Source organism: Oryzophilus luti (assembly GCF_059726245.1).
Genome location: NZ_AP040874.1, coordinates 1,325,691 through 1,787,063, shown reverse-complemented (window position 1 = coordinate 1,787,063; position 461,373 = coordinate 1,325,691). Strand labels below are relative to the sequence as shown.

General features: G+C 62.6%; 375 protein-coding genes, 8 tRNA genes, 1 other RNA gene and 1 riboswitch (2 of these 385 running past the window's edge). Of the genes, 188 read left to right on the top strand and 196 right to left on the bottom strand.

Annotation, left to right across the window (positions count from 1 at the left end; all coding sequences use genetic code 11):
* Window positions 1–35 carry the beginning of an ATP-binding protein gene (locus AC6IZO_RS07705; protein ID WP_497809637.1) on the bottom strand. It extends 1,870 nt beyond the left edge of the window, so the window shows 35 of its 1,905 coding nt (coding positions 1–35); the start codon lies at window positions 33–35; its stop codon lies off the left edge, out of view.
* A gap of 24 nt (window positions 36–59) precedes the next feature.
* Window positions 60–1,460, bottom strand: a complete 1,401-nt coding sequence (locus tag AC6IZO_RS07700; protein ID WP_497809635.1) for a sigma-54-dependent transcriptional regulator — start codon at window positions 1,458–1,460, stop codon at window positions 60–62.
* Between the two features lie 501 nt (window positions 1,461–1,961).
* On the opposite strand from AC6IZO_RS07700, the gene AC6IZO_RS07695 reads away from it, so the two are divergent.
* The 3 genes from AC6IZO_RS07695 to AC6IZO_RS07685 all read left to right on the top strand — a co-directional run bounded on the left by AC6IZO_RS07695 (window position 1,962) and on the right by AC6IZO_RS07685 (window position 6,928).
* On the top strand, window positions 1,962–3,506 hold the full coding sequence (locus AC6IZO_RS07695) for a putative outer membrane beta-barrel protein (RefSeq protein WP_497809633.1): 1,545 nt from the start codon (window positions 1,962–1,964) through the stop codon (window positions 3,504–3,506).
* Between the two features lie 189 nt (window positions 3,507–3,695).
* On the top strand, window positions 3,696–5,714 hold the full coding sequence (locus tag AC6IZO_RS07690; RefSeq protein WP_497809631.1) for a WD40/YVTN/BNR-like repeat-containing protein: 2,019 nt from the start codon (window positions 3,696–3,698) through the stop codon (window positions 5,712–5,714).
* Window positions 5,715–6,061: 347 nt separating this feature from the next.
* Complete coding sequence (locus AC6IZO_RS07685) at window positions 6,062–6,928, top strand: hypothetical protein (protein ID WP_497809629.1); 867 nt, start codon at window positions 6,062–6,064, stop codon at window positions 6,926–6,928.
* A 189-nt stretch (window positions 6,929–7,117) separates the two neighbouring features.
* Here AC6IZO_RS07685 and AC6IZO_RS07680 read toward each other — a convergent pair whose 3' ends face one another.
* Window positions 7,118–7,873: a hypothetical protein gene (locus AC6IZO_RS07680; RefSeq protein WP_497809627.1), complete on the bottom strand. Its 756-nt coding sequence runs from the start codon at window positions 7,871–7,873 to the stop codon at window positions 7,118–7,120.
* Between the two features lie 571 nt (window positions 7,874–8,444).
* On the opposite strand from AC6IZO_RS07680, the gene AC6IZO_RS07675 reads away from it, so the two are divergent.
* The 3 genes from AC6IZO_RS07675 (at window position 8,445) to AC6IZO_RS07665 (ending at window position 10,863) form a co-directional block, all read left to right on the top strand.
* Entirely contained in the window at window positions 8,445–8,777 is a 333-nt protein-coding gene (locus tag AC6IZO_RS07675) for a hypothetical protein (protein WP_497809625.1), read from the top strand.
* 118 nt (window positions 8,778–8,895) lie between these two features.
* Window positions 8,896–10,290: a sigma-54-dependent transcriptional regulator gene (locus AC6IZO_RS07670; RefSeq protein ID WP_497809623.1), complete on the top strand. Its 1,395-nt coding sequence runs from the start codon at window positions 8,896–8,898 to the stop codon at window positions 10,288–10,290.
* Window positions 10,291–10,374: 84 nt separating this feature from the next.
* On the top strand, window positions 10,375–10,863 hold the full coding sequence (locus AC6IZO_RS07665; RefSeq protein WP_497809621.1) for a hypothetical protein: 489 nt from the start codon (window positions 10,375–10,377) through the stop codon (window positions 10,861–10,863).
* Between the two features lie 370 nt (window positions 10,864–11,233).
* On the opposite strand, the gene AC6IZO_RS07660 is transcribed toward AC6IZO_RS07665, so the two are convergent.
* Entirely contained in the window at window positions 11,234–11,749 is a 516-nt protein-coding gene (locus AC6IZO_RS07660) for a PH domain-containing protein (RefSeq protein WP_497809619.1), read from the bottom strand.
* 245 nt (window positions 11,750–11,994) lie between these two features.
* Between AC6IZO_RS07660 and AC6IZO_RS07655 the strand changes: the two genes are divergently transcribed.
* The gene (locus AC6IZO_RS07655; RefSeq protein WP_497809617.1) at window positions 11,995–12,228 is read left to right on the top strand and encodes a CDGSH iron-sulfur domain-containing protein; all 234 of its coding nucleotides are present in this window, start codon (window positions 11,995–11,997) and stop codon (window positions 12,226–12,228) included.
* Window positions 12,229–12,467: 239 nt separating this feature from the next.
* Window positions 12,468–13,289, top strand: coding sequence for an SDR family NAD(P)-dependent oxidoreductase (locus AC6IZO_RS07650; protein ID WP_497809615.1), 822 nt, complete (start codon window positions 12,468–12,470; stop codon window positions 13,287–13,289).
* Window positions 13,290–13,296: 7 nt separating this feature from the next.
* Here the strand turns inward: AC6IZO_RS07650 and AC6IZO_RS07645 are convergent, their stop codons facing one another.
* Window positions 13,297–13,620 carry a tetratricopeptide repeat protein gene (locus AC6IZO_RS07645; RefSeq protein WP_497809613.1) on the bottom strand — a complete coding sequence of 108 codons (324 nt, stop codon included), beginning with the start codon at window positions 13,618–13,620 and terminating at the stop codon, window positions 13,297–13,299.
* Between the two features lie 279 nt (window positions 13,621–13,899).
* Between AC6IZO_RS07645 and AC6IZO_RS07640 the strand changes: the two genes are divergently transcribed.
* From AC6IZO_RS07640 to AC6IZO_RS07620, 5 genes are all read left to right on the top strand, one after another.
* The gene (locus AC6IZO_RS07640; RefSeq protein WP_497809611.1) at window positions 13,900–14,445 is read left to right on the top strand and encodes an acyl-CoA thioesterase; all 546 of its coding nucleotides are present in this window, start codon (window positions 13,900–13,902) and stop codon (window positions 14,443–14,445) included.
* Window positions 14,446–14,819: 374 nt separating this feature from the next.
* Window positions 14,820–16,166 carry a cytochrome ubiquinol oxidase subunit I gene (locus AC6IZO_RS07635; RefSeq protein ID WP_497809609.1) on the top strand — a complete coding sequence of 449 codons (1,347 nt, stop codon included), beginning with the start codon at window positions 14,820–14,822 and terminating at the stop codon, window positions 16,164–16,166.
* Window positions 16,166–17,212 (top strand): cytochrome d ubiquinol oxidase subunit II, encoded by a 1,047-nt coding sequence (gene cydB / locus AC6IZO_RS07630; protein WP_497809607.1) that lies wholly within the window; start codon window positions 16,166–16,168, stop codon window positions 17,210–17,212. Before AC6IZO_RS07635 ends, cydB begins: the two co-directional genes overlap by 1 nt.
* A gap of 215 nt (window positions 17,213–17,427) precedes the next feature.
* The gene (locus AC6IZO_RS07625) at window positions 17,428–18,237 is read left to right on the top strand and encodes an Mrp/NBP35 family ATP-binding protein (RefSeq protein WP_497809932.1); all 810 of its coding nucleotides are present in this window, start codon (window positions 17,428–17,430) and stop codon (window positions 18,235–18,237) included.
* 147 nt (window positions 18,238–18,384) lie between these two features.
* Entirely contained in the window at window positions 18,385–19,191 is an 807-nt protein-coding gene (locus tag AC6IZO_RS07620) for a CPBP family intramembrane glutamic endopeptidase (RefSeq protein WP_497809605.1), read from the top strand.
* Window positions 19,192–19,559: 368 nt separating this feature from the next.
* Here the strand turns inward: AC6IZO_RS07620 and AC6IZO_RS07615 are convergent, their stop codons facing one another.
* From AC6IZO_RS07615 to hrcA, 4 genes are all read right to left on the bottom strand, one after another.
* Window positions 19,560–20,270: an RsmE family RNA methyltransferase gene (locus AC6IZO_RS07615; protein WP_497809603.1), complete on the bottom strand. Its 711-nt coding sequence runs from the start codon at window positions 20,268–20,270 to the stop codon at window positions 19,560–19,562.
* Between the two features lie 135 nt (window positions 20,271–20,405).
* Complete coding sequence (gene dnaJ, locus AC6IZO_RS07610) at window positions 20,406–21,536, bottom strand: molecular chaperone DnaJ (protein WP_497809930.1); 1,131 nt, start codon at window positions 21,534–21,536, stop codon at window positions 20,406–20,408.
* A 24-nt stretch (window positions 21,537–21,560) separates the two neighbouring features.
* On the bottom strand, window positions 21,561–22,142 hold the full coding sequence (gene grpE / locus AC6IZO_RS07605; RefSeq protein WP_497809601.1) for a nucleotide exchange factor GrpE: 582 nt from the start codon (window positions 22,140–22,142) through the stop codon (window positions 21,561–21,563).
* Between the two features lie 9 nt (window positions 22,143–22,151).
* On the bottom strand, window positions 22,152–23,198 hold the full coding sequence (gene hrcA / locus AC6IZO_RS07600; protein WP_497809599.1) for a heat-inducible transcriptional repressor HrcA: 1,047 nt from the start codon (window positions 23,196–23,198) through the stop codon (window positions 22,152–22,154).
* 270 nt (window positions 23,199–23,468) lie between these two features.
* Here hrcA and AC6IZO_RS07595 point away from each other — a divergent pair, with 270 nt between their 5' ends.
* From AC6IZO_RS07595 to AC6IZO_RS07580, 4 genes are all read left to right on the top strand, one after another.
* Window positions 23,469–25,019, top strand: a complete 1,551-nt coding sequence (locus AC6IZO_RS07595) for a YifB family Mg chelatase-like AAA ATPase (protein ID WP_497809597.1) — start codon at window positions 23,469–23,471, stop codon at window positions 25,017–25,019.
* A 289-nt stretch (window positions 25,020–25,308) separates the two neighbouring features.
* A complete protein-coding gene (locus AC6IZO_RS07590; RefSeq protein WP_497809595.1) occupies window positions 25,309–25,914 on the top strand; it encodes a DUF998 domain-containing protein in 606 nt (201 codons plus the stop codon).
* A gap of 189 nt (window positions 25,915–26,103) precedes the next feature.
* A complete protein-coding gene (locus AC6IZO_RS07585) occupies window positions 26,104–26,523 on the top strand; it encodes an REP-associated tyrosine transposase (RefSeq protein ID WP_497809593.1) in 420 nt (139 codons plus the stop codon).
* A gap of 284 nt (window positions 26,524–26,807) precedes the next feature.
* Window positions 26,808–27,611: a tetratricopeptide repeat protein gene (locus tag AC6IZO_RS07580; protein WP_497809591.1), complete on the top strand. Its 804-nt coding sequence runs from the start codon at window positions 26,808–26,810 to the stop codon at window positions 27,609–27,611.
* Window positions 27,612–27,919: 308 nt separating this feature from the next.
* Here the strand turns inward: AC6IZO_RS07580 and AC6IZO_RS07575 are convergent, their stop codons facing one another.
* On the bottom strand, window positions 27,920–29,062 hold the full coding sequence (locus AC6IZO_RS07575) for an aspartate--ammonia ligase (protein WP_497809589.1): 1,143 nt from the start codon (window positions 29,060–29,062) through the stop codon (window positions 27,920–27,922).
* Between the two features lie 375 nt (window positions 29,063–29,437).
* On the opposite strand from AC6IZO_RS07575, the gene AC6IZO_RS07570 reads away from it, so the two are divergent.
* Window positions 29,438–30,016 carry a hypothetical protein gene (locus AC6IZO_RS07570; RefSeq protein WP_497809587.1) on the top strand — a complete coding sequence of 193 codons (579 nt, stop codon included), beginning with the start codon at window positions 29,438–29,440 and terminating at the stop codon, window positions 30,014–30,016.
* Between the two features lie 55 nt (window positions 30,017–30,071).
* Here the strand turns inward: AC6IZO_RS07570 and AC6IZO_RS07565 are convergent, their stop codons facing one another.
* On the bottom strand, window positions 30,072–31,529 hold the full coding sequence (locus AC6IZO_RS07565; RefSeq protein WP_497809585.1) for a pyridoxal phosphate-dependent decarboxylase family protein: 1,458 nt from the start codon (window positions 31,527–31,529) through the stop codon (window positions 30,072–30,074).
* Between the two features lie 126 nt (window positions 31,530–31,655).
* Here AC6IZO_RS07565 and AC6IZO_RS07560 point away from each other — a divergent pair, with 126 nt between their 5' ends.
* The 3 genes from AC6IZO_RS07560 to AC6IZO_RS07550 all read left to right on the top strand — a co-directional run bounded on the left by AC6IZO_RS07560 (window position 31,656) and on the right by AC6IZO_RS07550 (window position 33,346).
* Entirely contained in the window at window positions 31,656–31,997 is a 342-nt protein-coding gene (locus tag AC6IZO_RS07560) for a hydrogenase maturation nickel metallochaperone HypA/HybF (protein ID WP_497809583.1), read from the top strand.
* A 90-nt stretch (window positions 31,998–32,087) separates the two neighbouring features.
* Complete coding sequence (hypB, locus tag AC6IZO_RS07555) at window positions 32,088–32,765, top strand: hydrogenase nickel incorporation protein HypB (protein ID WP_497809581.1); 678 nt, start codon at window positions 32,088–32,090, stop codon at window positions 32,763–32,765.
* Window positions 32,766–32,938: 173 nt separating this feature from the next.
* A complete protein-coding gene (locus AC6IZO_RS07550) occupies window positions 32,939–33,346 on the top strand; it encodes a bacteriohemerythrin (protein ID WP_497809579.1) in 408 nt (135 codons plus the stop codon).
* 47 nt (window positions 33,347–33,393) lie between these two features.
* Here AC6IZO_RS07550 and AC6IZO_RS07545 read toward each other — a convergent pair whose 3' ends face one another.
* Entirely contained in the window at window positions 33,394–33,960 is a 567-nt protein-coding gene (locus AC6IZO_RS07545) for an SRPBCC family protein (protein ID WP_497809577.1), read from the bottom strand.
* 330 nt (window positions 33,961–34,290) lie between these two features.
* Between AC6IZO_RS07545 and AC6IZO_RS07540 the strand changes: the two genes are divergently transcribed.
* From AC6IZO_RS07540 to murG, 11 genes are all read left to right on the top strand, one after another.
* Complete coding sequence (locus tag AC6IZO_RS07540; RefSeq protein WP_497809575.1) at window positions 34,291–34,728, top strand: division/cell wall cluster transcriptional repressor MraZ; 438 nt, start codon at window positions 34,291–34,293, stop codon at window positions 34,726–34,728.
* Window positions 34,729–34,736: 8 nt separating this feature from the next.
* Window positions 34,737–35,672, top strand: coding sequence for a 16S rRNA (cytosine(1402)-N(4))-methyltransferase RsmH (gene rsmH, locus AC6IZO_RS07535; RefSeq protein WP_497809573.1), 936 nt, complete (start codon window positions 34,737–34,739; stop codon window positions 35,670–35,672).
* Between the two features lie 113 nt (window positions 35,673–35,785).
* Window positions 35,786–35,956, top strand: a complete 171-nt coding sequence (locus tag AC6IZO_RS07530) for a hypothetical protein (RefSeq protein ID WP_497809571.1) — start codon at window positions 35,786–35,788, stop codon at window positions 35,954–35,956.
* A gap of 1 nt (window position 35,957) precedes the next feature.
* The gene (gene ftsL, locus AC6IZO_RS07525; protein WP_497809569.1) at window positions 35,958–36,437 is read left to right on the top strand and encodes a cell division protein FtsL; all 480 of its coding nucleotides are present in this window, start codon (window positions 35,958–35,960) and stop codon (window positions 36,435–36,437) included.
* A 201-nt stretch (window positions 36,438–36,638) separates the two neighbouring features.
* Window positions 36,639–38,771 carry a penicillin-binding protein gene (locus tag AC6IZO_RS07520; RefSeq protein WP_497809567.1) on the top strand — a complete coding sequence of 711 codons (2,133 nt, stop codon included), beginning with the start codon at window positions 36,639–36,641 and terminating at the stop codon, window positions 38,769–38,771.
* Window positions 38,772–38,786: 15 nt separating this feature from the next.
* Window positions 38,787–40,289: a UDP-N-acetylmuramoyl-L-alanyl-D-glutamate--2,6-diaminopimelate ligase gene (locus AC6IZO_RS07515; RefSeq protein WP_497809565.1), complete on the top strand. Its 1,503-nt coding sequence runs from the start codon at window positions 38,787–38,789 to the stop codon at window positions 40,287–40,289.
* On the top strand, window positions 40,286–41,656 hold the full coding sequence (locus AC6IZO_RS07510; protein ID WP_497809563.1) for a UDP-N-acetylmuramoyl-tripeptide--D-alanyl-D-alanine ligase: 1,371 nt from the start codon (window positions 40,286–40,288) through the stop codon (window positions 41,654–41,656). The genes AC6IZO_RS07515 and AC6IZO_RS07510 overlap by 4 nt, the downstream gene beginning before the upstream one ends.
* 49 nt (window positions 41,657–41,705) lie before the next feature.
* The gene (gene mraY / locus AC6IZO_RS07505) at window positions 41,706–42,845 is read left to right on the top strand and encodes a phospho-N-acetylmuramoyl-pentapeptide-transferase (RefSeq protein ID WP_497809561.1); all 1,140 of its coding nucleotides are present in this window, start codon (window positions 41,706–41,708) and stop codon (window positions 42,843–42,845) included.
* Between the two features lie 83 nt (window positions 42,846–42,928).
* On the top strand, window positions 42,929–44,302 hold the full coding sequence (murD, locus tag AC6IZO_RS07500) for a UDP-N-acetylmuramoyl-L-alanine--D-glutamate ligase (RefSeq protein ID WP_497809559.1): 1,374 nt from the start codon (window positions 42,929–42,931) through the stop codon (window positions 44,300–44,302).
* Window positions 44,302–45,387, top strand: a complete 1,086-nt coding sequence (gene ftsW, locus AC6IZO_RS07495) for a putative lipid II flippase FtsW (RefSeq protein ID WP_497809558.1) — start codon at window positions 44,302–44,304, stop codon at window positions 45,385–45,387. Before murD ends, ftsW begins: the two co-directional genes overlap by 1 nt.
* A gap of 1 nt (window position 45,388) precedes the next feature.
* The gene (gene murG, locus AC6IZO_RS07490; protein WP_497809556.1) at window positions 45,389–46,453 is read left to right on the top strand and encodes an undecaprenyldiphospho-muramoylpentapeptide beta-N-acetylglucosaminyltransferase; all 1,065 of its coding nucleotides are present in this window, start codon (window positions 45,389–45,391) and stop codon (window positions 46,451–46,453) included.
* Window positions 46,454–46,456: 3 nt separating this feature from the next.
* Here the strand turns inward: murG and AC6IZO_RS07485 are convergent, their stop codons facing one another.
* The 4 genes from AC6IZO_RS07485 to AC6IZO_RS07470 all read right to left on the bottom strand — a co-directional run bounded on the left by AC6IZO_RS07485 (window position 46,457) and on the right by AC6IZO_RS07470 (window position 52,502).
* Entirely contained in the window at window positions 46,457–47,269 is an 813-nt protein-coding gene (locus AC6IZO_RS07485) for an ABC transporter ATP-binding protein (protein ID WP_497809554.1), read from the bottom strand.
* A gap of 7 nt (window positions 47,270–47,276) precedes the next feature.
* Window positions 47,277–48,056, bottom strand: a complete 780-nt coding sequence (locus AC6IZO_RS07480; RefSeq protein WP_497809552.1) for an MlaE family ABC transporter permease — start codon at window positions 48,054–48,056, stop codon at window positions 47,277–47,279.
* 161 nt (window positions 48,057–48,217) lie between these two features.
* On the bottom strand, window positions 48,218–49,681 hold the full coding sequence (locus AC6IZO_RS07475; protein ID WP_497809550.1) for a sigma-54-dependent transcriptional regulator: 1,464 nt from the start codon (window positions 49,679–49,681) through the stop codon (window positions 48,218–48,220).
* Entirely contained in the window at window positions 49,674–52,502 is a 2,829-nt protein-coding gene (locus AC6IZO_RS07470) for an ATP-binding protein (RefSeq protein WP_497809548.1), read from the bottom strand. Before AC6IZO_RS07470 ends, AC6IZO_RS07475 begins: the two co-directional genes overlap by 8 nt.
* A 321-nt stretch (window positions 52,503–52,823) precedes the next feature.
* Between AC6IZO_RS07470 and AC6IZO_RS07465 the strand changes: the two genes are divergently transcribed.
* A complete protein-coding gene (locus tag AC6IZO_RS07465; protein WP_497809546.1) occupies window positions 52,824–53,705 on the top strand; it encodes an alpha/beta fold hydrolase in 882 nt (293 codons plus the stop codon).
* A gap of 110 nt (window positions 53,706–53,815) precedes the next feature.
* Here AC6IZO_RS07465 and AC6IZO_RS07460 read toward each other — a convergent pair whose 3' ends face one another.
* Entirely contained in the window at window positions 53,816–54,352 is a 537-nt protein-coding gene (locus AC6IZO_RS07460; protein WP_497809544.1) for a hypothetical protein, read from the bottom strand.
* Between the two features lie 439 nt (window positions 54,353–54,791).
* Between AC6IZO_RS07460 and AC6IZO_RS07455 the strand changes: the two genes are divergently transcribed.
* Window positions 54,792–55,880, top strand: a complete 1,089-nt coding sequence (locus AC6IZO_RS07455) for an acyltransferase family protein (protein ID WP_497809542.1) — start codon at window positions 54,792–54,794, stop codon at window positions 55,878–55,880.
* 75 nt (window positions 55,881–55,955) lie between these two features.
* On the opposite strand, the gene AC6IZO_RS07450 is transcribed toward AC6IZO_RS07455, so the two are convergent.
* Window positions 55,956–56,546 (bottom strand): hypothetical protein, encoded by a 591-nt coding sequence (locus AC6IZO_RS07450; RefSeq protein WP_497809540.1) that lies wholly within the window; start codon window positions 56,544–56,546, stop codon window positions 55,956–55,958.
* 303 nt (window positions 56,547–56,849) lie between these two features.
* On the opposite strand from AC6IZO_RS07450, the gene AC6IZO_RS07445 reads away from it, so the two are divergent.
* A tRNA-Glu gene (locus AC6IZO_RS07445) sits at window positions 56,850–56,927 on the top strand.
* Between the two features lie 105 nt (window positions 56,928–57,032).
* On the opposite strand, the gene AC6IZO_RS07440 is transcribed toward AC6IZO_RS07445, so the two are convergent.
* Entirely contained in the window at window positions 57,033–57,389 is a 357-nt protein-coding gene (locus AC6IZO_RS07440) for a hypothetical protein (RefSeq protein WP_497809538.1), read from the bottom strand.
* A gap of 268 nt (window positions 57,390–57,657) precedes the next feature.
* On the opposite strand from AC6IZO_RS07440, the gene AC6IZO_RS07435 reads away from it, so the two are divergent.
* Window positions 57,658–58,224: a hypothetical protein gene (locus AC6IZO_RS07435; protein WP_497809536.1), complete on the top strand. Its 567-nt coding sequence runs from the start codon at window positions 57,658–57,660 to the stop codon at window positions 58,222–58,224.
* 77 nt (window positions 58,225–58,301) lie between these two features.
* Window positions 58,302–60,623 (top strand): ATP-dependent helicase HrpB, encoded by a 2,322-nt coding sequence (gene hrpB / locus AC6IZO_RS07430; protein ID WP_497809534.1) that lies wholly within the window; start codon window positions 58,302–58,304, stop codon window positions 60,621–60,623.
* Between the two features lie 77 nt (window positions 60,624–60,700).
* Here hrpB and fucP read toward each other — a convergent pair whose 3' ends face one another.
* A complete protein-coding gene (gene fucP / locus AC6IZO_RS07425) occupies window positions 60,701–62,005 on the bottom strand; it encodes an L-fucose:H+ symporter permease (protein ID WP_497809532.1) in 1,305 nt (434 codons plus the stop codon).
* Window positions 62,006–62,314: 309 nt separating this feature from the next.
* On the opposite strand from fucP, the gene AC6IZO_RS07420 reads away from it, so the two are divergent.
* From AC6IZO_RS07420 to AC6IZO_RS07395, 6 genes are all read left to right on the top strand, one after another.
* A complete protein-coding gene (locus tag AC6IZO_RS07420; RefSeq protein WP_497809530.1) occupies window positions 62,315–64,621 on the top strand; it encodes a carbohydrate binding family 9 domain-containing protein in 2,307 nt (768 codons plus the stop codon).
* Window positions 64,622–65,220: 599 nt separating this feature from the next.
* The gene (locus AC6IZO_RS07415; RefSeq protein WP_497809528.1) at window positions 65,221–66,399 is read left to right on the top strand and encodes a hydrogenase small subunit; all 1,179 of its coding nucleotides are present in this window, start codon (window positions 65,221–65,223) and stop codon (window positions 66,397–66,399) included.
* A gap of 2 nt (window positions 66,400–66,401) precedes the next feature.
* Window positions 66,402–67,343, top strand: a complete 942-nt coding sequence (hybA, locus tag AC6IZO_RS07410; RefSeq protein ID WP_497809526.1) for a hydrogenase 2 operon protein HybA — start codon at window positions 66,402–66,404, stop codon at window positions 67,341–67,343.
* Window positions 67,340–68,611 carry a polysulfide reductase NrfD family protein gene (locus AC6IZO_RS07405; RefSeq protein ID WP_497809524.1) on the top strand — a complete coding sequence of 424 codons (1,272 nt, stop codon included), beginning with the start codon at window positions 67,340–67,342 and terminating at the stop codon, window positions 68,609–68,611. The genes hybA and AC6IZO_RS07405 overlap by 4 nt, the downstream gene beginning before the upstream one ends.
* Window positions 68,612–68,641: 30 nt before the next feature.
* Complete coding sequence (locus tag AC6IZO_RS07400; RefSeq protein ID WP_497809522.1) at window positions 68,642–70,327, top strand: nickel-dependent hydrogenase large subunit; 1,686 nt, start codon at window positions 68,642–68,644, stop codon at window positions 70,325–70,327.
* Between the two features lie 2 nt (window positions 70,328–70,329).
* Window positions 70,330–70,866 carry a hydrogenase maturation protease gene (locus tag AC6IZO_RS07395; protein ID WP_497809521.1) on the top strand — a complete coding sequence of 179 codons (537 nt, stop codon included), beginning with the start codon at window positions 70,330–70,332 and terminating at the stop codon, window positions 70,864–70,866.
* A gap of 155 nt (window positions 70,867–71,021) precedes the next feature.
* Here AC6IZO_RS07395 and AC6IZO_RS07390 read toward each other — a convergent pair whose 3' ends face one another.
* Both AC6IZO_RS07390 and AC6IZO_RS07385 read right to left on the bottom strand, forming a co-directional pair.
* Complete coding sequence (locus AC6IZO_RS07390) at window positions 71,022–71,393, bottom strand: RidA family protein (protein WP_497809519.1); 372 nt, start codon at window positions 71,391–71,393, stop codon at window positions 71,022–71,024.
* A gap of 231 nt (window positions 71,394–71,624) precedes the next feature.
* Window positions 71,625–72,908 (bottom strand): MFS transporter, encoded by a 1,284-nt coding sequence (locus tag AC6IZO_RS07385; RefSeq protein ID WP_497809517.1) that lies wholly within the window; start codon window positions 72,906–72,908, stop codon window positions 71,625–71,627.
* A gap of 134 nt (window positions 72,909–73,042) precedes the next feature.
* Here AC6IZO_RS07385 and AC6IZO_RS07380 point away from each other — a divergent pair, with 134 nt between their 5' ends.
* A complete protein-coding gene (locus AC6IZO_RS07380; RefSeq protein WP_497809515.1) occupies window positions 73,043–73,786 on the top strand; it encodes a class I SAM-dependent methyltransferase in 744 nt (247 codons plus the stop codon).
* A 126-nt stretch (window positions 73,787–73,912) separates the two neighbouring features.
* Window positions 73,913–74,287 (top strand): (2Fe-2S) ferredoxin domain-containing protein, encoded by a 375-nt coding sequence (locus AC6IZO_RS07375; protein WP_497809513.1) that lies wholly within the window; start codon window positions 73,913–73,915, stop codon window positions 74,285–74,287.
* Between the two features lie 105 nt (window positions 74,288–74,392).
* On the opposite strand, the gene AC6IZO_RS07370 is transcribed toward AC6IZO_RS07375, so the two are convergent.
* On the bottom strand, window positions 74,393–74,746 hold the full coding sequence (locus AC6IZO_RS07370; protein ID WP_497809511.1) for a hypothetical protein: 354 nt from the start codon (window positions 74,744–74,746) through the stop codon (window positions 74,393–74,395).
* A gap of 333 nt (window positions 74,747–75,079) precedes the next feature.
* On the opposite strand from AC6IZO_RS07370, the gene AC6IZO_RS07365 reads away from it, so the two are divergent.
* The 9 genes from AC6IZO_RS07365 (at window position 75,080) to AC6IZO_RS07325 (ending at window position 87,663) form a co-directional block, all read left to right on the top strand.
* On the top strand, window positions 75,080–75,799 hold the full coding sequence (locus AC6IZO_RS07365) for a Crp/Fnr family transcriptional regulator (RefSeq protein WP_497809509.1): 720 nt from the start codon (window positions 75,080–75,082) through the stop codon (window positions 75,797–75,799).
* Window positions 75,800–75,896: 97 nt separating this feature from the next.
* A complete protein-coding gene (locus AC6IZO_RS07360) occupies window positions 75,897–76,502 on the top strand; it encodes a Crp/Fnr family transcriptional regulator (protein WP_497809507.1) in 606 nt (201 codons plus the stop codon).
* Window positions 76,503–76,824: 322 nt separating this feature from the next.
* Entirely contained in the window at window positions 76,825–77,724 is a 900-nt protein-coding gene (locus tag AC6IZO_RS07355; protein ID WP_497809505.1) for a DmsE family decaheme c-type cytochrome, read from the top strand.
* A gap of 14 nt (window positions 77,725–77,738) precedes the next feature.
* Window positions 77,739–80,285, top strand: a complete 2,547-nt coding sequence (locus AC6IZO_RS07350) for a TonB-dependent receptor (RefSeq protein ID WP_497809503.1) — start codon at window positions 77,739–77,741, stop codon at window positions 80,283–80,285.
* Between the two features lie 616 nt (window positions 80,286–80,901).
* Window positions 80,902–82,713 carry a cytochrome b/b6 domain-containing protein gene (locus AC6IZO_RS07345; RefSeq protein WP_497809501.1) on the top strand — a complete coding sequence of 604 codons (1,812 nt, stop codon included), beginning with the start codon at window positions 80,902–80,904 and terminating at the stop codon, window positions 82,711–82,713.
* A 154-nt stretch (window positions 82,714–82,867) separates the two neighbouring features.
* A complete protein-coding gene (locus AC6IZO_RS07340; protein WP_497809499.1) occupies window positions 82,868–84,397 on the top strand; it encodes a NapC/NirT family cytochrome c in 1,530 nt (509 codons plus the stop codon).
* A gap of 297 nt (window positions 84,398–84,694) precedes the next feature.
* Complete coding sequence (locus AC6IZO_RS07335; protein WP_497809497.1) at window positions 84,695–85,864, top strand: radical SAM protein; 1,170 nt, start codon at window positions 84,695–84,697, stop codon at window positions 85,862–85,864.
* Between the two features lie 186 nt (window positions 85,865–86,050).
* Window positions 86,051–86,917: a YwiC-like family protein gene (locus tag AC6IZO_RS07330; RefSeq protein WP_497809495.1), complete on the top strand. Its 867-nt coding sequence runs from the start codon at window positions 86,051–86,053 to the stop codon at window positions 86,915–86,917.
* Window positions 86,918–86,958: 41 nt separating this feature from the next.
* Window positions 86,959–87,663, top strand: coding sequence for a Crp/Fnr family transcriptional regulator (locus AC6IZO_RS07325; protein ID WP_497809493.1), 705 nt, complete (start codon window positions 86,959–86,961; stop codon window positions 87,661–87,663).
* 19 nt (window positions 87,664–87,682) lie between these two features.
* Here AC6IZO_RS07325 and AC6IZO_RS07320 read toward each other — a convergent pair whose 3' ends face one another.
* The 3 genes from AC6IZO_RS07320 to AC6IZO_RS07310 form a co-directional block, all read right to left on the bottom strand.
* Complete coding sequence (locus tag AC6IZO_RS07320) at window positions 87,683–88,813, bottom strand: SPL family radical SAM protein (protein WP_497809491.1); 1,131 nt, start codon at window positions 88,811–88,813, stop codon at window positions 87,683–87,685.
* Between the two features lie 397 nt (window positions 88,814–89,210).
* Window positions 89,211–91,379: a M16 family metallopeptidase gene (locus AC6IZO_RS07315; protein ID WP_497809489.1), complete on the bottom strand. Its 2,169-nt coding sequence runs from the start codon at window positions 91,377–91,379 to the stop codon at window positions 89,211–89,213.
* Window positions 91,380–92,792 (bottom strand): M16 family metallopeptidase, encoded by a 1,413-nt coding sequence (locus tag AC6IZO_RS07310; protein ID WP_497809487.1) that lies wholly within the window; start codon window positions 92,790–92,792, stop codon window positions 91,380–91,382.
* Window positions 92,793–93,251: 459 nt separating this feature from the next.
* On the opposite strand from AC6IZO_RS07310, the gene AC6IZO_RS07305 reads away from it, so the two are divergent.
* A complete protein-coding gene (locus AC6IZO_RS07305; protein ID WP_497809485.1) occupies window positions 93,252–93,506 on the top strand; it encodes a hypothetical protein in 255 nt (84 codons plus the stop codon).
* A gap of 121 nt (window positions 93,507–93,627) precedes the next feature.
* On the opposite strand, the gene AC6IZO_RS07300 is transcribed toward AC6IZO_RS07305, so the two are convergent.
* Window positions 93,628–94,062: a hypothetical protein gene (locus tag AC6IZO_RS07300; protein WP_497809483.1), complete on the bottom strand. Its 435-nt coding sequence runs from the start codon at window positions 94,060–94,062 to the stop codon at window positions 93,628–93,630.
* Window positions 94,063–94,208: 146 nt separating this feature from the next.
* Between AC6IZO_RS07300 and AC6IZO_RS07295 the strand changes: the two genes are divergently transcribed.
* From AC6IZO_RS07295 to AC6IZO_RS07285, 3 genes are all read left to right on the top strand, one after another.
* Window positions 94,209–94,931, top strand: coding sequence for a response regulator transcription factor (locus tag AC6IZO_RS07295; RefSeq protein ID WP_497809481.1), 723 nt, complete (start codon window positions 94,209–94,211; stop codon window positions 94,929–94,931).
* 299 nt (window positions 94,932–95,230) lie between these two features.
* A complete protein-coding gene (locus AC6IZO_RS07290; protein WP_497809479.1) occupies window positions 95,231–95,971 on the top strand; it encodes a lipid-binding SYLF domain-containing protein in 741 nt (246 codons plus the stop codon).
* A gap of 183 nt (window positions 95,972–96,154) precedes the next feature.
* Window positions 96,155–97,054 (top strand): lysophospholipid acyltransferase family protein, encoded by a 900-nt coding sequence (locus AC6IZO_RS07285; RefSeq protein ID WP_497809477.1) that lies wholly within the window; start codon window positions 96,155–96,157, stop codon window positions 97,052–97,054.
* Between the two features lie 12 nt (window positions 97,055–97,066).
* Here AC6IZO_RS07285 and AC6IZO_RS07280 read toward each other — a convergent pair whose 3' ends face one another.
* The 5 genes from AC6IZO_RS07280 to AC6IZO_RS07260 all read right to left on the bottom strand — a co-directional run bounded on the left by AC6IZO_RS07280 (window position 97,067) and on the right by AC6IZO_RS07260 (window position 100,531).
* Window positions 97,067–97,234: a hypothetical protein gene (locus AC6IZO_RS07280; protein WP_497809475.1), complete on the bottom strand. Its 168-nt coding sequence runs from the start codon at window positions 97,232–97,234 to the stop codon at window positions 97,067–97,069.
* 133 nt (window positions 97,235–97,367) lie between these two features.
* A complete protein-coding gene (locus AC6IZO_RS07275) occupies window positions 97,368–99,098 on the bottom strand; it encodes a methyl-accepting chemotaxis protein (RefSeq protein ID WP_497809473.1) in 1,731 nt (576 codons plus the stop codon).
* Between the two features lie 176 nt (window positions 99,099–99,274).
* Complete coding sequence (locus AC6IZO_RS07270; protein WP_497809471.1) at window positions 99,275–99,442, bottom strand: hypothetical protein; 168 nt, start codon at window positions 99,440–99,442, stop codon at window positions 99,275–99,277.
* Between the two features lie 186 nt (window positions 99,443–99,628).
* On the bottom strand, window positions 99,629–99,970 hold the full coding sequence (locus tag AC6IZO_RS07265; RefSeq protein ID WP_497809469.1) for a carboxymuconolactone decarboxylase family protein: 342 nt from the start codon (window positions 99,968–99,970) through the stop codon (window positions 99,629–99,631).
* Window positions 99,971–100,063: 93 nt separating this feature from the next.
* The gene (locus tag AC6IZO_RS07260; RefSeq protein WP_497809467.1) at window positions 100,064–100,531 is read right to left on the bottom strand and encodes a pyridoxamine 5'-phosphate oxidase family protein; all 468 of its coding nucleotides are present in this window, start codon (window positions 100,529–100,531) and stop codon (window positions 100,064–100,066) included.
* Window positions 100,532–100,623: 92 nt separating this feature from the next.
* On the opposite strand from AC6IZO_RS07260, the gene AC6IZO_RS07255 reads away from it, so the two are divergent.
* The 3 genes from AC6IZO_RS07255 to AC6IZO_RS07245 all read left to right on the top strand — a co-directional run bounded on the left by AC6IZO_RS07255 (window position 100,624) and on the right by AC6IZO_RS07245 (window position 103,564).
* On the top strand, window positions 100,624–100,845 hold the full coding sequence (locus AC6IZO_RS07255) for a DUF2188 domain-containing protein (protein WP_497809465.1): 222 nt from the start codon (window positions 100,624–100,626) through the stop codon (window positions 100,843–100,845).
* Between the two features lie 184 nt (window positions 100,846–101,029).
* Window positions 101,030–102,511, top strand: coding sequence for a glutamate formimidoyltransferase (ftcD, locus tag AC6IZO_RS07250; protein ID WP_497809463.1), 1,482 nt, complete (start codon window positions 101,030–101,032; stop codon window positions 102,509–102,511).
* A gap of 105 nt (window positions 102,512–102,616) precedes the next feature.
* The gene (locus AC6IZO_RS07245) at window positions 102,617–103,564 is read left to right on the top strand and encodes a hypothetical protein (protein WP_497809461.1); all 948 of its coding nucleotides are present in this window, start codon (window positions 102,617–102,619) and stop codon (window positions 103,562–103,564) included.
* Window positions 103,565–103,636: 72 nt separating this feature from the next.
* Here AC6IZO_RS07245 and AC6IZO_RS07240 read toward each other — a convergent pair whose 3' ends face one another.
* The 5 genes from AC6IZO_RS07240 to AC6IZO_RS07220 all read right to left on the bottom strand — a co-directional run bounded on the left by AC6IZO_RS07240 (window position 103,637) and on the right by AC6IZO_RS07220 (window position 108,664).
* Complete coding sequence (locus AC6IZO_RS07240) at window positions 103,637–103,939, bottom strand: ArsR/SmtB family transcription factor (RefSeq protein ID WP_497809459.1); 303 nt, start codon at window positions 103,937–103,939, stop codon at window positions 103,637–103,639.
* Window positions 103,940–104,117: 178 nt separating this feature from the next.
* Complete coding sequence (locus AC6IZO_RS07235) at window positions 104,118–104,774, bottom strand: SPOR domain-containing protein (protein ID WP_497809457.1); 657 nt, start codon at window positions 104,772–104,774, stop codon at window positions 104,118–104,120.
* A gap of 45 nt (window positions 104,775–104,819) precedes the next feature.
* Window positions 104,820–105,620: a slipin family protein gene (locus tag AC6IZO_RS07230; protein WP_497809455.1), complete on the bottom strand. Its 801-nt coding sequence runs from the start codon at window positions 105,618–105,620 to the stop codon at window positions 104,820–104,822.
* 80 nt (window positions 105,621–105,700) lie between these two features.
* Window positions 105,701–107,002: an NfeD family protein gene (locus tag AC6IZO_RS07225; RefSeq protein WP_497809453.1), complete on the bottom strand. Its 1,302-nt coding sequence runs from the start codon at window positions 107,000–107,002 to the stop codon at window positions 105,701–105,703.
* 9 nt (window positions 107,003–107,011) lie between these two features.
* Window positions 107,012–108,664, bottom strand: a complete 1,653-nt coding sequence (locus tag AC6IZO_RS07220) for a tetratricopeptide repeat protein (protein WP_497809451.1) — start codon at window positions 108,662–108,664, stop codon at window positions 107,012–107,014.
* A gap of 177 nt (window positions 108,665–108,841) precedes the next feature.
* Window positions 108,842–108,907: riboswitch (Fluoride riboswitch) on the top strand.
* A 19-nt stretch (window positions 108,908–108,926) separates the two neighbouring features.
* Here AC6IZO_RS07220 and crcB point away from each other — a divergent pair.
* From crcB to AC6IZO_RS07195, 5 genes are all read left to right on the top strand, one after another.
* Entirely contained in the window at window positions 108,927–109,301 is a 375-nt protein-coding gene (gene crcB / locus AC6IZO_RS07215; protein ID WP_497809449.1) for a fluoride efflux transporter CrcB, read from the top strand.
* A gap of 87 nt (window positions 109,302–109,388) precedes the next feature.
* Window positions 109,389–109,706, top strand: a complete 318-nt coding sequence (locus AC6IZO_RS07210; RefSeq protein ID WP_497809447.1) for a DUF190 domain-containing protein — start codon at window positions 109,389–109,391, stop codon at window positions 109,704–109,706.
* Between the two features lie 131 nt (window positions 109,707–109,837).
* Window positions 109,838–110,497, top strand: a complete 660-nt coding sequence (locus AC6IZO_RS07205; protein ID WP_497809445.1) for an urease accessory protein UreH domain-containing protein — start codon at window positions 109,838–109,840, stop codon at window positions 110,495–110,497.
* A complete protein-coding gene (locus AC6IZO_RS07200) occupies window positions 110,490–111,656 on the top strand; it encodes a 4Fe-4S binding protein (protein WP_497809444.1) in 1,167 nt (388 codons plus the stop codon). The genes AC6IZO_RS07205 and AC6IZO_RS07200 overlap by 8 nt, the downstream gene beginning before the upstream one ends.
* A gap of 7 nt (window positions 111,657–111,663) precedes the next feature.
* Entirely contained in the window at window positions 111,664–112,152 is a 489-nt protein-coding gene (locus AC6IZO_RS07195; protein ID WP_497809442.1) for a hypothetical protein, read from the top strand.
* A gap of 1,419 nt (window positions 112,153–113,571) precedes the next feature.
* Here the strand turns inward: AC6IZO_RS07195 and AC6IZO_RS07190 are convergent.
* From AC6IZO_RS07190 to AC6IZO_RS07110, 17 genes are all read right to left on the bottom strand, one after another.
* On the bottom strand, window positions 113,572–114,063 hold the full coding sequence (locus AC6IZO_RS07190) for a single-stranded DNA-binding protein (protein ID WP_497809440.1): 492 nt from the start codon (window positions 114,061–114,063) through the stop codon (window positions 113,572–113,574).
* A 104-nt stretch (window positions 114,064–114,167) separates the two neighbouring features.
* The gene (locus tag AC6IZO_RS07185) at window positions 114,168–115,136 is read right to left on the bottom strand and encodes a SpoIID/LytB domain-containing protein (RefSeq protein WP_497809438.1); all 969 of its coding nucleotides are present in this window, start codon (window positions 115,134–115,136) and stop codon (window positions 114,168–114,170) included.
* The gene (locus tag AC6IZO_RS07180; protein ID WP_497809436.1) at window positions 115,133–115,990 is read right to left on the bottom strand and encodes a penicillin-binding transpeptidase domain-containing protein; all 858 of its coding nucleotides are present in this window, start codon (window positions 115,988–115,990) and stop codon (window positions 115,133–115,135) included. The genes AC6IZO_RS07185 and AC6IZO_RS07180 overlap by 4 nt, the downstream gene beginning before the upstream one ends.
* Before the next feature lie 3 nt (window positions 115,991–115,993).
* The gene (locus AC6IZO_RS07175; RefSeq protein ID WP_497809434.1) at window positions 115,994–117,688 is read right to left on the bottom strand and encodes a hypothetical protein; all 1,695 of its coding nucleotides are present in this window, start codon (window positions 117,686–117,688) and stop codon (window positions 115,994–115,996) included.
* Window positions 117,685–125,049: a tetratricopeptide repeat protein gene (locus AC6IZO_RS07170; RefSeq protein ID WP_497809432.1), complete on the bottom strand. Its 7,365-nt coding sequence runs from the start codon at window positions 125,047–125,049 to the stop codon at window positions 117,685–117,687. The genes AC6IZO_RS07175 and AC6IZO_RS07170 overlap by 4 nt, the downstream gene beginning before the upstream one ends.
* The gene (locus tag AC6IZO_RS07165; RefSeq protein ID WP_497809430.1) at window positions 125,033–127,399 is read right to left on the bottom strand and encodes a VIT and vWA domain-containing protein; all 2,367 of its coding nucleotides are present in this window, start codon (window positions 127,397–127,399) and stop codon (window positions 125,033–125,035) included. Before AC6IZO_RS07165 ends, AC6IZO_RS07170 begins: the two co-directional genes overlap by 17 nt.
* Window positions 127,396–129,318: a ligand-binding sensor domain-containing protein gene (locus AC6IZO_RS07160; RefSeq protein ID WP_497809428.1), complete on the bottom strand. Its 1,923-nt coding sequence runs from the start codon at window positions 129,316–129,318 to the stop codon at window positions 127,396–127,398. The genes AC6IZO_RS07165 and AC6IZO_RS07160 overlap by 4 nt, the downstream gene beginning before the upstream one ends.
* A 290-nt stretch (window positions 129,319–129,608) precedes the next feature.
* Window positions 129,609–130,031 carry a DUF420 domain-containing protein gene (locus AC6IZO_RS07155; protein ID WP_497809426.1) on the bottom strand — a complete coding sequence of 141 codons (423 nt, stop codon included), beginning with the start codon at window positions 130,029–130,031 and terminating at the stop codon, window positions 129,609–129,611.
* Between the two features lie 119 nt (window positions 130,032–130,150).
* Complete coding sequence (locus tag AC6IZO_RS07150) at window positions 130,151–130,984, bottom strand: ABC transporter permease (protein WP_497809424.1); 834 nt, start codon at window positions 130,982–130,984, stop codon at window positions 130,151–130,153.
* Window positions 130,985–131,017: 33 nt separating this feature from the next.
* Complete coding sequence (locus AC6IZO_RS07145; protein WP_497809422.1) at window positions 131,018–132,013, bottom strand: ABC transporter ATP-binding protein; 996 nt, start codon at window positions 132,011–132,013, stop codon at window positions 131,018–131,020.
* 72 nt (window positions 132,014–132,085) lie between these two features.
* A complete protein-coding gene (gene cyoE / locus AC6IZO_RS07140; protein ID WP_497809420.1) occupies window positions 132,086–133,009 on the bottom strand; it encodes a heme o synthase in 924 nt (307 codons plus the stop codon).
* Window positions 133,006–133,950: a COX15/CtaA family protein gene (locus AC6IZO_RS07135; protein WP_497809418.1), complete on the bottom strand. Its 945-nt coding sequence runs from the start codon at window positions 133,948–133,950 to the stop codon at window positions 133,006–133,008. The genes cyoE and AC6IZO_RS07135 overlap by 4 nt, the downstream gene beginning before the upstream one ends.
* Window positions 133,951–134,426: 476 nt before the next feature.
* Entirely contained in the window at window positions 134,427–135,473 is a 1,047-nt protein-coding gene (locus tag AC6IZO_RS07130) for an isocitrate/isopropylmalate dehydrogenase family protein (RefSeq protein WP_497809416.1), read from the bottom strand.
* 266 nt (window positions 135,474–135,739) lie between these two features.
* Entirely contained in the window at window positions 135,740–136,258 is a 519-nt protein-coding gene (nrdR, locus tag AC6IZO_RS07125; RefSeq protein ID WP_497809414.1) for a transcriptional regulator NrdR, read from the bottom strand.
* A gap of 110 nt (window positions 136,259–136,368) precedes the next feature.
* Window positions 136,369–137,478 carry a lysylphosphatidylglycerol synthase transmembrane domain-containing protein gene (locus AC6IZO_RS07120; RefSeq protein WP_497809412.1) on the bottom strand — a complete coding sequence of 370 codons (1,110 nt, stop codon included), beginning with the start codon at window positions 137,476–137,478 and terminating at the stop codon, window positions 136,369–136,371.
* A 94-nt stretch (window positions 137,479–137,572) separates the two neighbouring features.
* Window positions 137,573–138,322 carry a lytic transglycosylase domain-containing protein gene (locus AC6IZO_RS07115; protein WP_497809410.1) on the bottom strand — a complete coding sequence of 250 codons (750 nt, stop codon included), beginning with the start codon at window positions 138,320–138,322 and terminating at the stop codon, window positions 137,573–137,575.
* A 29-nt stretch (window positions 138,323–138,351) separates the two neighbouring features.
* Window positions 138,352–139,188, bottom strand: a complete 837-nt coding sequence (locus tag AC6IZO_RS07110) for an HAD family hydrolase (RefSeq protein ID WP_497809408.1) — start codon at window positions 139,186–139,188, stop codon at window positions 138,352–138,354.
* An 18-nt stretch (window positions 139,189–139,206) separates the two neighbouring features.
* Here AC6IZO_RS07110 and AC6IZO_RS07105 point away from each other — a divergent pair, with 18 nt between their 5' ends.
* The 4 genes from AC6IZO_RS07105 to AC6IZO_RS07090 all read left to right on the top strand — a co-directional run bounded on the left by AC6IZO_RS07105 (window position 139,207) and on the right by AC6IZO_RS07090 (window position 143,897).
* Complete coding sequence (locus tag AC6IZO_RS07105) at window positions 139,207–139,989, top strand: hypothetical protein (protein WP_497809406.1); 783 nt, start codon at window positions 139,207–139,209, stop codon at window positions 139,987–139,989.
* A 12-nt stretch (window positions 139,990–140,001) separates the two neighbouring features.
* On the top strand, window positions 140,002–141,210 hold the full coding sequence (locus AC6IZO_RS07100; protein WP_497809404.1) for a threonine synthase: 1,209 nt from the start codon (window positions 140,002–140,004) through the stop codon (window positions 141,208–141,210).
* 80 nt (window positions 141,211–141,290) lie between these two features.
* Window positions 141,291–142,544 carry an alanyl-tRNA editing protein gene (locus AC6IZO_RS07095; protein ID WP_497809402.1) on the top strand — a complete coding sequence of 418 codons (1,254 nt, stop codon included), beginning with the start codon at window positions 141,291–141,293 and terminating at the stop codon, window positions 142,542–142,544.
* An 18-nt stretch (window positions 142,545–142,562) separates the two neighbouring features.
* A complete protein-coding gene (locus tag AC6IZO_RS07090) occupies window positions 142,563–143,897 on the top strand; it encodes a sensor histidine kinase (RefSeq protein WP_497809400.1) in 1,335 nt (444 codons plus the stop codon).
* Here the strand turns inward: AC6IZO_RS07090 and bshA are convergent.
* Entirely contained in the window at window positions 143,867–145,015 is a 1,149-nt protein-coding gene (gene bshA / locus AC6IZO_RS07085) for an N-acetyl-alpha-D-glucosaminyl L-malate synthase BshA (RefSeq protein WP_497809398.1), read from the bottom strand. The two genes, AC6IZO_RS07090 and bshA, sit on opposite strands and share 31 nt — an antisense overlap.
* Window positions 145,016–145,103: 88 nt before the next feature.
* Window positions 145,104–145,979 (bottom strand): ChbG/HpnK family deacetylase, encoded by an 876-nt coding sequence (locus AC6IZO_RS07080; protein ID WP_497809396.1) that lies wholly within the window; start codon window positions 145,977–145,979, stop codon window positions 145,104–145,106.
* Window positions 145,980–146,094: 115 nt separating this feature from the next.
* Here AC6IZO_RS07080 and AC6IZO_RS07075 point away from each other — a divergent pair.
* The 3 genes from AC6IZO_RS07075 to AC6IZO_RS07065 all read left to right on the top strand — a co-directional run bounded on the left by AC6IZO_RS07075 (window position 146,095) and on the right by AC6IZO_RS07065 (window position 147,687).
* A tRNA-Val gene (locus AC6IZO_RS07075) sits at window positions 146,095–146,171 on the top strand.
* A gap of 179 nt (window positions 146,172–146,350) precedes the next feature.
* A tRNA-Asp gene (locus AC6IZO_RS07070) sits at window positions 146,351–146,427 on the top strand.
* A 399-nt stretch (window positions 146,428–146,826) separates the two neighbouring features.
* Window positions 146,827–147,687, top strand: a complete 861-nt coding sequence (locus tag AC6IZO_RS07065) for a hypothetical protein (protein WP_497809394.1) — start codon at window positions 146,827–146,829, stop codon at window positions 147,685–147,687.
* A gap of 103 nt (window positions 147,688–147,790) precedes the next feature.
* On the opposite strand, the gene AC6IZO_RS07060 is transcribed toward AC6IZO_RS07065, so the two are convergent.
* The 3 genes from AC6IZO_RS07060 to AC6IZO_RS07050 form a co-directional block, all read right to left on the bottom strand.
* Window positions 147,791–148,375 carry a class I SAM-dependent methyltransferase gene (locus AC6IZO_RS07060; RefSeq protein ID WP_497809392.1) on the bottom strand — a complete coding sequence of 195 codons (585 nt, stop codon included), beginning with the start codon at window positions 148,373–148,375 and terminating at the stop codon, window positions 147,791–147,793.
* A 290-nt stretch (window positions 148,376–148,665) separates the two neighbouring features.
* On the bottom strand, window positions 148,666–150,108 hold the full coding sequence (locus AC6IZO_RS07055) for an ArnT family glycosyltransferase (protein ID WP_497809390.1): 1,443 nt from the start codon (window positions 150,106–150,108) through the stop codon (window positions 148,666–148,668).
* Between the two features lie 20 nt (window positions 150,109–150,128).
* Complete coding sequence (locus tag AC6IZO_RS07050) at window positions 150,129–151,292, bottom strand: glycosyltransferase (RefSeq protein ID WP_497809388.1); 1,164 nt, start codon at window positions 151,290–151,292, stop codon at window positions 150,129–150,131.
* Window positions 151,293–151,485: 193 nt separating this feature from the next.
* Between AC6IZO_RS07050 and AC6IZO_RS07045 the strand changes: the two genes are divergently transcribed.
* A tRNA-Leu gene (locus AC6IZO_RS07045) sits at window positions 151,486–151,574 on the top strand.
* Window positions 151,575–151,854: 280 nt separating this feature from the next.
* On the opposite strand, the gene AC6IZO_RS07040 is transcribed toward AC6IZO_RS07045, so the two are convergent.
* On the bottom strand, window positions 151,855–152,463 hold the full coding sequence (locus tag AC6IZO_RS07040) for a hypothetical protein (protein ID WP_497809386.1): 609 nt from the start codon (window positions 152,461–152,463) through the stop codon (window positions 151,855–151,857).
* Window positions 152,464–152,644: 181 nt separating this feature from the next.
* On the opposite strand from AC6IZO_RS07040, the gene AC6IZO_RS07035 reads away from it, so the two are divergent.
* Genes AC6IZO_RS07035 through AC6IZO_RS07025 form a run of 3 tightly spaced genes read left to right on the top strand, consistent with a single transcriptional unit; the run spans window position 152,645 to window position 155,980 of the window.
* Window positions 152,645–154,600, top strand: coding sequence for an ABC-F family ATP-binding cassette domain-containing protein (locus AC6IZO_RS07035; protein ID WP_497809384.1), 1,956 nt, complete (start codon window positions 152,645–152,647; stop codon window positions 154,598–154,600).
* A 14-nt stretch (window positions 154,601–154,614) separates the two neighbouring features.
* Entirely contained in the window at window positions 154,615–155,697 is a 1,083-nt protein-coding gene (locus AC6IZO_RS07030) for a dihydrodipicolinate synthase family protein (protein ID WP_497809382.1), read from the top strand.
* Window positions 155,698–155,722: 25 nt separating this feature from the next.
* Window positions 155,723–155,980, top strand: coding sequence for a hypothetical protein (locus tag AC6IZO_RS07025; protein ID WP_497809380.1), 258 nt, complete (start codon window positions 155,723–155,725; stop codon window positions 155,978–155,980).
* 14 nt (window positions 155,981–155,994) lie between these two features.
* On the opposite strand, the gene AC6IZO_RS07020 is transcribed toward AC6IZO_RS07025, so the two are convergent.
* A complete protein-coding gene (locus tag AC6IZO_RS07020; protein WP_497809378.1) occupies window positions 155,995–156,579 on the bottom strand; it encodes a hypothetical protein in 585 nt (194 codons plus the stop codon).
* Between the two features lie 268 nt (window positions 156,580–156,847).
* On the opposite strand from AC6IZO_RS07020, the gene eno reads away from it, so the two are divergent.
* From eno to AC6IZO_RS06990, 6 genes are read left to right on the top strand one after another with little or no spacing between them, the layout of a single operon-like run.
* A complete protein-coding gene (eno, locus tag AC6IZO_RS07015; protein WP_497809376.1) occupies window positions 156,848–158,158 on the top strand; it encodes a phosphopyruvate hydratase in 1,311 nt (436 codons plus the stop codon).
* A 3-nt stretch (window positions 158,159–158,161) separates the two neighbouring features.
* Entirely contained in the window at window positions 158,162–158,716 is a 555-nt protein-coding gene (locus AC6IZO_RS07010) for a DUF2059 domain-containing protein (protein ID WP_497809374.1), read from the top strand.
* Between the two features lie 16 nt (window positions 158,717–158,732).
* Window positions 158,733–159,986, top strand: coding sequence for an AAA family ATPase (locus AC6IZO_RS07005; protein WP_497809372.1), 1,254 nt, complete (start codon window positions 158,733–158,735; stop codon window positions 159,984–159,986).
* Window positions 159,983–160,552, top strand: coding sequence for a hypothetical protein (locus tag AC6IZO_RS07000; RefSeq protein ID WP_497809370.1), 570 nt, complete (start codon window positions 159,983–159,985; stop codon window positions 160,550–160,552). The genes AC6IZO_RS07005 and AC6IZO_RS07000 overlap by 4 nt, the downstream gene beginning before the upstream one ends.
* 8 nt (window positions 160,553–160,560) lie before the next feature.
* Complete coding sequence (gpmI, locus tag AC6IZO_RS06995) at window positions 160,561–162,171, top strand: 2,3-bisphosphoglycerate-independent phosphoglycerate mutase (RefSeq protein ID WP_497809368.1); 1,611 nt, start codon at window positions 160,561–160,563, stop codon at window positions 162,169–162,171.
* 11 nt (window positions 162,172–162,182) lie between these two features.
* Window positions 162,183–163,166 carry a D-2-hydroxyacid dehydrogenase gene (locus AC6IZO_RS06990; RefSeq protein ID WP_497809366.1) on the top strand — a complete coding sequence of 328 codons (984 nt, stop codon included), beginning with the start codon at window positions 162,183–162,185 and terminating at the stop codon, window positions 163,164–163,166.
* A 70-nt stretch (window positions 163,167–163,236) separates the two neighbouring features.
* On the opposite strand, the gene AC6IZO_RS06985 is transcribed toward AC6IZO_RS06990, so the two are convergent.
* From AC6IZO_RS06985 to AC6IZO_RS06960, 6 genes are all read right to left on the bottom strand, one after another.
* Window positions 163,237–163,443, bottom strand: coding sequence for a hypothetical protein (locus AC6IZO_RS06985; protein WP_497809364.1), 207 nt, complete (start codon window positions 163,441–163,443; stop codon window positions 163,237–163,239).
* 92 nt (window positions 163,444–163,535) lie between these two features.
* A complete protein-coding gene (ribB, locus tag AC6IZO_RS06980) occupies window positions 163,536–164,705 on the bottom strand; it encodes a 3,4-dihydroxy-2-butanone-4-phosphate synthase (protein ID WP_497809362.1) in 1,170 nt (389 codons plus the stop codon).
* Between the two features lie 175 nt (window positions 164,706–164,880).
* The gene (locus tag AC6IZO_RS06975; protein ID WP_497809360.1) at window positions 164,881–165,930 is read right to left on the bottom strand and encodes an inorganic phosphate transporter; all 1,050 of its coding nucleotides are present in this window, start codon (window positions 165,928–165,930) and stop codon (window positions 164,881–164,883) included.
* 12 nt (window positions 165,931–165,942) lie between these two features.
* Entirely contained in the window at window positions 165,943–166,467 is a 525-nt protein-coding gene (locus AC6IZO_RS06970) for a DUF47 domain-containing protein (protein WP_497809358.1), read from the bottom strand.
* A 366-nt stretch (window positions 166,468–166,833) separates the two neighbouring features.
* Entirely contained in the window at window positions 166,834–167,061 is a 228-nt protein-coding gene (locus AC6IZO_RS06965) for a hypothetical protein (RefSeq protein WP_497809356.1), read from the bottom strand.
* A gap of 520 nt (window positions 167,062–167,581) precedes the next feature.
* Complete coding sequence (locus tag AC6IZO_RS06960; protein WP_497809354.1) at window positions 167,582–168,955, bottom strand: nucleotide sugar dehydrogenase; 1,374 nt, start codon at window positions 168,953–168,955, stop codon at window positions 167,582–167,584.
* A gap of 142 nt (window positions 168,956–169,097) precedes the next feature.
* Here AC6IZO_RS06960 and galE point away from each other — a divergent pair, with 142 nt between their 5' ends.
* Window positions 169,098–170,075: a UDP-glucose 4-epimerase GalE gene (gene galE, locus AC6IZO_RS06955; protein ID WP_497809352.1), complete on the top strand. Its 978-nt coding sequence runs from the start codon at window positions 169,098–169,100 to the stop codon at window positions 170,073–170,075.
* Between the two features lie 537 nt (window positions 170,076–170,612).
* Here the strand turns inward: galE and AC6IZO_RS06950 are convergent.
* The 6 genes from AC6IZO_RS06950 to larC all read right to left on the bottom strand — a co-directional run bounded on the left by AC6IZO_RS06950 (window position 170,613) and on the right by larC (window position 177,510).
* Window positions 170,613–170,897, bottom strand: a complete 285-nt coding sequence (locus AC6IZO_RS06950; RefSeq protein WP_497809350.1) for a hypothetical protein — start codon at window positions 170,895–170,897, stop codon at window positions 170,613–170,615.
* Between the two features lie 210 nt (window positions 170,898–171,107).
* Entirely contained in the window at window positions 171,108–172,097 is a 990-nt protein-coding gene (locus tag AC6IZO_RS06945; RefSeq protein WP_497809348.1) for a polyprenyl synthetase family protein, read from the bottom strand.
* A 145-nt stretch (window positions 172,098–172,242) separates the two neighbouring features.
* On the bottom strand, window positions 172,243–172,743 hold the full coding sequence (locus tag AC6IZO_RS06940; protein WP_497809346.1) for a YajQ family cyclic di-GMP-binding protein: 501 nt from the start codon (window positions 172,741–172,743) through the stop codon (window positions 172,243–172,245).
* A 276-nt stretch (window positions 172,744–173,019) separates the two neighbouring features.
* Entirely contained in the window at window positions 173,020–173,850 is an 831-nt protein-coding gene (locus AC6IZO_RS06935; RefSeq protein WP_497809344.1) for a TatD family hydrolase, read from the bottom strand.
* A 203-nt stretch (window positions 173,851–174,053) separates the two neighbouring features.
* On the bottom strand, window positions 174,054–176,087 hold the full coding sequence (gene metG, locus AC6IZO_RS06930) for a methionine--tRNA ligase (protein WP_497809342.1): 2,034 nt from the start codon (window positions 176,085–176,087) through the stop codon (window positions 174,054–174,056).
* A complete protein-coding gene (gene larC / locus AC6IZO_RS06925; protein ID WP_497809340.1) occupies window positions 176,080–177,510 on the bottom strand; it encodes a nickel pincer cofactor biosynthesis protein LarC in 1,431 nt (476 codons plus the stop codon). Before larC ends, metG begins: the two co-directional genes overlap by 8 nt.
* Window positions 177,511–177,689: 179 nt before the next feature.
* Between larC and AC6IZO_RS06920 the strand changes: the two genes are divergently transcribed.
* Window positions 177,690–179,684, top strand: coding sequence for an arginine--tRNA ligase (locus AC6IZO_RS06920; RefSeq protein ID WP_497809338.1), 1,995 nt, complete (start codon window positions 177,690–177,692; stop codon window positions 179,682–179,684).
* 248 nt (window positions 179,685–179,932) lie between these two features.
* Here AC6IZO_RS06920 and AC6IZO_RS06915 read toward each other — a convergent pair whose 3' ends face one another.
* Window positions 179,933–181,429: a leucyl aminopeptidase gene (locus AC6IZO_RS06915; RefSeq protein ID WP_497809336.1), complete on the bottom strand. Its 1,497-nt coding sequence runs from the start codon at window positions 181,427–181,429 to the stop codon at window positions 179,933–179,935.
* Window positions 181,430–181,876: 447 nt separating this feature from the next.
* Between AC6IZO_RS06915 and AC6IZO_RS06910 the strand changes: the two genes are divergently transcribed.
* A complete protein-coding gene (locus AC6IZO_RS06910) occupies window positions 181,877–182,524 on the top strand; it encodes a methyltransferase family protein (RefSeq protein WP_497809334.1) in 648 nt (215 codons plus the stop codon).
* Here AC6IZO_RS06910 and smpB read toward each other — a convergent pair.
* Window positions 182,521–183,048, bottom strand: a complete 528-nt coding sequence (gene smpB / locus AC6IZO_RS06905) for an SsrA-binding protein SmpB (protein ID WP_497809332.1) — start codon at window positions 183,046–183,048, stop codon at window positions 182,521–182,523. The genes AC6IZO_RS06910 and smpB overlap by 4 nt on opposite strands.
* Window positions 183,049–183,244: 196 nt before the next feature.
* Here smpB and AC6IZO_RS06900 point away from each other — a divergent pair, with 196 nt between their 5' ends.
* The 5 genes from AC6IZO_RS06900 (at window position 183,245) to AC6IZO_RS06880 (ending at window position 188,165) form a co-directional block, all read left to right on the top strand.
* Window positions 183,245–185,680: a secretin GspD/PilQ domain-containing protein gene (locus tag AC6IZO_RS06900; RefSeq protein ID WP_497809330.1), complete on the top strand. Its 2,436-nt coding sequence runs from the start codon at window positions 183,245–183,247 to the stop codon at window positions 185,678–185,680.
* Between the two features lie 10 nt (window positions 185,681–185,690).
* Window positions 185,691–186,158, top strand: a complete 468-nt coding sequence (locus AC6IZO_RS06895) for a type II secretion system protein (protein WP_497809328.1) — start codon at window positions 185,691–185,693, stop codon at window positions 186,156–186,158.
* A 16-nt stretch (window positions 186,159–186,174) separates the two neighbouring features.
* Window positions 186,175–186,573 carry a type II secretion system protein gene (locus AC6IZO_RS06890; RefSeq protein WP_497809326.1) on the top strand — a complete coding sequence of 133 codons (399 nt, stop codon included), beginning with the start codon at window positions 186,175–186,177 and terminating at the stop codon, window positions 186,571–186,573.
* A gap of 118 nt (window positions 186,574–186,691) precedes the next feature.
* Window positions 186,692–187,936 carry a M48 family metallopeptidase gene (locus AC6IZO_RS06885; protein ID WP_497809324.1) on the top strand — a complete coding sequence of 415 codons (1,245 nt, stop codon included), beginning with the start codon at window positions 186,692–186,694 and terminating at the stop codon, window positions 187,934–187,936.
* A 152-nt stretch (window positions 187,937–188,088) separates the two neighbouring features.
* Window positions 188,089–188,165 (top strand) — tRNA-Arg (locus tag AC6IZO_RS06880).
* A gap of 204 nt (window positions 188,166–188,369) precedes the next feature.
* Here the strand turns inward: AC6IZO_RS06880 and AC6IZO_RS06875 are convergent.
* On the bottom strand, window positions 188,370–190,619 hold the full coding sequence (locus AC6IZO_RS06875) for a TonB-dependent receptor (protein ID WP_497809322.1): 2,250 nt from the start codon (window positions 190,617–190,619) through the stop codon (window positions 188,370–188,372).
* A 382-nt stretch (window positions 190,620–191,001) separates the two neighbouring features.
* Between AC6IZO_RS06875 and AC6IZO_RS06870 the strand changes: the two genes are divergently transcribed.
* From AC6IZO_RS06870 to purQ, 6 genes are all read left to right on the top strand, one after another.
* Window positions 191,002–191,904 carry a universal stress protein gene (locus AC6IZO_RS06870; RefSeq protein WP_497809320.1) on the top strand — a complete coding sequence of 301 codons (903 nt, stop codon included), beginning with the start codon at window positions 191,002–191,004 and terminating at the stop codon, window positions 191,902–191,904.
* A 138-nt stretch (window positions 191,905–192,042) separates the two neighbouring features.
* Window positions 192,043–193,029 (top strand): glycosyltransferase family 2 protein, encoded by a 987-nt coding sequence (locus AC6IZO_RS06865; RefSeq protein ID WP_497809318.1) that lies wholly within the window; start codon window positions 192,043–192,045, stop codon window positions 193,027–193,029.
* Between the two features lie 224 nt (window positions 193,030–193,253).
* Window positions 193,254–194,444, top strand: coding sequence for a pyridoxal phosphate-dependent aminotransferase (locus AC6IZO_RS06860; RefSeq protein WP_497809316.1), 1,191 nt, complete (start codon window positions 193,254–193,256; stop codon window positions 194,442–194,444).
* Window positions 194,445–194,704: 260 nt separating this feature from the next.
* Window positions 194,705–195,808, top strand: a complete 1,104-nt coding sequence (locus tag AC6IZO_RS06855; RefSeq protein ID WP_497809314.1) for a 2-hydroxyacid dehydrogenase — start codon at window positions 194,705–194,707, stop codon at window positions 195,806–195,808.
* Between the two features lie 208 nt (window positions 195,809–196,016).
* Window positions 196,017–196,439, top strand: a complete 423-nt coding sequence (locus AC6IZO_RS06850) for a hypothetical protein (RefSeq protein ID WP_497809312.1) — start codon at window positions 196,017–196,019, stop codon at window positions 196,437–196,439.
* 140 nt (window positions 196,440–196,579) lie between these two features.
* The gene (gene purQ, locus AC6IZO_RS06845; RefSeq protein ID WP_497809310.1) at window positions 196,580–197,278 is read left to right on the top strand and encodes a phosphoribosylformylglycinamidine synthase subunit PurQ; all 699 of its coding nucleotides are present in this window, start codon (window positions 196,580–196,582) and stop codon (window positions 197,276–197,278) included.
* 308 nt (window positions 197,279–197,586) lie between these two features.
* Here the strand turns inward: purQ and amrB are convergent, their stop codons facing one another.
* A complete protein-coding gene (gene amrB, locus AC6IZO_RS06840; protein WP_497809308.1) occupies window positions 197,587–198,399 on the bottom strand; it encodes an AmmeMemoRadiSam system protein B in 813 nt (270 codons plus the stop codon).
* A gap of 26 nt (window positions 198,400–198,425) precedes the next feature.
* Window positions 198,426–199,298 (bottom strand): 16S rRNA (adenine(1518)-N(6)/adenine(1519)-N(6))-dimethyltransferase RsmA, encoded by an 873-nt coding sequence (gene rsmA / locus AC6IZO_RS06835; RefSeq protein WP_497809306.1) that lies wholly within the window; start codon window positions 199,296–199,298, stop codon window positions 198,426–198,428.
* A 100-nt stretch (window positions 199,299–199,398) separates the two neighbouring features.
* Here rsmA and glgA point away from each other — a divergent pair, with 100 nt between their 5' ends.
* From glgA to AC6IZO_RS06800, 7 genes are all read left to right on the top strand, one after another.
* Complete coding sequence (gene glgA / locus AC6IZO_RS06830; RefSeq protein ID WP_497809305.1) at window positions 199,399–200,844, top strand: glycogen synthase GlgA; 1,446 nt, start codon at window positions 199,399–199,401, stop codon at window positions 200,842–200,844.
* Window positions 200,845–200,946: 102 nt separating this feature from the next.
* Complete coding sequence (locus AC6IZO_RS06825) at window positions 200,947–201,591, top strand: hypothetical protein (protein WP_497809304.1); 645 nt, start codon at window positions 200,947–200,949, stop codon at window positions 201,589–201,591.
* Between the two features lie 25 nt (window positions 201,592–201,616).
* The gene (locus AC6IZO_RS06820; RefSeq protein WP_497809302.1) at window positions 201,617–202,477 is read left to right on the top strand and encodes a RibD family protein; all 861 of its coding nucleotides are present in this window, start codon (window positions 201,617–201,619) and stop codon (window positions 202,475–202,477) included.
* A gap of 127 nt (window positions 202,478–202,604) precedes the next feature.
* Complete coding sequence (lnt, locus tag AC6IZO_RS06815; protein WP_497809300.1) at window positions 202,605–204,209, top strand: apolipoprotein N-acyltransferase; 1,605 nt, start codon at window positions 202,605–202,607, stop codon at window positions 204,207–204,209.
* Between the two features lie 113 nt (window positions 204,210–204,322).
* Window positions 204,323–205,427 (top strand): peptide chain release factor 2 gene (prfB, locus tag AC6IZO_RS06810; RefSeq protein ID WP_497809298.1). Its coding sequence is split into 2 segments (ribosomal slippage): window positions 204,323–204,391 and window positions 204,393–205,427, totalling 1,104 coding nucleotides; the frame shifts between segments, so codons are not numbered across the junction.
* 22 nt (window positions 205,428–205,449) lie between these two features.
* Window positions 205,450–206,580, top strand: coding sequence for a hypothetical protein (locus tag AC6IZO_RS06805; protein WP_497809296.1), 1,131 nt, complete (start codon window positions 205,450–205,452; stop codon window positions 206,578–206,580).
* Window positions 206,581–206,725: 145 nt separating this feature from the next.
* On the top strand, window positions 206,726–207,157 hold the full coding sequence (locus tag AC6IZO_RS06800) for a CoA-binding protein (RefSeq protein WP_497809294.1): 432 nt from the start codon (window positions 206,726–206,728) through the stop codon (window positions 207,155–207,157).
* A 633-nt stretch (window positions 207,158–207,790) separates the two neighbouring features.
* Here AC6IZO_RS06800 and AC6IZO_RS06795 read toward each other — a convergent pair.
* Window positions 207,791–209,152 (bottom strand): replication-associated recombination protein A, encoded by a 1,362-nt coding sequence (locus AC6IZO_RS06795; protein WP_497809292.1) that lies wholly within the window; start codon window positions 209,150–209,152, stop codon window positions 207,791–207,793.
* Window positions 209,153–209,157: 5 nt separating this feature from the next.
* Window positions 209,158–209,976, bottom strand: coding sequence for a TrmH family RNA methyltransferase (locus AC6IZO_RS06790; RefSeq protein WP_497809290.1), 819 nt, complete (start codon window positions 209,974–209,976; stop codon window positions 209,158–209,160).
* A 147-nt stretch (window positions 209,977–210,123) separates the two neighbouring features.
* On the opposite strand from AC6IZO_RS06790, the gene AC6IZO_RS06785 reads away from it, so the two are divergent.
* The 3 genes from AC6IZO_RS06785 to AC6IZO_RS06775 all read left to right on the top strand — a co-directional run bounded on the left by AC6IZO_RS06785 (window position 210,124) and on the right by AC6IZO_RS06775 (window position 211,858).
* Window positions 210,124–210,783: an L-threonylcarbamoyladenylate synthase gene (locus AC6IZO_RS06785; RefSeq protein ID WP_497809288.1), complete on the top strand. Its 660-nt coding sequence runs from the start codon at window positions 210,124–210,126 to the stop codon at window positions 210,781–210,783.
* Window positions 210,784–210,785: 2 nt separating this feature from the next.
* The gene (locus AC6IZO_RS06780; RefSeq protein ID WP_497809286.1) at window positions 210,786–211,400 is read left to right on the top strand and encodes a YdcF family protein; all 615 of its coding nucleotides are present in this window, start codon (window positions 210,786–210,788) and stop codon (window positions 211,398–211,400) included.
* A 290-nt stretch (window positions 211,401–211,690) separates the two neighbouring features.
* Window positions 211,691–211,858 (top strand): hypothetical protein, encoded by a 168-nt coding sequence (locus tag AC6IZO_RS06775; RefSeq protein ID WP_497809284.1) that lies wholly within the window; start codon window positions 211,691–211,693, stop codon window positions 211,856–211,858.
* A gap of 97 nt (window positions 211,859–211,955) precedes the next feature.
* Here AC6IZO_RS06775 and AC6IZO_RS06770 read toward each other — a convergent pair whose 3' ends face one another.
* Window positions 211,956–212,741, bottom strand: a complete 786-nt coding sequence (locus AC6IZO_RS06770) for a cyclase family protein (protein ID WP_497809282.1) — start codon at window positions 212,739–212,741, stop codon at window positions 211,956–211,958.
* A gap of 256 nt (window positions 212,742–212,997) precedes the next feature.
* On the opposite strand from AC6IZO_RS06770, the gene AC6IZO_RS06765 reads away from it, so the two are divergent.
* Entirely contained in the window at window positions 212,998–214,098 is a 1,101-nt protein-coding gene (locus AC6IZO_RS06765; protein WP_497809280.1) for a hypothetical protein, read from the top strand.
* A gap of 40 nt (window positions 214,099–214,138) precedes the next feature.
* Here the strand turns inward: AC6IZO_RS06765 and AC6IZO_RS06760 are convergent, their stop codons facing one another.
* Window positions 214,139–214,897, bottom strand: coding sequence for a DUF92 domain-containing protein (locus AC6IZO_RS06760; protein ID WP_497809278.1), 759 nt, complete (start codon window positions 214,895–214,897; stop codon window positions 214,139–214,141).
* Between the two features lie 243 nt (window positions 214,898–215,140).
* On the opposite strand from AC6IZO_RS06760, the gene AC6IZO_RS06755 reads away from it, so the two are divergent.
* Entirely contained in the window at window positions 215,141–216,514 is a 1,374-nt protein-coding gene (locus AC6IZO_RS06755) for a YncE family protein (protein ID WP_497809276.1), read from the top strand.
* A gap of 79 nt (window positions 216,515–216,593) precedes the next feature.
* Here AC6IZO_RS06755 and AC6IZO_RS06750 read toward each other — a convergent pair whose 3' ends face one another.
* The 8 genes from AC6IZO_RS06750 to AC6IZO_RS06715 are packed head-to-tail and all read right to left on the bottom strand — an operon-like array spanning window position 216,594 to window position 224,651.
* Window positions 216,594–217,073, bottom strand: a complete 480-nt coding sequence (locus AC6IZO_RS06750; RefSeq protein WP_497809274.1) for a chemotaxis protein CheX — start codon at window positions 217,071–217,073, stop codon at window positions 216,594–216,596.
* A 4-nt stretch (window positions 217,074–217,077) separates the two neighbouring features.
* Window positions 217,078–217,512: a response regulator gene (locus AC6IZO_RS06745; RefSeq protein ID WP_497809272.1), complete on the bottom strand. Its 435-nt coding sequence runs from the start codon at window positions 217,510–217,512 to the stop codon at window positions 217,078–217,080.
* Window positions 217,513–217,561: 49 nt separating this feature from the next.
* The gene (locus AC6IZO_RS06740) at window positions 217,562–218,644 is read right to left on the bottom strand and encodes a protein-glutamate methylesterase/protein-glutamine glutaminase (RefSeq protein WP_497809270.1); all 1,083 of its coding nucleotides are present in this window, start codon (window positions 218,642–218,644) and stop codon (window positions 217,562–217,564) included.
* Window positions 218,641–220,809 (bottom strand): chemotaxis protein CheA, encoded by a 2,169-nt coding sequence (locus tag AC6IZO_RS06735; RefSeq protein WP_497809268.1) that lies wholly within the window; start codon window positions 220,807–220,809, stop codon window positions 218,641–218,643. The genes AC6IZO_RS06740 and AC6IZO_RS06735 overlap by 4 nt, the downstream gene beginning before the upstream one ends.
* Before the next feature lie 21 nt (window positions 220,810–220,830).
* Window positions 220,831–221,727 (bottom strand): CheR family methyltransferase, encoded by an 897-nt coding sequence (locus AC6IZO_RS06730; protein ID WP_497809266.1) that lies wholly within the window; start codon window positions 221,725–221,727, stop codon window positions 220,831–220,833.
* Between the two features lie 28 nt (window positions 221,728–221,755).
* The gene (locus tag AC6IZO_RS06725) at window positions 221,756–222,229 is read right to left on the bottom strand and encodes a chemotaxis protein CheW (protein WP_497809264.1); all 474 of its coding nucleotides are present in this window, start codon (window positions 222,227–222,229) and stop codon (window positions 221,756–221,758) included.
* A gap of 11 nt (window positions 222,230–222,240) precedes the next feature.
* Window positions 222,241–224,217, bottom strand: a complete 1,977-nt coding sequence (locus AC6IZO_RS06720) for a methyl-accepting chemotaxis protein (protein ID WP_497809262.1) — start codon at window positions 224,215–224,217, stop codon at window positions 222,241–222,243.
* A 26-nt stretch (window positions 224,218–224,243) separates the two neighbouring features.
* Window positions 224,244–224,651: an energy transducer TonB gene (locus tag AC6IZO_RS06715; RefSeq protein WP_497809260.1), complete on the bottom strand. Its 408-nt coding sequence runs from the start codon at window positions 224,649–224,651 to the stop codon at window positions 224,244–224,246.
* Between the two features lie 242 nt (window positions 224,652–224,893).
* Here AC6IZO_RS06715 and AC6IZO_RS06710 point away from each other — a divergent pair, with 242 nt between their 5' ends.
* The 14 genes from AC6IZO_RS06710 (at window position 224,894) to AC6IZO_RS06645 (ending at window position 241,487) form a co-directional block, all read left to right on the top strand.
* The gene (locus AC6IZO_RS06710; RefSeq protein ID WP_497809258.1) at window positions 224,894–227,812 is read left to right on the top strand and encodes a PAS domain S-box protein; all 2,919 of its coding nucleotides are present in this window, start codon (window positions 224,894–224,896) and stop codon (window positions 227,810–227,812) included.
* Window positions 227,809–228,210 carry a response regulator gene (locus AC6IZO_RS06705; protein ID WP_497809256.1) on the top strand — a complete coding sequence of 134 codons (402 nt, stop codon included), beginning with the start codon at window positions 227,809–227,811 and terminating at the stop codon, window positions 228,208–228,210. The genes AC6IZO_RS06710 and AC6IZO_RS06705 overlap by 4 nt, the downstream gene beginning before the upstream one ends.
* Entirely contained in the window at window positions 228,207–229,631 is a 1,425-nt protein-coding gene (locus AC6IZO_RS06700; protein ID WP_497809254.1) for a sigma-54-dependent transcriptional regulator, read from the top strand. The genes AC6IZO_RS06705 and AC6IZO_RS06700 overlap by 4 nt, the downstream gene beginning before the upstream one ends.
* A gap of 202 nt (window positions 229,632–229,833) precedes the next feature.
* Complete coding sequence (locus tag AC6IZO_RS06695; protein ID WP_497809252.1) at window positions 229,834–230,511, top strand: hypothetical protein; 678 nt, start codon at window positions 229,834–229,836, stop codon at window positions 230,509–230,511.
* Between the two features lie 39 nt (window positions 230,512–230,550).
* Window positions 230,551–230,916 (top strand): response regulator, encoded by a 366-nt coding sequence (locus AC6IZO_RS06690; protein ID WP_497809250.1) that lies wholly within the window; start codon window positions 230,551–230,553, stop codon window positions 230,914–230,916.
* Window positions 230,917–230,919: 3 nt separating this feature from the next.
* Window positions 230,920–231,447, top strand: coding sequence for a chemotaxis protein CheW (locus tag AC6IZO_RS06685; protein WP_497809248.1), 528 nt, complete (start codon window positions 230,920–230,922; stop codon window positions 231,445–231,447).
* Between the two features lie 81 nt (window positions 231,448–231,528).
* Complete coding sequence (locus tag AC6IZO_RS06680) at window positions 231,529–232,944, top strand: methyl-accepting chemotaxis protein (RefSeq protein WP_497809246.1); 1,416 nt, start codon at window positions 231,529–231,531, stop codon at window positions 232,942–232,944.
* A 28-nt stretch (window positions 232,945–232,972) separates the two neighbouring features.
* The gene (locus AC6IZO_RS06675) at window positions 232,973–233,845 is read left to right on the top strand and encodes a CheR family methyltransferase (RefSeq protein ID WP_497809244.1); all 873 of its coding nucleotides are present in this window, start codon (window positions 232,973–232,975) and stop codon (window positions 233,843–233,845) included.
* Window positions 233,842–237,849: a hybrid sensor histidine kinase/response regulator gene (locus AC6IZO_RS06670; protein WP_497809242.1), complete on the top strand. Its 4,008-nt coding sequence runs from the start codon at window positions 233,842–233,844 to the stop codon at window positions 237,847–237,849. The genes AC6IZO_RS06675 and AC6IZO_RS06670 overlap by 4 nt, the downstream gene beginning before the upstream one ends.
* A gap of 6 nt (window positions 237,850–237,855) precedes the next feature.
* Window positions 237,856–238,992: a protein-glutamate methylesterase/protein-glutamine glutaminase gene (locus AC6IZO_RS06665; protein ID WP_497809240.1), complete on the top strand. Its 1,137-nt coding sequence runs from the start codon at window positions 237,856–237,858 to the stop codon at window positions 238,990–238,992.
* A complete protein-coding gene (locus tag AC6IZO_RS06660; RefSeq protein WP_497809238.1) occupies window positions 238,989–239,417 on the top strand; it encodes a chemotaxis protein CheW in 429 nt (142 codons plus the stop codon). Before AC6IZO_RS06665 ends, AC6IZO_RS06660 begins: the two co-directional genes overlap by 4 nt.
* Window positions 239,418–239,422: 5 nt before the next feature.
* Window positions 239,423–239,872 carry a chemotaxis protein CheW gene (locus AC6IZO_RS06655; protein WP_497809236.1) on the top strand — a complete coding sequence of 150 codons (450 nt, stop codon included), beginning with the start codon at window positions 239,423–239,425 and terminating at the stop codon, window positions 239,870–239,872.
* Window positions 239,869–240,642, top strand: a complete 774-nt coding sequence (locus AC6IZO_RS06650) for a DUF4388 domain-containing protein (RefSeq protein ID WP_497809234.1) — start codon at window positions 239,869–239,871, stop codon at window positions 240,640–240,642. The genes AC6IZO_RS06655 and AC6IZO_RS06650 overlap by 4 nt, the downstream gene beginning before the upstream one ends.
* Entirely contained in the window at window positions 240,639–241,487 is an 849-nt protein-coding gene (locus tag AC6IZO_RS06645; protein ID WP_497809233.1) for a response regulator, read from the top strand. Before AC6IZO_RS06650 ends, AC6IZO_RS06645 begins: the two co-directional genes overlap by 4 nt.
* A 96-nt stretch (window positions 241,488–241,583) precedes the next feature.
* Here AC6IZO_RS06645 and AC6IZO_RS06640 read toward each other — a convergent pair whose 3' ends face one another.
* Window positions 241,584–241,898: a hypothetical protein gene (locus AC6IZO_RS06640; protein ID WP_497809232.1), complete on the bottom strand. Its 315-nt coding sequence runs from the start codon at window positions 241,896–241,898 to the stop codon at window positions 241,584–241,586.
* 382 nt (window positions 241,899–242,280) lie between these two features.
* Complete coding sequence (gene uvrB, locus AC6IZO_RS06635; protein ID WP_497809230.1) at window positions 242,281–244,269, bottom strand: excinuclease ABC subunit UvrB; 1,989 nt, start codon at window positions 244,267–244,269, stop codon at window positions 242,281–242,283.
* Between the two features lie 230 nt (window positions 244,270–244,499).
* Here uvrB and AC6IZO_RS06630 point away from each other — a divergent pair, with 230 nt between their 5' ends.
* The gene (locus AC6IZO_RS06630) at window positions 244,500–245,495 is read left to right on the top strand and encodes a TlpA family protein disulfide reductase (protein WP_497809228.1); all 996 of its coding nucleotides are present in this window, start codon (window positions 244,500–244,502) and stop codon (window positions 245,493–245,495) included.
* Window positions 245,496–245,612: 117 nt separating this feature from the next.
* Here the strand turns inward: AC6IZO_RS06630 and AC6IZO_RS06625 are convergent, their stop codons facing one another.
* The 4 genes from AC6IZO_RS06625 to AC6IZO_RS06610 form a co-directional block, all read right to left on the bottom strand.
* On the bottom strand, window positions 245,613–246,242 hold the full coding sequence (locus AC6IZO_RS06625) for a hypothetical protein (protein WP_497809226.1): 630 nt from the start codon (window positions 246,240–246,242) through the stop codon (window positions 245,613–245,615).
* A gap of 78 nt (window positions 246,243–246,320) precedes the next feature.
* Window positions 246,321–247,787: an NADPH-dependent glutamate synthase gene (gene gltA, locus AC6IZO_RS06620; protein ID WP_497809224.1), complete on the bottom strand. Its 1,467-nt coding sequence runs from the start codon at window positions 247,785–247,787 to the stop codon at window positions 246,321–246,323.
* Window positions 247,777–248,685, bottom strand: a complete 909-nt coding sequence (locus AC6IZO_RS06615; protein ID WP_497809222.1) for a sulfide/dihydroorotate dehydrogenase-like FAD/NAD-binding protein — start codon at window positions 248,683–248,685, stop codon at window positions 247,777–247,779. Before AC6IZO_RS06615 ends, gltA begins: the two co-directional genes overlap by 11 nt.
* 117 nt (window positions 248,686–248,802) lie before the next feature.
* Window positions 248,803–249,537, bottom strand: a complete 735-nt coding sequence (locus tag AC6IZO_RS06610) for an HAD-IA family hydrolase (protein ID WP_497809220.1) — start codon at window positions 249,535–249,537, stop codon at window positions 248,803–248,805.
* A gap of 158 nt (window positions 249,538–249,695) precedes the next feature.
* Between AC6IZO_RS06610 and AC6IZO_RS06605 the strand changes: the two genes are divergently transcribed.
* The 3 genes from AC6IZO_RS06605 (at window position 249,696) to AC6IZO_RS06595 (ending at window position 253,044) form a co-directional block, all read left to right on the top strand.
* Entirely contained in the window at window positions 249,696–251,879 is a 2,184-nt protein-coding gene (locus AC6IZO_RS06605) for an alpha-ketoacid dehydrogenase subunit alpha/beta (RefSeq protein WP_497809218.1), read from the top strand.
* A 32-nt stretch (window positions 251,880–251,911) separates the two neighbouring features.
* On the top strand, window positions 251,912–252,178 hold the full coding sequence (locus tag AC6IZO_RS06600; protein ID WP_497809216.1) for an ArsR/SmtB family transcription factor: 267 nt from the start codon (window positions 251,912–251,914) through the stop codon (window positions 252,176–252,178).
* Between the two features lie 110 nt (window positions 252,179–252,288).
* Entirely contained in the window at window positions 252,289–253,044 is a 756-nt protein-coding gene (locus AC6IZO_RS06595; RefSeq protein ID WP_497809214.1) for an SDR family NAD(P)-dependent oxidoreductase, read from the top strand.
* A 403-nt stretch (window positions 253,045–253,447) separates the two neighbouring features.
* Here AC6IZO_RS06595 and AC6IZO_RS06590 read toward each other — a convergent pair whose 3' ends face one another.
* Window positions 253,448–254,209: a DUF4097 family beta strand repeat-containing protein gene (locus tag AC6IZO_RS06590; RefSeq protein WP_497809212.1), complete on the bottom strand. Its 762-nt coding sequence runs from the start codon at window positions 254,207–254,209 to the stop codon at window positions 253,448–253,450.
* A 245-nt stretch (window positions 254,210–254,454) separates the two neighbouring features.
* Window positions 254,455–255,243 carry a glycosyltransferase family 2 protein gene (locus tag AC6IZO_RS06585; protein ID WP_497809210.1) on the bottom strand — a complete coding sequence of 263 codons (789 nt, stop codon included), beginning with the start codon at window positions 255,241–255,243 and terminating at the stop codon, window positions 254,455–254,457.
* Window positions 255,244–255,406: 163 nt separating this feature from the next.
* Here AC6IZO_RS06585 and AC6IZO_RS06580 point away from each other — a divergent pair, with 163 nt between their 5' ends.
* The gene (locus tag AC6IZO_RS06580; protein WP_497809208.1) at window positions 255,407–255,718 is read left to right on the top strand and encodes a Rieske (2Fe-2S) protein; all 312 of its coding nucleotides are present in this window, start codon (window positions 255,407–255,409) and stop codon (window positions 255,716–255,718) included.
* A gap of 93 nt (window positions 255,719–255,811) precedes the next feature.
* Here the strand turns inward: AC6IZO_RS06580 and AC6IZO_RS06575 are convergent, their stop codons facing one another.
* The 4 genes from AC6IZO_RS06575 to AC6IZO_RS06560 all read right to left on the bottom strand — a co-directional run bounded on the left by AC6IZO_RS06575 (window position 255,812) and on the right by AC6IZO_RS06560 (window position 259,877).
* Window positions 255,812–257,008, bottom strand: coding sequence for an HD domain-containing phosphohydrolase (locus AC6IZO_RS06575; RefSeq protein WP_497809206.1), 1,197 nt, complete (start codon window positions 257,006–257,008; stop codon window positions 255,812–255,814).
* Between the two features lie 210 nt (window positions 257,009–257,218).
* Complete coding sequence (locus tag AC6IZO_RS06570; protein WP_497809204.1) at window positions 257,219–257,923, bottom strand: HAD family hydrolase; 705 nt, start codon at window positions 257,921–257,923, stop codon at window positions 257,219–257,221.
* A 76-nt stretch (window positions 257,924–257,999) separates the two neighbouring features.
* Window positions 258,000–259,106 (bottom strand): acyltransferase family protein, encoded by a 1,107-nt coding sequence (locus AC6IZO_RS06565; RefSeq protein WP_497809202.1) that lies wholly within the window; start codon window positions 259,104–259,106, stop codon window positions 258,000–258,002.
* Window positions 259,107–259,877: a thiazole synthase gene (locus AC6IZO_RS06560; RefSeq protein ID WP_497809200.1), complete on the bottom strand. Its 771-nt coding sequence runs from the start codon at window positions 259,875–259,877 to the stop codon at window positions 259,107–259,109.
* A 219-nt stretch (window positions 259,878–260,096) separates the two neighbouring features.
* Here AC6IZO_RS06560 and AC6IZO_RS06555 point away from each other — a divergent pair, with 219 nt between their 5' ends.
* Entirely contained in the window at window positions 260,097–261,590 is a 1,494-nt protein-coding gene (locus tag AC6IZO_RS06555) for a nitronate monooxygenase (protein ID WP_497809198.1), read from the top strand.
* Here AC6IZO_RS06555 and AC6IZO_RS06550 read toward each other — a convergent pair.
* Window positions 261,551–263,368, bottom strand: coding sequence for an AMP-dependent synthetase/ligase (locus tag AC6IZO_RS06550; RefSeq protein WP_497809196.1), 1,818 nt, complete (start codon window positions 263,366–263,368; stop codon window positions 261,551–261,553). The two genes, AC6IZO_RS06555 and AC6IZO_RS06550, sit on opposite strands and share 40 nt — an antisense overlap.
* Window positions 263,369–263,401: 33 nt before the next feature.
* Window positions 263,402–264,028, bottom strand: a complete 627-nt coding sequence (gene fadR / locus AC6IZO_RS06545) for a fatty acid metabolism transcriptional regulator FadR (RefSeq protein ID WP_497809194.1) — start codon at window positions 264,026–264,028, stop codon at window positions 263,402–263,404.
* Between the two features lie 530 nt (window positions 264,029–264,558).
* Between fadR and AC6IZO_RS06540 the strand changes: the two genes are divergently transcribed.
* The 3 genes from AC6IZO_RS06540 (at window position 264,559) to AC6IZO_RS06530 (ending at window position 267,233) form a co-directional block, all read left to right on the top strand.
* A tRNA-Met gene (locus AC6IZO_RS06540) sits at window positions 264,559–264,635 on the top strand.
* 289 nt (window positions 264,636–264,924) lie between these two features.
* Complete coding sequence (locus AC6IZO_RS06535) at window positions 264,925–266,085, top strand: NHL domain-containing protein (protein ID WP_497809192.1); 1,161 nt, start codon at window positions 264,925–264,927, stop codon at window positions 266,083–266,085.
* Window positions 266,082–267,233 carry an SMP-30/gluconolactonase/LRE family protein gene (locus AC6IZO_RS06530; protein ID WP_497809190.1) on the top strand — a complete coding sequence of 384 codons (1,152 nt, stop codon included), beginning with the start codon at window positions 266,082–266,084 and terminating at the stop codon, window positions 267,231–267,233. Before AC6IZO_RS06535 ends, AC6IZO_RS06530 begins: the two co-directional genes overlap by 4 nt.
* A 300-nt stretch (window positions 267,234–267,533) precedes the next feature.
* On the opposite strand, the gene AC6IZO_RS06525 is transcribed toward AC6IZO_RS06530, so the two are convergent.
* Complete coding sequence (locus AC6IZO_RS06525; RefSeq protein WP_497809188.1) at window positions 267,534–268,673, bottom strand: NHL repeat-containing protein; 1,140 nt, start codon at window positions 268,671–268,673, stop codon at window positions 267,534–267,536.
* A gap of 242 nt (window positions 268,674–268,915) precedes the next feature.
* Here AC6IZO_RS06525 and AC6IZO_RS06520 point away from each other — a divergent pair, with 242 nt between their 5' ends.
* Together AC6IZO_RS06520 and AC6IZO_RS06515 are read left to right on the top strand one after the other, a co-directional pair.
* Entirely contained in the window at window positions 268,916–269,545 is a 630-nt protein-coding gene (locus AC6IZO_RS06520; protein WP_497809186.1) for an Ig-like domain-containing protein, read from the top strand.
* A gap of 52 nt (window positions 269,546–269,597) precedes the next feature.
* Window positions 269,598–270,011 carry a response regulator transcription factor gene (locus AC6IZO_RS06515; RefSeq protein WP_497809184.1) on the top strand — a complete coding sequence of 138 codons (414 nt, stop codon included), beginning with the start codon at window positions 269,598–269,600 and terminating at the stop codon, window positions 270,009–270,011.
* Between the two features lie 66 nt (window positions 270,012–270,077).
* On the opposite strand, the gene AC6IZO_RS06510 is transcribed toward AC6IZO_RS06515, so the two are convergent.
* A complete protein-coding gene (locus AC6IZO_RS06510; RefSeq protein WP_497809182.1) occupies window positions 270,078–271,523 on the bottom strand; it encodes a sensor histidine kinase in 1,446 nt (481 codons plus the stop codon).
* Complete coding sequence (locus tag AC6IZO_RS06505; protein WP_497809180.1) at window positions 271,520–272,218, bottom strand: response regulator transcription factor; 699 nt, start codon at window positions 272,216–272,218, stop codon at window positions 271,520–271,522. Before AC6IZO_RS06505 ends, AC6IZO_RS06510 begins: the two co-directional genes overlap by 4 nt.
* Window positions 272,219–272,552: 334 nt before the next feature.
* Between AC6IZO_RS06505 and AC6IZO_RS06500 the strand changes: the two genes are divergently transcribed.
* Window positions 272,553–274,871 (top strand): aldolase/citrate lyase/malate synthase family protein, encoded by a 2,319-nt coding sequence (locus AC6IZO_RS06500; RefSeq protein ID WP_497809178.1) that lies wholly within the window; start codon window positions 272,553–272,555, stop codon window positions 274,869–274,871.
* Between the two features lie 68 nt (window positions 274,872–274,939).
* Here the strand turns inward: AC6IZO_RS06500 and AC6IZO_RS06495 are convergent, their stop codons facing one another.
* Complete coding sequence (locus AC6IZO_RS06495) at window positions 274,940–277,819, bottom strand: FAD-binding and (Fe-S)-binding domain-containing protein (protein WP_497809176.1); 2,880 nt, start codon at window positions 277,817–277,819, stop codon at window positions 274,940–274,942.
* Between the two features lie 216 nt (window positions 277,820–278,035).
* Between AC6IZO_RS06495 and AC6IZO_RS06490 the strand changes: the two genes are divergently transcribed.
* From AC6IZO_RS06490 to AC6IZO_RS06465, 6 genes are read left to right on the top strand one after another with little or no spacing between them, the layout of a single operon-like run.
* A complete protein-coding gene (locus AC6IZO_RS06490) occupies window positions 278,036–278,701 on the top strand; it encodes a TetR/AcrR family transcriptional regulator (protein WP_497809174.1) in 666 nt (221 codons plus the stop codon).
* Window positions 278,698–279,933, top strand: a complete 1,236-nt coding sequence (locus tag AC6IZO_RS06485; protein ID WP_497809172.1) for an HlyD family secretion protein — start codon at window positions 278,698–278,700, stop codon at window positions 279,931–279,933. The genes AC6IZO_RS06490 and AC6IZO_RS06485 overlap by 4 nt, the downstream gene beginning before the upstream one ends.
* A 54-nt stretch (window positions 279,934–279,987) precedes the next feature.
* Window positions 279,988–281,913 carry an ATP-binding cassette domain-containing protein gene (locus AC6IZO_RS06480; RefSeq protein ID WP_497809170.1) on the top strand — a complete coding sequence of 642 codons (1,926 nt, stop codon included), beginning with the start codon at window positions 279,988–279,990 and terminating at the stop codon, window positions 281,911–281,913.
* A 3-nt stretch (window positions 281,914–281,916) separates the two neighbouring features.
* Window positions 281,917–283,023 (top strand): ABC transporter permease, encoded by a 1,107-nt coding sequence (locus AC6IZO_RS06475; RefSeq protein WP_497809168.1) that lies wholly within the window; start codon window positions 281,917–281,919, stop codon window positions 283,021–283,023.
* Window positions 283,024–283,031: 8 nt separating this feature from the next.
* Entirely contained in the window at window positions 283,032–284,189 is a 1,158-nt protein-coding gene (locus tag AC6IZO_RS06470) for an ABC transporter permease (RefSeq protein ID WP_497809166.1), read from the top strand.
* A 39-nt stretch (window positions 284,190–284,228) separates the two neighbouring features.
* A complete protein-coding gene (locus AC6IZO_RS06465) occupies window positions 284,229–285,731 on the top strand; it encodes a TolC family protein (RefSeq protein WP_497809164.1) in 1,503 nt (500 codons plus the stop codon).
* Window positions 285,732–285,791: 60 nt separating this feature from the next.
* Here the strand turns inward: AC6IZO_RS06465 and AC6IZO_RS06460 are convergent, their stop codons facing one another.
* Entirely contained in the window at window positions 285,792–290,186 is a 4,395-nt protein-coding gene (locus tag AC6IZO_RS06460) for a beta strand repeat-containing protein (RefSeq protein WP_497809162.1), read from the bottom strand.
* Window positions 290,187–290,480: 294 nt separating this feature from the next.
* Here AC6IZO_RS06460 and AC6IZO_RS06455 point away from each other — a divergent pair, with 294 nt between their 5' ends.
* Complete coding sequence (locus AC6IZO_RS06455) at window positions 290,481–291,176, top strand: SOS response-associated peptidase (protein WP_497809160.1); 696 nt, start codon at window positions 290,481–290,483, stop codon at window positions 291,174–291,176.
* Here the strand turns inward: AC6IZO_RS06455 and AC6IZO_RS06450 are convergent.
* The 3 genes from AC6IZO_RS06450 to gltX form a co-directional block, all read right to left on the bottom strand.
* Window positions 291,173–291,568 (bottom strand): response regulator, encoded by a 396-nt coding sequence (locus tag AC6IZO_RS06450; RefSeq protein WP_497809158.1) that lies wholly within the window; start codon window positions 291,566–291,568, stop codon window positions 291,173–291,175. The two genes, AC6IZO_RS06455 and AC6IZO_RS06450, sit on opposite strands and share 4 nt — an antisense overlap.
* A gap of 138 nt (window positions 291,569–291,706) precedes the next feature.
* Complete coding sequence (locus AC6IZO_RS06445; RefSeq protein WP_497809156.1) at window positions 291,707–293,419, bottom strand: glutamine--tRNA ligase/YqeY domain fusion protein; 1,713 nt, start codon at window positions 293,417–293,419, stop codon at window positions 291,707–291,709.
* Between the two features lie 37 nt (window positions 293,420–293,456).
* A complete protein-coding gene (gltX, locus tag AC6IZO_RS06440) occupies window positions 293,457–294,902 on the bottom strand; it encodes a glutamate--tRNA ligase (protein ID WP_497809154.1) in 1,446 nt (481 codons plus the stop codon).
* 89 nt (window positions 294,903–294,991) lie between these two features.
* Here gltX and AC6IZO_RS06435 point away from each other — a divergent pair, with 89 nt between their 5' ends.
* On the top strand, window positions 294,992–295,252 hold the full coding sequence (locus tag AC6IZO_RS06435; protein ID WP_497809152.1) for a hypothetical protein: 261 nt from the start codon (window positions 294,992–294,994) through the stop codon (window positions 295,250–295,252).
* A gap of 59 nt (window positions 295,253–295,311) precedes the next feature.
* Here the strand turns inward: AC6IZO_RS06435 and AC6IZO_RS06430 are convergent, their stop codons facing one another.
* Window positions 295,312–297,054 (bottom strand): class I adenylate-forming enzyme family protein, encoded by a 1,743-nt coding sequence (locus tag AC6IZO_RS06430; RefSeq protein ID WP_497809150.1) that lies wholly within the window; start codon window positions 297,052–297,054, stop codon window positions 295,312–295,314.
* A gap of 230 nt (window positions 297,055–297,284) precedes the next feature.
* Here AC6IZO_RS06430 and AC6IZO_RS06425 point away from each other — a divergent pair, with 230 nt between their 5' ends.
* Window positions 297,285–299,672 carry a glucosidase family protein gene (locus AC6IZO_RS06425; protein ID WP_497809148.1) on the top strand — a complete coding sequence of 796 codons (2,388 nt, stop codon included), beginning with the start codon at window positions 297,285–297,287 and terminating at the stop codon, window positions 299,670–299,672.
* 69 nt (window positions 299,673–299,741) lie between these two features.
* Here the strand turns inward: AC6IZO_RS06425 and AC6IZO_RS06420 are convergent, their stop codons facing one another.
* A complete protein-coding gene (locus AC6IZO_RS06420; RefSeq protein WP_497809146.1) occupies window positions 299,742–301,004 on the bottom strand; it encodes an Nramp family divalent metal transporter in 1,263 nt (420 codons plus the stop codon).
* A gap of 318 nt (window positions 301,005–301,322) precedes the next feature.
* Complete coding sequence (locus tag AC6IZO_RS06415; protein WP_497809144.1) at window positions 301,323–302,468, bottom strand: acyltransferase family protein; 1,146 nt, start codon at window positions 302,466–302,468, stop codon at window positions 301,323–301,325.
* Between the two features lie 150 nt (window positions 302,469–302,618).
* Between AC6IZO_RS06415 and AC6IZO_RS06410 the strand changes: the two genes are divergently transcribed.
* The 7 genes from AC6IZO_RS06410 (at window position 302,619) to AC6IZO_RS06380 (ending at window position 315,436) form a co-directional block, all read left to right on the top strand.
* A complete protein-coding gene (locus tag AC6IZO_RS06410) occupies window positions 302,619–304,682 on the top strand; it encodes an OPT family oligopeptide transporter (protein WP_497809142.1) in 2,064 nt (687 codons plus the stop codon).
* 38 nt (window positions 304,683–304,720) lie between these two features.
* Window positions 304,721–306,058 carry a hypothetical protein gene (locus AC6IZO_RS06405; protein WP_497809140.1) on the top strand — a complete coding sequence of 446 codons (1,338 nt, stop codon included), beginning with the start codon at window positions 304,721–304,723 and terminating at the stop codon, window positions 306,056–306,058.
* A gap of 810 nt (window positions 306,059–306,868) precedes the next feature.
* Window positions 306,869–308,560: a dihydroxy-acid dehydratase gene (gene ilvD / locus AC6IZO_RS06400; RefSeq protein ID WP_497809138.1), complete on the top strand. Its 1,692-nt coding sequence runs from the start codon at window positions 306,869–306,871 to the stop codon at window positions 308,558–308,560.
* Between the two features lie 34 nt (window positions 308,561–308,594).
* Complete coding sequence (ilvB, locus tag AC6IZO_RS06395) at window positions 308,595–310,322, top strand: biosynthetic-type acetolactate synthase large subunit (protein WP_497809136.1); 1,728 nt, start codon at window positions 308,595–308,597, stop codon at window positions 310,320–310,322.
* A gap of 2 nt (window positions 310,323–310,324) precedes the next feature.
* Window positions 310,325–310,870: an acetolactate synthase small subunit gene (gene ilvN / locus AC6IZO_RS06390; RefSeq protein WP_497809134.1), complete on the top strand. Its 546-nt coding sequence runs from the start codon at window positions 310,325–310,327 to the stop codon at window positions 310,868–310,870.
* A gap of 75 nt (window positions 310,871–310,945) precedes the next feature.
* On the top strand, window positions 310,946–311,983 hold the full coding sequence (gene ilvC, locus AC6IZO_RS06385; RefSeq protein WP_497809132.1) for a ketol-acid reductoisomerase: 1,038 nt from the start codon (window positions 310,946–310,948) through the stop codon (window positions 311,981–311,983).
* Between the two features lie 639 nt (window positions 311,984–312,622).
* Window positions 312,623–315,436 carry a protease pro-enzyme activation domain-containing protein gene (locus AC6IZO_RS06380; RefSeq protein ID WP_497809130.1) on the top strand — a complete coding sequence of 938 codons (2,814 nt, stop codon included), beginning with the start codon at window positions 312,623–312,625 and terminating at the stop codon, window positions 315,434–315,436.
* Between the two features lie 155 nt (window positions 315,437–315,591).
* Here the strand turns inward: AC6IZO_RS06380 and AC6IZO_RS06375 are convergent, their stop codons facing one another.
* The 17 genes from AC6IZO_RS06375 to AC6IZO_RS06295 form a co-directional block, all read right to left on the bottom strand.
* Window positions 315,592–316,251 (bottom strand): YkgJ family cysteine cluster protein, encoded by a 660-nt coding sequence (locus AC6IZO_RS06375; RefSeq protein WP_497809128.1) that lies wholly within the window; start codon window positions 316,249–316,251, stop codon window positions 315,592–315,594.
* A 2-nt stretch (window positions 316,252–316,253) separates the two neighbouring features.
* Window positions 316,254–319,361 carry a multidrug efflux RND transporter permease subunit gene (locus AC6IZO_RS06370; RefSeq protein ID WP_497809126.1) on the bottom strand — a complete coding sequence of 1,036 codons (3,108 nt, stop codon included), beginning with the start codon at window positions 319,359–319,361 and terminating at the stop codon, window positions 316,254–316,256.
* The gene (locus AC6IZO_RS06365) at window positions 319,358–322,471 is read right to left on the bottom strand and encodes a multidrug efflux RND transporter permease subunit (RefSeq protein ID WP_497809124.1); all 3,114 of its coding nucleotides are present in this window, start codon (window positions 322,469–322,471) and stop codon (window positions 319,358–319,360) included. Before AC6IZO_RS06365 ends, AC6IZO_RS06370 begins: the two co-directional genes overlap by 4 nt.
* The gene (locus AC6IZO_RS06360) at window positions 322,468–323,793 is read right to left on the bottom strand and encodes an MdtA/MuxA family multidrug efflux RND transporter periplasmic adaptor subunit (protein ID WP_497809122.1); all 1,326 of its coding nucleotides are present in this window, start codon (window positions 323,791–323,793) and stop codon (window positions 322,468–322,470) included. The genes AC6IZO_RS06365 and AC6IZO_RS06360 overlap by 4 nt, the downstream gene beginning before the upstream one ends.
* Window positions 323,794–324,025: 232 nt before the next feature.
* Window positions 324,026–325,522: a glycerol kinase GlpK gene (glpK, locus tag AC6IZO_RS06355; protein ID WP_497809120.1), complete on the bottom strand. Its 1,497-nt coding sequence runs from the start codon at window positions 325,520–325,522 to the stop codon at window positions 324,026–324,028.
* A gap of 103 nt (window positions 325,523–325,625) precedes the next feature.
* Window positions 325,626–326,483 (bottom strand): DUF1003 domain-containing protein, encoded by an 858-nt coding sequence (locus AC6IZO_RS06350; protein ID WP_497809118.1) that lies wholly within the window; start codon window positions 326,481–326,483, stop codon window positions 325,626–325,628.
* 95 nt (window positions 326,484–326,578) lie between these two features.
* Window positions 326,579–328,471 (bottom strand): ferrous iron transport protein B, encoded by a 1,893-nt coding sequence (gene feoB, locus AC6IZO_RS06345; RefSeq protein WP_497809116.1) that lies wholly within the window; start codon window positions 328,469–328,471, stop codon window positions 326,579–326,581.
* Between the two features lies 1 nt (window position 328,472).
* The gene (locus AC6IZO_RS06340) at window positions 328,473–328,748 is read right to left on the bottom strand and encodes a FeoA family protein (RefSeq protein WP_497809114.1); all 276 of its coding nucleotides are present in this window, start codon (window positions 328,746–328,748) and stop codon (window positions 328,473–328,475) included.
* 145 nt (window positions 328,749–328,893) lie between these two features.
* Entirely contained in the window at window positions 328,894–329,532 is a 639-nt protein-coding gene (locus AC6IZO_RS06335) for a hypothetical protein (RefSeq protein ID WP_497809112.1), read from the bottom strand.
* Window positions 329,533–329,596: 64 nt separating this feature from the next.
* The gene (gene bshB1, locus AC6IZO_RS06330) at window positions 329,597–330,355 is read right to left on the bottom strand and encodes a bacillithiol biosynthesis deacetylase BshB1 (protein WP_497809110.1); all 759 of its coding nucleotides are present in this window, start codon (window positions 330,353–330,355) and stop codon (window positions 329,597–329,599) included.
* Window positions 330,355–330,849 (bottom strand): beta-class carbonic anhydrase, encoded by a 495-nt coding sequence (locus AC6IZO_RS06325; protein ID WP_497809108.1) that lies wholly within the window; start codon window positions 330,847–330,849, stop codon window positions 330,355–330,357. The genes bshB1 and AC6IZO_RS06325 overlap by 1 nt, the downstream gene beginning before the upstream one ends.
* Before the next feature lie 28 nt (window positions 330,850–330,877).
* On the bottom strand, window positions 330,878–331,759 hold the full coding sequence (locus AC6IZO_RS06320; protein ID WP_497809106.1) for a polyprenyl synthetase family protein: 882 nt from the start codon (window positions 331,757–331,759) through the stop codon (window positions 330,878–330,880).
* A gap of 124 nt (window positions 331,760–331,883) precedes the next feature.
* Entirely contained in the window at window positions 331,884–332,114 is a 231-nt protein-coding gene (gene xseB / locus AC6IZO_RS06315) for an exodeoxyribonuclease VII small subunit (protein ID WP_497809104.1), read from the bottom strand.
* Between the two features lie 76 nt (window positions 332,115–332,190).
* Window positions 332,191–333,816: an ABC transporter substrate-binding protein gene (locus AC6IZO_RS06310; protein ID WP_497809102.1), complete on the bottom strand. Its 1,626-nt coding sequence runs from the start codon at window positions 333,814–333,816 to the stop codon at window positions 332,191–332,193.
* Window positions 333,809–334,948: an anhydro-N-acetylmuramic acid kinase gene (locus tag AC6IZO_RS06305; protein WP_497809100.1), complete on the bottom strand. Its 1,140-nt coding sequence runs from the start codon at window positions 334,946–334,948 to the stop codon at window positions 333,809–333,811. Before AC6IZO_RS06305 ends, AC6IZO_RS06310 begins: the two co-directional genes overlap by 8 nt.
* Window positions 334,945–336,060: a beta-N-acetylhexosaminidase gene (gene nagZ / locus AC6IZO_RS06300; RefSeq protein ID WP_497809098.1), complete on the bottom strand. Its 1,116-nt coding sequence runs from the start codon at window positions 336,058–336,060 to the stop codon at window positions 334,945–334,947. The genes AC6IZO_RS06305 and nagZ overlap by 4 nt, the downstream gene beginning before the upstream one ends.
* Window positions 336,061–336,160: 100 nt before the next feature.
* A complete protein-coding gene (locus AC6IZO_RS06295; protein WP_497809096.1) occupies window positions 336,161–336,850 on the bottom strand; it encodes a hypothetical protein in 690 nt (229 codons plus the stop codon).
* Between the two features lie 570 nt (window positions 336,851–337,420).
* Here AC6IZO_RS06295 and AC6IZO_RS06290 point away from each other — a divergent pair.
* Window positions 337,421–337,645 carry a hypothetical protein gene (locus AC6IZO_RS06290; protein ID WP_497809094.1) on the top strand — a complete coding sequence of 75 codons (225 nt, stop codon included), beginning with the start codon at window positions 337,421–337,423 and terminating at the stop codon, window positions 337,643–337,645.
* A 13-nt stretch (window positions 337,646–337,658) separates the two neighbouring features.
* On the top strand, window positions 337,659–338,636 hold the full coding sequence (locus AC6IZO_RS06285) for a DUF6976 family protein (protein ID WP_497809092.1): 978 nt from the start codon (window positions 337,659–337,661) through the stop codon (window positions 338,634–338,636).
* A gap of 95 nt (window positions 338,637–338,731) precedes the next feature.
* On the opposite strand, the gene AC6IZO_RS06280 is transcribed toward AC6IZO_RS06285, so the two are convergent.
* Both AC6IZO_RS06280 and mutS read right to left on the bottom strand, forming a co-directional pair.
* On the bottom strand, window positions 338,732–341,026 hold the full coding sequence (locus tag AC6IZO_RS06280; protein WP_497809090.1) for a patatin-like phospholipase family protein: 2,295 nt from the start codon (window positions 341,024–341,026) through the stop codon (window positions 338,732–338,734).
* 238 nt (window positions 341,027–341,264) lie between these two features.
* Window positions 341,265–343,934 carry a DNA mismatch repair protein MutS gene (mutS, locus tag AC6IZO_RS06275; protein WP_497809088.1) on the bottom strand — a complete coding sequence of 890 codons (2,670 nt, stop codon included), beginning with the start codon at window positions 343,932–343,934 and terminating at the stop codon, window positions 341,265–341,267.
* A 175-nt stretch (window positions 343,935–344,109) separates the two neighbouring features.
* On the opposite strand from mutS, the gene mtnP reads away from it, so the two are divergent.
* The 3 genes from mtnP to AC6IZO_RS06260 all read left to right on the top strand — a co-directional run bounded on the left by mtnP (window position 344,110) and on the right by AC6IZO_RS06260 (window position 347,644).
* Window positions 344,110–344,970: an S-methyl-5'-thioadenosine phosphorylase gene (mtnP, locus tag AC6IZO_RS06270; RefSeq protein WP_497809086.1), complete on the top strand. Its 861-nt coding sequence runs from the start codon at window positions 344,110–344,112 to the stop codon at window positions 344,968–344,970.
* A gap of 15 nt (window positions 344,971–344,985) precedes the next feature.
* Entirely contained in the window at window positions 344,986–345,894 is a 909-nt protein-coding gene (locus tag AC6IZO_RS06265) for a PfkB family carbohydrate kinase (RefSeq protein WP_497809084.1), read from the top strand.
* Between the two features lie 88 nt (window positions 345,895–345,982).
* Window positions 345,983–347,644 (top strand): glycosyltransferase family protein, encoded by a 1,662-nt coding sequence (locus AC6IZO_RS06260; protein WP_497809082.1) that lies wholly within the window; start codon window positions 345,983–345,985, stop codon window positions 347,642–347,644.
* Window positions 347,645–347,787: 143 nt separating this feature from the next.
* On the opposite strand, the gene murA is transcribed toward AC6IZO_RS06260, so the two are convergent.
* From murA to AC6IZO_RS06240, 4 genes are all read right to left on the bottom strand, one after another.
* Window positions 347,788–349,077: a UDP-N-acetylglucosamine 1-carboxyvinyltransferase gene (murA, locus tag AC6IZO_RS06255; protein WP_497809080.1), complete on the bottom strand. Its 1,290-nt coding sequence runs from the start codon at window positions 349,075–349,077 to the stop codon at window positions 347,788–347,790.
* Window positions 349,078–349,171: 94 nt separating this feature from the next.
* Complete coding sequence (gene murQ / locus AC6IZO_RS06250; protein ID WP_497809078.1) at window positions 349,172–350,110, bottom strand: N-acetylmuramic acid 6-phosphate etherase; 939 nt, start codon at window positions 350,108–350,110, stop codon at window positions 349,172–349,174.
* On the bottom strand, window positions 350,107–351,213 hold the full coding sequence (locus AC6IZO_RS06245) for a serine hydrolase domain-containing protein (RefSeq protein ID WP_497809076.1): 1,107 nt from the start codon (window positions 351,211–351,213) through the stop codon (window positions 350,107–350,109). Before AC6IZO_RS06245 ends, murQ begins: the two co-directional genes overlap by 4 nt.
* Before the next feature lie 37 nt (window positions 351,214–351,250).
* Window positions 351,251–351,856, bottom strand: a complete 606-nt coding sequence (locus AC6IZO_RS06240; protein WP_497809074.1) for a hydrolase — start codon at window positions 351,854–351,856, stop codon at window positions 351,251–351,253.
* A 220-nt stretch (window positions 351,857–352,076) separates the two neighbouring features.
* Between AC6IZO_RS06240 and AC6IZO_RS06235 the strand changes: the two genes are divergently transcribed.
* From AC6IZO_RS06235 to AC6IZO_RS06205, 7 genes are all read left to right on the top strand, one after another.
* Window positions 352,077–353,081: a galactose-1-phosphate uridylyltransferase gene (locus AC6IZO_RS06235; protein WP_497809072.1), complete on the top strand. Its 1,005-nt coding sequence runs from the start codon at window positions 352,077–352,079 to the stop codon at window positions 353,079–353,081.
* 395 nt (window positions 353,082–353,476) lie between these two features.
* The gene (locus AC6IZO_RS06230) at window positions 353,477–354,307 is read left to right on the top strand and encodes a cytochrome C assembly family protein (RefSeq protein WP_497809070.1); all 831 of its coding nucleotides are present in this window, start codon (window positions 353,477–353,479) and stop codon (window positions 354,305–354,307) included.
* A complete protein-coding gene (gene hemA, locus AC6IZO_RS06225; RefSeq protein ID WP_497809068.1) occupies window positions 354,304–355,662 on the top strand; it encodes a glutamyl-tRNA reductase in 1,359 nt (452 codons plus the stop codon). The genes AC6IZO_RS06230 and hemA overlap by 4 nt, the downstream gene beginning before the upstream one ends.
* A gap of 29 nt (window positions 355,663–355,691) precedes the next feature.
* The gene (gene hemC / locus AC6IZO_RS06220; RefSeq protein WP_497809066.1) at window positions 355,692–356,624 is read left to right on the top strand and encodes a hydroxymethylbilane synthase; all 933 of its coding nucleotides are present in this window, start codon (window positions 355,692–355,694) and stop codon (window positions 356,622–356,624) included.
* Between the two features lie 34 nt (window positions 356,625–356,658).
* A complete protein-coding gene (locus AC6IZO_RS06215; protein ID WP_497809064.1) occupies window positions 356,659–357,495 on the top strand; it encodes a uroporphyrinogen-III synthase in 837 nt (278 codons plus the stop codon).
* Window positions 357,496–357,624: 129 nt separating this feature from the next.
* Window positions 357,625–358,167 (top strand): YgjV family protein, encoded by a 543-nt coding sequence (locus AC6IZO_RS06210; protein ID WP_497809062.1) that lies wholly within the window; start codon window positions 357,625–357,627, stop codon window positions 358,165–358,167.
* Between the two features lie 201 nt (window positions 358,168–358,368).
* Window positions 358,369–358,911, top strand: a complete 543-nt coding sequence (locus tag AC6IZO_RS06205) for a YgjV family protein (RefSeq protein WP_497809060.1) — start codon at window positions 358,369–358,371, stop codon at window positions 358,909–358,911.
* A gap of 205 nt (window positions 358,912–359,116) precedes the next feature.
* Here AC6IZO_RS06205 and AC6IZO_RS06200 read toward each other — a convergent pair whose 3' ends face one another.
* Window positions 359,117–359,512, bottom strand: coding sequence for a hypothetical protein (locus tag AC6IZO_RS06200; protein ID WP_497809058.1), 396 nt, complete (start codon window positions 359,510–359,512; stop codon window positions 359,117–359,119).
* An 11-nt stretch (window positions 359,513–359,523) separates the two neighbouring features.
* Complete coding sequence (locus AC6IZO_RS06195) at window positions 359,524–360,933, bottom strand: APC family permease (RefSeq protein WP_497809056.1); 1,410 nt, start codon at window positions 360,931–360,933, stop codon at window positions 359,524–359,526.
* An 87-nt stretch (window positions 360,934–361,020) separates the two neighbouring features.
* Here AC6IZO_RS06195 and AC6IZO_RS06190 point away from each other — a divergent pair, with 87 nt between their 5' ends.
* On the top strand, window positions 361,021–361,932 hold the full coding sequence (locus tag AC6IZO_RS06190; RefSeq protein WP_497809054.1) for an N-acetylglucosamine kinase: 912 nt from the start codon (window positions 361,021–361,023) through the stop codon (window positions 361,930–361,932).
* 239 nt (window positions 361,933–362,171) lie between these two features.
* On the opposite strand, the gene uvrC is transcribed toward AC6IZO_RS06190, so the two are convergent.
* Window positions 362,172–364,010 carry an excinuclease ABC subunit UvrC gene (gene uvrC / locus AC6IZO_RS06185; protein ID WP_497809052.1) on the bottom strand — a complete coding sequence of 613 codons (1,839 nt, stop codon included), beginning with the start codon at window positions 364,008–364,010 and terminating at the stop codon, window positions 362,172–362,174.
* 346 nt (window positions 364,011–364,356) lie between these two features.
* Between uvrC and AC6IZO_RS06180 the strand changes: the two genes are divergently transcribed.
* The 4 genes from AC6IZO_RS06180 (at window position 364,357) to AC6IZO_RS06165 (ending at window position 367,956) form a co-directional block, all read left to right on the top strand.
* A complete protein-coding gene (locus AC6IZO_RS06180) occupies window positions 364,357–365,097 on the top strand; it encodes an OmpA family protein (RefSeq protein WP_497809050.1) in 741 nt (246 codons plus the stop codon).
* Between the two features lie 223 nt (window positions 365,098–365,320).
* Window positions 365,321–365,527, top strand: a complete 207-nt coding sequence (gene thiS / locus AC6IZO_RS06175; protein ID WP_497809048.1) for a sulfur carrier protein ThiS — start codon at window positions 365,321–365,323, stop codon at window positions 365,525–365,527.
* Between the two features lie 103 nt (window positions 365,528–365,630).
* On the top strand, window positions 365,631–366,200 hold the full coding sequence (locus AC6IZO_RS06170; protein WP_497809046.1) for an NADH-quinone oxidoreductase subunit B: 570 nt from the start codon (window positions 365,631–365,633) through the stop codon (window positions 366,198–366,200).
* Window positions 366,201–366,435: 235 nt separating this feature from the next.
* The gene (locus AC6IZO_RS06165; protein WP_497809044.1) at window positions 366,436–367,956 is read left to right on the top strand and encodes a hypothetical protein; all 1,521 of its coding nucleotides are present in this window, start codon (window positions 366,436–366,438) and stop codon (window positions 367,954–367,956) included.
* A gap of 69 nt (window positions 367,957–368,025) precedes the next feature.
* On the opposite strand, the gene dctA is transcribed toward AC6IZO_RS06165, so the two are convergent.
* The 8 genes from dctA to AC6IZO_RS06125 all read right to left on the bottom strand — a co-directional run bounded on the left by dctA (window position 368,026) and on the right by AC6IZO_RS06125 (window position 377,142).
* On the bottom strand, window positions 368,026–369,357 hold the full coding sequence (gene dctA, locus AC6IZO_RS06160) for a C4-dicarboxylate transporter DctA (RefSeq protein ID WP_497809042.1): 1,332 nt from the start codon (window positions 369,355–369,357) through the stop codon (window positions 368,026–368,028).
* Window positions 369,358–369,704: 347 nt separating this feature from the next.
* On the bottom strand, window positions 369,705–370,211 hold the full coding sequence (locus AC6IZO_RS06155; RefSeq protein ID WP_497809041.1) for a DUF6982 domain-containing protein: 507 nt from the start codon (window positions 370,209–370,211) through the stop codon (window positions 369,705–369,707).
* Window positions 370,208–371,485: a sigma 54-interacting transcriptional regulator gene (locus AC6IZO_RS06150; protein ID WP_497809039.1), complete on the bottom strand. Its 1,278-nt coding sequence runs from the start codon at window positions 371,483–371,485 to the stop codon at window positions 370,208–370,210. Before AC6IZO_RS06150 ends, AC6IZO_RS06155 begins: the two co-directional genes overlap by 4 nt.
* Before the next feature lie 455 nt (window positions 371,486–371,940).
* On the bottom strand, window positions 371,941–373,155 hold the full coding sequence (locus tag AC6IZO_RS06145; RefSeq protein WP_497809037.1) for a DegT/DnrJ/EryC1/StrS family aminotransferase: 1,215 nt from the start codon (window positions 373,153–373,155) through the stop codon (window positions 371,941–371,943).
* Window positions 373,152–373,646 (bottom strand): acyltransferase, encoded by a 495-nt coding sequence (locus AC6IZO_RS06140; RefSeq protein WP_497809036.1) that lies wholly within the window; start codon window positions 373,644–373,646, stop codon window positions 373,152–373,154. The genes AC6IZO_RS06145 and AC6IZO_RS06140 overlap by 4 nt, the downstream gene beginning before the upstream one ends.
* Entirely contained in the window at window positions 373,643–374,785 is a 1,143-nt protein-coding gene (locus AC6IZO_RS06135; protein WP_497809034.1) for a Gfo/Idh/MocA family protein, read from the bottom strand. Before AC6IZO_RS06135 ends, AC6IZO_RS06140 begins: the two co-directional genes overlap by 4 nt.
* Window positions 374,786–375,108: 323 nt before the next feature.
* Window positions 375,109–376,518: a hypothetical protein gene (locus AC6IZO_RS06130; RefSeq protein WP_497809032.1), complete on the bottom strand. Its 1,410-nt coding sequence runs from the start codon at window positions 376,516–376,518 to the stop codon at window positions 375,109–375,111.
* Window positions 376,519–376,548: 30 nt separating this feature from the next.
* A complete protein-coding gene (locus AC6IZO_RS06125; RefSeq protein WP_497809030.1) occupies window positions 376,549–377,142 on the bottom strand; it encodes a polysaccharide biosynthesis/export family protein in 594 nt (197 codons plus the stop codon).
* Between the two features lie 1,066 nt (window positions 377,143–378,208).
* On the opposite strand from AC6IZO_RS06125, the gene AC6IZO_RS06120 reads away from it, so the two are divergent.
* From AC6IZO_RS06120 to AC6IZO_RS06105, 4 genes are all read left to right on the top strand, one after another.
* The gene (locus AC6IZO_RS06120; RefSeq protein WP_497809028.1) at window positions 378,209–382,129 is read left to right on the top strand and encodes a beta strand repeat-containing protein; all 3,921 of its coding nucleotides are present in this window, start codon (window positions 378,209–378,211) and stop codon (window positions 382,127–382,129) included.
* Window positions 382,130–382,548: 419 nt separating this feature from the next.
* Window positions 382,549–384,768, top strand: coding sequence for a beta strand repeat-containing protein (locus AC6IZO_RS06115; RefSeq protein WP_497809026.1), 2,220 nt, complete (start codon window positions 382,549–382,551; stop codon window positions 384,766–384,768).
* A gap of 270 nt (window positions 384,769–385,038) precedes the next feature.
* Window positions 385,039–386,139: a sigma-54 interaction domain-containing protein gene (locus AC6IZO_RS06110; protein WP_497809024.1), complete on the top strand. Its 1,101-nt coding sequence runs from the start codon at window positions 385,039–385,041 to the stop codon at window positions 386,137–386,139.
* A 403-nt stretch (window positions 386,140–386,542) separates the two neighbouring features.
* Entirely contained in the window at window positions 386,543–387,637 is a 1,095-nt protein-coding gene (locus tag AC6IZO_RS06105; protein ID WP_497809022.1) for a sugar transferase, read from the top strand.
* Window positions 387,638–387,721: 84 nt separating this feature from the next.
* Here the strand turns inward: AC6IZO_RS06105 and AC6IZO_RS06100 are convergent, their stop codons facing one another.
* From AC6IZO_RS06100 to AC6IZO_RS06035, 14 genes are all read right to left on the bottom strand, one after another.
* Window positions 387,722–388,663: a tyrosine-protein kinase family protein gene (locus tag AC6IZO_RS06100; protein ID WP_497809020.1), complete on the bottom strand. Its 942-nt coding sequence runs from the start codon at window positions 388,661–388,663 to the stop codon at window positions 387,722–387,724.
* Window positions 388,660–389,544, bottom strand: a complete 885-nt coding sequence (locus tag AC6IZO_RS06095; RefSeq protein WP_497809018.1) for an ExeA family protein — start codon at window positions 389,542–389,544, stop codon at window positions 388,660–388,662. The genes AC6IZO_RS06100 and AC6IZO_RS06095 overlap by 4 nt, the downstream gene beginning before the upstream one ends.
* A 5-nt stretch (window positions 389,545–389,549) precedes the next feature.
* Window positions 389,550–391,049: a GumC family protein gene (locus AC6IZO_RS06090; RefSeq protein ID WP_497809016.1), complete on the bottom strand. Its 1,500-nt coding sequence runs from the start codon at window positions 391,047–391,049 to the stop codon at window positions 389,550–389,552.
* Window positions 391,050–391,407: 358 nt separating this feature from the next.
* Complete coding sequence (locus AC6IZO_RS06085; protein ID WP_497809014.1) at window positions 391,408–392,892, bottom strand: hypothetical protein; 1,485 nt, start codon at window positions 392,890–392,892, stop codon at window positions 391,408–391,410.
* A 116-nt stretch (window positions 392,893–393,008) separates the two neighbouring features.
* Window positions 393,009–394,913, bottom strand: coding sequence for a hypothetical protein (locus AC6IZO_RS06080; RefSeq protein WP_497809012.1), 1,905 nt, complete (start codon window positions 394,911–394,913; stop codon window positions 393,009–393,011).
* A gap of 183 nt (window positions 394,914–395,096) precedes the next feature.
* Window positions 395,097–396,125, bottom strand: a complete 1,029-nt coding sequence (locus AC6IZO_RS06075; RefSeq protein ID WP_497809010.1) for a glycosyltransferase family 2 protein — start codon at window positions 396,123–396,125, stop codon at window positions 395,097–395,099.
* On the bottom strand, window positions 396,088–397,323 hold the full coding sequence (locus AC6IZO_RS06070) for a glycosyltransferase family 4 protein (RefSeq protein WP_497809008.1): 1,236 nt from the start codon (window positions 397,321–397,323) through the stop codon (window positions 396,088–396,090). The genes AC6IZO_RS06075 and AC6IZO_RS06070 overlap by 38 nt, the downstream gene beginning before the upstream one ends.
* Complete coding sequence (locus tag AC6IZO_RS06065) at window positions 397,320–398,549, bottom strand: AGE family epimerase/isomerase (RefSeq protein ID WP_497809006.1); 1,230 nt, start codon at window positions 398,547–398,549, stop codon at window positions 397,320–397,322. The genes AC6IZO_RS06070 and AC6IZO_RS06065 overlap by 4 nt, the downstream gene beginning before the upstream one ends.
* Complete coding sequence (locus AC6IZO_RS06060) at window positions 398,521–399,834, bottom strand: nucleotide sugar dehydrogenase (protein ID WP_497809004.1); 1,314 nt, start codon at window positions 399,832–399,834, stop codon at window positions 398,521–398,523. Before AC6IZO_RS06060 ends, AC6IZO_RS06065 begins: the two co-directional genes overlap by 29 nt.
* An 88-nt stretch (window positions 399,835–399,922) precedes the next feature.
* Window positions 399,923–401,173, bottom strand: coding sequence for a glycosyltransferase family 4 protein (locus AC6IZO_RS06055; RefSeq protein WP_497809002.1), 1,251 nt, complete (start codon window positions 401,171–401,173; stop codon window positions 399,923–399,925).
* Window positions 401,174–401,198: 25 nt separating this feature from the next.
* Window positions 401,199–402,770 (bottom strand): lipopolysaccharide biosynthesis protein, encoded by a 1,572-nt coding sequence (locus tag AC6IZO_RS06050; RefSeq protein ID WP_497809000.1) that lies wholly within the window; start codon window positions 402,768–402,770, stop codon window positions 401,199–401,201.
* The gene (locus AC6IZO_RS06045; RefSeq protein WP_497808998.1) at window positions 402,767–404,167 is read right to left on the bottom strand and encodes an O-antigen ligase family protein; all 1,401 of its coding nucleotides are present in this window, start codon (window positions 404,165–404,167) and stop codon (window positions 402,767–402,769) included. Before AC6IZO_RS06045 ends, AC6IZO_RS06050 begins: the two co-directional genes overlap by 4 nt.
* Window positions 404,164–405,966, bottom strand: a complete 1,803-nt coding sequence (locus AC6IZO_RS06040) for an asparagine synthase-related protein (protein ID WP_497808996.1) — start codon at window positions 405,964–405,966, stop codon at window positions 404,164–404,166. The genes AC6IZO_RS06045 and AC6IZO_RS06040 overlap by 4 nt, the downstream gene beginning before the upstream one ends.
* A gap of 56 nt (window positions 405,967–406,022) precedes the next feature.
* A tRNA-Thr gene (locus tag AC6IZO_RS06035) sits at window positions 406,023–406,097 on the bottom strand.
* Between the two features lie 430 nt (window positions 406,098–406,527).
* On the opposite strand from AC6IZO_RS06035, the gene AC6IZO_RS06030 reads away from it, so the two are divergent.
* On the top strand, window positions 406,528–407,031 hold the full coding sequence (locus AC6IZO_RS06030; protein WP_497808994.1) for a hypothetical protein: 504 nt from the start codon (window positions 406,528–406,530) through the stop codon (window positions 407,029–407,031).
* Here the strand turns inward: AC6IZO_RS06030 and AC6IZO_RS06025 are convergent.
* From AC6IZO_RS06025 to AC6IZO_RS05930, 20 genes are all read right to left on the bottom strand, one after another.
* The gene (locus AC6IZO_RS06025) at window positions 407,015–407,806 is read right to left on the bottom strand and encodes a ChbG/HpnK family deacetylase (protein WP_497808992.1); all 792 of its coding nucleotides are present in this window, start codon (window positions 407,804–407,806) and stop codon (window positions 407,015–407,017) included. The genes AC6IZO_RS06030 and AC6IZO_RS06025 overlap by 17 nt on opposite strands.
* 44 nt (window positions 407,807–407,850) lie before the next feature.
* Entirely contained in the window at window positions 407,851–408,786 is a 936-nt protein-coding gene (locus AC6IZO_RS06020) for a glycosyltransferase family 2 protein (protein WP_497808990.1), read from the bottom strand.
* Between the two features lie 628 nt (window positions 408,787–409,414).
* Window positions 409,415–413,683, bottom strand: coding sequence for a DUF4082 domain-containing protein (locus AC6IZO_RS06015; protein ID WP_497808988.1), 4,269 nt, complete (start codon window positions 413,681–413,683; stop codon window positions 409,415–409,417).
* 64 nt (window positions 413,684–413,747) lie between these two features.
* Window positions 413,748–415,136 (bottom strand): NAD(P)/FAD-dependent oxidoreductase, encoded by a 1,389-nt coding sequence (locus AC6IZO_RS06010; RefSeq protein ID WP_497808986.1) that lies wholly within the window; start codon window positions 415,134–415,136, stop codon window positions 413,748–413,750.
* A 21-nt stretch (window positions 415,137–415,157) separates the two neighbouring features.
* Window positions 415,158–415,520, bottom strand: coding sequence for a DMT family transporter (locus tag AC6IZO_RS06005; protein ID WP_497808984.1), 363 nt, complete (start codon window positions 415,518–415,520; stop codon window positions 415,158–415,160).
* Complete coding sequence (locus tag AC6IZO_RS06000; protein ID WP_497808982.1) at window positions 415,517–415,993, bottom strand: DMT family transporter; 477 nt, start codon at window positions 415,991–415,993, stop codon at window positions 415,517–415,519. Before AC6IZO_RS06000 ends, AC6IZO_RS06005 begins: the two co-directional genes overlap by 4 nt.
* Before the next feature lie 16 nt (window positions 415,994–416,009).
* Complete coding sequence (locus AC6IZO_RS05995; RefSeq protein WP_497808980.1) at window positions 416,010–417,011, bottom strand: GDP-mannose 4,6-dehydratase; 1,002 nt, start codon at window positions 417,009–417,011, stop codon at window positions 416,010–416,012.
* Window positions 417,011–418,147: a non-hydrolyzing UDP-N-acetylglucosamine 2-epimerase gene (gene wecB, locus AC6IZO_RS05990; RefSeq protein WP_497808978.1), complete on the bottom strand. Its 1,137-nt coding sequence runs from the start codon at window positions 418,145–418,147 to the stop codon at window positions 417,011–417,013. The genes AC6IZO_RS05995 and wecB overlap by 1 nt, the downstream gene beginning before the upstream one ends.
* A gap of 9 nt (window positions 418,148–418,156) precedes the next feature.
* Entirely contained in the window at window positions 418,157–418,900 is a 744-nt protein-coding gene (locus AC6IZO_RS05985) for an acyltransferase (protein WP_497808976.1), read from the bottom strand.
* On the bottom strand, window positions 418,842–419,912 hold the full coding sequence (locus AC6IZO_RS05980) for a Gfo/Idh/MocA family protein (RefSeq protein ID WP_497808974.1): 1,071 nt from the start codon (window positions 419,910–419,912) through the stop codon (window positions 418,842–418,844). The genes AC6IZO_RS05985 and AC6IZO_RS05980 overlap by 59 nt, the downstream gene beginning before the upstream one ends.
* 21 nt (window positions 419,913–419,933) lie before the next feature.
* Window positions 419,934–420,701: a glycosyltransferase family 2 protein gene (locus AC6IZO_RS05975; RefSeq protein WP_497808972.1), complete on the bottom strand. Its 768-nt coding sequence runs from the start codon at window positions 420,699–420,701 to the stop codon at window positions 419,934–419,936.
* Complete coding sequence (locus AC6IZO_RS05970; RefSeq protein ID WP_497808970.1) at window positions 420,698–421,843, bottom strand: DegT/DnrJ/EryC1/StrS family aminotransferase; 1,146 nt, start codon at window positions 421,841–421,843, stop codon at window positions 420,698–420,700. The genes AC6IZO_RS05975 and AC6IZO_RS05970 overlap by 4 nt, the downstream gene beginning before the upstream one ends.
* A 15-nt stretch (window positions 421,844–421,858) precedes the next feature.
* Window positions 421,859–422,395, bottom strand: a complete 537-nt coding sequence (locus tag AC6IZO_RS05965) for a UpxY family transcription antiterminator (protein ID WP_497808968.1) — start codon at window positions 422,393–422,395, stop codon at window positions 421,859–421,861.
* A 615-nt stretch (window positions 422,396–423,010) separates the two neighbouring features.
* A complete protein-coding gene (locus AC6IZO_RS05960; RefSeq protein ID WP_497808966.1) occupies window positions 423,011–424,381 on the bottom strand; it encodes a nucleotide sugar dehydrogenase in 1,371 nt (456 codons plus the stop codon).
* A gap of 518 nt (window positions 424,382–424,899) precedes the next feature.
* A complete protein-coding gene (locus tag AC6IZO_RS05955; protein ID WP_497808964.1) occupies window positions 424,900–425,280 on the bottom strand; it encodes a PilZ domain-containing protein in 381 nt (126 codons plus the stop codon).
* Between the two features lie 267 nt (window positions 425,281–425,547).
* The gene (locus tag AC6IZO_RS05950) at window positions 425,548–426,654 is read right to left on the bottom strand and encodes a substrate-binding domain-containing protein (RefSeq protein WP_497808962.1); all 1,107 of its coding nucleotides are present in this window, start codon (window positions 426,652–426,654) and stop codon (window positions 425,548–425,550) included.
* Entirely contained in the window at window positions 426,651–427,841 is a 1,191-nt protein-coding gene (locus AC6IZO_RS05945; RefSeq protein ID WP_497808960.1) for an alpha-hydroxy-acid oxidizing protein, read from the bottom strand. The genes AC6IZO_RS05950 and AC6IZO_RS05945 overlap by 4 nt, the downstream gene beginning before the upstream one ends.
* A 276-nt stretch (window positions 427,842–428,117) precedes the next feature.
* Entirely contained in the window at window positions 428,118–428,441 is a 324-nt protein-coding gene (locus tag AC6IZO_RS05940; RefSeq protein WP_497808958.1) for a hypothetical protein, read from the bottom strand.
* Window positions 428,442–428,581: 140 nt separating this feature from the next.
* Window positions 428,582–428,946, bottom strand: a transfer-messenger RNA (tmRNA) gene (gene ssrA, locus AC6IZO_RS05935).
* Between the two features lie 303 nt (window positions 428,947–429,249).
* Window positions 429,250–430,101 carry a hypothetical protein gene (locus AC6IZO_RS05930; protein ID WP_497808956.1) on the bottom strand — a complete coding sequence of 284 codons (852 nt, stop codon included), beginning with the start codon at window positions 430,099–430,101 and terminating at the stop codon, window positions 429,250–429,252.
* Between the two features lie 206 nt (window positions 430,102–430,307).
* Here AC6IZO_RS05930 and AC6IZO_RS05925 point away from each other — a divergent pair, with 206 nt between their 5' ends.
* Window positions 430,308–431,213: a Bax inhibitor-1 family protein gene (locus AC6IZO_RS05925; protein ID WP_497808954.1), complete on the top strand. Its 906-nt coding sequence runs from the start codon at window positions 430,308–430,310 to the stop codon at window positions 431,211–431,213.
* 312 nt (window positions 431,214–431,525) lie between these two features.
* Here the strand turns inward: AC6IZO_RS05925 and AC6IZO_RS05920 are convergent, their stop codons facing one another.
* Window positions 431,526–433,139, bottom strand: coding sequence for a hypothetical protein (locus AC6IZO_RS05920; RefSeq protein ID WP_497808952.1), 1,614 nt, complete (start codon window positions 433,137–433,139; stop codon window positions 431,526–431,528).
* A 450-nt stretch (window positions 433,140–433,589) separates the two neighbouring features.
* On the opposite strand from AC6IZO_RS05920, the gene AC6IZO_RS05915 reads away from it, so the two are divergent.
* Complete coding sequence (locus AC6IZO_RS05915) at window positions 433,590–435,794, top strand: capsule assembly Wzi family protein (protein WP_497808950.1); 2,205 nt, start codon at window positions 433,590–433,592, stop codon at window positions 435,792–435,794.
* Between the two features lie 112 nt (window positions 435,795–435,906).
* Here the strand turns inward: AC6IZO_RS05915 and AC6IZO_RS05910 are convergent, their stop codons facing one another.
* The 3 genes from AC6IZO_RS05910 to AC6IZO_RS05900 all read right to left on the bottom strand — a co-directional run bounded on the left by AC6IZO_RS05910 (window position 435,907) and on the right by AC6IZO_RS05900 (window position 440,093).
* Window positions 435,907–436,860 carry an SDR family oxidoreductase gene (locus AC6IZO_RS05910; protein ID WP_497808948.1) on the bottom strand — a complete coding sequence of 318 codons (954 nt, stop codon included), beginning with the start codon at window positions 436,858–436,860 and terminating at the stop codon, window positions 435,907–435,909.
* Window positions 436,861–436,938: 78 nt separating this feature from the next.
* Entirely contained in the window at window positions 436,939–438,246 is a 1,308-nt protein-coding gene (locus AC6IZO_RS05905) for an NCS2 family permease (RefSeq protein ID WP_497808946.1), read from the bottom strand.
* Window positions 438,247–438,371: 125 nt separating this feature from the next.
* On the bottom strand, window positions 438,372–440,093 hold the full coding sequence (locus AC6IZO_RS05900; protein WP_497808944.1) for a tetratricopeptide repeat protein: 1,722 nt from the start codon (window positions 440,091–440,093) through the stop codon (window positions 438,372–438,374).
* 354 nt (window positions 440,094–440,447) lie between these two features.
* Between AC6IZO_RS05900 and AC6IZO_RS05895 the strand changes: the two genes are divergently transcribed.
* Complete coding sequence (locus tag AC6IZO_RS05895; protein ID WP_497808942.1) at window positions 440,448–441,344, top strand: glycosyltransferase family 2 protein; 897 nt, start codon at window positions 440,448–440,450, stop codon at window positions 441,342–441,344.
* A gap of 5 nt (window positions 441,345–441,349) precedes the next feature.
* Here AC6IZO_RS05895 and AC6IZO_RS05890 read toward each other — a convergent pair whose 3' ends face one another.
* Complete coding sequence (locus AC6IZO_RS05890) at window positions 441,350–442,315, bottom strand: glycosyltransferase family 2 protein (RefSeq protein WP_497808940.1); 966 nt, start codon at window positions 442,313–442,315, stop codon at window positions 441,350–441,352.
* 257 nt (window positions 442,316–442,572) lie between these two features.
* Between AC6IZO_RS05890 and AC6IZO_RS05885 the strand changes: the two genes are divergently transcribed.
* From AC6IZO_RS05885 to AC6IZO_RS05865, 5 genes are read left to right on the top strand one after another with little or no spacing between them, the layout of a single operon-like run.
* Window positions 442,573–444,069 (top strand): oligosaccharide flippase family protein, encoded by a 1,497-nt coding sequence (locus tag AC6IZO_RS05885; RefSeq protein WP_497808938.1) that lies wholly within the window; start codon window positions 442,573–442,575, stop codon window positions 444,067–444,069.
* Complete coding sequence (locus tag AC6IZO_RS05880; protein ID WP_497808936.1) at window positions 444,066–444,836, top strand: class I SAM-dependent methyltransferase; 771 nt, start codon at window positions 444,066–444,068, stop codon at window positions 444,834–444,836. The genes AC6IZO_RS05885 and AC6IZO_RS05880 overlap by 4 nt, the downstream gene beginning before the upstream one ends.
* A 16-nt stretch (window positions 444,837–444,852) precedes the next feature.
* Complete coding sequence (locus tag AC6IZO_RS05875; protein WP_497808934.1) at window positions 444,853–446,565, top strand: glycosyltransferase; 1,713 nt, start codon at window positions 444,853–444,855, stop codon at window positions 446,563–446,565.
* Between the two features lie 21 nt (window positions 446,566–446,586).
* Entirely contained in the window at window positions 446,587–447,756 is a 1,170-nt protein-coding gene (locus AC6IZO_RS05870) for a pyridoxal phosphate-dependent aminotransferase (RefSeq protein ID WP_497808932.1), read from the top strand.
* A 22-nt stretch (window positions 447,757–447,778) separates the two neighbouring features.
* Window positions 447,779–448,405 carry an MBL fold metallo-hydrolase gene (locus tag AC6IZO_RS05865; RefSeq protein ID WP_497808930.1) on the top strand — a complete coding sequence of 209 codons (627 nt, stop codon included), beginning with the start codon at window positions 447,779–447,781 and terminating at the stop codon, window positions 448,403–448,405.
* A gap of 119 nt (window positions 448,406–448,524) precedes the next feature.
* Here the strand turns inward: AC6IZO_RS05865 and secG are convergent, their stop codons facing one another.
* The 6 genes from secG to gap all read right to left on the bottom strand — a co-directional run bounded on the left by secG (window position 448,525) and on the right by gap (window position 453,475).
* Window positions 448,525–448,845, bottom strand: a complete 321-nt coding sequence (gene secG / locus AC6IZO_RS05860) for a preprotein translocase subunit SecG (RefSeq protein ID WP_497808928.1) — start codon at window positions 448,843–448,845, stop codon at window positions 448,525–448,527.
* 68 nt (window positions 448,846–448,913) lie between these two features.
* A tRNA-Leu gene (locus tag AC6IZO_RS05855) sits at window positions 448,914–448,998 on the bottom strand.
* Between the two features lie 453 nt (window positions 448,999–449,451).
* A complete protein-coding gene (gene tpiA / locus AC6IZO_RS05850) occupies window positions 449,452–450,207 on the bottom strand; it encodes a triose-phosphate isomerase (RefSeq protein ID WP_497808926.1) in 756 nt (251 codons plus the stop codon).
* A 14-nt stretch (window positions 450,208–450,221) separates the two neighbouring features.
* Window positions 450,222–450,845: an O-acetyl-ADP-ribose deacetylase gene (locus tag AC6IZO_RS05845; RefSeq protein WP_497808924.1), complete on the bottom strand. Its 624-nt coding sequence runs from the start codon at window positions 450,843–450,845 to the stop codon at window positions 450,222–450,224.
* A 326-nt stretch (window positions 450,846–451,171) separates the two neighbouring features.
* Complete coding sequence (locus AC6IZO_RS05840) at window positions 451,172–452,380, bottom strand: phosphoglycerate kinase (RefSeq protein ID WP_497808922.1); 1,209 nt, start codon at window positions 452,378–452,380, stop codon at window positions 451,172–451,174.
* Between the two features lie 90 nt (window positions 452,381–452,470).
* Window positions 452,471–453,475, bottom strand: coding sequence for a type I glyceraldehyde-3-phosphate dehydrogenase (gap, locus tag AC6IZO_RS05835; RefSeq protein WP_497808920.1), 1,005 nt, complete (start codon window positions 453,473–453,475; stop codon window positions 452,471–452,473).
* A 188-nt stretch (window positions 453,476–453,663) separates the two neighbouring features.
* Here gap and AC6IZO_RS05830 point away from each other — a divergent pair, with 188 nt between their 5' ends.
* From AC6IZO_RS05830 to AC6IZO_RS05805, 6 genes are all read left to right on the top strand, one after another.
* Window positions 453,664–454,365, top strand: coding sequence for a hypothetical protein (locus AC6IZO_RS05830; RefSeq protein WP_497808918.1), 702 nt, complete (start codon window positions 453,664–453,666; stop codon window positions 454,363–454,365).
* 64 nt (window positions 454,366–454,429) lie between these two features.
* On the top strand, window positions 454,430–455,503 hold the full coding sequence (locus AC6IZO_RS05825) for an AAA family ATPase (RefSeq protein WP_497808916.1): 1,074 nt from the start codon (window positions 454,430–454,432) through the stop codon (window positions 455,501–455,503).
* 147 nt (window positions 455,504–455,650) lie between these two features.
* Window positions 455,651–456,415 carry a hypothetical protein gene (locus AC6IZO_RS05820; protein WP_497808914.1) on the top strand — a complete coding sequence of 255 codons (765 nt, stop codon included), beginning with the start codon at window positions 455,651–455,653 and terminating at the stop codon, window positions 456,413–456,415.
* Window positions 456,416–457,767: 1,352 nt separating this feature from the next.
* Window positions 457,768–457,923 (top strand): hypothetical protein, encoded by a 156-nt coding sequence (locus tag AC6IZO_RS05815; protein WP_497808912.1) that lies wholly within the window; start codon window positions 457,768–457,770, stop codon window positions 457,921–457,923.
* A gap of 84 nt (window positions 457,924–458,007) precedes the next feature.
* Entirely contained in the window at window positions 458,008–458,376 is a 369-nt protein-coding gene (locus tag AC6IZO_RS05810) for a hypothetical protein (RefSeq protein WP_497808910.1), read from the top strand.
* Between the two features lie 182 nt (window positions 458,377–458,558).
* On the top strand, window positions 458,559–458,996 hold the full coding sequence (locus tag AC6IZO_RS05805) for a hypothetical protein (RefSeq protein WP_497808908.1): 438 nt from the start codon (window positions 458,559–458,561) through the stop codon (window positions 458,994–458,996).
* 546 nt (window positions 458,997–459,542) lie between these two features.
* On the opposite strand, the gene AC6IZO_RS05800 is transcribed toward AC6IZO_RS05805, so the two are convergent.
* On the bottom strand, window positions 459,543–460,316 hold the full coding sequence (locus AC6IZO_RS05800) for a tetratricopeptide repeat protein (protein WP_497808906.1): 774 nt from the start codon (window positions 460,314–460,316) through the stop codon (window positions 459,543–459,545).
* Window positions 460,317–460,501: 185 nt separating this feature from the next.
* Between AC6IZO_RS05800 and AC6IZO_RS05795 the strand changes: the two genes are divergently transcribed.
* The gene (locus AC6IZO_RS05795) at window positions 460,502–460,699 is read left to right on the top strand and encodes a hypothetical protein (RefSeq protein WP_497808904.1); all 198 of its coding nucleotides are present in this window, start codon (window positions 460,502–460,504) and stop codon (window positions 460,697–460,699) included.
* Window positions 460,700–460,785: 86 nt separating this feature from the next.
* On the opposite strand, the gene AC6IZO_RS05790 is transcribed toward AC6IZO_RS05795, so the two are convergent.
* Window positions 460,786–461,373: the 3' portion of an SAM-dependent methyltransferase gene (locus tag AC6IZO_RS05790; RefSeq protein WP_497808902.1), read on the bottom strand. The gene runs 159 nt beyond the window's last position; only the last 588 of its 747 coding nucleotides appear in the window; the start codon falls outside the window, past its right edge — the gene reads right to left on this strand; the stop codon is at window positions 460,786–460,788.

Below are 461,373 nucleotides of genomic sequence, written 5' to 3'. Positions count from 1 at the left end.
AGCTTCGTTTTGAGTCGCAGCTTTGGAAGAGGCATTGTGTATACCGCGCGGCCGCCCGCTTATTGCCCTGCGCCGTCCGGCTCGTCGCCGGAAGGCTGCTGGTTGTATTCCTTCAGCTTGTTGTGCAGCGTCTTCAGGCTGATGCCGAGGATTTCGGCAGCGCGCGTCTTGTTGTTGTGCGTGAATTCCAGGGTCTTGAAGATGAGCTGCTTTTCCGCCTCGCCAACGGTGGTGCCCACGCCCAGACGAATGCCGTCACCGGTGGCGGCCGCCGTGGCCAGCGTAGCGCTGCCAATTCCGGGCGGCAGGTGGCGCGGCTCAATCACTTCGGCGTCGCAGACGATGACGGCCCGCTCCAGCGTGTTACGCAGCTCGCGCACGTTGCCCGGCCAGGCATGCTGCTGGAACAGTTGCAGCACAGCTTCGCTCGCGGCGCGCACGTTGCGTCCGTGCTTGGTGTTCATCTCAGCGATCATGGCCTCCACGAGCGCAGGGAGGTCCTCCTTGTGCTCGCGCAGCGGCGGCATGGCGATGTTAAAGACGTTCAGGCGGTAGAAGAGGTCATTGCGCAGCTCGCCGCGCGCCACCGCTTCTTCGGGGACCTTATTGGTGGCGGCCAGCACGCGCACGTCCACCGTGGTCTCCGTCTTGCTACCCAGCCGGCGCAGGCGGCGGTCTTCCAGCACGCGCAGCAGTTTGGCCTGCGTGCCCACGGGCATTTCGCCAATCTCGTCGAGCAGCAGCGTGCCGCCCTCGGCCAGCTCAAAGCAGCCGATGCGGCGCTCGAGCGCGCCGGTGAAAGCGCCTTTCTCGTGACCAAAAATCTCGCTTTCAATCAGCGTCTCGGGAATGGCGGCGCAGTTGATGGCGACGAATGGCTTGTCTTTCCGCGGGCTCAGTTCGTGGATGGTGCGCGCCACCACCTCTTTGCCAGTGCCGCTTTCGCCGGTAATGAGCACGCTGGCCGTGGAGGGTGCCACCTGCTCGACCAGGTGGAAGATCTCCTGCATCTGGCGCGAGGAGCCGACCAGCGAGCCTAGCTGCCCGCTGTCGCGCAGGCGGCGGCGCGTGGCTTCCAGCTCGCGTTCGGTGCCGCGCTGGCGCGAGGCGTTCTGCAGAATGGCACGCAGCCGCGTGGTGTTCACCGGCTTCTCGATAAAGTCGTAGGCACCCAGCTTCATGGCAGAAACCGCCGCGTCAATGGAGCCTTGCGCCGTCAGCAGCACCACCGCAATCTCCTGCGGCTGCTGCGCAATCTGCTCCAGCAGTTCAATGCCGGTCATGCGCGGCATCTTCAGGTCGGTGACCACGATGCCCGGCTCCCAGGCGGCAACCTTCTCCAGTCCTTCCATGCCGTCGCAGGCGGTCTCCGTGCGGTAGCCCCAAGCGGAGATCAACTCCGCCAGGCCGTTGCGTTCGTTTTCCTCGTCCTCAACGATGAGGACTCGTTCTGCTGTCATAGCCTGCTCGTTCCGGTGGCGGCACGGTGCTGGCACCGGTCTGGAATGAAGTCCCATGAAATTGGATGCAGGGCGCAGAGGCTCTGCCGCCGATGTTCACGAAAAAGGTAACACTTTGGTCGCGATGTTGGCAGGTGGAAAGCGCGGCGGGCCCTGAGCGATGCTCGCCGAGAACGGAGGCGTCTTTCTCCACGAGCGATGGAAGACGACTTGCGGAATGAGGGTCCGAACCCTGCAGGGAGAGCTGCACGGTTTCGCGAGGGTGCGAATTTGTGTAAAGAGTAAAGAAAATCTCGAGCATGTCGGTTTCCAAACAGTGGCCTCAAGCCGACTTTTGGGGGATAATGTTTTGGGTGGTTGGAGTCTCAGTGACAAGAAGTGTGGTTGACTCCGCCTGTCTGAAAGATATTGAGTCAGTATGAGCAAAAGACTTGCTGTATTTGCTAGCAAAGTTTCGGAGGAAATCGCATGCTAGTTGGTTCCCGTGGTACTAAGCGTTATGTGAGTTCTATTCTGGCGGCCGCGTTGTTCTGCCTGGCCTCGCCGGTCTTCGCGCAAAGCGACGAGCCGGCCAAGGTGGAATTGTTCGGTGGCTACTCGTTCTTCCATCCGAACGGCCGTTATGTCTCTCCCTCGACGGACGCAGACAAAGTCCGTGACATGCATGGCTTCGGAATTGCCGCGGCGCATCCGTTCAAGAAGTACTTCACGATCGCGGCGGACTTCTCGCGTCAGGAAAGCCACGGCAATAGCCATCTCGGCTTCCTCGTTGGCCCGCAGGCGCGCCTCAAGGTCAACCATGCGCAGCCGTTCATTGAAGGCATGGTGGGCGTGGCCCACAGCTCGCCGGCAAATTACAAGGACGCGACTTCATTCGCGGCCATGGCCGGCGGCGGTCTCGACATCCTGCTGAATCGCTACTTCAGCTGGCGCGTGATCCAGGCCGACTACGTCTTCTCGAAGTTCAAGAATCCGGCGGATGCCGCTTATAGCGACTCCGGTGCGGTGTGGGATAGCGTTCGCGTCCAGAGCGGTCTGGTCTTCAACTTCGGCCAGCCGAAGGCTCCGGAAATGGTCAGCGCCGATTGCACCTCCTCGCCGAAGGAAATCCAGGCTGGCGAGCCGGTCTCGTTCAGCATGGCCACCAAGAACTTCCAGCCCAAGCGCAAGGTCGTTTATGCGTGGCAGGCAACGGGTGGCAAGGTTGCTGCCAAGGACAACGCCGGCACCATTGAGACCGCTGGCCTGACCCCTGGCAAGTACACCATCAGTGGCACCGCCACCGATAATGGCAAGGGCAAGAACCAGCAGTCCGCGAAGTGCTCCACCGACTTCACCGTGCTGGCTCCGCCGATGCATCCGCCGGTCATCAAGGTTTCGGCCAACCCGTCGGTTGTCACTTCGGGCGATCCTTCGGCCATTACCACCAAGACCAGCAGCCCGGACAATGCTCCTCTGACCGAGAGCTGCTCGCCGAGCGCCGGCTCCCTGAAGGGTGGCAACGGTTCCTACACGCTGGATACCGCGACCGTTCCTTCCGGCACCATCACCGTCAGCTGCACCGTGAACGATGCCCGTCGCGCCGACCTGACCGCTTCTGACAGCACCACCGTCACGGTCAACGAGCGCGCGAAGGCTCCGACTGCGGCCACCAAGCTGAACGCCGCCAACTTCCCGGACAAGAAGCGTCCGGCTCGTGTCGACAACGCCGCCAAGCAGGTGCTGCGTGACGCGGCCCACGCTCTGCAGCAGGCTCCGCAGGGATCGAAGCTGATCCTGGTCGGCAATGCCTGGGCTGCCGAGAAGAAGGCCCACAAGAACCTGCCTGCTGAGCGCGCCATCAACGCCAAGGAGTTCTTGCTCGATCCGAAGAACGGCGGCGGCGTGGATGCCGGCTCGGTGGTTCTCTACACCGGCAACGAGGATGCGCAGACGGTTGACGTCTACCTCCAGAAGCCGGGCGACACCTTCGATGCGTCGGCTCTGACCCCCGTGGTCGAGAAGCCGGCTGTGAAGAAGGCCGTCAAGAAGGCAGCCAAGAAGTAACTGTTCCGGCGGCTGTCCGGTAGGACAGCCGTGCTCGCCCAATTTCGCATCACGGGCGGGCGAATCGCAATCGGCCGGCCTGTCCCCTTTGGGTAAACAGGCCGGCTTTTTCGTGCCCGCGGCGTGTTCCAGCCGCAGTATCCTTCAATCACCACTTCCTGAAACCTTGCCGGAGGAAGGTGCTTTCGAATGTCGTTGCAACTGTTTCGTAAATGGTTCTGCATCACGCTTCTGTTGCTCTGTGCCAGCCTCATGCAGGCGCAGTGGCTTTCGCTGGGCCCCGAGGGCGGTGACGCCCGTTCGCTCAGCTTTGACCCGCGCAATCCCTCGCACGTGCTGCTGGGGACTACAACCGGGCAGATTTATGTCTCCGAAAACGGCGGCAAGTCCTGGGCGCCCTGGGTGCGTCTCGGCACCGAGGAGAACTACGCGCTCGACCACATCGTCTTCGATCGCCGCGACTCCAAGATCATTTATGTAGCTGCCTGGTGCGTGCATCGCGAGGATGGCGACGTCTTCCGCACGCGCGACGGCGGCAAGAGCTGGCAGCGCCTCGCCGGATTGCATGGAAAGAGCGTTCGCGGCTTTGCCCAGAGCGAGAGCAACCCGCGCACGCTGGTTGCGGTCACCGTCGATGGCGTCTTCCGTAGCGATGACGACGGCGATGCCTGGCGCAAGATTTCTCCTGACGGCCATGCCGACCTGCGCAATTTCGAGTCCGTGGCCATCGACCCGCGCGACCCCAACGTGGTCTACGCCGGTACCTGGCATCTGCCCTGGAAGACCGTGGATGGCGGCAAGAACTGGCGCAACATCAAGCAGGGGCTCATCGACGACTCGGACATCTTCTCCATCATCCTGAGCCGCGGCAACCCCGACCAGGTCTACACCAGCGCCTGCTCCGGCATCTACAAGAGCGAGAACGGCGGCGATCTCTACCGCAAGGTGCAGGGCATTCCGGGCACCGCGCGCCGCACCCTGGTGCTGATGCAGGACCCGGTCGACGCGCAGACGGTTTATGCAGGAACCACCGAAGGCCTGTGGCGCACCACCAACGGCGGTGCGAACTTCCAGCGCATCTCGTCGCCGGACCTGATCGTGAATGACATCTCGATCGACCCGCGCAACACCAAGCACCTGCTGCTGGCAACCGACCGCGCCGGTGTCTACATCAGCGAGGATGGCGGTGCGAACTTCCGCCTCTCCAATGAAGGCTACGCACAGCGCCGCATCTCCGGCATTGTGGCCGCGCCCGATGGCTCGCTGACCGTGGCCGTGCTGCATGACCGCGAGTTCGGTGGCATTCTGCACCGCGCCTCCAACAGCAGCCGCTGGCTGCCGATGAATGAGGGCCTCAGCCGCGACTTGGAAGTGCTCGACCTGGGCCGCGCCAAGGACGGCGACCTGGTGGCAGCCACCACGCGCGGCATGCTGCGCTGGACGGCCTCCACGCGCCGCTGGGAAGCGGCCAACCTCGTCGTCAACGAGCGCCCTGCGCCGGCTCCGAAGCCGGTCCGCGTTAAGGGCAAGCTGGTGACGCCGAAGCCCGCGCCGCCGATTGTCACACGCAGCGAAGTGAACGGCCGCGTCAACGCCGTCGATGTCACCGGCGACGTCTGGTATGCAGCCACCAACTCCGGCGTGCTGCGCAGCAGCAATCAGGGGCGCAGCTGGGCGGGTGGTCCGGTGGCGGGTGAGATGCAGTTCCTCTCCGTCGCGCACTCGGGTTCGCGCGTGGTGGCCAGTACGGGCCGCCACATGGTGGTCTCCGACGACGGCGGTGCAAGCTGGCGCGTGCTGCCGGTGCCGGAATACATCAGCCGCATCTTCTCGCTGGCCTACGCGGCGGACGGCACGCTCTGGATGGCGACCGCCGAAGGAGGCGTCTGCCTGAAGGGCGACAAGTTCGAGCACGTGCTCAACGGCCTGCCGACGCGCAACCTGCGCACCGTCCGCGTGCAGAACACCGCGCACGGCCAACTGCTGCTGATTGCCGGTGAGAACGACGACCGGCTGTTCATCAGCCACGATGGCGGCGAGCACTTTGCGCCCACCAGCGTGAACGGACACAACGTGGCCTACGGCTTTGCCGAGGGCTCGCGCATCTACGCCGTTACCGCATTCCGCGGCCTGATGGAACTGAAGGAGACCGGCCGCGTGGCCAGCGTCACCTCCGGCGAAGGCAAGGCCAGCGGCGGCAGCAACTAAACGCATTCCATCGCTGTACAAGACAAAAGGGACCGCTTCGGCGGTCCCTTTTCATTTGTGCGGACGGTGTGCGACTCGAAGAAATCATCAGGATGGACAGCGGAGAGGCGAGGTAGACAGCGCCCCGCAATGCTGGCCTCCGGGCAGCATCCTTTCATGTTTTGTGAAATGCACGGACTCAAAGTATGCACTTCTGGAGCGAGAGGCTCGGGAGTAGACCGTTGGAGGACGGTGCACGCCGCAATGCGTTGGATATTAGAGATGCTGGGTTCCGGCCGCTGAGCGCTGGCTTCAGCACGGATAACTCACGTGGCTCATGAATGGGGAGAAAGATGATGAAGAGGGCCTTGAAGATCCTCAAGATTGCATGTCTGTTGGCGGTCTTCTGCAGTGCAGGAGTTCAGGCTCTTGCGCAGGAATCGGCGCCTGGCGAGGAAATGAGCTATTGGCAGGCGCGCCGCGTGGTGGTCACCCTGCTGCAATCCACTTACGTCGCCAATATGAGCAAATGGGGGTCTCCGAAAACCTATCATTTCGATTCGGCAAGTGCGCGGTATGAGGGAAATCTGCTCAAAGTCGACGCGTCCACGCAGGATGGCCACATGGTTCATCTGGTTGTCGATTTCAGCGGTCTCGAACTCTATATTCCGCGCTGGATTGACGGCGCCTGGTCCCTGCACTCGACGTCCAAACCCAAAGTCTGGTTTGAGATGACAGAGGAAACTCTCAAAAAGAAGTATCCTTTCGGGTTCTCCGCGCGTCCGGAGTGTCCGACGGCGCAGAGTGAGCGGTGCAAACAGGAAGCCACTCAACTTACGGTAGCGTTTGAGGTGCTGCATCTCCACGCACAAGCACCGTCCGCTCCGCAGGAGAAGTTTCATCAAGAAGCTGCAAAGTGGCGGGCACTTTCGCAAAAGCCGCCGCTGGGGGCGACCGCGCGCGTGCAACGCTTGGCGGCAGAGAACGCCATCAAACAGCAGAAGCCTGGTGAAGCCCTGAACGCCTATGAACTCGGTGTGGAAAGTGAGCCCACGTGGGCCGCGGGATGGTACAACGCCGCAGTGCTGGCCGGGGAACTCGGCTATTTTGCAGACGCCGCCGAACACATGCAGAACTATCTGGAGTTGCTGCCGGATGCGCCCGACGCTGACCAGGTACGTGATCAGATTGAACTCTGGAAGCACAAGGCAAAGGCGGCTCAGACTTCAAAGTAAAACCAGCCGGAACGCGGCGGCTTGTGGCTGACTTTGCAGAGGCAAAAAAATCCCACTCAAGCGGCCAAGCTTGAGTGGGCGCCTAGTCTAGTAGCACTGGTCCAGCCCGATGATTACAACATTGCCGGACCCTCTCAATCGGTGGTCCCGAGACCGCCGACTGAAACCTATAAAATCCTTACGAACCGCTTACTGATTCACCGTCACCGGCTGCGCGAGCTTGAAGGTCAGCTTCTGCTCGGAGGCAATCGTGACGTCCTTTTTGCCGGTGGCCGCGGCCGTGGCCGTGCCTGCGCCTGCACCGGCGCCAGCGCCAATCGCCGCGCCCTTGCCGCCGCCGAAGATGCCACCCAGCAGCGCACCGGTGGCCGCGCCACCGCCGATCCACTCAATGTTGCGCTTCTTGTGGCTGCCGGCCTTGGCCGAGATCTGCGAGGTCTGTATGGGCACGTTGTGGCCCTTCAGGTTCAGCGAAACCAGCGTGATGGAGATCTGTCCCGGATGCTCAAGGCGGCCGCTGCTCTCGGCGTTGGTCACCTGCCCGGTGACGAGCGCGCCGGCGGGCGCCACGGTCACGCCATTGGACTTCAACGGCTCGGCCAGTACGGCTTCAAAACGGTCTCCGCTGCGCGACTGCGCACTGGAAACCGAGGTCTGCATGCGAACTTCGATCGGAGTGCCGGCCGCCAGGGTCAGCGGACGGGCCGCCTCCGGCTTGGGGGCGCTGGCCGAGTAGGGGGGCGCGCCGCTTGCGGGCTGAGAGGCCGCTCCATTGGCGGACTGGGCCGAGCTTCCGGCAAAAGGTGCGGAAGCATTTGAGGCGCTGTCGCCCATCTTCGCGGCGTCGTTCGCCAGCGGGTCCGCCTTCGCGTGATTGCACGCGGCGGTCAAAGTCATCAGGGAAGCAACCAACAACAGGGAAAGTACCGTAAATCTGTTCTTCATCTCTCCTCCAGGTTCGATTGCAGGGACAACTCGGTAATTGCAGATGGCGTGCCAAAGTCATTCGTATGTTTTTCAATGACTTACGAGGTGGAATATAGCCAGGCTCTGGTAGAAATTACACGCCCTTGGGAGTTTCGACCTTGCCCAGATAAGGGGGAGAGCTTCGATTGTCCGCGACGGAGAAAATCCGGAGCGTTGCCCGTAGTCTGTGCGGCTTCGGGAGTTAAATCAAAGCCGGAAGCGTCTGGGGTGGGTTGAAATTAAGAGAATTCTTAGTCTCGAGCACGGGCCAGAGGAGAATTTTCCACAGACTGCGAAGTCACCTCCAGCGGCGGCCCAAAACGAAACTCTGCGTTCCGAATCAGCACCCAGCTGATTCTCCTGTAGTTAATGCCGATAAACTGCCGCGCCACGTGTGCCGACAGCCTGAAACAGGAACGGAACAATTCATTCCCACCTTGGAGCCGACTCCGGAATGGGACGTAACACGCCTGAATTCATTGCTTTGTATGTTCTAACCTGGGACGGTTCCGGAATTGCAAGTTAGAGTGGCGTGAAACATGGAGCGCCAATGGAGACCGTAGGAAATCGCACGGAGGCGGCCGAGATCGTGCTCGACGCCGAGCGGGTCAGGCAGTTGCGCTCCATCTTGCACGAGCTGGCCAATCTGTTTACCGGGGTGCTGATCGCCGGGGGGCTGTTGCAGCGCAATCTGAAGGGAACTCCCGGGAGCAGCTATGCCGAGGGGATCTGTGAGCTGGGGGAGCGCGGCGCGGTGCTGATCCGCGAGGCGCGCAAGACGCTTCTGGGGCAGGACGGAGTCGCGCTGCCGCCGTCGGGGGAAGCTGCGGCGGACAGCCAAACTTTGGGAGAGAGCGAGGACGCTGGCAATGGGAGAGATTGATCGCGTGGCGCACAACGGGGGAGGCCCCCAGCCGGGGAGCGGGCGGCGATCCGCAGAAGAAAATGGCGGAACACTTGACCGGATTCCCGATGTGGGTACAATGTTGGCCTCAAAGGCTATGCTCTCAGCGGCAGACAAAGCCGAGGCGAACCTGCTGAACCTGCTGATCGTTGACGATGAGCGGATCATACGGGACGGGTGTAAGGACGTCGCGGCGGGCATCGGCTTCAACACATTTGTTGCGGATAATGCCGAGCACGCCTTCCGCGTTCTCGACGCGCATTCCATCGACGTGGTGCTGCTGGATCTGCGGCTGCCGGGCCTGGGCGGCCTGGAAGTGCTGCGCGAAGTGAAGCGCCGCCGGCCGGAGACGGTGGTCATCGTGATGACCGGCTTTGCCAGCGTGCAGTCGGCCGTGCAGGCGATGAAGAACGGTGCTTATGACTATGTAACCAAGCCGTTCAACCTCGAGGAACTGCGTCTCATCCTCGACCGCGTGCTCGGGCACCTGCAGCTGACCACCGAGAACCGCATCCTGCGCGAGCAGGTGAAGTCGAAGGAAGGCTTCGGCTCCATCATCGGGCGTTCGCCGGAGATGGAGCGGCTCTACCGCATCATCTCCAAGGCCGCGCACTCCACCCATCCGGTGCTGATCCTGGGCGAGAGCGGCACCGGCAAGGAACTGGTGGCGCGCTCCATCCACTATTCCGGACCCTACCGCGACAAGCCGTTCATCGCCGTCGATTGCGGCTCGCTGGTGCCTTCGCTCATTGAGAGCGAACTGTTCGGCTACGTGAAGGGCGCCTTCACCGGGGCCAACAAGAGCAAGGACGGGCTGCTGGCCGTCGCTGACGGTGGCACCATCTTCCTCGACGAGATTGGCGAGCTGCCGGTCGACCTGCAGGCCAAGCTGCTGCGCGCCCTGCAGGAGAAGGAGATTCGTCCGGTGGGCGGCACCAAGGCCATACCGGTCGATGTGCGCGTGCTGGCGGCCACCAACCGCGACCTCGAGGCCGCGGTGCAATCCGGCGCCTTCCGCCGCGATCTCTACTTCCGCCTCAACGTGCTCAGCCTGAGGATTCCGCCGCTGCGCCAGCGCAAGCAGGACATTCCGCTGCTGGTGGGGCATTTTCTGGAGCGGCTGGCGCGCTCGACCGGCGTGCAGCGAAACATCAGCGATGACGCCCTGAAGCTGATGCTCAGCTATGAGTGGCCGGGCAATGTGCGCGAACTCGAGAACTGCATTGAGCGTGCCTGCGCCCTCAGCTCAGGGCCGACGATCCATACCGCCGACCTGCCGACGCCCATCCAGAACTGGAAGGAGCAGACGCAGGCCACTGCGCAGGTGCCGGCGCCGTCGAAGGGCATCGTCCCCATCTCGGAGATGGAGAAGCAGGCGATCCTTTCGGCGATTGAGCAACTGCACGGCGACAAGCTGGAAGCGGCGCGGCTGCTCGGCATCGGCAAGACCACCCTGTACCGCAAGCTCAAGGAATACGGAACCATCCAGTAGCGCGGCGGAGAACCCCCTCCCGCCGTGCTCTGGTGGCGCCCTATGCGTCACCGGTGTCCCCGCGGGAGCCAAGAGGACACGACAATGATTCTGCTGGTGACAAGTTCGCGAACGGGCGGGCAGATTGCCTCCCAGTTGGAAGAAGCGATGAAGGAAACGGTGCTGGCCGCCGAGAGCGTGCGCCGCGCCGTTGCCATGGTGCGCGAAACCGAGTTCAGCGCGGTGGTGCTGGACGAGCCCATGGCGGACACCGAACCGGAAAACACCGACGCCCTGCTGCAGCACGCAGGCATGGCCGTGCCCGTCTACGTGAATCTGGCGGTGGCCAGCGCGCAGCGCGTGGCGCGCGAGGTGCGCTTTGCCCTGCGCCGCTTCCAGGAGGCGAAGCTGGTGGCGGTGCGCTCCGCCGAGAGCCTGCTGCGCAGCGAGATTCGCGACGCCGTGACCGGCATCCTGCTGAGCACGGAGCTGGCGCTGCACACGCCGGAGATGCCTCCGGAGGCCGAGGAGAAGCTGCGCGCCGTCTGCCTGCTGGCTTCGCAGATACGCAGCCGCCTGGAAGCCGTGCAGTAGCCTGGCTGGTTGAAGCTGCTCCCCGGTGCAAGCGGCTGATCGCCTCTGGTTGCGAGTCCTCGCGCGGAGCGCCGCCGTCGCTGAACTCCCTGTGCGTCGGCGTGGATGGCGCTATATCTCAGAAGTTCTTGTGCGACCCATCGGCCCCACGGACCTGCGCGCACGTCTCTGGCGTGCGCGCGTTTTTCTGCCGCGAAGTCGGCTCGGCGTGTTTGTGGGAATCTGAGCGCCACAATGCGTAGCGCATCGACGAATTTGTGTTTGAAGTGGCTGGGTGCGGAACAGAGCCGTGCGGTAGATGGTTGGAGGCGAGAAGGAAGAGAATCCGTGCGGCAGGGGCCTGTAGCCACCTGCCGCGCAGCGGATGCGTTTACTCGGCGGGATGGGTTTCGCCCGGCTTCAAGTGCAGGTCCATCTGCTCCTGCACCTGGCGGCGGAACTCGAGCGGGTGCGAGATCTTGAAGAACGGCTCCGGCGTGCCGCCCGTGCCGCGCACGGTGATGGTGCCGAAGTTGAAGATGCGGCCGGTCAGGCTCTGGTCCACGCCGATGCTCTCGATCTTGCTCAGCATGATCTCCACGGTGCGGCGGCTGAGCAGCCCGGACTTGACCATGACGCGCTTGTTGGTCACGGCCATTTCAATGGAGTCGCGCGAGAAGATGGCATAGCCGCCAATGGCGATGGCGATGACGATCAGGATGAGAGCGGGAACGCCAAAGCCGCCCGTTCCGTGCGTGTGCGAGTGCGCCGAACCCACCAGCAGCGAGAGTCCACCGAGTCCGAGCACAAAGGCGATCAGCATGGGCACCAGCAGCACAATGCCGTGCCGGCGCGTGCGATAGACAAGCCGCTCACCGGCGATGAGATTCTGGTCAATATAGCTCAACGATTTCTCCTTGCAGAAAGGCTATGAATTTATGGTCGCGCAATGCGCAGGCAGGGTCAAACGCGCTTAGGTGCCACATGCGCACCATTTTGCAAGCCGCATGCAGCGCAGAGCCGCGAAAACAGCGGCCCGGACACGGGGAATAGAGAATGCCCCACGCGCGCGGGGGAGCGGAGAAAGCAGTGGCTTGCAACCGTCCGGAGGTTACGGCATCCAACTAGGAGAACCGTCCGTACGGAGGACACATGTCGAAAGTGAAGATCACCCTGCGCCGCAACGGGCCGCTGCGCGTGGAAGACCCGGAAGGCCTGATCGAACTGGTGGACGAAGAGGGCAACACGATTGACCTCGGCGGGCGCACGGCGTACTCGTTGTGCCGCTGCGGCGCCAGCGTCAACAAGCCGTTCTGCGATGGCACGCACTCGCGCCTGGGCTTCCAGGTGGCGGAGGCCGCCGTGGCGCGCGAACACAAGCCGTAACCGTCTCCTGTTCGAAACAAGCAGCCCCGCCCCGGCGGGGCTTTGCCGTCTCCGGGGCGTCGCGCCGGAAGGGGCCTGCACCCCTCGTGCGATTACTGCTGGTATTAGAAATTTGCAATTGCAATCCGCAGCCGTTCATCGCAGGATTTCAATACCCAATCCTTCGTGTAATTGGAGAACTGAGGGCTTCCGGGGCTGCCTTGCGCGGCCCTGCTGAGATTTGGCGGGAGGGTCTTTCCATGATGATGCAGGGCAAGGTTGTGGTGGTTACAGGCGCCAGCATGGGTATTGGCGAGGAGGTGGCGCGCATCTGTCTGGAGCAGCGCGCCTCGGTGGTGCTGGCCTCGCGGAGCCTTGCGCGCGTGGAGGCCTCTCGGCTGCGCGTGGGCGGCTCGGCGGAGAACTCGCTGGCCGTGGCCTGCGACGTGCGCCTGTGGCCGCAGATCGACAACCTTGTGAAGCAGGCCGTCGAACGCTTTGGCCGCATCGACCTGTGGGTGAACTGCGCGGGCTACGGCCTGATCGACTCGGTCGAAAAGATGGACATGGAGGAGTGCCGGGGGCTGTTTGAAACCAACCTGTTCGGCGCCATCGAGTGCATGAAGGCGGTACTGCCGGTGATGCGCGCGCAGGGCGGCGGCGCCATTGTCAACGTCTCCAGCGTGGCCGGGGAGATTGCCGTGCCCTACATGGCGGCCTATAGCGCCAGCAAGGCGGCACTGTCGGCCTTCAGCCGGGCGGCGCGGCTGGAACTGAAGCACACGGGCGTGAAGGTCATCAACGTCTGCCCGGGCTACGTGCGCACGGGCTTTGCGGAAAATTCCGTGTGGGGAGAGGATGCCTTCCGGGTGGCGGGCAGCCGCAAGCGCGGCATTGACGCGCGCCATGCTGCCAAGAGCGTGCTACGCGCCTACGAGGCCAGCCTGCGTGAGGTCATTGTGCCCTGGACGCACTATTCGGCTGTCCGGCTCTACCATTTTGTGCCGAAGCTGGTGGAGTGGGGCGTGCTCCGGCTGCTGCGCCGCGTGGGGCGTCGAGATCCGGAAATCCGCGCGCTCTAATTCTGCATCAAATAGCCAGATCGTCGAGCATCTGCTGCATTTCGCTTTCGGCGTGGCCGTTGTTGCTGCGCCGGGCGGCGGCAATGCCGTCTTCGAGCCACTTCATCACCTCGGCGGTGCGGTCCGGAGTGCGGGCCAGTGCCTGCGCGGCCATGAAGTAGGCGTTGGCGTAGTCGGGCTGCGCCTCCACAAGGGTCTTGAATTCGGCGACGGCCTGCTCGATCTCTCCGGCGGAGGAGTACTCCATGCCCAGCGCGTAGCGGGCAAAGGTGTTCGTCGGGTCCTGTGCAAGGATGGCTTTTAACTGCGCGGTGCGTTCGCTTTCTGGCATGTGGCGAACATATCACAGAAGCCCGGAGCGGCAGAAAAGCCGATTGAGCGGGCGCCTTGGGGAGCCGGAAACGCCGCCTGGAGTGGGGCGCGGATATCTCCCGCGCGTGCGCAGTTTTGGAATCCGGTTTAGCATGGTGACAGTTTGTGTGGGTGAGTTTCAGCATCAGGTCCGGCCCCGTGGGTTTGCGTATGCATGCACCAGAGAGCTTTGCGTGCCTGGCGTGCGGCGCGGACTGAGAAGGGTAGTGGGTTGGACGGAATTTTTGGAACTTTGACGATGGCAGAAAACACTGAAGAAAAAGAACTCGAGATGCAGCCGGAGCAGGCGGACTTTATGACGCCCAAGCCGGTCAACGCCAGCATTTCACACATGGTGGAACTGGTACTGCCCAACGACGCGAACCCGCTCGGAGCCCTGCTCGGCGGGCGCCTGATGCACTGGATCGACCTGGCCGGAGCGCTGGCCGCGCATCGCCACGCGCGCTCCAACGTGGTCACCGCCTCCATCGACCACCTGGATTTTCTGGTGCCGGTGCATGTCGGCGATGTGGTGCTGTTCCGCTCGTCGGTCAACCGCGTCTACAACACAAGTATGGAAGTGGGAGTGAAGGTTTACGTGGAGAGCTACCTGACGGGCGAGAAGCGCCATGTCAGCTCGGCCTATGTTACCTTTGTTGCCGTTGACCGCCACGGCCGCAAGCAGCGCGTAGCTCCGGTGCTGCCGGAGACCGACGAGCAGAAGCGCCGTTACGAGGACGCCGGACACCGCCGCGAGATGCGCCGGGCCGAGGCCGAGCGCAAACGCAAGCAGCGCCACGGCTAGCAGGCGGCCTCGCGTCGTACCCGCCCAGCCGGGCAGCCTTCCGGCGTCGGTGGACCCAGTGTTTTTCATGGGGACTCGGCTCTTCTCCACGAAGAGCCGAGCGCTAAATTTGGAGTTCCCGAAAAAAACTTCCTAACGATGGCGCGAACCATCGTAAACACTAGTTCAAAACGGTTTTTCCTCCGCTTTTAATATTTTCAATGTGATGTATATCACAGCCCATACTCTTGCACCCAAACAGAATCGTGCTAGGTATGCCAGCGCGCCGGACACTCCGTAATCTTCGTTCCAATACCCTGTCCGGGACTGCGCCGGAGCGGTTCGCGGGATGGACGCTCCGGTCACTGGTGTTCCACTCCTGTCGAGGATAGACGATGGATAGCGCGCTACTTGTACATAGACTGCATTTTGCATTCTGTGCGACGTTCCACTACCTGTTCCCTCAGCTCACTATGGGCCTGGCGCCGCTGATCGTGGTGTTCAAGACTCTTGCGCTGAAGACGAACAACGAAAAGTACAATCGTGCCGCCCGCTTCTGGGCCAAGATCTTCGGAATCAACTTCGTTATTGGTGTGGTGACGGGCGTTCCGATGGAATTCCAGTTCGGCACCAACTGGTCTCACTTCAGCCGCTACGCCGGCGGCGTCATTGGCCAGACGCTGGCCATGGAAGGCACCTTCGCCTTCTTTCTGGAATCGGCCTTCCTGGGCCTGTTCCTCTATGGCGAAAAGAAACTTACCCCCAAGGCTCACTGGCTTTCGGCCATGGCCGTCTTCGTCGGCTCGTGGCTGTCGGGCTACTTCATCATTGCCACGGACGCCTGGATGCAGCACCCGGTGGCGTACACCGTCGGTACCGACGGCAGCGTCAGCCTGAACTCCTTCTGGGGGCTCATTCTGAACCCGTGGGCGCTGTGGCAGTACGCGCACAACATGGCTGGAGCGGTCGTGACGGGCGCTTTTGCCATGATGGCCGTCGGCGCCTTCTACCTGTTGAGCAAGCGCTTTGAAGAGCAGGCGAAGATGTACGTCAAGGTCGGCGTGATTGCCGGCTTCATCGCCTCGCTGCTGGTCATTGGACCGACCGGTGACGGTCAGGGCCGCAACCTGGTGGACTACCAGCCCGCCTCGCTGGCTGGCATGGAAGCCCTCTTCCATTCGCAGCAGGGCGCGCCGCTGGTGCTCATGGGGCAGCCCGACGCCACGACCGGCAAGATCGACAACCCGCTGGAAGTGCCGAAGCTGCTGAGCATGCTCTCCTACCGGAGCTGGAATGCTCACATCAAGGGCCTCGACGCGTTCCCGCAATCCGAGTGGCCGCAGAACATTGCGCTGCTCTACTTCAGCTATCACATCATGGTCGGCCTCGGTACCATCTTCATGCTCGTCATGCTGATCTCGGGCATCATGCTCTGGCGCCGCAAGCTGTATGACGCGCGCTGGATGCTGTGGGTGCTGATGCTGAGCGCACCGCTGCCCTACATTGCCAACACCGCCGGCTGGATGACCGCCGAGCTGGGCCGCCAGCCTTACCTGGTTTATGGCCTGCTGCGGACCGCCGAAGGCTTCTCCAAGTCCGTGCACGCCGGCAACGCGTGGTTTACGCTGCTGGGCTTCATGGGTATGTACACGATGCTTGCCATCCTGTTCGTCTTCCTCGTGGTTCGCGAACTGGAACACGGGCCGGGTGATGCAGCCAAGGCCGCGGCGGAGGTGCACTAATGATGCCGATTCTCTGGTTCTGGATCACGGCCGTAATGGTCGCTGTTTACGTGGTGCTCGACGGCTTTGACCTCGGCGCCGGCGCCATTCACCTTATCGCTGCCAAGACCGACGACGAGCGGCGCAAGATCATCCGCTCCATCGGCCCCGTCTGGGACGGCAACGAAGTGTGGTTGCTGGCCGGCGGCGGCGTGCTCTACTTCTCGTTCCCGCAGCTTTACGCCTCCGCCTTCAGCGGCTTCTATCTGCCGCTGATGATGGTGCTGTGGATGCTGATGGGACGCGCCATTTCACTCGAACTGCGCAACCACATTGATGCTCCGGTGTGGAAGCACTTCTTCGACGGCGTCTTCTGCGTCAGCAGCCTGCTGTTGACCATCTTCCTCGGCGCCGCGCTCGGCAACGTCATCCGTGGCGTGCCCATCGGCGACGACAAGTACTTCTTCCTGCCGCTGTGGACCAACTTCAACGTGGGTCCGAACCCAGGCATCCTGGACTGGTACACCATTCTGAGCGGCCTGTGCACCTGCGTGGCTCTCTCGCTGCACGGAGCCAACTGGGTGGCGCTCAAGACGGATGGCGACCTGCACACGCGCGTCAACGGCATTGCCAAGGTGCTGTGGCCGGCGCTGGTGGTGCTCACGCTGCTGAGCGGCGCTGCCACCTATGCCATCCATCCGGAACTGCTGGGCAACTACCTGAAGTACCCGATTACCCTGGTTTCGCCGCTGCTGGTCTTCGTCACCCTGTTTGCGATACCGGTGCTGCGCAAGAAGGGCAACGACCTAGCTGCGTGGTACGCCTCGTCGCTCTATCTGGTCTTCATGCTGGTTTCCGGCGTGTGGGCTTTGTTCCCGAACATCCTGGTTGCCACCGATCCGTCGCGCAACCTGACGGTCTGGAACAGCGCAACCTCCGACTATGCAATGAGCGTGGCCTTCCGCTGGTGGATCGTCGGCTTCATCATTGCCGTCGGCTACTTCGTCTACGTCTACCACAGCTTTGCCGGCAAGGTGGATGTGAGCGAAAACGAGCACGGCTACTAAGCTCCCCTTACCTCCTGAAACAGTGGCGCGGCCTTCGGGTCGCGCCGTTCCTTTTGCGGCAAGCCTCGGCGTTCATTGGCGGCCTCGCGCAGAATTCGTTCCGCTCTCCGCGACCGGCGGCCCCCGTTTTCCATCTAACCCACTGTGACGGATATAATCAGGTCAGCTTATCCGTGCAGGGAGACAACGTGTCGCATACTCAACCAAGCCCGCAGATGCCGGCGCCGCAATCCATTCCCGGAGTCAAATCAGTCATCGCAGTTGGATCAGGCAAAGGCGGAGTGGGTAAAACCACGCTTTCCGTGAACCTTTCGCTCGCCCTGGCCCGCATGGGCTACAAGGTCGGCCTGCTTGACGCAGACATCTATGGCCCGAACGTTCCCCTCATGCTCGGCTCGGGCGCGCAGCCGCAGATGACCGACGAAGGCAAAATCATTCCGCCCGAATGCTACGGTTTGCGCACCATCTCAGTCGGCTTCCTCAATCCGGGCGACGAGCCTCTGGTGTGGCGCGGCCCCATGCTGCACTCGGTGATCAAGCAGTTCCTCAGCCAGGTGGAGTGGGGCGAACTCGATTACCTCGTGGTCGACCTGCCGCCGGGAACCGGCGACGTCGTCATCTCTCTGACGCAGACCGTGCCGCTGGCCGGCGCCGTGGTGGTCACCACGCCCAGCGATGTTTCCTTGCAGGACGCGCGCAAGGCCATTGAGATGTTCAAGCACGTCCGCGTGCCTATCCTTGGCGTTGCCGAGAACATGAGCTACCTGGTGTGCCCGCACTGCAACCACGAGATCGACGTCTTCTCCCGTGGCGGTGGCGAGAAGACCGCGCAGCAGTTCAGCGTGCCGTTCCTCGGCCGCATTGAGATGGACCCGACCATCCGCGAGGGCGGGGACAGCGGCCATCCAGTGGCACTGTCCGGTGAGAACGCCAACAACGCGAAGTCGATCTACGCGTTCGCCCGCAATGTGCTGGAGCAGGTGAAGGCGCTCGGCACCAGCGAGAACGTGCTCAGCGTCGACTAAGCAAGAGGCATTTCGAATGCAGGCGCGGGGCTTCGGCTCCGCGCTTTTGTTTTGCCGGCAGGTCGCCGCGTCACTCCTGCCCGCACTTGTGAACTGGGCTCCGCCGCGCCGCGTATTAAGATGGGTCTGCTTCATCGGAGAACCTGGATGGAACCTCAACCGCTTCCTGATCTGCCGCAGCCGCAGGCACCACAACTGGATTCCGCGGCCGTTGAACCGTTGACGCCCGCTGCCCGTGGCATCGCGCCGGTTTGGCACACCGTTCTGCTGATTGCGGCGCTGCTGTTTGTCTCCGTCAACAGCGCGGGCGCCGACCGCACTGCCGTGGCGCAGGGTTCGCATGTTGGAACCTATCTCCGCACCATCGCCTATGAGTTTGCGCTGCTGGCCTATTGCTGGTGGGGCGCTCACCTGCGCGGAATCAAGTTACGCGAGTTGATCGGCGGACGTTGGCAGAAGGTTGAAGACTTTTTGATGGACGTCGCGCTCGGCGCAGGCTTCCTGGTGGCGTGGGTGGTCTTCGTGCTGTCGGTGGCAATGGTGATTGCGTCCCTGCACCTGATTGACGTGCACAGCGCGGGCGCGCAGACCAAACAGATGGACGACCTAAGAAAGCAGGTCGGCTTCCTGGTGCCGCGCGGCGCGCTTGAAATGTGGCTGTTCATGGGGCTCAGCGCCACCGCGGGCTTCTGTGAAGAGGTCATCTTCCGTGGCTACTTGCAACGCCAGTTTGCCGCGTGGACAGGCCGCGTGTGGGCCGGCATCGTGCTCGCCGGAGTCGTCTTCGGCCTCGGTCATCTCTACGAGGGAGCGATGCGCGTGGTGCTCATCGGCGTCTTTGGAATCGCCTTTGGCCTTCTCGCGCTATGGAGAAAATCTTTGCGCCCCGGCATGATCGCGCACGGCATGTGGGACGCTGCGATCGGAGCAGTGCTTCGCGTGCTGGTGAAATAGCCCAGCAAACATGCGGGTGAAACGCATGTCGCTCTCTCAGTGTGTGTGAGCAGGCGGCATGAAAAACGTGAAGAAGCAAACGAAGCGAGGTTGAGCACTTCGTTTCGCAGTTCGTTTTTTGCTTGACATCGTTTTTCATTCCACTTATACAACTAGCAAATTGCAACACGCGTGTTGCAATCACACAAAAAGGGAGAATAGACAATGGCAACGAAGAAGGCTGCGAAGAAGGTGGCTAAGAAGGCCGCGAAGAAGCCGGCGAAGAAGGCCGCGAAGAAGTAACAGCAATTCCACTGAACAAGGCAACGGGGGACGCGAAAGCGTCCCCCTCAGTGTTTCTGCCGCAAACTATTTCAGCGCCGCCCGGCTCACTCCATCAACGCCGTTACCGCCGCCAGCGAGGCAATCGCTGCGGTCTCCGCCCGCAGCACCGTCGAGCCCAGCGTCACGCTCTGCCATCCTTCGGCGCCGAACAGCGCAACCTCATCCTCAGTCCATCCACCTTCCGGACCAATCGCGAGCGCGACCGAAGCCGGTGTCTGCTCGGTGAGCACATCGCGCAGAGTGAGTTGCTGCTCGTTCTCGTTGAGAAGCAAACGAGCGTCGGCAGTCAGGTTGAGCGCTGCCTTCAGCTTGATGGGGTCGTCGACGGCCGGAGGCACCAGCCGCCGCGATTGCTGCGAAGCCTCATGGGCGATGCGCCGCCAGCGCTCCACGCGCTTTACCGCCGCTTGCGCCAGATGCGACTCGGTTCGACGGGCAATGACGGGAACGATGCGCCGCGCGCCCAGCTCCGTACATTTCTCAACCGCCCATTCGAAGCGGTCAAACTTGAAGACCGCCAGCAGCACCGTGGTGTCCAGCAGGGAAGGAGCCGCCAGCGCTTCGCCGAGCGAGAACTCCACACGCTCGTCGGAGATGGAGCGGATGGTGCCCGCGCGCAGTTGCTCGCCGCAGGCAATATCAAACTGCTGACCCACGCGGGCGCGGAGCACACGTGCCAGGTGCGCGGCGTGCTCGCCGGTCAGCGCCGCCTGATCCTCGGAATATTCATCGGCAATCCAACGCCGTCGTGTCATGCACAGAAGATAACAGAAGCTGCGCAACGCCGGCGCAAACGGGGAAGCGCAGTGAGGAATGCAGTATGAAGCGACGGAGAAAACAAAACGCGCCACCGGTTTTTCCGATGGCGCGTCTGAAAACTGGAAGGGGAGCTACGAGAAGATGTCCTTCACCTTGCTGAACAGCGAGCGACGCTCAGGCACGTTCTGCACGGAGAGCGTCCCCTGCAGTTGCTGCAATAGCTCGCGCTGCTGCTTGGTCAGCTTGGAGGGCGTCTGCACCATCACTTCCACGTACAGGTCGCCACGGCCGTTGCCGTTCAGCACCGGCACGCCCTTGTTGCGCAGGCGGAACGTGGTGCTTGACTGTGTGCCTTCCGGAACCTTGATGGTGGCTTCGCCTTCGAGAGTGGGAATGCGGATCTCCGCGCCAAGCGCCGCCTGCGTAAAACTGATGGGCACCGCGCAGTGCAGGTCGCGGCCTTCGCGCTCGAACACATCGTGGTCCTTCACGTGGAGCACCACGTAGATGTCTCCCGCCGGCCCGCCATGCACACCGGCGTCGCCGTGTCCGCTGAACAGAATGCGCGTGCCTTCCTCGACTCCGGCCGGAACCTTCACTTCCAGCGTGTGATTGCTGATCTGCAGGCCTTCGCCGTGGCAGCGGCGGCACGGATCGTCGATGCGCGTGCCTGTTCCCTGGCATGCGGGGCAGGTGCGCGCCACGCTGAAGAAGCCCTGCTGATAGGTGACCTGACCGCGTCCGCCGCACTGCTTGCAGGCTGCTGGAGCCTTGCCGCTCGCCGAGCCGGTGCCGTTGCACTGCTCGCACGGCTCCTTGCGGCGGATGGTGACCGTCTGCTTGGTGCCGAAGACCGCTTCCTCAAACTCAATGGTGAGGTCTTCGCGCAGGTCCTGTCCGCGCTGTGCGCGCGAACGGCGTCCGCCACGCCCGCCGCCGAAGGCGTCGCCAAAGCCGAACATCTCGCTGAACAGGTCGGCGAAGTCGACGGTCTCAAAGCCGCCGCCGTTGCCGCCGAAGCCGCCCATCTGCGGACCTTCAAAGCCGTAGCGGTCGTACTGGGCGCGCTTGTCGGAGTCACTCAGAATCGAGTAGGCCTCGCCGCACTCCTTGAACATCTCCTCCGCTTCCGGATTGTCCGGATTGCGGTCGGGATGATATTGCATGGCGAGCTTGCGGTAGGCGCTCTTGATTTCAACTTCGGTTGCGGTGCGCGTAACGCCGAGCACCTCGTAGTAATCGCGTTTTTGCCGGGTTGCCAGGGTCCTGTCCTCCGCCTCGTGAAGTTACTTGCCGCTGTTCTGCGCCACGCGCACCATGGCTGGGCGCAGCAGGCGGTCACGCAGGCGATAGCCGCGCTGCAACTCGTCAACAATGTGGTTGTCTTCCACTTCCGCGGTCTCCACCATCTGGATGGCCTGATGGAGTGTGGGATCGAATACGCCTTCGGCCGCGACAGGCTCCACGCCCAACCGCGCCAGCACGTCATGGAACTGGCGGTCGATCAGCTCCACGCCCTTCTGCACGTCCTCAATCGAATTGGCCGGCGTCTTGGCCGCGCGGTCCAGGCTGTCCAGGATAGGCAGCACCTGTTTCAGCGCGTCGGCCAGCGCGTACTCGCGGTATTCCTGCTGCTCGCGCGCGTTGCGCTTGCGGAAGTTGTCAAACTCCGCCTGCAGTCGTGCCAACCGGTCAAGGTAGGCGGAGTTTTCAGCCTTCGCCTTTTCCAGCTCATCCTGCGGAGTTACCGGGGCGGCTTCTGCCGCCGCGGACTCCGTGGCGCAATCCTTCGCCTCGTTGGCGGGTAATTCACGCTCGGCGTCGAGCGCTTCGTTCTCGGCGTTCATCTTTTCCGTTTCCTTCTGCATAACAAATCCCTACTCGGTGTCGTTCAAAATCTTGTCAAACAGCCGCGTGATGTAAGAGACGGCGTGGATCGTCGCCTGATAGTCCATGCGGGTGGGGCCAATGACGGCCAGCTTGCCCAGCACTTCCTGCCCCACGCGGGCGGGCGCGCCAATCAGCACAAAGTTGCTCAGGTCGGGCATCGCCTGCTCCAGCCCAATCACCACGCGCACAGCCTCATGCCGCGCGTCCAGGTAGGCGGTCAGCAACTCCACCACGCGCTGCTTCTCTTCCAGCGTCTGCAACAACTGGCGCAACCGCTGCTCGTCCTGCGCGCGGTCCACAAGGTTCGCCATGCCTTCCACAAAGACCTCGTGCTGCGACTCGGTGGAGTTCAGCGCGCCGGACTGGTAAATCTGCTCCAGAGAGTGCATCAGCCGGTCGTACTCGCTGCGCTCCTGCTCCAGGCGGTGGCTCAGCTCGTGCTGCAGGTCGAGCATGGTCCAGCCGCGGAAATTCTCGTTGATATAGCGCGCAGCCATGTCGAGGTCGGCCTGCGAAACATCGTGCGTCATGCGGAAGACGCGGTCGCGCACCACGCCGTTGCGGGTGACGACCACGGCCAGAACCTTCTGCTCCACCAGACGTTGGAAGTGGACATGCTCCAGCGCGTTGCGCGGCCCGGCGGTAGCCACCGCCACGCCCACACCGCGTGAGACCAGCGAGAGCACGTGCGAGGTGCGCTCCATGAAGTCCTGCACGTCGGTGGTGCCCTGGAAGAAGTTGGTTAGCGACTGCTCTTCGGCCTGGCTCAACTGCGTGCTGCCGGAGAGCCGCTCCACGTAATAGCGGTAGCCCTCCACGCTCGGCACGCGTCCGGCAGAGGTGTGCGGCTGCTCCAGCAATCCGGCTTCGGCGAGATCTGCCATCACGTTGCGGATGGTGGCCGCGCTCAAGCCCTCGCGATTGCTGCGCGAGAGCGTGCGCGAACCCACAGGCTCCCCGGTCGAGATGTAGGTCTCGATGATGGCCGTCAGAATTTCCTGCTGGCGGCGTCCGATCTGGGATCCTTGAGTCATGGCTTAGGTCTTCTGCATCCCCTTTGGATGCATGGGCTTAGGTTTGTGATTCGCGCTGCACGCGCGGGTTTGCACATCCCCGTCTGCCCGCCGGTACCTCAGATTTTAGCACTCCTGCAAGGGGAGTGCGAAGCGGAAAGGCGGAAACCTGAGTCTTACGGACTAAGATTTTTCGGCTGCGTACCTCGGGTGCCACCCAACGTTTCATTTCCCATTCCGGCTAAGCGGATGTAAAACTTGGCCTTCCGTTCCACTGGGCAGGGAGCCACCATGCTTTTTAAGACGCTGAGTGCGGCTGTCTACGGAATTGACGCCAACATTATTGACGTGGAAGTGGACGTCTCGGGCGTGAAGATCAACGAGGACCACTTCACCATGGTCGGGCTGCCGGACGCCGCCGTGCGCGAGAGCCGCGAGCGTGTGCGCTCGGCGCTGAAGAACTGCGGTTACGACATTCCACCCACGCACATCACCGTCAACCTGGCACCAGCGGACATCAAGAAGGAAGGCTCCGGCTTTGACCTGCCCATGGCGCTCGGAATCCTCGGCGCCTACGGCGGACTGAACAAGCAGCAACTTGACGACTACGTCATCGTCGGCGAGCTTTCACTCGATGGCTCGTTGCGCCCCGTGCGCGGCACGCTGCCCATTGCGGTTGCCGCCCGCTCGCGAAAGATCCCCACCTTGCTGGTGCCGGAGGCCAATGCGCGCGAGGCCGCCATGGTGGAAGGCGTGCGCGTCATCCCCATGCGCAACTTCGCCGAAGTCGTCCGGCTCATCAACACCGGGGAGGGCCCTGCGGCGGTGCAGGTGAACCCCGCCGAGTTGCTCTCGCAGGCCGAGCAGCACACCGTCGACTTCAAGGACGTGCGCGGGCAACTGACCGCCAAGCGCGCCATGGAGGTGGCCTGCGCCGGAGGCCACAACATCCTGATGATTGGCCCGCCGGGCGGCGGCAAAACGATGCTCGCCAAGCGCATGCCCACCATCCTTCCGCCGCTGACCTTTGACGAGGCGCTGGAGACGACGAAGATACACAGTGTGGCCGGCGTGCTGGACGAATCGGCGGGCATGGTATTCACGCGGCCCTTCCGCTCGCCGCACCACACCATCAGTGACGCCGGGCTGATTGGCGGCGGCATTGTGCCGCGTCCCGGAGAGGTCTCGCTGGCGCACCACGGCGTGCTGTTCCTCGACGAGCTGCCGGAGTTTCCGCGCAACGTGCTGGAGGTGATGCGGCAGCCCCTGGAGGACGGCACGGTGTCGATTGCGCGCGCGTCCATGTCGCTGACCTTTCCGGCGCGCTTCATGCTGGCGGCCGCGATGAATCCTTGCCCTTGCGGCTTCTACAATGACCGCACGCGCGAGTGCCACTGCACCCCGCCGATGATCCAGCGCTACATCAGCAAGATCAGCGGGCCGCTGCTTGACCGCATTGACATACACATTGACGTGCCGGCGGTGAACTACCGCGAACTGCGTGGCAACGGCCCCACGCCGGAAAGCTCGGCGGCCATCCGCGAGCGCGTGATGCGCGCACGGGAGCTTCAGTTGACGCGCTTCCGCGCGGCCGGGGAGAAGTGCTACGCCAACGCGCAAATGGGCTCGCGGCAGATTCGCACTTTCTGCGAGCTGAGCGCCGACTGCGAGCGCCTGCTGGAGCGCGCCATGACGCAGCAGGGCCTCAGCGCCCGCGCCCATGACCGCATCCTGAAGGTGGCGCGCACCATCGCCGACCTTGAAGCTGCCCCGCAGATCGAGGTCAAACACATCGCCGAAGCCATCCAGTACCGCACTCTGGACCGCACGTACTGGGCGTAGGTTTTCTGGACTTGCGTGCGACAATATTCCGCGATGAGGATTGCTGCCCAGCGCGATATAGGTTGCTGTTCGACTCGAATGCGTTTGCAGTTACCTGCGCAAAGGGTACTGCGAAGTTATCGGGACTCGCCACGGCCAGGCTCCGAAACTCTTGTGGTGTCAGTGTTGCTGCTCGCATCATGAGTGTAGGATCTCCTGTGGATTGCGCAAGTAACCGTCAATAAAGTCGAGTCGTGTGTCAACGGCTTCATCGAAATAGACTGATAGCCTCACCAGAAATGAGGACTGGATGAACAGCAAGCCGCTGTTGTATCTGGGGTTCTGTATTCCAATCGTCTTCTTTGCTACCACCTTCATCGCAGGCTTCATGCAGGGTAACTACAATCACCTCACGCGAATGGTTAGCGAGTTGGGGACGATTGGGACGGAATCTCAGTATGTCTTCATGGCCGGATTGTTGGTTTGTTCCGCGCTCAGCATGTTGTTTGTATCGGAACTCTATCGAGTGTGTAGAGCGGAGAATTTGAGTGTTTTGCCAGTCCTGTTGATTCTGGCCTTCTCAATTTCCATCGCAGGAGCCGCGCTGTTTCCCCTCCCATTAAGGTTGCACGGAATTCTGGGGTCTCCCTCTATACTGCTGATACTTTCTCCGGCCTTGGGACTTCTTCGTTGGAGGAACAAAGGACTGCGCCATCTCGTTCCCATGTCGCTTGCCACTTTGATTCTGATGTCTCTTGGGTTTCTTGCGTTCATGCCGCATGTGCTGGAGGAGTACATGGGCCTGAAGCAGCGGTTTTTCCACATCGGCTGGTCTGTGTGGTTTGCATATCTCAGCTTCGGATTTGTGACACTTGTGAAAAGCAATTGGAAGCTTCTATCTTCTCGGCAAGTCTGATGGTTCGTGGATGGCGAGGGCGATGCGAATCGCATTCCACGTGAACGCCGCAAAATAGGCGGAGCCCTGGGGCACCCCGCCCCAATAGCGGACGCCGGGTGCTCCAGGTTCGCGCCCTGCGGTTGGGCGCTAACCTGGGATGCGAAGTTCCTCATTGAACCTTCACTCTTCTGATTCGGCAGGTGCTCGATGCCCGAAGGTCTCCATCGCTTTCAGCAGAGCAAACAGACGCACTTCGTCACGTTCAGTTGTCTGCATCGGCAACCACGCCTCGTCACGCCGCAACTCTGCAACATGATCTTGGCAACGCTGGAGCGAGCACGCATCCGGTTCGGATTTCAGGTATATGCCTACGTGCTGATGCCCGAGCATGTACACCTCATGCTCAGTGAGCCTTCGGCAAAGTTGCTGGCCGACGCGATTCACTTCCTCAAACTCTCGTCATCGAAGAATGCGCGGAAGTTGGAACCGGGCAGCTGGGACGGGGGACTCTGGGAGAAGCGTTATTACGACCGCAACATCCGGAGCTACCCGGATTTTGCGGAGAAGATGAGATACATCCACCGCAACCCGGTCAAACGCGGATTGTGCGCCGCGCCTGAAGATTGAGCATGGAGCAGCTACAGGCACTATGCAACCGGTGAGTTTGGAGCGGTGGAGATTGAGTCGGAGTGGACGGCGCAGGGGAGGAATGGTCGCATCCCAGGTTAGCCTCGCTGCGCTCGGCGAACCTGGGGCACCCGAGAACTTGGGGTACCCAACAACCTGGGGCATCCAATGACACTGGAATACCCATAGAACTAGGGCCCCGAGATTCCTGCGCCATCCGAAATATGGGACGCCTTCGTGCCCTGCGGTAGAATGTCTCATTCCATTCGGAACCGAGGACTCTGATGCCCAATCGTGCTGGCACTGTTTCCGTGGAGGCCCAGAAGCTGCATCGCGAGGGCCGCGCGGCCATTGACGCCAAGAAGTTCGACGACGCTTTCCGTGTCTACCGGGTGCTGGCCACCAGCGGAGACGCCGAGGGGCAGTGCCGTCTCGCGTCGCTCTACCGCGTGGTGAAGGGCGACTTTGCCGAGGCCGCTGAGTGGTATGCCAAGGCCTCCGAGCAGGGACACGCCGAAGCCGAGTGCAAGCTGGGCTGGCTCTACCGCCACGGCAAGGGCGTCGCCGAGGATCTGAACAAGGCCGTCGAGCTTTACAAGCGTGCCGCCGAGAAGGGCAACGCCGAGGCGCAGCACCACTACGGCTACTGTCTGGAGAAGGGCCTGGGCTGCGAGGCCGACATCAAGGAGGCCATTGCGTGGTATCGCAAGGCCGCCGACCAGGGCCGCCGCGACGCCATGAGCGAGCTGGGCCGCGTCTACTCCAAGGGCTTGGGTACGCCGGTGGACAACGCGCAGGCCTTCGCCTACTACATGCTGGCCGCGCAGCGCGGCGACCACGAGGCGCAGTTCGAGCTTGGCCTGATGTTCTACGACGGCCGCGGCGTGCAGAAGGATATTGACCGTGCGCTGGAGTGGCTGGAGACCTCCAGCAAGAGCGGCTGCATTGGCGCGCGCCGCACGCTCATGTACCTGCCGGAGTATTTGGAGCGCGTGAATCAGTTGCCGCAATACCACACCACGCTGAAGGAGCGTCCGGGGCTGAAGAACCTCGGCGTCAACATCAAGCCCGGCATCGAAGAAGACTAGCCAGATTTCATAGCAGACACAAAGAGAGGGACCTCGTACTGAGGTCCCTCTCCGTCTTAGTGCCCGAAGGAGGAAGGAGTGCGTAGAGGATGCCTCCACATCCTGCGCTCTGTTGCCGGGCACCTCATGCGTCGCGGTTGCCGGGCCGGGGTGGTCCGGCGCGCGGCAACTGGCGCCTGTTCAGGCCCGCCCGCCGAGGCGCCGGCTTCGGAGCCATTCGCCAAGAGGCGGCTGTGTCGCGGTTACGACAAGCAGCGCATGTTCGTCGGCCGGCGCACGGGCGGGCTGCCCGCTACTCAAGGATCGTTTTATTCCAGAACGAAAATATTGTGTTTCTCGCAGATCTCCTTGAGCTTGTTCGGCCACACGCTCACCGTCACCTCACCGAGATGCGCCTTCCGCAGCAGCAGCATCAGGGTACGTGCCTGGCCAATGCCGCCGCCGATGGAGAGCGGTATCTCATGGTTGATGATGGCGCGGTGATACGGGTAGTCGAGGAAGTGCAGCTGGTTGGACATCGAAAGCTGCGTCTCCAGGGTCTTCGCGTTCACGCGGACGCCCATCGACGACAGCTCGTGGCGGCGGCTGGTCACCGGGTTCCAGACGAGGATGTCGCCGTTCAGGCCGTGATAGGTCTGACCGTCCTTCCGCGTCGTTTCGGTCACCCAGTCGTCGTAGTCGGCGGCGCGCATCTCATGCGGATAGCCGTCCTTCAGCGGCCAGCCGATGCCGATGATGAACACCGCCGGATGCTTCTGCAGAATCATCGTCTCGCGCTTCTTGCGCGGCAGGTCGGGATACATGTCGAGGAGATCCTCGGCGTGTATGAAGTGAATCTCCTCGGGCAGTGGCGGATACTTCGGCGTGGCAAGCTGCGGGAAGAGCTGCCGGGCAAAGCGGTCGGCCCCGACAATGACCTTCCAGATGGAGCGGACGATGGTCTTCAGGAACTCAACGCTGCGCTGCTCCGGCGTGATGACCCGCTCCCAGTCCCACTGGTCCACGTAGCAGGAGTGGTCGTGGTCAAGGAAGTAATCCTTGCGCACGGCGCGCATGTCGGTGCAGATGCCTTCGCCCGGATGGCAGCCGAACTGCTTGAGCGCCACTCTCTTCCACTTCGTGGCGGCCTGCACAATCTGCGCCTCAATCGGGTGCAGGTCGTGGTCGTTGGAGATGTGGAACTGAATGGGCGTGCGGGAGCCGTCACGGTCCAGAAAATCATTGACGCCGCTTTCGCTATCGACGATGAGCGGCACGGTGGCCATGATGAGGTTCAGCTCGCGGCAGAGGTTGTCCTCGATGTAACGCTTCAGGGCGAAGATGGCCTTCTGCGTATCACGCGGGGAGAGAAGAGGGATGTAGTCCTTGGGCAGAACGCGCTCGAGTTCCTCGTAATTGCCAATGCCGGGGCCGGCGAGGTCGGCGCGTTTGTCCGCTACTGTGGTTGCCATGGGCATGCTCCTTGGTCTGAACCGGCCTGGCGGAAAGTGTCTCCGTACCGGTGCTACCCCGGACGCAACACTCCGTCATCCGTTCTCGTAGTCAGAACCTTGGGCCGATGAACAACGACATCAGTCCGCGAATTGTCGTGCCGGATACATGACCACAGTAGCCGAACTGATGTCTGTATCAGCGGTCACTAAGGCGTGTGAAAAGCGCGGGCAGTGCTGGAATGGGAAGTGCAGGGAGGTAGGACGTCGTCAATTCTGTTTCCCAAATTGCTCTATCCGGTCTAAGTGGACTTTCTGAATGCGCAACGAGGCTAGGAAATTCCATAGGAATACAGCAGCTTCACTGCGTAAAATTCCGGCATGAACAATGCAGTCGTGAAGAAGGCATTTGTAACCAAGCAAAGAGATTTGAGAGCGCATGCAGAGTTGTGGCATACATCTAATTACTTGCTCGAGGCTGGTAAAAAGCAGCAAGAGGGTGCCGCTCATCTGTTCCGGGCTAGCCTGGTTTTTCGAGCCTTTTGCCTTGAAGCATTCTTGAATTGGCTTGGGCAAGAGCTTGTGCCGCATTGGAAATACCTAGAACGACTTGGAACATATCAAAAGCTGGAGTTGTTAGCTGATTGGGTAAAGGTCAAGCCCGATTATGGTTTGCCTCCATGGCAGATTGTAAAATTGCTCTTCAGCTTCAGGAATGCGGTTGCACACGGCAAGAGAGAGTTGCTGACCAGCGAGAGCTATGAGCGCTTTGATGAATTCCTGGATGGGAAATTGGGCGAGCCGCTCAAGGCGCAATGGGAGAAACTCTGCACGGAGAAGAATGCCGACCTTGCGAAGCGAGATGTAGAGGCAATTGCTAACCTCCTCTACGAGGCGTCTGGTGTTGCCAAGACGATGAAAGGACCGCTGGGGCCATTCGCTTTCGGATTTCAAATTCATTCAGCATCAATGTGAGGATCTGATGCACCACCGTTCTCGCAGCGGCGGTGCATCCAAATGGGGAGTGCGGTTACTTCATCAGCCTGTCGGCGGCCTGCTGCACAAGCTGCCAGGCCAGCGAGGTGTCCTGCTCGCAGGTGCGCAGGTTGCCAATGGCGATGCGCATCACGATCTTCTTGTTCAGCTCCGTGTGCGAGAGGAAGACGCGGCCGTCGCGGTTCACTTCGTTCAGAATCGCGTGGTTCAGCTCGTCGGTGCCTTTGGCGCGGAAGCAGACGGTGGAGAAGTTGACGGGCGCAACGCGCTCGAAGCGCGCATCGGCGTCCACCCACGAGGCGAACTGTTTGCCCAGTTCGATGTGATGGCGCAGCACGCTCTGGATGCCTTCCTTGCCGAAGTAGCGCATCAGGAACCAGAGTTTGAGCGAGCGGAAGCGGTGGCCGAGCGGCACGCCGTAATCCATCAGGTGCACGGCGCGCGGGTCGTCCACGGTGCGCAGGTACTCAGGCACCAGCGAGAACGCCTGCCGCAGCACCTCGGGCTTGCGCGTGTAGAAGACGCTCAAATCCATCGGCGTCAGCATCCACTTGTGCGGGTTGGTGACGATGGAGTGGGCGCGTTCCAGTCCGGCGAAGAAGTGCTTCATCTCCGGCAGCGTGGCGCACGGCCCGGCGTAGGCGCAGTCCACATGCAGCCACATGCCGTAGCGCTCGGCAATGTCGGCAATCTGCGGAACCGGATCGACGCTGGTCGAGGACGTTGTGCCAATGGTGGCCACCACGCAGGTGGGGCGCAGGCCGGCAGCAATGTCGTTGCGGATCATGTCTTCGAGCGAGTCGACGCGCATCTTGAACTCGGCGTCGCTGGGCACAATGCGCACTTGGTGCTGGCCAAAGCCGACGGCGATTGCGCCCTTCTCCACCGACGAGTGCGCCTGGTCGCTGGTATAGAGCACCAGGTTGTTTGTGGCGCCTTCTTCGCGCATCTGCGGCGCCACAAACTCGCGCGAGCAGACAATGGCGTGCATGGTGCTCACGCTGGCCGTGTCGTAGATGATGCCGAAGTATTCCGGCGGCAGGCCAAGCCACTCGCGCAGCCAGCCCAGCGTCACCTGCTCCAGCTCGGCCACGGCGGGCGAGGTCTTCCAGTGCAGGCCGTTGGAGTTCATCGCCGCCGCCATCATCTCGGCAATCACCGCCGGGGCGGAGCCCGTGGTGCCGAAGTAGGCCATGAAGCCCGGATGGTTCCAGTGCGTCACGGCCGGCAGTACGGTGGTCTCAAAGTCTTTCAGGATGGCCGCATAGCTCTCGGGCTGGTCGGGGGCGTGCGCGGGCAATTTGTCAATCAGCTCGCCGGGCTTCATGGTGGGCACCACGCGGTGCTCGCGCATGTCGGCGAGAAAATCCGCGGTCCAGTCCACTGCCTGATGGGCGGCCTTGCGGAAGTCTTCAACGTAAGCGTCCCAGTCGGCCCTGCCCTGGCCCGGCAACGCAAAGGAAAGTGGTTCAGGATGCTTGTTGGAGGACATGCTCGAAATTGTAAACCGTGGGCTGTGGGATAATTTTATGGCAGGGATGATTTGTGCGCCGCGTCACAGAGCCGTGAGACATCGGCGGCCCATAATTCTGTTAGTCGTCATCCGCGAAGGTGTGATTTGCACGAACTGAGCATTGCATCGGCCATACTCGACACGCTGGAGAAGGAACTGGTCAAGCATCCCGGCGCGCGTTTCACCAAGGTCGGCCTGCGGGTCGGAGAGTTGAGCGGCGTGGACCCGGATTCCCTGGAATTCGGCTTCAACGCGCTGGTCAAGGACTCGCACTGGGACCCGCTCGCGCTGGAGATTGAGCGTGTGCCCCGCCTGCAACGATGTCCCAAGTGCGGGCACCAGTGGCGGGTGGAGAACTACAATACAGATTGTCCGACGTGTGGCGAGCTTGCCACCGAAACCGTCAGCGGCGAAGAGTTGAACATCGCCTTCGTGGACGCGGATTAGCGGAGTCGCGGAAGGCGATTCCATGCAGCAGCCGGAAGGCGGCGAATACGCCGAATCCATCGGCTGTGAGCGGAGCCATCGGGAGGAACCGTGAGCCAGATCGTCGTAGAAAAGAAGGTGCTGAACGAGAACCAGCGCATCGCCAACGAGCTTCGCGAGAAGTTCCGCCAGCACAACATCACCGTCATCAATCTGATCAGCTCGCCCGGCTCCGGCAAAACCACGCTGCTCGAGCACACGCTGCAACAGTTTCCCAAGGACAAGCGCGTCAAGGTCCTGACCGGCGACCTGCAGACCGAGAACGATGCCAAGCGCCTGGCGCAGTGGGGCTTCCCGGTGAAGCAGATCATCACCGGCGGCACCTGCCACCTGGACGCCAGCATGATCTCGCGCCACATTGCCGACTGGCCGCTGGACGAGATGGATTTGCTCATCATCGAGAACGTGGGCAACCTGGTGTGCCCCACCAGCTACGACCTGGGCGAGCACGCCAAGATCGTGATGCTCAGCGTGACCGAGGGCGAGGACAAGCCGCTCAAGTACCCGTCCATCTTCTTCAAGAGCGAGCTGATGGTGCTCAGCAAAGTGGACCTGCTGCCGTACGTTTCGTTTGACGCCGAGCTGGCCAAGCAGAACGCCCGCAGCGTGCACCCCGGCATGGAGATTGTCGAAGTGAGCTGCAAGACCGGTGACGGCATGAAGCAGTGGATGGAGTGGATCGCCCGCAAGGAGGCGCAGGTGCGCTCCGGTCAGGCCACGCTGGCCTAAGCCGCAAAGCAGGTTTCATAAGTCAGGGCCGCGACGCCGCTTCCCAAAAGAAAGCTGGCAGCGCGGCCCTTCTGTTTTGGGCGGCGGTGGCAGGGAATGTTTTCCACCGAATCACGTTTCCTCCCGTGCTTCGTCGATAGTCATGACAGATGGAAGCTCGAAGGAGAGCCGTCATGACCCTGCTGGCGTGGAGCGAGTCCTACAGCGTGCGCGTTGCGCAATTCGATCATCATCATCAGGAGCTGTTCCGCATGGTGAATGGCCTGCACGAGGCCATGGTGCAGGGGCATGGCAAGGAGATCGTCTCCGAGGTGCTGCGCCGGCTGGCCAGCTACACCGAGAACCACTTTGCCGCCGAAGAACACATCATGAAGCAGTGCGGCTACCCGGAGCTGGCCTCGCACAAGTCCGAGCATGAACTGCTGACCGCGCAGGTAAAGAAGTTCGTGGACGACTACAACGCCGGACGCGTCTCGCTCAGCGTGCCGCTGCTCAACTTCCTGCGCGACTGGCTGACCAAGCACATTGCCGGCTGCGACCAGAAGTATTCCAATTTCCTGAACGCCAAGGGCATTCACTAGCAGCGGGATTCGTGAAGGGCAGGGGAGCGGCGCTCACGGGCGCCGCTCTATTGTTTCTGTCCGAGCGATTCTAGCAGCAGGCGCTCCACCTGCTCCTGACGATGGCGGAAGGCCCGCCCGATGGCGCGTTCAATGGTTGCCTCCAGCATGCGCCCCACCCAGCCATACCCCACCCGGAAGCGTACGTGGTCGGTGATGATGGTTCCGCGCTGCCCCCTGCGCAGTTCCTCGCGGAAGCCGTGGGCATGGTGCCAGTCGGCAAAGGGGCCGTGCTCCAGCACATCCTGGAATTCCTTCTGTGGCGTGTAGCTGACAATCCGGGCCCGCCATTCGGTGCGCAGTGGGACAAAAGGGATTGGACGGAAGGAAACGACGATGCGGGTGCCCTCCTCGGCAGGCCGGAACCCCGGGGTGGCGCCCGCCGGGTGGCCCTCAGTGGAGCGGACATCTTCTCTTATAGGAATTGCCTGCCCGGCGGCGGGGAACTCAATCCGCTCCACGCGGGCCGCCAGCTCCGGCGGCATAATCCGCGGAAGGTTGTGCGGATCGCTGAAGAACGCGAAGACCTGCGCCAGTTCCACGGGCACCCACTGCTCAGCTCGAAACGCTCCCATACGGCACCTACCGACGAACCAACAGAATAAACACTATCTGTAGTAGATGGCCAAGGTCCGGCCCCGAATCTGCGTCAAGGCCAAAAAAAGGCGCAAAAAATCCCTGAAACCGAAAAATTCATGTTGACAAGGCCCAACTCTACGGTAGGATGGGTGGGACAAAGGGGAACAAAAGGGCTAAAAAGTGGGATCGAGTGGTCGGGTGCACTGAGGCAGAGAAGAAAAACCGGGCTCCGCACCGACAAGAACTGATCCGACGGCTCACAAAGGCTCCTTAGAACGCTGGCCACAGGCCAGGGAAAAAGTTTCGGGCCCCCGGGGGCCCTATCAATGTTTCGAGGCAACCACCCAACCCGCGTTGACGAAAAGGGCCGACTCAAGGTTCCGGCGGATTTCAAGCGCGAGCTCGATGAGAAATACGGTCCTGAATTCTACATCACGAGCATGGACGGGAAAATTGCCAAAGTGTATCCCCTGAAGGAATGGGAACAGATTGAGCAGTTGATGCTGACCAATCCCTCGGAAGAGATGGAGAAGTTCCAGCGTCAAACCAGTTTTTGGGGACAGGTTGTAGAGATTGACGGACAGGGGCGCCTGCTGATTCCCAGCACGCTTCGGGATAAGGCGGAACTCAAGGGTGAGGTTGCGGTGGTGGGAGTTCTCAACCACCTGGAAGTTCAACTGATGGCGGATTACCTCCAGCAGATTGAACAGGACCGGATCACGCCTGATGAGAAGAAATCTCTCAAGAGCCTTGGAATCTGGTGAGGAAGAGTTTGAGCAACAACAACAGCGTCCAGCCGGACGCGCATGGTCCCCGGCAGTTTGGCCATGTTTCCGTTCTTTACAAGGAAGCGATCGATCTCCTGGCCGTCAAGCGCGGCGGGACTTATATCGACGCCACTCTGGGGTTGGGCGGGCACAGCTACGGCATCGCAAAACTCCTCGGCCGACAGGGTCGTTTGATTGGCTTCGATAAAGACACGCGCGCGATTGAGATGGCCGCGAAGCGATTGAGTGAGCCGCCGGCGGAGTTGGCCGGTGACTGGCCGGAGGTGAAGTTGATTCACGCCTCCTATGCTGAGCTGGCCGAGCACGTCGAGCCGCACTCGGCCGACGGCCTGCTTGCCGATCTGGGCGTCAGCTCCATGCAGTTTGACGACGCTTCGCGTGGATTCAGTTTTCAGGCGGAAGGCCCTCTGGACATGAGGATGAACCCGGAGTCCGGGCTGACCGCCGAGCAAGTGGTAAATCAGTTCGACGAAAACGATCTCGCCGACCTGATCTACGAATACGGTGAGGAAAGGAGGTCGCGGAGAATCGCCAGAGCCATTGTTCGGGCGCGGCCGATAAAAACGACCGCTCATCTAGCCAAAGTTGTGTCGGCCGCGGCCCGGCCAATGAATTCTCGCATTCACCCAGCGACACTGACCTTTCAGGCTCTCCGTATTTTCGTAAACCGCGAATTGGACGATTTGCGCGCGCTGCTGGATACCAAAGGCGCGCCCAAAGCGCTCAAGAAAGGTGGAAGGCTGGTGGTCATCAGCTTCCACTCGCTGGAAGACCGGCTGGTGAAGGATGCCATGCGCGAAGGTTCGCAGCGCGGCATGTACGAGCTGATCACCCGCAAGCCGGTTACGGCCAGCGAAGAAGAGATTGAGCAGAATTGGCGGGCGCGAAGCGCGAAGTTGCGGGCCGCCGAGTTGCTTTAGAGAATTTGAGTAACTTAGGTTTTTCCGATTTAACCAAGTTAGTAATGTGGAAAAACCTGTGGAAGATGTGCAAAACCCGGCCAGTCCGGGAGTGGTTGGAAAGGAGCCGCCTAATGTTTACGGGAACCATGATTGAAGACCTGATGCAGATGGTCGAACGCGCCGAGAAGCGCGCCGAGTCCCGTCCGGTGAAGCCGCAGCCCCCGGTGCGCTCCTGGTACGTTGCCCCTGCTCCGCAGTGGGAAGAAGTTGCGCGCACGAACGTGCGCATGGGAGCTGCCTAAGATGGCGATCTGGACCGCAAATTTGCCGCAGCTGCTGGCCGCTCTTGAGCCGCCGCAGCAGACGACGCGCCGCTACATGCCGGGCGCGCCCGAGGCTCTGCTGACCAAGCAGATCGACAACAGCCGCCTTGTGCGCCAGATGGATAACGACCGCCGTCGCGAAATGATCGTGTTCTCCGCCGCCATGGTGGTGCTGTTCAGCTTCTGCATGGCCTACCTGTGGCAGCATTACAGCGCGGTGGAATACGGCTACAAGATTGAGAACCTGCGTCAGCAGCGTGACGCGCTGACCGACACGAACAAGACGCTGCGGTTGGAAGAGGCGTCGCTGAAGGACCCTGAGCGCATTGATGCGCTGGCCAAGCAGATGGGCATGCAGTTGCCCGTTGCCGGTCAGGTGCAAAGCGTTGAGCCGGCCGCCGACGCCAGCACGCCGGTGATGGCGCGCGCCAGCGGGCTCGGAGTAGTTTCGCTGCCCTGACGCAGCCAGCAGGTTCGGGAAATCCGCGGTTCGTGCGGCCTGCCCCCAGGTTCTGCCGGGAGTTGGCCTGCACGGGCCGCTTTCTTTGTATACAGTATTCCTTGGGGCGCTTGAGGTACTCTGCGCCCGGAGACTGTGAGTTTTCCTCTGTCGCGGACGAATGAATTGCCTGGCCAGCAAGCCGGGAGTTTGGTGGCGTAGATGGCGGCCGGTACAGCATCAACCAAGAACGCGCAACTGAAGTTGCAGATCTTTACCGGGCTGCTGTTGCTATGGACGCTGGCCATCGGCTTCCGTCTGGTGCAGTTGCAGGTCTTCCGCTACGGATTCTTCACCAAGCAGGCGGCCCGCCAGCAGCAGCGCAAGGTGCCGCTCTCGCCGCGCCGCGGCGTTATCTACGACCGTCACGGGCAGGAGCTCGCCATGAGCGTGCCCGTCGACTCCATCTACGCAGTTCCCAGTGAAATTCCCGACCAGGCCATGACCGCCTCGATTCTGGCGCAGGTGCTGGGCGCCGACCCGCAGGAGTTGCTGGCGCGCATGAAGGCGCAGCGTTACTTTGCGTGGGTGGCGCGCAAGGTTGACGCCGATACCGCCGACCGCGTCCGTCAGTTGAACTTGAAGGGCATCGGCTTCCAGAAGGAGGCCAAGCGCTTCTATCCCAAGCGCGACCTGGGCGCGCAGTTGCTCGGTTATGTGGGCATGGACGACAAGGGGCTGGCAGGCGTTGAGCTGCAATTTGACGAGCAGTTGCGCGGCACCGAGGGCGAGATGATCATCCAGCAGGACGCGCGCCGCAGCCGCTTCCTCGCCAACATGAAGGATCAGTCCACCCCCGGCGACAACGTCGTTCTCACCATCGACGAAAAGATCCAGTACATAGCGGAAAAAGAGCTGGACGCGGCCATGAAGGACACTGGCGCCGTGGCCGGCACGGTCATCGTGCAGAACCCGAAGACCGGCGAAATCCTGGCGCTGGCCAACCGCCCCACGTTCAATCCGAACTTCTCCAAGGAGATCACTCCGGCCTCGCTCAAGAACCATGCGGTCAGCGACGCTTACGAGCCGGGATCGGCATTCAAGACCATGACTTACTCCTCGGTCTTCGAGGAGCGTCTGGCACGGCCCGAGGAGATGATCAACTGCGACCCGGGCGGCATTGCCGTGGGCGGCATCCGAATCAAGGACTCGCACCACATCGGCACCGTTTCGGTGGAAAAGGCTTATGCGGAGTCGAGCAATGTGGGCGCGGTGAAGATGGGCCTGCGCCTTGGCCCCGACCGTCTCTACAAATACGTTCGCGCCTTCGGCTTTGGCGCGCAGACCGGCATTGAGCTGCCCGGCGAAACCCGCGGGCTGGTGAAGCCTCCGGCGCGCTGGAGCGGCTCCACGATCGGTTCCATGTCGATGGGGCAGGAAGTGGGCGTGACGCCGGTGCAGATGATTTCGATGGTATCGACCATCGCGAACGATGGCGTCTACACGCCGCCGCGCATTGTGGCCGCCGTCACCGAGCCGAACAAGGGCTACCAGCAGATTGTGTTTCACCCGGCCGAGCAGCACCGCGTGGTGTCGCCCATGACCGCCGCGCTGATGCGCCGGTTGATGGAGCAGGTGGTGCTGGAAGGCACCGCCCGCCGCGCCATCCTGGATGGCTACACCTCGGCGGGCAAGACCGGCACCGCGCAAAAGGTGGACCCGCGCACGCACGCCTACTCCAAGACCGACTACGTTGGCAGCTTCATCGGCTTTACGCCCGTTAATAATCCGGCCATTACGGTCGCGGTGATTTTGGATTCCGCACGCGGCCTGCACCAGGGCGGACAGGTTTGCGCGCCGGTCTTCAAGCGCGTGGCCGAGCAGGTGCTGGCCTATTTGAACGTGCCGCGCGATGTGGAGACCAAGAACGACGTCATGCGGCAGATGCTGCGCGCGCGTGCCAAGGAAGGCGACATCGAGGATGCAACGCCGCACCGCGAGGGCGAGATGGCGGAGCTGGGCGAGGCGGCGCCGGAGCCGATGGTGCCCGTGCAGCAGAACAAGGGTATGATGCCTGCGGCCACGAAGGCGGCCCCGCAGAGCGCGCCGCTGCCGCAACACGCTGCGAACAACGCGCCGCCGCGTCCGGGCTCGGGTACGGTGGTGATTGCCGTCGGGCAGGGGCAGCCGGTGCCGAGCTTTATCGGCCGGCCATTGCGCTCGGCGGTGGAGTTGGCGCATCAGTCGGGCTTTGAGTTGCAGGTGATTGGCAGCGGCATCGCGCGTCAGCAATCGCCCGCGCCCGGCACGCGTGTGCCGCCCGGATCAAGAGTTTCTGTACGTTTTACGCGATAATCGGTCAGGTACGTCATGGATTTTGAGCACATTCTCGATGGAGTCGAGCTCCTCTCCCGCGCGGGCAATGCGGCCGTCGCGGGGCTCGACTACGATTCGCGCCGCGTCGCGAAAGACTTTCTGTTTGTGGCCATGAAGGGCGAGACCACCGACGGCAACCGTTACATTGATAACGCGCTGGCCGCCGGAGCCACGGCCGTGGTCACGGATTCTCCGGAGCAGACGCCGCGCGAGGGCGTGGCCTGGGCGGTGGTGCCGCACGGACGCCGCGCGTTGGCACGTTTGAGCGCGAACTTCTACAAGCATCCGGCAGAGAAGCTATCGATCACCGGCATCACCGGCACCAACGGCAAGACGACCACGGCGTTTCTGGTGGAGTCGCTGCTGCGCGAGGCCGGGCGCAAGAGCGCACTGGTGGGGACCGTGGAGTACCACCTGCCGGGCAAGGTGCTGCCATCGCCGCACACCACGCCGGAGTCGCTCGAACTCAACCAGCTCTTCTACGAGGCGCTGGAGCTGGGTGCGAGCGAGGCCGTCATGGAGGTTAGCTCGCACGCACTGGCGCAGGGCCGCGTCTGGGGCGTGCCGTTTGATGTGGCTGTCTTCAGCAACCTTACGCGCGACCACCTCGACTTCCACAAGACGATGGAGGGTTACTACGAGGCCAAGCGCATCCTGTTTGAAGGCTGCGGCACCGAGCCTCCGCGCGCGGCGGTCATTAATGTCGAAGACGAATACGGCAGGAGGCTGCTGGAGTTCTCCCGCACGCACAGCCAGGACGTGTACAGCTACGGCGTTGCCGAGGGCGACTTCCACGCCGAGAACCTGCAGATGACGCCCGCGGGCAACCGCTTCACGCTCACCACGCCCGCCGGGCCGGTGGAGATTCACTCGCCGCTGCTGGGGCGCGTCAACGTCTACAACGTGATTGCCGCCTGTGGCGCGGCCTTCGCGCGCGGCCTCACGTTGGCGCAGATCGCCGAAGGCGCGGCAAAGATGGAGCGCGTGCCGGGACGTTTTGAAAAAGTGGATTGCGGACAGCCGTTCGCCGTTGCCGTGGATTACGCGCACACCGACGATGCGCTGAAGAACCTGACGCGGCTGGGGCGCGAGTTCGTCACGCGCGGTACCGCACACGGACGGGTCATCACCGTCTTCGGCTGCGGCGGAGACCGCGACCGGGCGAAGCGTCCGCTGATGGGCGAGGCCGCCGGACGTGGCAGCGATTTTGTGGTCGTCACCAGTGACAACCCGCGTAGCGAAGACCCGCTGATGATCATCAACGATTCGATGCCCGGCCTGCAGCGCAGCGGCGTCCGCTACAAGGCAGAACCCGACCGCCGCAAGGCCATCGCGCTGGCGCTCAGCGAGGCGCATCCGGGCGATATCGTGCTCATCGCAGGCAAGGGACACGAGAAGACTCAGACCACGCGCGAGGGCGTCTTCCCATTCGACGATTGTGAAGTCGCGCACGAAGAGCTTGCCCGGCTCGGCTACAACGGCGGAGGTGCAAAGTGAGGCTCGAACTCAGGCGGGCCGCGGAGTTCATGCAGGGGCACGGGCAGTTTGACCCCAGCATGATCGCCACCGGCTATTCGATTGATTCGCGCAGCATCGCCCACGGCGAGTTGTTCTTCGCCATCGAGGGCGAGCGCAATGACGGGCACGACTATGTGGCAAAGGCGTTGAGCGATGGCGCCTGTGCCGCCGTCGTCAGCCGCCACAAGCTCTCGCGCTTTGCCGACGCCCGCGACCTGATCGCCGTGGACGATACCACCGTTGCATTGCAACGGCTGGGTGCGGCGGTGCGGCGGCTGTGGGGCAAAAAGCTGATCGCCATCACCGGCAGCACCGGCAAAACCACCACCAAGGAATGCATCGCGCATGTGCTCGGCTCGCAGTTGCGCGTGCTCAAGTCGCTGGGCAACCTCAACAACCATTGGGGCCTGCCCATGCAGTTGCTGCGTCTGGAGCCGGAGCACGAGATCGCAGTCATCGAGATGGGCATGTCGCACGCGGGCGAAATCGCGGCGCTGGCCGCCATTGCGCAGCCGGACGCGGGTGTGGTCACCAACGTTGGCCCGGTGCACCTGGAGTTTTTCGATTCCATTGCCGGCATTGCGCGCGCCAAGTATGAGTTGATTGAGGCGCTGCCCGCTGGTGGCCTTGCCGTGCTCAACGCCGACGACGAATACGTGAGCCAATTCGGCCGCGACTTCCACGGCAAGGTGCTGTTCTACGGAATCGAGAAGGCCGCGGATTTCGCGGCGGAGAACATTGTCTGCCGCGGACTGGAGGGCACGACGTTTGACCTCGTCGGCCCCGGCTTCCGCGAGCATGTCACGATGAAGCTCATTGGCCGCCACAACGTGCTGAACGCGCTGGCCGCCGTGGCCGTGGCCACCGAGCAGGGCATTGCGCCCTCGACCGCCGTCGCCAGCCTGGCCACGCTTTCCAGCACGGAAAAGCGCGGGGAAATCCTCAAGCTGGGCGGCGCAACCATCGTCAACGATTGCTACAATTCCAATCCGAAGGCCCTGAAAACCATGGTGGAAACCCTGGCGACAATTCCGGCCACGCGGCGCATTGTGGTCGCCGGGGAAATGCTGGAGCTGGGGCCGGAGTCGCCGAAGCTGCACCGCCAGTGCGGCGAGTGCATGGCGCGCGCAGGCGTGAACCTGGTGGTAGGCGTGCGCGGCAATGGCGCTTCCATCGCGGAGGGCGCTGCCGCCGGTGGCGCCATGGCAAAGTACGTGGAAACGCCCGAGGAGGCAGGCGAGTGGCTGGCCTCGGAGCTGAAGCCCGGCGACGTGGTGTTGCTGAAGGCTTCCCGCGGAGTGCGGCTGGAAAAGGCCCTGGAAGTTTTGCGCGCGCGGCTCGGCTGACGCGCGGCTCATTCACCTTTACGTCTCGCCAGTTTCGATCGGGGGAACGTTGCTCTACTGGTTGCTGTACGAATACATCTTTAAGCATTTCAACGTCGGGCCGTTCCGCATCTTCCGCTACCTGACGTTCCGCACCGCCTTTGCCGGCGTGACGGCGATGTTCATGGGCCTGGTGCTTGGCCCGATCGTCATCCGCCGCCTGCGCGAATTTCAGATCGGCCAGTATATCCGCGAGGAAGGCCCCAAGGCGCACCAGAAGAAGGCGGGCACGCCCACCATGGGCGGCATCCTCATTGTCGTCTCCATTGTGGTGCCCACGCTGCTGTGGTCTGATCTGTCGAACCAGTTCGTCTGGCTGACGGTGATCTCCACCCTTGCGTACGCGGGCATTGGTTTTGCCGATGACTATCTGAAAGTGGCGCACAAGCAGAACCTGGGTCTGACCGCGCGCAGCAAGTTCAGCCTGCAGGTGCTGGTCGGCGTGGTCATTGCCGTTACGCTCATTCTGATGCAGGCGCAGGGCTTGTACTCCACGCACCTGATGGTGCCGTTCTTCAAGCGTCTGCGGCCGGACCTGGTGATTACGGCACTGGCCTTCAAGCCGTTTCTGTGGCCGTTGGCCTTCCTGCCATTCATCGCCTTCGTCACGTTTGTCATTGTCGGCGCCAGCAACACGGTCAACCTTACGGACGGCCTCGATGGGCTGGCCATTGGCTGCACGCTCATCGCGGCCGCCGCGCTCACGGTGCTCACCTACATCAGCGGACACTCAATCTTTGCCGACTACCTTGAGCTGCAACGCATGCCGCAGGTCGGCGAGCTGACCATCTTCTGCGGAACCATGGTCGGTGCGTCCATCGGCTTCCTCTGGTACAACACGCACCCGGCCGAGGTCTTCATGGGCGACGTGGGTTCGCTCGCGCTCGGCGGCGCCATCGGCACTGTCGCGGTCATCATCAAGCAGGAACTGCTGCTGCCGTTCATCGGAGGCATCTTCGTTATCGAGGGCCTGTCGGTGATTCTGCAGGTGGGCAGCTACAAGCTGCGCAAGAAGCGCATCTTCAAGATGGCTCCGCTGCATCATCACTTTGAATTGCTCGGCTGGTCGGAGTCGAAGGTCATTGTGCGCTTCTGGATCGCCTCGCTGGTGTTCGCGCTGTTCGCCCTCACCACGCTGAAGCTGCGTTAGGCAAGCTGCGTTAAGCTGGAAGACAAGATTGATGTGGCCGCAGGGGCGGCCCGGTTCAGGAAGATTGCGGAGGCGGAACGGACATGGACGTCAAAGGCAAGCGGGTACTGGTGGTCGGATTGGGCAAGTCGGGCGTGGCCTCGGCATTATTCCTGGAGTCGCGCGGCGCTCGCGTTACCGTTTCGGACTCGAAGAGCGAGGAGCAACTTCGCCACGAAATTCCCTCGCTGCTCGATCGCGGCATTGTGGTGGAAACCGGCAAGCACGGCGAGCGCACCTTCCGCGATCAGGACCTCATCGTCGTCAGCCCGGGCGTGCCCTTCAACGTGCCGCAACTGGAGCAGGCGCGCCGCTACGGCATTCCGGTGCTCGGTGAAATTGAGCTGGCCGCGCAGTTCCTGAGCGGCACCATCATCGGCATCACCGGCTCCAACGGCAAGACCACCACCACCACGCTGACCGGCGAGGTCATCGCCTCCGGAGGCTCAAAAACCCTGGTTGGCGGCAACATCGGCACTCCGGCCATCACGTTTGTCGACCAGTCTTCGCCGGACACCTGGGTGGTGCTGGAGATTTCCAGCTTCCAGTTGGAGACCATCAAGACCTTCCGCCCGCACATCGCGGCCATTCTCAACATCACGCCTGACCACCTCGACCGCCACGGTTCCATGGAGAACTACATCGCGGCCAAGGCGCGCATTTTTGAGAACCAGACCGCCGAGGACTTCGCGGTGCTCAACGCCGATGACGAAGTGACGGCAAAGCTTGCCTCCGGCATCCGCTCGCAGGTGCTGTGGTTCAGCCGCCGCAAGGAATTGGAGCGCGGCGCGTTTGTGCGCGACGGCCAGATCATCTTCCGCAACAACGGCGCGGAGCAGGCGATCATGCCCGCCACGGAGATGACGCTGAAGGGCCTGCATAACCTGGAGAACGTGCTGGCGGCGGTCGCCATCGGCATGGTGGCTGGCGTGGCGCCGGAGAAGATCCGCCGCGCGGTCAAGGAATTCCACGCCGTCGAACATCGCCTGGAGTTTGTGGCGAACGTGAAGGGCGTCGATTATTACAACGACTCGAAGGCCACCAACGTCGACGCGACGATCAAGGCGCTCGAATCGTTCCCCGGCGGCATCCATCTCATCCTCGGCGGCAAGGACAAGGGCAGCGACTACCGCGTGCTGCACAACCTGCTGGCCGAGCGCGTGCGCCGCGTCTACACCATTGGCGCCGCTGCCGAGAAGATTCAGTCTCACCTTGGCGACGTGGTTCCGCTGAGCTCGTGCAACACGCTCGACCTGGCCGTGCGCAAGGCCGCCGAGCAGGCACAGCCCGGAGAGATTGTGCTGCTGGCTCCGGCCTGCGCCAGCTTTGACCAGTACAACAGTTACGAAGAGCGTGGGCGCGTCTTCAAGGAGCTGGTGCACGCGCTGGCCGCGCGCGCCGCTGCCGGAGCCCGTTAATGGCCAAACGCGCAAGCGTCGACAAGTGGCTCTTCGCGGTCACGCTGCTGCTGGTCGTCGCCGGACTGGTGATGATCTTCAGCGCCTCGGCCGTGGTGGCCAAGCAGCGCTTTGGCTCCGAGTATCACTTTGTCCAGCGTCAGTTGCTCTGGTCCATCGCCGGCCTAGCCGTCATGGTCGGCTTCATGAACCTGAACTACAAGCACCTGAAGAACCCGGCCATCGTCTTCACCACCTACGGACTCACCTCAGTGGCGCTGATCGCCGTCTTCTTCTTTCCGAAGTTGAACGGCGCGCATCGCTGGATCAGCCTCGGCGTGGCGTCATTCCAGCCCTCAGAGATCGCCAAGGTCGCCATCATCTTGTATCTGGCGTATTACCTTGAGCTGCACAAGGACCTGCGCGAGCGTTACGTGCTGCTGACCGCCGCGGTGCCATGCCTGCTGTTCATCGCGCTCATTGGCAAGCAGCCCGACCTGGGTACGGCCATGATCTGCTGCATCGTCACCGCCGTGGTGCTGGTCATCGCCGGCATGAACCTGAAGTACCTGGGCTATGCGTTTCTGGCTTCGCTGCCCGTGCTCTACTTCATGCTCTTCCGCACCGAGTGGCGCCGCCAGCGCATGATCGCCTTTCTCGATCCGTACAAGGACCCGCAGCGTTCGGGCTTCCACATCATCCAGTCGCTCATCGCCGTCGGCAGCGGCGGCGTGACCGGGCTGGGACTGATGGAAGGCAAGCAGAAATTGTTCTACCTGCCGGAGCCGCAGACGGATTTCATCTTCGCTGTGATTGCCGAAGAGTGGGGGCTGATCGGCGCGGCCGTCATCGTCATCCTGTTTGCCGTTATGACCTGGCGCGGAATGCGCGCCGCCATGCTGACGCGCGACACCTACGCGCGCTATCTTGCGACCGGTATCACCACCATGCTGGGCGTGCAGGCGTTCTTCAACATCAGCGTGGTCATCGGGCTGCTGCCGACCAAGGGCATTCCGCTGCCGTTCGTCAGCTACGGCGGCTCGAGCGTGTGCGTCAACCTCGCCTGCATCGGCGTGCTGCTCAACATTACGCAACAAACGGACTGATATGAGAGTGATCATTGCCGGTGGAGGCACCGGCGGACACGTTATCCCCGCGTTGGCAATCGCCGCCGAATTGCGCGCGCGCTACAACGCGGAGATCGCCTTCGTGGGCACGGCGCGCGGCATTGAGACGCGTCTGGTGCCTGCCGCCGGTTTCGACCTGAAGCTGATTGAAGTGACCGGCTACAAGGGAGTCAGCTTGGCGCGCCGCGTCAAGGCCCTGTGGGCCGTGCCCAGCTCGGTGCTGGCCTCGCGCCGCATCCTGCGCAAGTTTGGCGCGGAGGTTGTCATCGGAGTGGGGGGCTATGCCAGTGCACCGGCCATGATCGCCGCCGGTTTGATGCACGTGCCGTCGCTGGTCTTTGAGCCGAATGTGGTGCCGGGGCTGGCCAACCGCATTGCCGCGCGCTTTGCCCGCGTGGCCGCCGTCCACTTTGAGCAGACCGGCCGCTGGTTCCGCAAGTTTGAAGTTACGGGCGTGCCGGTTCGCGAAGCCTTCTTCCATGTGCCGCCGAAGTCGGGCGGCGCACCCACCCTGCTGCTCTTCGGTGGCAGCCAGGGCGCGCGAATTCTGAACCACACCATGTGCGCGGCGCTGCCGCTGCTGGTTGAGCGCATGCCCGGGCTGCACATCATTCACCAGACGGGCGAGCGCGATTACGAACAGGTGGCTGCCGCCTACGAGGCGTCCGGCCTCTCGCACCAGGTCTCGCGCTTCATCAATGACATGCCGGAGGCCTTCGCGCGCGCCGATGCTGTCGTCTGCCGCTCCGGCGCCAGCACCGTGGCGGAAATCGCCGCCGCAGGCAAGGCCGCAATCTTTGTGCCCTTTGCCGCCGCCACCGACCAGCACCAGCTTCGCAACGCCGAGCTGCTGGCCAAGCAGCACGCCGCGGAGTTGATCGAGGAGCCAGCGCTCAACGCGGAGAGCCTCGCCACGGCCATCGTCTCGCTCATGCAGGACGACGAGCGCCGTCGCTCCATGGAGACCGCTGCCCGCGCGCTCGCACACCCCAACGCCGCCGCGCGCATTGCGGAGATGGCGGCGGAGTTGATTGAGAAGAAATAGCTGCTACTGCCGCAGGTACTGTTGCAGGTAGGGATCGCTGGAGCCGACCAGTTCGGCGGCCGTGCCCTCGAAGATCTTCTGCGCATCGCGGAGCACGAGGAAGCTGGTGCGCGTGTCCACGTTCGATTCTGGCGGCACGGGCACCATGTGGTTCTGCTGCGGGTCAAAGACGTGCGAGGCCATGGTGAAGGCGTCCTGCAGGCGGTGTGTGACCAGCAGTGCGCTTGTCTTGTAGACGTCGCGCTGCTTCACCAGCAACTCCACAATGGTCGTCGAGGTCACCGGGTCGAGGCCGCCTGTGGGTGAATCATAGAGCAGCAGTTCCGGCTCGGTGATGATGGCCCTCGCAATGGCTACGCGCCGGCGCATGCCGCCGGAAAGCTCGGATGGGAACAGCGGCAGCGTGTGCGCCAGCTCCACAAAGCTAAGTGCCCGCACCACGCGTTCGCGCACCTCCGGCTCGGAAAGATGCTCCTCAAAGAGCCGGTAGCCCACGTTGTCTTCCACCGTCAGCGAATCGAACAGCGCGCTCTCCTGAAAGACCATGCCGATACGCCGGCGCAGGTCGAACAGGTCGTTCTCGTGCATCGCCGTGATCTCTTCGCCGAGAACGGTGATGCGGCCGGAGTCTGGCCGGATGAGTCCGAGCGCCAGCTTGAGGATGACAGTTTTGCCCGCTCCCGCCACGCCGAACAGGACTTTGGTCTCCCCATGCTTCAGCTCGAATGACAGGTCTTCGAGCACCGGACGTTCCTCTGATGCGAGCGAGACATTCTCGAACTTGATGGCGGCCTGTGCTGGTTCGGCGTTCGACATGGATGCCTTATTTGAAGGGGAAGAAGGCCATCAGCAGCTTGGTCACGAACAGGTCCACGACCACGATGAGCACGCTGGCGGCGACCATGGCCTGCGTGGTGGCGCGGCCCACGCCCTGTGTGCCGCCGCGGGCGCTCATGCCGTAATAGCAGCCAATGGTGGAGATGATGAAGCCGAAGAAGATGGGTTTGATGAGGCCCATAATCACGTCTCCGGATGACAGCGATTGCCACGCCGACGACCAGTACTGGTGGAAGTCAAGCCGCAGCATGAGCACCGCGATCATGGAGCCGCCGAACATGGCAACAACGTCGGAGAGGATGGTGAGGAAGAACAGCATGCCGGTGGTGGAAACCACGCGCGGCGTCACCAGCTTCTTGCTCGGGTCGGTGCCGAGCGCGCGCATGGCGTCAATCTGTTCGGTCACCTGCATGGAGCCCAGTTCGCTGGCCATGCCGGTGGCGCTGCGTCCGGCCACCATCAGGCCGGTCAGCACCGGGCCCAGTTCGCGCACCATGCTCAACGCCACCAGTTGCCCGGTGATGGTCAGCATGCCGAAGCGCGAAAGCGAGTTGGCGCTCTGCAGGGCCAGCACCGCGCCGGTAAAGAAGCCGGTAAGCACGACGATGGGCAGCGAGCCGACGCCAATAATGTCGGCCTGCTGCATGGTGTCCGCTAGGTAGCGCGGATGCCCGAAGATATTGGCAACGGAGCGCCATGACAGGAGCGAGTACTCCTGCACGGCCTGAACATTGCGTTTCGTGATTTCCGTGAGCGAGAAGGGCATCGGCGTCCCGTGTTCCCCCGGAAAAGGCCGCGCGGGCCGCTCCGGTCAACACCCCGACTATATCAAACCGGCGCGAGCCTTTCGACCATCGCGCGCACATCGCGGCCTCCGCGTGCGGAGCCATACGATGCAGGCGCACGCTCGAACTCGCGCCCGCCCCGTCAGTAGCTCTGCTCGCGGCTGCGCTTGCGGATCTCGATATTGAGTCGCTTGATCTTCTGGTTCAGCGTGGAGAGCGGGATGCGGAAGCGCTCGGCGGCGTCGGTCTGGTTCCCGTTGCACTTTTCCAGCATGTCGACGATAACGCGCCGCTCGCAGTCTTCCATGATGTCGTGCAGCGAGGCGTCCGGTCGCTCGGAGACCAGCGGATAGCCGGAGTTGCGTCCGGTAATGTTGTCCGGCAGCAGGTCGGCGCTGATGACCGGCCCGGAGGAGAGCACCACGGCGCGCTCCATCACGTTCTCCAGTTCGCGCACATTGCCCGGCCAGCCGTAGTCCATCATCGGGCGCAGTGCCTCGGGCGTCATGGCGCGCAGTGGCCGTTCGTTTTCCTTGCAGAACTTCTTGAGGAAAAAATCAACAAGCAGCGGAATGTCTTCGCGGCGGTTGCGCAGCGGCGGCAGCTCAATGGTGATGACGTTCAGGCGGTAGAACAGGTCCTCGCGGAACTTGCCTTCCTTCACCGCCTGCCGCAGGTCCACGTTGGTCGCGGCGATGATGCGCACGTCCACCTGAATCTCGTTGACTCCGCCCAGATGCATGAACTTGCGGTCCTGCAGCACGCGCAGAATCTTGGCCTGCGTCTCCATCGACATCGAGCCGATCTCGTCGAGGAAGATGGTGCCGCGGTCGGCCACTTCAAACAGGCCCTTCTTGCTGGCGACGGCGCTGGTGAAGGCGCCTTTCACGTGTCCGAACAGCGTCGACTCCAGCAGGTCCGTCGGCATGGAGCCGGTGTTGACCGGAACGAACGGGCGGTCCTTGCGCGGCGAGTTCATGTGCAGCGCCTTGGCCACCAGTTCCTTGCCGGTGCCGCTCTCGCCCTGCAACAGCACCGTGGAGCGCGACTGCGCCACCTGTTCTACAAGGTCGAAGATGCGCATCATCACTTCGCTCTTGCCTACAATGCTCTCGAAGCTGTAACGCTGCTTCAGCGCGCGCTTCAGGTGGATGTTCTCTTCCTCGGCGGCGCGCTTTTCCTCTTCCGCCTTGCGCTTGCCAATGGCGGCGCGCACGTCGGCCAGCAGCTTTTCGTTGGCGCCCCACGGCTTGGGGATGAAGTTGACGGCGCCGGCGCGCATGGCCTGCACGGCGTTCTCCACCGTGCCATAGGCGGTGATCATAATGACCGGCGTGCCGGGGAAGGTGTTGCCGATCTCCTCAAGAATCTGCATGCCGTTGCGGCCGGGGAGCTGGTAATCCAGCAGCACCAGGTCGAAGGAATGCAGTGCCAGGTGCGCCAGCCCCTCCTCGCCGTCGGAAGCCGTCTCCACCGTGTAGCCGCCGTCAAACTCCAGCAACGTCTGCAGCGACTCGCGGATGGCCGCTTCATCGTCGATGATCAGCACGGTGCCTTCCGAGGCCGTGCTCACGCCCGTCATGCGTCTTGTTTCCACCTCAGACATGGACTGCCTTCCTCGTCATAGGAAATTCCATGAAAAACTTTGTCCCCTCGCCCACCCGGCTCTCCACGCGGATTTTGCCCGCGTGTTCCTGGATGATTCCGTAGGTCACCGCCAGTCCCAGACCTGTGCCGCCGGTGCCGCCCTGCTTGGGGCGGCTCTTGGTGGTGAAGAACGGATCGTAGATGCGGTGAATGTGCTCCGGTGCGATGCCGGAGCCTGTGTCGCTGACCACCACCTGTACGCCGTGGTGTGCCACCGTGCTGACCTTCAGCGTGCCGCCCTGCGGCATCGCGTCCTTGGCGTTCAGGAACAGGTTCAAGAACACCTGTTGCAGCTTGCCCTGGTTGCCGTGGATGGGCGGCAGATCCGCCTGCAACTCGCCCACCACCTGGATGTGCGCGGTGCGCATCTGGTGCTCCAGCAGCGCCAGCGTGTCGTGAATGATCTTGTTCAAATCCACCGAGGCAAATTCGGTGCCGCTGGTGCGCGAGAAGTTCAGCAGGTTGTTGACGATCTCGGAGGCGCGGAATGTCTGCTTGATGATCTTGTCCATCAGCGAAGCCTGCCGGTCGTCATTCTGCAACTGCTTGTTCAGCATCTGCGCGTAGCTGCTGATTACGGCGAGCGGCGTGTTGACCTCGTGCGCCACGCCGGCCGCCAGCAGGCCAATCGAGGACATCTTCTCCGCCTGCGTCAACTGCGTCTCCAGCACCGTGCGCTCGGTAATGTCGTCCACGATCACCAGGCGGCCGACCACGTTCAACTCGCGGTTGGTCAGCGGGGCAATGGCCACGTTCACGGTGCGCGCGTCGCCCGCCGTGGTGGCCATGCGGAACTTGTACAGGTTGTGGATGCCGGGGTTCTCGCGCACGCGGTAGAACTCCTCGCAGAAGTTTGCCGGCAGCACTTCGGTGATGGAGCGTCCGATGGCGTCGCTGCGCCGCATGGCATACATCACTTCCATCTGCGAGTTCCACGATTCGATCTTGTCGTGCAGGTCGACGGCGAAAATGCCCACGTTGATCGATTCAACGATGTTCTCGTTGAACTCCTTCAGTCGCTCGTATTCCTGCGCCTTCTGCTCCAGCGAGGCATAGAGCCGCGCGTTCTGCAGCGCAATGGCAATGTAGCCCGCCACGGTCTCCAGCAGTTCCACGTCCTCGCTGCTCAGGAAGTCTCCCTCGGCCGTCTTGCCCAGCCCGAGCATGGCGATGGTGCGGTTCATCACCGTGCAGGGGATGTAGTAGTTCAGGTCGAGCGAAGCAATGGTCTCCTGCGCGGTGGGCAGCTCGCGCACCGCCTGGTGCGTGTTGTCGTAGAAGAGATGGCCGCTTTCGTACTCCGGGCGATCCTTTGCAAGGAAGCTCAGGTCGAGGTCTTCGGTCTGGGAGATGCCGCTCGAACTCGCCAGAGCAAAGCCCTGCGGGCTGGCCGGATCGGCCAGGAAGATGGCGATGCGGTCCACCGAGAGCGTGCGCGAAATACGCTCGATGATCGCTTCCAGCATGCGCCCCATGTCGCGCTCGCTGTTCAGGTCGCGGCCAAAGTCGATCATCGTCTTCCGGTAGTCGTAGCGCTTGCGGTAGAAGAACTTGTCGAGCCGGTCCTGAATGTAGTTCTTGATCGGGTCAAACAGCAGCGCGGTGACCACGATGGCCGCCACCAGTCCGGCGCGGCCAACGCTCGGGAAGCTCTGGTGGAACAGCTCGGCGGCCGAACCAACGGCGAGGAAGTAGACCACCGCAATGGCGCCGGCGGCCAGCGTGTAGGCCATGCCGCGCTTGAAGATCAAATCCACGTCCATCAGCCGGTAGCGGAAGATGGCGTAGCCGAAGGTGAGCGGCAGAAAGACCAGCGACAGCTCGCTCAACCGCATGCCCGGCGTGGCCGCGTTGCCGCTCAGGAAGGGCAGCACGTAGAAGAGCGTGAACGGCGCCACAGCGAGGAACGTGCCGCGCGTCACCCACTTCATCTGCTGGCGCAGAATCGGCGTTTTGACCGTGCGGTAGGTGTACCAGAACATGATGGTGGCGGTCACAAAGAACACCGCCAGGTAGCCCATCTGCGCGCGGTCAATGTTCCACTTCAGGTTCTCACTCGGCTCTGCTTCCAGGAACAGCAGCACGTGCGTCGCAATCAACAGTGCGCCCGGCACGTAGACCAGCAGAGGCACCCAGGGGTGGTCGCGGACAACCTGTTTTTTCTCGGGGAAAGTGATGGCGAAGTGGAGGAATACTGCGGGTTGGAGCATCCAGGCCGCAGCGTTACACCAATAGATGATCCAGTCGAACTCGTTCAGCTTGCCCGTGTAGTGGAACGAATAGAGAACGAATGAGACCAGACAGAGCACATAAAAGTGCCCGGACTTCGGCGCGGTCCAGCGTCGGAGCAGGACATAGATGCCGATGCCAAGGTAGACGAGCGCAATAAAGCGCTGCCCCTGGTTCAACGAGCGGTCGAGCGGCTCCAGAATGACCGGAACCTCGAGCTTCACGTTGTCGCGCACCAGCGAGTAGGTCGCCTTGGTCCAGACGCCGGTGCGGTACATCACTTTGGTCGCTTTTGCCGTGTCGTTGATGGCAACTTCGTTGATCGCCACCAGCACGTCGCCAGTGCGTATGCCGAACTTCTGGCCGGGGCCGCGCGGGTCCACACGCTTGGCCAGAATCTTGCCGTCGCCGTCAGGCCACCACCACACGCCGTCGGTCGGCGTGCTGAATCGCATTTCCGCGCGGAAGTTGAGCCACGCGAACGTGACCGCCACGGCCGTCAGCACGGCCAACAGGATGGCAGTAAAGCGTACCTGTGCATCCTTTGTCATCGGCGATCTGCTTGCACTCCCGGTGAGCCCAAGGCCTCCAGGGCCTCTCTCCCGCCGTGATGAATGCAACTGCGTTACCACGTTCATGGTGAATATCGAAATCCGTTAAGTCGTTAAATTGATTGGCTTTGTTTGGTGGCGTTTCAAATGATGAGTGCAGAAATTCCAAAATCAGTATGTCGCATCTTATATCTGGAATGTGAAATTTGTAAATCAGAATCTGGAGGGACGCAGTGCGTGGTTTCTGCTGGCGACTCAACCGGATGCGTGCGGTAGGATGGCCTACACAACTTGCTCCGTGAATTGCGGCGAGGATCTGTGATGACTTCCGAGCGATTTGTTGTTGGCGAAGAGCGCTGGGCCACGGTCGACGGCCACCGCATGCGCTATCTGGCGATGGGCCCCGAGGAGCCGGACGGGGAACTGCCGCCCGTCGTGCTGGTTCACGGATTGCTGGCCAGTTCGTTCTCATGGTCGGAGACCATGCCTGCGCTGGCGCGCCGCCGCCGCGTCTACGCCATTGATCAGGTCGGCATCGGATACTCCGACCGGCCGGAAGACCCGGCCTTTGATTACAGCTTTCGCGGCATGGCCGACCGGCTGCTCGGCTGGATGGCCGCTGAAGGACTGAGCGGGGCCGATGTGGTTGGCACCTCGCATGGTGGCGCACTGGCCATGACCATGTGCGTGCTCGACCGCCAGCGCGGCAGTGGGCTGGTGGGGCGGCAGGTGCTGGTGGCAGCTGCCAATCCGTTCTCACGCACCGGGGACCTCCGCCTGCGCTTCTTTAACACCGCCTTCGGCAACTGGGTCATCCGGACGGTTGGCGTGGGCAACGTCGCCGCCGGAAGCCTCGGCCTGCGCCATATGTTTTATGACCCGTCACTGCTGACCCCGGAGATTCAGCGCGGCTACACGGAGCCGATGCAGTTACCCGGCACCGAGCGTTACGCCTGTGGCATTCTGCGGACGTGGAAGGCCGATATGGCGGAGCTGGAAGCGGCGCTGCCGCGCATTGCGGAACACCCGACACAGCTTATCTGGGGAGAAGACGACAAGGTGGTTCCGCTGGCCAGCGGACGCCAGTTGGCCGCATGCTTCCCCGGCGCGCCGCTCGGCATCATTCCCCGCGCCGGGCACCTTGCCTACCAGGAGCGCCCGGAGGCCTTCAACCGCCTGCTGCTGGACTTTCTGGGGGAGTGAGCGGGCGTCACTCGCGCCGAAGGCGACTCCGTGGCGTCGCTGCACGTGTTTCTGCACTCAAGGCAGGGCTCTCCTGATGGGGGTGGAGAGCAAGAGCCGGTGGCCGCCGGTTATCCGGCCCTGCCTGCTTCTCCGTAGGCCTGGAAGGCCTCGGCGGTTTTGTCCTGCAGGCTGGAGAGCAACACCTGCACCGCGTTCACCGAAATTGGCGGCACGCGGAAGGCGAGCAAGACGGGGCCCATGCTGGTAGCCACGCTGCTCGCGTCGCCGGTTTCCGAGGCGGCCGGGGCCGTCTCAGAGGCGCTGCTGGACTGTGTCTGCAAGGCGTGCTCCACCTGTGCGTAGCTGGCGCGTGCTCCCTGCAGGTCTCCGGAGCCAAGATCCTGCCCGAGCTGGCTGAGCGCCTGGGCGAAGGTCGCCGTGGTGCTGGCCGTGCCGGTGCTGGATGCCGTGCTGCCGGAGCTCTCCGTGTTGGTAGGCGGGGCGGCCGACCCAGAGATGGAAACGTAGTCCTGCTGCGCGGCGGCAATGTCTCCGCTTTGGAGCCGTTGTCCGAGTTGCTGGAAGGTCTGTGTCCGCGAGGCAACTGCCGTTGCCGGCGCGGTCACTGCATCCAGACTTCCGCTGCTGAATCCCAATATGGACATTGCGCGCACCCCCTTTCCGCAGACTTGAGTCTGCGAGATATGGGCGGAATCGGCAAAGTTTGCCAATTGCTTTAGTGGATTGCGGCGTTATTTTCGGAAAATTTGGCCAGCCGCTGCGGAAAACTCTGCTCCCTGACGAGGCCGCCGAGGTGCAAGTGCATGATTTATCGGCGCGCCAGACGGCGGCTTGAACATCTTCTGTGACGAGGGTAACCAAGGCAGTCCCAGCACCTTTGAGCGGCGCGCACCAAGCACCCGGGACGCCCGACGGTTGGCGGATTTGAGGAGGGCAGCCGGACGGCGGAGGCCGTTGGCTGTTACACTTATAAGCGAACCCAATCTAGGCAATTGAGCTTTGTCGAATTCCGCTTTAACTTCCGCCGCCCCTCCTGAGACTTCTCGCGCCACACGAAGCCGCTTCTACCATCCAGAGCTGGATGTGTTGCGTCTGCTGGCTTTCTGCATGGTGTTTGTCCATCACTCGATACCTCATCACCCCGAATTCTGGGCCAAGCTGGGCGTCAGCGGCTTCTGGTCGGAGATGATTGTTGGCTTTGCCAACACCACGGCCTTCGGCGTCGATATCTTCTATGTCCTGAGTTCCTACCTGATCACGGAGCTGCTGCTGCGCGAGCGCGCGCGCTTCGGATCGGTGGACGTGCGCTCGTTCTACGCGCGCCGCCTGCTCCGCATCTGGCCGTTGTACTTCATCTTCCTCGTCTTCGCCTTCTCCATGAACTGGTGGGTGCCTGGGCAGAAGCTGGGCTGGGGCCCGGCGGCGGCGTTTACCTTCTTGGCCGGCAACTGGTGGATCTTCTTCCACGGCTTCCCCAACTCGATCATCTTCCCCATGTGGAGCTTGTCGATCGAGGAGCAGTTCTACCTGTTCTGGCCGGCGATTGTGCGCAAGCTGCGCGAGCGCGGACTGGTGATTGCCGCCATCGTCATGCTGGTGGTGACGAACCTGTCGCGCTTCTATCTCAGCCTGCACCACACGTGGGAATCGAAGATCTGGGTGAACACCCTGACCCGTCTGGACCCGATCGCCTTCGGTATCATGCTGGCGGTGATCCTGCGCGGAGAGTCCCCGAAGATTTCCAAGCTGGGCCGCTGGGCGATGATGATCGGCGGCGTGACCTGCCTGGTGCTGGGCGGCAACTACTTCGCCATCAAGGCCGACCCGCTAACGGTGTCGCGCGTGATGATGGGTTACCCGGTGGTGGCCTTCGGCGCCGTGGCGCTCATTCTGGCCGCCCTGCGCGACGACCACGCCTGGTGGGCCGTCAGCCCGCTCATCTACCTCGGACGCATCAGCTACGGCCTCTACGTCTTCCACGTCTTCGGCCTGATGTGCTCCGACTTCTGGATCAAGGACCAGACGGCAAGCCTGTCGCGCTACATGTTGCGCGTGGGCACCGGACTGACCGTGACCCTCTGTTCGGCCATCATCTCCTACCATCTGCTGGAGCGGCCGTTCCTGAAGTTGAAGCAGCACTTCACCCATGTGGAGTCGCGTCCGGGTGGTTAGAACTGGATGCGGAAAGTTGAAAAGCCCGGCGCAGAGCCGGGCTTTTTGCATTCGTAAAGTTGGAAGTGGCGAAGGTTAGTGCGTGATCTGCAGACGCGCAATCAGCTTCTTGGCCAGCGTGTCATCGCCCTCCGACCACAACGTGCGGCCGGTGAGGTTGCAGTGCTTCTCCACGTCCTGCGTGAACTTGACCAGCTTGGCGATGTTGGCCTTGACGTGCTGCTCGGTTTCCGGCGTCAGCTCGCGCTCCTCGAACAGGAACGGATAGTCGAGGCCGAGATCGACCTTGATGTGGCCGGACTCGGTGAAGCCGGCTTCGTCGAACTGTTTGCCCTGCACAATGAACTGCACGCGCTGGGCCTTCTGCGACCACTGGCCGTCGTCGCCCGGAACCCAGAGGTCCCACCACGCCTCAAAGACCACGGCAAAGTCCTCCTGCGCGTAGGCGAACATCTCGTAGGTCGCCTCGTGCGGCGGCACGCCCGGCTCAAAGCGGCGCTCCATGACCGTGGCCTCGCTCCAGCTATAGGGCTGCGCGTAGGCGTAGGTGATGCCCGGCTCGGTTTCGGAGTAGGGGAACTGCTGCATGACGGCAACCGCGCGCGGCATCATCTCTTCCGGCTCAAAGCCGGGGAACCAAAGACTCAGAAAAAGGGAATCGCTCATGATCGCTCACTTTCCCCCTCATAGTACCCGAGGCGGATTCTCCGGTCACGCTGGATCAACAAGCTTCCGGCAACCTCCGCGGGGCGTCGCGGCTTTCGCGGATGGCGGGGCCTTGCCTGCACATTGGGAGGGGATTGCTGGGCTGCACGTGTGTGCCTGTTGCACAAGGGAACATCCTGCAAGGCATGTTGCTTGATTCGCGGAGGAGTGCGTCCGCGGGGCTTTCCACAGGGCGCTTTTGACACCGGCGGGCAACGTTGCTACTATGAATTGTCGAACCCAAGTAGTTCCCTTCAGTGTTGCGTCCCCGTCGTCTAGCCCGGCCTAGGACATCGCCCTTTCACGGCGGTAACGGGGGTTCGAATCCCCCCGGGGACGCCAAACAGAAGCCCTTCTAGAATCTCTCCCAAACAATTTGAAGAGCGGTAAAGCTTGGCGGGTCCAAATGCCTCGCGTTAAACGCCACCTCGGGGCAGTTCTCCGCACTCATTTGGATGGATTTTTCATGTTTGATGCTAGATATTCTGCAATAGCACCCAAGACCGGCAGCCTGAACAGCTTGCGCCGCCCAGCCTGAACCATTGCCACAATCCAGGCGGCAAAGAGAATTGCGAATGCAACGCTGGCGATCGTGAACTCATATTTCTCAGCCAAGTACATTGCCGAAATCATGAGAGCGAAAAGCAAAAGACATTGGATGCAGTGGTAGCGAAGAAATGGATTTTGTCGATTCCGAGGAGTGCACGACAGATACAGCACCGGATAAAGAATTCCCCAAACGTAACAATTCCAACCGCTAGGTTGTTCAGTGCCGATATCTGGCGAACCTTCCATGGCATCCATACTATGCCTTAGTTCTTAGCCTTTTGCCCAAGCGTCTCCGCGAGGCTGCTTCGTGCGCGAGCTAGCGAGGAGGTGGCTACGCCCAATTCCGCCTCCCTTTTTCCAACATTTCACTGGGCAAGCTGCCTAGTAGATTCCTCGCAAATTCCCTCCAGAAATGAATCTTGGCCGAGGGTTCTAGATTTCGCTATACTCTAGGTGTGAACTACGATGGCGTTCCCTGCAACTAGTTATGCCATCAGTAGTTTCCAAGGAGTATCAGTCTCGAATGGCAACGAACGACCAGCCCCGTCCCGCATGGACTACCAAGTTTCCGGCTCCCAGCGGACACGTGCAAATGCTTGGCTATGCGACCTGTGATCCGTCGCTGATGCACCTGGTCTTCGTGAAGTCGGATGGCGAGAACGTGGAGGCCCCGCTGCGTTTGTGGATTGTGCCCGGCACGGCCTGCACCTGCCTTGCGCCGCATCTCGCGCAGGAGTCTCCTGAGCAGCTTGCCGAGCAGTTTCAGCACTTCCTCAAATCGGACCATGGAGCTCTGGTTGCACTCTACCAGCGTCCGCAGGACTTTGGGCAACTGATGGTGGGCGTGCGCGACACGTCGGCGCAGCGCCTTTGCGACGCCACCTGCAGCAAGAACGAAGATGGCCGTCCGGCGGCCAATCCCAACTGGAACAACTGCGGCATCCGCCGGATTCTGATCAGCCTCGGCGTGAAGGAAATCACGCTGGAGTATCCGGTGCTGCCCACGAACGGTCTGTCGAAGAATGTTCTCGGCGGGTCGCTGGCTTCCATCGTGACCGCCAAGGACGCCCCGCGCATCGTCCGGCTCTAACGCCTCTCAACACAATTCTGCTTCCCATCCCCCGGCGTGTTTGACTCGCCCGGCATGGCGTGCTTCGATGGTGAAGCATGTCCCCAAAGCCCGCACTGCCCGTTGATGCCATTCTCCCGGAGCTGCTCTCCACCCTGGAGCAGCACGCCAGCCTCGTGCTGGAAGCGCCTCCGGGCGCGGGCAAGACGACGCGCGTGCCTCCGGCGCTGCTTGGCCTTGTGCCGGGGGAGGTGCTGGTGCTGGAGCCCCGTCGGATTGCCGCACGGCTGGCCGCGCGCCGCGTGGCGGAGGAGTTGGGCGAGAAGCTGGGCGAGCGCGTTGGCTACCAGGTGCGCTTTGAGGACGTCAGCGGGCCGCGCACGCGGCTGCGCTTTTTGACCGAGGGCGTGCTGACGCGGCGGCTGCTCAGCGATCCGAACCTGACGCACGTCTCCGCCGTGGTGCTGGACGAGTTTCATGAGCGCCACCTGGAGAGCGACCTGGCGCTGGCGCTGCTCAAGCGCTTGCAGCGGCGGCGTCCGGAGCTGAAGCTGATTGTGATGTCGGCCACGCTGGAGGCCGCGCCCGTGGCGCGCTACCTTGGCGACTGCCCGGTGCTGCGCTCCGAAGGCCGCATGTTCGAGTTGACGGTGGAGCACCTGCCGTATTCGCCCGCGCCGCTGGAGCGTCAGGTGCGCGAGGCCGCCGAGCGTCTGTTGCGCGAACAATCCACAGGACACATCCTCTGCTTTCTCCCCGGCGTGGCCGAGATCCGCCGCGCCATGCGCGAGTGCGAGCCGCTGGCACGCGTCGCGAACGTTGTGGTGCTGCCATTGCATGGCGGGCTTACGCCGCAGGAGCAGGACCGCGCCGTGGGGCCAAGCCGCGAGCGCAAGCTGATTCTTGCCACCAACGTCGCGGAAAGCTCGGTGACCGTGGAGGGCGTGACGGCCGTGATCGACAGCGGCCTGGCGCGCGTGGCGAGCTACTCGCCATGGAGCGGGCTGCCCACACTCCACGTGGCGCGCGTAAGCAAGGCAAGCGCGCAACAGCGTGCCGGACGCGCTGGACGTACGGCCCCCGGACGAGTGCTGCGCCTTTATGCGGAAGAGGATTTTGCCCGCCGCGCCGACCACGACTCGCCGGAGATTGTGCGCACAGACCTCTCTCAGCTTTGCCTGGACCTGCGCGCCATGGGGCTGAAGCAGGCCGGTGAACTGGAGTGGCTCGATGCTCCGCCGGAGGCCGCGTGGAGCGCCGCCGAGGGGCTGCTCGACCGGCTGGGAGCCGATGGCGAGCGCGCGCGCCGCATGGCACGGCTGCCGCTGGCTCCACGGCTGGCACGCATTGTGTTGGAGGCCGAGGAGCGTGGTGTGGGCGACCTTGGCTGCCGCGTGGCCGCCCTGCTTGGCTCGGGCGTGCAAGTTGCCCAGCGCGACCTGCTGACGGCTCTCGATGCTCCCATGGAGCCGCGCACGCGCCAGCACTACGAACAAGTGAGAAGGCTGGTGAAGCCTTCTGTGGCGAGTAAGCAAAAGGACGACGCTCTGCTGATGGCGGTGCTGGCGGGCTTTCCGGACCGCGTGGCACGCCGGAAGAACAAAGGGCAGCTCATGCTGTCCACGGGCACGGCGGCGGAGTTTGCGGGCGAGCCCCCGCGCTATGAGTTCATGGTGGCGGTGGACGCCGAGGACCGCCGCGACAAGCCTCTGCCGCTGGTGCGGCTTACCGCGCGGCTGGAGCCGGAATGGCTGCTCGACCTGTTTCCGGAGCGGGTGCGCGAGCAGAAGGAACTGGTGTGGAACCGCTCGGGCGAGCGCGTGGAGGCCTCCAGTGCGCTGCTTTACGACCAGCTTGTGCTGGATGAGACGCGCGGCGCCATGCCCGACCCGGAGCAGTCTGCGGCCATGCTGGCGGAGAAGGCTTTGGAAGCGGGTATCGAGCGCTTTGTGGACCACGAGGCCCTGGACAACGCGCTGGCGCGGCTGAGCTTTGCCACCGGCCGCGAGCCGGACGTGGCTGCCGTGTTGCGAGAGTTGTGCGAAGGCCTCCGCAGCTTTGCTGAGTTGAAGACCGCCGCCGCAGACCTCGTACCGAGACTCGAACGCGGCTCAGGCAGGCGCTTGAGCGAGCTGGCTCCGGCCACGCTCCGCCTGCCCAGCGGACGCCAGACCAAGGTCCACTACGAGCGCGGCAAGCCGCCGTGGATCGCCTCGCGGTTGCAGGACTTTTTTGGCATGAAGGAAACGCCGCGCATCGGCCCCGAGCGCACGCCCGTGGTGGTGCACCTGCTCGCGCCCAACCAGCGTCCGGTGCAGACCACCAGCGACCTCGCGGGCTTTTGGGAGCGGCTCTACCCGCAGGTGCGGCGCGAACTGATGCGCCGCTACCCCAAGCACAAGTGGCCGGAGAAACCCTAGCGCCCCGCCACCAAAGAGATTCTGCGTGCAGCAAAACAGCCCCTCGCGAGAGGGGCTGTTGCATGCTGAGATGGGCGTTACGCCTTGGCGTGCTGCTTGGTGCCGAGTTCGTGCGCGGCAAAGGCAAAGAACGCGATGTAGATGTAGCACAGGGCCGGCACGAAGAAGGCGTGGTGCAGGCCAACCGCGTCGGCGATGGCGCCCTGTATGACCGGGAGGATGGCGCCGCCGACGATGGCGGCAATCATGATGGCCGAGCCCTTGCCGGTCAGCTTGCCTAGGCCATCAATGCCCAGCGTGAAGATGCTGGGGAACATGATGGAGTTGAACAGGCCGACAGCGAGGATGGCGAACATTGCCAGGTGGCCGCTGGTCAGGATGCTGGTGAGAACCAGCAGGCAGGCGACGATGGCGAAAGTGCCGAGCAGCCGGCGGGTCGGAATGCGCTGCAACAGTGCCGAGCCGACGAAGCGCCCGACCATGGCGCCGCCCCAGTAGAGCGAGACGTAGTTGGCGGCGACCTTTTCGGTCAGGTTGCCGATATCCGGCATGTTCATGTAGTTGACCAGATAGCTGCCGATGGAGACCTCACCGCCGACGTAGAAGAAGATTCCGAGCGCGCCCAGCACAAGGTTGCGCGAGGCGAACACTTCGCTCCACTTGGCCTCTTCGCCCGTGTGCTTTACCGCCGACTCGATCTTCGGCAGCTTGACCATGGCGAGGATGACCGCGCACAGGAACAGCACGGCGGCAAAGACCATGTAGGGCGCGCGCACCGAGGAGGCCTGCGCCACGCGGTAGGCCTGCAACGCTTCGGGCGAGAGCTTGTTCATCTCGGCGGCCGAAAGCATGGTGGCGGAAAGAATGAGTGCGCCGCCAACGTAGGGCGCAACGAACGTGCCCAGTGAGTTGAACGCCTGCGTCAGGTTCAACCGGCTGGAGGCCGTCTTGGCAGGGCCGAGCACGGCGACGTAGGGGTTGGCCGAAACCTGCAGCAGCGTCATGCCGCCGGCCAGCACCAGCAGCGCGGCTAGGAAGAGCGGGAACGACGCGAGGTTGCCGGCGGGGATGAACATCAGCGCGCCGACGCCCATCGTGCACAGGCCGGTCACCATGGTGCCCTGGTAGCCAAACATCTCCACAACCTTGCCCGAGGGCAGCGAGAAGATGAAGTAGCCGGCGAAGAAGGCAAACTGCACCAGCGAGGCCTGCCGGTAGCTGAGGTCGAGGATGCCCTTCAGGTGCGGCACCAGAATGTCATTCAGGCAGGTGAGGAAGCCCCACATGAAGAACAGCGAGGTCACCAGCGACAGTGCGCCGCCGTATTTCTTTTCCGGATCGAGCGAAGACGTTGTGGTAGCAGACAGAGGGGCGTTCGCCATCAGACCGTTTCTCCTTCGTGTCCCGTGGGAGGGAACCAGCCGCAACCATGAAAAAGCAGGGAGGACCTGCCAGTTGCAGCTCTTCGTGCGAATCCAGCAGGGTTCGCGTGCCAGTCTTATGCGGCTTCAAAACCGCTTCCACGATATTGCATAACCGGCGCTTGCGCAACCGTCGAGGGCGCCGGAATGCGCGTCGCTGGCGGCGTATGATTTCAATATGCTTCCGGCGAAGCTCCGCTCCCCGCGTAATTTCCACAGCAGGGGCGGAACTCATTCGCCGTGCAGTGCGTATCTGCCTTCATATTTGCCATGAAATTTCAGTCCTCGTCCTCCTTTGCCGCGCTTTGTCTGCTCTTCGTCGTTCTGTTTGCCATGCCCGCCTTCGCCTCGGAGCTCACGCACATTCCGCGGCTCAAACAGGCGCCGCGCTTTGAGGATTTTGAGACCATGTCCCCGCGTGGCAGCGCCGTGGACATGCGCAAGATTGACGTCTTCATCCAACGGCAGCCCTCGGATGGCGCGCCCGCCACGGAACCAACGCAGGTCTACCTCGGCTACGACGACACAAATCTCTACGTCGCGTTCCTCTGCTTCGACGACCCGAAGCTGGTCCGCCGCAGCCTGTCGCACCGCGAGCCCTCCACGCCGTTTGACATTGACGATTACGTGGAGCTGACGCTCGACACATTTCACGACCAGCGGCACGCCTTCGTTTTCGACGTGAACCCGCTCGGCGTGCAGGCCGACGCGCTCTACACCGAGGGCCAGGGCTTCAACTACTCGTTCGACACGCTCTGGTATTCGCGCGGCAAGGTGAACGGCAAGGGCTGGGTGGTGTTCCTCAGCGTTCCGTTCCGCAGCCTGCGCTTCAAGCCCGCCTCGGACGCGGAGTGGGGCGTCACGCTCTGCCGCTACATCTCGCGCAAGGACGAGACTGACTGGTGGCCGCGCGTAAGTTCCACCGCCGCGGGACGGCTGGGGCAGGCGGCTCCGGTGGACGGCATCAAAGGCGTCTCTCCGGGCCGCAACATGCAGTTTGCTCCGTACGTGGAAGGCCGCAGCTTCCGTTCGCTGAATGCCAACGACCCCACGCAGCCTTACTATTCGCGCGCGTTGGAGCGCGTCAAAGCCGGGTTGGACACAAAGCTGGTCTTCCACAACAGCCTGGTGCTGGACGCCACGGTGAACCCCGACTTTGCACAGGTGGAGAGCGACGAGCCGCAGAACACGGCCAACCAGCGCTTCGAGGTCTACTTTCCGGAGAAGCGTCCGTTCTTCCTCGAGAACGCCAATTACTTTGAGGCGCCGCTGATCGCCGTCAACACCCAGACACGCATGCTGTTTACCCGCCGCATCGCCGATCCGCGTTACGGTCTGCGGCTGACCGGCAAGCAGAGCGGCTGGAACCTGGGCCTGCTGGAAGCCAACGACTGCGCTCCGGGCGAGATTGTGAGCAGCACCGACCCGGCGCATGGCAAATGCGCCACGGCTACGGTGGCCCGCGTTACGCATGACATCAATCACCAGTCGGCCATCGGCGTCCTGTATACCGACCGCGAGTTCAACGGAGGTTTCAACCGCGTCGGCGGCGGCGACCTGAACCTGCGCATCAACAAGAACTGGAACTCGACGCTGCGCAGCTACCTCAGCTCCACCAATGATGCGGGCGTCTACAGCTTTGGCCAGCACCACGAGGCCGTCATCATCGGCAGCGGACGCCGCTTCAGCTTCAACGTGCAATATCTGGACGTGACGCCCAACTTCCATACCGACCTCGGCTACGTGCCCCGCGTGGACCAGCGCACCCTCTTCCAGTACGGGCATTTCTACTTCCGGCCGGAGGGGAAGCACCTGGTCTTCCACGGGCCGGAGGAGAATGTGAGCCTGCTGTGGGACCACGCCGGCAACACGCTTACCCAGAGCCTGTCGCTGGACTACGTCTTCTATTTCCGCAAGAGCATCACGGTCGCGCCCGTCATCCAATACGAGGCGGATACGCTCCGCCCCTCGGATTTCAGCGGGCTGCCCGGTTTGCGCACCTACGCGCAGAACGGCGGAGGCATCATCTTCCGCGGCAACCCCACGGCGCGCGCCAGTTGGAGCCTTCAGGTCATCCGCGCTGGCACCGTGGTGGTGGTTCCGGCCAACGGACAAATGCCGTACACCGGTGACGATACTTCGGTGAACGCCACATTGCAGTTGCGCCCCGCCAACCGCCTCCAGTGGGATACCACCTACATCCTCGACCGGGTGCTGAACGGTCGCGCCGGACACGCCGTTTATAACAACCACATTGTCCGGACCAAGGTGAACTATCAGTTCACGCGCGAGTTCTCGCTGCGCGCCATCACGCAATACAACGCGCTGCTGTCCAACCCCGCATTCTCCTCCTACCAGACGGCCAAGGCCGTGAACTTTGACGTGCTGTTTACCTACCTGCTGCATCCGGGCACGGCGGTCTACGTGGGCTACAACTCGGACCTGGCCAACATTGATCCCGGGCTGTGCGTGCGCACTGGTGGCGTTTGCGCCAGCGGATTGCAGTACACGCGCGACCGCTTTAGCAATGACAGCCGCTTGTTCTTCATCAAGATGAGCTATCTCTTCCGCCGGTAGGGCGCGACGGGGAAGCGCAGTGCACCACCCGGCGGGATGCGAGGCGGGAAAAATACGGTACGAACCGTTCTGAAATGTCAAGCCCCGGAGGGTTTGGGAGGCCCGCCGTAAGTTCCTGAAATAACAGGAGCCGCCAGCCCCGATTGCCCCCTCCCCGGGGGCGTGGAATCTGGAGGAAGCGCTCCTTGGAGCCGGATCGCCGACATTGGCGTGGCGGCCGCTCCAGAAAACTCCGGGCATGGTTGTTGACGTTTTTGGGCTGCTCCGCCGCCGGCCCGGGCGGCAAATTGCCGGCGCGACATGGCTGGCACCCGCGTGGATGGCGGCTCCAGTGAATATCGCTGAAAAACAAGCGAAATGTGATCGCTGTCACAGTTGCAAGTGATTGACGATATAGCTCACAACCGGCGATTTCAGGTATCACAATTTTAGGTGACCGCAGTCACTGTGCTATGAGGCTCCGGCGGACGATAAACAAGGCGCTCATGCGCGACGTTCCCCCAACAGGGGCGACGTGTATCCAGCGATTGTTTTGGTCCGATTGGGTTTGGGAATTCAGAAGGATCGAAAGCCAACTGTCACCGCACAGGAATTAAAAGATGCCGAAAAAAGACGGTACTGGAAATGAAACGATAGCCGCTCACCTGAAAGCGTGCGGTTATTCTCGCCGAGACTTCCTAGAGCTTTGCACAATGTTGATGGCCACTGCGCCAGTAGGCCTGGCCCTTACCGATAAGGCGACCCCGGAATCGGTTGCCAAGACCGTCGGCAAGGCCAAGCGGCCCTCTGTTGTGTGGCTCCACTTCCAGGATTGTACGGGTTGCTCCGAAACACTCCTGCGTACTTCTGCCCCTGACGTTGCGGACCTGATCCTCAACGTCATTTCTTTGGACTATCACGAAACGCTGATGGTCGCCTCCGGCCACCAGGCCGAAGCCGCCCTGGAAGCGGCTGTGAAGGAAAACGAAGGCAAGTTCGTGCTGGTCGTCGAAGGCGCCATCCCGACGAAGGACAACGGCGTCTACATGAAGCTGGCCGGCAAGAACGCCATCGACGTGCTGAAGGAGATCGGTCCGAAGGCTGCTGCCATCGTGGCCATGGGCTCCTGCGCATCGTGGGGCGGCGTTGCTTCGGCCAAGATGGCCGATGGCAAGACCAACCCGACCGACGCCGTGGGCGTCGATTCGATCATCAAGGACAAGCCGATCATCAACATTCCGGGCTGCCCGCCGAACCCCTACACGCTGCTCGGCGTGGTGCTGGAAGTCGCGGCCCTGAACAAGATTCCGGCCTGCGACGACAAGAAGCGCCCGAAGTTCGCCTTCGATCGCGTCATTCACGATCACTGCCCGCGTCGCGGACACTTTGATGCCGGCCGTTTCGCCACCACCTTTGGCGACGAGGCTCACAAGCAGGGCTGGTGCCTGTTCAAGCTGGGCTGCAAAGGCCCGGTCACGCACGCCGCCTGCTCCACGCGTCACTTCAATGAAGTTCCGGACTGCTGGCCGATCGGCATCGGCGCACCCTGCGTGGGTTGCACCGAGCAGGACATCGCCTTCAAGGTCCCGATCTTCCAGACCGTTGACGTTCACAGCTTTACCGCGACTCCGCCCGATGGCTACCCGCTGGTTGGTGGTCAGAGCGGCACGGTGGGCGCCATTGCCACAGGCTTGGTCGGCTTGATCGCCGGCGCTGCCGGTGGTGCTGCCTGGGTTGCCGGTAAGAAGATCGAAGAGACTGAGGCCGAGGAGCCGAAGGCTTCGGCGGGAGGCAAGTAGTCATGGCAATGACACGCCGCGAGGCTCTCGTAAATATCGCCAAGGGCTCGCTCCCGGTGATCGCGGCGGGTTGTGTTGCTTCGGCCATGCCGGCCAAGGCCATGGCTGAAGAACTCGAAGAAGGGCAGATGCCGAAAGAAGCAGTCGGCCTGCTCTATGACGCGACCCGCTGTGTTGGTTGCAAATCGTGCGTGGTGGCCTGTGCCAAGGCGAACGACCTTGTGCCGGATACCAGCCGCGACGGGCTCCACCAGGCGCCCGGCGATCTGAACTGGAAGACGAAAAACATCATCAAGCTGTACAAGTCTGCCGATGGCAGCGAGTACAGCTACTTCAAGAAGCAGTGCATGCAGTGTCTGGACCCGGCCTGTGTGGCCAGCTGCATGTTCCACGGGCTCACCAAGAACCCGAAGACAGGCGTCATCGAATGGAACGGCTCCAAGTGCGTCGGCTGCCGTTACTGCGAAGTCTCCTGCCCGTTCGGCGTTCCGACGTTCCAGTGGGAAGGCTTCAATCCGAAAATCGTCAAGTGCGAATTGTGCCGTCACCGCACGGTGAAGGGCCTGCAGCCGGGTTGCACCTCGGTCTGCCCGACCCACGCCGTCATTTACGGCCGCACCGAAGACCTGCTGAAAGAAGCCAAGCAGCGCATCGCCGACAACCCCGGAAAGTATTTTGAAAACCGGGTGTACGGCGAGAAGGATGCCGGCGGCACGCAGACCATCTATCTGTCGCGCGTCGACTTCCAGAAGCTGGGACTGGGCAAGTACGGCGAGGAGAGCATTCCTTCGCGCCTGAAGTACCAGAAGATGCTTTACAAGTACCTGGCGCTTCCGGCCCTGCTGTACATCGGCATGGTCACCGTCATCAGCAAGAACTTCAAGCACGTTGAACACGAGCTGAAGGAAGAAGAAAAACACACCGGATTGAGGCCGCAGCTATGAGAACGACGAAATGGGAGAGAGCAGTACCCGTCTACGGCGTGCCGGTGCTGACGCGCGCCTTCTACATTCTGGGTGTCATCGTGGCCATCGCGCTGGGCTTGACCTGCTGGCGTGAATACATCGGCCTGGCGAACCCGGTCAGCGGCATGACCGACGGCTTCGCTTGGGGCATCTGGAAGACCTTCAACGTGATGGTTCTGACCGGCCTCGGCTCCGGCGGCTTCGCCGTCGGCATCGGCGCCTGGATCTTCAACAATCATCGTCTGCACTCCGTGATGCGCACCGCGCTGTGGACCAGCTTCATGGCCTACGGCACCGGTCTCGTCATGCTGGGCATCGACGTCGGCCGTCCGTGGAACTTCTATTGGGTGGCGTGGCCGTTCTCCTGGAACGTGCACTCGCCGCTGTTGGAAGTCGCGGTCTGCGTTTCGCTTTACACCTGCGTTCCGCTGTTCTTGGAGAACGTGCCCCCGATGCTTGAGTACTTCATTTACAACGTGCCCAAGTATCGCGGACCGGTGGAGACCATCGAGAAGGTCTTCTCGAAGGTCTATCCGTTCATCATCGCGCTGGCTTACCTGCTGCCCATGATGCACCAGAGCTCTCTGGGTGCGTTGATGCTGCTGGCCGGTCCGCGACTGAGCGGTCTGTGGCAGTCGCCGTTCCTCCCGCTGTTGTATGTGTGGGCGGCGGCATGGCTCGGCTACTCCTGCGTGGTGCTGGCGCTGATTCTGCCGGCTCTCGCCTGGAAGCGTGGGTTGGACATGGAAGTGCTTGGCCTGTTGAACAAAATCGCTTACTCGCTGGTCTTTGCCTGGACGGCTGTCCGCTTCCTGGTGATCCTGGTTCGTGGCGACATCGGCCTGGCCTTCAAGTTCAACTCGGATGCCCTGTTGTTCTGGATTGAAACGGCGACCATCCTGGGTGCCGCCATCATGCTGCGCAGCGAGGCCGGCAAGAAGGTCTCGACCATGTTCTACGCGCACTGCATCCTGGCCACCGGCGGCATGATCTACCGCTTCAGCCCGACGACGCTGGCCTTCCACCCCCGTGGCGGAGCCGTTTATTTCCCGGCCGCCATGGAGTTGCTGACCTGCGCTGGCTTTATTGCCCTGGGCATCATGGGCTATCTGTTCGCGGTCAAGAAGTTCGCGATCCTGCCCGCCTCCATCGAAGAATGGAAGAAGATGGAAGCATACGAAGCCACGGCACCCAAGGACCCGTTTGCCCGGTATCTTGAGGGCAAACAATACGCAACAGCGGACTGACTCCGACTGCACCGATAGAAGGTTCTCGAAATGTCGAAACGAATCACGATTGATCCTATCTCCCGCATCGAAGGCCACCTGCGTGTAGACGTAGAGGTGAACAACGGGGCGGTCAGCAACAGCTGGTCGTCCTGCACCATGTGGCGCGGCATTGAAAACATCCTGCGTGGCCGCGACCCGCGCGAAGCCTGGGTCTTCACCCAGCGCTTCTGCGGCGTCTGCACCACCGTGCACGCCATGGCCTCGGTCCGCTCGGTTGAGGACGCGCTCAAGATGGAACTGCCCTTGAACGCGCAGCTCATCCGCAACCTCATCCTCATCAACCACTCGCTGCACGATCACATCGTGCACTTCTATCACCTGTCGGCCCTGGACTACGTCGATGTCACGGCGATTCCGAAGGCCAACCCGGCCGCGGTCACCGCGCTGATCGAGCAGTTCAGCGATTGGCCAGGCAACAGCAAGAAGGAGATGGAAGCGGCGCAGAAGAAGGTGCTGGCGGTCGTGCAGAGCGGCCAGCTCGGCATCTTCACCAACGGCTACTGGGGCCACCCGGCGATGAAGCTGTCGCCGGAGGTCAACCTGCTGGCCTTCTCGCACTACGTACAGGCTCTCGAGTACCAGCGCAAGGCCAACCAGGTGGTTGCCATGCTCGGCTCGAAGACCCCGCACATCCAGAACCTGGCTGTGGGCGGCGTGCAGAATGCCATCAACCTGGATAGCATGGGCGCCCTCAACATGGATCGCCTGGAATCGATGAAGCTCCTGATGGGCGAAGTGAAGAACTTCGTGCAGCAGGTCTACTTCGTCGACGCCTGCGCCATCGCGGCGTTCTACAGCGACTGGTTCAACTACGGCCGCGGCGTCAACAACTACCTGGCTGCCTGCGACCTGCCGCTGGACGGCAAGGCCACCAAGTTCGACCTGCCGGGCGGCAGCCTCATCGACGGTCAGCTGAAGAAGTTCGACAGCTTCGCGCCGGAAGAGCTGCGCAAGGCCGTGACCGAGGATGTGACGCACGCCTACTACAAGGGCGAGCCGCTGCATCCGTGGAAGGGTGAGACCGATCCGGACTTCACCGACTTCCAGGAGAACGGCAAGTACAGCTGGGTGAAGGCTCCGCGTTACAACGGCAAGCCGGTCGAAGTCGGCCCGCTGGCCCAGATCTTGGTTGGCTACGCGCAGGGTCACGAACTGACCCGCAAGTGGACCGACAAGGCCCTGGCGACCGTCAGCGCGCTGGCCAAGAAGCAGATCACCATCAACCATCTCCACTCGACCATGGGCCGTCAGCTCGCCCGCGCCATCCGCGCTGCCATGCTGACCGAACTGGCCGACAAGCACTGGACCGCTCTGGTGAACAACATCGCCAGCGGCGACACCAAGGTCTACAACGTCCCCGAGTTCAAGGGCGAGGCCGAAGGCGTGGGCGTGCACGAAGCTCCGCGCGGCCTTCTGTCGCACTGGGTTGTGGTCGACGGCCAGAAGATCAAGAACTACCAGGCCGTTGTTCCTTCCACCTGGAACGCCAGCCCGCGTGACAAGAACGGCGTGCATGGCCCGTACGAAGCCTCTCTGATCGGCAACCCGGTTGCCGACCCCGAGAAGCCGCTGGAGGTGCTCCGCACCATCCACTCGTTCGATCCCTGCCTGGCCTGCGCTTGCCACACGTTTGATCCGGAAGGCAAACAGGTAGCCAAGGTGAAGGTGCTGTAACCATGATCAAGATCGGTGGAGTCGGTAGTGTCCTGTTGAGCGACGATGCAGTCGGGCCGTACGTGGTTCGGATGCTGGAAGCGCAGTATGAATTTCCCAGCGACGTCGAGATCGAAGATCTCGGTACTCCGGGCCTGGACCTGATCGCGCACATCACGGGCATCGACTCCCTGATCCTTGTCGACGCCGTGAACAACGGCACCCCGGCAGGCACGATTACTGCCTACACCAAGGAAGACATCACGAAAATCCGTCCGGCGGTGCGAATGGACCCCCATTCGCCCGCCCTGACGGAATCGCTCTTCCTGGCGGAAATGGGCGGAGGCGCGCCGGACGAGGTGTTACTCATCGGCGTCTCGGGAGCCAGCTATGAGATCGGCGAAGGCCTCAGCGAGCCGGTTCAGCAGGCGGTCCCGAAGGTTATCGAAATGATATTGGCGGAGCTAGCCCGCCATGGGGCCCAGGTACGGAAGAAGGAAGTTCCGGAAGACAGTGCCGTGTGGTGGGAAAAACCTGCCGCGGCAGAGTTGAAAGCCTGAGAGTTCTTAAACCCATCTTGCGGGAGCGGATTCCTCCGCTCCCTTTTTTGTTGCCCGCAATTCCGATGAAAACAGCGGCACGACCCCAGAGGCTGAAGCCTCTGATTCACTGCGGCCTGGAAGACCCCGGGCTGAAGCCCGGGGCTACCCAGAAGCTACTTTTTCGCGATGCCCCACATCTCGAAGCGGGCGCCGCTGAGCAGCGGGCCGGAGCCGAGGAAGGCGCGCGCCGGAAGCGGGCCGTTGAAGTACTTCACGTAGACGCCGTTGAAGACGTCGTAGAGCGAGATGTCCGGGGTGGAGACCTGCACAAAGATCAGGTTGTCCATGGTCAGGCCAGCCTTGGTCATCACTTCCTGGATGCCATCAAGCAGCAGCTTGGCCTCCTCGGCGGCGTCGGCCGGGAGCCGCCGCGTGCCAGGAATGACACCTACGCGCCCGGAGAGATACAACTGATCGCCCGCCCAGACCGCATCGCTGAACGGCATTTTTGAGTTGTGCGACGGAATGTTGATGTGCGTATCCATGCCCCTTGATGGTAAGCCGCCAAGCGTGGATTTGGGAAGCGGGAGAAGCAGGGGCTAGGGATTAGGGCTTAGGCACTAGGGACTGGACCGTGAAGGTGATTGGGGTGTGTCAGCCGTTGTGCCGGGTGCCCCAGAGCCTGCCCTGAGCCTGTCGAAGGGTTCGCCGAGCAACGCGGGGCTAACCTGGGATGCGGGAACGCCTCTCTTCCGGACTAAAAACTTGAGACTACCCTAATCCCCGGCTTCGGCCTCGGCGGTGACGTTCGGCTCGGCCGCGAGTTCCATGCGCGCGGGAAGCAGGCTGTCCACGTCGCGCAGTTGCGGAAAGCCGAGCGCCCACAAGGTCACCACCACGATGGTTCCCACGCCGCCCAGTACCACGGCGGGCACGGTGCCAAACCAGTGCGCGGTCAGGCCGCTCTCAAACTGGCCAAACTCGTTTGAAGTTCCGATGAAGAGCATGTTCACGGCGCTGACGCGGCCGCGCATGGCGTCCGGCGTATTGAGCTGAATGAGCGTGGCGCGCACGATGACCGAGACCATGTCCGTGGCGCCCACCATCAGCAGCGCCGCCAGCGAGAGCATCAGGTTGAGTGAGAGTCCGAAGACGATGGTGGCCGCGCCAAAGCCCGCCACGCACGCCAGCATCAGCACTCCGGCGCGGCGCCGGATGGGGTGGTGCGCCACATAGACCGCCATGATGGCCGCACCCACGCCCGGTGCGGCGCGCAGCAGCCCCAACCCCTTCGGGCCGGTCATCAGGATCTCGCGTGCGTAGACCGGAAGCAGCGCCACGGCACCGCCCAGCAGCACGGCAAACATGTCGAGCGTGATGGCGCCGAGCACGATGCGGTGCTGGCCTATGAAGCGGAAGCCCGCCAGCACGGTCTCCAGCGTGACGCCGCGTTTTACGCGCGGCGGATTGTTCAGTCGGACGAGCGCGATCATCAGCACCGAAATGGCGAAGCATACGAATGCCGTGGCATAGACCGCCATCGGCCCACCGGCCAGCCAGTAAAGCAGTCCGCCGAAGGTCGGGCCAACGATAGTCGCGGTGGTGAAGATCGAGGAGTTCCACGCCACGGCGTTGGGGAAGTCGCGCTCCGGCACCAGCAGCGGCAGGAAGGCCTGTCCCGTGGGGCCGTTGAAGGCCCGTACGACGCCGACCAGCACCAGCACCGCGTAAATCGGGTGCGGCGAGGCCAGCCCCATGTGCGTGAAGCCCAGGAGCAATGCCGTGCAGAGCGCAAAGCCGACAAAGCACGCCTGCAGAATGCGGCGGCGGTCCACGCGGTCCGCCACCTGCCCGGCCACGAGGAACAGGGCAATGCCCGGCAGAAACTGAGCCAGCCCCGCCAACCCCAGGTCGAGCGGCCGGCGGGTGATCTCAAACAGTTGCCAGCCGACGGCGACCGACTGCATCTCCGCCGCGCAGGTGGTCAGAAACCGGGCCACCTGGTAGCGAAGGAAGTTCGGATATTGAAAGGCGATGCGGGCGTTGCTGGTGCTGCTCATTACATCTACTGTGCCACAAAACCGGCAGCTTTTGCTAAAACGTGACGCGACGGCTCGAAATTCGGAATTCTTCGTGTCGGGTTGAGAACAGCCGGGAAAACCGCCGTCCGGCTCCAGCCATGCATAATAGAAGCATGGCCGAATCCGTAAGCCGACCTCCCATGATCCGCGTCATCCGCCGCTGGTGTGCCGACTCCGTGCACGTGCGCGGCGTGGCGGGCACCATCAAGTATTTCTTCCAATCCCTGTGGGAGGTGCTGCGCGATTCGACGCCGGAGCGCCGCCGCAGCCGCTTTGGCGACATCGACTACGACTGCGACTACGGTGTGGACACCACCTGGGCGCGGCTGGGCTGGGGCGTGCGCCTGCGCGAGATCTTCTCCGAGCGCCTTTACCAGCCGACGCCGCCCGAAGAGTTCGGCGAGATCATGCAGCAGCTCGCCACCGTCGACTTCACGCCCTACACGTTCATCGACATGGGCTCCGGTAAGGGGCGCGTGCTGCTGATGGCCGCCATGTATCCGTTCCGCGAGGTGATTGGCGTGGAGGTGCAGCCGGAGCTGCACGAGGTGGCGCTGCACAACATCGAGAGCTTTGACCTCGATGGCCGCCAGTGCGGCACTCTGCGCTCGGTCTGCGCCGACGCGCGCGACTACCAGTTTCCCTCGGGACCGCTGGTGGTCTACCTGTTCAACCCCTTCCCGGATTACGTGCTGCAGAGCGTGCTGGAGAACCTTGGCGAAGCGCTGCGCCGCGAGCCGCGCCCCTGCCACGTCGTTTACAACGCGCCGTTTGAGCAGCAGGTGTTCGGCAAGTTCGCCTGGCTGGAAAAGACGGTGGAGCATCCGCGCTACCAGCTCTACCGCGCGCAAATGTAGCCGCGCGGTTGGCCGCCGAGCGCGCGGCTGGGATCACGCATTGCATTCGATCGGTCGTGCGCGAGAAGGTTGCCAACGGCGCGGGCGCGTGAGCATACTGAAAACATAAGCACACAAGGAGACCCGTTGCCCAAGTTTGAAAAGCATATCTTCGTCTGCTGCAACCAGCGCGAGGAAGGCCACCCGCGCGGCAGTTGTGATCCGGCCCACAGTGGAATTCTTCTGAAGGCCTTCAAGAAAGCCATCTCGCAGCGCGGGCTACGCCTGGTGCGGGCCAATAAGGCCGGCTGCTTTGACCAGTGCGAGCACGGCCCGGTGGTGGTCGTCTACCCGGAAGCCGTGTGGTATGGCGGCGTGACGCCCGAAGATGCCGAGGAGATCGTGCGCGAGCACATCGAGGGGAATCGTCCGGTGGAGCGGCTGCGTATTGCCGACGAGTGCCTGAACAACGTGCATTGCCCGCATCGTCCGCACAAGGAGACGCCGCCGGAGTCGAAGTAACGCGCCCTGCGACTTCGCGCCGCGCCGCTGCAAGCAATGGAAAGCCTCGCTCAGGCAATGTGCCTCGGCGGGGCTTCGTGTTCCGGGTGAAGTCTGCGCGATCTGCTAGGCGGTGACGCCGAGCCACTGGCGCGCCTGCGTGACGATCTCCGAGGCGGGCGTGGCAATGTCGAGGATGGCGGAGGCGAAGATGTCCTTCTCCTTCTCGCCACTGTAGAGCAGCACGACCTTGATGTCGTGGTTGCGGCGCTTGGCTTCGCCTTCCACGCGTCGGCGGTCGCCCATGGGGATGCCCGGCGCAATGACCAGCAACTGTGTGCCGCCCGGCCCGACGGCTCCGAGTCCCGAGGAGAGGGAGTGGGCGCGCTGCACGGCAAATCCGGCGGCCGCAAAGGCGGCTTCATGGGGGTTCAACAACTCCGGCTGGTAGGCAAGTAGCAGGACGTTGGGTGTGCTCATTACAAAAATGTTACCTGAAAATCCGCTCTCCGGCGCCGTGGCGGAAAGAATTCTTCTCACCGTGCCCATGTGCGCTGCGTCACAGGAATTGCGTACAACTGGAACCGCCAGAATGTGTTAGCCATACACCGGGGGAGTGCCTTCGGCAATACGTCACAGACGGTTGTGACTTTTGCACTTGTTGGATGTGCAAAGGTGCCGTAAATCCTTGATACTAGGGCGAAACGGGTAAGTTCGCCCAGCGTGTCCAAACGGCCGTATGACCGCCTGCGCGGGGTCTGGAGAAGAGCCGGGGGACGTGTGAAACTCCATTGCTCGTTGCAGGGGGAAGCCTTGCTGTCACCATACGGTTTGGACATTATCGAGAGTTGCCTGAGCTGCAAGATGCGGGCCGATCACATTTTCTGTGACCTGCCGAACGCGGCACTGCAGTCGTTTGAGGCGATCAAGTACGCCACCGCCTATCCCAAGGGCGCGGTGCTGTTTGTGGAAGGACAGGCGCCACGCGGGATCTTTGTGCTGTGCAAGGGACGGGTCAAGCTCTCCATCTGCTCCACCGATGGCAAGACGTTGATCCTGAAGATTGCCGAGGCCGGCGAAGTGCTGGGCCTGAGCGCCAGCGTCAGCGGCAAGCCCTATGAGCTGACGGCCGAGACGCTCGACCCCTGCCAGGTCAATTTTGTGAAGCGCGAGGACTTTCTGCGTTTCCTGCGTGAGCACTCCGACGCCTGCCTGCGCGTGGCCGAGCAGCTCAGCGACAAGTACAACACGGCCTGCCGCGAGATCCGCTCGCTGGGCCTTTCGCACTCGGCCGCCGAGAAGCTGGCCAAGCTGCTGCTGGACTGGTCGGTGCGCAACGGCGAGGCCAACAAGACCGAGCCGCGCATCAAGCTGGCGCTGACCCACGAAGAGATTGCGCAGATGATCGGCACCTCCCGCGAGACCGTGACCCGCCTGTTTGCCGAGCTGAAGAAGCGGCAGATCGTGCAGGCCAAAGGCTCCACGCTGGTGATCCGCAACAAGGCCGCCCTGAAGGCGCTGTCCAGCTCCTAGCGCGAGCGGCGCCAGGCAGACAACTTCATCGAAGATTCACACTCACCGGCGTGGTGCTCCCACGCCGGCGATGGTGTATGCGCAGGAATAGAGCAGTTTGTGGCGGATTTACGGCATCGGTGTAATGACCCTCACGCTAGAAAGTGATTCCAATCACTGCGGGTGCGAGGGGTACCCCGTAAAACGGATTGTCATGGAGAGCGCCATGCAGCCCAGCTGCTTTCAATGCACCTTCCGCGCTGACCGTCTTTTCTGTGACATGTCGCCCGAGGCCCTTCAGGCCTTCGACGCGATGAAGTCCGAAGAGATCCTGGTCAAAGGCTCAGTTTTGTTCGCCGAGGGGCGTCCCTCGCGCGGAGCCTACGTGCTGTGCGACGGCCGCGCGAAACTGTCCATTACCGCCGAGAACGGCAAGCGGCTGATGCTGCGCATTGCCGGTCCGGGCGAAGTGCTCGGTCTCGGCGCCAGCCTGTCCGGCTCGCCGTATGAAGTAACGGCGGAATTGCTGGACACCTCGCAAGTCGTCTTTCTCAAGCGCAAGGAACTTCTCAAGTTCCTTCGCGATAACAAACAGTGCTGCATGATGGTGGTTCAGATGTTGAGCGGCGACCTGCATGCAGCGTATGAGCGCGTGCGCTCGATTGGATTGACACGGACACGGCGTCCCCGCTCGGTGGCGCGTTTGCGTTCGGTCGCTTCCTAGCGCAACGCCGCAATTCATGCGGTGCAACAGGATTCCCTATTCAGGCCCTCGGCAACGAGGGCCTTTCTATTTCTTCCCGCAATAGACTCAGGTCCCGGCATTTCCTGCCGCTTTGCTGCTTCCCGTTTTGTGACGCAAGTGCGAAATCGACCCATTCGGGAGTACGTACTTCTACCTTGTGATGGCGGTCACATGGTCTGTGGTAATGTCTGGCGCGACAATCGCTCTCGCCATGAGGCAACGAGTCCGGGCAGGGGCCACTCGACGCCGCTACCCCCTCGTGCTTATTCCATTGACTGATAGATGTTCTCGAGGTGCGAGGATGAAGAATCCGCAGAACCATCAACGGGCTTTGATCGGCGCGGCCGCGCTCATCGCTCTGGTGCTGTTTGTGGCGCCAGCGATGTTTGCGTCGGAAAAGGCGCCGGCAAAGGCCGGTAACTACGTTGGCACAGAAACCTGCGCAGGATGCCATGCAGAGCAGTTCAAGCAGGTCGATGCCACGCCCCACTTCCGCATTGCCGGAAAGTTCACGGGCGATAAGAACCATTTGTGCGAAAGCTGCCACGGACCGGGCGAGGCCCACGTCAACGGCGGCGGCGACAAGACGAAGATTTTGTCGTTCAAGGAAATGAAGGCCGACGAGATTTCCGAGCGCTGCCTGAGCTGCCACAGCAAGAGTTCCGAGCACGCCAACTTCGCGCGTTCGGAACACGCCGACGCCAACGTCAGCTGCATCAGCTGCCACTCGCCTCACCATGCCGCCGAGAAGAAGGCCATGCTGGTGAAGAAGCAGCCCGACCTCTGCTACGGCTGCCATGCCGAGCAGCGCGCCGACTTCCAGAAGGCGTTCCACCACAAGGTCAATGAAGGCCTGGTGCAGTGCGCCGATTGCCACAACGTCCATGGCGGCGTGGTCGAGAAGCAGTTGCGCTCGACCGCCAACCAGGACCAGGCATGCTACCAGTGCCACAGCGACAAGCGTGGTCCGTTCGTCTATGAACACGAGCCGGTGCGTACCGAAGGCTGCCAGATGTGCCACACGCCGCATGGCTCCTCGAATGCCCACCTGCTGACTCGCTCCAACACCAACTCAATGTGCCTGGAGTGCCACAGCAACATCCCGGCCGGCCCGCATCCGCAGAATACGTTCCGTCAGTCCTGCACACTGTGCCACGTGGCCATTCACGGCTCCAACGCGAGCAGCGTGTTGTTCAAGTAGAGAGGAGAGAGACGATGACATCCACGAAGAAGCTTTCCCGGTGGCGTCTCCCTCTGGGAGCGCTGATTGCAATGCTGCTGATCTGTGCCATGTCTATGGCGCAGGAACCCGCGGCCGGAACTGTGGCCGGCGGTGTCCAGATTGAGCAGTCGATTGAACTGGGCTACCGCACCACCAGCGCGGACGGCAACGGTTCCATGTACCGCACCATGGTGAACATGCAGGACGGGTTCCGCGTGCTGAACCAGAGCCTGTTCCTGCGCACGCTCAAGCACGGCAATAACTTTCTCGACGAACTTTCATTCGACAGCTACGGCTACGGTGGCGACCCGCAGGCCGGGTCCCGCCTGCGCTTCAGCAAGGCGCGCTGGTTCGATGTGAAGGCCGACTTCCGCACCGACAAAAACTACTGGGACTACAACCTGATGGACCAGCCCTACAACACGCTGGGCGGGACCTATGTGTGGAACCAGTCGCTGCACCTGATCAACACACGGCACAACATGGGCGGCTTCAGCGCGACCATCGCGCCGCAGTCGCCGCTGACGCTGCGCTTTGGGTACAGCCAGAACGACAGCTACGGTCCGTCGTACTCCACGCTGCACCAGAGCGGCGAGTACCAGACCCTGACCATGACCGACACGCACAACTATGAGTGGCGCGTCGGGGCCGACTACAAGTTCGCGCCGAGGACGCTGTTCCGCTTCGACGAGATATTCAACCACACCACGATGAACCCCAGCACCACCAACCCGAACATCGCGCTGTGGAACGTGAACACCGCGGCCAGCGGTGCGACGGCCATCAACACCACCGGCAACTTCGACATGGGCTACCAGTACGATCCGACGTACAACTACCCGTGCCGCAACATTCTGACCGGCGGCGTTGTGCAGGTTGTGAACTGCTCGGGCGTTGAATCGTCGTACAACAAGACGCAGTCGATCACCTCGCGGGTTCCAACCACGATGGTGTCGTTCACGTCGAACTACTTCCGCAAGCTGGACGTGACGGCCTCGGGATCGTACTCCTCGGCCACCAGCTACTTGAACAACTACAACGACCTGGCGCAGTACTACTGGAACTCCAGCCGCGTGAAAGCCACACTGTTGAGCGGCAACGGCAAGAACCAGCAGACCACGGCCAACGCCGATCTCGGCTTCACCTACCACCTTGCAGAGAAGTGGGAAGTGAGCGACTCGGTTCGCTACGTGCGCTGGAACCTGCCGGGCACTTCGGCACTGACCACGTACACCTGCTTCCCGAACGCCAACACCACGTCGCCGGATACGTTCATTGCGGCGGGCATTGGCGGGCCAAACGGAGCCACCACCTGTGCAGGACTGGCGGCGAGCGGCTCTCCGTACGCCGGCACCAGCACCACGGCCGACCAGAGCACGCTGGCGATGATGAACTTCCTCGGCGAGCGTTCGGTCTACAACACGGCCCTGCTGGCCTGGCGTCCGAGCCGCAAGCTGAGCCTGGCTGCCGGGTATCGCTATGGCAACCGCATCATCTCGGATGATTCGGCCAGCACCACCACGGCGGTTACTTACCTGGACAACGGCACGTCGGCCAGCCGCGTGGCGGGCACCAGGGTGACCACCAGCACCTCGCCGGTTTCGCAAGAAGAAGCCAACGAACACACGCTGCTGCTGAAAGCGGACTTCCGTCCGGCCGAGCATTGGCGCGTTCACAGCACCTTCAACTGGATGTATGCGGACAATAACTTCGTGAACATTGCGCCGCGTCACCAGACCAAGTGGCTGCTGACCTCCAGCTACTCGTTTGGCAAGCTGGGTGTGGTTTCCGGCTCCATGAACCTGGTGGAGAACCGCAATGACACGGTGGCAAACGACGACGGCTCGCCGGACTTCCCGGCGGGCGTTGTCTCGCCGCGCCATGCGGACCACTCGCGCTCCTACAGCCTGGCCTATACGGCGCAGCCCACCAAGTGGGCGACCGTCAACCTGGGCTGGGCCTACCAGGACGTTTACTCCAACTCCGGCACCTGTCTGCCGCTGACGGCCGGCGTGGTTCCGCAGGGAAGCACGATCGTTGCCGGTACGGCGCCGAACGGGTACGTGGGTTGCGTGATCGGCGGAACGGCGACCACCAATAACATGCCGGTTGCGTTGAAGTATCAGCAGAACAACAACACCGGCTATGTGAACTTCGTGATCAAGCCGGTGAAGCGCGTGAGCCTGATTGCCGGCTACGACGTGAGCGAAGACAACGGCACCAACCAGTGGCTGCGCGCCGACACGGGCGCCCCGCTGGCGATTCCGGTTGACTCCACGCTGCTGAACGCGATCATCACCACGACGGGCACGCCGTCGGCCTACGTGGCGGGCACCAACCCGCGCGTGGTCTCCGGCTCGCTCAACACCATCTACCACCGTCCGATGGTGGGCGTGGAGGTGGGTGTGGCGAAGAACGTCTCGCTCAAGGGGCAGTTCAGCAATTGGCAGTACCACGACACGGGAGACCGCGGCACGCTCGTTCTGCCGCGTGATTTCCACGTGAACGCCGGTACTTTTTCTGTGAAATACCAGTTCTAGCCACAGCCGTCAGGCTGAAGGGGAACGCAACGAGGGGCGGCTTCGGCCGCCCCTTTCTGCTGGCCGGAAATCGTGAAAAAAGCCGCGAAAAACCACGTTTTTCGCCCCGGCGAGCCGCGTGCGCGAATCAGTCTGGTTCCGGAGTGGCCGTTCGGCATTCTTGTATTTGCAGGAACTTGCACGACAAAACGTGATGAAGGTCACAATTTGTCGTGAGTGCTCTCACTGCGATTTGTACTAAGGAAATGCGAAAAGGGAAGTACCCAAAGCAGCTCCAGCGCCGAGGCAAGCGGACGCGGTTGCCGCTTCAGGGTAAAGTAATCCTCGAATCATAGGGTTATGCCCGGTCAACCGGGATCATCAGGCGGCGGGTTCGCCCGCCGCTTGGTTTGTGCAGGAAAGAAACAAGGCAGACTTCGCAAGCCGTGAAATTGACGAGGCTGCCATTCAAAAGTAAGTGCTGTAGCCGTACTCAGGTGAGGGGCCGGTGAAATTTAGAGTTTTAATCGCAATCCTAGTCTGCCTGGCGCTCGGCGCCGGGTTCGCGTACGCCGCAGGTCCGCAAAAGTCCGCGCTGAAGAGCGAAGACTGCCTGGCGTGTCATAGCGATGGTTCGATGGTCAACGGCAAGGCCGTGAAGCCGGACGCGTTCCAGCATTCGATTCACGGTTCGATGTTCTCCTGCGTGGACTGCCACGAGGACATCAAGAGCCTGCCGCACGACGCCAACATCGCCAAGCCCACGTGCACCAAGTGCCACGAGGCCGAGGTTAAGCAGTTTAACGACAGCCTGCACGGCAAGGCGCTGGCCGGCGGAAACGCCAAGGCTCCCAAGTGCGTCAGCTGCCACGGCAACATCCACGAGGTTCTGCCCGCCAGCGATCCGAAGTCGACGGTTGCCCACAACAACATTCCCAAGACCTGCGGCGTCTGCCACAGCCAGTCGATGACAGGCCTGAACTCGAAGCCGGCGATTGCCTACACGGAGAGCGTGCATGGCCGTCTGGTGGCTGCGGGCAATGAGAAGGCTGCGGTCTGCTCGGATTGCCACACGGCGCACGATGTTCGCGCCTCCGGCGACCCGATGTCGTCGACCTTCAAGACGAAGGTTCCTGACACCTGTGCCAAGTGCCACGCGGGCGAAGCCAAGCAGTTTGCCAACAGCATTCACGGCAAGGCCGTTTTGGCTGGCAACACGCACTCGCCCAACTGCACCGATTGCCACGGCGTTCACACCATCAAGACGGTGAAGGACCCGAAGAGCGCGGTTTCGGCTCTGAACCAGGCCACTGAGACCTGCGTGCAGTGCCACAACAACGTTCGCATGTCGAACGAATTTGGCGTTGCCGGCGACAAGGGCAGCACCTACCTGTACAGCTACCACGGCATGGCGGTCGAGGGCGGTTCCAAGAACTCGGCTTCCTGCTCGAGCTGCCACACGGCGCACGACATCCGTCCGGCCAGCGATCCGGCGTCTTCGATCAACCAGGCCAACCTGGTGAAGACCTGCTCGCAGTGCCACCCGGGTGCGAACCAGAACTTCGTGAAGGGCAAGATGCACCTGGATCCGACGCAGGTGCAGTCGGCAGACTTCGGCACCAAGGTCAACGCCTGGGTGCGCCTGGTCTACCTCAGCCTGATCTTCGGCACCATCGGCTTCATGGCCCTGCACAACCTCATCATCTGGGTCAGCAAGCTGAACGCGCGCCGCAAGGGTCTGGTGCATGCTCACGTTCCGGGACCGCGCGTGGTTGTGCGCATGACCAAGCTTCAGCGCATCCAGCACTTCCTGCTGTTCGTCAGCTTCTTCACCCTGGTGTTGACCGGCTTTGCCCTGAAGTGGCCGGAGTCGCTGCTGGCGAAGAGCTTCGTCAGCGAGCTGATCCGCAGCTACATTCACCGCGGGGCTGGCGCACTGATGATCCTGGTCAGCGTCTACCATGTCTTCTACTGCATGTTCACGGCCGAAGGCCGCAAGCTTGCACTGGACATGATTCCGGAGTTGAAGGACGCCACGGACATCGTTGACGTCTTCGCCTACTACCTCGGCTTCAGCAAGAAGCATCCTGAGTTCAAGCGCTTCAACTACGCCGAGAAGATGGAGTACCTGGCTCTGGTGTGGGGCACCATGGTCATGGCCATCACCGGCCTGATGATCTGGTTCAAGGTCCTGTTCGGCGGCATGTTCCCGCGCTGGTGGATCGACGTTGCCATCACGGTTCACTTCTATGAAGCGATCCTGGCAACGCTGGCCATCATTGTGTGGCACTTCTACATGATCAGCCTGGACCCGGATACCTACCCGCTGAACTGGGCTTGGTTTGACGGCAAGATGAGCGTGGAGCACTACCGCGAAGAGCATGGTCTCGACACGGAAACGCTCAAGAACGTTACCTACGACGACAACGAGTCGGGCGCCAAGCATTGATGCCTGATTCCGAATTCGGCGTGAAATAAGAACAGGGGGCGGCGGAAGAACACTCCGTTGCCCCCTCTTTTTCTGTGGTACCTTGTAGGGCCACACCGTAAGTGCAAAAGAACAGAAGTAGATTTACAGACCATTCGAAGAGGAGTAATGCCGGATGAGCACCCCCGGTAACTTGCCCATTCCTCCAGAAGAGGACCTGAAGATCGCTTCGCTGTTGCGCAATTACATCAGCCTGATTGGTTTGGCGCTGGCAATTGTGGCAATGGCCAACATCATCTTCCTGTTCCTCATCGATGTTGTTTCCTCCACCCCGAGCCCCTATATAGGGATCTTTGCCTATATGGTGATGCCGGCGTTCCTGATCTTCGGCCTGGCGCTGATACCGCTTGGCATGTGGATTGAGCGCAGCCGTCGCCGTCGGCACCTGCCCGGTTTGCCAAAGTTCCCGCGGATCGACCTGAACAATCCGTCGCAGCGCAGCTCCATTGCGTTCGTGGCCACGTTCGTCGTCCTGTTCGTCATCCTGAGCGCGGTGGGCAGCTATCGCGGCTATGAATACACGGACTCCACGCAATTCTGCGGACAGCTTTGCCACTCGGTCATGAACCCTGAATTTGTGGCCCACCAGAATTCAGCCCACGCGCGCGTGCGTTGCGTAGATTGCCACGTCGGCGAAGGCGCCGGCTGGTATGTTCGCTCCAAGCTGAGCGGTGCGCGCCAGGTCTTCAAGACCATTCTGAATACTTATCCACGGCCGATCGAGACGCCGGTGGCGAACCTGCGCCCTGCGCCAGAGACCTGCGAGCAGTGCCACTGGCCCAAGAAGTTCTGGGGCGCGCAGCTGAAGGTGATCAACCACTTTGGCACCGACGAGGCGAACACGCCGCGCACCATCCGCCTGCTGATCAAGACCGGCGGCGGCGACCCGGCGGCCGGACAGAGCGGTGGCATCCACTGGCACATGAACATCAGCAACATCATGACCTACCGCTCCGATCCGAAGCGCCAGGTCATCAGCTACGTGCGCATGGAGAACAAGCAGACCGGAAAGGTCACCGAGTTCTACATGAAGGACGCCGACCAGTCCAAGCTTGGACCGCAGTCGGAGAAGCGCATGGATTGCGTCGACTGCCACAACCGTCCGACGCACGTTTACATGCCGCCGGACCGCTCGGTCGACCAGTCGCTGCTGGCCGGACGCATCAGCCCCACGCTGCCCTACGCCAAGGCGCAGGCCGTGGAGGTGCTGACCGCCAAGTACAACACGACGGATGAGGCGATGAAGGCCATCGCGAGCAAGATTCCGGCCTTCTACCGCGAGAAGTATCCGAACGTGGCCGGCGGACGCGCGAAGGAAGTGCAGCAGATGGTCAGCGAGACCCAGGCCATCTTCAAGCGCTCCATCTTCCCGGAGATGAAGGTTGACTGGCGTACCCACCCGGATAACGTCGGCCACTTCTACTTCAACGGCTGCTTCCGCTGCCATGACGGCAACCACGTCAGCAAGGAGGGCAAGGTGATCAGCAAGGATTGCAACGCCTGCCACACCGTGCTGGGCCAGGAAGAAGGCGGCAAGGAGCTGGAGGCGATGCCGAGCGTCAGCTTCAAGCACCCGGTGGAAATGGGCGACATGACGCTGGTGAATTGTTCCGACTGCCACGGCGCGCAACAGGCCGGACAGTAGGGTAAAATGAATCGGCAGGCCCGGCTGCGTGCCGGGCCTGTTTTTTGCGCCTGTGGATGGGCGAAAAGGCAGTGCGGGAAGAAGTGAAAATCTGGAGTGACAAAAATCACAAGTGCGCGTGACAATAGTCACGGCCTCCATGGTCATCCACTTCTAACCTAGATTCGCGGTTGAGAAGCGGCACAAGCCGCCGGGGACCGCCAAAACAGGAGCGCTTTCATGAGCACACAAGGGGCTGGGCAGCACAAACCGCGTCTAATTTTCTGGGAGGTCACGAAGGGCTGTAACCTTCGCTGTGTGCACTGTCGCGCAACCGCGACAGAGCTGGCTTCCCCCACCGATCTGCCCACCGAAAAGGCCCTCGACATCATCAACCAGATCGCCGATTTCGCAAACCCCATCCTGGTGCTGAGCGGCGGTGAACCCCTCTATCGTCCGGACATCTTCCAACTGGCGCAGCATGCGACCAATCGCGGCTTGCGCGTGGCGCTGGCCACCAACGGCACGCTGGTGACCAAGGAGATTGCGAAGAAGATTGTCGATGCCGGCGTGCAGCGCGTCTCCATCAGCCTTGATGGCGCCGACGCTCCGACGCACGACAGCTTCCGCGGCATTCCGGGCGCGTTCGATGCGGCCATTCACGGCTTCCGCAACCTGAAAGAGCTGGGCATGCCGGTGCAGATCAACATGACCGTTGCCCGCCACAACGCCGATCAGCTTCCGCGCGTGCTTGAAATGGTGCGCGGCCTCGGCGCCGACGCTCTGCACACCTTCCTGCTGGTACCGGTGGGCTGCGGCGTGGACATCGCTGATGAGCAGATGGTTCCGCCCGAAGAGTACGAGCGCATCCTGAACTGGTTCTACGATCAGGCGCAGGTGGGCGACATTGAGTTGAAGGCGACCTGTGCGCCGCACTACTTCCGCGTGGTGCGTCAGCGCCGCGCCGAAGAGCGCAAGGCCGGTATCAACGTGGAAGCCGCTGCTCCGGCCGCGGCGCCGCAGCATGGCATCTCGGCCTCCGAGATGCAAATGCCCGGCACTACCGGCATCGAGTTCAAGCAGGGCCACCCGGGCGAAGGACACTTCAAGCCCAGCGGCCTGCGCCACGACGGCATGCCGCACCCGCATCACCCGGGCGGCGACCCGAACGCGATGAACGCCATGACCAAGGGCTGCCTGGCGGGAACGGGTGTCTGCTTTGTCTCGCACGAAGGCGAAGTTTACCCCTGCGGTTATCTCCCGGCCATCGCCGGAGACCTGCGCAAGCAGCCGTTCTCCGAGGTCTGGAATGACTCTGCGGTCTTCCAGGATCTGCGTGACACCAACAAGCTGGAAGGCAAGTGCGGCTGCTGCGAATTCCGCAACGTCTGCATGGGCTGCCGCGCCCGCGCCTTCGCCGTCAGCGGCAATTACATGGCGGAAGAACCCTTCTGCGTGTATCAGCCAAAGACGATGACCTCGAAGTAGCGAGGCGTGCCGTCGCAAGCGGCACAGAACAGGCAATCGCACGGAGCAACACCGTGCATCTTCGGCGGGCAAAGGCAGGCCGCCGAGGAAGGGCAATCACGGGCCGGAGGCAATCCCCTCCGGCCTTCTTCTCCGGTGCGTGTGTGTGCACTGGATGCCGGCGACCACGGGTTCTTGAGGTTCAATATGGCCGAAGCCGTTTCGCGTCTGCAGACACAAAGCAATTCCTCGAATGGACGGTTGAAGCTTCTGCTGGTGCCGCGTGAGCATGGCGCCTGGGGGCTGCTGCTGGTTCCGCTGGTGACGGCGGCCTGCATCGGCGCGGCGCATGGCAATGGCTACGTGGAACTGGCGCTGCTGATCGTGGCCACGCTGGCGCTGTTCTGGATGCGTACGCCGCTGGAGAGCTACTTCGGGCTGAGCCTGATGAAGGCGCGCACGCCGGAAGAGAAGCGCGCGACGCTGCTGGCCATGCTGCTGCTGGCCCCGCTGGCCGCGGCCTGTTTGTATCTCCTCATCTTCCCCTATCACCTGAGCGGGCTGATCAACCTGGGCGTGGCCGTGGGTGTGGCTTTTGTAGCGCAGGCGGCGCTGCGCATGCTGGGTCGCAAAGGACGCATGCTGGCGCAGATGGCTGGCTGCATCGGACTGACGGCAAGCTCGGCTGCCGCCTACTACGTCATGACCGGCAAACTCGACAGGATGGCGCTCGCCATCTGGTTCGCCTGCTGGCTCTTTGCCGGAGACCAGGTTCACTACGTTCAACTGCGCCTGCGCACCGCCAAGGTTTTCAAGACGAGCGAGCGTGTGCGCGCCGCCAGCGGCTTTCTGCTGGGGCAGCTTGCAATGGTGGTGGCCGTGATCGTGGCCAGCCGCTTCCGGCTGCTGCCGGTGTTCGCCATCGCAGCGTTTGTGCCCATCGTTGTGCGAGGTTTCCTGTGGCTCGGCAAGCGGGCGGAGAAGATCGACATTCCGTGGCTCGGCGTGACCGAATTGCTGCAGGGCATCACCTTCGGTGCCATTCTGACAGCGGTCTTCCTGCTTCAGCGGTAGCCGTTCGACCCCGACGGGCGCGAGCGGCTACAATGCTGGCCATGAGCCACGCGCAGCCAGACATCCTTTCCACCCTCAAGCAAGTTGGCATGTTCTCCAAGCTCACGGAGCAGCAGTTGGCCTTCGTGCGCGGACGGGTGGTGGAGCGCAAGTTCGAGGCCGGGGAGATGATCTTCGGCGAGGGTGAGCCGTGCACCGGGCTGTACGTGGTGCACAGCGGCACGGTGCGCATCCTGAAGAACTCGGCGGGCGGGCGCGAGCACACGCTGGAGATTCACGGGCCGGGCGGCTCCATTGCCGAACTGCCGGTGTTCGATGGCGGGCCGTATCCAGCCTCGGCGCAGGCCATCGTCAACTCCACCCTGCTGTTCTTCAGCAAGCAGGACTTCCGCGCCATGTGCGTGCAGGACCCTGAAGTGACGCTGAAGGTGCTGGCCGAGATTGGCAAGCGGCTGCGTCATCTGGTCGGCATCATCGAAGAACTTTCCTTTACGACTGTGCGCCACCGTCTGGCGGCGCTGCTGCTGCGCTTGGCAAAGACCGAGGGCAAGCAGACGCCCGAGGGCGTGCAGATCACGTTGGCCTCCACCAACCAGGACCTGGCGGCGCAGATCGGCACCGTGCGCGAGCTGGTCTCGCGCAACATGAGCCGCTTCCAAAGTGAGGGCCTGCTGAAGCAGGATGGCCGCGTGGTGGTGATTCCTTCTGTGGCGAAGCTCTCAGCCGAACTGCGCGACGGCGAGTAGACGCATTCACTTCAGCCCATCAGCAGAAGCCCGATTCCGGGTCAGGACGCGGTCGCGTGCGGCGCGGTCGCGCAGGCGTGTCTTCAAACAGGCAGCTCTGGCGCATCTCCGGCGGCTCAAACAGCGTGGGCTCAAATTCCGGCGTGGCAGGATGCGCGCGGTAACGCAGCTTGTACTTCGAGCGCAGGCGACGCATCAGGTCGCGCAAGCGCAGCCGGTATTCACGCGAGGTGAACGCCGAGCGCGAGAAGCGAGCGCGGTACTGGTCGAGCAGGTGAGGGAACTCGCGCTCGACGAAGGGCAGAAAGACCGTGGCCGAGCAGCGGCGCAGGTGCAGCGCGTTGGCGAAGATGTATTGCCCGCCAGCCTGCCGGGTGGCGGACACAATCGCCTCCAGCGCGGCAGGCTGGTCGGTGATGCCGGGCATGACCGGCGCGCAGATGACGCCGCAATCAATGCCGGCGCGGTTCAACTCAGCAACAGCATTCATGCGCAGGTCGGGACGCGGCGCGCGTGGCTCCAGAATGCGCGCCAGTTGCGCATCCAGGGTGGTGACCGTCAGGTTGATCCACAGGCTGTTGTTGCGGGCAATGCGCGTGAGCAAATCGAGGTCGCGGAGGATGAGGTCGGACTTGCTGATCATGCTCAGATCGAGCCCGCGCTGCTCGGCCAACTCCTCCAGGATGGCGCGCGTGGCCTCGTAGCGTCGTTCGGCGGGCTGGTACGGGTCGGTGGCGGAGCCGATGGCGATGCCCTCACCTTTGCGAACCTTGCATAGATCGCGGCGCAGCAGAGCGCGCACGTTCTGCTTGACGAAGATGCGGTGCTCGAACTCGAAGAAGTCGTGGATGTCGAGAAACTCGTGGGTGTAGCGCGCGTAGCAGTAGCGGCAGGCAAACTCGCACCCGCGATAGGGATTGATGGTCCAGGAGAAGGGCATGCTCGACGAGGAGCAGCGGTTGAGCACCGAGCGGGCAGCGAGCGTGAAGTATTCGACCTCATGCCCCTGACGGAGCGACTCGGCCTCGGAGGCCATGCGCGCGATGCCCGTGAGCGGCGCAGGCGCGGAGGCGGGCTGGATGCGTGGGGCAGGCGGCGCGGAAAACAGCAGCGGCTCGCCGCAGACAGGTTTGCGGGCACGGGACTTCATGGATGTACTTCGCGGCGGCAATATTCGCTGTTTGTTCGCCTAGAGCACTTGCAGAGTAGCGCGGGCCGGAGGGGATGTCAAAGGGAGATTGCGCGCGGCCCCTCAACTCGTGCTGCGCCGCGCCTGAATACGGGCGCGATGGGCCGGCACTGCGCGCCGGCCAGCGCAGCCCTCGGCGAGGGGCCATCTCTACATGCACAGCCGTTGTATTCACCGGGCTGAAGCCCGGTGCTACCCGAAAGCCCGCACTTTTGCAGTGGTCTCCTTACGCGCACGGGTACCCCCTCAGCAGGGCCGGAGATATGGTTGCAGCACTGTCTGGAGACACGCCAGAGGATAAAGGAGCAAAGGCCCGGAGGGTGTCTCCGGGCCTTCGTTTTCAAGGTGAAACCTAAAGCTACTTGGCTGCGGGCTTTTCCAGCAGCTTTGCGTCAAACGCAGGGTTGATTTCGAGCGACTGGAGCGTGCTGCCGCCCATGTCCTTGCCATCTTCCTGAATGGCGGTCTTGAGCGGCATGCGGATGCCGTTGAAGTCCTTCCATTCGGTAAGGGTGACGACGCGCTGCGCCGGGCCAGCCTGACTGTTGGCCTCGTAGCGGCTCTGGAGCAGACGTCCGGTTTCCGGGTCGAGCAGCCAGTGCAACTGGACGCCCGTGCCGATGATGTCGAGCGCGGCCGCGTCGTGTCCGTCGAACTTCTCCATGCCGGAGGCGGCGAAGATGTAGGCAGGGTCAGCGGCGTGCTGCGCTAAGGAGATCATGTCGCGGTGGATGGCCTTCAGCGCGTCTTCACGCACGTTGGACGGAATGTCGCCGGTCTGACCGTTGAAGCTCATCCAGCCGGAGTTGGGCGTGATGACGCGGATCATGTCGCCGACCGGCGTGCCGATCTTCATGTAGAGCGTCTCAGGCAGCGTGACCGTCTGCTCCACGGCAAGCGGCATGGGGCCCTGCGGCGTCTCCTGCGTCACCTCCAGCGACTGTTTGTAGCTCTTGACGCTGGCGAGTTTGTCGGCGCCACCGAGGAAGGCAACGAACTTGGCGAACAGCTTCTTGCCCTCGGCGTTGCTGGCTACGGGCTTGGGAGCCGCTGCTTTCGCGGGCTCGCCGCTGGGGATGGTGATATCGAGCTTGGTGTACGGGCCAAGCTCGCCAGTCTGCTTGGGGCCAATGTCAGCCAGGTTGCCCACCACAAGCGTCGACATCTGGTCGAGGTGGATGTATTTCTGCGCCACCCTCTGCACGTCGGCCGGAGTAGTCCTCTCCACGCCTGCGCGATACTGCTCCAGGAAGTCCGACGGATAGCCGTAGAACTCGTAGGCGATGCGCTCGCGCAGAACCTTGCCCGGCGTATCAAAGTTGAAGATGAACGAGTTGAGAATGGCGTCCTTGGCGGCCTTCATTTCGGTGGCCGTGGGCGGTTCCTTCTGCAGTTTGCCCAGTTCTTCCTTCAAACCCTTGAGGGCTTCGACCGTGGTCTCCGACTTGGTGCCGATGGCGAGGTACGACATACCTTGGTGGTCGTAACCGGCGCTGACGCCGCCATCCACCGAGTAGGCGAGACCCTTCTTGGTGCGCAGGTTGGCAAACAGGCGCGATGAGAAGCTGCCACCAAAAACCTGGTTCATCACCTCCACGGCGAAGAAGTCCGGGTTGTTACGCAGGATGCCAAGGCCGACGACGCGCACCTCGCTCTGGTTCACGTCCTCCTTGTCCACAACGTAGACGCCGGGTTTGGCCGGGTTGGGCGTGATTGCCGGCTCGGCAACCGCAGGGCCCTTCTCCCAGCCGTCAAAGGCCGCGCGCAGCGTCTGCTCCATCTTCGCGGCGTCAAAGTCGCCTTCCATGCCGAGGATGATGTTGTTGGGCGCTACGTGCTGCTTGTGCCATGCGAGGAAGTCTTCGCGGGTGACGGCGTCGATGGTGGCGTACTCGGAGTGGCGCGCGTAAGGATTGTCCTTGCCGTAGGCGAGGGCGCGCAACTCGCGCGAGACGATGGAGCCAGTGTCGTCATTGCGGCGCGAAATGCCCGTCTTGGCCTGCTTCTTGGCCAGAGCCAGCTTGTCCTCGCGGAACTCAGGGTGACGCAGCAGGTCGACGAAGAGCGCGAAGACGTCATCAAAGTCGCCCTTCAGGCAGTCAAAGCTGATGGTGGTGGCGTCAACGCCGCCGCCGGTCTCCACTTTGGCGGCGCGGGCTTCCAGGTAATCATCCATGGCGTCGCCGGTGAGCTTGGCGGTGCCGCCCTGGCGCCAGGTGGAGCCATAGAGGCCAACCATGCCGACCTTGCTGGCGGGCTCCGTGCGAGAGCCGCCGCGGATGCGCGCGTAACCGCTCAGCAGCGGCAGTTCATGGTTCTCCTGCAGGTAGATGACCATGCCGTTGGCGAGTTGCAGGCGCTTGGGCTGCTGCGGATGGAAGGCTGGCAGCGGCGGAATTGGAACCTGCTTCCAGTTGGTGGCGACGCCAGCGGAGGTCTTAGACGCGGAGGCCTTTGGTGCCTGCGCGAATGCCATGGAGCAGAGCAGCGAGAGTGCGAAAAGGAATGCCGTAAGCTTGCGGATCATTTACTTTGCCTCCTTCGCGATGGTCTCGCTGAGGCCGACAACGCGATTGGTGTCCACAAAAACCTTGTTGGCCACGCGGCGGATATCCGCCTTGCTGACCTTGTCGAGTTCGTCAATCTGGCGGAACATCTCGCGCCAGTCGCCGTAACGGAGCTGCATCTCGGCCAGCTCACCGGCCAGGCCTTCGTTGCTGTCGAGGCTGCGGATAAGCGAGGCGCGCGCACGCGTCTTCACCATCTTCAGTTCCTCATCGCTCACGTCGGTGGTCTTCAGCTTTTCAATCTCCTCGCGGATGGCGGCCTGCACTTCCTGGTTGCTGTGGCCGCGCGAGGGAATGGCGTAGAAGGCGAACAGGTTGGTGTACTTGGAGCCGGGGAAGCCGGAGAAGCCGGCGGCGCCAGCGGCAATCTGCTTGTCGCGCACCAGCGAGCGGTAGAGGCGCGAGGTGCGGCCCTCGGAGAGCAGGTCGCTGATGACGTCATACACGGCGTCGTCGGGGTCGCGATAGTTCGGGCGATGGTAGCCCTCGATGTAGAAGGGCTGTGCCTTGTCACGGAGCACCACGGTGCGCTCGGAATTCAGCGGCGTCTGCGCGGTGATGTATTCGAGCGGCTTTTCGGCGGCCGGAATGCGGCCAAAATACTTCTCGATGATCGGCATGGCTGTCGCCGGATCCACGTCGCCCACCACGGCGACCACCATGTTGCTGGGCACGTAGTAGCGCTTGAAGAAGCTGAGCGCGTCGGTGGCGGAGAAGTGCTCAAGGTCGGTCATATAGCCGACGCCGGGGCGATGATACGGGCTGCCGTCAAAGGCGACGCTGAGGAACTGCTCCACGGCGCGGCCGATGGGGCTGGAGTCGGTGCGCATGCGGCGCTCCTCCATCACCACGTCGCGCTCCTTGTAGAACTCGCGCATGACGGGGTGCAGGAAGCGCTCGGACTCAAGGTAGGCCCACAACTCAAGCCGGTTGGCGGGCAGGGAATAGAAGTACTGGGTCGAGTCCTCGCCGGTGCTGGCGTTCACGCCGACACCGCCCTGACTCTCGACGATCTCATCGAACGCACCCTTAACCACGTACTTGTCCGCCTCGGCGATGGCGTCCTTCCAGGCTTTTTCAAGCTCGGCAACCTTCTTGTCGTCGCGGCCAACGGTGCGCAGGCGGGCGGCGTCATAGGCGGCATAGGTGCTTTCCACCTTGGCCAGCGCCTGCTTTTCAGCCGCGTAGTTGGTGCTGCCGATATTGTTCGTGCCCTTGAAGGCCATGTGCTCCATCATGTGGGCCAGGCCGGTCTTGCCGGTCGGGTCCTGCGCGTCGCCAGCGTCCACCATGGTGTGGAAGCTGAAGACAGGGGCCTCGGCGCGGCGCACCAAGATGACAGTGAGGCCATTCTTGAGGGTTTTGACCGTCACGCGCTTTTCAAACGATGCGAGGTCTTGTGCTTGGAGTTGTGCGAGAGAAAGGCACAGGAACAGGAGTGGCAAGAAGGCTCTCAGCCGTTTCATCAGTCCTCCGAGGGGAGCTGCAATGTCCCAAGGGTTTGAGGCTACCGCCCGGTTGAAGTGAAGTCAAACCGGGCAGATGGCGACTGGTGCGTCAACCATCGCTTGAAGCCTTAGACGGCGCGACAGCCCCAATGGTGAGGGGGTGGCGAGGCGGATTCGTCCGGTACTGGCGGAGGAGCCGTTCTGCGGCTACACTGTGGGGCACTCTCGGTGGCAGGGGCCGCGCGCAGCACACAGCTTTTTGGAAGCGACAGGCTACACTGTGGGGCGCTTTCGGTCGCGAGGAAATTGGCTCCATCGAAGATTCCGGCTCAAATGTGAGGACCCGCGCGACGGGCAGGCGAACGGGGCCTGGAGGAAGAACGGATGCAATGTTGGAAGAAGGCACTCGTTGCAGGGACTCTGGGAGTGGGCGCGGCAGTCGCGCTGGGCGGACGCCGTTCGGCTGGGCTAGCCCTGATGGCCGGTGGCCTGGCGCTGCTGGCCTCTGAGTATCCAGAGAAGTTCGATCACCTGTGGGAAGACGCCCCTGAGTACTTTGCGCGCAGCATGCAGGTGCTGGGCAAACTGGGGAGCGCGCGCGAGCGGCTGGCGGAAGAGGCTGGGCGCTTCGGCGCGTGACAGATACAGAAAGAGTTTTTGCTCCACCCTGTCGCCAGGAGTCGGCGGAAGACGGGGGCAACAAGCAGAGAAAGAGGCACTCCCGAGAAGGAGCGCCTCCAGACTGAATTTCGGCAGGTTTCTAGTTTTTTGCACTGACGCTGGGTGAGTCCGGCCCGGCCTGTTTGGTTTCATCGGCCTTGATGCGGCCGCTCTCATCGGTAAAGAAGGCGCGGAGAGTGGGCTCCGGGGCCTTGGGGGTGAGCCAGAGTTGGAACTTGTCTGGCGCGCCCTTGAAGCGCACAGTGTAGTCTCCGCGGTTGGTGGCAACCATGCGGCGGGTGAACGACCCCTGGTTTACGAGTTGATCGAGCGAGGTGGCGTAAACACCGTGGCGCTTTTTGTAAGTGGATTCCGCGTTGAGCACGACGCGCATGTAGCCGAGCGCGGCGGCTTCCTTCTCGCTACGCGCGGGGTCGCCCGCGAACTTGGGCGTATAGGACGATGCGGGTTGCTGTGCCACGGACAGGGCAACCAGCAACAACAGGGCGAGTACCGAGCCAAGCAAGCGGGGCATGGGCAGATCCTTTCGATACGCGAATTTGGCGAAATTTGGCATTGGTCTTCTGGGCATGGCCCTCAGTTCATTCCACTTCCGTGCATAACGCTGGAAATCCAAGTGCAACACGGATATGCTTACGCACGATGAGTGCAGGTGTCGATATGAAAAACAATGTTCCCAACTCCGGCCGTAAGCGTGAAGACACCCCTGAAGCGCACGTCCGCAAGGGCGAAGGCTCCGGCCCGCGCCACGAACCCGTTAGCATTGCCGTGGTGGAGAGCGATCCGCTCCGCTTCATCGGCTTCCGGGCTCTGTTCGATTCCGAGCCGGACCTTGAGTTGAGCGCTGCCAGTGTGCAGGAAATCGCCACGCGAAGCAACGTTGACTTGATCCTGCTGGGCAGCCGCGGCAACCAGAACCTGTTCGACATGATGGCCAGCCTGAAGGCCTCGCGCCCCGATCTTCGGATCATTGTCACAGGTACCGGTGCCGATGACGAGACGATTCTGAAGGCCGTGGCCGCAGGGGCAAAGGGATATGTGGACGAAGCCGCCTCAGCCGCTGAGTTCGCCATGGCCATTCGTGTGGTGCACCAGGGGTCCGTATGGGCGCCGCGCCGCGTGCTTTCGATGTTCATCGAGCGCGTCACCTCGTCGCCGGGCCGCATCTTCCCGGCGGGCCGCGTGACCTTCACCGACCGCGAGAAGGAAGTGCTGGAGCTGCTGGTGGCCGGACGCAGCAACAAGGAAATTGGCGCTGCACTGGGCATTGAAGAGAGAACGGTCAAGGCCCACGTGGCCAAGCTGATGCGCAAGGTTGGGGTGCAGAACCGCATTGCCCTCTCGGTCCACGCCATCACACACTCACTGGTCACCAGTAAATAGACAGGATTCCCAATCGAGGCCAGCCTTTGGGCTGGCCTTTTCCTATTGTGCGCGCGGTTGGCCACTGTCCGGCGGTGACTTGCCAGCCGAACCTGCATTGCCGATACTCGCAGCATCCACATAAGTACCTGGGAAGGGAGCTGCTCCGGCGATGAGGGTCGCGGGGGATGCTCCCTCCATTTTTGCCGCAATTTTTTCTTCAGAAAGTTCTCTCTCCGGCATTCCCACACCGCGACATGCGCGCATAGGATGGGTTTATTCAAGGGATGATTACGATGACAAGGATGGGAGATCGCTGGATGAAGAAAGTTCTGATTACCCTCGCGACCATGATGCTGGCGCTGACGACGGCGTTTGCCGAAGATCGTGCTGACGACGTCAGCCGTCTGGAAGAGTCTGCAAAGGTTCTGAACGAGATCATGAACGCCGGAGACTCCGGCATTCCGGAAGAGATCATCGGCTCGGCCAAGTGCGTGGCGGTGGTGCCTTCCATGCTGAAGGGTGGCTTCATTGTCGGAGCCAACTACGGCAAGGGCGTGGCCAGCTGCCGCAACTCGAACGGCTGGAGCGCGCCTGCGTTCTTCTCGGTGAAGGGCGGCAGCTTCGGCTTCCAGATCGGCGGGCAGGCCGTCGACCTGATCATGCTGATCATGAACGATGACGGCATGAACAACCTGCTGGCCAGCAAGTTCAAGCTGGGTGCCGACGCCAGCGTTGCCGCCGGGCCGGTGGGCCGCCACGCGGACGCCTCCACCGACTGGAAGATGCGTGCGCAGGTGCTGACCTACTCGCGCGCCCGCGGCATCTTTGCCGGCATCAGCCTGAACGGCGCAGTTATTACGCAGCACAAGGACGACACGCGCGCCTTCTACGGCCGCATGGTACCGTTCAAGACCATTCTGCTTGGCAACATCGAGTCGCCGAAGGAAGCGGCGCCGTGGCGTGAAGCGCTGGTGAAGTATGCGGGTTCGCCCGCGCCGGCACCGCGCCCGTCCACTCCGTCGAACGCACACACCACCAACCCGCAATCGGGTTTCTAATCCGCCCGAATCGCGGAGAACATCGCGTCACACCTTGCACGCCCCGGTTCTGCACGAAGCAGGCGGGGCGTTTTGCTTTGTCCGAAAGTGCAAGGGGGCAGCTACAAAGGTGGCGTGCCGCGGTTGCCACCGATGAGAATCTTGAAACCGATGCGAGCCGCGTGCTAGGGTCAACGCTGGCGAATGCGATACGTTCTTGAATTCATTCCGGCCTGGCTGGTGGTGCAGGTGCTGCGCTGGCTGCCGCGTCCTGCGGCGCGTGCGCTGGGCTTTGGCGTTGGCAATGCGGTGCTGAAGCTGCACAAGCGGTTGCACCGTGTGGGCCTGCGCAACTTGGAAATTGCGTTTCCGGAAAAGTCAGAGGCCGAGCGCGAAGAGCTTCTGCGCGGACTCTTCCGTTCACTGGGGCGCCTGCTGGCCGAGCTGCCCAAGTTTCCCACCTGGACGCCGGAGAATGCTGGGCGCTTCGCCGAGTTCGATGGCCTGGAGAATTACCTGGAAGCTCAGCGACGCGGCAAGGGCGTGCTGCTGCTGACCGGCCACATCGGCGGCTGGGAGGTTGGCTCGTTCCTGATGTCGCTGATGGGCCACACCATCCACATTGTTGTGCGCGACCTTGATAATCCCTACCTCGATCGCTACATCCGCCGCATGCGTTGCCTGCACGGCAACCAGACGCACGACAAGGACAGCTTTGCGCGCGGGTTGCTGACGGCGATGAAGAAGGGCGAGACCGTTGGCGTGCTGATGGATACGAACATGACGCCGCCGCAGGGTGTGTTCGTCAAATTCTTCGGGCAGACGGCCTGCACGGCCAGCGGCGTGGCGCGTGTGGCTCAGCACACGGGCGCGGCCGTGGTGCCGGGCTACACGGTGTGGGACGAAAAGCTGGGGCGTTACCGCGTCTGCTTTGCCCCCGCGTTGCCAGTGGTGAACACTGGCAATGCCGAAGCCGACGCCATCACCAACACGCAGACCTTTACGTCCGCGCTGGAGAGCATCATCCGCCGCTATCCCGACCAGTGGCTGTGGGTACACCGCCGCTGGAAGACCCGCCCCGAGGGCGAGCCGAGCCTGTATTAAATTCGCCGCAAACTACTTGCTGTCGCCGTCGTGATCGGCGTCGCCGCTTTGCGTGCTGCTCAGCGTCACGCGGTCCTGCACGTCATAGGACGAGGACTTCTGCGTCTGCTGTGAGGACTGCGCCTGGCTCTGCGCGACGGGCTGGAACTGCGTGTAGCTGCTGACGGGGTTGATGGTCATGTTGCCTCCTCGTGTCTACCGAATCAATCGGCAGCTTCTTCCTTCAGGTTGAGAACAGATTTTTCTAATCGAAAAGAAAAACGCCCCACGCGGACTTCCTGAGCGCGTGGGGCAGTGCTTTGCCAGGCTTGCGTTACTGAACCTGGGTGGAAGCGTAAGCGTTGAACGTATCGCGTCCGTGAGAGAGAGCCGGATGGTTGCTGACGGCGTTGTGCGCGCGGTGGCGCTGGCCGTCGCCGATGTTGAAGCCGCTGACGAGGTCCTGCAGGTTGAGAGCCAGCGAGGACAGCTTGTTGCAAGCCTCGGCGGTCTCCGTGGCGTTCTGTGAGGACTGTGCCGTCATCTGCGCAATGGTGGAGACGCTGTTGTTGACGGTCTCAGCCGTGGCGCTCTGTTCGGTGGCGGCGGTGGCAATCTGCGCCACCATGTCGCCCACGCGGGTAGCCATCTCGATGATCTCGTCGAGCGCCTTGCCGGAGCCTTCGGTCTTGCTCACGCCCTGCTCGATCTCGCGGGTGCCGCTCTGCATGGCGTTGACGGCCTCGCGGGCTTCCTTCTGGATGCTCTCGATCATGCCGGCAATTTCCTTGGTGGCGGAGGCGGTGCGCTCGGCGAGCTTGCGCACCTCGTCGGCCACCACGGCGAAGCCGCGGCCCTGTTCTCCGGCGCGGGCGGCCTCAATGGCGGCGTTGAGGGCGAGCAGGTTGGTCTGGTCGGCGATGTCATCAATGACGGCGGCGATGGCGCCGATGCGTTCGCTGCTCTTGCCCAGTTCGTTGATGCGCGCGCCAACGTCGGTGCTGGAGGTGGCAATGGAGCGCATGGTGAGCACGGTTTCGCGAACGATCTTGCCGCCTTCCTGCGCGGTGCTGGCGGCACCACGGGCGGTTTCCGCCGCGCGCTGCGAGTTGTTGCCAACGTCGACGACGGTGGCGGACATCTCATGCATGGCGGTGGCGACCTGCGCCGTCTGGTCGGACTGCTGGTGCGCTGCCTCCGACGACTGCTGCGTGATGCCGGCAATGTTGCTGGCCGAGTTGGCCAACTGCTCGGCGCCGGTGGTGATCTGGCCGATGACGTCGCGCATGGTGCGCACCGTGGTGTTGAGTGAGACGGCCATCTCACCGACTTCGTCGGAGGAATTTACGTTCAGGTTCTGCGTCAGGTCTTTTTCAGAGACGCGCTTGAGCACCGCCGAGGCCTCAACCAGAGGCAGCGCGATGAGCTTGGTGAGCAGCATGGTGGCGAAGACGCCGACGCAGAGCGTAATGACCACGGCGATGCTGATAAACGTGGCCGCGCGTTCGCTGGTGGCAATGGCATCGGCCGTCGCCTTGTCCGCACCCTTGTTGTACATGGCGATGACTTCATCGCCGGTGCTGTAGGCGCGGTCGTAGGTTTCCTTGGCGCGCAGCAGGGCTGCCTGTACGGCATCGCCGCCGGCACCGCTCTGGGAGACGCGCAACGCGGCTTCGGCCGCCTGCGTATAGTCCTTCACCAGGTCATTCAGGTGAGAGAGAAGGTCCTTCTCCTCGGTGGTGGTCAGCAGCTTCTGGTATTGCTCAAAGCCGGCTCCCAGGCGCGACTTGGCTTCGTTGTAACGGGCTTCCTGCTGCTGCTTGCAGTCGACCGTTTGGCAGCTGATGGAGCTGAGGACGGCGCGCTCCATGACGGAGTGCTGGCTGTGCATGGCGTCGAGCGTGCGGACGCCGGGCAGCCATTTGTCGTGAATCTGGACGGTTGCCTGTTTCACGCTCGACTGCATCACCAGCCCAACGCCGCCGATGCCGGCGGCCAGCGCGCACAGAATGCCAAAGAACAACATCAACTTCTTACGGATGCTCAGGTCACGGAGGAATTGCATAATGGGGGAACCTCTCTCAAAAGTTGGCCTGCTTTCCTCAACGGCAAAAGCGCTCCGGGCATGAGCACCTTTGGGGATGTAGCGGAAATAAGACAGGCGGTCGTCCCGAATCGGGCAGCACCGGCAAAGCTCCGGCGCAATTTGCGTCACAGCGGGCGCGTTGCCCGGCGGTCTCTCTATTCCGCTTCGGCGGAGAGCCCGGCCTTGGTGTTGCACGTCAACGTCACGCGGTCCACTACAGAGGTGACCGTGGCGAGCTGCGGCAACGGCTCCGGCTGCGGAGCCTGCGGCTCAACCTGCGCGATGGGCGGAATCATGGGGAAGCTGCCAACAGGATTGATCATTGTTCCTCTGCCTCGTCCGGCAGCCTGATGAACGGATGGACAGGGACGTGAGTTCATGAACTTTCTCTAAGAGGCGCACGAGGAGCATTGCGGAAGGCTGCGGCGAAGCGGCGTGAGGTGCAAGGGAGAACGGCTCCCGCGGGTAGCGTGCCCGCGCGGGAGCCGGATTGGTTATGCGGAGAGCGGCTACTTCTTCGCTTCGCCCGCCTGGTCAAAGAGCTTGACGGCCAGCGCACCGTGGGTGACGGCGGCACCGGCACGCAGTGCGGCGGCCAGCATGGAGGCTTCGGCCACCTCTTCGCGCGTGGCACCGGCGCGGCGCGCGGCGCGGGTGTGCACATCCAGGCAATACGGACACTGCGTGGTGCAGGCCACGGCCAGCGCAATCAGCTCGCGATACTTGCGCGGAATGGCGCCATCGTCGCGGCCCACAATCTTGTCAAAGCCCACAAAGGCCGCAAACTCCGTCGGCGCCAGTTGCTTGAACTCACCCAGAATCTTCAGGTCGTCGGAATCGTGATAGTGCATTGTGCCCTCCTCACAGGACCGGCTATTAGAGCACAGAAGCCGAAAATTCAGCAGAGGGATTTGCGGAGATGAATGCGCGCAGCAGTGCGCTGCCTACCGGCGGGCCTTGCCAGTCAGGCTTGCGATGGAGAGGGCGAAGACGCGCGTCTTGGGCTCGGCGGCGGCAATGTAAGCATCACCTTCGGCGAGAAACCCGGAGGAATATTTTTCGATGAGCCAGCGCAGGGCCAGCCGCTTCTCGTCGCCCGCCAGCTCGCGCACCGTGCCTTCAACGATGGCGCTCTCGTAGCGGGTGGAAAACTTTGCGGGCAGCACCTCGGTGCGGCCCACCACGCAGAAGCTGGCGCGCGCGTGCTCGGCAAGGCATTCAAGCTTGCGGCCCTCGGGCGCGCAGTGGAAGACCAGTTGCTCCTCGTGGAAGGCGAAGCTGACGGGCACGCCGTAAGGCTCACCGTCCGCGCCCACAACACTGAGCACGCCGTACTCGGCGCGCGCGAGCAGCTCGCGGGCTTCGGCATCGCTGATCTGGCGGTCACTGCGGCGCATCGGGCGGGTAGGCATGGGGACATTGTAGCCGGGAATAGTGAGCAGGAAATTTTCCTCTTGACTTTCGCTTATTGTTCGCTTATTGGTTCAGGCGGAGGTGAAATCAAATGCCAAAAGGTGTCCACATAGTTCCTCGGGAAGATGTTTGGGCAGTTAGGCGGGAGAATGCAGAGCGCGACTCCTCTCACCACCCAACGCAAGCTGAGGCAATTAATGCTGGAAGGGAAACGGCTCGCCGTGAGAAGTCCGAACTATACATTCACGGTGAAGACGGGAAGATCCGTGACAGAGATAGCTACGGAAATGATCCTTATCCTCCACGTGGGTAGGAGGCAAGCGGCCGCAACATTGGCCATCGCTAATTTCTTACGTTGAAACGAAGATGGCCAATTTGCTTGCGGATCGATAGTGTTGGTGATGTTTTGAGTGTCTCGACTAACCACGACTTGCCGCATACGAGAAACAGAACAGGCATATTGCTCTGAATTGTGCCGCAGATTATCCTTCCTCCGTATGCCCGTACTGATTGAATGCGTGCCGAACTTCTCTGAGGGGCGCGACAAGGCGAAGGTGGATGCCATTGTCGAGGCCATGAAGCGTGAGGGCGTTTACCTGCTCGACCGCGAGATGGATGCCGACCACAACCGCTGCGTCATCACCTTGGTGGGCGACCGCGAGCCATTGAAGGAGGCCGTGCTGGCCGGCATTGGCAAGGCCGCCGAGCTGATCGACCTGAACCAGCACACGGGCGCGCATCCCCGGCTGGGCGCCACCGACGTGGTGCCGTTCATCCCAATTGACGGCGTCACGCTCGAAGACTGCGTGCAACTCTCGCGTGAGGTGGGCGAGGAGATCTGGAAGCGCTTCCAGATTCCGGTCTACTTCTACGAGGCGGCGGCGCGCACGCCTGAGCGCACCAACCTGGAGAGCATACGGCGCGGACAGTTTGAAGGCATTCGCGCGGAGATTGCCACGGTGCCAGCGCGCAAGCCCGATGTGGGCGAGCCGCGTGTGCATCCGACGGCGGGCGCCGTGGTGGTGGGCGCGCGCAAGTTCCTGGTGGCCTACAACGTCTACCTGAACACTCCCGACGTGAGCGTGGCCAAGAAGATTGGCAAGGCTGTGCGCTTCAGCAACGGCGGCCTGCGCTACGTGAAGGGCATGGGCGTGGAGGTGCGCGGGCTGGCGCAGGTTTCCATGAACCTGACCGACACGGACCAGACGCCGATTGCGCGCGTCTTTGAGTTTGTGAAGCGCGAGGCGGCCCGCTACGGCGTGATGCCGCTCGCGAGCGAGATCATCGGGCTGATTCCGAAGAAGGCGCTGGAGGATGCCGCCGAGTGGTTCCTGCAGGTGGAGAACTTTGACTCATCGCTGATTCTGGAGAACCGGCTGGCGGCCGTGATGAGCGGCAAGAGTGCCGTAGGCGGGCTGCGCGCGGGCGTAGAGCCGTTTCTGGAGCAGTTGGCGGCACCGACGGCGGCACCCGGTGGCGGAAGCGCCTCGGCGGCCGCAGGAGCCATGGCGGCCTCGCTGGCGACGATGGTGGCCGGGATGTCGAGGGGGAAAAAGGCCTACCTGCAGTATGACGCGGAGCTTTCCGCTGCGCTGGCGCGGCTGAGCGTGCTGCGCGAGACGTTGAAGGCCGCGATTGACGAGGACACAGAGGCCTTCAAAGCCGTGATGGCCGCCTACAAGGCTGCCAAGACCACAGATGACGGCGGCGTAGGCGTGCGCGCGGCCATGAAGGGCGCCACGCTGGTACCGCTAAAGGTGGCCGAGGCTTCGGCCGAGGCGGGGAAGATTGCCGGGGCGCTGGCACCGATCACCAACCCCAATGCTGCCAGCGACCTAGCGGTGGCCGTGGGGCTGGCCAAGGCAGCCGTGGCGGGTGCGCTGGCCAACGTGGAAATCAATTTACGCTCACTCTCCGCGCCGGAAGACCATACGTTTGTGGAAGAGGTCCGTCTAAAGACAGAGAAGCTCTGGGACTAGCGGGACGCTGCGAAGCATCTGACGCTGACCGGCCCGGAGCGATGGCCGTAACGTGTGTTGCGGCAACGGGTTCGTGCAAATTCCGGCAGGAGCAATTCAGGTACAATGAACGGCATGAAGCGTCTGGTGCTTGCAGCTTGCATGGGGACATTGATGGCGGGGCAGGCCTTTGCGGCCGCCCTTGGGACCAACGCGCGCTCGGTGATTCCGGCGCAGGTACAACAGATTATTTCGGTCGACTACCGCTCGCTGAAGAACTCCGAGAGCGGCATGGCGCTGAAGAACCGCGTGATGCCGGAGAACCTGAAGCAGTTCGAGCAGGCGCTGAAGGCGATGAAGATCGATCCGGACCGCGAAATCAGTCAGCTGACGTTCGTGGCCTTCCGCGATTCGCGCAACATCGTTGAGACTATCGGCATTGCTCAGGGTGATTTTTCCGCCCGCGAGTTCATCCAGCGCATGAAAGCGAAGAAGATCCGAGGTGAGCGCTACCGCACCAGCGGCATCTATCCGACCGGCTCCGGCATGGTGATGAGCTTCCTGGACGACAACACGATGCTGTTCGGGAACCTGGGTTCGGTGAAGATGGCGTTGGATGCCCGCGACGGCGAAAGCCCGAGCGTGAACAGCAACAGCTCGGTCAGCGACCTCATCAGCGACGCCGACAGCGGCGCGGTGTGGAGCGTGCTCGACCAGACCGGAACGCAGAACATGATGCGCGGCGCGCTGGGCGACGCCAGCCGTCTGGCCGACTACGAGATGGTGAAGAAGCGCATGACCGGCTCGCGCTACTCGCTGGACTTCGCGCACGGAGTCAAGTTCACGCTGAGCGTGGCCACGGCGGACACGATGACGGCCGCGACGATGGCTTCGCTGATCAAGGCGGGCATGCTGTTCAAGCGCGTCAACGCCAGCACGGTGGAGAAGACGGCGATGGAAAACATCACGGTGGATTCCGACTCCGGGCGCTTGGTGCTGCGCTTTGAAGCCGATGATGCGAAGTTCAAGTCGCTGATGGGCAGCGAGCTGTTCGCGCAGACGTTACATCCGTAAAAGAGTTCCAAGGCAAATGAGAACGGCGGCCATGAGCCGCCGTCTTTCTTGGCTTGAATTCGGGGAAGGAAGCTAGAGAGCTTCCTTCAGTTCGCGGCGCAATTCGCGCAGTGCCGCTTCGGAGCGGTGATAGCTGACCCAGGTACCGAACTTGCGGGTTTCCACCAGCCCGGCGGTCTTCAGGATCTTCATATGGTGCGAAATGGTTGGCTGGGCAAGCTTGATCTTCTGTTCCAAGTCGGTCGCGCACCAACCAGCAATGCCATCTCCGTTACGGCGGCGTACGTCGTCATTCAGCAGATGCAGAATCCTGCGGCGGGTCGGGTCGGCAATGGCACGAAGAGCCAAGCTCAGCTTGTCGTTGGCGGCTTTCATCTTCTCATCCTTCGCGCGAAAGGGAGTCGCGCATACATAGACTATCTTAAATACAAGACGGAGCGGCTAGAAAAAGGGTAGCGGAAAAATCCTAGGGTGGCACCAGATAAGCGAGGAATCGGGATTCTTGGCAGTTGGGCGTGGAGGAAGGCGGGCATCCGGCGGGATGCCCGGGTGCCTACTGCTGTTTCACGATCGGGTTATAGCCGTCGGCGACCAAGCGCGTCTTCATGCCGTCGGCATCTCTCTGGCTGGAGAAGGGGCCGACCTGTACGTGGAAGAAGCGGTCGTTGGCCGTCTGAGCGATCACTACGGGGTAGCGGCGGCGCTGGAGCGCTTCACGCAGGACCTCTGCGTCACCCTGCTTGCTGACAGCCGCAACCTGGACGACAAAGCCCGACGGCGGCGCCACGGTCACAGATTTGTGCTCGGTGGCAGCATGGGGGGCGGCGGCGTGCTGCGGCTCAGGCGTGGCAGGACGCACGGTTGCCTCACGCTGCGGAAGCTCGTTACTGGGAACGCTTGTGGGCTGTGAGGTCGGCTGGGAAGGTTGGGCCTGCTGGGAGCAATCCATGCCAGCGGGGCAGTCGGTGGTCGTCGGCTTGGCCGGGGCGATGGCTTGCCCGGCGACGGGCTTGGAGCCACCTGCTACCGGAGTGGCAGGCGCCTGCGTGCCATCCACCATCGAATTTGTGGAGGCCTTGGCAGAGCCTTTACCCATGGAATATCCGGCACCAAAGCAGAGCGCGCAGACCGCTACGACACCGAGAAAGATGCCGAGCAGCTTGCCTGCGCCGAGGGTGAATTCCTGATCCTGTTCTTTTTCGTCCAACATATGCCCGAGTGCGCGGCCTGCTCGGAAGAGCAGGCCCTCCGGTTATTATGCCTGTTTTTCGCCTTCGGGTTTTCCACCCTCGAGCGACTTGCTCTCGTTGTTAAGCAGCTTCTGGAGTCCGCCAAGGATGTCGATGGGGACAGGGAAGACAACGGTGGTGTTCTTTTCGACACCGATCTCCGTCAGCGTCTGGAGGTAGCGCAACTGTATGGAGGCCGGCTCGCTGGCAAGCAGCTTGGCCGCTTTCGCCAAGGATTCGGCGGCGTTGTTTTCGCCTTCGGCATGGATGATCTTGGCGCGCTTTTCGCGCTCGGCCTCGGCCTGCTTAGCCATAGCGCGCTGCATGCCTTCGGGCAGATCCACCTGCTTTACTTCCACATTGGTCACCTTCACGCCCCACGGCGAGGTGTGCGTATCAAGGATGGTCTGGAGGCGGAGGTTGATCTTGTCGCGATGCGCCAGCAACTCGTCCAGTTCAATTTCACCGAGCACGGAGCGCAGCGTGGTCAACGCGAACTGCTGCGTCTGGTACTGATAGTTGGTGACCTCGATGACGGCCTTGCGCGGGTCAATCACGCGCAGGAAGATGACGGCGTTGACCTTCAGGGTCACGTTGTCGCGGGTGATGATGTCCTGCGGCGGCACATCAAAGGCGATCTGGCGGAGGTCGACGCGGGCCATGCGGTCGATGGGAGCAAAGACCAGGATGATACCGGGACCCTTTGGTGTATCCAGCACGCGGCCAAGGCGGAAGATGACGCCGCGCTCGTATTCATTGAGCACTTTGATGCTACTGAGCAGGTAGAGAACGATGATGACAATGACAACGGCGGTGACGGGAAACACGATAAGCCTCCGCAAAATCTTGGTTTGACGCTCGCGCGGATTCTATCGCGCTGCGAGCGGGTTGCATAGTTGCAAGGCAGCTACTTGGGCGAAGCGGTTCGCGCCGGTTCCACTTCCAGCACCAATCCATCCACCTTGCAGACGGTGACAGACGCCCCGACGGGAACGACCGTGGCGGCGATGGCGTCCCACAACTCGCCATGGACGAAGACCTTGCCCGCAGGGGCCAACTCGGTCTGCGCGGTGCCAACTTCGCCCACCAGCCCCTCGGCGCCGGTGGTTGCCTTGTTGCGCCGGGCTTTGAGGGCAATGGCCATCAGGAAGGTGGTGATCAGCCCGAGCGGAATGCTGACGGCAAGCGCGGTCCAGAGCTGCACACGCATCTCGGGGATCGGGCCGTCAACCAGCAGCAGGCCGCCAAGCGTAAGCGAGGCGATGCCGCCGATGGCGAGGATGCCGTGGGTGGCAAACTTGGCCTCCAGGGCAAAGAGCACGAAGGCCAGCGCAATGAGCGAGAGGGCTGCGAAGCGCGTAGGCAGCAGGTTGAGCGCAAAGACCGCCAGCAGGATGAAGATGGTGCCGATGACGCCGGGCACGATCGCACCGGGGTGGTTGAATTCCGCGTAAAGCGCGAGCGCGCCGATGGCGAGCAGCACGAAGGCAACGTTCGGATCGAGCATCCAGCCAAGGATGCGCTGGCGCAGCGTGAGCGGATATTCGGTGATGGCTTTGTTGGCCGTGTGCAAAACGGTTGTGCGGCCATCGAAGAAGACGATGTTGCGGCCGTCGAGCGAGCGCAGCAGGTCGGCTTCGTCCTTGGAGACAAGGTCGATGAGCTTGTTCTTGAGCGCGTCGTCATCGCTCCAGGAGACGGCTTTGCGCACGGCGGTCTCCGCCAGCTCCGCATTGCGGCCGCGCTTGCTGACGTAGGAGCGCAGGAAGGCCGAGAGGTCGTTTTCGACCTTGGCGCGCATGGTGTCATCCATCTTCTGCGCGCCGAGCACGGGGCTGGAAGCTCCCGTGTTTGTGCCGGGAGCCATCGCGGAAACGTCGGCGGCTTCCAACAGGAAGAAGCCTGCCGAGGCCGCGTGCGCGCCGCTGGGCGTGACATAGGCGATGACCGGAACCTTGCAGGCCAGCATACGGCTGACAATGCCGCGTGTGGAATCCACCAGGCCGCCGGGAGTGTTCAACTCCACCAGCACGGCGTCGGCGTGCTCCTGCTCGGCGCGGTCCAGCACGCGCGCAACGTATTCCTCGGTGATGGGGGTGATGGTGCCGTCGATCTTCAGACGCACGATCTGTGCCGACGCCGGCAGGCAGACCATTACCAGCATCAGCAGGGCAAACACGGCGCGAGACAGCCACAGAGTACGCTTCACAAACACCTCCTAGGGCGTTGCTTTTTGCGGCTCCTGCGAATCGGGGTCCTTGGCGCGGCGCTCCGCCAGGGCACGCTCCACCTCGCCAACCGCAGGGTTGGAGGGATCGAGCTGCGTGGCCTGATCAAGCAGGCTCTGCGCCGACGTCAACTTGCCATCCTGCACGTCGAGCATGGCCAGCACAAGCATGGCCTGCGGGTTGCGCTTGCCACGCATGGCCAGCTTGGCCTCGCTGCGTGCAGTAAAGTTCTGCTTGTGCAGCAGGGCGAGGCGGGCCAGTCCGGCGTGGGCCTCGGCGTTGCCGCTGTCACGCTGCACTGCCTCGCGGAATTCACGCGCGGCCTCGTCGAGCTGTCCGTCGGCAAGCATCTGCTGGCCACGGTGCGCATGATACGCCGCATGCTCGGCCGGGGGCAGGTTCGCCAATGATTGCTCGACGGCGTTGGCCAGTTCCAAGGTGAGCTGGCGGTAGGAGCTTTCGTCGTAATTGCGCTTCAGTCGCGGCAGCGGAATGCGCAGCGGCGAGGGCGCAGAGGGCGTTGCGCCGGGCATCGCCGACATGTTGGCCGCAGAGGCGTGCGCGCTCAGCGAGTCGAGGAAGACGCGGGCTTCGCTGTCGCCGGGATGGCGTGCCAGCAACTCGCGCAGGCTGCGCATGGCGGCGCCGTTGTCTCCCGCGTGCGCCTGGGCCGCAGCCACGTTGAAGCGGTAGTCGGCATCCTGCGGATCGGCCTTGGCGGCCTTTTCAAACAAAGAAAGAGCCTCACGGCTGTTGCGTCGCGCGGCCACAGCGCCGAGGTTGTTCGTCACTTCCGCCAGAGGAACATGCGACTCGGTGACCTTCAACGCTGCCTCGGCCTTTTCAAAATGTGCGAGTGAGTACTCGGCCAGCCCGAGTAGGAAGCTGGCCTCGCCAGCCACGGGATCATCCGGCGCAATGCGCGTCAGCGCCTGAGCGGCCTTGTCGTAATTGCGAGCGTTCAGGTACAGGCGACCGAGTTGAAGCCGAGCTTCCGAGTAGTCCGGATTGAGACGCACGGCTTCCTCAAAGCGCTGGAGCTTTTCCTGCTGCGTTACGGCGGCGACGCCGCGCATGTAGCTCTCAAAGGCGTCAATGCGTACGTTCGAGCTGCCGCGCAGGAAGTCCTGCTGGGTAAGACTGGTCTGCGGACGAATCGACTTGAGCACCTCGTAGGCAAGCGTGCTCTCAAGTTCCATCAGGCTAGCCAGCGGGCCGCTGGCGGTGAGCGGTTCGCCCAGGTGCAGGGCCTTCATGTCGAGCACCTGCGCTTCCACGCTAAACTGCTGGTCGTTGCGGCGGTAGCTGCCGAGCACGACGTAGTCGGCATCAAGCTGCTGCGCGATGGTGTAAAGCGTGGCGCGCGAAGCCCGCGTGTTGAACGGGATGCCCATGCGGTCGAAGGCGTAAATGCGGTCGTCGCGGCCGATGATGTAAAGGCCCGCGGAATCGGAAAGACGCTGGCCGATCAGCTCCGGAAAGGTCTCCTTGACCCACTCCAGCCCGGCATTGCGGGTCTGGTTCTCAAACGGCAGGATGAGGACGGTGTGCGTGCCGGGTTCGGCCTGCGCAAACGCCGCCGTGGCCGAGGCCACCAGCAGCGTGAGCGTGAGTGCAAGAGCGAGTTTCGCGATAAGTTTCAAAGCAAGCACATTATAGCTGTGCGGAGCATGGCCGCGCGCGGGGTGGCCATGCTCGTGTGATGCGTGTGGCGGCGTGTTCCTTATTCGGCAGCAGAAAGCTCTGCTGCCGAAGGGGCTGATCTTCACGGCGGGCTTGATTTTGGCGGCCCATGCGTCCGACAATGAAATGACCGGCTCCCCGCCGGAGGCGATGGAGTTCCGCCACAACCGCCCGCATGCCGGGCTGATGACTCCTACCGAAACTCGATAGGAGCGGTGTCTCTTGATTGCATATCTGTGGATCGCCCTGGGTGCGGTTGTCGGCGCCAGTGCGCGTTACGTCATCGCGCGCGCCGTCGCCAATTTTTCCACCTCGTCATTTCCGTTCGGCACGCTGCTCATCAACATTACGGGCAGCTTCATCCTCGGCTTGTTCATGGTTTGGAGCACGGAGCGCGCCATTGCCGATCCGAAGTGGCGCCTGATGATTGCCATCGGCTTCTGCGGCTCCTTCACAACATTCAGCAGCTACGCCTTCGAGAGTTTCTCGCTCTTTGAGCAGGGACATTTTGGGCTTTTCGCGGCGAATGTTCTGGCGAATAATGCTCTGTGCCTGGCCGGAGTGCTTGCAGGGGCAGTGCTGGCCAGGATGGCCTAGGCGCCAGTACGAGGCGGTGCATGCCGCTGCGTGCTTCGCTGTGCTGACGCGCGTGGCCGTGTGATCCCGGTGTTCGAGGAGAAGACCATGGCGGTCCAGGTGACGATGTATCTGCTGGAAGGCGACGAGTGGGAGCACAAGCCGTTACACCTTGAAATCCTGCGATACCTGCGCGAGGCAAACGTGGCCGGAGCCGCCTGCTTCCATGCCGTTGGCGGCTTCATGGGCCGCATGCGTGTCAAAACCGCTTCGCTGGTGGATGGCGGCGGCAGCCTGCCGATTATATTGACGTTTGTCGATCTGAATGAAAACGTGGACCGCGTTCTGCCGCGCCTGAAGGAGATGGCCTCGCACCGGCTGATTGTGTGCGAGAACGTCGTAGTCGAGCAGGGCAACCTCGACTAGCCCGGCAGCGGTTTTCACGAGCCTTTCATCCTCCGGACACCGGGCGACCCCCTATGCTGACAGGGGAACCCTGCGTGGACAGCGTGCGTATCACACACAGGGCGTGAGGGAGAAAGGGCAGGTTCCCGCCGATGAATGCGGGCGCGCTACTCACCGAAGCAGTTGTGCTGGGCGTGGCCTCCGGGCCGGCGTGCGTGGCCAGTTGCGGCCCCGTGCTGGTGCCCACGCTGATGGCCGAGCGCACGGGCTGGCGCTCGCATTTTCTCTATCTCACAACATTTCTGAGCACACGGCTCGTGGGCTATCTGGTGTTTGCCGTCGCGGCCGCCGGGGTTGGACAACTGGCTTCGCTGCAGATGGGGAGCCATGCCGTCCTCTACGGCGTGGTGCACATTGCGCTGGCCGTGACTCTGCTGCTCTACGCACGCAAGGTTGGCACGGCGTGTGAGGGCGCAACCTGCGCGGGCAACCGCTTGGTGACGCTCGGCGGAGAACGCCGCGGCGTTCCGGGCGCCGCGCTGCTTGGGCTGCTGACGGGGCTTAGCCTGTGTCCGCCGTTTCTGGCCGCAGGCGTGCGTGCCGCGCAACTTGGCAGTGTGGTTGGCGCGCTGCTGTTCTTCTTCGCTTTCTTTGTTGGAACGTCCGTCTGGTTCATTCCATTTGCAGGTTTTGGCTGCGTGCGTCGCAATGAGGCGGTTATCACCGTGGCGCGCATGGCCATGGTCCTCATCGCGATCTATTACCTCGTCGCGGGCAGCGCGCTGCTGCTCGGGAGACAACTCCATGGCTGATGCAATTTCCAAACGCGAGGCGACGCAAGCGCGAAGCGTGGGGCGCTCCCTGCTGCTGACGTTCCCGATGCTGCTGTGGGCGCTGCTGATGTGCACGCATGGCGTGCAGGGCGCGGGCCGCGCCATGCAGGTGGCATCGCTGGCGACCGCATTGTTCCTGGCGTTCTTGTTCTTTCAGATGATGCGCACGCGCGCCACCTATCGCTGGAGGCGCATCTTCTTCGTCTCGGTGGGCGTGCTGTTTCCCATCGGGTTCATCCATAACGTGCTGGCCATGCGCGGCACCATGGGCATCCCGATTGAGGAAATGATTGCGGGGCGCACGCCGTTCTGCTTCCTGCCGATCCCGATGCTGATTCTCCCGGCGGCGCTGTTCAAGACCGTGGTCTTTCCCGGCTCCATTCTGCCGAATGGCGGAATGTCAGGCGGAGGCATGGCCGCGATGGTGGCCCTGTGGCTGGCGCTGAGCCTGGTGGTCGGCAAGGGGTGGTGCAGCTACGCGTGCTTCTTCGGCGGCATTGAAGAGGGCATGGCCGCGCTGGCGCCCAAGCCGAAGATCAAGCAGATTGACCGTCGCTGGCGCTACGCGCCGTGGGCCGTGCTGCTGGCCATGTCTCTGCTGACGCTGGCGGTGTTCGACTCCGTCTACTGCATGTGGCTGTGCCCGTTCAAAGCCGTCTCCGAGTACGTGGAAGCGCGCAGCACCATCGGGCTGATCCAGAACGGAGTCTTCATCCTGCTGTTCGCCGCGCTGGTGCTGCTGCTGCCGTTGCTGACGAAGAAGCGCACGCAGTGTGCGTTCTTCTGCCCGTTCGGAGCCTTTCAATCGCTGTTTAACAAGATCAACATCTTCGACGTGAAGGTGGATACCGCGAAGTGCAAGCCCTGCAACCTGTGCGAGCGTGCCTGCCCCACGCTGGCCATCAACAAGGAGTCCGCCTCCGAAGGCCGCACGCTGATGAGCTGCATGAAGTGTGGCGCTTGTGTGGACGCCTGCCCGCGAGGCGCAGCCGTCTTCCACATCAAGGGCACGGAGATTAGCGTGAAGCCCGAGCGCGCGCGGCTGATGTTTCTCTATGCGGCGTGGGCCATGGCCGTCATGTTCGGCGGAAGCATCATCATTCAGGGCCTGAGCACGCTGCTGGGTGCGGTGCTGTAAGGAGGAGATGATGAAAGTAAAGAGCACACTCGGAGTCACGGCCGCCGCCGGCACCATCTGCCTTGCCGTTCTTGTGCCGTTTCTGCTGATGGGCACATTCAGTAAAGCCTTCGCCGGGCTTGGTCTGCACGTGGACGAAATGTACACGGGTGGCCCGAAGGTGCGCACCATCACCGCGGCAGGCTACACCATCGATGTGCACCGCAAGGTCTCTCCACACCTGTGGCAGAACGAAGGCTCATTCGTGCAACTCGATTGGCGCAGCGCGGAGAAGTTGCCTGCTCATGTTGCCGACGATGTGGATATTGACGGCGACGGACGCCCGGACGTGCACGTGGCGTTCGACGTGCCGCGCGACCCGAAGGCCCGCCTGAGCGCGGATGTGACATCGCTGAACCCGCAGTACGAAAGCGCCTCGGCGCTCGACCGGGGAAAGCTCTCGCGGCTCATCGTGCGCGTGGACGACGCCATCCTGGTGCGCGTGCCATTGAAGTGACGCTGTTGAAGCCGAGCACAGAGCCAGAAAAGCCGCCATTGCTGGCGGCTTTTCTGCTGAAACCTGATCTCGGAATTCTAGAGCGGTCGTGTTTATCCGCTCTATGTAAATAGGACGAAAGTCATTATTAACGCATGACTTCCCGTGGTGATGCTGTGGAACATGCAAGAAAACTAACTGATTCGCAACGCCTTGCTTACAAATCTAGCCTATCAACAAGACTCAGCCAAATAGAGCTGAACTCCTAAACGGGCAGCCAACTTCAATAACGGGCGTTTCTATTGTCGCTTACGCTTGGCTCGGAATAACGTCCAGATACTGCCGACCGTCAGCAGAAAGCCAAGTGCAACGGCCTGCCCCCAGCCTCGGCTGCCGATGAGGCCATGAGGCGGAAAATAGTAAGCTGCGGCAAGAACCAAAACACCGAGGACAAATGCGCTAATTCGTTGCTTCATGGCTGCGGCGGGTCGCTTCGTCATGCTGTTCCCAATCGAGATAATTCTCCAGAGGCCTAAGACAAGTCAAGCAGCTAAACGACTTGCGCATCTTCGCCGTAGAACTTCCTGCGGGGCAAGGAACCACATCCGTATACTGCCACGAATAACGCAAAGCCGAGCATGACAGCGATCGGTTGGCGCGGTCCCCGCGACCAAAAGAGGCCCGGCCTTTATGACCCAAGCATGAACGAGTACTGAGTGGATGGCTGATGACAACACTATCGAAATCCAGAACCTGATTCTTTTCCACAAGAAGCCGATAATCACCACGATCGTAACTGATGCCCATATCACATATGCAGCAGCTTCTTCCCCGTCCGGCGAGAAGCGATATTGCAACGGCAGATTCTTGTACGCGGATGAGAGTAGCCATATGCATAGAACGGCACAGAGAACGACTGCCCAATCCTGTGCCGATGATTGCCAACTGCGACCGCTCCCAACCACCTTGCGATGTCTTCTTTTCGACTCTTTTCGAATGCTACGCTGGACAATGCGCTGCTGATTCGTTACGTCGGAGTCGCGCAGTTGGCGCTTTTGCATCTCTGTGTCGAGAGCGACAGCAGCCTCGTCCCTGAGCGCCCCCCGATCAAAAGCTAGCTGCAGCAGTTCTTCGTCACTCAAGACGGCGTACTGAGTGGAGGAATCACTCACCATCAACAGCTCCCGAGTCCTAAGGTGGTTGACGCGAAGGGTTTATAAACCTCGGAGAAGCTGTGACAAGTTGATGCGGTGGTTGGAGACAGGCAAACTAGAGAGCTGCCGGTTTCAACCTCTGAGAGGTAGACCCGATTGACAACCGGAAGATCAGTCATTCCGATCAGGGGAGGGGCATGCTGTTGCCACAGGTTGTGGACATACATTTGCGTGTCAAAACAAAAAGGCCCACCCGCACGGGGTGAGCCTTAGCACTTGCTGAAAACTAGAAAGGGATGTCTTCGTCGGTGATCTCGGAGCCGCGCGCGGCAGAGGGGGCGGTATCGAAATCATTGTGCCCGCCGGCGGACTGGTCAAAGTCATTGCCGCCGCCACGCTGCTGGCGGCTGTAGCCGCCGCCTTCGCCGCTGCCGCCTTCGCGTCCGCCGCCCAGCAACACCAGGTCGCTGGCGTTGACGTAGGTGGAGTAGCGCTTCTGGCCGGTCTGCTTGTCTTCCCAGGAGTCGGTGCGCAGGGAGCCTTCAATGTAGACGCTGCGGCCCTTCTTCAGGTACTCGCCGGCGATCTCCGCCAGGCGCGCCCAGCAGGTGATGTTGTGCCACTCGGTGCGGTCCTGCCAGTTGCCGTCCTTGTCCTTGTAGCGGTCGGTGGTGGCAATGGAGAACTTCGCCACGGCGGTGCCTTGCGGCGTGTACTTCACCTCGGGGTCGCGGCCGAGATTTCCAATCAGAATGACCTTGTTGACGCTCTTAGCCATGGTGGCGTTCCTCTTCTCTGGATCGTGGTCCGGCGGTAATTCTCAATACAGCAAAGTATACCCTTTTTGCCGCTGTGGAAAGGCGGGGACGGGCGCAACCCCGCTCAGGGAGCGGGCGGGAGCGTTTGCTGGCGAAGCTCCGTGTTGGGGAAGTAGTGCAGCAGGATCTGGCGGAAACCGCTGCCCCGGGCGGCCATATCGGCGGCTCCCATCTGGCACAATCCGAGGCCGTGTCCGCCGGGAGAAGTCAGCGGGTGCGCTCCGGTGCCCGAGTAAGCCTTTACCCTTGGACCAATGGCTGCGGCAGTGGCGGCGTGTCGGCAGCGCGGGCACTCAACGCCAAAGTACGGGTAGCCCTCTGAACGCAGTCCGGCCTCGGCAAGCGTGCGCGTGCGTCCTCCGCAGGTGGCGGAGAACAGCGCGGGGAATGGTTGGCCCTGCCACGTGAGCACCAGCCCATGTGTTTCGTGCGTGGCGCGTGCGGCAGCGCTGGTCTCTGGAGGCGGCTGGCGCAGAAACTGGCAGTGCGTGGTGTCGCAGAACTCCGCGAAGGTATGACGCGGTGCGCCTGCCACGTAGAAGGAGCGCGAGACGATTGCCTGCGCCTTCAGCGCTTCCAGCGGCGCGTTCGGTGGGGCTTCGGCGGCGACCGCCGAGGCCACCGCTGTCTCCAGGCCCATTGTGACCACGGCACGCAGCTCTCGCGGTTCGGCGCGCAGGGTGAGCTGACCGCGATAGAGGCGTGTGAAGCGTCCGGGAATGCTGAGACGCAGATCGGCCTCGTCATGCTCGAGCGGGGAAAAGGTCACGGAATCGCAAATGATTGTGTGTTGCCGCAGTTGCAAGGCAAGTTGCGAGCCTTGGCGCTGCAAGCGTATATGCGCGCGATCGGTTGGGGCGAGCGCAAACTCCATGCCGCAGCCGGTCACGGAAAACGGCGCTGCGGAAGTGTTCTCCACCTCAAGCTGCGTTGGATGAAACAAGCCCACCACCGCAACGCGCACGCGCGGCTGCTGCGCGCATCCGGGGACCACACATGCGGCTAGCAGCACGAGTGCCCAACGGCGCTTCATGCACGTGGCTCCAGCAGTGAGATCATGCGACCGGCGGTCTCTGCGGCGTGCGAGCCGGTGGTGCCGTGTTCGCGTACCAGCAGCAGGTAGCGCGGAGCCTCCGCGGGCCAGGCCACCAGAACAAATCCGTCGCCCGGCGCATGAACGCTATGTGTGCACTGCGTCGTGCCGGTCTTGGCCAACAGGGAAGTACGCGCGCAGTTGCGACCGAGCGCCGAAGCCGTGCCGCTGCGCGCGCAGAGCGCCATGCCGTCGACCACATCCTCCACTCCTTTCTGATGGCGTCGCCGCAACAACTCCGCGTAGGCCTGCGCCAGCGCCTCGGGACGCTCGCGCCAGAGTCCTGAGCGTCCGGCGAGCGCTTCCGGGCTGGCATCGGGTGAAGGGCCGTCGAGGCCGAAGCGTTGCGCCACGGCGCGAACCTGCGCGGCCGTGGTCTGTGCGGCCAATTGCTCAAAGTAGGAGTTGCAGGACTGCGCGACCGCCTCGCGAATGGCGAGCCTGCCGTGTCCGCGCGGACGCCAGCAGGTGGCGGCACCAGTGCAGGTCTGTGGCGGATAGCGAAAGCCATGCTGCTCTGCGTAGGCCAGCGCCGTGAATGGCTTGACCAGCGAGCCAACCGGAAGCGATGCAGAGCGGTCTTCCCACTGTTCGGCAAGCAGTCGCCGGTGCTCAACGTCGTAGAGCAGGTAGGAGACCTCCGGCGACGTGAAATTGCGTGCCAGCACTGCCTTTGCCGTGCTGGCAAACAGCCTGTCGCGCTGGGCGCGCGCCATGCCGTGCGCCAACAGAAGCACAAGCAGAATGCCGGCACACCCCAGCAGTCCCGCGAACTCACGAAGCCGGTTCATCATGCGTCAGCGGCCCCATTCGTAGACGACCGTCTGCACCACGTTGCCCGCCGAGCAAGTGGCGGTGACCGACTGCGACTGCACCTGCGCGAAAATGTCGCTGAGGCTGGCAATGTTCTGCGAGAAGAATTGCGGAGTGTTGCCGTCCTGTCCGCGTGCGGGGCGGTCAAGCAGCGTGGTCAGTCGTGCAAAGTTGGCGCGCTCGTGCGCGTGGTCAAAGCGCGCCAGGTACAGCGCGGGCGCGGTGGCATTCTTCTGATTGCCGGAGGTTAACGCGGCCACGAGCGTCTCCGGATCATTGCTGACAAACAACAGCCGTCCACGCACGGCCAGCGCGACGGTGGCAAGTCCATCAAGTTCATAGTGGCGCGCGTTGCCGTTTCCCTCGGGCTTCCAGCCGGCGCCGAGCGTGGAGGTGGTAAGCGAAGCGGCGAGCAACTGTTTCACAGCGGTGAGCGTCGCTGGCTCATTCCAGTCTGTGGCCGAGGCGAGCACGACGGTGGAGTGGAGCCGCACGAAAACGCCGTCGGGTGCAGCTACGCCGCGGTGCAGGGTCAGTGTCGCCTGCGGCGGGGTGGCGGCGAGCAGCGCACGCAATGCCTCATCCGTGGAGCCGCCGGCAGCGAGCGGAGAGGGCGCTTCGTCGATGCGGGCATCGAGCGCGGTTTCCGCAACGCTGGTGTTCGCAACCGCCGGGGCGGTGTGGGAATCAACGGTGCGGCCCGCACGCGGTGTGAGTACATGCGTCTCCAGCAGAGCCAAGGCTTCGTCCACGGTTGGTGCGGCGGTGATGCGATAAAAGCCCGTGTTGTCCGGCACCTGTGCCAGCAGCCCGGCTGCTGCAGTGGCAGCGGGGGCCAGCGCATTGCAATCCATCGGCGCTTTGGGCAACAGCACCCGCTCTTCCCGGTAGGTGTCCGAGGCGAGCCGAAGATCGCTGACGGAGCTTTCATAGCGGTTCAGTTCGCTGATGTTGCGCTGCACCCAGTAGGTGCGGAAGTGCGGCGACTTCGTCAGCTCGGCAAGGTGCAGCACCATGCGCAACTCACCGGGCTGGTGCGCGGCTTTGACCGCACGGTCATACCAGGCTTCATCCGCCACGGTTGTCATCTTCTTGCCTGCGAGCAGCGAGAGCGCACCGGCAACCAGGTCTTCGCGGGTGCCCAGCACAAGCGTGTCGCCGTCAATGGCAAAGGCCACGACGCGGCCCGACTGCGGGTCGGTGCGGACGTAGAACGGTTTGCCATCGGACTGGCGAGGCTCAAACTGCGCGCGGCCCTGCCACAGCGCGCTGCGCAGCGCCTTGGCGTTTTCCACGCGTGAGACATACAGCATCTCCAGTCCGCCAATGTCGTAGACGGCAAGTGCCGTGTGCGCGCCTGCAATTTCGTCGAGAAATGCAAGGTTCGGCGGCGTGCCGGCGGCAGCGGCGAACTCGCCCTGCGCTTCTTTCAGCCGCTCCAGCAGGTGCGAGGTCATAAAGGCGGAGTAACTCGCGCTCCGGCTCCACGCCTGTTTCTCGGGCGAGCCATTCCACTGCCGGAGAATCGCGCCAAAGTCGGGAGACTCAATGACGAACAGTGCGCCCTGCGGCATGTTGGACGCAAAGGACGGCTCGGGTTCGGCGCTAAGTTTGTGATACGCGGCCCACAGTGCGACAGCCGTGGCCAGCGCCAGCAGTGCGGGAATCAGTCGCTTCATCGGACTTGTCCCCCTTTCTCTTCACGCGCGGTTGGAGGCACGGCGCGCGCAAGCCTCGGACGCACCACGTGGTCCTGTTGCAACTCCTGATGGATGGAGGGAGCGCTGCGTTCGTTCTCTGCCTGACGGCGCAGAAGATCCTTGAGGCGAGCGATCCGCTGTGACGCTGCAGCCTTGTCCTTGCTGTTGGAGGCGGACTGACGCGCTGCCTGGAAGAACCCAAGCGCTTCACGGTAATTCTCGAGCTTTGTGTCGCACTCGCCGAGCGCAATCGCCAGTTGGTAGCGTTCAACAGAGGTCAGCGCCTGCCGCCGTTCATCCGTACCCGGAGTGAAGGACGAAACCATTTCATCGGAAAGCTCCGGCTCGGTGGACGGCTCTGCGTCGAGTTCGGGTAACTGGTTGCCACCCCATGCGTAGGGCAGCAGCCCGCTGGCAAGCAGCGGTGCCACGGACGAAAGCGCCAGCCGGGGCTTGTTGTCTGCGTACAGGGCACGGAAGAGCGGAAGGCGCAACGCCTCGCTCTGCGGTGCGTCCTTGAGGGCGTTGCGCAGCAGCAATTCGCGCTGAACGATGGTGGCGTTGGCCGCAGCCGCCATGCGCGCAGCCACAAAGTACGGCTTGTCCGCCGTGGCCGGGCTAGCGGAGCCGAAGGCCAGTATCTGCAACTCCTCACTGCCAAGTTGTGTTGCGGGTGTGCCGCGCAGCAGGCGGGCCGCCGCAACGCGGTCCTCGTAGCTGACAGCAGCGTCGGAGGCCACGTGGCGCGCAAACTCCACCGCCGCGGGCTTGTCCTGTGCCGCGGCAAGCTGCTCCTGCGCAAGATGCAGTCGGGCGTTCGCGTCCCAGGGCGTGGCCTTCACAAGCTGCGCATAGTAGCCCGCTGCCTCCGCATGGTGGTTGTTGCGGGCAAGCAATGCGGCTGCGGCGTCGAGGTTCTGGAAGGGCGCGCCGACCGACAGCGTGAGCCGCCGCAACAGTTCGAGCGCGGAGGCCGTGTCTCCGTCTTGCAGGCGAATTTCGGCCAATCCGAGCATGTTGGCGGCGTTCAGTTCGTGCGCGTCAATCTCCTGCTGGAAAGCAAACTCGGCGATGGCACGGCGCGCGGACTTGAATTGCGGCCTAGTGAGCGTCGCCGCCGCGCGCCGCAGCACCTCGGGAGTGGGCGCACGGTCCGGCTCGGCGTGGAACTGCTCCAGCAGCGTACTGATCTGGCCGCGGGCCGCCATGCAGAGCAGGCGTGTTGCCAGCTCGTCTTCGTCGGGGCGCGGCTGCTGCGGCAAGGTGTCGAGCATTGCCAGCGCACGGTCGTACTGGCCGAGCCCGGCAACGTAGGCTGCATAGCTCACGCGGAGGCCGCGCAGTTGGCTGGCGGCATACTCTGCGGCGCGGCCATTGCCCGCGTTCGCCTCAAGCATCGTTATCAAGCGCTGGTAGATAGGGCCGCGCGCTTCAGTGGAGATCCACCCGGCGTGAGTGAGCGGCCACAGCATCTGCGCGGGCTCAGGAGCAACCGAAGCAAGGTCAAGCAGCCACGCCACTCCGGCCTGCGGATCATTCGTCGCCAGATAGGCCTGTTGCATCAGCGTGTCGGATTCATATGTGCCATTGTGCCGAATGTAAGCACGCAGCACGGAGTCCGCCTGAGGACGCAACTCCGCAAGCAGGTGATGGCGGCCCAGGCCCTCAAGCGTAGCGCCAAGGTCCGCCCAGAAGCTGGCTGGCACCGCGCGCAGATCCACCTGCTGGCGCAGAAGGGCGAGCGCCGTCTTCCACTCGGCAATGGCGTCGTTGGGCTTCTGCTGCTGCATGTACAGCAACGCGAGGCGGTTGTGAATTCCGGGGTTGGAGGGAGCAAGCTCCAACGCGTGCCGGTATTCCTGCATTGCCAGCTCGGGCCTAGCATGCGTGGCGTAGAACTCCGCCATCTGCACATAGCCGGCGGCGGAAGCCGGAGATGCCTCAAGCGCCGCAGGCAGGTAGTCTTCGGCATTGGCTGCATTCTGCATGCCCAGCCATTCGCCATAGCGCGCGCCATAGTAGAACCACACATCGCCGGTGAGTCGTTTCTGGCGATCCATCCGCGCCGTCAGGCGCTCGCCAATGGACTGGTCGCCCAACGCGCGGAGGAAGTACGCACCGGTTGCGGCCGAGCGGTCTCCCAGATATAACCCCGCGAGCGCCGAGTAGGATTCGAGCCAGAGAGGCGAACGGGCGTGCGCCTGCAATGCCTGCTGTGCCAGTGCGCTGCTGCCATGCAGCAGGCTGTAGCGGGTGGCGGCCTCGCCGAGCGTGTTCCCTTGGCGCGCGTATGCCACCAGTTGTGCCGGCTGAGAGTGCAGCAGCAGGGCAAAGTAACGCTGCTGGATCGCCACATCCGACTGGAATGCGAGAGCACTCAACGCGCGCGTCTCCTCGGCCTCCAACCCGCCGGAGCGGTAGGCATCGGCGGCGCTGCGAATCACGGAGGCGCGTCCGTTGTCCATCGGCACCACCGCTGAGTAGCGCATCAGCGTGGCTCCAAGTTCTGCGTACTGCATCCTCTGCGACTGCAGATCAATGAGCCGCTGGCGCAGTTGCCAGTAGTTGGCGCGTGTGTCCTTCATCAGCAACGCGGCTGTCCAGCGAGCTTCGAGCGCAGGCAGTTGCGCGGCCTGTGCCGCTGGCAGCAGCGTGCTGCGCAAGTCGGCGTCAGTGGCGGTGGAGGACTTCGCCTCCAGCGCGACGGCGAATGCCGATTTCTCTTCCGGCGTGAAGTACTGCGCGACGGCCCCGCCCATGGAGCGCATGGCCGCCGTCATTCCAGCGCGCGCGTTTTGTCTGCGCGTGGCAATGGCCTGCTGGCGCCACTGCGCCTCAGTGACCGAGGCCAGGCCATTCTTCGCAATCTGTGTGGTGGCCACGTCGAGCTGCGCCATGAGCGAATCGGCATCGGCGACGCCCTTGCTCAACCGATCATAGGCAACATCCTGCTGGCGCAGGCGTGTAAGCAGGCGGACGTAGAGAGCAGCACCTTCCTGGTGTTCGGGGACGGCGAGCAGGTCGCGGCCTGCGGCATCCACTCCCTTCTGCGCGTAGTCGCGCGCCTCCGGCAGCATGCCCCAGGACTCCAGCTTCTGCGCCACATGAAAATAATTCTCCGGCTTCTCAGGGCGGCCGTCGAGGAATGCCGCCTTGAGCGCCGCGACGGTGGCGCGTGTGTCTCCCTGGCGGGCGCGAATAGCGGCCAGCGATTCCATCCAGCGTGGATCGCGATAGTTCAACTCATAGAGCTTTTGATAGTCGGCGGCAGCCTCGTCAAAGCGCATCAGCCGCTCCAGCAGTTGCGCGCGTGCTACGCGCAGGTCCACGCGGTCCGGGCGCACCTTGATGGCCTGACCGTAAGCGTTAATTGCCGAAGGGTAGTCCTCCAACTGCGTGTGCAACTTGGCCAGCACCGTGGCCCAGCGGAAATCCTTGGGCGAGCGCGTGACGGTGGCGGCATAGAAGTTGACGATCTGGTCACAGCGGCCATACTTGCCGGCATACAGCGCAGCCTCGGTAATGAGCGCGTCGTCTTCCGGATAGCGGTTCAGCAGCTCAATGTACTGGTCAACCGCGGCGGAGTAATCCTTCAGCCGCGTGAGCGTGGGCAGTAGACGACGCCGGAAGGCCGCGATCTGTTCAGCGCGTTGCTCGGGCGGCAGCGAGGCTTTCTGCAGCGAGTCAATGGTGCGCAGGCAGAACTGGCGCAGTTGCGCGTCATCTCCGGCGCGGGCGTAGCTGTCGGCCATCGCCGCCAGGTATTCGTCGTTGGTGGGGGCATCACTCAGCAGGCGCACCAGCACCTTGCGGGCAAGCTCGTATTGCGCGGCGTCCGTGGCCTTGCGTGCCGCTTCCAGCCGATACTGTGCGGCCAACGCCGGATAGGCCGCATCCGCCGATTGCAGCAGCACCTCGATGGCCCGTGGCGTCTGATGGTTGCGGTCGTAGAAATCCACGGTGGCGCGCACCACGCCGGCACTCTTCGGATTCTCGCGGTAGAGAGTCTCAAATTCCTTTTGCGCGGCGTCCATCTGTCTGCCGCTCTCAAACAGTGAGGCCAGCGAGTAGCGCAATTCGAGGCGGCGGACCGGGTCGGTGGTCAGTGCTGCCTGCCGCTCCAGAGATGCACGCTGCACGCCCTCGAGTGAACGCGTGCGACCCGTTGCCTCAACCCACTCGAGCAACTCCAGAGAAGTGCTGCGTGAAGCCGCAGCGGTGAGCAGGGGGGCAACTTCGCGCGAGCGGTTCTCGGCCTCCAGCACGGCAATGCGGAGGGTCAGCTCGCCGATGGCTGGTGCCTCGCGCGTTCCAAGCGTGACCGTAGCGTGCTCCACTGCGTCGCGCAGCGAAGAGCGGCGTGCGAGGTCAAGCAGGCGATTGCGGCTGCGCATGCTGTCCTTCTCGCGCAGTGCGCCGCCCATGTATTCGGACAGAGCGTGCGGGTAGTCATGCTGGCTCTCATAGATCGCACCCATTTCATAGCTGTAGAGCGTGGTATCGCCAAGCCGTGTGCGGCCCTGCTTCAGCAGGCGGAGTGCGTTGTCATAGTCGAAGTAATCCCAGTAGACAGTGGCGGCATCAAGCCACGCCTGTGGCTCGCCGGGGTGGATCTCGGTCATGCGCTCCCAGTAAGGCGCGGCGCGCGTGAATAGCTCGCGGTCGGCAAGAATGTCTCCGATGCGTGCCAGTTGCTCGCGGCTGGTTGGGTTGGCCTTGGCCAAGTTCTCCTCAATGGCGGCGGCAACCTCCATATCGCGCGCATCAAAGTACGCGAGTGAGCGGTAGACGGCGGAGGCGCGGTGCCCGAGTTCGGCGTCGGCGGGGAATTGCCGCGTCAGTGCCTGCATGACGGGCGCGGCCTGCTCGAAGTGCGAACGCCAGAAGTGAGACTCGCCCACGAAGCGTGCGGCCACCGGATTCCGTTGCGCCAGCATTGACCAGTCGTTGCCACTCGCTGCGGGCTCCACACTCTTCAGCGTCGCCAACTCGGCATCGAGCCGGTTTGTTCTTGTCAGCAATTCAAAGAAGCGGTCGCGCAGGTCTTCCGCCTCCCACCAATGCTCGCGCAGTAGCTGCTCCTTGCGCGGACTGCTTACAGTGTTCTCTTCCAGCAGATTGCGCACGAACTGGAGGTCATGAGGAAAGCGTTTGATGGCAAATTCGTTGAGCCGTACCGCGTAGTCGGAAGGCACGCGTGCCTCGGCGAAGTAGCGCTCAATCTCCGTGCCGGAGAAAATGCCGATGATCTGCTCGCTGAGCCGCGCGTACTCCTCGCGACGCCGCTCGCGCAGGTAGAAGCGTGCCAGCTTGTGATACCACGAGTGATCCTGAAAGCGCTGAATGGCGGCCTGGTAGACCTGTTCCTGCTGCGCGCCCAGCCTGTTCTGCTCAAGGAACTGCGCCAACCGTTCGTAAAGTCCAGGGTCATTCGGGTTGCGGTCAATCTCCTTGCGCAGCACCGCCAGCGCATCCGGCAGGCGATTCTGGGAAACCAGCCGCGACAGGTAGCGCTCCAGGACGCGTGAGTATTCGGGCGAACGCGGCCCGCCGCCGCTTTTGGCCGGCTGTTGCGCGGCAACCTCAAATGGCTTGCTCGGAGACTGGGCGGGCGGCACATCGCCTTCATCGCCCGCTGAGTCATCCGCGGCTTCTTCCTGGGCAACAACTGGTTCGGTTGCGGGCGGCGCGCTGACCGTGGCGTTTTCTGAAGCCATGCCGAGCGGGACACTCTCGGCGCTGCGTGCTAGTTCGGCCAGCAGAGAATCGTAAAGCGCGAACTCCTCCGTGCTGCGGTTGGTGCGAGCGTAGGCGTCGGCGGTCAGCAATGCCACCTGCTCGCGCTGCGGAGCGGCTGGGAAGCTGGCGAGGAAGCGCGTGCCTTCACGGATGACGACCTCACTCTCGCCATAGTTCGCGTAGACCTCAACGAGTCGGGCGTGGAGTTCGGGGCGTTCGGGGGCCGAGGGGAAGGCCGCGTCAAAACGACGCAGAAGTTCGGCGGCAGCGGCGCGATGAAAATAGGGGACCGCGCGCTGCTGCTCCTGGGAGTAGGAGTATGAAGGCGAGGCGCTGTTCAGCACGATGGAGAGAATGCCGTTCAGGAAGCCTGGCCCCGGGTCCATGGTGCCGATGTCGCGGTACATGGACAGGTCGGCACTGCCGAAGTTCAAATGCTGTTCCGGAGCATAGAGCAGGATCCGTGCCAGGCCCGCCTGACCCAGACGCGGTGCGTCGGCATCATCCGTGGCGTTGGCCAGCGCGTAGTAGTTGCGCGCTGCCTCCGGAAGATCGCGGACGCCTTCGCTCAAGCGGGCAAGCACCAGCAGTTCGTGCGCGGTCCACGCGGTGTGGCGCTGTTCCTTGTGCGTGCGGTAGTCCTGCAGAACGCGGCGTGCGACGTCGGTGCGACCTTGCTGCTGGTAGTAGTAATAGATGCGTGCCGCGGCGCTGACGTCCTCCGGGTTGCGCCCAAGTGCGGCTCGCGCGTGGTCGAGAAAGCTGCGCGTGGAGTGCGTCTGCTTCATCAACTCAAAGTAGCTGTCAATCAACTCACGCGGCCACAGCGGCTGGAACTGCGCATCGTAGACGGCCAGCCCTTGTTCGACGGAGCCTTTCCGGTAGGCGAGCAGCGCGCGCGCCTTCACGGGGAAGACCGTGTCAGCGGCAAAAGCCTTCTGGTACTGCGCAATCAGCGTGTCGGCGTTGTTGAAGGACTTTGCGCTCAGCAGAAACTGGAAATAGCGCGAGTAGACGGAACGCTCCGCCGGATAGCGCGCAGTCCACGCTTGATAATTGCGTTCGGCGGCTTCGCGCCCCAGCGCGCTCTCGGTGATCACGCGATCCGTTCGTTCAAAGGCGAGCCAGGAACTCTGCTGCGAGACCGGCAGCAGGCGTTCATTCGGACTCTGTGGCACGCGGCCAATCACGGCGAGCGCCATCACTTCATCCTTCGGACGCAGGCGGCGGTGATAGAAATCGGCCAGCGCGAATTGCGCCTTGTTGTGCTCCGGCGAACTCTCCGCGTACTTCTTCCAGTCAGATTCTGCGGCTGCAAAATCGAGTGCCGCTTCTTCATTCAGCGCCCGCAGCGAGTACAACTCCGCGGTGGGGCGCTGGCGGAGCAACGCCGTCAGTTGTTCCACCGCTTCCTTCGGCGGACGCAGTCCGAGCACCTTGCTGACGGGCATTGGCATCACGCGGTAGAGCGCGGCTTCAATTGCGCTGCCAGCGGCAACGTCTTTCCATTCATAGGCGGCACGCGCGGCGCCGGCTGCGGCGGCCACCAGGGCCGCAACGCACAGGGCTTTCCCAATCGGGCGGTTACGGAAGCACTTCAATTTGCACCTCCTGTGTTCCCAGGTTGTGCGCCACATCTTCGGCAATCACGGTCAGGCGATAGGTGCCAGCGGGCATGTCTGTTGGAATCTGTAATTCGCCGGTGCTGAGCCCGGCCTGCTGGTTCCAGCGCAGTGGCACGGGAGGGGCACCATCCATTCGGGCCATGAGCGTGCGCGTGCTGGCGGAGGCGGAAGCCTTCAAGGGCACTACCTCGCCGCGATGGAAGCGCTTGCGGTCGAGCCGTATGGTGACCACCGGCGGCTTGCTGGCGATGACGAAGCTCTTGGTCTCGCGGTAAGTGTGTCCGGCTTGGTCGCGCAGAACCAGCCGGACGGTGTAGGTGCCATCGTTCAGGTCGTCAGGCGCGAGGAAGCGCGTCTGCCACACGTCTTCACTGTCAAGATGGCGCAGCCGCTTGGTGAGCCCGAATGGAAAGATGGCAACCACCGAGCGGATGCTGAGGTCGGTGTGCACGCGGAGAACCGGGTCGCCCGGGCGTATCACCCGCGGCCGCAACAGCGCGCGCGGCACGGCGAGAAACGACGTGTAAGGCGTGACGAACTTGTATTTGCGCGAGAGCTGTATGATCTCCTCAATTGTCTTTGTGTCCTCGCCGTCGCGCTCGATCTTTTCGAGCAAGGCGTCCACCCGCGCGCGCGCCCACAGGCGCGGCAGTTGCGGATGCTCCAGCGACTTTGCAGGTAGATCGAGGCTCGCGCCGGCCTCCATCGGCTGGCCGTCGCGCACGGCACGCACGCTCATGCGAACCTGACGAGCCGGTTTCGCGTACTGTCCCACCCATGAGGCGAGGCTGCCGGTGAACGCTGTGTCCTGTAGCGGATAAACCATCTGCACGGAGGCCTCCGGCGACGCGCCGAAGCTGAGTTGCGCCACCGGAGTGCGGCCGATTTTGGAGAGGAATGCGTTCAGCTTGAATTCGAGTGGCTCGGTGGAGAGCACGTTTTCCAGCGTTCCTTCGTTGCGTGCGAGCATGCGCAGCAGCGGCAGGTTGGCGTCGTCGCCAACAGCCAGCACGTAGGTGCGCGGACGCTGAGGCTCCGGCAGGTGCTTCCATTGCTCGGCGTAGCGGCGGGCCAGCGCGCCGTTCTGGATGGTGCCGCGCGTGGCGCCACCATCGCTCAAGAGCAGCACATAGTTCTCGCCAGCATGCGTGGTCTCACATTGCTTGAGCGCCGCCGCCAGTGCCTGCTCCATGTTGGTGCCACCGCGCAGCTTGCTGGCGCGGACGAAATCAAGCGCCTTCTGCACGTTCTCGCGCGTGGCCCCCACGGGGACAGGTTGAAATGGTGCGAGCGTGTTGTTGAACAGCAGCAGGTTGAAGCGGTCGCCGGGACGCAACGCGCGCAGTGTCTGCTCCATCGCGGCGTAGCTGCGTTCGAGCTTGTCCCACTGCATGGAAAGAGAGGTGTCAAACAGGACGATGATGGTGCGCGGTGAGTTGCTGGCGCTCTGCCCGTGTCCGCGGCCAAGCAATACCTGCGCCTCAAAGAAGCCAGGTTCGTTATGGCTACGGGCTGCGTGCGTCTCGGTGGAATCGGGTTGCGTGGAGTCCGGATTGCGCCAGGTCAGCACGCTCAGCTTGTCGGCGGCGCCGCCATCGAGCGCGTAGCGCACGGCAAAATCCTCGGTGAGCGCCACGTTGCTGCCTTCAAAGCTGGCCTTTACCGTGTGCGCGTCGTGCGTGCTTACGTTCATGCGGTACGGCGCGCCGGAAAATTGCACGTCGCTCAACCCGAGCGCCGAATGCAGCTCAAACGCAATGCGCAGCTTGCCTGCCACCTGCGCATGGCCGGAGTCCGGGTGGAGAGGGATGGCGAGATAGGCCTTCAGGTTCTCAACCGGGAGGTTCTCGTGATATTCGATCTCCAGGCGCTTGGTCGCATACGGGGCGATGGGCACAATCTTTGCGCTGAACAGCGCGTTGCGCCGCGCTTCGTCCGGGCCGCGCTCGCCCATTTGCAACAGGCCGGGGTCGATCATCTGCTGCTTCACTTCGGTGTAGAGTTCGCTGGCGCGCTTGCGTTCGAGAATGACGGCGGGAATGCGCGTCGGGCCGTCCCACACCGCGAAGTCGCTGACCGTGGCGTGACTGGGAAGTGCGAACAGGTAGTTGCCCTCCTCGATGCGGCCGGTGTGGTTTGCAAAAATTTGGCGGATGAAGACGCACGCCACGCCGTTGTCGATGGTGATCTCGATCTGCATCTCGTCGAGCGAGAGCACGGTGGCATCCGGTTCGTTCTTGTCGCGCGGAATCAGTACGCCGGAATCCGCGGCGAGCACGCCCGTCACGCACAGCAGCAGAATCAACTGTTGGAGAAGTCGCTTCATTGTTCCAGCCTCTGTTCCTGTATCCGCACCAGGCCGTTCTCGGTGCCGACGTAGAGGTATCCGTTGCGCGCTGCCAATGCCGTCACGTTGAGCGTGGGCAGGCCGTCGCGGATGGCCGTCCAGCGTGCGCGGTGGCGGTCATAGATCAATAGCCCCTGTCCCATGCTGCCGGCCGCGATGTAGCCCGGTGTGGCCAGCATGGCGTTGGGATTGATGACCACGCCCGCGCCTGCGGCGTCGGACGCGGAGATATGCCCGGCAGAATCCAAATAGAAGATGCCCGCGCCGTATGTTCCCAGCCAGAAGCCGTCGCCGTCGGCGGCCGATGCGGTGACCCAGTTGTGCTTCAGTCCGGAGTTGGCAGTGGTGTAGCTCAGGCGTACCTGCTCGTTCTCCAGCAGGCTGGCGCCGCCCAGTGTCCCCGCCAGCAGCCGTGGGCCATGCGCGGAGATGGTGTAGACATGGTTATTCACCAGCCCATGAAAGGCATAGAGGCTGCGCGCGCCGGTGGAGTCCATTAGCGTGATGCCTGCGGGAGTGGCCAGCGCCATCCCGTCGCCATATGGAACGATGTCGGTCACATGGTCGGCGATCAGGCCGTCGGACTTTGTCAGGACTTGGCGGCAGGTGCCTCCGGCGTCAAACATTACGAGCCCGTTGGCGGTGGCCACAGCGGTTGCGCCCTTCTGCACGCCTGGCACAATGCGGTTGACGCAGAAGATGCGGTCGTCCTCGAGGTGCCGCGCGCGGCTCAGCGAGCCGTCAAGCAAATCGAGTCCGCGGTCGAAGTAGCCAACCCACAGCCTCCCTGTTGAATCGAAGGCCAGCGCGGAGACATTGCGATCGGTCAGCGTGGCCTGCGCCGGATCGAGCAGCCGCTTCCACTCGCCGCCCGCCGTGCGCGTGTAGACACTGTTGGCGGCCACGGCGATCAGCGTGCTCTCCGACTGGAGAAGCTGCAGAACCTCGGGAAAGTCGGCCACGGCGTCGTGTGCCTGAGCCTGGCGCGTGCTGGTCTTCAGCGGAATGCGCAGCAGGCCGTCATCCATGGTGCCCGCCAGCAATGCGTCCGGCTGTGGCAGCAGGGCCCGGACGAAGGCTCCGCCGGCCAGTATCCGCGAGAACTGTCCTCCGTGGAATTGCGCGATGCCGTCGGCGGTACCGGCATAAGCGTCGTCGCCTGCAACGGCAAGCGCGGCAACGTGCGTATCCGGCAGGCCATTCGAGCCGGTGAACCACTCGGCGCTGCCGCCGTGGAAGTGCGCCGCGCCACGGTCCTGCGTGCCCACCCAGAGGTCTGTCTCAGATCCGGCGAGGGCCGTTACGTTCACCTGCGAGAGCGAGGGGTGGAATGGCCCGAGGCGGTGTCCGTCGTAGACCAGCACTCCGAGCTTTGACGTGCCGATGAGAAGGTGTCCGCTGGCCAGCGGCAGCAGTGCGGTTGCGGTGCGGGCCTCCGCCGAGGCGGGCAGCAGATGGCGGAACCCGGTGCCGTTGAAGAAGAGGATGCCTGCGTCTGCCGTTGCCAGAATCAGCTCCGGAGTGTGCGAGTCGGCCATCGCGCCCTGCGCCATGGCAACAATCGGAGACGGCGGTAAATCCAGTCCGGCGTGGAACTGCCGCAGAGGGCGTCCGCGTTCGTCGAACTCGGAAAGCCCGCCTGGGCCGGCAACGTAGAGGTGTCCCTGAAAGACGGCGGCCTGCCGGAAGACCTCCGGGGAGCCAACCGGCTCAAAGCCTGCGTTGGGAACGGGCATCCACGGACGCATTGTGTAGCGCAGGTCGTGCGAGGCCAGGTATTCCTGTTCGGCGGAATGGATGGCCTGCCGTGCGCGATACACCACAACGGCGGCTCCGCAGAGGACGATGGCCGCCACCGCCGCAAGAAGAAGGATGATTCGCCGGGAAGGAAGTTTCATAGGCCCTGATTCTGTGCGGAACTATAACCGACCGCACGCCGCATCGCGAATGAATTCACGCGCCACGCCGCACCTGCACGGAACAGGCTTTAGCACGCAGAGTGCCAGGAGGAATATTCAGGATTATCGGGCAGAGGTGGGCGTGGAGCAGTGAGCGCCGCATGTACACAGAGACACACTGTGTCAGGCGGCACACAACGGCGTGTCAGCCGGAACACGCCGGAGCAGGGAAGTTGAAAGCCGGGAGCCGAAGCAACGGGAATGTGGCCTTGGGCGGAGGCCGCCGGGACTCAGGCGAAGATCACGTACAGCATCAGGTAGACGATCACGCCGGTCACGCTGACATAGACCCACAGCGGAAAGGTGAACTTGGCGATGCGCTTGTGCTGCGCGAAGCGTCCGCGCAGGGCGTGCGTGAGCAGCATCAGGATGAGCGGCACAATGATGATGGCCAGCAGCGTGTGCGAGGCCAGGATCATGAGGTAGATGGCGCGCCACGGCCCCGGCGCGTAGAAGACCACATGCCCGACCTTGGCGTGGTAGTAGAGGTAGCAGGCCAGGAAGAGCGCCGAGCAGGTGAGCGCCGCCAGCATGGTGCGCTTGTGCGCCTCGCGCTGCCCACGGCGGATGAAGCGGTAGCCCACCAGCAGCAGCACGGCGCTGGTGGCGTTCAACACGGCATTAACGGTCGGCAGCACGGGAAGATGGCTCATACGCGTTCCTCAACAGCAATGAAGATGGAGTATACCTCGCAAACGCAAGCGAACGTCGCCGCAAGCAGCAGTGTCTTCGCCGCCACTTGCCCAAGGCCGCTGAGACTTGCACTTCGGAGCTAGGCCGCCGGCTTGTTGGTGCGGCGGTTGGCCACCACAAAGGCCAGCGTGAACATCACCAGGCTGAAGCCCGCGAGCACGATCAGGCACAGGTCGAGCGGGAATGCCGGATTTTCCGTGCCGGGGTAGAGCAGCGAGCGCAGGGCCTCGGTGCCGTAGGTCAGCGGGTTGACGCGCATCAGGAAGGCGATCCACTTGCTCGCGCCGCTCAGCGGGAACAGCGAGCCGGAGAGCAGCCACAGCGGGATCAGGAACAGGTTGATGATGGCGTGGAAGCCCGAAGTCGAATCCATGGGCCAGGCAATGATGAAGCCCAGCGCCGTGAGCGAGAACGAAACCAGGAAGATATCGAGGATGACAAGCAGGAACGTGCCCAGGCTCAGGTGCACGCCGATGAACGGCGCAAAGACGAGGAAGACGAAGCCCTGCAGCGTGGCCAGCGTGGTGCCGCCCATCACTTTGCCCAGCACAATCACCGAGCGGCTTACCGGCGCCACCAGCACACTCAGCAGAAAGCCCTCGTTGCGGTCCTCAATCAGCGACATCATGGCGAAGATCGAGGTGAAGAGCACGATCATGATCAGCGCGCCGGGGAAGAAGAAGTCGCGGTAGTTCTGGTAAATGCCCGTGGAGGTTCCCGCGTTGCGGAACGAGGTGCCAAAGCCGGAGCCGATCACCAGCCAGAAGAGCAGCGGCGACGCGATGACGCCGATGACGCGGCTGAGGTTGCGATAGAAGCGCACCACCTCGCGCCGCCACAGCGAAAGCGCGGGCAGCAGTCCAAAGGTGGGGCCGGTGTGCGTGCGGGAAACCGTAACTGTCTGTGTCGCCACAAGTGCCTCGAATCGTGCCGGTATGAATCCGGGTTAGTGCTTCTTCTTCGTCTTTGCGTCGGCCTGCGCGGCTTCCGCGGGGTCTTCATTCCAGAAGCGGTGCCCGGTGCGATGAATGAACACATCTTCCAGCGACGGCTTGGCCACGGAGACCGAATCAATCTCGCCGGGGAAGGCCTCCACCACGTCGGTGACAAAGCGATGCCCGGCCTGCCGCTCCACGCGCACCTTGTTGCCGAGCACCTTGGCGGCCAGCCCAAAGCGCTCGCCCACGCGCTTGGCGAGTGAAGCTACATCCACATTCGGCGCGGCCTCCAGGGAAACCACGTCGCCGCCGATCTCGGCCTTCAACTCCGCCGGGGTGCCCAGTGCCACCAGATTTCCCTGGCTCAGAATGGCCAGCCGGTCGCACTTCTCGGCCTCCTCCATCAGATGCGTGGTCACAATAATGGTGACGCCTTCCTGCTCGCGCAGCACCTGAAGGTACTGCCACAGGTCGCGGCGCGCGCCCGGGTCAAGGCCCGTGGTTGGCTCGTCCAGCAGCAGCACGCTGGGGTGGTGAATCAGGCCCTTGGCAAGCTCCAGCCGGCGCTGCATGCCGCCGGAGAAGGTCTCGGCTAGGTCGTTGGCACGGTCGTCGAGCGAGACGCGCTTCAGCATCTCGTCCACGCGCACGCGCTGGCGGCTGCCGTGTATGCCGTAAAGGTGCGCCACGTGGATCAGGTTCTCGCGCGCGGAGAGCTTCACGTCGATGCTCGGTGCCTGGAAGACGACGCCGATCTGGCGGCGGACGTCGGCCGGGTCGGTGGCAACGTCAAAGCCCTGGATGAGCGCGCGGCCCTGGCTCGGCAGCATCAAGGTCGAGAGGATGCGGAACATCGTCGTTTTGCCGCTGCCATTGGGGCCGAGCAGCCCGAATATCTCTGCCGGGCGGACGCTGAAGCTGACGCCGTTCAGCGCCGTGCGCTCGCCGTACTGGTGGCGCAGGTTGTCGATCACGATCACCGGCGAACCGTTGGCCTCTTGCATCGTGTTGGGTTCCTTCAAAGTCTCTGTGGTCACTGGTTCCATCACTGGCGTCCTCGGCGGACGCGGGCCGTACTAGGCGGCGCTGTTAATCATCATAAGGGCAAACAACAGGGGCAGATAGGTCACGGTTGCCTTCAGCAGCGTGCGCGCCAGCACCTTCGATTCCGGCGCCGACGGCGGCAGGCACTCCTGCCAAATGCGCACGCAGTAGTAGAAAAGGCCGAGGCCGAGGATGCTGGCTCCCATCAGGTACCAGAGTCCGGCCATGCCCATCAGCGTCGGCATCAGCGTGGTGGGCAGCAGCGCCGCGCCGTAGAGCAGGATGGCGCGCGCCGTCGAACGGCCGTCGCTTTCCACCACGGGCAGCATCTTCACGCCCGCGCGCTCGTAGTCCTCGCGGTAGAGCAGCGCGATGGAGTGGAAGTGCGGGAACTGCCAGAAGAAGACGATGGCAAAGAGCACGAAGGCTTCCCACTCGAGCTTGCCGCGCGCGGCCGTCCAACCCAGCACCGCAGGCATGGCACCGGGAAAGGCCCCGACGAACGTGCAGAGCGGGCCAACCTTCTTCAGCGGCGTATAGGCCAGCAGGTACACCGCCGAGGTCGCCAGCGTGAGCAGCGAGGTCAGCAGGTTGGTGGCCAGCGCCAGGTAGAGCGCGCCGCCAAAGATCAGGAACAGGCCCACGCCCGATGCCAGCGCCACGCTCATGCTGTGCGTCACCAGCGGACGTCGCGAGGTGCGGCGCATCAGCGCGTCGCTCTCGCGTTCCACCACTTCATTCATTGCCGCCGTGCCGCCGCTCACCATGCCAATGCCCACCAGCGCGTGCAGCAGCGTAAAGGTCAGCGAAGTGACGCCGCTCTTGGCGGCTCCAAAGTAGAAGCCGCACCATGCGGTGACGATGATCAGGGTGGTCACGCGCGCCTTCACCAATTCGGCAATGTCCCGCGCGGCCGAGCTGCGCTCAAGGGCGAGCGGCTGGGTTACTGTGCTCATGCGTGTACCGGCCTTCCTTCCGGGGTGGGTACTGCTTCATTCGCTTGCGTATGGCGGTGCAACTGGATGGCCAGCACCACGGCCGAAGCCAACACCAGCGCGCCGTTGGCCACGTGCAGCACGGTGGTGATCACCATGCTCTCCAGCGGCTTGGGCGCTCCGGGGCTGAGGATGACCCGCGTAATGTAGGCACCGATGCCGAGCACGACCTGCAGGCCGACAAACATCAGCAGGGCGGTGGCCGGCTTCTTCACCTGCGGAACCTCGCGGAAGCGCTTGATGGCTCCGATGGCGTCCACGTGCGCGATGACCACTACGATGACCGCGCCGATCAGGTGTGGCAGCAGCTTCATGCCCGAGTGCCGGAACGCCGCGCCCAGGATCAACTGCAGCCAGATCAGCCCGACGGTCACGAGCGACATGGTGCGGAGCTTTGCTGCTTCCGGCACCAGCACCGGCGGCTGCTCCACCCAGCTCTGGCTGGTGAACAGCGCCATGGAGACGATGAGGCAGAAGAATGTCTGCGCCAGCGTGGCGTGCGCCGTAGAGATGGCTGGCGGCAGCTTGAAGAGCACGGTCAGCCCGCCGAGCATGCCCTGGGCAATCACGGTGCCGAGCGCGGCCCAGCCCATGGCCTTCATCCAGCCGCGGCGATCCACGCGCTGCGTCCAAACGGCCAGCAGAATGGTCATCAGGCCGACAAACTGGGCAATCATGCGGTGCACGTGCTCAAACTGCACACCATTGACGAGCGGGGGAATGCGATAGAGCGAGCCGAACGAGGTCGGCCAGTCAGGCACGGAGAGGCCCGCGTCATTGCTGGTGACCAGCGCGCCGTAGGTGATGAGGCAGAAGACGCAGACGGCGACGAAGACCGCAAAACGATGATGCCGCGCGTTGTACGGCGTCGAGCTGGGGACCGCTGAAATTGCGTTGGACATGAGTGCCTGCCAGTGAACCCTTAAAAAAAATCTGGTGCATCGTCGGAGGCCGGACTCCACGGAAAATCCGGCGCTTTCCCGATGGCCGCCTATTGTAGCAAGTCACTTAGAAAGATGCTGGTAAGTAGTTGCAGGATGCAGAGTTGTGAGGAAAACGGAGGAAGATTTCCGGCTCCAGATTCCGGCTTCGGGAGGGCCACCCCGATGTCCTCTCCGGGCGTCATCCTGAGCGCAGCGAAGGATCTGCTTTCGGACTCTTCTTCGGACATTTCTGATGTGGGGGTGCCCCAGATTCTCGGGTGCCCCAGGTTCGCCGAGCATGGCGAGGCTAACCTGGGACGCAAAACGCTGTTTTGCCGTGTGCTGAGGGCAAAAATAGGCAAAGATGGAAGCAGCCCGCGCCGTCGCCTTCCGGTCGACGCGGAGCTGCTGAGTTTTACCCGGGAACTGAGAACAGGGAACCGGGAACTGTCTCCCTACACCGGCGCGGTTTCTGCGGCGGCCTGTTCCTTCCAGGCCGGGCTTTCCATGGCGGCAATCACGGCGTCGGCGAACTCCTCGGTAGAGGCTTTGCCGCCCATGTCGCGCGTCAGGCAGCGGCCCTCGGCGTAGACGGCGTGCACGGCGTACTTCACGCGGTCGGCGGCGTCCTTTTCGCCCAGGTGGCGCAGCATCAGGATGCCGGAGCGCACCACGGCCGTCGGATTGGCGACGCCCTTGCCCGCAATGTCCGGCGCCGAGCCATGCACGGCCTCAAAGATGGCGCACTCATGGCCGATGTTCGCGCCCGGCACCAGTCCCAGTCCGCCGACAAAGGCCGCGCACAGGTCGCTGACAATGTCGCCATAGAGGTTCTCCAGCAGCAGCATGTCGTACTGGTACGGGTTGGTCACAAGCTGCATGCAGGTGTTGTCCACAATGTGCTCGGCGTAGGCAATTTCCGGGTAACGCTTGCTGACCTCGCGCGAGCAGCGGATGAACAGGCCGTCGGACATCTTCATGATGTTGGCCTTGTGGATGGAGTGAATCTTCTTGCGGCGGTTGGCCCGGGCGTAGGCAAAGGCCCACTCGGAGATGCGCGTCGAGGCCTTCTCGGTGATGATCTTCAGGCTCTCCACCACGCCGGGCACCACCTCGTGCTCAATGCCGGAGTACAGCCCCTCGGTGTTTTCGCGGACGATGATCAGGTCCACGCCGGGGTAGCGCGTGGGCACGCCGGGCAGGTTGCGGATGGGGCGGAAGTTGGCGAACAGCTCAAAGTGCTTGCGCAGTTGCACGTTGATGGAGCTGAAGCCGCCACCGATGGGCGTGGTGACCGGCCCTTTGAGCGCCACCCGCGTCTGCTCCACAGACTCCAGCAGCGCATGCGGAATGTATTCATGGAATCGTTCGTAGGCGTCGGCGCCTGCGGCGAACGACTGCCATTCAAACTTGAGGCCGGTGGCCTCCAGAATGCGCACGGCGGCCTGCGTAACCTCGGGGCCGATGCCGTCGCCGGGGATGAGCGTGATTTTGTGTGCCATTGGCTCGATCTTCAAATGCTGTGATGTTTGAATTTGAACGGCTGCGGACGAAGCGCCAGTTGCGCTATTCAGACCGCACTTCATCTGATGCCGCCGTCTGCCCGCGGAGTGCGAAATCTTCGCGGCTCGGGCGCGGGAAACGCACGCCGCTTCCGGCGGTCGCCCATTCTATCGGTTCTGGCCGCAAATGAGTTGAGCCGGAGATGGCTCCGGCTCAGGAAAAGTTAATTTGGGAATGAAGTGGCGGGGAAGCGCCTGTCCACGGCCTAGTGAATGGATTTGCCCTTGCCGTGCGGCTTTTCGTCCAGAATCTTGGCGGCTTCCTTCATGTCCTTGCTGCGAAGCAGGTCCTGCAACTCAGCCAGAAACTCCTGCACGTCCTTGAAGTCGAGGTAGACGGAGGCGAAGCGCACGTAAGCCACTTTGTCGAGGTTGCGCAGGCGGTTCATGATGAACTCGCCGATCTCGCTGGTGTGGCGCTCGCGCTCGGGGGAGTCAATGACGAAGCCCTCGGCCTCGTTCACAATCTGTTCCAGGCGTCCCATCGAGACTGGACGTTTTTCGCAGGCACGCAGCAGCCCATTGAGCACCTTCTGGCGCTCGAACTTCTCGCGGCGGCCGTCTTTCTTGACGACCATGTAGGGGATCTCGTCGATGCGCTCGTAGGTGGTGAAGCGCTTCTCGCACTTCAGACACTCGCGCCGACGGCGGATCGACTCGCCTTCCTTGCTCTCGCGCGAGTCCACAACCTTATCGTTCTCAAAGCCGCAAAAAGGACACTTCATGCTGATTCCAAGCGCCAATCTTAGCATCCGGCGCGAATGTGAGAAACCGGCAAAACGCGGTTCTGCCGGTTGATTATATGGGTTCCGTTAGGGAGGCGGCTCTCGGCGGGCTAGGCTTCGGCTTCGCCCTCGGCGGTCGAGTCGGCGGCTTCGCTTTCGCTCTCCACCGTGCGCAGGTTCACGCGCTCCCAGCGCGCCATCACCAGCCCGGCGGGGATGACTGACATGAACGTCACCAGCCAGCACATCATGCCGCAGCTCAGCGCGACCTCCTTGGTCACGTTGAACGGCGCCACGGTAAAGACCGACGACGACAGCAGGTTGACGATGGCCAACTGCGAGCCGCCCACACCGCCCGGCAATTGCAGCACGGAGCCGAACATGCTGCCGCCCATCAGCAGCAGAACATCTTCCAGTCCCATGACCTGAAGATGCGAGGTGCGGGTTTCGCTGGCGCCGTCATCGAGCGTGACCGTGTGGTCGGTCGGCGGGTAGGCGTGCAGGATGTGCACGTAGGCCTGCGCGATGCCGAACCAGCAGGCCAGTGACAGCACTGCAATGAGCACGAACGAACGCGCGTCCTGAATGGTGTTGAAGCCCTTCTTGAAGGCTTCGATGCGGTGGCGGAGGCTGCGCGAGGCGTGCCCCGCGAGTTTGCGCACCAGAACCACGAAGACCACGAAAATCACGGCCGCAAGGACGGCCCCAAGCACGTTGTGCTGTACCTTGTGCGCCAGCCCGGTAACGCCCGTGTGCACGGCACCGAACAGAATGTGCGAGACGCGCCCCTGCACGGCCACCAGGAAGATGAACATCAGGGTGAGGACCGCGCCGAGGTCGAAGGCGCGCTCCACGGTCCACACCGCCAGTTGCGACTCCAGCGTCAACTCCTCCTGGCGGGCGATCAGGTACGGGCGCACGAACTCACCCGCGCGCCCGAACAGGCCGAGCGCGGCAAAGCCGATGAACTGCGGCGCCAGCATGCGGCGGGCCGTCGTCCGCTTTGTGGGACGCAGAAACAGCGCCCAGCGGAAGGCACGCAGCACGTACGAAAGATAGATGAACCCGATGGCAATGGCGATGTGCCACAGGTTGACGCCGCGCGTCTGGCGCCAGAACTCGGTCCAGTCAAAGGTGCGCCACGAACGGAACTGCAGATAAACGAGCGCGGCCAGAATGGCCACCACGATGGCTATGGTACGGGTGTGGTTTTTCTTCATGCTTGTACGGCGGACACAGCCATAGTTGGCCAGGACCGGGCTTTCGGGTACACCTCAAGGGTAACTGTTTTCCCCTCGGGCGGCAATGCGCGGGCTAGTTGCTGGAGACCGCTGCCGAGCGGTGGGGCTTACTGCTGGCGGTCCGGACGGGCGCAGCTTTCTTCGCGGACTTTGCCTTGGCTTCGGCCTTGGGTGCCGTGGCGGCCTGCGCGGCCTTGCGCTGGTTGTAGTCGTGGATGACGCGGGCGACGTAGGCGCGGGTTTCGCGGTAGGGAGGCACGCCCTTGTACTGCTCCACGCGCTGCGGCCCGGCGTTGTAAGCGGCCAGGGCCTTCACGGGGTCTCCGTGATACAGCTCAAAAAGCTGGCGCAGGTAGCGGGTGCCGCCGTCGATGTTGGAGGCCGGGTCGAAGGAATCCTTCACGCCGAGCTTGTCGGCCGTGCCGGGCATCAACTGCATCAGGCCGCGGGCGCCTTTGGGCGAGACCGCGTGCGGATTGAAGCCGCTCTCCTGCCGGATGACGCTGGCGACAAAGTCAGGGTCGATATCCTGCTGACCTGCCAGTCTTGTTACATGCTCGTGGATGTCCGGCGCACTGGCGGGTTGAGCGGCTGGCGCAGGCTCGGGCGCGGCGTCTGCAACCGCCTCATAATTCGTCACGTCGGCGGAGGCCACGTCAACGTAATTCGTGCGCGTGGAATCGAGGAACAGCCGCACGTTGTTGCCCTGCGTTTCGCGGGCTACGCAGCGGATGTTGAAGCCATTGCGCAGGTGCGCCACCTCGGCCGCCTTCACGGGGGCTGCGAGGAGCAAAAGGGCCGCGAAGAGTGCGACTCGCCGCATGGTCTGCCTATTCTACCGCCGGAAGCGGACTAGCCCAAGAGTTGCTCAACGGCGTGGGCCACACCGTGGTCGTCGGCCGTCAGTGTCATCGGCAGGCCGCTTTGGCGCAGTTCGTCGCAGGCGTTGCCCATCAGGAAGGGCCGCCCGGCAAACTTCAACATTTCGAGGTCGTTGTAGTTGTCGCCGATGGCGGCCACCGCCTCGCGCGGAATGGCGTGCTGGCGGCACCAGCGCTCCAGGGCGTGCCCCTTGGAGCAGCCAGCATTGATGATGTCGAGCATCAGCAGGTTGCGCACGTTGTACTGCGTCTTCAGCAGGGTGATGCGGCTGAGCACGGAGGGCGACGACTTCAGGTGCGCCTCGGCCTCCTCCATGTTGGCGATTTCGCCGCAGAACATCGCCTGAATCGGGTCCTCGCTCAGCGACTCCTCGATGGGGCGGCAATACTCGATGAACTGCTCGTTCTTCTCCAGCCAGCGCTGAATGGAGCGGTACATCAGGTCCTTGCGCTCCATGATCAATGCGCCGCGTACTTCGCGGTCAAAGGTGATGACCAGGTAATCGCGCCAGTGGCTCATGTGCTCCACCAGTGCGCGCACGCTCTCGCGGGGCAGTTTGTCCAGGTGGAACAACTCGCCGCTGCTGGAGCGCGTGACCGCGCCGTTGGAGCTGATGAGGGTGACGGGAAAGCCAAGCTGCGAGGCCACGGGCAGGGCAAAGGCGTGGCGGCGTCCGGTGGCCAGCGCGATCTCGACACCGCGCTCGTGCGCCATTTGCAGCGCGGCGCGGTTGGCCTCGCTCACCTGTGGGGTCGAGCCAATCAGTGTTCCGTCAATGTCAATGGCGATGAGGCGCACCGGGACCATGCTTCGATTCTACCCCGTGTGGCGGAGGCACGCCTCGCGCCGCGGCCCGCGCGCTGCTACTATCGTGGAACCATGTTTGGCGGATATTTTTCGTGGGGCTTCTTCGGGCTGTTCCTGATGGCGGCCGCGCTGATGCACTTTGCGCGCAAGCGCCCGGACACCTTCTGGCTCTACATCATCCTGTTTCTCGGTCCGCTCGGTTCGCTCGTCTACCTGCTGGTGGAAGCCATGCCAGAGATCGGCGACCCGGGGGCGTTCAACTTCTTGCAGCGCGGCAGCCGCATCCGCCGTCTGCAGGCCGAAGTGCGCGAGAACCCCGCGCCGGGCAACTTTGAGGAACTCGGCCTGCTCTACCTTGACGCCGGACGCTGGAGCGAGGCGCGCGAGGCTTACAACCGCTCGATCACCCCGCGCACGGAGACGCCCGACCCGTTCTACCGCCGCGCGCTGGCCTCCATCGGCCTTGGCGATTTTGCCGCCGCCCGCCCCGACCTGGAATTTGCCTTGAGCAAGGATGCGACGTACGATTTCCACCGCGCCGCCGGACTGCTGGCCTACGTCTACGGAAAGACCGGCGAGCTGGAGCGCGCGAAGCAGTTGTTTGAGGCCGTGCTGCGGGTTTCCACCCTGACCGAAACGCAGTTGCACTATGCGCAGTTCCTGGCGGCTCAGGGCGAGAAGGCCGAGGCGCGCCAGTGGCTGGAGCATATCTTCTCCAAGCGTGCCGCCATGCCCGGCTTTCTGCGTCGACGCGAACGGCCACTGTTCCGCCAGGCGCGGCTGTTGCAGGCGACCTTGTAGGCAGGTGTGGCAATGAACAATATTTCTCATCTGGAGTGCAGCCGTTGCGGCCGGAAGCTCGACGCCCACGCGCTGCAAAGTGTTTGCCCGCGCGATGGCGCGGCGCTGCTGCTTCGCTATACCTCCGCGGCTCTGGGGGGCGCGAACCGTGAAGCGCTGACGGCACGTCCGGCTACCATGTGGCGCTACCGCGAAGTGCTGCCGCTGGCGGAGGAGGCCATCTCTCTTGGCGAAGGCTACACGCCCTTGCTGGCCAGCCGCACACACCTGCATGTGTGGATCAAGGATGAGGGCGCGAATCCAACGGGTTCGTTTGAGGCCCGAAGCATGTCCGTGGCCGCGACCGCCCTCAAGCATTTTGGCGTCAAAAAGGTCGTGATGCCCTCGGCGGGTAATGCCGCCAGCGCGCTGGCGGCCTACGCCGCGGCTGCCGGAATCGAAGCACAGGTCTTTCTGCCGCAGGATGTGCCTTCAGCAATTCGCGTGGAGTGCACGGCCGCCGGAGCCGAAGTGACGGTAGTGGACGGCGCGCTCGACAAGTGCGTGAAGCGTGCACAGCAAGCCAGCGACTCCGGTGGTGCGTTCAACCTGGCCGCCATGCGCGAGCCCTACCGGCTGGAAGGCCGGAAGACCATGGGCTATGAGTTGGCGGAGCAGCTTGGCTGGCGCTTGCCGGACGCGATTCTGTGGCCCGCCGGCGCGGGCATGAGCCTCGTAGCGCTATGGAAGGCTTTTGACGAGATGGAGGCGATGGGCTGGATTGGCGCTGCGCGTCCCAAGATGATTGCCGTGCAGGCTGCCGGGTGCGCGCCCATCGTGCAGGGCTTCGCCGAGGCCGCCTCCGCGCCGCAGCCCTGGCCGCACGCGGCGAGCGTGGCTTCCGGTCTGCGCGTGACCATGCCCGCCGCCGGTGCGCTCGCGCTCGACATTCTGCGTAAGAGCCACGGAACGGCCGTCGCCGTCAGCGACGACGAGATTCTTGCGGCGCTTGTGGATTGGGCGCGACGTGAGGGCGTGTTGGCTTCTCCCGAGGGAGCCGCCACGTTTGCCGCCTATGAGAAGCTGCGTGCCGTCGGCGTGCTGGGCGAGGAGGAAGAAGTCGTCCTCTTCAACACCGCGAGCGCGCTCAAGTCTCTCGACGTGCTCGGACGGCATCTCGGAATCAACGGGCGCGCTCTGCCGAAGTCGCGCAGCCTGGGCGGCATCATTCAGCCGTATTAGGTTTTGGCGCAAGATCATTGTGCCGCGAGAGCGGCGCTGCGCACACGAATTCGTGCGCGATTTGGGTGACACAAAACAAGATGACCGAAAAGCTCTATTATCAGAATTCATTCCTCAACGACTTTGTGGCCGCGCTGATGGAGACGCGCGCCATCGACGGGCGCACCGCGCTGGTGCTGGACCGCACCGCGTTCTACCCCACCAGTGGCGGACAGAACTTCGACACCGGCTGGATTGAACTGGAATTGCTCGAAGGCGAGCGCACGTCTCTGCATCCGAAGCTGCGCGTGGAGGAGGTGGCCGAGGGTGAGGACGGCGAAGTGCTGCACTTTGTCGAAAAGACGGACCTTGATTTGAGCGGGCCGGTGCGCGTGCGCGGCTTCCTCGACGTGGACCGCCGCCGCGACCACATGCAGCAGCACTCAGGCCAGCACGTGCTCTCCGCCGCGTTCGTCGAGTTGTTCCAGATGCCGACCGTCTCCTTCCACATGGGCGAGGAGAGTTGCACCATCGACCTGGACGCAAAGTCGCTCAGCCCCGCGCAACTCCAGCAGGCCGAGCAACGCGCCAACCAGATTGTGTGGGAGGATCGCCCGGTGGCCATCAGCTACGCCACAGAGGACGAGGCCCGCGAGCGCGGCGTGCGCAAGATACCCAAGGCCGAGCACGAAAAGCTGCGCCTGATCGAGATGGAAGGCTTTGACCTGTGCGCCTGCGGCGGCACGCACGTCAAGAGCACGGGGCAGATCGGCAATATACAGCTTCGCAAGCTGGAAAAGGTGAAGCAGGGGGCGCGCGTCGAGTTCGTCTGTGGTGCGCGGGCGCTGGCCACCGCGCACAAGGATTACGGGACGCTGGTGGAGGCCGCCAGCGCGTTCTCTTCGCATGTGTGGGACGTGCCCGCGCAGGTGAAGAAGCTGATCGACGATGGCAAGGCTGCCTCCAAGCAGTCTCACCGGCAGTTGGAGGAGATTGCCGAGCTGACGGCGCACCAGTGGATTGCCGCGCGCAAGGCAGCGAACGAGCCGCTGCTGTTTGCCGAAGTGCTGGCCGAGCGCGACATCCTCTTCACCAAGCTGCTGGCGCAAAAGCTGACCGCCGCTTCCCCGGAAGTGGTGGCGCTGCTGGGCGCTGCCAGCGGACAGCCTGCGCTGGTCTTCGCGCAGTCCGCCGGAGGCGCGCATGACATGGGCGCATTGATGAAGGAGACGATGACGCGGCTCGGTTCGCGCGGTGGCGGCAGCCGGGACCTGGCGCAGGGCGGCGTGCCGGAGGCCGCGCAACTGGCGGCGGCGCTCGACGCGGCGCGTCAGTCTATACTTTCCAAGGCATAGTTCATCGGGGAGTGTCGCTTGGATTCCAAGCTGATTCTGATCACGCTGCTGGTCAAGCTGGGCGTTTCCGCCGCCGTCAGCAGCGTGCTCGCTCGTTCGCGCCGCTTTCGCTTCCTGCTGTTCCGCGAGGACCGCAGCGTGCGCGAGAAGCTCGAGATGGTGCTGTTCATCGGCGTTCCATGCGCGTTGGGCGTTGTGGTGCGCATGACGGTGAAGAACTTCCTCGCCGCCGACATCGCCTTTGAGAGCGCCATCCTGATGGGCGTGATTGGCGGACGGCTGGCCGGCGTCAGCGGCGGCGCTCTGGTCTCGCTGCCCTACATCGCCACGCATAGCTGGTGGAACTTTCCGCTGGATATCATTGCCGGACTGAGCGCGGGTTTCCTGCGCGACCTGGCCAAGGACCGCGAGGCCGTCTGGTCGTTTTCGCCGCTCTTTGACCTGAGCATCTACCGCTGGATCCGTCGCACCATTGCCAAGTCGTTCATCGACTGGCAGACCTCGTTCTTCTTCATGATCCTGGCGCTGCAATTCCTGCGGCTGCAGGTGAAGGAGCTTTTCCCTGAGCACACGTTTGCCCTGGAGAGCCAGAACTGGGGCGTCACCGCAGGCATCTACGCCACCACCGTGATGTGCGTGGCGATTGCGCTGAAGGTGCTCAACAACGTGCGCATTGAGATGAAGCTGGAGGAACAGGAGCGCCTGCTGATGCACGCGCGCCTGGAGGCCCTGCAGTCGCAGATTAACCCGCACTTCCTGTTCAATACGCTGAACTCCGTCTCTTCACTGGTGCGCTTTGACCCTGACACGGCGCGCGAGATGGTGTTGAAGCTGGCGAACATCCTCCGCCGCCTTCTGCGCAAGGGCGACAGCTTTGTGGAACTGCGCGAGGAATTCACCTTCATCGACGACTATCTCGACATCGAGGTGGTGCGTTTTGGCCGCGACAAGCTGAAGGTGGTGAAGGAACTGGAGCCGGCGAGTCTCGACGTGATTGTGCCCAGCGTGCTGTTGCAGCCACTGGTTGAGAACTCCATCAAGCACGGTCTGGCGCCGAAGATCGACGGCGGCACCATCACACTGCGCAGCCGTATCAACAATGGCATGCTCATCATCGAGGTGGAGGACGACGGCATCGGCATCACCGAGGCCTCCAAGCGAGAGCGCACCGACGGCCATGGCATCGGCCTGGCCAACATTCGCGAACGGTTGCAGGTGCTCTACAACGACACCGCGCACATGGAGATCGAGAGCGTGCGCGAAAAGGGCACGCTCGTGCGGCTCATCCTGCCCATCCCCGAAGAAGACGGTTACGTCACGCCTTACGACGTGCGCTCCAACACCAACTTGTAATACTGCTCATACTTGGGAATGATGCGCGTGGAGCAGAATTTGGTCTGCGCCTTCTGGCGCGCGCGCTTGCCCATGATGCGCAGGCGGCTCTCGTCGCCCAGAATGTCGATGGCCGCCTTGGACATGGCATCCACGTCGCCGACGGGGAACAGGTAGCCGTCCACGCCGTGGTCAATGACCTCGGGCAGGCCCCCAACGTTAGTCGCAATCGGCACCACTTCGCTGGCCATCGCCTCCAGCGCCGCCAGACCGAAGGACTCAATCTGGCTGGGGAGCAGCATCATGTCCGCCAGCGCCAGCTTCTCGTTGATGCGGTCCTGCTTGCCGAGGAAGAGCACGCGGTCGTGAATACCCTTTTCCATGGCCAGCCATTCGGCGCGTGAGCGCTCGGGGCCGTCGCCGATCATCAATAGCTTGGCCGGAATCTTCTTCAGCACACGGTCAAAGACCTCAATGCAATCCGTGACGCGCTTGACCGGCCGGAAGTTCGACAGGTGCACCAGCACGCGCTCGTCTTCGGTGGCGAACTCCGCGCGATGCGCCTTGAAGTCGGAGTCGCGGTGGTAGAGGTCGCAGTTTACGAAGTTCGGCACCACCTCAATGTCATGCCGGATGCTGAACTGCCGGAGCGTCTCCTGCTTCAGGTACTCGGAAATCGATGTGACGCCGTCGCTCTGCTCAATGGAGAAGCGTGTGATCGGCAGGTAAGACGGGTCCTGCCCCACCAGCGTGATGTCCGTGCCGTGCAGCGTGGTGACGTAGGGCAGTTTGCGGCGCTTGCGCGCGTGGTCGCAGCAGAGCATCTGGCGGGCCAGCATGGCGCTCACCGAGTGCGGAATGGCGTAGTGCACATGCAGCAGGTCAAGCTCGTAGATTTCAGCGACCTCGGCCATGCGCGTTGCCAGCGCTAGGTCGTAGGGCGGGTACTCGAAGAGCGGATAATTCGAGACCTCGACTTCGTGGAAGTGGATGTTGGGGTGCTGTTCCGGCAGCCGTATGGGCTGCGAGTAGCTGATGAAGTGCACCTGGTGTCCGCGGTTGGCCAGCTCAATGCCGAGCTCGGTGGCCACCACGCCGCTGCCGCCATATGTGGGATAACACGTAATTCCAATTCGCATGATCTTCTCATTCGATTCCGCTTTCGCCGGTGTGATGCACGCGGGCGAAAGATTGGCGCGCTCTGCGCGTGTGTATTGCGAACCGCTGCTAACGTTGTCCGAGGTCGCGGAACGACTGCAATTCTATTCCGAGCTTCTGCGCCACGGTTCGCATGCGCGGATCGGCAAGCGTCTGCAACTCGACCACGCGCGAAGAACGCAGCTTGGTCCGCACGGCGTCGAGCGCCGCATCGTTATAGCCCGGATGGCAGCACAGTTCCCACGTGCCTTCCGGCAGCCGCTTCAACATTCCGGTCAGGTTCGGCTCGGCGAGCATGCCGGTGACGGCCACGCCAATGCAGCCGCCGGTGGTCGTCAGGCCAGCCTCGCTTACGCGCCGCACAAACTGCGCGCGGAAGGCGCTGAGCACACGTACCTCCGCCCAGCGGACAAACAGCTTTGCGCTGCTGAAGACGCTGGCGTAATTCATGGAGTCTATTGGCTCGAACGGATTGCGCACGGCCGGAACGGCTACTCGCTTCGCTGCACGCAGCACGGCGCGCAGCACCACGGGGAACATGTGCGTGTGCTTGTGTGCGTCAAAGTGCGAGAGCGCAACACCGGCATCGCACAGCCTCTGCATCTGCGCGGAGGCTTCGGCCTCAATCTGGTCTTCGCGGAACTGCCCGCCGAACGCCGCGCGCGCGAACTCACCAATGGAGTGATAAAAGCGGTTGGTGCCCGGCGCCAGCAGTGAGCGCACCTGGTCGGGTGGCAGCAGCGGCTCGCCATCTACAAGCACCACGTGGCAGCCCACGGAGAGCTGTGGCAGCGAGCGCGAAAGCTCGATGGCGTCGCGCAGGGCAGCACCGGTGGCCATCAGCGTGGTGCTGGTAACAATGCCGCGTGCGTGGCATTCGGCAATGGCGCGGTTCACTCCCGGGGTCAGGCCGAAGTCGTCGGCGTTCACAATCAGTCGCTTCACGCTACCAAGCTACAGTCTGTGGCACGGCTCGGCAAGGGCGGGGGCGCGGTGCAGGGAAAGGGGAGAGAAGCGGACGTTCGGTGCGGGGCGCGCAGTACGGTATACTCTCACGAGGGGGCGGTTAGCTCAGCTGGTTAGAGCGTCTCGCTTACACCGAGAAGGTCGGGGGTTCGAATCCCTCACCGCCCACCATCGCAGAGATTACCGTCGCTTTCGGCTTCGCGTTGGAAAGCCTTGGACGTATGCGCGAACAGGCCCAGTGCGAGCGGTGCTTTTTGCACAGCCGCTGGCTTGCACGAGCGGCGGCCGGTATGCGAAAATGAATTTCGTTGTGAGCAGACGCCAGACCAGTGTGCGCTTCAGCTCAGAGCGGGGACGTAGCTCAGTTGGTTAGAGCGCTGCCCTGTCACGGCAGAGGTCGCGAGTTCGAGCCTCGTCGTCCCCGCCATAAGCTTCCCGGCTTATGGCTTTTTTCTTTTTGCGGACAATTCTCGCGTCTTCCTTGCGGCCATCCCCGGCGGCATGGCGAGTGTGTCCGGTTCCCCTTTGAGCTTCGCGGCGTTTTTCCTGTGATATTCACGCGGGGCGCGAGTGCATTTCGTTCAAGCAGTGACAAGCGTCCGCCGTTATGTCTGAAGCAGGGAGCAGGACTGCGAAGTCGCAGGCCAGACAGTTCCCGGTATTCTTAGGGAGAGCCTTGCGGGCGGAGAAGAGCTGCAGAAACGAGCGGAGCGCGGTGGCGGAGGAAAATCTGGAGTAAACGCTCCATGAATATGAAATTGAAATTCATTTTCATTGACAATCGCATCCGCCGTCCCTGATACTGGCTCCGTCGTTGGGAGTTTCCATGCATATTCGTCATCGAATCATTTCGCTTCTTGGGGCCCTGCTGCTCTCGGCCACCGCCTTGCACGCGCAGTCCACCTCCGCCTCCACCTCGTCCTCCACCGCACCCATTCAGGACAACAGCTTCCTGATGGAAGAGGCCTACAACCAGGAAAACGGCGTCATCCAGCACATCAGCACTTTTCAAAAAATGTTTCCCAGTCATGACTGGGTTTACACCGAGACCGACGAGTGGCCTGTCTGGACCCTGCGTCATCAGCTCAGCCTTACTACGGTGGCCAACCATGCCGGAGACTTTCCCGGCTCAGGTGTTGGTCTTGGCGACTTCATGCTGAATTACCGCTACCAGCTCATCGGCAGCGGGGAAACCCGCGTGGCCTTTTCGCCGCGCCTGACCGGCATCTTCGCCAGCGGCGATCCTCGCCAGGGACGTGGGCTGGGTGGCAATGGTGTGCAGGTGAACCTTCCCCTGAGCGTGGTGGTCTCGCCGCGCTTTGTGACGCACTGGAACGCCGGAACCACCGTGGTGCCGCACCAGAAGGACGCCAGCGGCAACAAGGCGCGCGCCGTCGATGTGAACCTTGGCAATTCGATGGTGTGGTTGGCCTCGCCGAGGGTGAACCTGCTGCTGGAGACCATCTGGAGTTCGAGCGAGGACGTGGTGGCCAAGGACAAGACGGTGCGTTCGCAGAGCATCTATCTGAACCCCGGCATCCGCTGGGCCTACAACTTCAAAAGTGGTTTGCAGATTGTGCCGGGCATCGGCGTGCCCATCGGCGTAGGCCCCTCGACGGGCGACAAGGGAATCTTCCTCTACCTCAGCTTCGAGCATCCCTTCCGCTGGGTGAAGGGCAGGGAATAACCGCGGGCGCAAAGCTCGCACCTCTCACAGTTGCTCCTTCTGCGCCGTGCGCTGCCGTGAAAACCTTGGAAGTCTCCACGGCAGCGCACGTTCTTTTTCCGGACTAGCTTTCGGCCTGTCCCATGGCGAGGAACGCGTACTTTCCGGCGGTGACTGCCCGGCAGTTCTGCATGCCGCGTTCTTGCAGGAACTTCACTACCTGCTCGCTGGTGAAGCGGTGCTCCTGCGGAGGCCCCGGAGGCGAGGCGTGCTCCTTGCTCCAGTCGAGAATGGCAACGCAGCCTCCGGGCGCGAGCAGGCGCCGCGCTTCGCGGAAAGCCGCATCGAGGTCGGGCAATTCATGCCAGATGTGCGCCAGCAGCACCAGATCCACCGAGGCGTCCGCCAGCGTCGTGCGGGTGGCATCGCCTTCATGCAGGCTGATGTTGCTGAGTCCTGCGGCGGAGAGCTTGGCCTCCAGCAGCGCCAGCATCTCCGGTTGCAGGTCCACGGCGTAGACGTGCCCGGAAGGGCCGGCAATGGCTGCCATCGGCAGTGAAAAATAGCCGGTTCCGGCGCCAATGTCCGCGATCTTCATGCCCGGGTGCACACCGAGCGCGGCCACAATCTCCGCGGGCGGCAGCCACACAAGGCGCTCGGGATCTTCCAGCTTCTGCGCCTGCTTATGAGAAAAAATCGGATGACTCAATGGGTTTTGTCTCCCTGTGCTGCTGGCGGTTGTGTTTGCGGCGTGGCGGGCGTGGCCTTCCGTCGAGACTCGACGGAGCAGACGTTGCTGCGTCAGGTCGGCAGGCCCAGCTTTGGCAGCACCCAGTTTACGAGCACGAGATAGACGGCGACAAACAGAACGGCCCAGAGTACGTCGGACATTGCTCCTCCGAGCCACGTCCGGCGTTGGCCGTCAGACGTGGGCGATGGCATTCTCATAAAAGAACAAATGCCATCGCCCGCCGTTCGTTACAGGAAGATTTGCGAAAACTAGCGTGTGCGGCTGGCCTGCAGTGTGCGGCGCGTGGGCAGGTAGATCACGCCGTCGGTGTTGACGTAGGCGGCTTCATAGTTGGCAGCCAGAGCCTTCAGAATTTCCGGTGCGAAGCGCTCACGCCCGGGTCCGGAGAGCGGCTGCTGCTCCACGGGGCGGTCCATCTGCACGGCACCGAACTCCTGGCGGTCGATTCGAGCGGTCAACTGTGCGGGGTTCAGCCGCCCAAGCTGCACAAAGCGGGTGGCGTTGAACGGGTCATAGCTGTAAGGCTTCTGCGCGTAGTAGCAGCGCAGCAGACTCTCGCACAGCGCCGGACCGGGCTGTGCTGCCAGTATCTCGGACTCCTGCGCGAAGCGTTGTTGTGCCGCGCGTTCGTCGGCCAGTTCTTCCGCTACGCGCCAGTTGCCGCTGATGATCATCGGGATCAGCAGCCAGGCGAACAGCGCCAGTGGAACCGCTGCACGGGTGCGCAGCGTGTAGCGCGCGGCATTGCGCGTCAGCTCGTCAAACAGCAGCCCGCAGAGCATGGCAATGGCCAGCAGGCTGCCGAACATCACGTTGATCCACACGCCGCTGCCGCCGCCGAAGACTCCGGCGATGACAAGGCTGAAGGCGAAGAAGAGGAAGAGAATGCGCCGCTCGTCGCTCTGCCGCACGCGCCAGGCGAACCATAGCGCCACCACCGCGGGCAGCAGTACCGGGCCATAAAGCTCGGTGGCGTTGTCGAACAGGTGCGGCAGCGAGTAGCCGCGGCCGGCCAGCAGTGCGCCCACAAAGTGCGGCCCGCCAAAGTGAAGGTTGAGCGCCACGGATGCGGCGGCCATCGCCCCACCAAGTGCGGCAAACAGCGTGGCCCTGCGCTTGGAGATCAGCCAGAGATCGACAAAAACTGCCAGCGGAAACTCCAGCAGGCTGTGCTTGATGTTGCCGCCGACCACGAACAGCAGCGCTGCCAGCGCCACGCCCCAATTCTTGGTGCGGAAGCTGACGTAAGCCAGGAGTCCGGCGAGGAAGAAGACCTGCGCCAGCATCTGCGGGTCGTCCATGCCAACGTAGCGTTCGGCGTTGGCGCAGAACAGCGCGAAGCAGAACAGACCGGCAAGCCACGCAGCCCAGCGGTTCGCTGTCAGCCGCCGCACAATCAACCCGCTGAAGAGCGCGCACAGCAAGGTTGACAGCAGCGAGACCGCGCGCGCCGTGAACAGGTAGTCGTGCGTCCAGTGGTGCAGCGCCGCCATCACGGCAAAGGAGAGCCCCGGATAGTTCACCGCCGTCCAGCCCACGGGAGAGCCGTAGAGCAGCTGATGGTGCGCCACGGCATCGGCCGTGTAGACGTTCCAACCCTCGTTGTAGTTCACCTGCACCAGCATGGTGGCGCGCAGAAAAGGCACAGCGGCCGCGTACAGCGCCATCAGCGCGCACGCGGCCAGAACCACTCGTTTCCAGTTCGTCCGGATCACAGATGTCCACCCGGCTGCTGCTGCAACGCCGAGGCAAAGCCCTGCGAGCCGGAGGCATAATCTTCATCTTCCGTCTGTTCCGGGCGCTTCACGCAGGGCAGTGGCTTCTGCCATGCCAGGAACGAACTCATCGTGTAATTCCAGGCCGAGCTGACCACGATGCCGCCGATACCGGCCACTTCCCACGGAACGTGCGCCATCAGCAGCACGCGGGCAAACACCACGTTCACCCATGCGCCGAACGAGCACGCGGCCCAGAAAGCCACCAGCCCGGTCCACATGTGTATGCCGCGCAGGCGACGGTCGCGGAAGGTGACGAGGTTATTGAGGAAGAAGTTGCCGGTCATGGCCGTGAACGTGGCGGCGAGCTGTGCCCAGGCGAAGCCCACGTGCAGCATGGTGTAGAGCAGCCACAGCGTGGTCAGGTGGACGCCCACGCCAAGCGCGCCCACCAGGGCGAACATGACGAAGCGCGCAGGCAGCTTGCCGCCCAGCATCTTGTGCAGCAGCAGGGAGAGGTATTCGACCTGCGCGTTGGCGTCCAGCTTGCTGTCGCCGTGCTGGCGCATGCGGAAGCGGTAGCCGACCTCGCCGACGCGCGCCGGAGTGTCGCTGGCGGCCAGCATGTCCAGCAGGATTTTGAAGCCTCCGCCGTGCAGCTTGTGCACCACGTTGAGGAAGTAATCGCGCTGCACCATGAAGAAGCCGCTCATCGGGTCGGTCACGTTGGAGCGGCAGGCAAGCTGGCTCAGACGGCGTCCTTGGCGGCTCAGCCACACGCGGCGCAGGGAAAAGTTGCCCATGCTGCCGCCTTCGGCGTTGCGCGTGGCCACCACCACATCAAGCTTTTCATCGCGCAACCGCTCGAACATCTGGGGAAGGACGCTTTCGTCATGTTGCAGGTCGGCATCCATCACGGCGATGTATTCGGCGGCGGTGGAGAGAATTCCTTCCACGCAGGCGGAGGAGAGTCCACGGCGTCCCACGCGGTGCAGCAGACGCACCCGGCGATCGGCCAGGGCATATTCGCGTACCAGTTCCGCCGTGCCGTCGGGCGAGTTGTCGTCGACGAAGACAACTTCCCATTCCATGCCGTCGAGCGTGCGGTGCAGCCGCTCAATCAGTTCCGGAACATTTTCGCGCTCATTGTAGGTTGGCACTACCACGGCAAGGTCAAGTCCACTGACATCACAGGCGGGCGCTGACCTGTCTCCATCGAGTTCACACTCGCGCGCGAAACTGCCTGCACGCATCTCCCCAGGGATCATCGTCGCCGCCCCCATCTTCATCGCTTGCTTCCTCTCATGCATCAGCATCCCAATCTCGCGGGCCGTTATGCGATACTCGATGTGCGCCGGGATGGCGAAACTGGCAGACGCAGCGGACTTAAAATCCGCAGGCCCGAAAGGGCTGTGGGGGTTCGATTCCCCCTCCCGGCACCAGTCGCAACGTGGGGTGCGAACCCTGCAGGATGGGTTCGCATGCAAGCCTCTGACCTCGTGAACGGCCTGCCCGCCACTTTCCTGTTCACATCGTGATCCAAAGCTATAGACGTGCTGTGCGCGCTCCGGTTGGGCGCGAATTTGTTACAAAGTCTTGCGTGTCAGTCTGGCTAGGGGGGGCGGGACTGTTCGCGCCACTCACAAACAGCACGTGAGAAAGCGCGATTCCTTGCAACCGTTCGGCAGGGTCCGCTTTCGCGAACCCCACCTCGTATCCATCTTACCGCTCGCCAAAGGTGTAGCCAATGCTGACGCCATAGCGCTGCACCTGGTTGCTGCTGAATTCCTGGTTGTTAGTCACGAAATAGAAGTGGGCTTCCGGCTTGATGAAGAAATTGCTCTTGCCCGGATACAACTTCAGGCCCACGCCGAGATGTCCCATGAAGTGGTTGGTGCTCGCGTAGTCCGTGCAGGTGTAATACCCACAGCTGGTGTAGTCCTGGTAGTAGCGCGTGCTCAGCGCGCCAATGCCGGCGGCGAATTCCGGCACCACGCGACGGTCGCGGTCGAGCGGCGGCGCAAACACAGCGTTGAAGTCATAGAACAGCGGACGGTACGGTTGTGCGCTGTATGTCCCCGGATACTCCGCGCGGCTGGCGCGCCAGGCAATTTCACCGCCGAAGCCCACATGGTTCTTGGTCAGGAAATTCGCGGAAAACACCGGATACGCGCCGCCACCCAGCATCACCGCCGAGTGATCCGCATTGGCGCTGTTGGCGGAGCCGCTCTGCACGGTGCTGACTCCGAATGCGAGATCGACGCTCTGCGCGTGGGCCGCCAGCGCCGCGCAAATCACAAATGCAATGGTGATCCACAGTTTCTTGTTCAAAGGATGTCTCCTCGTCTGCCATATTCCCCGGACCGCCCTCCGCGGTCCGTCATTTTTTGCGTGCTTTCTACTCAAACCCGGCTGGCGGAAAAAAGTCGCACGGCACCTGCGTGCTGCTGCCGAGCACAACAGGGCCGGTCCTCATGCGACAATAGACGTTGAACCAAGGATTTCGTCTGCGATGATTCAACTCACCGGTGCCGGTAAGCGCTTCGGCCAAAAACTTCTGTTCCAGGATCTCAACTGGCTCATCACCCCGCAGGACCGCATCGGCCTGGTCGGGGCCAATGGCACGGGCAAATCAACGCTCATGAAGGTGCTTGCCCGCACGGAGCCGCTCGACTACGGCACCATCAGCGGCACCAAGGGCATCAGCGCCGGGTACCTGGCGCAGGACGGCCTGCACATGGCGGGCCGCTCGGTCTTTGATGAGTGTCTCTCCGTCTTTGCCGAGCTGAAGGACATGGAGCGCGAGCTGGAGACGCTGACCCAGCAGATGAGCGTGCTCGACCCCGCTGGCGTCGACTACGCGCAGGTGGCCGAACGCTTCCAGCAGGTGGAGAGCGAGCTGCGCACGCGTGATGCCTATGCGCTCGACGCGCAGGTGGGCACCGTGCTCGCCGGACTCGGCTTCAGCAAGGAAGACTGGTTGCGCCAGACCGAAGAGTTCAGCGGCGGCTGGCAGATGCGCATCTCGCTGGCCAAGCTGCTGCTGGCCAAGCCGAACCTGCTGCTGCTCGACGAGCCGACGAACCATCTCGACCTTGAAACGCGCAACTGGCTCGAGGGCTATCTCGTCAACTATCCCTTCGCCTACGTGGTCATCTCGCACGACCGCTACTTCCTTGACGTGACCGTGAAGAAGATTGCCGAGATATGGAACAAGGAAGTTCACTTCTACACCGGCAACTACGAAAAGTATCTGCGTGAGAAGCAGCAGCGGCGTGACACGCTGGAGGCCGCCTACCGCAATCAGCGCGAGCGCATTGAGCAGCTCGAGGCCTTCATCAACCGCTTCCGCTACCAGGCCACCAAGGCCAAGCAGGTGCAGAGCCGCATCAAGGAATTGGAAAAGATCGAGCGCATTGAGCTGCCCGAGGAAGAGAAGACCATCCACTTCAGCTTCCCGCAGCCCAAGCCGAGCGGCCGCGTCGTCGCCGAATTCAATGGCGTGGACAAGAGCTACGGCGAAAAGCACGTGCTGCGCGGGGTGGATTTCATTGTGGAGCGAGGCGATCGCGTGGCGCTGGTCGGCGTCAACGGCGCGGGCAAATCGACGCTGATCAAGATGCTCTCGCAGCAGGAGAAGCCGACACGCGGCCAGTATGCGCTCGGCCACAACGTCGAAATCGACTACTTCGCGCAGGACCAGTACAAGGAACTCAACACCGAGGCGCGCCTCATCGACGACATTGGTCTGGTGGCTCCGCGCACCACGGAGACCGAACTGCGCAATCTGCTCGGCGCATTTCTGTTCTCGGCCGACGACGTTTTCAAGCGCATTGGCGTGCTCAGTGGCGGAGAGCGCAACCGCTACGCGCTGGCCCGCATGCTGTTGCAGCCCTCGAACCTGCTGCTGCTCGACGAGCCCACCAACCACCTCGACCTGCGCGCCAAGGACGTGCTGCTGGAAGCCCTCCAGAAGTTCACCGGCACTGTGGTCTTCGTCTCGCACGACCGCTATTTTGTGGACAATCTCGCTACGCGCATCTTTGAGGTCGCCGACGGCTCGGTTCATGTCTTCCCCGGAAATTACGAGGATTACATCTACCGCAAGGAAGGCCACGCCGATGCCGATCTCGCGGCCATCACCGCGCGGAGCAACCCGTCGGCAGCCGCTTCAACGGCGGCTGAGGATGATGTCTCGGCAGACTCTGCCGCCGACGCGAAGGCCGAGCCGAAGAAAAAGATCAACCCCATCAAGCTGCGCCAGATGACCGACCGCTGCAACGAACTGGAGTCATCCATTACGCGGCTCGAGTCCGAAATTGCCGACACCGAACAGGCGCTCACGCAGTTTGTCAGCGCCGAGGAGACACAGCGCCAGGTCTCCGCGCTCGACCGCCTCCGTTCCGAACTCGACGCGGCCATGAACGAGTGGACCGAAGTCTCGGCGGTGCTGGAAGCCAACGCTTGATACACTGAACTGTTATGACCATGTTGCTGCAAGGCATTCTTCCTGCCATCACCACGCCGTTCTATGCGGACGGCTCGCTGTATTTCCGCAAGCTGGAGCACAACGTTGCGCGCCTCTCGCTCGGCCCTGTCACCGGCATGGTCGTGCTCGGCTCCACGGGTGAGCCTGTCATGCTCGGCGACGACGGAAAGCGCGACGTGCTGAAGTGCGCTATTGAGGCTGCCGCCGCGCACAAAGTCATGGTCGCGGGTGTCGGGGCCGAATCGGCTCTTGAGACCGTGCGTATGAGCGAATACGCCGCCAAGCTCGGCTATGACGTTGCCATGGTGCGCACGCCGAACTATTACCGCGCGCAGATGAAGCCGGAAAACATGCTGGCTTACTACCGCTTCGTTGCCGACCGTTCGCCGCTGCCGGTTTTGATCTACAACTTTCCGCCTTGCACGGGCTATGACATGCCGGTGGAACTGGTGGCCGAGCTGGCCGAGCACCCGAACCTTGCCGGCATCAAGGAAAGTTCCGGCAACGTGGAGAAGGTTCGCGAACTCGTGACGCGCACGAAGCACATCACGCGCGAGGCCACGGTGACCGAACGCTTTGAGGCCGTGACCGCCCGCATGGTCGCCCGCGCCACCGCCGAGCAGTCATCGCCCGATCTGGTCAGCGTCAGCGCGCTTGCGGGCGACAAGCCTGCGGTTGCCAAGCCGTCCTCGGCGGGCGTCGAGGTGATTGGCACGCTGCGCACGCGCAAGAAGAATGCGGGCTTCCAGGTGCTGGTAGGCACCGCGCAGAAGCTGCACACGCTGTTGAGTGCCGGTGCCGTCGGTGGCATCCTGGCCTTTGCCAACGCCGCTCCCACCGCGTGCTATGAGGTGTATGCGGCCTTCAAGGATCGCGACGAGAAGCTGGCCGAGGAGAAGCAGCAGCGCATTGCCAAGGCCGCCACTCGCATCGTTGGCGAGCTTGGCATTCCAGCCCTGAAGTATGCGATGGACCTGAATGGCTACTACGGCGGTCCTGCGCGTCTGCCTCTGCTGCCCATCTCCGCCGCCGAGCGCGCGGAAATCGACCGCCTGATGGAGAACATCAAACAGTAGGCTGCCGAAGTGAAACGTTACATCTGTGGAAAGTAAGCAGGCCCGCTTCGGCGGGCCTTATACTTGTTGCATGGCCGACGGCGATTACATGCAGGTTCCCCCAGAGACACCGTGCGGATGCACGCACTGTCAACTGGTCTTCCCCTTCAGCGCAGTTGAGGATTTCTGGGACGAGGGCGATGTGCCGGTCTGTCCCACCTGCGGGCAGGATACCGTCGTGATCTCGACCGCCGACATGGTGGTCACCGTCGAGCGGCTGCGCGCCATGCGCCGCACCTGGTAGCCGGGCTTCCGGCGCTACTTTCTCTTCTTTCCTGAATTCTGATCGGCGTCGCTGGCCGGTGGCTCCAGCAGGTTGTGGAATCGTTCGAACAGCGTCTGCGCCGCTTCGGCCAGATGGTCTTCACGCGTATGCGCCTTCACTCCGCCCTTCGGCTGCACCGCCGAACTCCAGATGGGCACCTGCACGCCCGGCGAAAACACCATCATCTTGACGGTTGTGACCGTACCCACATTGCGGCTGGTTGTTACGCGGTCTTCTGTGCGCCCATCGTGCGAATTCGGCAGCATGGAGGAGGACACCGAGACGCCGGAATCCTCTTCCGGCGCGGAGACCACTACCAGCAGGTCCGCCTTTGGCTTCGATTCCGCCGGTACAAAACGTGGCCACGCCTCAAAGGCTGCGCTGATGATGTTGAAGGGCATGGTGCTGCCGCCGCCATTCTCCACCCACACGGTGCGCGCGGCATGCAACCGCGCATAGGGCGTCATGGGGCGCGCGGTGGCCGGCAGTTGCTCGGGTGGTGTGGCGGACTTCTCCTGCGCCAGCACGAGCGGCGCAACCAGCAAGGCAAGGATCAGGGCGGCAGAGCGTGCGGACATGCGGAGGCTCCTTATAAGTGTCCTCATCATACTCCGCGTTCGCCCGGCGCTGGCTGGCGTGGCCGCATGCCTTCCACTGCATGTGTTTCCCGCTTCGGAGTGTGAAATGGCCGGTTCGCGCCAGGCACAGTTGGGGACCCGTCTGGTTGTTTATAATGTTGGCGCGATGCGCGGGCCTCTGATTCCGGTCGTTACCGCGCGCTTTCCGGCCCCGGAGGGTGGAATCCCAGGGCCTTCAACCGCACCTCAACTCGAGAAGGGAATTGTGATGACAGAGATCGATCTGATTCATGCGCGGGAAGTACTGGATTCGCGTGGCAATCCTACCGTCGAAGCCGAAGTGACTTTGATCAGCGGCGTAAAGGGCCGCGCCATTGTGCCCAGTGGCGCTTCCACCGGCGAACACGAGGCCGTGGAACTGCGCGACGGTGACAAGGACCGCTTCCTCGGCAAGGGCGTGCTCAAGGCGGTTGAAAACGTCAACGAGATCATTGCCCCCGAATTGATCGGCCTCGACGCCACGCGCCAGGCGGAACTCGACGCCGCCATGATCGCCCTCGACGGCACGGAGAACAAGGGCAAGCTCGGCGCCAACGCCATCCTGGCCGTCAGCATGGCCGCCGCCCGCGCCGCTGCCGAGTATTACGAACTGCCGCTCTACCGCTACCTCGGCGGCGTCAACGCCAACATTCTGCCGTGCCCCATGATGAACATCATCAACGGCGGCGCGCACGCCGATAGCAGCGTCGACTTCCAGGAATTCATGGTGATGCCGGTCGGCGCGCCCTCTTTCCGCGAGGCTCTGCGCTGGGGCGCCGAAACCTTCCACACGCTAAAGAGCGTGCTGAAGAAGCGCGGCTACAGCACCGCCGTCGGCGACGAGGGCGGCTTTGCGCCGTCGCTCAAGGCCAACGTCGAGGCCATCGAAGTCATCCTCGAAGCCATCACGCAGGCTGGCTACAAGCCCGGCGAGCAGATCGCCATTGCGCTCGACCCGGCCACCAGTGAGCTTTTCCAGGACGGCAAGTACATCTTCAAGAAGAGCGACAAGTCGGTGAAGACCAGCGAGGAGATGGTGAAGTTCTGGGCCGAGTGGGTGCGCCAGTATCCCATCGTCTCCATTGAAGACGGCTTGGCCGAGGACGACTGGGCGGGCTGGCGTCAGTTGACCGACGAGGTTGGCAAGAAGATTCAGCTCGTGGGCGATGACCTGTTCGTCACCAACACCGCCCGCCTCGCGCGCGGCATTGATAGCGGCGTGGCCAACTCCATCCTGATCAAGGTGAACCAGATCGGCTCGGTCACCGAGACGCTCGAGGCCATCGAAATGGCGCGCCGCAACGGCTACACGGCCGTGATGAGCCACCGTTCGGGCGAGAGCGAAGACACCTTCATCGCCGACTTGGCGGTTGCCACCGGTACCGGCCAGATCAAGACCGGATCGGCCTCGCGCACCGACCGCATCGCCAAGTACAACCAGCTGCTGCGCATTGAAGAGGAACTTGGCCCGGCCGCGAATTTCCTGGGCCTGGCGGCCATCAACTACAACGGCGAACTGATGGAGAAGGCCGGAGAGTAACCCATGCATCTGGACCGCAACGGTCGCAGGCAAGTGCGTGTTGTGTTCATGGCGGTCGTGATGGTGCTTGGCACCTTTGCGGCCGCCGTTGCACAAGCAAAGTCCTCGGAGCCAGCCTCCGAGCCGCCCTCGCGGGAGGATGTGTTGAAGCTGATGGACGTGATGCACTCGCGCGACGAATTCGAGCGCATCATCTCCGAACTCACCGCGCAGATGAAGCTGAGCGCCCGCGAGAGCTATCGAAAACAGCATCCCGAGGTCACCGAGGAGCGTCTGAAGAAGCTGGATACCGTGTTTGACGGCATGGCTCAGGCGATGACCATCGACCAGCTGCTCGATGACGTGGTGCCGGTCTATCAGAAATTTCTCTCCAAGCAGGACGTGGCGGCTGCCACCGCGTTTTACCGGTCGGAATCCGGCCAGCGCTTTTTGAAGGCGCAGCCCACCATCGCCGAAGAGGGCGTTGCCGTCAGCGACGACAAGATTGCCACGCGCGTCGAGGCCTATCTCAAGCGCCTCACCGAACGCATGGAGCAGTTCGCAAAAGAAGAGAAGTAAACGAGTGCCTTGGCAGATGATTGTCAATCGCTCCAGTGGGGACTTTATGATAAAGAGGATCCAGATAAAAGGGTTCAAAAGTCTAGAAGATGTGGAACTCACGTTGGGGCATTTCAACCTGTTCATCGGAACTAATGCCAGCGGGAAGTCAAACTTCTTCGATGCTTTGCGTCTGTTGCAAGGTATTGGCTATGGTTTTTCGTTCGACGAAATTCTCAATGGGAAGCCGAGGAACGCGAGCAGTGAAACTTGGGATGCCATCCGCGGTGGCAGTACAAAAGCTGCCTTTGCTGGAGTCAGCGCGGAATCTAACCATCCTAATGATGACAGAATCGAGATTCATGTTTATTTGACGGCGCAAGAAGCTGAAATTGAGTATTTAGTGGCTTTTTCAGCGAGGTCGGGTCACTTACGAGATGAGTGCCTGTTGTATGCAGGGCAAGAGATCTACAATTCGGCTACCGTGAGTAACTCTCCAGATCAACCTTTTTTTGGAGTTCGATACTTTCAGGGGAAGAGAGGAAAACAGCCACACTGGCAGTTCGAGCGAACGCGGCCGGTTCTTGGGCAAATTGTGCGCAAGGCGCCAAGAGCCACAGATTTGCTCCACATCAATGAATGCATTGCATCGCTGCGAAATATGCAAAGGCTGGACCCCATGCCAGCTATCTTGCGGCAATATTCGCAGGCTCAAGCGGTTCAGCGGATGGGGGAGCATGGCGAGAACTTTGCCGCCTTGGCAAAGACCATTCTTGATGATCAAAAAGCCAAGAGTAATTTCATTACTTGGCTGAAACAGTTGACCCCTGCAGAATTTGAAGATGTAAAAGTTGTCACTGGCGCGATGAGTGACTCTCTCTTTGCGATTGTTGATAAAGGAGAAACATTCTACGCTCCTAGCTTATCTGATGGCACGCTTCGATTTGCTGCAATCTGTGCCGCATTCTTCCAGCCAGATCTGCCCAACATCCTGACCATTGAAGAAATTGAGAACGGAATACATCCGAGCCGCGTGAGACTATTGCTTGAATTGCTCAAATCACAAGCGGGCATTGGGGTGCAGCAAGTGATGGTGACAACACATTCGCCGGTCGTGTTGTCGTGGCTGAATGACGAGGATTACAAGACAACGTTCTTCTGTAAGCGGGAGGAGGAGACTGGGGCGACGACCATCGCGCCAGTAACGAACATCCAGGGGTTTACGAACATTATCTCGAAGCAGCCAATCGGGGACCTCTTTGCGGAGGGATGGTTGGAGGGCGCCCTGTGAGCTTCAATGTGCTGGTTGTACCGGAAGATCCGACGAATGACGGATATGTTCTAAAGCCAATAATCTCAAGAGTGATCACGGAGGCAGGGAAGCCAAAAGCGAACGTCATAGTGCTAAGCAATCCGAAGACCAATGGTTATGAGCATGCCAAGAAGCTGTTGGTTGAGGAAATTCTGGAGCGCTATGCGCACTTTGATTTAGTCCTTTTTATTCCTGATGCAGACGGTAAGAATCGAGAGCACGAGTTCAGCGCGCTGACTGCCCCCACGGCGGGATGGACGGTGAAGCTCATCTGCTGCGCTGCTGTTCAGGAGGTCGAAGCGTGGTTGTTGGCAGGCCATCTTTCAAAGCTGGACGATGAATGGACAACTGTAAGAGCGGAGGTTTCTCTCAAGGAGCGTTATTTCAATCCATTCCTTGCACGGTATGGAGATCCAAAGCGTGCAGGAGGTGGACGCGATATCTTGGTGCAGGAGACTCTCTGTAATTATCGTGGGCTACTTGACCGCTGCCCTGAACTTAGAAAATTGGAAGAGATGATCAGAACATTCATAAATGAATTGTAAGGAGAATAATGTCTCGTCCGAAGCCGGTGGTACTGATCATTCTGGATGGCTGGGGTTATGCGCCGCCGTCGAAAGCCAACGCCATTTCGCTGGCGCGCACGCCCAACTACACCAAGTTCCTCACGGACTTCCCGAACACGCTGGTGCACACCAGCGGACGTTACGTCGGGCTGCCCACCGGGCAGATGGGCAATAGCGAAGTCGGCCACCTCAACATCGGCGCCGGCCGCATCGTTTACATGGACATCACCAAGCTCGACATGATGGTCGAAAACGGCAGCCTCTTCAAGAATGAGGTGCTGCTGGCGGCCATGGAGCAGGCGCGCCAGAACGGACGCCGCCTGCATTTCTGCGGCTTGCTCAGCGATGGCGGCGTGCACTCGCACCAGAACCATCTTTACGCGCTGCTGAAGATGGCCAAGCAGAACGGCGTTGAGCGCATGTTTGTTCACGCCTTCATGGACGGCCGCGACACCGCGCCCGACAGCGGCGCCGGCTACGTGGAGCAGTTGCAACAGAAGATGCGTGAATTCGGCGGCCAGCTTGCCTCCGTCAGCGGACGCTACTACGCCATGGACCGCGACAAGAAATGGGATCGCGAGAAGAAGGCGTTTGACGCCATGGTCGTCGGCAAGGCCGAAGGCGGCTCGTATCAGGACCCGGTAAAGGGCATCAAGGACAGCTACAACCGCGGCGTCACCGATGAGTTCATCATCCCGTTCGTCTGTGTGGACGCCAAGGGCGAACCCGTTGGCTGCATTCGCGACGAGGATGTGGTCATCAACTTCAACTATCGCGCCGACCGCGCCCGCCAGATTACGCGCGTGCTTGCCCGCGAGAGTGGCCTTACGCCGCAGCACGGTCAGGAACTCGATGCCTGGGAGGGCCTCGACGCCGAGATTCCGCCCGCATCGATTCCGAAGAACCTGCACTACGTCTGCATGACCGAGTACGACGCCAAGTTCAAGCTGCCGGTCGTCATTCCTCCCGAGCGGCTCACCAACATTCTGGCCAATGTGCTTGGCAGCATGGAGCTGCGCAACCTGCGCGTGGCTGAGACCGAAAAGTACGCGCACGTTACCTACTTCTTCAACGGCGGTGTCGAAAAGCCGTTCCCCGGTGAAGACCGCGTTCTGATTCAGTCGCCAAAGGTTGCCACCTACGACCTGAAGCCCGAGATGAGCGCCGCGCAGATCGCGCAGGCCGTGGTCAAAGCGGTTGAAGAGGGCACCTTTGATGTGCTCGTCATCAACTTTGCCAACGCCGACATGGTCGGCCACAGCGGCAAGATCGAGCCGACTGTCCGCGCCGTGGAAACCGTTGACGCCTGCCTCGGTGAGATTTATGCGGCCATCAAGCGCAAGGGCGGTTCCATGCTCGTCACCGCCGACCACGGCAACGCCGAGCAGATGATTGACCCGGCCACCGGCGGCCCGCAGACCGCGCACACCACCAACCCGGTGCCGTTCATCTACATCGCGGAAGACGCCGCCAACTTCACGTTGCGCCCGGACGGTGCGCTGCAGGATATTTCCCCCACCGTGCTCGGCGCCATGGGCATCCCGCTTCCCAAGGAGATGACCGGTCTCGATCTTCGCGTGAAGAAGAGCGGAAGGTAGCGGCAGCGATCATGAAGCTTGTTGTTGCCGTCTTCCATCCGTTTGCTCTTTGGTGCCCTCCGGCATGGCTTGGGCCGCGCCTGGAGCGCGAGTTTCACGAACTGAAGGTCGAAGTGCTCGCCAATTTTGACCAGCTTCCCACGGCCGTCGAGGACGCCGACATCCTCATGACGTGGTCGTTGCGCGATGGCCAGTTGGCCGCAGCAAAGAAGCTGCGCTGGATTCATTCGACCACCGCCGCCGTGCAGCAGTTGCTCACGCCGGAGATTGTCCACAGCAACGTCGTGGTCACCAACTCAACCGAGGTTCATGGTGGCGCGGTTGCCGAGCACGCCATGGCCCTGCTGCTGGCCTGCGCCAAGCAACTGGGACGCGCGCGTGACGAGCAGCACGCACAGCGCTGGGGGCTCGATTCCTATTTCACAGAAGGCCCCATGCCGCGCACCGTCACCGGCTCCACGCTGGCGCTGGTTGGGCTGGGCGCCATTGGCCGCCGCGTGGCGCGGCTGGCAGAAGCGTTTGGCATGCATGTCATCGGCGTGCGGCGTGACGCCACCAAGCGCGAGGACCACTGCGAGCGCGTGGTCGAGTTCGACCAGTTGGATGAGGTGCTGCCCGAGGCCGATTACGTCATTCTGGCCGCGCCGGTCACCGAGGAAACGCGGGGCATGATCAACCGCGAGCGCCTCGCTTTGTTGAAGCCCTCCGCCTACGTCATTAACGTGGCTCGCGGAGTGCTTGTCGAGGAGCCTGCGCTCATCGAGGCCCTGCGCGAAAAGAAGATTGCCGGCGCCGCGCTCGACGTCTTCGACAAGGAGCCGCTGCCGCCGGAATCGGATTTGTGGGCGCTGCCGAACCTGATCCTCACGCCGCATTCGGCGGGCGTGGACCAGAAGGTGTGGGAGCTTCAGTACGCGTTCTTCACCGAGAATCTTCGCCGCTTCCTTGCCGGAGAGCCTCTGCGCAGCGTCGTGGATAAGCAGCGCGGATACTGACCTTCGCGCGCATCCTGCCGCCTGTCTTCGCATTCAATCGCCATCGCATGAGCCGCGTTCGCAGCGCGGCTCATGGGCGGTTGTGCCGCAGGTTATCCATCGCCCAGCAGTATTCAATCACCAGAAAGGCAATCCATTCAGGCTGGCGCTTCACCAGCAGAATGGCGATGCCGGCCACCAGCGCAAGGGTTTCCACGCACCAGAAGACCACGTCGAACTCCACCTCGTGGCGGCTCTGAAGCTCGTTGTTCGTGATGTACTCGAAGATCTTCCACATGCCCGCATTGTCCTGCAAAATGCGGCGGGTTCAGCGGCGCTTCGCTGTGGGTTTCCTGAATCGGGCGAAGAAAGTGGCTGTGAAGATTCGCTTCAGTCCTGGCAGCTTTTCACAATCGCCGTCGCCAGCGGTACCTGCTCCACAATTTCCAGCCCAAATCCCTCAACAGCCGCCACGCGGCGCGGGCGGTTGGTCAGCAGGCGCAGACGCTTCAGGTTCAGGTCGGCCAGTATCTGCGCGCCAATGCCAATTTCGCGCTGAATCTGCCGCTGCGAATCCGGGAGCGTCGGCAGCCGCAGGTCGCGGTGGAACTGCAAGGTCTTCACGCCGTTGAACTCCTCCACGGAGAAGCCCTGCGAGCGCTGGTTCAGGTAGACAATGGCGCCGCGGCCCTCGGCGGCGATCATGCGCATCGATTCATCGAGCACCCGGCGGCACTCGCACCACGTCGCGCCGAACACGTCTCCCGCCAGGCAGTGCGCGTGCATGCGCACCAGGGACGGTATCTCCGGCGTCTGCTCCACGTCGCCCTTCACCAGCGCAATGTGCGACTCCTGATCGACCTCGGAGCGGTAGGCGATCATGCGGAACTCGCCATACGGCGTCGGCAGCACGGCCTCACCCTGCCGCACCAGACAGCGTTCGTGCTGCAGCCGGTAGCGGATCACCTCCGCCACGGTCAGCATCTTCAACGCGTGCTCGGCGCAGAACTCGCGCAGTTGCGGCACACGCGACATGGTGCCGTCTTCGTTCATGATCTCGCAGATGACGCCCGCCGGAGTCATTCCTGCCAGCCGCGCCAGGTCCACGGCGGCCTCCGTCTGCCCGGCGCGCACCAGCACGCCGCCCTTGCGTGCCCGCAGCGGAAACACATGCCCCGGACGCACCAAATCCTGCGCCTTGGCCGACGGGGTGGCGGCCACCTGTATGGTATGGGCGCGGTCGGCGGCGGAGATGCCCGTGGTCACGCCTTCGCGCGCCTCAATGGAGACGGTGAACGCCGTGCCGAACTGCGATGTGTTGTGTGCCGCCATCGGCTCCAGCCGCAGCGCGTCGCAGCGCTCCTCGGTCATCGGCAGGCAGATCAACCCCCGTCCGAAGCGCGCCATAAAGTTGATCGCCTCCGGCGTCACCTTCTCGGCGGCCATCGTCAGGTCACCTTCGTTCTCGCGGTCCTCGTCGTCGACCACGATGATCATGCGTCCGGCGCGGAATTCCTCCAGCGCGGTGGGTACGTCACAGAATGGCGGTTGCGGTGTCATGGCGGGTACAGATTCTAGCCCGGAATCGTGCGCGGTGCATCCGCGAATCCGGCGGCGCGAGCGCGCCACGCATTGAGCAGCACTTGAGCGGCAATTGATTTACAGCAGAAAAGGGAAGGGCCTCCCATTCATTCCACGAGGAATGAAACGGGAGGCCCGAAAAACTGGTTGAAACCTAGGCGTTCGGGTTCAGCAGGCGGAAGATGCAGAAGCAGATTGCCGCCACAATGGCCGAAGCCGGAATGGTCAGCACCCATGCCCACACAATGCGGGTGGCCACGCCCCAGCGCACGGCAGAGATGCGGTGCGTGGTGCCCACACCGACGATGGCGCCAGTGATGGTGTGCGTGGTGGAAACCGGAATACCCGCCAGTGCCGTCATGCCCAGCGTGATCGCACCGGCCGATTCCGCGCAGAAACCGCCAATCGGCTTCAGCTTGGTGATCTTGCTGCCCATGGTGTGCACAATGCGCCAGCCGCCGAAGTAGGTGCCGGCGGCGATGGCCGCATGCGCCGAGAGAATGATGGGCCAGTGCAGGTTACCCCAGTTGCCCATCATGTCGCTCTTGGAGAGCAGGCCGCCGGTGTAGAGCGCTCCGGCAATGATGCCCATCGTCTTCTGCGCGTCGTTGCCGCCGTGCCCCAGGCTGTAGGCGCCTGCGGAAAGCAGTTGCAGGTGACGGAACCAGCCGTCCACCTGGCGCGGCGTCTTGCTCTGGAAGATCCAGTACATACAGATCATGAAGAAGAAGGCGAGCACGAAGCCGATGAGTGGGGAAAGGAAGATGAAGCTGATGGTCTTGGTCCATCCGCCGGGGATGATGACCTCATGGGCGTGACGCCACCCGTGCAGGATCGCCGCCCGCATCATGGCCGCGCCGGCGTACCCGCCAATCAGCGCGTGCGACGACGAGGTCGGCAGCCCAAGAATCCACGTCAGCAGGTCCCACACAATGGCGCCCAGCAATCCCGCCAGCACCACGTACTGCGTGACGATGTCGAGCTGGATCATGCCCTTGCCGATCGTCTTGGCTACGGCGGTGCCGAAGGCGAAGGCGGCGACAAAGTTGAAGAACGCGGCCCACACCACGGCCAGCTTCGGCGACAGCACGCGCGTGGAAACCACGGTCGCAATGCTGTTGGCCGCATCGTGAAAGCCATTGATGAAATCAAAGACAAGCGCGGCCAGAATCGTCAGAACAACCAGAAACAATCCGGTAGTCAAAGCTTGTCTCCGTTACGCGCTCTTCAGAACGACGGTTTCCAGCACGTTGGCGGCATCTTCCGCCTTGTCCGTCGCGGCTTCCAGCGTCTCGAGCACTTCCTTGATCTTGATGAGATGAATGGGGTCTTTTTCGTGCTCGAACAGGCTGGCAATGGCGTGGCGGCTGATGCTGTCGGCTTCATTTTCCAGCCGGTTCACCTCCACGCAGTGCTCCAGCAACTTTGCTGCGTTCTTGTCCAGCAGCTTCACGGCCGCGGACAATTCTTCGGTCTGGCGCAGAATGATCGTTGCCAGGTCGCGGCAGGCTGTCGGCGGATGATCCACCTTGTAGAGCACCAAGCGGTCGGCCGCGGAGTTGATGAAGTCCAGCACGTCGTCCAGCGAACTGGCCAGCATGTGTATGTCTTCGCGGTCAAACGGAGTGATGAAGCTCTGGTTCAGCTTCACGAAAATGCTGTGCGTCAGGTTGTCGCCCTTGTGCTCGATCGCTTTGATCTTGTGCACCGAGGCGGCGACGTCGGAGTAGTCTGCCAGCATTTCACAGGCTAATCGAGCGCCTTCGGTTAAATTGTCTGCCGTTTGAGAGAAGAGTGTGAAGAACTCGCCATCCTTTGGTACTAATCGCACGAGAGAGTCCTGAAATCTGCCCTAAAGAGGGGATTTTTTTAATGGAACATTCACCAATCTGTAACGTTTAACTATCTCAAACCGGCTGCCCGGAGTCAACGGAAGATGCTGGCAGTGCTCCCAGCCGCCTCGCTTGGGCGCAAAGAATCGGAAGGTCTCGTACTTCAATAATGCCGTTCTAACTGCAAGGGAACAATGCGGTTGCTGCGGCTTCAGGTGCTCGTAAAAAGGAAAAGGGCCGCTTGGAGCGGCCCCTTGTTCTGAACTTGGCGAACTCTACAGAGTCGATTCGATCTCGAATCCCCACGCTTCCAACAGCGGTTCAGGGATGTACTTGGAGTTCTTGTTACGGCGCGCCCACTCCCGCAGACGCGTTGAGCGAATGTACTGGTCGGGCTGCAGCTTGAACTCGCGCACGACCTGTTCGAACTCGGTGATGGTCGGGGTGACCGGTCCGATCGGCTCCGGTTTTCCCCAGTTAGGATTGCCGCGTCTTTTTGCCATGAAGTGTTTACCTACCTCTGTGTTGGATTTTCAGGCGGGAGTGCTGGGAGTTCTCTCCTCTACTTGGACGCATCAGATTCAGGGTAGTTTGCCTCGCAACTCCACCCTTTTCCCGTTGGCTTGTGCGCCCGTGTCACCCACCCGGATACTGCGATGAAGCACGGTGATCAGGATCGATCTATTATATGCAGACTGTTCTCTGTTTACAACGAGGAATTTCTTTTTTCCTTCGCAGACTCTGCCGTAGCTAGAAATTTTTGTAAATATTAAGCAAAATCAACAGCTTGCGAGGAGTTCTGGAAAGGGAAGTGCAAGTTTCTTGAATCTCGTGGTGTTGCGCAATAGCCACACTTTCAAGTTTCTTGAGCCCCTCTTTGTTACCTTCAAAAAGTATCCCCACCCAACAGGCTCAGCTGTTTAGGTGGGGATCAAGTGTCCGGCCGCCGTGCGCGGTTTTGGGGACGGTGCTGCGCACCTTGCCTGCCGCAGGCTGCTGCTGCTTCCGGGCGCGTGCGCGTGGTTAGCAGTGGATGAGGTTGGGTGCCTGGATGCCCTTGGTGGCGTTGCGGGTGTCGACGACCAGCTTGGCCTCGCGGACGATCTTGGCATAGTCGTAGGCGGAGTGGTCGGTGACGATGAGCACGCAGTCGAACTCCGGCACCTTCTCCAGCGGCGTCGAGGTCATGTTCAGGCTATAGTGGCGTCCGTGGCCGACCTTGGCGAAGTAAGGGTCGTTGTAGCTGACCTTGGCGCCACGTTTTTCGAGCAGCTCCAGAATGGTCAGCGAGGGCGACTCGCGCAGGTCGTCGATGTCCTTCTTGTAGGCCACGCCGAGCACCAGCACCTTGGCACCGTTGAGCGCCTTGCCGTGCTTGCTCAAGGCTTCCATCACCTGCTCGACGACGAAGTAGGGCATCTGCATGTTGACCTCGCCGGCCAGCTCGATGAACTTGGTGCGGAAGTCGAACTCCTTGGCCTTCCACGAGAGGTAGAAGGGGTCGATGGGGATGCAGTGGCCGCCCAGTCCGGGGCCGGGGTAGAAGGCCTGGAAGCCGAACGGCTTTGTCTTTGCCGCCTCAATCACTTCCCAGATGTCGATGTTCATGCGCAGCGCCAGCTGCTTCAGCTCGTTGACCAGCGCGATGTTGACGCAGCGGTAGATGTTCTCCAGCAGCTTGGTCATCTCAGCCGCGGCCGGGGTTGAGACCGGCACGGTGCGGCGGAAGATGCTGCCGTAGAGAGCGGCGGCGATCTTCGATCCGTCGCTGTCGAGCCCGCCGATGACCTTGGGAATGTCGTGCCGGGCGACCTGGTCGTTGCCGGGGTCCTCTCGCTCGGGCGAGAAGACGACGTGGAAGTCGCCGGGCTGCTGCTCGCCGGTGGGCAGGGTGCGGCAGGCCTTCAGGCCCTCGGGGTTCTGCTTCTCCAGAATGGGGACAAGGATCTCCTCGGTGGTTCCGGGATAGGTGGTGCTTTCGAGGATGATGGTCTGTCCGCGGCGAATGTGCGGCGCCAGCGACTGTGCGGTCTTGACGATGTAGCTGAGGTCGGGCTGGTGATACTCATCGAGCGGGGTGGGCACGCAGATGATGACGGCGTCCATCTCGGAGATCTTGTGGAAGTCGGCGGTGGCGGCAAAGCCTGCCTTGTGCGCGGCGGCAATCTCGTTGGGCTCAATGCGGACAATGTAGCTGCCGCCCTGGTTGAGTGTCTCCACCTTGCGTGTGTCCACGTCAAAGCCGGTGACGCGGAAACGCTCGCCGCTGAACAGCAGCACCAGCGGCAGTCCCACGTACCCCAACCCCACCACTCCAACGCGCGCTTCCCGCGCCTCTATCCGGCGTATCGTCTCTGCGGTGTTTGTTGGGGGCTGGGGCGTACTGGTATTAGACATGAGGCCGTTCTTCTCCTTCGCTCTTGCGAACAAATAGCTATTGTAAACGGACGCGCGGGCTGTGGATTGGTTGCGTTGCCTGTCTTGGAACGTCTTTGCGCGGTGGCACTTTCCGGGAGCGGCTCGGGCTACAATGGCCATCATGCGAGTTCTCATCACGGGCGGCGCGGGCTACATTGGCAGCACGGTGGCGGAGCAGGTGCTGCGCGCCGGTCATGAAGTTACGGTTTACGACAACCTCTACAACGGTCACCGTGCGGCGGCGCCTGTGGCTGCGCAGTTTGTGCAAGGCGACATTGCCGATGCCGGGAAGCTGACGCAGGTGTTTTCCAGCTTCCGCCCGGAGGCCGTCATGCACTTCGCCGCGCTCATCGAGGCGGGCGAATCCATGCGCGATCCCGGCCGCTTTTTTGCCGTCAACACGGCGGGCGCGCTCAACCTTCTGCGCGTGATGCAGCAGCACGGCGTGAGCAAGCTGGTCTTCTCCTCTACGGCCGCCGTCTACGGAGAGCCGCAGCACACGCCCATTGACGAGGACCACCCGCTGCAGCCGACCAACGCCTATGGCGAGAGCAAGCTGCTGGTGGAGCGGATGCTCGCATGGTTCCACCGCATACACGGCCTGCGCTACGCCAGCCTGCGCTACTTCAACGCCGCCGGGGCCGCACCCGGACGCGGCGAGGCACACCGCCAGGAGAGCCACCTGATTCCCCTGGTGCTGCAGGTGCCGCTCGGGCAGCGCAAGGAGATTTACGTTTTTGGTGACGACTACCCGACACGCGACGGCAGTTGCGTGCGCGACTACATACACATCAGCGACCTGGCCTCGGCGCACGTGCTCGCCTTGCATGCGCTCGCCGAACGCGACCGCATGATCTACAACCTGGGCAATGGCGTGGGCTTTACCGTGAAGGAAGTGGTCGAGGTGGCGCGCAAGGTCACCGGAGACGCGATTCCGCTGGTGGTGCGCGAGCGCCGCGCGGGAGATCCGGCAACGCTGGTGGCCAGCTCGGCGCGCATTCAGCGCGAGCTTGGCTGGAAGCCGCAGTTCACTTCGCTGGAGGAGATTGTCGGCTCCGCCTGGGAGTGGCACCAGTCGCACCCAAAGGGCTACGAATAGGCACCGGCGCAACGCGCAATCTCAGCCAGTCGTCGCGGGTGATATTTCGGCGATGTTCTCGATTGCCTCAGTCAACAAACTTGGTGCTTTGCGGCAGATGGTTAAATTGATCTTGTAAACAACCGAGAGTTAGACCCGCGCTAACTCCAGGCATCGTCCGTGCAAATGATGTTTGAATGAAAGCAGACTGTTCCTATCACTTATTTGGGGCACTCGCCTGTTTGTGGTGCTCTCTCCATCGCGTGAATTGCTCATAAGCGAACGAGAGAATCACTCCGATACACAACCACTGTACTGTTCCGAGTAGAGTCAAATACAACGGATGGCCGAGTACTATCGGAAAGATGAAAGAAGTCGGCAAATCCAGCGCCAAAATCACTATCCACTCCATGCCACCTGGAGTGACCAATAGTGCGATAAGAGCACATAAGCAAAGGTGAAGCACTGGTAACGCTGCTATCCGCACAAAGCGCTTGGAGTTTCGCATAGTCTCCGGTTGTCGATATTAGTGTAGTGTTTGCAAGTGTGGTGCTGTCTCTATCGGGAAGAAGTCTGCATTTTGTCAGCAATGCGCTCAAACACAGAACCCACACCTCTGGCTATGAGGACCCACCAAGCGGTTCCCAGTACACCAAACACCAGCAGCGGATCAGCCAGTCTCATCAATTGCACGAGAATCAGTGATGCGGGGAAATCGACGACAAACGCATACATCCAACCCCAATTTCCTTCCACATAGAAGGCGTGAAATCGAATTGCAAGGCAGGATCCGAAATGGATCAGCGCAACTGCCGTAATTACGACTTTCCCTTGCTTTGTCATCTTGTACTTGTTCTTGCTGCGAAACAGACTACGCGCCGCAGCCATCCAACGCGAATGAATTGTGTGTGCAATTGTGAGCGAGTCTGTGGACGAGGATTACAGGTCGAGAGCCAGTGCTGGTGTTGCAGGGAGCCTTCCTCAGCAAGTGAAACGCCCCATCGCGAGGATGGGGCGTTTGCTTGCAGAAGCGAATTAAATCAAGTGTGCGGCTTACTTCTCGCGCTCCACCACGAACTGCGGAATCCACAGCAGCGCGCGCTTGTAGTCGTTTTCGGCGAAGGGCTCCAGGTCGTGTTTGGCGGCCTCGGCGTAGCGCACGGCCTCGGCGTTGGCGGAGGCGATGGAGCCGTAGCGGTTGAGAATCTCAAGAATTTCCGCGTGGGTCACGCTCTGGAAGGAGCGCTCGCGCAGCACGGTTTCAATCCTGGTGCGTTCTTCCGGCGTGCAGCACTCGAGCGCGTGCAGCACCGCCAGCGTGGCCTTGCCTTCGCGGAGGTCGCTGGCCACGGGCTTGCCCAGTACCTGCTCGGAGGCCGTCAGGTCGAGCACGTCGTCCACGATCTGGAAGGCCATGCCGATGTTGCGTCCGTAGGAGCGCAGCGCCAGTTCCTGCTCACGCGTGCCGCCCGCCAGAATGGCGCCCAACTGCATGCAGGTGGCGAACAGGCAGGCCGTCTTGCGGTAGATCAGGTCCAGGTGCTCTTCCACCGTGATGCATTTGCCGAGCTTCTCGTCCTGCAGCAGCTCGCCCTCCACCATCAGCTTGGTCAGGTCGATGAGCAGGTCAAGGATGCGCAGGTTGTTCTCACGCAGCGCGATCTTGAACGCCTGCATGTAGAGCCAGTCGCCGGCGAGCACGCAGCGTGCGTTGCCCCACAGCACGTTGGCCGAAGGACGGCCACGGCGCGTGGTGGCCTCGTCGATGATGTCGTCATGCACCAGCGTGGCGGTGTGGATCAGCTCCACGACCGCGCCCAGCCGCGTGGCGCTCGGTCCGGAGTACTCCATCAGGCGCGAAGCCAGCAGCAGCAGCGCCGGACGCAGGCGCTTGCCGCCGCCGTTGCGCAGGTACTCGCCGATTTCCGTGATGGCCGCGACGTTGCTGACCGTATCGCAACCGAATTCCGTCTCAATCGCGACCAGATCGTCGTGGAGAAGGTCGAACAGTTCTTTCCCGGTGGCTGTGGCGAAACTCTTCAAGCGGAACCCTATCGATAGATTCACAAAACGAACCGCGCGATTCACGCGGTTCGAACGGCGGCTGTCTCTCGGCCGCCTCTCTCATCCTGTTGCGCCGGAGCGTTCCCGGCGAAATCCTGCACGGCGCAGCCAGTGCGCGGCCGCCCTACAGCGAGCGGTAGTTCACAAACTGCATGTCGATGCCAAAATCCTTGTTGCGCAGAAAGGCAATGATCTCCTGCAGCGTGTCGCGGTCCTTGCCGCTCACGCGCACCAGGTCGCCCTGGATGGAGGCTTGCACCTTCTTCTTGGAATCCTTGATGGCCTTGACGATCTCGCGGGCCTTCTCCGTGGGGATGCCCTGCTGCATGGTGACCTTCTGGCGCACGGTGGCGCCGGCGGCCGGCTCAATGGTGCCAAAGTTCAGCGCCTTCAGCGGCACGTTGCGCTTCACCAGCTTGGTCTGCAGAATGTCGGTCACGGCCTTGAGCTTGTACTCATCGGCCGAAGCCAGAACGATGGCGTCCTTGTCCTCCAGCGCAATCGACGAACGCGAATCCTTCAGGTCGAAGCGCTGCGAGATCTCCTTCATCGCCTGCTGTATGGCGTTGGAGACTTCCTGCAAGTCCACCTTGCTGACGATATCGAATGAATTTTCGCTAGCCATGTGAACTTAGTGTAACGAAAGTCCGGCGCAGTAGCGAGCGCGAATCGCCCGCACGGGTATGAAATTCGTGGCAACGAAGAAATCTGGAGAGAATGATGCACTCCGGGCGCAGGCTTCGCTCACGATGACAGTGGAAGGAGTAATGCGGTTGGGTAGCGGTGCCTTGCACCTGCCAGCCACAGGCGCATCGCCGGGTGCCCCAGGTTCGCACCCGTGTTTGGCGCTAACCTGGGATGCCGTGACATGGATGCTTGGCGCGTTTGGCCAAGACGGCTGTTAGAGGTTGGAGCTTTTCGACTTGGCATCGCCCGCAGGCGCAAGCTGGAAGAAGCGGAAGAAATTTCCCACTGCGAGCGATCCCGCCTGTTCCTGTTCCAATCCGCGAAGCTCGGCCACCTTGCGCGCGGTCTCCACCACGTAGGCAGGCTCGTTGCGCTTGCCGCGATGCGGCACAGGTGCCAAGTAGGGCGAATCGGTTTCCACCAAGAATTGATCGAGCGGCACCATCGCGGCGGCGTCGCGTATGTTCTGCGCCTTGGGGTAGGTGATGTTGCCGCAGAACGAGAGCAGGAAGCCCATGTCGAGCGAGGCGCGCGCGTGCTCCAACTCACCGCTGAAGCAGTGCATGATGCCGCCCAGCCCGGCGGGCTGCCAGTGCTCGCGCAGAATCGGCAGCAGGTCGTCCCAGGCGTCGGTGGAGTTCTGCGAGGCGCGGTTGTGGATGACGATGGGCAGCTTCGCCTCCTTCGCCAACTCGAGCTGCTCAATCAGCACGCGCTTCTGCACCTCGCGCTCGGAGTACTCGTAGAAGTAGTCGAGGCCGATCTCGCCCCATGCGATGACCCTTGGATGCCGCGCCAGCCCGCGCATCTTCTCCCACGCCGCGGCATCGGCCAGCCGCGCCTCCTGCGGATGCACGCCAATCGTCGCCCAGATCCAGTCGTACTTTTCCGCGAAGGGAATGGCGCACTCCACCGTGTCCGGGCCGTCTCCGTTGCCGATGGCGAGCATGGCCACCAGCCCGGCCGCGCGCGCCCGCGCCAGCATGGCCTCGCGGTCCGCGTCAAACTGCCGGTGCTCGGGATGAGCGTGAGAATCAACGTACATGGGCGCCATCGTCCTTGCGCGGTGGAAACTCGCCTGTTGAATTAAGTGTGAAATGACGAAAGTACGAAAGTATGAATTGAAGATCCCTGTGCCTCGTATCGCTTCCTCAAGATTGCGTCATCCTGAGGAAGCGGCATTGCCGCGACGAAGGACCTGTTTTGCAATTCGTACTTTCGTACTTGTCTACTTCCGTACTTCAAGCCTTACTTCAGCCGCGAGCCAATCTCCACGTCTTCGAGGAAGGCGGCGAGCGCCGGTGTTGAGTGCTCGTTGAGCGAAGCGGCCACGACCATGCCCTTTGACTCCAGCCCGCGCAGCTTGCGCGGAGCCAGGTTGGCCACGATGACCACCTTGCGTCCGATCAGCTTTTCCGGGTCGTAGGCCTTGGCGATGCCGGCCACCACCTGGCGCTTTTCAAAGCCCAGGTCCACTTCCAGCCGCAGCAGCTTGTCGGCCTTCTGCACCTTCTCGGCGAAGGTGACGAGGCCCACGCGCAGGTCGATCTTCACAAAGTCGTCGATGGTAATTTCCGGCGCCAGCGGCATGTACTTGGATTCTTCAGCCACGGCGGGCGCAGCCTCGGTGGCTGCCGGTGCGATGGCCGGTGTCGGGGCCGGAGCTTCGGCCGGTGCGGCGGCCGCCTCTGTGGCGGCCTTACGCTCAAGTTCCATCTGTTGCATCCTTTCAATCGCGCTCTTGTCGGCGCGTGGAAAAACGGGTTCGACCTTGCCGAGCTTGGTGGCCACGCCGAGCTGTCCCCACTTCAAGCCCTTGAGGTTCAGCTTGGTGATGTCGCCCAGTCCGAGCTGCGCCCAGATGCGCGCGGTCGAGTCGGGGATCACCGGGTGCGCCAGCGCGGTCACAATGCGCAGCGCTTCGGCCGAGGTGTAAAGCACAGTCGCCAGTCGCGGACGTTCCTCTGGCTTTTCCGCCAGCGCCCACGGCTCGTTCTCGACAATGTACTTGTCCACGGCGGCCACCAGCGCCCAGGCGCTCTCCAGCGCGCGGGAGAACTGGAAGTTCGTGAACAGCTCGTCGAAGTCGGCAATGGTCTTGTCGGCCAGCTTGGCAATGGCCTCGTCGGCCGGGGTCTTGGCGGCGGTCGCCGAAGGATACGGCACTTCGCCGTTGAAGTAGCGCGTAATCATCGAGAGCGTGCGGCTGGCCAGGTTGCCCAGGCCGTTCGCCAGGTCGGAGTTGAAGCGCTGCACCAACGCGTCAAAGCTGAACGCGCCATCGGAGCCGAAGACCACCTCGCGCAGCAGGAAGTAGCGCAGCGCGTCGGCACCCAGCACGTCAAGAATGGTCTCACTGCGCACAATGTTGCCGCGCGACTTCGACATCTTGCTCTCTTCGAAGAGCAGCCAGCCGTGCGCCACAATGCCCTTGGGCAGCGGCAGCCCGGCAGCCAGCAAAAACGCCGGCCAGTAGACGCAGTGAAAGCGCACGATCTCCTTGCCGACCATGTGCACGTCGGCCGGCCAGTAGCGGTCGAGCTTCGTGGTGTCGCCGGAGCCGAAGCCGAGCGCCGTCATGTAATTGCACAGCGCGTCCAGCCACACGTAAATAACGTGTTCCGGATCGTCCGGCACCGGGATGCCCCACTTGAAGGTGGTGCGGCTGATCGAAAGATCACGCAGGCCCGAGCGCACAAAGGCGATGACCTCGTTGCGGCGCGTCTCCGGACGGATGAAGTCCGGATTCTCCGTGTAGAGCTTCAGCAGCGGCTCTTCCATGGCCGAGAGCTTGAAGAAGTAGTTCTCCTCCTTCACGGTTTCGGTCGGGCGTCCGCACTCGGGGCAGGGCGCGCCGGGCGTGTCCACGTCCACGTAAAGCTCGTCGTAGACGCAGTACTGGCCGCTGTAGCTGCCCTTGTAGATGTAGCCGCGGTCCTTCAGCAGCTTGAACATCGCCTGCACACCGCGCTTGTGTTCTTCGTCGGTGGTGCGGATGAATTTGTTGTAGCTGATGCCCATACGGTCCCACAGGCCCTTGAATTCGCCGGAGACTTCGTCGGTGAACTGCTGGGGCGTTTTGTGGGCGGCGTTGGCGGAGCGCTCGATCTTCTGGCCGTGCTCGTCGGTGCCGGTAAGGAAAAACGTGTCGTCGCCGAGCAGGCGATGGCGGCGCGCCACGGCGTCGCAAACGATCGTGGTATACGTGTGGCCGATGTGCGGCCGCGCGTTCACGTAATAGATCGGCGTGGTGATGTAAAACTTCTTCTGTTCACTATCCATGATTCTTGTTCCCATGGCTGGGCGCGGCATCCTGTTGTTCGGCAAACAGCCGCATCGCTTCCAGCATAACCTGTTTCAGTGGTACTCCGGCAGTGACGGCCGCGGCGCGGCAGTCTTCATACTCGGGCGCGGCGTTCACAACCTCGCCATTCATGCGCCCAATCTTGATCTTCAGCGGGCCCCATTCGGAGCGCACCGTCACCCATTCGCGTTCCAGCACCTTGCGCTGCTCCACGTGCGTGCGCAGCCCGAGCGTGGAAGTCTCCGTGAACAGAATGTTCGCCAGCTTGCGCTCGTCCTCGGGCTTGGCCAGAACGGTCAGCAGGTGGCCGGGGCGCGATTTTTTCATCTGCACCGGCGTCACAAAGGCGTCAAGCGCGCCGGAGGCCATCAGCTTCTCGAGCGTATAGCCAATCACCTCGGGCGTCAGGTCGTCGAGGTTGGCCTCCATCACCAGCACCAGGCTGCCGTGCTGTGCCGCCTCCTGCTCCACGGCCTCGGCCAGCGTCAGCCGCAGCACATTGGAGTGTCCGGCAAAGTCGCGTGCGCCCGCGCCGTAGCCGCTCGAAAGAATGCGTGCAGCAGGCAGCGGCTCAAAGCTGTGCACCAGCGCCCGCACCAGTGCGGCGCCGGTCGGTGTCACCAGTTCCTTCTTCGGCCCGGCGGCGTAAACCGGCGCGTCCTTCAGCAATTCGAGCGTGGCCGGGGCCGGTACGGGCAGCGTGCCATGCGCGCAAAGCACCGTGCCGCTGCCGGTGTTCAGGGCCGAGCAGCGCCATTCGGTCACGCCGAGCCAGTCGGCGCCCACCGCTCCGCAGACAATATCCACGATGGCATCGACCGAGCCGACCTCGTGGAAGTGCACGGTCTCCAGCTCACGGTTGTGAATCCGGGCCTCGGCGCGTCCCAGCAGCTCAAAGGCGCGCAGGGCAGTCCAGCGGGCTTTATCGGTCAGCGTCGCCTTGTGGATGATCTCCCGGATTTCCTTCAGCCCGCGATGCTCGTGGCTGTGCGTGTGGCCTTCCTCGCCGTGCGTGTGTTCGTGGCCATGCTCATGTTCATGGGAATGCTCGTGCTCATCGCCGTGCGAATGCTCTGGCTCATGCTCGTGCGTGTGGGGCTGCGGCACGTGCTCGTGCGCCTGCAGGCCACCCGGATGCGAATGCGTGGTGCCGTCCGGGTGCACGTGCTTCTGCGCGTGGAACTGTTCGCGCGGCATGTCGGGCACGCCGTCGATGATGACGTCAATCTTGGTGGCGGCAATGCCGTTGCGCGTCACGCGCGTCTGGCGCAGCTCGGCGCCCACGTTCAGGGCGCGAACGGTTTCGGCCAGCAGTTCGAAGGGAACCCCGGCGTCAACCAGTGCTCCAAGGAACATGTCGCCGCTGATTCCGGAAAAGCAGTCGAGATAGGCTAGGCGCATACAGACTCACAGCGCCCGGCTTGGTGCAGCCCGGCGCGAAACCTCATGATAGGGACTCGCCCGCGCCCGGTCAAACCTCGCGGGGGTTCCGCAGCCTTTGTTATAATAACGTTTCTCCTCAGCAGTTTACGCGAGCAAAGTTCGCGCCCGTGGGCAGCCCCCATACAAGAAGGAATGCCGTGTACCGTCAGTCTCAACAGCGCCTTATCGAGCACGTTCGCCAGTTTCTGCAGCAGAAGTATCAACTGACCTTGGACAAGATCGTGGTGGAGCAGCCGCCCAAGCTGGAGTTTGGCGAGTTCGCGCTGCCGCTGGCCTTTGAGCTGGCGCGCAAGCTGCGCAAGGCTCCGCGCAAGATTGCCGAGGAAGTGGTGGCGGAGATGCCCGCGCTCGAGGGCTTCCAGCCCTTCGAGGTTGCAGGCGGCGGCTACATTAACGCGAAGATCGACCGCACGAAGGCCTCGCACGAGGTGATGGGCTCCACCGGCGAGCCTGCGCCTGTCGAGGGAAAAATCCTGGTGGAGCACACCTCCATCAACCCGAACAAGGCGGCGCACATCGGCCACCTGCGCAACTCCATCCTCGGCGATACCTTTGTTCGCCTGCTGCGCGCGGGCGGCCGCCCCGTGGCCGTGCAGAACTACATCGACAACACCGGCGTGCAGGTGGCCGACGTCGTCGTCGGCTTCGTGCATCTGGAGAAGAAGTCGAAGGCCGAGATTGCGGCCATGATCAAGACGGACGCGAAGTTCGACTACACCTGCTGGGACCTCTACGCGCGCGTCTCGCAGTGGTACGCCGAGGACAAGGGCAACGATCAGGCCCGCCGCGACGCTCTGCACGCCATCGAGACCGGTGGCAACGAACTGGCGGAAATCGCCGAGATGATCTCAACGGCCGTGCTGCGCCGCCACCTGGAGACGATGGACCGGCTCGGCATTGAGTACGACTTCCTGCCGCGCGAGAGCGAAATCCTTCGCCTCAAGTTCTGGGCGAAGGCCTTTGAGCAACTCAAAGAAAAGAAAGTGCTTTACTTCGAGAACGAAGGCAAGAACAAGGGCTGCTGGGTGATGACCCGTCCGGCCACCGCCAAGGCCGCCGAAGCCAAGGCAGAAGCCGAGGGGGAAGCCGCCCCGGAGGCCACCGGCCCCGACGAGGATGCCAAGGTTATCGTGCGCTCCAACGGCACGGTTGGCTACGTGGGCAAGGACATTGCCTACCACCTGTGGAAGTTCGGTCTGCTCGGCCAGGACTTCGGCTACCGCAAGTTCTACCTGTATCCGAACGGCAAGGACGTCTGGATGAGCTGCGAGCAGGGCGAGCCGGAGCACCCGCACTTTGGCGGCGTGGCCGCCATCTACAACGTGATTGACGCGCGCCAGAGCGAGCCGCAGGAGACGGTGAAGGAAGCCATCCGCCTGCTCGGCCACCCGGAGATGTCCGCCCGCTACACGCACTTCAGCTACGAGATGGTAGCGCTTACTCCGCGCTGCGCACTCGACCTCGGGTACACGGTCAGCGAAGAAGACCAGCAGCGTGCCTATATCGAGGTCAGTGGGCGCAAGGGCTTTGGCGTGAAGGCCGACGACCTGCTCGACAAGCTGATTGCCGCCGCCAAGGGCGAGGTTGATTCGCGCCATCCTGAGCTGAGCGACGGCGAGCGCACCGGCATTGCCACCGATATCGCCATCGGCGCGCTGCGCTACTTCATGCTCAAGTACACCAAGCAGTCGGTCATCGCCTTTGACTTCCGCGAGGCGCTGGCCTTTGAGGGCGAGACCGGCCCCTACGCGCAGTACGCCGTCGTTCGCGCGGGCAACATCTTCCGCAAGGGCGGCACCACGCCCGAGCAGGTGCTGGCGGAGGCCGCCAACGCCGACTTCACGCCTTACTTTGCGGACGAGACCGGCACCGACATCTGGGCGCTGTGGCTGCTGGCGGGGCAGACCTCGCTCATTATTGAGCAGTGCATTGCGCAGACAGAACCGGCCTACCTGGCCAAGCATGCCTTCCAACTCGCGCAGCAGTTCAACAACTTCTACCACCGCTACCACATCCTGACCGAGGAGGACGCGGGCCGGAAGCTGTTCCTGCTGGCTACCGCTGCGGTCGTCCGCCGCGAACTGGTGCGGGTGCTGGCCGTGCTCGGCATCAACGCCCCGGCAGTGATGTAGGGCGCGAATTTCGAGTTTGCGGTTTCGAGTCTCGAGAAGCGGGAAGGGCTAGGCAGAGCCGAGGTTTCGATATGTTTCGACGCGTACCAGGTCAACAGCAGATTCTTCCTCGCGGCTGCGCCGCCCCCAGAATGACGCGCTGAACGTGAGAGGTTCGCAAAAGAAGAAGCCCCGCACAGGCAATCCCTGTGCGGGGCTTCTCAACTTTACGAAACCTTCTGAAACCTCTCGAAACGTTTCGAAACCTATTACTTCAGGTTTTGCGCCAGGGCCAGCAGGGTACGCACGGCCACGCCGCTGGGGCCTTTGTCGAGCCACGCTTTCTTGTCCTCGACCGTGGCGGTGCCGGCAATGTCGAGGTGGATCCACGGCTTGCCGTCCACAAACTCTTCAAGGAACTTGGCGGCCGTGATGGCGCCGCCCCAGCGTCCGCCGGTGTTCTTGATGTCGGCGATGTCGCTCTTGATCAGGTCGAAGTATTCGCTGTCGATGGGCAGCCGCCACATTTTTTCGCCCGCCTGCTTCACGGCGGCGTCGAACTGCGCGTAGTAGGCATCGTCATTGCAGAAGGTGCCGGTGTTGGTGAAGCCCAAGGCGACCACGCAAGCGCCGGTGAGCGTGGCGGCGTCCACCAGGTGGGTGGCGCCCAGCTCGCGCGCGTAGCAGAGGCCGTCGGCCAGCACCAGGCGGCCTTCCGCGTCGGTGTTGATGATCTCGATCGACTTGCCGTTCATGGCGAACTGCACGTCGCCCGGCTTCTGCGCCTTGCCACTCGGCATGTTCTCCGTGGCGCAGATGACGGCGATGACCTTGATGGCGGGCTTGGCCAGCGCGATGGCGCGCATGGTGCCCAGCATGGTGGCGCCGCCTGCCATGTCGGTCTTCATCTTGTCCATGTCGGCGCCGGGCTTCAGGCTGATGCCGCCCGAGTCAAAGGTGATGCCCTTACCAACCAGCCCGAGCACGGGCGCGTCGGCGGCCGGAGCCTGCGAAGGCTCATAGGTCAGCACGATCAGGCGCGGCTCTTCGTCCGAGCCCTGCGCCACGGACCAGAAGGCGCCCATCCGCATCTCTTTGATCTTCTCCGGCCCGTACACTTCGCACTTCAAGCCGACTTCCAGCGCCATGTTGATGGCGCGGTCGGCCAGAATGGTTGGCGTCATCTTGTTGCCCGGCTCGTTCACCAGGTCGCGCGTAAAGTTCTCGGATTCACCCAGCGCCACGCCGCTCGCAACGGCCGCATAGAGGGCCATCGGTACGGCTTCCGGGGGCAGGGCAACCGTCAGCGTCTCCACCGAGAGGTCCTTCTTCTCTGAGTGGTAATAGTTCGAATCAAAGTTGCCGGTGACGGCACCTTCGGCAATGGCTGCGATGGAGGCGGCGTCGGCATCCGGCGTGAGCAGGGTGAGCGACTTGAGTTGCTTCGGCTTGATGGCGCGCACGGCGGCTCCGGCCAGCTTGCGCAGTTCGTGCGCGTTGAACTTGGCGGCCTTTCCGGCGCCGAAGAAGAGCACGCGCTTGGCCTTCACGCCGGCGGGCGCGTAGAGCCACGTCTGTTCATAGGGCTTGGCGGTGATTTCGCCGCTGGCAATCAGCGCGGCGGCCAGCGGAACCAGGGCGGCGTCGGCGGTGTGCAGCGCGGGCTTGGGGTCCTTGGCTTTGGCTTCGGCCTCGTCAAAAACGGGGACGACGAGACACTCGGCTTCCAGTTGTGCGGGCGAGGAATTCGTCAGTTCAATCTTCATGCCAGTTAGATTACAGCGATTCCCGCAAGGGTGCATCCCCGGCGATTTCCGCGGCCGTGGCTCGCGGCTGCGGAGGAACGCTAAGCCGAATTGACACGGTCACGCCGTCGCGGAGCGCGACTCAAGAGGATCTGATCACTCGCTCCGCTTCATTTGTCATCCTGAGTGAAGCGAAGGATCCCCGAGGCCGGCCTTCGCAATGGCGTGCAGTGTTTTTAGGGGAATGCCGATTGGGCGGCGCGGTGAGAACGCCCGGTGATCTACAGGGTGAGAGTGGCGCAACGGGGGATCCTTCACCTTCGCGAGCAGCCTGCCGGTTGCTCGCGGCGTTCAGGATGACAATAAAGGAGGGGCCAGTGTGTGTTCTTGGGGAAGGAAGTCAGGTGACGACGATTTTTCGTCGAGCTTTCCTGCCCTTCGGGCGCATAATGCGCGCGAGGAGGCCGCATGGAGACCCCGACCAAGTCCGCCACATCTGCCTCGTCTCCACCCGGTCGAGCCGTGACCAACGCGTCGGCGGCGCAGCCGTCACCATCTTCATCGCTGCCGTCCACGCCTGACGCAAGCTCTCCGCAGCCGGCCTCCGGCGGCGACAGCCGCTGGCTCACCCTGCGGTCCATGCTGGTGGGCGTGGCGTTTCTCTCGTTCTTCTTCTGGCTGCTGCCGCGCGTGCTGGGTTTTCAGGTGGAACTGGCCGGGGCGCAGCGCTGGCGATTGCTGGCGGCGGTGCCTTCGGCGCTGGGCTTTGCCACGGCGCTGCGCTGTGTGTGGGCCTTTGGGGCCATCGGGCACGGCACGCCTGCTCCCCTCCTGCCGCCCAAGCGGCTTGTCGTGGTGGGTCCGTATCGCTACGTGCGCAATCCCATGTACTGCGCCTTCTTCTGCGGCTGGGGAGGCCTGTGGGTGATGTTCGGCCATCCGGATCGCATGCTGATGCTGGCGGCCCTGAGCGTGGCGGTGGCCATGCACGGCTTCATTGTCTACTATGAGGAGCCGACGCTGCGGCGAAAGTTCGGGGAAGAGTATCGCGAATATTGCCGCAACGTGCCGCGCTGGCTGCCACGGCGGAAGGCTTGGATGAAGGAGACGGGCTAGCTTTTGCGGCTGCGGGCGATGGCCTCGCGGGCTTCCTTGTCGGCGGTGCGGCGGCGTTCGGTCTCGCGCTTATCCCAAAGCTGCTTGCCTTTTGCCAGCGCAACCTCAACCTTTACTTTACCGTTCTTAAAGTACATGCGGGTGGGGATGAGGGTGAGGCCCTTCTGCTGGGTTTTGGCCGCGAGCTTCTCGATCTCCGACTTGTTGGCCAGCAGTTTGCGGGTGCGCAGGCTCTCATGGTTGAACATGGCGGCCGGGCCGTAGGGGCCGATGTGCGCGTTGAGCAGGAACAGCTCGCCGTCCTTGACCAGGGCGTAGGAGTCCTTCAGGTTGGCGCGTCCTTCGCGGACGCTCTTCACCTCGGTGCCGCGCAGCACCACACCGCACTCGAATTTTTCCAGCAGGAAGTAATCATGCGCGGCGGCGCGGTTCTGCGTCGCATCGCGCTGGCCGCTGGCGACCGGATCGCGGCTAACATTTTTCGGTTTGCTCGGTCGAACTTCCTGGGTTGTATTCTTTGCCATCGCGACATCAACCGTTGCAAATAGGGTAAGGCCCGTGGCCCTTTGCCATTCCGGCAGAAGGACCGCGAAAGTCACATCCTATCATAGCGTTATGATGGAATACTCGATGGTATAATCGCGCCTGCTTCGCAATGCCAACGGACCAGGCGTATTGGTCAACCCCCGGACTCTTTAAGTTTTCAAAAAAAGGAGCGCGATGAAAGGCCTGAATCGGGTATGGGCGGTCGTGCTGATCACCCTTCTCGCCATACTTCCTGCCGCCGCCGACAAGGCCAAGGGCTTTTTCGACAAAGGCAGAGATGCAGAAGCGCGCCAGAATTACGAGCAGGCGTTCGACTATTACAAGCAGGCCTACCAGCTGAAGCCTCAGGACGTTCGCTACCGCACGTCGTTCGAACGCAGCAAACTCTATGCCGCCGCCGCCAAAGTGCGTCGCGGGCAGATGCTGCGCGAGATGGGCAAGCTGGAAGAAGCGCTGGCACAATTCGAAGCCGCCGAGCAGGCCGATCCTTCGAGCTTCGTGGCGCATCAGGAAGCCGCGCGAACGCGCAAGATGATGGATGACGCCAAGCGCGGCGTGGCCCCTCAGACAAAGTCGGAGAATCCGGAAGTAAGTGACCGCGTGGCGCGGGCGACAGGCCCTGTTGAGCTGGCTCCGATCTCGCAGGCTCCCATCACGCTCAAGCTCTACGAAGACACCAAGACCGTCTACGAGACGATTGGCAAGCTGGCGGGTGTCAACGTCCTGTTCGATCCCGATTACACCTCGAAGCGCATCAAGATTGAGTTGAATGCGGTGACTCTGGAGCAGGCACTGCGCATTGTGGCCCTCGAGTCGCGCACCTTCTGGCGTCCGGTCACGCCCAACACCATCTACATCGCGCAGGACTCCAACACCAAGCGTGGCGACCTGGAACAGCAGGTCGTTCGCACCTTCTACCTGAACAATCTGTCCTCCGCCACCGAACTGCAGGACATCACCAACACGCTGCGCACCATCCTGAAGCTTGAAAAGCTCCAGATGCTGCCAACGCAGAACGCCGTGGTGGTGCGTGGAACGCTGGACCAGGTGGCGATGGCCGAGAAGCTCATCGGCGATATCGACAAGGCGCGTCCGGAAGTGGTGGTGGAGCTGGCCGTGATGCAGGTGCAGAAGGAGAAGCTGAAGAACCTGGGCGTGCAGCCGCCGTTCACCTCCTCCAGCAGCCCCACCGTTCAGTTGCAGAGCAACACCGACTCAACTTCCAGTACCTCCAGCTCAAGCAGTTCCAGCAGCTCCTCGAGCGCCACCATCAACCTGAACGAGCTCGCCAACCTCGATGCGCGCAACTTTGTCGTCAGCATGCCGACGGCGAGCGTCACCGCCCTGGCCAGCGACACCAATACCAAGATGCTGCAGAACCCGCAGGTGCGCGCGCTTGACGGGCAGAAGGCAACGTTGAAGATCGGCCAGCGCGTGCCTATCGCCACCGGTTCGTATTCGAGCGGTGCCGGCGTAACGGGCACGGGCATCAGCGCACTGGTCAACACGCAGTTCCAGTACACGGACGTGGGTGTGAACGTCGAGATTACTCCGCACATCCACATGAACCGCGACGTGACGCTGAAGATCTCGCTGGAAATTTCGTCGATTGTGACCTACAAGGACATCGGCGGCGTCTCGCAGCCGATCATCGGCCAGCGCAAGATCGAGCATGAAATCCGCCTGAAGGAAGGCGAAGTCAACCTGCTGGGCGGCATCTTTGAAGAGTCCGAATCGCAGTCGTTGACCGGCCTGCCGTGGCTGGCGAACATCCCCATCCTGCGCTACTTCTTCGCACAGTCGAGCAAGGACCGCACGGACAACGAAATTGTTTTTGCCCTGACGCCGCACGTGGTTCGCGCGCAGGACATCAGCGAGCTGAACACGCGCGCCATCGACGTGGGCTCTGCCAACATTCTGGAAGTCCGCCGCACGCCTTCGCCGCAGCCCGTCAAGACGCAGCCTGCTCCGTCGCAACCGGCTCCGGTTCAGACGGCGCCCGCGCAGGTTCAACCGCAGCCTCCGGCTATGTCTCCGGCGGTGACGCCTGCTCCCACTGCTTCGTCAGTGCAGCCGATGGCGACAAATGTCGCCCCGGCGCCTGCGAACGCGGCCGTGGCAATGTCCTCTGCCGTGCAGCCTTCGGCAACAGCCCCTGCGGCATCGCCTTCGGCGCAGATGGGCGCGATGGGCAGCAATCCGCTGTTGAGCTTTGATCCGCCGTTGCTGAACCAGGCCACCGGCGCAACGTTCTCCGTGAACGTGGTGCTGACCGGCGGCCAGAACGTCTTCTCCGTGCCGGCGCTGATTGTCTTTGACCCAGCGGTGCTCAAGCTGGTGAACGTCTCCAGCGGCGACCTGCTTTCCAAGGACGGGCAGGCGGTGGCGCTGGTGCATCGCGAGGACCCCAGCGGCGGTGCAGTGCAGATTTCCGCCACGCGCCCGCCGAACACGCCGGGCATCACCGGCAGCGGCACGGTTTTCACGCTTACCTTTGTGGCGACGGCGCCGGGCAAGGGCACCATCGCAATCAACCGCGCCATGCTGCGCGACGCTGCGCAGCAGAGCATTGAGGCCACCGGCTCACAGGCCGTGGTGACCATCCGCTAGGAGGCGCAGCGTGCGTTTGCCGGTCACGGTTCGCGGAAGGCAGAAGGGCTTTACGCTGGTGGAGCTGGTGGTGGCCATGACCATCATGGCGCTGCTGGCCGGAGCCGCCCTGCCGCTGGCGCGCACGGCCGTCAAGCGCGAGAAGGAGCGCATGCTCCGCCACGCGCTGTGGGAGATGCGCGACGCCATTGACCGTTACAACAATGACGTGGCCAGCGCCAACATCCGCACCAAGATTGGCACCGAGGGGTACCCGCCGGACCTGCAGACGCTGGTCGACGGCATCGACATCAACGGCAAGAAGGTCAAGTGGCTGCGGCGCATTCCGGAAGACCCCATGACGAAGAGCACTGACTGGGGCATGCGATCAATGCAGGACGATCCGCAGTCGCAGTCCTGGGGCGGCCAGAATGTCTTCGACGTGTTCACCAAGTCACCGGACACGGCGCTGGACGGCAGCAAGTATTCCGACTGGTAGAGGCATGAAGGTGAGCTTGAAAAATCGGCGTTCGCAGCGTGGCTTCACCCTCATCGAGATGATGATCGTCATGTTCATCATCACGATTCTGGTCGGCATCGCCATTCCCAGCTACCAGCAGTCGGTGCTGCACGCCCGCGAGACGGTGCTGCGCAACAACCTGTTTGTGTTGCGCTCGGCCATTGACCAGTACACGCTGGACAAGCAGAAGGCCCCGCAATCGCTTCAGGACCTGGTGAGCGCCGGCTACATGCACGCGCTGCCCAAGGACCCCATCACGGATTCGGCCGACACCTGGCAGACCGAGATGGAGGAGGCGTCCATGTCCATGGATCAGACGCAGCCCGGCATCAGCGACGTCCACAGCGGAAGCGCCGCCCCCAGCAGCAACGGCAGCGCTTACAACACCTGGTAGACCAGCCCCTTACAAGCTGCTCCACGGCAGTATAATCAGACACCACGGAGGCTGCTTACCGGCCTCCGGCTGGAGCGTCTAACCGGGAGGCCGAGGGGCGGCCCGCTGGAGGGGATGTATGAAAGCACGTTTGGCATTGCTGGCATTGATGTGCACGCTGGCCACGATGGCAGCCGCGCAGCAGGAGACGGGAACACAGGCGCAGTCGCAACCGCAACCGGCGGCGTCACAGACCTCGTCAACGGCCACCACTGCGGCTGGCACGCAGGACGCCCAGAAGCAGGACTCCAGCGCCTCCAAGCAGGAGAGTGGCGCGCAGCCCTCGACGGGCTCTACCGGCAACGCGCCGGTGCTGGCGCCGCAGCCGGACCCGAAGGCCGACACCACCCTCAGCGAAACCCCCGTCAAGCCCGAAGAAAACGTTCCCATGCAGAAGGACCCCAACGTCAAGAAGGGGAGCAAGGACGACGTGGATGCCATTGGCAACCGTGGCATGGGCAAACGTGGCATGGGCAACTGGTACTCGCTGGAGAGCGAGGTGCGCCTGGGCAAACAGTACGCGCAGATGGTGGAGCAAAGCTCCAAGCTGGTGACCGACCCGGTGGTGAATGAGTACGTCAACCGCATCGGGCAGAACCTGGTGCGCAACTCCGACGCCAAGGTTCCGTTCACCATCAAGGTTATCGACAGCGACGAGGTCAACGCCTTCGCGCTGCCCGGCGGCTTCTTCTACGTCAACAGCGGGCTGATTTTGGCCGCCGATGAAGAAGCAGAACTTGCGGGCGTGATGGCGCACGAGATTGCGCACGTGGCCGCGCGCCACGCCATGCGCCAGATGACCAAGGCCAACTGGCTCAACATCGGCACCATCCCGCTGATCTTCGTGGGTGGCGGCGTTGGTTTGGCGGCACGTTCGGCGGCCGGCATCGGACTGCCGATGACGTTCCTGAAGTTCTCGCGCCTTGATGAGTCGGAGGCCGACTTCCTTGGCGTGCAGTACATGTACAAGACCGGCTACGATCCGCAGGCCTATGTGCAGTTCTTTGAGAAGCTGATGGCGCAGGAGAAGAAGAAACCGGGCACGCTGGCCAAGGCTTTCTCCACGCATCCGCAAACGCCGGACCGCATTGAGAACTCGCAGAAAGAGATTGCGCGCGTCCTGCCGGCGAAGGACACCTACGTGGTGACCACCAGCGAGTTTGCCGATGTGAAGGCCCGGCTGGCTGCCATTGAGAACCGCCGCAAGCCGCAGGACGAGAAAGCTGCGCCTTCTCTGCGCCGCGCAAGCAGCGACAGCACCAGCAAGGATGACAGCAAGAGCGGCGACGACCGTCCGACGCTGAAGCGCCGCGACGACCAGTAGCAATCCTCCACAGTTCCACACAAGAGATACAGGCCGCGCCATCGTGCGCGGCCTCTTGCACTGTAAATGTCCGCTCGTCGTCGGATCGTACGTCTGCAGCGGCGCTCCGGCGTGGCCTGAACTCATGCGATAATGAACCCATCACGCAGAGTGGCCCCGTAGCTCAGCTGGATAGAGCAGCGGTTTCCTAAACCGGAGGTCGGCAGTTCGAATCTGCCCGGGGCTACCAGAGATTTGATTGCAGTTGCGAAGCCGCCTGAACAGGCGGCTTTTTGCGTGGGCGAACTTTGCTTTGGTTGATGCTGATGGCGGCGGGGCGTTCGCGACGAGCGAGCGAGGAGTGTTTCCCGCGAGGGCACCGGCCGGGGTGTGGCCGGGGCCTTCGCGAGAAGGTCTCTGGACGCGGAGGGCAGCCGTCGTCCAGAAGGTTGGGTTACTTCTGCAGCTTGGGCGCCTGCTCGCCGCCGAAGTAGACGTCGAGCTTGACGCCGTAGGTACGGCCGACGTTGCGGTAGCCGTAGGTGGTCTGGTAGTTGCTGTCCAGCGCGTTGCGCATGAAGCCCGTGGCGCGCACTGGAATGTCATAGACGTGGTAGTTGTAGCCCACGTTGACGTTGATCGAGGTGTAGTCGCCGATCGGATAGTACGCGGTGCCGCAACTCTTGCCGGAGCACTTGGTGAGCCAGCCGGAGACGTAGCGCAGGTTCGCGCTTGAGTTCCAGCCATGGTAGTTGTGTTCGAGCATGACCGAATACAGGTGATGCGGCAGGCCCATGTCGGTCGTCTTCAGCGTCGACTGCTGATAGGCGTAGTTGGTGCGGTAGTTGAAGCCGCGCGGCAGCGTGCCGAGCAGGGAGAACTCCACGCCCTTGCGCAGCACCTTTTCCTGATTGTAGTAGTCAACGGTGTAGCTGCTGCCGCCGGTGGTGACGGTGACGCCGCTGCCGGTGTCGTACTTATAGTTGCCAATGTTGTAGTAGTAGAAATTGACCTGCGGCTGGAACGCGGCAGCGTACTTTGCCTTCACGCCGACTTCATAGCGGTAGCGCTGCTCGGGATCGAGCGTGGCGTTGTTGACCGTCAGAATGTAGGGATCGATCGGCGTTTTGGAGTAGCTGAAGCGGGGTGCGACCTCGTAGATGCGGTTGAGCTTGTAGAGCGCGCCCACCGAATACGAATAGGTTGGGTCCTGCCAGGTGTGGTTGACCAGTGCCGGATTGGTCAGGTCATTGCCGTAGTGCGAGGTGGTGTGCAGGATGTAGCTGCGGTCAAAGCGGAAGCCGGCATCCATGCTGAGGCGGCTGGTGAACTGGTGTTCGTCCTGCAGGTAGCCGCTGAACAGATCCACTTCCTGCCAGGCCGTGGTGGAGGCGTAACCGGTCGGCGTGTTGAACAGCACCGACTCGAAGCCCGCCTTTAACTGGTCGCGGCGGAAGATGGCGGTGTGCCACAGGTGGAAGTTGTTCTCGAAGACCTTTTCGGCGGAGGGCGTGACGGTGGTGAGTGGGGTGAAGTTCGTCAGCCAGATCTTGTCGCGGACGTTGCCGTGCGAATAGGAGAACGAGGTGATCTGGTGCTCGGTCCAGGGCTTGCTGATGGTGGCGGCCAGCATCAGGGTGTTGATGGGGTCGTACTTCCACTTCTGGTTGGTGTTGCCACCGGCGCTGGCACGCTGGAACTCGCGCATGGCGTTGTTATAGAAGCCGGTGACGTCGACCTTGAACTTGGCGCCATCATAGCGGGCGGTCAGCAGGCCGGAGCCGGAGTTGCTGGCGTCATACCAGTTGCGCGGGCCCTGGAAGACTGTCCCGTAGCCAGCGACAAAATAGCTGAAGCGACCGATCTTATTACCGTGGTAAACCTCGGCGTTGGTGGTGCCCAGGTTGCCGCCGGTAAACGACATTCCGCCTTCGAGCTTCTGTCCGCGGCGGGTGTTGATGACCACGTAGCCTTGGTTGGGGGCCGAGCTGCTGCTGCCCGGCGACTGCAACGGGCCGATTGTCAGCGAGCTGGAGTCCTGCACCACGCGGATGGACTCGATCGCGTCCGGCGGCAGGAAGGCGAGCACGCGGTTGGCCTGCCCCTGCGGCATGTAGTAGCCGTCAATCACGATGCCCGGCGTGTCGCCGCCACGGGTCTCCAGAAAGTCAAACATCTTGCGTCCCTGGAAGGTGACGTTCATGCCGGCGGCCAGCGGCAGCAGGTCGTAGACCGAGGACGGATTGAGCACGTCGATGTCGCGGCGGGTAAAGGTCTGGGTGGAAATCTGCGCGCTGCTGACGGTCGCGGTCTGGCTGTAGACGGGCACGTCGATGGCCGACAGATCGGCCAGCACGGTGACATGCTCGGTTGCCACGCCGATGGTCATGGCAACGTCCTGGCGCGCGCTGGCACCCGGCTCCAGCGCCACGGCGTTTACCAGCACCGTCTTGAAGCCCTTGGCTTCCACCTTCAAGTTGTAGGTGGCCGGGGGCAGGTCGGCGAACTGGTACAGGCCCTGATCGTCGGTCTTGGCGGTGCGGATGAGGTTCAACTGGAGATTGGTGACGGTCACACTGGCGCCGTGGATGGCCGCCAGCTTGGGATCACGCACCATGCCGACCAGCGCGCCACGGGTCTGCTGAGCGGTCACCGTTGCAGCCGTGGCCTTGCTGGAAGACGCCTGTCCGGCGGCGAAAGGCACACAGATCAGCAGCAGAAGAATAAGGAGAACAGGGGAACAGAGAGCTTGCGTCCGTACCGCGCGCATGCCGCGCCGTGACGGGGGAGGAAACGGGGAAGACAAGTTGTGCATAAGACTCCTCAGTGCCTGGTGGGGATGGAGCGCGAAAACAGGCTCTTTCGCGTAGTTCACGTTAACACTACATAGAAATGATTTACAAGACATGTAAACATTACAATCATAGCCTCGTGTATACGAGAAAAACCGGGGCGGATGCGCCGCGGGGTGTGCTCCCCGTTTGGAGTGCCACGGGCGGAATCCTGTGCCGTGGCTCATTGACAAGCGGCCCGCCGCGAGGGAGGATGTGCGCGGAAAGCAAGCCAGAGGTCCAAGGAGGTATCCCATGACTTCCGCCTCTACCATCGCAACGAGCATGGACGTGCGTGCTCGAATCCAGTACAAGAACATCCTTTTGCCAACCGATTTCAGCGAGGCCTCGCGGGATGCGGCGCGGCTGGCGGGCATGATTGCCGCCCGCAGCGGCGCAAACCTGTGCGTGGCGCATGGACTGTGGAATTACGACGGCTACTGGACCGATACCAGCTTCCAGATGGAGACCGACGAGGAACTGAGCCGCAGGGACATGACACAGTTCCTGGCCGAAACCAACCTGGCCGGATTGAAGCCGACAGAGGTCTATGACCGCGGCTCGGCCGCCGACATTACTCACCGGCTGGTTCACAAGCAGAACATCGACCTGATTGTTCTTGGCACCAGCGGCATTCAGGGTGCGTTGAAGCTGCTGTTTGGCTCCAACTCCGAGCGCATCATCCGCTCGGTTCCGTGCCCGGTGCTGACCGTTGGGCCGAAAGTGAAAATGGAGCACTGCACCGGTGACTTCAAGCGAATCCTGTTTGCGGCAGACTTTGAGCCGGAGCTGGTGGGCACCTACCGCTGGGCGGCGGCCATTGCCGAAAAGCACGACGCCATGCTGACGATGATCAACGTGGTGCCGACCGCGCGCGCCGTGCATGACGCCGACGAGTGCGAGCAGGCCCAGATGCGCATGATGCTGCTGGCCCGCGAATGCGACATCACGCTGCCGCATCCGCCGGAGATCCTGGTGCAGACCGGCAACGCGGTCGAGGAGATTCTGAAGGCCGCAAAGTCCTGCAATGCGGACCTGATCATCATGGGTGTGCATCCCTCGATGAGCGACGCGCCACGCGTGCACGCGCTCGGCGGACATGCCTACCCGGTGGCAGTGCAGGCGAACTGCCCGGTCTTTACCGTCTGCCCGAAGTAGCACGAAAAGGGGCTGCCTGGGGCTTGGCGGAGGTTAAGGAATCTTTAAAGATGGCGGGCCGTCCCGCGGCTCGCCGTCTTTGGAGAAACCGGCGCCTTTTTGCGCCTGCGCGGGCACGCGAGGCCTTATACTTGTAACGTGCCTAAGTATTCAATTGTTGTCCCTTTCCATAACGAGCAGGAGAGCGTTACCGAGCTTTACGACCGCCTGAAGGCAGTGATGGAAGGCGCCGGGGAAACGTTCGAGCTCGTCTTTGTTGATGACGGCAGCCGCGACAAGACCTTCTACCTGCTGCAGCAGATTGCGGCGGTGGACAGCCGCGTGGTGGTCGTCAAACTGCGCCGTAATTTCGGGCAGACCTCCGCGCTGGCCGCCGGCTTTGACCACGCCGAGGGCGATTTTGTGATCGCCATGGACGGCGACCTGCAGCACGATCCAGACGACATTCCGGCCTTTCTCGCCAAGCTGAACGAGGGCTATGACATCGTCAGCGGATGGCGCAAGGTCCGCATCGACAACCTGTGGCTGCGCCGCATTCCGTCGCGCTGCGCCAACTGGCTCATGTCGAAGCTGAGCGGCGTGGAACTGCATGATTTCGGAACCACCTTCAAGGCCTACAACCGCGACCTGCTCGATCAGGTGCCGCTGTACGGCGAAGGGCTGCACCGGTTCATTCCGGCGCTGGCGTCCTGGTACGGCGCCAAGATCTGCGAAATTCCGATCAAGAACATCAACCGCGACAAGGGCGCCTCGCACTACGGCATCTCGCGCACCTTCCGCGTGTTCTTCGACCTGATCACCATCCGTTTCCTGCTGAAGTACATGGCGCAGCCGATGCACTTCTTCGGCACGCTCGGCATGGGAGGAATTTTCGGCGGCCTGGCCGTTTCGCTCTATCTGCTGGTGGAGAAGTTCTTCTATCACGTTCACCTGATGCAGGCGCATGGGCCGATGTTGATGTTTGCCACCGTGTTGTTCCTGAGCGGCGTGCAGATGCTGGCGCTCGGACTGCTGGGCGACCTGCAGGTGCGCCAGTTCCACGAGCCCGACGCCGCCGTGCCGTACCGCGTGGCGCGCGTGCTGCGTAGCGATCAGCAGGGCGAGGAGCACGAGATCCACGAGTAAGTGGACGAAACTTCATTTTCACGAAGAGCGGCTTCCGGGCCGCTTTTCCTGTGCCCGAACGCATTCCGGTACCGTGTGCGGCGGCGCGCAGAAAACAGTTGACCGCTGGGGCTACAATACTGAGTCCGGTTGCGCCACCCCGGCAGTGCTCAGGCGGCCGGTTGAAGTCGAAAAGTTCATCATGAGCCGGAGCGGGACTCCGGCCGGAAGTGGAGTGGGAACGTATGAGCCGTGCCACGCAGACTGAATTGCGCCTTGCCAAACGCATGTCGCGCCTGGGAACAGAAACCGCCTTTGAAGTGCTGGTGAAGGCACGCGCCCTGGAGGCTCAGGGTCGCGACATTGTGCACCTGGAAATTGGCGAGCCGGACTTTGACACGCCGCAGAACATTGTGGAAGCCGCCGTTGACGCGCTGCACAAGGGCTACACGCACTATGGTCCCAGCAACGGCCTGCCGGAACTGCGCCAGGCTATTGCCGAGGAAGTGAGCCGCACGCGCCGCTGCCAGGTTAAGTCGGAAGAAGTGGTCGTGGTTCCCGGCGGCAAGCCCATCATCTTCTACACCATGCTGGCCCTGGTGGAGCCGGGCGATGAGGTCATCTACCCGAACCCAGGCTTCCCGATTTATGAGTCGATGATCAATTTTGTGGGTGCCACGCCGGTGCCCATTCAGTTGCGCGAAGACCTCGATTTCCGTCTGGACACGAAGGAATTATCTTCGCTCATCACGGACAAGACGAAGCTGATCATCGTGAACTCGCCGCAGAACCCGACGGGCGGCGTGATGACCGGGCAGGACTTTGAGGACATTCACCGCATTATTGGCGATCGCGACATCTTCGTGCTCAGCGACGAAATTTATTGCCGCCTGATCTTCGAGGGCGAGCACCACTCGCTGATGTCCTATGAAGACCTGCGCGACCGCGTCATCCTGCTCGACGGCTTCAGCAAGACCTACGCCATGACCGGTTGGCGCATGGGCTACGGCGTCATGCGCGCCGACTTGGCGCAGAACGTCTCACGGCTGATGACGAACTCGAACTCGTGCACGGCGAGCTTTACGCAGGTGGCCGGCGTCGAGGCCATCCGCGGCGACCAGGCGTCGGTGACCGCGATGTGCGAGGAGTTCAAGCGCCGCCGCGATTACTTTGTGGAGCGGATTAATAAGATCAAGGGCTTCAGTTGCAAGTGCCCGAAGGGCGCGTTCTACATGTTCCCCAACATCACCAAGACGGGCTGGCCGTCAAAGAAGCTGGCCGACGCTCTGCTGAACGAAGCGGGCGTGGCGGTGCTGAGCGGCACGGCTTTCGGCGCTTTCGGCGAGGGCTACCTGCGCTTCTCCATCGCGAATTCGATGGAGAACATCAAGAAGGCGCTCGACCGCGTGGAAGAGTGGGCGAACAAGAATCTGTAAGTTGTTCCTTCTGCCTCAGGCCCGCCCCAAACGGCGGGCCTTTTCCTTTGCGGGCGTCATCCAATCGGTGGCGGAGAAAGCAGGGAAAACCGCTCTTCTGCGCAACCGCGCCAGCCGTTAGATCAATTGCGCGATGAGTGTGTCCGCTTTTCTCACCGCCGGGCAATGCTGCCCGGCTCCTTCACAGACACACCTTTTGCGAATCCGGTCTAGAATGTCCCTGCATTCATACTGCCGTTGCAATGATCCTGGAGGTTCCATTGAGCTCGAAGTTCCGTGTGTTTGCCACCTGCAACATCGGAGAAGCGATCAACCTGCTGCGCGAGCGCGGCTATGACGTGGAGGTTTACCCCGGCCCGGAGGCTCCGCCCAAGAGCCTCGTCACTGAAAAGGTGAAGAGCGGCATCGACGGGCTGATTACCACGCTACGCGATGCGATTGACGCCGAGGTGCTCGGCGCCAGCCCGAAGCTGAAGGGCGTGGCACAGCTCGCTGTGGGCTTTGACAACATCAACCGCGCCGACGCCAACCGGCTGAAGATTCCGTTCACCAATACGGCCGACGTGCTGACCGACGCCACTGCCGAGTTCGCCTTCTCCATCATGCTGGCGGCTTCGCGCAAGCTGTGGTCGAGCGAGCGGCTGGTGCGCGAAAACCAGTGGGGCGCGTGGCATCCGTATCTGCCGTTTCTGGGCGATGAGGTGACGGGTAAGACGGTGGCGGTCATCGGCACCGGACGCATTGGACTGGCGATGATCCGCAAGTGCACGGGCTTTGACATGAACATCCTGTGCTACGACGCGGCGTATCAGAACGAGAAGTTTGTGGCGGGCATGCAGGAGGTGTTTGATACACGTCACCGCCTGGGCGTGACCGCGCACAAGAACTGGATTCGCTATGCCTCGCTCGATGAGTGCCTTTCACAGGCCGACTATGTGAGCCTGCACGTGCCGCTGCTGCGTGCGGGCGAGACCGACAAGCCAACCTTCCACCTGATGAACGACGAAACGTTTGCGAAGATGAAGCGCACGGCGTACCTGGTGAATACCTCGCGCGGGCCGGTGGTGGACGAGGCGGCGCTCTACCGCGCACTGAAGAACCGCGTCATTGCCGGTGCGGCGCTCGACGTGTTTGAGCAGGAGCCGCTGCCGGCGGAGTCTCCGTTGCGCGACCCGGAGATTGCCGGCCGCTGCCGCCTGTATCACCACTTCGCCAGCGGCACGGTCTCCACGCGGCTCTCCACCGATCCGAACGTTGGCATGGCGGGACGCTGCGCGCAGGGGCTGATCGACATGCTCGAAGGCAACTACGGCGGCGACTATACGAAGATGCCCTACGTGGTGAACAAGGAAGCATTCCGCTAGTGAAAAAGACGGCGGGTGGCGGGCGCTGCATGCCGTTACCTTGGAGTATACGGAGAGCAGAATTCATTCGTTGCAAGACGTTGCCGCATTATCATACGGGCGATCTCTTTTCGGGCGGAAGATGATGAACATTCGGGCAAAATGCTGCACATGGATTGCGGTATTGCTGTTGACGGCCTGCTGGGCAACGGCACAGTCACTGGGAGACGTGGCGAAGCAGAACCAGCAATCGGAAAAACCCAAAGCAAAGCGCGTCATTACCAATGAAGATCTGGGTAGCGGTTCAACGAACTCCGCACAGGCTCCCGCGGCGCAGCATTTCAATTTTCCAGGGCGCTCCTCCAGCAGCAATTATGATCCGTCGCAGGAGTATCGCGACCGGGTGGAGCGTGCCGCGGAACGAGTGAATCAACTCGTCACGGAAGTAAATGATCTGGAAGGCGAACGCAGCGCGCGCAACCGCGCGTCATTCTTCGGCGACCCCGGTGAGGCAGCGAAAGATCCGTTGAAGCGGCAGGCGGAGATGAGCGAACTGGACGCCAAGATCAAAGCGAAACGCGAAGAGCTGGCCCAGGCTCGCGCAGAGTTGAATGATGAACGCGAGCGTGCGCGGAAGGCCGGCGTTCGCTGAGACCCAGAGGGTGAATTCAGGCCGGGCGCTGCGGCGTCCGGCCTTGTTGTCTGCGGGGATCGGCAGGTGTGGACGCGTGGCAGGGCAGGCGCGCATACATGCTAGACTGTTGTTATCCCACTCTTGCGAGGCCTGCGCGCATGAAATTCGGTGTCATCATCTTTCCCGGCTCCAACTGCGACCACGATGCCTACTGGGCGTTCAAGGAAGTCTTCGGTCAGCCGGCGACGATGCTGTGGCACGAGTCGCACGATCTGCAGAATGTCGACGTGGTGATCGTCCCCGGCGGCTTCAGCTACGGCGACTACCTGCGCACGGGCGCCATTGCCAAGTTCTCGCCGATCATGGAGCAGGTGCGCAAGTTCGCCGCCACCGGCGGACTGGTGATGGGCATCTGCAACGGCTTCCAGATTCTGTGCGAGAGCGGCCTGCTGCCCGGCGTGCTCATGCGCAACCGCGGCCTCAAGTACATCTGCAAGCCGGTCGATATCCGCGTGGAGAGTACCAACTCGCCGTTTACGCACGCGCTCACCAAGGGCGAGGTGCTGTCGATTCCGGTGGGACATATGGAAGGCAACTACTTCTGCGACGAGGCCACGCTGGCCGAGTTGAAGAAGCAGGACCGCGTGCTCTTCCGCTACTCCACCCGCTCCGGCATGATTACCGACGAGGCCAACCCGAACGGCTCGCTCGACAACATTGCGGGCATCTGCTCGGAGGGGCGCAACGTGCTCGGCATGATGCCGCACCCGGAGCGCGCAAGCGAGCCGGAACTGGGCATGACCGACGGCGTGCGCATCCTGCGCTCGCTGGTGACCAGCGCGGCACAGGCGCGATAAAGCCGATTAATTTCATGGAAGGGACTGCGGCGAATTGCCGGGGTCCCTTTTTCATTTCAGCACGCAGTTCCTCAACTCGGGCTGCGACGCGCGCTGTCGCGTGCGAAAGAATGATCGCAGCCCTCGCCGAGGAACGGTTCTCTGTGCAGCGGAAGCGGCACGGCTGAAGCCGTGCCCTGATACAAGTCTTTCGCGCACTCGTGTCTGAATGGTTTCTGTATTGCGGCCAAACAGCAGATGCTTCGCTGCGCTCAGCATGACGCTCCGATGAAAGCGCAGCGTGCAGTGCGATGCGCAGAGGTTCGAACCTACATCACCGCGATGCCGGCGTAGCCCACGACGTGGTCGCGGTCGCCGCTGACGTCGCCGGAGGTGGCGTATTTGATCAGCTCGGCCTTTTTTGCGCCCAGTTTGGTGGCGGCCGTGAGCATGGCCACTGCGGGGCCGTAGCCGCACATGCTGATCTTCTCGCGGCGCACGGTGTCGAACAATCCGCGCGGGTCGAGCGCTAGCACGCGCTCGATGGCCAGCGAGTCCTTGATGCGCGTCTCCTCGTCGCTCTCGTAGTGGTTCATGTCGCTGGAGGCGATGATCATCACGTTCTCGCCCGCGGAGGCGATGGCCTTGGCCATCACCACGCCGAGCGCGCTCAGCACCTCAAACTGTCCGGTGCCGACCGTGATGGGCACGAAGCGGAAGCCGGGCACGAGCTTCTGGAGGAAGGGAAGCTGCACTTCGAGCGCATGTTCGCGCCGGTGCGCGTCCATGTCCTCCTGCAGGAGCGGGAAGCCTTCCTTCAACGTCTCCGCCAAGTCGTGGTCCACCTCGGCGTCGCCGAGCGGCGTGCGCCAGCGTCCGCTGCTGAGAATGGCCAGCGGCTGCCCGTAGCCGGTGTGGTTGGGGCAGAGGATGATGAAGCGTTTGGGCAGCGCCAGCCGCGCGTAGAGCGCTCCGGCAACGTGTCCGGAGTACATGTAACCGGCGTGCGGCACTACGCAGCCGAGCGCGCGCAGTTTTTCACCGGGCGCGGGCGCGGTGTACTGCTCAATTTCACGCGTCAGTTCCGAGGTGTTACCGGGATAGAACTGGCCGGCGACGGCGGGCTCGCGGAGGGGATGCATGGCGTACGCTCCTTTTCCGCCCGCTATTATGCGCCCGTTTCGGCGGTTTGAGACGAGCGCAAAAGGTTGAACAGCGCCGAGGTCTGCTCCAGCCCCAGGGCCTCGGAGCGGATGGCGGTGTCGATCTTGAGCTTCTTCAAGCAGGCCTGCACGAGGGCGGGCGCGTAGTGGTCGCGCAGGTTGTTCACCAGCGTCTTACGCTTCTGCGCGAAGAGCAGCTTGAGGAACGGGATGAACGTCGCTTCGTCCACGTTGAGTTCCGTGAAGCGCGGTGCCACCGTCATGCGCAGCACGCCGGAGTGAACCTTGGGCGGCGGGTTGAAGGCTCCGGGCGGCAGCGTGAACAGATGCTCCACGCGGGTGTAAAGCTGCGCGGTGGCGGAGAGCAGCCCGTAGTCGCGGGTGCCAGGTTGGGCGGCCACGCGCTCGGCCACCTCCTGTTGCATCATGACGACGATGGTCTCAATGCGCTCGTGCAGCGCAAACAGGCGCAGCAGAATGTCACTGGTGATGTAGTAGGGCAGGTTTCCGACCACATCGCACTTGGGGCGCTCGGTGGGGCGCAGATCGCGCAGCGGGCCGGGGCGCGCGCCCAGCATGGTGTGGAAGTCGACGGCGAGAATGTCCGCCTCGAGGATTTCCACGTTCTTGAATGCGGCGAAGTGGAGGCGCAGTTGCGCGGCCAGCACGCGGTCGAGTTCAATGGCCATGAGGCGTCCGGCGCGGCGGGCCAGCAGGTCGGTGAGGGCGGCGCGACCGGGGCCGATTTCAATGACGGTCTTGCCGGAGATGTCGCCCAGTGCGGCTACAATGCGCTCCAGTGCACTCTGGTCCACCAGAAAGTTCTGGCCCAGTTTGGGCTTCTTCGCCGCTGGAGCTTTGCCTGCCGTCTTCGCCAAGTTTGACCGCCTTTCGCGCTGGTTTTAGACTTCAATGTTGCCCGGGCGGGTGAGCCGGGCCTGCAATCCACCTACGTTCCCGCAACGCCGGAGGCTCTACTTGCGCATTACGTTCGCAGCGTCCGAGTGTGTTCCGTTTTCCAAGACCGGGGGGCTGGCCGACGTGGTCGGCGCGCTGCCCCGCGCACTGGCGGCGCTTGGCCACCAGGTAACAGTGTACCTGCCGCTCTACCGCCAGACGCGCCTGGAATTGCGCAAGGTCGTCATCCCCAGCATCACCATTCCGTTCGACGACCACTACCGCTTCTGCTCGGTCCTCGACGGCGGCGTGCGCAGCAACGTTCAATACTACTTCATCGACCACCCGGCGTACTTTGACCGCGAGGCTCTTTATGGAACCCCGCTGGGCGATTACCGCGATAACGCCGAGCGATTCGCGCTCTATTGCCGCGCCGTGCTGGAGGCCAGCAAGCTGCTCGGCGTGCCCGACGTCTTCCATTGCCACGACTGGCAGAGCGCTCTCATTCCCGTGCTGCTTGGCTCACTCTACGAGGACGACCCGAGCTTCGCGCAGGTTTCCACGGTCTTCACCATCCACAACATCGGCTACCAGGGGCTGTTTGCGCCGGAGACGCTGCCGCTGCTGATGCTGCCGTGGGATTTGTTCACCATCACGAAGCTGGAATTTTTCGGCAAGGTGAACCTGCTGAAGGGCGCGCTGACCTACGCGGACATGATCACCACGGTCAGCCGCAAGTATGCGCAGGAGATTCAGACGACCGAATATGGCTTTGGTCTGGAGGGCGTGCTGCGCGACCGGGCTTCCTCGGTTGTGGGCATCCTGAACGGCGTGGATTACGAAGAGTGGAACCCGGAAGCGGACAAATTCCTGCCGCGCATGTATTCGGCGCAGCGGCTGGAGGGCAAGGCGGAATGCCGCCGGGAGTTGCTGCGCGAATTCGGACTGAATGAAAAGAGCGCGGCGCCGGTGCTGGGTATTGTTTCGCGTTTTGCCGGCCAGAAGGGTTTCGACCTGATCTCGCAGATTGCCGACCGGCTGGCGCGCGAGGACGTGATGGTGGTGGCGCTGGGCACGGGCGAGAAGGTGTATGAAGACCTGTTCCGGCGGCTCGCCAAGCAGTATCCGGCGAAGTTTGCCGTCAAAGTTGCCTACGACAATGCGATTGCACACCTTGTGGAGGCCGGAGCGGACATGTTCCTAATGCCTTCGCGCTACGAGCCCTGCGGCCTGAACCAGATTTACAGCCTGCGCTACGGCACTGTGCCGATTGTGCGCGCCACAGGCGGGCTGGACGACACGATTCAGCCGTGGGACGCACGCACGGGCAAGGGAACCGGATTCAAGTTCCGCGAATACTCGGGCGAGGCGTTGCTCGAGGCTATCCATCAGGCGGTGCGGGCCTTTGGCGACAAGGCTGCCTGGCAGAAGCTGATGCGCAACGGCATGGCCCGCGACTTCTCCTGGACGGTGGCGGCCAAGGAGTACGTAAACATCTACGAGCGCGTGCAGGCGCAGCGCGGCTGAGGTCTGCGGCGCGGCGGATGCAACCGGGGGCACGCTTTCCGCATCCAACTGACTACAGGTGCGCTTCAGCAGAGGGCGCGTCTCATCAGGTATTCTGAATTTATGCCCACCATCGTAGTCGGGGGACATTCGCGCAACATTGGAAAGACCAGCGTGGCCGCCGGGCTCATTGCGGCGCTGCGCGAACAGAACTGGACAGCCTTCAAGATCACGCAGTTCGGCAACGCCATTTGCGCACGCGATGGCGGAGACTGCACCTGCGCCACTGCCGATCACGCCGCCGCCATCAGCGAGGAAATGGACCGCAGCGGCGCGCATGACAGCTCGCGCCTGCTGGTGGCCGGGGCCGAACATTGCTACTGGGTGCGCGTCCGCCAGGGCTACCTGGCCGAGGCCATGCCGGGCATCCGCCAGTTGATGGCCAACCGCGCGAACGTCCTGTTTGAGTCGAACTCGATCATCCGTTTTGTGAAGCCCGATCTCTACCTTGTGGTGCTCGATCCGACGGTGGCGGATTTCAAGGAATCCACGCGCGCCTATCTGGACCGTGCCGACGCGCTGTTGGTGCGCGAAGACCATGTCATGACCGGCTGGAGCGGAGTCTCGCAGAAGCTGCTGGCGGGCAAGCCGGTGCTGCCGCTGAGGGTGCCGGGTTACATCACGCCCGAGGTGGTGGACTTTGTCCGGGCGCGGTTGGCGGCCATGCGCGCCACCGCAATGCCGCTCAGCGCCTCTCCCGCCGTATAATCCTCAGACAGCCGTGGGGGACACAATGTCCGAATTCCAGGTACTGTTCGACAAGGGCGAGCACTCGCAGGTGCTGGACCCGGTGTTTGCGCGCTACGGAAGGCTGGGCTTTCCGGCGCCGCCGCCGCAACGTCCGTGGATTTACGCCAACTTTGTGCAGACGATCGACGGCGTGGTCTCCCTGCTGGGGCGCGACGCCAGTGGCGGCGACATTGCGCAGAGCGAGGACGACCGCTGGCTGATGGATCTGCTGCGCGCCCACGCCGACGCCGTCATGCTCGGCACCGGCACGCTGAAACTGGAGACCCTGCGCCAGCATCCGCGCCCGCGCGGGCCGGTCTTTCGCATCGCGGACCCGACCCTGCGCCAGTTGCGGAGCCGTCTGCGCCAAGGGCCGGAGCGCAATATTTTCGTCACGGGCCGGGGCGATCTCACACTGGCCGAGCACTGCGTCTTCGATGCGGATTCGCCCGTCGAAACCTTCATCATTACCAGCCCGGAGGGCGCGAAGTTCCTGGAGCCGCAACTCAGCGCGGCGTATCAGCACGTGAAGCTGCTGGTGACCGGCGCGGGTTCCACAATTGATCTCTCCGTGGCGGTGAGCCTGCTGCGCGAGCGCCACGGCATTGAGTACCTGCTGTGCGAGGGTGGGCCCAAGCTCTACAGCAGTCTGCTTGCGGCGCACCTTATCGACGAGAAGTTCATCACGGTCGCGCCCATTGAGAGCGGCCAGCACGTTCCCGCCGCCGAAGACCCGGAGGCGACGCTTATCCGTCCGACCGTGGCGTTTGACCTCGCGTTGGCCAAGCCGGACGTGGTGCGCTGGCACTGGCTGAGCGCGCGCCGCATCGCCGACCACCAGTTCCACCGCTTCCGCCGCGCTTGAGGGCCTGCGGGCTTCGAGCAGAGAGGAACGCGGTCGTCTTCCCGCGCGCAGGTGTGTCTCAAGCGTAGCGGCGCATTGTTGCGCGGAATTTACATCGCATCCGGCACGGTTTGTTATCCTGACCTCGGTGAAATCGATCCACAAGAACGCGTGGTTGCTGGCGGTGGCTTCGGGGATATTGCAGGTCCTGGTCTTCCCCCGGCCGAACCTTACATTTCTCAGTTGGGTGTGCCTGGCGCCGCTGGTCTACGCCGTTCTGCGTGCGCGTGAAGCCGATGCGGCGCAGTTGCTGACCGACGAGACGTTCTCCTATCTGGTTCCTGCGCGCATCCGGCAGGGCTTCGTGCTCGGCTGGCTGTCGGGCACCATCTTCTACGCCGGAAGCTGCTACTGGGTCTTCAACGTCATGTATCTGCACGGCGGCCTGCCGCGTTCGGTTTCGGCCGGACTGCTGGTGGCCTTTGCGCTCTACATCGGCCTGCATCATGGAGTCTTTGGTGCGCTGCTGGCTGCGGCGGCACACTCGCGCGCGGGCTTCACTCGGAATGCGCTGGTGCTTGCTCCGTTCCTGTGGGTGGCCGTGGAGTTGCTGCGCTCCTATGTCGTCTGCTTTCCGTGGGAGCTGCTGGGTACGGCGCAGGTGGATAACATCCCGTTGGCGCGCATCGCCTCGGTCACGGGCGTTTACGGCATCTCGTTTGAAATTGCGCTGGTTAATTGCGCGTTTGTCGCGGCCTTTCTGGTGCGCAAGCAGCGCCGCCGCACCATGATGACGGTTGCAGTTGTGGTAGCCGTGGGTTTGCAGTGCACGCAGTTTGTGAAGCCTGCTCCGCTGGCCACGGACGCCGAAGTCACACTGGTGCAGCACAACCTTCCGCTCGACTTTGACTGGACCGCCGCGAGCTACACCTCCACGCTCAACGAGTTCACCCGCATGAGCCGCGTGCCACGGAACCAGCAGACGCCCGGGTTGATCGTGTGGCCGGAGTCGCCCGCGCCGTTCTTCACCAGTGACACCGTCTTTGTTGGCGTTGCCGACGCGGTGGCCCGCCGCGATGGCGCGTACTTTATCGCCGGAGCGCTCGGCGTTGGCGCGCTGGACGGCACCACCTCGGCTCCGAACCAGGTCTACAACTCGGCGGCGCTGTTCACGCCCGAAGGCAAGTTCGCCGCCCGCTACGACAAGATTCACCTGGTGCCATTTGGCGAGTACATTCCGTTCGCGAACATGCTCTCCTTCGCGCAGTCACTGACGCACGAGGTGGGCACGTTCCTGCGTGGAGGCTCGCGCGCGCCGCTCACGCTTGGCGCACACAAGGCGGGCATGTTCATCTGCTATGAGGCGGTTTTCCCGAACGAGGTTCGCCAGTTTGCCGACCACGGCGCGGAGGTGTTCCTCAACATCTCCAACGATGGCTGGTTCGGCGAGAGTGGTGCTCCGGGCCAGCACTTGAACATGGCACGGATGCGCGCCATTGAGAATCACCGCTGGCTGCTGCGCTCCACCAACAACGGCTTTACGGCCGTGGTGGACCCCTTCGGCCGGGTGACCGCCAGCCTGCCGCGCAACCAGCGCGCCGCGCTCACTTCCGGCTACGCCTTTGAGCAGGACACCACCATCTACACGCGCTTCGGCGACTGGTTCCCGATCCTGTGTGCGATAATTTCGCTGGTGGGACTGTTCTGGCGTGGGCATGGCTCAACGCACATGGTGCAGCCCCAGCCAGTGTAGGCAGCAAGAGCGCAAGGCAGCTCCGGGCACGCGTGTGCGCGGGGTGCACCAGCGTTTCTGCCTCGATTTTCGCGGCCGCGGCGCCAGCCGCCGCCGTACAGGAGCCAAGCCACATGGTTGAGCAGCTCGAGCAGGAGTTCGCCGCCCTCAAGGACAAGGTCCGAGAGCTACGGGAGTATCTTTGACGCGTCCAGCGTGCGCGAAAAGCTTCAGGCAGTAGAGAAGAAAGTCTCCGCCCCGGAGTTCTGGTCCGATCAGGAAAATTCACAGAAGGTGATGCGCGAGCGCAAGCGCCTGGAAGATGCGTTGGCCACCGACGCCGAACTGGTGCGCCGCGCCGACGACATTGTCGCCTACTTCGAACTCGCCAAGGAAGGCGAAGAGGTGGAGGCCGAGGCCGCCAAGGAACTGGCCGAGCTTCGCGCGCTGGTGGAGCGCCTGGAGATTGAAACCATGCTCTCCGGCGAGAGCGACCGCAACAGCGCCATCGTCACCATACACCCCGGCGCGGGCGGCACCGAATCGCAGGACTGGGCCGAGATGCTGATGCGCATGTATCTGCGCTGGTGCGAGCGCCACGGCTTCGGCACGGTCGTCAACGATCTGCAGCCGGGTGAAGAAGCCGGCATCAAGTCGGCCACGTTCAGCGTGGAAGGCGAGTTTGCCTACGGTCTGCTCTCGAGCGAGATTGGTGTGCACCGTCTGGTGCGCATTTCTCCGTTTGACCAGCAGAAGCGCCGCCACACCTCGTTTGCCAGCATCTACGTCTCACCGGAAATTGACGAGAACATTGAGATCGTCATCAAGCCGGAAGACCTGCGCATTGACACCTACCGCTCTGGCGGCGCGGGCGGCCAGCACGTGAACACCACGGATTCGGCCGTGCGCATGATCCACATCCCGACCGGCATTGTGGTCTGCTGCCAGAACGAACGCTCGCAGCACAAGAACCGCGAGCGCGCATACAAGATCATGCGCTCCAAGTTGTATGAGTACGAACTGGAGAAGAAGCGCGCCGCAACCAAGGTGATTGAAGACAGCAAGCTGGATATTGATTTCGGCTCGCAGATCCGCTCCTACGTGTTGCAGCCGTACCGCATGGTGAAGGACCACCGCACCAAGTTCGAAATGGGTGACGTGGATCGCGTGCTCGACGGCGACCTGGATGGATTGATGCGTGCCTACCTGCTGATGCGCCGCGCCGAACAGCGCGGCTGAGCAGGAGAAGGGATCAAAGGCAATGTCGGAGCTGCTCGATCAGATACGCGCGGACATGGTGCCGCCAGCGGTGTTGCGCAACGCCGCCCGCGGCCAACTGGCCATTCCCGCGCAGGAAATGCTGGAAGTGCTGGTGGAACTGCGTACCCACTACCAGGTGGGACGCGTTGCGCAGGAAACGCTGTTTGGCTGGCCGGACGAGTCGGCGATTGAAGTCTGCAACATGCCGGAGGCGGCGGTCAGCGTGCTGCAGTACTTCTTTGTCGCCCGCGGCTCGCGCAAAGCGGTTTTGAGGGCCGTGGCCGCCAACCCGGCGCTGCCGGAGGAATTCCTTCGCCACGCCGCAACCGGCGGACCCGAGCCGATGCTGCGCGAACTGATCGAGCTGGACCGCGTCAAAAGCTCGCCGTCGCTCCTGCGCGGCGTGATGATGAACCACAACGCCAGCGAAGAGATCCAGATGAAGGTACAGCGCTCGCTTTCGCTGCTGAGCGGCACGGAGGCGGGCGCGAGGGACCTGTTGGAGGAAGAAGACGAAGAAGCTATTGCCGCCTACTTCAAGTCCTTCCAAGATGAGATTGATGCCGAAGGCGATAAAGATTTTGAGCTGACCCACGCCACGCCGGGCGAAGAGGACGACGTGGATCACGCCTATCGCGCGTCCAAGGGCGGGGCTGACGGCGTAGCAGCACTGGCCCTGCGCCGTGCCCAGGAGGACGAAGACACCTCCAAGATGAGCACGCTGCAAAAGATCGCGCGCATGAACGTGGGCGGGCGCATCAAGCTGGCCATGCGCGGCTCGCGCGACGAACGGCTCATCCTCATTCGCGACCGCTGTAAGGTGGTGGCGCTGGCCGTGCTCGAGTCTCCCAAGATCAACGAGACCGAGATGGAGAGCATTGCCAGCATGAAGAACGTGCAGGAAGCCGTGCTGCGCGGCGTGGCAGCACGCCGCCGCTACATGAAGCACTATGCCGTCATCCGCGCGCTGGTGGCCAACCCGCGGCTGCCGCTTGATGTGGCGATGCCGCTGGTGCCGCACCTGCTCACCAAGGACCTGCAGGCGCTCTCCAAGAACAAGAACGTGAATGAGACCGTCCGCAAGGTTGCCTTCAACCTCTCGCGCCAAAGGCTGACCAAGAAGCAGGAGTAGAGCAGGCCGCTCGTTCTCCGCAAGATCGGAAAAGAGCAGCAGCCCGGTTTCTTTGCCCAGAGACTGGGCTGTTTTCGTTTGCGGCACTCGCGGGTTCCGTGCGGCTTTGGCCTGCACGCGCGCATCGAATACGGCAGGAGCCAACATGTCCGACCCGGTCACCGAACTGCTTCAGCGCGCGCACACCATCGCCGTCATCGGCCTCACCAGCAGCCAGATTCGCCCTGCCTACGGCGTCTCCGCCTACATGCAGCAGCAGGGCTACCGCATCATTCCCATCAATCCGAAGGGCGAGGACGTGCTCGGCGAGCGGGGGTACAAGAACCTGCGCGAGGTGCCGGAGCCGGTCGACGTCGTCGACGTCTTCCGCCGCGCCGACGCCGTGCCGGAGATTGTCGACGATCTGCTGGCCTATTCCGAAGCTGTTGGAGTGAAGCCTGCACTCTGGTTGCAGGAAGGTATTGTGCATGAAGAGGCCGCCTCCCGCGCCCGCGCCGCCGGACACGAGGTCTACATGGACCGCTGCATCCTGAAGGAGCACCGCAAGCGGGCGAGGGAACTGACTGAATCTTTGTAATAATATTGCGGTCTGTCTGTGACCTTCCTGATAAGCACTCTTCGTATTGATTGCAAGGTGAGCCCATGCTTGGTGATTTGATCGATGCAACGTCGTTTCTTTGGAGCTGGAACTGGCCAACTGCGCAGGGAGAGGTCACAGAGGCTCTTTGCGAACGAATTGATGGTGAGCGTTTTCGTCTGGCGGTTGCCTTCCAATTCTGGATCGGCGAGGACGGGCCGTATACCGGGGAGAGTTTCTGGGAACCTGCATTTTGCCAGAAGCGAAAGGTCATAGCGGGACGAAAGAGGTTCCGAAAGCACCGTCCCGTCGTGGTGCGTTATCGTCCAAGCGATCCAAGTATGAATCGGTTGGATGCCTCGAGTTGGCGCAGGCTTTGAATTCCTGTGGTTTTGTCGGACGCTTCGTATCGGGCATTGTCCGGTGTAGCTCGCGTCATCCTGAGCGAATCGAAGAATTTGCTTTTGCCTTTTCGGCCGAGCGAACATCACAGCAGATCCTTCAGCGCGTTGCGCCTCAGGATGACGCATCGGAGAAGTGAGTTGTGTTGGAGCGTGGCGCGCATTCCGAGGCATGGCGTGCGCCGAGCGATGGCCTTGCTGCAAGTCCAGCAGGCGGTGGGTATGCGTTGCGTTATTCTTCCGGCGTTTTCTGCCGTGCCCGTGCCTTGGCCTCGGCTAGTTGCCGCAGGCGCTCCTTGATGCGCTTCTCGATGCCTTCCTCGGTCGGGTAATAGTAACGGCGGCCCTTCAGGTTGTCAGGCAGGCACTGCATATCGGCCACCTTTTCTTCCAGGTCGTGTGCGTACTGGTAGCCCTTGCCGTAGTCGAGTTCCTTCATCAGCCGCGTGGGTGCATTGCGCAGGTGCAGGGGCACCGGGTCGGCGGCGGTCTCCGCCACGTCATGCTTGACCGTGCCGTAAGCCTTGTAGAGCGCGTTGCTCTTGGGTGCAATGGCCAGATAAACAGCCGCGTGCGCCAGCGCCAGCCCGCCCTCGGGCATGCCGATGAAGTCGATGGCCTCCTTGGCGGCCATGGCGATTTCGAGCGCGTGCGGGTCGGCCAGGCTTATGTCCTCGACCGCCATGCGCACAATGCGCCGCGCCAGGTACATCGGGTCCTCGCCGCCTTCGAGCATGCGCACCAGCCAATAGAGCGCGGCGTCCGGATCGGAGTTGCGCACGCTCTTGTGCAGGGCGCTGATGAGGTTGTAGTGCTCCTCGCCCGCCTTGTCATAGCGCAGGGTGCGGCTCTGCAGCGCGTCATTCACATGGGCGGCCGTAATGACGGCGCCGCTGGCTCCGCCTGCCGCCGAGGTCGCGAGCGTGGCTGCCACTTCAAGCACGTTGTAGGCCGAGCGCGCGTCGCCACTGGCATAGGCCGCAATGCGCGCCAGCGCCGCCTCCTCCGCCGTGAGCTTGAAGATGCCGAGGCCGCGTTCTTCGTCCTCCAGCGCGCGCCGCAGCAGAATGACGATCTGCTCCTCACTCAGCGGGCTCAGCGTGTAGACGCGCGAGCGCGAGAGCAGCGCGGAGATGACCTCAAACGACGGGTTCTCGGTCGTCGCGCCGATCAGCCGTATGTTGCCGCGCTCCACATGCGGCAGAAACGCGTCCTGCTGCGCCTTGTTGAAGCGGTGAATCTCGTCGATGAAGACGATAGTGCGCGTGCCGTACTGGCGCGAGTGCTCGGCATCGGTCATCACCTGCTTGATTTCCTTGATGCCGGCCATGACCGCCGAAAACTCGATGAATTCGGCGTGCGTGCGGTGCGCAATGATTTTGGCCAGCGTGGTTTTGCCCACGCCCGGCGGCCCCCAGAAGATGATGGAGCCGATGTCGTCATTCTCAATCTGCACGCGCAAGGGCTTGCCCGGGCCAAGAATGTGCTCCTGCCCGACGTATTCATCCAAATCACGCGGACGCATGCGCTCGGCCAGCGGACGCGTGCGGTCCACCGGTCCTTCTGCGTTCGGAACCTGGCTGAAAAGGCCCATAAGAGCTATTCGCCCCGGCGGCGCTGGCGCGCGGCTTCATAGAGCACGATGCTGGCGGCAATGCCCACGTTCAGCGACTCAACGCGCTCCGAGTGCGGAATAATGATGCGCTCGTCGGCTTCGGCCAGCAGTTCCTTGGGCACGCCCGCGCCCTCGCTGCCGAGGAAGATCGCCAGCGGCCCGCGCAGGTCTGCCTGGTCGAGCGGCGAGCCTTTGTGCGACGAGGTGACGGCAATGCGTATGCCATGCTCGCGCAGGGCGGCAACCATCTGCGGGGTCTTCATGCGCAGCACCGGCAGCCGGAAGAGCGAACCGGCGGATGCGCGCGCGACCTTCGGGTTCAGTTCGTTGACGGTGCCTTCGGTGGCCAGCACGGCGGCGGCGCCGAAGGCTTCTGCCGAGCGCACCATGGTGCCGAAATTGCCGGGGTCCTGTACGGCGGCGGCGCCCAGCAGCAGCGGGGAAGGCTGCTCCAGAATGTCCTCCGGGCGGACGGTCTTGAGCTTGGCAAGGGCGGCCACACCCTGCGGGTTTTCCGTGGAGCAGGAGCTTTTGAAGACCTCATCGGGAAGCAACAGGGTCTCGGTGCGGGTATTGATCTGCGGCAGCAGGCGGCTGGCGCGGTCCTGGGCGCTTTCGGCAAAAAACACGGCCTTCAGCCGCACGCCGCTGCGCAGGGCCTCCTCGAGCACGCGAACGCCCTCAATGGCAATGTAGCCGTCCTCGGTGGCCTCGGCCTGGGTGGAGGCGTGGCGAAGGTCCTTTACGAGCTGATTCTGGCGGCTGGTGACACTCCGCAGGCGTTCTAGTGGTGTTTCATTCATGGCTGTTGTCCCCGGCGCATTGTAAAATGTCTCGACGCGCGGCAAGTGTCATCATACCGCGTTCGCGGCGGGGGTACTTGCCGCAGCAGCTTGCGGGGCGCGGAACAGTATGTTACTGTTCGCACGGCTCAGCTTGCCAAGAAGAGGATGAATCGGGTGCGCCCGGAAATCATATCGATCAATCCCACGACACCGGAAGAATCACTGGTGATCTATGCCGCCGAGCAGATTCGCAAGGGGCAGGTCATCGGTCTTCCAACCGACACGTTCTATGCACTGGCCGCCGATCCCTACAATCTGCGCGCCGTCGAGAGCATCTACGAGCTCAAGCAGCGTGGACGCCACAAGCCGCTCTCGCTCATCATCTCCAGCGTGGACCAGGCGGAGGAGATGGCGACCAGCGACCTTCCCGACGAGTTCCACCTGCTGACCGAAAAGTTCTGGCCGGGGCCGCTGACGATCATTGTGAAGGCCGCGCCGCGCCTGCCGCTGAAGGTGACCGCCAACAGCGGCAACCTGGCGCTGCGCCTGCCGGACGCGCCGATCGCCGTGGCCATCTCGAAGGCCTGTGGCTTCCCCATCACTTCCACCGCCGCCGGACTTTCCGGCATGCCGGACTGCACCACCGCCGACGAGGTTCGCCAGCAACTGGCCGAACGCGTTCCGTTCGTGGTCAACGGCGGCGCGTCGCCGCACGATGAGTACACGACCATCGTGAGTTTGGCGGAGAAGCACGGCCGTTGGAAGCTGATCCGCGAGGGCGTCATTCCGGCGCAGCAGATCGAAGACCTTCTCGGAGACCAATGAGCGTGGCGCGTCTGAAAACGCGCCGCGCCGTCCTGCTCTCACTCGCCGGCCTCGTACTGGCGGCCGTCGCCGTCTACCTGTTCGTCTGTTGTGTCCGCATCGTGCGCCAGGCGCATGTTGATGAAGCTCGTCCGGCGGACGCCCTCGTTGTCTTCGGCGCCGCCGAATACAGTGGACGTCCCTCGCCCATCTTTCGGGCGCGGCTGGACCACGCCGCTGCCCTGCACGCCAGCGGCTACGCGCCGGTCATTATCACCAGTGGCGGCAGCGGCGGAGACCCCAAGTACACCGAGGGCCAGGTGGGCCACGACTACCTGCTGACGCTCGGCCTGCGCGACCCCGAGGTGATTGCCGAAACCCAGGGCGACAACAGCGCCGAATCGGCCGAGCGCATCGCCACCATCATGCGCGCCAACGGCTGGCATAGCTGCATCGCCGTCAGCGACCCCTACCACCTGTTCCGCGTGAAGCACCTGCTGCGCGCGCAGGGCCTCACCGTCTACACCTCGGGCCGCCCGGTGGAGATCCGCCGCCCCGTGGAGTTCAAGGCCGCCACCGTCGTCCGCGAGGCGCTCAGCTACACCGCCTGGCGCCTGCACCTGACCGGGTGGTACTAAAGCTGGCTGCAGAAGCAGACCGACCAAGACTGAACGAAGCCCCAAGAATTCATTCGCCTCGCGTGCAGCGGAGAACTACTCTGGGTGCGAGCCTCCGGCATCCCACGTCTGCCAACTGCGGGCAGACATGGGGCACCCGGCAATTGATTCGCAGTCGTCTGTGAGCTTCTGCAACCTTCTGAAACCTTTCGCAACCTGCCGAAACCTTTTCCTTCTCTTTCATTCGCCGGGGCCAACGCGATACACTAAATGTGTCCTGCTCGGCAGGTAATTTTTCACGGGAGTTTTCCATGGCCCATCAATCAGGCACGGCGGCGCCGCAGACCGGCATTTACTGGTGCAGCGTTTGCAAAACGCCGGCACAGTTCAAGGAAGGCGAAACCCTGCCCAGCTGCAAGAACCTTTGCGGCCGCGGCAAGTGGGAGTTCATCAAGGCGGTTGAGCCCGTCGCGAAGTAACTTCGCCCGAGGTTCAAGGCAAGGAAGTTCAAGGCAAGAAAGAGCCGGAGCATCTCGCTCCGGCTTTTCATTCTTACAATGTCATCGTCGTCGCGGCTCACGGCACCATGGCCAGGATGCGCACCGGCGCGCCCGAGCCGTCCTTGATCTTCATGGGCGTCACCACCACGGTTGCGCCCGTGGCCGGAGCAGACTTCAGGTTGGCCACGGCCTCCAGGTGGTAGACGCCATGCGAAGCGCAATATTTGTGCACCGGAAAATCCTTTGAGTTGCCCGGGTCGACGCTGAGCGAATCAATGCCAAGCCCGACCACGTTGCGTGCGTCCACCAGGAAGCGCGCGGCCTCGGCGCTATAGCCGGGGAAGTGCATGGTGCCCTTGGCGTCGGGGTTGCGGAAGGCCTGCATCGAGTTCCAGCGCGGCTCCCAGCCGGTGTAGGCAATCACGACGGCCTCCTGCGGCAGAGGGCCGTGCTGGTCTTCCCAGCGCGCCAGATCGTCGAGTGAAACCTGATAGTCCGGATCGGCGGCGGCGTGGTCGCTTACGTCCAGAACAACCAGCGGGCGCACCAGCCGCTCGGCCGGAATCTTGTCGACGGTCCAGGTGCCGGGGATGACGTGCGCCGGGGCGTCCATGTGGGTGGCCGTGTGCTCGCTCAAGGTCAGTTCGCGGGCGTAGAAGCCTTCGCGCTCGTGCGTGCTGGTGGTGCGGGTCTTGATGGTGGGTGTGTCGCCGTCCCAATTGGGATTGTCGGCGGCCACGGCGTGCGTCAGGTCAACAATGGTGCGGTACATGGCGTGCTCCGGCAGCGATTTTCGGTGCTGTGCAAACAATAGCAGCGCCGCCGCCAGCGACCAACCGAGGATGAATGTGCTCCAGCGCATCGTGCGTACCGGGTACAACTGTTAGACGCAGCCCCGGCCCATTGGTTGTGGGCCACGCGAACAGTCTAGCCGAGGCCGCCTGAGCCGCATAGTGACCTTCGGGCTGCGTCATTCCTCTGCCACCGCCTGCTGCTCTGCAATGTTTTGCCTATGGTGAATCGAAATTGTATTGAGAATTCATTTCCCTCGCAGCGTTCCGCCGTGTAGGGTGCTCTCGACAAGTTGCCCCCGAAGATTTTGCTGACAGGAGAAGAGTATGGCTGCAAGCAGGGCCAGGGCTCTTGCGCTGCTGGCCTGCGGCTGCGCATTGGCGGTCGGGAGCATCACAGGACAGGCGGCGGAGCCACCCGCAAACGCCACCACGCGTCCGTTGCTGCGTGCCCCCGTGGCATCCACCCCGTATGAGGTCCAGCCGAGCGGCCACTCGGTCTGGCTGCATGACCGCCTGCTGCAGGTCGCAGAGCTGGCGGGGGAGATTCACATCTATGACCGCGAGCGCGAAGTCGCCTCACTGCGCCTGCAGTTGCCGGAGCTGAGTGACTTCCTGCTGAGTGACGCCACGCTCACCCCCGGTGACACGGTCGTGGTCGCCGTCTGCGGACACCGCTACAACTCCGAGACCAGTTGCTTCCTCGGTACAGCCGCCCCGGCAGGGAATGTCATCCGCCGCTTTGAGTCGCCTTCCTATCGTGTCCGTGCGGTGGCGGCCTGCGAGGAGGATTCTGTCTGGACGGTGGGCGACCCGGTCGATGTTGCGTCTGCTGACACGCCCGCCCGCTCCGGCGCCATGCTGCGCCGCATCAGCCTGCGCGATGGCCGCCAGCTTGAGGCGGTGCTCGATCGCGAGAGCTTTCCGCCGGGGCGCTCCCCGGTTGCTTCAGGCTATCCGGAGACGGCGCTGTTCTGTCGCGAGGGCGGTGTCGGCCTCTACGCAGGTGCCACCGACGAGTGGATTGAGTACGACGTCGCCCGTAGCGTGCTTTCACGGTGGCGGCTGCCGAGCATCCAGCATCGTCCGTGGATGGCTGCCGAGCAGGCAGCGGCGTCGCTGGCTCCCGGCGAGCGGCGCACTCACATGACCGGGTTGGCCATGCTGGCGAGCGGCGAGGTCTATGCCAGCCTGCGCCAGCAGGAGCGCCTTTCGTCGCTGCTGAACCCGGATGTCCGCGTGGGACTCTACCGGCTGGTGAAGGATGGAACTGCCGCGCACTGGGAGCTTGTGCCCGGAACGCTGGCGGCCAGCAGCGCCCCCAATGCGCCGTTCTACGAACTGTACGGCAGCAGTGGCCGCAACATCGTCTACCGCCGCCGCGCCGACGATTTCCACTGGTACTTCTCGCCCGAACTTGCCGAATGAATTTCGAAGGTGGATGCGCAAGAAGGTTGCGCGGGGAGTCTTATCGCAGCGAGAACAGCAGCGCCACCAGCAGGGCCAGCATGGCGGAGAAGGCGCCCGACGAGTAATTGACGCCGTCATTGCCGAGCCGTCCATCGCGCTCCAGCGTTGCACCCAGCAGGCTGTCAAACAGCATGCCAAGCGTCGCCGCCAGAATCACCAGCGGAACCCAGCGCGTGGCCAGCAGCCCGGCCCAGACGCAGCTTGCAGCCAGCGCACAGGCTGCCGTAAAACCGGCGAATGTTCCGGCCGGTGTAAGCCCGCCATCGGTGCCCGGCTCACATTCCTCCAGCGTCAGAATGAACATGGGCGTGCCGCCCACCCACTGGCCAATCTCGCTGGAGACGGTGTCGGCAGCGGCTTCGGCCAGCGCGGCTGACATGCCAATCAGCAGCAGACTCACAGGCGCGCCTTCCACGAACAGCAGCGGCAGTACGCACAGCACCCCCACTCCCACGTTGGCCAATATCTGGTTGGCGCGGCGTCCGCCCTTGCGCTCCGCAAGCCCCTTGCGCTGCTTGTTGGAATGCCCCAGACGGGTTGACAGAAATGTGAGGAGGAAGAGGCAGAAGACCGGCACCAGTCCGCGGGGGCCAACCGCCAGGCAGAAGACGCTGGTCAGGGCCAAGCCGGCGGCGGCTGCGCCCGGTGTAACCGCACGCAGAGACCACGCCACCAGCGCCAGCGCCAGCGTGAAACCGATGGCAACCAGTGCGCCCGGAGCGGTCAACAGTGCGAGGTTGGGGAGACCGGCGAACATGAGAGAAACCTGTCAGTCCGCGTCGCGGGCCGATGCCTTGCATCGTAACAGAGATGTGCCATCCCGCGCGCAATGCCGCGAACTCTGCGCCGACCGGGAGTGCCTGCGCCTGACTTCGCACATCCCTGCGGCGGTCCGGCTGAAGCGTTGTGCGTGCCATCAGTCCGGCTTTGTGCAACCCTCACGCATCCGCTACAATGTTTGGGTCCCTTTTGGGCAAATTGAGGGCACATCGGAGCGTCAATGAGATTCATACGGATGGCCGTGGTCGCGGCACTCCTGAGCACCGCAGTCGTATTGACTAGCAGTTGTGGGGATACTTATCGTCCGGTTGCGAATCCTGTTTCTCCCGGCTCGGGTGATCCCGCCACCGTGGACGAAGTGGTGGTGGCCAATAACAACGGAACCAGCAATTCCTCACTGACCATTGTCGATGTCAGCGGCGCTACCAATTCGGGGAATCGTAAGCTGGGAGTGGGTGTCAGCGAGCTGGCATTCGGTCCTTCGCTTTCGACCATCTATGTCCCGGCTACGGGCAGTGACGCAGTCAACTACACGACGCTATATGGCACCACCGGTGTGCAGGGAACCGTGACCACGCGTTCGCTCTCCACCGGCTCGTCGCCGATTTCGATTGCGCGCATGTACAGCAGCAGCTTCACGTCGACGTTCATCGTCAACAGTGGCTACATCAGCGCGACCTCCGATCCGAGCTATCCGTGCCCGTCCAGCGGTTCCATTCGCGAGTTTGACCTGTCCACCAACGTGGCCATCTCACACAATATCTGCGTCGGCCCCACGCCCGTGTTTGCCGTGATGTCGCAGGATGCCGGCAACGTGTTTGTGCTGGATTCCACTGGCGTGGTTTACGTGGTCAACACCAAGACCTACGCCGTCACCAACACCATCACCGTGGGCAGCAATCCCGTTTATGCGGTGATGAGCCTGGATTACAAATACCTCTACGTTCTCAACCGTGGCGATGGAACCATCAGCGTGATTGATGTGAACTTTGAGGACGCCTCGGCTGCCGTGGTCAACACCATCTCCACCGGCGGCACCAATCCGGGATTCATGGCGCTGGACGGTCACTACCACCGGCTTTACGTGGCCAACACCGGCAGCAACACCATCTCGGTCTTTGACCTGACGACGCCGAAGCTGCCGACGGCCATGACCACGGCCTTCGCCGTGGGCACCTCGCCCAAGGCCATCGACGTTCTCGAGGACGGCAGTCGGGCTTACGTTGCCAACTCCGGAACCAACACCGTGAGCGTGGTGCAGGCTCCGGCCAGCGGTGGCACCAACTTCTCGTTGACCAAGACCATCACGATTGGCACCGATACCACCGATGCGTCCACCCGTGCCAACTGGCTGGCGGCCTCCGTCGACGGTTCGCGCGTCTTTGTGGCCACCACTGCCACTGGCGATCTCAAGAACAGCACCACGGTCATTGAGACCGCGACCGACAGCGTGCTGCTCAACTTGGCGGCGCCGTTGCAGTGCGATCCCACGCAGGGCGATACCTGCACCTGCACCCCAGCGACGACTTCCAGCTGCCCATTGCAGCGGCCGGTCTACATCGCCAATCGCGTCAATCCCTATACCGTGAAGTAGTTTTGCCGGAAGGCAAAAGGCGGGGCGGACTCAGGTCCGCCCCTTTTGCATGATGTGAGGAGTGCTTCTGCGGGGGGGGCTACTCGTGGGCGCGACGGCGGTTGTAGCGCATGGCGATGTTCATCGTCACGTTGCCGCCGGTGGTTTCAAAGCCCATCACCAGGGCCTCGGTGTCTTCCGTGCCTTCAAATCCGCGTGAATCCATGTGCACCAGCGGCGGATGAACCTTGAAGTGGAACCCCTGGTCGTTGAGCACGGTGATGGCGTTGCCGATGACCAGGTTCGCCAGTTCGCACACCGTCTCGCGCACCAGTTCATCGCTGGCTTCCACCTCGCCGCCCGACAGGTGCTCGGCGACCTTCAGGGCCGTCTGGGGTTCGCAATCGAAAATAATGCGTCCTTCAATGTCCCCGGAGAAGGCGATCAGGGCGGCCGCACCGTGGCGGTTGTAGGCCTCCTGCTCCATGGTCATATCGGTGACGCGGGTGGTGCCGTGCAGGGTCTCGGCCATGACGGCATCGGCCGCATTAATAAACGGCTGGATCAGTTCCATCCTCATGTGACTACTCTCCCGCCGCCGCACCAGCGGTGGCGAAGTCTCCAAGTACGTATTTTACGACCTCGTACAGCAGTTCGGGCTTGACCGGCTTCTGCACGAAATGGCGCGCGCCCTTCTGCAGGGCCGCCACAATGTTTTCCTGGTAGCCGACGCTGGAAACCATGACGATGCGGGCGTCGGAGTGCGAGTGCACAATGCGCTCGGCGGCCTCAATGCCCTCCATCTGCGGCATCGTGATGTCCATCAGCACGATGTCGGGAAGCGTACGGTCATATTCGGTGATGGCCGTGCACCCATCGCCGGCCTCACCGGCAAGCTGCCCGCCGAAGGCTTCGATGATGCGTGCCAGGTTCTTGCGGGCAAACACCGAATCGTCCACGACCAGGTAGCGAATTGGCTGCCCATCGCTGCTGCGTAACAGGGCGGGGAATTGCTCCATATAAGGTTCCTCACATCCGTCCGTGACAAGCACGGACTGCATTGTTCAATCAGGCCGGGTCAACCCCGATGCCTGTTTCTGAAAAGTGAGACACCAGGAATCCCGGTATCTCCGACAAACTTGCGATACGCATGGCATAGCCGCGCTCAATGGCCGCGCGAGGCATGCCAAACACCACACTCGATTCTTCGTCCTGCGCCACGGTCAGCGCGCCGGCCTGTTTCATCAGGCCCAGTCCGTTGGCGCCGTCCTCGCCCATGCCGGTCATCAGGATGCCAACCGCACGGGAACCGAATTCTTCCGCCACCGAGCGGAACAGCACGTTGGCCGAAGGCCTGTGCCCGCACTCGTGGCGATCGTCACTCAAAACCACACTGCCGCCGCTGATGGCGCGCCGCACCTTCATATGGCGGTCGCCCGGGGCTATCAGTGCGCGCCCGGCCAGCAACAGGTCGCCGGACTGCGCTTCCTTCACGTCGATGGCGCAGGCCTCGTCCAACCGCCGCGCAAACATCTCGGTAAAGCCCGGAGGCATGTGCTGCACAATCAGAATTGCTGCCGGAAAATCACTTGGCAGGTGTGACAGCACATATTCCACCGCGTTCGGCCCGCCGGTGGAGACGCCGATGGCCACAATGCGCGTGGTGTGGTCGCGCGTCAGCGGCTGCTTCGGCTCGGTCCGCTTGATGCCTGCGGCCGTCAGCGTCACCTTGCGCGCGCGGCGCGCACGCTGCAACGTGGCCGCTTTCAGCTTCAGGATCAGGTCCTCGCCGATGGTATCCATGTGCCCGGTCAGCGCGTCCTGCGGCTTGGCGATGAAGTCGAACGCTCCCAGCGCCAGCGCCTTGAATGTCGAGCTTGCACCCTCTCGCGAGTGTGCCGATACCACAACCACGGGCAGATCGGGGAACTGCCGCACAATCTGCTTCAAGGTCTCGATGCCGTCCATGCGCGGCATTTCGAGATCGAGCGTCACCACGTCGGGGCGCAGCTCCGGAATCTTTTTCAGCGCGAACTCGCCGTCCATGGCCGTGCCTACCACGCGCAGATTCGGATCCTGCTCAATGAGCATCGGGATCATCTTGCGCATGAGCGCGGAGTCATCGACGACCAGCACCCGGAGCGGACTCATGCCGTGACCTCCACGTGGCGTACGTCGCGCGCGCGGCCCGTGCTGCGGCCGATGATCGCGTGCAGATTCAGAATCAATACCACCTTGCCGTCGCCCAGAATGGAGGCGCCGCTGATCAGGTCCGTGGTCACCAGGTTGGTGTCCAGCGCCTTGATAACCAGCTCCTGCTCGCCCATCATGCGGTCCACCACCAAGCCGAACTTGCGGTCGCCTACGGAGACCACCAGCACGAATAACTTCTTCCCGCGCGCTTCGGGCGCGCCCAGCAGCTTGCGCATGCGCACCAGCGGCATCACCTCGTCGCGAAGCTGCAACACCTCATGCCCCTTGACGATGTGTACTTCGTCCTCGGCGCCGCGCATGATCTCCAGCACGGCGTTGACCGGCACGGCGTAGAGCTGGTCGCCGGCGCGGAAGAGCAGGGCCTTGATAATGGCCAGCGTCAGCGGCACGCGCAGGCGCATGGTGGTGCCTTCGCCCAGCGTGCTGCTCACGGTCACCGAGCCTTTCAGCCGCTCCATCACGGCCTTTACCACATCCATGCCCACGCCGCGTCCGCTGAATTCCGTGGCGGTATCGCGTGTGGAAAGTCCGGAGTGGAAGATGAGCGCCAGCGCCTCGCCGTCACTCATCTTGGTGGCTTCATCGGAGGTGATCACGCCCTTATCGATGGCCTTGCGGACGACGCGTTCCTTGTCGATGCCGCGGCCGTCGTCGCTGACTTCAATGACCACCTGGTTGCCCTGGTGGTAGGCGGTCAGGCGGATGGTGCCCTCGCGCGGCTTGCCTTTTGCGGCGCGCTCGTCGGGCGGCTCAATGCCGTGGTCCACGGCATTGCGGACCATGTGCATCATCGGCTCGGCCAGCGCATCCAGAATGCTCTTGTCGAGATCGGTGTCCTCGCCCTCGATGAGGATGTTAACTTCGCGTCCGAGTGACTTGGCCACGTCACGCACCACGCGCGGCAGGCGGCGGAACATCTGCTCCACCGGCACCATGCGGATCTTCATCACCGAGCGTTGCAATTTGTTCAATGTCTGCGACTGGAAGGCGACGGCGTCTGCCAGCTTGTTGCGCAGCGGATCGCGCCCGAAGCGGTGCGTTACTTCCAGCAGGCTCTGCTGCAACATGCTCTTGGCGATGATCAGCTCGCCCACCAGGTCGAGCACCGCGTCAATGCGGTCGGCTTCCACGCGGATGACCGAGTCGCTGGAACTGCTGACGGCGGCGCGTTCGGCGCGGCGCGCGGCAGCCTTGCCGGCCTCGGTCTGTGGCGCGGCTATCTCACGCGCATGCACCGTGGCCTCGGTGGCGTGATCGTGGGCTTGCGCGGCATCGCCGTTGGTCTTCGTTTCTGTCGCTGCTTCCGGTTGTGCGGACTCCGGAGCTTGAGGAGCGGGTGTCGCTTCGCTCTCCGGCTTGGCCGCGGCATCGGGCGCCGATGCGGTGCAGATGGAAACGCGAATCTGCGAGACCACGCCCGGTACACGGCACTTCTTCTCAATCCACTCCGCCGGATGATGGCTGGCCAGTGCCGCCTCAATCAGGTCGGGGATCTCCGTGGAGTTCTCCTCCGGACGCGAGGCCACCAGCGTGCCCACCTGCTGCATGGCAATGCGGATGAGCTGCAATCCGGCGGCGCGCATGGCGCACTGCGGGTCGAGCGTGAGGGCGATGTTGTAGACCGCCTGCCCGCGCACGGCGCTCTGCCGTATCTGCTCAATTTCGGCGTCGTTCCAGTTGAACTCCGGATTGAACTCGGCCTGCTCCTGCGTCTTGCCTTCCGCCACACGCTGAATCAGCTCGCGAAGGGTCTTGCCTTCCGGCGGAGGCATGTTGCTGCGGTAGGCCTGCAACATGCTGTCAAACGTATCGGCCGCACTCAGAATTAACTCGGGGACGGCGCTGCCGGAGCGCGACGCAATTTCCGGCGTCAGGACGTCTTCCATGGCATGCGCGCTCTCGCTGAGTTCGCGATAGCCGCACGCGGCGGCGTCGCCCTTCAGCGTGTGCACGGTGCGCCGGATGCTGCGCACAATCTCCATGTCTCCGGGCGTCTTTTCCAACTGCAAACCTTCTTCATTGAGCGCCTGCAGCAGCTCCTGCGCCGTCTCAAAGAAGAGATTGCGCAGTTCGTTGGCCCGGTCTTCGGAGAAAATTCCCACGGTTCGTCCTCGGTTGAGTCGTCAGTCGATACGTTGATACGCGGTGCCGTTGTTCTCGTGGATCATGCGGAACTGGTCGGTCAGCCCGAACAGGCTCTCGGCATGGCCCACGAACAGATAGCCGCCCGGATTCAAGCAGCGCCAGAACTTCTGAATGAGCCGCTTCTGCTCGGCGTCGTCAAAATAGATCATGACGTTGCGGCAGAAGATGACGTCATTGCGCGCCGGCAGGAACTCGGTCTTCAAATTGTGGAAGTCGAAGTGAACCAGCTCTTTCAGGTTGCGCTTCACCGCGTAGCGGTCGCCGGTCTTGTCGAAGTAGCGCAGACGGAAGGTGTAGTCCACCTGCTCCATCTGGTGCTCAAGGTAGCTGGCTTCCTGCGCCGCACGCAGCACGGAGTAGTTGATGTCAGAGGCCAGGATGTCGACCTTCCACGGCGGCGGGATCAGCGGCTTCGGCGATGGCATCTCAAAGGGCAGGGGATTGCGCAGGTAGTAGTAGGCCAGCGCGTCGGCCACGATCATCGACAGCGTGTAGGGCTCCTGTCCGGTCGAGCAGCCCGCGCTCCAGATGCGCAGGTTCCAGTCGCGGCGCTCCTGCTTCTTGTGCAGCATGTCCTCCAGAATCATTTTCTGGAACAGGTCCAGTTGGGGACGGTTGCGGAAGAAGCTGGTCTCGTTGACCGTGAGATTCTCCAGCAGCGCGCCCAGCTCCGCCTTGCCCTCGCGGCTGGTGAGCAGACGGTAGTAGCTGTAGAACGTGTCCAGCCCGCAAATCTTCAGCCGGCGCTGCAGACGGTCCTGCAGAAAATGCGCGCGGCGCTCGTCGAAGTACATGCCGCATTCCTGATAAATCAGGGTTTGCAGCAACTTCAACTCCGCTTCGGTGAGCGTTACATTGGGAGATAAGGAGTCCATCGTTTTAATAATCCGTTCCGAGCCCTGTTTATGCGGCTCCGGCCGTGTCCGCCATCTCTCCGAGACGGCGCAAGTCGCCCTTCTGCATGATCTTGCTCAATTCGATCAGGATGATCAGCCGGCCGTTCAGCTTGCCTACGCCGGTCACGTAGTTCAATTCGCCTTCCTGGAATACGTCCGGTGGCGGCTCAATCTGGTCGGGCGGAATCTTCAGAACCTCGCTGGCGGTATCCACCAGCAGGCCCACCAGCCGTCCATCCAGCTCAGCCACCAGAATGCGGTTCTTCTTGTGCGGCACCACCCGGCTCTCGCCAAAGCGCTTGCGCAGGTCGATGACCGGAATGATCTTGCCGCGCAGGTTGATGACGCCCTCGATGTACTCCGGCGAGTCGGGGACCGCCGTGATTTCCATCGTGCGCACAATCTCGTGCACCGAACTGATCGGCACGCCGAAATTTTCGGTACCCACGCGAAACCCGACTACGTGAACATCCTTTGCCATGGCGGCTCCCCCTACTTCGCCGAGTTCAGCGCGAATTTGCTGCCGCTCAGCTTGCGCGTTTCCTCATAGTGGCGCTGCTCGTCCAGCGTGAAGCGGTCAATGGACTCCAGCAGCGAACGCGCCATCTTCGACATCTGTTCGGCCGAGGCCGCCAGCTCCGTCGAACCTGAGGTCTGCGACTGCACCATCTCGCGCATGCGCTCCATGGCGCGAACCACGGCCTGTGCGCCGCCCGCCTGCTCTTCCACGCTGCTGTTGATCTCGTGCGTGATCTCGTTCAGACGTGTGGTCGACTTGGCGATCTGCGAGCTGCCATTCGACTGTTCGTTGGTGGCCGCGCCGATCTCCTGCGCGAACTTGTAAACCTCGGTGACCACGTTGCTGATCTTGCGCAGCGCCGTGCTCAGGTCGCCGCCCAGCGTCAGGCCTTCGTCGACGATCGCCGTCGAGCGCTCCATGTTCTCCACGGCCTTGCGGGCTTCCTTCTGGATGCTCTGGATCAGCTCGCTGATTTCCTTGGTGGAGGAGGCGGACTTTTCCGCCAGCTTGCGCACTTCGTCGGCAACCACCGCGAAGCCCAGTCCGTGCTCGCCGGCGCGGGCTGCTTCAATGGCCGCGTTCAGTGCCAGCAGGTTGGTCTGCTCGGAGATGTCGTCGATGACCTCGATGATCTTGCCGATGTCGTCGGCGCGCTGTCCCAGTTCCGAGATGATTGTGGAAGCCGAGCCGATGGAGGAGTTGATGCGGTTCAAGCCATCGGTGGTCTTGGTCATGGTGCCAATGCCGCTCTGCACCTCTTCGCGCGACCGGTTGGAGATATCGAGCAACACTTTGGCGGTATCGGCCACGCGCTGGATGCTGGCCACCATCTCGTCGATCGAGGCGGAGGTCTGGCTCACGCTGGAAGCCTGCATCTGCGTGTTCTTCACCATGTTCTGCACGTTCACGCTCATCTCGTGCATGGTGCTGGTCACTTCGTCGATGGCCGAGGCCGACTGCACACTGATCTTGGCCGATTCTTCGGAGGCGTCCGCCACCTGGTTGCTGCCGGCGGCCACCTGTGCGGCGGCGTCGCGCACGTTGCGCGTCAAAGTCCGCAGGCCCAAAGTCATCTTGGCAAAGGCGTGGGCCAGCGTGTCCTTGCTGGAGCGCGGCTGCACTTCCATGCTGAGGTTGCCCTCGGCAATGGCCTCGCTGACGGCGGCCATCTCTTTCAGGTAGTTCACCAGATTGCGGAAGGTCGCGGCCAGCACGCCAAGTTCGTCGTCGCGCTGCACATCCACTTCCTGGCTCAGGTCGCCGCTCTCGCCAATCTCGCGAGCCACGTTGATCAGGTGCTCCAGCGGCGTGGTGATCTGCTCGGCGCGGGTGTAGGCCACGTAAACGCCCACCACCAGGCCGATGATCAAGGCCGCAATGTTGATGAAGATGCTCCAGGTGGCCACCGCGTTGGCGCTCGCCTTGCGGTCATCTACAGACTTGTGGGTCTCGGCCTCAATCTGGTCCACCATCTGGTTGGCGTCCTTCATCCATTGGGCCGGGTTCAACTGGAGATAGGTGATCTGCAGATCCGCCACGGTCGAGTCGCCAGCATCAACGTGCTTGCGCTTCTCAATCATCACGTTGGCGAACTCAGTCACCCACTTGCGTTCCTGCTGGTCCAACTGCGCCAAAGACTTGCGCTGGGGGGAATCCTCGGGAGCCTTGTTCTGGGCGTCAGCCAGCGCCGACTGCAGGGAACGGATCCCGTCGGTCAGGTGCGCCGCTTCATCGGTGCTGCCGCTCAGAAGGTAATTGCTCAGGCTCAGACGGTTCTGCATCATCTGATACCGCACCGTCTCGGTCGCCTGCGACAATTCCATCGCCTTGTTGCTGGCGTTGCGTGCACTGCTCTCACGCCACATCGTGAACATCGTGGCCAGGAACAGGACCAGCATCAACGCGATGATGCTTCCAAAGCTGTAATAAAGCCGTTTGCGGATTGTCATTCCCTTGTCTCCAGCGCCAACTGCGCTTACGACTGCTTTACGAAATTAATCACCACCACGACGGTCGACTCCTGTGGAGCCGAGGCGAACTTCCAGCGCCGTACAGCGCTTTCCGCCGATTGAACCAGCAGGGGATTGCCGCCCAAGGTCTTCACCTGGCGCACCTGTCCGCCCGCAGTCACCACAACTTCCAACTTGACCGCGCCCGCGATCCCCGCCCGTTTTGCAATTTCCGGATAATCCGGCTGCACGCGCGAAACCACCGCGCGATCACCAACCATGTCGAGTGCTTGTGCCGGGACGCATCCCAGAGCGCCCAAGCCGACCAATGCTCCCAGGACTGCTGCCCGTGTACCCTTGAACTTCATTGAAGCCGTACTCCTCCCTGCATTGATCCGCAGTCTTTTATGCACGGCGGCTTCCAACACGGCCATGCGCTGCGGATTTCTAAATTCTTATTGTTAGGGTCTACTAAATGTTTAAGTTACCGCGAAAGTACGAGGCGCTACAGTGGCGGAGGTCCTTGTCCTTTCGTCATCTCGGGCGTCTCACGCGTAACCCGTTGACGGCTATCAGTCTCAAGGTGAGACTGATAGTGATACACAAGGCTCCATCCCCGACAATTTATTTGACTCAAGTTGAGATTGGCCCTAATTTGACATTGAGTTAGGCCGGAATGGCACGACAGTTCTCAATTGCCGATGGCCTGCTCAAGGTTCCCGCCTCATCGATGTCAACGGAAAAGCCCATCTCCGACCCCGTCTTTGGCGCGGCCGCCTCACTTTCAGCGGCTGCCAGTCTGGATTTGCTGGGATTGGATTCCGCCCACGAATTGCGGCAGTTGCTGGAGGTTGCCAACGAGATTGGCGGCTCTGGCAAGCTGGAAACTCTGCTGGAAGGCTTTGTGGAACGCGCCGTGCGCTTCCTGGGCTTCCGGAGGGCGTTCATTGCGCTTCTTCCATCGGACGGCCGCAGTCAGTTGGTCATCCTTCCAGACCGCAACGCCCATCAATTCGATTACTTCGAAGTTCCCGCCAACATGCGCGACCGCATGTTGCAGCGTGAGGAGATCTTCTATTCCGAAGACGGCTCCAACCTCGTTGCCGAGACGCGCCTGGGAACGCAGTTACGCATCAAGCAGATAATGCTGGCACCGCTGAAGCGCTCGGACGGGCGCAACCTTGGCATGCTGGGCGTGCTCGACAAGGTGAGCGGGGAAGCGATCAGCACGGAAGACGTGCGCAAGGCTGGCGCCCTGGCCGCGCAGATGGCACGGGTCCTCGAAGGGCGGCAGAGTCTTCTGGCAGCCGAAGAGCAACGCCGCCGTGCGGAGAACCTGATTGCCCTGGCTTTTGATATTGGCACCAGCCTTCGAGTGCCCGATCTTGTGCGCGTGCTCGGCACCCGCGCCACGGACATGCTCGGGGGCGAAGCCGTGGTGGTGGCCCTGGCCAACGGCCCCTCGGTGGAGGCAGTCTTCATGGAGCCGGCGGTGCGCGACTCCAGCCACATTCGCCGCCTCAACGCCGTGCTGGGCGAGCTGGCGTTCCACGGCGCGGAGTTGATCCGCATGGGCAGCGCCCGCGAGCTGATGGGCGAATACCTGGCCGATGCCCTTGGCTGGCAGGACCTGATAGTGGCGCGTCTGCGCGGCACCGGTGGCGACCTGATCGGCCTGCTGTGCATTGCCAACCGCGGACAGTCGCTGACCGGCGACGAGCGAGCCACGTTGCAGGCGCTTGTTTCCCACGCCTCCGTCGCGCTGGATAATTCGCGGCTCTTTTCCCGCATCGCGCAGGCCAACAGCCAGTGGACCGAGATTTTCGACTCGATTACCGACCTGATCGTCGTTCACGATCAGAACCACCGGGTGTTGCGCGTCAATCGCAGCATTGCGGAGTTCATTGGCGTCAGCCCCAAGGACCTGATTGGCCTGACCATGCGCGCACTCATTGCCATGACGCAGGGTTCAGCGCCCGACAGTTGCCCGTTCTGCCGTTCAGGCTCAGATTCGAATGATGAATTCGTCCATCCGGTGCTTGACCGAACCTATCTGGTTTCCACCTCGGTGATTCATGGTTTGCTTGAAGGTGGCGACCAGACTATACACATTCTGAAGGACATAACGGATCGCCGGGAAGCCGAGCGACGGTACCGCGAAATCTTCGAGAACATTCAAGAAGGCCTGTTCTTCTCCACGCCCGATGGAAGGCTGGTAGAGGTCAACGAGGCCATGGTTCGCATGCTCGGCTATGACTCGCGCGAGGAGCTGCTGGCTGTTGACATTCCGACCGGCATCTATGCGCGCTCCGAGGTTCGCGAGCAGAACAAGCAGCAGTTGGAAAGCAAAGGCGTGCTTCGCAACTGGGAGCAGAAGCTCAAGCGCAAGGACGGCTCCACCATCTACGCCTTGGAGAATTCGTTCGCGCTGCGCGATCCGCAGGGCAAGGTCACACAGTACCGCGGCGTGCTGCTCGACATTACGGAGCTGAAAAACTTCCAGTCCGAACTCCAGCGCCAGCGCGACTTTAACGACAAGATTCTCAACAACACCCAGAGTCTCATCCTGGTGGTGGATACCGCCGGGTTGATCTCCTATGCCAACCGCCGCTGCTATGAAATGGGACGTCCGGCCGAGGAGACACTTGTTGGAACTCCGCTGATGAGCCTGGTGGTGCCGGAGAGGCGTGAACTGCTGCGCAAGGCCTTTGCCTGGACGCTGGTGGGCCAGCCGGTCGACAACCTTGAGCTTCCCATTCAGCTTGGCACGGGCGAGGCCGGCCGCTTCTCGGTGAACCTGAGTCCGATGCGCGATGGCAGCAACCACGTCAGCTCCATTGTGGCCGTGATGAGCGACATTACGCAGGAAGCCGTGCTGAAGGCGCAGTTGCTCCAGACGGAGAAGATGGCGGCAGTCGGTCAGCTTGTCAGCGGCGTAGCTCACGAGGTCAACAACCCATTGACGGCCATCCTTGGCTTTGCCGACCTGCTCTCCTCGCGGACGGAGATCACCGAAGAGAGCCGCGCCGATCTGGAGATCATCATTCAGGAGGCGCAGCGCACCAAGCAGATTGTGCAGAACCTGCTCAGCTTTGCCCGCCAGACGCCTCCACAGCGCGAGCCGCTCAACGTCAATGACCTGCTGCGCCGCACCGTCTTGCTCCGAACCTATGACTTCACCAACTCCGGCGTGGAAGTGGCGGCCGATTATCAGGAGCCGGCCCCGGAACTGGTTGGCGATGCGCACCAGCTTCAGCAGGTGTTCCTCAACATCCTGAACAATGCTTTTGACGCCGTGCGGGAAGCGGGCGGGCAGGGGAGCATCCGCATCCAAAGCCGCTTTGAGAACGGTTGGGCTGAGGTGCGCTTCCAAGATAACGGCAAGGGTATCGCGGCGATTGATCGCATCTTCGATCCGTTCTACTCCACCAAGGAAGTTGGCAAGGGGACAGGGCTCGGGCTGAGCATCTGCTACGGCATCGTGCATGAGCACGGCGGGGAGATCACGGCCGCCAATCCACCGGAGGGCGGAGCGCTGTTTGTGGTGCGCCTGCCGCTGCAGGCTGCGGCGGCACCGCATGGAGGGACCCAATGAGCACGCCTGCGGTGAACCTGCCGCCTCTGCTTGTGGTTGAGGACGAACCTTCGGTGATGGCCTTCGTGGTGACTACCTTGCGCCGCTACGGCTACCAGGTGGAGTGTGCCTCCAACGGTGTCCATGCCTTGGAGATGCTGGCGCAGCCGCGCGAGTTCAGCGGCGTCATCACGGATATGCGCATGCCCGGCGGCGTGGATGGGGCAGACGTTTACCAGTGGCTGAAGATGAACCGCGCCGAACTTGCCGCGCGCCTGCTGTTCATCACCGGCGATACGGTGAATGACGAAACCGCCCGGACGCTGGCCCGCACCGGCGCGCCGTTTGTTGAAAAGCCCTTTCGTATCATCGACTTCATCAACGCCGTGCAGAAATTGCTTGAAGGTGTTGAGGTATGAGCACCGAGGCCAAAATCCGCTTTCTCGTGGTGGATGACCAGCAGAGCATACGGCGACTCTGTGTGACCATTGGCGCCAGCCTCGGCTTTGCCTGCAACGAGGTGGAAAGCGCCGAGAAGGCGCTGGAGATGCTCGACAGCTTTCTGCCGGACATTGTGCTGGTGGATCTTCGCATGGCGCAGATGACAGGACTGGAGTTTCTGGCACGCCTGAAGCAGCAGTTGCCGCGCACGGAAGTGGCCATCATGACCGGCTATGGCTCCATCGAGAGCGCCGTGCAGGCCATGAAGCTAGGCGCCTACGACTACATCACCAAGCCCTTCCGTGTGGAGGAACTCAAGCTGACCCTGCAGCGCATGGCCGACAAGGTTCGGCTGGTGCTGGAGAACGAATACCTGCGTGCCAAGGTGGAGACCGAGACGCACTTTGCCGGGATTGTAGGTGCCCACCGCAAGATTCAGGACGTGCTGCGCATGGTTTCGCGCCTGAAAGACACGCGCGTGCCGGTGCTCATCACCGGCGAGAGCGGAACGGGCAAGGAACTGGTGGCGCGTGCCATACATTTTCGCGCCGAATCGCAGGGCGGGCAGTTTGTGGCCGTCGATTGCGGCTCGCTGGCTCCGACCCTGATCGAGAGCGAGCTGTTCGGCTACGAGAAGGGGGCCTTCACCGGCGCGGCCAAGTCGAGAAGAGGGCTGATTCAGGAGGCTGACGGCGGCACGCTGTTCCTTGACGAGATTGGCGAACTGCCGCTTGACCTGCAAGCCAAGCTGCTGCGCGTGCTGGAAGAAAAAGAGGTTCGTCCGCTGGGCAGCAACCGCTCTGTGAAGGTCAACGTGCGGGTGGTGGCCGCCACGAATCGTGATCTGGAAAAGGCTTATAAGGAAAGCACTTTCCGTAAAGACCTCTTCTTTCGCTTGAACGTTATTCCGGTACATCTGCCGGCGCTGCGCGAGCGCAAATCGGACATTCCACTGCTGGTGCAGTGGTTCCTCGACCGGCTCTCCGACGAGCCGCTGCGCTTCAGCACGCAGGCGCTGACGGCGATGATGAACTACGACTGGCCGGGCAACGTGCGCGAGTTGAAGAACGCCGTGGAGCACGCCGTTACCTTCCGCAACGGCCCGCTGATGGGGTTGGAGGATCTGCCGCAGGTGCTGCGCGCCAAGCAAGTGCTGGCGCCGCCGCGCGCGGAAGTCGAGCAGCCTCAACAGATACCGCTGCCGGGCTCAACCGATTTGGAAGAGATTGAGCGGCGCACGATTCAGCGGGTCTTCGACCAGGTTGGCGGTGACAAGGTCTTGGCACAAAAGTTACTGGGGATTTCACGCGCGACCTTGTATCGCAAGTTGAAACGGTACAACATAGTCAAACTGGCGGAACAGCCGATGTCGCATGGTGCGCTCAGCAGGCAGATGTAGGTGGTATTGAGCGGCTGCCGGTGGTTTGTCTCACAAGTGAGACGGTTGAGACTCGTTCTTTGCGGGAAGAATCTCAAATAAATCAGCTACTTACGCTCCCCCGAATTTGGCCTGAGGTTTGCATAATAATTCCAAGGTTCTTTGTCTCTGCTGACGGCAGAGGGCGGTGCTTCTAGCGTCGCCGAACCTCGGAGAGTATGCGGTGAATCAGCCAACGGTTTTGATCGTCGCCGATGATGCGGAGTTTCCTCGCGCGCTGATGGCCCGGTGGGGCGCGGAGCGCATGGCGGCTCCCCTGACCATAGTGGGCAGCAACCTGTTGGCGGAGGCCGACGGGCCTGCGGCGGAAGTCTCGGTGGTGGGTGGCGTGGAGCTGGCGAAGATGCTGGAGCTGGTTCCGGTACTCATGGCCCGCGTGCCGGTGGTGCTGTGTCTGGCTGAGACGGGCGAAGATGCGGAGACGTTGCACCACAAGTTTCCCAAGCTGTGCGTGCTGCGGCGCGCCGAAGGCTGGGAGGAAGCGGTGGTGGCGCTGGTGAGTGAGACCCTGCGCCGGATGGATGCCACGGAGCGGGCGCGCTCGGCGGAAGAACTGGCTGAGGAATTGGCACGGCACGCGGCGCTGGGCCGCTATATGCTGGAGATGCGTCACGGCTTCAGCAATGCGTTGACCAGCGTGCTGGGCAACAGTGAACTGCTGTTGATGGACCCGCAGCGGCTGGGCGAAGAAGTGTGCGGACAGTTGGAGACCATCCACGCGATGGCGTTGCGGATGCATGAGATCCTGCAGCGCTTTTCGTCGCTGGATAAGGAGATGCAGTTTGCGGGCAAGAAGTCTCAAACTGAGATGGCATGGCCCAAAGCGGCCTCGGGTTTGTAAGATGATGTCAGGTAAGGCATTTGCGAGGGAAGGTGCGCGGTGCTGAAAAAAGTATTAATCGTGGATGATTCGCAGGCGGAAAGCCGCCTGATGCAGTCATTTCTGGAAGCAGCCGGGTATTGGGCGGTGTCCATTAACGACCCGCTGCGCATTGAGCAGACGATCGACGTCGAGCGCCCGAGTTTGATTCTGCTGGATGTGGTGATGCCGGGCCGGAACGGTTTCCAGGCATGCCGTGAGCTGAAGAGCAATCCGCAGTATCAGGGCATTCCGGTCATCATGGTGACCAGCAAGGGCGGCGAGAGCGACAAGTTCTGGGGACGCCAGCAGGGAGCCGACGGCTACGTGGTGAAACCGTTCAACTCCGAATCGCTGTTGGGCGAAGTGCAGAGAGTGATCGGATAGACCATGGACGAGCCGCAGAAGACGACACAGCAAACGCCGATGGTGCCGCAGAGCGACGAGCAGGTGGAGGACATCGTCATTGATTCCAGCCTGCCGGAGAAGCAGTACTGCGTCTTCCGGGCGGGCCGCGAACGCTTCTGCCTAGCAGTGCTGGATGTGGACGAGGTTGTGGACTGGCCGAAGGTGACGTCGATGCCACTGTCGCCGGCGTTCATGATGGGCATCTTCAACCTGCGCGGAACCATTGTTCCGCTGATTGACATTGCGTTTACGGAAGTGCGGCGGGCGGATTTGCCGCCGAAACAGGTGGTGGTGGCGTGCCTGCGGCGCGGCGGAGAGCATCCGGACCTGCGGCTGGGCATTGCCGCCGATGAAGTGATTGGGACTTATACCACCAACGAACCGTTGCTGGTGGACGAAGCGCCAAAGGACGTTCCGCACTGCTGCGGCATGTTGCGGCATGAGACGCGCCTGGCGCTGGCGCTGGATCTGGAAAAGGTTCTGGAGAACTTTCCGGTTCCGGCGATTTAACGGGGATTTTTACGAACCGGCCACGGGCCGGGTGAGTGTGCAGTTCTTAAGCGCGGCGCAGTAGGCCGCGTGGAGGCCGATATGAAAGGTCGTCTGAATTCAGCCATCGGATTGCTGGTGGTTGTGAACTTCGTCGTGCTGTTTGCCGTGCTGGTGCTGGCGTTTGAGTCTGGCGCCTCGGGCGGGGCAAAGTCGCTGGCCGATATTGCCAAGCTGAACAGCACGGGGCTGGGAATGCTGGTGGGCGCGGTGGTGCTGGCGCTGCTGGGCGGCGTGCTGATCTGGGCGCGGCTTTCGGCCACGCTGGTGCAGCCGGTCGAAAAGCTGGCCGAATTCAGCGATGCGCTGGGCAACGGCAATTTCCGCGTGCAGCTTGACGTTGAGAGCGACGACGACTTTGGCTACATTGCGCAGAACCTGAACCGTGCAGCCGGCAAGGCTGCGGCGGCGCAGAGCAACCAGGAGCTGCAGGACCAGTTGCAGCGCTCGGTCACGGACTTCCTGACGATTGTGAGCCAGGTGGCGCGCGGCGACTTAACGCTGCGCGGCAAGGTGACCAACGACGCGCTGGGCAACGTGGTCGACTCGGTCAACTACATGCTCGACAACTTCACCAAGGTTCTGGAGCGCGTGCGCAAGGCCGCCGTGGACGTGCAGACGAGCGCCAACGAGATTCTGGCGTCGTCGGACGTGATGTCGCGCGGCGCCACGCAGCAGGACCAGGAGATCACGAACACCTCATCGGCCGTGGAGCAGTTGACGGTCTCGATGAAGCAGGTGTCGAACAACGCGGAAGCCAGCGCCGAAGCCGCGCGCCGCGCGCTGGACGCCGCCGAGCAGGGCAACCGCTCGGTGCGCGACACGCTGGAAGGCATGCAGCGCATCCGCGCCTCGGTGCAGGCAACGGCCAAGAAGATCAAGTCGCTGGGCGACCGCTCGCTGGAAATCAGCGAGATTATCAACGTCATCAATGACATTACCGAGCAGACGAACCTGCTGGCGCTGAACGCGGCCATCGAGGCTGCGCGCGCCGGTGAGGCGGGCCGCGGCTTCGCCGTGGTCGCCGACGAAATCCGCAAGCTGGCTGAGCACTCGCGCACGGCCACCAAGGACATTGCCGCGTTGATCAAGGCCATCCAGGCGGAAACGAACGAAGCCGTGGTGGTGATGGAAGAAGGCACGCGCGAGGTGGAAGTGGGCGCCAAGCTGGCCGATCAGGCAGGCAAGGCGCTGGAAGCAATTTCGAGCGTGGTGCGGCAGTCGGCGGAGCTGGTGCAGGAGATTTCACTGGCCTCGAAGCAGCAGGTGCGCGGCACCGAAGGCGTGGCCAACGCCATGCAGATCATCTCGGGCATTACGCGGCAGACCTCGCAGGGAACGCGCGCGACGGCCCGCACGGTGGAAGAGATGGTGAAGCTGAGCGAACAGTTGAATGACGCGCTCTCGCAGTTCCGCATCCAGAACGCGCCGCGTGAAGCGGCACAGGCAGCGCGCTAAGCCGCGGCAGTAAACGAGAAGGCAAGCAGTGGCCGATGAAGTCTACAACCCGGTTGTAACCGAGCACGAACTCTCGGAGGTTCGCACGCTGATTGAGCAGCGCTCAGGCGTGCACTTTGATGAGTCGCGCGAGAGGTTTTTTGCGCCGCGCGTGCGCGATTACATGACCAGCCGCAGGCTGAGCCATGGGCTGGAACTGGTGCGGCTGCTGCGCACCTCAAACGTGGAGTATGAGGCGCTGCTGCAGGAGCTGTTGACGCAGGAGACGCGCTTCTTCCGCTATCCGGAGCTGTTCACAACTTTTGAGCAGAAGGTTCTGCCCGAGCAGCACATGAAGAAGTTCTGGCAGACGCCGCGCACGCTGCGCATCTGGAGCGCGGGCTGCGCCACGGGCGAGGAGCCTTACAGCATCGGCATCAGCCTGTGCGAGTCGCTGGCTTACGCCGAGGCGTGGAACATCAGCGTGCTGGCCACCGACATCAGCCGGCAGGCGCTGGAGTTTGCCGAGCGCGGACGCTACCGCCGACGCGCCGTGGAGAACGTGACGCCGCAGCAGTTGGAAAGCTACTTCCAGCAAGATGGCGACGAGTGGGTAGTGAAGCCGAAGGTTCGCAGCCTGATCAACTTTGCGCCTCTGAACTTGGCACAGCCCATCTACATGGGCCGCTTCGACGTCATCTTCTGCATGAACGTGCTGATCTATTTCACCGACGAGCGGCGTGCCGCAGTGGTGCAGCGCTTCTACGAATATCTTGAGCCGGGCGGATACCTGTTCCTGGGCCATGCCGAGAGCGTGGCCGGACTGCCCGTGAAGTTCAACCAGGTGATGTGCGGCGACGTTCGCCTGCTGCAGAAGCCCTTGAACGGTGGCGCTGCGGGCGGAGGAGAGGATCAGCGATGAGCGGCCCGGGCCAGGAGATGATCGAGCTGTTCCTGCAGGAAGCCAGCGAGCACCTGCAGTTTCTGCGCGAGTATTCGGGCATCCTGCAGGACCCGTATCCGCTGCAGGAAGATATCGAGCGGCTGTACATCTCTGCGCACGGGTTGGCCGGCACGGCCGGTACTTACGGTTACAAGCTGTTCAGCGAAGTTGCCAGCAAGCTGGCGCACATCTTCCAGTACGCGATGAATGCGACGATCTCGGCGGACGCGACCGCGCCGCTGGTGGAGTTCATCTACGAAGCGGTGGCGGTGCTGGAGAGCGACCTGCTCATCATCAGCCAGAACTCGGTGGAAGCCGAGGATGACATTGCGGCCTTTAAGATGCGCTACCCGTTCGCCTTCCAGCCACCGACACAGCCGGTGGAGGAAGTGCCGGACGTGATGCTGCCGCCGCAGGCCGAAGAGGCTCCTGTGGAAGCGGCCCCTGTTGCGGAAGAAGCAGCGCCGGTGGCGGAGGAATTTGCGGTCGCAGAGGTCGCGCCGGAACCCGCAGCCATTGAGCAACCGGCACCTGCGCCGGTGTTGCCGCAGGAAGCCGCGGAAGAAGCGGCGCAGCCTGTCTTCGAGTCCGCCGCGCCGATTGAAGCCGAACCTGTCGTGCCCGAGCCGGTTGAGCCTGCGATGGCGGAAGAAGCGCCTGCGCCGGTGGCTCCGGCGGTGGAAGAGATTGCAGAACCGGCAGAGCCAATTATTGAGGACGTGCTGGAGCCGCTGGTTCCGGAAGTTGTTGCCAGTGCGGCTGGGCCGCTGACCACGCCCGAGGCCGAAGCTGAGATTGAGCCGCTGATTCCTGTGGCAGCCGAAGAGTTAGAGCCGCTCGCGGAAATTCTGCCAACGCCGGTGGAAGAGCCGCTGCTTGAGATTGAAGAGCCTTCGCCAGTCGAGTCTGAGGTTGCTGCTTCAGTGGTGCCTGAGCCGGTTGCTGCGGCTGTTCAGCCCGCTGCGCCGGTGAAGTCTGCGCCAAAGCCACAGCCGACTCTGGATGAGCTGGCGGCGCGGCTGCCGGATGTTGAGCCGGATGGCGAGCTGCCGGAAGAGGTGATGGAGTTCTTCATCCCCGAGGTGGAAGAACACCTGCAGATCGTCACCGAGTGCCTGTTGGCGATTGAGGCCAGCCCGAGCCAGGACGAGATTCACAAGCTGTTCCGCGCCATGCACACCATCAAGGGATCGGCCGCGCAGGTAGGCATGCAGCGCATTTCGCACGTGGCGCACAAGACCGAAGACCTGATCGGCAAGATGCGCGATGGTGAATTGCAGCCCAACAGCCAGATCATCGACCTGTGCCTGGAGACGGTGGACGTGCTGAAGAAGCTGGTCTACCGGCAGTGGGAGAGCGAAGAGAGCTTCCAGCGGGCGGCCAAGCTGCTTTGGGTGAAGATCGATCGGTTGGCTCCGGAAGAGCCGGAAGAGATCGAGAGCGCTCCGATGGGCGAGGTGCCCGCCGAAGTGTTCGAGGCGCCTGCAACGGCCGACGAGCCGCAGCCCGTGCTGGGCGCGGCCGCCGCAGCCGCCGCCGAAGAAGACATTCTGCAGTTGGAGTTGGACGAGCAGACGCAGCAGGCGCTGGAGAACGTGCTGCCCGCTGTGCCGGAAGCCGCGAAGCCTGCTCCCGCGCCGTTAGCGGAACCCGTGTTGGATTTGCCCGAGCCGATGGCTCCGCCGGCCTTTGAGCCGGAACCGGTTGCGGCAGTTACTGTGCCCGCACAAGAGCCTGAACCGATTGCGCCTCCGGTTATCACGCCTGCGGCAAAGGCACCGGCGGTCGCTGCCGCGATTCCTGCGGCACCGAAGTCCGAAGTGGCCAAGCCTGCAGTGGCTCCGCCTGCGATGCCCGTTGCGCCTAAGCCTGCGGTAGCTGCGGCTCAGCCTGAGGTTCCTGCCGTGGCGGCAACTCCGTTGGCGGCGGTGGCGGCGGCCTTTGGCACCGAGCTGAAGCCGGAGACGGAAGAAGATGTGGCGCTGGTCCGCAAGGAGCCGGTCAGCGTCGCGCAGTCCAAGAGCGTGCGTATTGCCCTGCAGCGGCTGGACCGCATGATGAACGTGGTCGGCGAGCTGGTCATCAACCGCACGCGCATGCTGGGACGCCTGACCGAACTTGAGCGGCTGGCCGACGTGCTGAACTTCAGCAAGGGCCGCATGAGCGACAAGGTCAGCGAGTTTCAGGAGAAGTACGAGTACAGCCGCATCAACGCCACGCCGCAGATGGAAGCGCCGAACTTCCACGCCATCGCTTCGGGGGACTTTCCGTTCAAGGGCGGATATTCCAGCTACGCGCGCGCCATCGATCCGTCGCTGGCCGAGTTCAGCGAGCTGGAGATGGACCGCTATGACGACTTCGGCATCCTGTCTCGCTCGCTGACGGAAATTTCCGCCGACATCACAGAAGTGCTGACGCAGCTTGACGGTTTTGTGCGCCGCGTGGACGGCGACATCGACGAGTTCACCAAGCTGGCGCACCGCCTGCAGGATGAGATCACGCAGGCGCGCATGGTGCCCATCGGCAATCTGTATACGCGCATTTCACGCACGGCGCGCGACGCGGGCAAGGCGACCGGCAAGCAGGTGGAACTGACTCTGGCCGGGGCCGACACGGAACTGGACAACAACATTATTCAGCAGATCAGCGACCCGCTGCTGCACCTGGTGCGCAACGCGGTGGCGCACGGCATCGAACGCGCCGAAGAGCGCTACGAGGCGGGCAAGAGCGACGTGGGCAACGTGGCGGTGCGTGCCTACCATCGCGGCAATCACATTTACGTGGAAGTGGAAGACGACGGACGCGGTGTCGATTTCGACCGTGTGCGCGCCATCGCGCAGGAGAACGGGCTGCTCTCGCACGAGCAGGCGGAGCGCGTGGGCCAGCGTGAGCTGATTGACCTGCTATTCCAGCCGGGCTTCTCCACGGCCTCGCGCAAGACGGAACTGGCGGGCCGCGGCGTTGGACTCGACGTGGTGCGCTCGAACCTGAATGCGCTGAATGGCGAGATTGAGGTCGAAACGCAGAAGGGCATCGGCTCGCGCTTCACGCTGAAGGTGCCGCTAACGCTGATCATCTCGCAGGCGCTGTTTGTGCGCTCGGGAGATCACACGTTCGCCTTCCCGCTGGGCTTTGTCGAGGAGATCCGCCGCATCCGCGAGTCGGACATTGACGAGGTGGGCGGCAAGCTGATGACGAAGGTCCGCGACGTGACGACCGAGGTCATACGGCTGGACGCGCAGCTTGGACTGCCGCCGATTCAGGCTGTGGGCGGCTGGTACCGGCTGGTCATCGTCAACGTCTCCGGACGGCAGGTGGGCATCGTCGTCGAGGAAGTTCTGCGCAAGGACGAAATCGTCATCAAGAACATGGGCGAGTACCTGCGCAACGTCAAGATGTTCCCGGGCGCGACGATTGCGCCGGACGGCAGCCTGATCCTGCTGGTGGACATCAACCGGCTGATTGTGGGCGAAGCCATCGAGCGGCGTCCGCTGGCCTCGATTGTGAACACGGCGGCGGCGCGGCTGTTTGCGCCGGGCGCAACGGCGGTGGCCACCGGAGCGATTCCGGCGGCGGCCATCGACCAGGTGGAGAAGGAAAAGGTTGTGGTGCTGGCCGATGACTCGATCAGCGTTCGCAAGTTCGTGGGACGCATGCTGGAGAAGGCTGGATACCGCGTGAAGCTGGCGGCCGACGGACTCGAGGCGCTGGAAATGGCAACGCAGTTCGAGTGCGACCTGGTGATCACCGATCTCGAGATGCCGCGGACCAACGGCTACGAATTGATGCTGCACTTGCGCCAGAACCCCGAGACCAGACATGTGCCGGTGATGGTGGTGACCTCACGCGCCGGTGCCAAGCACCGCGACCGCGCGATGAAGGAAGGCGCGGCGGCCTTCATGGTGAAACCGGTGCAGGAAGAACAGTTCGTGGCGCAGGTGGCGCAGTTGATCGGCGCGCCTGGCGTGGTGACGACACACTAGGGCTCTATGGCGATAAACGACAAAATCCGTGTGCTGATTGCAGATGATTCAGCCTTTATGCGCAAGGTGCTGCAAAGCATCCTGTCCGCCGACCCGCAGATGGAAGTGGTGGGCGAGGCGCGCGACGGCCGCGACTGCGTGGCCAAGGCCGAGTTGCTGAAGCCAGACGTAATCACCATGGACGTGAACATGCCACACATGGACGGGCTGGAGGCGACCGAGGTCATTATGTCGACGCAGCCGCGCCCGATCGTGGTGGTCAGCTCGGAGACGCGCGACGGCGCGGGCCCGACGCTGCGCGCGCTGGAACTCGGCGCAATCGACTGGGTCAGCAAGCCGACCAGCGGCGTGGACCTGGACATGGTGAGTGTGCGCGACGAGCTGCTGCGCAAAATTCGCATGGCAAGCAAGGTTCGCGTGGTGCGCAATGCCACGCGGGCACGCGCCACGGGCGTGAGCGAGAGCGGCGCAAAGACCTTTGAACCCGCGCCTCCGCTGCCTGAGATTGACATGCGCGCTGTCTCCGAGGAGATGGCGCTGTCGGAGTTCAAACTGCCGGTGGTGGTGCTGGCCGCCTCCACGGGCGGGCCGCAGACGCTGATGCAGTTGCTGCCGGAGTTTCCGGCGGAGTTTCCGGCGGCGGTGCTGCTGGTGCAACACATGCCGGGAGCGTTCACCACGCAGTTCAGCCAGCAACTGGCGGAGGTTTCGCAGATCCGTGTGAAGGAAGCCGAGCCGGGCGAGATTCTGCAGCCGTGCACGGTCTATGTGTGCCCGGGTGCCTATCACCTGCGGGTTTCCAACACGGGACGCGTGGTGCTCGATGACGGCCCGCGCATCAACGGCTACAAGCCATGTGCGGACGTGACGCTGGAAACGGTTGCCGCATGGGCGGGTTCGAGCGCGATTTCCGTGGTACTGACCGGCATGGGCAACGATGGCACGCGAGGCTCGCAGGCGGTGAAAGAGCGTGGCGGATACGTGATTGCGCAGAACGAAGCGACGGCCGTGATCTTCGGCATGCCGGGCGAGACGATCCGCTCCGGCTGCGTCGATCAGATCGCGGGCATCGAGTCGGTGTTCAATGCGGTCAACAAGCGCATTCTGTGGCTGCGTGGCGCGCGCCAAGTGGGAGTGCTGTGAAGAGCTTCAGCCAGTCCGCGGTGCATGGCGGAGAGCGGGTCATCCTGTTCCGGCTGGGAGAGCAGAAATTCGCCATCAGCGCGCAGGACGTGCATGAGATCCGCGAGTACGACGCGCGCTGGATTGCTCTGCAGAAGGCGCGCGGCGAGCTGGGCGTGGTGACGCTGCATCTGGCTGAGGAACTCGGCTGCCAGACCGGACACGAGCAGCACCTGTTGTTGCTGCGGGGCGTGGACGTGGCGCTGGCGGTGGGCGAGGTGGATGAGATGGCGACGGTGCACCGCGTGCATCCGCTGCCGGCGGCCTTCAGCGGGAAAGAGCGCCAGTGGTATAGCGGGCTGCTGGTGATTGGAGAAGATGTGGTGCCGCTGGTGAACGGGATTGGGTTTGCATTCGCGCCGAAAGCGGTGTCTGCGGGAGCGTAGTGAGCATGGCGGAGCTGGTCAAGTACATCGTGTTCCCCATGGGCGGGCGCCGTTACGCGGTGCCTGCGGCGCAGGTGACGGAGTTGGCGATCCAGACGAAGCCTCCGCGCACGTTTCCGCACACCACGCCCGCGATTGAGGGCGTGCTGGTGCGGCGCAACCGGGTGTACGCCGTCTGCGACATCGCCTCCGCGCTGGGCGCAACGTCGAGCGCACCGAGGCGGTTTTACCTGATTGCCGAGTGCCGGGTGCGTGGCGTGCGCGAGCCGCTGGCGATGCCCGTGACGGGCGAGTGCATGCTTGTGGATTCTGCCAGCATGGGGCCAAGCAAGGACGTCTTTGCCGTGGGAACGCTCAGCGTCGGCGGCGAGACGATTCCGGTGTTGAACCTGGATGAGTTGATTGCCTACTGCACGGCCGGCAGGCCGGGGCGGGGAACGGAGAACGGTCGATGAGCACAAGTCCGGCGATGCTGACAAAGATCCTGGTCATCGACAGCAACGTGTTCTTCTCCAAGCGGCTGGGAGATGCGTTGCGCAAAGAAGGCTTTGAGGTGATGCAGGCCACGCAGGCCTCGTACGCGCTGACCATGCTGGAGTGGAACACTCCGGCGGTGATTCTGTGCGCGACCAATCTGCGGGAGCTGAGCGCCTTCGACCTGCCGAAGATCATCCACGCGGACGCCGAGATGTCCGGGCTGCCGATCCTTGCCATGGGCGAGGGCGGCGAGCAGGCGCTGATGGAGGCCTTCCGCGCCGGTTGCGACGACTACGTGGACAAGCGCCTGGGGCCGGAGAACGTTGCGGCACACGTGCGCGTCTTCCTGCGCAGCCGCGAAGACGGCTTCCAGCCGACGGACATGCTGGACAGCGAGGAGACAGCTCTCGAAGGCAGCCTTTCGCACCTCGACCTTCCGGGCGTCATCCAGATGTTGTGCCATTCGCGCAAGACGGGCACGCTGCACGTCAACGCCGAAAACATGGACGGCATCATCTGCTTCGAGCGCGGCGGAGTGCTGCACGCCGAGACCGGCGACAGCATCGGCGACGAGGCGGTGCTGCACATTATTAAGAGCTGCAACGCCCTGGACCACGGGGTGTACAAGTTTGTGCCCGGCCCGGCGGCCAGCACGCGGACCGTGCTGCGGTCGGTGACCGAGTTGATGCTGGAGGCGCTGCGCGAAATTGACGAAGAGCGCGCCGCCAACGATGGAGGTTACAAATGAGCGCACAGCCGGTTGTCTACTTCATCGACGACAGCGCGACCATGCGCGAGGTGATCAAGATCGCGTTCCGCCGCGAGAACATCGAGGTGGTGACCTGCCACGACGCGGACAGCGCGCTGCAGCAGATCGAGTCGGCGGGCAAGCCCGACGTGGTGATCAGCGACGTGATCATGCCCGGCCGCGACGGCTACGAGGTCTGCCAGTACATCAAGCAGCATCCGCGCCTGAGCACGACGCCGGTCATCCTCATGTCCGGCGTGGTGAACAAGACGGTGGCCGAGAAGGCCTTTGCGGTGCGCGCCGATGAGCTGATCCGCAAGCCGTTCCAGCCGCAGGATCTGATTACACGCGTGCGTCACCTGATTGCGCCGCGCAAGGAAGCGCCCGTTGCCGCTGCTGCGGGCGGCGCTCCGGTTCCTGCTCCGGCGGTTCCTCCGCCACCGGCAACACCTGCGACGGCTGGTGCCACGCTGAGCAGCATTTTCAGCGGCCCGATGCCGCAACGTCCGGCTGCACCGCGTCCGCTGGGCCCGATCCCGGTTCCTCGGCCTGTGACGCCGCGCGCCGTGCCGCCGGCGGCCATGGTGCCTCCGGTTGCGCCGCCTCCGCGTGTGGCCCCGCCCATGCCGGCGGCTGCTGCGCCGGTTGCACCCGCGCCTGCGGCGCCGAGCGTGAGCAAGGTACCTCCGCCACCGGGCGCACACTCGGGCTCCGAGCTGGCGCTGAAGGTGGAAGTGGCGCGGCTGCAGAGCGTCATCAAGAAGCTGGAAGCCGAGCTTGCCGCCGAGCGCGAGTATTCGCGCGCGTTGGAAGAGCACGTGAAGACCCTGCAGGACGCCGATTGACTGAATCGAAATTCCTAATGCAGAAGGCCGCGCATGATGCGCGGCCTTTCGCTTTTGTCTGGATGATCGCGCGGGCAGCGTGCCCGCTGACGGCGGCTACTCCGCCTTGTAGCTCGTGTTTTGCACCAGCCAGTCGTTCGAGGGCTGGTAGCCGCGGTTGAGCGCCTGCTCATAAAAGTTGAGGATGTTGTGGTCGAGCTGTGCCAGCGCCTCATTCACGTCTTCCTGAGGCAGCTCGTTCACTGCGTGCGGCAGGTATTGGATGGCGGTTTTGAGAAAGTGGCTTTGCTCGATGACGATCTTGCGGTCGACCGTCCGGCGGTAGACGCGCATGTGGATGGCGGGCTGTAATTCGCCGACCTGTATGTTGTGTTCACAAAGAAATTCGCGGTCCTGCACAACGTGCTCCATGAAAACGTAAGAATTCGCGGCCTGTCGCCAAGCCTGTGTGGATGCTACACGCGCAGGCGCGGGAAGTCGAACAAACGCGTGCGCGCCCTCAACTCGGGCTGCGACGCGCCAACCACAGGCGCGCCTTCGCCGAGGGCGATGCTCTTAATGGCAGGAGTGTGTCCCCGGGCTGAAGCCCGAGGCTACCTGGTAGGCTGTGTTCTGGAGATGCGCATTGTCTGTGGCGGAGGCAGGCTCTGGCGTGGCAGAGTGGCGTGAGGAAACGACTGCAATCCAAGCAATGATCGAACCGTCAATCGAAGGTGAGAAGCAAAAGCAGATCCTTCGCTGCGCTCAGGATGACGCCCGCAAAAGAAGAAGGCCGTGCGAGGGAAGCTGCGCTCTACCCGAAGAGAAATTCCTTGGAGCGCAGTTCCTTGATCTGGTCGCGGAGTTTGGCGGCGCGCTCGAACTCGAACTTCTTGGCGGCCTCGCGCATCTCTTCCTCGAGCTTCGCGATATAGGTGTCAAGCTGCTCCTGCGACTTGAACTCCGGTATGCCCTCGGCCTGTGTTGAAATATCTGTGTAGTCGGCTTCGACGACCTGCGCCAGAGACATATCGGTCGAGCGCACGATGCTCTGCGGCGTGATGCCGTGCTCCTCGTTGTACGCCTGCTGGATGGCGCGTCGGCGGTCGGTTTCGCCAATGGCCTTTTTCATCGAGTCGGTCATGCGGTCGGCGTAGAGGATGGCGCGACCCTCCACGTTGCGCGCGCAGCGGCCAATGGTCTGGATGAGCGAGCCGGCGGAGCGCAGGAAGCCTTCCTTGTCGGCGTCGAGAATGGCGACAAGCGAGACCTCGGGCAGGTCGAGGCCTTCGCGCAATAGATTGATTCCGATCAATACATCGAACTCGCCCTTGCGCAGGTCGCGCAGAATCTTGATGCGCTCCAGCGTTTCGATCTCCGAGTGCATGTAGCGGCAGCGCACGCCGACCTCGGCGTAGTACTCGGCAAGGTCCTCGGACATGCGCTTGGTGAGCGTGGTGACGAGCACGCGCTGTTTCTTCTCCACGCGGTCGCGGATTTCGTGCAGCAGGTCGTCGATCTGGCCCTTGACGGGCCTCACCTCCACCTGCGGATCGACCAGGCCGGTGGGGCGGATGATCTGCTCCACCACCACACCGCCCGCTTTGGTGAGTTCATAGGGGCCGGGCGTGGCGGAAACATAGATGACCTGGTTGACGCGGTTCTCCCACTCCTCAAAGGTGAGCGGGCGGTTGTCGAGCGCGCTCGGCAGGCGGAAGCCGTACTCGATCAGGTTCTCCTTGCGCGAGCGGTCGCCATGCCACATGCCGTGAATTTGCGGCACGGTCTGGTGAGACTCGTCGATGAACAGCAGGTAGTCGCTCGGCACATAGTCGAGCAGGGTTGGCGGCGGCTCGCCCGGCAGGCGCCCGGTAAAGTGGCGCGAGTAGTTTTCGATGCCGTGGCAGTAGCCCATCTCCTTGATCATCTCAAGGTCGAAGCGGGTGCGCTGGTGTATGCGCTGCGACTCGACAAGGCGTCCCTGCGATTCCAGTTCTTTCTCCCACCAGCCGAGCTCTTTCAGAATGCTGTCGACCGCGCTGGTCTTGGTCTCCGGCTTCATCACGTAGTGCGTCTTCGGGTAGATGGGGAGGCGCTGGAACTTCTGCTTGACGGTGCCGAACAGCGGGTCGATCTGCGAGAGCGACTCGATCTCGTCGCCCCAGAGTTCGATGCGGTAGGCGAAGTCGTCGTAGGTCGGGAAGACTTCAATCACGTCGCCGCGGACGCGGAAGGTGCCGCGTTTGAAGTCGGTCTCGGTGCGCTCGTAAAGGATTTCAACCAGCTTGCTGGTGATCTCTTTGCGCTTGATCTTCTGGCCCTTCTCAAGGAAGAGCAGCATGCCGTAGTAGGCTTCCGGCGAGCCGAGGCCGTAGATGCAACTGACGCTGGCGACGATGATGCAGTCGCGGCGCTCGAACAGCGATTTGGTGGCCGAGAGGCGCAGCTTGTCCAGCTCGTCGTTGATCGTCGCTTCCTTCTCGATGTAGACGTCCGAGGCGGGGATGTAGGCCTCGGGCTGGTAGTAGTCGTAATAGCTGACGAAATACTCGACGGCGTTCTCCGGAAAGAACGACTTGAACTCATGGAACAACTGCGCGGCCAGCGTTTTGTTGTGCGCCAGGATGAGCGCGGGGCGGTTCTCCTGCTCAATCACCTTGGCCATGGTGTAGGTTTTGCCGCTGCCGGTGACGCCGAGCAGCACCTGGTGCTTCTCGCCCTCTTCAATGCCGCGCGAAAGCTGCTCGATGGCATTCGCCTGATCACCTTGCGGCTTGTACGTGCTGGAAACCTTCATCTGCATGCTGGCTGCGGCCTCCCCAAGCCGCGCGTGGCGCAAGCTGCGCGCCGTCCGTCCCCAACGGCTGCGGCGCAAGCAGCGGAAACCTCGATTATAGTCAGCAGCGAAGAAAAAGGGAAAGCCGGGACGAACGGCACTGCGGTTGGCAATGGGTGCCGCCGCCTGTTGGCGCGGCGTAGAATGCGGAGACCGGCATTGATTTTGAGATTCATCACAGGTGGGCGGAGACGCGTATGAAGACGGCAGGAGCCGTGCGATTGCTGTGGGTGCTGATGGCGCTGGCGCTGTGCGCGGTGGCGGTGTGTGCGGCGCAACAGGACGTGAACCAGGGACTGCGCCCGGGGCGTGAGCTGCTGAAACAGGGCAAGTACCGGGATGCCTATGAGGTGTTTGAAAAACTGAACAAGCAGCGCGGCGGTAGCTGCGAGGAGTGTCTTTCGAGCATGGCGCTGACCAAGGCGTATCTGCACGAAGACGGTGGGGCGGTGAAGCTGGCCGACCGCGCGGTGGCCTCCGCTGCCAATGCGACGGAGCGCGCCGACGCGCTCGGCATGAAGGGCTACATTCTGGCGCGGCTTGCCAACGACGACAAGAAGAAGCTGGCGCTGGCCGAGCAGGCCTACCGTGAGGCGCTGGCGGCCGAGCCGGGCAGCGCGTACTTCCACTTCCGCATTGGAGAAACGCTGCTGCTGCAGGAGAAGGACGACGAGGGGAAGAAGGAGCTTGAACTGTACCTCGCCTCCAAGCCCAAGAGCAGCGACGCGGAGAGCGCGCGGCAGTGGCTGGCCGATCCGCGACGTGCGCGGCTGGCCTTTGCGCCCGACTTTGAGCTGACGACTGTTGAGGGCGAGAAGATCACGCTGGCCTCACTCAAGGGGCGCACGGTGCTGGTGGACTTCTGGGCGACGTGGTGCCCGCCATGCCGCGAGTCGATTCCGGAGCTGAAGGAGCTGACGAAGAAGTATCCGGCGGAGAAGCTCGTGATTGTTTCCGTGAGTGCGGACGAGGACGACGCCAAGTGGCGCGAGTTCATCAAGTCGCACGGCATGACGTGGAAGCAGTATCGCGACGCCGACGGCCACATGACAAAGACCTTCGGCGTGCGAGCCTATCCGACCTATCTGTTGATCGATAAAGAGGGCATCGTGCGCGAGCGCGTCAGCGGGCTGGATCCGCAGCAAACGTTGAACTCGCGCATGAAGGGGCCGCTGAAGAAGGTTCTGGAATAACGGGAGGGAAGTTGCAGCATCCCAGGTTGGCGCCGAAAGGCGCGGCGCGAACCTGGGGCACCCGGCTTACCGGTCTGTTCAAGTCTTTGAAACCTTACGCAACCTTCCGAAACTCTTCTAATGCTTCACCATGCCGTGCTGGCCGGCCTCAAAGCTGCGGCGGTCGAGGCGCGGCAGGCGGCTGGCCACCTTGTCAGGTACGAGCGGGAAGTGGCGCGCTGTGCCGAGGTATTCGGCCACCGGCCACAGGTCTTCTTCGGCAATCATCCAATCGGTGGCGTCAAAGCGTGCGAGGTTGACCGGTGCGGAGTAATAGCGCAGGGTGCGTTCGCTGCGCAGGTTGTAGTAGCCGTCAAAGTAGCTGATGGCCAGCTCGCGCAGAGTGCGGTGGACGGGCGCGCGGAAGCGCAGGCCCGCGTAATTCGATTTGGCAATGCCGCCCCACAGGCCGTGCTCCTTGTAGAGCGCCACCACGTGGTCGTCGTCGCGCACGGCCTCCAGGTACATCACCAGCGGCGGGCGTCCGTGGATGCGCAGCGCGGCGGCGGCGAACAGAGCGCCTTCCAGGCAGTGTCCGCGGCGCGTGCGCAATACCCGGCGCGGAGAACCGGCTGTGTCCGAATAGTCGTAGGTCATGGCGTCAAGGAAGGATTGAATCTTGACCGGATTATTGAGCGCACGCAGGGCGCGAAGCTCGGCCGTGGTGAGGCCGAAACTGGAGTTCCCGGAATTGCCGTTGGTGCCCATGAGGCAAACAGTTTAGCGCAGCAGAAAGCCCGCTCCCAAGAGCGGGCTTTTGCGATTGCTTGAGTGGTCGGCGACGGGCTAGGCCTTCACCACGGCTTCCGGAAGCTCCGGCCAGTCGCCCGTGGTCAGGTACTCCTGAATGCTGGCGGCGGCCTTGCGGCCTGCGCCCATGGCCAGGATGACCGTGGCCGCGCCGGTCACAATGTCTCCACCGGCAAAGACGCCCTTCTTGCTGGTGCGGTTCGTCTCCGGATCGGCCAGGATGTAGTTGCGGGCGTTGGTCTTCAGGTCTGGCGTGGTCGACTGAATCAGCGGGTTGGCGCTGGTTCCGGCGGCGATGATGGCGACCTGAATGGGAATCTCGAACTCCGAGCCCGGCTTCTCGATGGGGCGGCGGCGTCCGCTGGCGTCCGGCTCGCCCAGCTCCATCTCAATGCAGCGCACGCCGGTCAGCCAGCCCTTTTCGTCGCCCAGAAATTCGACCGGGTTGGTCAGCATGCGGAGCTGGATGCCTTCCTGCTTGGCGTGGCGCACTTCTTCAATGCGCGCGGGCATTTCGGCTTCGGTGCGGCGGTAGACGATGGTGGCCGAGCGCGCGCCCAGCCGCTTGGCGGTGCGTATGCCGTCGAGCGCCGTGTTGCCGCCGCCGACCACGATCACGTCCTTGTCTCGGCAGTCGTAAACCGGCTCGTCATAGACAGGGAACTGGTAGGCGCGCATCAGGTTTACGCGGGTCAGAAATTCGTTGGCGGAGTAGACGCCGTTGAAGTGCTCGCCGGGCACGCCGAGGAACTTGGGCAGGCCTGCGCCGGTGGCGATGAACACGGCATCGTAGCCTTCATCGTTCATCAGCTCGTCGATGGTGACTGACTTGCCGACGACGACGTTGGTCTCAAACTCCACGCCCATGCGGCGCAGGTTGTCGATCTCGCCATGCACGATGTCCTTGGGCAGGCGGAACTCGGGGATGCCATAGACGAGCACGCCGCCGAGTTCGTGCAGGGCCTCAAAGACGCGCACGCGGTGGCCCTTCTGGATGAGGTCTCCGGCGCAGCTCAGGCCGGCGGGGCCGCTGCCGACGATGGCCACCGACTTGCCCGTGGCGGGCGCAATGGCCGGAAGGCCGTGCAGACCGCTGCCGCGCTCAAAGTCGGCGATAAAGCGCTCAACGTAACCGATGGCGAGCGATTCGCCCTTCTTGCCGAGCAGGCAGCCGCCCTCGCACTGCTTTTCCTGCGGGCAGACGCGTCCGGTGATGGCGGGCAGCGCGTTGTCTTCGCGGATCTTGGCGGCGGCGGCGAGGTAATCACCGGCGACCACCAGATCGAGGAACTCGCGCACCTTCACGCCGACCGGGCACTTCTGCATGCATCCGGGCTTTTCGCATTCGATGCAGCGCTGCGCCTCGCGCGCGGCGTTGATCTGCTCCAGGCCCAGGTTCACTTCCAGAAAGTTCGCAGCGCGCGCCGTTTCGTTCTGCTCCGGCATGTGCGTGCGCGGAATCTTCATGCGCTCCTTCTTGGGGACAGGGTTGCTATTGGGCATGTTCGACTCCCTTCAACGCGCATTCGGATTCGGCCTTGCGGCGCAGTTCGCGCATATGTTCCAACTCGGCCTCGGGGTTGGCCTTCAATGCCTCGAGGCTTTCGCGTTCCTTCTCGCGGTACATGGTGTTGCGCTGCATCAGCACTTCAAAGTTGACGATGGAGGCATCGAACTCGGGGCCGTCGACGCAGGCGAACTTGGCGGTGTTGCCGGTGAGCACGCGGCAGCCGCCGCACATGCCCGTGCCGTCCACCATGATCGAGTTCAGGCTGACCATGGTCTTGATGCCGAGCGGCGTGGTCACGTTGGCGACGGCGCGCATCATCGGTACCGGGCCTACGGCCAGCACGAAGTCGGGCTTCTTGCCTGCGGCGATCAGCTCATTCAGCTTGACGGTGACCAGGCCTTTTTCGCCGTAGGTGCCGTCGTCGGTCATGATGTAGGGCTCGGTGCTGTAAGCGCGGACCTCGTCCTCGCAGATGACCAGATCCTTGTTGCGGGCGCCCTCGATGAAGATGACGTGGTTGCCAGCCTTCTTGAGCGCGCGTGCCGTGGGCAGCGCCATGGCGGTTCCCACCGAGCCGGCCAGAATGCAGACGGTGCCGAACTTGGCAATCTCCGACGGATGGCCGAGCGGGCCGACGATGTCGTGAATGTAGTCGCCGGTCTCCAGCATGTTGAGCAGCGTGGTGGTTTTGCCGATGGACTGCGCGACGATGGTGACGGTGCCAGCCTCGGGGTCGCTGTCCTTGATGGTGAGCGGAATGCGCTCGCCGTGCTCATGCAGGCGCAGGATGACAAACTGCCCCGGCTGCTGCTTGCGCGCAACGCGCGGTGCCTCAATCACAAACTGCTTGATGTTCGTGCCCAACGGGCGTGCGTCGATGATTTTGTACATGTATGACCGCCTAAGAGAACAGTTTCAAATGCCGCCGCACCTGCTGGCTGTGATGATTGTCACAGCCGAGACCATGGCGGAAATCAGCCAGCCAGCGGGCGGCTGATAGAAAACGCGTTAATCGGCAAAGCCCTCGCTGCGCGGCAGCTCGGTGGAGTGCGCGGCGGAATCCGCCAGCCCGAGTGCGGGCGCCAGTTCTTCCGTGGCATCCACCAGCACGTCCGGCGGGTGGATTTGCAGCGTGTGGGGCGAAAGTCCGTAATTGACGCCGATGGACCACAGCCCGGCATTGCGGGCGGTCAGCACGTCATTCTGCGAGTCGCCGATCATAACCGCCTGCGCGGCGGGGATGCCGCTCTCTTCCAGCAGCTTGAGCGCGCCGAGCGGGTCGGGCTTCTTGGTCTCAAAGCTGTTGCCGCCGTAAATGGAGAAAAAGTAGTCGGAGATGCCGAGGCCCAGGCAGATGCGGCGCGAGGGGATGACCGGCTTGTTGCTCAATACGGCCATTTTGTACCCCTTCTGCTGGAAGCGCTGGAGCTGTTCGACGACGCCCGGGTAGACAAAGGTATTGTCCAGCAGATGCTCGCGGTAGTAGGCCATGAAGAACTCGACCGCCTGGCGGACATAATTTTCATCCTGCGGGTCGCCGAGCGCGCGGCGGACAAGCATGGGGGCTCCGTCGCCGATGTAGCTGCGGATGACTTCGCAGGGCAGCTCCGGGCGGCGGTACTCGCGGAGCATGGCATTGACCGTCTCGGCCAGGTCGAGCTGGCTGTCGACCAGCGTGCCGTCCAGGTCAAAAATCAGAAGCTTGATGTCCTCGTTTGGAATCTGATGGGTGACGCGGATCATGCCTCCAGTATACGGTGCTGGAGCCCAGGCGTGTTCTGCATTGCCGGCCGTCAGCGCAACAGTCGCGCCGGAGGGGCCCCGATTCATTTACAATCTAGGATTTGCGAGCAGCCGCGGTTGGCGTCTGCCACAGTATCCAGAGAATTCGAGGCGTAACGATGGCAAAGGCCGTACAGAGCGTTGGGAATAACGGTGGCACCACCACATTGGAGAAGACCTGGGAGGGGCTTACGAGCAAGCAACTCATGGAGGCCTACCGGTGGATGGTGATGTCGCGACGGCTCGACGACCGCGAAATCCTCCTCAAGCGCCAGCAGAAGATCTATTTCCAGATCTCCTGCGCCGGACACGAGGCGCTGCTGGTGGCCGCCGCCATGAACCTGCGCGCCGGCTACGACTGGTTCTACCCCTACTACCGCGACCGCGCACTGTGCCTGGCGCTGGGCGTGACGCCACTGGACATGCTGCTGCAGGCGGTGGGTGCGGCCGACGACCCGGCCAGCGGCGGACGCCAGATGCCCTCGCACTGGGCCTCCAAGCCGCTGAACATCGTCACCCAGAGTTCGCCGACGGGCACGCAGTTTACCCAGGCCGTGGGCTGCGCCGAGGCAGGCCGTTACTTTGAGCGCCATCCGGCATCGGCAGAGAAGAAGGCCGCTGGCGACTACCGCGAGTTCAAGGACGTGCAGCACCATCCGGACGAGGTTGTCTACGTTTCTACCGGCGACGGCACCACCTCTCAGGGCGAGTTCTGGGAGAGCCTGAACGCGGCTTCCAATATGAAGCTGCCTGTGCTCTACGTGGTGGAGGACAACGAGTACGCCATCAGCGTGCCGGTGGAGGTGAATACCTCGGGCGGCAACATCAGCCGACTGGTGGCCAACTTCCCGAACTTCCACTTTGAGGAGTGCGATGGCTGCGACTACCTGGCCAGCTATGCGGCCATGAAGCGCGCCATTGAGCACGTCCGCGCCGGACACGGCCCCGCGCTGGTGCACGGACATGTCATCCGTCCGTATTCGCACTCGCTTTCCGACGACGAGAAGCTCTACCGCCCGGAGAGCGAGCGCAAGAAGCACGCCGAGCGCGACCCGATCACCAAGCTCAAGAACCTGCTGCTGCAGGAAGGCATTGCCACCAAGGAATCGTTGAAGGAGCTGGATGAAGAAGTGAGTGCCTTGGTGGCGGAGGCCGCCGAGCACGCGCTGGAGGCCGAGTTCCCAGCCAAGGACAGCTACCAGCACTTCGTCTACTCGCCCAACCTGGACGTTCGCTCCAAGCAGTTTGAGACCGAAGCGCAGCCCAAGGGCAACGAGCGCACCATGGCCGATCTGATCAACGCCACGCTACGCGACGAGATGAAGCGCGATGAGCGCATCGTGATCTTTGGCGAGGACGTGGCCGACTGCTCGCGCTACCACAACCTGGCCGAGCTGCACATGAAGGGCAAGGGCGGCGTCTTCAAGCTGACCAGCGGCCTGCAGACCGAATTCGGCAGCGACCGCGTCTACAACTCGCAACTGGCGGAGGCCACCATTGTCGGCCGCGCCATCGGGTTGGGCACGCGCGGCGCCAAGCCAGTGGTTGAAATCCAGTTTTTCGATTACATCTGGCCAGCCATGCACCAGATGCGCAATGAAATGTCGCTGATCCGCTGGCGGTCGAACAATGCCTTCAGTTGCCCGGCGGTCATCCGCGTGGCCATTGGCGGTTACCTTACGGGCGGCTCCATCTACCACTCGCAGTCGGGCGAGAGCATCTTTACGCACACGCCGGGCATCCGCGTGGTCTTCCCGTCGAACGCGCTGGATGCGGCGGGCCTGCTGCGCACAGCCATCCGCTGCGACGACCCAGTGCTGTTCCTGGAGCACAAGCGGCTCTACCGCGAGACCTATGGCCGCGCCGCCTACCCGGGGCCGGATTACATGATCCCCTTCGGCAAGGCCAAGACCGTGCGCGAGGGAAGCGACCTGACGGTTGTCACCTACGGCGCTACGGTACCGCGTGCCCTGCAGGCTGCACAGAAGCTTGAGCGCGAGCGCGGGGTGAAGGCCGAAATCCTTGACCTGCGCACCCTCAGCCCGTACGACTGGGAGGCCATTGCCGCCAGCGTGAAGAAGACCAGCCGCGTGCTGGTGCTGCATGAGGACATGAAGAGCTGGGGCTACGGCGCGGAGATTGCCGCCCGCATCGCCGACGAGCTGTTCGACTCGCTGGACGCGCCGGTGCGCCGCCTGGCTGCGAAGGATACTTTCGTGGCCTATCAGCCGGAGCTGGAGGATGTCATCCTGCCGCAGGCGGAGGACATTTACCAGGCGATGGCGAAGCTGGCGGAATATTAAGCAAGCGACGGGGGAGCCGCAGGGACGGAGCAATGAAGGCCGAACAGGTACAAAAGATTTCCCGGGCGCTTGCTGATCCGAGCCGTTACGAGATCTTCCGCAGAATTGCAGGCTGCGATGAGATGGCCTGCTCCAACCTGCGCTCACACGTTGAGATCAGCCCGGCCACGCTTTCTCACCACTTAAAGGAGCTTTCCGAGGCCGGACTCATACAGGTGCGGCGCTCGGCCCGCTTTGCCCACATGAAGGTCAGGCGTGACGTCTGGGAAAAATACCTGGCGGAGTTAAAACGCATCTAGCCCACCGCTCCGGCAATCGAAAAAATTAATATGGAAGCCGCGAATCGCCGCGGCTCCTTGCCTCATCAGTTCGATAGGTGTCGAATTATAGAATAGGCAGGAGCATGCACATGGGCAAGTTAACGGGCAAAGTGGCGGTGGTTACCGGTGCGTCCAAGGGAATTGGCGCGGGCATTGCGGAGGCGTTGGGGGCCGAAGGCGCCGCCGTGGTGGTGAACTACGCAAGCGACAAGGCGGGCGCCGAAAAGGTGCAGCGCAGCATTGAAGCAAAGGGAGGGAAGGCCTCCATCTTCCAGGCCAACGTGGCAAGTCCCTCGGACGTGAAGGCGCTGTTTGAGTTTGTGGACAAAACGTATGGCCGGCTCGATGTGCTGGTCAACAACGCGGGCATCTATGAGTTCCGCCCGCTGGAACTGGTGGACGAAACCCACTACCGCCGTCACTTTGATGTGAATGTGCTTGGCACGCTGCTGGCCTCGCGCGAAGCCGCAGCGCGGTTGGGCAAGGGAGGCGCCATTATCAACCTCAGCTCGGTGGCCGCTCTCTGGCCGACTGCCACCATCAGCGTTTACTCGGCCACCAAGGCGGCTGTGAACGCGATCACGCAGTCCATCGCGCAGGAACTTGGGCCGCGTGGCATCCGGGTGAATGCCCTTGGGCCGGGCTTCACGGAGAGCGAGGGCGTGCAGGCGATGGAGAGCGCCGGTGGCGACCAGAGCTTCCGGCAATTCGCGGTTTCACGTACTCCGATGGGCCGCGTCGGCACTCCGCAGGACATTGCCAAGGCGGCGGTCTTTCTCGCTTCGGAAGATTCCGGCTGGGTCACGGGCGAAACGCTGTACGTCGGTGGCGGCATCCGAATATAGAAAAAGACGTGCCGCGCAGGTAAAAAAATGAACGTTTGTATTACAAAGGCGCAATGCCGCTGGCCCGCTGCGAAGGCGGGCCAGTTTTGTTATCTATAAAGAATTAAATGGCTTAGGTGTGCCGTTTCGGGCTTCGCAAAGGTGCTTCTGGTAGAATTTGTTTGTAAAGAAATCCGAAGTCGGGCAAAGATTCGATCAGAAACACCAAGGCCGCCGGTTCGGGCAGGATCCCGGCGGCCTCTTCTCCCCATCGCTTGCGCGATGGGGATTTGTTTTCCGGTCCATTGCTGGCCCGGAACCTGACGGTCTAGTCGAGACGCTCTCCTGGGCAGGTGGGGAACGACTCGGGGAGGCGACACGTCAGAGCTTCAACAAACTTATTGCAGAGTTCTCCCCACAATTCCTAAAACTTCGCAATCGTAATACTGCCGTTGACGCTGCTCAAGTCAACTTTTGTAAACCCGTGCCCTAAAGTCCCATTAAAGCTTGTACCGCCGCCCCAATGGGAATGCTCCACGGGAAGCCCAAAATCGTTGCGCACGCTGCCGTTGACGGTGGAGGCGTGCAGCGCAGCGTCGGCGTTGGCGGGCAGCCTCAACTCCACGTTGCCATTCACGGAGTCCAGCGAAACCGGCTTGCCGTTGAGGTGCGCGAGCGATGCCTGCAGACGTCCGTTCACGGTGTTGAGCTTGAGTGCCCCGCTCAGGTTGCGTGCCTCAATGTTGCCGTTGACGGTCTTGATGTGCGCGGTGCCCGTAACGTCTTCGACGTGCACGTTGCCATTGACGGTTTCTACCTCATCAAGCTGCGCTTGGCGCGGCAGATGAATCGTGTACTCCACGCTCGCCGGGTTGTTGTTCACCTTGTGCGGATACTTGGTTTCCACGCGGACGGAACTGGCGGAGTTCGATACTTCGATGCGGCACTCGTCGAGCTTGGCTTGCTGATCCGCGCTCTTGACTGCATCAATCTGAACTTCATTGCGGTCCCAGACGCTGATTTTGACGTTGCCGTTGAGACTGCTGAGTGAGAAGGTTCCGCCTGCGGTGAGCGGCACGGTCTTGTGGAACTCCTGCGTGACGCGGGCCTGGGCGAATGCGGTGAACGCAGACAGCACGACCAGAAACAGCAGGGCCTGACGTGTGCGGCGGATGGAATTCAACATCACTTCTCTCCTTTGCCTTGGACGAAAGTTGGGTACATTAGTTAGCTACGCAGAACAAAGTTTCAAGGTTTCATGTTTTTCCGGGAGCGATGGGTTCAGGCAGTGTTTGCGCGGGTGAGCACGCAGGACTGCGGCGCAATATTTCGTTACATTGTGCGCCTGGCCGTCGAACTATGTTTTGCCTGCGAAGACAAAAAGGCCCCGGCGTGAGCCGAGGCCTGATGCATGCGGAGAATGGTCGTCTGCTAGCTCCAGAACCGGTAGCGGAACAGGTGATAGGTGGCGGCCACGCCATCGGCCCAACTGATCTTTTTGCCCTCGGCGTAGGTGCGTCCGTGGTAGACGATGGGCACTTCGTAGATGCGCACGCCCATCTTGGCCAGCTTGACGGTGATCTCGGTCTCAAAGCTGAAGCGGTCGCTGTGCAGGTGGGCGTCGAGCAGGTCCTGGCGTCGGAAGACCTTGTAGCAGGCGGTGACGTCTTTGAGCGCTAGGTTGGTGAGCATGTTGCAGAGGATGCTGAACAGCCGGTTGAGCACGAAGCGGTAGAAGCGCGGCACGCGGTGCGCGCCGTCGTGGAAGCGGTTGCCGAAGACGGCGTCGGCGTGGCCTTCCAGAAGGGGCTTGAGCAGCGCGGGGTAGTCGCCCGGATCGTATTCGAAGTCGGCGTCCTGCATCAGCACCAGTTCGCCCGTAGAGGCCTCCAGCGCGGAGCGCACGCCCGCGCCCTTGCCCATGTTGTGTTCGTGCAGCACCACTTTGATCGTGTCGCCTGGACTCGCGGGGAATGATTGCAGATCGAACGATTGCAGCAGTTCGCGCGTGCCGTCGGTGGAGCAGTCATCAACGAGGATGACTTCCTTGGCGAGCGGACCGGTGGGCTGCGCCAGCACGGTTTCCAGCACGCTGCGCACGGTGCGGCATTCGTTGTAGACCGGAATGATGATGGTCAGGGTCTTGAAGTTGGGACGCTCGGGCGCAAAGGACGCGTGCTCCACGCGCTGCACATCCGAGCTGCTTACCTGGCTTGCCAATGGCTCCTCCGCGAAGCGAGACGGTGCTTTCTCCAACAACGTGCGGAGGCAGGCCAAGGGCAATGCTCGCCGAATCGCAAAATCCTGTCAGAGTGTTTCTCAGTGTATCCCAGTCGGCACACCGCCGAGAAGAAAGTGCAAGCGCACATGGTAAGGTTCTTGCATGGCCAACCGAACCAGGATCGCCTCGCGTGGGGACCTTCCCCCGGCAGGTAAGATGCGCGAATTCAACTTGGACGCGGAGAACACGGTCTGCGTCACCAATCTCAACGGTGAGTTCCACGCCATTGACGGCGCCTGCCTGCACGCGGGCGCACCGCTGGCCACCGGCCGCATCGAAGATGGCCGCGTAGTCTGTCCGTGGCACGGCTGGGAGTTCGACTGCAAGACCGGCCAGTGCGGCCACAATCCCTCCATTGGCGTGAAGAGCTTTGCGCTGGCCTTTGTGGGCGAGGACGTGTACGTGGAGGGATAGGGAAGCGCTCTTTGTCAGCGATCCAAGTACAAGGGCCGGATTCTCTCCGGCCCTTCTTTCTTGCGTGAAATCTTTGGAGCTTGAAGCCTTCGGTTACGCCAGGTGGATGCGCGCTCCGCTGACCTTGTGCTGCAACATTCCGGCTAGGTGATCGACGTCGGACGGCGAGATGGAGCCGAGTCGCGCATCGAGGAAGCGGGGCTGAACCTCTGTGGCCGGGGCATTCTGCATGGAGGCCACAGCGTCGCGGCGGATCTGAATGAGCAGCGCCTGGAGCGTGTTGGGGTCGTACTTTTGCGGCGTCAGGCGGATAAGTTCGCGCAGCGTACTGCCCAGCGTCATCGAGTGGCGGTACGGACGTTCGCTGGTCATGGCGTCAAAGCTGTCGGCCAGGGCGACGATGCGCACCGAATCCTTCATCTCCCCGAGGCGCAGCTTGTCTGGGTAGCCGGTGGCGTCAGCGCGCTCGTGGTGCCAGCGCACGACCTCGGGAATATGCGGCCAGGGGAAGTGAACGTCATGCACCATGTCATAGCCCATGGTGGTGTGGTCGGCCATCTCGCGGAACTCTTCGGGCAGCAGCGCAGTGGGCTTGCCGAATAGAGCCTTGTCGATGGCGATTTTGCCAATGTCGTGCAAGTAGCCGGAGGCGCGGATTCCTGCGACCTCGTGCTGGTCCACGCCGAGTGACTCGGCGATGCCGGCGGCGTAGCGGCCCACGCGCAGCGAGTGACCGTGAATGTTGATGTGCTTGAAGTCGATGGCGGCGGCGAAGGCCTCGAGCGTGTTGTCGTAGAAGCTGTGGACGGTGGCCACCAGCTTCAGGTTCTCGCTCACGCGCTGGGAGAGCGTCTCAACCAGCGAATGGTTGTGCATGCCGAGTGCCACGTACTGCGCCAGCAGGGAGAGGTCCGCGAGATCGGCCGCATCGTAGGCGGTCGACTCCTTGCGCTGGCCCAATGCCATCAGGCCCACCAGCTTCCCGCGCACCTTCAGCGGCGCAATGCAGCGGAACAACTGTGGCGGAAAGTTTCCGTTGGTGGAGAAGTATTCGCTCTCCTGGTGGCAGAGCACCGGGCCGTTCAGCCTCGTGAGGTTGTGCACGTGGCGCGGCAGCAGAGGAATAAGAGCTGGTTCAGGAAAGGAGGTGTATCCCGCCGACGCCATGGAGACCAGCATCGAAGGACGGTCCGTGTAACGGAACAGCACGCCCTCGCGCGCCGCCGTGGCTTCCATGATGGAGCCGAGCACCATTGGCGCGGTCTGCGCAAAGTCGGTTTCCGCAGTCAAAGCGGGACCGAGTTCGCTGAGGGCAGCGAAGCTGTTGAGCAGCCGTCTCAGATTTTGGCGGTTCGCATCCACGCGGGATGGGAGAACCAGAGCAAGCTAAGGCTACCACGCGTCAGCAGTTTCGCTACTGGAATGAGTGTTGCGAAGAAAGGTACCCATGCTGAAGACTCGGATGCAGAAAATCGCGGCTTCGAGTGCAGACGCGCCTGACTAGAAGTGTTCCTGAAGGTCGGCGAAAGTGCCCAGTTGCAGCAGGCGTTGCGGCGGTTGAGCCTCGGCCAGCGTCTCGTGCTCGAGCACCCAGGTGTCCGCGTGCGGCACAAAGACGGCGTTCAACCCTGCGGCGAGTGCCGGATTGATGTCCGAGCGCGGGCTGTTGCCAACCATCCACGTGGCGGCCGCGTCCAGCGCGTATTTGTTCAGCAGCGCGGAATAGGCGGCCTCATCCTTCTCAGGGACAACCTCCACGGCGGTGAAGTAGTGCTTCAAGCCGCTGCGCTCCACCTTGCCGGTCTGCTCCTCAAAATTGCCCTTGGTCACCAGCAGCAGCGAGTGGCGCTCGCGCAGGTACCCCAGCGTTGGCTCCACACCGCGAATCATCTCAATTGGGTGGACGGCGATCTTGTGCGCGAAGCCCTGAATGGTGGCGCGCAACTCCGGCGTCAGCGGCTCCACGGAGAGGCGCTCAAAGGTGTCCGCCAGCGCGTGGGTAAAGCTTTTGAGCCCGTAGCCACGCCGCACCACATTTTCGCGCTCCACCTCGTTGAGAACCTCTCGCACCTCGGCGGGCGCCAGCTCGCCGTGGTTGAGGAACGAGGTGAATTCGGCGATGGCGCGCTCAAAGTAGATGTTGTTTTCCCAGAGCGTGTCGTCGGCGTCAATCAGGATTGTCTGGCGTGGCGTTTCAGTGGACATCCCATCCAGTTTAGCTGAATTGGAGCGGGCTGAAGCCGCAATTTGCCGACGGCAGGGCTGTGCAAGGACTGGCGCGCTAGCTGAACTTGAAGCGGCTCTTTAGCGCCAGAATCGGCATCTCAAAATACTTGAACAGCAGCGAGGCGAGGCCGATGGCGGCACCGATGCGTATTACGCCGGTAGCAAGATTGCCCCACATTCCGTGCGGCGCAAAGAACGGATCAATGAATCCGCCGAGGAAGGCATAGACCAGAATGTGCATGATGTATAGCCCGTAGCTGACTTTGCCTACGTGCACCAGCGGCCGCCAGCAGAGCGCCTGTCGGTAGTATCCGAAGCCCTTGGGCAATACCGCCGCCAGCAGCATTCCGCCAAAGCCGATGGCCAGCAGCATGCTCGTGTAGGCCGATCCTCGGTGCAGCATCAGCACCACGCCGCTGATGCCGCAGGCCAGCGCGAGGTAGCAGACGGCGCGCCAGGCGCGCACGGCATTCGGCCACAGTGAGAAGCCGACGGCGATCAGTCCGCCGACCGCCAGCCCGTCGAGGTGACCGAGCGTGTGCGTTGATGTGTGCCCCGCCAGGTGCATGCGCAGGAACGGCGAGGCGAACAGCACGCCGGTCAGCAGCGCCATCAGCACGGGCAGCTTGATTTTGCGGGCCACCGGTGCCCAGAACAGGTAGAACTGCTGCTCAATGGCGAGGCTCCAGGTGGGGCCGATGGTGCCCGGCATGTTGATGGGCCAGAGGTTCTGCACGAAGAAGATGTAGAACAGCCACGGCGCGTGCGAAACTTTACCGATCATCGACCACGGCCCTTCAAAAATCAGCGGAAGGAAAAAGTAGTCGAGAAAGAGCAGAAGGTAGTAGACGGGCCAGATGCGCAGGATGCGGCGAACGTAGAAATTGCGGTAGAAGTGCTGTTTGTGCCGCGCCTGAAGAATGATGCCGGTAATGAGAAAGCCGCTGAGGACGAAGAACAGGTCCACGCCCGCCCAGCCCCAGACGATCACCGGCTCAATCGGCGTGCCAGCGAATTTGTTGTGGCAGTGGTAGAAGATGACGGCGAGGATGGCGAGGCCGCGCAGTCCGTCGAAGGCGGGAATCTGCTCAGGCAGCCATGCCGGGCGGGGCAGGCGAGCGACGGCCGAAGCCGGAACGGGGGCTGGGGCCGTCGTGCTCACTTAGCGCGAAATCCCTTCCACCGGGCTGCTGGCGCTGGCGTAGAGCTTCTTCGTCATGCGTCCGGCGAGGTAGCCCTGGCGTCCGCCGAGCACTGCGTGCTTCATGGCGTCGGCCATCAGTACGGGCTGCTGCGCGGCGGCAATGCCGGTGTTCATCAGCACGGCGTCAAATCCCAGCTCCATGGCCAGCGCAGCGTCAGAGGGCGTGCCCACACCGGCGTCGACAATGAGCGGCACGGTGGTGATCATCTCGCGCAGGATGCGGAGATTGGCCACGTTCTGGATGCCGAGTCCGCTGCCGATGGGCGCGCCAAGCGGCATCACCGCGGCGGCACCGGCGTCGAGCAGGCGCAGCGCGAAGACCGGGTCGTCCGAGGTGTAGGGCAGCACGGTAAAGCCTTCCTTCACGAGCACGCGCGTGGCCTCAACGGTGGCCATCACGTCGGGGTAGAGCGTCTTCTGGTCGCCGATGACCTCGATCTTGACCCAGTCGCTCAGGCCGACCTCGCGCGAGAGACGCGCGGCGCGGATGGCTTCATCGGCGGTGTAGCAGCCGGCGGTGTTGGGGAGCAGGAAATATTTGTGGGGATCGATGAAGTCGAGCAGCGATTCCTTGCTGCGGTCCAGGTTCACGCGGCGGACGGCGACGGTCACCATTTCGGCGCCGCTGGCGGCCAGCGCTGCGGCCGTCTCTTCACCGTTCTTGTATTTTCCGGTACCGACGATCAGGCGGGAGTGGAACGTCTTGCCCGCAATTACCAGCGTATCCATGCGCCCTATTGTAATGGAACTCGCCAAGCGCGGCGCGTGCGGGCTGTGCATCGCCGGGGGAGTGAGTTTCCGGCGCGTGCGATGCGCGCGGCTCAGGCGCATACAAAACTCTTACAGAACAGGGCGGTTTCCGACAGAACTCTTACAATGCCGCCGCGCCAATCTTGCAACAATTTAGGCATCCGCGGAACAGAAGTTGTGCGGGCAGGAGTGTGTGCTGTGCGGTTGCCTCGAGTGATACAGGGTGGAATGGGCGCGGGCGTTTCCAGCTGGGAGCTGGCGCGAGCGGTTTCAATGACGGGCGAACTGGGCGTAGTTTCCGGCGTGGCGCTGGATGCGATTCTGGCGCGCCGCCTGCAAATGGGCGATCCCGGCGGGCACATGCGCCGCGCGCTGGCGCACTTTCCATTCCCCAAGATGGCCGAGCGGGTGCTTTCGCGCTACTTCATCGAAGGCGGCAAGGCCGCTGGCGCGCCGTTCAAGCTGACGCCGATGTTTGCCCTCAAGAGTTCGCCCGATCTCATTGACCTGACCATTACCGGTCACTTCTGCGAGGTTTGGCTTGCGCGCGAAGGTCACTCGAACCCCGTGGGTATCAACTTTCTCGAGAAGGTTCAACTGCCGCACCTCTACGCCATGTACGGCGCCATGCTGGCCGGTGTGAGCTACGTGCTGATGGGCGCGGGCATTCCGCTGAAGGTGCCCGGCGCGCTCGACGCGCTGTCGCAGCATCAGCCCGCGAGCTATCCGCTCTATGTCTGCGGAGCGCAGGCGGACGACGCGCATACGCTGGTTGAGTTTGATCCGCGCGAAGTCATGGAGTGCGAACTGCCGCCGCTGGAGCGTCCGAAGTTCCTGGCCATCATCTCAAGCAACACGCTGGCCTTGACGATGGTGCGCAAGGCGAATGGCCGCGTTGACGGTTTTGTGATTGAAGGCCCCACAGCTGGCGGGCACAATGCGCCGCCGCGCGGCAAGCTGCAGATGGACTCCGAGGGCGAGCCGGTTTACGGCGAGCGCGACGCGGTGGACCTGGAGAAACTGCGCGCCATGGAGCTGCCGTTCTGGCTCGCGGGCGGCTACGGTTCGCCGGAGATGGTGGAGCAGGCTTTGGCCACCGGCGCCGCTGGCGTGCAGGTGGGCACGTTGTTCGCGCTGTGCCGCGAGTCCGGCCTGCGCAGCGACATGCGCGAGGCGGGCCTGCGCATGGCCCGCGCGGGCGAAGCAAAGGTGCGTACCGACATGCTGGCTTCGCCGACGGGCTTCCCGTTCAAGGTATTACAGGTGGAAGGCACCGGATCGGAACAGGCCGTGTACGAGGCGCGCGTGCGCCTGTGCGACGTGGGGCAGCTTCGTGAGGCGTACCGCACGCCGGAGGGCAAGGTGGGCTTCCGCTGTGCCGCCGAGCCGGCCGATCTCTACCTCTCCAAGGGCGGCAAGCCGGAAGATACCGAGGGCCGCAAGTGCCTGTGCAACGCGCTGCTGGCCAACATCGGGCTGGAGCAGGTTCGCAAGGACGGCTACACCGAGCCGTGCCTGATCACCGCGGGCAACGACTTTGCCGCCGTGGCGCGGATGCTCGAGAACGCAGAGGACTACACGGCCGCCGATGCCGTCCGCAGCCTGCTCTCAAAGGTGAAGCAGCCGATTGCGATCGATGAAGTCGAGGGCTTTCAGCTCGCAGCCTCCGCAGGCAACGTGCTCTCTGCGTAGAGCAGTTCAATCTGCTGCTTGTAACGTGCCTCCACGTTGCGGCGGCGCAGCTTCAACGTCGGCGTAAGCAGGCCGTTTTCAATAGTCAACTCATCCGGCAGCACGAGCACTTTCTTCAGGCGCTCGTGCTTTGCCAGGTTCTCGTTAATGCTCTCCACAATGTGCTCGTAGAGCTTCTGCACGCGTTCGTCGGCCACCAGCGCCGCGCGAGAGGCATAGCTCACGCTGTTTTCGCGCGCCCAAGCCTCGAGCACAGGGAAACTCGGCGCAATCAGCACGGCAGGGAAGCGGCGGCGCTCGCCGATGACGGCCGCCTCGGCCACCAGCGGATTCGTCTTCAGCGCGCTCTCAATCGGCTGCGGCGCAATAAACTTGCCGCCGGAGGTCTTGATCAGATCCTTCTTGCGGTCGGTGATGAACAGGTAGCCGTCGCTATCGAGCGCAACAATGTCACCGGTCTTGAACCAGCCATCTTCAATGGCGTTCGCCGTCTCCTCCGGCATCTGCCAGTACCCTTTGAAGACGCTCGGCCCGCGCACCAGCAGCTCACCATCGTCAGCCACACGGATTTCGAGGTTCACCAGCGGCTTGCCCACGCTGCCCAGCCGGTGCTCGGCCGGAGTGTTGACGGCGATGACAGGCGAGGTCTCGGTGAGGCCGTAGCCTTCGCAGATCAGCAGGCCGATCTTGGCGTACCACTCGGCCAGTTCGCGCCCCAGCGGCGCGCCGCCGGAGATGAACGTGCGCACGCGTCCGCCCATGCCGTCGAGCACCTTGCGGAAGACCAGCGCGTTGGCCAGCTTCCACGCCAGAGAGCGCGGGCGGTGACCTTCAAGGACCTCCTGCATGTGGCGCTCGCCCACCTTCATGGCCCAGTTGTAGAGACGGCGCTTCGGGCCGGTGTGGCCCACCTGCCGTTGCACACCGTTGTATATCTTCTCAAAGACGCGCGGCACACCCACGAAGACCGTGGGGTGCACTTCCTTCAGCGTGCGCGGCAGCTCCTCGATGTTCTGGCAGTACGACATGGTCACCTTCGAGGAGTACTTCACGTAGTCCACGTGGCGCGCCAGGATGTGCGAGAGCGGCAGGAAGGAGACCGACAGGTCGCCCTCGTTGAAGGCGAAGCCGCTCATGGAATACTGCATGTTGCTGATGATGTTGCCGTGCGTGAGCATGACGCCCTTGGGCGTGCCGGTGGTGCCGCTGGTGTAGATGAGCGTGGCCAACTCGTCCGGCTGCACGCTGCGGGCAATGGCGTCCAGTTCGTGGTCGCGCTCCATGGGGCCGGCAGCCATCAGGTCATTCATCCGCACTAGTTCGAACTTCCAGCCGGTGGGTTTCGGCTCGGGGGCATCCATCAGGACGAGGTGTTCTAGGCCGATAGCGCGCGAGAGTTCCTCCACCTTGCGGCGCTGTGCGTTCGTGGAGACAAAGATGGTGCGCGCGCCGGAGTTGCGGATGAGGTACTCGCACTGCTCGGCCGTGAGCGTTGGGTAAATGGGCACGGTGACCGCGCCAATCATGAGGATGGCGAAGTCGGCGATGGCCCAGCCGGGCCGGTTTTCGCTGAGGATGACGACACGGTCTCCGCGCTGGACGCCCCAGCGGCGAAGCGCGCGGGCTACACCCGTCACGCGCCGGTAGAGCTCGCGAGAAGACATTGGCTGCCATTTTCCGCCGCATTCGTAGAGCATGACGCGAGGATGGTCGCGCTCCACCACACGGAAGAAAACATCATTCAGCGTATGCAGGTTCGGGTTCGGCGTTGCATTCATGATAGCGGCGCCGTGAGGGGACCCAGCGCTCGGTTACGTCGATAACCCGGACAAAATGATATCGGCGACTTCTTCCGTCGCCTGCTCCAGGGGATAGCTCTGTTCGGCCAGTACCCAGGAGGTCACCATTTCATCCACCGCCCCGAAAAAGCAGTTCGCTGCAATCTTGTCGTTCAACTCCGGACGGAAAATGCCTTGCTGCTGCCCCTCGCGGATCGCTTCCCGCACAATGCCGAAGTACTCGATCATGTGGTTCCGCGAAAACGGGGTCAGGAACCGTGCGCTCTGCCGCAACTCCATCTGGAAGACGATGGCGATGTCCCGGTTGGCGCCGAGGCGTCCCAGGTGCATCCGGATGAGGTGCCGCAGACGTTCGGTGGGAGACTCGATGTCGGCCAGTTCCGTCCGCGCCTCCTTGACGAATCCGTCAAAGGCGGCATTAATGGCCGAGGTCAGAATCTCCTCTTTGTTCTTGAAGTAAAGATAAATAGTGCCGTCGGCCACTCCCGCCCGATCGGCGATATCAGAAATACGAGCTACATGAAAGCCCTTCTCGGCAATCACCGAGATGGCGGCGTCCAAAATGCGCTGATACTTCTCGCTGGCCAGACGGTTGACTGAGATCTGGCCCGCCTGTGGTTCATCCTCTCGATTCGGCACGTGAATGTTTCCCAAGGGAATCGCTCTCCGTCCGCGGCCTTTATTTTCCGCGGGCAGCAGGTGCCCACACTCTAAAGCCGATTTCGATGAAACGCAACGCCGGGCCGCAGGGTCTGCCGGTTGCCCGGCCATGCCATGCCTCACCCGATGGGCGGAGACAGTATCAAAACTGCCTTCCGGGTGCAACAGGATTCCGCGGGACAAAAACGCTGTGCCTCGCACCTGGAAAACGCTGCCCCGTTCTCACCGAAAAATGCGCCATGCTGGGCCCTGCAACTCGCACAAGCATCCGATGTACGAGCCGCCACGCGGGACACAAAATACTTGCGCCACGGCGGCTCCGGTGTGCCACGGATTGAAGCGCCACACGGCTCGGGGCATCGTGGTCTGTGCATATCCGAGGGGGACCGTTCTACGACTGCACTTGCGACTGCCAGCGCAACGCCGCTGTTCATGCGGGTGCGAGCAGCATCGTTCGTGATCCACAGGCGTTGGTTTGACTCTGGGGCTATGGATTGTTACTATCTTGTTGCGGGGTGGAGCAGTCCGGTAGCTCGTTGGGCTCATAACCCAAAGGTCGAAGGTTCAAATCCTTCCCCCGCAACCATCGGAACGCCACAGTTGAGCTCAGCTCCTGTGGCGTTTGTCTTTTCCCGCTGAATTCCAACCACAGGTACGCTTATCCGCTTTGCGCGGGGCGGCGCTTCGTATAGTTTGTCCTATGAGAATCGAGCGGGGAGCTTTGCGCGCGGGTTGGCTCAAAGGTTTCTCCGGCAGTGGGTTAGGGGACTGTTGTGTTGCGAAGTCTTGCCGCTCAGGCAGGGGGCGAAGAGGCCGCGACAGCGTCTCAACCGACGGTGTAATATTTGAATGAGCAGGTAACAGAGAGGGAGTTCATGTCTTTTTCGTGGCGAAGCCGCACGCCGCTGGCAGCACTGTGTGCGGCGATAACGATAGCCGTATTAGGCGCCGCATCCTGCGGCTCGAGCAACTCCGGCAAGATCCGAACCTTCGCCGGGAATGGGGTGCAAGGCTCCAGCGGAGACTCGGCCAACGCCTTGAAGGCCGAGATGAATCTTCCGCTCAAGTGCGTGATGAGCAGCAGCAATGAGCTGTACATCGCCGATTCCGGCAACGACCTAATCCGCACGGTGAGCCTGTACAAGGCCTCCGGCAGCGAAGGCACCTATTACATCTACCGCATCGCGGGCACCATCATCACGGATTCGACCGTGGGCAACGCGGGCTACAGCGGAGACGGCGGCTCCTCAACCAACGCCAAGCTGAACCAGCCGCAGGGCGTGGCACTGAATTCCTCCGGCGACGTCTACATCTCCGACACGCTCAACAACGTCGTGCGCAGGATCGACCACTCCTCCGGCATCATCACCACGGTGGTGGGCACCTCCACGCAGGGCTACGGCGGCGATGGCAGTGTGGCCACGGCGGCAACGCTGAACCGCCCGATGGGTTTGACGTTCAACTCCAGCGGCGATCTATACATTGCCGATTACGGCAATCAGGTCGTCCGCAAGGTGGATCACTCCACCAACATCATCACCACCGTGGCTGGCAACAACACGCTCGGTGCGGGCTACAGCGGCGACGGCGCCGCGGCGACTTCAGCCACGCTGAACTACCCGATGGACGTTGCCGTGGACAGCTCCAGCAACCTCTACATTGCGGATTCGCAGAACCACGTGGTGCGCAAGGTTGATACCAGCAACAACATCTCGACCTTTGCGGGCACGGGCACGGCCGGCTACACCGGCGACGGCGGCAAGGCCTCGGCGGCGAAGCTGAACAGCCCGCGCGGCTTGGCGTACTTCAACAGCGAGTTGTATATCGCGGACTTCTCCGCGAGCGCGGTGCGCAAGGTTGGCAGTGACGGCAACATCGGCACGGTGGCCGGTGACGGCATCTCCGGCTACTACGGCGACGGCGACAAGGCCACCAAGGCCCACCTGTTCGCGCCCAGCGGAGTCACCCTCGACAGCAGCGGCAACATCTACATTGCGGACTCCGGCAACAACGTGATCCGGAAGGTATACAAATGATCGGAACAACGCGACGGAAAGCAAACCAGTTTGTGTTGGCCTGCGTTGGAGCCGTGCTGTGCGTTTGGGTCCTGGGCCTGGCCGCTTGCGGCACCGGAAGCAACACCGACCAGTATGTCGGCGGCACCGTCTCCACGGTGGCCGGTAACGGCATTGGCGCCTTTGCCGGTGACAATGGCTCGGCGCGCTCGGCAGAGATGAAGACGCCGTCGGCAGTTGCCTTGGATTCCGCGGGCAACATGTATATTGCCGACACCGCCGACCACGCGATTCGCTACGTGGACCACAGCAGCCAGGACATCACCACCATCGCCGGCATCGGTACCAGCTCCGGCTACAGCGGTGACGGCGGACTGGCAACTTCGGCCACGCTGAATTCTCCGGCGGGTGTCGCGGTTACCTCCGACGGTTCGACCCTCTATATCGCGGACACAATCAACAACGTGATTCGCAAGGTCGTCATGAGCACCGGCGTCATCAGCACCATTGCCGGAACTGGCACAGGCGGCTATAGCGGCGATGGCGGGCAGGCGACTGCGGCCACCATGAGCAGCCCGAAGGGCATGACGCTGGATTCCGACGGCAACCTGCTGGTAGCCGAGTTCGGCAACAACGTCATCCGCAAAATCAACCTGACGAGCGGCGTCATCTCCACGGTGGCCGGCAACGGCACGGCCGGTTACAACGGTGACACGTTTGCTGCGGGCGCAGCCGAGCTTTCGGCTCCCAGCGACGTCAAGGTGGACAGCAAGGGCAACATCTTCATCGCAGACCACGGTAATTTTGTCGTGCGCAAGGTTGATACAAACGGCAAGATCACGACCTATTCGGGGACCGGCGTCAGTGGTACGGCGGGAGACGGCAAGCTGGCGAACGAGTCCACCATGCACGTCTACGGCCTGGCCATCGATAGCAGCAACAACGTGATCGTGACCGACGACATCAGCCACCTCATGCGCATTATTGTTGCCGCCAATGCGCGCATTTATCTCTATGCGGGCACCGGTACCGCCGGATACAGCGGAGATAAGGGCCGCGCCAAGGATGCGGACTTCCATGCGCCCCTCGGCTCGGCGATTGACTCCAGCGATAACCTCTACGTTGCGGATTCGACCAACAACGTCATCCGCAAGATCACTTCCAAGTAGAACAACGGAAGACACGATCAAGGGCCGGCGGAATTCCGCTGGCCCTTTCCATTTGTACCCAAGCACGCGTGTAACACGCCGGGGCGCTGCGCATTGGTGCTCTCTGCACGTGCGCTCGCAGCCTGTACACGGGCAAGGGGCTTCTGCAGAGCGCAGAGCGCCGCTCATTCGCGCCTACAGACGCTGATTGAAGCGCGAGAGGCAATCACAAGAGCAGGCTGGAGGTGGAGTTTCTGCGGGGCAGCAGAAAGGCCAGTGGCGGTGCCACTGGCCTTCGTTCCTGCGCGAGGCTCGCGATCCCTAGAAGGTGACCTTGCGAACCTGGTTGTTGGCCGAGTCGGCGATGAGCAACTTGCCGGTGCTCAGGAAGGCCAGGCCGGTCGGCTGATCCAGTTCGGCGTTGGTAGCCGAGTGACCGTTGCCGCTGTAGCCGGAGGTTCCGGTTCCCGCAAGCGTCTTGATCTTGCCGGTCGAAGCATAGACCACGCGAATGACGGCGTTGGTCGAATCGGCGATGTAGAGGTTGTTGCTGGCATCGGTGACCATGTCGGTGGGTGCGGCCAGCACAGCGCCGGTCGGCAGGCCGTCATCACCGCCGCTGCCGTAGACGCCGTTGCCAGCCACGGTGCTGACGATGGTGGTGCTGACGACGATCTTGCGCACGGCGTGGTTGCCGGTATCGGCCACGAACAGGTTGCCGGAGCCGTCAAGGAACAGGCCCTGCGGCTTATAGAACAGGGCGCTGGTGGCCACACCGCTGTCTCCGCCGAAGCCCGAGGTGCCGCCGGTGCCGGCAAAGTCGCTGACAACGCCGGTGGAGAGCACAACCTTGCGGATGACATGGTTGTTCGTATCGGAGATGTAGAGGAAGCCGTTCGTGCTATCGACGGCGAGGCCAGTCGGATAGTTGAGCTTCGTTGCGGTGGCCTGTCCGCCCGGGGCGGTGTACCCGGCCGTGCCGGTGCCGGCCACGGTGGAGATGATGCCGCTGCTGTTGATCTTGCGGATGACGTTGTTCTTGGAATCGGCGATGTACAGGTTGCCGCTGGCATCCAGGGTGAGCGCGCTGGGGTAGTTCAGCGTGGCCGCCGTGGCATCGCCGCCGTCTCCGGCGTAGCCGGCAATGCCGATGCCGGCGATGGTGTGAATATTGCCAGAGGTATCGACCTTGCGGATGGCGTGATTGCCATAATCTGCGACATAGACGTTTCCGCTGGAGTCGACGGCGAGACGCAGCGGCGAATAGAGTGCAGCGTCCGTGGCGGCGTAACCGTCGCCATTGAAGCCCTTGGTGCCGGTTCCGGCAAAGGCCGCGATGTGGCCGTTGTCTGTGCTGTTACCGCCAGTGCCGCAAGCAACGCTCAGCAAAAGGAGCGAAGTGGCGGCCAGCGCGCAAAAGCCAACGGTGATGAATTCAAAACGGGATCGAAACCGCAACATTGTGCCTCCAGGCAAGAATACGCAATGCTCAGAACATCAACATTCTATCGGAAAGTCACGGTCGTGGCATGGCACAAATGTTCGCGAGGCGGCAACTTGTGCCGTCGAGCAGCACAGTGTGAATCTTTGTAAATCATTTTCCAGAGAAATCCCTGCGCAGGATGCAAACGCAATCATTCTTTACAGGGGAATGGAGGCTGGCGCGTCTTATCCTGAGGGCACGAAGCTCTCGTAAGACACGTATGAATTTCAAGCGCACACTTCTGATCCTCGTGCTGGTTGGGCAGAGCCTGCTGTTGCCAGGTTGTGGCTTCTTCCTCTCGGACAGCGACCTCGACACCATCGACCTTTCGCCGGAGAGCTACTTTGCCATCGCGGGCGAAACCAAGCAGTTCACCGCGACCGGCACCACGGTTGGCGGCGACAGCGTCGATTCGACGAACACTGTGACCTGGAGCAGTTCAAGCACGAGCGTGGCAACCATCAGCTCCACCGGACTGGTCACGGCAGTCGGCAATGGTTCCGGCGTGGCCTCGACGACCATCAAAGCGAAGACCGGCACGGCCAGCCAGACAACTTCATTCACCGTGGGGCCGGACACCTTGTCGAGCATCACTCTGTCGCCGTCCTCGGCGACCGTCGTGGTTGGCTACACGCGGCAACTGAGCGTGCTGGCGAAGTTTGCTGACAATTCCAGCTATTCAGTGCCAACGCACGTGACCTGGACCTCCTCGGACACCAGCGTGGCCAAGGTGAGCAGCAGCGGCTTGGTGACGGCCGTGGCTAGCGGCAGCGCCACCATTACGATTACCGCCGAGTATTCCGGCGGCACGTTAACCGATACTTCCACCATTACCGTTTCGTCCACATAGAGGACCGGCGAGGGCAAGGGGCGGCAAGCGGGCAGAGAAGGAGTCCATCGAAATGGCGAACAGGTGTTGCAGCGCGGCCAGCGCGGAAAGCCCCGTCGCTTCCAGCGGCAGCCTGCGTCCGCGGGCGATCATCGCCGACGATATTCCGGAACTGCTCCACGGCATACGCTGCCTGATGGAGGACAGCGCCGAAGTGGTTGGCACCGCCAGCAACGGCGCAGAGGCGCTGTCCCTGGCAATTGCCTTGAAGCCGGATCTGGTGCTGCTGGACGTGAACATGCCTGTGCTGGACGGCTGCGCCGCAGCCCGCGAGATCAAGAAGGTGATGCCAGAGACCCGCGTGGTGCTGATGTCGGCCGAAGACTCCGAGCAGGTGCGCCGCGACGCCGTCAGCAGCGGCGCCGACGCCTTCATACGCAAGGCGGAGCTGATCATGGGAACCCAGGGAATTCTGGCGGAAGCCTGAGCCAGCCGCGTACCGGCACACACTCTCTCGAACGTAATCCTCGCACGAAAGCTACGCCCGCCGGGGCTATCTACCGGCGGGCTCTTTTTCTGTCTCGGGTGCCGCAGGAAGCTCAATCGTGATGAGCAATCCTCCGCCGGATGCGTTGGTGGCGCGGATGTTGCCGCCGTGCAGGCGCACGGCGCGGTGCGAAATGGCGAGTCCCAAGCCGCTGTGTCCGCTGCGCATCTGCTCGCCTTCGCTGCGATGGAAGGGAAGGAAAATGTCCTGAAGTTCGTTCTCTGCCACGCCCGGACCATGATCGCGGATCTGCACGGAAACCATTGAAGGCTCGGTGCTGGAGCGCGCCACGGAGACTTCGATGGTGGAGTCCTTGGGCGAGTAGGTGATGGCGTTGCGGACGATGTTCTCCACCGCGCGGCGCAACAGCTCATGATTGCCGACAAGCCAGCAGTGTTCGGGCGCGCTCAGCGTGACCTGGCAGCCGTTGTGCGCTGCTTCAAAGGATCCGTCGTCGACCACGTTCTCAAGGAGCGGCACCAAGTCCATGCGGACATACGTTTCGGGATCGATGCGCGTTTCCAGGCGCGCGAGCGTCAGAATCTCGCCAACCAGATCGTTCAGGCGGGCAGTCTCAATCTCAATGCGGTTCAATGCTGCTTCGCTGGCGGGAGTGGCGCTGTTGCGTGCCAGTTCCACCGCCACGCTCAGGCGCGCCAGCGGCGAGCGCAACTCGTGCGAAATGTCCGAGGTCATGCGGTGCTGCGACTCAACAAGTGCCTGCAGGCGGTCGGCCATGGCGTTGAAGTCCGTAACCAGGCCGGCGATTTCATCGCCCCCGGTAGGTAGCCGCGACGAAGCACGTGCGGAGAGGTCTCCTGAGGCGAGCTTGTGCGTGGTACGCCGCAATACGACGATTGGCACCGAAATATAGCCGGCAAGGCCGTAACAGACGACTGCGGCAATGATGAGAAGAATGCCGAGACGTGACCAGAGGGGGTCACCCCAAAAGCCGGGGCCATGTTCTCCGGGGCCTGCCCCGGGGCCTTCGCTGCCCGCGCCGTCCCCTGGCCCCGCACCGCCTTCAAACCCTCCACCCTTCTGATGCAGCGGCATGGAAGCGACGAGCACATAGGCCGTGGCGTGCTGTCCGGACATGGGGATGCGTATGTAGAGCCTGCCTTCGTCGATGAATTGCTCGTCGGTGCCGGTGAGCACCTTCTGCATGACGGGGTCGGGCGTGTCTCCCAGCACCGGTTTGCCGCCCTGAAAGAGCGAGACGTGCGCGCCGCGCTCGTGGCTGGACTGGTTAAGAAACTGGCGTGCCAGGTCCTGCTGGCCGTTCTCCGTGAGCGTGACCAGCAGGCGGCCGACGGGCTGCATGTAGGTGCGGAAGTCGCGCACGATCGGCGGCGGCGGCGATTGCGGCGGCGGATAGAGCCAGACCGTCGCGGCGATCGCCAGCGCGATGGTCAGCACAAAGCAGAGGAAGATTTTGCTGAACAGGCTCAAGCGTTCTCCGCCGCTGGCGGAAGGGTGTAGACGTACCCGACTCCGCGCAGCGTCTTGATCGGGTCGGTCATGCCCGGATCGGTGGTCAGCTTCTTGCGCAGGCGGCTGACGTGCACGTCAATGCTGCGGTCATACGGCGTTGGCGAGCGGCCCAGCACCTCGCGGCACAGGTCGTCGCGCCCGATGATCTTGCCCGCGTTCTTCACCAGCGTCAACAGCAGATTGAACTCCATGCCTGTGAGCGGAACCTCCTTGCCAGCGCGTGTGACGATGCGCTGACCCAGGTCGAGCTCAACGTCGCCCATCTGGATGCGGGGCAGGCCGGTTTCGCTGGTCATGGTGCGGCGCAGGATGGCGCGCAGTCGGGCCACCAGTTCTCGCGGATTGAACGGCTTGGCGAGGTAGTCGTCCGCGCCCAGTTCCAGGCCGAGAATGCGGTCCAGTTCGGCGCCGCGGGCGGTCAGCAGCAGCACGGGCATGGAGGAGACACGGCGCAACTGACGCAGCACATCCAGCCCGTTGAGGCGGGGCAGCATGATGTCCAGCACGAGGATGTCTGCCTCGCGGGCCTTGGCGCGTTCCAAGCCGGTGCAGCCGTCATGCACGGCCTCTACGTGGAAACCCTGCGGCTCAAGGTAGTCCTTGACCAGCGTGCACAGCTCCACATCATCATCGACGATCAGTACATTATCCATTTGATTAGCCGGAGGAGGTTGAGGCAAAAGCCCGGATTCAGGAGGTAAGCCCGGAGACACTCCTCCCCTCCACTCAAAATAGACGGATTTCCTGTAAAGATGTATGTAGAAATTGCCCGGAGGCCGAAATATTCGCGGATTCGCCCTGATCAGGCCTGCCGGGTGGCCCCAACCGGTCCAATGACCCGCAAAAGTTGATTTTCCTGCAACCCTTTGCGGTGCTCCGGACATCTGATAGCGAAAGGCAACCACCCCGGCGCCGGAGATGTGCAGGACCCAAGGCCCAAGGCTCCCAATCAACCATCCAAGAGGAATTTCACTGTCAGGAGTGACGATGATCCAGCAGGAGATATCCCAAGGGTTCCCGGAACTGTTTGGTACCAAGCGCGTCAACGGACGCGAACTGGACGTTTATGGCACCATCGCAACGCTCACCCGCGAGCTTGACCCGCTGATTGCGCGCGCACTCGCCCTGCGGCACAGCCTGCTGCAGGATGCTTCTCCGGTGCGTCAGAAATACGCCTGGCCGCAGTGGAGCGAGAGCTTTGAAGATCCCATCAATGGCGAATCCCGCAGCTATCGCGAAATTGTGCAGGGATTGATCGACAACTTTTTGGGCAAGGACACGCCGCTGCGCTGGCGGCTGAATGACGAAGTTCCGGTTCCCGCCGACGCGCATCCGCTCGCGAATCCGGGACTTGAACTGACCGGCCCGTGGGCGCCGCTGGACATGGCGTTCAACGCGTTGAACAGCGAAGCGCCGATGAACATGCCGGACTTCGAGGATGCTTCCCCCGCGCACTTTCGTCCGGCGGGTTCCGGCGAGCCCATCGGCGTTTTTGCCGCGCTGCGCAACGCCAAGCAGATTTTTGAAGGCCAATGGACCGAGCGCGCTTACGAGGTGGAAAAGAAGGGCAAGACGCGCGCCTACCGGCTGACGAAGCCCGCGGCGGCTTGGCCCAAGCGCTTTGTGCGTCCGCCGAGCCTGCACATACGCTTTGAGCACGTGCAGGTGGATGGTCATGCGGCGCCGGGATTGATTGTGGTTGCCGTGCTGTGGGCGCTGAACAACTATGATTCTCTGCGCAAGCTCGGCACCGGCCTGTACTACTACATCCCCAAGCTCCAGACGCCGCACGAGGCGCTGATCGTGGAGAAGATGTTTGCGCGGCTGGAGGCGATGATGGGCCTTCCGACCGGCACTATCAAAATCAAAATGCTCTACGAGGAAGGCAACGGCGGACGCTATCTGCCTGCCATCCTGTGGACGCTGCGGCGGCGACTGCTCGGCACCAACGTCGGACGCTGGGACTACCTCGGCAGTCTGATCGAAATGTGGAAGGACGACGCGCAGGGGGTCTTCCCAGATCCGCAGTCGATCGGCATGGCCTCGCCGAACATGATTGCCTACCAGCGCTACAACGCACTGCTGATGATGATGGCCGCGATGCGCGACGGAGAAATGACGCAGGGCGGACCCATCGGCGGCATGGCGGCCGTGATGATCTACCAGGAATCCGACCCATACGGGCGCTCGCGCTACAACCAGCTCGCGTTCCGCGCGATGGAGATTGATAAGCTGCGCGAGCGGTTGCTCGGCCTCATGTTTGTTCCTGATGGCGAACTGTCCGCAGAGGCCGCGCCAACGCTGGCGGAGATTATTGCGGGCAAGGTACGCGGACGGCTTTACGACACCTACCGGCAGAGCTGGGTGGCCAGCCCGGAAAAGGCCTATGTGGAGGCGGGCAACCGTCCGCTGCGCGCGCGCCTGACCGAATTGCAGATGTTGCTGGATGCGCCGCGCCGGAGCATAGAAGTCAACAGGAAGCCGGTGCCGGTGGCAGGCAGCGGCCTGAGCGAGGCAGAGATGCAGGTCTTCCGCTTGCGCGGGCTGGTGAACCAGCAGGGCAGCATTACACCACGCGTGGTGCGGCGTGAAGCTCTCGATGCGCCGGAGAAGCTGCTCTCGCCGGAACTGTGGGCCGCGATCTACGGCGTACCATCCGGCGATGTCACCATCGAGCACATTCAGCACGCCTTCTACATGGCGGCCAATTATGGCTTCCAGATTTTGAACGGCAACTTTGCCGCCGCCATCGACGACTACGAGCTGCGTCTGCGCTTTATGAATGACCTGGCGACGTATCGCATCGACATGTCGTGGCTGTGGACGCTGGTGCAACATCAGGCGGTAATCACGCGCGATGGACACCTGAAGCGCGCAAAGCTGACCGAGGACGGCGTGGTTCCCGCGCTCGATGCCGAGCCGGTGAAGGCTGGTACGCACTTTACGTCGGAGCTGTTCGAGAAGGTGTGGCAGTACCACGGCGAATGGACCGCCGCATTTTTCGCCGAGCAGGACAAGCGTGGCGATGCTTCGCGTTTTGACCGCACGAAGGCCGCGGTGATCATGGAATTGCTGCGGCGGCAATTGCTCTCGCCACGTTACGTGCAGCACAGCGCGCGCCTGTTGTTTGTGGTGGGCGAAGCGGGTGAGCGCGAGCGCGCACAGGTGCTCGACGCCGTTTTCGATCTGCCGCGCGAGGAAGTGGTGAAGCGCGTTGAAACGGGCGAATACGCGCCCGCGATTCTTGAGGCGCATGACTACATCCTCGACGTGTTTGCGGAGTCGGCGGTGATGGCCGCGCGATGAGACCTGCCAAAGTGAAAGGAAAGCCCCGCCACACTGGCGGGGCTTTTGACTTGCGCGTTGCCTGCACGCTACGGCCGCGTGACTTCCTCAACGAGGTAGATGAACGAGCGGTAGACTTCGCCGGTCGAGCGCGTCATGCCCATCTCGCAGGTGCGGCTGCTGGAGTAGCACCCGCCCGGATGATTGTGCGCGTGCACGTCGATGGTCTCCAGGCGGGTGGCGGAGGCTGTCAACTCCGGCACCAGAAAGCCGCGATCTCCGGCAAAGCCGCAACAGCCGGCGTTGGGCGGCACGTAGGCGGATTCGCTGGCCCAGCGCGCAATTGTTTCGAGCTTTCCAGTGAGGCCCATCTTTACCACGGAGCAGACCGGGTGCAGCGCCACGGGCTTCTGCTTGCGCAGCGGCGTAAGGCGAGGCAGCAGCGTGTCGGCCGTGTACGCAATGCTGTCGAGGATGCGCATGCGGTCAAAGCGTTGCTGGTTCTCCGGGGTGAGCGCGCCGCGCGAGTGCAGCACGCCGTAGGTGCAAGGACTGGTGTCCATCACGATTGGCAACTGGCCCTCGCGAGACCACCGCCACATGCGCTCGATGGTCAGGTTCGCCATCGCCGCATGCGCTTCCGTAAAGCCCTTCGACGAATAAGGCGTGCCGCAGCAGGTACCGGCGACGTCTTCCGGAATGTGCACGGGCGAGCCCGCACGCTGCGCAATGCTCACAAAGGCCTGTGCCAGAGACGTGCTGCTCGGCTCGCCGGGCAGGTGGCCCATGGCGCGCGAGATGCAACTTGGGAAGTAAATGGCCTGCGCGGTCGCCGCGTCGGTCACAGGCAGCGCGGCCTCGGCAGGCTTTGCCATTTCGCGCGTCCACTCCGGCATCTGGCTGCCAAAGACCGCGCGCAGCACACGCGTGATGGCGCGAATGCCGCCGAAGCCAATCACGCGCTGCGCCAGGTGCGCCGCGCCCAACCCGAAGCGAATGACCTGCTCGATGTTTGCGAAGTGGCGCACAGTGAACATGGCCACGCTCTGCGCGCGGGCGGAGTTCATGCTGGCACGGAGCCGCTTGACGAGGCTGCCGGTGTCAATGCTGACCGGGCAGGCGGTGGCGCAGAGCCCGTCGGCGGCACAGGTGTCGAGCGCCATGTAAGGGAAGTCGCGCTCGAGTGCCGCGAGTTGCGTGGGATCAGCGTTCTTTGCATTGTGCAGGCGTGTCAGCTCGCGCCGGGTGACGATGCGCTGGCGCGGCGTGAGCGACAGCTCGCGGCTGGGGCAATGCGATTCGCAGTAACCGCACTCGATGCACTTATCGATCTCGCTTTCCACGCTGGGCAACTGTTTTAGGTTGCGCAGGTGCGCGCGTGAATCCGCGTTGATGATGACGCCGGGATTCAGGAGTCCGTGCGGGTCGGCCAGTTGCTTGAGTTCGCGCATAATGGCCACGGCCTCCGGCCCCCACTCGGTCTCCACGAACGGCGCCATGTTGCGCCCGGTGCCGTGCTCGGCCTTGAGCGCGCCGTCGTAGCGCTCCACCACCATCTTCACCATCTCGTCGGTAAAGCGCGCGTACTGGTCAATGGCCGCCTGCGTGTTGAATGATTGCGTGATGACGAAGTGCAGGTTGCCGTCCTTGGCGTGACCGTAAATGATGGCGTTGTCATAGCCGTGCTTGCGGAAGAGTCCGTTCAAATCGCGCGCGGCGGGTGCCAGGTGCTCGATGGGGAAGCCAACATCCTCGATGATGACCGTGGTACCGCTTTTGCGCACGGCCCCGACGCAGGGGAACATGCCGGCGCGGATTTTCCAGTAAGCCGCCTGCGTTGCGGCATCGTGGGTGAAGGCCGCTGGCTCCAGCAGACGAAGCCCGGCGGTGCCTGTACGCGCCATCTCCTCAAGCTGCGAACGGTCACTCTCCTGCGCGGTCTGGAACTCGACGAGCAGCCCGGCCGCGTCCTCACCCAATCCACGGATGGAGGCTGGCGTACCTGGCTGATCCTCCACTGAACGCAGCGCGGCGCGGTCCATGATCTCGAGGGCTTTTGCTCCCGCCTGCCGCAGAGGAACGATGGAATCACTGGCGGCGAACAGGTCCGGGAAGAGGAGCAGCCCGGTGTACTTCACGGGCAGCTCCGGCACGGTGTTCAGCACGGCCTCGGAGATGTAGGCCAGCGTGCCCTCGGAGCCGATGAGCAGGTGCGAGAAGATGTCGACCGCCAACTCGTAGTCGAGGAATGCGTTGAGACCATAGCCGGTCGTGTTCTTGGAGCGGTACTTACGGCGGATTCGCTCGGTCAGTTGCTCGTTGGAAAGTATCTGCTGGCGTAGTGCCAGCACACCGGCGGCAAGGCGCGGCTCGTGTACATGGAAGAGTGCGTCGGCGCCCACATCCGCAGTGTCAATCACCGTTCCAGAGGGCAGCATAAAGCGGATGCTGTGCAGCGTGTGGTAGGCATTCTGCTCGACGCCACAGCACATGCCGCTGGAGTTGTTGGCCAGAATGCCGCCCATGGTGCAGGCCGAGATCGAAGCCGGGTCAGGCCCGATTTTTGCCAGGTAAGGTGCCAGTTCGCGGTTGGCAGCCGCACCGAGCACGCCCGGCTGCACACGAATCTTCTTGCCCTGCTCGAGAACCTGCACCGTTCGCTGGTGGCGCGCCACTTCCACCAGCAGGCCATCGCTCACAGCCTGTCCGGAGAGGCTGGTGCCGGCGGCGCGGAAGGTCATCGGAATTCCGTGCAGGTGGCTGAACTCGAACAGCCGCGCCACTTCCTGTTCATTGGCGGCTAGCACCACGGCCTTGGGAATCAGGCGATAGAAGCTGGCGTCCGAGGCGAATGCAACAAGGTCTATAGGCCGCACCAGTACGCGACGGGCGTCGAGCGTCTGGGCGAGCTGGGTATGTATCTGTTCGGAAGAAAGGAAGGAATGCGCTGGGGGTACCGCCAATGCCATATGAGGTCTCCGGCGCCATGCCGGGCGGATACCGGCACAGCGCATCCTATTAGCTTACTCAACTTTGTGTTCTGCGGCGGTAAAACCTTGGATGGAGCCGTCCGCAATCCGGAGAGGGCGAAGACTTCCGGAGGTGGAACGCTCCCGCGCCCCGGTGTTCGATTTATCTTGACAGAGGTAAAACACGTGTTTAAAAATCACGTTTGTAACAAGCGTATGACTGACCAAAAGACAAAACTCACGAACGAAGAGACCCGGCAGCGCGTGCTGGATGCGGCCACCGGGATCTTTGCCGATGTCGGCTATGAGGCGGCGACAGTGCGGGAAATCTGTGCGCGTGCCGGAGCCAACATCGCCGCCGTCAACTATCACTTTGGCGACAAGATGGGGCTTTACCGCCAGGTGTTGCTGGAGTCGCTGGCACCGGTGGAGCGGGCCACCCAGTCGATGCCGCGGGAACTCCGCCCCGAAGAGGCGCTGCAGATGTTCGTGCGCGGCATTGTGGGGGAGTTCCTCGAGGCCAAGGATTCCACATCGAGTATCCGCATCATGGTGCACGAACTGGCACGGCCCACCGGCGCTATGGAAGGCGTCGTGGCGCGCATCATGCGTCCGAAGGCGCTTGTGTTATGCAGCATCATGGGCCAGTTGCTGGGGCGTCCCGCGAGCGACCGCCGGACCCAGATGTGCGCGCAAAGCGTGATGGGGCAGATTCTGCACCAGATTCACGCGCGCAAGATCGTGGAGATGCTCTGGCCGGAGTTGAAGCAGAGCCCGCGCACGGTTGACGAGATTGCCCAGCACATCACGGAATTTTCTGTCGAAGCGGCCAAGGGCATCCGCCGCAATTACCAGCGCGCCGCAAAGAAGGGAACGAAATGACGGATACACCGAAATCTCAGGAGCCGGTGGCGATGCCGGACGCCGCGCGCGCAAAGCGCATGAAGACTGTCCGAATCGTCATCCTTCTCATCGTGGTGCTGGCCGCGCTGCTCGCTGTGCAGGCATGGCGGCAATCGCGCGCCGGTGACGCGGTGGTGGCGCTCAGCGGACGCATTGAGGGCGACGATTCGGCGCTGGCGAGCAAGGTCAGCGGAAAGATTCTCGAAGTGCGCGTTCGCGAAGGCGATCATGTGGCGCAAGGCGACGTCATCGCGCTGCTGGACGATGCGCAGATTCGTGCCCGCGAGGAACAGGCCCGGGCGCTGGTTGAGCAGGCGCAGGCGCGCGTGAGTGCATCGCGGCAGCAGATTGCAGTGCTCAATCAGCAATTGATTCAGTCGAAGTTGCAGGAGTTGCAATCGACCGAAGATGCCGGTGGACGCGTGGAGCAGGCGGAAGCGCAACTGGCCGCCGCGCAGGCGGACCTGGCGCAGCAGGAGTCAACGCTGCGGCTGGCGGAGTTTGACCGCGAGGCCTACACGCGGCTGGCAAAGTCGGGCGCGGTCTCCGAGCGCCAGGGGCGCGAGGCTGCCTCCAGGGCGGATGCGCAGGCGGCAGCCGTGGCGGCGGCCCGGCGGCGTGCGGATGCCGCGCAAGGAGCGCTGAAACTGGCCAAATCCAGCCTCGCCAACCCGGCCATTCGTACCGCGCAGACGGCGGCACTGGAGCGGCAGATTGCACAGCAGAAGGTGGAAGTGTCCGCTGCAGAGTATCAGCTGAATCAGGCGCAGGCGCAACTGGCGGAGGCGCAGGCAAACCGCGCAGACCTGACGATCCGCGCGCCGTACGAAGGCACGATTGCCACGCGCGCCGCGGAGCCCGGCGAGGTGGTGGCGGCTGGCACTGCGATTGTCACCATGCTGGACCTCGGCAAGGTCTACCTGCGCGGGTTTATCCCGGAAGGACAGATTGGCCGCGTGAAAGTTGGCCAGAGCGCGCATGTCTACCTCGACTCCGACCCCAAGAAGGCGCTGGATGCCGTGGTGACGCGCATCGATCCGCAGGCGACCTTTACTCCCGAGAACACGTATTTCCGTAGCGACCGCGTGAAGCAGGTCATCGGCGTGAAGTTGCAGATGAAGAGCGGCATCGGCTACGCCAAGCCCGGCATGCCTGCCGATGGCGAAGTGCTGGTGAAGGGCGACGAATGGCCCTCCGGCTCGCGGCGGTAAGCGCAGGGTGAGGAGCGAATGAGCCTTGCGGCAGACCAATTCGGAGCGATGCCGGTGCCTGACGTACAGACGCCCGCCGTGCGAGTGGAGCAACTGCGCAAGCATTATGGAGCGCTGGAGGCCGTGCGCGGCGTCTCGCTGGAAGTGCAGCGCGGAGAGATCTTCGGTGTGATCGGGCCGGACGGTGCCGGCAAGACCTCGACGTTTCAAATCCTCGCGGGTGTGATGCCTGAGACTTCGGGCGTCGCTCAGATTTATGGGCGGCCCTCGCGGGAGGCGCGCGCAGAGGTTGGCTACCTGACGCAGGCGTTCAGTCTCTACCCGGACCTGAGCGTGATGGAGAACATCCGGTACGTCGGCGATCTGCGGCGTGTGCCGCGCGAGCAGATTGCGGAGCGGGCGCATCGCTATCTCTCAATGTTTGACATGGACCGCTTTGCTGCGCGGCTGGCGGGGCGGCTGAGCGGCGGCATGAAGCAGAAGCTTGCGCTGGCAGCAGCCCTGGTGGCTCAGCCGCGTGTGTTGCTGCTGGACGAGCCGACTACGGGTGTCGATCCGGTCTCGCGTCGTGAATTCTGGGACACGCTGGCGCATCTCGCTTCCGATGGCCTCACCATCGTGGTCGCGACGCCATACCTCGATGAAGCAGAGCGCTGCCATCGCGTGGCGCTTATGCACCTGGGCGAGATTCACGAGCTCGGCACCCCGGCCGAGTTACGCAATAAGTTGGGAATGAGCCGGCTGGAATTGCACACCAGCGATTTGCGGCGCGCCGAAGCTGTGTTGTCGCGTGGGGAGAGCACTGCGGTTGCCGACGTGCAACGATTTGGCGATCGCCTGGATGTGATGACGCCGGACGCAACGGCCGCGCGGGCGGATATCGCGAAGGCTCTGCCAGGAACAACACTGGGACTGCGCGAAGGCGCGCCAACGCTGGAGAACACGTTCGTCGCCCGGCTGCGCGCGTTGGGACAGGAGATGCGTGCGCCGGAATATCCGGGGCGGCATCCGCATCAGGACCTGCGAGGCGGCGTAGCGATTGACGCGCGTCAGCTCACCAAACGTTTTGGGGCCTTCACGGCGGTGCATGGCATCGATCTCAACGTGAGGTATGGCGAAATCTACGGGCTGCTCGGAGCCAATGGCGCGGGGAAGACGACGGCCATCAAGATGCTCTGCGGGCTGCTGGAGCCGAGTGGCGGAGAGATTGAACTGGCGGGCGAGCGCGGCACGCTGCGTTCGCGTCAGGTGCGCGAACGGATCGGCTACATGTCGCAGAAGTTCTCGCTCTATGACGACCTGACGATTGACGAGAACCTTGAGTTCTTCGGCGGAGTCTACGGCGTGCCGCCAGCGGAGCTTGCGGAGAAGAAAAAGTGGGTGCTCGCTTTTTCCGGGCTGGAAGGCAAGGAGCAGATGATCACGGGCAAGCTGCCCGGCGGCTGGAAGCAGCGGGTCGCCTTTGGCGCGGCCATTCTACATGAGCCGAGCGTGCTGTTTCTCGACGAGCCGACTTCGGGTGTGGACCCGCTGGCGCGGCGGGCCTTCTGGCGCATGATCAACCAGCTCGCGGACATGGGCACGGCGATTCTTGTCACCACGCACTATCTGGAGGAGGCCGAGCAGTGCAACCGGCTGGGCTTCATGGTGGCTGGCGAACTGGTGGCGGAGGGTGCGCCGAGCACTGTGAAGCAGCAGCAGACGGGGCACCTGCTGGAGTTTGTGGTGGACGAGCCTCAGCGCGCCGCCGATTTGTTGAAGCAGTCGATGGAGCGGTGGCGTGTGTCGTTGTTCGGATATCGCCTGCACGTCATCACCGGTGAGGACTTGGCGGCGGAGCAAAGCGAGGTGGAGGCGAAGTTGTCCGGCGGCGGCATCCGGGTGGAGAGCGTGACCGAGGAGAGCTTCTCTCTGGAGGATGTGTTCATTGCCGTGGTGGAGCAGGCGCGCGCCCGCGGGCGGATTGCGGTGGAGGAGTAGCCGATGCGAAGGATTCTGGCGCAGATACGGAAGGAACTGACGCAGATTATGCGTGACCGGCTGGCTCTGGCCCTGGCGTTGGTGATGCCGATGTTTCTGATGCTGCTGCTGAGCAGCGCGCTCTCGCTCAACGTGAATGACCTGCCGCTGGCGGTTCAGGATTTCGACAACTCGCCGGCCTCACGCAGCTATCTGGATGCCTTTCGTGCCTCGGTGAGCTTTCGCGAAGTTGCCTGGCCGGGCGACGCAACTCCGGAGCAGGTGCTGCAGGCAAGCAAGGCACGCGGCGTACTCATCATCCCCGAGCACTTCGGACGCGACCTTGCGCGCGGCGTTCCGGCCAACGTGCAGCTGCTGGTGGACGCCACCGATGCGAACACGGCCAAGCTGGTAAGCGGCTACGCGGGGATGGTCACGCGGGCCTATAACACGCAGAACACCTCGTCGCCGAATGCGGCGCTGGTGTCGCCGCAGGTGCGGCTGTGGTTCAATCCCGGCCGCGACTCGCAGAAGTTCTACGCGCCGGGCATCTTCGTCCTAGGACTGTCGATGTTTCCGCCGCTGCTGGCTTCGTTGGCAATGGCGCGCGAAGCGGAGCAGAAGACGATTCTACAGGTCTATGTCTCCAACATCAGCGCGCATGAATTCCTGCTTGGCAAGATTCTGGCGTTCGCCATCATCGGCTTGGGCGAATGGGTGCTGCTGATGATTGCGCTGTTCTCGGTATACGGATTGCGCTTTGTGGGGGAACCCTCGGCGTTCATCGTGGCCACGTTGCTCTACACCTTTTGCGTGGCAGCGTTCGGCTCCATGGTGGGCGGCGCCATTCCAAACCAGACGGCGGCCATCCAGGTGGTCGCGCTCGGCGGCTTCCTCGTGGTCTTCTTGATGGCCGGATTGATTTACCCGGTGCAGAACATTCCGGCGTCCCTACGCTGGGTGTCGAACATCATCTGGGGACGCTATTACATGGAAATTGTCCGTGATGCGCTGCTGCGCGGCGGTGGCTGGCCTGCGATGTGGTTCGGCGTAGTCATGATCGCCGTGATTGCCGCAGTGCTTTACTTTGTCGCGTGGTTCCGGCTGCGCAAGATGCAGGTGAACGCATGACGCCTGAAATGCCATCCCTGAGTTTCTGGCAGCGGCTGCGCGCGCTGGTGCGCAAGGAGTTGAACCAGATTCGCCGCGACCGCCGACTGATGCTCTCGCTGGTGGTGCCACCGACCATGCAGTTGCTGCTGTTCGGCTTTGCGCTGGATTCGACTGTCTCGAATTTGAAGCTGGGTGTGCTGGATGAGAGCAAGACGCCAGAGAGCCGCGAACTGGTGGCGACTCTCACGGAGAGCAAGAGCTTCCGCCAAGGCGGCGACTACCTGAAAGTCAGCACGCTGGAGCAGGACATCAGCCGAGGCCGTCTTGATGCCGGCGTGGTCATTCCCTACGACTTCGCGAAGACCCTGCATCGCGGCCAACTGACGAACATTCAATTCATCCTGAATGCCGTGAACGCCAACAACGCCACCATTGGCGAGGGCTACGCGCGCGGCGTGCTGGCCAGCTATAACGCGCAGCTCGCGGCCCAGGGGCTGCGCGCGCAGGTGAACCCGGTGGGCCATGAACTGAGCCGCAAGGGTACCGTGCGGTTGACCTCGGCAAATCTCTTTAACCCTGGGCTGGTGACGCGGTGGTTCATCGTTACGGGCGTGTTTGGCGTACTGCTGCTGGTGAATGGAACCATCGTCTCTTCGGGCGCCATGATCAAGGAGCGCGAGGCGGGCACGGTGGAGCAGCTGCTGATGTGTCCGGCGGGCACCACGGAGATCGTCATTGCCAAGCTGACGCCGCTGTTCGGCCTGCTGTCGTGCATGGCGCTGTTTGCCCTTGTCCTGATTCGCGTGATCTTCGCGGTGCCGATCCGTGGAAGCGTCGTTCTGGTGTTCTGCGGTGCGGCCATGTGCCTGATGTGCGGCGTAGGAATCGGAACCTTCATGGCCACGTTCACCCGCTCAGCGCAACAGGCCATGTTGCTGACCTTCTTTGTGATTCCGCCACTGGCCTCGCTCTCGGGAGCCGTGGCGCCCATTGAGTCTATGCCGCATTGGATGCAGCAAGTCACCATCGTCAACCCGATCCGCCACTTCGGCGTCATCACGCGCGGTGTGATGGTGAAGGGAAGCACGCTGGCGGAGCTTTGGCCGAATTTTCTCGCACTCATCATTTTCGCGCTCGTGCTGATGACACTGAGCGTGCGCAGGTTCCGCAAGCAGCTTGGCTAGCGCGCGGCGTGGCCCGCGGGAGGAAGCATGAATCACAGGATGACGAATACGGTTGCAATCACGCTGGCGCTGACAGGCATGCTTGTGGCGTTTGAGACGCAGGCAGTGGCGCAGGCAACGACCGTTGCCGGGCAGTTGCCGCTCTCCGGACGCAGCGCGCAGAGCGGCTCGGTCTCGGCGCAGCAATCGGCTGTGGCCGGCACCACGCAGAGCATAAACACCATGAACGCGACGGTTTCCGTGCAGGGTGCGTATGCGCAGAGCGGGGCGGCAGGCAAGCCTCTGACGGGACCATTGACCTTGCGCGAAGCTGTGGGGCGCGGATTGGACTACAACCTTGGTGCCCTCGGCCTGACGAATGCGGGCCTGCAGGCGCACGGGCAAATGCGTATCGCCCGCAGCGCGCTGCTGCCCAATGTGAACGGCTCCCTGCGAGAGGTGGTTGCACAGACCGACATGGCGGCTCAGGGCTTAAAGCTGGCGTACATTCCCATGGTCATCGGGCCGTTCAACTACTTTGATCTTCGCGCCACGTTGACGCAGACCGTGGCCGACCTGACGGCGTGGAACAACTACCGCTCGGCGCAGGACAACCTGCGGGCCGCGCAACTGGCGTCCAAGGACGCGCGCGACCTGGTGGTGCTGGCTGTTGGCGGTGCATACCTTCAGGTGATCGCCGCGCAGGCGCGAGTGGAGGCCGCAAAGGCGCGTGTGGAGACTTCGCGTGCACTCTACGATCAGGTGCGGCAGCGTCGCGAGGCAGGACTGAATGCGCAGATTGACGCCAACCGCAGCCAGGTGGAGTACCAGACACAGAAGCAGCGCCTGACAACTTTGCAGAATGACCTGGCCAAGCAGCGCATCAATCTCTGCCGCATGATTGGCCTGTCTCCAGATACCGAGCTGGCGTTGGCAGACAGCGTGCCCTATGCGCCTGCGCCAGAGGTGAATTATGAAGATGCGCTGCGCACGGCGCTGGCTACTCGCGCGGACCTGCAATCGGCTGCCGCGGCGCGTGATGCCGCCGCGCATGCGCAGAGTGCTGCCAAGGCCGAGCGGCTTCCGCAACTGGCGTTTTCCGCCGATTACGGTGCGATCGGTGTGAATCCCAATCAGTCGCACGGCACGTTTACCGTGGCCGGAACCGTGAAGGTTCCGCTGTGGCAGGGCGGACGCACAGAAGGAGACATTGAGGTGGCACGCGCCACACGCGACCAGCGCGAAGCCGAACTGCGCGAGATGCGCACGCGCATTGAAGCTGAGTTGAAGAGTTCGATGCTGGATGTGGCTGCCGCCGAAAGCCAGCTCAAGGTGGCCGAGAGCAACCAGCAGGTGGCGCGCGAAAATCTTGTGCTCACCCGTCAAAGGCTCGATGCAGGCATTGCGGATTCAGTGGAGCTGACACAGGCGCAAGAGTCCGTGGCCACCGCCGAGCAGGATTACATTACCAGCCTGCTGGCGCACAACCTGGCCAAGCTCAGTCTCGCCCGTGCCATGGGCAACGCCGAGCCGCGGCTCGCTTCCTTCCTCTCGCTGCCGTAATCTTCCGCACAAAAGAAGGGCCTCGCCGAAGCGAGGCCCTGAGTTGTTTCGTCGATAAGACTACTTTGTCATCAGCATGTAGTTCGGCGAGTTGTCGTCCACCTGGATGCAGACGAACTTGCTGGTGCTGATGTCGATGCAGTTCAGGATGACCGTCCCGCTCTGCGAGACGTTGATGACGCCGTAGCTGCCGGTAAAGGCCGCCGACGCGCTGATTGCTTCGCCCCAGCTGAACCAGCCTTCGCCAGCGCTGACATCGTTGCCGGTCACGGTTCCGTCGGTGGCAACCGTTACCTGGCCGATGCCCATGCTGAAGTCCGGATTCAGCGCCACGGGCTGGCCGAAGATGTAGCTTCCGGCGATGGCCGTTGCGGTGAAGGTGGTGTTCGACTGCGGTTCGACCCACCCCAGTCCGACGTCCTGCGACGTATCCATGACCACGGCCTTGTTGGGGCCGTAGATGTACATGTAAACGTAGCTGGTGCCGTCAGGCGAGAAAGCACTGCGTCCCGAGGACACGCTGGCGGTAATGCTTCCCGTCGAGTCGTTGGCCGAGTAGTTGGTGTTTCCGGAGGTATCGACCGAGGTGCGGTAGGTCGCGTTCAGCGTAAAGCCGGTGGAGCCGTTGCCGGTTCCCTGCGCGATGAACGTGTTGTATCCGGCGATGCTGCCGTCCGTGTTTACATCAGTTCCATGCATGTAAAGTGCGAACGCACCGCTGATACTGGAGTTGCTATACGTTGAGGCCGAACGGGCGCGCATCTCGCCGATGTTCACTCCGCTATTGGCATCGCTCGAGTTGGCTTCCAGGACGAACATGCGCGAAGCGTCGATGATGTACGCCTTCAGCACCGTGTTGGCAACGTTGATGGTGAACACGCCCGTGGTGGAATCCGGTGTGGTGTAGGTTCCGCCAGAGAGCGCCATGTTGGTGGATGTCGTCAGTCCGGTGCCGGGGTTGTCCTTAGTCTGATCTGCCAGGCCGCTGACGGAGCCGCTGCTGAAGCTGAGGTAGCCAACCATGCCTTTCGGGAGGCCCGCGCCGGTCTCGCCGCCCATCTGGAAGACGACGCCGTTGCTGGTCAGCGTGGAAGAGGCAAACGCCGAAGTGGTGTCCAAGTAGCAGACGCCGCTGGCGTGTTGCCCGCTAGGAGAAGCACCCACATCATCAGTTGCGGTGATGCGGATGGTGTCGGCCGGAGCCGAGCTCTGGTTGTTGACGCCGATCGCGTACTGGTGCACGGTCGCGCCGTCGAAGGTGAGGGTGGCGGTGCCGAGGTTGTCGGTGCCGATGTTGTAGGTGCCGGTGAACGTACCGGAGTTCACGCCAATGCTACGGCCCTGTGCGTCATAGGTTCCGGCGCTGATGGTGCCGGCTCCGTTGGCGTAGAAGGTCAGCAGGCTGCCCCAGCGTGAGCTGTCGCTGTCAATGTAGCCCTGCATCTTGCAGGAGTAGCGGCCGCTCACATAGGACGTGTGTCCGGTGGGCGTGGCTGCCACAGTCATCGTGTAGCTGGTGGAGGTGGTCTGGTGCGTCGAACTGTCGGTGGCGGTTACGGTCAGCGTCTTGCTGCCCGAGTCGCTCGAAGTCGGCGTGCCCACCAGCGACAGGGTGTTGCTGGAAGAGACCGCCAGGAACGACGGCCCTGTGAAGCTGAGCGAGTAGTTGGCGCCGTTGTTGGAGCCGCCACTCACGTTGAAGTAGATCGACATTGGGTTGCCAACCACGCCGCCCGGTATGTCGCTCTGTACGGTGTTGATGACCAGCGGGCTGGCCGGTGCATTCACAACCACCGGAACGGAGGCGCTCTTCTGCGTGTCAGCGTTGGAGGTTGCCGTGATGGTCGGGTTGCAGGCCGTGGCTGGTGCCGTGTAGGTGACAGATGCCGCCGGGCCCGTGGTGCTCAGCGTGCCGCAGCCGGTGGTGGGCGAAATCGACCAGGTGACGCCGTAGTAGGTGGCGCTGCTGGTGGCCACGCCCGGTCCCGGAACCGCGTCATTGGCGACCGCGGCCGTGACGTTCAGCGTGGTCTGACCGTTGATGTTCTGCTGCGTGTTGGGTGAGACGGAGACGCTCACCGGAGTAACGGTCAGCACGTAGCTGGCGTTCTTGGTGGCGTCGGTGGTGTAAGCGGCCTTGATGTTGGCCGTGCAGCTCGAGGTCAACGTGCTGCTGGCAACCGCGGTGACCGCCGCTGTGCTGCCTCCGGAGTTGGCGGTGACGGTGGCGCAACTGGTGTTGTCGGAGCTCCATGTGATGCCGGTACCGCCAACGATGGCGCCCGTGAGATCGAGTTCGCTGGTGCCGTTCTTGTTGCTGGCATCGAGCGACCAGGGGCCGGTGGGCGAGATGCTGACGGAGATGTCGGAGACATCGAGTTCGACGCTCGCCGTCTTGGTGGAATCATTCTGCGCCGTCACCGTGATCTGCGCCTTGCAGGCGGTGGCCGGTGCGTTGAACGTGTTGGTGGCTGAGTAGCCGCTGGTGATGCTGAGCGAGCCGCAGCTGGTGGCGCCGTTGAGCGGCGTCAGCGTCCAGGAGGCGGAGCCAGCGAGCGCGTCATTGCTGATCGTGGCCGTCAGGCTCTGCGTGCCGTTGATCACCACGCCCGTGGTGCTGCTCGGGGTGAGAGCGACGGTCAGCGGCAGTACTGAGATCGTGAGCGTCGGACTGGTGCGCGCCGTGTTGGTAACGGAGGCGGCCACAATCTTGGCATCACACTGCGCGATCTGCGGTGCTGTCGGTGTAAAGGTGGTTGAGTAGGTCACGCCGTCCGCGGTCGTTACCGGCCCAAGCGTGCCGCAACTGCTGCCGGAAGCGAACGAGAAGGTTACTCCGCCGTTTGTGAAGTCATTGCTCAAAACAGCCGACAACGGAATCGCCAGGCTGTTCTGGGCCATCGTGGTGGGAGGCGTGCTGCCGCCCGAAGTGATGGCGCTGACCGAAATCGGGTTTACCGTGATGGTCGCAGTGACGGAGTGCGAGCTGTCGTAGGTTGAAGCCGCCTTCAGTGTGGCGGTGCAGGCAGCCGTCAGGCTACTCTCCGCGGGAGGAGTATAGGTACCAGGGGAACTCACCATGCCGGTGGTGATGACAGTATTCGTGGCCGGAACAAGGGTGCCGCATCCGGTCGCCGGCGAAATCGTCCAAGTGGCGCCAAGTTGTGAGCCGTCGTGTGTGGTTCGCACGAGCAGCGGCACCAGCGGGGTATTCGCCTGAATGCTCGAACTGGCTGGCGGCGTGATCAGGGTAACATCGGTCGGCGTCACCGCGATGGGCGCTGCCGCCGTGCTCTTGGTGGTGTCCGCGTTTGATTTGGCCGTGATGGTTGCGGTGCAGGCGGAGGCCAGAGTGCTCGGCGTGTTATACGTCGCGCCGGTCGTTGTCTGGTTGCTGAGCGAGCCGCAACCGGAGGCCGGGCTGATGCTCCATGAAACGCCTGCGGCGTTCAGGTCGTTGGTGACCGTCGCCGAAACCGTGGTGGAAGCGCCTTCGTCCAGCGTGGTGCTGGCGGGAGTCGCCGCCACGGAGACCTTGGGATTGACCGTGACATTGAGCGCGGCGTACTTGCTGCTGTCCAGCGCTGAGGTGGCGATAACCTGCCCGGTGCAGGTGCTGGAGATGCTGGCGTTTGGTGTGAAGGTTGCGGTGGTGCCGCCGGTGCCGGCTGCAACCGTGCCGCAGCTGTTCGTGGCGGACCAGACCAGGCCCTGGCTGGAACCATCATTGGTGATGGTGGCCGCAAAGTTCACCGCGTTGCCATCGGCAAACTCGGTGATCGCGCTGGTGGGGCTGGTGATGGCGACCGAGATTGGATTGATGGTGAACGTCTTGGTGGTTTTCTGATTGCTGTTGATGCTGCTGGTGGCCGTGATGGTGACGGTGCAGGCCGTATCAATGCCGCTGGAAGGCGGCGTGTAGGTGGCCGTAGTGCCGTTGCTGGTCAACGTGCCGCAGGGGTTTGCGATCACCTGCGGGCGGCGATATCCGGCGGAGAGGCCGCCGGTGTAGGCCATGCTCCACGTCGGAGTGTCCGTGGCGCCGCTGGCTTCATTGCCCATGGTCGCCGTGAGGGTCACGGCCGAGGCGCCTTCTCCGAAAGTCGTCGTGGTACCGGAGCTGGATGAGATCGAGACGGTGATGGCTTTTACGGTAAAGCTGACGGTTCCTGTCTTGCTTGTATCCGATGCCGATGTGGCTGTGATCGTAGCCGTGCAGTCACTGTTCAGCGTAGCGGCTGCCGGCGGCGTGTAGGTGGCTCCGCTCGATGTGCTGGTGAGCGTGCCGCACCCGGAACTGGGGCTGAGGCCCCATGTGACGCCACCACTCTTGCTGTCATTGGTGACGGTGCTGGTGAGGGTGATTGCCGAGGTTCCGGCTGGAATGGAGGTTGAGGTTGTTGAGGATGTGATGGCAACGGAGATGGGATGACTGCTGTCTCCGCATCCTGTCATCAAACTCCAACTACAAAGCAAGGCTAAGAAAAACAGGAAGGATATTCTCGAACGCATTAGAAAGCTCCTGGCCAGTGCGCACGATCGGTCTTACTGCACACCTCGGGCGCTTGGGTGAGCGCGCCTGCCCGCGCGGAGTTCACTGCAATCACTGCAAGGGGGTGTAGATGATTTCAAAATGCGATTGAGAACTGTATCGCAGACCAGCAGGGTTACAAGTATAAAGTTAGGTAATAGGTGCCTGGTCACCCTGGAGCCACTGAGGGATGAACCTCTTCGCGATATACTCGCCCCATGTGTGGACGCTTCCGCCTCACCCGTGCCAGCCAGTTGGCAGAAGAGTTCGGCCTTGATGAAGCCCCCGAACTCGCAGCGCGCTATAACATTGCGCCGGGGCAGGAGATTCTGGCTGTGCGGCAGGCCCCTGCCCAGCCACGCCGAACGGCCTCGGCGCTGCGTTGGGGATTTGTTCCTTCCTGGGCCAAGGATCCATCCATCGGCTTCAAGATGATCAATGCCCGGGCGGAAACCGTGTCGGAGAAGCCTTCTTATCGCGAAGCCCTGCGGCAGCGGCGCTGCCTGATTCCGGCCGATGGGTTTTACGAGTGGAAGAAGGACGGCAAGGCAAAGCGCCCGTACTGCGCAGCGCTCAAAGATGATTCCGTCTTTGCCTTTGCCGGACTCTGGGAGCGTTGGCACTCGCCGCAGGGGCCGTGGTTGGAGAGCTGCACCATCATCACCACCACGCCCAACGCCCTCATGGCAGGCATTCACGACCGCATGCCGGTCATCCTGCCCGAGGACGGCTATGCCTTGTGGCTGGACCCGGGCTTCCGCGACGTGAAGAGCCTGTGCGCGATGCTGCAGCCGTATCCTGCGGCAATGATGCGCTGCTACGAGGTCAGCAACCGCGTCAACAGCGCCCAGTACGACGATGCTTCCTGCGCCGAACCTGTCGCATCCAGTGAGTTGCCCGGCTTACGCCTTTAAATGGATTCCCTGACGGATTGCCCGGTGTTCTGAAGCTCATCCTCGATAATTCGAATCAGCTCCTTAGGGGCGATGGGCTTGTGTGCGAGCAGCGGCGGCGGGCCTGGAATGTGCGCTTCGGCCAGCACGTCGCCGGAAGCCAGATTCCCGGAAAACAGGAGGATGGGGAGCTGGGGCACCAATTCGCGCAGGGCGCGCGCCAGTTCAAGACCCGACATGCCGGGCATCAGCATGTCTGAGATTACGACATCGGGTTCAAACTGCTTTGCTTCAACCAACCCCTGGGCCCCGCTGCAGGCATAGCGGCAATCGTACCCGGCGCGCAGCAAAACCTCGTTCAGCATTTCGGCAATCGCTTCCTGATCGTCTACAACCAAAATGCGTGTCTTCACCGTGACTCCGTGGTGGGGGAGGGAAAATTGTTTTGCAGGTCAAAAGAGTACACCAGTTGGAGAATCATGGAGACTGCAAGACGAAAAAACGCGCCGGATCGGGATTGCTCCGGCGCGTTTTGACTCGGTGGTTCCGTTTCAGGAATTCCGCTTTTCGATCTTGGCCCAGCCGTCCTTGAGTGCGACCGTGCGGTTGAAGACCGGCCGTGCCGGAGTCGAATCCTGGTCCACGCAGAAGTAGCCGAGCCGCTCGAATTGATAATGGCCCAGCGGCGCGCCCTGCGCCAGCGAAGGCTCCAGTTTGGCGTGCTCAATCACTTCCAGCGAGTTCGGATTCAGGTTGGCCGTAAAGTCCTGGCCTTCCTCAACGTCATTCGGATTCGGCTTGCTGAACAGCGTGTCGTAGACGCGCACTTCGGAGTCAACCGCATGCTGGGCCGAGACCCAGTGGATGGTCGACTTTACCTTGCGTCCATCGGGGGCATTGCCGCCGCGCGTCGCCGGATCGTAGGTGCAGCGCACCTCCACGATCTCCCCGGCATCGTTCTTCACCACTTCCTGCGCGGTAATGAAGTAGCCGTAGCGCAGGCGCACCTCGCGTCCGGGGATAAGGCGGAAGTACTTCGGTGGCGGAACCTCGCGGAAGTCGTCCTGCTCAATGTAGAGCTCGCGGCTGAACGGCACCTTGCGCGTGCCCGCCGCTGCGTCCTCGGGGTTGTTGATGGCCTCGAGTTCCTCGCTCTGCCCCTCGGGGTAGTTGGTGATGACCAGCTTGAGTGGCTTGAGCACGGCCATGGCGCGTAGCGCGTGCTTGTTCAGGTCCTCGCGAACGTAGTGCTCGAGCATCGCCAGATCGACAATGCCGTTGGTGCGTGAAACACCGGCGCCCATCACAAAGTTGCGGATGGCCGCGGGCGTGTAGCCGCGGCGGCGCATGCCGCTGATGGTTGGCATGCGCGGATCATTCCAGCCGCTGACGTGCTTCTCCTGCACCAGCAGCAGCAGCTTGCGCTTGCTCATCATGGTGTAGGTCAGGCTCAGGCGGTCGAACTCGATCTGCTGTGACGGGAAGATGCCCAACTGCTGGATGTACCACTGATAGAGCGGCTGGTGATCGGCAAATTCCAGCGTGCACATGGAGTGCGTGACGTGCTCGATCGAATCCGACTGGCCATGCGCAAAGTCGTACATCGGGTAGATGCACCACTGGTTGCCGGTGCGATGGTGCTCCGCGTGCAGAATGCGGTACATCACCGGGTCGCGCATGTTCAGGTTCGGTGAAGTCATGTCGATCTTGGCGCGCAGCACGCGCGAACCGTCCTCGAACTCGCCGGCCTTCATGCGCTCGAACAGCGCCAGGTTCTCGTCCACGCTGCGGCTGCGGTAGGGGCTTTCCTTGCCCGGTTCGGTGAGCGTGCCGCGGTATTCGCGGATCTGTTCGGCCGTCAGGTCGTCCACGTAAGCCTTGCCGTCCTTGATCAGCTTGACCGCCCATTCATAGAGCTGGCCAAAGTAGTCGGAGGCGTAGCAGAGTTTGTCCCACTCAAAGCCGAGCCAGCGCACGTCCTCCTGAATGGAGTCGACGTACTCCTGGTCTTCCTTGGAGGGGTTGGTGTCATCAAAGCGCAGGTTCGTCTTGCCGCCGAACTCGTCGGCCATGCCGAAGTCGAGGCAGATGGCCTTGGCGTGGCCGATGTGCAGATAGCCGTTCGGCTCCGGTGGAAACCGCGTCTGGATGACGGCATCGCCGTACTTCTTCGCTTCGATGTCCTGCACGAAGCGGTCACGAATGAAGTTGGACTGCGGGGTCTCCGGAGCGTTCATTGCAGGTTCAGACTTTGAACTCGACATGATGATTCCTCAGCGCTCACTGCGTAAAACTACGGCGCTAGCCCAGCAGGGCCAGCGCCTTGTCAATGCGTTCCAGCGTCGTTGCGCGTCCGAGCACGGCAATGGTCTCGAACAGCGGCGGCGCGTTCTTGCGCCCGCAAACGGCCACGCGGATGGGCTGGAACATCTGTCCGGCCTTCAATCCGAGTTTGTCGGCGGCGGCGCGCAGCGCGTCATTCAACGGATCGTGATGGAAGTCCGCTTCGGCGATGCCGCTCAGCACCTGCTTGGCGTTCTCCAGAACGGTCTTCACCATGGCCAGGTCGCCCTTCTTCGGAACCATCTCGTTCACGTCGTAGGGCGCAAGGTCCTTTTGGAAGAAGAAATCGGCGGCCGAGCGCGCTTCGCTCAGCAGGCGGATTCTCTCGCGAATCAGCGGCGCAACTTCGGCAACCTTTTCGGGCGCGGCGGTCATGCCGTCGCGATTCAGGAAGGGAAGCAGTTGGGCGCTGAGCGTCTCAATCGGCAGCGCACGCAAGTGCTCGCCGTTGAGCCAGGTGCTCTTGGGGTCGAACGGTTCTTCCTCGCTGAAATTGACCACGGCGTTGGCGCGGTTGATGCCTTCGAGCGTGAATAGCTGCTTCAGCGTCTCCAGGGTCATGAATTCCTGGTCGTTCTTCGGATTCCAGCCCAGCAGGCACAGGAAGTTGATGAACGCTTCCGGCAGAAAGCCCGCGTCGCGGTAGGTCGTTACGCTGACAACGGGGCCGTGGCGGCGCTTGCTCAGCTTGGTGCCGTCGGGCGCAACCAGCAGCGGCAGGTGCGCAAACTGCGGAGCCTCGGCGCCCATGGCGTCGAAAATGAGCAGGTGCTTGAAGGTGTTGGTCAGGTGATCCTGGCCGCGGATGATGTGGCTGATCTTCAGGTCGGCGTCGTCGGCGCAGCTTGCCAGGTGGTAGGTCGGCATGCCGTCCGAGCGCAGCAGCGCGAAGTCTTCAATATCAGCCAGCGCCTTTTCCTGATCGCCATAGACGGAATCAGTAAAGCGCAGGGTGCCGAACGACTCACGCGGCACGCGGAAGCGCAGCGCGAAGGGCTCGCCGGCAGCGGCACGGCGGTCGCTCTCCTCGCGGCTCATGTTGCGCATGTCCGGATTGCAAAGCCAGGTGCCCTGCGCGCCGGATTTCTCGGAGTCGCCGGTGTGCGCCGGGGTAAAGTCGCGGTACGCCATGTCCTTGGCGAAGATGGCGTTGGCCACTTCGCGATGGAAGGCCAGCCGCTCGGACTGCTTGTACTCCTCGTCCCAGCCCAGACCCAGCCACTTCAGGCCCGCAAAAATCGATTCCACCGAGGCATCCGTGTTGCGCTCGACGTCTGTGTCGTCGAGCCGGAAGACCATGGTGCCGCCAGTATGACGGGCAAATAGCCAATTAAAGATGAAGGTGCGCGCGCTGCCCACATGCAGAAAGCCCGTGGGTGACGGCGCAAATCTGACTCGTAGCATAAGTAGCAAGTATAGCAACTTGCGCGGCGGGGCGCAGTGGAGGTAACGCTGGTACACTTCCACGCATGTGGCAGCGAGCCTTCTCCATCTTGCTGAAAGTAGTGTTGGTTGCCATCGTCACCATCGTGGCGTCCGGCGCCGGTCTCTTCGTGACCGCATTTCTCTACAGCCGCTACGTCATGCCCGGACTTGTTCAAAAGTACCCACATGATGGCCAGTTGGCGCTGGAACTGATTGTCGCTTCAATCATGGGTGGGGCAGTCTGCGGCATTGTGGCGCTTGTCGCCGCAATTCTGTGGCTCACTCGAAAAGAATGGTTACCCCGGTTCTTCGGAGCGCAGCAAGGCTAACCTGGAATGCGAGACGAGTTTCTTTGCCCAAGACTCGCAACTCGAAACTTGAAACTTTCCTACTCCGACTCGTCCTGCGTCTCCCAGCGGCCGGCCCGCATCTCCGCGACTTCCGTGCGGGCGCGCTCGCGCAGAGCCATGTAATCGGCTTTGGCTACGCGGTTCAGCGGCAGCTCGCCCGCCTGCAGCAGCACGTAGTGCCGCGGACGCATGTAGCTGGCGAGTCCGCGCGCGTGGCGTTGCAAAGCCGTGAGCTTCAACTCCGCGCCCTGCTTGGTCTCCACAAAGAGCACGATGGCCTCGCTCAGAATCGGGTGTTCCACGCCGACGGCCGCGCATTGCGCCACTTCGTCGAGGTCCGCAAAGTGCGCCTCCACGTCTCCGGGAAAGACCTGGAAGCCACCGGGTTTGATGAGGAACTTGGCGCGTCCGTGCATGTGCAGTGCGCCGTTGGCATCCATGCTGCCGAGGTCGCCGGTGTAGAGGAAGCCGTCGCGGCTGACGGTCTTGGCCGTGGCCTCGGCGTCATTCAGGTAGCCGAGGAAGGTTTGCGGGCCGTTGAAGCAGACGTGTCCGATTTCACCGGGAGGTAGTTCGCTGCCTGCAAAGCCGTCGGCACGCATCTCGCCGCGAATGGTCATGGGGTAGACAGGCGCGGCCTTCCCCAGGTCCTTCGAGCACTGGCGCGCGTCAGCCGAGGGCAGCCGTGTGTAGCTGCAGAAGCCGGAGCTTTCCGTCAGGCCCAGCCCGGTGCCGACGTTCGGAGCCATCGTTGCCATCTTGTCCAGAAATGCAGGGGGCACGCTTTGTCCGCCGTAAACGGCAATCTCCAGCGAGCGAAGGTCGAATGAGTCGTAATCTTTCAGCCGCCACTCGAACTGGAAGAGCGCCGGAATCTGCCCGATGGCCGTGACCTTGCATTCCGAGATCGCCTGCATGGACTTCAGCGCGTCGAAGACCGGCAGCAGCACGGCGGTGCCGCCCTCAAAGATCGTGCCCATCAGCAACTCGGTCTGCCCGCCCACATGGCTCGGAGGCAGGTTCACCAGCGTGACCAGCGGTGCCTGGCTGCCGTGCAGGAGTGTCTGACTGATACACATGGCCTGGCATGCAATGCCGCGGTGCGACAGCAGCGCGGGTTTGGGCGAGCCGGTTGACCCGGTAGTGAAGATCACGAGTGCGCCGTCAGTCTCGGTGACCTTGGCGGTGGCCTCCGCGTAACGGGCGCGCAGGGCTATCGCGCGGTCAGCAGTGCTCTGCAAAAGCTGCATCGCGTCGCCAAACAGCTCGACCACATTGGCGCATCCGGGCGTTGTCTCTATGCCCGGGGCGGAGAACTGCACCACCAGCTTCGGAGCGAACTGTGCCTGCAACTGGCCGATCAGCGGCGCCACATCGGGCGTGCCCGGCATCTTCAGGAAGGCGAAGCCGCGAGCCTTCACTGCCGACAGGCACCGCACAATCTCCGCCGGAGTGAGACGCAGGTCGAGCGGAACAAAGATGACGCCCAGCTTGAAGCAGGCGTATTCGAGGAAGACATGGTGGCTCGTGAAGGGCAGCAGCGAGACGAAGGTATCGCCCTTCGCAAAGCCCGCTTCCAGCAGCCGCATGGCAATGGCCGTGGAGGCCGCGTCAAACTCCGCCCAGGTCGTTTCCTTGCGGCGGTCAAAGTCGAGGAGCGCAACGCTGTTCGGGCGTTCGGCGGCCCACTTCGCCACGGTGCGGTGCAGCAGGTGGCGGTCGGCAAACTCGTGTTCAAAGGTCTCGGCGGTCAGGAGGGCAAGCGTGGGGGAAATCATCATAACGGTCAACGCGTCAGCGAATGGATTTTACCGCACGTGGCGGTTCCATTGGAGGAGCGCTTCAGTGTTCCGCGCGATGAGCGCGGCGGCGCGACTGCCCGCGAAGGCGCAAAATCACGCCATCAGAAAATCCTCAGCGTTTCACCACGCATTCCTCGATATTCAATTCCGCCTCCGCCGTTTATCATCGGCTGTTCCACGGTTCACCACTTCCGCTCGCGGGGAAAACCATGCGTAAGCTGATCGCCACCCTCGTCCTCGTCTTTACGTCCGCTCTTGTTTTTGCGCAGATGGTCTCGCCCGCCATCGACCGGCCCGGCGAGCCGTTCTCCTACTTCAGCCGCCCGACCGACGTCATCGGCGTGATGGACGCGCCAACGGCGACGCTGGTCAGCCCTGAGGGCTTTTACTACACCGGCTACGGCGAACTGATGTTCTTTACCGGCAGTCCTTCCGAGCCGATTCACGCGCGCGTCAAGACCCTGATGCGCGGCTACCTGCCGGTCATTGAATATGACGTGGTCCGCGATGGCGTGCAGTACCACTTCATGTCCTACGCGGCCACGCTCGACGGCACCCCGGAGGGCACACTGGTAGACTTCATCCGCGTGCGCGTGACCAACCGCAGCGGTGCGCCCCGCGTGGCGTGGCTGGGAACGGCCATGCGCTATGAGCCTGGGAGAGACAACCCCGATGGGCGCGGCGTGGCCGATAACCGCTATTTCCGCCCTGCCGAGGCGCGCTACAAAGGGGCCTACCGCCAACTGGGCGAGAAGTTTTCCGCCGACTGGGTCTACGGCTTCAGCGCGGACGGCTTCACACGCGGCGGCAAGCTCCTGTATCTCTTTCCGCAGCAGCCCGCGCACACCACCCACCTGACTATGCAGGAGGGCTACCACGAACCGAGCAACCTTGAGGCCCGCAAGCTGAACGTGCTGCCCACTACGCCGATGGGCTACGTGCAATACAAGTTGCCGCTCGCCGATGGAGCGGAGGAGGTCCTCGACTTCAAGCTGCCGGTGGTGCCGCCCGTGCAGGATGCGCCCGAGGCCACAGCCATCCGGAGCGCCGACTTCCACGAATACCTGGGCCGCACCGCCGCCTATTGGGAGCAGATCTTCGCGCGCGGGCTGGAGATCACGGTGCCGGAAGAGAAGGTGAACGATGCCTTCAAGGCCAACCTGGTCTACGACCTGATTGCCCGCGACAAGCTCGGCCCTGACTACGTGCAGACGGTCAACAAGTTCCACTACCATGCCTTCTGGCTGCGTGATTCGTCCTACATCGTGCGCATGTACGACCTCTCCGGATACCCGGACTTCGCGCGTCAGGTGCTCGACTTCTTCCCGCGCTGGCAGCAGGCGGACGGCAACTTTGTCTCGCAGGGCGGCCAGTTTGACGGTTGGGGACAGGTGCTGTGGGCCTTTGGCGAGCACTACCGCATAACCGGCGACCTTAAGTTCGCCGAGAGCGTCTTCCCCTCGATTCGCAAGGCTGTCGTGTGGCTGAAGCAGGCGCGCGCCGCAGACCCGCTGCACGTGATGCCGAAGACCTCTCCGGGCGACAATGAAGACATCAGTGGTCATGTGACCGGGCACAATTTCTGGGCGCTCGCCGGGTTGAAGAACGCCATTCTGCTGGCGGACGCGCTCGGCGAAAAGAAGGACGCCGCCGATTTTCGCCGTGAATATGACGAGTACTTCGCGGCTTTCCGCAAGGCGCTGGCCGAGCAGACGAAGACGACCGGCGGATACATGACGCCCGGCCTCGAAGGCCCCGGCGGCCAGGATTGGGGCAACATGCTCGCCGTCTACCCGGAGATCATTCTTGATCCGCACGATCCGCTGGTGACGGCCACGCTCAACGCCACGCGCGCCAAGTACCAGGAAGGCATCATGACCTACGGCGACGGACGCTGGCTGCACCACTACCTCACCTTCAAGAACACGGAGACCGAGACCATCCGCGGCGACCAGCAGTGGGCGGTCGAGGAGCTCTACGCAACGCTCATGCACACCAGCTCCACGCACGCGGGTTTTGAATTCGCCATACGCCCGTGGGGGCTGCGCGACTTCAACCTGAACCTGTCGCCGCACGGCTGGTACAGCGCCAAGTTCCGCGCCGCGCTGCGCAACATGCTGGTGCGCGAGCAGGGCAATGACCTGCATCTGCTCTCGGTGATTTCGCCCGAATGGGTGAAGCCCGGCGAGACGATCACCGTGAAGCGCGCTCCCACTGAGTTCGGCGCCATTGAGTTTGCGCTGAGCATCCGCAGTGAAACCGAGGCGGTGCTGGAGGTGAGCGGTGACTTCCGCCGTGCTCCGGCCCACACCTACGTTCACCTGCCGTGGTTCATGGAACTGGATGGCGCGAGCGTCGACGGCAAGCCGGTGAAGGTAATCGCGCTCGGCTCCATCACGGATGCGCCGGGCACGAGTTCACGTGTGATCGAGCTGCCTGCAACGGCCAAGAAGCTCGCCCTGCGCTGGCACCGCAAGAGCAGTACGCCAACACTCAGCTACGAGCAGACGGTTGAAGACTACCTGCGCGAGTACAGCCGGCGGTACCAGAAGTTTCTGGAAACCGGCGACAACGGCGCGCCGAATCAGCAGCCGTAACGGAAGTTCAACGTGATTAAGAAAGCTCGCGGGGCGTTTGCCTCGCGAGCTTTTTTGTTTGCGTTCGATCTAGCTGGGGCGGACGGTCGTCCAGATCATCGCCGCCGTCAGCACGATCATGATCACGCTGGTGGAGACCGCAATGATGTTGGCACCGCGCGAGTTCGTGTAGCGCCCCATCAGCTCCCGCCGGTTGATCAGCTTGAGCATGAAGAAGAGCACGAACGGCAGCAGCATGCCGTTGGCCACCTGCGAAAGCAGGATGAGCTTGATCAGCGGCAGCTTGGGGATGAGCACGATGGCGGCGCCGAAGACCACGAGCAGCGTATAGATCGAGTAGAAGATCGGAGCCTCGCGGAACTTGCGGTTCACGCCCGATTCAAAGCCTAGTCCTTCGCAGACGTTGTAGGTCGTTGCCAGCGGCAGAATGGCCGCCGAGAGCATGGCGGCGTTGATCAGCCCGACAGCGAACAGGATCGAAGCGAAGCGTCCTGCGAGCGGACGCAGCGCGGCGGCGGCATCGGCCGCGTCGTTGATGTCGTGAATGCCGTTGGTGTAGAGCGTGGCGCCGCAGGCCACGATGATGAAGAACGTGACGATCTGCGTCATGAAGCAGCCGCCGATCACGTCCCAGCGGCACAGCTTGTACTGCTTCTCGGTCACGCCTTTCTCGACCACCGACGATTGCAGGTAGAACTGCATCCACGGCGTGATGGTGGTGCCGATGAGGCCGACGACCATCACGTAATACTCGGAGCCGTGGAGACTGCCCGGCGCGACCGTCTTGTGCAGCACCTCGCCCCACCGGGGGTGCGCCAGCATTGCGGAAATCGGATACGACAGGTACACCAGCGAGAATACGAGCAGCAGCCGCTCCACCGGCTGGTAGGAGCCAAAGACGATCACCAGCCACACGATCAGTGCGCCGATGGGCACCGCAATGTATTTGCTGACGCCGAACAATTCCATGCCGCTCGCGATGCCCGCGAACTCCGCCGCGATGGTGCCGAGATCGGCCAGGCCGAAGACGATCATGGTGAAGAACGTGGCGCGCAGGCCGAACTCTTCGCGGATGAGGTCGCTGAGGCCCTTGCCCGTGATGGCGCCCATGCGCGCGGACATTTCTTGGATGACGATGAGCGCGACCGTGGTCGGAATCAGCGTCCAGATGAGGGAATAGCCGAACTTTGCGCCGGCCTGTGAATAGGTGAGGATGCCGCCGGGGTCGTTATCGACGTTGGCGGTGATAATACCTGGACCGATGACAGCTAGCATGCTCAGCAGGCGATACTTGAGCAGGTTCGCGGGACGGCGGATTTCTTTCAGACGCACTTGGCACCTCCTGTCCGGAATACACACGGACACGGCCGCGGCACAGGGCGCGCACGGCGATTTGTGGACGGTGGAAGCTAGACGATGTGGGTCTAGTTCACTCGCTCAGACGAACGGATTGCTCCGCTGCGGCGAGTGCCAGTGAGGAAGGCTACAGCCGCGGACGGAGCGCTTCGAGGAACCTACTCGGAGGTTCGGATTTCTTTGGCTCTGTCATAAATTGATGTGCCGCGAAGAAGCGGCCTCTTCCAAAGTAACACACCACGCGTGGCATTCGCGCACTTCGCTGTCGAGAAAAGTCGGTCGTGCGTCACACTGCTAGACCTTGAGAAATATCTTCTTGCGGTAGAGCGCATATGTGGCGAGCCAGCAGAGGCCGACATAGGTGACAGCGTAGGCGAGCGAGGCCATCTGCGGCGGCTGTATGCGGCTGAACAGCGTGCGGAACCACCAGTCGTTCACGCTGAACTTGCCCGCGGCGTCTAGATAGATGTTCCAGCTTGTCTGCACCAGAAGCTCGCTGAGCGCATAGGCAAAGATGGCGTTGCTGCCAAAGACCACGGCAGGCCACGTGGCGCGGGTGCCCACCCGCCGCACATCCAGCAGCCAGTAGCAGAAGGCGAGTGTGATCATTGCCAGCCCGACTGTCAGCAGCACGTAGCTGCTCGTCCAGAGCTTCTTGTTGATGGGGAACCAGACGTTCCATACCTGAGAGAGCACGAACAGGGCAGCGCCAACACCTGCCAGCCGTTTGATCAGCCTCATCGGCGTGGCCTTCAACTCGCGAATCCACTCGCCCACCATGATGCCCGCCAGCGGGTTCACAATGGCCGGAAGTGTGCTCAGCAGGCCCTCGGGATCGCGCACGCCCTCAAATAGGTGCCCCATCATCACCTTGCGATCCAGCCACGCGGCTAGGTTGTTGTCTGGATGCAGCAGCGGAATATCCACGCCCGGCACGCCGAAGCCCGGCACTGGCACAAAGCGCATCATCACCCAGTAGCCAATCAGCAGAGCCGCCATCCACACGTAACGCGCACGTCGCGACGAGTAGAGGTAAATGAGCGCGGCCGCAAAGTAGCAGAGCGCGATGCGCTGCAGCACGCCCGGAATGCGCCACGTCGCCAGGTGATAGTTGGGGAAAGGGAAGATCAGCAGTCCGAGAACGAAGATGATGGCTGCCCGGCGTGCCGTGTGCCCCAGCAGCGCCAGGCGGCTTTCGCCGCGCTCTATGCGAGAGGCCGTGGAGAGCACGATGGAAACGCCGACGATAAAGAGAAAGAACGGGAACACGAGGTCGGTCGGCGTCCAGCCATTCCACTCGCTGTGCACCAGCGGCCAGTAGCTCGGCCCGTGTCCGTTGTTCACAAGAATCATGAACGCGACGGTCAGTCCGCGGAAGACATCGAGCGAAAGCAGGCGTTGTTTGGGTGCGGCAGGCGGGAGCGTCTCAGCGTGGGCCATGTTGCCCGCATTATAGGAGGCGGGGCCGCAGGGGCAAAGTGCGAAGCGAAAGACAGGCTGTTATATGCGGGGTCCGCGAAATGCAAAACTCCTGATGGCGCAAAGAAGTTCCTTGCAACGGCTTGCAGCCTGTTTACAATGCAGAGTTGTTTGCCTGCGGCTGAAGCCTCGGCCGTGGGCCACCTGATTGCTGGAGCGCCTTCCTACATGGCTACTGCCGCGTCCGAACCAAAATCCCTCCCCGCCAATGCCTACCGGGAGCTTGCTCCCGGAGAAACCTACGAACCGCTGGTTCCGGCCACGGAGGAGCCGCCGGAGTCGACTTGGCGCGCGATCCTGTGGGGCACGCTGCTGTGCATCATCTTCAGCGTCGCCTCGGCCTACTCGGCCCTCAAGGTCGGGCAGGGCATGGAAGCCGCCATCCCGATCTCTATCCTCTCCATTGGACTGGCGCGCGTCTATCAGCGCCGCTCCACGGTGCTGGAGAACATGATCATCACCGGCATGGGTGGAGCCTCGGGCAGCGTGGTGGCTGGTGCGGTCTTTACCGTGCCCGCGCTCTACATCCTGCATCTTGATCCTCACCCGGTGCAGACCATCTTCATCTGCCTCGCCGGTGGCTGCCTCGGCATCCTGTTCATCATTCCGCTGCGTCGCTACTTCGTGCGCGAAATGCACGGTAAGCTGCCATTCCCGGAGGCCACGGCCATCACCGAGGTGCTGGTGACGGGCGAAAAAGGCGGCTCGCAGGCCAAGCTGCTCATTCAGGCCACGGGCATCGCCGCCCTCTACGACTTCATCACCACCACCTTCCACGTCTGGAAGGAGTACCTCGACTTCCAGTTCGTGCCGGGCATCCGCGCGCTGGCCGACCGCGGCAAAATGGCGTTCAACTTTGACGCCGTCAGCTTCATCCTCGGCCTCGGCTACATCATGGGCTTCCGCGTGGCGCTCATCTTCTGCGCCGGAAGTCTGCTCGCCAGCTTCGTCATGGTGCCGCTGATCTGGTTTGTGGGCGCGCATCTGGACGCCGCCGTCTACCCCGGCACGGTGCCCATCGCGCAGATGTCGGCCCTGGCGATCTATCGCAACTACGTGCGCTTTGTCGGCGTGGGCGCCATCGCCAGCGCGGGCATCGTCGGCATCATCAAGAACCTCAAGGTCATCGCCGGTTCGTTCGGCATCGCGCTGCATGCCTTCCGCCACGGAGAGGCCGCGCACACCGAGCGCACCGACCGCGACATGTCGATCATCGCCATACTGGCCGGTGTGGTCTTCGCCTCGCTCTGCGTCGCCATCTTCTTCGGCCAGCTTCACGTCTCGCTGGCGGTGGTCATCATCGGCCTTATCCTGACGCTGCTGTTCTCGTTCTTCTTCACCACTGTGGCGGCCAACGCCATTGCCACCACGGCCAACAATCCGGCCAGCGGCATGACGTTGCTGACCGTCATTGTCAGCGCGCTTGTGCTGCTGAACTTCGGACTGAGCGGCACCACCGGCATGTTCTTCGTCATGGCCATTGCCGGCATGGTCTGCACGGCGCTGTGCGCCTCGGGCCAGTTCGTCACCGACCTCAAGTCCGGCTACTGGCTCGGCTCCACGCCCGCCAAACAGGAGAAGCTGAAGTTCATCGGCGTCATTGCGGCAGCCATTGCCGCAGGCTTCACCATCATCCTGCTGGCCAAGGTCTTCCAGTTTGGCGAGGCCATGCCGGGTGACACGCGCCAGGTGCTGGTGGCTCCGCAGGCGTCGGCCCTGAAGGCGATCGTTGTCGGCTTCATGAGCCGCCAGCCGGTGGCCTACGCGCTGTTCGGTATCGGCGCCATCATCACCATCATTCTGGAGATGCTTGGCACCTCGTCGATGGTCTTCGCCCTTGGCATCTATCTGCCGTTGGGGCTGACCGCGCCCATCCTCGTCGGTGGCTTCCTCTCGCACCTGGTGAACAAGCGCGCCAGCAAGATCGATGGCGAGCGCGGCACCACCATCCGCGAGCGCGGCGTCATTCTCGCCGGAGGCCTGATGGCGGGCGGTGCACTCGGCGGTGTCTTCGGAGCCGCTCTGCGCGTGGTGCCCAGCTTCAAGGAAGAGTGGATACAGACGCCGTTCTACGGCAATGAGAGCATCGCGCAACTGGTCTCGCTCGTGCTCTTCTTCGGCCTCTGCCTGTACATGTATTTCGGCTCCATGGCCAAGCCGAAAGAGAGACAATAAAATTTCGCGTCTGACGCGAAAGGACATGGGAGATTCTCGTGAAACCTTCTGATCTCGCAATTGCAAACGCCATTCTCGGCGTGGACACTCTCTGGGGAGGCGATGTGCTGTGCGCCTCCGGTACCGGCCGCTTCATCGCCGACTCCTGGTTCAGCGACGAGCCGCTGCCCGAGGCTTACACGCTCGCCAGCGCCAAGGCCGTGCGCGACGCCGGTGGCGTTACCGGCAAGGACCATGAGGCCGTGAAGCGCTATCTCGGCGACTTCCGCATGACCTTGATTCACTCCATGGACGAGCTGGCGGCCGAAGCGCGCCGCGCCGAACCCGTGCGCGCCGCCTATCTCGAAGGCCTGCATCTGTGTCTGTGGACGATGTGGGAGCTGGCGATGGAGACCTTCGGGCAGGGGCCGGCGGTGCCGTATGAGCGCGCCGTCATGGCCTCCACCGGCCGCGCGCCGGAGCCAAGCAACCCGGCGGCGAAGAAGGATCTGCTGGCCAAGCTGCTCGGCAAGGAAGGCTTTGCCGTTGCCACGCCAGAGCAGTTGCTGGCCTCGGTGGACGCCTGGCGCAAGCAGCGCGTTACGCCCATGGCCTCGGTGCGCGCCCTCAGCGACGCCGTCATCGCCTACTTTGACAATCTCTGCCGCAAGAACCTGACACCGTATCTGCCGAAGGAACTGGAGACGGTGCCGCGCGCCAACATCGAGTTCCTGCCCATCAAGGACGCATGGTTCTCCGGTTCCATGAACTACGTGGGCCGCAAGCGCAACGCGGATGGCTCTCCCCAATACGAGGCCACCTACGAGATCAACGCGTCGCTGGAAATCAGCGTGCCGGAGTTCCAGCAGCTCATCAGCCACGAGGTCGTGCCGGGACACGTCACAACCTTTACCTACCTGCAGAACCTGTATACGCGCGGACTGGCGGGCTTTGAGGGCACGGTGCTGACGATGAACACGCGCGCCGCCACGCTCTTTGAGGGCCTGGCCAACAACGCCATCCTCATCGCGCACGGAGCCACCGAGATCGATCAGCTTCCGGACGACGATATGAAGGTCGGCGTGCTGCTGGCCCTGTTGCAGGACGATGCCAAGAACCAGTCCAGCTACCTGACCTGGCAGGAGAAGCGTGAGCAGCCCGAGGTTGCCAAGGTTCTGCGCAATGACTTCCTCGTCAGCGAGGAGCGCGCACAGAAGCTCTCCGGCGCGTGGGGCAAGCACCCGTTGCTGGGACGCATGTACCTGCCTGCGTACCGCTCCGGTACCGTGCGCGTGGCCGAACTGCGCCGCAAGCATGCGCCTGAGAAAGTGCTGCCTGCGCTCTACGGCTGCCGCGGACTGGTTGACATTGAAACCATCGAGAAAGTGCTGGAGTAAGAGTTTCGAAAGGTTGCAGAAGGTTTCGTAAGGTTTCAAATTCCAAGGCTTTATCGATTGAAGAGTGTGTCCCACGCAGGTGTATTGCTTGCGTGGGGCATTCGTTTTTCGCGTCATTCGGCACGCGGGCTCGTGCGGGTTGCGCTGCGCTCCGGGCCGTTGTTTCCCTGTCACTAGGTCCGTTTGCCGCGTCATCCTGAGCGCAGCGAAGGATCTGCTTCTGGTCTCCTGCGCGCGGACTGTTGGCCCGGGGGCCGGGAGCGTGCTGAATCACTCCGCCTAATCCTGCCTGTCGCTTTGTTTTGATAAATCAGTATGGCTAATGACAACTGCGAAATTAGAAATTTGATTTATGCACGCCGGGGCCATAGTATCACTCCATCGCGTTCTTGACCGGCCTGCCGGGCCATCGCAAACACTGGAGACTTTGAGCAGAGAGCAACGCAGTTCGCGTCCGTGTCGAGCCACATCCAAACGAATGTGCGCGGCGGGCTGCGGCGGTTGCCAAAGCCAGTTGAGAAACGCCGGGTTGTTCAGCAAGAGTGAAAGTGTTAACCTGCGGCACCATGAAAATCAGCAAACAAATTCGCGACAATGCTTCCGCCCTCGACGCGCAGGAGCAGGTCCGCGTGCTGATTTCCCGACTGCCTATTATTAGCCTCCTTCTGGTACTCGTACTCGTAATCCGGGGCGGTGCAGGGGCTTAGGCTTAAGCAAGAAACAAGTTTTGAAAAGCCACCGCCCCTCACCAGAGACGGTGGCTTTTCTCTTTTAAGACGGAAATAACTCAGAAACGGAAAGTGCGAATTCATGGACTCGAAGACCAAGCGTAGAAGCAGCAGCATCATTGAAGGCGCCAGCCGCGCCCCGGCCCGCGCCATGCTGCATGCCGTCGGTTTCACCCAGGAAGACCTCAACAAGCCCATCATCGGAATCGCCAACACCTGGACCGAGATCGGCCCGTGCAATTACCACCTGCGCGAGCTGGCCGAGTGCATCAAGCAGGGCGTACGCGACGCCGGCGGCACGCCGATGGAGTTCAACACCGTTAGCATCTCCGACGGCATCACTATGGGCACCGAGGGCATGAAGGCTTCGCTCATCAGCCGCGAGGTCATCGCCGACTCCATCGAACTGGTATCGCGAGGCAACATGTTTGACGGCGTGATTGCACTTTCCGCCTGCGACAAGACCATTCCCGGCACCGTGATGGCGCTCGCCCGCTGGGACGCGCCTTCGCTGATGCTCTACGGCGGCTCCATCGCGCCCGGCAAGTTCCAGGGCCGCGACGTGACCGTGCAGGACGTCTTCGAGGCCGTGGGCGCGCACGCGCGCGGCGTGATGAGTGACGCCGAATTGCAGGACATTGAAGACCACGCCTGCCCCGGCGCCGGCGCCTGCGGCGGCCAGTTCACGGCCAACACCATGTCCATGGTCTGCGAGTTCCTCGGCATCTCGCCGCTCGGCGGCAACTGCGTGCCGGCCACGCTGGAGGCCAAGAAGAAGGTGGCCTACGAAGCGGGCAAGCTCATCATGGAGCTGGTGAACAAGGACCTGCGCCCGAGCCAGATTGTCACCAAAGCCTCGATTGAAAACGCCATCGCCAGTGTCGCTTGCACCTGCGGCTCCACCAATGCCGTGTTGCACCTGCTGGCCATCGCGCACGAATTCGGAGTCGATCTCTCCATCGACGATTTCGACCGCATCAACTCCAAGGTTCCCGTCATCTGCGACCTCAAGCCGGGTGGACGCTTTATGGCAACCGATCTCTACAAGGCCGGCGGCTCGCCGCTGGTAGCCAAGCGCCTGATGGAAGGCGGCCTGCTCAACACCGACTGCCTCACCGTGACCGGCAAGACGATCGGCGAAGAAGCATCCAAGGCCCCGGAGACGCCCGGACAGGAAGTGATCTGGTCGGTGGCGAAGCCGGTGAAGCCGTTTGGCGGGCAGGTGATTCTGAAGGGTTCGCTTGCGCCGGAAGGCTGCGTGATGAAGCTGAGCGGCCACAACACCATGCACCACAGCGGCCCGGCTCGCGTCTTTGATGGCGAAGAAGCGGCGTTCGCGGCCGTGGAGCAGGGAAAGATCAAGCCCGGCGACGTGGTCGTCATCCGCTATGAAGGGCCGCGTGGCGGTCCCGGCATGCGCGAGATGCTCGGCGTTACGGCCGCCATCAGCGGCATTCCCGAGTTGAGCAACACGGTGGCGCTGCTGACCGACGGTCGCTTCTCCGGAGCCACGCGCGGCCTCGTCGCCGGACACGTTTCTCCTGAGGCGGCGCTCGGCGGGCCGATTGCCGTTGTCCGCGAGGGTGACATCGTGACCTTCGACGTCGCCAGCCGCACGCTCAACGTGGAGATCAGCCAGGAAGAGATTGCGCGCCGCTTCAAGGAATGGAAGGAGCCGGCTCCGCACTACACCAGCGGCGTTTTTGCGAAGTACGCCGCCATGGTTTCGTCGGCCTCCAAGGGCGCGGTCACCACGCCTCGTTTTGACAAGTAGCAAGGGCGCATTCGGCCTCAAGTGAAAGGAATGCATGAGCGAACAGAAGTCCAATAAAATGACCGGCGCTGAAATTGTGTGGGCCTGTCTGGAGCGTGAAGGGGTGAGCGTGGTGTTCGGCTACCCTGGCGGCGCCATCCTGCCCACCTATGACGCGCTGAAGCACTCGTCCATCCATCACGTGCTGGTGCGCCATGAGCAGGGTGCCACGCATATGGCTGACGGCTACGCGCGCGCCAGCGGCAAGGTGGGCGTGGCGGTTGCCACCAGCGGCCCCGGCGCTACCAATATGGTCACCGGCATCGCCACCGCCATGCTCGACTCCATCCCCATCGTCTGCATTACCGGGCAGGTGGGCAGCAAGCTGATCGGCACCGACGCGTTTCAGGAAGTCGATATCACCGGCGTCACACTGCCGGTGACCAAACATAACTACCTGGTCACGCGCACCGCCGACGTGGCGCGCACCATCCGCGAGGCGTTCTACATCGCGCAGTCAGGCCGCCCGGGACCGGTGCTGATTGATATCACCAAGGATGCGCAGCAGGGCACGGCCGAGTTCGACTGGGAGGCCGCCGAGCCGCAGCTCCCTGGCTATCGTCCCGACCTTTCGCCCGAGGAGGCCGAGTATCAGCAGGCCATCGAGCTGATGCACGGCTCCAAGCGCCCGGTCATTTTTGCCGGTCACGGCATCATGATGTCCGGTGCAATGGACAAGGTGAAGGATCTGGCGGAGAAGGCGAACATTCCGGTGGCTACCACGCTGCTCGGCATCGGAGCCTTCCCGGCCAACCACGCGCTGAACCTGGGCATGATGGGCATGCACGGCGAGGCGTGGGTCAATCAGGCAATTCAGGACGCGGACCTGCTCATTGCGCTTGGCATGCGCTTTGACGACCGCGTGACCGGCAACCTGAAAACCTACGCTCCGAACGCGAAGAAAATCCACGTTGAGATCGACCCGTCGGAGATCAACAAGAATGTGAAGGTCGACGTGGCTCTGGTCGGCGACCTCTGCGACGTGCTCGAGCGCATTCTGCCGTCGGTGGAAGGCCAGGAGCGCAAGGAGTGGTTCGACCACATCCACGGTCTCAAGGGCGAATCCGCCGTGCGCGACATCCAGAACCTGCCGGACAACGGACACCTCTACGCGGCGCACGTCATCAACGATCTGTGGCGCGAGACCGAGGGCAAGGCGCTGGTGGTGACCGACGTGGGCCAGCACCAGATGTGGGAGGCGCAGTACTACAAGCATGACGCTCCGCGCACGCTGCTGACCTCGGGCGGCCTCGGCACCATGGGCTTCGCCATGCCGGCCTCCATTGGCGCAAAATTGGCCTGCCCGGACAAGGAAGTCTGGGTGGTGGTTGGCGACGGCGGCTTCCAGATGACGTTGTGCGAGCTGGCGACGATGATGCAGGAAGGCTTGAAGATCAACATCGCCATCATCAACAACGGCTACCTCGGCATGGTGCGCCAGTGGCAGGAGTTCTTCTACGAGCGCAACTACCAGGCCACGCCCATGCTCAGCCCCGACTTCACCAAGCTGGCCGAGGCTTATGGCGTGAAGGCCTTCCGGGTGAGCGAGCGCGCGCAGGTGGAGACCACCGTGCGTGAGGCCCGCAAGCATCCCGGTCCCGTACTCATTGACTTCCGCGTTGAGCAGGAGGATTCGGTGTATCCGATGGTTCCTGCCGGTGCGGACCTGCACCACATGATCCGGCGTCCCAGCCCGATCGTGGAGACTGCGGCGGACGTGTAACGATGCTGAACGTATTCGTGGTTTACGTGGAAAACAAGCCGGGCGTGCTGACGCGGGTTGCATCGCTGTTCCGCCGCCGCGCCTTCAACATTGATTCGCTGACCGTGGGCCGCACGGAGAAGCCGGAAGTCTCGCGCATGACCATCGTCGTGGATACCGACGCCGACGGCGCGCGCCGCATCGAGGCCCATCTCTACAAGCTGGTGAATGTGCTGCTGGTGGAGAACATTACCGGCGACCCGTCGATCCAGCGCGACCTCGCGATGATCAAGGTGGCCTGCAATCAGGACTCGCGTCCGCAGGTGCTCGACCTGGTCAACGTATTTCGCGGGCGCGTGGTCGATGTCGCCACCGACTCGCTGACGGTTGAAATCACCGGCACCGAGGAGAAGATCGACGGCCTGCTCGACGTGCTGCGGCCTTACGGCGTGCTGGAAATGGTGCGCACCGGCCTGGTGGCCATGCGCCGTGGCGCCAAATCGCAGAAGGAAGCTAACGCCACCGCCGCCATCTTCACCGACGACAGCAGCGTTTCCTATTCGGTGTAACCGCTCCGGCCGAAGTCAGGCTGAACGCAGATTTTTTGCTAACGAGATTCAGGAAGGAAGAAAGAGGACGAATTCATGGCTTTGAAGATTTATCACGACAACGCGGCGGACCTCACCCTCATCCAGGCGAAGAAGGTCGCCATCATCGGTTACGGCTCGCAGGGACACGCCCACGCACTGAACCTGAAGGACAGCGGCGTTGACGTTCGCATTGGCCTGCAGGAGGGCAGCAAGTCGGCCGCCAAGGCGCGCAACGCGGGGCTGGTGGTGGGTTCGGTCGACGAGGTTTCCGAGTGGGCCGACGTCATCATGATCCTTGCGCCGGACACCGCGCAGGCCGACATCTACTCCAAGCACATTGCTCCGCACCTGAAGGCCGGCAAGATGCTGATGTTTGCGCACGGCTTCAACATCCGCTACGGCACCATCACCACGCCGAAGGACGTTGACGTGACCATGGTGGCGCCGAAGGCTCCGGGCCATCGCGTCCGCGAGGTCTTCCAGGAAGGCGGCGGCACGCCGTGCCTGCTGGCCGTTCATCAGGACGCCACCGGCAAGGCGCACGCGCTCGGCCTCTCCTACGCCAAGGGCATCGGCGGCACCCGCGCCGGCGTCATCGAAACCACCTTCACCGAGGAGACCGAAACCGACCTGTTCGGCGAGCAGGCTGTCCTCTGCGGCGGCGTCAGCGACCTCATCAAGGCCGGCTTCCAGACGCTGGTGGATGCTGGCTATCAGCCGGAGATTGCCTATTTCGAGTGCCTGCATGAGCTGAAGCTGATCGTCGACCTGATCTATCGCGGCGGTCTCAGCTACATGCGCTATTCGGTCAGCGACACCGCCGAGTACGGCGACTACACCGCGGGTCCGCAGGTCATCGGCCCCGAGTCGAAGGCTGCGATGAAGAACATTCTTACCGCCATCCAGGACGGTACCTTTGCCAAGAACTGGATTGAGGAGAACAAGACGGGCCGCAAGACGTTCGAGACCATGCGGTTGAAGGAACAGGAACTGCTGATCGAGGAAGTCGGCGCCAAGCTGCGCTCGATGATGTCCTTCATCAACCCGATCGACGCGCGCAAAATGCAGTCGACGGCCAACGCCAAGAAATAGGCGTTCCAGCGCTTCTGGGATTATTCACGGAGAGCATTGCTCCTGGGCCGTCGTGAGACGGCCCTATTTTTTGTTTTCTGCGGGGCATTCCCGGGGCCGCTGCGTGAAGGCCTGCGGCTATCAGGCCGCAGTGGACTCTCGCGCTCCACAGTTGCGAGCCGCGGTGCGAAAAACCTCACGGAATCCACAAGTTGCGGGCGGGTTTTGTCGGAAGATTAGGAAGTTTTCAGTTGACCGAAACGGGCCTATCCGAAAGAATCAAAAGAGCAACTTCAAGTGCGGGGGCATGCACTTTCCGGCCATGCCCCCGTTTGCTTGTGCCGATTGAAATTCCTGCCGGAGAGGGTGTTCTTATGGCGCCGCCCATTGCGTGGCGGCAGGGCCGTGGTGTGTGAGTCCTGCGCTGTGACATTTGCCGCGCCGTGAAATACACTAGTGCAACGCGAGAGTTGGTGTGTGCCTTGCAATCACCGCCGGACGTGACGGGGATTCCCGGTGTCCGGCAGGGAGACGTAAAGTGGCCTTTGCACGGTGTTTGACGTGCATCGGGCTGCGGCGAGGCGTACCAGTCGCGTCTTTGGTCTGGCATTCATGCGCGCCCTTCGCGCGCCAGCTGTTCGTTTGGGAGAAATATTGCTGATGAGACTCCGTTCCTCCGTTGCTTGCTTGCTTCTGGTGCTGGTCTGCATGCTGCTGGGCACAACCTGGGCCCAGACCGTCGCGCCCTCGGTCCGAGTCGTTTCCGCTGTGAACAACTCCGAGCGCGTTGCCCTTGAGAACAGCACCTCGCGCCTGCTCAAGCAGAGTGTGGAAACCGGACGTTTGGCTTCGGGCACCAGCCTGGGCCGCATGATCCTGATGCTGGCTCCCACGGAGCAGCAGGACGCCGCTGCCGCCGCGCTGGTTGCGTCGCAGCAGACGTACGGCTCCGGCCACTATCACAAGTGGCTGAGCGCGTCGCAGTTTGGCGCACGCTATGGCGTCGCCTCCACCGACGTGGCGCAGGTGCAGGCCTGGCTTGAGAGCAACGGCCTCACGGTGAATGAAGTCGCCGCCAGCCGCCGCTTCATCGTCTTCAGCGGCACCGCGGCGCAGGTCGAGACGGCCTTCGGCACCGAGCTGCACACCTACACGCTGAACGGACAGAGCTACATTGCCAACGCCTCCGCCATCACGATTCCGACGGCGTTGCAGGCGGTCGTCAAGGGCGTGGTTTCGCTGACCGGCAACCCGGCGGCGAACACGGTCGCCACTGCCGCTACCGGCACCATCAACAGCAAGGGCGAGATCAGCTTCGCCACCGGCACGCGCGCCATGGCCCCGGCCGACTTCGCCACCATCTACAACGTGAAGTCGCTGTGGAACAACGGCATCGACGGCACGGGCCAGAGCATCGCCGTCATCGGCCGCTCGGCCATCGACACCGCCGATATTGCCGACTTCCGCTCGGCCTACGGTATGTCCGCCACCTATCAGGCGAACCTGCCGAAGGTGATCCTGAACGGCGACGTGGCGCAGAACTCGAGCTACGCGCAGTCGGTGCTGGACGCAACTTGGGCCGGCGCTGTGGCGCCCGCCGCGAGCATCTACTACGTTGCCAGCCAGTCGAGCTTTGGCGACGGCGTGGCTGTTTCCGCCGCCTACGCCGTGGACCACAACCTTGCCCGCGTCGTCACCACCAGCTATAGCGAGTGCGAATCCTCGATGGGGCTGGCCGCGCAGTTCTACCGCGCACTGTGGCAGCAGGCCGCCGCGCAGGGCATCACCGCCGTGGTTTCTTCCGGCACCAGCGGCGCGTACGGTTGCAACGTCTCCGGTTCGACCGGAGCCTTCGTCGCAGCCGGTTCGGATGTGAACGGTCTGGCCTCTACGCCTTACAACGTCGCCGTGGGCGGCACACAGTTCAGCGATTCCGACAGCACCGCCTACTGGACGACCACCTCGGACAGCACGCAGTCTTCGGCGAAGAGCTACATTCCGGAAGCAGTGTGGAATGAGACGAGCAACAAGCTCGCGGCCTCCGGCGGCGGCGCCAGCAGCCTGTGGAGCCAGCCGACGTGGCAGACCGCCAGCGGCGTCAGCACGCTGAACAGCTACCTCCTCGCCAATGTCTTCTTCGGTGTCGATTACTCGAACCTGGATGGCGCGGGCACCGGCTACTACACGCAGGCCATGCGCCTGGTGCCGGACGTCTCGCTGGCTTCGGCCTCGCATGACGGTTACGCCGTCTGCCTGAACCGCTCCTGCTCGAATGGCAGCATCTACACTCTGAACGGCGCGTCGGCTTCAAGCTCCGCCTTCGCTGGCATGCTCGCGCTGGTAGCCGAGAAGTCCGGCAACAGCCGCGGCCTTGGCAGCGCAGCCTCGGTGCTGTACACGCTCTATAACAAGGAAGCCTCGAACCACACGATCTTCCACGACATCACCAGCGGCACCAACGCCGTCACCGGCAATGGCAAGGTCGCCGAGTCGGTCGGCACCGCCACGGGCTTGAAGGCCAATGCGGTCATGGTCGCCGCCGATTCCAGCACCTACGGTTACAGCGCGGGCACCGGCTATGACCTGAGCACCGGCCTCGGTTCGGTGGATGCTTCCGCCCTGGCGACCGCCTGGAACACGGCGCGCGCCAATGCGACTGGAACCACCACGACCACCACGACGCTGGCCACGAGTGCAAGCTCAGCGGCCGCTGGCACGGTCGTGACCTTCACCATCACCGTCACCAGCGCGGGCGGCGTTACGCCGACCGGTACGGTCACGCTGACGGAAGGCAGCAGCACCGTAGGCTCGGCTGGCTTGACGGCCAGCTCCACCACCGGCGTTGCGACGGCGACCATCGCCTCCAGCGGCCTCAGCGGCGGTACCCACTCGCTGGTTGCCAACTACTCGGGCGACAGCAACAACGCCGCATCGACCTCGACGACGCTGGTTCAGACCATCAGCGACTTCGTCTTCCAGGTGGTTCCGTCCACGATCAGCATCACGCGTGGCGACTCCGGCCAGGCGGCAGCCAATGTGATTCCTCTGGGCAGCTTTACGCAGAAGGTTACCTTCAGCTGCGTGGGCCTGCCGGCGAATGCCACCTGCACCTTCAGCCCCACGTCGGTTACTCCGGACGGCATCAACCCGAGCAGCTCTACGCTGACGATCTCGACGGTCGCCGGTTCCACGGCTAGCTTGGGTCCGAAGCCGTTGCAGAATCGCTGGGTGCTTGCTTCGGGCGTGGCTTTTGCGGGCGTGCTGGTTGTGCTGCCGTTCGGCAGCAGCCGTCGCCGGCGCTTCGCCCTGCCCATGCTGCTCATGATCCTGATGTTCGTACTGGGTGGCGTCAGCTGCGGAGGAAGCAGCCGCAGCACCTGGGTCAAGACCGGCACCTATACGGTGACGATCGGCACTGCGGTTGCCTCGGGCACGCCGCACACCGCTACGCTGACCATCAAGATCACCGATTAATCAGACGCGGCCTCGGCCGTGACAGAATCGAAGCCCCGCCAACCAGCGGGGCTTTCGCTTTGTGGCGCGAACGTAATGGTGTGCGGACTACGGCGCGCAGAGCATGACTTTGCGGCCTTTCAAGTGTGGAGAGAAGCGATGAACTCCAGCCTGGATTAGCGGAGCACGAAGGCCACAATTGTTTCGCCACGGCGGCCAGTGGCGCGGCGCAGTTGCCGGTCGAGCTTTGCTTCCAAGCCATCAGGGTCTGGAACCATCTCGCATTGCGCGATCTTCTCCGGGGTGGTCCTGCGGTAGCACAGTTCGCAGACGCCGAGGCCCTCGCCGCTGCGCACGGGCGGGCCAAATATGCGGCAGGTCATGGGGCGCCACGCATAAACGTCGCAGAGTCCGGTTGCGGGATCGAGCGCCGGGCAGACGGCATCATTGGCGTAATCCTCAAATGCCTCCTGAGAGTGGCGGTCGGTGGCAAGCAGGCCTGTGCGGCGATCTCCAGGAAAGTCTGCGGAGATCTGCTGCCACGTCCGCCGGGCGCGGGCCTTCACCCGCTGCGCGCGTGCCGGATCGGAGACTGCGAGTTCACGCATGCCAGCCTTGAGCCGTGCGGCGTCCAATTGCGAGACAGGGAAGACTCCGACGCAGCACTGGGTGCATCCCGGCTTGCACTTCAAATGAGTGCCACTGCGCCGGGAGGCATCGGCAAAGGCCGCGTCGACAGTTCGCCGCAACTCCTCGTCCTTTGCCCGCAGCGTGGCGAACGCCTGCGGAGCACGACGGGCGGGCGCAATCTGCGTGAGCCTGGTGGCGTCCGGCATGATTACGCCTTTCCGGGTAAGCCGTCCGGCTCGGCATCGAGCTTGGCGATGGTGCGGCGGCGGGTGAGCTTATCGAGGAACAGGTAGACGACCGGCGTGGTGTAGAGCGTGAGCACCTGGCTCACGGCCAGTCCGCCGACGATGGCAATGCCGAGCGGGCGGCGCAGTTCGCTGCCCACACCGTGTCCAAAGGCCAGCGGTACGGCTCCGAGCATGGCGGCCATGGTGGTCATCATGATTGGCCGGAAGCGCAGCAGGCAGGCCTCGAAGATGGCGTCGTGCGGGCTCTTGCCCTCATCGCGCTCGGCAGCCAGCGCAAAGTCGATCATCATGATCGCGTTCTTCTTCACCAGTCCGATGAGCAGAATGATGCCGATGAGCGAGATGAGGTTCAGCTCCGAGTTGGTGAGTAGCAGCGCCAAGATGGCGCCCACGCCCGCCGAAGGCAGCGTTGAGAGAATCGTGATCGGGTGGATGTAGCTCTCGTAGAGCACGCCGAGCACGATGTAGACCATGAAGAGCGCGGCAACCACCAGCAGGGGCATGCTCTTCAGCGAATCCTGAAATGCCTGCGCCGTGCCCTGAAAGCGGGGGTGGATGCTCGAGGGCAGACGCATGTCGCGCTGCACCTGCTCAATGGCGGCCGAAGCATTGCCCAGTGCCGCCCCCGGCGCCAGGTTGAACGAGATGGTCACCGAGGGGAACGGGCCCTGGTGGTTGACCGAGAGCGGCGTGTTGGTGGGCCCGAAATGCGCAATGGCCGAGAGCGGCACCATCTGAGCGCTGCTGGAGCGAACGTAGATCACGTTCAGCACGTCCGGGCTCTGCTGCCACTCGGGGGCCACTTCCATCACCACGTGGTACTGGTTCAGCGGCATGTAGATGTTCGAGACCTGCCGCTGGCCGAAGGCGTCATAGAGCGCGTCATCAATCTGCTGCGCGCTGATGCCCAAGCGGGCGGCGGTGTCGCGGTCAATGATGACCTTCTGCTGCAATCCGCGCATCTGCTGGTCGCTGTTCACATCGCGCAGCATGGGCAGCTTGCGCATGGCTTCCAGCATCTTCGGAGCCCACTCAATCAGCTCCTGGAGGCTTTCGCCCTGCAGCGTGTACTGGTACTGCGCGTTGCCCATGCGGCCGCCAATCTGCAGGTCCTGCGCCGCCTGCATGTAGAGGTTTGCGCCCGGAACCACGGCCAGTTTCTTGCGCATGCGGTTGATCACATCGTCGACCGAGGTTCCTTTACGCTGCTCCAGCGGTTTGAGCGTCACGAACATGCGGGCGGTGTTCGGGGCGTTGCCGCCGCCGGCAAACGACATGACGTTTTCGACCGCCGGGTCCTGCCGCACGATGGCCTGGAAGGCCTTTACCTTGTCGCGCATCGACTGGAACGAGACATCCTGTGCGCCCTGCACGGCACCGCCCATGCGGCCCACGTCCTGCTGCGGGAAGATGCCCTTGGGCACCACCGCCCACAGGTAGAAGTTGGCGGCCACGGTTAGCAGCAGCACCGTCAGCGTGATTCCAGGGTAGGCCAGCACCTTGGTAAGCGTGGCGCGGTAAAAGCTGTTCAGCCCATCGAAGAATTTTTCGGAGAGGCGATAGAGCAGGCCGTGCTGGCGGTCGCGCTGCGACTTCAGGAGGCGCGCGCACATCATCGGGGTGGTCGTCAGGCTCACCACCAGCGAGACGGCGATGGCGATGCTGAGGGTGACGGCGAATTCGCGGAACAGGCGGCCCACAATGCCGCCCATCATCAGGATGGGGATGAAGACCGCGATCAGCGAGGTGCTCATGGAGAGCACGGTAAAGCCGATCTCGCGCGAGCCGCGCAGCGTCGCCTGCATCGGCGGCATGCCGTCCTCAATGTGGCGTGAGATGTTCTCAATCACCACGATGGCGTCATCTACCACGAAGCCGGTGGAGATCGTCAGCGCCATCAGAGACAGGTTGTCCAGCGAATAGCCGAGCAGGTACATTGCCGCGAACGTGCCCACCAGCGAGAGCGGCACCGAGATGCTCGGAATGATGGTGGCGCCGACATTCCGCAGGAACAGGAAAACGATGAGCACCACCAGACAGATCGAGATGACCAGCGTGCGCTGAACGTCATGCACCGAGGCGCGAATGGTGGTGGTGCGGTCCAGGATCGTCTTCAGGTTGATGGTCGGCGGAATGGAGGCCTGCAACTGCGGCAGCAGCCGCGTCACGTTGTCGACGGTCTCAATGATGTTGGCGCCGGGCTGGCGGAAGATGACCAGCAGCACGGCCGGGCGTCCGTTGGCCAGCCCCGCGTTGCGTATGTCCTCGTTGCCGTCCACCACTTCGGCCACGTCGCTCAGGCGCAGGATGGCGCCGTTGCGGCCCTGTGCCACGATGAGCGGGCGGTACTGTCGGGCGCGCGTGATCTGGTCGTCGGCGTTCAGTGCCATCATCGTGGTGCCGTCGGAGATAGCGCCCTTGGGCTTGTTGGCGTTGGCTGCGGCCAGCGCGGTGCGTACACGGTCGATGCCCACGCCCAGTTTGTTCAGAATGGTCGGGTTGACCTCGGCACGCACGGCGGGCTTGGAACTGCCGCCGACGAAAACTTGTCCGACGCCGGGGACCTGCGCCAGCTTCTGCGCGAGGATTGAGTCGGCCACGTCGTACATCTGCGCCTGCGTCAGCACGTCGCTGGTCAGTGCCACAATCATGACCGGCGAATCCGCCGGATTCACCTTGCGGTAGCCGGGGTTGCTCGGCAGGTTCGACGGCAACTGGCCACGGGCGGCGTTGATGGCCGCCTGCACGTCACGCGCCGCGCCGTCAATGTCGCGGCTCAGGTCGAATTGCAGCGTGATGCTGGTGGAGCCAAGCTGGCTGCTCGAGGTCATCTGCGAGATGCCTGCGATGCGCCCGAACTGGCGCTCCAGGGGCGTTGCCACAGAGGAGGCCATTGTGTCCGGGTCGGCTCCGGGCAGCGAGGCTCCAACCTGAATCACCGGGTACTCCACCTGCGGCAGCGGTGCAACGGGCAGCAGCTGGTAGGCGAGTCCTCCGGCCAGCAGCAACGCGAAGGTCAGCAGCGTGGTCGCAACCGGGCGCCTTACAAATGGCGCGGAGATGTTCATAGACCAGCCTCAATCGCCTCGTTCGGTTCCGGGTTGCGGTTGCCGTGGCCCAGCCAGCGCGCCACGCGGTCAAATGCCAGGTAAACCACCGGCGTGGTGTAGAGCGTGAGCACTTGGCTGAAGATCAGGCCGCCGACGATGCTGACGCCGAGCGGGTGGCGAAGTTCGCTGCCGGTGCCGCGGCCCAGCGCCAGCGGTATGCCGCCGAGCAGCGCCGCCATGGTGGTCATCATGATGGGGCGGAAGCGCAGCAGGCAGGCCTCGTAGATGGCTTCCAGCGGGGGCTTGCCCTCGTTGCGCTCGGCCTCCAGCGCAAAGTCGATCATCATGATGGCGTTCTTCTTCACAATGCCGATCAGCAGGATGATGCCGATGAGCGCCACTACGCCGAGATCGATCTGGAACAGGTTGAGCGCCAGCACCGCGCCCACGCCCGCCGAAGGCAGCGTGGAGAGAATCGTCACCGGATGGATGTAGCTCTCATAGAGCACGCCCAGCACAATGTAGACGGTGACAATGGCGGCGATGACCAGCCACAGCTCATTGGCCAGCGACGACTCGAAGGCCGCGGCGGTGCCTTCAAACTTCGAGTGAATGCTGGCCGGGACTCCAATGCGCTTTTCCGCCGCGTTGATGGCCTTGACGGCAGCGCCCAGCGAGACGCGGTGCGCGGTGTCAAAGGAGATGGTGACGGCAGGGAACTGGCCCTGGTGGTTGACCGAGAGCGGCGAGTTGCCGGCCTCCATGCGGGTGAACGCCGTCAGCGGCACCAGTGCGCCGGTCAGCGACTTGACGTAGATGTTCGCCAGGTCCTCCGGGTGCTCGCGGAATTGCGGCGAGACCTCCAGCACCACGTGGTACTGGTTCAGTTGCGTGAAGATTGTCGAAATCTGGCGCTGGCCGAAGGCGTCATAAAGCGTGTCGTCAATAGCCTGCGGCGTTACGCCCAGCCGTGAGGCGGTGTCGCGGTCAATGCGCAGAGAGGCCATCAGGCCCTGGCTCTGCTGGTCGGTGGCCACGTCGCGCAGCTCCGGCAGCTTCTTCAGTTCGTCCACCAGCCGCCCGCTCCACAGCGCCAGCTCCTTGGCGTCGGCGCCTTCCATGGAGAACTGGTACTGCGTGCGGCTGACGCGGTCTTCCACGGTCAGGTCCTGCACGGGCTGCATGTAGAGCGTGATGCCGGTGACCTGGGCGACCTCCGGCTGAAGGCGGCGGATGATCTCCGTGGCCGAGGCTGAGCGCTGCTCGTGCGGCTTCAGGTTGATCTGGATGCGGCCGCTGTTCATCGTGGTGTTGGTGCCATCCACGCCGATGAACGACGAAAGGCTCTCCACGTCGGGATCGCGCAGAATCACGTCAGCCAACTGGCGCTGCTTGGCCTCCATGCCGGTGAAGGAGATGGTCTGCGGCGCCTCGGAGATGGCGAGAATCACGCCCGTATCCTGCACCGGGAAGAAGCCCTTCGGGACGGCCCAGAACATGTAGATGGTCAGCAGCAGAGTGCCCACCGTAACGATGAGCGTTGCCACCTGATGCTTAAGCACCCACTGGAGGCTGCTGCCGTACTTCTCGATGACGACGTTGAAGAAGTGCTCGCTGGCCTTGTAGAAGCGCCCCTGATCGGCCTCGGTCTTCTTGCGCAGCAGCTTGCTGCACATCATCGGCGTCAGCGTGAGCGAGATGCCGGCCGAGACAAGAATGGTGACCGCCAGGGTGACGGCGAACTCGCGGAACAGGCGGCCGACAATGTCTCCCATGAACAGCAGTGGGATCAGCACGGCGATGAGCGAGACGGTCAGCGAGATGATGGTGAAACCGATCTGTCCGCTGCCCTTGAGCGCGGCATCCAGCGGCGTATCACCCTGCTCAATGTAGCGGTCGATGTTCTCGATCATCACGATGGCGTCGTCGACGACGAATCCGGTCGAGATGGTCAGCGCCATCAGCGAGAGGTTGTCCAGCGAGTAGTCGAGCAGGTACATCACGCCGAAGGTGCCGATGAGCGAGAGCGGCACGGCGACCGACGGAATGATGGTGGCCGACAGGCTGCGCAGGAACAGGAACATCACCATCACCACCAGCGCGATGGTCAGCATCATCTCGAACTGCACGTCCTTCACCGAGGCGCGGATGGTCTCGGTGCGGTCGGTGAGCACCTGTACCTTCACCGAGGCGGGCAGCGCGGTTTGCAGGCGCGGCAGAAGCTCCTTCACGCTATCCACCACGCTGATGATGTTGACGCCGGGCTGGCGCTGAATGTTCATGATGACCGCGGGCGTGGTGTTCATCCACGCAGCCTGGTTGGCGTTCTCCACGCCATCCACTACGGTGGCAACGTCGCTCAGGCGCACGGGCGCGCCGTTGCGGTAGGCGACGATGACGTTGGCATAAGTGCTGGCGGAAACCAGCTGGTCATTGGCGCCGATGGCAAACTGCTGGCGCGGGCCGTCGAGTACGCCCTTCGCCTGATCGACATTGGCTGTGCCCAGTGCCGTGCGCAGGTCCTCCAGGCTCATGCCGTAACCGGCAAGGGCCGTCGGGTTGGCCTGCACGCGGACGGCGGGCTTCTGTCCACCGCTGATGGTGACCAGTCCAACGCCAGGGAGCTGCGAAATCTTCTGCGCAAGAACGGTGTCGGCCACGTCCTCCACGCGCGAGAGTGGCAGGGTTTCGCTGGTCAGCCCGAGCGTGATGATTGGCGCGTCGGCCGGGTTCACCTTGCTGTAGATCGGCGGGTTCGGCAGGTCCTTCGGCAGATAGGTGCTGCCGCTGTTGATCGACTGCTGCACCTGCTGCTCGGCCACGTCAATGTCAACGTTCAGCTTGAACTGCAGGGTGATGACCGAGCTGCCGAACGAGCTGGTCGAGGTCATCTGGCTCAGGCCCGGAATCTGCCCGAACTGGCGCTCCAAGGGCGCCGTGACCGAGGAACTCATCACGTCCGGGTTGGCGCCGGGATAGAAGGTTGTCACCTGTATGGTCGGGTAGTCCACCTGCGGCAGCGCCGAAACCGGCAACTGGAAGTAGGCCACGATGCCGACCAGCAGCAGCGCCACCATCAACAGCGTGGTGGCGACAGGACGAAGAATGAAAATTCTGCTGGGACTCACCGCGCGCTCTGTCCCTGGCGGTTGTGTCCGCCCTGGCCCTGACCGGCGCTGGCGCCGGATGCGGGCGGCTGCTGCCCATAAGGCGCGACTCCGCTACCGGTGGGCATCTGCATAGGAGGCGCTGCGACGGGCGTGTTGCCCGGAGCGCCCATGCCGGCTCCACCGGCGGCTGCCGCGTGGTTGCTATGCGTCGGCTGAATCTTGCTGCCGTTCTGCAGTTTGTCCTGTCCGTCGGTGACCACCTGATCGCCCGGCTGCAGGCCAGCGCTGATGCTGATCTGGTTGCCATTGGTGATATCGACGGTGATGGGGCGCATCTCGACGGTGTTATCCGGCTTGACGGCAAAGACGTAGGTGCCCTGCGCGCCGCGCTGCATGGCGGCCAGCGGAATCACGGTCGCGTCCTTGCGCGTATCGAGCCGCAGGCGCACGTTCACGAACTGGTTCGGCCAGAGCTGGTTGTCGGCGTTCTGAAAGACGGCCTTCAGGCGGACGGTGCCGGTCGTCTGGTCAATCTGGTTGTCGATGGTGAGCAGCTTGCCCTCGGCGAGCTTCGTCTGGTCGTCGCGGCTGTAGATCTCAACCGGCAACCCCGCGCCGTGCATCTTTCCGCGCAGCTTGGCAAGGCTGTCCTCGGGCAGCGTGAACAGCACGGTGATGGGGTGCAGCTGCGTAATCACAAGCATGCCGTTCGTGTCGTTGGCGTGCACCATGTTGCCGGGGTCCACCTGGCGCAGGCCCACGCGGCCGCCGATGGGCGCCGTCACCTTGCAGTAGGTGATGTTCAATTGTGCGTTGTCCACCAGCGCCTGATCGGCGCGCACCGTGCCATCCAGCGCACCGGTGGTGGATTCCTGCGTATCAAGCTGCTCGCGCGAGACCACCCCGGCCTTGAACAGGTCCTGGTAGCGCTGCAACTGGCGCTTTTGGATATTGAGCTGCACCTGGTCCTTGTAAAGCGTGGCCCTGGCCTGCGCCAGCGCCACCTGGTAGGGACGCTGGTCAATTTCAACCAGCGATTGCCCCTGCCGTACTTCCTGACCCTCGGTGAAGTTCACCTTCATGATCTGGCCGTCAACCCGGCTCTTGAGGTTGACCGTATAGAGTGCGCTCACGTTGCCCAGACCGGTCAGGTAAACCGGCATGTCGCGTTTCTCGGCCGTGGACACCGCCACGGGCACCACTTGATTCTTGGGGGCTGCGGCCTTCTGCGCATCGGCCGCCTTCTTCTGGCATGCGGTAAGGCTGAGAACGCCGGCGAAGATCAGCATCGCAGGCACAAGAAGGGGGAGATTGCGAGTCGAGACAAAATTGAACTTCATGCTCTATCGGCTTCCTTGGTCGCAGCAAGCACGGGAAATTCCTGGGGATTACGACGCATAGAATCGCAGAGTTATGCGTGAACTGCTGCCCGAACCACCTATATCCATTAGATAACGAAACGCGGAATTACGAAATGTTAAGAGTTGCAAAAAAGTCGCAGCCAGGTGGGGAGCGCCAATTCCATGGTGAAGCGTAGCTCAAAGGCGCCGTCGGTGATGTCAGCTTTTGTCGTCACTCCGCCCACTGGCGGGAACGGGCAACGGCCTTCTGCCAGTGGTGGTAGGCGGAGTCGCGATGCGCGGCGTCCATCTGCGGCGTGAATTCGCGGTCGAGCTGCCAGTTCTGCTCCAGTTCCTCGCGTCCGCTCCAGTAGCCCACGGCCAGCCCTGCCAGGTACGCGGCGCCAAGGGCCGTGGTTTCTGTTACCACGGGGCGGCGCACATTCACGTTGAGCGCATCGGCCTGCGCCTGCAGCAGACGGTTGTTGCGGCTGGCGCCGCCATCCACCCTCAGCCCACACAGCTTCAACCCAGCCTCGGTCTGCATCAGGTCGAGCACATCGCGCGTCTGGTAGGCGATGGAATCCAGCGCCGCGCGCGCAATGTGCGCCACCGTGGTCTCACGCGTCAGCCCAATGATGGTGCCTCGCGCCAGCGGGTCCCAGTACGGCGCGCCCAGCCCGACAAAGGCTGGCACGAAGTAGACGCCGCCGGAATCCGGCACCGAACTGGCAAGGGCCTCAATATCGGCTGACTGCGCAATCACCTTCAATCCGTCGCGCAGCCACTGCACCACGGCCCCGGCAATGAAAACGGAGCCCTCCAGCGCGTAGCTCACCTCGTTGCAGATCTTCCACGCCACGGTGGTGAGCAGCCCATTCTGCGAGGGGAAGGGCTTCTCGCCCGTATTCAACAGCACGAAGCAGCCTGTGCCATAGGTGGCCTTGGCGGTTCCGGGTGCAAAGCACTGCTGGCCGAATAGCGCTGCCTGCTGGTCTCCGGCAATGCCCGCGACCGGGATGGCGCGGCCAAACAGTTCGGGGACGGTTTCACCGTAAATTTCGCTGGACGAACAGATTTCGGGCAGCATCTGGCGAGGGATGTCGAACAGAGCCAACAGCTCGTCATCCCACTGCAGGGTGTTGATGTTGAACAGCAGCGTGCGGCTGGCGTTGGAAACGTCGGTGGCGTGGCGCTTGCCGCCGGTGAGCCGCCACAGCAGGTAGCTATCGACGGTGCCGAAGAGCACCTCGCCGTTTGCGGCTCTCTGCCGCAGTCCGGGCACCGTATCGAGCAGATGCTTGAGCTTGGTGGCAGAAAAATACGGGTCGAGCACCAGTCCCGTGCGCTCGCGGATGAGCGCCTCGTGGCCATCGGTCTTCAGCTTTTCGCAAATGTAATTGCTTACGCGGCTCTGCCAGACAATGGCGTTGGCCACAGCCCGCCCCGTCGCGCGCTCCCACACAATGGTCGTTTCGCGCTGGTTGGTCAGGCCGATGGCGGCCACCTGCTCGGGACTTACCTGCGCCTTCGCCAGTACCTGCTGTGCCACCACGAGTTGCGAGTCCCAGATCAGTTCCGGATCGTGCTCAACCTCGCCGGGGGCAGGAAATATCTGCGGAAATTCCTCCTGCGCGACGGCGACAATGCTTCCGCTACGGTTGAAAAGGATGGCTCGGCTGCTGGTGGTTCCCTGATCCAGGGCAAGAACGAACTGAGGGGCGTTCATGACCGAACATTGTAGACCACGCGGGCGAGCGGAACGCGGTGGTTCCGCGCCCGTGCGGTTCGGATACTTCAACAACGGCGCCAGCAATCTGAGAGGAGACGCTCTAGCGGGTTGTCTCTGGCGGCTGCGCGGAGCCCCGCAGGTTGATCGCTTCCTCGATGTCTCCCATGCGGTCGTTCATGTGGTTGATCTTCGAGGCTAGCCCCTGAATCTCCGAATGTGCGCGTTTGTTCACGTCGAAATCAAGCTCGCCGCGCAGCCGGTCTTTTTTGTCCTGCCGGTTCTGGCTCATCATGATGATGGGCGCCTGTATGGCGGCCAGCATGGAGAGGAACAGGTTCAGGAGGATGAACGGATACGGGTCCCAGGCGCGTCCCCGCAGGATCACGTTGATGGTGGTGTAGACCGCCAGCGTCACGCTGAAGATGATGATGAAGGTCCAGGAGCCGCCGAAGGAGGCGACCATGTCGGCAACGCGTTCGCCAAAGGTTTCCTGTTCTTCGATGATCTCATTTGGGTGGCGCGCGGCGCGCACGCGCACCAGGTGTTGCGAGGCGTGGAACTGATGCCCGAGCTGGGCCAGCATATCCATGCCGGCATGCGGCTTGCGCTGGATGAGGATGAAAATGTCTTCGCGGTCGACCTCGATGCAGACCGACTCGTCGAGCGCCGTGGCCTCCGTCTGGTGCGGCGTGCGCTCCAGCATGGAGGCGAAGCCGAAGAATTCGCCCTCGCCCGGTTCATCCACGGAGACTTCCTGCTGATCGTCGTCAACGGTGCTGACGCGCACGCGCCCAGTCACCACTACGTAGGCCCGCCCGTTGTTGTCGCCGATCTTGAAGATTCGCTGGCGCGGCTTGAAGGTTTTCAGCTCAACCTGGGCCGCCAGAATGGCCGCCTCATCATCATCCAGACGCGAAAACAGGGGAATGGCTTTCAGTACCTGCGGATCACAAGGCATGCGAATCTCCGGCAAACAGGGTAAAGCCTAGTTTGCCGCAAGCGGCCGCTTCCGTCACCACGGAAACGGCCACCCGGTTGAGAAATCTGTGGAGGTTAGTGCCAGACGTGCAGCGTGACCTGATATGCCACCAGCGCGCCTACGTAGGCCAGCACCGTCATGTAGGCAAACTGCGCCAGAGGCCAGCGCCAACTGTTTGTCTCGCGGCGCACCACTGCGATGGTGGACATGCATTGCATGGCGAAGGCGAAGAAGACCAGCAGCGCAATGGCTCCAGCAGGCGAGAGGTCCTGATGCAGCGCCGACTGCAGGTCGAGCGCGTGCGATTCCGCGTCGAGACCATGCAGCGTGCCGAGCGTGGCAATGATGACCTCACGCGCGGCGAACGAAGTCAGAATGCCGACGCCAATCTTCCAGTCAAAGCCCAGCGGCTGAATTGCCGGTTCGATGAAATGGCCGACCTTGGCGATCACGCTGTCCTGAATGTCAGGCGGCTGTCCGTTGACGAGCGGGAAGGTGGTTAGTGCCCACAGCAGGATCGAGACGCCGAGGATGACCGTTCCAGCGCGATAGACAAAGGCCTTGCAGCGGTCCAGCAGGCGCAGCCCAAGCGAGCCCATTGTGGGCCAGCGATAGGGCGGCATCTCCATGATGAAGGCCGAATCCTTGCTCTTGAGCACGCTTGACTTCAGCACTCGCGCGGTGATGACAGCCATCACAAAGCCAAGCAGGTAGAGACTCAGCATGGCCACGGCGCGCGTGCCAAGCAGCGGGCCCAGCAGCGGCCGGTTCGGAATGAAGGCCGCGATGATCATGGTGTAGACCGGCAGGCGGGCCGAACAGGTCATGAACGGTGCAATCAGGATGGTGGCCGTGCGGTCGCGCTTGTTCTCAATGGTGCGCGTGGCCATTACGGCAGGCACCGCGCAGGCGTAGGCGGAAAGCAGCGGAATAAAGCTCTTGCCGTTCAGTCCGACCTTGGCCATCATGCGGTCGGTAATGACCGCCGCGCGCGCCAGGTAGCCGGAGTCTTCCAGAATGCCGATCACGAGGAACAGGATCATGATCTGCGGCAGGAAGACCAGCACGCTGCCAACACCCTTCCACACGCCGTTGACCAGCAGGGAATTCATCAGGCCGGCGGGCAGTACGTGTCCGAGCCACGCACCACCGGCGTCGAGCAGGTCTCCGAACAATGTGGAGAGCGGCTGTCCTACGCTGAAGATCACCTGGAAGACCGCCACCACCACCACGGCGAAGATCACTCCGCCCCACACCGGATGCAGGAACCAGAAGTCGAGCTTGCGGGTCCACTGCGGCGTGGCCGGGCGATGGTAATTGGCGTTGGCACCCACCTTCACCGCCCACTCGCGGCAGCCCTGAGTATCCTGCAGCACGGGCAGTTCCAGCGGATTCGGCTTGGGCGCGGGTGCGGAGAGAAACTTGTCGACGGCTTCGAGGCCTTCGCCCGTCACGGCGCTGACCAGCGCAACCTGCGTGCCCAACTGGCGCGAGAGCAGGGGGGCATCAAGTCCGCCGCCGCGCTTGCGCATCTCGTCCGCCATGTTGAGCAGCACCAGTGTGGGCAGCCCAAGGGCAATGACGCGCGCTGCCAGCATCAGGTGGCGGTTCAGGTTGTTGGAATCCAGTACGAGGATGACGGCTTCCGGACGCGGCGTGCCTTCCATCTCGCCATTCAGCACGTTTACCGTTACGCGCTCATCTTCCGATTTCGGCGTCAGGCTGTAGACGCCGGGCAGGTCAATGAGAGTAATCTCGTTGCCTGCGGCGTCGCGGATGGCGCCCGTGTGGTGCTCCACCGTCACGCCGGGGAAGTTGCCAACCTTCTGGCGCAGGCCCGTGAGCCGGTTGAACAGCGTGGTTTTGCCCGCGTTGGGCGGGCCAACCACCGCGATGGTACGGAAAACTGCCGGGGATGCGGGAACCGTTGGAAGCCCGGGGCTTCCTGCGGGAGCCGTAACTGCCATACTAATCAGCCGCCTGTTCTTCCTGGATGGGCCGCACGAGGATGCAGCGGGAAATATCGCGCCGCAGCGCCACCTCGGTGCCGTCAATGCGGTACACACGGGGATCGCCGCCGGGGCCGCTGCGTGCAACCAGAACCTCAAGGCCGGGAATAAAGCCCAGATTCATCAGATGCTCGGCAACACAGGGATCCATGCAGAATTGCGAGACAATGCCACGCTCGCCGAGCTGGAGTTCGGAGAGGGTAGGAGCCGCTTCGGACTGGACGTTCTTGGACATGAAGTTGAAAACCATTTTCAATTACAAAACTATTCTTACCCTTTTCCGCTCCGGCGTCAATCCTCAATATCACAACAGAATGTGATGCATGAACATCGGGAAACGATGTGCAGGTGCGGGAAGGGGCAAAACACGAAGGCCCGCGCTACTGCGCAGGCCCGAGCGTTTCCTCCGCCAGTGCTCGCACTTCGGCGGCAAAACCTTCCTGTTCCGGCTCCATCTTAGGAGCGTCGGTCAACAGCTTGGTCAGCAGTTCGCGGTCGCTGATCTTCGGCAGCACCGGCACGTTGATGCGCTGGAAGCCGTGCCGCAGCAGGCTGTGCGCCTCGCGCTGGTTGCCGCGCGCCATCTGCCGGATGGCCCCAACGGCGCTCCACAACGCGCTCTCCGGCAGCGACCAGTTGGTGCCGCGGGCGGCGGCGTTGAAGTTGTCATACAGCGGATCGTCGGCGACCGACTGCGCGGCCATCGCCAGCTCCACCCGCCAGAAGAGCGGCAGCGAAACGAAGCGCGCCAGCATCAGGCGGCGGCGGTCGGAGTTCTGGTACATCGGGTCGGAGCGCAAGGCGCTCACGGCGTCCAGCGCAGCAAGGATCTCCGGCAGCTGTGCAACGGCCTGCTGGAACTCGACGTCGGGCAGAACCCAGCGGAGTTGAATGTCGTCGTACTGGTCAGGGGCAGTGGCGCGGGCAACGTGCTGTGCCTGGGAATTGGGAAAAGCTTTCCGCAGGGCGTTCAGCAGGCGTTCGCTGAACTGTTCGCGAATCGAAGAATCAGGGAGCATGATGCTTCTATTCTAGTCACTCCGGGCGCGGACGGCGCAAAGGAGTGCGGCGCAAATTCGAGAATCAGAGGCTTTTTACCGGCAGCGCCAGCAGATCGTCAACGAGCGCGACCTCTTTCTGGACGAACGGCTCGGCATAGCGCACGCCCGCCAGCAATCCATAGTAGGACGCCATCGCTTCCAGCCGCTGGCGGATCTCCGCGCGCTGCGGAAACAATCCGCTGCCCGCCTGCTGATCCTCATATTGCGAGGTGTAGGCCATCAGGGCCTCAAAGCGCTGGTCGAACTCATCGCTGATGTCCACGACGAAGCTCGGGCGCACATCATAGTAAAGCGAAGCGTAGACAATCTTGAATGGCCGGTGCGGCGCAAGTTCGGAGATCGCGCGCAGTTCTTCGCTGTTCTCGATGCTGCCACTGTGTCCGAGCTTGGTGAGTCCGGAGAGAAAGATGGCTTCATAGCCCAGCGTGGAGCAGGTGTAGTGGTCCGGGTGGCGTCCCTGCCAGTAGGGCAGAATGACGACCCTGGGGCGCTGCTCGCGAATGACGCGAGCAACCTTCAGTTTGTTTGTGAAGGTGTTCTCCACGCGGCCGTCGGGAATGTCGAGTGCTTGGCGGTGGCTGACCTTGAGGATGCGGGCGGCGTCCTGCGCCTCGCGGGCGCGGGTCTCGGCCGAACCGCGCGTGCCCATCTCACCCTGCGTCAGGTCCAGAATACCGGTGCGGTGGCCGAGCGCGACCATCTTCAGCAGCGTGCCGCCGCAGGTCTGCTCCACGTCGTCGCGGTGCGCCGCAATGGCCAGCACGTCGAGCGCGCCGGGCACTACTTCACCTCGGTCAGATGACCGGTCAGCACGTCGTAGACAAAGCCGCGGATGACCAGTTCGCGCTTGATCCAGCTATGCTGGGCCAGCCGCGCCATCTGCTCACGCACGTTCTTCTCCACGTCCTTGAAGGCGTGGAAGTGAACGGGCACGTTGGCCGGTCCACCGGCCAGCGACTCGATCTTGTCGTGCATCTCCTGCTCGGAGGCTTTCATCAGGCCGCAATCCGTGTGGTTGATGACCATGATCTCCTGCGTGCCGAGCAGGTAGTGGGAGATCAGCAGCGAGCGCAGCGCATCGTCTGTGACAATGCCGCCGGCGTTGCGGATGAAGTGCGCGTCGCCATGCTTCAGGCCTAGCGTGATTTGGTCCAGCCGCGAGTCCATGCAGGTCAGCACCGCCAGGTGCTTGCGCGGACTCGGCGAGAGCAGGTGCGGATCGTGGTTGAGGGAATAGTTGTCGTTTGCCTTTAGAACGTCGTCAATTACGCTCATGATTTGCCTTCTCTATCAGATGCGGCAATCAGTGCTTGCGGTCCACAAGGTAGTGCGCCAGCTCCTTCAGCACCGTGGAACGCGGGCCAAAGCTATCCAAGGCCGCGCAGGCGGAGGTCACCAGCTGCTGGGCCATCTTCTCGGCTTTATCCAGGCCGTAGAGCGAAGGATAGGTAGCCTTCTCGGCCGTCAGGTCCTTGCCCGCGGTCTTGCCAAGCTGCTCGCTGGTCTGCGTCACGTCCAGAATGTCGTCGGCGATCTGGAAGGCCAGTCCGGCGGCGCGTCCGAACTCGCGTACGCGCTGCAGCTCCACCGCCGTGGCTCCGGCGTAGTAGCAGCCTGTAATGAGCGAAGCTGTGATGAGCGAGCCTGTCTTTGCGCGGTGAATGTATTCGAGCATTGCGGCGTCGGCACGCGTGTGCTCGGCTTCCAGGTCCACCACCTGCCCGCCCACCATGCCGTCAATAGTGCCGGTGGCGTGCGAAATCTCTTCAATGATGTTGATGCGCGCTTCCGCCGGGCACGCGAGCTTGGAGAAAACCTCGTAGGCATAGGCCTGCAGGGCATCGCCCGCCAGGATGGCCATGGCCTCGCCAAAGACCTTGTGGCAGGTCGGACGGCCGCGGCGCAAATCGTCGTTATCGAGCGCAGGCAGGTCGTCGTGGATCAGCGAATAGGTGTGCAGCATCTCAATGGCTGCGCCCAGGTCTTCCACGCCCTTCGGCAATGAGCCGGTGCACATGCGCGCGGCTTCCATGCACAGAATGGGCCGCAGGCGCTTGCCGCCGGCAAACACGCTGTGACGCATGGCCTGGTGAATGGTGGAAGGATACTGTGTTCCCGGAGGCAACAACCGCTCCAGGGCCTCATCTGCCAGTCGACGACCTTCTTCTAACGAGTGCTTGAGCATGTCTTATGAAATCCAAGAAAAGTGTAACAGCCGCGGCGCGGCAGGGGAAAGTCCGAGGGGCGTGTACGAAGGTCCAGTGGGCTTGCACCGCGCGCGTTTCGAGCCTGTGCGCTGCCTCGCAACGTTAGTGTTGGTCGGCCCCGCGCTCGAACGGCTCCGCTTGCAGCTTGCCGCTCTGCTGCTTTAGTAGAACTTCCACCTTGCCCTCGGCGGCGTCGAGTTCCTTGCGGCAGGTGCCGCTCAGTTTCATGCCCTCTTCAAACAGTTTCAGCGCCTGCTCCAGCGGCACGTCGCCCTTCTCCAGCTGCGAAACAATGTTCTCCAGTCGGCTCAGGCTCTCTTCAAAGTTCGGCACGGTATCCTCCACGGCAGATCAGGCTGCGATTGAGCATAACGCAAACAGCGGTGCTCGTGTAACGGAGAGAATGGTTCTACTTTGCCAGCCGCGCCGTCTTCAGGAAGTCGTAATTGCCCGACGTGCCAAGCTGCACGTTCGTCAGCCTGCGCGAGTGCACCAGCACGTTATCCAGGTACCAGAGATTGATGTACGGCAGCTCGCGTCCGACGATCTGCTGCAACTGCACATAGTCCTCGCGGCGGTGCTGCTGGTCGGTGGAGGCGCGCGCGTCGGCAATCAGTCGGTCGACCTCCGGATTGCTGTAATAGCCGCGGTTGGCGCGTTTGGGCGCGAAGCTGGCGGTGTTGAAGACGCTGTCGAAGATGTCCGGGTCCTCGTTGCCGCCAATCCAGCGCAGCGAGTAGAGCTGGAAGGCGCCCTTGGTCACGTCCGAGTAGAAGGTGGCGAACTCGTAGCTGCGGATGTCGAGCGCGATTCCCACGTCGCGAAGCTGCTGCTGCAGCACGGCGGCCAGCAGGCGCGTCGTGGCATCCATCGAGGTCTTCATCACCAGGTGGAAGCGCACGCCGTTGGTGCCCGCGCGGTATCCGGCGGCATCCAGAATCTGCCGCGCGCGGGCGGTGTCCCGCGTGTAGTTTGGAGCGTTCGTGTCGAAGGCCCAGCTCTCCGGCGGCAGCACGCTGGAGGCCGGACGGGCCATGCCGCGCAGCAGATACTTCATGATGGCTTCGCGGTCGATGGCGTAGGCCAGCGCCTGCCGCACGCGCACGTCGCGCAGCAGCGGGTCGCGCAGGTTCAGCGCCAGGTATTGATAGATGGTGCCCGGGCCGCGCTCCACCACCAGATTCGGGTCGTTCCGCAAGGCCACCACGGTATCGGCGGGCATGGCGTTGATGGCCACGTCGGCCGAGCCTTTGCGCAACTCGAGCGCGCGTGTGTTGTCGTCTGGAACCACGGCGAAGCGCACGCGCTGCAACTGCGGCGGCGCCTGCCAGTAGTCGGGGTTGCGCTCCAGAATCACTTCCTTGTCCTGCGCGGCGCTGACGAAGCGGAACGGTCCACTGCCGACCGGGTGCTTCGCCAGTTCGTCTCCGGAGCCAACAGGAATGATGCCCAGCGCGCCATCGGAGCAGTTCCACAACAGCGATGCGCTGGGCTCTTTCAGATGCACGACGACCGTGAGCGGATCGGGCGCGTCTACCGAGGCGATGATCTTGAAGGCCGCCGAGCGTGCCGTGCGCAGCTTGCCGCCGCTGAGGGTGTCGAGCGTGTATTTCACGTCGGCCGAGGTCAGCGCGCGTCCGTCGTGGAACTTCACGCCCGCGCGCAGGTGAAAGACGTAGGTGAGCGGGTCGGGAATCTCCCAGCGCTCGGCAAGCTCGGGCTGAAGCTGGAAGTGCTCGTCGCGGCGCACGAGAGAATCGAAGATCAGCTTGTCCAGCCGCTCCGACTGCGCGTCGGTGCCGATGCGCGGATCGAGGTTCGCCGGGCTGCTTTCAATCAGCATCACTGCGGTGTTGGCGTCCGGCTTGTGCGCGCAGGCAAGCGCGCAGAGCCATGCGAACGCCAGCGCCAGGAGCAGCCCGCTTTTGCCAACCACGCGCAGGCATGGCGCGCGAGAAGAAGCTGCCGGGTGCCCCAGGTTCAGCGCCCGCGTTTGGCGCTTACCCTGGGATGCCGCAACCTGCGCCCTACGCATAGCATATCTTCCCAAGGATGGCCGGCCGCGCCGCGCCCGTGGCGGCAGGCACATTCGAGGGCTCACGGTTCCACGTCTGGTAGGCGAGCAGCGCAAAGGCCGTCGCCTCCTTGGCCTGGCTCGGCAGGCCGTGCGCGTCCGTCAGCTCGGGCTTCATGACGAGCGGTTCCAGCTCACCGGCAATCATGCGCATCAGCGTTTTGTTCTCTGTGCCACCGCCGGAGACGAAAAAGTCGTGATACTTGTTCTGCGCGCTCAACTGGCGCACGGCAATCGCAATGGAGCGCGCGGTCAGTGCCGTGGCCGTGGCCAGCACGTCGTGCTTGCCCGCCCTGCGGCACAGCTTCAGCATCTTCTGCGCGTACTCCACGCCAAACTGCTCGCGGCCCGCGCTCTTGGGTCCGGCCTTGCGGAAGAACGGCGCGCGCAGCAGTTCGGAGACCACCGGCTCCAGCACATTGCCCGTGGCGGCCAGTGAGCCATCCGGGTCATAAGGCTTGCCGAACAGGCGCAGCGTCAGCGCGTCCATGATCATGTTGCCCGGGCCGGTGTCAAAGGCGCGTACGTCTTCGGGCTTGGCTGCGGTGGGTATGGCCGTCAGGTTGCCAATGCCGCCGATGTTCTGCACAATGCGCCCGCGGCGCGCGTGCCGGTAGAGCAGAAAGTCGAGGTACGGCACCAGCGGCGCGCCCTGTCCGTTGGCGGCCATATCGGCCGGACGGAAGTCGCAAACCACGGGGCGTCCCAGCTTCGCCGCCAGCACGGAGCCGTCGCCCATCTGCCAGGTGCAGGCAATCCTGCGTCCCAGATACGGTGCGGCTGCGCCCTGGTGATAGATCGTCTGTCCGTGGCAGCCGATGAGCGCGCACTGCTCGCCAGCCTTCTTTTCCGTGGCCAGTACAGCGTCGGCATATAGTTCCGCCAGAAGAAAGTTCAGGCGCGAAAGTTCAGCCACGGAGATTGACTGCGCGTTCATCGCCGTCAGCACGGCCTTGCGCACCGCCGCGGGATAGCGGAAGCCGCAGTGCTTCACCAGTTGCAGGCGCGTGCGCTGGCCGCGGCCAAACATGCGCACCAGCGCCACATCAATGCCATCGGCGGAGGTCCCGCTCATGATCCCGGCGACGATCATAGGGCCTCGGCGGCAACGGCGTTTGACGCCATGCGTGCTTCTTCGCCCAGCAGCCACAGCCGCTGGCGCAGACGGTCAATCGCCGCGTCCGTGGGCGCCGCAGGAAAGCGTTGCGCCAGTTGCGGCGCTCGCTGCTTGTAGCGCCGGAGCTGCGCGGCGCTGGCCGTCACGTGCTCGCGGAAGCGCGCGCTGCGCTCCGCCGTGCGCAGCACCGTCTCATAGCAGGCGCGCACGCGCTCTTCTTCGTGGCAGACCAGGTAAAGGTTGCCGCCGGCGCGCAGGTGCTCCACGGCGGCCTTGTCGATCGGCATCTGGTTCATCGCGCCCGCCATCTCAAGGTCGTCGCTGATGACCAGCCCACGGTAGCCGATGCGCTTGCGCAGCACGTCGCTGATCCATTTGCGGGAGAGCGAAGCCGGTGTCTGGTCGCCGGTGATTTCCGGATAGGCAATGTGCCCAACCATGACCATTGGCAGCGCACGTGCCAGCGTGCGGTAGGGCACAAGGTCCTCGTCCCACATCCGCTTGAAAGTCTTGTGTACCACCGGCAGCGCATGGTGCGAGTCGAGCGAACCCTCGCCGAGCCCGGGGAAATGCTTGCCGCAGCCAATGACGTGGCTCTCAGCCAGCCCGCGTAGAAACTCCCGCGCGTAAATTACCGTCTGCTTCGGATCGGGCGAAACCGTGCGCGTGGTCAGCACCTTCAACGAAGGCTTCAGCCGCAGGTCGAGCACCGGCGCAAAGTCCAGGTTGAAGCCCAGCGCGCGGGCCTCCGCACCCAGAACGCGCCCGTGTTCGCGGTAGAGTTCGCGGCGGCCGCTCTGTGCAATCTCCAGCGGCGCCGGAGCCGGGGTGATTACGTTGCGCAGCCGGTCCACCGTGCCGCCCTCCAAGTCGATGGCGAGCAGCGGCGGTGCCTCAAGTTGCTTGCGCACGTCCTTCAGCAGCGCGTGTGTCTGCCGTGCGGATTCGATGTTGCGGGCGAACAGGATGACCCCGCCGGGCTGCAGCTCGCGCAGCATCGTGCGCGTGGGATCGTCCAGTGTGGTGCCCTCAAACCCGAGAATGAGCAGAGAGCCGACGGTGTGGGGAAGACTCTGGCGAGCGGCCATGGCGGAATTATTGCAGATTTTCCCCTGTGCGGAAGAGTGCATTCGCGGGGGTGGGTGGGGCGCGGAGATTCTCGGGAGTCCGCGCCCCGGTTGGCCAGTGCTACTTGAAGCTGGCGTTGGTGCGGGTCAGTACGTCGCGGTGGGCCTTGAAGTCGATCACACGATCAAAGCCGTAACCGCTCAGCGGGTTCTTCATCTGCATCTCGCGGACGGCTGCATTCACCTTGTCCAGGTCCGCCGCGGTCGGGCAAATGTAGTTGAGGTAAAACATCGCGGGGTCTTCTGTGTGCAGCGCCTGCTCGTCCACGTCGTATTCGATCACGGAGCCTTCGGCCATCAGCTTTTCCAGCAGGGGCACGAACAGTTGCTTGCTCAGCAACTCCACAGCTTCATCGGGCGCATCGTGCTTCAGCTTGTAGCTCAGTCCGCGGGAGTAGACGTTGGTGTAGTTGCCGGGCTTCCAGCCGTAGAAGCGGCTGACCAGCACCATGTCCGCGTGTTTGGTCGCCATTGTGAGCACGGCCGGTGGGTCGGCGCTCATCTTCTGGAACTGGTCGAGCACCTCGAGCAGGGAAGCCATGCTCGTGCCGCACCACCAGTCGTCATGGGTGTAACCGTCGGGTGTGTGCAGCAGGTTGAAGTCGTTTCCGTAGCACAGCAGATTGCCCTTGGCCATGCTCTGTTTCAGGATCGGATCATCGGCCATGCTCTGCTTGCCCATTTCACCCCAATGGGCGCGCGGAACATTCCACAGACCAACGTAGATGTACAGTGGGGCCTTTCCTTTCATCTCCTGCGCCGCAGCGGGCAGGACGGAAAGAGCAACAAGCAGCAACAGCAGCAAGGGAAGAACTCGGTTCCACACACCGGGCCGTACCGCAGCCCGCCACATACCGGGTTGGTTCATATTCGACTCTCTCCTTCGTATACGAAATATGGAGCCGTATGAGAGCCAGTTAAGAAATTGGGGAACCGTACCGGGAACGGGATCGGAAACATCGGGGCCAAAATTCGGGGATAGACAGCGGAGCCGGCAATGACGCGGGAGACAAGGTAGCGGCAAAGCTGCTCGTTGTCAATTAAATCTAGAGAAAATAATCAAGAAAATAGATCGCCGTTCTCTCCACTTTCGTCGTACCTTATGGCCCACGGCTGGCGAGAGCCATCTGCCCTGCCAGGGCGCCCAAAATGGAGCGCTGTCCTGTTTATGCAGGTGGGTGTGAACAAGGTGGCCGCAAAGTCTCGCGCGCATGGTTTCCCCGGCGCAAACTGCCGTTGGGACGGAGTAGTTCACGAGAGAAGGGTGTGGGGGCGAGCACTGTCCCGGAGCTTCCACGGCCTTTGAAGGAGAAATTGACCCATGCTACCTCCTCTCAGCCATCCGGGCTGGAAACAAATCATCACCGGTGAGAAGCAGGTGAAGACGTCGCAGCTTGCGGTCAACATGATGCTGTACAACAGCCGCATCCAGTACGAGCGCGACAAATCTCCTGCCAACGTCGAGCGGCTCATCCATCATGCCCGCGAGTTCTTTGCAAAGTACGAGACAGCCTACGCAGACGAACTGCGTCTGCTGTTCTCCTAGGGAGGCGACCGTTATGCTTTGTTCCATCCCGGAAGTGAATGAATGGATCGCTCAGGGCCGCCGTCTCATCCTGGCCGGCAGCGACGCCGCCTTGCAGCAGTTGCGCCCCGGCACCTGGATTGGCGGCACCACGCCCTATTTCATGGACACCGCAGGCGGCATCTGTGATGAGGAGAAAATTTTCGTCAATGCCGTGCCCGACTGCGCCACAGCGGTTGAAATCCGCAAGTACTCGGTGGAGACCCTGCCCCGCCTCTGCGCAGACGCGCCCGAAAACGGCTACAGCTTCCTGCTGCTGCCGGCTGGCAGCGCCGTTCACATGGAGTACGCGCAGGACGCGCCGACCTATCCAGGCATCTTCATGAAGCCCATTGTCGGCTGGGTCACCGGCGTGCCGGTCGCGCAGATTGGCCATGAGCTGCCGGCGGTGTTTGACGGCGAGAGCGGCGAGATATTGGAGGACCAGGCGCTGGTGATGCATGTAACGCTGCCCAAGGGCAAAGTGGCCGAGCTGGATATCGTCAACGTCTTTCATCAGGGCGAGGGTGACACCATCACCTTCGCGGAGTCGGGCTTTGAGACCAGTCAGTGTCTGGTGAATGGCCAGCCACAGGATTTTGCCGACTACCTTGCGCAAAAGGGAATTGACGTGCGTCTGCCGCTGACCGCCGATTACAACGGCAGCATCGTCAACGTCAGCATCCAGATGGTGGATCATGACGGCCACAAGGTCCGCTTCTATGGGCCGGTATTCAAGGGCGTCAGTTACAAGTTTGCCGCGCCGGTTGACGATTACGTGAAGGCCTTTGCCCGCATGGTGGAAGGCAACGAGCGGCCGCCAGTCTTCTCCTGCAACTGCATCCTCAACTATCTGTATGCCGGGCTGGAGGGCAAGAAGGTTGGCAAGGACATTGGCCCCATCACGTTCGGCGAGGTGGCTCACCAGTTGTTGAACCAGACGATGGTGCGTCTCTATCTGCGCGACGTGTAATTGCAGGCTCACAACCGAAGTTCGGAGCTTTGCCGCGGGAACCAACGCGGCGGACGGCCAGCCTCCTCCCCCAAGGTGGCTGGCCTTTTCCTTGCTTAGAAGCCGCCGAGCGAGAGCCTCAGGCGGGCTTTGCCTTTCTCCGTAAAGTTGACGGTGAGTCCCGCGGCGCCGATGGGTGTCGGCAGGAACAGTCCGATCGACGTGCTCTGGTGCGTCTGCCAGCCGAGGGAGCCAAGGTCGAAGCGCCCCGCCTGGTACCAGACGCCCACCGCCGGATCCACGCCATAGCCCTTGCGCGCCGGCTGATGCAGAACAAGTCCGCCGCTCGCGCTGTAGAAGGTGTTGGCATGGAACTCCTGATAGCGGAAGGCGCCGAACTGCGAGGAGTCCCCGACGGTGAACTGTTCGTAGAAGCTGGGCAGGTGGCCGAAGGTCGTTGCCGAGTCCACTCCGCCGAGCACGGTGGCAAAGCGGTTGACCGGATGCAACGCCAGCAGTTCCTGCCGGAAGTACGGATACGGCGCATGGCGGAAGCTGTAGCCCAGTTCGGCCTCGGCGCGAACGCCGCGTGTGGGCAGCCCCGTCGAATCCTGCGTGTTGTAGAGCAGGCGTAGCTGCGGATTGGCAAAACCTCCGCTGCGTGCGGTGACGCCGTTGGCCACCAACTCCGTGTCGTAGGAGTCGTATCCGCTCTCCACGCCCAGCCGCACCTGTGCAAAGCGCCAGGTGCCCGCACCGACGTAGAACGTGCCGCCAAAACGGTCGCGCGTGTGGTCGATGCGCAGCGCCCCGTGGTAGTCCTGTATGTGCGTCCGCTTGACGAAGACGCCCGGCGCGAAGAAATACGGCGAGCCATTCAGCGGATGGTAGTACTCCATCTTCAGGCCGGGGTCGTAGCCGATTTCCACCGCCCCCAGTCCGCGCTCCTTATAGGCATTGCCGAAGATCAGCGATGGGGAGAGCTTCAAAGTTGCTCGTGCCGGCTCCCCGTTCGAGAGGCTCATCAGCACCGAGGCTCGTTCCAGAAACTGGCGGTCGGGACGCGTCAGGAACTCCACGCGGTAGCCCTCCGGCTGCGGCGCGTGCTGCCATTCGTAGGAGGCTCCGGGAACGGCCGTGGCGGCCACCATCCCGGTCAGCACATCGTCCAGTTGCTTTTCCTTCACCGGCCCGTCGCCGAGCTTTCGCTCCAGTTCGCGCGTCACGTTCTGCTGGAACTTCTTGTTCTGTGCCACCACGGTCACCACGCGTCCGTTGGCGGGCACCTGGCGGCGGCGGGCGGCGCGCTGCGCAACCCAGGCCTGCCATTCCTCGTCATTCAGTTCGAAAGGGCGCAGTTTGTCGGCCATCTGCTTCGCGGATTTGTACCCGGCCTCGACGATGGCCAGCTTCGAGGCGTAGTCCATCGAGCTGAACTGCGTGGTGTCCACGTCAATGTTCAGGTCGGAGCGGCGGATGGATTCGCGCTCGTTCAGCGTCACGGCAATCGAGGCCGTCTGCTTCAGCACGCCGGTGAGCGATTTGAACTGGTCGGCCTGCGGCTTGGGCGTGCGCAGGCTGACGGCGATGACCGTGGTGGCGCCCATGCCGCGCACCTCGTCCACCGGAATGTTCTCCACCAGTCCGCCATCGACCAGCACCTTGTCATCCCAGTGCACGGGGGTAAAGATTGCGGGAATCGACATGGTGGCGCGCATGGCTTTTGCCAGTGAGCCGTGCGAGAGCACCACCTTGTCGGCAGCGATGAGGTCGGTGGCGACGCAGCGGAATGGCGTGGGCAGGTCGTCGAAGTTCTTGACGTCGCCGTAGGCCTGGGTGTGGCGGCTCAGCAACAGGGCCATTGCCTCGCCATTGTTCAGTCCGGCGGGCAGCGAGAAATGCTTGCCAAAGCGCAGCGTGAAATCCCCTGTGGCGCGGTGCCAGCTTTGCTTTTCCACCACGGGCTGGTCGCGGAAGCCGATGTTCGGGCTGAGCAGGACGTCGAAATCCATCTCCTTCAGCGCCTCGCGCATCTCCGCGTAGTCCATGCCGGTGGCGAAGAAGCCCGCGACGAGGCCGCCCATGCTGGTGCCGCCAATGTAGTCGACCGGGATGTGGTGCTCCTCAAAGTAGCGAAGCACGCCCACGTGCGCGAGGCCGAGTGCGCCGCCGCCGCTGAGCGCCACGCCCAGCTTGTGTCGCGAAGGAATGGCCGGAGGCAGTGCGGAGGGCACAAGCGGTCTCGCAGGTGCTGCAGCGTCAGTGGGCACCGCAGTCGGCGCCTGCATGGAAGATGCGGCGGACTCCGTTTGTGTGGATGGGGCCGTCTGCTCCACGGCGGGCGTTTGTGCCCAGGCGGCGAAGCAGAGAAGCAGAACGATGGCAACAGCGCGGCAAGTGCGCAGGATCATGAACGAACTCCTGACGGAGATTCGAGAGGTCATTTTGATTGGAGCACGTTCACGGCTCAGTTTCAACGTGGCCGCGTGCTTCTCCCGGTTACGCAGTAGGCACATGCGGGATTGGACGCGCGCCGGAGCATAACGCATGCCGGGCCTGATCCGTGGAGTGCTTCGGGGGCGTGCCCCACTTCTGCCTGTTGTTGGCAGAAGTGGGGTGAGTATCTCTGAAAGGAATTCGCCGTCTGCGTTAATCCACCTGCTTCTTCAGTTCGTAGAGCAGGTTCAGCGCCTCGCGCGGGCTGAGCGCGTCAAGGTCGGCCTCGCGCAGCCGGTCCAGCACCGCGTTGGAGACCGGCGTGAAGATGGTCAACTGCATCGGGCTGCCTGCCTCGTGAGGCTCCGTGTTCAGGTCCTTGCTGGTGCGGTGCTCGGCGTTCTCGTGCTCGTTCAGCACCTGGCGCGCGCGCGTCACCACCTCCTGAGGCAGTCCGGCCAGCTTCGCCACCTCAATGCCGTAGCTCTTGTCGGCCGCACCCTCTTCCACCTTGCGCAGGAAGACCACGTTGCCGCCTTTCTCGTTCACGCTGACGTGGTAGTTCTTCACGCCCTTCATCAGCGTCTCCAGTTCGGTCAACTCGTGGTAATGCGTGGCAAACAGCGTCTTGGCCTTGGTCCGGCGCTGCAGGAACTCGACCACCGCCCACGCGATGGCCAGCCCGTCGTAGGTGGCTGTGCCACGCCCAATCTCGTCAAGCAGAATGAGCGACTGCGCGGTGGCCGTGTTCAAAATCGCCGCCGTCTCCGTCATCTCGACCATGAAGGTCGAGCGTCCTCGCGCCAGGTTGTCACTGGCGCCAATGCGCGTAAAGATGCGGTCCACCGGAGTCAGACGCGCGCTGCGTGCCGGAACGTAGGAGCCCATCTGCGCCATCAGCAGGATCAGCGCCGTCTGCCGCAGGTAGGTCGATTTGCCGCCCATGTTCGGCCCGGTGATGAGCAACAGGTTCTGCGTGGCGGCGTTCAGGTAAAGGTCGTTGGGCACAAAGCGGTCGTTTGAGCCAGTCAGCTCCGGCTGCTCAATGACCGGGTGGCGTCCGCCAAGGATCTCGACGTCGCCGGAGTCATCGAACTGCGGGCGGCAGTAGTCGCGCTCAGCGGCCAGGTGCGCCAGCGAGGCGAGCACGTCGATCTCCGCCACCGCGCCGGCCGTGGCGCGTATGCGGCGGGCCTCGGAGGCGATGGCCGCGCGCAGCTCGGCAAAGATGCGCCGCTCAATCTCGACGATCTTCTCTTCGGCGGCCAGCACCTTGCCTTCGTATTCCTTCAGCTCCGGCGTGGTGAAGCGCTCGGCATTCACCAGCGTCTGCTTGCGTTCGTAGTCGGTGGGCGCCAAGTGCAGGTTGGCCTTGCTGATTTCAATGTAGAAGCCGAAGACGTTGTTGAACTTCACCTTCAGCGAGTTGATGCCGGTGCGTTCGCGCTCGCGCTGCTCAATCTGCGCAATGTACTGCTTGGAGTTGCGGCTGATGTCGCGCAGCTCGTCCAGTTCAGCGTCAATGCCCGGGGCGATCACGCCGCCGTCATTGAGCGTCATGGGCGGCTCCGGCACAATCGAGCGCTCCATGCGCTCGCGCAGGTCGGCCAACTCGTCCAACCCCGCGTGCAACTCCACCAGCCGTGGTGCGTTCAGCTTGGCTAGGCATTTCTTGACTGCGGGCAGCTTGCCGAATGAGGCTGCCAGCGCCAGCAGGTCGCGCGGGTTCGCCGTCTCCAGCGAGACGCGTGAGAGCAGGCGCTCAATGTCGAGGATGCCGTCCATCGAGCGGCGCAGTTCCTCGCGCGCAATGGTGTTGCGCACACCGGCCTCGACAGCGTCGAGCCGCGTGCCGATCTCCGCCTGTTCCAGCAAGGGGCGCAGCATCCACGAGCGCAGCAGCCGCTTGCCCATCGGCGTCACCGTGTTGTCCAAGGCGCGGAACAGCGTGATGGAGTCGCCGTTGGCGGCGAACAGCGGTTCGATCAGTTCCAGGTTGCGAACGGTGACGGCGTCAAGAATGAGGCAGCCCTGGCGTTCGTAGTAGCCAATGCAATCGACGTGCTCAAGCGTGCCGCGCTGCGTCTGCTTGACGTAATGCAGGATGGCACCGGCGGCGCAGGCGGCCACCGCGTGGTGCGCCAGGCCAAAGCCCTCCAGCGACATCACGCCAAAATGGTTCTCAACCATCGGAATCGCGTAGTCCGGGGCGAACACCCAGTCTTCCAGCGGCGTCTCCGCCCAGCGGATGCCCTGCAACTCGGCCACGGCCACCGCGGGCGAGGGCGCAGGCGTCGTCCCCGGCAGCTCCGGCGTTCCGTTTGTGCGCGGAAACAGCGGCAGCGACGAAGCGAACAGCAATTCGTGCGGACGCGTGGTCTGCAGTTCTTCCAGAATGCGCCGGTCGGCTTCTTCGCCCGTGAACTCCGTGGCGCGGAACTCGCCGGTGGAGAGGTCGAGCGCGGCAAACCCCACGGTGTCCCCGGCGCGCGCGACGGCGGCCAGAAAGTTGTTCTCTTCGCTGGAGAGTTGCGAATCAGCGGCAGTGCCGGGCGTGACCACGCGCGTGACTTCGCGCCGCACCAGCTTCTTGGTCAGCTTGGGGTCTTCCATCTGGTCGCAGATGGCGACCTTGTAGCCCTTGCGGATGAGCCTCGAGATGTAGTTTTCCGCCGCGTGGTAGGGGACGCCGCACATCGGGATCGGCACGCCATCGACCTTCTGGCGCGAGGTCAGCGTCAGCTGCAATTCGCGCGAGGCCGTCACCGCGTCATCAAAAAACAATTCGTAGAAGTCGCCGACGCGAAAGAAGAGCAGGGCGGTGGGGTGATCCTTTTTGATTGCGGCGTGCTGCCGCATCAGCGGCGAAGAGGCATCATTCATGATTGGGACCGAGTATGAAAAGCTGAGTATAGCGGAAACGCGCCTGTGCGGGTGAGGTCTGTCGCGCGAATCCAGGGGCCTGCGCTCTTGTATAATCAACTATTCGGCAGAGATCGTTTTACGCATCTGTTGGATGCGTCTGTTCGATAGTTCGGGCAAGATCAGGAGACACACTTTGCAGGCAGAAATCGGCATTATCGGCGGCAGTGGACTTTACAGCATGAAGGGACTTACCGATATCACGGAAGTCCGCCTTGAAACCCCCTTTGGCAGCCCCTCGGACGCATACGTCATCGGCACGCTCAGCGGACGCCGCGTTGCGTTCCTGGCGCGCCACGGCCGCGGACACCGCATTTCGCCAACCGAGCTGAACTTCCGCGCCAACATTCACGGCTTCAAGCAGCTTGGCGTCGAGCGCATTCTCTCGGTCTCCGCCGTGGGCTCGCTGAAGGAAGAGCATAAGCCGACCGATTTCGTTATCCCCGACCAGTTCTATGACCGCACCAAGCAGCGCGTCTCCACCTTCTTCGGCGAAGGCGTGGTGGCGCACGTCGGCTTCGGTGACCCGGTCTGCGGCGAGACTTCTGCCGTGCTGCATGAGGCCTGCCAGGCCGCCAAGGTCAACAGTAAGCTGGGCGGAACCTATGTCTGCATGGAAGGGCCGCAGTTCTCCACCAAGGCTGAGAGCAACGCCTACCGCAAGTTCGGCTTTGACGTGGTTGGCATGACCAATCTGCAGGAAGCCAAGCTCGCGCGCGAAGCCGAGCTGTGCTACTCCACGGTTGCCATGGTCACCGACTACGACTGCTGGCATGAGTCGCATGACGCCGTTACCGTGGAACAGATTGTGGCCGTGCTGCACCAGAACGCCGAGAACGCCTGCAATGTGGTGCGCGAGGCCGTTGCCCGCCTGCCCAAGGAGCGCAAGTGCTCCTGCGGCTCGGCGCTGGCCACCGCCATCATCACCTCGCGCGAAGCCATTCCAGCTGAGACGCGCGAGAAGCTGAAGCTGATCATCGGCAAGTACCTCGGATAGGAGACGCAATCGCATATGTCAATTCTTGTTGTCGGCTCCGTTGCCTTTGACACGCTGAAGACGCCGTTTGGCGAGCGCGAGAAGATTCTCGGCGGCGCCGCTACCTACTTTTCGCTTTCCGCCAGCTTTTACACCAAGGTGCGCGTCGTCGCCATCGTCGGCGAGGACTTCACCCCGGCTCACGAGCAGGTGATGACCTCCAAGGGCGTGGATACCACCGGACTGGAGCGCGCCGCGGGCAAGACCTTCCACTGGGGCGGCGAGTACGGCGAGAACCTGAACGAGGCCAAGACCAAGTTCACCGACCTGAACGTCTTCGAGCAGTTCTCGCCGAAGATTCCCGACGCCTACGCCGACACCGACTACCTGTTCCTGGCCAACATTCAGCCGGAGCTGCAGCTCGACGTGCGCCACAAGATGCCGAACGTCAAGCTGGTTGGCGGCGACACCATGAACCTGTGGATCAACATCAAGCGCGCCGAACTGGAGAAGACCCTGGCCGAAGTCGACGTGCTGCTGATCAACGACACGGAAGTGAAGATGCTCGCCGGCGATACCAGCGTGCCGCGTGCGGCTCGCAAGGTGATGGCAATGGGCCCCAAGGCGCTCGTGGTCAAGCACGGCGAGTACGGCGCGACCATCTTCTTCCGCGACGGTTCGCAGCCGTTCCGCGCTCCCGCCCTGCCGATTGAAGAAGTGTTCGACCCGACCGGCGCGGGCGACAGCTTTGCAGGCGGCTTCATGGGCTACATCGCCAGCCAGAAGGACACTTCGCCGAACACGCTGAAGCACGCGATGTTCTACGGCAGCGTGATGGGCTCGTTCGCGGTGGAGAAGTTCGGCACCGAGCGCTTGCAGGCGCTTACGCGTCCGGAGATCGAGAACCGCTTCGAGCTGTTCCGCGAGCTGACGCACCTCGAGTAATCACCAATCATCACGGGGCCGCTGCGGCGGCCCCAACGCACGTCTGCGGCATGCATCGTGGACGTCATCATTAGCAGGGAATTGAATCTTGGCGGATTTTGAAGAGCGCGGCGCATCGCAGGACCTTCTTCTGGTCGCTGCTCTCAGTACAGTTGCTTCCATCTGCGCCTTTGTCTGGTATTACACGCACAATCAGGTGCTGCTTTATGGCGACGCCGTCGCGCACCTGAACATTGCGCGGCGGGTCTTCGACTCGCGCGATCCCGGCCCGTTGCAGCTTGGCACCGTCTGGCTGCCTTTGCCGCACGTGCTCTCCATCCCGTTCATCTGGAGTACGCGGCTGTGGCAAAGCGGCATCGGAAGTTCCGTGGTCTCCATGCTGGCCTACGTCTTCGGCACGCTTGGCGTCTTCCGCCTGGTTCGCGGACGCGCCTCGCGCACCTCCGCATGGTTTGCCGCCGCCATCTACGCGCTGAATCCGAACCTGCTCTACATGCAGTCCACGGCCATGACGGAGAGCATCTTTCTCTGCGCCATGGTCTGGGCGCTGCGCTATCTTGACGAATTTCTGCGCGGCCTCTTTGGCGAGCGCGAAACCGGCTTGCCCGCGCGGCTGGCGCCTTCGGTGGCGCTCTCGCGCTGCGGCGTGGCGCTTGGTGCGGCCATCTTCACGCGCTATGACGGATGGATTCTCGCCTTCCTGACCGGCACGGTTGCCGTGCTGGCCATCATCGCCGCCCGTGTCCGCCGCATGGACTTCAACGACTATCGGCTGGGCCGCGCGACGTTTGGTTTCCTGCTGTTCCTTACGCTGTGCCCCACGCTGTGGCTGGCGCACAATTACGCCATCTCGCGCCATCCGCTGGACTGGCTGAATGGGCCGTACTCGGCCAAGGCCATTGAGCAGCGCACCACGCGCCCTGGAGATGCGCCCTATCCCGGCAAGAACAACATGCTCACCGCCGGACTCTACTTTGAGAAGTGCGCGCGCATGCAGATGGCGGAAGGCCCCGCCGAGTGGGCGTTGCTCGCGCTGGCCATCTTCGGCGGCTTGACGGTGCTGGTGCGTCCGTTGCGCATGGCGGCGTTTCTGGTGCTGTGGTTCCCGCTGCCGTTCTATGCGTATTCGGTGGCCTATGGCAGCGTGCCCATCTTTCTACCGGTGTGGTGGCCCTATGCGTTCTACAACGTGCGCTATGGGCTGGAGATGCTGGCGGCCTTCGCCGTCTGCATCGGCTTGCTCTGCGGCGGCCTGCTGAAGCTGGAAGGCATGCGCTGGACCAAGCCCGTGGCGTTCGTCGCACTCGCCATCGTCGCCTTCGGCTATGCCACGGTCTGGCAGGGAGACTCGCGCTACCAGTGGGGCGTCAATCCGCACATCAAGGCGCCAATCTGCCTGCGGGAAGCCTGGTTCAACGGTGGTCCGCGCATGCAGGCAGAAGCCGAACTCGGCCACTACCTGAGCACACTGCCCGCCGAGAGCAGCATCCTCATCTCCGAAGGTTCACATGTGGGTGCCTTGCAGAGCGGCGGCATTCCACTGCGCCGCACCATCAATGAGACTACGTTCATCAGTTGGGACGCTGCATTGAGCGCGCCTGCCGCCGTCGCCGACTACGTTGTCACCTGGGGCGACGATGCCGTGGCCAAGGCCGTCAAGATCAACCCCCGCGGACTGGAGCCGCTGAAATCGTTCACCTTCGACGGGCAGACGGTTGCGGTCTACCGCAGCCAATGGCGCACTCACTAACCGCGGAGCCGAACTCATTCACACAAACGAAAAGCCCTGCTCATCGAGCAGGGCTTTTGCTATGACGTTCAAATCCAACCGAAGAGCGGGCTTTCGCCCCCTGCGTTTCCGGGTGCGAGCTGAAGCTCACAAACCGTTTTTTGTTACGCCTTCTGCGGTAGCAGCGAGCCGATGCGTCGCATCTGTGCGCCCACGCCGCGCAGCTTCTCCTCAATGTTCTCGTAACCACGGTCAATGTGGTAGACGCGGTCGATGATGGTCTCGCCTTCCGCCACCAGCGCGGCCAGCACCAGTGAGGCCGAGGCGCGCAGATCGCTGGCCTGCACGGCCGCGCCGCTCAACTGCGTGCGTCCGCGGACGATGGCCCGGCGGCCTTCGATCTTGATGTTCGCGCCCATGCGCACCAGTTCCTGCGCGTGCATAAAGCGGTTCTCGAAAATGTTCTCGGTGATGATCGAGCTGCCCTCAGCCTGCGTGGCCAGCGCCATGTACTGCGCCTGCACGTCGGTGGCAAAGCCGGGGTATTCCTCGGTGGAGATGTCGGCGCCCTTGAGCTGGCTGGCGTCGCCCATCACGCGCACGCTCTCCTCGTTCACCTGCACCTTCACGCCCACTTCTTCCAGCTTGTTCAGCAGGGCGGTCTGGTGCTTGGGGTCGCAGCCGGAGACGATCAGATCACCGCCCGTGATGGCTCCGGCGATGATGAACGTCGCGGCCTCAATGCGGTCGGGGATGATGCGGTGCTTGGTGCCGGAGAGCTTCTCCACGCCGGTGATCTTGATGGTAGAGGTGCCCGCGCCTTCAATCTTTGCGCCCATCTTGATGAGCAATTCGGCCAGGTCCACGACCTCGGGCTCGCGCGCGCAATTCTCCATTACGGTTTCGCCATCGGCGAGCGTGGCGGCCATCAGCAGGTCTTCGGTGCCGGTCACGGTGATCTTGTCGAAGACGATCTTGCCGCCCTTCAACCGCTCGCAGCGGGCTTCCACGTAGCCGTGGTCCTGGTTGATCTTCGCGCCCAGCTTTTCCAGGCCCTTGATGTGCAGGTCAATGGGGCGCGCACCAATGGCGCAGCCACCCGGCAGCGAGACCCTTGCAAAGCCCGTGCGGGCCACCAGCGGTCCCAGAACCAGCGTGGAGGCGCGCATGGTTTTCACCAGCTCGTAGCTGGCCTCAGGGTTCTTCATCAGCTCGCGCGCGCAAATGGTGGTGCGGTGGTGCGCGCGTCCGTAGCCGAGTTCTACTTCGGCGCCCATGGCGGCCAGCAGTTTGCGCTCGGTCTCAATGTCGCGAACCTGCGGAATGTTTTCGAGAATGATCGGCTCGTCGGTGAGCAGGGCCGCGGCCATCGCGGGCAGCGCCGCGTTCTTGGCGCCGCTGACCTTCACCGTGCCGAGCAGCGGAGTACCGCCGCGAATGACAAATTTATCCATAATGAATCCTTCGGCGGAACCATCCGCCCCGTGGCTATTGTACCGGGGTGCGCCCTTGTGGAAAGGCCCGTATCCGGGGAGTCACCCCGCCCGGTCAGCGCGCTTCCAGCGCCCGGCGCAGGCTTCCGCCTGCTTCTTCCAGCAGCCGCTCGGCCTTCAGCCGCGGCAGCCCCTTCTTTTCCATGATGACCGCCACCGGCACTGCGCCCTGGGCGCGCTTTAGCAGCTTTCCGGCGGCCTTCGCTTCCAGCCCCGTAATGCGTGACACAATCCCGATGCCGCGCTCCACCAGCTTGCTGTTCTTCAGGTGCACGTTCACCATCAGGTTGCCGTAGACGTAGCCAAGCCGCGTAAACGCCCCCGTGGTGATCATGTTCAGCACCAGCTTCTGCATGGTGCCGGCCTTCAATCGCGTGGAACCCGCCACCACCTCCGGCCCCACCTCGACGGCGATGGCGATGTCGGCGGCCTGCGTGATCGGCGAGCCGGGGTTGGCCGTGACGCAGACGGTGGTTGCGCCCTTTTCTTTCGCGTATTCCAGCGCCGCAAGCGTGTAGGGCGTACGTCCGCTGGCGGCCAGCCCGCAGACCACGTCCTGCTTGTGAATCCTGCGGCGTGCCAGATCGCGGCGGCCCTGAAGCGGCGAATCCTCATCGGCCTCCACGGCCTTGCCCAGCGCGCGGTCACCGCCGGCAATCACGTACTGCACCCAGTGGGGTTCGGAGTTGAACGTCGGCGGGCACTCGGAGGAATCGAGCGCACCCAGCCGTCCGCTGGTGCCGGTGCCCACGTAAATCAGCCTTCCGCCGTTGCGGAAGGCCTCGGTCACGGCGTCGATGGCTTGTGCCACCTGTGGCAGCGCCTTGCGGATTGCCAGTGCCACCTTCTGATCCTCGGCATTCATCGTCCGGGCAATTTCCAGCGCGCTGCGCCGGTCCAGATCGCGCGAGGCCGTGTTCGGCTGCTCGCTGCCGAGTCCTGCTGTGTCAGTTGCGGGGGCTATGACTGCTGCGGACGCACTCTTTACTTTCAACTAGGGTCTCCATCCAAACCTGTTACCACCGCATCGTAGAACGCCGGACGTACCCGCTTGATCGCTTGCGAGCTTCGGTCCGGCCATGTGCGGTTAGTCAGCAGTGTAATTGATAGCTGCCGTTGCGGGTCACACCAGATGGAAGTTCCAGTGAATCCCAGGTGCCCGAATGCGCCCGCAGAGAGGTGGCGGCCCGACTGCGAGGGCTGCGAAGGCGTGTCCCAGCCAAGCGCCCGCGACGTGCCGACCGGCTCGCTTTCCCGACGCGTAAAGCGCTCCAGTGTCTCCCGGCGTACCAGTGGCGCGCCACCGCGCAGCATGGCTTCCGCAAACAACGCCACGTCATATGCGCTGGCAAAGACCCCGGCGTGCCCTGCCACTCCGCCCATCACCCAGGCGTTCTCGTCGTCCACTTCTCCCTGAATCACCCGCTGGCGGAAGGCCTGATCGTTCTGCGTCGGTGGAATCTGCGGGCGGAGCTCCTTGGGCGGGCAGTAGCCGGTGCTGGCCATGCCGAGCGGGCCAAAGATTTCGCGCTGGCAGAAGCGGTCGAGTGGCTCTCCGGCAATCTTCGCCAGAATCTCTCCGAGCAGGATGAATCCAATGTCGCTGTACTCGGCTCGTGCCATCGGCGTGGCCTCCAGCGGCATGCGCGCAGCAAGCGCAACCAGTTCCTCGCGCGTGTGCGCCTCCTTGTAGAGCGCGTACCAGCCCGGCAGCCCCGAGGAGTGCGCCAGCAGCATGTGAACCGTCACCTGCTCCCGGCGAGGATCATTGGCATCGGCAAACTCCGGCAGCAGGGAAGCCACCGGCGCTTCAAGGTCGAGCAGTCCGCGCTCGTAGAGCAGCATGGCCGCCGAGGTGGTCGCCACTACCTTGCTCACCGAGGCCAGGTCGAAGATCGTCTCCGGTTTCACCTCGGGCGCGTCTGGCTCGTAGGTGAAACGCCCGAAGGCCTTCCACGCCAACAGCTTTCCCGCGCAGGTTACGGCCGCCGAGCAGCCCGGAAAGGCGTGCTCGGCAATGGCCTCTTCGAGCACCTTCCACGCCCGTGCAAAGCGCTGCTCCTGCCCGCCGAGGTCTAAGGCTAGGCGGGCGATCATCGATTCTATGTGCTCTCCAGTCATTTGGTTGCGGCCATTACTTAATGTACGGCAGCAGCTCCTTGAAGGCCGCCGTTCCGCTCTTGCGCAGCAGCTCGTAGACGGTCATTTCCGTGGAGGAGATGACACACCCGGCGGCGGCCATGCGGTCCAGTCCGGCGCGCCAGTTCGCCTCCGCGCGGGAGCCGATGGCGTCCTGCGGGGCGTGCACCGTGTAGCCCTTGGCCAGCGCGCCCAGCGCCGTCTGGGTCACGCAAATGTGAGACTCCATGCCGCAGACAACCAGCGTATCGCGATCCCTCAACGCCTCCAATGACTGCACAAACTCCTCGCAGCCGAAGCAGGAGAAGGCAACCTTGTCCGGCAGCTCGGGCATGGGGAGCAGTTCGGCAATCTCCGGAACGGTCGGCCCAAGGCCCTTTACATATTGGGTGGTGGCCAGCACCGGCAGCTTCAAAATCCGGGCCAGATGCAGCAGCAACCGGCAGTTCTTGATCATGGTCTCGCGGTTGAAGATCGGCGGCAGCAGCTTCTGCTGGATATCGACCACAAGCAGGGCGGTGCGGTCAGCCTCCAGCAAACGTGCGGCAGCCGGGTTCAGGGCGGAGGGGGATAGCGTGGCGATTCGTCCGGTTGTAGTCATGGGCGCTCTCCTCGTAACCGCCCATTCTAGACTGAAATTGAGAAATGCACGGCCCTCAAGCGCTGGCCGTCCGCCGGGCCGTGGCTCCCGGGTGGACGGGCGCCCAATGAGTCCGCCATCTCCGGTGCCAAAGCTGCGCCAGTGCGAAGTGGAACCGAAGCCTGCGAATGCCCGCAGAGCGGGTTTGACGCTGTGCCCGGCCTGTGGTTTCCTTAGCGGTATGGAATTGCGCAAGGACCCCATCACGCGCTCGTGGGTGGCAACCGGCGACGACCTTGGCGACCGTCGCGTGCAGCCTGCCGTCTGCCCCTTCTGCCCGGAGTCAGCCCAGCATCCGCAGGTTCTCTCCAGCATGGCCAGCGTCAATTTCGGGCCTTGGTCGGCGCGCGCGGTGGTGCATCCGGCGCCGCTCTACCACGTGGAGGGCGAGCCGCAGCGCCGGGGCGTCGGCCTCTATGACACCATGCGCGCCGTCGGCGCCCACGAAGTGATCGTCGAAAACCCGCGCCACGACCGCCAGCTCTGGCACTCCACCGACGCCGAGGTTGAGCAGTACCTGCTGCTCGGCGCCAGCCGCATTCAGGACCTGAAGAACGACCACCGCTTCAAGTACGTGGCCCTGTTCAAGGATTTTGGGCCGCTGACCGGGCAGGAATTCGACCATCCCACTTCGCAGATCATGGCGACAACCTTCGTCTCGCGTCGCGTTCTTTACGAACTGCGCGCCTCGCGCGATCACTTTGCGGCCAAGGAGCGCTGCGTCTTCTGCGACATGATTCAGCAGGAGCTTCAGGCGCGCGACCGCATCGTCGAAATTCGTGGCGACTACGTTGCGCTCTGTCCGTTTGCGCCGCGCATGCCTTACGAGACTTGGATCCTGCCGGCCACACATGATTCGCACTTTGAGCACACAGCCCAGCGCAAGGGCGCGCTGCTCGACTGTGCCGCGCTTCTGCGCCGCACCCTCAGCCGCGTGCGCAGCGTCTGCGACAGCTTCTACATGGTGTTGCACTCGGCTCCGAACATTCAGCACCAGTCGCGCGTGCTGAACTACTGGCGCACCGTCGACCAGGACTACCACTGGCACATTGAGATTTTGCCGGTGCTGCCGAACAGCGGCCGCTCCTACAGCTTCCGCGAGGTGTATGTCACGCCGGTCAGCCCGGAGTCGGCTGCGGCCCGCCTGCGCGAGGCCCCCACCGAGTCCAACGGCACGGCCTATTAGCCGGTCGTGCTTGCCTCCAACAGTGGGGAACACTGCCCCGGATTGCGCCCCGTCCCTGTGGCGGGGCTTCGTCTGTGCCGCATCAAATCTGGAGCGGCGCACGGAAAATGGCTGTAATCCTGAGTGGTTACAGCGGATTGCATCAGACAGAGAGAAATTTCTTGCCGGTGCTCCGGCTGGTGTGGAAAAGGCCGGGAATGCGGCGTTAGGTGCGTTTTGCGGGCATTTGGCGAGCGCCGGGGGCGCTTGTCTACGGCCCCGGCGCTGTGACGAACGTCACAAAACCTAGTGACAATTACACTTAGGTCAAGTGAAACCGTTTATATAATGGAAATGTTCCTCGCCGGTATTGGAAGTATCTGGAAGAAGGAGCTGCGGGGAGAATTTTGGGTCTTATGCCTCAGATTTGGCTGATCTGGCTGAGAGTTGCGGCGGTTCTCTACGGAATCGGATTCGTGTACGTGCTGTCGCAGCTAAAAGACAAGGAAGCTCCGCTCTCCCGCTTCGCCGTTCCTGCGGTCGGGCTGGGGCTCACCTTCCATTTCGTTTCACTGGTTGAGACGGTCTACTTCAACGGCTATCAGGTCTTGATTGACATCCGCCATGCCGAGTCGGCGCTGGCGCTGATGATCATGATCGTCTTCATGGGCATGTTCGTGCGCTACCGCACCACTTCGCCCGGCGTGTTCATCTTTCCTCTGGTGTTCTTCCTCACCGTGCTGAGCGCGGTGGCACAGCGTCCGGCTACGGAATTGATGCCGACGGCAACGCTGCGCAGCGGCTGGATCTTTTTCCATGTGTCCACGCTGCTGGTGGGTTACGCGGCTCTGTTCCTGAGCTTCGTTTCCAGCCTCCTGTACATCGTTCAGGCCAAGAGCATCAAGTCCAAACAGCAGTCCGGCTGGCTGAGCAAGCTGCCGGCGCTGGAGGTGACGGACGAACTGGGCTACAAGGCCCTACTGGTCGGCTTCCCGTTCATGTCGGTGGGGCTGGTAGCAGGCTCGATTGTGGCCAGTGAGAAGTTCGGCGCCTCGTATTTCACCGATCCCAAGGTCGTTCTTTCGCTGCTGATGTGGGGCGTGTACATGCTGCTCCTGTACACGCGCTGGAGCGCGGGTTGGCGCGGACGCAAGGCCGCCTATCTCGCCACCTTCGCCTTTGCCGCAGCAGTGTGTGCGTGGGCGGCCAATTACCTGAGCAGGGTACACAGGTTCGTCGCCCCATGAACTTTTTTGTCATTGGTGTGAATCATCGTACGTGCCCGGTGGAAGTGCGCGAGCGCTTTGCCATCCCCGAGTCACGGCTGCCGGAGGCGCTGAAAACGCTGCTCTCCGAGCCCGGCGTGGAAGAGGGAATGATTGTCTCCACCTGCAACCGCATGGAGATCTTCGCCCGCGCCAAGGATGGCAACTGCGACCTCAAGCAGTTCATGCAGGACTACTACGGCTTCCATCCCGGGGAGTTTGAGCAGTACTGTTTCGAGCACAAGGAAATTGACGCCGTCAAGCACGTCTTCCGCGTCGCCAGCAGCCTCGATTCGATGGTTGTGGGCGAGGCGCAGATTCTCGGCCAGGTGAAGGAAGCCTACGCCACCGCGCGCGCCATGGGCGCCGTGCAGTCGCAGTTGGATGCGCTGCTCTCGCGCGCTTTCGCCGTGGCCAAGAAGGTGCGCTCGGAGACTTCCGTGGCGACCTCGTCGGTTTCGATCGCCTCGGTGGCCGTCGAGCTGGCGGAAAAGATTTTTGGCAGCCTCAGCGGCAAGAGCGTCTACCTGGTGGGCGCGGGCAAGATGTGCGAACTGGCGGCCCGCCACCTGCTGGCGCACGGCGCGGCCAAGATTTACGTGGCCAACCGCACTTACGAGCGCGCCGTCACGCTGGCACGCAAGTTCAACGGCGAGGCCATTCCGTTCGAGCAGCTTTATGACACGGTCGGCAAGGCCGATATCGTCATCAGCTCCACCGGCGCGCCGCACACGATCTTCCGCAAGGAGCATGGCGAGAAGTTCCTGGCGCAGCGCAAGAACCGCCCGATGTTCTTCATCGACATCGCGGTTCCGCGCGACATCGACGCGGGCCTCAACGACCTCGACGGCATTTTCGTCTACGACATTGACGATTTGCAGCAGGTGGTGAAGGCGCACCTTGGCGACCGCAAACGCGAGGCCGAGCGTGCCGAGCAGCTGGTGGAAGACGAGGTTTCGCGCTTCCAGCAACGGCTGCAGACGGCCGAAGTGGTGCCCACCATCGTCTCGTTGCAGGAGCACCTGGAGACCCTTCGCCAGGCCGAGATCGACCGCGTGCGCGGCCGCTTCGGCGACATGACCAAGGAGCAGGAAGCGGCCATTGAGGCGCTGACCCGCGGCATCATCAACAAGATCATGCACACCCCCATCACGCACTTGAAGTCGGCGGCGCGCGATCAGCAGGAATCGGCGACGACGGTGGTGGAGGTGGTGCGCAAGCTGTTCAACCTGGAAGCACCGGAAGCTCCGGAGCCGAAGCACGAGGCTGCAGACGACAACCAGCCCGCGCCGGCCGCCGAGGAGCCGAAGGTTGCCGGCGTCACAAATTCAAAATAGCTGCAGAATAGCTAGGGAAGTCTACCCTCATGGCATTGCTTCGTATTGGCTCGCGCGGTTCGCAGTTGGCGCTCTGGCAGGCGCACCACATCTCGGCCTTGTTGCGCGAACAGGGACACGAGATTGAACTGGAAATCATCAAGACCACCGGCGACAAGATCACCGATGTTGCGCTCGCCAAGGTCGGCACCAAGGGCATGTTCACCAAGGAGATCGAGGAAGCGCTCGTTGAGAAGCGCATCGACCTGGCCGTGCACAGCCTGAAGGACCTTCCCACCGAACTGGCCGAACCGTTTGAGATCGCGGCCATCACCAAGCGCGTGGACCCGCGCGACGCCTTCCTGTCCATCAAGTACAACTCCATTGAAGATCTGCCGCAGGGCGCCAAGGTTGGCACCAGCAGCCTTCGCCGCCAGGCGCAGATCAAGAAGTTCCGCCCCGATCTCGACATCCACCCTCTGCGTGGCAACGTGGATACGCGCGTGCGCAAGCTGGAAGAGGGCGTCTATGACGCCATCATCCTGGCCGCTGCCGGTCTTACGCGCCTGGGCAAGACGCAGCACATCAAGCAGATCATCCCGGCTTCGGTCATGTGCTCGGCCGCTGGACAGGGCGCGCTCGGCATCGAAATCCGCAAGGGCGATACCGTCATGCGCGAGCACCTGAAGTTCCTGTGCGATCCCGACGCCTTTGCCGCCACCACCTGCGAACGCGCGCTGCTGAACCAGTTGGGCGGCGGCTGCCAGGTGCCCATCGGCGCTTACGCCGAGGTGCACAACGGTGAGATTGAGTTGACGGCCATCTGCGCGCGTCCGGATGGCACCACACTGCTGCGCGAAGTACAGCGTGGCACCGACGCGGTGGAAGTTGGCGAACGCACCGGCAAGATCCTGCTGGGACGCGGCGCTGACCAGATTCTGAAGGAAGTTTACGGGGAGTACGCGCCAGCGCGGAACTCCTAAGCCGGACGCAGGCCCGGCAAGAAGGTCTGAACCAATGAGCACCACCATGAGTTGTACCCGGCCTCTCCCCCTCGCCGGTTGGCGGGTGCTGGTCTCGCGCGCCAAAGCGCAGGCCGGCGCCCTGAGCGACTCCTTGCGGGAAATGGGCGCCCAGGTCCTGGAAATCCCCTTCATCGAAATCCGTCCGCCACGCTCGTACAAGGGGCTGGACGACAGCATCAAGCTGGTCTCCGAGTACGAGTGGTTGATCCTGACCAGCGTCAACGGCGTGAAGGCCATGTTCGAGCGCATGGAAAAGCTCGGCGTGACCGAGGACGCGCTGAAGCACCTGAAGATCGTTGCCATCGGCCCCGCTACGCGCAAGGCTATTGAGGCGCGCGGTCTCAAGGTCTGCATGACGCCGAAAGAGTATGTGGCGGAGAGCATGGTGGATGCGCTCAGCGGCAAGGTGAAGAACGCTCGCGTGCTGCTGTGCCGCGCCAAGATCGCCCGCGACGTCATTCCCCGAGAGCTGCGCAAGATGGGCGCTTACGTGGATGTGGTCGAGGCCTACGAGACGGTGATTCCGCAGGCCAGCCGCGTGAAGCTGCGCGCCGTGCTGCGTGACCCGAAAAAACGCCCGCACGCCATCACCTTCACCAGCTCCTCCACGGTGAAGAACTACGTGGCGCTGCTCGGCATACGCTCCGGCAAGTCGAAGCTGGTGGCCGGCGTGCTGAACGCCTCCATTGGCCCCGTCACCAGTGACACGCTGCGCGAATTCGAGCTGACCGTGGATGTGCAGGCCGGGGAGTTTACCATCCCCGGGCTGGTCGCCGCCCTCGCTGGCTATGCAAACAAATCGCCGGTCGAAGAACTGGTGCCGGTGTAGCAGGGAAGTAAGATTGCACGTGAGGGCCGGGCCAAGCGCCCGGCCTTTTTGCCAGATATGTAGTTATGGATATATTATGAATTCATGGCCGGGGGCGTGGGGCCTCCTCCCAAGCGAAAGGATTTCAAGTTGTCCCAGTGGTTTTCACCCGCGCAGTGCGTGGGATATATTGTCTTTGTCCTCGGAATATCCGCATTTCTTCAGACCAACGACAAGAAGTTGAAGGTCCTCAACGGCATCCAGTGCGCGGTCTATGCGCTGCACTTCGCGCTGCTGGGAGCTTCGTCGGCGGCCATGTGCGCCACGCTGAGTACGGCGCGCAACATCATCGCGCTCAAGACCCGTGCGCTGTGGCTTGCCATCGTCTTCATCATCGTCAACGTCGGTATTGGCGCGCACATGATCACCCATTGGACCGGCTGGCTGCCCGTGGTGGCAACCTCACTGGCCACCATTGCGTTCTTCATGCTCAGCGGCGTTCCCATGCGCGTGGCCCTGATGGGCAGTACCGTCTGCTGGCTCGGCAACAACCTGGTGCACCACTCCATCGGCGGCATCGCCTTGGAGTCCATCGTCGGCCTGACCAACCTGACCACGATGGTGCGCATGTACCTGGACTCACGGGAAGAGAACGACCTCGGAGTGGAAGCTGCGGAGGCTGCCGCCGACTAGCGGCCGTGTTTTCGTGAATTGAGGGGGCTGCGGCCCCCATTTCCTTTTCTGCAATAAAAAACGTGCAACCGCCTGGAGGTAAAGACACTTGCTCGCGGAGCCCGTCTAAACCGGTTCAGATCTTTTGCATCCCGCAGCCCGGCCGCGATATCCTAAAGATGTGCCGCCAGGTGGGGACCCGGCGGGAAAGGATCACAGAAAGTGTTGCAGTGGACTTCGCCCGCGCAGTGCGTGGGCTACGTTGCTTTTGTTCTCGGAATCGCCGCCTTCCTTCAGACCAACGACAAAAAGTTGAAGCTGCTGAACGGCGCGCAGTCGTATGTCTACTGTCTGCACTTCGCGCTGCTCGGCGTTCCGGCTGCGGCGGTCAGTTCCTTCGTGAGCGCCACGCGCGTGCTCACCTCCATCAAGACTCGCGCCGTCTGGGTCGCGGTTCTATTCATCGTCGCGGGCATCGGGCTCGGCGTGCCATTTGTAAAGTCTCCTGCGGGCTGGCTGCCCATCATCGGCACCTGCCTGGCGACGTTTGCATTCTTCTTCCTTGAGGGCGTGCCCATGCGCGCCTTGGTGCTGATGAGCACCTTCTGCTGGCTGGCGAACAACGTGGTCAGCCACTCCATTGGCGGCATGGCCCTGGAGAGCACGATTGCTGTTGCAAACTCCCTCACCATCCTGCGCATGATCTTTGCCGCGCGCACCAAGGCCGCGACCGGTCACGGAGAGGCACCGGCCATCGCCGACTAGCCAGCGCCACGGTCCCAACGATATAGATTTCACGGAGAATTGAAGGAGCCTTGGCCCCTTTTTACTTTTGCTGCTGCAAGCAGGCTGCAAACGCGCATCAGCACGTATCTCTTCCAGCCCATCGACAGAAAGGCCCGCGCACCGGAAACGGCGGCGGGCCTTGCTGTAGGAATTTCGGTCTGGCGGTTCTCGCCGTCGTCTTGACCTACTTGATCACGATTGTGCGCGTGATGTTGCATTCCTCAACCGGGTTGTAGTCGACAGCCCCGGCAAACTCGCCTTTCACGGCCTTGAACTGCACGGGCGGGCGATGCACGCGCGCGGGCAGCCCGGTGAACTTCACCTTGCCGTTCGGCCCGGTGCCGACTTCAAGGTCGAGCTTGCGCACGCCGGAGAATCCATAGGGAAGGTGCACGCTCACCTTGGCGGCGTAGACGGGCTTGCCGTCGGCGGTGGTCACGGAGATCAGCGCCGAGCACGGCCCGGCCGCGCCATCAATCAGCACAGGCTCCTGCGACGCTTGCGGCGCGGGCGTTTGCGCGTGTGCCACGGCAAAGCCAAAGACAAGGACGAAACAAGCAACAGCAATTCGATTTTGCATACAAGGAAATTCTAGCGCGATGTCCCGGCCAGCGCAGCCTCGGCGTCTTCGCGGCGCTTCAGGCGCGCGAACCACAGGTAGACGGGGATGCCCGCGAGGATCACCAGCGTGCCCACGAACGAGTCGCGCAGGTTGTCGGTGAAGGTGTAGTAGAGCAGCGCGGCGGAAGCCATTACAAACACGGCCGGCACCACAGGGTATCCCCATGTGCGGTAGCCCGTGGTTGGCGGTTCCTCGCCGCGTGCCTCGCGGCGGCGGAAGACGAAGACCGTGCTGGTGCCCACCATGTAGAAGAGCCACTCGGAGAAGATGGCAAGCGAGAACAGCTCGCGGAAGGTCTGCGCCACCAGCAGCAGCACGCAGGAGAGCGCGCACTGCACAATGATGGCCATCGACGGAGAGTGGAAACGCGGGTGTACTTCGGCCAGCGCGTGGAAGAAGTAGCCGTCACGCGCCACCGCGTAGGGAATGCGCGCACCGCTCATGATGGTGCCGTTCAGCGTCACCAGCATGGAGATGGCCATGCCTGCGGCCACCAGCGCTCCGCCCCAGGCGCCCACCGCCAGCGTCATGGCCTGCGCCGCCGGTCTCGCGCTGCCCGCCACCTGCGCGGCCGGCATGGCGTACTGCACGGCGGCGTTCGTGAGCATGTAAAGCGCGGCCACCACGCCCACGCCTAAAATCAGCGCCAGCGGAATGCTGCGCTCCGGGCGGCGGACCTCGCCGGCCAGCATGTTCAGGTCGTTCCAGCCGTCATACGCCCACAGCGCCGCTACCAGCGCGGCAAAGAAGCCCGCGAGTCCCCCACGCGCCCCGGTGAACGTAGTTCCGAAATTTGCCAGTGTTCCGTGCCCGACGGTGAAGACCGCGGCAATGATCGCCAGCACCAGCACCACCTTCAGCACGGTGAAGAACAACTGAAAGTCACCGGCCTTCTCGACGCCTGCGTAATTCAGGATGCTGAACAACACGGTGAGAACGATGGCGAAGATCTGTCCCCAGGTGATGTGCCCACCCGAAGCGAGCGGTTGCGCCAGGCAGGCGAAGATGGGAAACGTACCGAGCACGCGCACGATGCCGAAGGTGATGCTGGCAACCGAAGCGGGCTTGGCAATGATGAACCACGTCCAGGCGTAGAGGAAGCCGGGCAGCGGACCGTAGGCGTCGCGAATGTAGACATACTCGCCGCCTGCTTCGGGCTTCTTGGCGCCAAGCTCAGCATAGGTGAGCGCGCCAAAAAAACTCAGGATGCCGCCGACAATCCATGCCATGTAAACGGCGTGCGAGGAGCCTACCGCCTGCATCATCTCCGCAGGCACAAGAAAAATGCCGCTGCCGATGATGGTGCCGACAACGACGGCGGTGGCGTGGCTTGCGCCCAACCTGCGCTCAAGCCCTGTACTCGGTTCGATGGTCCCCATGCTCCCCCAAAAATTGCGGGTGGTTTGAAATGAAGGAAGTGATACAGACAATAGCACTTTGGCGGGGCTGGTGTATAGAATCGTGGCATGGCAACTGTACTTGGAATTGATGGCGGAGGCACAAAGACCGTTGCAGTGGTAGCGCGCGACGGTCGCGAAATTGGCCGTGGAGAATCCGCGGGCACCAATCTGAATTTGCTGCCGGAAGAGCAGGTGCAGGTGCACTTGGGCGAAGCCTGCGAGAAGGCACTGGCCGCTGCGGGCATCGGTGCCGACAAGGTGGAGAGCGTCTGTGCCGGTGTCGCCGGCGTAAGCAGTGCAACGGACGGCGTGGCGCGCATCACCGCCATGCTGAAGGCGCAGTTCAACGGTGCCGTCACCGTGGTGAATGACGTGGAAATTGCGCTGGAGGCGGCCTTCAAGGGCGCGCCCGGAGTGGCCGTCATCTGCGGCACCGGCTCCATCGTCACCGGACGCAACGAGAACGGCGAGCGTGCGCGTGCGGGCGGATGGGGCAGCCAGGTGAGCGATGAAGGCTCCGGCACGTGGATTGGCCGCGTTGCGGCAAGCGCCGCGCTGCGCGCCTGCGACAGCGGTCAGGACCCGGAGATTCTCAAGGCTTTCTACGAAGAGTGGGGCGTGGCCAACCGCGACGAGTTTGTGAAGCAGTGCAACAGCAGCGCCAAACCGCCATTTGCCGCGCTTTCGCGCCGCGTCATCGCCCTCGGGGAGAAGGACCATGTCATTGCCATGCCGGTGCTGGAGCGAGCGGGCCGCGAACTGGGCGAGTTGGCGTGCATCGTGGTCGGCAAGCTCTGGTACCCGTTCCAGACGGTGGAAGTGGCTATGCTCGGCGGCGTGTTCAATAGCTCCGAGCAGGTGCGCCACGCATTTTCCGCCGTGCTGCTTACCGAGTTCAGCCGCGTGAAGGTCACGCACTGCGAGAGCGAGCCGGTCACCGGCGCTCTGTGGCTGGCGGAGAAAGCGTTGCAGAAGTAAGTTCAGAAATTGCTGTGAACAGGCCGGGCCGCGCGCCCGGCTTTGCTTTGTCTGCGATCCTGCATTCTCACGGGCTGTCATTCCGACCGAAGCGCCGGATGGCGCAAAGTGGAGGAACCTTGTGTGTTGCTCTCGCAGCGGAAACACAAGGTGTTTCGACTCCGCGTCCAACCGCGGGACGCTCCGCTCAACATGACAGTTTTTCTATTTCAAAATTGAGCAAAGAGGCTCGACGCGAGCTATTGCGCGTCACCCGCATCTTCGCGCCGGAAGAAGTCGAGGATGGCTTCGGCCTGCTTGCCGGTGACGACGGCCGTCAGCGCCGCGTAGTTTGCCTGCTTCACCGATTGCAGCGAGCCGAAGTGTTGCAGCAGCCTGCGCACGGTCAGGTCGCCAACGCCGGGCACTTCGCGCAGTTCCGTGGCGCGGTCGCGCATCTGGCGGCGCTTGCGGTGGTAGGTGATGGCGAAGCGGTGCGCCTCGTCGCGCACTTGCTGGATGAGGTGCAGTGCGGGCGAGTGGTGGTCGAGCGCGATGGGGTCGTCCTCCTGCCCGTAGAGATAGAGAATTTCCTCGCGTTTGGCAATGGAGGCCAACGGCTGCGTCGTCAGTCCGAGTGTCTCCAGCGCGTTGGCCGCCGCGTGCAACTGGCCCAGTCCGCCGTCGATCAGCACCAGCGAGGGCATCGGTTTCTTCTCGTCGAGCAGCCGCTTGTAGCGGCGTGTCACCACCTCGTGCATGCTGGCAAAGTCGTCAATGCCTTCGACGGTTTTGATCTTGAACTTGCGATACTCGGAGTTGCGCATCTTGCCGTCCTCCCACACCACCATGGAGGCGACGGTCTCCGCGCCCTGTATGTGCGAGATGTCGAAGCACTCGATGCGCTGTGGTGGCTCGGGCAGGTTGAAGACGTCCTGCAGCACGCTCTTGAGCACGTCGGTGCGCGGCTTCAGCACGCGGAATCGCTGGTCATAACTCTGCTTGGCGTTGTTACCCACCAAGTCAAGCAGCGAGCGTTTGTCGCCGCGCTGCGGAACGTCAATGTGCACGCGCGAGCCGCGCTTCTCGCTCAACAGTTCTTCCAGGGCCTCGCGGTCCTCGAACTCCACCGGAATAAGAATGGTGTGCGGAACGTAGTGCGCGTCCACGTAAATCTGTTTGAGCAGCGTGCTGAAGAACTCGCCAACTTCAAAGCCGCGCTCGGCAGACTCCAACTCGCCCAGGTCTTCCCAGAAGTATTCGCGCCGGTCCAGCACCTTGCCCGAGCGCATGTGGAAGAGGTTGGCGGCGAGCAGGTGGTTTTCAATGTGGTAGTTCAGCACGTCAATGTCGTCGCCGTCGGCGGCGTCCATGCGCTGCTTTTCCTGCAAGGTCTCCACCGTGGAGATGAGGTCGCGATACTTGGCGGCCAGCTCAAACTGCATGTTCTCCGCCGCCTGCTCCATGCGCGCTCGCAGGCTGTCGGAAAGGTCGGTGTGGCGGCCTTCCAGAAACAACTGCACATCGCGCACGGCCTCCGCGTAGGCCTCCGGCGTGGTCAGCCCGCTCACGCACGGCCCCAGGCAGCGCTTGATGTAGTACTGCAGGCACGGACGCGGGTGGTCGCGTTTCAGGTCGATAGTGCAGGAGGGCACAAGAAAGTGCCGGTGGATGATATCCACCACGCGGTAGGCGATGTTGGCGGGGAAATACGGGCCGAAGTAGCGCGAGCCGTCCTTGCGCAGCCGCCGCGTTACGTAGACACGCGGAAAGCGCTCGCCGAGCGTCAGCTTCACGTAGGGATAACTTTTGTCGTCGCGCAGCAGGATGTTGTAGCGCGGCTTCTTCTGCTTGATGAGGTTATTTTCGAGCGCCAGCGCCTCGTGCTCATTGGCCACGATGATGTATTCGAGGTCGACGGCCTCGCGCAGCAGGCTGCCGGTTTTGGCGTTCTCCTGCGCGCCCTCCACAAAGTACTGCCGCACCCGCGCCCGCAGGTTCTTGGCCTTGCCAACATAAATCACCTCGCCCTCGGCGTTCTTGTAGAGGTACACGCCGGGGTCGTTGGGCAGGGTCCGTATCTTCTGGTGGAGGTCCATGGCGCTGCGTTGCGGAGGCCGACTTCCTCTCCGCGGATGCAATGGTAACAGCTTGCGCCGCAGCCTGTTGGCGCCCCTGCGGGCCATGAAGTTTCTTCCCGCCGATGCAATCTTGACCTTGCAGGCAGGTAAAACTTGCTCGGTTTGCTTGGCGCGGTGCTCCAGTCTGAATTGTGGAAGATTTTGCAAGCTACTGAAAAGCAATGCGTTGTGGGTCTATGCGAGGCGGCGCTTCGATTGGCATGGCGCTTGCTTTATCCATGGCGTACGCGCTGGAGCCATTGACTCCGGCGGCGTGGAGCCCAAAGAAGCCCCGCAGTTACAGGGCCGGGGCAAGGAGCTGGCCATGAAGAGGATTTCCGCCATCGTCGTTGTACTCACCGCCGCCGTGGCGCTGACTACCGGTTGCGTCACCAAGAAGACCGTGAACGCACAGGTGCAGCCGGTGATGGACAAGGTGAACAATCTCGACGACCGCACCGCGCAGCAGCATCGCGACATCCTTGACCTCGACTCGCGCACGCAGCGCGGCCTTACCGACGTGAACGGCCGCATCGACGGCGTGGAGCAGAAGAATACCCGTGCTTTCGAGGATGCCGACCGTGCGCAGCAGCTTGCTTCGCGCACCTCACAGGGTGTGGACGCGCTCAGCATGCGCGTCGCGAACTATGACAACTATCATCCGGTGGCGAATGCCAGCGTGAAGTTCGGCTTCGACAAGTCCGACCTCGACCGCAAGGCCAAGGCCGAGCTGGATGAACTGGCCAAGCAGGCCGTGGGTTCGCGCAACTACATTGTGGAAGTGGAAGGCGGCACGGATTCGGTTGGCTCCTCGGAGTACAACTACGCGCTCAGCCAGCGTCGCGCTTCGGCCGTGGTGCAGTACCTGGCCTCCAACGGAGGAGTGCCCGCGCACAAGATTTACGTCATCGGCCTGGGCAAGGATAAGCCGACGGCCGAGAACAGCAGCCGCTCCGGCCGCGCCGAGAACCGCCGCGTCGATGTCCGCCTGCTGACCAACACGGTGGACGCTCCTGCGGACGGCAAGGCCCCCGCACAGGGGCCGGCTACCTCAGCGCGCAACTAACCCGCGCAGACAGGCCGCGCAACCAAAGTTTCAGCGCGCAACCGGTGGCGACAAGTGAAGTGCTCCGGTTGAACGCTCACCAAGTGTCTCTCTACCCCTACACGCCGCTCCTCCCCGGGGCGGCTTTTTTGTGCGTGCGGGATTGCCCGCCTTCGTTGCGGCCTGTGCTGCACGCTGCGCCGGAGTTGGCAACCGCGCCGCCGCTTGCTATGGTGATGCTGCGATGAAACTGACCATCAATGGGGAAGAGAAGACGCTGGAGCCTGTGGCCGACGTGGCCGCTCTGGTAGCTCAACTGGATTTGAAGACCGACCGTGTGGCCGTGGAACTGAACCACGAGATTGTGCCGCGCGCACAGTGGGCTGCCACCGCCGTGAAGGATGGCGACAGCCTGGAGATCGTGCACTTCGTCGGCGGCGGCCTGCGCTGAAGAGAGTGTAGAAAATCGCCGGAAGCCCCCGGCCTTACTGCGTCATCCAATACTGGCAGGCGGGCGCTTCGGCGGGTACAATGTCCGGCAGTGGGGAAACCATATGGATCAGGCAACTCAGCAGTTCGATAACCTTGCGGGCGGCATCGAGTCGCCGCGGCGGATTGTGCGTGCGGCCTACGGTGGCGACGACCAGCAGGAAGGGCTCATCCTTACCACGCTCGATGCGGCCGTCAACTGGGTCCGCAAAAATTCCATCTGGCCGATGACCTTCGGCCTCGCCTGTTGCGCCATTGAGATGATGGCCATGGGCGCTTCGCGTTTTGACATTGCCCGCTTCGGTGCCGAAGTGTTTCGTCCTTCGCCGCGCCAGGCCGACCTGATGATCATTGCCGGACGCGTCTCCATCAAGATGGCGCCGGTCATCAAGCAGCTTTACCTGCAGATGCCGGAGCCGAAGTGGGTCATCTCCATGGGCGCCTGCGCCACCTCAGGCGGTGTCTTCAACAACTACGCCGTGGTGCAGGGTGTGAACCAGTGGATTCCGGTCGACGTTTACGTGCCCGGCTGTCCGCCGCGCCCGGAGCAGTTGATCTACGCCATCACCCAGTTGCAGGAGAAGATCAAAAACGAGAAGGGATCGTTCAAGCGCGCGTTGAATCTGGCTGAGTAGTTGCTGCCTGAGCGAGCGTGGAGCGTGTGACGCAAGTATCGGCGAGAATCGCGTAGAAGGGCGCATTTACTGAACGAACTCTAGAGATTTGTGCGAAAGCGCGTGCTGCGGCACGCGCTTTCTCGTGTCTCTGTGACTTTGGGTAACTGAGCCGTAACCTTCTGCTTGATTTCCACCGTGCGAGTGCGATTAACTGGATTTTTACGGGAAATATCCATCCTTCGGGAGTTGCGTTTTGTCTTCGTCTGCCGCCAAGTGGGAGCTGCTGATCCTGGAAGTTGTGCACGGCTTTTATCTCAAGCTGCTGGGCGACGTTCTCAAGGATCAGGTGCCTGTTCCCCAGGGCCTTGAGCCCGGCACGCTTCATCTTCCCGGACGCGAGCCCGAGCCGGTGGCCGACCTGATGCGGCAGTGGCTCAAGGTGCTCGACCTGGCCATCACGCCCTCCATGCTGCGCGTGGGGCTGAGCGGTGAGAGCGAGCTGGATTTGGCCGAGGCGCTGTTGCGCTACTACGCGCGCAAGCTTTCGCCGACCGAAGAAGACCGCGACAAGACCTACTACGTCGCCACCTTCATCTACCGCAATCCGCGCGTGCCCGGCCAGTGGGACAAGCACGGTGTCTCCATGGACGGCGTGGAGCCGGTGCCGCCGTTTGAGATTGCGCTGATGGAGATTCTCGACGACGCCGAGCTGCCGGAACTCGACGAGCAGGAGAGCGAGGAACTCGACGATTTGGCGCGCGCCTGCGAGGGCATCCTTCAGGCTGAGAGCTTCGAGCGTCTGGTGCATTCGGACCTGATGCGCCGCACCCGCGAGATCCGCCACAAGCTCGGCCCGTGCTTCTATCATCCGCACGCGCTGGCCCTGATGGCTCCCTACAACGTAAAGATCAGCGCGCACTTCAACGAGCTGTTTGAGGCCGCCGTCGCCGAGATCAAGTCTTTCGCCGCCGAGATGGAGCAGAAGGGCCTTGTGCACAACGACCGCATCTTTGGCGACGTGACGCTGGCCGACTTTGCCATGCTCGGTGCGCGGCCCGTGCCCAAGACCGAGTACGCGCTGGCCGAGGAGCACTACAAGCTGGTGGCACGCTTGCAGCGCATCGCGCGTGAGAAGCACGCGGAGGCCGCAAAGAGCCTGCCGCAGCCGGAGCCGGTTGATGAGGCCTCCGCGGTGTCCGAACCTGCATCTGCGCTGGAGGCGGCGCAGCCCGAAGTCACGCACGGCGACGAGCCCGTGAGCATCAATGACGGCATGCCGCGCTTCCCCACGCAGGAAGAGACGCGCATCCGCGCCGTTGAAGACTCCATTCGCGCTTGGGTGAAGGCCGCCGATCAGCGCTTCCGCTCCGTGGTGCCCATGAAGTTCGGAAACTTTGTGCTGCTGCCGCACGAGGCCGACGCCTACTCTGCCGACTACATTCAGGAGAAGAGCTTCCGCGGCGACAACGCGCGCGCCGTGGTGCGGCTGGTGGCCATCATGGCCCGCCTGGCCGCAGAGACCGAGGAGTTGAAGCAGCGGCAGAATTCCAAGCACCTGTGGCGTCCTCATGCGGAGTCGCTGGCGGTGCTGATGGATGCCTCGCGTGATTCCATTCAGGACGCCAAGCGCGTGATGAAGCTGGCCGCCGAGCGCGGCCTCATCGAGAAGGTCAACGGCTTCAATCAGACGCTGGAGAAGCTGGGCAAGCGCGAAGAGGAAGTGAACTACGCGCTGGCCATGGTGGGCGTCAAGCTGGAGCCCGCGCAGAGCTAGCGAAGTTTTGGGAAGAAGAGAAAAGGCGCAGCCCGCGGGCCGCGCCTTTTCCTTTTGCGTTGAGAGTTGTTAGATCGTGCTTTGGCTGCCGCGGTCAAGCTCGGCGTGGAAGGTGTCCCAGTCGAGTTCCTTCTCCCACGAGGCCAGCACCACGGCGGCCGTACAGTTGCCGATGTGGTTGGTGATGGCGCGCGCTTCGGACATGAACTTGTCGATGCCGAGGATGAGCGCCATGCCCGCGACCGGAATGCCCGGCACCACCGAGAGCGTGGCGGCCAGCGTGATGAAGCCCGCGCCGGTGACGCCAGTCGCGCCCTTGCTTGTGATCATCGCCACGATCAGGATGGTCATCTCCTGCATGAACGTGAGTTGGATGCCCATGGCTTGCGCGATGAACAGCGAAGCCAGCGTCATGTAGATGTTGGTGCCATCGAGGTTGAAGGAGTAGCCCGTCGGAACCACCAGGCCCACCACCGAGCGGCGCAGGCCGAGCCGTTCGAGCTTCTCCATCAGCGGAATCAGCGCGGACTCCGACGAACTGGTGGCCAGCACCAGCAGCAGCTCACTCTTGATGTAGCGGAGCAGCTTCAAGATGTTGAAGCCCGCAAAGTGCGCGATGGTGCCGAGCACGCAGACTACGAAGACTCCGCATGTGGCGTAGAAGAGCAGAATCAGGCTGGCCAGCGGAATCAGAGAGCGCAGGCCGAACTTGCCGATGGTGAAGGCAATGGCCGCACCGGCGCCGATTGGCGCAAGGTAGAGGATCATGCGCATGACGCCGAACAGCACCTTGCTGGTGATTTCCAGCAGGTCCTTGGCCGGGCGAGCCAGCTCTTCCGGAATGTGGGCGAGCGCAAAGCCAAGCAGCACGCTGACCAGCAGCACTTGGAGAATGTCGCCGTCGGTGAAGGCGCTGAAGAAGGTTTTAGGGATCATCTTCAGCAGGTGGTCGGTGACGGTCATGTGCTGGGCCTGGGATACATAGCCAGCCACGAGCTTGGGGTCGAGCGAGGAGGGATCGGCGTGGAAGCTGGCACCCGGTTTAAAGAGCTTGGCCATGCCCAGGCCAACCGCCAGGGCGAAGGTGCTTACAATTTCGAAATAAAGAATGGCTTTGCCGCCGACGCGTCCGGCCTTCTTGATGCTGCCGGCGCCGGCAATACCCAACACCACCGTGACCAGAATGACGGCGGGAATGAGCATCTTGATGAGGTTGATGAACCCGTCAGCCACCGGCTGCAGGGCGACGCCAGCTTTCGGGAAGAAATTGCCAAGCAGGGCGCCGAGCACAATCATCAAGGCCACCCAGTTGTAGAGCTTTGAGGCAGAACGCTTCAGGAAACCTTGTTTCGGCTTGCTTTGTTCTCGTTGCTGGCCCGTTTGGGCCACCGCTTCGGACATCCCACTCCTCCTCTTTCGCGCCGCCCCCACGGGCGGCCTTACCCCATTCGTTTCGGCCACGAGCGCAACTGGTCCCACACAAACACCACAGCCTTGCCCGATTGGGCCGTCACAGACAACAGTTCTTCGTTGTCCCGTGCAGGACCAGCATTGGGATCTCGGCTGCGGTTGTTTTTGAACCGTGGATTGCAGCAGAAACTAGCGGGGAAGTATATAACAGATCGGAAAAATCCGTACCCGGTAATTACGAGGAAAACTTGGGACTTCAAATCTGCTTATACGAGGCAGGGCAAAACATCAGAACGCGGTCGTGGACGGGGATTGCAGGCGTCTCTTATAAGAGAGCGCTACTCGGTCTCCGCCGAGAGCACGCCGATGACGCGGAAGTTGCGGAGTGAAGACTTGTTTATGTAGATGAGCCGGTTGTTGCTCTTCGGGTCGGAGGGGTGGAGGAAGAATCCATCGCGCAGGAGGAAGTCGAGCGAGTTGTCCATGCAGCCCTCCATCACCTCGCCATCGACGAAGACGACCTCGACCCAGATGCGGCCGACCTCCGGGCCGCGCTGATAGAAGCGCACCGGATGCTGGTCTTTATCGCCCTCAAAGCTGCTGACAAAAAAAGCCGCCTTCACTTCGGTCCAAGGCATGTCCGCAAGCGAACCCACCTTGGCCGCGAAGTGTTCGGGCAGCAACTGCTCCAACTTGTAGTCCGAGGCAGCGAGCAGGGAATCCAAGTCCGTGATGCCATGATTCGGCAGGATTCCCTTGATCACGCTGCCGCCGTTGCGCGTGATTACCAGCTTGTAGGGCCCCGGGCCGAGAGCTTCCTCAATCGGTTTGGAAGGATTGCTCATACCGCCGTCGCCCGCGGCTGCATCCTCGGTTGCGGTGCCAGTCCATACTGACGGATTTTGTAAAGCAGTGCCTTGTAGCTGATCTGCAATTCAGCCGCAGCCTGCTTGCGGTTCCACGAGTTGCGTTCCAGCACCTCGCGCATCACTTCCATCTCGGCTTCGCCCATGGCGTTGCGTGCCAGCTTCTTCAGACTCAAGCCGCTCTCCGCGCCCTGGCCTGCGGCGTTGTTACCGCGCGTGCCGCGCAGGCTCGCCAGCATCAGCTGCTCATCGCCCAGCACCAGGTAGCGCTTGATGAAGTTCTCAAGTTCGCGCAGGTTGCCCGGCCAGTCATGTGCCATGCAGGCGTGGAACAACTGCTCTGACATGACCATGGGCTGTTTGGCGTACTTGGGCGATAGCTTGCGCATGAAGTGCTGGATCAGCACCGGGATTTCCTCCTTACGCTCGCGCAGTGGAGGCATGTGCATGGTGAAGCCGTTGAGCCGGTAGAACAGGTCTTCGCGGAAGGTGCGCGCCGTGATGGCGGCATTCATGTCGATGTTGGTCGCCGCGATCACGCGCACATCAACCTTCTGCGTGTTGCGCGCGCCCAGCCGCGAGAACGAGCCGTCCTGCAGCACCTGCAGCAGCTTCGACTGCAACGAAACCGGCATCTCGCCAATTTCGTCGAGCAGAATGGTGCCCATGTTGCACAGCTCAAACTTGCCGGGCTTGGAGCGCACGGCGCCCGTGAACGCGCCCTGTTCGTACCCGAACAGTTCGCTCTCCAGCAGGTCGGCCGGCATGGCCGCGCAGTTCACCTTGAGGAAGGTGCGGTGCGCGCGCGGAGACATCTTGTGAATGTACTGCGCAATCACTTCCTTGCCGGTTCCGCTCTCGCCCGTGATGAGGACCGGCAGGTCGACGCGGGCCAGGATGGCGCACTGGCCGCGGAGTTCCGTCATGGCGCGCGAGGCGCAGACGAAGGAGGTGTTGTCGAACAGCGGAGTCTCAAACACGGTCAGGCCGGTGTCGGAGTCAACTTCAAGCTGCGTCACCAGCCGCCGCAGAGACTTGTTCAGCGCGGAAACTTCAAACGGCAACTGAATGCAGTCGGAGGCTCCCATCCGCATGGCTTTGACAACAAATTGCGCATCCTGGAAACATGCAACAACGATGATCGGCAGCGTGGGGCACTGCTCGCGGAAAGCCGTGAGCGTAGCCAATGCGCTGCGTCCGGGGCCCTGAATCAACAGGGCGTCTGGAGCATTTCCCTGGCGAACTCGCTGCATCGCCTGCTCTTCAGGCACAACGATGCACCGCCAACCTTCTTTGGTAAGACAGGCCGTCAAAAAATCATTTACGCCAGGGTCACTACCCACTACAAAGACTTGTCCGGCACCCGTCGTGCACTGCCGGACAGTCGCAACTTCATTCCGATTGGAAGCAACTGTCTGTGTGCTGCCCATGATCTCTCACTTCTCGTCGCTCGACGCTCCATCAGGCTCGTGGGCCGACGGATGAGACTCGCTGAATGGGGGACCTGTGGGGGGAGTTCAAATATCAGAGGACGTTTATTGTCCGCCCTTTACTGTACTTCCGGACAATCTACGCAAGAAAGCGTGGCTAGTCAACAGAAACAGCTCTAGATTCCTTGAGAATTCATCGACACACTGCTGCGGGAACGTGTAAAAGTTACGCGCTCGAGAGACAACTAGCATTCAGTGACCAAGGACATGCCGCCGAATCAATCCGCCGTTGCGGTGGCGATTCCGGAAGCATGCTTGGCGAGGGCCTCGGAAACAGTTGCAACAACGACATCTTGCATCTCCCGAGTGAGCTGCGGGTACATGGGAAGTGAGAGTAACCCATTACTCAGCCGCTCGGTTACTGGCAGACTACCCTCCTGGTAACCAAAGTGTTCGTAGGCCCTTTGCAGGTGCACCGGTACCGGGTAATGGATCCCAGTGCGGATGCCGCAGTTCGCAAGATGCGTCTGCACGAACTCCCGTTGAGGCACAAGAAGCTCGTAAAGATGATAGACGGGGCGGGAATTGGCGGGGACATGCGGCGGGGTGACAGAGGGGAGAGCTGCGAACAGCTCATCGTAAACGGCGGCGGCGGCGCGGCGCTGGTCGGTCCACTCCTGCAGGTGGCGCAGCTTCACATCCAGTATCCCGGCCTGGATGGCGTCGAGGCGTCCGTTGTAGCCAATGACATCGTGGTAGTACTTGCTGGCCTGGCCATGATCGCGCAGCATGCGCATCTGCAGCGCGGCGGCACGGTTCACTGTAGTGATGGCTCCGCCTTCGCCGCAGGCCCCGAGGTTCTTGCCCGGATAGAAGCTGAATGCCGCCGCTTCGCCCACACTTCCGGCGCGCAGCCAGCGGTTCTGCTTCTTCGAGAAGTACTCGGCGCCGTGCGCCTGGCAGGCGTCTTCGATCACCTTGAGATGAAATTCTTCGGCGATTTCGCCGATGGCGTCCATGTCCGCCATTTGCCCGTAGAGATGGACCGGCAGTACGGCGGTTATGGGCGTCTTGTCTCGCTGATTAAGGCGATGCTTGCCGTCAGCGGCGATGGGGCAGTGCTCCAGGTAGCCGCGCAGAGACGCCGGACTCATGGTGTAGGTGCGCTCGTCTACGTCGACGAACTCCAGTGTGGCGCCGGTCTGCGAAATCGCTTCAGCCGTGGCGATGAACGTGTTGGCCACGGTCAGCACGGTCTGTCCCGGACCAATGCCGCAGGCCATCAGCGCGAACAGCAGTGCATCGGTGCCGCTGGCAACGCCGATGCAATATGGCGCGTCGCAGTAGGCGGCAAAGTGCGTCTCGAAATTGTCCACGGCCTCGCCGCCGATGAACGCTCCGGTGCGCAGAGCCTTGCGAAAGACTTCCACCAACTCGGATTCAAGTTCCAGATGCGGCTGCACCAGGTCGAGAAACGGGACGCCGGAATTCATGGTTCGGTCACCTCGGACTTCAGATAGCGGAGCAGTTTGGCCGGGTTGCCGGCGACGATTGCTCCAGGCGGCACATCGCGCGTTACCATGCTGCCGGCGCCGACGATGGCGCGCTCGCCAATCGTCAGGTTGGAGAGAATGGTGGAGCCGGAGCCGATGCTGGCGCCGCGCTTGACCACGGTCTTTTCCACGTTCCAGTCGGCCTCGGTTTGCAACGCGCCGTCTTCGGTGGTGGCGCGAGGGTAGGAGTCATTGATGAAGGTCACTCCGTGTCCAATGAACACCTCATCCTCGATCTCCACACCCTCGCAGATGAACGTGTGGCTGGAAATTTTGCAGCGAGCGCCCACACGTGCGTTCTTCTGCACCTCGACGAAGGTCCCGATCTTGGTGTCGTCCCCGATGCTGCACCCGTACAGGTTGATGAAGCGCGCCAGGCGCACTCCTGTGCCGAGCTTTACATCGGGGGCAATGGCCTGGTATTCGCTCATATCTGGATGAAGTCTCCGCGATGACGCAGCGATTCGTCGGCTGCCTGCAGAACCTTGACGACGCGCAATCCGGCGTGGCCGTCATTGATCGGCGCTTTGTCCTCAAGAATGCACTCGTTGAAGTACTCAAGCTCAAGGCGCAGCGCCTCGGTGTTTTCAATCTGCGGCACCCACATGTCGCCGGAGCGGTAGCTGACCAGCAGATCGTAGACGCCTTCGCGCGTGTTCATCTGCACGCCGCGGTCGTAGATCTTCACCTTCTCGTCGGACTCAAGGTCGTTCCACACCAGCATCTTCTTGTCGCCGCCGACCAGGGTTGTGCGCACCTTCACCGGCGAGAGCCAATTGACATTGACATGGGCGATCAGCTTGTTCGGGTAGTAGAGCGTCAGGAACGCGATGTCCTCAACGCCGTTGACATGCTTCTGCCCGGTGGCGACCACGCCGCTGGGCCGCGACTTCAGCAGGTAATCCATGATCGCGAGATCATGCGGCGCGAGGTCCCACACCACGTTCACGTCGTGCTGGAACAGTCCGAGGTTCACGCGCGTGGTGTCGTAGTAATACAGCTCACCCAGATCGCCCGCGTCGATCAGTTGCTTCATTTTGCGAACTGCGCCGGTGAACAGGAAGGTGTGGTCCACCATGATCTTCAGGTTCTTGCGCTCGGCCAGCTCAATCAATTGCTCGGCCTGCTCCACGCTGGCGGTGAAGGGCTTCTCCACGAAGACGTGTTTGCCGTTCTCAAGCGCTGCCTTGGCCAGCTCAAAGTGCGTCCACACCGGGGTGACCACGGCGACCACGTTGATGTTCGGGGAGTGCAGAATGGCGGTGACGTCGGTGGTGATCTCGACGTTGGGATAGTTCCGTGCGACCTTCGCCAGAGCTTCCGGACGGCGGTCGCAGACCATCGATACCTGTGAATGCTCTTGGGTGTTGAAGTTGCGTACGATGTTCGGTCCCCAGTATCCGTAACCGATCACGCCGATCGAGAGCGGCTTGCGCTCAATCACGCGGGGGCGGAAGTCGTGCGGCGGAAACGGCACGGAGACGGCTGGTTTCGGACGGTTGACGTCGTGCGGGCTGGCCGAGTTGGAATTCATCTGCCTCTCAGCGCTGGAAGCGGCGAACTTGTCCATAACCGATGTCCCTCCACGGTCCTGTGCACCCTGCCGTGCACTGGAAAAAGCTACAAAGTTTCATATGAGCCGAGTGGGGGCGGCCGCTGGTCGTGGCGTGATGCCAAACTCCGGCTTCATCACGCCGTAAACTGCTGGTGCAATCGACCTGCCAGAGAAAGTGCCTCCTCTTCGTGCTCAGGCGGAGGAAAGCGCCGTCACGCTAGCGAATTTTGTGTGAGTTGCGGGGAATCTTCCCCTTACCAGCAAATTCCTATGCAATCCATTGCAGAGGAAAGGTGTAGCGGACATCCCTCCACGCATCGCAATCAGCGCCGGTCGGCTTACTCGATTCCAATCGGTTTTCCGTTCCACGCCAGCCCGATGGCGAGCACATGCCGGTCGCCACTGTACTGGCAGGCAAGGTTCGTACATCCCGCCGGAGTTGTCTGGCGCTGGTAGTCGTAACTCATGTAGCCCTCGGTCCGGCGTGTCAGAAGACGGTTCAGACGCGCGCCAGCAAATTGCATGTTGTAGTTGTTGCTGGTACGCAATTCTTCGTTGTGTGAAACGCCAAATTGAAGCTCGGCGGAAACACTGCGGGAGAGCATGAAACTCACCGCGCCACGCGCCGACGTGGAGGTCGACCCAGCCAGCACGCCGGCTCCTCCGCTGATGTGGTGCGAAGCCTCCACGGAGAGCTGCGAGCGCGTAAGCCGCAACGATGCTCCGCCGCGCGCATGCCAGCCAAGGTCGTTGGTCGTTACTCCGGCATAGCGCTGGTGAATCAGCGTGGGGCCTGCCCCAACAAAGAGCGCTGCGCGTCCGGAGAGCCTGTGCCCGTACTGTGCCGAGAAGTCCGTGGAGTCAATCGTCAGGTCGAGCGCGTCGTACTGGTAATGGGCGTAGAAGACTTCACCGGCGATGCTGCGGGTGGGGGAGAGTCGATGGTCCGCCCCTGCAATGGCGGTGTATTGGCGCGAATCCAGCAGCGCGTTTTCCCAGAAGTGCAGCACCGAAATTCCGCCGGCCACCGTGTAGGTTTGCCGCGCCGAGGCGCGCAGATCGAGTTCGCCCGTGGCCGCGTTGCTGATGCGGTTGTTGCGGCCGGTGACCAGATCCTGATTGGGCAGCAGGTCGGAGCGCAGCACGATGCTGTTCAACTGCGAGCCGCTGAGCTGGCCGATGGATCGCAACTGGCCGAGCGTGTCGCCCAGTCCTTCCATGCCGGCGCCGCCAAAGTCGGAGCCTTGCGAGAACTGGAACTGATCGGTGAAGACCCAGCTCACGCGGCCCGTGCCAAAGCGCTTGCCCAGGCCGAGCGAGTGCGCATTGGTGAATTGCGAGTTGTCGGAGAAGCGGTTGCGCGCGTCATAGCGCACGGCTCCGGAGTATTGGAATTGTCCGCCACGCCCGAGCAGTTGCAGCAGTTGCAGGCTGCCGCCAATGGAAGGGAAGCCGCGCCATCCGCCACTGTAGGTGCGTTGGAGCGCAGGGTTGGAGTCGAGCGTTTCCGCCACTCGGATGGAGGGCGCGATGTAGCTATGAGGGTGTCCCCAGGTGCCGTAGCCGATGGTCTGCGTGCCGCTCAAGGGTGTCTCATCGGGTGTCACCTCGGTCTTCTGCTCGTCGGTGATGTAGACCGGGCTGGGCACACCTTGAATGGGCGTGGGCGGTGGCGCCTGGGCCAGCGCCATTGCGGCGCACATCAGAACCAGTGCGGTGATTGCAGCGGGCGCGCTGTGTGCTTTCACAATATGCCTCCAGATGGCGGACATCTTCTGCTACGGCACAACCACGGTGTCCCCCGGCTTGAGCAGAATGTTCTGCTCCGGATGGTCACCGCGAATCACGGAGTTGTAATTGAACGGAATGCGCACCTGCTTGCCATTCTCCGTGCGCAGAACATAAATCTTCTTGGAGTTTGCGAACGGGGCCAGTCCTCCGGCCGATGAAATGGCTTGCAGAATATTCATCTCGCCGGTGAGCAGGATGGCGCCCTGCCGTTGAACCATGCCCATGATGTAGGCGCGCTGGCTGCGCACGGTGGCGACAATGACGGTCACGCGTGGTTCGTTCAGGTAGCGCTTCAATCCCTGCGTCAGCTCTTCGGCCAGGGCCGTCGGCGTCTTGCCCGCCGCCTGAACGTCACCGAGCAGCGCCACGGAAATTTTTCCGTCCGAGCGCACGGGCAGGGTGCCGGAGATGTCCGGTTCCTTCCACACGTTGAGCTGCAATACGTCGTCCGGGGCAATCACGTAGTTGGATGGCGCCGCAGGGGGCACCACCTCTGTTGTTGCTTGTGGGGCTGTCGCCTGCGCGGCCAAGGTGGCGCACAGCAGCAGCAGGAATCCAAGCACCGCGATCAGCTTGTTCATCACCCGTCGTTCCTTCGCAAGTTCACGGAGGCGCCTGATTGCGCCGGTTCCGTTCTTTCCTTACGGCAGGCAGATGAGTGCAACGCGCATGCCACGTTCGCAGGATGCGCCGCAAAGTCGTTTCATCGCCATACCTTCTTTGGAATCAACGGATACACGCGACAGCAGCGGATCGCAGCGAACGCCACCCGCATGCGGTCAGGCGCATTCCACGCAGGTCGCCAATTCATAGCGGTTCCGTCTGCAAAACTTTGCTTACTTGCATAACGGCTTCTTCTCTTTTCCAGCCACCCACAAGCGCTTTAGCTCGCTCGATTCATTGGCTTCCGAAGTCGGCGAGAAAGTCCGCTCCGCGCATCTGCGCGCAGACCTCAATGTGCAAATCAGGCGTCGCGCACCATTCGCAGTGCGGGCCAAAGGGACGCTCGAGGGCGTTTCAGAGGCTTCGAAGAGCGGTCTGTGACGCGTTTCCGCAGAATCGGTGGTGCATGTCCCGTGGACGGCGAGGCCAGCCGTTGAGCAGTCTCAACGGCGTGTGTTCCGGGTTGCGAGGTGGTTACCTCGACTCGCGGGGCATCGCCACCGGTTTCCGATCATGATTTTCAAATCCACAAGAATCAATGAGTTCGTCGCGCGAGCGGCTCTCGCCGAACGAAAAATTCTCCGACTTTCCGGCCTGTGACCTTCGTTCAATGGCCGTTTTCAGCGGCTGAATCGCAATTCAGCAGGACATGACCCTGGGACCGGGTTGGTCCAACACCTCGGAGTCTGGCAACTGGTCAAACATCACACCGATTCATCCGTTGGGGGTGTTAGCGTCGAGTAGCGTAGTCAAACGAGACCCGTAACAAGCTCGGGTGGGGCTTCTGAAAGTTTGAGCACCTCCGGTGAGTCACCTCTTCGAACCTTTTCACAAAAAAGGGCTGAGAAGCGGACAGGGGACGTGTGTCTTCGCGAACAAGAACCAGCGCTAGCCCAGGGAAGTTGGTTCCGCAAGCGGACGAAATCATAGCGATGAAGCGGAGCAGAGGAGCGAGGGCCCGGCTCCGCGGGAAGTGTGAGCTGTATGAGGAAGCAGAACGTAATCCTCCTTCTGGTGTTGTTGTTGAGCCTGGCAGGCTTCGCGCAAACGCCCGCAACCATTCTGTACTCCAACCTGACCTCCGGTCCCAGGACCGGCGGACAGAATAGCGCCGGCGCGTTTGTCACCATTTACGGCAAGGGCTTTGGCAGCACGCAAGGCACTTCGTATGTGACCGTTGGTGGAGGCAAGGTCGCCTCCTATCAGCTCTGGTCCGATACTGCCATCACCTTCCAGCTCGGCTCATCGGCCGCCACCGGCAACATCGTGGTCTACGTCAGCGGCACGGCCAGCAACGGCGTCGCATTCAGCATTCGTTCGGGCAGCATCTACTTCGTTTCGCCCACCGGCAGCGACTCCCGGTCCGGCTCCTACAGCGCCCCGTTCGCCACCCTGACCAAGGCCAAGAGCACCATGCGCGGCGGCGACATCACCTACGTGATGAACGGCTACAAGGACAGCTCGACCAGCACGCTGGCTCTCACGCGTAATGGCTCGACCTCGTCGCCCATTGCCATCGTCGCGTATCCGAACGCCACAGCCACCGTCGGCAATACGTCGCGCTCGACGGCTATCAGCGTTTCGGCGAGCAACTGGGTGATCGCCGGACTTACGCTTCGTGCGGCGCAGTCGGCGGTTTCCGCCAGCAGCGCCAACAATCTGCGCGTGGTTCGGAATGACGCGAGCTGCCCCTCGGGCAGCGGCTCCAGCGCCTGCATGGTGGCCACCAACGGCAGCGGCCTGACGCTGCTCGGCAACACCATTCATGACAGCGGCTCCACCAGCGCCACCAGCCTGGTGAACTACCACTCGGTTTATCTCTACGGCAGCAACAAGGTTGAGTTCGGCTGGAACAGCGTGCTGAACACCCTCGGCTGCAACGGTTTCTTCATGGCCGGTTCGAGCCTTCAGTACGGCATCTCGGTGCATGACAATCTGATCTCGGCCACGCCGTGCGAGGCCATCGCGCTCGCTACGGTCAACCCGGCCACCAGTGCCGTCAGCGTCTACAACAACGTCATCGTGAATTCCGGCACCGGCCCGGCTCCGGGCGGTGCAACTCCGGTGAACGGTTATGGCGCCATCATGATCGGCGGCGGCCAGTCGACGGCCGCTCAGGTTTACAACAACACCATCTACAACCCCGGCACCATGGGCGGAAACACCGCGGGTGCGGTGCGCGCCACCGGCGCCGTCAGCCTCATCAACAACATCTTCGACCTGCCCAGCGCGGGCCAGTATGTTTCGCTCGACACCAGCACCAGCTGGATCAGCGGCAGCAACAACCTGTTCTACGGCGCGGGCCAGCCGCTTGGCGTCTTCACCAACAGCGTGGTGGAAGACCCGGCGTTCGTGACAGCGGGCAGCGATTTTCACCTCAGCAACAGCAGCCCGGCCATCGACGCCGGCGCCAGCCTGAGCCTCACGCGCGACTTCGACGGCAATCAGCGTCCGCAGGGCAATGGCTACGATATCGGTGCCTATGAATCTTCGGTCGCCGCGTCGGGCAGCCTCGTCGCCTCCGCCGGAAGCCTGAGCTTCGGCAACGTCAGCGTCGGCTCCAACACCACGGAAACCGTGGTGCTGACCGCCAGCGATGCCAAGGTCACCATCTCGCAGCTCAGCAGCGACAGCAGCGCCTTCACCGTGAGCGGCGTTACGCTGCCGGCCAGCATCAGCGCGGGCAACTCGGTCACGCTCTCCGTCACCTACGCCCCCACGGCCAGCGGCGCGCAGAGCGGCACCATCTCGGTCATCAGCGACGCAGGCAATTCTCCGGCGTCCATCGGCGTCTCCGGCACCGGGGCATCGGCAACGGCGAGCCTCTCGCCCACCAGCCTGAGCTTCGGCAGCCAGGCCGTCGGCTCCACCAGTGCGGCGCAGACGGTCACGCTCTCGAACACCGGCACCGGCGATATGACAGTTAGCTCCATCGTCGCCAGCGGTGATTTCGCGCAGTCGAGCACCTGCGGCAGCACTCTTGCCTCAGGTTCTTCCTGCACCATCAGCGTCACCTTCACGCCGACCACGACCGGCACGCGCACCGGCACGCTGACCGTCACGGACAACGCCACCGGCAGCCCGCAGACGGTGAGCCTGAGTGGCACCGGAACCACAGCCACGACCAGCCTTTCGGCCTCGAGCTTGACATTCGGCGCGCAGAAGGTCGGCTCCACCAGCTCGACCCAGACGGTGACTTTGACCAACAGCGGTAACACCGCGCTGAGCATCAGCTCGGTCGGCATCTCTGGCGACTACGCGCAGACCAACACCTGCGGTTCGAGCGTCGCGGCCGGTGCCTCGTGCACGGCGACCGTCAGCTTCACGCCGACGACGACGGGCACACGCAGCGGCAGCCTGGCCTTCTACAGCAACGCCACGAACTCGCCGGCAACGGTGAGTCTGAGCGGCACGGGTGCACTCGCAACGCTCGCGGCTGGCAGCTCGTCACTGGGCTTTGGCTCGGTGGCGGCTGGCTCCAACAGCACGCTGTCGGTGGTTGTCACCAACAGCGGCGCGGTCAGCGCCAACGTCTCGGCCATCAGCGTGGATAACGCGGTCTTCACGGTGAGCGGCGCCACGCTGCCCGCCACGCTTGCAGCGGGCAGCTCGCTGACCCTGCAGGTGAAGTTCGCACCCACGGTCTCCGGCAGCTACTCCGGCACGCTCAGCGTAACGAGCGACGCCACCAACTCGATTCTCGCGGTGGGACTCACCGGCACGGGCACCACGGCCGTTGCCAGCGTCTCCTCCTCGGCTCTGAGCTTCGGCAGCGTGAACCTTGGCTCCAGCAGTTCGGCGCAGACGGTCACGTTCTCCAACACCGGCAATGGCGCCATGACCATCAGCTCCATCGTGCTCAGCGGTGACTTTGCCAAGACGACCACCTGCGGCAGCACGCTTGCAGCGGGCGCTTCCTGCACCGTCAGCCTGACCTTTACGCCGACCGCAACCGGTTCGCGCACGGGCACGCTGACCATTACCGATAACGCCACCACCACGACGCAGACGGTGAGCCTCAGCGGCACCGGCACGCAGGCCGTGGCCAGCCTCTCGGCCAGCACGCTAAGCCTGGGCAGCATTGTCCTCGGCTCCAGCAGCGCGGCACAGACGGTCACGCTTTCCAACAGCGGCACTGGCGCGATGACGATCAGCTCCATCGCGATCAGCGGTGACTTCACCAAGTCGACCACGTGCGGCAGCACGCTGGCGGCGGGTTCTTCCTGCACCGTCAGCGTGACCTTCACGCCGACCGTCAGCGGCACCCGCACGGGCACGCTCACCATCACCGACAACGCCAGCACGACGACGCAGACGGTGAGCCTGAGCGGTACGGGCACGCAGCCGGCGGTCAGCCTGTCGGCCGCAAGCCTTACCTTCAGCAGCCAGACGGTGGCCTCCACCAGTTCGGCGCAGACGGTGACTGTTTCCAACACTGGCACGGCGTCCCTGACGATCAGCTCCATCGCGATCAGCGGAGACTTCGCCAAGACGACAACCTGCGGCAGCACGCTTGCAGCGGGTTCGTCCTGCACCATCAGCGTGACCTTCACGCCGACCGTCAGCGGTACCCGCACGGGCACGCTCACCATCACCGACAACGCCGCAACCACGACGCAGACGGTGAGCCTGAGCGGCACCGGAGCAGCGGCTGCCTCGGTCGCCCACTCGGTGACGGTGGCATGGGCAGAGACGGGAACCGCAACCGGCTTCAACGTCTACCGCTCGGCCACCTCCGGCTCCGGCTACGCCAAGCTGAACTCAAGCGTGCAGAGCAGCACCAGCTACACCGACTCGTCGGTGACCAATGGCGCCACGTACTACTACGTGGTCACCGCCGTGGATAGCAACGGCGTCGAAACCGGTTATTCAGCGGAGGCCTCGGCGACGGTGCCTACCACCTAGAATGGGAAAAACTTTTCCACAGAAAACAGCGCCCCGTGAACCAAGTTGCATACTTCACGGGGCGTTTCTCTGTTGGGACTGAGGAACGGAGGTGTATAATCCTTCTAGGTACTTCGCCTAACAATTGATTGATCTGCACGAGCGAAGGCCGTGTTTCACTTCCGCGCCTATATCTAGCCACTGTGTTCGGGCCCTTTCATTTTCAGACATTTCCGGCAACCGCGAAGGGCGGTTTACGGCCTAGTTGACCTGCGCTCCTGCGGGAAAAACAGATCGGATACCCGAGCTGTATCTGCAGGAATTTGCGCAATTACCCACGAACGAGTCCCTTCGTAAGTTGCTGATTTGTCTAGGACGGCCGATTCTCGAACCATGCGAGAAGGGCAGCCGGCATTGGGCTGGCTAGTTTTGAGGCGAAGATGCAGTTTACAAAGAGTTTTTCTATTGCTCTTTTCCTGGTAGTCGTTGGCGCAAGCCTGGTTCTGACGGGCTGCGGTGGCGCAGGCTCCGTCTCCGGTTCGACAACCGGTTCCAACACCAGTACGTCGACTCCCGCCATCACCTTCAGCTCCAGCTCCATCGCCTTCGGGCAGGTTGCCGTCAAGGGGAGCAGTTCGCAGACCGTGACCCTGAGCAATACCGGCACGGCGGCTCTGTCAATCTCCTCCGTGACGGCCACCGGTGATTTCAGCGTCACAGATAACTGCGGAGTTTCGCTGGCGGCGGGCAGTACTTGCACGGTGACGGTGACCTTCACGCCAACGGTTTCCGGAAGCCGCAGCGGCACCCTGAGCGTGGCCGATAATGCCACTGGGTCGCCGCAGACGCTGAGCCTCTCCGGCACAGGGTTGGCTTCAACTGCGAGCCTCTCGACCAGCAGCATCAGCTTTGGCAGCCAGACGGTTGGCTCCACCAGTTCAGCGCAGTCTGTGACGTTGACCAATAGCGGCACTGCCGCGCTGACGATCAACTCGGTTGCCTCCAGCGGAGATTTTGCGCAGACGAATAATTGCGGCAGCAGCCTGGCGGCGGGGGCGTCCTGCGCCATCAGCGTGACGTTTACGCCGACGGCGAGCGGCGCGCGCACCGGCACGCTGACGATTACGGATTCGGCCACGGGATCGCCGCAGACGGTCAGCCTGAGCGGTACCGGCACCTCTTCCTCTGCCAGCCTCTCTGCCACGAGCCTGAGCTTTGGCAGCCAGTTGCTGAATTCCACCAGCTCGGCCAAGACCGTGACGCTCTCCAACACCGGCACGGCGGCGATGACGATCAGTTCGATTACTGCCAGTGGCGATTTCGCGCAGACCAACACCTGCGGCAGCAGCTTGGCGGCGAGTTCTTCCTGCACCATCAGCGTGACGTTTACACCGACTGCGATTGGCTCGCGCGCGGGCACGCTGACAATCACGGATTCGGCCACGGGATCGCCGCAGACGGTGAGCCTGAGCGGTACGGGTACCACCCCGTCAGCAAGCCTCTCGGCAACGACGCTCAGCTTTGGCAGCGTGCTGGTCGGCTCCACAAGTTCCGCGCAGACGGTCACGCTGACCAACTCCGGCACTGCGGCTTTGACCGTAAGCTCCATCACGGCCAGTGGCGATTTCGCACAGTCGAACACCTGCGGCTCGAGCGTGGCAGCCGGTTCGTCGTGCACCATCACGGTGAAGTTCACGCCAACCACGACCGGCTCGCGCACAGGCACGGTGACAATCACGGATTCGGCTACTGGCTCTCCGCATACGGTGAGCCTGACCGGCATGGGAACCACGCCGGTGGCCAGCGTCTCTGCCAGCAGCCTCAGCTTCAGCAGCACCGCAGTCGGCTCCAGCAGCACGGCGCAGACGGTCACGCTCTCCAACACCGGCACGGGCGCAATGAGCATCACCTCCATTGCGGCCAGTGGCAACTTCTCGCAGACGAACACCTGTGGCAGCAGCTTGGCAGCAAGTTCCTCGTGCAGCATCAGCGTCACGTTCACGCCGACTGCAACAGGCACACGCACGGGCACGCTGACGATCACGGATTCCGCGACAGGGTCTCCGCAGACGGTGAGCCTGAGCGGCACGGCCGTTGCTGGCGGCAACCTGACCTCGACGGCCAGCAGCATTGCCTTCGGCAGCGTCTACGTCGGCTACAGCAGCTCGCAGACGCTGACGGTGACCAATTCCGGCAGTTCGACGGTGACGGTCTCGGCCGCCGGAACCAGCGGCGCGGGGTACTCGGTCAGCGGTGTTTCGCTGCCATTCACGGTGGCCGCCGGAGCCAGCGCCACGCTGACGGTGACCTTTACGCCGACCGCGACGGGCAACTCGACAGGAACGGTTTACCTCACGAACAACGGCTCCAGTTCGTTCTCGGTGACGTTGAGCGGCACAGGCACGGCAGCGCCGTCCCACTCGGTCACGGTGGCCTGGACGGCTTCGACTGGCAGCGTTGTCGGATACTACGTCTACCGAAGCACCACAAGCGGCAGCGGCTACTCGCTGCTGAACAGCTCCGTCGATACCGGCACGTCCTACGTGGACAGCACGGTGGCCGGAGGAGGTACCTACTATTACGTGGTGACCGCCCTGGGAACGGATGGAGTGGAGACGGCCTATTCGACAGAGGCCAAGGCAACGGTCCCAACGCCATAGACGTTACGCGTCTATTGTCCAAGGAAGTGGAATGGACGCATGGACCCGCCGGGAGAACCTGCCCGGCGGGTTTTCTTATTGTCCGGAAGGACAAGTGAAAATGTTTTCACACTTCGCCCGAAAAAGGCGCATAGTGCAGCTGGCAGCCGTTGTGAATCTCTACAGAATCCCTGCAAGTTGTTGAATTGAAGAGGCGCGACTGCGCGGGTGATGTGCAGACTTTGGCAGGTCGCGTGCTCTTTGGTACGGAGGAGGAACTGCATCCTGCCCATGCCAGCCTTTGAACAGAACTTGCAAAGCCCGGAGACACTCGCTGCAGCCGGTCTGCCGCCCTTTGAGGTGATCTTCGGCAAGACGCACCTGATGCAAGAGGTCCGCCGGAAGATAGAACAGGCGGCTGGTACCAACATTCCTGTGCTCATCCGCGGCGCCAGCGGAACGGGCAAGGAGGTCATCGCGCGTCTGCTGCACGTCCGGTCCCCCTGGCACAACGGCCCCTTTGTGAAGGTGAATTGCCCGGCCATTCCCGGGACGCTGATGGAGAGCGAACTGTTCGGCTACGAAAAGGGTGCATTCACTGGCGCCTATACGAACAAAGCCGGACGCTTTGAAGCCGCGCATCTTGGGACGCTGTTTCTGGATGAAATTGGCGACCTGGATGCCGGTCTGCAGGCCAAGCTGTTGCAGGTATTGCAGGATGGCAAGTTCAGCCGGCTGGGCAGCGAGACGGATAAGAGCGTGGAGGTGCGGATTGTTTCCGCCACCAACCACCCGCTTGAAGAAGACATGGGCACAGGGATGTTCCGCACGGATCTGTTCTACCGGTTGGATGGCATCTCCATCGTGCTGCCATCGCTGGCGGAGCGGCGTGAGGATATTCCGTTGCTGGTGGAGTATTTTGTCGATCACTACAACCGGGCATTCAGCCGGCGTACTCCGCACATTTCCGATCACGGCGTAGAGCGGCTGATGGCGTGCCAGTGGCGCGGCAATGTGCGGGAGCTGGAAAATGTAGTTCGCCGCTATGTTGTCTTCGGGCAGGAAGAGACTCTGCTGGCGGACCTGCGTCGCCGGGATGAGGCGGTGTTTACGCCGGAAATCCCGATGGACGGCGACATTTCACTGAAGCAGATTACAAGGCGGGCGGTGCGCGAACTGGAGTACAAGATCATCTCGCGGATGCTGCTGAACCACCACGGTAACCGCACCAGCGCGGCCCGCGCGTTGAAGATCAGCTACCGCGCCCTGATGTACAAAATTCGCGACAACAATCTGCCGCGCATCCGCGCAGTGAGCAAGAAGCCGCCGATGAACGATAAGGCGGTTGTGTCGCTGGAAATCCCCCCCATCGCTCCCACGGAAGAGAACTGATCCACCAGAAGGCGCATCAGTCGAACTTCAGCAACAATTCCGGTAAGAGCGTCGAAGCAGGGTTCAGGCGGAGTCCCGGGTAGTAAAGGCAGCGTCCGCAGAAACAAGCTCAGCAGTCGATTCATAGCCCGCAAGAGCACCCCCAACTGCGCCAGCCTTCGAGACAGTAACGACAGTGCTGAGCGGCGCTTCCCCCAGTCAGCCCCCGATCCGGCCGCAGGAAAAGAACGAACCCATTCAAGTTAGGCAAGCATTTGCAGTTAATGAATGCTTTTAAGTGGTTGGATTCTGACAGCCGGAATGTGGCTGAGATAGAAGCAGTTGGCGGGCGTGACGATTGCGCTAGTGGAAGCGGAATTGCTCTGGGAGTTGTTGTGACTGGGCTTGGAGTGAGGAGGTAGGGTTGGCCACACCTTTGAGAAATGCTCCCATACGGTTTGCGAACCGTACGATTGAACCGCAAGAGAGCTTCCTGGCGCGAATTACGCAGGAATGCCGAAGGGCGGAACGCTCGAGGCAGCGCTTTGTTCTGCTGCTGATTCGCGGCATCCAGCGCCTGAATGCCGAACTGCCTACGGTGCTGGCGCAGGTTGCCAGCGTCACGCGCGAGATCGACGTGATTGGGTGGTACGAAGAAGGCGAGACGCTGGGAGTGATCTTTGCCGAACTGGGCGACTCGCAGATGCCGCAGGCGCGAGCCGCCATCCTGCGCCGAATGACCGAGGCGTTGCGGGAGATCCACAGGGAAGGAGCACTGAGCCTTGAGGCGCGGATCTTTCCCCGGGATTTGAATGACGATTCAGTAGAGGAAGACGTCCCGAAGGATGAGGAGTTCTATCCGGGCACGTCCAGCGGAAAGAAGTTCCTGCTGGGCATCAAGCGCTGCATCGACATTGCAGGCTCATCGCTGCTGCTGGTAGCTCTGTCGCCATTGCTGCTGGCGGCGGCGATTGCCGTAAAGCTCAGCTCGCCGGGACCGATCCTGTACCGGCAGGAGCGTGTGGGGCAATACGGCAAGCCATTCGTGTTCCTCAAATTCCGCTCCATGAAGGTTGCCAACGATCCAAGCATTCATGAGGACTACGTGAAGCGGTTCATTCGTGGCACAGCCGAACGCCAATTGAATGATAAGGGCGAGCCGATCTTCAAACTCACACGTGACCCGCGAGTGACTCGTGTGGGCCTGTTCCTGCGCAAGACGAGTATCGACGAGCTGCCGCAGCTGTGGAATGTTCTCGTCGGCGACATGTCGCTTGTGGGGCCGCGTCCGCCGATTCAGTACGAGGTGGAGTGCTACGAGTTATGGCATCAGCGGCGCGTTCTGGAACTGCGTCCTGGCATCACGGGGCTGTGGCAGATCAGCGGGCGCAGCCGCATCGGGTTTAACGACATGGTGCGGCTTGATCTGCGCTACGCGCGGGAGTGGTCTCCCTGGCTCGACATCAAGATCCTTCTGCAAACCCCGATGGCGGTCTTCGGAGATGGCGGAGCGAACTGAACTCTGCGAGAGAAATTCTCCGGCCGGAAAACGAATGGCGCCCCGAAGGGCGCCATCTTCATTGGGTGCCTGAATCAGAGAGCCTCACTGGTCTTCATAACCATAGCCATATTTGGTGTAATAGCGGTTAGCTGAAGCGTCCGTGGCGTTCAACACCACACCCATCAGGCGCTCCCGCTGGAACTCCTGTGCCGCTTTCTTCGCCAGATCAACGTCGGTCTCGCGGGAGTTCACTACCAGCAGCACTCCATCGCAGAAGTCGGAGATCACGCGGGCGTCTGCAATCGGAAGTGCCGGCGGCGTGTCGATGATGATCCAGTCGAAGACCGAGCGCAGTTGTTCGAGCATCTCCGCGAGCTTGGATGGCACGATGAGTTCTCCCGGATTGCGGAAGCTTGTGCCGCAGGAGATCAGGTGGAGGTTCTCGATGGAGCCTGTCTGAATCACGTCATGCAGCGAGGAGTCTCCGTGGAGGTAGTCGCTGAGGCCGGGCGTGCTCGGTGCGCCCAGCAGGGTGGAGACACCGGCGGGACGCCGCAGATCGGCGTCAATCAGCAGTGCGCGGCAGTTGCTCTGCAGGGCAAAGGCGTGCGCCAGATTGGTGGCCACGAAACTTTTGCCTTCACGCGGCACCGCGCTGGTAATCAGGATGGTCGCGGACGGCGCTGTGCCACGAATCTGATAGAGCCGCGAGCGGAGTGTGCGGAACTGTTCGCGGCCGAGCTTCTGCTCGGTTCCGAGAAACACCAGTTCCGGCTCATGCGGACGCCAAGTGCAGGCGCGCACGGTGGCGAGATCCATGGAGGCTGAGGGGTTCGTGGCGCGTCCCGCCTGGTCAGCCGGATTGCTCATCATGGCGAGCATCTCATTGGCGGCCGCGACGGCACTCTGCGCCTGTATGGCTTCGGTCGCGCCAGTGTGCTGCTTTTCCGAGGCGCTGGAGAGCACTTCCTCCACATCGGGCAACTCAGCGGACGGGAGTTCCTGTTTGCGCGCTTTCTGGAGTGCTTCGTGGATACGGCTCATTGCGGTTCGCTCTCCTTGGATCCGATGTGGGTCAGCATGGATTTGCTCCCGGCGATGTGCATGGAAGCGGAGTCGATGAGTTGCAACTCCTGCGCCGCCTCCTCCACGTGGCGCGTGAGCACGCGCGGTGCATCATCACAAAAGGCGCCAATCAGAGAGTGTTCGCAGAGCAGGTTGACCGTGCGAACGATTCCCCGCGAATAGTGAAAGACAGCCTCGATGGCTTCAGGGCTGAAGATTTGCTGATAGTCTCCACCGGCAACGCGCAGGCGCTGTGCAATATATGCGACGGTCTGCGCGGAGTTCAGAGGCAGCGTGCGGCAGCGCAGCACAATGCGCTGGCGAAGCTGCCGCAGCGATGGCCGCGCGAGAATCTGCTCCAACTCCGACTGGCCGGAGAGAACGATCTGCAGCAGCTTCTGTGTCGGCGTCTCGAGGTTGGTGAGCAAGCGCAACTCCTCCAGCATCTGCTCGGAGAGTTGCTGCGCCTCGTCGACAATCAGCACCACAGGCTTCTGCTCGGCGTGGCGCTCCAGTAACCATTCGTTGAACAGCAGCAGGCGGCGGCTGTGCTGGGATTGGTCGCACGCGAGCCCGAAGTCGGCCATGATGTAGTCGAGGAACTCATCGGGTTCCATGTGCGGGTTAAATACGTATGCGGTAGCCGCGCTGTGCTTCTCCAGCCACTGCATGAAGACGTTGAGCAGCGTCGTCTTGCCGGTCCCCACATCTCCGGTGAGAAGGACAAACCCTTTGCGGCTGTCAACACCGTAGGCCAGTGTGGCCAGTGTCTCGCGCACCGCATCCGTCACGTAGAGAAAACGCGGGTCGGGGTTGAGATTGAAAGGGGCTGCCTCGAGATGGAAATATTTCCTGTACATGGCAGCTACACCTTCACCGTGGAAATCGCGGACTTGCCGTTTCCTTTCTGGTTGCGGCTGGTTGAGGCATTGGCCGTTTCGGCAATCAGCGGAATCGCGATCAGCACCGGCAGATCAAGGCCGTTGAGCGCGTCCTCCTCCGTGCGAACGAACCGCTGTGTCGACTCCAGTATCACGGCCAGGCCCACGGCCAGGGCCAGCCCGGCTCCCAATCCGAAAAGGGCGAACTTGATCCGGTTGGGATAGCTCGGCTTTACAGGAAGATCGGGGGAATCCATCACGTGGAACTGCTCTCCTTCCTGCCGACGCTCCAAATCCGTTGCCATTTCCGACTGCTTCTTCTTGCCCAGCAGATCGTTGTAGAACTGCAGCGCGGTGTCATAGTCGCGGGTGAGCGACTTGTAACTCTCTTCCACCCCGGGACTCAGTTGCAGACGTGCCTGCAGGGTACGCAACTGTTCCTGAAGATGGGACTGCTCCGATCGCTTGCTGCGGATGGATTCGTCCGCGAGCTGCACTGCCAGGCGCGCCTGCCGCATCTCCGGTGTATCTGCCCTCGTAGCGGCGGGCTGCGCGGGGCTGGGGGAGGCGTTCATCCGGTCGTGCAGCTGCTGAATCTGCAACTCCACCTTCTTTACGTCCGGGTGCTCCTCGGTGTAGCGGGCGCGCAGGCCCGCAAGCTGAGACTCCAGCTTTGCGAGTTCGGTCTCAAGATCCGAGGCGCTGCTTGTGCTCCCGGACTTCTTTGCGTCGCGAACCAGTTGCGCCAGTGCAGACTCCTGGATGAGCTTCTGCTGCTGGGCCTGTGCCAGCTCCTGGTTTACCGTTTCCAGCCTTGTGCGCGTAACGTTGAGCACTTCCAGGTTCCGCTGCTCGTCCGTGGGAAGCTGACCGATGTACTGGCGCTTGAAGTCCGCCAGCTTGGCGTCCTGCATATCCAGCTTCTGCTTCGCCTGCGCCAACTGGTCCGCCAGAAACTTGGTGGTGCCTTCCGCCCGTTCCTGCCGCACCGCCTGGTTCTCCTCCATGAACATGGAAAGAATCTCGCCGCAGATGCGTTGTGCCGTGGTGGGGGAGGAGGCCGAGGCCGTGACGTAGAACCCTGACGGAGGCCGCGCCGAGCCTTCGGGCCGGATGACCGTGACCTCGATGGATTTGCGCAGCTTCTCAACCATCTCTTCGCGCGTCATCTTGCGCGCCTCGTCACGGTAGAGCCCCTGATTGTCGATGATCGGTTCCAGCCGCGAACGGCTCAGGATCTGCTCCTTCATCGTCATCAATCGGGCGTCCAACTGGTCGGTGATCACCGGGGTCACAAACTTGTCTGGGACCTTCGGCTGTTCAACCAGTACAAAGGCCTGCGAGGTGTATCGCGGCTTGAGCCAGAATGTGATCGAAATCGCCACCAGCGGCCCGAGGACCACTGGGATCACAATCCACCAGAGGCGTCTGCGTATGATCGCCTGAACCTTATGAAAGTCGAATTGTGGTTCCTGTTGTTCCATCCTGGTCGTTTCCCCGAGTCCAATTGGCAGACAGAATTCTTCCTTGCCGTGACTCAAGAGCAAGGCGGTGGCCAACTCTGGCGAGAAGTGATCCAGTATTTCGAGAGTTTGCGAAAGGAATTGCGCTTCAGGAGGGGAAGATATGCGTCAAAAGCGCCTCTCTGTGGGGCGCGGAGCCTATAGCTGGAGAGGAAGTTGGGCTGCGGGAGGATGGAGCTGGCTGCAATATGCAGAAGGTTGCACATCGCACGGCAGCCCACTTCCGTGGAAACTCCCATCGGGCAGGGAGCATCCGCGGAATTGCGTGCACGGCGGTAAGCGCGGATGGTTTCGTCGGATGATGCAGCGTTGCGGCGTGCTATGGCTTGGGTACGTAGATCAGCGAAGCATCATTGCAGTAGTACTCGTCGCGGAGGCGGTAGTTCTGGCGGATGGCTTCGCGAATGTCTTCCGGCCAGCGGTCGTCTGCGTTCTCGGGGCCTTCCACCGTGCGGTTGAGCACAATGGCGGAGAACTGGCGTGAGGCGATGGCCTGCTTCAGGTCGGAGTCCGGGAAGTGAAGGCCCTTCACCATCCAGCGATAGACGAACGGGTCCGAGATGATGACCTGCTTGCGCGCGACCACGAGCGCGCCAATGTTCTCCGACAGAATGCGGTCGCCCAGCTCTCCGCGAATGGACTGGTAAGCGGCGTCGCAGCCGGTAAGGCCCTCAACCGGGCGATGCACGCGCAATGGCGCGTAGGAGACCGCCATGAGGCTGATGGTGCAGAGCACGACGACAAGGGCAGGTTCGGCCGCCGAGCGGGTGCGCAGCCAGTGGTATCCGACGGCCGCGCTGAGGCAGAGCACAAAGACCAACTGCAGGCTGTGGTTCTGCGAGGCGCCGATCTTTCCCAGCGTTAACGCGGTCCCGATCACCAGAAAGCAGTAGAGCGCGAGAAAATCCACCTTCCGTTCAACGCCGAACCTCCAGAAGACGACCAGGGCCAGAATCGCAATCACGCCGGAGGAGCGGAGGATGGCCTGTGAAAAGCTGGCCAACTGTGAGAGCGAGAACGGACTGCTCTGCGTGTGAAAGAGGTGATAGCCCATCCAGCCCTGGGTTTGATGCTGTCCGTACCAGTAGCAGGCGAGCAGTGCGGCGGCAAGGCAGGCAGTGAACAGAACCGCCTGTACAGCCTTGCGTGTGAGCAGCAGATAGAGTGCGCATGCGATGGGCGCGGCAATCAGTGTGTAAAGTCCTCCGACCGAAGCGACAAAAAAGGGAAGGGCCAGCACCCAGTATTTCGGAAAGCGCACGAAGATCAGGACGCCGGCGAGCGAGAGCGCAATGCCGATGAAGTCAAAACGGATGATGCCCATCCACGGCTGCGTGGAGGGGACCAGAATCGGCATGAGGCCGAATGCGATGGCCAGCGGTAGCCGCCGCGTCCAGTGAAACGCCAGTGCTCCCACAAAAAAACAGGCGGCCATGCATGCCAGAAACGCGACACACCGCGCGGCGAAAAACGCGGGCTGCCCGTGGTTCAGCGTAAGGCTCACAATCTTGTAGATGAACGGAGGGTACGGATCAATCTGCAATGGCAGGTTCTGCAATGGCGGATAGATCGTGCCGGAGTTTGCCAGTCTGGTTGCCGTGTTGAGGATGGCGCCCTCGGCGTAGTCCAATTGGTAGGGCAGGTGCATGCGTACCAGCGCGCGAAGAATGACGGCCGTCGCCGAGGCCAGCGCGACTGCGGCAAGGACCCACTCCAAGGCGTCCAGAATGCGGTTGGTGATGCCTGTGGACACCGGATTCACAGCGTCAGGGGCTGCCCCCGCGGAAGCATGTGAAGTGCTCAAGAGAATTCTCCGTGGAATTTCGATACGAGTCTACGGCGATGGATGGGGAAATGTGTGGGGAAAATAGATCGCCCCGCAGGGAGTGCGGGGCGATGCCTGAGGAATGAGCTGTGCTGCTACTTCGCTACGGCGGTGACGCCGGTCGGCACGGTCGCGGTGCTCGAAGCCACGGTGTAGCACTTCGCCGGATCGAACGTGAGAGCGCTGCCGGAGCCATCGCTGGGGCCACCGTTGTTCAGGTAGCAGTCCTGCGACGGAATGGTGTAGGCATGGCCGCCCGTTCCGCTGATGTTTCCGCTGGCCACATCCGGACCAATCGCAGGCCAGGGCTTGGACGTCGGCCACCAGGACGGCTTGCTGGAGAGATAGAAGGATGCAGGCAGCGTCTGGCTGGTGGGCACGGCGTTTGCGTATGCCGAGATGCTGCTTGGAACCTCGGAGTTGACGAACCGGTTTGCCGCGCTGACGGTGTCATAGTTGCCCCACCGCATGATGGTCGAGACCACCAGCGAATCGCTCGTCTCACCGCCCTCGGGATAGATGCCGAGGCTGTAGATCGATTTATACAGGCTGGAGGAAGAGGTCGGGTTCGACTCGTAGGCGGTGTGGTAGCCGCTGGTGCCGAGCACGTTTCCAATGATGTTCTGGAAGCGGACCTTCGGATTCAGGCGCACCGGAATGGTGTTGGATGTGGTAAGCGTGCCGTTGTTGGATTCGCGTCCGTCGTACCGGTTGCGGAACAGCGTATTCATCGAGTGCGTTCCGTGGAAGGTATCGGCGTAGAGGCTGGAGCCGACGTTGCTCTCCGCGAGGGTGAACAGGTCCACGGAGTGGTAGGTCAGGCTCTGGTTCTGCCAACTGGCGCTGGCCGTGTACGCGTTGTTGATGGAGTAGTTGTAGGCGGAAACGCAGCCTTCGCAATCGGAGTTGTAAACCTGCGGAGCGGTCGTGCGCTGGAAGATGTTGTTCTCCCAGAGCAGGTCGCCGGCGACGAACGCGGAGACCGCGTAGGTGTCGCCGTCATAGCCATAGAAGTAGCTGTTGCGCACCGTGGTGTGATTGCTGACGTAGGAGCCGACGTGGGTCCATGCGGTGCCCGTCGTGCTGTTGCGCACGCTGCGCACGCCGTCGACCCAGCAGCCCTGGCAGTTGAAGAAGATGACTCCCATGCCGCCGCTGGTGTGATCCATCGACAGGTTCTCAATGCCATCCGCGTAGACGGGGCTGGTAGCCCACCAGGCCTGCGGAGATTTGGCAGAAGCCCAGTTCGGCGCGTAGATGCCCGGCGTGATGCCGACCGTGTAGGGGCCGGAGCCGGAGATAGAAGTTACGGTCACCATCTGAAGCTGACCGCGAATGGTGGAGCCGGAGCCGCCGCTGCGCTGTCCGCCTGAAGGCCAGGTTCCGGAATAGCAGGTGCTGCCGCCGCCGCTGCCAGAAGGATACTCGCAGCCAACATAGAGCCCGTTGTTGTCGGCCGTGTCATCCAGCTGATCAAGCACGATGGGTTGGCCGACCTTGAGGTTGCTTGCGGAGCTGAGTGTGATGGTGGTGGAACCCTTGGTGTAGCCGGATGTCCAGCTTGCGCTGTTGCTCGGCCCGCCCCAGTAGTTCACATCCGTGCTGCTGACGCAGATGTCGCCGTTCAATCCGGAGCAGCCATTGGAACCGGAGAAGACGAGGAACGTGGAGTTGGCTCCCTGACCGCGCAGTGAGACGTTACTCTTGCCGCCGAAGCTGATGCCACCGGAGATGGTGAAGGTGCCCGCCGGAAGAACAACCGCAGTACCGGCCGGCGCAGAGGAGATAGCTGACGCAATGGAGGAGCTTGTGACGGTTCCTGCGGCAACCGTGTTGCACTGGGTTGTGGTGCATGCGGGGCGGCTGGGGATCGTACCGGCTCCAGCCTTTGACCAGTCAACGGCGCGGCTGGAATCCAACACCCCGGACCACTGCTGAGCCGACGCCAAGGTCGCGAAGCTGAGCACGATAGTGAGCAGGAGGAAAGCACTGCGTTTCATATCAACCTCATTCACTCGGAACAAAAAATTCACACTCGCACAGGGCAAAAAGACGCTCATGCGCGCCGATTTACAGCTCTGAGGCAGACTGTTCCGACTAATGGCAGCCTATTGACTCTGCCCATTCCGCGCAAGTAACCGAAGTCGGGCTGCGAAGGCGAAGAGGTGCGTTGGACGATAGGGTTACGCGGCGGCACGGAGGTTCTTGGTCCGTTTGGACTCAAGTCGCCAGGCCATTCGGTCCATGGCCGCCGAGAATTGCCAGCGTAATCTACGGAGTACGAACTGCGTATGGTAGGTCTTCTTCCATCCCAAAATGGGAGCCATCCAGGAGTATTTCCAGGACAGGGTGGGGATATGCAATTCTCCACCGTACCTTCGTGCCAATTCCTGCGACTGCTGCAGCAGATCCTCACGATCGGGATAAAAAAAGACGAGCCAGTTCTGCAGGTAATTGACGCAGGCCTGCCGTGTACGTTCGCTGTCCTCGAGCGAGCGGAGGTAATCCATGTGCAGCAGCATGGAGCGCCACTGCGTGTCGCGCTTGCTGTCGGAGGTGCCGATGTAGCTCAAGCTGCTGCTGCCGGCCGCGCGGTAATAGACCCCGGCGCCGGGCACGAATTTGACGCCGGTGCTCTGCATCAGAACGCGGCAGAAATACTCGCCATCGTCATCGGCGGTGAGTCGCGTGTCCCACGGGCCGGCGGCTTCGGTCAGTTCGCGGCTGACGAGCCAGGTGGCCGTCTGCATGTGCAGGTCGTAGTACATCTTGCGGAAGAGCCATTCGGCAGGGGAGAGATCCTCCCATAGCAGCGTGGGGACAAAGCGCGCCTTGCGCGGGCGGTAGAGGAAGCGTGCGAAGGGGCCGGAGAGCAGCAGCCTCGGGTTGGATTCCTGTGCCACGCGCATCTGCAATTCGAGTTTTTCCGGAGCGAGCAGGTCATCGGCATCCAGCCACTGAATGTAGTCTCCCTGGGCGAGCGAGAAGGCGTGGTTGCGCGCGGCGGCCGCACCCTGGTTTTCCTGCGCGAGAACGCGGACGCCCGCGGATTCAAACCTGCGCGCAACGGCCAGCGTGTCATCGCGCGAGCCGTCGTCGACAATGATGATTTCCTTCGCGGGCCAGGTCTGGGCCTGTGCGGAATCAATGCAATCGGCGATCCAGGGGCCAGCGTTATAGGCGGGGATCAGAATAGAGACCAGCGGTTTCACGTTCGTGGACTCCTCGCTTCCTGCTCAATGCCCGGCGATACGCCGCCAGCAGATGTTCTACGGAGTACTCCCACGCCAGTTGCGTGCGAACGCGCTCGATGCCGATTCCACCCATGCGGCGGCGCTCCTCGGGATGCTCGAGCAGCCAGACGATCTTTTCCGCAAAGTCGCCAACCAGATCGTCTCCGCGGCTGTAGAGGGAAGCCTCGCCTGCGCTGAAGCGGCCTTCCTTCAGGTCGAATTGCACGATGGGTTTGCCGAGCGCCATGTACTCCATGATTTTGATCATGGTGGAAATGTCGTTCATCTCGCAGGGGCGGTCCGGGTTTACACAGACGTCGGCGGTGGAGAGAACATCGAGCAGCGCGGCATCGGAGATTCGTCCGGTGAAATTGAAGATGTCGTCCACCTGCTTGTCCTTCACCATCTGCCGCAACCCGGCGAGACCGGGACCGCCACCCACGCAGGTGAAGTGGATGTCGGTTCGGCCCTGCTGCTTCAGCCGCGCCGCCACGTCGATGAGGATGTCGAGTCCTTCCTGAATGCTCATGGTTCCGACGTAGCCGACCAGGTAGGGCTTGCCATACTTCAGCTCGGGCTTGGCGGGGACGAGCCGGAAGGTTTCAAGGTCGGGACCGTTGCGGACCACAAAGACATCTTCGGGCGCCAGCTTGCCGCGGGAGATAGCGAGTTCGCGATAGCTTTGGTTGGTGGCCATCACAACGCTGCTGCAGCGGTAGGTCATCTTCTCCAGCCAGACCTGCGCCTTGTAGAGCAGGTCCTTGCGTCCGTACTTGGAGAGATAGAGTTCGGGGTTCGCGTCGTGGTGGTCAAAAATGTAGCGCACGCCAAAGAGCCGGAACGGCAACGCGACCAGAAAGATGTCATCCGGCGGATTGCAGCCTTGAATGACGTCGAAGCCGCGCCGCAGAAAGATCCACCAGGTGAACAGAAATTCCCAGAAGAGCGCGGAGGCGAACTCAACGAGATAGCCGCGCACGCTGTTGCCCTCGCGCGGCATGGGGTGGCGGTAGACGTGAACGCCTTCCAGCAATTCATAGCCGCGCTCATAACCCTTGCCTTTCGGGCACAGCACCGTTACCTGATAGCCGGCGCTGCGCAGGGCGCATGCTTCCTTCCAAACGCGGCTGTCGAAGGGCACCGGAAGATTTTCGACGATGATCAGAATCTTGCTCATGAAAGAGTCGGCTTCCTGGTCAGAAGTTTGTAGAGACCGGCGAGGGCGCACATCATCGTGGCCTGTCCCCAGTGCAGGGTTGGTGTCTTGTTCACCAGCAGCGGGGAGTAGCGCCGGTAGTAGAAGTAGCCGGAGGCGTCCTGCATGTTGGCAATGGTCCACGAGGCGACGCGCACCGCAAGGTCTTCGCTGGCCGGGCCCTGATCGTTGAAGAGCACCAGCGTATCGATTGCCTGCGAGGAGCACTGAATGTCAAGCGGCAGAGTCTTGTGCGAGTAGTAGCGCGGCAGGCCATCGGGCTGGAAGAACGTGTTCTTCCAGTACTCGTACCCGTGCATCATGCTGGCCTCAAAGCGAGTGTCTCCCGTTGCATTCTGGAACTGCTTGAAGCAATCGAGCACATAGCCGGTATGGAAGTTGTCGACCCAGTGGAGGTTCTGTTTTTCGCCGTAATACCAGGAGCCGTCGGGGTGCTGATATTGCCGCGTGTACTCCAGCGCGTCGATGGCCAGCGCGAGGTAAGACTCATCTTTCACATGGCCGTAGGTGCGGGCCAGCAGGCTGGCACCCAGCGTGTTGGCGTTGTGCACCTGCTTGTTCGCCGTCGGAATGTAGCTGATGCAGCGTCCGTTGCCGTCGGCGAGCGTGTCGAGGTCCTTGAGGATGTGTGTGCACGCGCTGACGGCGATCTCAAGATACTGCGGATCGTGGAAATGCTCGTAAGCGTCAAGGAAGGCGTGGCCAATCAACGCCGTCCAAACGACGGTTGGAACGCCCTTGGGCAGATAGAATGCGCGCGATTGGTAGTCGAAATGGTTGCCCCAGCAGGCTCCGCTGTATCCGGGGGATTGATGCTCGATGAGCCATTGCAGGGCTTGGCGGGCCTGTTCGCCCCAGCGCGCGTCGCCCGTGGCCTGCTCCATGCGGATGAAGCCGCGTGCCAGAAAGCCCATGCCCTTAGTGGAGCGCGAGCGTCCGACGCCGAGCAGTGGACGGAGGTTGACGGGGAAGCGCCGGATGCCCTGCTGCAACACGGTCAGCAGCAGGGGGTGGTCGAAGGTGAGCGGACGCAGCCAGGAATTCAATCCATCAAAAGGGTCGAAGCCTTGGTAGTCGTTCTCCTTCAACCACTGGTCAAGCTGGGCGATGGCGCGGTGAATGCTCTGCTGCGCGGGATGCACGGCAGGCTGCGCCAGGTTACCAGCAAATTCCGTCGTAGGTGACATCGTCACTCCTCTTGTCGGTAATGCGCACCAGGTCCACCAGGCGCTGTCCCTGGCGCAGACGCTCGGAGATGCCGTTGAACTCCGCATCCTTGTTGCCGACCACGATGGTTTCGCCGTGCTCCAGCACGGCGTCAACGCCATCCACCATCAGCCGGGAAATGTGCGGGATGCGGTTGAGGATGAACTCACGATTAGCGCCCATCAGGCGGGCCAAGCTCACCTTGCGGTCAAAGATGCGAAGGTCGTAGCCTTTGCCGAGCAGGTACTCGACGACCTCGATTACGGGGCTTTCGCGAAGATCGTCGGTGCCCGCCTTGAAGCTGAAGCCGAGCACGCCCACCCGCTTGCTGCCGTTCTTCATGATCAGCTCCAGCCCGCGCTTTACCTGCAATTCATTGCTGGGAAGAATCGCGTTCAGCAGTGGCAGTTGCAGGTCGCGAACCTTGGCCTGGTAAGACAATGCCCGCAAATCCTTGGGGAGGCACGAGCCGCCGAACGCGAAGCCCGGCTTCAGGTAGGCCTCGGAGATATTGAGGCGCTTGTCCTGGCAGAAGATCTGCATCACGCGGTGCGCGTCCACGTTGAACGACTTGCAGATGGTTCCGATTTCGTTGGCGAAGGCGATCTTCAGTGCGTGCCAGCCGTTGCTGACGTACTTGACCATCTCGGCGGTTTCGATGTCGACGCGGACCAGCGGAGCATCAAGGTCCGCGTAGATTTTGGCGAGCATGTCACCGCTGGCTTCGTTCAACTCGCCAATCACTGTCTGTGGCGGAAGCCGGAAGTCCTTCACGGCCGAGCCTTCGCGCAGAAACTCCGGGTTGTGGCAGACGCCGAAGTGCACCCCGGCCTTCTTGCCGGAGTGTTCCTCCAGCGTTGGGATGATGAGACTGCGCGTGGTTCCGGGCACCACGGTGCTGCGGATGACGATCAGGTGCCATCCCTGTTTTTGCCGGAGCGCCATGCCAATCTGCTCGCAGACGCGCTTGATGTAGGTGAAGTCCAGGTTGCCGTTGGACTGGCTGGGCGTGCCCACGCAGATGAACGACAGGTCCGTGTCGCGAACCGCTGCCGCCGCGTCATCGGTGGCCTGCAGACGGCCGCGCGCGACGTTCTGGGCAATGATTTCGCTGATCTCGGCTTCGATGATCGGTGACTGGCCACGGGCGATCATCTCGACCTTGGCCTGCACGGGATCGACCCCGATGACTTGATGACCTGCCTCGGCAAAACAGCCGGCCGAAACTGCTCCGACGTAGCCTAGTCCAAAAATGCTGACTTTCAAGTTCTGTCTCCTTCAGTCAGGCGGTTCGTGGCTCAATTGGAGGGAGCCGTGAGTTGAATGCCGCAGGGTGCGCGGGGGCTGCGTTGTGTCAGCTCTGCATCAGAGCTTTGTAGACGTTGCAGGTGATTGCCGCGACCTTCGTCCACGAGTGGCGTTCGCGCGCCCAGTCGCGAATGGCGGCGCGCCGCTGCGGCAGGGCATGGTAAAGGTTGCTCTGGAAGTAGCGCTCCAGGGCCGCGGCCAGTGCGTTGCTGTCGCCTGGGGCGCAGATGAAGCCGGTCTCTCCCTCCAGCACGTCCTCGCGGAAGGCCCCGACATCGGTGGCCACCACGGGCAGGCCGAAGCTGTAGGCCATGAAGAGAATGCCGCTCTGGAAGATGGAGGTATAGGGCAGCACGGAGACGTCCGCCGCTTTGTGATAAAGCTCGGTATCCTCATCCGGTATGAATTCAAAGCGGGTAAGAATTTGCGCGCGCGCTGGCGACTGCGCGAGGGCGCTGCTCAAAGCGGCAAAAGTTTCCTCGTATCCTTTTTTCGGTTCGCCGGCAATGATCAGCCGGAACGAGGAATCACCGGCCGCAAGCTGCGAAAACGCGGGGACCAGATACGCCAGCCCCTTGTAAGACTTGAGCGCGCCAAAGAAGAGAATGACTTTGTCTTGCGCGCCGAGCCCAAGCCGCTGGCGCGCTTGTTCCGGCGTCAGACTGGTCTGCGGTACGGCGTTGTTGATGCCGAAGGGAATGACAACAACCTTTTCATCTGCCAGCCCAAAGTCCCGAAGCAGTTGTGTCTTCATCTGGCCGGTATGGACAAAGATGCGGCTGGCGAGCGCGTATTGCATGCGAAGGCTGGTGCGATTCCGCCAACTGTCGCGGCCATCGCGCTGGCTGGTGTTGACGTTGTGCGCCGTGAACACGACCTTCTTCCCGCATAGCCGGTAAAAAGCCATCAGCAGCGTGCGGTCGAACAGAGGCAGCTTGTTGTCCCAAAGAATGTGAAACACCCGGGCGCGGGAGGTCAGCGAATATCGGCACAGGCGGAGATAGAAGCGGGCAATGCGGGCCAGCTTTGCCAGGCGGCTGCCCGAGGTGATGTCACCGTGCAGGTTCAGAAAGCGCAGTCCCGGTGTGGAGTGCATCTCCGGGCTGTCGATGAGGTCGCTGCCAATGACGTCAAGCGCCACGCCTGCGTTGACCAGCGCCATCGCCAGGCCGAAGGCGTAATGCCGGTCCGTGCCGCCGGTGAGGATGGCAACTTCCGCCTCGCCTATGGCGGCAGAGGCAAGGCGCGCCTGCGTGGCGGGCTGCTGCGGTTTCGATTCCTGAACGGAGACAGGCATGGTGGACGGCAATTCTGTGCTGGCGCTACGACGCTTCCGAGAGTTGCTCCGTGGCCTTGACGCTTGGCTCTTCCGCACGGCGACGTGAGAGAGCCGCCCGGACAAACCACAGCAGGCGGCGCAGGGGCTGCATGCCGCCATGCAGAACAATGATTGCTCCGACGTAAACGCCGAGCGTGATGGCGGAAGTGGCAAGCACGCGGACCAGCACTCCCAAGGTCCCGGACAATGCCTGCAGTCCCGTAAGCTGCCGGCAGATTGCAAAGCTGATTGCGCCAGCAGCCAGCGCGGCTGCCACGTAGCGCCACACGGTTGCCAGCACCTCTTTCACGCCAAGCCCGATGGGATACCCCGCATAGCGGAAGGCCGGAATTGCCAGCAGCCAGAAGGAGAGTGTCCACGCCCAGGCAAGCCCCGCAGGCCCCCAGCGCAGCGACAGAAGAAACAGCATCACGGTGAAGCCGAATTCAAACAGTCCCCAGCGGAACCAGCGGTCGGCCGTGCCGATGGAAAGGTGGATGTACCCGTTGGCGTTGTAGAGCAGCATGATGCCAATGCCCGGGCCGAAACATGTAAAGATCCGTCCCGCCTCATCCCATCCGGGGCCGAGCAGCACACGCATCAGGTCCGCGCCCACCAGCGTGAGGCAGGCGGAAAGCGCCATGCCGATCAGGCCCAGAAGGCTGAGCGCAGCCAGAAAGCTGCGCTTGTACTCCTCGCGGTCGCCCGCCAGCCGGCTCAGCGCAGTGATTGCCACGCTGGTGATCGGCGCGAGCAATTGCGTGGCGGGCAGAAGGAAGAGGTCATAGGCCTTCTTGTAGAAGCCGAGTGACTGTGGACCAAAGCTCCAGCCAACCAGCAGATTGTCCGTGTTGCGCGTTGTGTAGTTGAAGCTGTATCGCCCGTACACATGCATGGCATAGCGCAGGACTTCCATCGTCCCCGGCACGGAACGCGGACGCGAGGGAATCCAGCGGCAGCAATAGAAAGCGACGAGGGTGACAACGGCTGGCTGCGAAAGTGTCGCGATGATGAGCGCCCAGTATCCAAAGCCCAGCACTGCCAGCAGCACGCCGGTTGCAATGGAGACGATGCGGCCCGCAAGGTCCGCCGCCGAGGCCACGGAGAAACTCATGGCACGGCGCAGCAAGGCCAGATGTAGGACGGAGGTGCTCGACAGGAACACAGTCGCCGACATGCCCCAGGTGACAACCACCAGACGCGGGTCGTGGTAGAACGCGGCGATCAGGTGTCCGCAGGCGGCAAAGGCGCCGGAGAGCAGCAGCCCGCAGCCAACCTCGATCCAGAACAGATTGCTGGCCAGCGCGTGCGAGAGCGTTTCGCGCTGGAGCACCGCTTCGGTGAAGCCGTTCAGGCCAAAGCCGCAGAGCAGCAGGCTGAAGGTGGTCACCATGGTCACCAGTCCAAAGTCAGACGGTGTGAGAATGCGCGCAAGCACGAAGGTTCCCGCCAACTGCGTGAGGAACATGGCGGCCTGCGTGGTAATGGTGACGCCGATGCCGCGAACCGCGCGCAGGCGCAGCGCATCGTCCGCGGCGGGCGGAATAAAGCTGCCTTGCGCGTCGAACGGCCTCATGCCTGCTCCCTGCGGTGAAATTGCGGCTGGCGCATCATGGTCGGCCACGGAGTCCGCGCCGGAATCGGCTGAGGAACCGCCTGCGGCACGCGTTGCCGCAGCGGAACGTGAATGGCGGCAATGAGGAACAGAATCCAGACGAGGTTCAAGGTGTGGATGGCGGCTTCGGTCAGGTTGTAGATGAGCCCCACGGTGAAGGCGGCCAGTTGAAGCCGGGCAATCTCAGGTTCAAGTTGAAGATCGCGCAGAATCCGCCGGTAGGAACTGACGATCATGACGAAGAGCGTGCCAATCCCGAGATAGCCGAGGTTCAGATAGGTCTCAATGTATCCGTTGTGCGACTCGATTGGCTGCCACCAGAAGGTCTGCCAGATCGTAGTCAGGCGCGGGCCGAGCCAGAAGCTCTCAAACCCCACGCCGAGCAGGGGATTGATGGGGATGGCCAGAACCGCGCGCCACAGGTCGGTTCGTCCGGTCAGGGTGGCATCACGTCCAATCGTGGTCAGCACGCTTCCGCCGATTCCCGCTAGCAGCGGCAGGCAGCAGCACAGAACCAGCCCCCAGGTGGCGAAGTTGAGGAACGCTTTCCGACGCGCCATCCGCAGCCAGCGATGCGCCGCCATCAAGCCGCCGCAGAGCACAAGCGAAACCATCGAGGTGCGCGAGTTGCACAGGTTCAGCAGCCAGAGCGAAGTCAGGAACAGCAGGCCGGTGACGAACAGAATCCGCCTGCGGCGTTGTCCGGCAAGCTCTTCCAGCAGCATCCAACAGGCGCCCAGCCCGGTCATCAGGCAGGTCATGCCCAGCATGTTCTTGTCGCTGGTGACGCCGGTGTAGAACTGTGTTCCTTCCCAGTGCTGTGCATAGGAGCGCCCGAGTTCGGGGTAGTACTTGATGAGCAGCACGGAGGCTGGAAGCAGCAGGATGCCGGTACGGAGAAACACCTGCTTGAGTGCGGCGCGCGGCGCGCGATCCGTCAGGATGATGAGCACGACGCAGTAATCGCCCAGAAGCTTCATCCAGTGCTTGAAGGAAATTCCTGGAAAATCAGACCACATGATGCTGAGGCCGCAGAGCGCCAGGAAGGCGAAGGCCGGCAGGTTGCCGCGAACCATCTTCAAGACCGCGCCCATGCGCAGGAAGACGACAATCAGCGACAGGGCCAGCATCAGCAGCCAAAAGTTCCTGTCCAGCGGGCTGCCTTCCATCATCTGGTCCGCCAGCGAGGCCGGGGCGGAGTCCACCTGCAACCAGTCCGAGACCGGACGGGAGCCGGCGATGGAGAGCCAGATCACGGGAATCCACAGCGCGGGGCTGACGCGCTCACGCGAATCGCGGCCCAGATAGTAGAGGACCGGCAGAGCCGCGAGCAGCAGCAATGTGGCAACAAGTCTCATGCGTGGTCGAAGAACTGCCGCTGAAGCAGCTCCATGGTCAGCAGCTTGTGCAAGGCGGTGGTGTAATTGCGCCGCCCGGAGACATGGTCTTCCACCAGTTCGGTGACCTTGGCGCGATTCAGGTACGGACGCGAGAGCGTTCGCGGATCGAGAAGCACCTGCTTCACGTAGTCACCCAGCCAGTCGCGATACCAGACGCGGAAGTGAGAGAATTTGTGACGGCCCAGAAAGAGCCGCTCCAGCCGCAGCGCGGACAAGGCATGGTCGGCCCTGGCGACCCACTGGGGCATTCCGTAGTCGTAGGCATATTCGGCCTTGAAGCTGAACTTGCGAATCGCCCGTGACATGGCTGCGGCCAGCGCATTGCGGTCGCCGCCCATCCCGAGGTCGGAGGGAATCCGCCGCAATGCGGGGTTCCCGTCTGCAATCAACTGAAGCCGCACGTCGCCGCTGGTGATGGAGTCCTCCGGAGCCTGGTAGACCGTCCGCACAAATTCGTTGTCGAGGAAGGGAGAGCGCACCGTCAGTTGCGTCTGCTCTAGCGAGAGCACGCCAATGTGGTACCACGGAGACTGCCGGAAGGCCGCAAAGGTGACGGGATGCTCGCGGCGCAACTCCGCATAGGTTTGGCGCGCGCGGTCCAGTTGCGGCACGAAGTCCGGCGTGAAGACCGTCTGCACCGGAACCATTGGCTTGAACATCACCGCGTGGCGGAGCACTTCACTCCCATAGGTGCCGACAACCTTGGCCGGAGCGATCCTGCGCGCGAGCGAGCTGACGTAGAGGTCGGGTGCCCGGTAGACGTCAACGCCGCCCTCGGTCAGGTAGACCGTGCGCTCGGCGTAATGGGCAAAGTCGCGCAGGAATTCTTCGCCTACGGGAATGACCTGGTGCGACTGTTCGCACTGGCGGGCAACGCGGCGTGCCACCTTCACGTCCTTGCAATCGCGGAACATGCTGCCGAAGGTGTAGCAGGGCAGTGCGCCGGGAGCGGAGTGATGCAGCGCCAGCAACACGCGCGTGTCCATCCCGCCGGTCAGCGCCACGCCCACCTGCTCCGGGCCGGAGAAATAGAAAGGCAGGCTCGCCTTCAACCCGTCGCGCAACTGGGCATGGAACTGTTCGGGGTCAAGCCGCGGCTGATGTTCCCAGGAGTCGGGCGTAAAGTAGCGCTTCTTCTCGCAGACTTCAGCGTTGCGGATGGTCCACGCCGAACCGCCTGGCAGAACGCCAATGCGCTTGAACAGCGTGCGGTCATGGAGCACGCAACTGCAGGCGACAAATTCGCCCAGGCTGCGTTCATCAGGCTCGCGAAGCTCCGGGCGCACCGCCAGAATTGCCTTTGCTTCGGTTGCAAAGTAAAGCCCGTCTGGTGACTCGTGGTAGCAGAGCCGATGCATGCCGTAACGGTCGTTGAACAGCATGGCCGTTGCGGTGCCATGATCGTAGAGCAAGCCATGAAACAGGCCGTTCAGGTTCGGGAGAAACTCAGCGTCCTGACGGTAGCGGTGGCACAGGTAGGCCGCGCGTTGTTCGCTGCCGCTGTTCGCCGCGCTCTCGGCACTGTACTCTTCGCCGGAGAATATGAGCGTTGTTTCGCCGGAGGAATCCTGCACCGGCATGCGCGAGGCAAACGATCCGGCAATGGCGGTCCAGCCGACGTAGATGCCGGCCTGCTCATGAATCCAGGTTCCAGCTTCGTAGAAGTCTTCATGCTGAACAGCCTTGACCATCCGCTGCAGTTGCGGTTCGGCCCAGGAGCGGGGAGCTTTTGTGATGAGACCTACAATTCCAGGCATGGGTGTTTGTAACTGGAGACAGGATGGGACAGGGAGTTACTGGGAAACAGGAAGTTTGGAGCCGGCGGGAGGATTCGAACACTCCACTTGCCGATTACAATTCGGCCGCTCTACCCTTAAGCCACGCCGGCTAGCGAACAGATCATACCATCGCGCACGCAGCGCGACGAGTCGTGTAATAGCCCAATGGGGAAGAATTCCTATCAATCCCCGGTGCAGACCCAGTTTCAGGCAAATGCTGCCCCAAAGCGTCAGTGGAACAAAGTAACGGGGCACCAGAATCTCACGGAATCCGTTGCGCTCCTTGAACTCGCGCAGCGGCGTGTCCGTCTTGCGTCCATAGTTGAACATGCCATAGGTGAGGTAGCGGATCTTCCGGGCGTCGCATAGTTCCACGGCCTTTGAGATCAGCGCGTTCGCCGGACGTTTGTCGGTCTGGCTCGCCTTGGGGATGAAGGTGAGGATGGATGCGATGCTGCCGCGATAGACCAGCTTGAGTACACCAACCAGCTCTTCTCCGGCATAGGCGCAGACATAGTCACTGCGGTCGAGGAAGTCAGCTTGGTCCTTGGCCACCTGCTCCAGCGTTTTGCCGTAGTGCGTGAACGCCTTTCCCTGGCGGGTTGGAGCATCATTGTTCAGTTCCACAAGATCTTTCAGCAGCTTCTCGTCGAGCGGGCGCACCTCCACCACCACGCCGCGCTTTGCCGAGCGGCGCACGTTCTTGCGCGTCTCCTGCGGTACAGATTCCCACCATTCCTGAAAGCTGTTCAGCTCAATGGCTGCCACACTGTCCCAATCGTGAGGATGGGGATAGCGTGGCTCGGTGGCGGGTACCATCTGCGCAAAGCTGAACAGGTCCGCGCGGAGCACCTCCGGCGAGGGGTGGCGCAGCATCTCAATGCAGCTTTCCGGTTCCTGCAACTCGGAGGCCAGCCACTCCTCATTGTGCACGGCGGCAATGCGAAGCCACCGCCCGCGCACCACAATGTGCTTGTCGTGAAACGGTACGGCGGGAACCTGGAACCACTGACCTTTTACGGCGACTTCAATCGTTTCGAGTGACATCGGGACGCGCAATCCTTCCGCTGGGCGATAAAGGGTGCCAGCAACCGGCCAGGTCTGCAAAGCCTCTTCGCAGCAGCACGTCGCCTGCAAGGCTCTCCAGTCCGCCATCCATCAGAAAGCGAAACTCATCTTCATTGACCGGGTGCGTTTCCAATTCCACAATTCCTTGCCGGGCCGCGCCGACGATCTGCCGCAGCCTTGCGGGCTGCACTGGATGCAGGTTGAAGAAGTAATCCGTCAGCCGATGACGCCTTGCCAGCCGCGAATCAACGAACCTGCGGTAGGCCGAATTCAGCGCGCCCTGATCCTGCAGGGGAGAGAAATTCCGCCTCACCATGATTCCGGCGGGCAGCAGAGCTGCGGCGAGGACGTTGGCACATAGATGCATGTGATGGTGGCCATCGACGCGCGTTGGCATGTGCCCATAGAGCCGGGAGAATTCTTCCATCTGGGCGTCCACCAGGCAGCGCACGCTATTGCGCAGGTGGCGCCAGGGGACGACCTGTGCGAACTTGTGCCGTCGTAACATGCGGGCGACACGGGCCTGCGCTTCTTTCAGTGATTCGGGCACATTCGCGCCGGAAAACGCTGTTGTGAAATTCAGGTGAAGGCCGATATCGGCACCGCATGAGGCTGCCAGCTCCGCCGCGCGGGCCGAGTCTTCCATGAAGACCATTGCACTGGTGGAGTGAAGCACGCCGGCCGTGATGCAGTCGTGGATGCGGCCCGTGGTTTCGGCGTCTCTGCCCCAGTCATCTGCATTCACGATCATCCCCGTGCACTTTGCCGGTGCGGGCCGGGGAGGAGCCACGGCTGTCATCGCGCGAACCTCTGCTGGCCTTCCGCCGCGGCTTTGCCCGTGTCCGCCGAAGGACCTGGTTTCGTTCGCAACAGGCGCGAGCTTAGTCTCTGCATCTGCTCGTGGCGATGGAAGCGCACAAATTCAGGGGAGACAAAGCGCGGCTTTCTTTGGATTGCCGCCAAACAGTATCCAGCGGCGAGTGCGAGTCCGCCGATCAGGAAGGGGGGCTGCGTCAACTGATACAGGCTGCGAAAGACCTCCCATAATGGTGCGTTGCCGATCGCGTAATCCTTCTGTCCGTAGCGGAAACGGGAGCCAACGGCGCTGACCTCGGCGGTTCCCACCTCCCGATGGTGGAGGCAGTGCTTCTCCAGAAAGGTGCGGGTGCGCCAGCCCTTCATGCGCGCGGAGATGACTGCGATGTGGTCGATGGAGCCGGTCTTGATGGGCACATAGCCGCCAATCTGCTCGTAACACTCGCGGCGAAAAACCTGACAGGCCCCGGAAACATGCTCGACGCTGACGAAGCGGTAATCATAGCTGCGTCCGGAAGTTTCCTGAAAGGGCGTGCCTGCAACGCCAAGGCGCTCATCTTCCGCCAACCGAGCCAGCAGAAACTCAAAGTAGTCCGGCTCGAAGGAAATGTCCGCATCCAGGCTGACGATCACATCGTGGTCAAGCCCGCGCACCGTCTCATACCCAGCCTGGAAGGCTCGAACCTTGCCGGCAAAGTGCCGGTCTTCGCGCGCAGGAAGCCTGAGGAGCGTGATCCACGGATGCTGTTCGGCGTAGTGTCCGACAATGTCATCGGTGCCATCGGTGGAGCCGTCGCTCACGATGACCCAGCGCAGAGGACGCACGGATTGCGCGAGCATCGACTCAATGGTGAGGCCGATGAACTTCGCTTCGTTCCGGGCTGGGGTTACGACCAGGTAATTCGGCAAAGACACTTGAACAGTCCAGTACGTCTGAAGAAGGTTCGGGAGTGGTTGCAGTATCGTGCGGAGCCTGGGGCTTACGCGTGTGATGCAATCAAGCCCTGGATACAGCTTCGCCCTCTCAGTCCCAGGGGACCTCTGTGGAAAACAAGAGACAGCTCATCGCTCGCGTGCATTCGCACCGCAACTTTTGCAGAGCATATCCAGTGCCAAAAAAGATGGAGTTCAGACGCGCGTTGCCTGTCCGCAACAGAGAGCGATACCTTCCCGAAAAGGTGTTTGTAAAAGGTTGAAAAGGAAGGGGGCGAGAGGGATTTAGGAAACCGTGCGCGATCTGATTCCTGGCTCTCTCAGTCACAGGATTGCAACCTCACGGAAATCTCCGTAGCGAAGCGCGGTTGCTGGGGGAAAACAGGGAGAAGGTTGTGGAGAGATATGCAAACCGATGCATACCATTGGGGGAACTCTTTTGGGTAGATGGAGGGCGGTGCCGGTCAGGAGGAGATTGGGGGATGGACAAACGAAGGCCTCAGGACAATGAGGAGTCTCGGTGACCGTCACTGTTCTGAGGCCTGAATTGAAAGACAAAGGCGAGGGCTGATTTCTCAACATCGGCCCTCACCCGGCTGCAATCGGCGGATTAGCGTGTGACCGTCAACCTGGCGCTTACCCGCGTCCCGAAGGTCGCGTAAATGGTGACATTCCTGTTTTGCGTGACGGTCAGGGTTGTCACGGTGAAGGTGGCGGTGGTGGCTCCAGGGGCAACCGTCACGCTGGCCGGGACCCTGGCTGCCGCCGTATTGCTGCTGGAGAGCGTGACAACCGCTCCCGCCGCCGGAGCAGGACCGGAGAGTGTCACCGTGCCGGTTGAGTTGGCCGTGCCGCCCTTCACCGTGGTCGGGTTCAGGGTCAGGCTGCTGGCCGTGGGAAGCGTGATTGTGAAGCTGGCTGTCTTGGTGACCAGCGAGTAGGACGCCGTGACTGCCACCGAGGTGGAACTGGAGACAGCGGTAGTCGTGATCGGGAACGTGGCGCTGGTGGAGCCAGCCGGCACCGTTACGCTGGCTGGAACCGTCGCCGAAGCACTGTTATCAGCCAGCGCGACGGTGATGCCTCCCGTGGGCGCCGCCGTGGTCAGCGTTACTCTGCCGGTCGTCGAGTTGCCACCAGCAACGGATGTCGGGCTGATACTGAGCGCTGAGAGCCACGGCCTGACGGTCAGGCTCGCCGTTCTGGACGTGGTGCCGTAGCGCGCCGTGATGGTGGATGAGGTGGACGCCGCCACCGGGTTGCCCGTGATGATGAACGTGGCGGAGGTCGTACCCGCCGCCACTGTCACCGATGCCGGAATGGAGATGGCGGTGTTGCTGGCGGACAGCGTGATGAGCACGCCCGCTGCCGGCGCCGGCCCGCTGAGGCTCACGGTTCCCGTGGAGGTCGCGCCCTCCATGATCGAGGTGGGACTCACGCTGAAGGCCGAGAACGTGGCTGCGGTGACCGTGAGAGTCGTGGTCACACTGGCGCTGTTTGCCGTGGCGGTGATGGTCGCGGAGGTCGAGCTGGCCACGGCGCTGGTTGTCGCCGTGAACGTGCCGGAGGTTGCTCCGGCCGCGACCGTCATGCTGGCAGGAACCGTGACGGCAGTATTGTTGCTGCCGAGCGCGACGACGAACCCTCCAACAGGCGCCGGGCTGCTCAAGGTCACGGTGCCGGTTGAGTTGGCGCCGCCAAGCACGCTGGTTGGATTCATCGCGGCCGAGACGAGCTGCGGCGGATTGACCGTGATACTAGACGAGGCGGAATTGCCCAGAGTTGCTGTGAGATTGACCGTGGTGGCTGAGGCCACGGCGTAGGAAGTGATGGTGAAGGTCGCGGAGGTTGCACCGGCCGCGACGGTGACGGTGGCCGGCACGCTGGCTGCGCTGGTGTTATCGCTGGCCAAGGCGACCACGGCGCCGCCGGTCGGCGCGGTTCCGTTCAGAGTGACCGTGCCGGTTGAGGTTGCTCCACCCACCACGCTGGCGGGCGAGACGCTGAGCGAGACCAGGCCCAGAGGCGAGTTCGAGGTGAAGTCGGCACCTGCGACGCTGGTGCCGGACAACGTGACCGACAGCGAGGCTGGCGAGTATGTGTAGCCTGCCTGGCTGGGGGTAAGGGTGTAGGTTCCGTTGGTAAGCCCACCCACAACGTAATTGCCGTTGGCATTGGTCGGAACGGTGATGGTGGTGGAACCGTTGGAGGCGGTGACCGTAGTGGAGCCGGCTGCGGAGCCGGAGACGGTGCCGGAGATGCTCATTCCGTACGCTGCCTGGTAGCTGCCGGTCTGCGCCGCGAAGAACGCGTAGGGCACGCCCTTGATGGTGTCCGTGGTGAATCCGATGGGCGCGCCATTGAAGGAGATGCTGCCGAGTGTTCCGCCGCCGAAGTTAAGCGGAAGCATCGCGCGCAGGTTGCGGGCGCCGGAGGCAGCCGTCACCGTGAAACTCAGCGTGTTGCCCGTCCAGGCGATGGAGCCGAAGGTGGAGCCGTTGCGGCCATCCAGCCAGTTCAGCATCTGCACGGAGGAGACGACCGGCACGCCATGCGCCTGCGCCGAGGCCACGATCAGGTTCGAGGAGACGGACGATGTGGAATCGGTGTGCATGTTGGCAGCAATCACCGCGTAGAAGCCCGGTGCACCAACTGCGTTGCCCAGCAACAGATCAATGTCATTGGGCAGATTCCAGGTGGATTCATCCGGGAACTGGGTTGGCGCCTGATAGACGTCGATGGCATTGCCGTAACGGTCGGAATAGCGCATCGGCATTCCGGAGCCGGTGAAGTAGCCCGGGTTGTAGTGGGTGAAGATGTCGGGCCAGTAGTAGTAGGAGGTGTCAAGCCGGATGCCGTGACTGAGCAGCACCTTGGGCTCGGTGTCGTAATCACTCCACAACACGCAGTGTGTGCGGTTGGTCTGCGACGCCGGTGCGAGCGGAAAGTAGGTGGCCATACGTCCCAGCGACGCCGTAATGGAGGCATCCAGCGACGCATAGGTGAAGTTGGTGCACGTCGGATCGTTGTCCGAGTGGTTGGCCAGCTCAAATCCCTGGGAGATGTAGTTGGTGTAGTTGCTGACCGTGACGTTCGCAGGGAAGATGTACGAAGTCGCGCGGACACACTCCCAATCGGCCACCGAGCAGTTGCTCGGCGATTCCGAGATGTAAGTGTCAAACCGGGCCTGGGTGCCGTTGCCACCGTGATCGTCACCGGTCATGATGACGGCTGCCTTCAGGCCTTTGGGCAGATACCAGAATCGCGGCAGAGGCTTGCGCGGCGAGTTGAGCAGCAGAATGAGATTGGCGAACAACCGCTGCTGCTCGTCAGCCTGCGGAACCTGCACATTGGCGTTGTTGACCCAGTCAGGCTGCGGGTCGAATGTCGCGTTGCCATAGTACAGATCGTCGGAGCGGATCTGCGTTGTTCCCATGGCCGGATCAATGTAGTTGTCGCGCTCCTCGCCGGACCAGGCGGGGTTGCCTTGGCGCAACTCAACAACCGAGCGGGCCAGATCGTAGGTGAACGCCGCCGCCCAGCCAGTGCCTGCCGGGGCAATGGAGAGCGCCGGGTAAGGAGTCGAAGTGGAGGCGTTCGAGTACAGCGTTGCAAGCTGTGTGGCTCCGTTCAGCGTGTAGAGGTCGGCGGAACCGTGGTACTGCATGGGCTGGCCGTAGATGCCGTAGCCGGGCGCCATGCCGGTGTTGACGCTCAAATAGCCTTCCGCCAGGGTCTGCGATGCCGGCGCAAGACCGAACAGTCCTGCCAGCTTCTGATCCGGATGCATGGCGATCAGCGAGCCGCCGCCGTTGACCCAGGTGGTCAGCAGCGACGCCTGCGAATCGGTCAGCGTGAAATCGCCGAGGATGGCGACGTCATACTGGCTCAACACGTCGGCGGTCACGGTGGTGACGTCCTTCATCCGGTATTCGTTGAAGCCTTCGGCCAGCAGAATCTCAGCCAGGTAAGTCGAGAATCCGTTGGTCGTGCTCGAAATGACAAGGATGGGGCCGCCCGGGCCGCTCTCGCCCGGAGGCGGAGCCGTGGTGTAGCTCCAGGAGTAGGGGCTGGCGAGGTAGTTGCCGAACATGTCCTGCACTGACGTGTTCACGGTTGCAGTGTAGACGGTGTAGGGCGTCAGGCCCGTGCCTGGTGTAAACACGAGCGAGGAGGTTGACGAGTCATAGCTCACGGTTCCCGACACCACGCCGCCCAGGTTGTCCACCAACTGGAACGCGCTGGAGTTGATGCTCGAAGCCGTCATCGGTTCGCTGAACTGTGCCCGGACCGGGCCGGCAAGCGAGCCACCGGTCGCGTTGCTGGCCGGCGAGGTCGAGGTCACCACCGGCGGCACCGTCGAGTTGCTCGGCGCGAACAGCACGTCAACCCAGTAGTTGGTTGCGTTATAGCTGTTGGCGGGGTAGGCGGGGCTGGATGTGTAGGCATACACGCCATTGGCCGACGCGGAATTTGCCAGCGCGTGCAGCGGAGAGTTGTCCACCTGGTTGGCGAAGTACTGCGGGTCATAGGCGTAGTAGCCCACGGGGGTAAAGTACGAGGCAACGTAGACGGTTCCCGCTGTGATTGCGATGGGGCTTGAGAACGTGGCTGTCTGCCAGCCGGAGGCGGACTCGTTCACAAACGTTGTGCTCGCCATCTGCACTCCGCCGGTGGTCCACAAGTGGCCGACGTGGGTCCCGGTGTTACGCAAGCTCTTGTAGAAGCGGATGCCGGTGATGTAGCCGTCGACATCGGCCTTGAACTTGACGCCAAGTTCGAGGGCGGCGTTTTCGCCGGAGTCGGCCAGCGACGGCGTGGCGCTCGCACTCCAGATGCTGCACGGAGAGCATTGAGCGGCGGCCCACTGGCTTGCCATCAGTAAGATGCACAGTGTTACAAACCAAATCGATTTACGCATTGCAGTGGCTCCGTTCTCTCGATCAATCGGCGAGATCTTGGCTGATCTGTAAGGAACTTGAAGTTGTTTCACAACGCGGCGTCATCGCGAGGCCGCGCTCACGAAGCTTCTCCACGACGAGCGTGACGGCCTCTCGCGAGATGGCGATCATGGCGTTGTTGTTGAGAGTGGAATTGATGATTCTTGTGGTGTTGGCCAGGAAGAGCCCGGGAACCCCGGTCTCGATCTGGGGGACGTTCTGCGAATAGTGCAGCACCGGAACCGGTTGCACGTACCGTTCGCGGAACAGAAATCGTCGTTCAATGTCGGACTCCTGAAGGTCCGGAATGACGCGCTGGAGGGCAGGCCGGAACTGCGCCCAGATCTCCTCTTCAGGCATGTCAAACAGCGGATCGCCCGGCGCCGTGTACTTTGGCAGATAGACCAGATGATGTCCGGCGGTCTCGTCGCGGGAAATCAGGTTGGTCATTTCAATCACGCCCGTGAAGGGCAGCTCTTCGTCCACAAGATTGGTTACGTAGAACGGACTGAGGCTGCGTTTGAGCACGAGTGCGTAACAGACAATTCCAAGGTATTTGGCGGAGGTCAGTCTCCGCCGGTATTCGGGTGTGAGCTGCGGCGCCTTGGCGGCCAGCGGCGCGCTGGGAATGGTGGACAATGCGGCATCAAACAAACGCTGCTGGCCGCTGCACGTAATCGTCACGCCGCGCTCGTCTCCCGTGATCTGCTCAACCTGTACGCCGCTGTCGATGGTGCCGCCCAGCCTGAGAATCTCCTGCTGCAGACGCTCGAAGACCGTGCGATAGCCGCCGCGAATGTAGCCGAGCCGCTCCTGCTTCGCGCCGTCTTTGTCGCGCGTGGAGTAGAGCCGCGTAATGGTGGCCCAGATGAATGCGGCTGAAGCCTCTTCGCGGCAGGTGCCGAGTTTGCACTTCAGCAGCGGAGCCCACATGCGTTCATAGTTGTTGCGTCCAAAGACGCGCCGCATCCAGTCGCCAACCAGCTCGCCCTCGAGCCGTCGCCCGTCGCGGATCGCGCAGGTATAGAGAATGCCCAGCGCAAAGCGAAGTTTGTCCCAGAGGCTCAACAACGGGAAGCGCAGAAACTCCAGCGATGTGCTGACCGAATGCAGCCGGTTGTTTGCGAAGAAGCCTACCCGCGTAGCCTGCCAGCGCAACTCGCTGCTCAGGCCGAGGTCGTCGATGAGTTGCAGCAAGGGACGGTCGGAGGTCAGGATGCAGTGATAGAAGCGGTCCCAGTGGAAGTCGCCAAAATCGAAGCTGCTGGAGAGTCCGCCGAGGTTGGGCCGTGCCTCCAGGATCGTCACGCGGGCTCCGGCGCGCAGCAGGTAATACGCCGCCGACAGGCCGGTAATGCCTGCGCCGATGACCGCGATATTGCGATGTTCCAAGCCTTGGCTCAAATCAGCGTCCTAACTTTGTGCAATCAGCGCCACGCCGGCGCAGATGACCAGCACCGCCAGCCAGCGCATTCCATCCACGCGCTCGCGGAATAGCACCAGCGAGAGCAGGTTGACCAGGATGTACCCGACACTGAGCAGAGGGAAAGCGTAGGAAAGGTCGAGCCGCTGCACGCCGAGCAGCCACAGCGCAGTGGCCACCACGAAGCACGCGCCCCACGCCCACACCCAGAACTCCGTGGCCACGCGGCGTACCAGCAGGAAGGGGGAAGCGCCCGGCCCCGCGGCGCGCACCCGCGAGAGTCCATGCTTGAGCGAAACTTGCGCCAGCGCACTCAACAGCACGCTGATCCACACCATCGTGCGTGGGCTCATGCAGACCTCCGGTTGGCGCTGCGGTTCAGCAACGCCATGCCCAGCACAATCAGCGCAATGCCCTCGATGCGGCGCGCCGAGACGTGCTCATGCAGCAGAAAAGCGCTGGCCACCACCACCAGCAGGTAGTTCACGCTGGAGAGTGGATACAGAAAGCTGATTTCCTTCTGCCCCACGGCGATCATCCAGAAGACGGTGCCGGCCATGTAAATGGCGAGTCCCAGGAGAACCTCGGGACGTAGCGCGATGTTGAACAGCCGCGCCAGCAGGTCACCCTGCACGGTGTGGCGGGCGGCGGCATTCAGCCCGGCCTTGATCGTCAGGTGTCCGCCGACGACGCAGACCGAGGAGAGCGCAAAGGCCATCCACCAGTGGGTCAGCACGCGGAACCAACTCACGGCGGGTGCGGAGACCACCGCCGGTGCGACTGCTTCCGGCTGGGGAATCGCTAAGCTTGGCGTTTCAAATTCCATAACGGCTCGGCTTCTCCTAGGCAACGGGCTGCTGTGTCGGGGTGCCGCTGGTGACCTGGCGTTGCCAGGCGATGGTGGACTTCAAGCCTTCTTCGAGCGGGACACGGGCTTCAAAGCCGAGCACGGTGCGCGCCTTTGTCGTGTCAGGCACGCGGCGCATCACGTCTTCGTAGCGGCGTCCGTTGATGTCGTTATAAGGAATGAATTGCAGGTTGAGCGGGTGCGCGCTGCCGGAGAGCCGGTGGATGGTGCGCGCCAGTTCGACGATGCTGATCTCTTCGGTGCTGCCGATGTTGAATATCTCGCCGTCAGGGCCGTTCAGCAGCACGGAGGCCAGTCCGGCCACGGTGTCGGAAACATAGGTGAAGCTGCGCGTCTGCTTGCCGTCGCCGTGGATGGGAATCTGCTCGCCGTTGAAGACTGCGTTAATGAAGACCGATTGCGGCCCGCCCCACCAGGTCAGGTTCTGCCGTGGCCCGTAGGAGCCGAAGATGCGCACGATGCTCACCGGGATGCCGTGGGCGTCGGCCATCGCCAGTGCCAGGTGCTCGTCAAATAACTTGGAGACCGCGTACGACCAGCGCGCCACCTTGGACGAGCCGAGCACGGAGACGCTCTCTTCGGAGAAGGGAACTTCGGGGTTGCGTCCGTAGACGTCGGAGGTGGAGGCCAGCATGAACTTGGCGCTGTTTTCCACGGCCACCTGCAGCACGTTTTCGCCGCCGTGCGCGTTGATCAGCAGTGTATCGATGGCCTTGCCGTAGCGCGGAATCTTGAAGGCCGCGAGGTGGGCAATGAAGTTGACGCCCTGTGCCGCCTCGCGCAGCGCGGAGAGGTCGCGCACATCCACCTGTCGGAACTGAAAGCGCGGATTGCGGCGCGCCAGTTCAAGGTTCTCCAGCGATCCCTGCGAAAGGTTATCGACGCCGATGACGGTGTGGCCCTGCGCCAGCAGCAGGTCTGTCAGGTGTGAACCGAGGAAGCCGGCCGCGCCGGTAATCAGGATGGTGTGCGACATCAAGCGGCCCCCTGCCGTGTGGCTTGCGTGTTCAAGAGCAAATTCAAAATGGTCTCGGAGGCGTGTCCGCCGCCGAAGGCCGCGAGGTTCGGGCTTCCCGTCGGATGGTCGGTGCCGCTCCAGAGCCGTTCAACGCCCTGCCGAATCTGCGTGGCGCCCGCGGTGAGCAAACGGTTCCAGCCTCCCTCCAGGGTCTCCACCCACTCGGTCTCCCCGCGCACGGTCAGGCAGGGGATGCCAAGAAAGTAGGCTTCCTTCTGCACGCCGCCGGAGTCGGTGACGATCAGCCGTGCGCCTTGCTCCAGCGACAGCATGGAGAGGTAGGAAACCGGCTCGATCAGGCGCACGTTCTTCGAGCGGTCCACGGCCTCGCACAGCGGCTGCAAAGTCGCATCGCGCAGCATCAGTGCCCGCGTGCGCGGGTGAACCGGGAAGACCACCGGACAGTTCAGCGAGAGCATCGCCTCCAGCACCTCGGCCACGCACTCGGCGGAGCCGGTGTTTTCGGCGCGGTGGATGGTGAGCAATACGTATTCGTTCTGGTGCAGACCGAGAGAGGCGGGTGTGCCGGTTGCGCGGGCGGCTTCGCGCCAGTGCAGCACGGCATCCAGCATCACGTCGCCGCAGCACTCCACGCCATCCACCACACCTTCGCGTGCGAGGTTGCGCACGGCGGTCTGAGTCGGGCAGAGCAGGAGATTGGAGACGTGGTCGGTGAGCACGCGGTTGATCTCTTCCGGCATCTGGCGGTTATAGCTGCGCAGGCCGGCTTCGACGTGCGCCAGCGGAACCCCGAGCTTTGTTGCGGCCAGCGCCCCGGCCAGCGTCGAGTTCGTGTCGCCGTAGACCACGACCATCTGCGGGCGGTCGGCGAGGAGCAACGCCTCGATCTTCTCCAGCATCGCCGCCGTCTGCTGCCCATGCGGGCCGGAGCCGACACCCAGGTTCACGTCCGGCAGCGGAATGTGCAGTTCCTCGAAGAAGAGCGCGGACATCTTCGGGTCGTAGTGCTGGCCGGTGTGCACGATGGTATGGCGCAGGCCGGGCTCGGAGTTCGTCCGGGCCGCGATGGCGTTGGCCAGCATCGCCACCTTCACGAACTGGGGCCGCGCGCCGACGATAGAGAGAATGTGCAAACCGCGCTCCTACTGGTTATCGAGCAGTTGATCTTCCGGCACCGGACGCAGCACGCGGGCCGGTGTGCCGCAGACGATCATGCGTGCCGGAACGTCATGCGTGACCACCGAACCGGCCGCCACCAGCGCGTCCGCACCTACGGTAATGCCCGGCAGGAACGTGGCGTTGGCTCCCACGCGCGCGCCACGCTCCAGCGTGACGCCCTTGTGGTACTTGAAGCGGTCCTTAGTGCGGCCGAGGAAGTTGTCGTTGGTGAAGGTGACTTCCGGCGCGATGAAGCAGCCGTCGCCGACCTCGGAGAGCGCCGTGATGTAAGCCTCGGTCTCGATCTTGCAGCGTGAGCCGATGCGCACCTTGTTCTCCACGGTGACGCCGCGGCCGATGATGGTGTAGGCACCGATCTCAACGTCTTCGCGCACCGAAGCCAGGTCGGCCACCATCACCTTCTCGCGCAGGATGCAGCCGCGGTAGACCACCGTCATCGCGCCCAGGATGCAGCCGCTTTCGATCACGCAAGGCGGCAACGTCTGTTCCTTGGTGATGGCGCTGAGGGCGGCCTTCATGGGCAGCTTGCCGATGACGCTGTTGTCATCGATGCGCACGTTGTCGCCGATCACCGTGTCGGGGTGGATGACCACCCCGTGCCCGATGCGGCAGTCGCGCCCGATTACGACATTCTCGGAGAGAATGACGTTATGCCCGTATTGCGTGCCACTTCCGAGTTGCGCTTGCGGGTGGGTAAAGCTGGACACTGGGCTCTCCTTTGATTTTGACGGGAATTCCATCCATTTCCATCGAACGCTGTGCCGCTTCGAGAATGCGGATCACGCGCAGGCCATCCTGTGCGTCGCTGAGCGGCTTGCTGCGGGTGCGCACGCAATCGACAAAGTGCTGGCACTCGAGCTTCAGCGGCTCTGCGGTATCGATGCGCGGAATGACGATGTCGCCAAAGCGCACTTGAATCGAATCGCCAAAGTTGCGGATGGCTGGCACCTCGGCGTGGTTGTCGTAGATGCGCAGCTTCTCGCTGGCCTCCGTGTCATCAAAGACCACCATCTTGTTGGCGCCCACAATGGTTGTACGGCGGATCTTGTGCGGGTCCAGCCAGCTCAGGTGCACGTGGGCCATGATGCGGTTTTCAAAGTACAGGCTGAGGAAGACCACGTCCTCAATGCCTTCCTGAATGAAGCTCTGGCCGCGCACGCTGACGTCAGTAGGCTCCATGCCGAGGATGTACATGATCTGCGACAAGTCGTGCGGGGCAAAGCTCCACAGCGCGTTCTCATCCCCGCGGATGCGGCCAAGGTTCACGCGCTGGGTGTAGATGTAGAAGACCTCGCCCAGTTCGCCATCGGCGATCATCTGCTTCAGGCGGCGCACGGCGGGGTGGTACTCCAGCAGGTGCCCCACCATGAGCACGCGCTGGTCGTGCTCGGCCAGTGCCGCCAGCGACTCGGCATCGTGGATGTTGAGCGTGAACGGCTTCTCGATGAAGACGTCTTTGCCCGCCAGCAACGCCTGTTGCGCAAGCTGGTAGTGCATCACCGCGGGAGCGGAGATGACGACGGCGTCAATCTCATCGCGCTCAAGCATCTCGGTCAGGTTGGCGGCCGGTTTCACCGTGGGCCAGGCCTTCACGGCGGCGGCCGTGCGACGCGCATCCGTGTCGCAGCAGGTCACCAGCTCACAATCGCGCAGTTCGTGGAAGCTGCGCGCCACGTTCCAACCCCAGGCCCCGAGTCCCACTACTCCAACACGAACCATGGCAAACTCTCCTTAAAGTGATTAGCGTGCATTGTTTTCGGGGGATGGTTTCAGCGGCGGCTGTGCGCCTCCGCGAGCGTTGCGCGCCAGCATCGCCAGGTGCTGGCGTATGGTGCGCAGAACTTTCATCTTGCTGTGGCCGATCTTGCGGCTGTGCAGCACCATGGGAACTTCCGTGATGCGGTAGCCTGCAGAGGCGGCGCGGATCAGAATCTCCGGCGCCGAAACAAAGCCGTCTTCCACGAAGGAAACCAGTCGCGTGACCGGGCGGCGATAGGCGCGGAAGACGCTGGTGTAGGTGTAAAGCCTGACATGCGCGAATTGCCGGTAGAGCGCCGAGCATCCCCGGCTCAGAGCCAGCCGCCACTCGGGAACGCCGTCGACGCCGCCCTGCGGATGGTAGGGCGATGCCACGGCGATGTCGGCTCCTTCGCGGTCCAAGGCGTCCACCAGCAGGCGAAGGTTCTCGGGTCCGTAGGAGCAGTCGGCGTCGATGGTGCAGACGATTTCGCCGCTGGCAGCGGCAAAGCCCGTGCGGAAGGCCGCGCCCACGCCGCGGTTCTGCTCATGCTTTATCACCTGGCATCCGGGGCGTCCGCCGAAGACGCGCTTGAGCTGCTCAAAGGTGCTGTCGGCGCTGCCATCGTCGACGAAGACGAATTCCAGCGGCCGCTCCGGCCACTGCTGGCGCACGGTCTGCAACCGCTCGTCCAGGTAATCCACGCCGGTCTCCTCGTTGTAAACGGGGACGACGACGGAGATCAGCGAATCCTGCGCGGCGTAGCTCATCGTGCAACGCTCTCCTTGAGCGCATTTGCCACGGCCGTGGCCGCCTGCCGGCTCTGCGTGGCGGTCATCTCGGGATAGATGGGCAGTGACAGTACCTCCTCGCATGCAGCTTCGGTCTGCGGCAGGTCTCCGCGCTTGTAGCCCAGATTTGCGTAGATGGGCTGGAGATGAATCGGGGTGGGGTAGTAGACCATGCTCGGCACGCCCTGCTCTTTCAGGCTGGCCTGCACGGCGTCGCGGTGCTGCACGCGCACGGTGTACTGATGGAATACGTGTTCGCACTCCGCCGCGGTCTGCGGCAGCGTAAGGCCCGGAATGCCCATCAGCAACTCGTCGTAGGCGGCGGCGCGCTCGCGGCGGCCCTGCTCCCAGTCCGGCAGATGGCGCAGCTTCACGCGCAGAATGGCGGCCTGCAACTCATCCAGACGGCTGTTCCAGCCCTGCTCCACGCTGTAATACTTCTTTGTCGCGCCGTGGGCGCGCAGCGAACGCAGATGAGTGGCGATCTCTTCCGAGTCGGTGACGATCATGCCGCCGTCGCCATAGCCACCCAGGTTCTTGCTGGGGAAGAAGCTGAGGCAGCCCACGTCGCCGAAGCTGGCAGTCCTGCGTCCGTGGTAGCGGGCGCCAATGGCCTGCGCCGTGTCCTCGATGACGCGCAGGTTGTGGCGGGCGGCAATGTCCATGATCGCCGTCATCTCCGCCGGGTGTCCGTAGAGATGCACGGGCACGATGGCGCGCGTCCGGGGCGTGATCTTCGCTTCGATCAGCGCCGGGTCCATGCAGAAGGTGTCCGGGGCGATATCGACAAACACCGGCACGGCACCCAGCAGGCTCACGCAGTCGGCGGTGGCGATGAAGGTGAACGAGGGCACCAGCACTTCGTCGCCCGGCTTGACGCCGCACGCGGCCAGCGCCAGCGTCAGGGCGTCGGTGCCGGAGCCTACGCCGACGCCGAACTTCCGCTCGCAGTAGGCGGCAACTTCGCTCTCCAGCTTCTGAACCTCAGGTCCGAGGATGAAGTGCTGCGAAACCAGCACGCTTTCAATGGCGGCCTGAATCTCGTCACGGATCGACAGGTACTGCGCGCCCAGGTCGAGCATCGGCAGCGCGTTGTTCACGGCTTCAATGGCAGGCTTCATGAATGTCCTTCCGGGTCAGTGAACCGGTTCCACAGAGTATCCGTCGATGGTGACGGCGACGGATTGATGGATGAGGTCGACGGAGATGACCAGCTTCTGCATGCCGCGCACGGCGGTCAGCACGCCCTGGACGCCGTCCAGTGCGCCGCCACGGATGCGAACCCGCTGGCCTAGCTTCAGGTTGCCGAGTGTGATCAACGGCAGCCGATTCTCCAGCACGGTTTGCAGGCTCTCAATCTGGTGGTCGGGGATGGGGGCAGCCGAGCCTGCCACCGAGACAAAGCGAAAGACGCCCATCGTCTTCAAAACTTCCAACTGCTGCTGCGGGCCGGGCGCAAGGCGCACAAAGACGTAGCAGGAGAACAGCGGCACCTCCACCATCTTCGTGCGGTCGCTCCAGCGATGCGCTTCCCGCAACGTGGGAACATAACTGGTGATTCCGCGCTGCTCCAAGTCGGCGCTAATGCGCTTCTCGTGCCGCGCACGAGTCTGCACCGCATACCATTGCCGAGGCTCCACGGCGCTGGCCGACTGAAGTACTTCTGTTTGCAACAATGTTTGTTCGACGCTGGACACAGCTTCGCCCTCTGAGTCCCATCCGGTTCTTTGACATAAGTCTTCTGGCTGCCCGGATGGAGACATCGCGCTCCCACGCGCTGCACCTCGGGAGTAAGCACTCGTAGTACCAAAGCGCCCATCGCGGATGGAGTGTTGCGGCGCATTAAATGAAGCTGAATTCAGTCCTGCCATCTTGTGGTTAATGGGCAGAGAAGCAAGGAGTTAGATCGAATTTTTGATTGAATGCCCGGACGCTGACGCAGCCTCTCTCAGTCCCATACATAAGAGATGGAATTCCAACGCCACTCGTGGCGCCTCTCCGCGCGACTCCGGAAAGGGAAGGAAGGGCAAGTTTGAGCAAACCATTTCACACAGGAAAGGGAACTCTTCCGGTTCATCTCGAACGAGGACTCCAGAAGCTGAGAGGAATGGTCCGACGGATTGGATGATCTGACCACCCGCGAAAAGGTCAAGGCGGCTGCTCGGAGAGCTGCCGCCTCGAATGTACGAGATTTGGGGATCATGTGTCCGGCCGCCGTGCGCGGTTTGGGGAACGGTGCTGCTGCTGCCTGCCGCAGGCTGCTGCTGCTTCCGGGCGCGTGCGCGTGGTTAGCAGTGGATGAGGTTGGGTGCCTGGATGCCCTTGGTGGCGTTGCGTGTGTCGACGACCAGCTTGGCCTCGCGGACGATCTTTGCATAGTCGTAGGCGGAGTGGTCGGTGACGATGAGCACGCAGTCGAACTCGGGCACCTTCTCCAGCGGCGTCGAGGTCATGTTCAGGTTGTAGTGGCGTCCGTGGCCGACCTTGGCAAAGTAGGGGTCGTTGTAGCTGACCTTGGCACCGCGCTTTTCGAGCAGCTCCAGAATGGTCAGCGAGGGCGACTCGCGCAGGTCGTCGATGTCCTTCTTGTAGGCCACGCCGAGCACCAGCACCTTGGCACCGTTGAGCGCCTTGCCGTGCTTGCTCAAGGCTTCCATCACCTGCTCGACGACGAAGTAAGGCATCTGCATGTTGACTTCGCCTGCCAGCTCGATGAACTTGGTGCGGAAGTCGAACTCCTTGGCCTTCCACGAGAGGTAGAAGGGGTCGATGGGGATGCAGTGGCCGCCCAGTCCGGGGCCGGGATAGAAGGCCTGGAAGCCGAAAGGCTTTGTCTTGGCCGCCTCAATCACTTCCCAGATGTCGATGTTCATGCGCAGCGCCAGCTGCTTCAGCTCGTTGACCAGCGCGATGTTGACGCAGCGGTAGATGTTCTCCAGCAGCTTGGTCATCTCAGCCGCGGCCGGGGTTGAGACCGGCACGGTGCGGCGGAAGATGCTGCCGTAGAGAGCGGCGGCGATCTTCGATCCGTCGCTGTCGAGCCCGCCGATGACCTTGGGAATGTCGTGCCGGGCGACCTGGTCGTTGCCGGGGTCCTCTCGCTCGGGCGAGAAGACGACGTGAAAGTCGCCGGGCTGCTGCTCGCCTGTGGGCAGGGTGCGGCAGGCCTTCAGGCCTTCGGGGTTCTGCTTCTCCAGAATGGGGACAAGTATCTCCTCGGTGGTTCCGGGGTAGGTGGTGCTTTCGAGGATGATGGTCTGTCCGCGGCGGATGTGCGGCGCCAGCGACTGTGCGGTCTTGACGATGTAGCTGAGGTCGGGCTGGTGATACTCGTCGAGCGGGGTGGGCACGCAGATGATGACGGCGTCCATCTCGGAGATCTTGTGGAAGTCGGCGGTGGCGGCAAAGCCTGCCTTGTGCGCGGCGGCAATCTCGTTGGGCTCAATGCGGACAATGTAGCTGCCGCCCTGGTTGAGGGTCTCCACCTTGCGTGTGTCCACGTCAAAGCCGGTGACGCGGAAACGCTCGCCGCTGAACAGCAGCACCAGCGGCAATCCCACGTACCCCAACCCCACCACTCCAACGCGCGCTTCCCGCGCATCAATCCGGCGAAGTGCTTCTGCAGTCGCGCTCAGCGACGGCTGAACCGTAACGGCCATTCCATCCTCCTGAAATTGTGTGCGCGGGAAGCGGGCAGAGGTTGCCCATCGGCTGCCAGCAGCAGCCGTCTGCCCGTGCGGAACCTGCCCTGATGTGGGCTGGACAAACTGCCTGACCGGACACATGCGCGCATGGCTGGTTGGCGGCGCGCCTCGGGGGCGTCAACGGTGAAGTGGTTTGCCCAGCCCAATCACCGGCCCGCGACCTTCAAGGCGACGTGGGCCGGATTGCTTTGCGCCGTTGGTTGACGGCGCGTGCGAGGAGCGTTGATGCACCTTCACTTCCAAACACAAATCCCGTTCGGTATCGACCGGGCCTCGCAAAATGCCTAAGACAATCCGGCATTTCATGTCGCGATTAAGCCCGGAAAGGATGTATTTACAAAGTGCTACGGACATGGCAGCGACGCGCGAAGTCCAGAGAAGCCCTTGCTGCAGAGATCTGTGATCTGCATACTCTTGCAGAGCAATGCCAGCCCCAGTGACCCTTCAGACGCACTGGGGCGCAACGGAAGACGTCAGGAGACAGCACTCAGAAATTCGTAATGCTCAATCTTGATGGCGATACCGTCGCTTGTCTCGCCCACCTCTCTCCGAACCACTACTCCGGTACAGAGCGCCAGCAACTTGCAGGCGGTAGTGGTTTCCGGCGGAAAGGTAACGATGAACTGCAGGCGATCCACCGCAGGAACTTGTTTGTCTACGTAGACAAACAGGCCCGATGCGCTGATGTCGCGGGTGGAAAGCAGCAGTCGTTCGCCACCCTCGAGCATGAGCTTGACGGGCGAGGAGACACGGTAACGGGCTGACAGTCGGCGGTCGACTGGAGGGGCAGGAAGCTCGCTATCTGGTTTTCGGTCCCACATTGTGACGGCCTTTGCACTCTTGAGATTGTTCATATCTGAGCACAACGTTCCGTGAAGTTCCGGCAAGCTCGGGTTCACTTGGCAGAGGTTAGTTGCACACGGAGTGCCGAACGGAAGCCATTGAATTGACGGCAACTGCGCCATGTCACGCAGCCATCCTGCAAGTCATTTCACGATGATTCCGGCAAATTACCCTTATTTGGGGCAACTCCATTTACGAAACGCGGAGTTTCGAACTGTCCGGAAATAACAAAAGGGCCGCGCCCGAAGGCACGGCCCGCAAGTGTTCTGCGTGCGCGTCTACTTCACCGGCACGAACTTCTCACCCACAATCTGCTGCGCTTCGGGGGTGAGCATGAAATCGAGGAACGCTTTCACGTTGCCCTCGATGGGCTGTTTGGTTACGAGCACCAGCGGTCTTGTCAGCGGATACTTACCCGCCTGCACGCCCGCCCGCGTCGGCTCGCCGCCATCGACGGCGATAGGCACTACGCCTGACTTGGCGAACGACATGGACGACGCCGTAATGCCGTTCGCGTCCTTCTGCACCTCGGCGATGCAGTTGGTCGCGTCGTCCAGCTCGTGCACCTTGCCGTACTGCTCGGTGCCGAGCACCATCGTGCGGAAGGCCTCGACCGTTGCGCGGCCGCCCGTCAGCTTCTCGCTGTAGATCACGATCGGCTGATCGGCACCTCCGACCTGCTTCCAGTTGGTGACGCGCCCGGTGAAGATCTCCTTCAGTTGCGCGCGCGTGAGTGCCTTCACCGGGTTCGACTGATTGACGAAGACGCCCATCACGTCATAACCGATGGTGACCGCCGCCGTCAGTTGCGCCTTCTCCTCGGAGGTGACCGCGCGGGCCACGCCGCCGAAAGTGACCTTGCCGTCGCGAGCCGCAACCAGTCCGGCCTTGGCACCCGCACCACCAATCGCGCTGAAGTTCACGCCGGTCTTGGCCGCGAACATGTGTGCCGCCTTTGGCATGATGCCCGTGCCGATGGTGGTTGCGCCTTCGTAGGTGAAGACCTCATGCGCGGCCGCAGGCTTTGCTGCCTGCGGTGTTGCGGAAGCCGCCACCAGGTGCCCGCCCGAGGGGGCGTCCTCAAACTTGCGGTGGCACTGGCCGCAATCGTTGAAGGCCTTTTCGCCGTTGTGGCAGGCGAAGCATTTGCGGTCGGAGGTGTGGTCCTCCATGGTGATCCGCGCTTCCTTCTTCGTGGCGAACAGCGTGTTGTGGCAGTCGTTGCAAACGTAGCCCTTGGCGGCGTGGACGCGGCCGTCGAAGATGACGCGGCCTTGTCCGGCGCCGCCATAGAGCAACGCTTTGCCCTGATCGGTGGCGAAGGCGCAGGAGGTCGCCATCACCACCGTCAGGGTTGCGAGCAACTTGAGTAAGAGCCGGCTCATGCGCGCATCTCCAGAATGGCGCGCGAGACCCGTGCGGCGCTGGCCGTGCCGGTCAGCACCATCGAGTCCGTCAGCTCGCTCTTGATGTCGTTGATGAGCAGTGCCACGCCGTCTTTGCCAGCGCCGAAAGCGCCGCGCACCAGCGGACGTCCGCAGAGCGTGGCGTCGGCACCGAGCGCAACCAGCTTCAGCACATCGGCACCGTGGCGCACGGAGCCGTCCGCCAGCAGCAGCGTCTTGCCCTTTACCTTGGCGGCGATGGCAGGCAGCACTTCGGCCACGCCCGGCGTGTGGTCCAGCACGCGCCCGCCGTGGTTGCTCACCACAATGCCGCGCGCGCCGCAATCAACCGCCACCTGCGCCTCGTGCACGCTCATGATGCCCTTGATGATCAGCGGCAGCTTGGTCGCCTTGGCCAACTCGGCCAACTGCTTCGGCGTCTTCGGCTCCACGGTCTGGCCGGGGACGGCGCGAGCGGCGCGGCCTGCGGAATCAATGTCGATGGCGATGGCCAGCGCGCCGGCTTCCTCAATCAGATGCATGCGCTTGATGATCTCGTCCTGCGTCTTGGGCTTGATGGTGACAATGACGCGCTGCTTGAACTGCGGCACAATCGCCAGGCGGCGCTGGAAGACATCCATGGGGTCGCCAATGCCGTCGGCTACCCAGCCAATGGTGCCCGCCTGCGCGCAACCGCCCAGAATGGCCTCGACGAATTCTTCTTCGCCGATCTTGCCGCCCATGTTGTAGGTGGTGCCGCCGGTGGCGCCGGACATCATCGGCAGCGCAATCGTCTGTCCGAAGATGCTCACCGTCAGGTCCGGATGCTTCACCTCATGAAAGGTGGACATGCGCAGGTGAACCTTGGCGAGCGACTGATAGTTGTTCTTGAACGCCATTCCGGTGCCGATGCCGCCGAAGCCCGGCACCTCGCCGGCGCAGGCCACACCATCGCACTCCGGGCAGACGCGGCAGCGCGGGAAGAGCTTTTCACGCGCGACGCGCAGCACCTCGGCCTTGGTCAGCTTGCCCTTGGCCGGAGTGTCGGCCGGGGCGGCAGCGGGCGCGGGCAGCGGCTCTGCGGCAGCGCGCTCCACAAGAGGCAGCGAAATGGCCGCGACGCCCAGCGCCGATGCGGTGGTGAGGAAGTTACGACGGCTTACACCCTGTTCCGAATGATTCGACATGATGAATAAATTCCTTTGCAAATAAAGTTGAAGAAACTATGGCCGTCGCGCATGCACCTCTCTCGAAGCCGCATGGTGGGCGGGCAAACGCGTACACAAGCCAACGGCTCGCGCACGCCGCGGGCAGAGACAGTTCTGCCACGTTGCCGATGAGCCGGTCAGTTCCGCACGATGCAGGGCTACGCAAATGCGCACGCACACTCACGCAACGTCTCTCCGTGCATGCTCAAGCACACGAGCACACCGGAGACGTGGAACTGCCGGAATGAAAAGGAATCAGCCGAGGAAGGGAGGAGGCCGGTTAAACGGAAGCTGGATGCGGAGCACCGGACGCGGCTCGCCGAACTGCTGCGCGTGAACCACGGCGCAGGGTTGCGGCGGAGCGATAGTGGTGACAATGACAGGAAGGAACAGCACCACCACCGGCAGGTTCAACTGCCGACGCTTCGATGCCTGCTTCTGGATGTCTCCGTGCGAGAGGCCGGTGCAGACGGGGCAGACCTTGATGGTCGCCGTCAGCAGCGCCGCGCAGAACAGCAGCACGACCATGCAGCGCAGAATGCGTTGCGTGTCCCACCGGGTTGTGTGGCTCTGGCGCATGACCTCTCACAGGCACGTTAGCACAAAGCTCCACGTTGGTGGAGTGACGCGCGGCAGGAAACTGTGAATTGTCGGCAAAAACAAACGCCGCTCCGGAGATACGGAACGGTCGGTCTGGAAAATACGAGGAATGTTGTGAATGGTGGAGGCGACGGGAGTTGAACCCGTGTCCGAAAACGCCACTGGCAAGGAGCCTACATACTTAGTCGCGTTCATGCTACGGGCATTACCCCGCAACGTTCGCTTCTCGCGCTCAGAACGGACAAGACGCGCGATTGGCTAGCCCGTGGATCTCGCCGCAAGCCCCCGGACGTAGGGCTTGAAGCCAGCCTACTGTGCGACGCGCCGTATCCGCCCGTAGGCGAAGCGGAAGGGAGCGGCTACCTAATTAGGCAGCGTATGCCAGGTCTTGATTGGCAATTATGGTTTTGCACACAGTTACGGGCGCGTGCACCCCGGTATGCCTCCTGGCCGCGAACATTTCCGTCGAAGCCGTGACGCCCCCATCCTTGCGGACCGGCTCAAGCATGGCTTGAAGCTGTGTCCGTAACTTGCGGGTGACCAACATGTTGGCCGGCTGCACGCGGTTGCCCGCGCGGGAAACTTCGAGAACCAAATCTCAAAGAACTGTCTTCAGAGTAGGCAACCCCAGCGGGGAAGTCAACTCTGCTGGATTAGATGCCGCAGACGGGCGCGGGATTCGGAGGCGCCGAACTTGAAAACTGTGGCGGCAGTGCTGACGAAGGGGAAGACCTGTATCCCACATCTGCGGACTGCGCGCAGATGTGGGAGGCAGGCGGAAATGGACTTATTTCTCAGGTGCGGCGGGAGCCGAGTTCAGCTTGTCCTTCCAGATGACGATCTGGTCACGGGAGGCGGCGGCGTCCTGCGCGTTAGGCTCCAGTTCCAGATAGCGCTGCATCATGTCGATGGCCTGATCGTAGTAGTGCAGCTCGGCGGCGATGAGCGCGCCGTTAAAGTATCCCTGTGGCCACACCGGAGCCAGTTGCACGGCCTTCTCGTAGTGCGCCAGCGCATTTTCCAGTTGTTTCTCCTTGACGGCGTTTTCCGCCAGTAGGCGCTGTTCGCGGGCGGCTTCCGGCAGGGCGGGCTTCGCGGCCAGCGCGCGATAGGCCGCCGCCTGCTCGCGGAATTGCTGCTCACGCGCCGGGCTGGTCCGGGCGTGGTCGGAGAGGATGTTCAGCAGGGCTGCAAGCTTCTCGCATTCTGGGTCCTTGACTCCCGTAAGGCGTGACTGCCGATCCTCCACACGCACGGGTTTCACTTCCGCGTCGTTGCCGTCGCGCAGCTCGCAATAGGCATAGTGGTGGTGCGTGCGAAAGATGGGCGCAGTCTTCAGGTCAAGCGCGGCGTGGCGAATCTGCTTATTATTGGAACAATTCGCGCCAGCATTCCCGCGGATGTCGAACTCGACGGACTCGTTGGTGATGAGAATGCTCTCGCGGGGAATGCTGGAGCACCGGAGTCCACTGTCGCTCGCAAACACCCTCCCCGAGTCCAGCAGATCGACAAGGCCATGCCGAGCCTGCCATGCGGTCATCGATTCCGCTGCGGATGGCGTGGACTGCGCGAAGCACGTGGGCACGAACAGCATGATCAGGACTGCCGCAACAATCGGGATTCTCCACGTTGCGTTCATCGGTTCTCCTTGGTGCAGGCGCGGGGCAAACCCGCCAAGCAGCGCCGGTTCAAGCGCCAGGCAGCCGTGCACAAAGACTGATAGGTATGAATCTTTGAAACGCTAGCGCCGCAAGCCCCGTGAAGGAAAGAAAATTCTGTCGCAGGCAAGCGCGCCGGTAACTCTGCATTCTGCTGGTGGCGTTGTTTTGCTAAGCTGGTGGCACAGTGCCTAACGAGAGTACAAACCGCGCGGGGCAGCACGCGGAGGCGCAGAACTCTGCGCCGGAGATGTTTGCTCCGTCGCAGGAGCTTCCGGCGCATCCGGTGTCACTCGCCCTTCCACGTCCGCCTGAGGGCAGTGGCCTGCTGCCTTACACCCAGAATGACGATGGCGGAATCGAACTGGTGCGGGAGGTTCGCCCCGGGTACGAGCGCTGGCGGCAGATGGTGGCTGGGCGCGGCGTGATGGTGCGTGGCTGCGCGTTGCTGGCAGCGGCGCTGCTGGTTACCTCCGGCGTGCTGTGGCTTTGCGCCGGCGAGGTGAAGCCGGAGGAGCAATACGCCACGTTGCGCACGCTGCTCTACGTGCTGTTTGGCGCCGAGCTGCTGTGCGTGAACCTGCTGCGCGACCATGTTGGCAGCCTGAGCCAGGGCTGGATGACGGCCACGCTCTTTCTTTACGCAGCCTTCAATGGACTGAGCTTCACGGTCTTTGTGCTGGTTCTGCCGCCGGGCGCGCTGGCCTACGCCTTCCTTGTGGCGGGCGTGAGCTTTGGCGCCCTGGCGCTCTACGGCGGGCTGGCGCGTCAGGATCTGGGGCGCCCGGTGAACGTGATGCTGCTGTTTGCCGTGGCGCTGGGCGCGATGCTGATCTTCCGTTGGACGTGGGGTGTCGGTGCGTGGCATCAGGCGGCCGCTTCGGTCTGTGTTGGCGGTTTCGGCATCCTTTACGCGCACCACCTGCCGGAGTTCGAGGGACTTTGGCTGGAAGTGGGCGAGGACGGGCCGGGCCGCGAGTGGAAGGCCGGCGTGCTGAGCGCCCTGCTGCTTTATCTCGACTTCATCAATATCTACCTGGTTTTGATGCTGGTTCTGGGCGGCCTGCGCCGGGTACAGGACTGGGAAGACTGATTGTTACAATCATCTAAACGCTTTTAGAAGCGGCGTTTATCGTCCCCATAAAAACTTTGAATTTCACTTATCCGCCGGGTTGCGCGAATATCTTTTCAACGCAAGGGTACAGCGAAGCAAGTGACTGGGTGAGGACGCTACTTCGCAGATGTATCTGACGCAGGAAACGGTGACAAGTTTTTTCGCGGGCGCAACTGCGAGCAGGTGACCAGTGAGGGGCTGGTCACCTTTTTTTATTTCCCCACCGTTTTGGCGGCAAGCCGAGCCGCCTTTCCGCAAAGCTCTGAACAACTCCGCCGGGCACTTCGCCCGCTACTGCAACGAAATTGCAATCTCAATCACGCCGGTGCCGCTCTCGAGCGGCTGCAGGGCGCGTCCGACGATGGCTCCCGTGAGGCGGCTGCGGTCGGTGGCGCGCATCACGTGACCGGGCGTGCCGGAGGTGACCAGCAGGTCGCCACGCCGGATGGGGCCGTTCTCCGCCGAGGCCTTGCAGGGAACAATGCCCACCATGGCGACCGGAACGCTGCCGGTGTCGGGAATGGTTAACGGCGCTGCCAGGACGCCGGGCCGTGTAGCGTGTACGCCAAACAGGTTGGTGGCGTAGGGCTGGCTGGAGCGGCGCACGCGGCGGTCGCGGTCGCCATCGATCACCAGCACGTCACCGGGCGCAAAGACTTCGTCGGGTGCCGCCTCAACCTGCTCGGCAAAGTCGGCTCCCGTGGTGTGCACCGTGCCGTTCATGTAGATGTTGCCGGAGGTGTCCACGCGGAAGACCTTGCCGCTCGAGTTGCTGGCCACCAGTACGTTGCCGGAGGCGGCGGTGTTGGTGAACTGTCCGCCCGTGCCGCTGGCGGAGTCTGTCCGCCCGAGTATGCCGATGGCGTTACCGGAGGTGGCGCTGGCATAGCCGGCCACGCCCACACCGGTCGTGCTCTGCGCCGTGCCATAGACACCGAAAGTCGTGCCCAAGGCTTGCGTGGTGTTGGAGACGCCATAGACGCCGGTGGCACTGCTGGTGCCGCTGGTTTCGCCAAAGACTCCGTAGGCGCTGCCGCTGGTGGCGGTGGCCTGCCCGTGCACGCCGTAGCCCTGCGTGCTGCGCGAGATGCCGAGCACGCCGTTGTTGAGACTGGACGTGGCCTGCGCGTCGCCCACCACGCCGGAGCCAAGCGTGGCGGCCGAGCGCGCGACGATGGCGCTGCCCGAGCCGCTGCCGCTGGAAACCTGCGCCAGCAGGGCCGTTCCATCGGGGCTTGCAGTGCTGGACGAGATGCCGAGCGCGGGGCCGGTGGTGGCGGTGTTGCTGGCCGTGATGACCGGAACCGCTGTGCTGGCGAGGGTGAACGTCTGCTGGCCAGTGAAGGTGTTGTTGGCCGCCAGACTCACGCCAGTCAGGTTCACGTCCGCACCGAGCTTGGCCAGGGTCACGCTGCCGTCCGCCAGTTTTGCCGTGGTGATGCCGCTGGGCGCAACGCTGAGCGCGAGGGTGCCCGTGCCGGAAGTGAGCGCCAATGAGCTATCGGCAGCGCTGAGTGCCGGAGCGGCCGTCGATTGCGTGGTGCCGTCGGTGAACAGGAGGCGACCGCTGGAGGAGAGGCGCAGGTCTCCGGCAACGTCGAGTTTGGCCGAGGGCGAGGCGTTGCCGATGCCGATCATGCCGTTGTACTCGACCACGATGGAATCGAGCAGGGCTGTGGGGGAGGCAAACTTGGCCAGTGCATTCGCGGTGCCGGCGGTGCTCGCAGCCGGTTGAAGCTGTACCAACGGCGGAAGAATGCTGCGCGGCATCTGGCGTATGCCGGAGTTGAGCGCAAGCAAAGGCGTGGGAGTGAAGCGCACAGGCGGGCGCACGGGTGTCTGTTGTGCAAAGCCCATGCATCCCAATGCCGCAAAGGAGATCAGCACGGTCGGCATCAATCGCATGCGTTATCTGCCCGTCGGGAGAACGTGGGTGCTGCGTTTTCGTGGGGGTTCCCGAACGAGACATTCTGGCCAAGGTTTCCCATTTGTGAAATGAATTCTTAGAGAAGTGCAAGATTCTGGGTACCAAAATGAAAATCAATGGTTTATCAGGCTGGCATGGCCGTTCTGAGGGGCAAAATGTGCGGTACTCCATCCAGTGCCAGGCCGGCGAGAAGTTGTGTGGGGCCGGTGAGCCTTTGCCATGCCTCGTGGCGGTGTCTGCTGCTTCTGTTAACCCTGTCTGTGGCGGTGGCGGCGCAGGAGCGGAGCACAGCTGCCGACGCCTCGTTGCCGGACACTCCGGCAGCTGCGAACGCTGACGGCGCGAACAGCAGTACCTCCGCACCGGAATCAAAGATCGTCCAGCACTTTCTCTCCGACCAGAAGTCCATCTGGAGTTCCCCCTTCCGGTTGACTCGCGCACAGAGCTTCTGGGTGCTTCCGATGGCGGGCGCAACGGCCGGTATGATCGCCGCCGATGGTGACATCAACCGCTCCATCGGGTCGTCGTCAAGCTACGTGCGGAATGCGCGCCACCTCTCCGATGCCGGAACCTATGGTCTGCTTGGCGCGGGCGCGCTGCTGTGGGGATCGGGGCTGATAGGGGGCAACGCCCACGCCCGCGAGACCGGCGTGCTGACCGTCGAGGCCGCGGCCAACAGCTACGTTGTCGATCTGGCCCTGCAACTGGCCACCGGGCGGTCGCGCCCCAATGCGGGGTCGCACGCGCAACAATTCTGGCGGGGCGACCGGGCATTTCCCTCCAACCACTCGGCACTGGCGTGGTCAACGGCTGCGGTGATCGCGCATGAGTATCCGAAGCCGTGGGTGGAGGTGCTGAGTTACGGCACGGCGGCGAGCGTGACCGTGGGGCGTGTTCTGGCGCGCGAGCATTCGGCCTCGGACGTGTTTGTGGGCGCCGTCTCAGGCTATCTCATCGGAAGACAGGTCTATCGTGCGCACCACAATCCCCGGGACGAAGCGCGGTACGGCACCTTTCTGCGTACGCTGGAGGAGGAATCTTCGGCGCGCAGCATCGCATCGCCCTATGTGGAGATGGACTCTCCTGCCTACGGCATGGCCGAGCGCTTGATCGCCTCCGGGGCCGCGCAGACGGAGATCCTGGGTCTTCGTCCGTGGACGCGCATGGCATTTGTCCGCCTGCTGCTCGACGCCGAAGAGCGCATAGAGGAGCCGCAGTTCGACGGGGTTCGGGCCGAGTACGATGCCCTGCGATCCGAGTTCGCCGCCGAGTGGGACGAGAACACCGCCGGGCGCGGAGGCACACGGCTGTCGCTCGATAGCCTTTACACGCGCTATATGCAGATTGCCGGGAAGCCGCTGCGCGACGGTTATCACTTTGGGCAGTCGCTCTACAACGACGCGGGGCGGCCCTATTGGACCGGCGCCAACCTGGTGACGGGCTTCAGCGTAACGGCGACCAGCGGTGCATGGGTCTACCACGCACGCGGCGAATACCAGCACGCGCCCGCCGTACCAGCGCTTGGCTCCTCCACCATGCAGACGCTTGCAACGGTCGATTCACTTGCTGCGGGGCAGGTGGCGCTTACGCCTTATGGCAGCGCGCAGGCCGATCGCTTCCATCTGCTGGAGGCTTATGCCGGCGTGCAGTGGGGAAAGACTTTCCTCTCGCTCGGCAAGCACGAACTGTGGTGGGGGCCGGGGGAATCCGGCGCCTTTCTGGCCAGCACCAACGCACAGCCGTTTTACGCGCTGCGGGTGCAGGCCTCCGATCCACTGGAATTGCCGGGCGTGTTGCACTTTCTGGGGCGCGTGCGCTGGGAGATGTTCTTTGGCCAGTTGAGCGGCCACCGCTATCCGGCGGCGCCGCTGCTGCACGGTGAAAAGATCAGCCTTGCGCTCACACCAAACCTGGAACTGAGCTTTTCCCGGACCGTGCTGTTTGCGGGCGCGGGGCGTCCGCTGACCATGCGGCGGCTGCTGAAGTCCTACTTTAGCTTTGGCAGCGGAAGCCATGATGTTGCTGGGACTCCGCAGGACCCAGGCGACCGGCGCGGCGGCTTCGACTTCCGCTACCGCCTGCCGTGGATGCGCGACCGTGTGACGCTCTATGGAGACTTCTTTACCGACGATGATCCGTCGCCGCTCTCTGCGCCACGCCGCGCGGCCATGATGCCGGGTATCTACGTTGCGCGGCTGCCTGGGCTGCCCAAGCTCGATTTGCGGGTGGAGGCACCGGTGACGGCGCAGGCTGCGGTCGACCATGTGCCGGGCGGGTTCTTCTACATCAACTCGGGTTACCACGATGGCTACACGAACGGAGGTGACTTGATCGGCTCGTGGATTGGACGGGACTCCAAAGGACTGTTTGCCGAAAGCTCCTGGCACTTTGCGCCCCATCACACGCTGGCAACGCGCTGGCGCAATATGAAGCTCGACAGCAAATTCATACCCGGCGGAGGCACCATTCACGACGTGCGGGTAAGTTATGAGCGCGGCCTTGGCAGTGGCCTGAGCGTGGCGCCGTTCGTGCAGTGGGAGCAATGGTGGATCCCGCTGCTCAACCCGGAGCGGCAGTCGAACGTGACCGGAGCGCTTCTGCTGACGTGGCACCCAACGTGGCGCTGGCCATAGCGGCGGTCAATGTCCAGGCCGACTGACAGCGTGTCCGTCCCCAAAGTGCAGGCAAAAGGAAACCGCCGGGAGACCGGCGGTTTCTTGTGCTCTGCGTGACTCTGTAAGGCGGCTAGCCGACCAGCGCGCCGAGGTTCTGCTTGTACCACTCGATGGTGCGGCGCAGTCCGTCGGGAAAACTGACCTGCGGCTCGTAGCCGAAGGCCTCGCGGGCGCGCGTAATGTCTGCCAGCGAGTGCTTGACGTCGCCCGGGCGGTCGGGGCCGTGCGCAGCCTCCTGCTGGAAGCCGGTCAGCTTCTGCATCTCGCGGTAGACCTGGTTGATGGTGATGCGTTCGCCAAGAGCGATGTTGAATACCTTGCCGCTGACCTTTTCGGCGGGAGCGGCCATCGCCAGCAGGTTGGCGTGCACCACGTTGTCGATATAGGTGAAGTCGCGGCTCTGCTCGCCGTCGCCATTGATGGTGGGGCGTTCCCCTTGCAGCATCAGGCGCGTGAACAGCGCCAGCACGCCGGAATACTGCGAATTCGGGTCCTGGTGCGGACCAAAGACGTTGAAGTAGCGGATGGTGACCGTCTCTATGCCATAAACCGCGGTGTAAGCCTGCAGGTAGTACTCGCCGGTGAGCTTGGAGACGGCGTAGGGCGAGATCGGCGCGGGCAGCATGTCCTCGCGCTTGGGCAGGGCCGGATTGCTGCCATAGGCAGAAGACGAACCGGCGTAGACCACGCGCTTCACTCCGGCGTCTTTGGCGGCGGTCAGCAACTGCACGGTGCCATCCACGTTGGCGTGGTTGGATTCAACCGGGTCCTTGACCGAGCGGGGCACCGAGGGAATGGCCGCCTCGTGGAAGATGTAATCCACGTCCTTGCAGGCGCGGGCGCAGGCTTCCGCGTCGGTAATGTCGGCTTCCAGAAATTCCATGGCTTCGAGGCCGATGAGATTTTCACGCTTTCCGGTGGCAAAGTTGTCGATGCCCCGCACATGGTCTCCGCGCTTGAGCAGTGCGCGTGCGATGGACGAACCGATGAACCCTGCAACTCCCGTAACCAGATACCGCGACATTCTTCCTCCGATGGAAATGTTCCGCCTTCCATCATAACAACGCGTGGCGGCGCGTGCTGCCACGCCGCGTTCCGAGGCCTACCCGTAGGGATAGAAGATGTAGAACAGCAGCGAGAGCGCGGTGAGCACCCACAGCCCGGCGCGCACCTCGCGTCCGCGGCCCGCCACCAGCTTGCAGAGAGGGTAGAGCACAAAGCCGGCGGTCATGCCGAAGGCGATGTTGTAGGTGAAGCACATGAGCGTGACCACGGCGAAAGCCGGGATGGACTCGGTGAAATCCGCAAAATTGATGCGCGTGATCGGCTCCAGCATGAATAGGCCGACCAGGATGAGTGCGGGCGAGTAAGCCTGCGCGGGCACGGCCGTCACGAACGGCGCAAAGAACAACGCGGCGGCAAAGCAGAGGGCCACCACCAGCGTGGTCAGTCCGGTGCGGCCGCCCGCTTCGATGCCGGTGGCCGACTCGATGAAGGCTCCCGAGGTGCTGGTGCCGATGGCGGGCGAGAAGGTCGTGGCGAGGGCGTCCACCAGCATGGGGCGCTCAATCTGAGGCAGGTTGCCGTTCTCGTCGAGCAGCTTGGCGCGCGCGGAGAGGCCGATCAACGTGCCCATGGTATCGACAAAGGCCATGATGAAGATGGTGAGTGCGACGGGGAAGGCCTTCATGGAGAGCGCGCCACGGATATCAAGCTGCCAGAGCAGGGGCGAGAGGCTGGGCGGCATGCTGACGAACGAGGTGGGCGGAGCAGCAACCTTTGCGACAAAGGCCACCACGCTTGTAATGAGAATACCCAGAAGCAGCGCGCCCGGAACCTTGCGGATGATGAGCACCGCCATCAGCACCACGCCGAACAGGGCCACCAGCACGGGCGCGGAGGTCAGCGCGCCACTGCGCACGGGCGCTCCCGGCACGCCGAGCACGACGATGCCGGCGTCGGAGAGTCCGACGAAGGTGAGGAACAGCCCGATGCCGACACCGAAGCTGTAGCGCAGCGAAGTCGGCACGGCATCCACGATCCACGAGCGCACCTTGAGCACCGTGAGCACGATGAACACGACTCCGGCCAGGAAGATGGCGCCCAGCGCGGTCTGCCACTTCAAGCCCAGCACGCCGCAGACGGTGAAGGCGATGAAGGCGTTCTCACCCATGTAGGGCGCAATGGCAAAGGGCCGGTTGGCGTAGAAGGCCATCAGCAGGCAGCCAAAGACCGCGGCCAGAATGGTGGCTACCATCGACGGCCCGGCAGGAATGCCCGCCGCCTTCAGGATCGCCGGGTTGACGACGATGATGTAGGACATGGTGGTAAAGGTGGTCAGTCCGGCCAGCACTTCACGGCGCACGGTGGTCCCATGTTCGGGGAGCTTGAAGAAGGATTGCAGGGTCACTAGGGCGGCCTCGGTTCGGAGTTCCTGCCCGAAGGTTAGAAGTTTCGGCTCGCGGATTCAATAGGCGAACGCGAGGCAAGTTCGAAAATCGCCGCCGCGCCGGCGCACCTGTGTTCCGGCGAGCGTTATCGCGAGGCTGCTGCCTGCTGCAGGCCCATCTGCGCGCCGTGGCTTTGCGGGAAGAGTTGCAGTTCGCGCTGGAATTCTAGGGTTGCTCCAGCCTTGTCACCCTTGGAGAGCAGTGCGGCACCGAGCGCCAGATGCACGCCTTGTTCGTTGGGGCCTGCCTTGGCCGCCTCCCTGGCCGCGTGCTCGGCTTCGTCAATCTTTCCGAGACGCAGCTTGACGCTGGCGAGGTGGAGCCATTGCTTGCAGCCTGGCGCTGCTTGCACGGTCAGGGTGAAGTAATGCTCGGCCGTCCGGTCATCGCGGGTTTCCCAGGCAGCACGCCCCCGGTTGAAGAGCGCATCGGGATTGCCGGGGCTGAGGGCCAGCGCATGCTCCACCACGGGAATGCCGCGCGCGTAGTCGTGCTCACTGAGCAGGGCCGCGCCGAGATTATTCAGGGCGGGAACGCAGTTCGGCGCAAATTGCAGTGCGTGTGAAAACAGGCTGACGTCGTTCTTCCAGAAGGTCTGCGCCACAAGCGTGTTTACCGAGGCAAGCAGAACGAGCAGCATGCAGATGGCGGGAGTGCGCAGCGCGTTGGCGGCTTCTTCCGCTCGCGGCAGCCGGCTCACAAGCGCGGACACCAGCAACACGGTCAGGATGCAGAGCCCCACGGATGGCGCATAAAGAAAGCGGTCATGCACCACTTCGTAGGCGCCAAACAGCTTCAGGTACATGGCGGGAGCCAGCAGCAGCACTGTCCATAGCGCCAGCAGAACAATGAGCCTGCCATTGGAGGAGCGGCGTGCCCACAAAACCGCTGCTGTGAAGACTGCTGCAAGAATCACCAGCGGCAAGAGGAAGGCCGTGCTCCGCACCGTGGCGACAAAGCCGAAATCGTAAAAGACGCTCATGGTGCCGGGGAAGAGGAAGTGCTGAAGGTAGAAAAGCCCTGCGGCAGGGAGCGTGCGCAGCATGTCCGCTGTAGTGGCCGGGGTAAACGGGTGGGCGAAGCCGTGCAGGATGTGCGTGCGGACCGCCAGGTAGGCTGCGGCAGCCAGAAAGAGCGGGAGCGTGCCCCATACGGCGCGGGCGCGCGTCATGGTGTTTTCCGGCAGGGGCGCGAGCAGGGCGACTGCCAGCATCAACAGGGGCAGCATGATGGCGACTTCTTTGGAGAGCATGCTGGCCGCAGCCGCCATTACTGAGATTGCCACCCATACGGCGCGAGCGGTCTCCACCCAGCGGAGGAAAAGCAGAACGCTGGCCACCGCAAAGATCGTCAGCAAGAGGTCGCCAATGTCGGAAACCCAGGTGACAGCCTCCACGTGGACGGGATGCGAGGCAAATAGGAGCGCCGCCATCAATGCCAGCAAACGCGAACGCAGCAGACGTGCCGCCAGCCAGAAGACCAGCACCGTGCAGATGACGTGCAGAAGCACGCTGTGCAGGTGCCACGCCATCGCGGACTCGCCGAATGACTGTGTGAGCGCCCACTGCCACAGCAGGACCAGCGGCCTGTAGAAGTTCGAGCCGTGCGCGACGGCAAAATCGGTGGTGAAGAACTGTCCGAGCCGGCTGGCCGGGAACTGGACGTGAGCAGACGTACTCAGCACGCGATCGTCATAAACGAGATCGCAGAAGAGGCTGTAGGCGTAAACGACGAGGGTGTAGAGCGTGAGGAAGAGTTCAGGAAGTCCCCGGCGGGCGCAGACGCTTTCAACTTCTGCCGTATCCAATGGATTTTGCGTGCTATCAGACCCGATCACTGGGGCTCCGGAAAGATTCAGGATGGCTGCTAAATCGCATTGTAAAGGATAGATGCGGCGCGGGCGTGGCATGTCGCGGAGGATGAGAACAGAGTCGATGTACCCAGAGTGGGGCAGTCGGTGTTGACTCGATGCGCAATGAGGTGTGTTCCGTTATAATCAGTACGAAAGGACATGTACTGATGGACGCGTTGCTCTCGACCTGCCGTGTACCGGGCCCCGGCGGCGGCAACGCTCATCATTCGGTCTAGCTAGAGGTTCGTTCGCGGAAGTTTGTTGAATGGGCCGGGAGCCAAATTGATTCGGCAATTATCGGCAAGCGTTGTGATCTGCACCCGGAACCGGGCCTCCAGCCTCGCGAAGTGTCTTGCCTGCGTCGCCCAGCTCGATTATCCCGAATTTGAAGTGCTGGTGGTTGATAACGGCTCCAGCGATTCCACCGCAGAGGTGGCCCGCCAGCATGGCGCGCGCTACCTCTATGTTGCGCGCCCTGGAGTCAGCCACGCCCGGAATGCGGGGGTGCAGCACGCGCGCGGAGAGATTCTGGCGTTTCTCGACGACGATGCCGAGCCGGATCGCCAGTGGCTCAACGAACTCTGCCGTGTGTTTGAAGATCCGGAGATCATGGCCGCAGGCGGGCACGATCAGCCGTTTGATGTTGCACCGGTGCCGGCGCACCGGAAGGCAGTCATCGTCGGCCAACAGACGGCGGAGTGGTTTCCGATCGCAGCTTTCGGCGGCATCGGCGACGGCTGCAACATGGCTTTCCGGCGTTCGAGTTTCAATTACCTGCCGGGATTCGATGAGCGGCTGGGGCGCGGCGCAGCTATTCGCGGCGGCGAGGAGCACTTCAATTTCGTGCGCTTGGTGGCAATGGGGTATAAGTGCGCCCACGTTCCAGCGGCGGTGGTTTGGCATGGCAGCTCGGAGCAACACCTCGACGTGGGAGGGGAATCTGCCTCAGCGATTGCCTATGTGCTGCTGCTGTTGAAGGAGATGCCGCAGCAGCGCAGCCTGCTGCTGAGTCACCTGCTGCGTTCGCTGATGGGAGCGCGCCGCAGCTGGCGTGAGCACCGCGCGCAGGTTTCGCAGAAGGCTCAGAAGTTCTCTGCGGTTCGCAGGCTGCTTTCGCTGCCGAGGGGGATCCGTTTGTTTGCCGGGGCCTGCTCAAATGAGCAGCGCCGTGCGCCTTTGCTGATGGCCAGCTCAAAGCCCCGGTAACAGTTTCAGCCGTCCTGCGACGGTTTGCGAAGGCGGCGCATCCACTCTATCCAGAGCAGCGCGCGGTGCCATTGCAAGGCGCGCACGCCGACGGTGAAAGCCCAGTCAGGAGCCTTCAGCCCCATCTCTTCCACCAGCTCCCAGCATCCACTCAACATCTTCTGTGCCACTGGGGAGAGCGACTGCATCAGGCCGCGCATCGTGCGCTTCCACGGGGACTGCGCCGCATAGGCACGAAGCCTGGAATACGGCTCGAATGCCGGACAGGTGCGCAGCAGGTAGGCGTCGGAGTGAGCGAAGGCAATTTCCTCGTGCAGCAACTGCCGCGTGGTCTCAAGACAAAAGTGTTCGGCAACAGCCTGTGAAGCATAGCGGAAGGTTGCGCCCTCTGCCCGCAGACGCAGACAGAATTCCATGTCCTCGCGCTTAAGCCAGCGCGGATGTTCAAGGAACCCGCCGGCCTCAAGCAGCAGTTGCCGGGAGGCGGAAGTGTTGCTGAACGTCCAAGCGTCTGGTGGAACAGAGTTGTCCCGCTGCTCGCTCAGGCGTTTGTGCAACGCGCCGTATTCAGCCGCGAAGCAGCCGGTGACGAGCGACCGAGACTGTGCCGACGCCAGTTGGAGCGAGCCCATCACCACCAACTTGTTTGCCGAGTGCGCGGCTACATGCTTTTCCAGCAGGCGCGGAGAAGCGTGCACATCATCGTCGAGGAACAGTACCAACTCGCCCTGCGCGGCACGCAGGCCCGCGTTACGTGCGCCCGCGTGTCCCCGGTTCTCCTGCTCCAGCACGCGGAAGCCGCATGGGGCGGAAACGGAGCGCAGCGCGAACGCAGTGCCGTCCGTGCTGCCATCGACGACAACAAGGACTTCATATTCGGTTGGCGGTAACGATTGCGTAAACAGAGCAGGAAGATTCTGCAGCAGCAAATCCCGGCGATTGTAGGTTGGCACCACGACAGAGAGCTTCATTTGCTCTCCTTCATCGCTGCTCCAACGCCTGATTTGCTTGCCATTTGAGGCGATTATAGGAAGGCAGGCGAAGGGATAAGAGTTCTCTCCAGATAACGAAAAGTCGTTGGTAATGGGCCTTTGCGGTTACTTTTCTGCCATCAGAAAGTGCAGGTGAAAAATCCCCCGTAAATGACGGATGTAGGCCACGGAAAGTAACTGTTACCTTCGCTGTCTTGCGGAAGCCCGCAGTGCTCCACGACAATGGAAGAATCACCATGACCTCCCACGGCTCGCGCACCACCCTGCACAATTTCGCCTTCAGTGCCGCACGGCTGATCGTTAGCGCCGGCGGCGGTGTGGCGGTTTCCGTGCTGATGGCGCGATCGCTGGGTGCGGCGGCGATGGGCCGCTACAGCTTCACGGTCTGGGTGGCGGGGCTGGTGACGGGACTTTCTGCGCTGGGTCTGCCGGACACGATTGCGCGCTATGTGGCCGAGCACCGGGGGCTGGGGCAGTCCGAGGTTGCGGCGCAGATCGCGAGGCGCATCCTGCGCCTGCAATGGCTGGCCGCGCTGGGAATTGCGCTCCTTGTGTTGGCAGTCTGGTACGCATTGGAGCCATCGCAGGCAGTGGTGATCGCGCTGGCAATTGCTTCGGTTGCTCCTGCGGCGGCACAGCAGACGATGAGCGCGCTGATGGAAGGTGAGCAGCGCTTTGACCTGCAGATGGCGGTGTCGTTCGGTGGCGCCGTGCTGCAGGTGGTGTTGGTGGCGGCCTGCGCGTTGTGGCATCCGACGGTGGTGGCTTTTCTGGCCGTCAACTTGATCTCAACGCTGCTTTCTGCGGCCATCATGTGGAGCGCCTGCCGTCCCATGCTTTCCTCTGGTGCGGGCGCGCAAGCGGAGCTTCCTCCAGAGCTGACGCGGCGCATGCTGTCGTTCTCGCTCTCCGTTTATGGATTGTGGTTCCTGAACCTCGTTCTATGGGACAAGTCCGAAGTCTTCTTCCTGAGAATTTTCCGCACGTCCGAGGAGATTGCCTATTACAGCATTGCCTATGCGCTGGCGGCGCGGCTGGCCACCGCAGGCGACAGCATGGGCTACGTGCTGTTTCCGCAGTTTGTGACGCGCTATGCGCAGCAGGGCGACGAGGGGCTTGCGCAACTGGGAGGCCGCTGGCTGCGGCTGGTGCTGGTGGGCACCGTGCCTCTCAGCGTGTGGGGCGCGATTCTTGCAGGGCGCTTTGTGCGCCTGTTCTACGGAGCAGACTACGTGCCCATGATCCGGGTGGCGCAGTTGCTGCTGCTGGCCTTGGTGGCGAGTGGCGTCACCACGATCGGCTCCAACATGCTCTACGCGGCGGAGAGGCAGAAGCTGTTTCTGCGGGCGATGGCAGCGGTGACGGTGCTCAACCTTGCGCTGGACGTGTTGCTGATTCCAAGGCTGGGAGCAGTGGGGGCAGCGGCGGCAAATGATGCCGCAGTGGCATGCGCCTGCGCGGCGGTGCTGTGGCAGTTGCACCGGTGGTGCGCGGGCTGCGTTCCGGTGAAGGCGATGCTGAAGGTGGCGCTCGCCGGGACGTTTTCCGCTGTGCCGTTGGCGGCGTGTGAGAGGATGCAAGCAGGCTGGCTGGCGGTTGGCGTGGCGCTGGCTCTGGCAGCGGCGATCTACCTTTCCGGCCTGATGCTGTTGGGAGCCGCCAGTTGGAGCGAGTTGCGCAACGCACTCGGCAGGCAGGAAAGAGTTGCAGCGCCTTACGGAGACCAGGCATGAACCTGTTTCGAACATTGAAGTCGGTGGCAAAGCGCGTGGTCCCTGCCGGAACGCGTGGGTGGCTGCGCACCGAGCGGGTGCGCTTGCGCGAAGATCCTCCGTTTGGCGAGGTGGATTGGGGCGACCTGCGACGGGTCACGCCAATCCATGCCGGGTTTGACCGTGGGCGCGGGCTGTATGTGGACCGCTATTACATTGAACAGTTCCTTGCGTCGCATGCCGCGGAGATTCGCGGGCGCGTGCTGGAACTGGCCGACAACGAGTACACGATGAAGTTTGGCGGCGCGCGCGTTGTGCAGTCCGACGTGCTGGATGTGCGCGCGGGCTACGCGGCGGCAACGATTGTCGGCGACCTGACGACAGGCGAAAACATTCCCTCGGAAGCGTTCGACTGCGTCATCCTGACCCAGGCGCTGCATGTGATCTACGACGTGCGTGCGGCTCTCGGCACGGTGCGGCGCATCCTGAAGCCGGGCGGGTGCGTACTGGTGACGGCACCGGGCATCACGCCGATTGCGCCCAACGAATGGGAGTACTGCGGCGACTATTGGCGATTCACGCGGCTCTCAATGCGAAAGTTGTTCGAGGAGTTCTTTCCCGCTGAGTGTGTCGAGGTGGAGTCGCGCGGCAATGTGCTGGCGGCCACGGCGTTTCTGCAGGGGATTGCAGCCGAGGAATTGACGCCGCAGGAACTGGATGCGACTGATCCATATTACGAAGTGAGCGTGCTATGCCGGGCCGTGAAACCTGCGGCTGCGAAGGAGTGAGACTACGCACGCTCCCATGAAACTCTCCATTATCGTTACCACGTTGAACCGCCGCGACTCGCTGGAGCGCTGCCTGGCTTCGCTGGCCGCGCAGACGTTTGCCCCTGCGAACTACGAGATTGTGGTGGTGGCCGATGGCTGCACGGATTCGACCATCGAATTGTTGCGGGCGTTTCATCCGGCGTGCGGCTTCCAGTGGATGGAGCAGGAGAATCGTGGGCAGGCTGCGGCGATGAACGCGGGCGTGCGCATGGCCCGCGGTGAACTGGTGCTGTTTGTGGATGACGACTGCATCTGTGATCCGGGAGCGGTCGCTGCGCACGTGGCGGCGCACGAACCGGGGACGAAGCGGCTCGTGCTCGGCACGGTGCACATTCATCCAGAGACACCGCGTGGCCCGGAGAGCGAGAACGCGCGACGCTTCACCGAGGGGGAATTGCGGCGATTGCAAATTGAAGGGCCGCGCCGCCAGGACATGATGCTGTGCGCGGATAGCTCCATTGCGCGCGCGGCGGTGCTTGAGCATCCGTTTGACGAGAGCTTCACGCGGATTCACGACGTGGAGCAGGGCATAAGGCTGTGGAACGACGGCTATCGCCCGTACTTTGCGCCTGACGCAGTGCTCTATGAGCGCTACGTGAAGCGCGCGGAGGCCATCGCCCGCGATGCCTGGGACCTTGGGCGCTACACGGTGCGAGTGTGCGACCTGCATCCGGAGTTTCGGCCGTATAGCTCGCTGGCCAACCTGCGTGCGGGCTGGCCGTGGAAGCGCTGGCTCACGGTGTGGGCGGCGCGGAACATTGGCGTCTCGCGTGTGATGCTGCACGCGTTGTTCGCAACGGGGAATGCGCTGAGGTTTCTGACGCCCGGCATGTGGCTGGCGCGGCGTGCATTGAGCGCACGTGGTGTGGCGGAACATCTGGCCGGAGCGATGGATGCCGCCGGCGGATGGCAGCAGCTTCAGGCGGACTTTGGCCGACGCGTGACGGCCTTGATGTATCACAACGTGGGAACGCCTCGCGCGGGAGAATATCCGGGGCTGACCACGCCGGTTGCCGAGTTCGAGCGCCATCTGCGCTGGCTGCGCGCGCATGGCTACCAGGGCATCACGCCGTCGCAGTGGCTGGCGTGGCGCGACCGTGGCGAGCCGCTGCCGGAACGCGTGGTGATGCTGGTCTTTGACGATGCTTACCGCGAGGCCGCGCAGAACGCCTTTCCACTGCTGGAGCAATACGGCTTTCCGGCGGCGTGTATGGTGGTCACCTCAAGCGTCGGGCGCACAAATGCCTGGGACGAGCAGGCCGGGTTGCCGAGCTTTGAGATTATGTCGCGCGAGGAAATCCTCGAGTGGTCGCGGCGGGGCATTGAATTTGGTGGACACACCCTTACGCATCCAGAGTTGCGTGAGACCAGCCCGGAGCGCACCGAAGAAGAGATTGCTGGATGCCAGCGCGAGTTGAGCGAATTGCTCGGAAGGCCGCCCGCGTCCTTTGCCTATCCCTTCGGAGGTTTTACCGACGCGGCTCGCGCCAGCGCGGCACGCTGGTTCCTGATGGCTTTCAGCACGCTACGCGGGGCCATTCATCTTGGCAGCGATCCGCACCTGCTGCCGCGCGTCAGCTTCCTGCCCGGAGAGTCGGGCTTTGGCATGTGGTGCCGCCTGCGCTTTGCGCGCAACCTTTATGAGACACTGCGCGGACGCTGGCGTCGCCTGTGGCGTATAGACTAGAAGCCGAGGGAGATCGCCGCATTGTTTGCCCGCCGCACCAACTGGGATTTGCTGAAGAACCGCTACACGGAGGCCGTGGACTCGTTCAAGTCTTCTGGCCGCAGCCTGCTGGACCTGACCGCCTCGAACCCGACGGTCATCGGCCTCGAATACGAGGAGCAGACGATTCGCGCCGCGCTCACGCATCCGAACGGTCTGCGTTATGAGCCGGCATCGAAGGGCATTCTGCCCGCGCGCGAGGCCGTGGCTGGTTATTACGCGGGGCTGGGCGCGCCCATCGCCGCCGAAGACGTTGTGCTCACGGTCAGCACTTCGGAGGCCTACACCTACTGCTTCCGGCTGCTGTGCGACCCCGGAGACGAGGTGCTGGTGCCTGCGCCGAGCTATCCGCTCTTTGAGTTTCTGGCCGATTTGCAGGACGTGAAGCTGGTGCCGTATGAGCTGGTCTACGACCACGGCTGGCAGATTGAGTTTGAATCGCTGCGGCAGGCGATTACGCCGCGCTCGCGCGTGGTGATGGTGGTGCACCCGAACAACCCGACGGGCTCCTACATTAAGCCGTGGGAGATGGAGCGGCTGAACGCGCTCTGCCGCGAGCATGAACTGGCCATCGTTGCCGACGAGGTCTTCCTCGACTACAACCTGGAGCCGGACGAGGAGCGTGCGACCTTTGCGGCGAACAAGGATGCGCTGACCCTGACGCTCAGCGGTCTCTCGAAGATCTCCGCGCTGCCGCAAATCAAAGTGGCGTGGCTCTGCGTGACCGGGCCGGAAGAAATCGCGCGCGATGCCATGGCGCGGCTTGAAGTTATTGCCGACACCTATCTGTCGCCCAACGCGCCGGTGCAGTGGGCCATCCCAACGCTGCTCAAGACGCGGCAGCGCATTCAGCAGCAGCTTTCACAGCGCGTGCTTGGCAACCTTCTGGAGCTGGATGCACAGCTTTCGGCGCGTCCGGAGCTGGAGCGACAGCGCGTGGAGGGTGGGTGGTACGCCGTGCTGCGCGTGCCGGTCACACGCACGGACGAAGAGCTGACCATTGCGCTGCTGGAACACGAAGGTGTGCTTGTGCATCCGGGCATGTTCTTTGACTTTGCCAGGGACGGCTACCTGGTGCTCAGCCTCATCACCCCGCCGGAAGTGTTCCGCGAGGGTGTGCGAAGGATGCTGGAATTCCTGCGCGCCTGTTAGACTCAGGCCGAGCGAGGACCCCATGATTCACGAAGTGCTACCCGTCGGCGCGTTGCAGTGCAACTGCTCCATTGTGGGCGATGAGCAGTCGCACGAGGCGATGGTCATCGATCCCGGCGACAACATCACGGCCATCCTGCGGATTGTGCAGAAACACGGGCTGACGGTGAAGCAGATTGTCATTACCCATGCTCACATGGACCACATTGGCGGTGCCATGAAGCTGAAGCAGTTGACCGGCGCGCCGGTGCTGCTGAACCGCAATGATGCCATGCTGCTGAAGATGCTCGACAGGCAGGCGGCATGGCTCGGCATGGAGGCGCCCGGCAAGGTTGAGATCGATGCCGACCTCGCCGACGGCGACAAGCTCCACGTGGGCGGGCTGGAGGCCGAAGTGCTGCACACGCCCGGCCACACACACGGCTCCATCTGCCTGCTATTTGAGCCGCAGAAGACGCTCATTGCCGGAGACACGCTGTTCAACGGCTCCATTGGCCGCACCGACCTGCCGGGCGGAGACCCGCAGGCCATCCTGCGCTCCATCCATAACAAGCTGCTGCCGCTGGCGGATGAGACGCGGGTGATTGCCGGGCACGGCCCGGAGACGACCATCGGGGAAGAGCGCGAGTCGAACCCATTCCTGGGGTGAGGGCGGAGAACCGAAGGCTCCTCCGCTTTGTGCTTGCGGCACCCCGGCCGGAATGACAGATTGGAAACAAATAGAAAGGCCTCCCGCGTGGGAGGCCTTTTGCGTTGCTTGAAACTTGTTTACTTGCCAGGCTGTGCCGGGGCCGACTTCACAGGCACGGACTTGGTGCCGTCCAGCACGCTGCCGCCGGAGTTGGCGCTACGCGTGGCGAAGACCACCAGAGTGAACGAGGTGAGCATGAAGATAACGGCGGCCCAAGTGGTGGCCTTGCTCAGCGCGCTGGCAGCCGAACGGGGACCGAAAGCGGTCTGCGAACCGGCTCCGCCAAAGGTGGCGGCGATGTCGGCGCTCTTGCCGCTCTGCAGCAGGACGACCGCGATGAGGAACAGGCAAACCACTACGTGAATGAAGGTGACAATGCCGATGATAACCGGATGCATCGATGTTCCTTTCCGGCGGCGAACCCACGCCGGATGAATCTTTTGCCAGTTTGAGTTTGGAGAAACGATGGTGCGGAAGGCGGGACTTGAACCCGCATGCCTTGCGGCGCCACCCCCTCAAGATGGTGTGTCTGCCAATTCCACCACTTCCGCACAGTGCGCCTGTTGCTGCGCTGGCGGCTTGCGCCGCTCCCTGCCTGGGGTACTGCTGTCTGGTCTCCAAAGAACTCGTACTGAGGCAAGCTGATTATAGCAAAGGACTAAGCCAGTTCCTAGCGCATGGCCGATGTTTTTGCCTCCGTGCTGAGGAAAACTCCTTTTGCCGGAGTGGTGAAAGAGACTTCTGGCGGGGGAGACACCCACATCTGCCAAGGGCGGGCAGATGCGGGGCACGGAGGATGGAGTGTGAAAGATGAATGACGTGCGTCCCAGGTTAGCCTCGCTGTGCTCGGCGAACCTAGGGCACCCCGCGTTGCTTCGGAACGCGAAGGAAAGCCCCGCTCGGAGAGTCCGACGGGGCTTCAACAGCAGATCTTTCGGCTCAGAGGCACTGCGGCGTGCGCCGCTTGCCGTGCCTCCTCGCTCAGGATGACGCTTCTTGACGAATTAATACTTCACGATCTTCACGAAGGAATCCGGCTTCAAGCTGGCGCCGCCCACAAGGGCGCCGTCGATCTCGCTTTCAGCCATCAACTCCTTCACGTTCTCCGGCTTGACGCTGCCGCCGTAGAGAATGCGGAGCTGCGCGGCGAAGTCGGCGCCGAAGGCCGAAGACGCCTCGTCGCGGATGATGCTATGCGCGTCAGCCGCGAGCGCCGGAGTGGCGGTTTTGCCGGTGCCGATGGCCCAGACCGGTTCATAGGCCACAACCAGCTTGGCGGCCTTGGCCTTGCCAATGCCACGGAAGGCGCGTGAACACTGGCGGCGCAGCACGTCGCCGGTGATGTTGGCCTCGCGCTCCTCAAGCACTTCGCCCACGCAGACGATGGGCGTCAGGCCGGCTTCGAGAGCGACTTCAAGGCGGCGGTTCACGGTGTCGTCGGTTTCACCAAAATACTGGCGACGTTCGGAGTGGCCGATGATGACGAATTCGCAGCCCGCGCCCTTCACCATGCTGGTGGAGACCTGGCCGGTGAATGCGCCTTCCTTCTCCCAGTAAACATCCTGCGCGCCAACTTTTACATGGCTGCCCTTGGCGGCTTCAACTACGGTCGCCACGTCGAGATACGGAGGACAGATCACGATTTCGTCGCGGTCATGTCCCTCGACGAGCGGCAAAAACGCCTTCATGAATTCGGCAGCTTCAGCGGGGGTCTTGTACATCTTCCAGTTGGCGGCAATGATCTTCTTACGCATCATCATTCCTCTCGGCGCAATCACACGTCGCGCTCGTTGTTGTGTGGAAGGTGAATGGTGTGAACGGTTGCAAAGCCCGGACGCGCTTTCAGAATTTGACGTCCGGCGGCGGCATAAGTTTCAAAGGCGTGCTCGCTGTAGAGCACAAAACGCACTTCGCGCACGCTGTTGTCGGGCTGCAGCTCGTCAAAGACGGTGCGCAGCGCCACCGCCGCGGCATCCGCCAGCGGGTAGCCGTAGGCGCCGGTGGAGATCGACGGAAAGGCGATGGTCTCCAGTTGCAGGCGCGTGGCCAGCCGCAGACATTCGCGGTAGCAGCTCGCCAGCAGACCGGCCTCGCCTTCGAGGCCTCCACGCCAGATGGGGCCGACCGTGTGGATGACCAACGCAGAGGGCAGCTTGCCTCCGGTGGTGTGGACGGCTTGTCCCGGCGGCAGGTGCCCGTGCTGGGCAACAATCTTCTTGCACTCGGCGAGAATCGCGGGGCCGCCCGCACGATGAATGGCGCCATCGACTCCGCCGCCGCCCATCAGCGTGGAGTTGGCGGCGTTGACGATGGCGTCCGTGTGCTGGCGGGTGATGTCGCCTTCTTCCAGGAAGACCGCGGCACCACTCCGCAATTCGAATTTGAGCAGATCGGGCATTAGAGTCGATTAAGTGAGAAAGTGAACCATGCCGTCACAAGTGCCCAGCAGAAGAGCTGCAAGTACTGTCTCGGAGCGGCTTCCTTCTTTGGCAGGAGAAGCAGTCCAATGCACAAGGTCTGTCCGAGATAGAACACCGCCGCCGCAACGGACCGGTCGAATCCCCATCGCGTATAGGCCGCCGTTGACGCTGCTGAGTTAGCGACGAGCAAGGCCAGGATTGTCCACTGCTGTACACCCCGAAAGCGATGCTCCGTTGGCGCGGAGTTCGAATTCAATTCCGGCAATGGCTGGTCCTGTTTCATTGTTCGCTCACCTCAACGAGATTACTTGTTGGTCAGCGCCTCAACGCCCGGCAGCTTCTTACCCTCAAGGAATTCAAGCGACGCGCCGCCGCCGGTGGAGATGTGCGAGATGCGGTCGGCCACGCCGGCCTTCTTCACCGCAGCCACGCTGTCTCCGCCGCCCACGATGCTGGTTGCTCCCGCGTTGTCGGCCACGGCCTCGGCAATGGCGATGGTGCCCTTGGCGAAGGCGTCAAACTCAAAGACGCCCATGGGGCCGTTCCAGACGATGGTGCGCGCGGTGGCAATCTCGGTGGCAAACTCGTCGACCGTTGCCGGGCCAATGTCGAGCGCCATCTTGTCAGCCGGAATTGGCTGACCTTCGGCGACCGCTATGGGCTTGGCGGCGGCGTCGAACTTATCGGCCACCACATGGTCCACCGGAAGCAGCAGCTTCACGCCGCGCTGCTTGGCTTCGGCGAGCAGGGAAGCCGCCAGCTCCAGCTTGTCGGCTTCGAGCAGGCTCTTGCCCACTTCCTGCCCCTGAGACTTCAGGAATGTGTAGGCCATGCCGCCGCCGATGATGAGCGTATCGACCTTGGTCATCAGGTTGCGGATGACCTCGATCTTGTCGCTGACCTTGGCGCCGCCCAGGATGGCGACGAACGGCTTGGCCGGGTCCGAGGTGGCTTTGCCCAGGTACTGAAGCTCCTTCTCCATCAGCAGGCCGCCAACGGAGGTCTTCACGTAGTGCGTGATGCCTTCGGTGGAGGCGTGCGCGCGGTGCGCGGAGCCAAATGCGTCATTCACATAAATGTCGCACAGCTTGGCCAGCTTCTCGCTGAACGCCGCGTCGTTGGCCTCCTCTTCGGGGTGGAAGCGGAGGTTTTCGAGCAGCAGCGTCTGACCGCGCTCCAAGTCGCGGGCCATCTCTTCGGTCTGCTCGCCAACGCAATCGGGAGAGAAGCCGACGTTGACACCGTCGCCCAGGCGCTCATGCAACAGCGCGCGCAGGCGCTCGGCCACAGGCTTCAGGCTGTACTCGGGCTTCACCTTGCCCTTGGGGCGTCCCAGGTGCGAAGCCAGAATGAGCTTGGCGCCGTGACGCAGGGCGTACTCGATGGTGGGAAGAGTTTCGCGGATGCGGGTGTCATCGGCCACGCGGCCGGCATCGAGCGGGACGTTGAAGTCCACGCGCATGAACACTCGCTTGTCGGTGAGGGAAATATCGCGGATCGAAAGTTTCGCCATGGTAATTCCTGACTGAGTCAGGCTGCGCGGGGCAGCCGCTTACAACGGAGGGGAGCCCTTGTCGGCTCCCCTCACGGTCATTCGCAACGGTTACAGGCCCTTCTTGCCAAGGAAGGTGATGAGGTCCTTGACGCGGTTGCTGTAGCCCCACTCGTTGTCATACCAGCTGATGATCTTCGCCGTCTGGCCGAGCACCTTGGTCAGCTTGGAGTCGAAGATCGACGAACGCGCGTCGCCCTTGAAGTCGCTGGAGACCAGCTCGTTCTCCTCGTATCCGAGGATGCCCTTCAGCGAGCCTTCCGAAGCCTTCTTGATGGCCTCGTTGATGGCCTCGGCGGTGATCGGCTTCTCGGCCACGAAGGTCAGGTCAACGACCGAGACGTTCGGCGTTGGGACGCGGATGGCAAAGCCATCGAGCTTGCCGGTCAGTTCGGGGATGACGAGCTTCAGGGCCTTGGCGGCGCCGGTCGAGGTCGGAATCATCGACAGGGCAGCGGCGCGGGCGCGGCGCAGGTCCTTGTGCGGGAAGTCGAGGATGACCTGGTCGTTCGTGTAGCTGTGGATGGTGGTCATCAGGCCGCTCTGGATGCCGAACGTATCGTTGAGTACCTTGGCGACCGGCGCCAGGCAGTTGGTGGTGCAGCTGGCGTTGCTGATGACGTTGTGCTTGGCTGCGTCGTACTTGTCATCGTTGACGCCGAGCACGATGGTGAGGTCCTCACCCTTGGCCGGAGCGCTGATGATGACCTTCTTGACCGTGCCGTGGAGATGGGCCTTGGCCTTGTCGGCCTCGGTGAAGCGGCCGGTGGACTCAACCACAACCTGCACGCCCAGCGAAGACCAGTCGATCAGCGCCGGATCGCGCTGCGCGAAGACCTTGACGGCCTTGCCATCGACCAGGATGGATTCGCCCTCGGCCTTGATGTCGTGCTTCAGGTTGCCGAGGATGGAGTCGTACTTCAGCAGGTGAGCCAGCGTCTTCGAGTCGGTCAAATCGTTGACGGCGACGATGTCGATGTTGGGATCGTTCAGCGCGGCGCGGAACACATTGCGGCCGATGCGGCCGAATCCGTTGATGCCAACCTTAATTGCCATTACCTGTGCCTCCGAGAGAGTTTGAGGAGCATGCGAGCCGCCACAATGGTCCGCCACGGCCCGCTGATAAGTGAATTGAGAATTGCCAACCGCAACTATGAAACAGGAAATGGTAGCATCCACGGCACACGCGGGCAAACCGGCATTTCTTTCTCGTCGCGGATGAAATTGCGCCGTAGAATTCCCGCGTGGCTGCACGCACCATTCCGGGCATGATTGCCTCGCTCCTGCCGGAGCGCACGCGACGCGTTCTGTTGAAGGACTTCATTCCGACCTCGCGTGAATCCTGGATGTGCGGCTTCCTTGAATTGCTGATTGCGTTCCTCCTGCTCTTCACCTCCTACATGACGGTAGTGTCCGGCTCCATTGATGGAGTGTTCGACATCCTGAACTCAAAGCCCGGCGGTCAGAACCAAGCCGTGGCTTACGCCGGAGGCGTGGCCGCCGCCTATGGTATGGGGTTCAACGGGCTTGCGACATTCTTCCTGCGCTGGCAGACGTGGGCCGGCATCTACTTCATCACCGAGGGCATTGTGCGCACCCTGGCCGGAGCCGTCAGCATGCAGGTGGTTCCCACGCTGCCGCTGGCGGTGGTGGAGATGTTCGTGGTCGGCCTGGGGACGGGCTTCCGCCAAGCCGCACTGCCTCTGCGTTGCGCCGACGAGGTGCGTCCCGGCCCCGAAGGCGGGTTGACCATCACGAGCTGCCGCCCCAAGGACGATTGGCATGACTCGGCGACCATCCGTTACAAGGAGCGGCTCTACGAACTGGCGGGGCGCTTTGACGGTCCGTCGGGGCGTCCGTGGGGCTACCGGCTGCGTCCGGCGCCGACGCACAAAGTGGTTCGCGGCCTGCGGCACTATGACCCGGAAGAGCATGGGCGCCAATGAACTTCCAATGAAGAAGTGCGCATAAGACTCGCGGATTGACAGCTTGTCGTGATATAAGTCGCTTATGCGCAAGTGGATGCGCGACCGCAACAAGCGGCGCAACAAATCGGGGCAAGCCCCCACTCAAGATCAGGCCCAACCGCAGAAGGGTGCCGAGCCTTTACAGCCCACCTTCCTTGACCGCGATACTTCGTGGTCGGGTTCTGCGGATGAGCCAACCGCACGTGACCTCTCCGAAACACCGCAGCCGGTTTACGAAGCACAGCCGGAGGCCGACCCTACCGAAGCTGGTGGCGAAGATGAAGCACCCGCCGCCGCTCCCCAGGGCAACCGCCGTGAACGCTCGCGCCGGCGCGGCCGTGGAGGCCGCGGACGCAACCGCAACCAGAAGGCAGCCACGCTGCCCATAGACCCCGGTCAGGCGACCGGCGAAGCCGCCGAAGTTGACGGCGTAACGCCCGCCGAACCGGAGACCGAGCCCGCGGCTCCCAAGCCCGAGCCTTCGGCGAAGAAAGAAACCGGCAAGCCCAAGGGCGCCGTCGTGCTGGCCATTGGCCTGCCCGGCAGCGGCAAAAGCTCCTGGTTCAAGCGTCACGAGATTGTGCCGCTTTCCAGCGACCTCATCCGCGGCCTGCTGTTTGACGATCCGACCGAGCAGCGCTTCCAGGATCTGGTCTTTTCGACCCTGCGTTCCCTGCTGCGCGCCCGCCTGATCGCCAACCGTCCGATGAATTACATCGACGCCACCAACCTGTCGCCGAAGGAGCGCCACAGCTGGATCCGTATGGCGCAGGACTTCAACTACGAAGCCCACGCCGTCTTCTTCGACGTGCCCACCGAAATCTGCATGGAGCGCAACCGCAAGCGCGAGCGCAACGTGCCGGATGAGGTGATGCTGCGCATGGCGCAGAAGCTGCGTCCGCCGAAGTTCGAGGAAGGCTTCTCAAAGGTGACCATCGTGCGGCTGAAGAAGCACGACAAGGCGCCCGAGGCGGAAGCCGCGCAGCCGGAAGCTCCTGCCGAAGAGCCCGAGGTTCCGGTGGCAGCCGAACCCGTCGCTCCTGAGCCAGTGGCTTCCGAGCCGGAAGCCGCGGTGGAGCCGAATGCTCCTGCCGAAGAGGGCAAGGAACAGCAGTAGAGAAGTTACACAACGATTGCAGACAGGCCGGGCCGAGAGTCCGGCCTGTTTGCATTTGCGAACCATGCCGTGCCCCGTGCCGGTGACGCCGCGCGAACTGGTGCGTCCAACCGGCACACCCCAAGCCGAAGGAGAGTGCAGACCGTGATGCGCACCCTGATCGTTTGCCTCATGCTTTCCGCCGCCGCCCTCGCACAGCAGGGCGCCGCCCCCGCGCCGGAGCCTCCCGAGCCGACGGCTGCCCAGCCGGCACCGCCGCCAGCTTCCGCAGAGCCTGACGCGGCCACCGCGCAGCCCAGGGACGCCGCTCCCGCGCCGTCCAGCCAGTACGTTGTTCCCGTGGGAACCAAGGTTCCCATCGTGCTCAAGCACGCCATCTCCACCAAAAACGCCAAGCCCGGCGACCCGATCTACGCGGAGACGAATTTTCCGGTGGTGATGGACGGCAAGGTCGTCATCCCGGTCGGAACCTACGTGCAGGGCGAGGTGACGCGCGTGACCCGTCCGCTGCGCATCAAGGGCCGCGCCGAACTGACCGTAAAGTTCACCACGCTCATCTTCCCCAACGGCTACACGGTCATGCTGCCGGGCAGCGTCGACAACGTGCCGGGTTCGGAGAGCGGCCGCGTGAAGGACTCCGAGGGCACCATGCAGGCCAACGGCGACAAGGGGAAGCAGGCGGGAACGGTGCTGAAGACGACCGAGGCAGGCGCGGGCGCCGGAGCGCTGATCGGGGCCGTCAGCGGCAGCCCCGGCGTTGGCGCGGGCGTTGGCGCCGGAGCCGGATTGCTGACCGGACTCGGCTACGCGCTGTTCAGCCACGGCCCGGACATGCGCATCGAGAGCGGCACCACCATCGAGATGGTGATCGAGCGCCCCGTCACCATCGACCGGAGCCGGACAAGGTACTGAGCGGATTTACTGGAGCAGGTTGAACTGACGTGCTCCCTGAAACTGGTCTGGAAGCCCGAGTTGCCAATGACGGTTACCCGCTACTCATCGGTCAATATCGTCCTCTTGCTTGCAGGAGCGCTGGTATGTCTATTCATTACGTTCTTTCTCCTTATGACCGCTGGGTTCGGTGCTGACCCGGTCCATGACTTCAGGAGCTTTGCAGTCACTTCGCTGGTTTGTACCGGACTGCTGACGGTGCCGGTATTTTTCGTTATGCTCAGATGGCCGAGGGTCGGGTCTGTTGCAATGTGGACCGTGGCTTCAGTCTGCTTTCTACTCGCGATAGCCGCAGGGTTTTTCCAATTCATGGGACTGCTCTTCGTGCTGCTCGTAGAAGCCCTTATCTTTGAGGCAATCAATTCCGGCAGTCAGGGGCAAAGTAGGTCTGAGCTTGGCTGAACCTAATGCTCCATCTCTTCTTACAGGAAAGATGTTGGAGGAAGTTGTGCGGGCGGCAATATGACGAGCGACGGCTTCTACATTTCTTCGTGGCTGGCGGGGCGTCCGGACAAGGTTCGGTTCGTTGCCCGGAGTAGTTGAACGGCTATGTTGCAGTTCTCCAGCCTGTACGAGAGTCCTAGAATCGTCTGTCAGGCCGACCAGCCTCTTCTTCTACTGCCAACTTTCCTCCATATTCCATCCATAATTCATTCGCATTGAAACTGCTGCTGCACTACGCTGTGAGGACGTTTCAGCGGCCGTCGTGGTGTGCGGAGGGAGCTATGTCGCGTCGTACGCTGCACCGTTCCGCACAAACCAGCAGAAGGCTTGTGTGGGCTACCAGTTCACAATAATGTTTCGCAGGGAAATTCGTTCACCCTGAATCGCGGTGAGGTGGCTGCGGAACCGGCGACTGATAACATGGAATGCCCGGAGTGGAGTACGTGTGTCTCATTCAACTACGCAGCTGCCAGCATTAGCACAGCGATGGTGGAGAGCATATTATCAAGCGTTTTAGTTACATCTTACTTGTGGGATTCATCGCACTCTGCGTTGGGATAGGCGTTACTGTTGTCGCGCAGACCAACACTGCGGCAAGCCAGTCCGTCGGTATCGCCGTTAAGATCGCTCTCGATAAGGATAACGTCCCCATAGGGAAGTCGCCCGTGGTCGTGCTGACGGTAAGGAACTTGAGCGGTCAGGAGATATCAATCGACGAGTTTGGTACGTGCCGTCTGCATGTGGAGGGAAGGGGCAGCGCGGAGCGGCCAACCACGCGGATTCAGCGACAAGTGACTGGGAGACTCCTTGAACGTGGGGAGCCGCCAATGCGCGAAGATAGGGCTATAGCATGGACGATTTCTCCCGGAATGTCGGGGACTCATGGAATTCGCGTCAGCTATTTCTATGATCTCAGCGAGACTGGCAAGCACACCGTCTATATGGATGTGCAGGATCCCTTATCGAAAAAGTGGCTGCGCACCAACAGCGTACAGTTTGAAATGCAACCGGCGGCGACTCAGTAGATTTGACAGACTGGGTGGCTCGGAGAAAGGCCTGTTCGTCGCCTCGGAATGTTGAAGCTCTAGAATTATGCGGGGGTACCTAAGGTGAGTAACAAGCCCGAGGGAAACAACCAGCCTCTTTCGTTGTTCGTTCTTGTCCCCGCCGCGCTTCTGTTGCTGGTCGAGGTGCTTGCATTGATCGGGTTCCTCGCGACCAAGGATCAATATGGGTGGAGCGCATGGGACCCGATTGAAATACTCGTGACTCTGGCTGCCAGCATTGCCATACTCCTGAATCGCAGGATTGCTGTTCCCCTCGCATTCCTGTGTGCGTCCGTACTCACGGTCGAGCAGCTACGGAATATCATTCTTCGGTTCAGCTCAATGGCGAGCGTCGCGCATGTCGCGGTAAATATTCTGTTCTACTGGGTGACCTTTGAAATGTACCGGCGCTGGCGCGGAAGTGCCTCCTAAGCGTGCTGTCGTGGAGCGGCTGTCCCACGGTTTGGCTGAACCACCGCGCTCCAGCCAACGGCGGCCTGAACGGGGTAGTGTCCGCCTTGCCCGCACACGCAATACCACGGGTTTGTGTCGAGTGAGAGTTGCTGGTATTGAGATGGCGGGGAAGCGCGAAACTCGTACACGAAGGATTTGAAATGTCTATGCTGAACAGAAATGGCTGGAAAGTCATCGCATGGAAGGTCTCTATTCTTCTCCCTCTTGTTGTGGGGGCCTACTATGCGTTCGGCTATCTGGACCAGCAATCCGCCCAAGAGGTCAGCAGGATGGAAAAGGAATTGGAAGCGGTAATTCCTCCGGGTAATGCGGAATTACTGGATCAGGAACAGCATCACAAAATACGAAGTGCCTACATCGAAAGGCACTATCGCTCCGATCAAGAATTTTCGCTCATTCTTCAACAGTATCAAAGGCAACTTGTCGCTCAGGGGTGGGCGCATCACGCGGAAGCACCTGAGAACGGAGAGAACGTGCAAGAGTATTGCAGAAACGGCCACAGTTTCGTCGTGAGTCAATGCCGGGAAAATGTCTATTACCTGAGTATTGGTTGGCACATCGGCAGTTGTGGCCGATGATCCCAATTTGCGAATGACGCGCAAGAATGAGCCGGGCGCGGCCACGATTGTGGAGAGCGAGATGGCTCAGATTGTAGAAAGACTTGAGGAACTCTACAGAAGGGAACTATCTTGCAAGTTCCCGTATCGCGATTGTGCAAGACTCAAGAGAATTGATGCGAAACGTTTCCATCCTCTGGGCCAGACCTGGACATGTATTTGAGCTTCATCGCCGGATACGCCAGCGGAGCCTCCACAGTTATGGAGAGGCCGCCTGAGGAACTGGCGGGCGCGCGGAAAAAGTTCAAGGAATCATTCTTCGAAAGCTATCCGGTGTATGCACCGCTGGAGCGGGAAGTCAGTCCTGACAAGACCCCGGCTTGGTGGCCAGTTTGACAAGAACAGGTGAGATGAGAAATCTGCTGCTCGAATTGACCCGCCAGTTTGAATAGCGATGACGAAAGGATTTTGCCTCCGCCAATATCCCCAGAGTCGGTACTGCGTCAACTTTCTGCTGCATAAGGGGAACAGCGCCCACGAGAGAAATCGCGAGCTGGATGCGGTGGGCTAGAACTTCACGGTGATGGAGAGCAGCGCCATGTATTTGCGCTCGGCTGCGGGGTTGTTGAGGGCGCGGGCGGTGGCGGCCAGCGCCTCGTAGATCAGGCCCGGCGAGAGCGCGCCGGTGCCGAGCAGGCTCTCGCAGCGCGTAAGCTGGCGGTAGGCCTCCTCATAATGCTTGCGCTTGTACTCCACCACGCCAAGCTGGTAACCGGCCAGCAGACGTATGCGCTCCTCGGTGGCACCCTCCAGCGCCTGGCCCAGCAGCGCGGCAGCCTTCTCCACATCCTTCAGGTCCAGGTAGCAGGTGCCGAGCAGGTAAAGCGCCATCGGCGTGCGCGGGGCGCGCTCCAGCTTCTGTATGGCGTTGGGCGGGTCCTGCAGGTCAAGGTAGAGCGAGCCCAGCCGTATGTAAAACTCGGCGTCAAAGTCCTCGGGCAGCGCGGGACGCAGGTGACTGTTGAGCACATCCTCAATCTGCAGCAGCAGGGCCAGCGCACCGTAGAGGTCGCGGTTGGCCTCCTTGAGCATGGAACGGCAATATTGGATGGGCAGCTTGAGCGAGGGAGCGGCGGCGGAGGCCTGCAACTGCTCCAGCACCTGGTCGGCGTCGTCAAGGCGGCCGCTCTCCACCAGTTGCAGGACGAACTCGATAAGCAGGGCGGCGGACTCAGCCGGACTGGCGGCGCGCGCAAAGGTATCGCGGAACCAGGCCCGCGCCTGTTGCGTATTGCCCCTCAGGGCAATGCTCACCGCCTCCTGCATGTCGCGAAGCTTCATCCAACCCTCACGTTTGGGTGTCCAGCGGAGATTACCACACGGCCCGAGGGACGGAAACAGCCGGGGAATCAGGCCGATTACGGGAGGACAGGGCGGCCCGGATGAATTTTGTTTTGCACAACTGGATTTCACTTGTTCCAGTTGCCGATAATTGGTATGCAAGTAGGTATCCGAAAGGGAGAACCATGAGCTGGTGGAAATTGCCGTTGGCCGTACTGGGACTGGGTGGTGTGGGAGCCGTTGTCATTGCCGCGCGTTCGCGCAAGGCGGGCGAAGCGCCGCGTTTTTCCGAGTGGAATGAGAATGCGCAGCAGGAACTGGCGCGCCTGCAGGAACACTTGAGCCAGTTGTCACACAACGTAAAGAGCGAGCAGGCCGGCTAGGCCTGCGCCCCGTTCTTTGCGACGGCAGTCCCACCCCCGGTACTGCCCCTGCGGCCCGCTGCCTGTCGGGCGGCAGAGGCAAGACCTCATCGCGACATGAGCGCGAACACACCCCATCCCAGGTATTCACGAGTGAACTTGGCGTAGCGTTCCGCCGCCGAATCCAATTCGGCTCGCACATCCTTCGCAAAATCGTCGTCGGAATTTGCTTCGAGCCAGCGGCGCATTGTGAGCCACTTGGCTGCCTCGTATCTGTCCCAGCTGTCCTGGTTTGCCAGAACCATCTCCACGACGTCGTAGCCGAGGTTATCGAAAGATGCGAGAAGCTCCGGAAGCAGGAGAAAGTCTGCGATGGAACCGGCACGGCATCCCCTCGCGACATCCTCTGTTGGAGGCATTCGCAGCCAGTACGGCTCGCCGATGAGGATGATGCCTCCCGCGCGGAGACTCCTGGCCAGAAGCGCGATAGTGCCGGCGACACCGCCCCCGATCCAGGTGGCTCCGACACAGGCTGCCACGCCGACCTTCTCGTTGGAGACAAAGCCGGCGGCATCGCCGTGAATGAAGTTGACCTGATCGGCGACACCCAGCTCCGCAGAGCGGAGTTTTGCCTGTTCGGTAAACAGCGGACTCATGTCGACACCCGTACCGCTGATTCCGTAATCACGCGCCCA

What these genes read in the sequence shown, in the direction of transcription:
- AC6IZO_RS07395 (WP_497809521.1), top strand. Translation starts at nt 70,330, where the DNA reads ATGATCAAGATCGGTGGAGTCGGTAGTGTCCTGTTGAGCGACGATGCA.
- AC6IZO_RS06305 (WP_497809100.1), bottom strand. Translation starts at nt 334,948, where the DNA reads ATGATCGTCGCCGGGATCATGAGCGGGACCTCCGCCGATGGCATTGAT.
- AC6IZO_RS06215 (WP_497809064.1), top strand. Translation starts at nt 356,659, where the DNA reads ATGAGCACCACCATGAGTTGTACCCGGCCTCTCCCCCTCGCCGGTTGG.
- AC6IZO_RS07540 (WP_497809575.1), top strand. Translation starts at nt 34,291, where the DNA reads ATGTTTCGAGGCAACCACCCAACCCGCGTTGACGAAAAGGGCCGACTC.
- AC6IZO_RS05800 (WP_497808906.1), bottom strand. Translation starts at nt 460,316, where the DNA reads ATGAAGCTTCGCGACATGCAGGAGGCGGTGAGCATTGCCCTGAGGGGC.
- hybA (WP_497809526.1), top strand. Translation starts at nt 66,402, where the DNA reads ATGGCAATGACACGCCGCGAGGCTCTCGTAAATATCGCCAAGGGCTCG.
- gltX (WP_497809154.1), bottom strand. Translation starts at nt 294,902, where the DNA reads ATGCTACGAGTCAGATTTGCGCCGTCACCCACGGGCTTTCTGCATGTG.
- AC6IZO_RS06335 (WP_497809112.1), bottom strand. Translation starts at nt 329,532, where the DNA reads ATGCTCCCTGATTCTTCGATTCGCGAACAGTTCAGCGAACGCCTGCTG.
- AC6IZO_RS05955 (WP_497808964.1), bottom strand. Translation starts at nt 425,280, where the DNA reads ATGAACAATCTCAAGAGTGCAAAGGCCGTCACAATGTGGGACCGAAAA.
- fucP (WP_497809532.1), bottom strand. Translation starts at nt 62,005, where the DNA reads ATGGCGAACGCCCCTCTGTCTGCTACCACAACGTCTTCGCTCGATCCG.
- AC6IZO_RS06970 (WP_497809358.1), bottom strand. Translation starts at nt 166,467, where the DNA reads ATGCTGGCAGACTACTCCGACGTCGCCGCCTCGGTGCACAAGATCAAA.
- AC6IZO_RS06445 (WP_497809156.1), bottom strand. Translation starts at nt 293,419, where the DNA reads ATGTCGAGTTCAAAGTCTGAACCTGCAATGAACGCTCCGGAGACCCCG.
- gap (WP_497808920.1), bottom strand. Translation starts at nt 453,475, where the DNA reads ATGGCAATTAAGGTTGGCATCAACGGATTCGGCCGCATCGGCCGCAAT.
- AC6IZO_RS06630 (WP_497809228.1), top strand. Translation starts at nt 244,500, where the DNA reads ATGAAGACGGCAGGAGCCGTGCGATTGCTGTGGGTGCTGATGGCGCTG.
- AC6IZO_RS06915 (WP_497809336.1), bottom strand. Translation starts at nt 181,429, where the DNA reads ATGAAGATTGAACTGACGAATTCCTCGCCCGCACAACTGGAAGCCGAG.
- cydB (WP_497809607.1), top strand. Translation starts at nt 16,166, where the DNA reads ATGATGCCGATTCTCTGGTTCTGGATCACGGCCGTAATGGTCGCTGTT.
- AC6IZO_RS06730 (WP_497809266.1), bottom strand. Translation starts at nt 221,727, where the DNA reads ATGGACTCCTTATCTCCCAATGTAACGCTCACCGAAGCGGAGTTGAAG.
- AC6IZO_RS06370 (WP_497809126.1), bottom strand. Translation starts at nt 319,361, where the DNA reads ATGAACATCTCCGCGCCATTTGTAAGGCGCCCGGTTGCGACCACGCTG.
- AC6IZO_RS07590 (WP_497809595.1), top strand. Translation starts at nt 25,309, where the DNA reads ATGAACAGCAAGCCGCTGTTGTATCTGGGGTTCTGTATTCCAATCGTC.
- AC6IZO_RS07200 (WP_497809444.1), top strand. Translation starts at nt 110,490, where the DNA reads ATGGCTGATGCAATTTCCAAACGCGAGGCGACGCAAGCGCGAAGCGTG.
- AC6IZO_RS06000 (WP_497808982.1), bottom strand. Translation starts at nt 415,993, where the DNA reads ATGGAATTTGAAACGCCAAGCTTAGCGATTCCCCAGCCGGAAGCAGTC.
- AC6IZO_RS07195 (WP_497809442.1), top strand. Translation starts at nt 111,664, where the DNA reads ATGATGAAAGTAAAGAGCACACTCGGAGTCACGGCCGCCGCCGGCACC.
- AC6IZO_RS05845 (WP_497808924.1), bottom strand. Translation starts at nt 450,845, where the DNA reads ATGCCCGATCTGCTCAAATTCGAATTGCGGAGTGGTGCCGCGGTCTTC.
- AC6IZO_RS05940 (WP_497808958.1), bottom strand. Translation starts at nt 428,441, where the DNA reads ATGCGCCAGAGCCACACAACCCGGTGGGACACGCAACGCATTCTGCGC.
- AC6IZO_RS06095 (WP_497809018.1), bottom strand. Translation starts at nt 389,544, where the DNA reads ATGTACAGGAAATATTTCCATCTCGAGGCAGCCCCTTTCAATCTCAAC.
- AC6IZO_RS06610 (WP_497809220.1), bottom strand. Translation starts at nt 249,537, where the DNA reads ATGATCCGCGTCACCCATCAGATTCCAAACGAGGACATCAAGCTTCTG.
- gltA (WP_497809224.1), bottom strand. Translation starts at nt 247,787, where the DNA reads ATGCCCAATAGCAACCCTGTCCCCAAGAAGGAGCGCATGAAGATTCCG.
- uvrB (WP_497809230.1), bottom strand. Translation starts at nt 244,269, where the DNA reads ATGCAGATGAAGGTTTCCAGCACGTACAAGCCGCAAGGTGATCAGGCG.
- AC6IZO_RS06190 (WP_497809054.1), top strand. Translation starts at nt 361,021, where the DNA reads ATGGCAACTGTACTTGGAATTGATGGCGGAGGCACAAAGACCGTTGCA.
- AC6IZO_RS06525 (WP_497809188.1), bottom strand. Translation starts at nt 268,673, where the DNA reads ATGTTGCGGTTTCGATCCCGTTTTGAATTCATCACCGTTGGCTTTTGC.
- AC6IZO_RS06960 (WP_497809354.1), bottom strand. Translation starts at nt 168,955, where the DNA reads ATGTCTAATACCAGTACGCCCCAGCCCCCAACAAACACCGCAGAGACG.
- AC6IZO_RS05980 (WP_497808974.1), bottom strand. Translation starts at nt 419,912, where the DNA reads ATGGTTCGTGTTGGAGTAGTGGGACTCGGGGCCTGGGGTTGGAACGTG.
- AC6IZO_RS07010 (WP_497809374.1), top strand. Translation starts at nt 158,162, where the DNA reads ATGCATCTGGACCGCAACGGTCGCAGGCAAGTGCGTGTTGTGTTCATG.
- glpK (WP_497809120.1), bottom strand. Translation starts at nt 325,522, where the DNA reads ATGAACGCCCCTCAGTTCGTTCTTGCCCTGGATCAGGGAACCACCAGC.
- AC6IZO_RS06590 (WP_497809212.1), bottom strand. Translation starts at nt 254,209, where the DNA reads ATGTTGAATTCCATCCGCCGCACACGTCAGGCCCTGCTGTTTCTGGTC.
- AC6IZO_RS06235 (WP_497809072.1), top strand. Translation starts at nt 352,077, where the DNA reads ATGGAATTGCGCAAGGACCCCATCACGCGCTCGTGGGTGGCAACCGGC.
- AC6IZO_RS06070 (WP_497809008.1), bottom strand. Translation starts at nt 397,323, where the DNA reads ATGAGCAAGATTCTGATCATCGTCGAAAATCTTCCGGTGCCCTTCGAC.
- metG (WP_497809342.1), bottom strand. Translation starts at nt 176,087, where the DNA reads ATGGATAGTGAACAGAAGAAGTTTTACATCACCACGCCGATCTATTAC.
- AC6IZO_RS06145 (WP_497809037.1), bottom strand. Translation starts at nt 373,155, where the DNA reads ATGAATTCCGGCGTCCCGTTTCTCGACCTGGTGCAGCCGCATCTGGAA.
- AC6IZO_RS06490 (WP_497809174.1), top strand. Translation starts at nt 278,036, where the DNA reads ATGACTGACCAAAAGACAAAACTCACGAACGAAGAGACCCGGCAGCGC.
- AC6IZO_RS07320 (WP_497809491.1), bottom strand. Translation starts at nt 88,813, where the DNA reads ATGAAGTCCCGTGCCCGCAAACCTGTCTGCGGCGAGCCGCTGCTGTTT.
- AC6IZO_RS05820 (WP_497808914.1), top strand. Translation starts at nt 455,651, where the DNA reads ATGCGCACCCTGATCGTTTGCCTCATGCTTTCCGCCGCCGCCCTCGCA.
- AC6IZO_RS07530 (WP_497809571.1), top strand. Translation starts at nt 35,786, where the DNA reads ATGTTTACGGGAACCATGATTGAAGACCTGATGCAGATGGTCGAACGC.
- AC6IZO_RS05890 (WP_497808940.1), bottom strand. Translation starts at nt 442,315, where the DNA reads ATGAAGCTCTCTGTCGTGGTGCCAACCTACAATCGCCGGGATTTGCTG.
- AC6IZO_RS07290 (WP_497809479.1), top strand. Translation starts at nt 95,231, where the DNA reads ATGAAGAAAGTTCTGATTACCCTCGCGACCATGATGCTGGCGCTGACG.
- grpE (WP_497809601.1), bottom strand. Translation starts at nt 22,142, where the DNA reads ATGCAGAAGGAAACGGAAAAGATGAACGCCGAGAACGAAGCGCTCGAC.
- murD (WP_497809559.1), top strand. Translation starts at nt 42,929, where the DNA reads ATGGACGTCAAAGGCAAGCGGGTACTGGTGGTCGGATTGGGCAAGTCG.
- AC6IZO_RS06670 (WP_497809242.1), top strand. Translation starts at nt 233,842, where the DNA reads ATGAGCGGCCCGGGCCAGGAGATGATCGAGCTGTTCCTGCAGGAAGCC.
- AC6IZO_RS07350 (WP_497809503.1), top strand. Translation starts at nt 77,739, where the DNA reads ATGACATCCACGAAGAAGCTTTCCCGGTGGCGTCTCCCTCTGGGAGCG.
- AC6IZO_RS07235 (WP_497809457.1), bottom strand. Translation starts at nt 104,774, where the DNA reads ATGTTGGACGAAAAAGAACAGGATCAGGAATTCACCCTCGGCGCAGGC.
- AC6IZO_RS06500 (WP_497809178.1), top strand. Translation starts at nt 272,553, where the DNA reads ATGATCCAGCAGGAGATATCCCAAGGGTTCCCGGAACTGTTTGGTACC.
- AC6IZO_RS05805 (WP_497808908.1), top strand. Translation starts at nt 458,559, where the DNA reads ATGTCTATGCTGAACAGAAATGGCTGGAAAGTCATCGCATGGAAGGTC.
- AC6IZO_RS06505 (WP_497809180.1), bottom strand. Translation starts at nt 272,218, where the DNA reads ATGGATAATGTACTGATCGTCGATGATGATGTGGAGCTGTGCACGCTG.
- AC6IZO_RS06740 (WP_497809270.1), bottom strand. Translation starts at nt 218,644, where the DNA reads ATGAGTCCGCTCCGGGTGCTGGTCGTCGATGACTCCGCGCTCATGCGC.
- hemA (WP_497809068.1), top strand. Translation starts at nt 354,304, where the DNA reads ATGAACTTTTTTGTCATTGGTGTGAATCATCGTACGTGCCCGGTGGAA.
- AC6IZO_RS06135 (WP_497809034.1), bottom strand. Translation starts at nt 374,785, where the DNA reads ATGGACAAGTTCGCCGCTTCCAGCGCTGAGAGGCAGATGAATTCCAAC.
- AC6IZO_RS07400 (WP_497809522.1), top strand. Translation starts at nt 68,642, where the DNA reads ATGTCGAAACGAATCACGATTGATCCTATCTCCCGCATCGAAGGCCAC.
- nagZ (WP_497809098.1), bottom strand. Translation starts at nt 336,060, where the DNA reads ATGGCCGCTCGCCAGAGTCTTCCCCACACCGTCGGCTCTCTGCTCATT.
- hrpB (WP_497809534.1), top strand. Translation starts at nt 58,302, where the DNA reads ATGTCCCCAAAGCCCGCACTGCCCGTTGATGCCATTCTCCCGGAGCTG.
- AC6IZO_RS06680 (WP_497809246.1), top strand. Translation starts at nt 231,529, where the DNA reads ATGAAAGGTCGTCTGAATTCAGCCATCGGATTGCTGGTGGTTGTGAAC.
- AC6IZO_RS06495 (WP_497809176.1), bottom strand. Translation starts at nt 277,819, where the DNA reads ATGGCATTGGCGGTACCCCCAGCGCATTCCTTCCTTTCTTCCGAACAG.
- AC6IZO_RS06295 (WP_497809096.1), bottom strand. Translation starts at nt 336,850, where the DNA reads ATGAAAGGAAAGGCCCCACTGTACATCTACGTTGGTCTGTGGAATGTT.
- AC6IZO_RS06025 (WP_497808992.1), bottom strand. Translation starts at nt 407,806, where the DNA reads ATGATCGTGAATGCAGATGACTGGGGCAGAGACGCCGAAACCACGGGC.
- AC6IZO_RS06715 (WP_497809260.1), bottom strand. Translation starts at nt 224,651, where the DNA reads ATGGCCGTGTTGGAAGCCGCCGTGCATAAAAGACTGCGGATCAATGCA.
- AC6IZO_RS07030 (WP_497809382.1), top strand. Translation starts at nt 154,615, where the DNA reads ATGACCATGTTGCTGCAAGGCATTCTTCCTGCCATCACCACGCCGTTC.
- AC6IZO_RS07420 (WP_497809530.1), top strand. Translation starts at nt 62,315, where the DNA reads ATGAAATTTCAGTCCTCGTCCTCCTTTGCCGCGCTTTGTCTGCTCTTC.
- AC6IZO_RS06605 (WP_497809218.1), top strand. Translation starts at nt 249,696, where the DNA reads ATGGCAAAGGCCGTACAGAGCGTTGGGAATAACGGTGGCACCACCACA.
- AC6IZO_RS06040 (WP_497808996.1), bottom strand. Translation starts at nt 405,966, where the DNA reads ATGCCTGGAATTGTAGGTCTCATCACAAAAGCTCCCCGCTCCTGGGCC.
- AC6IZO_RS07315 (WP_497809489.1), bottom strand. Translation starts at nt 91,379, where the DNA reads ATGATCCGCAAGCTTACGGCATTCCTTTTCGCACTCTCGCTGCTCTGC.
- eno (WP_497809376.1), top strand. Translation starts at nt 156,848, where the DNA reads ATGACAGAGATCGATCTGATTCATGCGCGGGAAGTACTGGATTCGCGT.
- AC6IZO_RS06100 (WP_497809020.1), bottom strand. Translation starts at nt 388,663, where the DNA reads ATGAGCCGTATCCACGAAGCACTCCAGAAAGCGCGCAAACAGGAACTC.
- AC6IZO_RS06320 (WP_497809106.1), bottom strand. Translation starts at nt 331,759, where the DNA reads ATGCTCAAGCACTCGTTAGAAGAAGGTCGTCGACTGGCAGATGAGGCC.
- AC6IZO_RS07285 (WP_497809477.1), top strand. Translation starts at nt 96,155, where the DNA reads ATGCGATACGTTCTTGAATTCATTCCGGCCTGGCTGGTGGTGCAGGTG.
- AC6IZO_RS07635 (WP_497809609.1), top strand. Translation starts at nt 14,820, where the DNA reads ATGGATAGCGCGCTACTTGTACATAGACTGCATTTTGCATTCTGTGCG.
- AC6IZO_RS06065 (WP_497809006.1), bottom strand. Translation starts at nt 398,549, where the DNA reads ATGTCACCTACGACGGAATTTGCTGGTAACCTGGCGCAGCCTGCCGTG.
- AC6IZO_RS06430 (WP_497809150.1), bottom strand. Translation starts at nt 297,054, where the DNA reads ATGATGATTTCCCCCACGCTTGCCCTCCTGACCGCCGAGACCTTTGAA.
- AC6IZO_RS06455 (WP_497809160.1), top strand. Translation starts at nt 290,481, where the DNA reads ATGTGTGGACGCTTCCGCCTCACCCGTGCCAGCCAGTTGGCAGAAGAG.
- bshA (WP_497809398.1), bottom strand. Translation starts at nt 145,015, where the DNA reads ATGCGAATTGGAATTACGTGTTATCCCACATATGGCGGCAGCGGCGTG.
- AC6IZO_RS06725 (WP_497809264.1), bottom strand. Translation starts at nt 222,229, where the DNA reads ATGGCAAAGGATGTTCACGTAGTCGGGTTTCGCGTGGGTACCGAAAAT.
- AC6IZO_RS07095 (WP_497809402.1), top strand. Translation starts at nt 141,291, where the DNA reads ATGACCGAAAAGCTCTATTATCAGAATTCATTCCTCAACGACTTTGTG.
- ribB (WP_497809362.1), bottom strand. Translation starts at nt 164,705, where the DNA reads ATGACACCGCAACCGCCATTCTGTGACGTACCCACCGCGCTGGAGGAA.
- AC6IZO_RS06195 (WP_497809056.1), bottom strand. Translation starts at nt 360,933, where the DNA reads ATGGGGACCATCGAACCGAGTACAGGGCTTGAGCGCAGGTTGGGCGCA.
- AC6IZO_RS06860 (WP_497809316.1), top strand. Translation starts at nt 193,254, where the DNA reads ATGAGCCGTGCCACGCAGACTGAATTGCGCCTTGCCAAACGCATGTCG.
- AC6IZO_RS06325 (WP_497809108.1), bottom strand. Translation starts at nt 330,849, where the DNA reads ATGAGCGTAATTGACGACGTTCTAAAGGCAAACGACAACTATTCCCTC.
- AC6IZO_RS07415 (WP_497809528.1), top strand. Translation starts at nt 65,221, where the DNA reads ATGCCGAAAAAAGACGGTACTGGAAATGAAACGATAGCCGCTCACCTG.
- amrB (WP_497809308.1), bottom strand. Translation starts at nt 198,399, where the DNA reads ATGCATCCCCTCCGCGAGCCCGCCGTCGCCGGCCAGTTCTATCCCGGT.
- AC6IZO_RS07655 (WP_497809617.1), top strand. Translation starts at nt 11,995, where the DNA reads ATGTCGAAAGTGAAGATCACCCTGCGCCGCAACGGGCCGCTGCGCGTG.
- AC6IZO_RS07270 (WP_497809471.1), bottom strand. Translation starts at nt 99,442, where the DNA reads ATGATCAATCCTGTTGGCAGCTTCCCCATGATTCCGCCCATCGCGCAG.
- hrcA (WP_497809599.1), bottom strand. Translation starts at nt 23,198, where the DNA reads ATGACTCAAGGATCCCAGATCGGACGCCGCCAGCAGGAAATTCTGACG.
- AC6IZO_RS06550 (WP_497809196.1), bottom strand. Translation starts at nt 263,368, where the DNA reads ATGAATGCAACGCCGAACCCGAACCTGCATACGCTGAATGATGTTTTC.
- AC6IZO_RS07385 (WP_497809517.1), bottom strand. Translation starts at nt 72,908, where the DNA reads ATGAGCAGCACCAGCAACGCCCGCATCGCCTTTCAATATCCGAACTTC.
- AC6IZO_RS06350 (WP_497809118.1), bottom strand. Translation starts at nt 326,483, where the DNA reads ATGCCTTGTGATCCGCAGGTACTGAAAGCCATTCCCCTGTTTTCGCGT.
- ftsW (WP_497809558.1), top strand. Translation starts at nt 44,302, where the DNA reads ATGGCCAAACGCGCAAGCGTCGACAAGTGGCTCTTCGCGGTCACGCTG.
- AC6IZO_RS07295 (WP_497809481.1), top strand. Translation starts at nt 94,209, where the DNA reads ATGAAAAACAATGTTCCCAACTCCGGCCGTAAGCGTGAAGACACCCCT.
- AC6IZO_RS06245 (WP_497809076.1), bottom strand. Translation starts at nt 351,213, where the DNA reads ATGATCGCCCGCCTAGCCTTAGACCTCGGCGGGCAGGAGCAGCGCTTT.
- AC6IZO_RS07165 (WP_497809430.1), bottom strand. Translation starts at nt 127,399, where the DNA reads ATGAAGCGACTTCTCCAACAGTTGATTCTGCTGCTGTGCGTGACGGGC.
- gpmI (WP_497809368.1), top strand. Translation starts at nt 160,561, where the DNA reads ATGTCTCGTCCGAAGCCGGTGGTACTGATCATTCTGGATGGCTGGGGT.
- AC6IZO_RS06045 (WP_497808998.1), bottom strand. Translation starts at nt 404,167, where the DNA reads ATGAGACTTGTTGCCACATTGCTGCTGCTCGCGGCTCTGCCGGTCCTC.
- AC6IZO_RS07480 (WP_497809552.1), bottom strand. Translation starts at nt 48,056, where the DNA reads ATGCCCTTCTCGCTCACGGAAATCACGAAACGCAATGTTCAGGCCGTG.
- AC6IZO_RS07405 (WP_497809524.1), top strand. Translation starts at nt 67,340, where the DNA reads ATGAGAACGACGAAATGGGAGAGAGCAGTACCCGTCTACGGCGTGCCG.
- AC6IZO_RS05960 (WP_497808966.1), bottom strand. Translation starts at nt 424,381, where the DNA reads ATGGCCGTTACGGTTCAGCCGTCGCTGAGCGCGACTGCAGAAGCACTT.
- AC6IZO_RS06600 (WP_497809216.1), top strand. Translation starts at nt 251,912, where the DNA reads ATGAAGGCCGAACAGGTACAAAAGATTTCCCGGGCGCTTGCTGATCCG.
- secG (WP_497808928.1), bottom strand. Translation starts at nt 448,845, where the DNA reads ATGCATCCGGTTATCATCGGCATTGTCACCTTCATTCACGTAGTGGTT.
- AC6IZO_RS05840 (WP_497808922.1), bottom strand. Translation starts at nt 452,380, where the DNA reads ATGGCGAAACTTTCGATCCGCGATATTTCCCTCACCGACAAGCGAGTG.
- AC6IZO_RS06745 (WP_497809272.1), bottom strand. Translation starts at nt 217,512, where the DNA reads ATGGAGCAATTCCCCGCCCTGTTACGCAGCAGCGATGGGCAGCCAATT.
- AC6IZO_RS07330 (WP_497809495.1), top strand. Translation starts at nt 86,051, where the DNA reads ATGGCCGAAGCCGTTTCGCGTCTGCAGACACAAAGCAATTCCTCGAAT.
- AC6IZO_RS06885 (WP_497809324.1), top strand. Translation starts at nt 186,692, where the DNA reads ATGAAAGCACGTTTGGCATTGCTGGCATTGATGTGCACGCTGGCCACG.
- AC6IZO_RS07145 (WP_497809422.1), bottom strand. Translation starts at nt 132,013, where the DNA reads ATGCAAGAGGCCAACGGTTCGCCGGTGATCGTGATCGACAACCTGCGC.
- AC6IZO_RS07640 (WP_497809611.1), top strand. Translation starts at nt 13,900, where the DNA reads ATGGCAGAAAACACTGAAGAAAAAGAACTCGAGATGCAGCCGGAGCAG.
- AC6IZO_RS06230 (WP_497809070.1), top strand. Translation starts at nt 353,477, where the DNA reads ATGCCTCAGATTTGGCTGATCTGGCTGAGAGTTGCGGCGGTTCTCTAC.
- AC6IZO_RS05995 (WP_497808980.1), bottom strand. Translation starts at nt 417,011, where the DNA reads ATGTCGCACACCATCCTGATTACCGGCGCGGCCGGCTTCCTCGGTTCA.
- murA (WP_497809080.1), bottom strand. Translation starts at nt 349,077, where the DNA reads ATGGATAAATTTGTCATTCGCGGCGGTACTCCGCTGCTCGGCACGGTG.
- AC6IZO_RS07370 (WP_497809511.1), bottom strand. Translation starts at nt 74,746, where the DNA reads ATGAGCACACCCAACGTCCTGCTACTTGCCTACCAGCCGGAGTTGTTG.
- AC6IZO_RS06150 (WP_497809039.1), bottom strand. Translation starts at nt 371,485, where the DNA reads ATGCAGCGAGTTCGCCAGGGAAATGCTCCAGACGCCCTGTTGATTCAG.
- AC6IZO_RS07260 (WP_497809467.1), bottom strand. Translation starts at nt 100,531, where the DNA reads ATGCCTACCCGCCCGATGCGCCGCAGTGACCGCCAGATCAGCGATGCC.
- AC6IZO_RS07275 (WP_497809473.1), bottom strand. Translation starts at nt 99,098, where the DNA reads ATGCAATTCCTCCGTGACCTGAGCATCCGTAAGAAGTTGATGTTGTTC.
- AC6IZO_RS06380 (WP_497809130.1), top strand. Translation starts at nt 312,623, where the DNA reads ATGAGACTCCGTTCCTCCGTTGCTTGCTTGCTTCTGGTGCTGGTCTGC.
- AC6IZO_RS05880 (WP_497808936.1), top strand. Translation starts at nt 444,066, where the DNA reads ATGAACCTGTTTCGAACATTGAAGTCGGTGGCAAAGCGCGTGGTCCCT.
- AC6IZO_RS07210 (WP_497809447.1), top strand. Translation starts at nt 109,389, where the DNA reads ATGGCGGTCCAGGTGACGATGTATCTGCTGGAAGGCGACGAGTGGGAG.
- AC6IZO_RS06280 (WP_497809090.1), bottom strand. Translation starts at nt 341,026, where the DNA reads ATGATCCTGCGCACTTGCCGCGCTGTTGCCATCGTTCTGCTTCTCTGC.
- AC6IZO_RS06360 (WP_497809122.1), bottom strand. Translation starts at nt 323,793, where the DNA reads ATGAAGTTCAATTTTGTCTCGACTCGCAATCTCCCCCTTCTTGTGCCT.
- AC6IZO_RS06650 (WP_497809234.1), top strand. Translation starts at nt 239,869, where the DNA reads ATGAGCACAAGTCCGGCGATGCTGACAAAGATCCTGGTCATCGACAGC.
- AC6IZO_RS05815 (WP_497808912.1), top strand. Translation starts at nt 457,768, where the DNA reads ATGTCGGGGACTCATGGAATTCGCGTCAGCTATTTCTATGATCTCAGC.
- AC6IZO_RS05825 (WP_497808916.1), top strand. Translation starts at nt 454,430, where the DNA reads ATGCGCAAGTGGATGCGCGACCGCAACAAGCGGCGCAACAAATCGGGG.
- AC6IZO_RS07650 (WP_497809615.1), top strand. Translation starts at nt 12,468, where the DNA reads ATGATGATGCAGGGCAAGGTTGTGGTGGTTACAGGCGCCAGCATGGGT.
- AC6IZO_RS07665 (WP_497809621.1), top strand. Translation starts at nt 10,375, where the DNA reads ATGATTCTGCTGGTGACAAGTTCGCGAACGGGCGGGCAGATTGCCTCC.
- AC6IZO_RS06015 (WP_497808988.1), bottom strand. Translation starts at nt 413,683, where the DNA reads ATGGCAAGCCAGTGGGCCGCCGCTCAATGCTCTCCGTGCAGCATCTGG.
- AC6IZO_RS07475 (WP_497809550.1), bottom strand. Translation starts at nt 49,681, where the DNA reads ATGTCTGAGGTGGAAACAAGACGCATGACGGGCGTGAGCACGGCCTCG.
- AC6IZO_RS07175 (WP_497809434.1), bottom strand. Translation starts at nt 117,688, where the DNA reads ATGAAGCGACTGATTCCCGCACTGCTGGCGCTGGCCACGGCTGTCGCA.
- AC6IZO_RS05795 (WP_497808904.1), top strand. Translation starts at nt 460,502, where the DNA reads ATGAGCTGGTGGAAATTGCCGTTGGCCGTACTGGGACTGGGTGGTGTG.
- AC6IZO_RS07205 (WP_497809445.1), top strand. Translation starts at nt 109,838, where the DNA reads ATGAATGCGGGCGCGCTACTCACCGAAGCAGTTGTGCTGGGCGTGGCC.
- AC6IZO_RS07240 (WP_497809459.1), bottom strand. Translation starts at nt 103,939, where the DNA reads ATGAAAGCCGCCAACGACAAGCTGAGCTTGGCTCTTCGTGCCATTGCC.
- AC6IZO_RS05920 (WP_497808952.1), bottom strand. Translation starts at nt 433,139, where the DNA reads ATGCGATTGATGCCGACCGTGCTGATCTCCTTTGCGGCATTGGGATGC.
- purQ (WP_497809310.1), top strand. Translation starts at nt 196,580, where the DNA reads ATGAAATTCGGTGTCATCATCTTTCCCGGCTCCAACTGCGACCACGAT.
- AC6IZO_RS06240 (WP_497809074.1), bottom strand. Translation starts at nt 351,856, where the DNA reads ATGACTACAACCGGACGAATCGCCACGCTATCCCCCTCCGCCCTGAAC.
- ilvD (WP_497809138.1), top strand. Translation starts at nt 306,869, where the DNA reads ATGGACTCGAAGACCAAGCGTAGAAGCAGCAGCATCATTGAAGGCGCC.
- AC6IZO_RS07265 (WP_497809469.1), bottom strand. Translation starts at nt 99,970, where the DNA reads ATGCACTATCACGATTCCGACGACCTGAAGATTCTGGGTGAGTTCAAG.
- AC6IZO_RS07280 (WP_497809475.1), bottom strand. Translation starts at nt 97,234, where the DNA reads ATGACCATCAACCCCGTCAGCAGCTACACGCAGTTCCAGCCCGTCGCG.
- AC6IZO_RS06570 (WP_497809204.1), bottom strand. Translation starts at nt 257,923, where the DNA reads ATGTCCACTGAAACGCCACGCCAGACAATCCTGATTGACGCCGACGAC.
- AC6IZO_RS07190 (WP_497809440.1), bottom strand. Translation starts at nt 114,063, where the DNA reads ATGGCTAAGAGCGTCAACAAGGTCATTCTGATTGGAAATCTCGGCCGC.
- AC6IZO_RS07355 (WP_497809505.1), top strand. Translation starts at nt 76,825, where the DNA reads ATGAAGAATCCGCAGAACCATCAACGGGCTTTGATCGGCGCGGCCGCG.
- AC6IZO_RS07520 (WP_497809567.1), top strand. Translation starts at nt 36,639, where the DNA reads ATGGCGGCCGGTACAGCATCAACCAAGAACGCGCAACTGAAGTTGCAG.
- AC6IZO_RS06640 (WP_497809232.1), bottom strand. Translation starts at nt 241,898, where the DNA reads ATGGAGCACGTTGTGCAGGACCGCGAATTTCTTTGTGAACACAACATA.
- feoB (WP_497809116.1), bottom strand. Translation starts at nt 328,471, where the DNA reads ATGGCAGTTACGGCTCCCGCAGGAAGCCCCGGGCTTCCAACGGTTCCC.
- AC6IZO_RS07645 (WP_497809613.1), bottom strand. Translation starts at nt 13,620, where the DNA reads ATGCCAGAAAGCGAACGCACCGCGCAGTTAAAAGCCATCCTTGCACAG.
- AC6IZO_RS06340 (WP_497809114.1), bottom strand. Translation starts at nt 328,748, where the DNA reads ATGTCCAAGAACGTCCAGTCCGAAGCGGCTCCTACCCTCTCCGAACTC.
- AC6IZO_RS06645 (WP_497809233.1), top strand. Translation starts at nt 240,639, where the DNA reads ATGAGCGCACAGCCGGTTGTCTACTTCATCGACGACAGCGCGACCATG.
- AC6IZO_RS06910 (WP_497809334.1), top strand. Translation starts at nt 181,877, where the DNA reads ATGGAGACCCCGACCAAGTCCGCCACATCTGCCTCGTCTCCACCCGGT.
- AC6IZO_RS06090 (WP_497809016.1), bottom strand. Translation starts at nt 391,049, where the DNA reads ATGGAACAACAGGAACCACAATTCGACTTTCATAAGGTTCAGGCGATC.
- AC6IZO_RS07700 (WP_497809635.1), bottom strand. Translation starts at nt 1,460, where the DNA reads ATGACAGCAGAACGAGTCCTCATCGTTGAGGACGAGGAAAACGAACGC.
- AC6IZO_RS07450 (WP_497809540.1), bottom strand. Translation starts at nt 56,546, where the DNA reads ATGAGCGATTCCCTTTTTCTGAGTCTTTGGTTCCCCGGCTTTGAGCCG.
- AC6IZO_RS06800 (WP_497809294.1), top strand. Translation starts at nt 206,726, where the DNA reads ATGTCCGACCCGGTCACCGAACTGCTTCAGCGCGCGCACACCATCGCC.
- AC6IZO_RS06425 (WP_497809148.1), top strand. Translation starts at nt 297,285, where the DNA reads ATGCGTAAGCTGATCGCCACCCTCGTCCTCGTCTTTACGTCCGCTCTT.
- AC6IZO_RS07580 (WP_497809591.1), top strand. Translation starts at nt 26,808, where the DNA reads ATGCCCAATCGTGCTGGCACTGTTTCCGTGGAGGCCCAGAAGCTGCAT.
- AC6IZO_RS06760 (WP_497809278.1), bottom strand. Translation starts at nt 214,897, where the DNA reads ATGTTCGCCGGTCTCCCCAACCTCGCACTGTTGACCGCTCCGGGCGCA.
- AC6IZO_RS06665 (WP_497809240.1), top strand. Translation starts at nt 237,856, where the DNA reads ATGGCGATAAACGACAAAATCCGTGTGCTGATTGCAGATGATTCAGCC.
- AC6IZO_RS06870 (WP_497809320.1), top strand. Translation starts at nt 191,002, where the DNA reads ATGACTTCCGCCTCTACCATCGCAACGAGCATGGACGTGCGTGCTCGA.
- AC6IZO_RS07120 (WP_497809412.1), bottom strand. Translation starts at nt 137,478, where the DNA reads ATGAAGAAAAACCACACCCGTACCATAGCCATCGTGGTGGCCATTCTG.
- AC6IZO_RS05885 (WP_497808938.1), top strand. Translation starts at nt 442,573, where the DNA reads ATGACCTCCCACGGCTCGCGCACCACCCTGCACAATTTCGCCTTCAGT.
- AC6IZO_RS06940 (WP_497809346.1), bottom strand. Translation starts at nt 172,743, where the DNA reads ATGGCTAGCGAAAATTCATTCGATATCGTCAGCAAGGTGGACTTGCAG.
- AC6IZO_RS07565 (WP_497809585.1), bottom strand. Translation starts at nt 31,529, where the DNA reads ATGTCCTCCAACAAGCATCCTGAACCACTTTCCTTTGCGTTGCCGGGC.
- AC6IZO_RS06655 (WP_497809236.1), top strand. Translation starts at nt 239,423, where the DNA reads ATGGCGGAGCTGGTCAAGTACATCGTGTTCCCCATGGGCGGGCGCCGT.
- mutS (WP_497809088.1), bottom strand. Translation starts at nt 343,934, where the DNA reads ATGAATGATGCCTCTTCGCCGCTGATGCGGCAGCACGCCGCAATCAAA.
- murG (WP_497809556.1), top strand. Translation starts at nt 45,389, where the DNA reads ATGAGAGTGATCATTGCCGGTGGAGGCACCGGCGGACACGTTATCCCC.
- AC6IZO_RS06710 (WP_497809258.1), top strand. Translation starts at nt 224,894, where the DNA reads ATGGCACGACAGTTCTCAATTGCCGATGGCCTGCTCAAGGTTCCCGCC.
- AC6IZO_RS07325 (WP_497809493.1), top strand. Translation starts at nt 86,959, where the DNA reads ATGAGCCACGCGCAGCCAGACATCCTTTCCACCCTCAAGCAAGTTGGC.
- dctA (WP_497809042.1), bottom strand. Translation starts at nt 369,357, where the DNA reads ATGTCCGAAGCGGTGGCCCAAACGGGCCAGCAACGAGAACAAAGCAAG.
- AC6IZO_RS06625 (WP_497809226.1), bottom strand. Translation starts at nt 246,242, where the DNA reads ATGGGCACCAACGGCAATTCCGGGAACTCCAGTTTCGGCCTCACCACG.
- thiS (WP_497809048.1), top strand. Translation starts at nt 365,321, where the DNA reads ATGAAACTGACCATCAATGGGGAAGAGAAGACGCTGGAGCCTGTGGCC.
- AC6IZO_RS06755 (WP_497809276.1), top strand. Translation starts at nt 215,141, where the DNA reads ATGAGATTCATACGGATGGCCGTGGTCGCGGCACTCCTGAGCACCGCA.
- AC6IZO_RS07460 (WP_497809544.1), bottom strand. Translation starts at nt 54,352, where the DNA reads ATGTCCATATTGGGATTCAGCAGCGGAAGTCTGGATGCAGTGACCGCG.
- AC6IZO_RS06520 (WP_497809186.1), top strand. Translation starts at nt 268,916, where the DNA reads ATGAATTTCAAGCGCACACTTCTGATCCTCGTGCTGGTTGGGCAGAGC.
- AC6IZO_RS07245 (WP_497809461.1), top strand. Translation starts at nt 102,617, where the DNA reads ATGAACGGCATGAAGCGTCTGGTGCTTGCAGCTTGCATGGGGACATTG.
- AC6IZO_RS06465 (WP_497809164.1), top strand. Translation starts at nt 284,229, where the DNA reads ATGACGAATACGGTTGCAATCACGCTGGCGCTGACAGGCATGCTTGTG.
- AC6IZO_RS07515 (WP_497809565.1), top strand. Translation starts at nt 38,787, where the DNA reads ATGGATTTTGAGCACATTCTCGATGGAGTCGAGCTCCTCTCCCGCGCG.
- AC6IZO_RS06475 (WP_497809168.1), top strand. Translation starts at nt 281,917, where the DNA reads ATGCGAAGGATTCTGGCGCAGATACGGAAGGAACTGACGCAGATTATG.
- AC6IZO_RS06530 (WP_497809190.1), top strand. Translation starts at nt 266,082, where the DNA reads ATGATCGGAACAACGCGACGGAAAGCAAACCAGTTTGTGTTGGCCTGC.
- AC6IZO_RS06580 (WP_497809208.1), top strand. Translation starts at nt 255,407, where the DNA reads ATGGCCAACCGAACCAGGATCGCCTCGCGTGGGGACCTTCCCCCGGCA.
- AC6IZO_RS06125 (WP_497809030.1), bottom strand. Translation starts at nt 377,142, where the DNA reads ATGAACAAGCTGATCGCGGTGCTTGGATTCCTGCTGCTGCTGTGCGCC.
- AC6IZO_RS07130 (WP_497809416.1), bottom strand. Translation starts at nt 135,473, where the DNA reads ATGGCACACAAAATCACGCTCATCCCCGGCGACGGCATCGGCCCCGAG.
- AC6IZO_RS06285 (WP_497809092.1), top strand. Translation starts at nt 337,659, where the DNA reads ATGCTTTGTTCCATCCCGGAAGTGAATGAATGGATCGCTCAGGGCCGC.
- ilvC (WP_497809132.1), top strand. Translation starts at nt 310,946, where the DNA reads ATGGCTTTGAAGATTTATCACGACAACGCGGCGGACCTCACCCTCATC.
- AC6IZO_RS07620 (WP_497809605.1), top strand. Translation starts at nt 18,385, where the DNA reads ATGGAACCTCAACCGCTTCCTGATCTGCCGCAGCCGCAGGCACCACAA.
- AC6IZO_RS06050 (WP_497809000.1), bottom strand. Translation starts at nt 402,770, where the DNA reads ATGAGGCCGTTCGACGCGCAAGGCAGCTTTATTCCGCCCGCCGCGGAC.
- AC6IZO_RS07100 (WP_497809404.1), top strand. Translation starts at nt 140,002, where the DNA reads ATGAACAATATTTCTCATCTGGAGTGCAGCCGTTGCGGCCGGAAGCTC.
- AC6IZO_RS06310 (WP_497809102.1), bottom strand. Translation starts at nt 333,816, where the DNA reads ATGCGTAGGGCGCAGGTTGCGGCATCCCAGGGTAAGCGCCAAACGCGG.
- cyoE (WP_497809420.1), bottom strand. Translation starts at nt 133,009, where the DNA reads ATGAGCACAGTAACCCAGCCGCTCGCCCTTGAGCGCAGCTCGGCCGCG.
- AC6IZO_RS06290 (WP_497809094.1), top strand. Translation starts at nt 337,421, where the DNA reads ATGCTACCTCCTCTCAGCCATCCGGGCTGGAAACAAATCATCACCGGT.
- AC6IZO_RS06535 (WP_497809192.1), top strand. Translation starts at nt 264,925, where the DNA reads ATGTCTTTTTCGTGGCGAAGCCGCACGCCGCTGGCAGCACTGTGTGCG.
- AC6IZO_RS05945 (WP_497808960.1), bottom strand. Translation starts at nt 427,841, where the DNA reads ATGTCGAATCATTCGGAACAGGGTGTAAGCCGTCGTAACTTCCTCACC.
- tpiA (WP_497808926.1), bottom strand. Translation starts at nt 450,207, where the DNA reads ATGATGATGCGTAAGAAGATCATTGCCGCCAACTGGAAGATGTACAAG.
- nrdR (WP_497809414.1), bottom strand. Translation starts at nt 136,258, where the DNA reads ATGAAGTGTCCTTTTTGCGGCTTTGAGAACGATAAGGTTGTGGACTCG.
- AC6IZO_RS06055 (WP_497809002.1), bottom strand. Translation starts at nt 401,173, where the DNA reads ATGCCTGTCTCCGTTCAGGAATCGAAACCGCAGCAGCCCGCCACGCAG.
- AC6IZO_RS07035 (WP_497809384.1), top strand. Translation starts at nt 152,645, where the DNA reads ATGATTCAACTCACCGGTGCCGGTAAGCGCTTCGGCCAAAAACTTCTG.
- AC6IZO_RS07595 (WP_497809597.1), top strand. Translation starts at nt 23,469, where the DNA reads ATGCTTTTTAAGACGCTGAGTGCGGCTGTCTACGGAATTGACGCCAAC.
- AC6IZO_RS07625 (WP_497809932.1), top strand. Translation starts at nt 17,428, where the DNA reads ATGCCGGCGCCGCAATCCATTCCCGGAGTCAAATCAGTCATCGCAGTT.
- AC6IZO_RS07485 (WP_497809554.1), bottom strand. Translation starts at nt 47,269, where the DNA reads ATGTCGAACGCCGAACCAGCACAGGCCGCCATCAAGTTCGAGAATGTC.
- AC6IZO_RS07005 (WP_497809372.1), top strand. Translation starts at nt 158,733, where the DNA reads ATGATTGTCAATCGCTCCAGTGGGGACTTTATGATAAAGAGGATCCAG.
- AC6IZO_RS06155 (WP_497809041.1), bottom strand. Translation starts at nt 370,211, where the DNA reads ATGAGCAATCCTTCCAAACCGATTGAGGAAGCTCTCGGCCCGGGGCCC.
- AC6IZO_RS07550 (WP_497809579.1), top strand. Translation starts at nt 32,939, where the DNA reads ATGACCCTGCTGGCGTGGAGCGAGTCCTACAGCGTGCGCGTTGCGCAA.
- AC6IZO_RS07305 (WP_497809485.1), top strand. Translation starts at nt 93,252, where the DNA reads ATGCAATGTTGGAAGAAGGCACTCGTTGCAGGGACTCTGGGAGTGGGC.
- AC6IZO_RS06790 (WP_497809290.1), bottom strand. Translation starts at nt 209,976, where the DNA reads ATGAATGAAACACCACTAGAACGCCTGCGGAGTGTCACCAGCCGCCAG.
- AC6IZO_RS07115 (WP_497809410.1), bottom strand. Translation starts at nt 138,322, where the DNA reads ATGCGGCGAGTCGCACTCTTCGCGGCCCTTTTGCTCCTCGCAGCCCCC.
- AC6IZO_RS05970 (WP_497808970.1), bottom strand. Translation starts at nt 421,843, where the DNA reads ATGAAGCCTGCCATTGAAGCCGTGAACAACGCGCTGCCGATGCTCGAC.
- AC6IZO_RS06415 (WP_497809144.1), bottom strand. Translation starts at nt 302,468, where the DNA reads ATGGCCCACGCTGAGACGCTCCCGCCTGCCGCACCCAAACAACGCCTG.
- AC6IZO_RS06900 (WP_497809330.1), top strand. Translation starts at nt 183,245, where the DNA reads ATGAAAGGCCTGAATCGGGTATGGGCGGTCGTGCTGATCACCCTTCTC.
- AC6IZO_RS07390 (WP_497809519.1), bottom strand. Translation starts at nt 71,393, where the DNA reads ATGGATACGCACATCAACATTCCGTCGCACAACTCAAAAATGCCGTTC.
- AC6IZO_RS05930 (WP_497808956.1), bottom strand. Translation starts at nt 430,101, where the DNA reads ATGAACGCAACGTGGAGAATCCCGATTGTTGCGGCAGTCCTGATCATG.
- AC6IZO_RS06985 (WP_497809364.1), bottom strand. Translation starts at nt 163,443, where the DNA reads ATGTGGAAGATCTTCGAGTACATCACGAACAACGAGCTTCAGAGCCGC.
- AC6IZO_RS07255 (WP_497809465.1), top strand. Translation starts at nt 100,624, where the DNA reads ATGCCAAAAGGTGTCCACATAGTTCCTCGGGAAGATGTTTGGGCAGTT.
- AC6IZO_RS06515 (WP_497809184.1), top strand. Translation starts at nt 269,598, where the DNA reads ATGGCGAACAGGTGTTGCAGCGCGGCCAGCGCGGAAAGCCCCGTCGCT.
- AC6IZO_RS07440 (WP_497809538.1), bottom strand. Translation starts at nt 57,389, where the DNA reads ATGGATGCCATGGAAGGTTCGCCAGATATCGGCACTGAACAACCTAGC.
- AC6IZO_RS06750 (WP_497809274.1), bottom strand. Translation starts at nt 217,073, where the DNA reads ATGAGGATGGAACTGATCCAGCCGTTTATTAATGCGGCCGATGCCGTC.
- ftsL (WP_497809569.1), top strand. Translation starts at nt 35,958, where the DNA reads ATGGCGATCTGGACCGCAAATTTGCCGCAGCTGCTGGCCGCTCTTGAG.
- AC6IZO_RS07300 (WP_497809483.1), bottom strand. Translation starts at nt 94,062, where the DNA reads ATGCCCCGCTTGCTTGGCTCGGTACTCGCCCTGTTGTTGCTGGTTGCC.
- AC6IZO_RS06115 (WP_497809026.1), top strand. Translation starts at nt 382,549, where the DNA reads ATGCAGTTTACAAAGAGTTTTTCTATTGCTCTTTTCCTGGTAGTCGTT.
- AC6IZO_RS06775 (WP_497809284.1), top strand. Translation starts at nt 211,691, where the DNA reads ATGGCCCATCAATCAGGCACGGCGGCGCCGCAGACCGGCATTTACTGG.
- AC6IZO_RS06005 (WP_497808984.1), bottom strand. Translation starts at nt 415,520, where the DNA reads ATGAGCCCACGCACGATGGTGTGGATCAGCGTGCTGTTGAGTGCGCTG.
- AC6IZO_RS07380 (WP_497809515.1), top strand. Translation starts at nt 73,043, where the DNA reads ATGGCCGAATCCGTAAGCCGACCTCCCATGATCCGCGTCATCCGCCGC.
- AC6IZO_RS07160 (WP_497809428.1), bottom strand. Translation starts at nt 129,318, where the DNA reads ATGAAACTTCCTTCCCGGCGAATCATCCTTCTTCTTGCGGCGGTGGCG.
- AC6IZO_RS06770 (WP_497809282.1), bottom strand. Translation starts at nt 212,741, where the DNA reads ATGCGCTGGAGCACATTCATCCTCGGTTGGTCGCTGGCGGCGGCGCTG.
- ilvN (WP_497809134.1), top strand. Translation starts at nt 310,325, where the DNA reads ATGCTGAACGTATTCGTGGTTTACGTGGAAAACAAGCCGGGCGTGCTG.
- AC6IZO_RS06685 (WP_497809248.1), top strand. Translation starts at nt 230,920, where the DNA reads ATGGACGAGCCGCAGAAGACGACACAGCAAACGCCGATGGTGCCGCAG.
- AC6IZO_RS07065 (WP_497809394.1), top strand. Translation starts at nt 146,827, where the DNA reads ATGCATATTCGTCATCGAATCATTTCGCTTCTTGGGGCCCTGCTGCTC.
- AC6IZO_RS06705 (WP_497809256.1), top strand. Translation starts at nt 227,809, where the DNA reads ATGAGCACGCCTGCGGTGAACCTGCCGCCTCTGCTTGTGGTTGAGGAC.
- smpB (WP_497809332.1), bottom strand. Translation starts at nt 183,048, where the DNA reads ATGGCAAAGAATACAACCCAGGAAGTTCGACCGAGCAAACCGAAAAAT.
- AC6IZO_RS05875 (WP_497808934.1), top strand. Translation starts at nt 444,853, where the DNA reads ATGAAACTCTCCATTATCGTTACCACGTTGAACCGCCGCGACTCGCTG.
- AC6IZO_RS06265 (WP_497809084.1), top strand. Translation starts at nt 344,986, where the DNA reads ATGTCAATTCTTGTTGTCGGCTCCGTTGCCTTTGACACGCTGAAGACG.
- AC6IZO_RS07615 (WP_497809603.1), bottom strand. Translation starts at nt 20,270, where the DNA reads ATGACACGACGGCGTTGGATTGCCGATGAATATTCCGAGGATCAGGCG.
- AC6IZO_RS06180 (WP_497809050.1), top strand. Translation starts at nt 364,357, where the DNA reads ATGAAGAGGATTTCCGCCATCGTCGTTGTACTCACCGCCGCCGTGGCG.
- AC6IZO_RS06935 (WP_497809344.1), bottom strand. Translation starts at nt 173,850, where the DNA reads ATGTACGTTGATTCTCACGCTCATCCCGAGCACCGGCAGTTTGACGCG.
- AC6IZO_RS06700 (WP_497809254.1), top strand. Translation starts at nt 228,207, where the DNA reads ATGAGCACCGAGGCCAAAATCCGCTTTCTCGTGGTGGATGACCAGCAG.
- AC6IZO_RS06375 (WP_497809128.1), bottom strand. Translation starts at nt 316,251, where the DNA reads ATGCCGGACGCCACCAGGCTCACGCAGATTGCGCCCGCCCGTCGTGCT.
- AC6IZO_RS06825 (WP_497809304.1), top strand. Translation starts at nt 200,947, where the DNA reads ATGCCCACCATCGTAGTCGGGGGACATTCGCGCAACATTGGAAAGACC.
- AC6IZO_RS05950 (WP_497808962.1), bottom strand. Translation starts at nt 426,654, where the DNA reads ATGAGCCGGCTCTTACTCAAGTTGCTCGCAACCCTGACGGTGGTGATG.
- AC6IZO_RS06170 (WP_497809046.1), top strand. Translation starts at nt 365,631, where the DNA reads ATGGATCAGGCAACTCAGCAGTTCGATAACCTTGCGGGCGGCATCGAG.
- AC6IZO_RS07340 (WP_497809499.1), top strand. Translation starts at nt 82,868, where the DNA reads ATGAGCACCCCCGGTAACTTGCCCATTCCTCCAGAAGAGGACCTGAAG.
- AC6IZO_RS07670 (WP_497809623.1), top strand. Translation starts at nt 8,896, where the DNA reads ATGCTCTCAGCGGCAGACAAAGCCGAGGCGAACCTGCTGAACCTGCTG.
- AC6IZO_RS06140 (WP_497809036.1), bottom strand. Translation starts at nt 373,646, where the DNA reads ATGAGCGAATACCAGGCCATTGCCCCCGATGTAAAGCTCGGCACAGGA.
- AC6IZO_RS06720 (WP_497809262.1), bottom strand. Translation starts at nt 224,217, where the DNA reads ATGACAATCCGCAAACGGCTTTATTACAGCTTTGGAAGCATCATCGCG.
- AC6IZO_RS07690 (WP_497809631.1), top strand. Translation starts at nt 3,696, where the DNA reads ATGTCGTTGCAACTGTTTCGTAAATGGTTCTGCATCACGCTTCTGTTG.
- AC6IZO_RS06950 (WP_497809350.1), bottom strand. Translation starts at nt 170,897, where the DNA reads ATGACAAAGCAAGGGAAAGTCGTAATTACGGCAGTTGCGCTGATCCAT.
- AC6IZO_RS06805 (WP_497809296.1), top strand. Translation starts at nt 205,450, where the DNA reads ATGTCGGAGCTGCTCGATCAGATACGCGCGGACATGGTGCCGCCAGCG.
- AC6IZO_RS05910 (WP_497808948.1), bottom strand. Translation starts at nt 436,860, where the DNA reads ATGTCGCGGTATCTGGTTACGGGAGTTGCAGGGTTCATCGGTTCGTCC.
- hemC (WP_497809066.1), top strand. Translation starts at nt 355,692, where the DNA reads ATGGCATTGCTTCGTATTGGCTCGCGCGGTTCGCAGTTGGCGCTCTGG.
- AC6IZO_RS07185 (WP_497809438.1), bottom strand. Translation starts at nt 115,136, where the DNA reads ATGAAGCGCCGTTGGGCACTCGTGCTGCTAGCCGCATGTGTGGTCCCC.
- AC6IZO_RS07180 (WP_497809436.1), bottom strand. Translation starts at nt 115,990, where the DNA reads ATGATGAACCGGCTTCGTGAGTTCGCGGGACTGCTGGGGTGTGCCGGC.
- AC6IZO_RS07135 (WP_497809418.1), bottom strand. Translation starts at nt 133,950, where the DNA reads ATGTCCAACGCAATTTCAGCGGTCCCCAGCTCGACGCCGTACAACGCG.
- AC6IZO_RS06460 (WP_497809162.1), bottom strand. Translation starts at nt 290,186, where the DNA reads ATGACAGGATGCGGAGACAGCAGTCATCCCATCTCCGTTGCCATCACA.
- AC6IZO_RS07585 (WP_497809593.1), top strand. Translation starts at nt 26,104, where the DNA reads ATGCCCGAAGGTCTCCATCGCTTTCAGCAGAGCAAACAGACGCACTTC.
- AC6IZO_RS06765 (WP_497809280.1), top strand. Translation starts at nt 212,998, where the DNA reads ATGGCTGCAAGCAGGGCCAGGGCTCTTGCGCTGCTGGCCTGCGGCTGC.
- AC6IZO_RS06990 (WP_497809366.1), top strand. Translation starts at nt 162,183, where the DNA reads ATGAAGCTTGTTGTTGCCGTCTTCCATCCGTTTGCTCTTTGGTGCCCT.
- AC6IZO_RS05975 (WP_497808972.1), bottom strand. Translation starts at nt 420,701, where the DNA reads ATGAGCTACGCCGCGCAGGATTCGCTGATCTCCGTCGTCGTCCCCGTT.
- AC6IZO_RS07680 (WP_497809627.1), bottom strand. Translation starts at nt 7,873, where the DNA reads ATGAAGAACAGATTTACGGTACTTTCCCTGTTGTTGGTTGCTTCCCTG.
- AC6IZO_RS06595 (WP_497809214.1), top strand. Translation starts at nt 252,289, where the DNA reads ATGGGCAAGTTAACGGGCAAAGTGGCGGTGGTTACCGGTGCGTCCAAG.
- AC6IZO_RS06200 (WP_497809058.1), bottom strand. Translation starts at nt 359,512, where the DNA reads ATGCAAAATCGAATTGCTGTTGCTTGTTTCGTCCTTGTCTTTGGCTTT.
- AC6IZO_RS07545 (WP_497809577.1), bottom strand. Translation starts at nt 33,960, where the DNA reads ATGGGAGCGTTTCGAGCTGAGCAGTGGGTGCCCGTGGAACTGGCGCAG.
- larC (WP_497809340.1), bottom strand. Translation starts at nt 177,510, where the DNA reads ATGCGCCTAGCCTATCTCGACTGCTTTTCCGGAATCAGCGGCGACATG.
- AC6IZO_RS06560 (WP_497809200.1), bottom strand. Translation starts at nt 259,877, where the DNA reads ATGGATACGCTGGTAATTGCGGGCAAGACGTTCCACTCCCGCCTGATC.
- AC6IZO_RS07470 (WP_497809548.1), bottom strand. Translation starts at nt 52,502, where the DNA reads ATGACAAAGGATGCACAGGTACGCTTTACTGCCATCCTGTTGGCCGTG.
- AC6IZO_RS06080 (WP_497809012.1), bottom strand. Translation starts at nt 394,913, where the DNA reads ATGAAACGCAGTGCTTTCCTCCTGCTCACTATCGTGCTCAGCTTCGCG.
- AC6IZO_RS07575 (WP_497809589.1), bottom strand. Translation starts at nt 29,062, where the DNA reads ATGGCAACCACAGTAGCGGACAAACGCGCCGACCTCGCCGGCCCCGGC.
- AC6IZO_RS06470 (WP_497809166.1), top strand. Translation starts at nt 283,032, where the DNA reads ATGCCATCCCTGAGTTTCTGGCAGCGGCTGCGCGCGCTGGTGCGCAAG.
- AC6IZO_RS07110 (WP_497809408.1), bottom strand. Translation starts at nt 139,188, where the DNA reads ATGGTCCCGGTGCGCCTCATCGCCATTGACATTGACGGAACACTGATT.
- ftcD (WP_497809463.1), top strand. Translation starts at nt 101,030, where the DNA reads ATGCCCGTACTGATTGAATGCGTGCCGAACTTCTCTGAGGGGCGCGAC.
- AC6IZO_RS07020 (WP_497809378.1), bottom strand. Translation starts at nt 156,579, where the DNA reads ATGTCCGCACGCTCTGCCGCCCTGATCCTTGCCTTGCTGGTTGCGCCG.
- AC6IZO_RS07675 (WP_497809625.1), top strand. Translation starts at nt 8,445, where the DNA reads ATGGAGACCGTAGGAAATCGCACGGAGGCGGCCGAGATCGTGCTCGAC.
- AC6IZO_RS07345 (WP_497809501.1), top strand. Translation starts at nt 80,902, where the DNA reads ATGGTCAACGGCAAGGCCGTGAAGCCGGACGCGTTCCAGCATTCGATT.
- galE (WP_497809352.1), top strand. Translation starts at nt 169,098, where the DNA reads ATGCGAGTTCTCATCACGGGCGGCGCGGGCTACATTGGCAGCACGGTG.
- AC6IZO_RS06820 (WP_497809302.1), top strand. Translation starts at nt 201,617, where the DNA reads ATGTCCGAATTCCAGGTACTGTTCGACAAGGGCGAGCACTCGCAGGTG.
- AC6IZO_RS06120 (WP_497809028.1), top strand. Translation starts at nt 378,209, where the DNA reads ATGAGGAAGCAGAACGTAATCCTCCTTCTGGTGTTGTTGTTGAGCCTG.
- AC6IZO_RS06785 (WP_497809288.1), top strand. Translation starts at nt 210,124, where the DNA reads ATGAATCGGGTGCGCCCGGAAATCATATCGATCAATCCCACGACACCG.
- AC6IZO_RS07465 (WP_497809546.1), top strand. Translation starts at nt 52,824, where the DNA reads ATGACTTCCGAGCGATTTGTTGTTGGCGAAGAGCGCTGGGCCACGGTC.
- AC6IZO_RS06965 (WP_497809356.1), bottom strand. Translation starts at nt 167,061, where the DNA reads ATGGCAAAAAGACGCGGCAATCCTAACTGGGGAAAACCGGAGCCGATC.
- AC6IZO_RS07435 (WP_497809536.1), top strand. Translation starts at nt 57,658, where the DNA reads ATGGCAACGAACGACCAGCCCCGTCCCGCATGGACTACCAAGTTTCCG.
- uvrC (WP_497809052.1), bottom strand. Translation starts at nt 364,010, where the DNA reads ATGGACCTCCACCAGAAGATACGGACCCTGCCCAACGACCCCGGCGTG.
- AC6IZO_RS06485 (WP_497809172.1), top strand. Translation starts at nt 278,698, where the DNA reads ATGACGGATACACCGAAATCTCAGGAGCCGGTGGCGATGCCGGACGCC.
- AC6IZO_RS07155 (WP_497809426.1), bottom strand. Translation starts at nt 130,031, where the DNA reads ATGAGCCATCTTCCCGTGCTGCCGACCGTTAATGCCGTGTTGAACGCC.
- AC6IZO_RS05865 (WP_497808930.1), top strand. Translation starts at nt 447,779, where the DNA reads ATGATTCACGAAGTGCTACCCGTCGGCGCGTTGCAGTGCAACTGCTCC.
- AC6IZO_RS06110 (WP_497809024.1), top strand. Translation starts at nt 385,039, where the DNA reads ATGCCAGCCTTTGAACAGAACTTGCAAAGCCCGGAGACACTCGCTGCA.
- ilvB (WP_497809136.1), top strand. Translation starts at nt 308,595, where the DNA reads ATGAGCGAACAGAAGTCCAATAAAATGACCGGCGCTGAAATTGTGTGG.
- AC6IZO_RS06795 (WP_497809292.1), bottom strand. Translation starts at nt 209,152, where the DNA reads ATGGGCCTTTTCAGCCAGGTTCCGAACGCAGAAGGACCGGTGGACCGC.
- AC6IZO_RS06615 (WP_497809222.1), bottom strand. Translation starts at nt 248,685, where the DNA reads ATGTACAAAATCATCGACGCACGCCCGTTGGGCACGAACATCAAGCAG.